This is a genomic window from Stenotrophomonas sp. ATCM1_4 (assembly GCF_004348115.1).
Classification (GTDB): domain Bacteria; phylum Pseudomonadota; class Gammaproteobacteria; order Xanthomonadales; family Xanthomonadaceae; genus Stenotrophomonas; species Stenotrophomonas capsici.
Window position 1 is genome coordinate 3,721,217 of sequence record NZ_QPFB01000001.1, and the last position, 393,987, is coordinate 4,115,203.

Consider the following 393,987-nt stretch of genomic DNA (forward strand, 5'->3'; position numbering starts at 1 on the left):
TGCTCTGCGGCCCGGCCCAGGCGGCCGAGGGCCCGGTCCTGGTGGTCGGCGCCGGCACCGGCCTGGGCGCGGCGCTGCGGGTTCCCTTCGGCGGCCGCTCCCTGGTGCTGGCCACCGAGGCCGGCCAGGCCGCCTTCGCCGCCACCACCGAGCTGGAGATCGCGGTGCTGCAGCAGCTGTTGCGCAGCCGTCCGCATGTCTCCGTCGAGCAGGCCCTGTCCGGCCCCGGCCTGCTCAACCTGTACGGCGCGCTGTGCGCCCTGCGCGGCCAGTCGCCCCGCCATGCCACCCCGGACGCGATCAGCCACGCCGCCTGCGAAGGCAGCGATCCGCTGGCCGTGCAGACGCTGGAACTGTTCTGCGGCCTGCTCGGCTCGGCCATCGGCGACATGGCGCTGGTGTACGGCCCGCACGGCGGCATCTACCTGGCCGGCGGCATCGCCCCGCGCATCGGCCACTTCCTTGCCAACAGCACCTTCGCCGATCGCTTCCTCAACAAGGGACCGATGCGCAAGGCGCTGGAACGCATTCCCGTGCGGCTGGTCGAGCACGGGCAACTGGGCGTCATCGGCGCCGCCAGTTGGTACCTGGAACGCAGGGAACTCGAGCCTTGCACTCCACCAAGCGCAGCAGTCCCCGTGCACGCGAACGCATCCCGCCCCTGCATCGGTCCACGTCAAGCCACTGCCGGCTGAGCCGCCGGAATCCATCAATGATGAGGAGAGACATCATGAGGTACCGCAAGTCCGTACTATCCGCCGCCATCGTCACCTGTCTGAGCTTCTCCGCGCACGCGCAGGAAGCGGACAAGAGCGCCACCGACCTTGACCGCGTCGTCGTCACCGGCATCCGCGCCAGCCTGCAGCAGTCGCTGGAAACCAAGCGCAACGCCGACGCCATCGTCGACGTCATCACCGCCGAGGACGTGGGCAAGTTCCCGGCCACCAACGTCGCCGAAGCGATGACCATCATCCCCGGCGTGACCATCGACCGCGCCTACGGCCAGGGCGAGAAGGTCAGCATCCTCGGCACCGACCCGGCGCTCAACCGCACCCTGCTCAACGGCCAGTCCATCGCCTCGGGCGACTGGAACATGTCCGACTTCCCGACCCGTACCTTCAACTACTCGCTGCTGGCGCCGGAACTGGTCGGCAAGGTGGAGGTGTTCAAGTCGCCGGAAGCACGCATCGACGAAGGCTCGATCGGCGGCACCGTGATCGTCTCCACCCGCAAGCCGCTGGACATGCCGGAAAAGGTCAGCATCTCCGGCCGCGTCAGCTACGGCCGCAACGACCGCGTCGAGAAGACCGATCCGAGCGCCTCGGCCGCCTTCGCATGGAAGAACGCCGCGGAGAACTTCGGCTTCATCGTGTCGGCGCAGGCCTCGAACGAGAGCATCCGTCGTGACGGCATCGAGTCCTACGGCACCGTGCGGGCCAAGGATTACATCGCCGGCGTGGGGGGTGCCAACGGCTCGATCACCAACCTGCCCACCGACTGGTCGGTGGCGCCGAACCCGGACGGCTCGCAGCCGACCTCGCCGGCCACCTGCGTCGGCGCCTGCGCCGACACCGTCTACGCCAACCCCGACGCGATCGGCCCGAACTCCACCAGCGCCCACTTCTTCGAGCAGGAGCGCAAGCGCAAGACCTACTCGGTGGCGCTGCAGTTCAAGCCGGTCGAGCAGATGAACATCGAATTCAACGCACTGAAGATCGATGCCAATTTCGACCACATGGCGCAGTCGATGTTCACCCACCAGGGCAACACCTGGAACAGCCTGAAGACCCTCAGCGGCCTCACCGTCAAGGACGGCCTGATCACCAGCGCCAGCCACAAGAACGGCCTGGTCGTGTTCGACATGCAGAACCGTCGCGCGCAGGTCGATTCGGAAACCTACGACATCAAGCTGGACTGGAACGACGAACGCTGGTTCGCCTCCACCCACATCGGCCGCACCAAGGCCGAGGGTGGCCCGAAGCAGGTGTTCGGCGAATTTCTGGCCCGCACCGACTACACCTGGTCCATCGCCGATGCACCAGGCAAGCCGGGCAGCGTGCACTTCACCGGCGCCAACCCGTTCCAGAACCCGGACCAGTTCCAGATGGACGGCGGTTGGGGCGCGGACCCGAACCAGCCGAGCTGGAACACCGGCTGGGGCGGCAACCTGGTGGAGAAGCCGACCACCGACAAGGAAACCTACGGCCAGGTCGACTTCGGCATCAAGCTCGATTCGCCGGTCTACCTGCTGCGCTTCGGCTACAAGCAGCGCAAGCATGAAACCACCCAGATCCAGCGCGGCATCGGCCTGGCCTCGGTGGCCGGCTACGGCGACGCCAAGGCTTCGGACTTCGACCCGCGCAAGCTGCCGGGCAACTACCTGAAGGGCTTCAGCGGTTACGGCGACCTGGGCAACCGCTTCACCATCGATGGCTGGAAGCTGGCCGACTACATCACCAGCGGTGATTGGCTGGCGCCCTGGCAGACGATGCCGGTGATGTCGCAGTTCAGCGCCGAGGAGTTCGCCCGCAACAACTGGTCGATCAACGAAGACATCGGCGCCGCCTACCTGCAGGCGGACTTCAGCTTCGACCGCCTGCGCGGCAACATCGGCGTGCGCTACGTGCGTACCGACCTGGAGTCGGGCAGCTTCGCGTGCAACACCGGCCTGGCCGGCTGCACCCAGGCTGGCTGGTCGGCCGAGAAGCTGGCCGCCTCGTACAGCCCGGTCGTGGTGAAGAACAAGTACAACAACGTGCTGCCCAACCTGAACCTGGCTTACGAGGCCACCGACAAGCTGGTGCTGCGTTTCTCCGCCGCCAAGACCATCGCCCGTCCGAACTACACCGACGTGTCCTCGTACCTGTGGCTGTCCGACACCGCGCTGACCGGCGGCGGCGGCAACCCGGCCCTGAAGCCGTACCAGTCCACCAACCTGGACTTCTCGGCCGAGTGGTACTTCTCCGACAACGCCATCCTGGCCGGTTCGATCTTCTACCGCGACGTGGCCGACTACATCCTCACCGAGTCGACCCCGGAAGTGCACTGGAACCAGAACCAGAACAAGGACGACACCTACATGGTGGACCGTCCGCGCAATGCCGGCGATGCGAAGATCAAGGGCTACTCGCTGGCATGGCAGCAGAACTTCGGCTACGGCTTCGGCGTGATCGCCAACTACACCTACTCCGATGGTGAAGCCACCGGCGATCGCCCGCTGCCGTTCAACTCCAAGAACCAGTTCAACATCAGCCCGTTCTTCGAGAACGACACCTGGAGCGCGCGCGTCACCTACGGCTGGCGTGACAAGTACTTCACCCAGGTCAGTGGCGGCCGCCAGCTGTGGACCATGGACTACGCCTCGCTGGATGCATCGGTGGCCTTCAAGATCACCGACAACCTGTCGGTCGGCCTGGATGCGATGAACCTGCTCGATGAGGAATACCACTCCTACTCCGGCGTGGAACAGCTCACCCGCGGTGCCTACCTGAGCGGCCGTCGCTACAACGCCTCGCTGCGTTTCAACTTCTAAGCATTTCTCCCTGGCAACATCGTTTTTCCGCTGTTTTTCTCCTCCAGCGGGCCTGGGTTTTCCAGGCCCGCTTTTTTTTGCGATAACGCTTGTCCACCTGGAGCTCCCATGACCCGACTGCATACGCGCGCACACGTCCGCAGCCTGCTGGCCACCGGCTTGCTGCTGGGCGCCGGCCTGACCGCCGCCCACGCCACCTCCGCACCGCCCTCGCTCGCCGTTCCCCTGATCCCGCTGCCGCAGCAGGTACAGCCCGGCGCCGCTCCCTATCGCGTGGATGCCACCACCACGGTGAGCGTGGACGGCGAAGGCGCACGCGCCGTCGCCGGACAGTTCATCGCCCTGCTGGGCAAGACCAGCGCGCTGCACCTGCAGCCGGCGCGCGTCGGCAAGCCGGTACGCGGCATCCGCTTCGAGCACGATGCGTCGCTGGCAGGCAACGTGGAGGGCAGCTATCGCCTGCAGGTTGGCGCCCAGGGCGTGCGCATCCGCGCCGCCACCGACGCGGGGTTGTTCAATGGCGCGATGACGCTGGTGCAGCTGCTCAGCGGCGGTGATGGCCAGGACGGCCAGGTCCCGGCCGTGGACATCACCGATGCCCCCCGCTTTGCCTGGCGTGGTTTCATGCTCGACTCGGCGCGCCACTTCCAGAGCATCGAGCAGATCAAGCAGTTGCTCGATGCCATGGCGCTGCACAAGCTCAACACCTTCCACTGGCACCTGACCGACGACCAGGGCTGGCGCATGGAGATCAAGCGCTACCCGAAGCTCACCGAAGTGGGCAGCTGCCGTGCGCCGGCCGGCCAGGCTGGGGTCGGGCCTGATGGCAAGCCACACCTGTACTGTGGCTACTACACGCAGGCGCAGATCCGCGACGTGGTCGCCTACGCCGCCGCGCGCCACATCACCGTGGTGCCCGAGATCGACGTGCCGGGCCACGCGCAGGCCGCCGTCGCCGCCTATCCCGAGCATGGCGTGGTCGATGGCCCGACCCAGCCGTCGGCCAACTGGGGCGTCAACCCCTACCTGTTCAACCCGCGCGAGGAAACCCTGCAGTTCCTGGAGAACATCCTGGCCGAAGTGCTGGAGATGTTCCCCGGCCAGTACATCCATATCGGTGGCGACGAAGCGGTCAAGTACCAGTGGCAGGCCTCGCCGGCGGTGCAGGCGCACCTGCGCGCACTGGGCCTGAAGGACGAGGAGGCCCTGCAGTCGCACATGCTCAAGCGGCTGGAAACCTTCCTGGAGGATCGCGACCGCAAGCTGATCGGCTGGGACGAGATCATCGAAGGCGGCCTGCCGCCGCAGGCCACGGTGATGTCCTGGCGCGGCATCGAGGGCGGCATCGAGGCCGCCACGCATGGCCACGACGTGGTGATGTCGCCGGGCAACACGCTGTACCTGGACTTCCTGCAGACCAACCTGCCCGACGAACCGCCGGGGCGCCCCAAGTTCACCTCGATGCAGCGCGTCTACGCCTTCGACCCGGTGCCGGCGCAGCTGACCGCCGAGCAGCGCAGGCACATCCTCGGCGTGCAGGCCAACATGTGGACCGAACACACCCGCACCTGGGAGCGCCTGCAGCACAACGTGTTCCCGCGCATGGCCGCGCTGTCGGAAATCGCCTGGACGGCGCCGGAGCGCAAGAGCTACGACGATTTCCTCGCCCGCCTGCCGGCGCAGCTGCAGCGCTACAAGGCGCTGGACATCGCCTATGCGCAGACGGCGCTGTCGGTGGCGATGAAGCGCCAGGACGACCGCGCCGGCAACAAGGTCACGGTCGAGCTGTCCAACCCGCTCAGCTACCGCGACATCCGCTACACCACCGATGGCAGCACGCCCACCGCGCAGTCAGCGGCCTATCCCGGCGCACTGACCCTGCCGGTGCCCACCGAGCTGAAGGCGCTGACGTTCTTCAACGGCAAGCCGGTGGCCGATGCACCCAGCCGCTGGAACCTGGATGCCGAATCGCTGCTGACCCGCACTGACAAGACCCTGGCGCAATGCCCGCAGGGCGGCCGCCTGCTGCTGCGGCTGGAAGACGACAACCCGCTGCAGGGCGCGCGGGACAACTTCGACGTCACCATCTTCAACCCGTGCTGGTTGTGGGAGGACGCGCAGTTGCAGGACATCCGCGCGTTCAAGGTGCGCGCCGGGCGCATCCCCTACAACTTCGGCCTGCTGCGCGAGGAAGAGGCCAAGCGCGGCTACCGCAAGCCGGTCGCCGCGCATGGCGAGTTCGAAGTCCGCGCCGGCTGCGAAGGCCGCGTGCTGGCTTCGGTGCCGCTGCCGCGCGAGGCCGGCGCCGATGGCTTCATCGAGCTGGAGGCACCCTTGCGCGCCGGGCCGGAACAGGTCACCGACCTGTGCATGACCTTCAGTGGCGACACCCGCCCGCAGATGTGGGTGCTCGACCAGGTTCGCCTGCAACCGGCGAAGTAGTGGCCGGGAAGGCGCGGTGCGGCCCGCATGGTCCTCTCCACCCTGCGGCCCGCACCGCGCCATCTTTGCAGCAGCGCCAACGGGGTCACGACAGGGCCCCGATGGCCTGGCGACGGTATCAGTCCCGGGCTCGCCGAAGTAAGTGCCAAAAGGCAGAAAGGCACTGTTTTGAAAGGAAATTTCGGTTGCAGCCGCAACTACGCGCGTGCGCTCAGGAGGCGCGGCGGGGCTGCAGCCGCAACAGCAGGTTCGCCAGCGGCGTCAGCGCGATGAGCATGCCCGCCACCACGCCACTGGTATTGGCCAGCGCATCGATCGGGTCGGCCATCCGGTTGTCGGTCAGCGCGCCCTGCGCCCATTCGATGCCCACGCCCATCAGCACCAGCCCCACGCCCGCCACCCACAAGGCGCGACGGGTGGCGAACACCTGCACCGCGCTGGCGGCCAACAGGAAATACGCCAGGAAGTGCTCGACCTTGTCGCTGTTCTGCGGCAGGTCCAGTGGCGGCGGCGGGATCAGGCACACCACGATCACCGCCAGCACCGCCGCCCCCCACAGCGACAGCCAGAACCGCGCATGCCGCAACGGCTTGATCGGGCTTACAGCCGCCACGTCAGGTCGCCCATCAGGAACGCGGCACTCATGTCCACGTCGCGGCTGAAGGCCATCACCTGGAAGCGCTCGCCCATCTCGGTCGGCAGGGTCAGCCGCTTGAGTTCCTCGCGCAGGCGCATGCGGCCCACGTCGTCGGTGCGCTCCTCCGCCGCTTCAAGCAGGCCGGTGATGCCGTTGCCGAGCAGGAAGCTGGCCTGGTTGCTGTAGCCGACCAGGTCGAAGCCGGCATGGGTGCCGGCCTCGGCCAACGCGGTGAAGTCCACCGAGGCGGTGATGTCCTGCAGGCCCGGCCACAGGAACACGTCGTTGTGCACGCGGTGGCGGTAGAAGGCGCGGATCGTGCCGTCGTCGCGGTCGTGCTGGTAGAACTCGCTGCGCGGGTAGCCGTAATCGACGAACAGCATCGCGCCGCGCTGCATGCCACCGGCCACCGCCTGGATCCAGTACGGCAGCTGCGGCAACACCTCCGAGCGGTAGCCGTGCGCGAACGGGCGCTCCAGGTAGTGCTCCAGGTGACGCACCGCCGCAGCGGTCAGCGCATCGGCCGGCTTGGCACCGCGCACGAAGCGGCCCTCGCCGTCCAGCTCCACGGTTTCCTCGTAGATCTCGCCATCGCTGGCAAGGAAGCGCGGGGTCGGCAACGCGTCGATCACCTCGTTGGCGAACAGCACGCCGTCCCAGTCGTCGTCGAACGGGCGGTCCAGCCATTCCACCAGGGCGAACACCGGCGGGATCAGCGCCTTCTCCAGGCGCTCGCGCTGGCGTTCGCGCAGGTCCGCGCTGGGTTCCAGGATGGCGTAGCGCTCCGGCAGCGCGTCCAGCTCCAGCAGGCGCTTGAGCAGGATCTCGGCGAACGCGCCGCTGCCGCCGCCCAACTCCAGCATCCGCGCCTGCGGCCCGAGCTGCTGCAGCACCGGGGCGATCACGTTGGCGGTGGTGGCAGCGAACAACGGCCCCATTTCCGGCGAGGTAACGAAGTCACCGGAGGCACCGAACTTGCTCGCACCGGCGCTGTAGTATCCCCAGCCCGGGGCATACAGGGCCAGCTCCATGAACCGCGAGAACGGCACCGCGCCACCCTGGGCGCAGATGTCCGCGCGCAGGTGCGCGGCCAACTGCTCGCTGTGTTCAAGCGCTTCGGGTTCGGGCGTGGGCAGGTCGGAATGCATGGTGCGGCCGTTTACAGGGACAATGCACAGGATAGCCGAGTGAGGAAAATGCAGATGACAGATTACCAACGGGTGGCCCTAGTCACCGGCAGCGCGCGCCGCATCGGCGCGGCCATCGCCCGCCACCTGCACGCCCACGGCTACCGCGTCGCCCTGCATGCGCATTCATCCACCGAAGAGATGCAGTCGCTGGCCTTCGACCTGGAAAGCGAACGACCCGGCAGCGTGCTGGCGGTGGAGGCCGACCTGCGTGACCCGGCCGCGCTGCCGGACATGCTCGAACAGGTGGTCAGCCATTTCGGCCAGCTCGATGCGCTGGTCAACAACGCCTCCAACTTCTTCCCCACCCCGTTCGGCCAGGTGCAGCCGTCGCAATGGGACGAGCTGCTGGCGGTCAACGCGCGCGCGCCGTTCTTCCTGGCCCAGGTGGCCGCCCCGCACCTGATCCGGCAGCGTGGCGCCATCGTCAACCTGACCGACCTGCATGCCACCCAGCCATTGCGCGACTACCCCGCCTACAGCATCGCCAAGGCGGCGCTGGAGATGGTCACCCGCTCGCTGGCGCTGGAACTGGCACCGCACGTACGGGTCAACGCCGTGGCCCCGGGTGCCATCCTGTGGCCGGAGGAAGGCAAGAGCGAGCTGGCCAAGCAGAAGCTGATGGAGCGCACGCCGCTGGGCCGCATCGGCACCCCGCACGAGATCGCCTCGGCGGTGCGCTGGCTGCTGGACGATGCCGGCTACATCACCGGCCAGACGTTGCGCCTGGATGGCGGGCGGACGTTGACGTAAGCCAGCGATCAAGGCCGCGGCAAACCCGCCGCCCTCCCTTGGCAACAGCCGGGGAGGTAGCGCAAAGCCGCACGGAAGCGTTTGCGCTTCCCCGTGGGACCTCACTCCCCTTCCAGCGCCACCACATCGAAATCCTGCCCGAACTGCGGATGCTCGGCCCACATCTGCGCCAAACTCAGCCCGCGCACCGGGTCGATGAATTCCGGCGCGATGTCGGCCAGCGGCTTGAGCACGAAGGCGTGCTTGAGCTCCGGGCGCGGGATGCGCAGGTGCTTGGGGCCCTCGACCACCAGGTCGCCGTAATACACCACGTCGATGTCCAGGGTACGGTCGCTGAAACGCGGGCCGGAACGGTCACGCCCGTGCGCGTCCTCCACCGCGTGCAGCCATTCGTCCAGGGCCAGCAGCGGCATGTCGGTTTCCAGCAGCACCGCGTTGTTGAGGAAGTCCGGGCCGTCGAAGCCCACCGCGGGGGTGCGGTAGGCCGGCGATACGCGCAGGGTGCCGAAACGTTCGCGCAGCACGTCCACGGCGGCCTTGAGGTAATGGCGTGGATTGAGGTTGCTGCCCAGGCTGAGGAGCACGGTGGTCATCGGTGGCTTTGCCTGCGGGCCTGCCCGCACCGGTCAGGGCGGACCACGGCCCTGCATCAGGAGTGGGGGCGACAATGATAAGGCCAGCAGACGTCGGCCAGATGCGCGCCGGAGTGCTTTCAGTCGCTGCCCAGCGCATCGGCCACGGCACGGAACACCCGCTGCATCTCCAGCGGCTTGGGCAGCACGTGCACGCTGATGCCCGACGGGGCCTGGCCGTCGGCAAATGCCGGGGCATTGGCGTCCTCCAGCACGATGGCCGGCCCGCGGTAGCCCATCGCCTGCATCTCGGCCAGCAGCTGCCCGGCCGACAGCAGCGGGATGCCGCTGTCGACCAGCACCACGTCGGGCAGGCCGGCTTCCTGCAGGTGCCGCATCGCGACCGCGCCATCGCTGGCCAGGCGCATGCGGTAGCCCTGGCTGGACAACGCATTGCCCAGCAGCGAGAGCCGGGTGGCCTCGTCATCGACCACCAGCAGGCGTTCGCCGCGGCCGGCGCGGATCGCCGGCACCTCGCCCTCGCCTTCGGCCAGCAGAGCATCGTGCATCGGCAGCAGCAGTTCGAACGAGGTCCCCTCGCCCTTGCAGCTGTGCACGCGGATATGCCCGCCAACGCTCTCGATGATGCGCCGGCATGACACCAGCCCCAGCCCGGTACCGTTGGCCTTGGTGGTGAAGAACGGGCTGAACAGACGCGCCTGGGTCGCCTCGTCCATGCCGATGCCTTCATCGCTGACGCGGATGCGCACGCACTCCTCCTGGCCCTGGCCACCGCGTTCGGCGACCAGGCTCAGGCGCCCGCCGTCGGGCATCGCCTGGATGGCGTTCAACGCCAGGTTGAGCAGCACCTGCTGCAGCTCGGTGTAATTGGCCTCGATGGCCATGCGGTCATCGGAGACCTCCAGGTGCAGGTCCACGTTGCGCGGCAGGCTGCTCTTGAGCAGCATGCCGACCGCCTGGAACAACCGCTGCAGCACGATGCGCTCGCTGGGCTGGCGCGAACCGCGCACGAAGGACAGCATCGACTCGACCATCTCGTGGCCACGCCGGCCGCACTCGGCGATCACGTCGGCCAGGCGCACGATCTTGGGATCGTCGCTGCGCTCGCGGATCAGGTCCGGCACGATCAGCAGCGGCTGCAGGATGTTGCGCAGGTCGTGGCTGAGACCGGCGGCCAGCAGCGCCAGGCTCTCCAGGCGCTGCGAACGCATCAGCTCGTCCTCCACCCGGGCGCGCTCGATCTCGCTGCGCGCCTCGCGGATGGCCCGCGCCACGGCCGGCGGCAGGCGTGCCGGCAGGTGCTTGATGATGTAGTCGTTGGCGCCCTTGCGCAGCGCCTCCACCGCGGTCTCCTCGCCCATGGTGCCGGAGACGAAGATGAAGGGAACCTTCGGGTGCAGCTCGCGCAGTATCTGCAGCGCCTGGTAGCCGGAGAATCCGGGCATGCTCAGGTCCGAGAGCACGATGTCGGGCATGTACTCGGTCAGGGCGCGGCGCAGCCCGACCTCGTTGTCGACCCGCTCGAATTCGGCCTGCAGGCCGGCGTCGAGCAACTGGTCACTGACCAGCTCGGCATCTTCGGGCGAATCCTCCACCAGCAGGATCCGCAACCGCCCCAGTGGTGCTCCCTTGTTAGGCATGCACGCTCACTCGCCTTCCGGTGCCTGGTTGATGACCGCCCAGAACGTGCCGATCGTCTTGACCGCGTTGAAGAACTGGTCAATGTCCACCGGCTTGACCACGTACGCATTCACGCCCAGGTCCCAGCTGCGTGCCAGGTCGCTTTCCTCGCGCGAGGAGGACAGGATCACCACCGGCAGGCGCTTGAGCTCCTCCTCGGCACGGATGCGCTGCAGGACCTCCAGCCCGTCCATGCGCGGCATCTTGATGTCCAGCAGCAGGACCGCCGGCAGCCCTTCCTCGCGGTCGGCGTAGGCCCCGCGGCGCAGCAGGAAGTCCAGCGCTTCCACGCCGTCCTCGCAGTGCACGATCGGGTTGGCCAGGCGCGCCTCGCGCAGGGCGTCGATCGCCATTTCGGCGTCAGCCGCGCTGTCTTCGGCGATCAGGATGGTGCGCAACGTGGTCATGCCGGGAGATCCTTGTGGTGTGCGTCGTTGAACGGGGGAATGATGAAGCTGAAGGTGGCCCCCTTGTCCACCTGTGCCTCGGCCCAGATGCGCCCGCCATGGCGGGTCAGCACCCGTCGCACGCTGGCCAGGCCGATGCCGGTGCCGGCGTACTCGGAGGCCTTGTGCAGGCGCTGGAACACCCCGAACAGCTTGGAGGCGTACTGCATGTCGAAACCGGCACCGTTGTCGGTGACGCTGAACTGCTGGCTGCCGTCGGGCAACTGCCGCGCCGACACCTCGATCACCGCCTTCTCGCGCCCGGCGCTGTACTTGATCGCGTTGCCCAGCAGGTTCAGCCACACCTGCCGCATCATGTTCTCGTCGGCCACCAGCACCGGCAGCGTGCCGATGTGCCACTCCACCTCGCGCGGCGTGCCGTCGGCACCGGCCTCAGCGCGCAGGTTGGAATCCAGCAGCGCGCGGGTGTCGGCCACCAGCGACTGCATGTCCACCGGCTGCAGGCGCATGGCGCCACGCCCCAGCCGCGAATAGACCAGCAGGTCGTCGATCAACGCCGCCATCCGCTGCGCCGAGCTGCCGATCACGTCCAGGTAATGCTGCGCCTTCTCATCGGCGCCCTCGCCCAGGTGCCGGCGCAGCTTGTCCGAGAACCCGGCCACGTGGCGCAGCGGCGCGCGCAGGTCGTGCGAGACCGAGTAGCTGAAGGCCTCCAGCTCGCGGTTGACGTCGGCCATCTGCTCGACCTTGCCTTCCAGCTGCCGGTTCAGCTCTTCCACCCGCACCTGCACCGCGCGCTGCAGGGTGATGTCGCTGATGGTCATCAGCACCACGTCGTCGTTGGCATCGGGCAGCGACATGCGCCGCGCATTGATCAGCATGGTGCGGGCCAGGCCGTCCACGCCCTGCTGCTGGTGCTCGTAGTCCCACAGCTCGCGCCCGCGCAGCAGCACGTCGGCCAGGCGCTGGCGCACGAGGGGATCCTCCCAGGCACCATCGCCGATCTCCTGCAGCGGACGCTGGTTCACGTCCTGGCCATCGACCCCGTACAACTCGGCGAAGGCGTTGTTGTGCAGCACGATGCGCAGCTTCTCGTCGAGCAGCACGATGGGCTCGCGCACGGTCTGCAGCACCGAGTTGGCGCGGGCGGTGGACTTGCTCAGGCGCAACTCGGCATCGGCACGGCTGCCGATCTGCCGGTTCAGCAGCCACAGCACCAGTGCCAGCAACAGCAACTGCACCACCAGCGCGCTCCAGCTCACCAGCGAGGACATCCGCTGCTGGCGCCGCGCCTGCAGGCCGCGCTCGGCCAGCAGCGCCTCTTCGTGCTGCTGCAGCTCGACCACCATGTCGCGGATCGGGTACTCGAAGGTCATCTGCTCGATCAGCTCGCGCTGGCGCGGCGAATCGGTGCTGACGGCGATCTCCTTGGCCAGCGCCATGCGCCGCTCCAGCATCGACTCCATCTTGCCGATGCGGACCAGTTGCTCGGGGCTGTCGCTGACCAGCCCGGCGAGCTCGCGCAGGTTGTCGGTCACCCGGTCGGCCTGGTCCATGCGCTGCTGCAGCGCCGGCGAGTCGATGCCCTTGGACAGCGTCAACGCCGCCGACTCGACGTCGCGGATGTCGGCCTGCAGGTTGTACAACCGCGCCCCCACCGCGTGGGTGTGCGCCACCCAGTTGGCCGACTCCACGCTCTGGGTGGACAGCCGCTGCAGGGTCAGCGCCGGGACGATGATGATCAACAGCGCAGCCAAGGCCAGCCCCATCAGGCGCCAGCGGCTCCACCCATCGTCGCTCAATCCCAGTGCCATCCCGTTTCCTTCGTCACGCGTGGACGCCCCCTGCGTCACACCAGCCGCCATCGACGGCAGTTTCCGTCAATCGGCAGAAACCGCGGCCGTATCCAGGCGTTTGCCTGACAGGCGCCAAGGATTGCATGAAACCTGCGGGGAGTGAACGCCTCGCGTCCTCCTCCCCGCCGTGCTCCGGTTCAGCCGTCGCTGCGCTTGATCGCGTGACCACCGAACTCGTTGCGCATGGCCGCCAGCATGCGGTCGGTGAACGAGTTGTCCTCGCGCGAACGCAGCCGTTCCAGCAGCGACAGGGTGATCACCGGTGCCGGCACGTCGAGGTCGATGGCCTCGCTGACCGTCCAGCGCCCTTCGCCGGAATCCTCCACGTAGGGCGCGATGCCATCCAGCGCCGGGTTCTGGCGCAGCGCATCGGCGCTGAGGTCCAGCAGCCAGGACCGCACCACGCTGCCATGCCGCCAGACCTCGGCGATCTGCGCCAGGTCCAGCGCGAACTCGGCCTTCTTCTCCAGCAGCGCGAAGCCTTCGGCGTAGGCCTGCATCATTCCGTACTCGATGCCGTTGTGGACCATCTTGCTGAAGTGGCCCGCCCCGACCGGCCCGACATGGGCCCAGCCACGGTCCGCGGCCGGCGCCAGCGCCTGGAACAGCGGCGACAACCCCGACACCACCGCCTGCTCGCCACCGATCATCAGGCAGTAGCCCTCCTGCAGCCCCCACACCCCGCCGCTGGTGCCGCAGTCGACGAAGTCCACCTGGTGCGCTGCGCAACGCCCGGCCCGCTGCTGCGATTCCCGGTACCAGGAGTTGCCGCCGTCGACCACCACGTCGCCCGGCGACAGCAACGGCAACAACGCCTCCAGCGTCGCGTCCACTACCTTGGACGGCACCATCAGCCACAGCACCCGCGGTGCCGGCAGGGCCTGCACCAGCGCCTGCAGCGAGGCGACCACCGCCACGCCCTTGGCGCCCACCTGCGCCCTGGCCTGCTCGCCCGGATCGAAGCCGGTGACGCGGATGCCGCCGCCCTGCAGTCGCTGCGCCATGTTGGCGCCCATCCGGCCCAGTCCGATCATGCCCAGTTCCATTTCTCACCTCGGGTTGTGTTGAAGGAAATTCCGTCCGCACACGCCCGCAGGCGCGCTTCGATCCAGCGCCGGTACAGGGTGGTGTGCAGGTTGTGCAGCGTCAGCTCGATGCTGAAGGGGGTGCGCGGGTTGCGGTCGAGCAGGCGGGCGATGTGGTAGCCCAGCGGGCGCACGCCCCTGGGATGCACGTACAGCATCAAGCCGCCATACACCGGGTCGCCCATCAGCGCGTCGATGCGCGCCAGCAGCACCTGCTGCTCCGCCGGCAGCGCGGCCCGCAGCGTCGCATCGCGCTCGTGCAGAAGGCGTTCGAAGCGGCGCCGGCCATGCCCCGGCATCTGCCGCGCCAGCTCCCATATCCGCGCGTTGAGCGCGTCGTAGTGCGCGAAGCCGCCATGCCGGGCCAACGCCTGGGCGGCGGCCTCGCTGACGTCGGTGATCACGAAGTTCTCGGCCTGGTTGTTGATGTCATCCAGGTAGCGCTTGTCGTAGACGTGGCTGATGTAGCCCGGCAGGCCCATGAACGCCTGCCGCCCCATCGCCGCGGTGCGGACCGCTTTGCCATCGGCGAAAAACTCGCCGGCGTTGCTGCCCAGCAGGATGCTCTGCGTATCGTGCAGGGTCAGGAAGGTGCCGATGGACAACTCCCCGGCACTGAACTCCGCATCGAACGCCGCATCGCCATACAGCTCGCGCTGGGCGGCGAGCTGGGCGACCTGCCGGCCCACCCCGCACTCGGAGCGCACCCGACCGCTGTAGAAGGCCTCCAGCGCCCGGCTGTTGCTGCCGCTCGGCGCATAGCCACGGCCAAAGCTGCGGAAGCGCTGCCAGCCCTGCGCACCCGCGCCGCGCGCGCCGAAGCCGATCCAGCCCAGCTGCAACGCCGAGAACCGGTAACCGGGGTTGTCCTGCAGGCGACGGGCCGCCGCGCGCGTGGCATCGCCCAGCCGGAACGCATAGGCGCACACGCTGGCCTGCTGTTGCAGCAGGGCTTCGGCCATCTGCTCGCGCTGCGTGGCATCGAAACCCTCGGGCACCTGCACGCGCAGATCACCCCTGGCCTGCGCCTGCTGCAGCGAGGCGCGCTGGCAGGGCTGCCCGGCATTGACCGTGACCCCCTGCTGCGCGCCCGATTCAATCTGCCACCCCAGCTCGCGCAGCAGCCGCATCGCGCAGCCGTCGGCGGCCTGCGCCGTGGATGCCAACACCCACATCAACGCAGCGCCGACGCGAACCATCGCGTGCCGGCGCCACGTCACCGGGCCGGCGCCCCGTCGGTCGGTGGCGGCACCAGCGCGGTGGCGAACTGCTGCACGCGCGCGAAGAAGTTCCGGTAGAACTGCGCATCCTGCACCGTGCTGCTGGCCACCCGCACCAGCGAGTCATCGTTGCTGCCGAACGGCAGCGACACCGACCCCAGCGCCCCCACGCCCACGCTGGCCGAGGTGGGCGACTTCTTCAGTGCATAGCGGTCCTGCACCGCGCTGGCGAACACCTGTGCATGGCCGTCGCCACGCGCCGCGCAGGACACCCGCAGCACCAGCTGCTCATGCACGTCCTCCTTGGGCTGGAAGTTCTTGTTGGCCTCCACGCTGCCGGCATCGGCACGGGTAATCGCATAGCCCTGCCCCAGCAGCGCGCGGCGCGCCGCCTCGCAGGCCTGCGCCGGCGATACCTCGAAGTCGCGCGAATAGGTGTCGCCGGAATCGAACGACTCGCGCAGCAGCGTGCTGTTGACGGCCTTGCCACCGCAGCCAGCCAGCGCCAGCAGCATCAGCCCGGCCAGCGCACGAAGCCCGTAGGTGCGCATGGACGCCTCCACCCATCATCGAATGGCCCACAGCATAACGCCGCCAACGTCCAGGGACGTTGACGGCGTTTTCAACACGCTGTTGCGTTGTTGCTCAGTCAGCCCAGCGGCCGGGACCGGTGGACTGCGGCAGCACCTGCGCCGAAAGCGGGCGGTCCTTTTCCAGCAGGTTGAGCGCATCGGCCAGGATCGAGGCCGACTCCTTCAACAGCGGGTCCGGACGCTTCTCGGCGGCCTTCTCGCGTGCGGCATCCTTGACGATGTCGCGCTCGTTGCCGGTCAGGCCGTCGTCGCTGCTGTCCTCGGCCAGCGGGTCCAGCGGCAGACCCAGCTCCCTGCGGGTGGCTTGGCGCTGCTTGCGCTGCGTTTCCTGGCGGTCACGCTCGGCGCGGCGGTCGGCCTCGTTGAGCGAGACGTACTTCTTGGCCGCCTCGGTGCGGAACTGGTTGACGTCCTCTTCCCACCACTGGAACTCGCGGTCGTTCTGGATGCGCTGGCCATGGCGGGTTTCCAGGCGCGGCAGGATCGGCGCGAAATTGCCGTACTGGGTGTGCGGCACCGCGGCGATGCGCGTCCACGGCAGCGCGTTGTCGTAGGTGCTCTCGCCGAACTCGCTGGCATCCACGCTGGCCGGGAAGGCCAGGTCCGGTACCACGCCCTTGTGCTGGGTGCTGGAGCCGCTGACGCGGAAGAACTGGGCGATGGTCAGCTTCACCTGGCCGAAGCGCTCCTTCTCGCTGGCCGGCCAGCGGTCCAGCGGCACCACGTTCTGCACGGTGCCCTTGCCGAAGGTGGTTTCACCGATGACCAGGCCACGGCCGTAGTCCTGGATGGCACCGGCGAAGATCTCCGATGCCGACGCCGAGCCACGGTTGATCAGCACCGCCAGCGGGCCGTCCCAGGCCACGGCCGGGTTGCGGTCGCTGTTGACGGTGACGCGGCCACCGGATTCGCGCACCTGCACCACCGGGCCCTGCTCGATGAACAGGCCGGTCAGTTCGATCGCCTCGTCCAGCGAGCCGCCGCCGTTGTTGCGCAGGTCCAGCACCACGCCGTCGACCTTGTCGGCCTTGAAGCCGGCCAGCAGCTTGGCCACGTCGCGGGTCGCGGAGGCATAGTCGGCCGCGTTGCGGCGACGGCCTTCGAAATCCTGGTAGAAGGTCGGCAGCTTGACGATGCCGATGCGGCGCTGCGCCTCGCCGGCCGCGCCGGGGATGGTCATGGTCTCGCCCTTGGCAGCCTGCTCGGACAGGCGGATCTTCTGCCGGGTGATGGTCACCATGCGGTGCTTGCCGTCCACGCCTTCGGCCGCCGGGATGTACTCCAGCCGCACCTGGGTGTCCTTGGCACCGCGGATCTTGGACACCACGTCATCGATGCGCCAGCCGATCACGTCCTCGATCGGGCCGGAACGGCCCTGGCCCACGCCGACGATGCGGTCACCGGCCTTGAGCGTGCCGTCCAGGTCCAGCGGACCACCGGGCACCACCTCGCGGATCACCACCACGTCGTCCTGGCGCTGCAGCTGGGCACCGATGCCCTCCAGCGACAGCGACATGGCCTGGTTGAAGTTCTCGGCCGTGCGCGGGGTGAAGTAGTCGGTGTGCGGGTCGACGGCGCTGGTATAGGCGTTCATGTAGAACGAGAACACGTCGTCGTTCTTGAGCTCGTTGATGCTCTTGCCCAGCGTCTCGTAGCGCTTGTCCAGCGTCTTGCGGATGTCGGCGGCCGACTTGCCGGCCAGCTTCAGCCGCAGCCAGTCGTTCTTGACCGACTTGCGCCACAGCTCGTCGAGCTCGGCGCTGGTCGCCCACGGCACGTCCTTGCGGTCGTAGTCGAAGCGTTCCTGGACGCTGAAGTCCGGCTCCTGGCGCAGCAGGCGGCGGGCATAGGCCACGCGCTCGGTGGCGCGCTGGCGGTACACGCTGAACACCTGGAACGCCGGGTCCAGCTCGCCGGAGCGGATCGCATCGCCGGTGCGCGCGGCCAACGGCGCGAAGCCGTCCACGTCGTCCTTGGTGAAGAACTGCTTGCCGCTGTCCAGCGACTCCAGGTAACGCTTGAACACGTCCTGCGAGGTGGCCGCGTCCAGCGCGCGCGGGCGGTAGGCGTAGCGGCTGTCCGACAGCAGCCCGTAGACCAGCTTGGAGGTGGTGGTCTGGTCGAGCGTCGGGGACGACGGCAGGGCCGGGGAATCGGCGCGCGCCAGCATCGCGGCGGGCGCGGTCAGCGCGAAGGCCAGCAGGAAGGCGGGAACTCGGTAAGTCATCAAAGTACTCGGGGCACCGGACGTTGGGGGGAGGTTGCGGACAGCTCGGACACTTCGACAGTGCCGAAAGTTTCGGCCGTTGTCACGCTGTCCACGGCCAGACTAGCCGCAGCCCCGTAGCAGAATGTGAATCGCCCGGACACGGGCTGGCGGCGACCGCCCTGCCCACGCCTGCGCTGCGGCAGGCGCGGGGTACTCAGGCCGCGCTCAGACGTGGACGCCGGCACCGGCCGCCTGCTGGTCGGCATGGTAGGACGAACGCACCATCGGGCCGGAGGCCACGTGGGTGAAGCCCAGCGCGTAGCCGTAGTCCTCGAACGCCTTGTATTCCTCCGGCGTCCAGTAACGCAGCACCGGGTGGTGGTGCGCGGTCGGCTGCAGGTACTGGCCGATGGTGACCATCTCCACGTCATGCGCGCGCAGGTCGCGCAGGGTGGCCTGCACCTGTTCGAAGGTCTCGCCCAGGCCGAGCATGATGCCGGACTTGGTCGGCACGTCCGGGTGCTGCGCCTTGAAGTTCTTCAGCAGGGTCAGCGACCACTGGTAGTCCGCGCCCGGGCGCACGTTGCGGTACAGGTCCGGCACGGTCTCGATGTTGTGGTTGAACACGTCCGGCGGGTTGGTCGCCAGGATCTCCAGCGCGCGCTCCATGCGGCCCTTGCCACGGAAGTCCGGGGTGAGCACCTCGATGCGGGTGCCCGGCGACTTGGCGCGGATGGCGGCGATGCAGTCGACGAAGTGCTGGGCACCGCCGTCGCGCAGGTCGTCGCGGTCGACGCTGGTCACCACCACGTACTTCAGGCCCATGTCGGCCACGGTCTGGCCGAGGCTGGCCGGTTCGTTGGCATCGGGCGGCTTGGGCCGGCCGTGGGCCACGTCGCAGAACGAGCAGCGGCGGGTGCAGACCTCGCCCAGGATCATGAAGGTGGCGGTGCCGTGGCCGAAGCATTCGTGGATGTTCGGGCAGCTGGCTTCCTCGCACACGGTGACCAGGCGGTTCTCGCGCAGTTTGGCCTTCAGGTTGGCCACCGCATTGCCCGAGGGGATGCGCACGCGGATCCACGACGGCTTGCGCAGCACCGGGGCGTCGGCGAACTGCACCGGCGAGCGACCGATCTTGTCACCGCCGATCTGCTTGACACCGGCCTGCAACGGCGCGGACGAGGTATCGGCCTGCACGACCTGCAGGGGAATGGAGCGCGTGGTGGATTCAGTCATGGCGTTACCGGCGGCGTCAGGGCCGCGTAGTCAGGTCGGGCAATTCGGGCGTCGGCTGCAGCGCCAGCCCGAACTGCTGGGCCAAATGGGACAGCAGCACCGACTTGACCGCCTCGATGCCCGAGGGACCGCCCAAGTCTAGCACCGAGGTCACCTGCATCCCGGCGTAACCGCAGGGGTTGATGCGGTGGAACGGTTCCAGGTCCAGCGAAACGTTGAAGGCCAGCCCGTGGAAGCTGCAGCCGCGCCGCACGCGGATGCCGAGCGCGGCGATCTTGGCCCCGCCGACGTAGACGCCCGGGGCGCCCTCCAGCCGCTCGGCGCCGATGTTCCACTCGTCCAGCGTGTCGATGATGGCCTGCTCGATGCGGCACACGTAGTCACGCACGCCGATGCCGAGCCGGCGCAGGTCCAGCAGCGGGTAGACCACGATCTGGCCGGGGCCGTGGTAGGTCACCTGGCCACCGCGGTCCACGTGCAGCACCGGGATGTCGCCCGGGGCGAGCACGTGCTCGTCCTTGCCGGCCTGCCCCAGGGTGAACACCGGGTCGTGCTCGACCACCCAGACCTCGTCGGTGGTGCCATCGTCGCGGCCGTCGGTGAACTGCTGCATCGCATGCCAGACCGGCGCGTAGCCCTGCCGGCCAAGGTCACGCAGGACGGCGGGCCGTTGGCGCGCGGGCGCCGCCGGTACCGCGCAGGCGGTCACAGCGTCCACTTCACTTCCGGATGGTCACGCAGCGCGGCATGCGCCGCGTCGTACTGCTCGCGGCTGTCGGCCCGGAAGGCGATGCGCACGGAGACGTACTTGCCGTTGGACGAATGCTTCCAGGCGATGCGCTCGTTGAGCACTTCCACCCCGGCGCTCTGCAGCAACCTGGGCAGTTCCTGCTCCAGCCCGATGTTGGCCGCGCCCATGGCGCTCAACTCGAAGGTACCGGGGAACTGGAAGCCGTGTTCAGGATTGTCGGACTTGATTTCCATGGCGGACATTATCGGGGCGTGGCGTCCCAAACCCAAGGCCATGGCCGGTTTACAGCCTTCCAAAACGGGAAGGGCCGCTTTCGCGGCCCTTCCGGCAGGCATCGGCAGCTTACCTGGACAGTTCCAGCAGGGTCGAGGAGACCCAGCCACGGTTGCCCAGTTCATCTTCCACTTCCCACATCACGCCTTCCTTGGTGCCGGTCGGGTACAGCATCATGCCCGGATCCAGGGTGCGCACCGGGGCACCGGTGCCGCGGGCGTTGGCCAGCAGGCGACCGGCACGGGTCACGGTCACGGCCTGCTGCGCGTTGGAAGCGGCGGCATTCTCCGGCAGGCCACCCAGCTGGGCGACGATGTCGGTGTAGGCCTGCAGGTAGGCCATGGTGATCACCTGGCCGATTTCGGTGTTGGCGTAACCGCCCACGCCCGCCGCGCCCAGGCCGCTGCCGCCGAACAGGCCGCCGCCGGCACCAAAGCCCATGTCGCTCTTGCGCGCGGAGCCTTCGGCCATGGCCACCTGCTCGGAGGAACGCACGTCGGTCACGGTCAGGACCACATCGGCGGTCTTGCTGGTGAAGTTCAGGCCACCGACGATCGCGCCGGCGCGGCCGCCGATCAGGCCGCCCAGCAGGCCGCCAATGGCATTGCCACCGGCGTTGCTGTTCTGCGAGATCAGGTCCGGGATCATCACGTAGTCGGCGGCCTTGATCTGGCCCTTGCCGACGTTGGAACGGCCACGCAGCTCGCCGCTGGCGGCCAGCTCACGCTCGAACTGGCCGGCGGCCATGCCGGCGCCACGGTCGACCAGGGTGAAGCAGCGCGAACGGTTGACGAACACCTTGATCAGGCGGCTCGGCGCCGGCAGCTGCTGGCCGGTCCACCAGTTGGTGGCATCTTCCGGCTCGATCACCGACATCGAACCGATCGGGCGCTGGCAGGTCGGAATCTGGGCGACCGCAGCCTTGCGCTGTTCCTGCGCCTGGGTGCCCCGGTTCTTGAATGATGCTTCGGCGGGCTGGCTGGTGACAGCCGCGGCAATACCTACGGTGAGCGCCGCTGCAACGAGCGGCGAAAAGACGTTACGCATATCAGTTACTTCCCCGTTACCTGCACCTATCGAGGTGCGTTCCTTTGGCGTTTGCGACCTAGCGGCAAAATCCTGTTCCACCCCACTTTCGGGCAGGCGAGCGCGGGCCGGTCGCGCCGATGCTACCGCACGAAGATCAAGGGATTCCATCAAAGCTTTGTGGGAAAACCCCGCGACTTGCGCCTCCCAGGGTGTGATCGTCCGCAAATTTCGATGGACGTCACGTTGCAAACCCCCATTCATCTTGTTGGAAACCACCGGCAATCCCTCCGCGTCCTCCACGGGCATGTCCGGCCATTCCCCCCTGCTCCCGAAACAATTCGTCCGTTCAGGGCCCGATGTTCAAACCGGCCCGCGCCGCTAAGCTGGTCCAATCTTACGAACGACATCATGGAGAACGCCGCATGAGGGACGGCAAGGGCTTTCCTCTCGCCGCGCTGCTGGCCGGCACCCTGCTCGCCAGCACCGCCCAGGCCGCTGAACAATGCGCGCAGAGCGCCTTGGCCGAGCACCCGCCGGCGATCAACTTCCGCGTCGACAACGACCTGTTCGGCGGCGCCCAGCAGGACCAGGGCTACACCAATGGCGCGATGTTCACCCTGGTCTCGCCGAACCTGAAGGACTACACCGACGACCCTTGCCTGCCGCGCCTGGCACGCTGGACCAACCGGCACCTGGAACGCCTGCATCCGGGCGGGTTCGAACAGCAGAACATGATCTTCAGCTTCGGCCAGGGCCTGTTCACGCCGACCGACAACACCCGCTCGGACCTGATCCGCGACGACCGTCCGTATGCCGCCGCGCTGCTGGTGAACTTCGGCTACAACGCGCGCAGCGGCGCGCACCTGCGCACCACCCAGCTGGCGGTCGGCATGGTCGGCCCGGCCGCCATGGGCAAGCAGGTGCAGCAGGCCGTGCACAGCGTGCTGGGCGACGAGAAGTTCAAGGGCTGGGACAACCAGCTGCACAACGAGCCGGTGTTCAAGCTGGTGCATGAGCGGATGCGCCGGTGGCCGGCCGAGCCCAGCACCGCTGGCTGGGGCTGGGACGCGATCAGCCATTGGGGCGGCGCGCTGGGCAACCTCGCCACCTACGCCAACGCCGGTGGCGAAGTCCGCTTCGGCTGGAAGCTGCCCGATGATTTCGGCAGCTCGCCGATGCGCCCGGCCGGCGAGAACACCGCGCCAACGCGCCATGGCCGCGCGACAGGCTGGTCGAGCCACCTGTTCCTCACCAGCGATGCCCGCTGGGTTGTGCGCGACATCACCCTGGACGGCAACACCTTCCGCACCAGCCACCGCGTGGACAAGCGCCCGTTCGTCGGCGACATCGGCTATGGCGTGGCGGTGATGCGCGGTCGCTGGAAGTTCGCGCTGGCCCGCTACCACCGCACCCGCGAGTTCGAAGGCCAGAAGGAAACCCCGGTGTTCGGCAGCTTCACGGTCAGCCGCACGCTCTGACCCGCCTGCGGCCTCGCTGCGCAGCCGCGCGCCAGGCAGGTGCGTGCAGCGAGGCACAAACAAAAGCGGCGCTGCCGCGTCCGACGAATCGTCGAGCGCGGCAGCGCCGCCTGGCCGTTCCGGCCGGTAGCCGCCCTTACTCGGACTTCCACCACATCATGAAGGCGTCCCACAGGCGCTTGAAGAAGCCACCCTCTTCCACCGCCTGCACCGCCACCAGCGGCGCCTCGGCAATCACCTTGCCATCCAGCGACACCTTGACGGTGCCGATCTGCTGGCCAGCGGTGATCGGGGCAACCAGCTGCTTGGGCACGTCCATGCTCGGCTTGAGGTCGTTGTAACGGCCGCGCGGCACGCTCACCAGCATCGGCTGGGCAACGCCCAGCTGCACCTCATCGGCCTTGCCCTTCCAGACGTGCTGGCTGGTCACGGCCTTGCCCGGCTCGTACAGGCGATGGGTTTCGAAGAAGCGGAAGCCCCAGTTCAGCAGTGCCAGACTGTCATCGGCACGCTGCTTCTCCGAGGCGCCGCCCATCAGCACCGCGATCAGGCGCTGGTCGCCGCGCTGGGCCGAGCTCATCAGGCAGTAGCCGGCCGCCGAGGTGTGGCCGGTCTTGATGCCGTCCACGCTCGCGTCACGCCACAACAGCAGGTTGCGGTTGGGCTGGGTGATGTTGCCGACGGTGAATTCCTTGATCTTGTTGTACGCGTAGGTCTCCGGGTAATCGCGCACGAAGGCGCGGCCCAACAGCGCCAGGTCGTAGGCGCTGGACTGGTGGCCTTCGGCGTTGAGGCCGTGCGCGTTGACGAAGTGCGAGTCCTTCATGCCGATCTTGGCGGCGTAGCTGTTCATCAGCGCGGCGAAGGCCTCCTGGCTGCCGGCGGCATGTTCGGCCAGGGCGATCGCGGCATCGTTGCCGGACTGGATCGCCATGCCCTTTTCCATGTCCTCCAGGCGCGCGGTCTGGTTGACCGGGAAACCGCTGTAGCTGCCGTCGGTGCCCGCGCCGCCTTCACGCCAGGCGCGCTCGCTCATCATCACTTGGTCGTCCGGCTTGATCTTGCCGTTCCTGGTCTCGGCGGCGAGCACGTAGGACGTCATCACCTTGGTGATGCTGGCCGGCGGCACCGGCATGTGGACGTTCTCGCCGGCCAGCACCTGGCCGGTGGCGTAATCCATCAACACCCAGGCGGTGGCGGTGGTCGGGACCGGTGCCGGCGGCGTCGCCACCTGGGCCGGAGCGGCCGCGGCAGCGGGGGCTGGGGTCGGCGTGGGGGTGGGCGTCTGGGCGGATGCCAGGCCAACGACGAGCGTCGTGGCCAGCGCGGCGGCGGCAAAACGGAATTTCATCGGAAATCGGTTCCTGCGGGACGAGGAAAAAAGAAACGGACGATCATTGTAGGACGGGCGCACCGCCATTGCGGTGCGACATCCGGCGTCAGTCGCGGACGATCTGCGGACTGCCAAAGCCCAGACCCGCAATGCGTCCGGCGAGTTCCGCCGCACTGCTCTGGTCGCTGGCCGGTACACGCAGGCGCCACAGGGTACGCCCGCCGCTGACGATATCGCTGAGCGAGGCGCCGACGATACCGGCGGCCGACAGCTGGCTCAGCGCCCGTGCAGCATTGTCGCGGCTGGAAAAGCTGGCCACCTGCAGCAGGATGGCGCCCAACGCACGCGTGGCCGGGTCGGCCGGGACCGCCGGCGTGGTGGCCGCGCGCACGGCCGGTGCGGGCGCCGTCGCCGGCAACGGTTGTACGGCCACCGGGGCAGGTTCGGTACCGGCAGCGCGCGTGGCAGCCGGGCGACCGGTGGCCACGCGCACACCGTTGTCCTTCATCCACGCGTCGAAATGATCGGCACTGGCGACCGCGGTGGTGGCCGCCGGCGGGGCCGCGGCAGGCGGGTTCGGCAGCTTTTCCACCAACTGGTCCATGCGGCTTGGTGCCACCGGTCGGGCCGGCGCGGCCGCGCGTTCGCCGCGGCCACGGCGGCTGCCGTTGCCGGCCAGCACGTTGTCGCTGCCCGGGGTCAGGCCACGCACCTCGACCCGGCCGGTGCCGCGCTGGGTGATGCCCAGGCGCACCGCGGCCGCGTAGCTCAGGTCGATCACGCGGCCGTCGTGGAAGGGCCCGCGGTCATTGACCCGCACCACCACCGACTCGCCGTTGTCCAGGTTGGTGACACGGGCGAAGCTGGGCAGCGGCAGGGTCTTGTGCGCGGCGGTGAAGGCGTACATGTCGTACACCTCGCGGTTGGAGGTCAGCCGGCCGTGGAACTTCTGGCCGTAATACGAGGCCGTGCCCTGCTCGACGTAGCGGCTGACGTCGTCCATCACCTGGTACTGCTTGCCCAGCACCACATAGGGCGAGCGGTTGCCCACCGCCGAACGCGGCTCGCTGGTCACCACCGGTTCGGGGATGCAGTCCACGTTGGGGACGTAGCTTGGCGTGCTGTCCCTGACGCCCGGCTTGTACAGGCCTCCGGCGGTGTAATTGCCGCGCGTGGAGAGGTCTTCCTGCGCCTTGGCGTACGGCGAGCCTTCCGGGCAACCGGCACGGGCGTCACCGCGGCCATGCACGACCGTGCCGGCATGCGCGCCGGCAGCGGCACTGCCGCCGCCGGCCTTCTTCGGGGCGCTGCTGCAGGCGGCCAGCCCGAGCACGATCAACGCAGGGACCAGCCACTTGATGTTCATGCCGGGGGGAGCTCCTTGCCGGCGATGGCCTGGGACAGCTGGAACACGGCCATCGCGTACATCTTGGAGATGTTGTATCGGGTGATCGCGTAGTAGTTCTGGAAGCCCAGCCAGTACTGCTTGCCGTTGCTGCCTTCCAGGGTCACCGGCGTGGCGGTGGCGTTGGCCGCGCGGATCGGCGTCACCGCGTGGTAGCCGCGCGCGGCCAGGTCATCGATGGTCCAGGTCGGGGTCCAGTCGGTCGGGTTGAACTCCTCGCGGCCGGCGTCGAGCGTGGCCGGCACCGCGACGGTGCCGCCGCGCACCCAACCGCCCTTCTTCACGAAGTAGTTGGCGATCGAGGAAAACACGTCGTCATAGCTGTTGAACAGGTCCCGGCGGCCGTCACCGTTGCCGTCCACGGCGAAGTCCAGGTAGCTGGACGGCATGAACTGGCCCATGCCCATCGCGCCGGCATAGCTGCCCTTGAGGGTGGTGATGTCCAGCTTCTCCATGCGCGCCAGTTCGAACAGCTTGGCCAGCTCGTCGCGGAAGAACAGCTCGCGGCGCACCTCTCGCTCGAGCTTGGCCGGGTCGCCGCTGCGCGGGTATTTGAAGGCCAGCGTGTACAGCGCATCGAGCACGCGGTGGTTGCCGGCGTTGCGGCCGTAGCTGGTCTCCACGCCGATGATCGCCACGATCACCTCGGCCGGCACGCCGGTGCGTTCCTGCACCCGCATCAGCTCGTCGCGGTGCTGGGCCAGGAAGGCACGGCCGCCGTCGATGCGGGCCTGGGTGATGAACATCGGCCGGTATTCGTTCCACGGCTTGACCCGCTCGGCCGGCCGCGACATCGCCGCGATGATCGGTTCGCGGATCTGCGCCTGCGCCAGCGTGGCTTCGATGTAGGCCGGATCGATGCGGTAACGCGCCGCGGTGTCACGGACGAAATTGGCGCGGGCGGTTTCGAAGGGCACCGGGGTCAGGTCGACCGGGGGCAAGTCCTGCTTGCTTTCCGGAGTCGCCTCGGCCGGGCCGGTGCCTGGCTTGGCCGGCGTGGCGGGTGCCTCGGCCGGAACCGGCGACGGCGTGGGAGCATGCGGCTGGGTCGCGCAGGCGACCAGACCGAACGTGAGACAGCAAATCAGAGCGCGTCGAATCATCGGCCGAGATTAGCAGGTCAAAGATGAATTTCCATCAATAAGACCATGAATCCCAACGAGATTGAAGGGGAAAATCCGTCGACGGATGGCACCCTGCGGCGCCCCTGCAAGATGAATGCGGCCACGCTTTGCCGGCCCTGCCCGTCCACCGGGCATAAAAATGGGCGTCGGCCATCCCCCCATCCCGCAGAGATGACCGACGCCCGGATTGGTGTGGGGGAACCGGGTCGTCATCTCCCCATGCCGACCCGCCAACAACCAACCGGTTGTCGCGGCGCGACAGCTGCCAGCGACGCTGACATTGTGAAGAACTCGTAAAGCCTTGTGTTTGATCTCGATCAAAAGCCGGGCAATCAACCCAACTCAGCCACCGTGGACCGGTCGGTGCGCACGCACCGCCATCACCAGGCCGAAGCCGGCCAGCAGCGAGACCGCCGAGGTGCCGCCATAGCTGATCAGCGGCATCGGCACGCCCACCACCGGCAGCAGGCCGGAGATCATGCCGCCGTTGACCAGGATGTACACGAAGAAGGCCAGGCCGGTGGCACCGGCCAGCAGCCGCGAGTAGGTATCGCGCGCCTCCACTGCGATCCACAGGCACCGACCGATCACGAACAGGTACAGGGCCAGCACCACCGCCACGCCGACCCAGCCGTATTCCTCGCTGAGCACGGAGAAGGCGAAATCGGTGGTCTGCTCGGGGATGAAGTTCAGGTGCGACTGCGAGCCCAACCCCCAGCCCTTGCCCGTCAGGCCACCGGAGCCGATCGCGATCTTGGACTGGATGATGTTCCAGCCGGCCCCGAGCGGGTCACTCTCCGGGTCGAGGAACATCATGATGCGGTCCTTCTGGTAGGGCCGCAGCAGCCACAGCCACGCCACCGGCGCGGCCGCGGCCACGCCGCCCACGCCGATGCCCACCCACCACCACGGCAGGCCGGCCAGCAGCAGCACGAACGCGCCGCTGGCGGCGATCAGCACGCCGGTGCCGAAGTCCGGCTGCAGCATCACCAGCCCGGTCGGCACGCCGATGATCACCGCCGCCACCAGCACCACCGGGATGCGCGGCGGCAGCGGCATGCGATTGAGGTACCAGGCCACCATCATCGGCAGGCTGACCTTGAGCAACTCGGCCGGCTGCAGGTAGAACAGCCCCAGGTTCAGCCACTGCCGGCCGTACTTGCCGGTGCCCAGCACGAACACCGCCAGCAGCGGCAGCATGGAGACGGCATAGATCAGCGGCGTCCAGGCGCGGATGCGCAGGATGGAAACCCGCGAGATGGCCCACATCGCCACCAGGCCCACCGCGAAGCGCACGCCCTGCGCCATCACCAGCCCGCCACCGCCGGCGCTGTCCAGCACCGACAGGCCGATGCCCATCAGCACGGCCAGCGCGATCAGCAGCGGCCAGTCCAGGCCGCGGGTCAGGCGCTGGCCCATCTCCAGTGCCCAGCGCAGGAAGTCCCTCATCGTTGTGCCTCCGGGCCGCGCACCTCGGGCCCGGCCGGACGCGATGGCGCCACGGCGGGGGATTCGGGAGAGGACGGTGCCTGTGGCGGTGGCGCGGGCGCGCCCACCATCACCGGCATGGCATCGAACAGCAGTGCCGCCTGTTCACCACGGGCGCGTGCGGTCGGGTCCTCGGTATCGAAGGTGGCGATGCCGACCGCGACGGTGCCGCGCTCGGCATCCAGCGGCTGCAGGCCCTCGGGCATCACGCCCAGCAGCCACGCATCGAACACCTTGCGCGCGATCGGCGCGGCCGCCGAACCACCGTAACCACCACCCTCCACGGCGATGGCGATGGCGATGACCGGGTCCTCGGCCGGCGCAAAGCCCACGAACAGCGCGCGGTGGCGCAGGTGCATCGGCAGGCTCTTGGGGTTCAGCGCGGCGGTGCCCTTGCGGCTGATCACCTGCGCGGTGCCGGTCTTGCCGGCCATCCGGTACTGGGCCCCGGCAGCGACACGCCAGCCGCTGCCACCGGGCTGCATGGTACCCATCATGCCTTCGCGCACGGCCTGCAGGTTGGACGGATTGGGGCTGATCGGCAGCGGTGCCGGCTGCGCCATCGCCATCCAGTCGTGGTCGAAACCGGCGCGTTGTTCGGTGACCAGGTGGGGGCGCCGCAGCTGTCCGGTGGCCAAGCCGCCCACGCCGCGCGCCAGCTGCAGCGGCGTCACTTTCCACAGGCCCTGGCCGATGCTGGCATTGACGGTATCGCCCGGGTACCAGCGCTCGCGGTTCGCCTTGGCCTTGGCCGCCGGCGAGGGCAGGATGCCGCCGATCTCGCCGAGCAGGTCGATGCCGGTGGGCTGGCCGAAGCCGTAGTGGCCGCCCATGTACTCGTCGTAGCGCTCGATGCCCATGTCGATGCCGAGCTGGTAGTAATAGGTGTTCACCGACTGCGAGATCGACTTGCGCAGGTCGGTCCAGCCATGGCCGCCACGGTTGGCATCACCCCAGCCACGGCTGACGCCGGGCAGGTAGAACATGCCGCGCGAGAGGATCTTGTCCTCCGGCCGGCGCAGCCCGCTGTCCAGCCCGGCCAGGCCGAGGAACGGCTTGACCGTCGAACCCGGCGCCACGCCGCCCAGCACCAGCCGGTTGAACTGCGGCCGCGACGGGTTCTCGTTGAGGCGCTTGAAGTCGGCGTGCGAGATGCCGTTCACGAACAGATTGGGGTCGTACGACGGCAGGCTGACCATGGCCAGGATCTCGCCGGTACGCGGGTCGATCGCCACCGCCGAGCCTTCCTGCTCGCCGAAGGCGGCCACCATCGCCCGCTGCAGGTCGGCATCGATGGACAGCCGCAGGTCGGTGCCCGACTGCGCCGGCACCCGGCCGACGGTGCGGATGGCGCGGCCCTGCACGTTGGTCTCGACCTGCTCGTAGCCGATCTTCCCGCGCAGCTGCTGCTCGTAGTAGCGCTCCAGGCCGGACTTGCCGATGTGGGTCAGCGCGGCATTGCCCTCGCCCAGCTCCTCCAGGTCCTTGTCGTCGACCCGGCCGACGTAGCCGATGATGTGCGCGAACAGGTCGCCGTAGGGGTAGCGCCGGGTCAGGTACGGCTCCAGCTCCACGCCCGGGTAGCGCCAGCGGTCCACCGCGAAGCGCGCCATCTCGTCGTCGCTGACGCGCAGCTTGAGCGTCACCGGCATGAAGCTGCGGCGCGCCTTGCGCGACTGCCGGAAGCGCTCGATGTCCTCATCGCCCAGCGAGAAGATCTGGCGCAGGCCGGCCAGGGTGGCCTCCATGTCCTGCACCTTGTCCGGGGTCACGTCCAGGCGGAAGGCCGGCACGTTCTCGGCCAGCAGCCGGCCGTTGCGGTCGTAGATCAGCCCGCGCCCCGGCACCACCGGACGCGCCTTGATGCGGTTGGCCTCCGAGCGCGTGGCGTAGATGTCGTGGTCCAGCACCTGCAGCTTGAAGTACCAGCCGCCCAGGAAGCCCAGCGCCAGCAGCACGCCGAGGAAGCCCAGTGCCGCGCGCCGCCGGAACTGTTCGGCCTCGGCGTGCGGGTTCTTGGTCTGGCGCCGGTTGTACATGCTCAGCGCCCGCGCTTGCCCAGCCGCACCGCATCCAGCAGCACATACAGCGGCAGCCACAGCGCCATGCCCAGCAGCGGCGCCCACCAGTAGCTCCAGGGCAGCAGCGGCGCATCACCGAGCAGGTGGATGGCCGCGTCGATGACGCGGTCGTTGAACAGCAGCCCGCCGATCGACAGTGCCTGCTGCGACAACGGGAAGAACCGGATCCGCGCGCGGAAACGCTGCAGGATGAAGGCCATCACCACCAGCCGCAGCGCCTGCTCGCCGAGGATGCCCCCGGTCAGCACATCGGCCAGCAGGCCGATGCAGAAGGCGAAGCCCAGCCCCGCGCGCTCGGGGGTCTCGATCACCCAGTACGCCAGCACCAGCGCCAGCCAGTACGGGCGCAGTGGCAGCAGCAGGTCGGGCAACGGCACCAGTGCCAGCAGGAACGCCAGCACGATGCTGACCGGCAGCACCCAGCCCTTGTTGCGTAGGCGGCTCATCGGCGCTGCTCCGGCGTGGCCTGCGGCGACGGCGCTTCGGCCGGAGCCGTGGACGCACCGGCGGCGCCTGCAGGAGTGGGCGGCGGGCCTGCCGGCGGTACGGCCGTGGCACCGGTCGGGGCCGCAGGGGCCGGCGGCGTGACGGTACCGGCCGCGTCGGCCGGGAGCTCCAGGCCCTGGGTCACCGGCAGGCGCGGGATGGCCGGCACCGAGCGCAGCAGCAGCACGTTGCGACCACGGTCCAGCTTGGCCGCCGGCTCCAGTTCACCGACCAGGAAGGCATGGGTATCGTCCGGGCGCAGCTTGAGGATCCTGCCCACCGGAAAGCCGGCGGGGAAACGCCCGCCCAGGCCCGAGGTCACGATCTCATCGCCCACCTCGACGCCCGCGCTGAGCGGGATGTCGCGCAGCTCCAGGCGGTCGCCGCGCCCGTAGGCGATCAGCCGCACCCCGTTGCGGGCCACGTTCACCGGCACCGCGTGGTCCGGGTCGGTCAGCAGCAGCACGGTCGAATGGCTGGCATTGACCGCGATCACCTGCCCCATCAGGCCGCCGGCATCGATCACCGCCTGGCCGACGTGCACGCCGTTGCGGCTGCCCGAATCCAGCACCACGCGCTGCTTCACCGGGTCCAGGTCGATGTCCAGGATCGGCGCCAGCTGCACGTCCAGGCCATTGCGCTCAGCTGCATTGAGCAGCTCGCGCAGCTGGGCGTTGTCCAGCGCGGCGGTCTGCAGGCGGGTCAGGCGGGCATTGGCCAGCAGCAGCTGGTTGCGCAGCTCGCGGTTCTCCTCGACCAGCTGGCCGTGGCTGGCGGCATGGTCCTTGACCGTGGCACCGACGCGGCCGGGCAGCCCGGCCAGTGCCCAGACCGGCTGCACCACCACGCTGGCCTGCGCACGCAGGCGCGACAGCCAGCCGCCCTGGATGTCGAGCACGATCAGGGTGATGGCCAACGCTAGGTAAGCCAGCAGTCGCAATGTGCTGCTGGCATCACCCTGTCGGGAGGCTACGGGAGGGCCGGCGTAAGGAGGCACGGATCAGGCGCTGGGAGCAGTGAAAGGGAAAAAGGGAATGGGGGCCGCAGGAGCCCCCGAACGTCAGCGCGCACACCGGATGTCATCTGCAGCGGGGGCAGGAACACGCGGACCGGGGCAGATCGCAGCAACCCACGCATCGTCATTCCCGGCTCCCCACCCCGATCCCGGCCTCACTCCGGCGCGAAGAACTCGTTGCCGTGCATGTCCACCAGCTCCAGCGCACGGCCGCCACCGCGGGCCACGCAGGTCAGCGGGTCATCGGCCACCTGTACGTGCAGGCCGGTCTCCTCGGAGATCAGGCGGTCCAGGTCGCGCAGCAGCGCGCCACCACCGGTCAGCACGATGCCGCGCTCGGCGACGTCGGCACACAGTTCCGGCGGGGTCTGTTCCAGGGCCAGCTTGACCGCCGAGACGATGCCCGACAGCGGTTCGTGCAGGGCCTCGAGCACCTCGTTGGAGCTGATCTTGATCATCTTCGGCACGCCCTCGGCGAGGTTGCGGCCGGAGATCTCCATCTCGATCACTTCCGCCTGCGGGTAGGCGCAGCCCAGCTCGACCTTGATGCGCTCGGCGGTGGCTTCACCGATCAGCATGCCGTGGTTGCGGCGCACGTAATTGGTGATGGACTCGTCGAAACGGTCGCCGCCGATGCGGACCGAGGCCGAATAGACGATGCCGTTCAGCGAGATGACCGCCACTTCGGTGGTGCCGCCGCCGATGTCGATGACCATCGAGCCACGCGCCTCGGTCACCGGCATGCCGGCGCCGATCGCCGCGGCCATCGGCTCCTCGATCAGGAACACGTCACGCGCGCCGGCCTCCTCGGCCGACTCCTTGATGGCGCGGCGCTCGACCTGGGTCGAGCCGGCCGGCACGCAGACCAGCACGCGCGGGCTCGGGCGCAGCACGCGCGACTTGTGCACCTTCTTGATGAAGTGCTTGAGCATCGCCTCGGTGTAGGTGAAGTCGGCGATGACGCCGTCCTTCATCGGGCGGATGGTGGTGATGTGGCCCGGGGTACGGCCGAGCATCTGCTTGGCCTCGGCGCCGACGGCGGCCACCGAGCGGGTGCCGCCGATGGCACGGTCCTGGCGCACGGCCACGACCGACGGCTCGTTCAGCACGATGCCCTGGCCGCGCACATAGATGAGGGTGTTGGCCGTGCCCAGGTCGATGGACAGGTCATTGGAGAACATGCCACGCAGCTTCTTGAACATCTGGGAAGTGATCCTGACGGGTGTCGTGCCCACGCCGGTTGGCGAAAAAATGGGCAGAAAATGAGGGCCGCTAGCCTATCAACCCACCATGGCCCGGGCAAGAAAAATCCTTGGAAAATCCGGGTTCCGGACCACATCAGGCAGACGCGGTACAGATTCGGTTGTGGCCGTCCGCCGCGGCACCCGGTAACCTTATGCGCTTTGGCGCGCTGCGCGCCGGCCCGCCTGCGGCCGCACGGCGGCGTTTTCCTTTTCCCGTATAGGCCTGTTCGCGATGTCCGCTTTGATCTGTGGTTCCCTTGCCTTCGACACCATCATGGTGTTCCCGGACCAGTTCAAGAACCACATCCTGCCGGACAAGGTGCACATCCTGAACGTGTCCTTCCTGGTCCCGCGCATGCGCCGCGAGCTGGGCGGCTGCGCCGGCAACATCGCCTACAACCTGAAGCTGCTCGGCGGCGACCCGATCCCGATGGGCACCGTGGGCCAGGACTTCGGCCCGTACCGTGAGCATTTCGAGCGGCTGGGCATCAACCTGAGCCAGGTGCGGGTGCTGGAGGAGATGTTCACCCCGCAGTGCTTCATCACCACCGACCACGACAACAACCAGATCACCGCCTTCCACCCGGGCGCGATGATGCGTTCGCACGAGAACCACGTGAAGGACGTGCCGGGCGTCACCTTCGGCATCGTCGCGCCGGACGGCCGCGAGGGCATGATCCAGAACGCGGCCGAGTTCCTGGAATGCGGCATCCCCTTCATCTTCGACCCGGGCCAGGCGCTGCCGCTGTTCAACGGGCCGGAGCTGCGCCAGTTCATCGAACAGGCCGACTACGTGGTGGTCAACGACTACGAGTCCAACCTGCTGCAGCAGCGCACCGGCTGGAGCGAGAAGGAAATCGTCGAGCGCACCCAGGCCTACATCACCACCCAGGGGCCGCGCGGGGCGATCATCCATACCCCGGAAAAGAGCTTCGACATCCCGCCGGCGCACGAGCGCCGCGTGGTCGACCCGACCGGCTGCGGCGACGCCTTCCGCGCCGGCCTGATCTACGGCATCGAGAAGGGCTACGACTGGCTCACCATCGGCCGCATGGGCAACCTGATGGGCGCGCTGAAGGTCGAGCACCCCGGCACCCAGAACCAGCGCTTCGACTTCGCCGAGTTCAACGACCAGTTCAAGCAGCAGTTCGGCTACGCGCTCTGAACCCGAAGCGCGGCGGCACCCGGGAAACGGCGCTTCGGCGCCGTTTTTCGTTGCCCCCGCCACCGCCCGGGCAGGCACCGGTTAGCCTTGTGGCCTGACCCGACCGCCACCGCCAATGTCCCTGGGCCTTTTCTGCGCGGTGCTGCTGGCCGCCCTGCTCCACGCCAGCTGGAACGCCATCGTCAAGCTCGGCGGCGACACGCTGCTGACCACCCTGCTGGTCACCGGCTGGGCGGCGGTGCTCGCGGCCCTGCTGCTGCCGTGGTTGCCCGCGCCCGCGGCGTGGAGCTGGCCCTGGCTGGCGGTATCGGCGGTCCTGCAGGCCGGCTACTACGTCCTGGTCGCGCGCGCCTACCGGGTGGCGGACATGAGCCTGTCCTACCCGCTGATGCGTGGCTGCGCACCGCTGCTGGTGGCCCTGGCCGGCAGCCTGGCCTTCGACGAGCACCTGCCCGCTGCCGGCTGGGCCGGCATCGCCCTGGTCTGCGGCGGCATCGTGCTGATGGCCGGCAGCGGCAACCGCCGCAACCTGCAGCTGCCCCTGTTCATCGCGGTGGTCATCGCCACCTACACCCTGGTCGACGCCCGCGGCGCACGCCTGTCCGGCAACGCGCTCAGCTACACGCTGTGGCTGTTCCTGCTGTCCGGGCTGCCATTGCCGCTGTGGGCACTGGCCCGGCGACGCGCCGAGCTGGGGGACTACCTGCGCCGGAACTGGGCACGCGGCCTGGTCGGCGGCATCGGTACCACCACGTCCTACGGCATCGCGCTGTGGGCGATGACGCTGGCGCCGGTGGCGATCATCGCCGCGCTGCGCGAAACCTCGATCCTGTTCGCGTTGGCGCTGTCGGCGCTGCTGCTGAAGGAGCGGATCAGCCGGCGGCGCCTGCTGGCCGCGGCGGTGATCCTGATCGGCGTGGCCTTGCTGCGGCTGGCCTGATGCCCCCGCCGCTCAGAGCGGCGGCATGCGGGCGATGTCCTCGTCCACCAGTTCCATCGCCATCACCAGCGCGTCCTCACGGCCATTGTCGGCGGGGTAGTAACGCGGTCGCCGGCCGATCTCGTTGAAGCCCTCGCTGTGGTACAGCGCGATGGCCGGGGCATTGGACGGACGCACCTCCAGAAACACCCGCACCGCGCCACGCTGGCGCGCCACCCGCACCAGCTCGCGCAGCAGCCGCCGGCCATGGCCGCGCGACTGCACCAGCGGGTCCACGCAGACATTGAGCACGTGCGCTTCGTCGGCGGCGAGGCTGAGCATGCCGTAGCCGACCAGGCCATCGTCCACCTCGAGGATCCGCCCGGGATAACCGGCGCGCAGGCAGTCCTGGAAGATGCCACGCGTCCACGGGAAGGGGTAAGCACGCAGCTCGACCTCCATCACCGCGTCCAGGTCGTCTTCCTGCATCGGCCGCAGTACCGGGCCGGCCGGTCGGGCCTGCGCGTTCATTGCCGCTGCTTCCGCCGCAGGCTGCGCAGTTGCGGCCACAGCGCGCGCTTGGCGGCCGGGTTGGCACGCAGCTCGTCCAGCGGCCAACTGTCCATCAATTCCCGCGTCTGCGGGTCATTCGGGTTGCAGCCGGACGCGCGCAGCAGGGCGATCTGCAGGCGGTCGGGCATGCGCAGGCCACCGCCGCGGCGGGGCAGGGTCGCCGCCGATGCCGGCGGGACGGGCCTGTCCGGCGTGGTCGCCGGGGCCTCTGGCGCACGGGCGGCCTGCTCACGGCGGGCGGGCGGGGCGGCCGGGCGCGGCGGCGTCGGGGTACGCGCCGGCGCGATCTCCAGGGCGACCGGCGGCGCGGCGGCCTCCATGGCAGGCGGTGCGTCCAGCGCACTGCCTTCCAGGTAGACCGTGTAGCCCATCGCCTGCAGCAGCGCCTGCTGCTGCGCGGACCACAACGGCGCGGGCGCGAGCCCGGTCATTCCACCTTGCCGGCCGGCGCGCGCCGGCGCAGCAGCAGCCACATCACCGGCCCGGAGATGGCATACAGGATGCCCACCACGAACAGGGTGCGCGGCAGGTCCACGACCATGATGGCGATGATGATCGGCACCAGCGCCAGCACCACGAACGGCACGCGCTCCGAGCGCGGCCCCTTCTCGTTGCCGCCCTTGAAGCTCCAGAAGCGGATCCGGCTGACCATCAGCAGGCCCGAGACGATCGTCACCGCCAGCGCCACGTAGCGCAGCTGCTCGCCGCTCCAGCCCAGGTTGCCGTCGGCAAAGGCCCAGACGAAGGACATCATCAGGCCCGCCGCGGCCGGGCTGGCCAGGCCGACGAACCAGCGCTTGTCGACCGTGCCGACCTGGGTGTTGAAGCGCGCCAGCCGCAGCGCGGCGCAGGCGGCGTACAGGAACGCGGCCGACCAACCGACGCGGCCGAGGATCTCGCCGTCGAACTTCAGCGAGGACAGCGCCCAGTGGTACATGACCAGCGCCGGCGCCATGCCGAAGCTGACCAGGTCGGCCAGCGAGTCGTACTGCACGCCGAACTCACTGCTGGTGCCGGTCAGGCGCGCCACGCGGCCGTCCAGGCCGTCCATGACCGCCGCCACGAACACGGCGATGCTGGCGTTGACGAAGTCCCCGTTGGCGGCGGCGATGATCGCGTAGAACCCGGCGAACAGGCCGGCGGTGGTGAACAGGTTCGGCAGCAGGTAGATGCTGCGCGAACGCGGTGGGGGTCTCAATTCGTCCATGCCGCCCAGTTTAATCGACTTGCCAGCCGCGTCACCGGGTGCTGCAATCGGCGCCTTGCCCGTCCGCCCTGCCCGGAGTCGCCATGCCCGTCCTGCCCCGCCTCTGCTGCCTGCTCCTGCTCGCCAGTTCCGCCGCCAGCGCCGGGCAGCTCTACAAGTGGAAGGACGCCAATGGCGTCACCCAGTATTCGGAGCGGCCGCCGGTCGGGCAGAAGTACGAGACCCGGCAGATCACCCAGAGCGGTGCGCCCAGCGTCCAGGCCGAACCTGCGGCGGCGGCTGCACCGGCGACGGTCGACAACCTGCAGTGCGCCTCGGCCCGCCACAACCTGGAGCTGCTGTCCAAGCCCAACCCGGTGATGCGCGATACCGACGGCGACGGCAAGCCCGACCAGACCCTGGACGACGGCCAGCGCCAGGCCCAGAAGCGCCTGGCCGAGTCGATGGTGGCCACCTACTGCAAGCCCGCCGCGAGCCCCTGAGCAGGCAGGTCGGGCACGGCCTGGCGGCGCAGCCGCCCCAGCGGGCCGCGAGGCTGGCAAAATAGGCGATTCCGCCGTTTTGCGAAGCCCCTCCCATGCGCCTTTCCCGCTTCCACCTGCACACCACCAAGGAAACTCCCGCCGACGCCGAGCTGGTCAGCCACAAACTGATGCTGCGCGCGGGCATGATCCGCAAGCTGGCCTCCGGCCTGTACACCTGGTCGCCGCTGGGCCTGCGCGTGCTGCGCAAGGTGGAAGCCATCGTCCGCGAGGAGATGAACCGCGCCGGGGCGGTGGAACTGCAGTTGCCGACCATCCAGCCGAAGGAGCTGTGGGAGGAGACCGGGCGCTGGCAGAAGTTCGGCGGCCAGTTGCTCAAGATCAAGGACCGCAAGGAGCAGGAGTACTGCTACAGCCCCACCGCCGAGGAAGCCATCACCGACTTCGCGCGCCAGGAGCTGTCCAGCTACAAGCAGCTGCCGGTCAACTTCTACCAGGTGCAGACCAAGTTCCGTGACGAGATCCGTCCCCGCTTCGGCGTGATGCGCGCGCGCGAGTTCCTGATGAAGGATGCCTATTCCTTCCATCTGGACGACGCCAGCCTGGTCGCCGAATACGAGAACATGAAGGCTGCCTACACCCGCATCTTCACCCGCCTGGGCCTGGAGTTCCGTTCGGTGCAGGCCGACTCCGGCGCGATCGGCGGTGATGCCTCGCAGGAATTCCACGTGATCGCCGATTCGGGCGAGGACGCGCTGGTGTTCTCCACCGGCTCGGATTACGCGGCCAACGTCGAGGCCGCCATCGCCGCCGACCCGGCCGCGCGTGCCGCCGCCGCCGAGGAACTGCGCAAGGTCGAAACCCCGACCCAGAAGACCTGCGAGGACGTCGCCGCGCTGATGGGCATCGCCCTGCTGCGCACGGTCAAGTCGGTGGCGGTGATGACCACCGAGGATGAATTCGTGCTGGCCCTGGTCCGCGGCGACCACGAGGTCAACGAGATCAAGCTGGCCAAGGTGACCGGCCTGCGCGATTACCGCATGGCCAGCGAAGCGGAGATTGCCGACCACCTGGGCAGCGAGCCGGGTTTCCTGGGCCCGCTGAATCCGCGCAAGGCCATCCGCGTGGTCGCCGACCGCGAGGTCGCGGCGATGGCGGATTTCGTCGTCGGTGCCAATGAAAAGGGATTCCATATTGCCGGCGTCAACTGGGGCCGCGACCTGGCCGAGCCGGAAGTGGCCGATATCCGCAACGTGAAGGCCGGCGACCGCGCCCGCGATGGCGGCGAACTGAAAATCGCGCGCGGCATCGAAGTGGGCCATGTCTTCCAGCTGGGCCGCCAGTATGCGCAGGCACTGAAGGCCACCGTGCTGGACGAGAACGGCAAGGCCGCGGTGATGTCGATGGGCTGTTATGGCATTGGCGTATCGCGCATCGTCGCCGCCGCCATCGAACAGAACCACGACGACGCCGGCATTATCTGGCCGGTGGCGATGGCACCGTGGCAGGCGGTGGTGTGCATGATCAACCCGAAGCAGGATGCCGCCATCACCGCGGCCGCCGAATCGCTGCTGGCCGAACTGCAGGCCGCCGGCGTTGACGCGGTGCTGGATGACCGCGGCCTGCGCCCGGGCGCGATGTTCGCCGACATGGAGCTGATCGGCGTCCCGCACCGCATCGTGGTTTCCGAGCGTGGCCTGGCCGCGGGCACCTTCGAGTATCGGGCCCGCACCGCCAGCGAGGCGGAGAATCTGGACAAGGCGGCGGTCCTGCAGAAAATCGCAGGCTGAGCAGAAAAAGGCCGGGATATATTCCCGGCCTTTTTCATTCCTGCATCACACAACGCACGTTATGTAGTTTGTCATCCGTACATATGGCCCGGTATGCTGTTTGCCGCTGCCACGGAGTGGCTGTCCCGAATCCATTTCCCTGGAGTAACCCATTAGATGAGTATTGATCTGTCCGGCCTGTCGGCCAAGGAACTTGCCACCCTGATCCGCGACGCGCAGAAGCGCAAGACCGTCGTGGCCAAGCGTCTGCCGATCACCAAGGTCCGTGCGCAGCTGACCGCTGCCGCCAAGAAGGCCGGTTACACCATCGAGGAACTGTTCGGCGGCGCCGCGCCGAAGGCCGGCCGTCCGGCCAAGGCCGCCAAGACCAGCGCCCCGAAGGCGGGCCGCAAGCTGGCCAAGGTTGCCCCGAAGTACCGCAATCCGGCCAATGCCGAGGAAACCTGGACCGGCCGTGGCAAGCAGCCGCGCTGGCTGGCCGAGCTGACCGGCAAGGGCCGCAAGGTCGAGGATTTCCTGATCCAGAAGTAATCGGATAATCGAAATCAAAAACGCCGGTGCAAGCCGGCGTTTTTATTTGGCCCCGTCCTGCCCGTGCATTACCGGATATACATGAATCTGAAATTACAGATTCTGGTTCTTGCGCGCCGGGATCAGCAGGTTGCCAAACAGCAGCCCGGCCACCAGCGCCATCACCACATTCACCACGGTCAGCAACGCGGATTCACCGGCATTTACATTCTGCTGCTGGATCAGGCTGAGCACCCCACGCAGGCTGATGCTGCCAGGCACCAGCATGATGATGCCGGGCAGGCGCACGATCGCGCCGGGGCGCTTGGCCAGCCGGCCAAACAGGTTGCCGGCGGCGGTCAGCAACATGGCCGCCAGGAAGATACCGGCCGGCCCGCCCCATAGCAGCCCGCCATAACGCGAGATCGCATAACCGGCCACCGAGGCGGCGATCACCCACGGATAATCGCGGACACTGGCGCGGAACAGCATGGCGAAGGCGAACGCCGCCACCAGCACCGAGCCCCACTCCACCCAGTTGGACTGCGGGCGCGAGGCCCGCACCACCGGCTCCAGCCCGATGTAATGAGCGATGGTGACCGCAATCATCGCGCCCACGGTGAGTTTCATGATGGTGGTCAGGGCACCGGCGAACCGCGCCGTGCCCGATACCCAGTGCTGGCTGGCCAGCTCGTTGACCGCGTTGGTCAATGCCATGCCGGGCAGCAGCACCACCAGCGAGGCGATGATGGTGGAGTTGAGGTTGAGCGGGCCGATGAAGCTGGCCACCAGGACCGCCACGAAGCCGGCCAGCAGCGCCGCCAAGGCTTCGCTGGCCTCGCGCGTGGCCACCCGCCGGTCGGTGTAGAACAGCAGCAGGCCGATCAGCAGGCCGGTCACGCCGGCGGTGGCGATATCCAGCCATGGCAGCCGCCACAGGCCCGCCACGCCGGCCGAGCCCAGGGTGAAGGAGGTCAGCATCGCGATCCGGTCGCTCAGGCCCGGGTCACTGTCCAGCTGGCGCAGCGCGGTATGGCCCTGGGCGATGCTCATGCGCCCCCCGGCCACCGCGTCGGCGATCTCGTCGGCGATGGCCAGCTTGTGCAGGTCGGTGCTGCCCGGCCCCATCCGGATCACGCGGGTGATGTCGCTGGAGCCGATCGCGCGGGTCGGGTCGCTGAAGCTCAGGATCAGGCCGGTCGGGTTCGACCACGGCTCGCAGTCCAGGTCCAGCTGCTGGGACAACGCGACCACCGAAGCCTCCAGCCGTTGCGCGGTGGTGCCGTAACTGTGCAGCCGCCCGGCCATCTCCGAGACGAAGGCCACGCGCTGTGCATAGGTGGCCCGAGGGGGCGCGGGAGCAAGGGTTTCGGCAGACATGGCCATTAGTATCGCCTGAAGCCGATGCAATACTCATCCGGGTTGTACGGACGTCGGGTTATCCTCGGCAGCGGATGCCACCAATGACAGACATTTCCCCACCCCAGTGCACGCAAGACCCTGATGCCGAAGGCCGGTTGCGGCTTTCCGGCAGCTGGACGCTGTCCACCGCGCTGCGCTCGATGGAGGCGCTCAAGGCCAGCCCGTCGCCGGTGACCACCATCGATGCGCGCGGCATCGACCAGCTGGATTCGGCCGGCGTACTGCTGTTGCTGCGCTTTGCCAGCAAGGCTGGCCTGCAGGAACATGCCCTGCAGTTCCGCGACGAGCATCAGGCACTGGTCTGCACCATCGACGAGGTCGCCGACGAGCGCCCCAAGCCACAGCGCGACTACGGCGTGGCGGCGGCACTGGAACGCCTGGGCCGCTCGGTCCACGCCATCGGCCGCAACATCGTGGTGCTGGTCAGCTTCCTGGGCGAGAACCTGTCCAAGCTGGCGCGCCTGGTGCGCCAGCCGCGCCGCTTCCGGATGACCGCCGCGGTCAACCAGATGGAAGAGGTCGGGTTGGACGCGGTACCGCTGGTGGCCCTGCTGTCCTACCTGGTCGGCGCGGTGATCGCTTTCCTCGGTTCGACCATCCTGCGCGACTTCGGCGCGGAGATCTTCGTGGTCGAACTGGTCAACATCGCCTTCCTGCGCGAGTTCGCGGTGCTGCTGACCGCCATCGTGCTGGCCGGCCGCACCGCCAGCGCCTTCACCGCGCAGATCGGGGCGATGAAGGCGCGCGAGGAGATCGATGCCATCCAGACCTTGGGCCTGGACCCGGTCGACCTGCTGGTGCTGCCACGCGTGGTCGCCCTGCTGCTGATGCTGCCGTTGCTGACCTTCATCGCGATGATCGCCGGCCTGGCCGGCGGCATCACCGTCGGCGCCTTCGACCTCGGCATCCCGCCGCAGATGTACCTGGCGCGCATGCACGAGACGATGGAACTGCGGCACTTCCTGGTCGGCATGTCCAAGGCCCCGGTGTTCGCGCTGATCATCGCGCTGATCGGCTGCCTGGAAGGGCTCAAGGTCGAAGGCACGGCACAATCGGTGGGCGAACGCACCACCTCCAGCGTGGTGCAGACCATCTCGCTGGTCATCATCCTCGACGCGCTGGCCGCGTTGTGGTTCATGCACATGGGCTGGTGACGATGGCCATCGCATCCAGGAACGACGAGCGCACTTCCGAACTGGCCATCCGCGTGCGCGGGCTGGTCAACCGCTTTGGCAGCCAGACCGTGCATGAGGGCCTGGACCTGGACGTGCGGCGTGGCGAGATCCTCGGCGTGGTCGGCGGCTCGGGCACCGGCAAGTCGGTGCTGATGCGCTCGATCCTGGGCCTGCGCAGGCCCGACGAAGGCCAGATCGAGGTCTTGGGCGTGGACGCACGTTCCGAGCATCCGGCCGACCGCCTGCAGATCGAACGCAACACCGGCGTGCTGTTCCAGGACGGCGCCCTGTTCTCCTCGCTGACCGTGGGCGAGAACGTGCAGGTGCCGCTGAAGGAACACCATCCCGAGCTGGACGAGCGCTGGCACTACGAGCTGGCGCTGCTGAAGGTGAAGCTGGCCGGCCTGCCGGCCGATGCCATCAACAAGCTGCCCTCGCAGCTGTCCGGCGGCATGCGCAAGCGTGCCGGCCTGGCACGCGCGCTGGCGCTGGACCCGCCGCTGCTGTTCCTGGACGAGCCCACCGCCGGGCTGGACCCGATCGGCGCGGCCGCCTTCGACCGCCTGATCAAGACCCTGCAGGAAGCGCTGGGCCTGACCGTGTTCCTGATCACCCACGACCTGGACACGCTCTACGCCATCTGCGACCGCGTCGCGGTGCTGGCCGACCGCAGGGTCGTGGCCAATGCGCCGCTGCCGGAAATCGAACAACTCGACCACCCGTGGATCCGCGAATACTTCCACGGCCCCCGCGCCCGCGCCGCGCGCGGCCTCCAGCCCGAGCACGTGTGACCATGGAAACCAAAGCCAATTACGTCCTGATCGGCGCCTTCACCCTCATCGTCGGGGTGGCCCTGCTGGCCTTCGGCCTGTGGGCGGCGAAGTACTCCTCCGACCGCACCTGGCAGGAGTACCGCGTGGTCTTCACCGAGGCGGTCACCGGCCTGTCGGTCGGCAGCCCGGTGCAGTACAACGGCATCGCGGTCGGTTCGATCACCGAGCTGACGCTGGCGCCGGACGACCCGCGCAAGGTCATCGCCAAGCTGCGCCTGAACTCGACCACGCCGGTCAAGACCGACACCACCGCCAAGCTGGCCATCACCAGCCTGACCGGCCCGTCGATCATCCAGCTCAGCGGCGGCAGCCCGCAGGCCACCGCCCTGGCCGTGGCCAGCAAGGAACCGATCCCGACCATCGCCACCGCGCCCTCGGCCCTGCAGAACATCACCGACGTGGCCAACCGCGTGGTCGAGCGCATGGACGAGCTGCTCAGCGACGAGAACGTCGGCAAGATCTCGGCCACGCTGAGCCACCTGGAAACCATCAGTGGCGGCCTGGCCGACCGCGACAAGGGCACGCAGGCCCTGCTGGTCGAGGCCCGCGACGCGGCCCGCAACCTCAACGCCACCTTGAACACCGCCAATGGCGCGATCGCCCACCTGGACCAGAACGTGCTGCGCCAGTTGCCGGCCACGCTGGACAAGCTCGACACCAGCCTGTCCAAGCTGGATTCGGCCGCCGGCAACGCCGATGCGATCCTTGGCGAGAACCGCGCCGCGATCAACAGCTTCGCCAATGACGGGCTGGCCCAGCTCGGCCCGACCCTGACCGAACTGCGCGGCCTGATCCGCGACCTGCGCCGGGTCAGCGACCGGCTGGAGAACAACCCTGCCCGCTACCTGCTCGGCCGCGACGCACCCAAGGAGTTTGAACCGAAATGACCGCCCTTCCCTCGATCAAGCGATTCGCTCCGCTGTGCCTGCTGGTGCTGGCCGGCTGTTCGGTGCTGGCCGGCGGCGACCGCCAGTCGGTCACCATCTACGCACCGCAGGTGCGCGTGCAGGCCGACCCTGCCTGGCCGCAGGTCGACTGGCAGCTGGTGCTCGCCAAGCCCAGCGCGGCGCGGCTGGTGGACAGCCCGCGCATCAACGTCCGCCCCAGCCCGGGCGAACTGGAGGTCTACCGGGGCGCGACCTGGTCGCAGCCGGCCACCGACATGCTCGAGGACACGCTGCTGCGCGGCTTCGAGGACTCCGGGCGGATCGCCGCGGTGGCACGCATCGCCACCGGCATCCGCTCGGACTACAAGCTGACCACCGACCTGCGCCGCTTCGAGGCCGACTACCGCGGCGGTGACACGCCCGCGGCCACCATCGAGCTCAATGCCAAGCTGATCCACAGCGTGGACCAGCGCGTGGTCGCCGCACGCACCTTCGTGGTCGCCGAACCGGCCGCGTCCGCCGACATCCCCACCGTCGCGCGCGCCTTCGAAACCGCGCTGGACAAGGTCTCCACCGACCTGATCGGCTGGACGCTGCTCAGCGGCCAGCACGATGCGACGCGGCAGCCGGCGCCGCGATCCAGCGGAAAGTAAGGTTGATCCGCTCGCCCATCGGGCGGGCGGTCTTCGGCAGGGCGTGCTGGTAGTGGCGCTGGGTATCGCCGGCCATCACCAGCAGGTCGCCGTGGCCCAGCATGAACTCGGTGACCTGCGCCCGGTCATCACGCCGCCGCAGCAGGAACCGCCTTGCCGCCCCCAGGCTTAACGAGGCGATCAGCGGCTGCGTGCCGAGTTCCGGCTCATCGTCGCTGTGCCAGCCCATGCTGTCGCGCCCGTCGCGGTAGCGATTGGCCAGCACGCTGTTGAAGCGCGCGGCGCAGCTGTCCTGCAGGCGTCCACGCACCGCCTGCAACACCGCCGGCCACGGATGCGGCACGAAGTCGGCGCCGGAATAGCGGTAGTGGGCCTGCGGATCACCGATCCAGCAGCTCAGGCGCGGCGAATCCACCCAACGGCCGAACATGCGGATGCGGTGCACCTCCCACGGCACGCCCTGCTGCAGGTCGTGCAGCAGGGCATCGGCGTCGGACTGCGGCAGCCAGGCCGGAAGATGGCTGACGTCTGCGCCGGGAAGGTCGGGGGGGAACAGCATCGCCAGACACTATCACGCGGTGCCAGCCTGCCATTTGCCCGCATCAGCGCGAACGCCGAAAATGCCGTACCGCCCGACCCACCCACCGGACACGACATGCCAGCAAGGCCACACCTCGCCGCATTCTGTACACATCTGGCGAACACGCGTGGCAAAGCGAGCAAAGGCAGAGCATGAATCGGTACCTACAGGCAGCGCAGCGTTCGATCCAGCAGCATGGTGGCGGCATCGGCGGGCTTCTCTCCGTTGTTCGCAGGGCGATGAAGATCACGGCAGCGATGGGAATCCGCGGCGTGCTTGATCGACTGCGATCGGCCAGCGCCTCGCGCACAGTGGTCGTCGACATGCTCGAAGAAGCCCCGCTGCCAGCACCGGTCCCGCAGGCCGCGCTCGACCTGAGGGTGGGTGTGATGGCGCATGTGTTCTATCCCGATCTCATCGATGAATTCGTGCAATCGTTGCGGTGCATCCCCGTCCCGTTCACTTTGCTGGTATCGGTCTCCGATGCCGCCGCCGTTGAACAAGTTCAGGCCCGGATGAAGCAGCTACCGAACGCACAGCGGCTGTCCGTCAAGGTCGTCGAGAACAGGGGCCGCGACATCGCGCCGCTGTTGGTGAACTTCCACGACGAGATCCTCGCGCTCGATGTGATCAGCCACATCCATACCAAGAAATCGTTGTACACCGGTGGTGAGCAGAACCGGTGGCGTCGCTACCTCCTGAACTCCCTGTTCGGCTCGTCCGAACGTGTGGCATGGATACTCGGAACGTTTCAGGCCAGTCCCGAGCTTGGACTTGTCTACCCGGAAAGCTACGAAGGAGTGCCGCTCTGGGGGCACACCGTCCTCAGCAACGGGGCCACCTGCGATAGGCTCGCCGCTCGTCTCGGGATCGCGCTGGAACATGGCCGCTACCTCGATTACCCCGCCGGCTCGATGTTCTGGGCGCGTGTGAACTCCATCCGTCCCTTGTTCGATCTGCATCTGCGGACGCATGATTTCCCTCCAGAGCAGGGGCAGGTAGATGGCACCCTGCAACATGCGATGGAACGGATGTTTGGTCAGGTTGTCCGCCATCGCGGGTACCGACTGGGCATCCTGCCTACCGACGGGGGTCTGGCGCTGGCATCGGAGGGGCTACGTAACATTGAGGATATGCTGTCCCTTGATATCGGCCAGCGCCTGCGGCTGGCGGCGCTGCAGGCCTCCACAGTCAGCGTGGATGTATTCGATACACTGGTGGTCCGTCCGTTCCTGTCCCCGGACGCCTCGCGCGCCCATCTGGCACAACGCATGCAGCGCGAACACGGCATCACCGAATTCATGCGGCTGCGTGGCGATGCCGAGACCTCCCAGCGCATTGCATTGCAACGCGATCCCACGCTGGCCGAGATCTACCGACAGCTGGCACGTCAGCTAGGCAAGCCTGCTGCGGAAGCGGAACGCCTGATGGCCACAGAGCTGGAGCATGAGCGCCAGCAACTACGTCCTCGCGTGGGCGTGGTGAATGCGTTGATGCAGGTGAATCCCACTCGGCGGTTTGCACTGTCGGACATGTACCTGGACAGCGCGCACCTGAAGCAGGTCCTGCCTGACAGCGTGGCCGCCGCACTTCCCGTCCTGCGTGTCTCCTGCGAAACCGGCCTGCGCAAGGACCGGCTGGACAGCTGGCAGGAGCTGGCGCACCGCGAAGACATCGATGTTGCCCGCTGGCTGCATGTCGGCGACAACGAGCATGCCGATGTACAACTGCCGCAGTTGGCCAAACTGCTCACTCCCGTGCATATCCTGCGGCCCTCCGCCCTGCTCGACGTCATCCCAGCACTGCGCCCGCTGCGTCATCACAGTGGCGTCCAAGCGCCCTGGCCAGAACAATTCTGGCGAGGACTGCTGGTCAACCGCTTCGCCTTTCTTCTCGACAGCCAGCCACAACGGCTACTCGGGCGCCTGCAGCTGGATGCCGAAGACCTTGGTTACGCGGTGCTTGGCCCCTTGCTGCTGGACTTCCTGTTGACGATGCTGCAAACCGCGATACGACAAGGCGTGGACAACGTACTCTTCCTCAGCCGTGAGGGTCACCTGCTTCACCAGGCCTTCGAACGATTGCAGCCCTTCCATCCCTCCGCCCGACAGCTGCGCGCTCATTACTTCCTCGCCTCACGCCGGGCCACGGCGTTGCCCGCCATGCACCAGACCGCGGACGTCAGCCTGATGCTGGAAGGCAACTTCAATGGCACACTGCGTCATCTGCTACAGGCACGCGCCGGTGATGCGGCCGTCGAAGCGGCCGGCAGCATCATCCCGGAACTGCTCGATCGCGACGTGTTCCTGCCCGAAATGGCGACCATCGTCGCCGGATGGCTGCAGCCCGCGCTACCTGCGGTACTTGCACGCGCAACACAGGCCCGTGCCAATTACATGACCTACTGGTCAACGCTTGCCGACACCGGCTCCTCCATGGTGGTCGACATTGGCTACGCCGGGACGATCCAGCGCAACCTCGCGCGCCTGCGCCAGCAGCCGCTTGGCGGCTACTATATGGCTCTTCGCGCCGACGCTGGTCAACTGCAGGACTGCAATTGGGCCCAGGCCCGCTACTTCGATGGTCGACAAGAGGATGATGCAGCCGCTTCACCGATACTGTCCCATGATCTGCTGCTGGAAGCCCTGCTTAGCGCCCCCTCCGGCCAATTCAACGGCTTTGAAGCTGGCGGAATGATGGCCCTCCGGCCGCTTTTTGGGCAGATTGAACTCGACGAACAGGGACTGCAGGCGCTACAACGCATCCATCAAGGCGCGCTCACGTTCATCGATGACGTTTGCGCGATGCTCGGCGAGGATATCGCCGACATCGAGCTGGACGCCGCTGGCGTCCTGATGCCGTTGCAATGCGTGGCCAGCGGCCGCTGGAACGCTGATGACACCTTGCGGCAACTGACAACGGATGACAGCTTCACCGGCCGCGGCAGGATCGCGGCGGCCGGCACTTCAAACACCTAGCGCCGGAACGGCACGCCGGTCTTTTCCTTCAGTTCGTCATCGCTGACGCCCGGCGCCGCCTCGACCAGCACCAACCCGTCGTCGGTGACGTCGAACACGGCCAGGTCGGTGATGATGCGATCAACCACGCCCACGCCGGTCAACGGCAGCGTGCACTCCGGCAGCACCTTGTGCTCGCCGTTCTTGGCGGTGTGCTCCATCAGCACCACCACGCGCTGCACGCCGGCCACCAGGTCCATCGCCCCGCCCATGCCCTTGACCATCTTACCGGGCACCATCCAGTTGGCCAGGTCGCCCTTGTCGGTGACCTGCATGGCACCGAGGATGGCCAGGTTGATGTGGCCGCCGCGAATCATCGCGAACGAATCATGGCTGCCGAAGTAGCTGGCACCGGCACGCGCGGTGACGGTCTGCTTGCCGGCGTTGATCAGGTCGGCGTCCACCTCGGCCTCGGTCGGGAACGGGCCAATGCCGAGCAGGCCGTTCTCCGACTGCAGCCACACGTCCACGCCTTCGGGGATGTGGTTGGCCACCAGCGTCGGCAGACCGATGCCCAGGTTCACGTACGCGCCGTCGGTCAGCTCACGGGCCGCGCGGGCGGCCATCTCATCACGGGTCCAGGCCATCTCAGTTCCCCTCCTGACGCACGGTGCGCTGTTCGATGCGCTTCTCCGGCGTTGCGTTCAAAACGATGCGGTCCACGTAGATGCCCGGCAGGTGCACCTGGTCCGGGTCGATGGCGCCCACCGGCACGATTTCCTCCACCTCGACCACGCAGACCTTGCCGGCCATCGCGCAGGCCGGGTTGAAGTTGCGGGCGGTCTTGCGGAACAGCAGGTTGCCGGCTTCATCGGCCTTCCACGCCTTGACCAGCGACACGTCCGCCTTCAACGCGGTCTCCAGCACGTAGTGCTTGCCGTCGAACTCGCGGGTTTCCTTGCCCTCGGCGACCACCGTGCCGTAGCCGGTGGCGGTGAAGAAGGCCGGGATGCCGGCACCACCGGCGCGCAGGCGCTCGGCCAGGGTGCCCTGCGGGTTGAACTCCAGCTCCAGCTCGCCGGACAGGAACTGCCGCTCGAATTCCTTGTTCTCGCCCACGTAGGACGAGATCATCTTCTTGATCTGGCGGGTCTCCAGCAGCTGGCCCAGGCCGAAGCCATCGACACCGGCGTTGTTGGAGATGGCCGTAAGACCCTTGACCCCGCTGTCACGCAGGGCGGCGATCAGCGCCTCGGGAATGCCGCACAGGCCGAAACCGCCCACGGCCAGGGTCTGCCCATCGGCCACGATGCCGGCCAGGGCCTCGGCGGCGCTGGCGAATACCTTGCCGCGCTTGCCGGTCGGGGTTGGGAGATCACTCATCGCTTCTTGCCCACAGTAACCAAGGATGAGCGCATTCTAGCGGCGTTGCGGTGACGGCTACCTTGGACCTTCGTCCAGCGCGCAGACAGCCAACGGCCCTGCAGCCGACTAAACTAGGCGGCATCTCTCCCTCGCAGGATGCAAGCATGCCCCTTCCCGCTTTCAAGGCCTATGACATCCGTGGCCGGGTTCCGGAAGAGCTCAACGAGGACCTGGCCCGCAAGATCGGCAAGGCCCTGTCTGCCCAGCTGGCACCGGGCACCGTGGTCCTGGGCCATGACGTCCGCCTGGCCAGCCCGGCCCTGCAGGATGCGCTGGCGGCAGGCCTGCGCGGCGAAGGCCGCGAGGTCATCGACATCGGCCTGTGCGGCACCGAGGAGGTCTACTTCCAGACCGGCCACCTGCAGGCAGCCGGCGGCGTGATGGTCACCGCCAGCCACAACCCGATGGATTACAACGGCATGAAGCTGGTGCGTGAACAGGCACGCCCGATCAGCTCGGACACCGGCCTGTTTGCCATTTCCGATGCGGTGGCCGCCGATGACAGCGCCCCGCAGCCGCCGCGCGCCGGCCAGCGCGCCGAGCATGACAAGAGCGCCTATATCCAGCACCTGCTCAGTTACGTGGACGTCTCCACGCTCAAGCCCCTGAAGCTGGTGGTCAACGCCGGCAACGGCGGCGCCGGTGCCATCGTCGACCTGCTCGCCCCGCACCTGCCGTTCGAGTTCGTGCGCATCTGCCATGAACCGGATGGCAACTTCCCCAACGGCATCCCCAACCCGCTGCTGCCGGAGAACCGCGCCGCCACCGCCAATGCGGTGCGCGAGCACGGCGCCGATTTCGGCATTGCCTGGGACGGTGACTTCGACCGCTGCTTCTTCTTTGACCACAGCGGCCGCTTCATCGAAGGCTATTACCTGGTCGGCCTGCTCGCCCAGGCCATCCTGTCGCGCAATCCGGGCGGCAAGATCGTGCATGACCCGCGCCTGACCTGGAACACCGTGGAGATGGTCGAGGCGGCCGGCGGCGTGCCGGTGCTATGCAAGAGCGGCCATGCGTTCATCAAGGAGAAGATGCGCGCCGAGAACGCCGTGTATGGCGGCGAGATGAGTGCGCATCATTACTTCCGCGAATTCGCCTATGCCGACTCGGGGATGATCCCCTGGCTGCTGATCGCCGCCCTGGTGTCCAGCAGCGGCCAGTCACTGGCCGAACTGGTGGAGGACCGCATGGCCCGTTTCCCGTGCAGCGGCGAGATCAACTTCAAGGTCAGCGATGCCAACGCCGCCGTGGCACGGGTGATGGCGCACTTCGCCAGCCAGTCGCCGGCGCTGGACCATACCGACGGCATCAGTGCCGATTTCGGTGCCTGGCGCTTCAACCTGCGCAGCTCCAACACCGAGCCGCTGCTGCGCCTGAACGTGGAAACCCGCGGTGACGCCGCGCTGCTGGCGCAGCGCACCCGCGAGATCTCCGAACTGCTCTCTGCCTGAGGACACCCATGAGTTCGATCCTGCCCGTCATCCTGTCCGGTGGTTCCGGCACGCGCCTGTGGCCGCTGTCGCGCGAGGCCTATCCCAAGCAGTTCCTGCCGCTGACCGGCGAGCGCACCATGCTGCAGGCCACCTGGCTGCGCGTGGCCGACGTCGCCGCGCATCCGCCGATCGTGGTGGCCAACGAATCGCACCGCTTCGTCGCCGCCGAACAGCTGCAGCAGGCCGGCACCGCGCCGTCGGCGATCCTGCTCGAGCCGATTGGCCGCAACACCGCACCGGCCATCGCCGCCGCCGCGCTGGAAGCCCGTCGCAACGGCGATGACCCGTTGCTGCTGGTGCTGCCGTCCGATCACCTGATCAACGACATCACCCGTTTCCATCAGGCCATCGCCCAGGCCGCGGCCATCGCCGAGCAGGGCAAGCTGGTCACCTTCGGCATCCAGCCAACCGCGCCGGAAACCGGCTATGGCTACATCAAGGCCGTGGCCGGTGATGGCCCGCGCGCGATCGAGCGTTTCGTCGAGAAGCCCGACCTGGCCACCGCCGAAACCTATGTCGCCTCCGGTGAGTACTACTGGAACAGCGGCATGTTCCTGTTCCGCGCCTCGCGGTACCTGGAGGAACTGGAACGCCTGCAGCCGCAGATCCTGGCCGCGTGCCGCACCGCATGGGAAAAGGCACGCCGCGATACCGACTTCATCCGCCTGGACGCCGACGCCTTCAAGGCCAGCCCGTCCGACTCCATCGACTACGCGGTCATGGAAAAGACCGGCGATGCCGCCGTGGTGCCGCTGGATGCCGGCTGGAGCGACGTTGGTTCGTGGACCGCGCTGCGTGATGTCTCCGAGCAGGACGCCGACGGCAATGCACACCGTGGCGACGTCATCGCCATCGACTGCCGCAACACCTTCGCCTATGGCGACCGGTTGATCGCGATGGTCGGGTTGGAGGATGTCATCGTGGTGGAGACCAATGACGCGGTTCTGGTCGGCAAATCCGACCGCATGCAGGAGGTCAAGGACGTGGTTGCCCAGCTCAAGGCCGATGGCCGCAGCGAGGCCACCTGGCACCGCAAGGTCTACCGCCCGTGGGGCGCCTACGACTCCATCGACCATGGCGAGCGTTTCCAGGTCAAGCGCATCACCGTCAAGCCCGGCGGCACGCTGAGCCTGCAGATGCACCACCACCGCGCCGAGCACTGGATCGTGGTCAGTGGCACCGCCGAGGTCACCCGTGGCGATGAGGTGCTGCTGCTCACCGAGAACCAGAGCACCTACATCCCGCTCGGCGTCACCCACCGCCTGCGCAACCCCGGCAAGCTGCCGCTGGAACTGATCGAAGTGCAGTCGGGCAGCTACCTCGGCGAGGACGACATCGTGCGCTTCGAGGACACCTACGGCCGCGCCTGACCACGGCGTGGCGATGGCATCAAAAAACCCCGGGATTCCCGGGGTTTTTCTTCTCACGTCATTGCTCGGAACGCAGCTCGGCGAGCACCTTCCGCAGGCCATCCTGCCAGGGCGGCAGCACGATATCGAAGTCGTGCTGCAGCTTGTCGTTGTCCAGCACCGACCACGACGGTCGCTTGGCCGGCGTCGGATACTCCGCGCTGGAAATCGCCTCGACCGCCGGCACCTTGGCCATCAGCCCGGCAGTCACCGCTTCGGCGAAGATCGCCTCGGCGAAACCGTGCCAACTGGTCTGCCCCGAAGCCGTCAGATGCCAGGTACCAGACAGTCCCCCCGGATGCTGCAGCGCCTTCACCGTAACCTCGGCGATCAAGGCCGCGCTGGTCGGCGTACCGATCTGGTCAGCCACCACGCGCAGCGCATCGCGTTCGGCGCCAACCCGCAGCATCGTGCGCAGGAAGTTGCCACCGTGCGAGGCGTACACCCACGCGGTACGGAAGATCAGGTGCCGGCCACCGGCCGCGCGCACCGCCGCTTCGCCATCGCGCTTGCTGGTGCCGTAGACACCCAGCGGCGCGGTCGGCTCGTCCTCACGGTACGGCGCCGTGCCCTGGCCATCGAACACATAGTCGGTGGAGTAATGCACCATCGGTACGCCGTGCGCTGCGCACCAACTGGCAATCACGCCCGGTGCCTGCGCGTTGGCGGCAAACGCAGCCTCCGGCTCCTGCTCGGCGCGGTCCACGGCGGTGTAGGCCGCCGCGTTGATCACCACGCCAGGACGAATGCGATCAAGCAAGGTCGTCAGGTGCTCCGGCTGGGTGAAGTCGGCCGTTTCGCAATCGCGTCCATCAGGCAACCGACCGCTGCGCGTGGTCGCCACGACCTCGTCCACGCCGTGCAACGCGCGCAGCAGCTCCTGGCCAACCTGGCCATTGCCCCCGAACACCAGCACGGTCATGCGACGTAAACCGGAAGACGGCCTTCAGGGATGTCCTTCAGCAACGGCGCGGCCTCGTCCTTGCCGGACAGGGTCGGGCCGCTGATCGGCCAATCCACGGCGATGTCGGCATCGTTCCAGCGCACGCCGGCGTCGAACTCCTTCAGGTACACCTCGGTGCACAGATAGCTGAACACCGCACGCTCGGACAACACGGCGAAGCCGTGTGCGAAACCTTCCGGGATCCAGAACTGGCGCTTGTTCTCCGCACTCAACACGACCGCTTCCCACTGACCAAAGGTGGGCGAACCACGGCGGATGTCCACCGCCACATCGTAGACCTCCCCTTCCAGCACGCTGACCAGCTTGCCCTGCGGGCGCGGCCACTGGTAATGCAGCCCACGCAGCACGCCCTTGCTCGAGGAGGAGACGTTGCTCTGCACGAACCGGTCCGGCAGGCCTGCGGCCTTGAAGCGCTCCGCATTCCAGGTCTCGAAGAAGAAGCCACGCTCGTCGCCAAACACTGCGGGCTCGATGACCACGCAGCCCGGCAACTTGGTTTCAATCACTTTCACGGAACAATTCCTCGTTCAACCAGCTTCTGCAGATACTGCCCATAACCGTTCTTTGCCAACGGCGCTGCCAGCGCCTCCAGCTGCTCACGGTTGATCCACCCCTGCCCGTAGGCGATCTCCTCCGGGCAACAGACCTGCAGCCCCTGCCGGGTCTGGATGGTCTCGATGAAATTCGATGCTTCCAGCAGGGATTGGTGTGTACCGGTATCCAGCCATGCGTAACCACGGCCCAGAGCTTCCAGGTGCAGATGCCCCTCTCGGAGATAGCGCTGGTTCAGATCGGTGATTTCCAGTTCGCCACGCGGCGAGGGCTTCAGTTCGGCCGCATAGTCACTCGCATTGCCATCGTAGAAATACAGACCCGTCACCGCATAGTTCGAGCGCGGCTTCTCCGGCTTCTCGACCAGATCGACCACCTTGCCGGACGCATCGAATTCGGCCACGCCATAACGCTCCGGATCATTGACCCAGTAGCCGAACACCGTTGCGCCTTCAGTGCGCTGATCAGCGTTGCGCAGCACATCGCGCAGACCATGTCCGTGGAAGATGTTATCGCCCAGCACCAGACAGCTTGGCTTGCCTCCCACGAAGTCACGACCGATAAGGTAAGCCTGTGCCAAGCCATCCGGACTGGGCTGCACGGCGTACTCTATGTTCATGCCCCACTGCGAACCATCCCCCAGCAACTGCTGGAACAAGGCCTGCTCGTGCGGCGTATTGATGATCAGCACCTCACGGATACCTGCCAACATCAACACGCTGAGCGGGTAATAGATCATTGGCTTGTCATACACCGGCAACAGCTGCTTGCTGACGCCCTTTGTGATGGGATACAGCCGCGTGCCAGAACCGCCGGCAAGAATGATGCCTTTGCGTTGCGTCATTTGAGATTCCCTTGTTTCAGTGCGCTGCGTCGTCAGACATCAACCCCTCTGCCCGACCCTCAAACAGCGGCGAAGAGTCAGGCGGAGGTACCAATGCGCTGCAGACGATAGCTACCGTCCAGCACACCCTGCACCCAAGGCTGGTTGTCCAGGTACCAATCCACGGTGTAGGCGATACCCTGTTCGAACGTGAACTTCGGCTCCCAACCCAGCTCATTCTTCAACTTGGACGCGTCGATCGCGTAACGACGGTCATGGCCAGGGCGGTCAGTCACATGGGTGATCTGGCTGGCGCGTGGCTTGCCGTCCTCGCGCGGACGGCGCTGATCCAGCAATGCGCAGATTGCCTGCACCACCTCGATGTTCTGTCGTTCGGAGTTACCACCCACATTGTAGGTTTCGCCAACGCGTCCCTCGGCCAATACGGTACGGATGGCTTCACAATGATCGGTCACGAACAGCCAATCCCGCACCTGTTTGCCATCGCCATAGACGGGCAGAGGTTCTCCCGCCAGTGCCTTGGCGATCACCAGCGGAATGAGCTTTTCCGGGAAGTGGTACGGACCATAGTTGTTGGAGCAGTTGGTGGTCAGTACCGGCAAGCCATAGGTGTGATGGAAAGCGCGCACCAAATGGTCAGAAGCTGCCTTGGAAGCGGAGTACGGGGAGTTGGGAGCATAAGGTGTGGTCTCGGTGAAGAGGCCGGTCTCCCCCAAGGTGCCGTAGACCTCGTCGGTGGAAACGTGCAGAAAACGGAAGCCTGCCCCCTTTCCAGCCGGCAGGGCCTTCCAATAGTCGCGCACGGCCTCCAGCAGCCCTAGCGTGCCCACCACATTGGTCTGGATGAATGCGCCAGGACCATCGATGGAGCGGTCCACATGGCTCTCAGCGGCGAAGTTCAACACCGCATCAGGCTGATGTTCGGCCAGCAGGCGAGAGACGAGCGCGCGATCACCGATATCGCCCTGCACGAACACATGGTTCGGATTCCCGTTCAAGCCTGCCAGCGTCTTCAGATTACCGGCGTAGGTCAGCGCATCCAGATTGATGACCCTGACACTCTTGCTCACCGCTTCCAGAACGAAGTTGCCGCCGATAAAGCCGGCACCGCCGGTCACAAGCCATGTGGTCACGCAGATACTCTCCTGATCTTCGGCTGCCTGATGCAGCCGTTGTGCGCTAAGGATATAACGAGGTGCATTTCACAGGCTGCACCATTGATGACGCGCGGAAACGAAGCCCGGAATGCGGCAGCGCAACATCTCCATACGCATTCGCATGGAAGTGACAAGCCGGCTAGAATCAGGGGTTGAAATCTCGACACCGGCACGGCCGGCCCCCTCAGCAACCGAAGGACTCCGCAGCACATGAAAATCCTCGTCGCGTACAAGCGCGTGGTGGACTACAACGTCCGCATTCAGGTCAAGCCGGACGGTTCCGGCGTGGTCACCGATGGCGTCAAGCTGTCGCCGAACCCGTTTGATGAAATCGCACTGGAAGAAGCCCTGCGCCTGCGCGACAAGGGGATCGCCACCGAGGTCGTGGTCGCTACCATCGCCCCGGCCGACGCCCAGGCGCACCTGCGCAATGGCTTGGCCATGGGCGCCAACCGCGCCATCCACGTGGTTACCGACCAGGCCATCCAGCCGCTGACCGCCGCCCGCACCCTGCTCAAGCTGGTGGAGAAGGAACAGCCGGACCTGGTCATCCTCGGCAAGCAGGCCATCGACGACGACGCCAACCAGACCGGCCAGATGCTGGCTACGCTGTGGGCGCGCCCGCAGGCCACCTTCGCCTCCAAGGTCGAGATCGCCGACGGCAAGGCCACGGTCACGCGTGAAGTCGACGCCGGCCTGGAGACGCTGGAAGTTGACCTGCCGGCGGTGATCACCACCGACCTGCGCCTGAACGAACCGCGCTTCATCAAGCTGCCGGACATCATGAAGGCCAAGGCCAAGCCGCTGGAAACCCTGCAGTTGGCCGACCTGGGCGTTGAAGCCGCCGATACGTTCAAGACCACCCACTACGCCGCGCCGGCAAAGCGCAGCAAGGGCGTGATGGTGAAGGACGCCGCCGAACTGGTGGCTGCACTCAAGCAGAAGGGGTTGCTGTAATGGCCAAGATTCTCGTTATCGCTGAGCACCTGGACGGCAAGCTCAACAGCGCCGTCGCCAAGACCGTTTCGGCCGCTGCCGCCGTCGGTGGCGACATCGATGTGCTGGTGCTGGCCGCCGACCCGGCCGGCATCGCCGCCGAAGCCGCGCAGATCGCCGGCGTCAGCAAGGTGCTCACCCTGGCCAACCCGGCCAACGCACATGCCCTGGCCCAGGTGCAGGCACCGCAGATCGCCAAGGCCGCCGCCGGCTACAGCCACGTGTTCGGCGCCTCGACCACCACCGGCAAGGACTTGGTCCCGGCCGTGGCCGCGCTGCTCGGCGTCAACCAGGTCTCCGACCTGATGAGCGTCGAAGGCCCGCACACCTTCAAGCGCCCGATCTACGCCGGCAACGCCATCATCACCGTGGAAGTGCCGGCCGACCAGGTGGTCGTGGCGACCGTTCGCGCCGCTTCCTGGCCGGAAGCAGCCAAGGGCAACAGTGCCCCGGTCGAGGCCATTAGCGTCGACGCCGCCCTGCCCTCGCACACCCGCTTCATCGGCCTGGCCGCCGGCAAGAGCGACCGCCCGGACCTGCAGAGCGCCAAGCGCGTGGTTTCCGGCGGCCGTGGCGTCGGTTCGGAGGAGAACTTCAAGGTGATCTACCAGCTGGCCGACAAACTCGGGGCTGGCGTCGGCGCCTCCCGTGCGGCGGTCGACGCCGGCTACGTGCCCAGCGACATGCAGGTCGGCCAGACCGGCAAGATCATCGCCCCGGAGCTGTACATCGCCGTGGGCATCTCCGGTGCCATCCAGCACCTGACCGGCATCAAGGACGCCGGCACCATCGTGGCCATCAACAAGGACGGCGATGCGCCGATCTTCGAAGTGGCCGATATCGGGCTGGTGGGGGACCTGTTCACGCTGCTGCCCGAACTCGAAGCCAGTCTATAAGCCGCACGTGGCACCGGTCGAACAACCCCATTGCGTGAAGCGCAGCTCCACCAAACGCCAGGTCATCCTGTACGCCGTCGTTGGCGGCGTACAGCTGAGCGTCGACTGGCTCACCTTTACCACACTGACTTCCCTGGGGATAAGTGTGGTGGTGGCGAATCCCTTCGCCAGGATAGTCGGCGCGGTATTGGGGTTCTGGCTCAACGGGAAGCTCACCTTTGCGGTATCCGAGCCATTGAAGGCCAGCCAGGCCGCCAAGTTTGCGGTGTCCTGGCTGGCGATGACGCTGTTGAGCACCGCTGCGATCTGGACTACAGAACAGCTCTGGGGATTGCAGTCCGCCCAACTTGCAAAGCCCGTTATTGATGTCGGCTTGGCAGCACTGGGCTTCCTGGCGTCCAAACTCTGGATATACCGCTGAATCAGTCGTGCGATACGCAGCTTGGTGACAGGCTGCGTGGAGCAACGACAACTGCCCGCACGTTCAGGAAGAAAGCCGTGCCGGCCAACCCGCCAGTCTCCGCTCAGCGGCGGTGATCTTCCCTCGCCTCAGGCTCCGCACTGCGGAACTCCCGTGTGGCCGCTGCAAAGTCATCCCAAGAAGGACCGCCGCGCCGTTCATAGAGAAGCGGCCCGGCATGCGGTCGTTCCGACGTCAATGCGTAGTCAATCGAGCGCCTCTTGAAGGCATTGGACCGCAGCAGCCTGAGGACGTAGAGCGGAAGCAGGCCCATGAAGCTCTTCCATTGGGATCGATACTGCAGGCAGAAACCGACGTAACGGATTCGTTCAAGCAACCCCGTATCGATTTCCTCAACGACTGCGTCACGCTTGATGAAAGCGAGCAGGTTGAACAAGGGCCCGATCAACCCGTGGCCGTGGTACAGGCAGTACTCCCACCCGCGCGCACCCGAGCGCTGCACCGCCAGACACCCCAGAAGATGGGCCGCGTCGTGGTCCTGATGCCCCCCCTCCCAGGCAGGAAGCATCACCTGCCCTGGCTGCAAGGTATCCACCAGCTGGAACAAGCCCCCGGCGACCGCGGCCATATGCAGGTGCAACCCACCATCCGGCGCATGCAGATCCGCGCCCAGAAAATGTACATGCCCATCAGCCACGCCAAGCCTTCGCAGAACACCAAGGCTTTCGCGCTGTCGCCGCTGGATACTTTGCCCTCCCCAGCCACCATCGGTCAGATACGCGAGATGAACGGGCCCGGCATCTCGTGCGTGGGACTGGATCCAGGGGAAAAGGCAGAACTCGTCATCCGGATGCGCCAGGACGACCAGCATCACAGGGCCTCGGTCAGAAAGCATCGAAGTCCAACTGCCCGAGTTCGACACCCTCTCTTTCGATCGCATGTGAGCCCTCGTTCAAACCCAGGAAAATAAGATTCAACGGGCTCGGCCGGAAGCGCTTTGGAATGTCGACCCACATCGATCCCGCTCGGGTACCCGCAGGCCGCAGGCCCAGGTGAAGGCGGAACAATGGAGCCCCTCCGCCGCTACCCTCCGCAAGCTTGCCCAAGCCATCTGCCGGAACCTCGGCCCAAGCGGACAGGAGCGGTTTTCCGGTCGGAGCCCACGCCCCCACAAGTGCGTTGCCGCAGGGAGCAATCTGGTAACGACGCACCGGATTCGCTATGCGCCAGGCCAGATTGTCATCATTCCAGATTCGCCTGAAAGAAAAGTCAGACGCCTGCCGATCACCATACTGGCTACTGATATTGCCTATGCCGATCTTCGCATCCAAGGGCGAAACCAGGGAGAACCCGAGCTTCCTCAGAAATCCCGGAGTCGAATTGTCGTTGGCCACGCCATAGACTGCATGGAACCCTTCGGCAGCGGCGCGCTCATAAGTCAGCGCGGCCAGCTTGGTGAAAAGCCCCTTCCCCTGGAATTTCGGATGCGTGGCGGTATTGAGAGACAAAAGGACGCGCCGCGCCACACCGTGAACAACCGCTTCCGCCGGAATGCAGACGTAATGAGCCGCCAGCTCATCCCCCTCCCATGCATCAAAACCAACGACATTACCGGCCGGATTATCCGCGTACAGCCACTTCAGATAGGTCGCGGTCAACCCCGACGCACCGGGAAAGCAGATACGGAACAGATTCGAATATGCAGCCAGCATACCCTCGGAGAATTGCGTTGCCCTGAATTCCAAGAAACACCTCGGATGAATCAAGAAAATTACTTGACCGGTGCCGCCAGCGATCGATGGATCGGCCTGCGCGGCACGCTCTGTATGTCATAACCAAGGAATGCCAAAAGGAACTGCAAGCCGCTCATTATCGCCAAAGCAGGCAAGACGACATTTCCAGTGGATGCCGGCACACCCGCACGAAAAGCGAGCCACCAGTGAATTCCGCCGTAAACAACACCACCAGTCAGCAACACAAGTGCGGCGACAAGCTCTAATGAAGCGATCGAAAGGTCCCGAAGATAATACCTGTACAGAACCCTTTTAATAAGATTACGCGAATGCTTCAAAGAGAACTCGCCAATGACCTTCGATATCTTCAGGTTACTCTCTTCATCCGCATACTTCGCATCCATCGGAACATCCACCACCACCGCACGCATGGTATTCAGTCGGAAAAGCATGTCGGTTTCAAAAAAATACCGTTTACTGATCGACTTGACCGGCAGCCGCTCGATTATCCTGGCGTGGATCGCAGTGTAGCCGTTCGTAGGATCGAACACATCCCAGTAACCGGTAGATGCCTTTGCCATGAATGACAGCCCGAGGTTACCGATCCTGCGAAGCAGCGGCATCTGCTTGATTTCACCAAGGTCCCAGAATCGGTTGCCCTTGCAGTAATCAGCCTCACCATTCTGAATAGGAAGGACGAAGCGATATAGCAGGGCTGGATCCATCTGCCCGTCGCCATCCAACTTCACTACCACGGTCGCGCCATCCGCTGCGGCGCGCTGATACCCGGTAAGCATCGCCCCCCCCACGCCTTGATTGGCTACATGACGCAGCACCTGAACCCGAGGATCCCTGCATTCCTGCTCAATGACATCACCACTCCTCTCCGGGCAAGCATCATCAACGCAATAAATCCTGCTTACCTCCGAACCTATCGCGTCAATCACCGCCAACACGTGCTTACGCACCCTGTAACAAGGGATAACAACGGCAATGATACTCTCCGGTGCATTCATTCTTTAGCCTCTGAACTCTTTGCAGAAAACAATCTAGCACCAAACGAATCCCCCGGGGCACCAGGATACAGCAACAAATACATTGCCACCAGCGTAGCTATCATTGCGACAGGAAACAAGTATCTAAAATCACAGGCAATAGTCGTCGGCAAAAATGACATTAAATACATCAAGCCACCAAACGCCGAAAGCCTCATCAACCAGATTTCACCCGTACCTTCGCGACGCGCCAGAAAGAAGAATGAAAAAAGAAGAATGCCCGCATACCACCAATTCCTAAACACACCGGTCGGGATTAACTTACCCACTGCCGCGCCAATCAGACGATCTCGAGAATCCATTTCCTCAGCAACGCCTATTGCTTGCAAGTGCTCAGGCAACGCCGAAACACCCCAATATGCTGGAACACACCCCACCATTGGACCAGCCCCCATCAGTGCACCGAACGCATTAAATCGGTGGGAAACGTAAGCTTGAGGATCATGCCTTATACCCTCCCCCCAGATACTCCAAGAGCGCTCAGTCGAAAGACTATTTATATAGCCGCGAACCGCTTCATTATGCCAAACCGAGTCAATACGTTCGGGGCTATAGCCCTTTCGCATCTCCGAAATAGCCTCGCTACTGGCGCCACTCCACGAGGAGCTGTCACCATCTCTAGCATAGGCAACCATTCCTATAATATCGTAGGCTCGGATAGTTAGAAAACCGACCGACACAGGAGCGCCGTTCGGGGAAGCAATCCGCACACTCGCTGCTGTCGACAAGCCCACGCTGCTCATAGCCACGACAATAAGAGTCGCCGTCCCGGCGAGCAGCATTCCACGCGTCGACCGAGCAAAGCGTCGACCGACGATCATGGCCAGAGCAAGCGCCAACGGAACCGCCAACAGGATTCCTTGTTGACGCAACAAGGGCAACGCTCCAACACAGCACGCTACGATCAGAAACAAAAATCCACTCAATCTAGCGGACCTGACCCGCGCCTGGAAAAGCATACCTGTAATCGCCACAGCAGCTGTCGTGGCGAGCATTACATCCTTCCATATAATGCCTACGTACAGCATGAACAGAGGATTCACCGCCAAGACTATGGCGAAAGCAATGCGCCACTTTGCAACACGTTCCAACGCCGCACCCGACGTGAGAAAATAGGCAAAAATTCCATATGTAGCGAGAGAATTAAGCGCGATGAAAATACTGGTGCCGACCAGCCCTCCCCCCAGCCAAGATAGAACAGCCGCAAAAAAGGTAGGCCCCCACCCAGCGGCCTTACCGATGATACCTTCATAGAGTGCGATACCACTATCAACCGAAATCTGACCTGGAGAGTGAAAAGCGGCCAAAACTGTCGCAATAAAAATAGCCGCAATAAAAACAGAATTCCGATAAGCCGCCATAACACTCCCCAGAAGACAATATAACTAACCACGCATAACCAGGCAAGAATCAGTCCGTACGCACCACTATCACTCAATCAAGAACGGAAATGGACTTGCCACTTTCGCAGAAGAACTTTCCGGATGCACGTTCCATAACGAAAACGACGTTGTAATCACCCACAGGAACGTCCTTCAACTGAGTGCTGAATTCAAATCCTGAGCTATTCAGCGACGGATTCTTGAAGAACTCCCCCACGTCCGGACGCTCAATTCCAGTAGCCACGCCCAATGCAAATGAATGAGCCTCACCCTTCAAAACAAAGAAAAAATCACCCGCCGGACCATTACTCTCATCCAGAACAAAACCTTCGAATGAGTGCATTACGCCCTTCTTAACCCCTCCCTCAGGCGCCCCTTTATCGATCATATCTAAACTACACGCGTGGCCAGTCCATGTCATACCCGTCAATTCACTGACATTCAGCGAAACGGAATTTACATCTCTCGTTTCTTCCACCTTGCCGCCACCATCCGAAGATGGCGCGGCATCATCTGGCGAAACGGCGGGTACATTTTCACGGTCCCGGCAGCCCGCCATCATCAATACACCACCAAGAAATGATACAGAAACGATTTTATGCAGCATCACATTAGCTCCAATTAAAATAAAACTATCGACCAATTCCAAACACGTCGACCACACCCTTCGCAAGCCGACGAATCACCGAATGCCTGGACAGGAATGCATCAAGCTTGCCGTAACGAGCCCGGTACCTAGCAAGCTCATCATATAAGCCGAAGCGATGCTCAAAAAGGAATTCCGCGTGTCTTGCGAAGAAATCAATATTGTCTCTAAATATTCTGGCATAAGTATCCACAACCACCGATCGATCTGCCGAAAAACTCGTCGTCCGTGATGACTCCTGGATGCGGTAATTGAAGAGGTACTCATCCAGCTGTACGACGTCCCGCCCCTTGCCGACAATCTTTACCCAGAACTCGTAATCCTCCACGCCCATTCGCAGGGATTCATTGAACCCCCCCACAGCAAGCCAATCCGATCGGCGGAACATGCTGGTGACAAATATGACGTTGTCAATGACAAGCTCGCGGAGATTATAGGGCGGCAGGCCCCACGGCCCCTGCTCGGCACCGAACCTCATGGCTTTGCAGTACACGATACCAACGTTGGGACTGGACTCCATAACCGCCAGCGCCTTCTCGACGTAGGTCGGCTCGATCGTGTCGTCAGCGTCCAGGGGAAGAATGTACTCACCACGGCTTTGACCGATGGCGATGTTGCGCGCGGAAGCAGGACCGGCGTTCTCCTTTCGGATAATTCTAGTACGTGGCCAAGTCGCAGCCTCCAGGATCTCCTGTGTCCGCGGGTCCGTGGATCCATCATCAACAATGATGATCTCGATGTCCGCATGGCTCTGAGCAAGCGCCGACTCGACCGCCTCGCACAGAAGATCCCCCGCGTTGAAGCAAGGAATAATGATTGAGACCCTTTTCATCCTGCGACTTCATCCATAAAGCATCCCCTGATCAACGCCATATGCTTACTTTCCAACCAGCACCTTCAGACTCTTGGCAACCGATGCGCCGAATCCGATATCCAGAATCGAACGGGCGAATCGATCAACAATCGTCGGCGGCGCACTCTTTGCACGGGGATAGCGCGCTTGCAGCGCGGCATCTTCTCCGACAACAACACCATCAGCCTTCGCTGAATCGGCTCCACCCGCAGCTTCGGAGATCTGCGCATCACTGGAATCGAATGGCGACGGAATGGAGCTCCACAGCGCGGGATCGCGGTACAGAACACGAACAGACTTCTTGATCGGCGCACCGCTGCCGTAAGCGTTATAGCTCCAAGGCAGTCGACCGTATTCTTTTTGCCCAAAACGATCAAGCGTGCTCTTGTATTCCTCAAAGAGCTTGCAGAACACACCCTTGTTCCCGTCCTCCAGCCACCAACCAATTGCCTTCTCGATGGTCCCCGAGTCCAAGCCCGAGAAATGAATGAATCGCAGCGGATCTCCGTTCACCACATAGGCACCATCTTGCTCGCGCAGGTCACTGCCCAGCAAGGACCAGGTCGCGAAATCATAGCCGTGGTGCTTGAGAATGTGCACGTCAAAGAAGCTGGGGGCCAGATCAATCCACTTCTGGTCAGTGAAAATACCCCTTACCTTGTCGTCATAGCAGAACAGGAACAACCGCTCCGCCCACCATCCAACGAATTTCTCTGAATTTGCACTACGACTAACGGCGAGAAAGCCGAGATTATAGCTCCCATGCGCAAGGGAGCTGATCTCCATATCAACGTTACCGGGTCGCAGGAGGTGCGGAGCAACCACGATCGAATGCTTGTCCAGCAATGCCTCAAGCTCGACGAACTCTCCATAAACCAACACATCCGGATCCAGGTACACAAATTTACCGGACTCTGTGAAGCGCTCCATCAAATACTGCATGAAGCGGGGCTTGACCGCCGTGGACGCTTCCACGATTGAGTGGCGGAACATGAACGAATCAAAATTCTCCCAGCCTGCGTCCTTGGCCAGTACAACATGATCAAAATGTTCGAAATCGCTCGCCAGCTTCGGAACTTCACGCTCGACCAGGCACAGAACAAAGATTGCCTTGGGATTGTGGCGCTTGAGCGAATCAGCCAGGGCCATTGCCTTTGGCAGATAATTTGCGCAAATCGAAGTGTAATATATCATCGCCTCTCACCATGCATATTTTAAGTAATCCAATCAGCGTCGGGTCGAAAAAACCCGCCGAAATGCTTCAATCAACGACCTCGCTGGCCGGGTCATTCGCCAGGAAAACGACTTCCTGATCGCACTATTTTCCAGGGACAAACTCTTGTTCTGGATGAGAAGCTCTTCGCTTCGATCATTCAAACCCTGAATCTCTTCGGCGAGCCGCTTGATGACATTGGTCATGTCAGCCTCACGAAACTCCAGGTCCGACATACGCTCCAGCGCGGAGCCCAATTCAACCCGGGCCTTGGCCAGATCGGACTCGACCAGAGAGTGGCTGGAGGAGAGCCGCCGATTCTGGATCAAAGTTTCCTCAGCACGCCTATGCTCGGCGTCGTATTCGAGGCGCAGAGTGAACTTCTCTGCGGTTAGTGCGGCGACCTCCTTAGCCAGACTACTGCACTCACTTTGCATCGCGACGGCGAGTTTTACACTCTCATCAATTGCGCTCTGCGCGCGCAGATGTTCAGCCGCCTTCTCCTGAGTCAGCTGACGACATTCCGCTTCGAGGTCATGGATTTTCTCCCTGAACCCTTCGAGGATTCCCGCATTCCGCTCGTCCCTGATGGCCTGAACAGCCCTCGCGACATCCGAAAATTGCGAACGCAGTTGCTCAAGATCCCGGACCATTCCCGACTGCGGTTGTGACAAACCATGCATGGCACGGCGAAGCTCATCCACCACATCCGGAAGACCCTTCAACTGATTGATGGCCTCGGAAACCCGTGGCTCGCTCAAGAACACATCCAACGCCGGCATCAGCGATTGAGGGGTTAACGGCCGGCCCTCCACCGGCACAGCAAGCATCTGCGTGCATTCAGACAACTGTTCGACCAGCCGTTGTTCTCTGACCACGGCCTCTTCCGACCACTTGATCTGGGCTATCAGCTGGCTGTTTTTTTCGATAGTCTCAATCTGCTGCAGGTTGTAACGAGTGCGCCAGCCCTGAGCGACGTCAGCCAGCCCCGTGATCTCAGGAAGGCGCTCCTGGATGAAGCTGGCGAGATGATCGGCAACGGCCCGGAACCCACTCCAGTGGCCACTACCGTCCTCGATGTCCTTCAAGGACGTATACAGCTCCCAGAGCAGGGTAGATAGCTCCCGCCCACCACATTCGGACTGCACATGGTGCCGATCAGCGGCATCAATGAATTCGGTCAGCACCCCAACGGATTCGGGAGTAGTACTGCTGGATTCCGTTGACACATCCAATTTCGCGAGCGCGCGCTCCAGCGACTCCTGAGGATTGTCCAGCAGTGAATCGTAGGTCAACACCGTGCGCTTGAGGTCGCGGCTTCCCGCCTCCGAATCAAGCACATACCTCATCCACAACAATTCACCGACCGAACGGCTCCAGCCGTTACGCTTGGAGAGGGACGCAGCGACCTCGCTCGGCGGCCTGGCAACGACAAGAACCACCACGCGGATTCCGCGCTCCTGCAATACCTTCTGCCACAGCGGCAGGAACCTGCATAGCCGGGGATCCTTTACCGCCCACAGCTCAGCGTCCCGGAATTCGGTCTCGATCAATTCATGAATCTCGGCCGCAGCCTGCTGTGCAGCCTGACCTTGGAGCCATCCCTCGGGAAGCTCTCTGACGTCATCCCAGGAACGATCCAACTGCTCGAACAACTTGTCGTGGATTTCCACGGCACGAGTACTCTCCCAGTAGCCTTTCGGGTTGTCCTCTCCCGGTCCCAGCAGATTGCTTCCCAGCGTCACTCCCAGCAGATTCAATGCCCCTGCGGTTGCAGATGTTCCGCTACGGTGCATTCCGGAAACGAGAATAGCAGTCGCCATCACGAAAACTCCGCCGGATTCTTGACTTCCAGACTGGGCGCGACGTGGAAATCCACGAAGCCTGTGGCCAACCGGCTGGAATCCGACTGCACCTTGAACATGAAGGCGTCAATCACTCGAGCCAGATAGCTCTCGCCATCCGCAGTGGCGCCCAGAACACCTGCATTCAGGAAATATGCCCCCGGGCCCAACAGGCAACGGAACTTGAACCCAACATCCAGAACGTCGGCGGAGCCCACAGTGGGCAGCGCATCCGCCTGGATGCTGGTGGCCGCGCCACCGATCTCCACGCCGGTAATAGACCTGATCATCATTCCGCATCGAACTCCCGCGCCAGGCCTGTCAAATGCAACCTGATATCTATAGATGTATTCATCACCAGCCACGAGCATGTTGACCCGGCGTCCGTCAGCAGTTTCTACCCGTGGATCGATAATCATCGCCCCCTGCCGCGCATACTCGACCACACTCTCGGACTCCAGGCCCGCCTGCCAGTAAGCCGTCAACTTCTGCCGCGCTGGTGAGGATGTCGCAGGTGCCCCGGCTTCGACCGGAAAATCACCCTCTTCCCGGATCGCCTGTCGCAATGCAATCGCATCCTCAGCGGAGGCATAAAGCAGCTTCTGATATTGGGTGATGACATGCTTTGGCGATCCAGTGATGAGCACGCACCCCCTATCCAGCAGGATGGCGCGATCACATAGCTCCAGGACCGTACTCGCAGAGTGCGATACGAAAAGAATAGTTGCGCCAGCATCGCGGATCTCCTGGATCCTAGCGAAACATTTGCGCTGAAAGGCTTCGTCACCCACAGACAGGGCTTCATCGACAATCAGAATGTCGGGCTCGACGTGAATGGCCACCGAGAACGCGAGACGCACGTACATTCCGCTTGAGTAGGTCTTTACGGGCTGATCAATGAAATCACCGATGTCCGCAAACCTGACGATTTCGTCAAACTTTGCGGCAACCGCCTCCCTGGTCAAACCCAGAACTGTTCCATTCAGGAAAACATTCTCCCTACCGGTGAACTCCGGATTAAAACCCGCACCAAGCTCCAACAATGCCGCCACCCGCCCGATGACATTCACGTCTCCGGAACTTGGCGAAAGCGTCCCGCATATTACTTGCAACAGCGTGGACTTGCCGGAGCCGTTACGCCCCACAATACCTACAGTCTCGCCACGTTTGATGGCAAGATTGATGTTCTTCAGCGCCTGAAATTCTTTACCCCAACCGCCTTCCTGTCGCGGGAACAACATCTGCAACAATCGATAGTGTGGCTTCGAATAGACAGGAAACGACTTGCACAAGCCTTCCACCCGGATTGCAAGATCAGAGGACATCGGCAAATCCCCTCCGGGTTGCAGAAAACACCCAATATCCCAAGCAGAATATGATCACGGACATCAGCGAGTACCAGCCCAAACCTACCCAGTCAGGATAGCCCCCCCATAGCAGGACCTTCCTGGCCTGATCGATTATGAAAGTCAGGGGATTCAATTCAAATACCCAGCGATACTTTTCTGGGACCGAATTGACCGGCATCATTGCCGAAGAGAGAAACAGCATTGCCATGGACAGGACACCCGTCACCTGCCATATGTCCCGAAAATAAACGCCGATGGCGGCCATGAACCAGGACATGCCCATGCAAAAAACCACCAAAGGCAACATTACAACGAAGAATAATGGCGTGGTCATCGAAAGCTGACCATCCATTATCAACCGCATCACCATGAACACCGCCAGATTCATGGCCGAGTGGAACAACGCAGACAACACCATTGGCCACGGCAGGATTTCCAAGGGAAAAATGACGCGCTTGACGAAATTTGGATTTGAAACAATGAGGGAAACCGATTTGTTCAAACACTCAGCAAAAAAGCCATGCACTATCAGTCCCGCAAACAAGATGATTGCAAACTTGGTGTGGCCCGCCTCGATCTCCGGCCAGCGTCCTTTCATAACGGTACCGAACGCGAACGTATACACCATCAGCATAAGGAATGGGCTGATGAGTGACCAAGCCAAGCCAAAGCTAGCTCCACGATAACGCCCAAGAATGTCGCGCTTGGCTAGCTCACGGATCAACGACCGGTTTTGCCAGAGCGCAATCCAAGGCCGGACTAGAATCGAATTCACGCTTTACCTCGCAACCGCATCAATGATCCAAAAGGGCATCGATCAGATCCCCACGCAAATCTCCCACATCCTCCACCCCCACGCTCAACCGCACCAGCGCATCGCTGATGCCGAGCTGCTCGCGACGAGCGACGGGGATGGACGCATGCGTCATCACCGCCGGGTGGTTGACCAGGCTTTCCACGCCGCCGAGCGATTCGGCCAAGGTGAACAGTTCGGTCCTCTCGCAGAAACGCTTGGCGGCTGCGAAGCCACCCTTGAGCACGATCGAGACGATGCCGCCGAAGCCGTTCATCTGGCTTGCCGCCAACGCGTGCTGCGGGTGCGAGGGCAGGCCCGGGTAGATCACCTTCTCGATGGCCGGATGGGTTTCCAGCCACTTGGCCAGTTCCAGCGCGTTGGCGCAATGCGCCTTCATGCGCAGCGGCAGGGTCTTCAGGCCGCGCAGCGCGAGGAAGCTGTCGAACGGGCCCTGCACGCCACCGACGGAGTTCTGCAGGAACGCCATCTGCTCGGCCAGCTCGGCGTTGTCGCCGACCACGACCATGCCACCGACCATGTCGGAGTGGCCATTGAGGTACTTGGTGGCCGAATGCAGCACCAGGTCTGCCCCAAGCTCCAGCGGACGCTGCAGCATCGGCGAGGCGAAGGTGTTGTCCACCACCACGACCAATCCATGGCGCTTGGCGATGGCGGCCACCGCGGCGATGTCCACGATCTTCAGCATCGGGTTGGTGGGCGTCTCGATCCACACCATCTTCGTCTTCGGCGTGATCGCCGCTTCGAAGGCAGACAGGTCGGTCAGGTCGACGAAGCTGAAGTCCAGCCCGGCGGTGCGGCGGCGCACCCGCTCGAACAGGCGGAAGCTGCCGCCGTAGATGTCATCCATCGCCACCACGTGACTGCCAGCGTCCAGCAGCTCGATGACAGTGGAACTGGCAGCCATGCCCGAAGCAAAGGCGAAGCCACGCGAACCACCCTCCAGCGACGCCACGCAGCGCTCGTAGGCGAAGCGGGTCGGATTATGGGTGCGCGAGTACTCGAAGCCCTGGTGTTCGCCCGGGCTGGACTGCGCGTAGGTCGAGGTCGCGTAGATCGGCGGCATGACGGCGCCGGTGCTGGGATCGGGCGATTGCCCGCCGTGAATGGCCAAGGTGGCAAGCGACAAGCTGCGCTCGCCCTCCTGGCTGCGTGAGTGCTGATCCGTCATAAGTACTTCCAGCGAAAGGGGCGGAATTCTATCAGTCTGGCCTGAACCTGCCGTGGTGCCCTCCCCCTGGTGGGCACCACGCCAGAATCACTGAACCCTGCGACGCAGGTAGTTCAGCAGGTCGATACGGGTAATCAGGCCCAGGAAGGCGTCACCATCGGTGACGATGGCCACCTGGCCACGGTCGAACACCGGCAGCAGCGCCTCGATCGGCGACTTGACGTCCAGCCGGTCCAGCTTGCTCACCATGGCCACCGACACCGGGTCGCGGAAGCGGGCTTCGTCACCGTACACGTGCAGCAGCACGTCGCTTTCGTCGATGATGCCGACCAGCTGGCTGCCCTCCATCACCGGCAGCTGCGACACGTCGTACAGCTTCATGCGCTGGTAGGCGGTGGTCAGCAGGTCGTTCGGGCCGACCACGACGGTGTCGCGCTGGCTGTAGGGGCGCAGGATCAGGTCACGCAGGTCGCCGTACTGCGGGCGCTCCAGGAAGCCGTTATCCAGCATCCAGTAGTCGTTGTACATCTTGGACAGGTACTTGTTGCCGGTGTCCGGCACCAGTACCAGCACCTTCTTCGGCGTGGTCTGCTCGCGGCAGTACTTCAGCGCGGCGGCCAGCAGGGTGCCGGTCGAGGAGCCACCCAGGATGCCTTCCTTGCCCAGCAGTTCACGCGCGGTATGGAAGCTCTCCGCATCGCTGATCGCATAGGCCTTCCTGACCCGGCTGAAGTCGGAGATGTCCGGCAGGAAGTCCTCGCCGATGCCTTCGACCAGCCAACTGCCGGACTTTTCGTTCAGGGTGCCGTCGTTGATGTACTCGGCCAGGATCGAACCGACCGGGTCGGCCAGCACTAGTTCGGTGTTCGGCGAAAGCTTGGCGAAGGCGCGCGAGAGGCCGGTCATGGTGCCGGAGCTGCCGCAACCGAACACGATCGCGTCCAGGTCACCGCCCATCTGTTCGATGATTTCCGGGCCGGTGCCGAACTCGTGGGCGGCCGGGTTGTCCGGATTGCCGAACTGGTTGATGAAATAGGCGCCCGGGGTCTGCTCGGCCACGGTCTTGGCCAGGTCCTGGTAGTACTCCGGGTGGCCCTTGGCGACGTCCGAACGGGTCAGCACCACTTCGGCACCCATCGCCTTGAGGTTGAAGATCTTCTCCCGGCTCATCTTGTCCGGGACCACCAGGATCAGCTTGTAGCCCTTCTGCTGAGCCACCAGTGCCAGGCCCAGGCCGGTGTTGCCGGCGGTGCCTTCCACCAGCGTCGCGCCGGGCTTGAGGTCGCCGCGCTTCTCGGCGGCCTCGATCATCGACAGGCCGATGCGGTCCTTGATCGATCCACCCGGGTTCGAACTCTCCAGCTTCAGGTACAGCTCGCACACGCCGGCATCCAGGCGCTGGGCCTTGATGATGGGCGTGTTGCCGATGAGTTCGAGGACGGAGGAGTGGATTGCCATGTGTCGGATTCGGATCACGCCGTCAAGCGGCTGGACCCTCGATTATCCGATGGATATGCCAGAAAGTCAGGCAAACCGTCCGAAATGCTGCAGGTACATGAATGCGCATGGACCGCTGGCGCGGACAATGACGGCCGACGAGGAGGCCGCCATCGCCCGCGACATGATGGTCAAACGCGGGGGAGCGTCAGTTGGGTCGGTTCTCGTACATCCTCAGGAGTCGCTGCTTTGCCAGCAGCTTCTCCCGCTTCATCTGCCCCAGTGTGCCATCGCTGATGGGGAGCACTCCCAGTTCCGCATCCATGCACTTCTTGTTCAGCTTCTTGTGCTGTTGGTAGAGCTGCTTGAACTCGGGGTTGGCCTTCATCAAGGCTTCGATTTCACTCTGCGGCTGCCCTTCAAACATGACTTACCTCCTCATGCAGAAACAAGAACGCCCCGGCCTTGACGGCACGGGGCGTTGCAGGATGGAGCGCCGGGCCCGCATGCGACGGAACCACCCGGGATCATCCGGTCGACCGACCGGAAGCCTTCGGAACCTGGTTCGCGCCTGGATTGCACCGGCTCGGCCCTCCGCTGTCCGGGTGGCGGAAGTACCACCCGGACAATTGACCCTACGCCTGCAAAAAGGTTCCGGCAAGGGCTCAATCCATGCAGTGGCTGAATCAGCGATTTGACGCACATTCAGCCGGAAGCAGGCAACAAAAACCTAACAATCTCAGCCAGTTAGGTTTATCAAGGCGCAACAATGACCTCGGCCGAGCGCGCCCGCGTGGAGGCGGCCTTCCTGCCGGTGACCTGGATGCGGTTGGCAGCCACGCCAGCGGCGACCAGGGCGTCCTTCAGCGCCTGCGCGCGGCGCTGCCCGACCCCGTTGGCGCTGTCGTAGGCCTCGATGGTCACCCGCCCCTTCTTGCCGATGTTCAGGTACTCGGCCAATGCCTTGGCCTGGTTGCCCGCGCCTGCCGACAGCGCGGCCTGGCCGGCGGCGAAAGCGTCGCCGGCGAAGGTGAACACCTCACCGCGGTTGTCGAACTTCGAGCCCGGCAGGCGCTGCCCGGACACCAGCTCGGCTTCCTCGCGGGCCAGCTTGGCCGCGTTCTGCTGGGCCGCGCTCAGGCGCTGCTGCTGGCGGCCGGCGACGCTGGTCAGCGCGGTTTCGGCGTCCTGGCGGGCCAGGGTCTCCGCTTCGGCCGCCTGGCGCAGGCGTTCGGCCTCCTCGGCCTGGATCTGGGTCTGCACGCGCAACCGCTCGGCCTCCTGCCGGGCACGCAGCGCATCGCGGCGGCTGGCCTCGATCAGCAGCTCGCTGCGGGTGCGTTCGAGCTCCTCGATCTCACGGCGGGCCAACGCGGTACGCGCGGCCGCCTCGGCGATCGCCACCCGGCGCTCGGCCAGGTAACGGGCGTTGTCCAGGTCCTTGCGCTTGGCCTTGGCCAGCGCGCCGATGGCCTGCTGGGCCTGCAGCTTCTCGTAGGCGGCGACCTCGGCGGTACGCATGTCCGCCTGCAACGCCACCAGCCGCTGGTTCAGCCCGGCCACGGCCGGATCCTCGGCGGCCACGGCCGCCATCGGCAGGGCCAGCAGCCCGACCACCACCAGATTCCTCAGTGCCATCACCGGCCCTCCCCCGTTGCCAGTTGCCGCTGCAGTTGCTCGACCTCGGCCTTGCGCTGGGCCAGCTGGGCCTGCGCGACCGATTCCTCGCTCTGCACCCGGGCCAGGTCGGCGTCGGCGGCGGCACGCTGGGCCAGCACCGGAGCCTGCTTGCGCTCGCGGCGATCCAGCGCGGCGCGCTGGGCCTGTTCCAGTTGCTGGCGGGCCATGGCCATGGTGTCGGGGGCGTACTGGTCGGCGTCGGCGCGGTCAGCGCGTTCCACCGCCTGCTGCGCGGCCATCAGGTCGGCCGAGGCCGGGTCCTGCGCCAACGCGGCACCGCAGAAAAGCGCGGTTGCGCAGGCCGTCACATACAGGATTCGTCTTAAGTGTGCGAAGCTAGCTTTCATTGGGGAGCCGTTGCCGGAGTGACTGAGCGCGGCCATTGTGGTCAAGCCTATGGCGTGCTTGCAACGGCACGCTGCCGTTTGTTGGGGAACTATTGCGCATGGATATCGGCTACTTCCTGAAGCTGATGACCGAAAAGAACGCTTCGGACATGTTTTTGACGACCGGGGCGCCGGTCTACATCAAGATCGAGGGCAAGCTGTATCCGCTGGGGAGCACCGGCCTGCCGCCCGGAATGGTCAAGAAGATCGCCTATTCGCTGATGGACGAGGGCCAGGTCCCCCAGTTCGAGCGCGACCTGGAGCTCAACATGGCCATCGCTCTGGCCGATGCCGGGCGTTTCCGCGTCAACGTGTTCAAGCAGCGCGGCGAGGTCGGCATGGTGATCCGCGCGATCAAGAGCCGCATCCCCAGCATCGAGGAGCTCAACCTGCCGCAGGTGCTCAAGGACGTGATCATGACCCCGCGCGGGCTGGTGCTGGTGGTCGGCTCGACCGGTTCGGGCAAGTCGACCTCGCTGGCCTCGATGATCGACCATCGCAACAGCACCTCCACCGGGCACATCCTCACCATCGAGGACCCGATCGAGTTCCTGCACAAGCACAAGCAGTCCATCGTCAACCAGCGTGAGGTGGGCCTGGATACCCATGCCTTCCACAACGCGCTGAAGAACGCGATGCGCGAGGCGCCGGACGTGATCCTGATCGGCGAGATCCTCGACGCCGAGACCATGGAGGCCGCCATCGCCTTCGCCGAGACCGGCCACCTGTGCCTGGCCACGCTGCACTCCAACAACGCCGACCAGACCATCGAGCGCATCCTCAACTTCTTCCCGGAAAGCGCGCACAAGAACGTGCTGATGAACCTGTCGCTGAACCTGCGCGCGGTGATCTCCCAGCGCCTGGTCAAGGGCAAGGATGGCCGTCGCCGGCCGGCCACCGAAGTGCTGATCAACACGCCGATGATCCGCGACCTGCTGCGGCGCGGCGAGGTGCACGCGATCAAGCAGGCCATGGAAGAGTCGCTGGAGGAAGGCATGCAGAGCTTCGACCAGTGCCTGTTCCGGATGGTCAAGGACGGCATCATCGAGCAGGAGGAAGCGCTGCGCGCGGCCGACTCGCGCGATGGCCTGGCCCTGAAGTTCCGCCTGTCCGAGGGCGCCAGCGGCGAGCACGACCCATACGCGGACTTCAACATGGGCGCGCCGGCGACGATCAGCCACGGCTTCTGAACGTTGGGATGGCTGCCTGGCAAAAGCCCCGCCAAAGCGGGGCTTTTGTTTTGCGGCAGCAACGAGCCTGCCCGCGGGGCCGGTGGCCCCCACTCCTGCACCTCGGGCGGTTCTGTGGCTTCGCGGCCGAGGCCACTCCTACCAGGCCGCCAGCCCTCAGATGGCGTCGGGCTGGTTTTCCGGGCGGGCGGCGTCGAAGGCCGGCAGCGCCAGGCAGGCTTCCTCGATGCGGCACAGGGTCGGGTACGGGGCCAGGTCCAGGTGGAAGCGGCGGGCGTTGTACAGCTGCGGGATCAGGCAGCAATCGGCCAGGCCCGGCTCGGCGCCATGGCAGAACCGGCCGGTGTCGAACGAACCCACCAGCATCGTCTCCAACGCCCCCAGGCCGGTACGCATCCAGTGCAACGTCCATTCGTCGCGCTCGGGTTGCGGCACGTTCCACTCGCGGTCGAAGAACTGCATCACCCGCAGGTTGTTGAGCGGATGGATGTCGCAGGCCACCTGCTGGGCAAGGGCACGCACGCGGGCGCGACCACCGGCATCGGCCGGCAACAGCGCCGGCTGCGGATGCACCTCGTCCAGGTACTCCAGGATGGCCATCGACTGGGTCAGCACGCGTTCGCCGTCACGCAGCGTCGGCACCAGTTCCTGCGGGTTGAGCGCGGCATAGTCCGGGGCATGCTGCTGCCCGCCGTCGCGCACCAGGTGCACGGGAATCAGCTCGTAGGCCAGCGCCTTGAGGTTCAGGCCGATGCGCACGCGATAGGCGGCGCTCGAGCGCCAGTAACTGTAGAGCTTCAGCCCCGCTTCCATGTCTGTTCCCCCTGTCGCTTGCACACAACATAACCGTTGCGGGTGAGGGACACCTTCACCCGCAATTCGATAGCGGCGGCGATGCCGCCGGATTCAGGGCAGCGGCGCGTGTTCGATGCGCTGTTCGATCGCACCGAAAATGCTGTTGCCGTCACGGTCCAGCATTTCAATGTGGACCACGTCACCAAAACTCATGAACGGCGTGGACGGCTTGCCGTCACGCAGTGCCTCGACGGTGCGCTGTTCGGCGAAGCAGGAGGCGCCCAGCGAGGTGTCCTCGTTGGCGATGGTGCCCGAGCCGACGATGGCACCGGCCGACAGCGGACGGGTCTTGGCGGCATGCGCCACCAGCTGGGCGAAGTTGAACTGCATGTCCACGCCGGCTTCCGGCGCACCGAACCACTTGCCGTTGATGTGGGTGACCAGCGGCAGGTGCACCTTGCTGTCCTGCCAGGCCGCGCCGAGCTCGTCCGGGGTCACGAACACCGGGCTCAGCGCCGAGCGCGGCTTGGACTGCAGGAAGCCGAAGCCCTTGGCCAGCTCGGCCGGGATCAGGTTGCGCAGGCTGACGTCGTTGACCAGGCCCAACAACTGGATGTGGCCGGCGGCCTGGGCCGGGGTCACCGCCATCGGCACGTCGTCGGTGATCACCACGATCTCGGCTTCCAGGTCGATGCCGTAGTCCTCGCTGACCACCTTGACCGCGTCGCGCGGGCCGTAGAAGCCGGCGCTGGTGGCCTGGTACATCAGCGGGTCGGTGTAGAACGACTCGGGCACCTCGGCGCCGCGCGCCTTGCGCACCCGCGCCACGTGCGGCAGGTAGGCACTGCCGTCGACGAACTCATAGGCGCGCGGCAGCGGCGCGGCCAGCGCCTGCATGTCCAGGTCGAACGCGCCATCCACGTCGCCGGCATTGAGCTGCTCGGACAGGGCGTTCAGGCGCGGGGCGAGGTTGGACCAGTCCTCCAGCGCCAGCTGCAGGGTGGCGGCAATGCCGGTGGCCCGCACGGCGCGGGTCAGGTCACGCGAAACCACGATCAGGGTGCCGTCGCGGCCGCCTTCCTTCAGGGAACCAAGCTTCATGGGAACGTCCAGTCTGCGGAGTAAACAAGTTTCAATTGTAATGAATATGCCAGCGGCGACCAGCGCCACGGGAATGCTGAACAGGCAATTTTGTGCCGCCGGCGACAATCCCCTAGACTATCGCGGTCTGCCAGCGGCCGTCCGTTTCCCTTGAGGGACCGCCGGCGGTGCAGGATTCCCGGCCCCGCCGGATCCGCCCGCCCGCCCCTACTCCGACGCCTTTCGTCACGCATTCCGGCCTGCGCACCGCGCTGGTCGCGCCAATTTTCTCGCAGCGCGGTTTACGGGAACGCTCCGAGTCAGCCGATCGAATCGATCGGCACCGCCATTCCATTCGGTCTGGCGCGATTTCCATCTGGAGTTCCCAATGTCGTTTGAAAACCTGGGCCTTGCGCCCTTCCTGCTGCGCGCGCTCGCCGAGCAGGGCTACGAAAACCCGACCCCGATCCAGGAGCAGGCGATCCCGCTGGCACTGGACGGGCATGACCTGCTGGCCGGCGCACAGACCGGTACCGGCAAGACCGCCGCGTTCGGCCTGCCGCTGCTGCAGCACCTGGGCACCGCGCCGCAGAGCGTGGGCAACGGCCCGCGCAAGCCGCGCGCACTGATCCTGGCGCCGACCCGCGAGCTGGCCACCCAGGTGCATGACAGCCTGCGTGGCTACAGCAAGTACCTGCGCATCCCCAGCGCCTGCATCTACGGCGGCGTCGGCATGGGCAACCAGCTGGACGTGCTGCGCCGTGGCGTGGACCTGCTGGTGGCCTGCCCGGGCCGCCTGATCGACCACCTGGAGCGTCGCAGCGTCGACCTGTCGGGCATCGAGATCCTGGTGCTGGACGAAGCCGACCGCATGCTCGACATGGGCTTCCTGCCCTCGATCAAGCGCATCCTGGCCAAGCTGCCGCGCCAGAACCGCCAGACCCTGCTGTTCTCGGCCACGTTCGAGGAGAGCATCAAGCAGCTGGCGCTGGAGTTCATGCACAACCCCAAGCAGATCCAGGTGACGCCGCAGAACACCGTGGCCGAGACCATCACCCACCGCGTGCACCCGGTCGACGGCGGCCGCAAGCGCGAGCTGCTGCTGCACCTGCTGGCGCAGGATTCGCGCGTGCAGACGCTGGTGTTCGGCCGTACCAAGCATGGCTGCGACAAGCTGGCCACGTTCCTGGAGAAGTCCGGCATCAAGACCGCCGCCATCCACGGCAACAAGAGCCAGGGCCAGCGCCTGCGTGCGCTGGGTGACTTCAAGGCCGGCCGCGTGACCGTGCTGGTGGCCACCGACATCGCCGCGCGCGGCATCGACATCAACGAGCTGCCCAAGGTCATCAACTACGACCTGCCGATGGTGCCGGAAGACTACGTGCACCGTATCGGCCGCACCGGCCGCAACGGTTCCACCGGCGAGGCGATCTCGCTGGTGGCGCAGGACGAGGCCAAGCTGCTGCGCCAGATCGTGCGCCTGCTCGACCGCGACATGGACATCCGCGACGTGCCCGGCTTCGAGCCGCAGACCCCGATCCGCTGGGGTATCAGTGCACCGGGCAAGGCCGAAGTGCCGGGCGGCCACAAGACCCCGCGCCGTGGCAACGGTGGCCATGGCCAGCGTCGCTCCAACGGCGACGCCCCGCGCGGCGGCCGTGGCGGCCAGGCCAAGCCGGGCGCCCCGCGCGCCGCGGGCAACGGCCAGCGCAATGGCGGCAACAGCCAGCAGCGCCGTGACGGCCACCCGGGTGGCGGCCAGCGTCGTGGCGGCGGTCGTGGCCAGGGCGGTGGGCAGAGCCGTACCAGCGCCTGATCTGCAGTAGCGGATCCGAGCTGAACAAAAAAGCCGGCGCATTGCGCCGGCTTTTTTGTTGGTTGGGTTTTGGGGTGATGAGGGCTGCTGGCTGCTGCCGACCATCCGCTATCTGCTGCCGGCCCTCTCCCCAACCCCTCTCCCGCTGGCGGGAGAGGGACTTTGGTTCTTCGCTAGTGCAGGCGGGAGAACGGCTTCAGGCCTTCTTCGTTACTCCCCGCGCTGGCGTGGCGGGGTCAACTGGTTGGACTGCAACAAGGCATTGAGCAGCAGGCGTTCGGTGCCATGCCAGTACTTGCGGTGCGCCGGGTCATCGGCGAACAGCACCACGTTGCCGCTGCCGGTCGGCACCACCTGCAGGTAGCTGGAGCCAGACGCGCGCGCGCGGTTGGCATCGGAGAGGTAGCCGTTCACCAGCGGCTCCGGATCGATGTTGACCACGTTGAGGAAAGCGTTCTTCACCGGCTCCAGCACCAGGCCACCTTCCTTGTTCACCCAGATCCTGCGCTGCTGCACGCCAAAGCCCAGCGGATGGGTCGGATCGATGTCGGCACTGAGGATGTTGCCACTGACCCGGCCCAGCGCGAACACGTCACGCACGGTGCCGAAATCCAGCCGTTCGCTGTCGTCCTTGCCGTCGCCGGCACGCAGCCTGGCTTCCACCAGCCCCTTGTCGATGGCCCAACGCGCGCCGCTGCCGTAGACCACCAGCGAGCCGCCCGCGCTGATCCAGCGCTTGAGCGCGGCGATGCCGGCCTCGCTGACCGTGGCATAGGTGCCGCCGGACAGCACGATGGAGGTGTAGCGCGACAGGTCCACGCTGGCCAGCTGTACGGGGTCCAGCTTGGAGGACGGCAGCCCCAGGGCCTGGTCCAGTGCGAACCAGGCCGAACCGATCTCGGTGGGCGACACGCCCTCGCCCATCACCAGCGCGATGCTCGGCGCACGCAACACACGCACGTTGTCGCTGCCCAGGTCGATGCCGCCGGCGCTGCGACCGCTGGCCAGGGCATGCACGGTGACACCGGCGTCCTGTGCGCGCGCCAGCACCCTGGCCCGCAGGGCATCGGCATCAAGCGTCTGACCGGCGACCGGGATCACCACCGCACCATGGCCGAAGGCCACCTCGCCCGATGCCGTGGCCGCGGTGAAGGGCTGGTGCGCGGTGCGCAACCGCACCCCGTCGCGCAGCAACCCACCGATCAGGCGATAGCTGCCGAAATCCCGTGCATCGGCAACGTAGGCAAAGCCGGCACGGCCGCCACTGATGCCACCCTGCGCCTGCGGAACGTCATCCACCACCGCACCGGCCGGCAAGGCACCGCGGCTGGCCGCGTAGCGCAGCCCATAGGCAGCGGCCACGGCGTAGGAGGTTCCGCTGTAGAACACGTCGCCCTTCACCGGCGGCGTGAACTCGAAGATCGCATGGGCCAGCCGGAACTGCGGTTGTAGCGCCGGTACCACGTAGGCCGAACCGGCCTGGAAACGCTTGCCATCGACCTCGACATCGCGGGCCAGCGCGTGCACCTGGATGCGATGCTGGAGCAGCACGGCCAGCAAGCGGTGGGTGAGCGTGGGGTCGGCGGCATCACCGAACACCCAGTCCCGCACCGGGTAGGCCGCCGCCTGCGTCAACGCGCTGCGGAAGAAGTCCTTCTGCAAGGCGAGCAGACGCACCCGGTCCTCGACCGCCCCGCGCACACTGGCCAACCCGGTCGCGACCTGGTTGCGGATGGTGAAGTTGAAATGCAGCGGGCCGTTGACCGACTCCTGCACCAAGCCGCGCGAGCTGGCCTGCTCCACGGTGACGCCGACGCCGCCGTGGAAGTCCGGATAGGTGGAGCCGTAGATCGGCGAGAAGTTGTCGAAGTTCTCGCCGGTGTAGTACAGCGAACCCAACGCATCGAGCGCCTGCGCATGGAAGCGCGCCAGCCAGTGGTTGGCCGCGTACGAGGACTTCGGCAGCAGTGGGCTTTCCATGCTCTTCGGCGAGGGCTCGAAGTAGTAGGTGCTGTCCTTGCCCATCTCGTGGAAGTCGATCTGGATGTTCGGGTACCAGCGATGGAACTGCGCGACCTTGGGCCAGCTGTCGGCCTGTGCCAGGGCCAGCCAGTCGCGGTTGAGGTCGGTGAAGTAGTGGTTGACGCGGCCACTGGGGAACGGCTCGACGTGCTCCTTGTCGGCCGGGTCGGCCGACGGCGGGCGCGACCCCCAGGCGTTGTGCCAGTTGGCGGCGCGGTCGCGCCCGTCGGGGTTCTGCGCCGGATCGATCACCACCACCGCCTCGTCCAGCCAGCGCGCGGTTTCCGCGTCCTGGTTGGCGGCCAGATAGTACGCCGTGAGCAGGGCCGCCTCGGCACTGGAGGTCTCGTTGCCATGCACGCTGTAGCCCAGCCAGACCACCGCTGGCGCGTCGGCGCCCGGGGCCGATTGCGCCGGGTCCACCTGCGCCTGTCGCTGCGCCAGGATCTGCGCGCGGCGCGCATGGTTGCGCGGCGAAGTGATGGTCACCAGCAACAGCGGGCGATGTTCGTAGCTCTGGCCGATGACCTCGACGGTGACCCGGTCCGAAACACGCGCCAGTTCGTTGAAGTACGCCACCAGCTGATCGTGGCGGGTGTACTGGCTGCCGATGTCGTAACCGAGGAACTGCTGCGGCGAGGGCACCTTCGCATCGAACTGCTGCGCGGCTGGAAAGTAGTAGCTGGATTGGGCGAAGGCCGGTGTTGCGCTGACAGCTGCCGCGAGCAACAGGACAAGGACAAGGCGAAATGACATGGGCGACGGATTCCCCGGTTGTTTGGCACGGATCGCGAACGGTGCCGGCTGTTCACTTCCCCCACGCGTGGAAGAAGGTGCCCCACAGGGGCGGATGAAGGCGCATCGGGCGTTGGATTGTGGCGCCCGGGGGTGGATCGAGCCGAGCCACTGCGGACACCCGTTCGGCCCTCACCCCCCCCCCCTCTCCCGCATGCGGGAGAGGGGCTTGAGTCAAAGGGCGGCGCACCCGCACGCGGGAGAGGGCTCACGGTCAGAAGCGGTAGTCGAAGCCCACCGTGTAGTAGCGGCCGCGCAGGTCGTACTGGCTGAAGTCGTACGGTGCGCGCACGCCCGGGAAGGTCGCGTCGTGGGGCGGCTGACGGTCACCGATGTTCTGCACCTTGGCGTAGACGGTGAGTTTGTCGATGCCGGTGTAGCCCAGGTACAGGTCGAACTGGCTGTAGCTGGCCACCTCCTTCTGCACCGCCTTGGCCGCGGCGCTGCCTTCCTGGTCGTAGCCGCTGGTGTAGTACCAGGTCAGCGCGGTGCGCCAGTCGCCCAGCGACCAGTCCAGCGTGGTGGTGGCCTTGGTGTCCGGCAGCGACGGGCCGAGGTTGGAGCCGGCGTAGTCCACCAGCGGACCGCCGGTGACCTGCGGGCGCTTGTAGTCGATGACATAGGTCAGCGCCGAGGACAGGCCGAACGCACCCAGGCGCGCGGTGGACCAGCCCTGGCGCAGTTCCACGTCGATGCCGGAGGTCTCCAGCTCGCTCAGGTTCTGGTAGCGGTTGTAGACGGCCAGCAGCTTGCCGCGCGCATCACGCAGCACGTTGGCCGGGTTGTTCTCGGCCACCAGCGTGGTGGTGTTGCCGCTGCCAATCAGGTTGTCCAGCTTGATGCGGTAGTAGTCCACGCTCAGGCTGGTGCGCTGCCACGGCGAGAGCACGATGCCGGCGTTGAAGCTGCGCGTGCGCTCCGGGTCCAGGTTGTTGTTGCCGACGGTGAAGAAGGTCGGGTTCTGCCGCGAACCGGCCACGTCCGGATCGTGCGGATCGACCACCGAGCCATAGGCGATGCTGGTGGAGGCCGAGTTCTCCGACAGCGACGGTGCGCGGAAACCGCGCGAGGCCGCGGCGCGGACCAGCAGCCAGTCCAGCGGCTGCCAGCGCAGCCCCAGCTTGGGCGAGAACGCATTGCCGAAGTCGCTGTAGTGGTCCGCGCGCGCGGCGGCCTGCAATTCCAGCGTACTGTGCAGCGGCACGTTCAGTTCGGCGTAGGCGGCGCTGACCTTGCGCTCGCCGTGCACCTCGGCAATGGCCGGACGCACCTGCAGGCCGGCATCGATCTGCCAGGGGTTGTCGGAGTCCAGCGTTTCCTGGCGCCATTCGGCGCCGGCGGCGAAGCCGATGGTGCCGGCCCAGGTCGAGCCCAGCGTGCCGGAGACCTTGGCATCCAGGCCCTTGAGCACCGAATCGGCCGGGCGCAGCGTGCTCAGGCCGATGGCCTTGAGCACGGCCGGGTCGGTCGCCGACGGGTTGAGCAGGTTGTAGCTGCCCGACGCGAGCGCGTCGTACAGCGCCCAGCGGTTGGCGAAGCCGCCGGAGACGGTTTCACGCTCCTTGCTCGCGGCCTGGAATGCTCCCACTTCCCAATCCCACTTCTCGCCGCTGCCACGCAGGCCAACCACCCCGCGGTACGCCTTGGAGCGGTTGGTCTTGATGGTGCCGCCGAGGTTGAAGAATGTGTATTCGATCGGCACGTCCACGCCGTACGGGTTGTACGGGTTGCCGGCGGGCAGGGTCGAACGCACCGGCTCGGCCAGCCCGGTGTCGGCGTTGAGCGCAAAGCGCCCGCTTTCCAGGGTGAAGAACGGGCTGGAGCCGAACCAGGACACGCCCTTGATGTCGCTGTAGATCACTTCGGCGAACGCATCGACCGAATCATTCAGGCGCAGCGTGCCGTTGACGTAGGCCTGCCAGCGCTTGGTCGACGGGATCAGCGTGGTGTATGGCGCCTGGTTGAACGCGCAGGTATCGCCGGCCAGGCCGTCGATCGGTGCGCTGGCGGTGAGCACCGTGCCTTCCGGGCAGTTGCCGCTGGCATCGAGCATCGGCACCGACTTGCCGTTGACCAGGAAGCGCGCGCCCTTGGCCGACCAGCCGTTCCAGCGGCCACCGGCCAGGTCGGTGTAGATGCCCGAGCGGGTCAGCGCACGCTGGTCCTGGTCCAGGCGGTCGCGGTTGTAGCCTTCCAGCGAGACCAGGATGTTGTAGCCATCCGTGTCCAGGTCACCGATGCCACCGATGAACTTGACGTTCTGCTGGTCCAGCCCGCCGGCGTCGGAGGTGCCGCCGCTGACGCCCAGCTCGGCGCCCTCGAAGCCCTGCCGGGTGATGATGTTGACCACGCCGGCCACCGCGTCGGAACCATACACGGCCGAGGCGCCGTCCTTGAGCACTTCGATGCGCTCCACCGCCACCAGCGGCAACGCGTTGAGGTTGACGAAGGTGTCGGACAGGCCACCGGACGGGAAGCCATAGTTGGCCAAGCGGCGGCCGTTGAGCAGCACCAGCGTGTTCTTCTGCGACAGGCCACGCAGGCCGATGCCGGCCGAGCCCGAGGCCCAGCCGCTGTTGCTGGTTTCGTTGGCGGCGTTGCCGGTGTTGGCGGAGATGGAGCGCAGCAGGTCGGCGACGGTGGCCTTGCCGGATTCCTCCAGCTGCTGGCGTTCGATCACCTGCACCGGGTTGGCGGTCTCGGTGTCGCTGCGCTTGATGTTGGAGCCGGTGACCCGCACCGCCTCCAGCGTCTTGCTGTCGTTGGCGGCCTCGGCGAAGGCGTGGGGGGAGAGCGCCGCGGCGGCAGCCGCGACGGCGATGGCAAGCAGGGAACGATTGGGCATGAGCTCGGGGGGGAGGAAGCGGAAATTGCCCGGCAAGTAGGGCATGCGCGGTAAATGTCCGGCCAATAACCTCCGCTCATCCACACATGACGAAAAGTTACATCTCTTCATCAAGATGGATGAATATATGAAAACCTGCGTCCGCGGCCCGCATCGGACCGGCCGGCACGTGGCCTGTCAGCGCCCTACAATTGCGCGCATGGATATTTTCAAGGTTTTCACCCTCGAAGCCGCACACCGGCTGCCCAACGTGCCGCCGGGCCACAAGTGCGCACGCCTGCACGGCCACTCGTTCCGCGTGGAACTGCGGGTCAGCGGCGAACCAGGCGCCGACACCGGCTGGATCATGGACTTCAGTGACCTGAAGGCCGCTTTCCAGCCGCTGTATGACCAGTTGGACCATCACTACCTCAACGACATCCCCGGCCTGGAGAACCCGACCAGCGAGCGCCTGGCCATGTGGATCTGGGAACGCTTGAAGCCTTCGCTGCCGCTGCTCAGTGAAGTGGTGGTGCATGAGACCTGCACCTCCGGCTGCAGCTATCGCGGCAGCTGAAGGGCGCCAGCCCTGCCGTAGGCGCGGCCTCGGCCGCGAAGCCAGTACAGGCACCGGCCCGCGCACTTGCATCGGCAGCGCATCACTGCCGACATCGCGCCAAGCGCTCCCCCTCCCCTCCGCCTTCGGCGAAAGGGAGGGGAAATGGCGCGCAAAACTGAATGGCTCAGAAAAATCCGTCCTGCGGTGTTGCACTGCGCAAAATCCGCGCTATGCTGCAACGCAACAAAGGCCCTCCGGAACGCCGTGATGTCCGCCCAGTTCAACGATTTCAGCAGCTACACCCAGCAGCTCGCCGCCGCGGCCAACCGCGCGAACCGGCTGACGCTGGAGAATGCCGAAAGCGTGTTCGGGGTGCAGCTGCGCACCCTGGAACGGAACACCAATGCCACCGCGGGCTTCTTCGGTGAGCTGGCCCAGGCCGGCGCCCAGGCCGACCTGCAGGCGTTGCTGCCCAAGGGCATGCAGTTGGCACGTGACAACTTCGAGCGTCTTGCCTCGGCCGGACAGGAAGTGATCGACCTGAACCTGAAGACCAGCGAGGCGCTGGGTGCACTGGCCAGCCAGCCGTTCACCGCCACGCCCAAGGCCAGCGGCAAGACGCGCTGAACCTGCAACCGAATTTGCGCGGTCCCCTCCCCCGCGCAATCCCAGACCCGTCAGCATCCCCTCCCGCTGACGGGTCTTTTTTTGCCCGTCCGTTGCCGCCACCGGCCTGCCTTGCAGGAGGCAGTGACGCGCGCGCGGCGCGGCAATGCGCCTGCGGTGGCAAAATCACCGGTCCCGTCGCGGTTAGACTCTCACGATGTTCAGCACCAATACGCTTACCGGCAGCAAGCCGGAACAGTACGCCCAGCTGCTGGCCCAGGCCCGCGCCCTGGTACACGGCGAAACCGACCGGATCGCCAACGCGGCCAACCTGTCGGCGCTGGTCTACCACGCACTGCCGCAGTTGAACTGGGTGGGTTTCTACTTCTACGACGGCACCGAACTGGTGGTCGGGCCATTCCAGGGCCTGCCGGCCTGCGTGCGCATCCCGCTGCACAAGGGCGTGTGCGGCGCGGCGGCCAGCACCCGCCAGACCCAGCGCATCGAGGACGTGGATGCGTTCCCGGGCCATATCGCCTGCGACTCGGCCTCGCGTTCGGAACTGGTCGTGCCGCTGGTACGCGATGGCGAACTGGTCGGCGTGTTCGACATCGACAGCCCGGTGCTGGCGCGCTTCGATGGTGATGACCAGCTCGGGCTGGAAGCCATCGCGCAGGTTTTCGTCGAGGCGCTGCGGTGAGCACCACCAAGCTGCGCAACATCGGCCCGAAGAGCGCGGCCTGGTTGCGCCAGGTCGGCCTGCGCACCGAACAGGACATCGCCGCGGTCGGTGCGGTGGGCGCCTTCATGAAGGTGCGCCGGGCCGGCTTCAAGCCCAGCCTCAACCTGCTGTATTCGCTGGAAGGCGCGCTGGTGGGTTGCCACTGGCAGGAGGTACCCGAGGCACGCCGGCAACAACTGGTCTGCGAGTACGAAGCGGTGGCCGGCGAGCTGACCACGCTGCGCGCCGCGCAGGTGGCCGGCCCCGTGCACGAGACGCGCATGCAGCCGGAGGACGAGCCCGAGGAAACCGGCGAGATCCGCTTCGGCGAGGAGTGAGCCACGCTTGTGTGCAGGAGCGGCCAAGGCCGCTCCCGCGACACCGTGTGTTGTCAGGACACGCCTGCCGCTACCACCAGCACCGCCAGCAGCATCGTTTCGGTGACCTCGACGCTGGCGCCCAGGCAATCGCCGGAAATGCCCCCCAGCCGGCGACGCCAGTACAGCGCCACCAGCGGCACCAGCAGCAGGGCGATCAGCAACGGCCAGGCGACGATCGCGGTGATCACCGCCAGCAGCACCGCCCACAGCCACATCGAACGCAGGCTCAGCTGCCATGAAAACCGCTCGGCCATGCCGGCGCCATGCAGCGAGGGCAACCGCCGGCTCCACCACAAGGTGCCCCAGCGGGCCCAGACCGGCACCAGCACGATGCCGTACCACAGCGGGCTGACCGCCAGCTCGGTCAGCAGCACGAACTTGAGCAGCAGCTGCATCACCAGCGTGACCACGCCGAACACGCCCATGTGCGGGTCCTTGAGGACCTCGAGGAAACGCTGCGGATCGCGATGCGATGCGCCGAAGGCGTCGGCCACGTCGCCCAACCCGTCCAGGTGCAGCGCGCCGGTCACCCACACCCAGACCAGCAGGGTCAGCACCCCGGCCAGCCACGGACGGTCGGCGAAGCCGTACAGCGGCAGCGCGAGCAGGACGCCGATGATCGCTCCCACCAACGGGTAGTACACCGCCGAACGGCTCAGGTCCTCCTGGCGGAAGTCCCGTACCTGCGGCGTCGGCAGCCGGGTCAGGAACTGGATGGCGAGGACCAGCCGGCGCATGCTCATGCCTGCCGCAACTCCAGCAGTTCGCCCCACAGGCGGCCATCGTCGCCGCGCTCCACGCGCAGGCGCACGCGGGTGCCATAGTCGATGCGCATCGCCCACAACACCGACAACGGCATGCCGCACACGCGCGATACCGCCAGCCGCAGCACGCCGGCATGGCTGACCACCAGCACCGGCTGGCCTTCACCGTCGTCCTCGTCCACCAGGCGATGCAGCTGCTCCTCCACGCGCGCCTGGAACTTCGGCCACGACTCGCCATTGGGCGGCACCGTGTCGTGCGGTTCCTCGTAGAACGCGGCCAGCTGCTCGGCGGGCAGTTGGTCGAAGTGCAGGCCGTCCCAGTCACCGAAATCCAGTTCGGCCCAGTCCGGGTGGATCTCGCAGAACTGGTTACTGCCGGCCACCAATGCATGCGCGGTGTCCAGCGCGCGTCGGCGCGGCGAGCTGATCACCCGGCTCCAGCCGATGCCGGCATGGCTGCGGTACAGCGCATCCATCGCGCCGTCGATCAGAGGCGGGTCGGTACGGCCGTCCAGGTGGCCGGAGCGGCCGGTGGAGGCATGTCGCATCAGGTCCAGGATCATGGCGTGCCCTCCCGATCGGCGACCGCCGCTTCGGCAAAGGTGGCCATGCCGTTGTGCAGCGCACACGCCATGCGCACCAGCGGCAACGCAAGCGCCGCACCGGAGCCCTCGCCCAGCCGCAGGTCCAGCGACAGCAGCGGCTGTGCCTGCAGCGCGTCCAGCAGGTGCAGATGGCCGCGCTCGGCCGACTGGTGCGAGAACAGCAGCCACGGGCGCACGCCCGGATTGATGCGTACCGCGGCCAACGCCGCCGCCGAAACGATGAAGCCATCCACCAATACCGGCACCCTGCGCTGCGCGGCGCGGATCATCGCCGCGCTGATCGCGGCGATCTCCAGCCCACCCACGCGCTGCAGGGCTTCCATCCCGGGCGATGCCGCGGCGTTGATCGCCTCGCCGTGCAGGGACAGCGCGCGGGCGATGATGTTCTTCTTCTGCACCATGCGCACCGCGTCCAAGCCGGTGCCGGCACCGACCAGGTCTTCCAGCGGCAGCGGCCCCAGCGCGGCGGCCAGCGCACTGGCGGCGGTGGTGTTGCCGATGCCCATCTCGCCGAACACCAGCAGGTCGGCACCGTCGGCACAGGCCGCATCCACCGCACGGCGGCCGGCGTCGAACACCGCGTGCAGATCCGCCGCGGACATCGCCGCCCCGACGCTGAAGTCGTCCGTGCCCGGCCGGGGCTTGTCGCTGACCACGCCGGCGATCGGCTGCGTGGCGCGGCTGCCCACGTCCCACACGTGCAACGGCAGGCCCAGCTCACGCGCGAGCACCGCGATGGCGGCACCGCCGGCGGCGAAGTTGTGCAGCATCTGCACGGTGACTTCGGCCGGATAGGCCGAGACGCCCTGCGCGGCCACGCCGTGGTCGCCGGCGAACACCAGCACCGGTACCCGCCGGGCCTGTGGCTGCGGCGTGCCCTGCAGCGCCGCCAGTTCGATGGCCAAGGCTTCCAGCCGGCCCAACGCGCCTTCCGGCTTGGTCAGCTGCCGCTGGCGGGCGATGGCCTGCTGCCGGTACTCCTGCGAAGGCAGCCCGCAGGCCTGCCCGAACCATGTTTCTGTCACGAGTGTTCCGATACTGCCAAGGCAATCGGGCATTTTAGCCGCCGCCACGGGATTGCGGACCGCCACGCCAGGGAACCCCGGGACACCGCGCATCAGGGCGTGATGTGCATTCACGGGCACCGTCAGGGCCAATGGCATAGAATGCGCGCACTTTCGGGTGACCCTCCGGCCATGCTGGCGGGTTGAAACGGGAAGCCGGTGCCGCGCACGGCTGGATCTCCAGCCTGTCGCCATTCCGGCGCTGCCCCCGCAACGGTAAGCAGGACAAGGCCAGGCAACACCGCCACTGTGCAAGGCACGGGAAGGCGCCTGACCGGAAGCAGCCATGCTGCTTCGCCTGCGAGTCCGGAGACCGGCCCGAAAGCCGACTGGTTGCGATGCGGAGGGCATGGCGGCGGCTGCGGCGCCGTGTGCGCGCCTGCTTCCGTCCCTTCCCTCTCCTGGCAGCCCCACCCGTTTGTCTGCGCGGGAGCGCGCAGGCCCAGGAGCAAGCATGAAACTGCATTACCACACCCTCTCCCTCGCCGTGCTGATGGCGCTGCCGGCCGTTGCCGCCGCACAGTCCAGGACCACCGACCTGGACGACGTCACCGTCACCGCCACCCGTACCCCGGTTGCCGTCGAGGCCAGCGTGGTCCCGGTGCAGCTGATCGACCGCGACCAGATCGACCGCAGCCAGGCCAACTCGGTGCTGGAGCTGCTGCGCGGCCGCGCCGGCCTGGACTTCGCCAACCAGGGCGGCACCGGCAAGATCACCTCGCTGTTCCTGCGTGGCACCAACTCCAACCAGGTGCTGGTGTTGGTGGATGGCGTGCGCGTGGGCTCGGCCACCAGCGGCATGGCCGCACTGCAGGACCTGCCGGTGGACCAGATCGAGCGCGTTGAAATCGTGCGCGGCCCGCGTTCGAGCCTGTACGGCTCCGAGGCCATCGGCGGCGTGATCCAGATCTTCACCCGCACCGCCGGCCAGGGCCTGCAGCAGAACCTGTCCATCACCGCCGGCAGCAACAACCTGCGCCAGGCCAGCGCCGGCTTCAGCAACCGTGGCGAGCGCGGCTGGATCTCGGCCCAGGGCGGCTACCAGAAGACCGATGGCATCAATGCCTGCCGCGGCACCGCCGCTGGCTGGGGCGCTGGCTGCTTCGCCGATGAACCGGACCGCGACGGCTACCGCAACACCTCCATCAACGTGCGCGGCGGCTATGCGCTGACCGACACGCTGAGCCTGGAAGGCCACGTGCTCAACGCCGACAGCTTCAACGAATACGACGGCAGCATCTTCGGCGGCAACGAGGCCGACAACCGCCAGCAGGTCTACGGCGGCAAGCTGGCATGGGCCGCGTCCGATGCGTTCCAGCTGACCGCACAGGTCGGCCGCAACCGCGACCAGGCCGACAACTACTTCGCCGCCAACGGCAGCCGCACCTTCGCCAGCAATTTCGACACCCGTCGCGACACCGCCAGCGTGCAGGGCGACTTCCAGTTCGCCGAAGGCCAGCAGCTGACCGCCGGTGCCGATTGGCAGAACGACAAGGTCACCAGCTCCACCGCCTACGACATCGGGGACCGCGACAACCTCGGCGTGTTCGTCGAGTACCAGGGCCAGTTCGGCGCGCACTCGCTGCAGGCCAGCGTGCGCAATGACGACAACGAGCAGTTCGGCAACCACACCACCGGCAGCTTGGGTTACGGCTTCGCCTTCGGCAACGGCTTGCGCCTGACCGCCAGCGCCGGCACCGGCTTCAAGGCACCGACCTTCAATGACCTGTACTACCCGGGCTTCAGCAACCCGGACCTGAAGCCGGAAGAGTCCAAGAGCCTGAACATCGGCATCGCGCAGTACGCCGACAACTGGAACTGGACCTTCAACGCGTACGAAACCCGCGTGGACCAGCTGATCGGCTACGACAGCAGCTTCAACATCGTCAACGTCGCCGAGGCCCGCATCCGCGGCGCCGAGCTGACCGGCTACCTGTCGCTGGCCGGTTTCGACATCAACGCCCAGGCCAGCTTCACCGACCCGCGCGACCACACCTCCGGCGCGGCCACCTACGACAACCTGCTGGCCCGTCGTGCGCGCACCAGCGGTCGCCTGGACGTGGACAAGAGCTTCGGCCCGGTGCGCCTGGGCGTGACCGCGGCCGGCAGCGGCCACCGCTTCGACAACGCGGCCAACACGGTGCGTCTGGCCGGTTATGGCACCGTGGATGTGCGCGCTGAGTACGCCATCAACGATGCATGGAGTGTCCAGGCCAAGGCCGCCAACGTGTTCGACCGCGCGTACGAAACCGTTGCCTGGTACAACCAGCCGGGCCGCGAGTACCAGCTGACGCTGCGTTACCGCTCCAAGTAATTACCAAGTAACGAGCAATGAAGAATGCCCCGGTTCGCCGGGGCATTTTTTTGGGTGTTATGGAGCAGGGCCGTGCTCTGCGGAGGCGTTACCGGCAAAGTCCCCGCCGATCATTCGTCGCAAGGCACCACCAGCGGTACGCCACGGGTGGGATGTTCGATCACGTGCACCGCCTGCCCGTACACCTGCCCGATGATGTCGCCGGTCAGCACCAGGCGTGGTGCGCCATCAGCAGCGATGCGGCCTTCGCACAGCATCACGATGCGGTCGGCATAGGCCGAGGCCAGATTGAGGTCATGCAGCACCACCACCACGCAGCGCCCCTGCCGGGCCAGTTCACGGGCACTGCGCAACGTGCGCTCCTGATGGCGCAGATCCAGCGCGGCGGTGGGCTCATCCAGCAACAGCACCGGCGTGCACTGCGCCAACGCGCGTGCCAGCGAGGTGCGCGCGGCCTCGCCACCGGACAACGTCTGCACGTCGCGGCCGGCCAAGGCACTCACCTCCACTTCGGCCATGGCCTGCGCGGTGATGCGTGCGTCCTGTTCGCGGTCAGGCGGATGCGGCAAGCGCCCCATCGCCACCACCTCCTGCACGCTGAAGGCGAATCGCACCGCGTGATCCTGCGCCATCACCGCACGCTGCAACGCCAGTTCGCGCACTGGCCAATCCGCCAGTGCACGCCCGGACAGCATCGCACTGCCCTGGTCTGGCACGGCATCACCGGCCAGCAACGCCAGCAAGGTTGATTTGCCTGCGCCATTGGGACCCACCAGCGCGGTAAGCGTGCCGGCTTCCAGGCGCAGGCTCACCCCGGACAGCACCCGGCGATTGCCCCGCATCACCCCGGCATTGCGCAGCTCCAGCAACGGTGTGCTCATGCCGCCCCCCGGCCACGCCTGTGCAGCACCAGCCACAGGAAGAACGGTGCACCCAGTGCCGCCGAGAACAGGCCCAGCGGGATTTCCGAAGGCGGATCGAGCGTGCGCGCGGCGGTATCGGCCACCACGATCAACAACGCGCCGGTCACGCCCGACAGCGGCAGCAACCAACGGTGTCCCGGGCCGGCGAGCATGCGCACCAGGTGCGGCACTATCAGGCCAACAAAGCCAATGCTGCCGGCGAATGCCACCGCCGCGCCCACCAGCAGCGCGCTGAACACCACCAGCAGCAGCCGCGTGCGTGGCACGTCCAGACCGATATGGCGCGCCTGGCGCTCGCCCAGGGCCAGCATGTCCAACGGCGTCGCCAGGCGCCACAGCGCCAGCAGGCCGACCAGGAACACCGGTGCCACCGCTGCCACGTCGTTCCAGCGCGCGTGCGCCAGCGAGCCCATCTGCCAGAACACCAGCGACTGCAGTTCGCTCTCGCTGGCGATGTAGGTCAGGAAGCCAACCGCCGCCGAGCAGGCCGCACCGATGGCGATGCCAACCAGCAGCAATGTGGCAGTGCCCTCACCGCGCCCGGGCCGCGCCAACAGGTAGATCAACGTGGTGGCACCAGCGCCACCGAGAAAGGCTGCGAGGGGAATGAGCCAGGCGCCCAGCGTTCCGGCTCCAAGCACGATGGCGGCCACCGCACCCAGCGATGCGCCCTGGCTGACGCCGACGATGCCCGGGTCGGCCAGCGGGTTGCCGAACAATCCCTGCAGGGCGACGCCGGCCATCGCCAGCGACGCACCCACCAGCGCTCCCAGCAGCGCACGCGGGATACGCAGCTGCCAGACCACGCCCATGTCGCGGGCACTGACCGTGTGCGGATCGGCCAGCCCGAACCGGGCGGCGATGGCCTGCAGGACGTCGGCAGGCGGCAGCTTCAGCGGGCCGACGGCGAAAGACAGCAGCACCGCGGCCAGCAGCACCGCCGCCAACACCACCAGCAACAGCGCACCGTTCGGTCGCCGCACCTGCCCGGCGATCATCCGCGCGCGAGTTCGGCCAGGGCCTGCGCCAGCGCCAGCGCGCCCGCGCCGGAACCCACGCTGGTGGCCTTCAGCGCGATGTCCGGCATCACCCAGACGCGGTTGGCGGCGCCGGCCGGCGTATGCCGCAGGGTCGGATACGCCTTCCACAACCCGGCTTCACCGCCGAACAGGCGCAGGTCGTTGTCGGTCACCAGGATCACCTCCGGTGCTGCCGCCACCACGCCCTCGTTGCTGAGCTGCGAGTAATTGGCCACCCCGGCCTCCTCGCCGATGTTGATGCCGCCGGCCAGCGTGATGAGCTGGTTGGCCGCGCTGTCGGCGCCGGCGACGGTCGGCAACCCTCCCGCACCGCTGGCCGACAGCGCGATCACGCGCGGACGCCGTGGGTTGTGCGCAGCCATGGCCGCGGCCTGGTCCATCTGCGCCTGCACCTGCGCGGCGAGTGCCTGCCCCTGCACGGGCAGCCCGACCGCCTCGGCCACCTTGCGCACCTTGTCCGGCGGCGGCTGCAGGTCATCGATCACCACCGCTGCATGCCCGGTGGCACGCAGGCGCTCGGCCAGCACGCCATGGCGGCGCAGGCTGTTGCCCAGGAACAGGCTGCCGTCCAGGCTGAGCACGCCTTCCACGCCGGTGGTGCGGTTGAACAGGAAATGCTTCTCGGCGGCCTTGCCTGCCGCGGTGGCCGAGCGCTCGGGCGCGGCGTAAAGATTGCCTGCCAGGCCCAGCGCTTCGAGCACGGCGATCACGTCATCACCGCCGGCCACGATGCGGCCGACGTCGCGAATCTCCACCTCGGCACCGTCGTCGGAACGTACCCGCGCCGGCAGTCGCGGCGTGGCCGCCGTGGCTTGCGGGACATCCTGGCCGGCCACGCGCTTCCAGCCCTGCGGCAGGCCAGCGGTATCGGCGCCGCCGCCAGCGGTTGCCGAGGGCTTGGGCGATGCCGGCGTAGGCGATGGGGCACGGTTGCAACCCACTGCCAGCACCGCCAGCAGCAGGCCCAATCCCGTTGGCAGGATGGTGGGGTTCTTCATCAGGGGTTCCTCGTTGGTGGCGCTTGCGCCCGCGGTCCGTGCCACGGCAAGCCCTTTCATGGCAGGGCGGGAGATGCCGTCGCCGGCACCTCCCGCATGCCCGCACGACGTCGCGTGCCGGCGTGGCGGTTACTCCCGGGTCGGGATGAAGCGGGTGATGCGATCACCCTTGGCATCGTCCTCGCCACGCGACTTGTTGATCGCGAACATCGCCGTGCCCGGGCCCTTGCTGACGTGGTTCGGGTAGGTGCCACCATCGAGGTTGGCGACGATGTTGCCGGCCTCGTCCACCACCGTCACCGTGCCGGCACCGCGGTTGCTGACATACGCCAGGCGCGTGGCCGGGCTGTAGGACACGTTCAACGCACCGGCACCGACGTAGACATCGTGCTCGACCTTGCCGCTTTCCGGATCGACCACCAGCAGGTTGTCGCTGCCCTGCGCGACCACCAGCAGACGCTTGGCCAGCGGGTTCCAGGCCACGCCGATCGCGCTGCGCGCGTTGCCCAGCGCGATCACCTTCTCCACCTTGCCCGCGGCTCCGTCGATGATCGCCGCCTCGGCCGAGCCGAGGCTGGCGGTGTACACCTTGCCGGTGGCCGGATCGATGTCCAGGCTGGTCGGGGTGAAGCTCTCGCCGCGCTTGCCCGAAGCCAGGGTGATGTTGTCCAGCTGCTGCAGCGTGCGCGTGTCGAACACGCTGATGAAATCCTCGCCGGTCGCCGAGACATAGGCACGATTGCGCTGCGGGTCGATGACCACGTCACGCGAATGCGACACCGCCCCCACCGGGAACTGCTTGACCAGCGCCAGGTCCGACTGGCGGTACACCGCGACCGTGTCCTGGCGGGTGTTGGTCACCCACACGTTGCCATGGGTGTCATCCACGCCAACGCCGTATACGGCGAACACTCCGCCTTCGCGCGCGGGTTGGCCCGGTTGCGCGGCCGGTGCCGGTGCCGCCTGCGGCGAGACGCGGGCCAGGACCTGCAGGGTTTCCGGGTCGACCTTGAGCAGTTCGGACTGCTTCACCGGTGGGCGGCCCACCGCGCTGGTCACGAACGCGGCCTTGCTCGCGGGGCTGTAGGCCACCTGGTACAGGCCCTGCACCAACCGGTTGCTGGCGGCCTGGATGCGCTCCTGGCCGGACAGTGGCACCTCCCGCGAAACCTTCAGCGCGAAGATCGACGCCGCGTCCGGGCTGCTGGCGCGCACCACGATGGGTTGCGCGCCGACGGCCGCATCGGCCGGGATGTGCAACGTTCCCCGGAACCGGCCTTCGCCATCGGCCACGTAGGGCTGCGCGTTGAGCACGCTGTCACCGCGTTGCAGGGTGACCTTCTGCCCCGGCGTGAAGCCGCTGCCCTCGATGCCGGTTTCACTGCCCGGCAGCACCACCGGCGCGGTCGCGCGGACGCTGCCCTTGAAGTCGACGTCGGGCTGGCCGAATACCTGTGCGCCGGCGGCGCCGGTCGCAAGCAGCAGGGCCAGGCCGAGCACGGCCGGGCGCGGGAAACGGGAAGGGATGACTGCCATGGCGCATTACCTCATCGATCGATGCACGCCCTTGGCGTGCGGGTGGGGTGATTGCCTGGGCCATGACGCGGCCTGGGTTGTCTGGCGGGCGGCGCATCGGCCGCCGTGTGCGAAGGTCGGCCGCGGTTGCGGCTCAGGGACGCGGCTCGCCGCTGCGGTCGCCGATGCCGGCCACCCTGTGCAGGGTGCGCATCAACGAGGCGCGGAACATCGGCCCGTGGCTGAGCCCGTCGAACTCGATGTACTCGGTGTCCAGTCCCGGCACCTGCTGCAGTCGCGCGCCCAGTGCGGTGGCGGCCCCGGAGGGCGCGCCGGAGATGCGCTTGAGGTGGGCCTGCACCCGCGGGTTGCCCATGTCGCGGTTGCTGAAGTCCGGCGTGCGCTCGCCGCCGCCAAGCATCAGCAGCACGCGTGCGTGATGGCCGGCATTGTTGGCGATGAACTGCCGTTCCGGTGCGCCGAGCATCGCGCCCTGCGTCCACCACAACGATGGACTGGCCGCGGCATAGGTCTGGAACGCCCCGGCGCGGCTGTACAGCGCGTGCAGCACGAACAGGCCACCGAGGGAATGCCCCCACAGCGTCTGCCGGCTGGCGTCCAGCGTGGCCCGGCGCGCCACTTCCGGCCGGACCTGGCGTTCCAGGACGTCCAGGAAGGCATTGGCGCCCCCGCCGGAGACGGTGCCATCCTCGCCTTCATCGGCGAACGGCGTGTAGTCACGGGTGCGTGCCGGCGAGTCGATGCGCAACGGGTTGTCGTAGCCGACGAACACCAGCAGGCTCGGCGTGGTCCGCGCCAGTTCTTCCAGCACGCTGTCATCGAACTCGATCAATGCCGCATTGCCGTCCAGCATCCAGATCGCCGGGAAACCCGCGGCCGGCGCCCTGCCGGTCGGGATCCCCAGGTTCACCCGCCAGCGACGACTGCCGTCGGCACTGCTCACCACGAACCGCTCGAAGCGGTAGTGCGCGGAGCTGCGGTCGGCCACCGTCTCGCCGATCACCTGTGCGGGATTGCGCTGCTGTGCCGCCAACGGCGGCGCTGCCAGCAGCGTCGTGGTTGCAATGATCGCCATGGCCATCACCGCCATGGCACGGCGCAGCGCGCCGTGCGTGCCCCTGTGCATCGCCACGGCCCTCAGAAGCCGACCGTCAGGTTGACCCAGTAGCTGCGGCCCGGCTCGTTGTAGGTGGCCGCGCCCGCACCGGTGGCGCTGGTGCTGGTGGTGCCTTCGCGGAACAGGCGCTTGTCGAACAGGTTGTTCACGCCGCCACCCACGCGCACCTTCGGGGTGATCCGGTACTGGCCACCCAGGCTCCACAGGTCATAGGCACCACGCGTGTCCGGCGGCAGCACCGCACCGGTGGTGCTGGACTGCGTGGCCGACTCCTGCTTGCCGTAGAAGGTGCCGGTCAGCATGAACGACAGCTGCGTGTTCACCTGCCAATCCAGGAAGGTGTTGACGGTGTACTCGGGGATGATCGACAGCGGCTGGTCGGTGGTCTTGTCGACGTTCTCGATCATCCAGGTAACGTTGGTGTTCCACGACAGCACGTCGCCGCCGCCGACCAGCGGCACCTTCAGGTTGCCTTCCACGCCGCGGATGATCGCCTCGGGCGCATTGGTCCACTGGAACACCTGGCCCTTGGTGTCGTTGGTGACGCCGATGCGGTCCTGGCCGGCGACGATCTTGTCCTTGTAGTCGTTGTGGAAATAGGTGACCGACGCGTGCCAGCCGTTGTCCGGCGCCCACTCGATGCCGATCTCCTTGTTGATGCTGGTTTCCGGGTCCAGGTCGGCGTTGCCCATCACGTAGCAGCCCGAACCCATGTTCGGGCTCAGCACCGGGCAACCGTTGCCACGCGTGTAGTACAGGTAGTCCGGGTTGGCCTGGTACAGGTTCGGTGCCTTGAACGCACGCGCGATGCCGCCCTTGATCGCCCAGTCCTGGGCCAGCTTGAACTGCACGTTGAGGCTGGGGCTGAGGTTGTTGCCGAACTGCGAGTGATGGTCGAAGCGCACGCCGGGGGTCACCGTCCAGCGGTCACCGACGTACAGGTTGTCCTCGATGAACACCGCGGCGAACTGCTGGTCGGTCTTGCCGGTGCGCGCGCCGCTGTATCCCGGGATGCCACCGCCGCTGCTGGAGCTCTGCGTCACCGAGTACGGGTCATCCAGCTTCAGGTCGCGGTATTCGAAGCCGACCGTCGCGACCTGGTCGATGCCACCCCAGCCCAGCGGCACGTTGATCTCGCCGTCCACCCGCGCGGAGGTCAGCTCGGAGGTGGAGAAGCTGGCGTTCTCGTTGATCGAGCCTTCCGGTCCGCCGGCCAGGCCTTCGTTGAGGCGGGTGTTGTCGGTGTCCTCGTAGGCGGCGGTGATGCGCGAGGTGCCCCAGTCGTAGCGACCGCGATGGGTCAGGCCGAACGAACGGCGCAGCATGATGTTGGTCTCCGCGCCGAACAGGTCGTTCAGGCGCTGGAAGCCGTCGCCGCTGACGCCGCGTTCACCGGAATAGATGTTGCCCTGGCGGCTGACGCTGGCATCCAGTTCGACCACGTGGTCGTCGTTGATGTCGTAGCGCAGCAGGCCGCTGATGTCGCGGTTGCGCACGCCCTCGCGGCCGGCCGGCGGGGTCACGCCGGTGGCGAAGTCCTGGTTGAGTTCCAGTGCATCCGGGTCGGTCTTGTTGATGTTGCCGAACAGCCGGAAGGACAGGCGCTCGCTGAGCGGGCCCGACAACTGGAAGCCAACGCGCTCGCTGTCCCCCTCGGCGCTGTGCTCGGCCTGGCTGCCGTACAGGGTGAGCGAACCGGTCAGGTCACCGGTCGGTTTCTTGGTGATGATGTTGACCACGCCACCGGAAGCGCCGGACCCATAGCGCGCGGCGGCGGGGCCACGCAGCACTTCGATGCGCTCCACCGCTTCGGCCGGCACCCAGTTGCTGTCGCCGCGGCTGTTGCGTTCGCCGCTGCGCCCCATGCGCACCGAATCACGCGAGCTCACCGGGCGGCCGTCGATCAGGATCAGCGTGTTCTCCGGGCCCATGCCGCGGATGTCGATCTGGCGGAAGTTGCCGTAGGCACCGGAAGCGGTATTGCCGGTGAGGTTGATGCCCGGCATGCGGCGGATCACTTCGGACAGGTCGTTGGCCGGCGGCAGGCGCTCCAGGTCCACCGAGGTGATCACCGAGGTGCCCAGCGCCTGGCGTGCGATCTGTTCGGCGGTGACATGCACGGTGTCGATGTCGGTCGCGGCGGCAACGCCCTCGGCGGCGGCCGGGCCGGCGACCAGGGCGGACAGGGCCAGCGCGACGGCCAGCGGGCGACGACGGGACAACAGGGCACGCGCGGACAACCGCGACGAGGAACGACGGGACATGGCAAAGCCTCTCGACAGTGGGGTTGCGAACCTCTGGCGACGGCTTGAGGAACGGTGGATCACGATGCAGCCACCGGGATCACACACCAGGCGCGCTGCTGAATGACGAGCAGTCTACACCAAATGATAATGATTATTACTAACTTCCGGATGCGACAAAGCGCCGCGCGCGGGGTGGAGCGCAGCCATTGGCGCCGGGCTGTACCGGGAAAGCGCCTGCCGAGCGTGGCCCGGCACTACCGGCCGGTCATGCGAGGTGGCCCAGCAACTCCGGCAGCGCATCGATCACCGCCACCGCATCGGTGGCATCCAGGTCCAGATCGCGCGGATAGCCGTAGCGCACCAGCACGATCGGCATGCCGGCGTTGTCGGCCGCGCCCAGGTCGGTGGCCGAATCGCCCACCATCAGGCAGGCCTGCACCGGCTGCCCGAGCAAAGTCGCGGTGTGCAGCAGGGGTTCGGCTGCGGGCTTGCGCTGCGGCAACGAGTCGCCCCCGATGATGTGCGCGAAGAAGCCGGCGATATCCAGATGCTCGAGCAACGGCGGCACCAGCGCGGCCGGCTTGTTGGTGCAGATGGCCATCGGCAGGCCACGCTGGCGCAGTGCCTGCAGCGTCTCGACCACGCCGTCGTACAACTGCGGGCTGCGCAGCAGGCAATCGCGGTAATGGCGCATGAAGGTCGGCATTACTTCATCCAGCGTCCGCTCGCTGCCAGCGTCATTGAGCGCAGTGGTGACCAACTTGCGCACGCCTTCGCCAATCCAGCTGCGCACCGTGGCCTCGCTCACACGTGGCAGCGAGAGATCTTCCAGCGTGCGGTTCACCGCTTCGGCGATATCGCTGGCACTGTCCACGAGCGTGCCATCCAGATCGAAAATCACTGCCGACGTTGCCAATGCATTACTCCGTTTGCGAAAGCAGAAGATTGTAGCGAAACGCCTGAAAACTCCCCCTTCTTCCGCACGCGGGAGAGGGGCTCGAAGCAAAGAATCTGAACACCCTTCCTTCTCCCGCAGGCGGGAGAAGCTGTGTCGCAGAGAGCGCCCAACGCTGCGGCATCAACCCGCCGCTCATTTCAATCTTCGCTCCCTACATTCCGAAACAGATCGCCCTGCACCACCACGTCCTCGCGGTCACGGAAGCCGGACAGGCCCACGCCCACCAATCGGTACAAGGTGTCCGCCGGCAGCTGCACGCGCTGGCACAACGCCAATGCGATGTCGCGCAGCTCCTCCACCGACGAGGGCGGCGCTTCCGGGGTGAAGCTGCGGGTGAGGATGCGGAACTGCGCGGTCTTGAGCTTGAGCACCACGGTGTGCCCCACCCGCTCGGTGCGCCCCGTCGCGCGCCAGGTCTTCTCGGCCAGTTGCGTGATCACCTCGTCGAACCGGCCCAGCGGCAGGTCCTCGCTGAAGGTGTCCTCCGAGGAGATCGACTGCACCGGCTGGTCCGGCTCCACCGGCCGCTCGTCGATGCCACGCGCGCGCCGGTACAGGCTGCCGCCGAACGTACCGAACAGGGCCTGCAGCTGCTCCAGCGGGATCGTGCGCAGGTCGCCGACGGTGGCGATGCCCAGCGCCGACAGCTTGCCTTCCATCACCTTGCCCACCCCGGGCACGCGGTTGACCGGCAGCGGCGTCAGGAACTGTTCCACCTTCGAGGGCGGCACCACGAACTGTCCATCCGGTTTGCGCCAGTCCGAGGCGATCTTGGCCAGGAACTTGTTCGGCGCGATGCCGGCCGAGGCGGTGAGCTGGGTGGCTTCGCGGATCTGCGCGCGGATGGTGCGGGCGATTTCGGTGGCGATGCCGTCGCAGGTCGGCGAGTCGGTCACGTCCAGGTAGGCCTCGTCCAGCGACAGCGGCTCCACCAACGGCGTGTGCTGCAGGAAGATCTCGCGGATCTGCCGGGACACCGCCTTGTAGCGGACGAAATCCGGCGGCACGAAGATCGCGTCCGGGCACAGCCGCTCGGCACGCAGCGCCGGCATCGCCGAGCGCACCCCGAAGGTGCGCGCCTCGTAGGACGCCGCGCAGACGACTGAACGGGCACCCCGCCAGGCCACCACCACCGGCTTCCCGCGCAAACCGGGGTCATCGCGCTGCTCCACGGACGCATAGAAGGCGTCCATGTCGACATGGATGATCTTGCGAAGCTGGGCCACGACAACAGTCCGAAACGGTCGCCAACATGATAGCTGTTGTCGCTAAATGCACACTTGTCCTCACAATTGTGCAATTCAAAACGTTCCGTAACAGCCTTCTAACGGCTGCTAACTGCGCCGAACATACGCAACCGTCCAGTTAAAACATTTGATTGAACGCAGGTGCTGACGCATGCTCGGCGCCTCGTTCCTGGCTTTGGACACCCCCCGGATGACCCGTCTGCACACGTTCTCCCGCGACCAGTTGCTGGCCAGCGCGCGCGGTGAACTCTTCGGCCCCAACAAGGGCCGCCTGCCCAACGACCCGATGCTGATGTTCGACCGCATCACCGACATCCGCGAGGACGGCGGCGCCTACGGCAAGGGGCTGATCCGGGCCGAGCTCGACATCAAACCGGACCTGTGGTTCTTCGGCTGCCACTTCATCGGCGACCCGGTGATGCCCGGCTGCCTGGGCCTGGATGCCATGTGGCAGCTGACCGGCTTCTTCCTCACCTGGCTGGGCGCCGAAGGCCGTGGCCGCGCCCTGGGCTGCGGCGAGGTCAAGTTCACCGGCCAGGTGCTGCCCAGCGCCAAGCTGGTGCAGTACGAAATCGATGTCGCGCGCGTGATCAACCGCAAGCTGGTGATGGCGCAGACCGATGCCCGCATGCTGGTCGATGGCCGTGAGATCTACTCCGCCAAGGACCTGCGCGTGGGCCTGTTCACTTCTACCGAGAGCTTCTGATGCGTCGCGTCGTCATTACCGGCATGGGCATCACGTCCTGCCTTGGCAACGATCTGGATACCGTTTCCAGCGCCCTGCGCGAAGGCCGTCCCGGCATCGTCGCCATGCCCGACCACGCCGAAGCCGGCCTGCGCAGCCAGGTGGCCGGCAAGGTCGAGCTGGACATCGAGGCGCAGGTGGACCGCAAGCTCAAGCGCTTCATGAGCGATGCGGCCGCCTACAGCTACATCGCCATGCGCGATGCCATCGCCGATGCCGGCCTGGACGAAAGCCAGGTCAGCAACGTGCGCACCGGCGTGATCGCCGGCTCCGGCGGCGGCTCCAGCGAATGGCAGGTGGAAGCGGCCGACCTGCTGCGCAACCGCGGCGTGCGCAAGGTGGGCCCGTACATGGTGCCGCGCACGATGTGCTCGACCGTGTCAGCCAACCTGGCCACCGCCTTCAGCATCAAGGGCCTGAGCTACTCGCTGTCGGCCGCCTGCGCCACCTCGGCGCACTGCATCGGCGCGGCGGCCGACCTCATCCGCCACGGCGCGCAGGACATCATGTTCGCCGGCGGCGGCGAGGACCTGCACTGGTCGATGAGCGTGATGTTCGACGCCATGGGCGCGCTGTCCACCAGCTTCAACGACACCCCGTCGGTGGCCTCGCGCCCGTATGACGCCAACCGCGATGGCTTCGTCATCGCCGGCGGCGGCGGCATGCTGGTGCTGGAGGACTACGACCACGCGGTCGCGCGCGGCGCGAAGATCTACGCCGAGCTCGTCGGTTACGGCGTGACTTCCGACGGCGCCGACATGGTCGCCCCGTCCGGCGAAGGCGCGGTGCGCTGCATGCAGATGGCCATGGCCACCGTGGATCGCCCGATCGACTACCTCAACACCCACGGCACCTCCACGCCGCTGGGCGATGTGACCGAGCTGGGCGCGGTTCGCGCGGTGTTCGGCGAGGCGGTGCCGCCGCTGTCCTCGACCAAGGCGCTGTCCGGCCACTCGCTGGGTGCGGCCAGCGTGCACGAGGCGATCTTCTGCCTGCTGATGATGCGCGACGGCTTCATGGCCGGCTCGGCCAACATCGAAACGCTGGACGAACGTGCCGAAGGCTTCCCGATCCTGCGCCAGACCCAGGACGCCCAGCTGGACACGGTGATGTCCAACAGCTTCGGCTTCGGCGGCACCAACGCCACGCTGATCTTCGGCCGGGTCTGATCCGTTCCGTTGTGGATGCACGAAAACAGCCGCGCAAGCGGCTGTTTTCGTAGGAGCGGCGTTGGCCGCGACGCTGGAAGACCACCACCGCGCGAAGAGCACCCCTCCCCAACCCTCCCCTTGGCTTCGCCAAAGGGAGGGGGCGGTGTCCTTCTCACTTAACCGCCCGGGCGCGCGGTCTCGATCACCACGCCCATCTGCTTGCCGGCCTCGGCCAGGCGCACGCGCTTGCCGTCGCTCCGGGCAACCAGGTAATCGGCGGCCACCCAGCCACTCTTGCCGGCGGCACGCACGTTGCACCATTGCAGGTCGTCCAGGCAGCGCTGCACTTCCACCTGCGTGCCCACCGGCAACACCGCCAGGCGCTCGGCGCGCTGGTCCGGTGCGCTGCGCAGGTTCAGGCCATTGCTGACCTCGGCCGCCGGTTCATTGATGCGCGGCTGGAACCACATCACCACACCGATGATCGCGGCCGAGGCCACGATGCGGAATACGGTACCGGGCTTGCCCCTGGAGGGGCCGAACCACCTTTTCATGGTGAATGTGAATTGGCGCGAATGTCGCCACAGTGTGCCACGCCCAATGTGGATGAAACCGAAACCCCGGCCAAGCCTCGCCGTAGCCCGCCCAAGGCAGGTGCTACGGCGTCACTGCCGCCGGGTGCCGGCTCAGGCGACCATGCCGCTGTGCCGCAGCAGCGCGTCGAGCTGTGGGTCACGGCCGCGGAACGCACGGAAGTTCTCCGCGGCGCTGCGGCTGCCGCCACGCGACAACACCTCGGCGCGGAAACGCGCGCCGGTCTCCTGCAGCTTGTCCGGTGCTTCCTCGAACGCGGCATACGCATCGGCGCTGAGCACCTCGGCCCACTTGTAGCTGTAATAGCCGGCCGCGTAACCGCCGGCAAAGATGTGGCTGAACTGGTTCGGGAAGCGGTTCCATGCCGGCGGGAAATTCACCGCCACTTCGCCGCGCACCCGCTCCAGCACCTGCAACACGCTGTCCTGCGCCGGCTGGTACTGGCTGTGCAGCAGCATGTCGAACAGGCCGAACTCCAACTGGCGCACGGTGAACATGCCGCTCTGGTAGTTCTTCGCGGCCAGCATGCGCTCGAACAGCGCGCGCGGCAGCGGTTGGCCGGTGCTGGCATGGGCGGTCATCGCCTCGACCTGCTCCCACTCCCAGCAGAAGTTCTCCATGAACTGGCTGGGCAGCTCCACCGCGTCCCACTCCACGCCGTTGATGCCCGCCACCGCCAACTCGCCGACGCCGGTGAGCAGCTGGTGCAGGCCATGCCCCATCTCGTGGAAGAGGGTGGTGACCTCGTTGTGGCTGAAGGTCGCCGGCGTGCCGTCGCTGCCGCGGCCGAAGTTGCACACCAGGTACACCAGCGGGGTCTGCACGCCACCGGCGGTGACGCGACGGTTGCGGCAGTCGTCCATCCACGCACCGCCACGCTTGCCCTCGCGGGCGTACAGGTCCATGTAGAACTGGCCGACCAGCGCGCCTTCAGCGTCCACCAGCCGGTAGAAGCGCACGTCCTCGTGCCAGACCGGCGCGGTGTCCGGCTGCACCGTCAGGCCATACAAGCGCTCGATCACGCCGAACAGGCCGGCCAGCACCTTGGGCTCGGTGAAGTACTGCTTCACCTCTTGCTCGGAATAGCTGTAACGCGCCTGCTTGAGCTTCTCGCCGGCATAGGCCAGGTCCCAGGCCTGCAGATCATCCAGGCCCAGTTCGTCGCGGGCGAAGGCTTCCAGTTCGGCCCGGTCGCGTTGTGCGTACGGCTTGGCGCGTGCCGCCAGGTCGCGCAGGAAACCCAGCACCTGCAGCGCGTCGTCGGCCATCTTGGTGGCGATGGAGTACTCGCCGTAGTTGGCAAAGCCCAGCAGCGCCGCCAGTTCGGCGCGGACGGCCAGGATGCGGTCGATGTTGCCGCCATTGTCCAAGGCCGCGTCGCCGAACTCCGAGGCGCGCACCGCATTGGCGTGGTACAGCCGCTCGCGCAGCGCGCGGTTGTCGGCATAGGTCTGCACCGGCAGGTAGCACGGCATCTGCAGGGTCAGCTTCCAGCCCTCGCGGCCGTCCTTCTGCGCCGCGGCGCGAGCGGCGGCGATGACATCGGCCGGCAGCCCGGACAATTCGTCCTCGTTGTCCACGTACAGCGCGAAGGCATCAGTGGCGTCGAGCACGTTCTGCGAGAACGTCGCCTGCAGGCCGGACAGCTCCTCCTGCAGCTGGGCGAAACGGGCCTTGTCGGCCTCGCCCAGCTCAGCACCGCCCAGGCGGAAATCACGCAGGGCGTTGGCCAGCACCTTGGCCCTGGCATCGTCGTAGGCGCCTGCTTCCGGGGCGGCGGCGAGTGCCTTGTATTGCGCGTACAACGCCGGGTTCTGCGCCACCGCGCTGCCGAAACGGCTGAGCTTCGGCAGGTTGGCGTTGTACACCTCGCGCAGCGCCGGCGTGTTGACCACCGATTGCAGATGCGACACCTGGCCCCAGGCGCGGTACAGCCGCTCGGTGGCGTCGTCCAGCGGCGTCACGAAGCTGTCCCAGCTGACCGGCGCCACCGTCTCGGCGGCCTTCACCGCCGCCTCGGCCTCGGCCAGCAGGGTGTCGATGGCCGCGGTGACGTGCTCCGGGCGGATCGCGTCAAAACGCGGCAGGCCGGAAAAATCGAGCAGGGGGTTGGTGTTCATGGTCATCCTGGGAAAACAGCGCCGGCCCGGCCGGCTTCACGCCTGATATGGCGACACTTCCAGCCAGGCACAAGGCAGCGCCAGCGCGCCCTGCCCGGCCACGGCGGCGGCGATGACCGCATCAGCAGCGGCGATGTCGATGCCCTGCTGCGCATACCAGGCCGGGTTGTAGTAGCTGTGCGCGTAGCGTTCGCCGGCGTCGCACAGGATGGTGACGATGGACCCGCTGCGGCCGGCGTCACGCATCTGCTGCGCGGCGTACAGCACGCCGATGAAGTTGGTGCCGGTGGAACCGCCGACCCGGCGCCCCAGCGTGGCGCTGACGTGGCGCATCGCCGCCAGGCTCAGCGCATCGGGCACCTTGACCATCGCGTCCACGCTGGTCGGGATGAAGCTGCGCTCCACCCGCGGGCGGCCGATGCCTTCCACGCGCGAGCCGCCCTCGCAGGTCAGCGTGCGCCAATCGTCGCCGGCCAATGCCGCGCAGTAGCCGTCGTAGAACACCGACACTTCCGGGTCCGCGCACAGGATCAGGGTGTCGTGGCGGCGGTAGCTGACATAGCGGCCGAGCGTGGCGGCGGTGCCGCCGGTGCCGGGGCTGCAGACGATCCACTCCGGCACCGGGTGCGGCTCCTCGGCCATCTGCTTGAAGATGGACTCGGCGATGTTGTTGTTGGCGCGCCAGTCGGTGGCGCGCTCGGCGTAGGTGAACTGGTCCATGAAGTGGCCACCGGTTTCACGCGCCAGGCGCTCCGATTCGCAGTTCAGGTCGCAGGCGCGCTGCACCAGGTGGCAGCGGCCACCGTGGAACTCGATGGCGGCGATCTTCTCCGGCGAGGTGCTGGCCGGGATCACCGCGATGAACGGCAGGCCAAGCAGGCGCGCGAAGTAGGCCTCGGACACCGCGGTGGAGCCGCTGGAGGCCTCGATCACCGGGCAGCCCTCGCGCAGCCAGCCGTTGGCCAGCGCGTACAGGAACAGCGAACGCGCCAGACGGTGCTTGAGGCTGCCGGTGGGGTGGCTGGACTCGTCCTTCAGGTACAGGTCGACGCCGGGGAAGCCCGGCAGGTCCATCGGGATCAGGTGGGTGTCGGCCGAACGGTTGAAATCGGCTTCGATCTTGCGGATGGCCGACGCCACCCATGCACGCTGGGACATGGAACGCCACTTCAGTGAAGAGTGCCGGGAATTCTACCGGCTGGGGGATGGTTCGACGCTGGGAAGCCCCCCCTCCCCAGCCCTCCCCGTGGCTGCGCCAAAGGGAGGGGGCAAAGCCATCGACCTGCGAGGTCGTCGCAATACCGCCTTTCCGCCGTCTCCCTTTGGCGCAGCCACGGGGAGGGCCGGGGAGGGGTATGCCCTTCGCACGCACCCGAAACCCGATAAACCATTCAGGCCTTTCTTCACACTGAAATGGTATGGTTCAGGCCTGTTCCCGGACCCCAGCCCGTGCCGCGCATCCTGCTGCCCCTGCTGCTGTGCCTTTCCCTGATCGCCGGTGCGGTCGGGTCGGTATGGTCTGCGACGGTGATGGCGATGCCGATGGACGACATGGCCATGACCATGGACGCCGGCCACGACTGCTGTCACGAGGAAGCCAGCCTGCAATGCGCCGACGACGGGAGCGACGCCACCGCCGCCTCCTGTGCCGACGGCAACCACTGCGACTGCAAGCAGCACTGCAACATGCTGCCGGCCACCGCCATGGCCCGCCTGGGCAATCCCCGCCACACGCTCGCGCCGGTGCCACCGGTGCCCTCGCGCTACGACGTGGCCCCCGGCCAGCTGAACCGGCCTCCCATCGCCTGATCTCCCGCTGGCGCCCCGCGCGCCGGTACGCAGATGCCTGCGCCACGGCCCTGCCGCGGTGCTTCCTTGATCTGTTCAGGACATGCCACGACGCATCGTGATGCGCGGGCATGGCCGGGAGTTCCACATGTCATCCGATTTCCTTTCCGATTCGCGCTCGGCGCTGTCGCGACGCCGCTTCGTGCAGGGCCTGGCCCTGGGCGGCGTTGTCGCCGGTGCCGGGCTGGGGCGCATCCCCGATGCCCTCGCCCGTACCCCTGCCGCCATGGCCACCGGCGCCACCGAACTGCGCGGCACCGACCTGCAGTTGGCCATCGGCCGCTCGGCGGTCAACTTCACCGGGCGCACCCGCGGTGCGATCACCGTCAACGGCTCGCTGCCGGCGCCGATCCTGCGCCTGCGCGAGGGCGATACCGTCAACCTGCGCGTGGCCAACACGCTCACCGATGAGATGACCTCGATCCATTGGCACGGCATCCTGCTGCCGGCCAACATGGACGGCGTGCCGGGCCTGAGCTTCAACGGCATCGCACCGGGCGAGGCTTACCAGTACCGCTTCCAGCTCAAGCAATCGGGCACCTACTGGTACCACAGCCACTCGCTGTTCCAGGAGCAGGCCGGCCTGTACGGCGCGTTGATCGTCGACCCGCTGGCACCACCGCCGTACCACTTCGACCGCGAGCACGTGGTCATGCTCTCGGACTGGACGGACATGGATCCCAATGCCCTGCACCGGCGCATGAAGAAGATGCCGATGCACGACAACACCTACCAGCGCACCGTCGGCGACTTCCTGCGCGATGCCCGCACCGATGGCCTGCGCGCCACCCTGGCCGATCGCGGCATGTGGGGCCGGATGCGGATGACGCCTTCGGACATCTCCGACATCAATGCCCACACCTACACGTACCTGATGAACGGCACCGCGCCGGCGGGCAACTGGACCGGGCTGTTCCGCAGCGGCGAGAAGGTGCTGCTGCGTTTCATCAACGGCGCCTCGATGACCTACTTCGACGTGCGCATCCCGGGCCTGAAGATGACCGTGGTCGCGGCCGACGGCCAGTACATCCATCCGGTCAGCATCGATGAGTTCCGCATCGCGCCGGCCGAGACCTTCGACGTGATCGTCGAGCCGACCGGGCAGGATGCGTTCACGCTGTTCGCCCAGGACATGGGCCGCACCGGCTACGCCTGCGGCACCCTGGCGGTACGCCACGGCCTGCAGGCGCCGATCCCGCAACTGGACCCGCGCCCGCTGCTGACCATGGGCGACATGGGCCATGACATGGGCGGCGGCGGCCATGCCGGCATGGAAGGCGGTTGCGGCGCCAACATGGGCAAGGGCATGGAAGGTGGCTGCGGCGCGGCCATGGGCCACGGCGGTGGTGACAAGGCGCCGAAGCACAAGCCGAGCGAGGCGGGCAACCCGCTGGTGGACATGCAGACCGCGGCCACCGAACCGAAGCTGGACGACCCGGGCATCGGCCTGCGCGACAACGGCCGCCAGGTGCTCACCTATGGCGCGATGCGCTCGTTGTTCGAGGACCCGGATGGCCGTGAGCCCGGCCGCGAGATCGAGCTGCACCTCACCGGCCACATGGAGAAGTTCGCCTGGAACTTCGACGGCATCCCGTTCGGCGGTGCCGAGCCGATCCGCCTGAACTACGGCGAGCGCATGCGCATCGTGCTGGTCAACGACACGATGATGCAGCACCCGATCCACCTGCACGGCGTGTGGAGCGACCTGGAGGATGCCGATGGCCAGTTCCAGCTGCGCAAGCACACCATCGACATGCCGCCGGGCACCCGCCGCACCTACCGCGTGCGTGCCGATGCACTGGGGCGCTGGGCCTTCCACTGCCACCTGCTGTACCACATGGAAGCGGGGATGATGCGCGAAGTGAGGATCCAGGCATGAAGACACTTTCCCACTCCCTGCTGTTCCTCGCGCTGGCCGCCAGCGGCCCGGCATTGGCCCAGGACCCGCACGCCGGACACGGCACGACGACGAGTCCGGCCGCAGATCCGCACGCCGGCCATGCACCACCGAAGGCAAACGCCGATGCGCATGCCGGACACGTGATGCCGGCGGCGCCGAAGGACGACCCGCACGCCGGGCACGTGATGCCGCAACCGCCGGCGCAGGACCCGCATGCCGGCCACGACATGTCGGCCATGGACCACGACGCGCATGCAGGGCACGCCATGCCGGCGAAGGCCGCCAGCGACACCCCCCGCGAGCCGATCCCGGTGCCGACGGCCGAGGATCACGCCGCGGCGTTCCCGGTGTTGAAGCCGCATGCGATGGAACATGCACCGGCGTTCAACAGCCTGGTGGTGTTCGACCACCTGGAGGGCTGGGACAACGACCAGGGCAGCGGCCAGTCGTGGGGCGTCAACGCCTGGTTCGGCAACGACATCGATCGCCTGTGGGTGCGTAGCGAAGGCAGCCGCAGCGACGGCAAACTCGGCGACTGGTCGGTGGATGCGCTGTACGGGCGTTCGATCTCACCGTGGTGGGACGCCGTGGCCGGTGTCCGCCACGACAACGGCCGCCAGATACCGGACCTGACCCGCGCGGCGATCGGTTTCCAGGGCATGTCGCCGTACAAGTTCGAAGTCTCGGCGATGGCCTACATCGGTGGCACCCGCAAGGCCGAGCTCGCCGTCGAAGCCGAGTACGACGTGCTGCTGACCAACCGCCTGATCCTGCAGCCGGTGATCGAAGCCAGCATCGCCGCCGATGACGATCCCCGCCGCGGCGTGGGCAGCGGGCTGGGCCATGTCGAGGCCGGCCTGCGCCTGCGCTACGAGATCACCCGTCGCTTCGCGCCCTACGTCGGCTTCGTGCATGAGCGCAAGTTCGGCCGCACCGCCGACATCCATCGCGATGCCGGCGAAGGTACCCGCGAATCACGCTGGGTGGCCGGTATCCGCTTCTGGTTCTGACCGCCATCGCTGGCGTGCGACGTGCGCGCCAGCACCTACCTCATCCAAGGAACATCCCATGAAGATCCTGCACACCCTGCTGCTCATCGCCGTCGCCACTGTCGCACCGGCTACCCTCGCCCAGGCCCAGCATGCGGGCCACGCCGCGCACGACCACAGCGCACACGCCGCCAAGCCGGCCACCAACGCGGCGGCAAGCGATGTCGAGGCGACCTTCAAGCGCCTGGACAGCAACAACGATGGCGCCCTCACCCGCCAGGAACTGCCGGCCAGGCATGCACTGCTGCCGCATTTCGACATGAGCGATGCCAACCGTGACGGAAAGCTCGACCTCAACGAGTTCAAGCGCGGCATGTCCATGCTGTAAGCCCTTGGCCGCGCCGGCACACCACCGGCGCGGCAGTCCCGACGGAGTTCAATGACATGAAACTGCTTTCAACAAGCGCCCTGCCCGCCCTCGCCCTGGCCGCCAGCACGCTGCTGGTCAGCGCCTGCAACGCGACACCGGCCGCGCCTGCCGCCAAGGCGGCCAACGCAACGGTCGACGCCGTACCCGCACGCGCCACCTTGCCGGTGGTGAAGGTGCACAAGGACCCCAACTGCGGCTGCTGTGGCGGCTGGGCCGAGCACATGCAGGCAGCCGGATTCCCGGTGGAAATCCATGACACCAGCGACATGGCCTCGGTGAAGCAACGCCTGGGCATTGGCGAGGGCATGATGTCGTGCCACACCTCGGAAATCGATGGCTACGTGGTGGAAGGCCATGTGCCTGTCTCCGCGATCCAGAAGCTGCTGGCCGAGCGACCGAAGGCCCGCGGGCTGGTGTTGCCAGGCATGCCGATCGGCTCGCCGGGCATGGAGTCGCCGGATGGCTATCGCCAGCCGTTCACCGTCGCGTTGCTGGCCGAGGACGGCAGCCTGAGTGAGTTCTCGCGACACGAGTGAGTTCGTGGCCGAATGAAAAAGCCCTTCTCCGCAATGGAGAAGGGAAATGGCAGAGACCGGCTGTTCGTGGCAGGAAGTGGCTGCATTCCTGCTGCTTAAGCCCCTCTCCCGCTTCGCGGGAGAGGGGCTGGGGTGAGGGCGCTGTTGAAGCACGCAGAAGCAAACGCTCCCCTCATCCGCCCCTGCGGGGCCCCTTCTCCCGCAGGCGGAAGAAGGGGGATCAATGTGCACCGCGAACTCGCCGCTCCCTGTCCCGCTAGCGGGACAGAAAAGCGCGCGCAAGCAACCACCAACCCTCAGATCTTGAAGTCGTCGTAGGCAATCCTCGACTCCTCGACCCCCAGCTTGCGCAGCAGCTGGCGCGTCGCCGACAGCATCGCCGGTGGGCCGCACAGGTAGAACTCGCAGCCCGACAGGTCCGGATGCTGGCGCAGCAGGTCCTCATGGATCGCATCGTGCACGCGTCGTGGCGCTCCGTTCGACGTATCCTCCGACCACACCGGGTGCCAACTGAAGTTCGGGTGCTGCGCGGCCAAGGCCTGCATCTGCTCGGCATACGGACAATCACGCCGATTGCGCGCGCCGTACCAGTAATGGATGCGTTCGCCGCCGCCCTCCTCCAGACGCTGCTGGATCATCGCGCGCAGCGGTGCCATGCCCGCTCCAGCCCCGATGAACACCTTCTCGCGCTCGACCCCGCTCAGGGCGAAATCACCGAACGGGCCGCTGTAACGCACCCGGTCCCCTTCGCGCAGCGTATACAGCCAGGTGGAACCCTTGCCGGGCGGATGACGCTTGTTCTCCTGCCATCCGGGGCTGAAGCGTGCCAGCAGCACCAACTCGCCTTCGGTCGCGGTCACCGGCATCGCCAGCGAATACGATCGACGCACCGATGCCTTGTTCTGCAGGGTGGCCGGCAATGGCAATGGCTTCCAGTCCTCGCGGTGTTCGTCCGGATGCCACAACGCGCTGCGAGGCAGTTCGTACTCGGGAACGTGCAGCTGCAGGTAGCAACCCGGCTGGAACTGGGCGTCGGCCGGGTTGTCCGGGCGCAGGTGGACCTCGCGCAGGAACGGCGTCACCGCGACCACCTTGACCACCGTGGCCCAATGCTCGGTCCACAGGCTGGCGCCACCGGCCACCTCGATCTCCAGGTCCTCGTCCACCGGCAGGTTGCAGGCCAGCCGGCAACCGACCTTCAACTTGGCCGCCGGCAGGTGCGACCGGTCCGATGCGGTGGCCTTGCCTGCGCCGCCGCGCACGCGGACTTCACACAGGCCGCAGCTCTGCCCGCCGCCACAGTTGGACGGCAGGTTCACGCCTTCGCGGGCCAGCGCCACGTACACGCTGTCGCCGTTGGCCGCGGTCACCGTGCGCAGGTGCGCGCCGCCCGGGGCGTACACCATCAACTGACGCCGCCGGCGCCAACGGCGCGGGATGAACTCGTGCAGGTGGAAGCTGGCCACCAGCAGCCAGAAGCCGGTCAACGCCAGCCACAGGCCGCCGATGCCCATGCCCACCACCAGCGGGTTGTTGAAGTTCACCCGCTCGCTGTAATCCATGATGTGCAACATCCAGAAGATGTCGAACAGGCGCCAGGTGGCGGTGCGGTGCTCCATCACCTGCCCGCTGTGCGCGGACACGTAGATCGTGGTGTCCTGCGCGTCGCTGAAGTCCACCCGCCAGACCGGGTCGGGGTTGGCCCGCGTTTCCAGGCTCTTTTCCAGGTACGTGGGTGCCGACGGCATGCCGTCACCGCGGTAGGCCGCCTGGGCCACGCGCAGTGCCAGCGTGTTGCTGATGTCGATGCGACGGCCATCGAGCGCATCGATCACCTCGGTGCCCTCCGGTGACTGCAGGCGGTAGACCGGCATGTCCAGCAACCAGCCACTGTCCAGCGTCGCCGCCGGATGCCGGGCCGCGCGCAGCGCCTCGGTCGGCGACACGGTGCCGGACGGCCAGGCCGGCATCTCGGCCTTGGGCGCACGCTGGGCGGTGCCTTCGATCCGATCAGGGTCGAGCAGGCCCATCATCAGGCCACTGCCCAGCCACACCACGAACTGCAGGCCGATCACCAGGCCCACCCACTTGTGCAGGGTCCGCATCCAGGGCGTCATGCCTGCCTCCGCTTGCCGAAGCTGTAGAACAGCAGCCAGATGCCACTGAGCGCGAAGCCCAGTCCGATCACCGCGGCCACCCGCAGCAGGGTGTTGTTGACGTCGGTGCGGTTCTCGTAATCCATGATGTGGAACATCCACAGGAAGTCAAACCAGCGCCACAGGCTGTGCCGGCGCGCCAGCAGTTCGCCGCTGTCCGGCGACAGGTACAGCGTGCTCTGGCCGCGGTCGGTGAAATGCACCGCCCACATCGGCACCGGCCGCGTCTTCACCTCCGACGGTGCCTGGGTGATCCATTCCACCCGCGCCACTTCGCCGTCGCCCTGGTAGAGCGAGCGGGCCAATGCGATCGCGCCGTCACGGTCCAGCGGTGGCAGGCGTTCACCGCTGCCGGCATCGACCAGGAACTTCGCGCCGCCCTGGCGCACTTCGTAGACCTCGCGGTCCAGCACATGCTTGAGCCGGAACGATTGCAGCTGCGGGTGGCGGGCCACCAGGGCATCGGCATCGATGCGCGCGGCCTGCGGCGGCAGCGGCTCGCCATGCGCGTGCGCCAGGTGGTCACCGTGGATCACGTCCAGCGGCACCACGGTCATGTAGACGCCGCTGAGCATCCACAGCAGCGCCTGCACGCCGATCACCAGGCCGATCCATTTGTGGGCGCGTCGCGCCCAGAATGCGGGTTTCATCAAGTCATCCTCACTCAGCATCGCGCCCCGCCGTCATCCGGCGGGGCGCCAGCGGTCACCAGCGGTAGCCGATGCGTGCGTACCAGCGGCGACCCAGCAGGTCGTAGGTCATGGTGTCGGTGTTGGCGTCGGTGTAGCTCTGGATGAAGGGCGGCCTCTTGTCGAAGACGTTGTCCAGGCCCAGCGAGACATCCAGCGCCTTGTTCACGGCGTACTTCAACTGGAGGTTGTGGTAGAACACCGACGGCGCATGGTCGCCGATGTCACCGCGCGTGGCATTGATGTCCTCGGCACGTCCGATGTACTGGGTGGACCAGGTACCCGACCACTGCGCGCGGCTGGCATTGAAGGCCACCAGGCCACGCCACTTGGCATAGCTGCCGCGGCCACCGGTGATCTTGCCGGCGTACTCGATGACATCGGCACCTTCATACGGCCGCACGTCATAGCGCTGCAGGTAGGACACGTCGGCACTGACGCTGGCATCGAAGCCGGCCACGTCGAACTCGTACAGCGCGCCCAGGTCGACGCCACTGACCCGCTCGTTGGCGGCATTCACCGGCTGCGAGGATAGGTAGTCCACCTCGCCGGTGCGCGGGTTGCGGGTGAAGTTGCTGGCATCGCAGAACGGGTGCGCCAGCCCCGGCGTGTTGTAGCAGATGGCCAGCTTGGTGGAACCGGCGATGCGCTGGATCGCGTTCTTGATGCGGATGTTGTAGTAGTCCAGCGTCAGCGTCAGGCCCGGGGCGAACGCAGGCGTCCACACCACGCCGGCGGTGAAGGAGGTGGCGTCCTCCGGCTTCAGGTCGGCGTTGCCACCGGACGTGGTGAGGATGGTGTTGCCCGGTTGCACGTAGCCGGCCGGCACGCCGTAGGCCTGGCAGTTGGCGCGCACCACCGAATCGGACGGCAGGCTGCTCCAGTTGCTGCACGGGTCGGTGGTGGTGAGGTTGCCTTCGGCGACGCCACCGAACAGCTCCGGGATGTTCGGGATGCGGAATGCGGTGGCGTAGGTGCTGCGCAGCTTCAGCGATGCGTTGACCTGCCAGTCCAGGCCGACCTTGTAGTTGTAGTCACGGCCGAACAGATCGTAGTCCGAGGCGCGCCCGGCCAGGTTGAGGTACAGCGAATCGGCGATGACGCTGTCCTGCAGCAGCGGGATGGCCAGCTCGGCGAACACTTCCTTGGCGGTGTACTCGCCATGGATCGGATCCTGCTGGTTGGTGTTGCCGATGCCGAGCACGGTCAGCGGGTCCGGATCACGCCAACCGCTTTCCTTGCGCACTTCCACGCCGGCGGCGAAGCCCACCCAGCCGGCCGGCAGCTCGAAGACCTGGCCGCTGAGGTTGGCGATGAAGCTCTTCTGCTCGTTGCCGCCGGTATCGCGCGAGCTGTACAGGATGTAGTCCAGCACCTCGCGGCTCAGGTCGCCGTAGCCCAGGTAGTCACCGCAGGGAATGGCCGCACCCGGCAGCGGGCTGCACAGCGCGCGGTCCAGGGTCTGCTCGACGCGGTCCAGGTTGGCCACGTTGTCCGAGCCGTCCACGCCGGTGTTGCGGCCCCAGTTGAAGGCCGCCGACCAGTCCCAGCTGGTGCCCAGTTGGCCCTTCAGCCCGGCCACGACGCGCCAGGTATCGGTTTCCTGGAAGAAGTGGCGCGGGCCCGCTTCCTCGAGGCGACGGCGCTGCAGCAACAGGTCCTGCCCTGTCGGGTTGGTCGGGTGATCGGCGGCGATGTTGATCGGCCGGTACACGCCCAGCGCGCCGGCCGTTGCCAGCTGCCTGGACTGGCGGTTGGTGTACATCAGCTCGACGAAGGCCTCGGTGGTGTCATTGAGCTTGCTGTCGCCGAACACGCTGAAGCTCAGGCGTTCGATCGGATTGACCGCATTGAGGGTGGGGTTGCCGTTGTAGTTGTGCTTGGCCGCCGAGTACGGCTCGTAGAAATCACCGTCGCCGCCGAGCACCTGGTTGAAGTTGACGCGGCTGCCATCGGCCAGCAGCGCACGACCGCCCACGGTGGTCGAGCTGCCCGAGCACACCAGCTTGCCATCGGATTCGATCAGGCCGCAGGGCGCGCGCGTGGCCATGTTCACCGAGCCGCCGTCGTAGTAGTTGATCGCCGCCATCAGCGAGCCACGCTCACCGGTGACGCCCCAGCTGAAGTCCACCGAGGTTTCCTCGCCGTCGCTCTTGCTGGTCTGGCCATAACGCACGGCCAGCTCGGCGCCGTCGAAGCCCTGTTTGGTGATGATGTTGACCACGCCGGCCACCGCGTCGGCGCCGTAGATGGCCGAGGCACCGTCCTTGAGTACTTCCACCCGCTCGATCAGCGATACCGGGATCACGTTCAGGTCGACCGAACTGTTGGCGCCGGTGCCGCCGTTGACGATGCGGCGGCCGTTGAGCAGCACCAGCGTGCGGTTGATGCCCAGGCCGCGCAGGTTGACCTGGGTGGTGCCGTAGCCGTTCTCGGCCCAATAGGCGTTGCTCTGGCTGCCGGCGAAGCCGGCCGAGGCCGGCAGGCGCTGCAGCAGCGTTTCCACCGAGGTGGCGCCGGAGCGCTCGATCGCCTCGGCATCCACCACGCTGACCGGGCCGACGCCGGACAACTGCGCGCGCTTGATGTGGCTGCCGGTAACCTGCACCGCATCGAGCGTGCGGGCGGCTTCGTTCTGGTTTTCCTGGGCCTGTGCGGCCTGGATGGCGGCCACACTCAACAAACTGCCAATGGCCACGGCCAAGGCGTTGGACTTCACGTACATGGTCTCTCTCCCGCTGGGGAACCTGTCTCTGGGCTGGGCGTGCGCAGATGCGCGCGCAAGGGCGTTGCAGCGTCGTCACGACGCGTAAAACACCGCTCAGGCGATGGGAGGTCGGAATACCCGGGAGAGTTTGCTGGCCGGCAACTGCAGTACCGGCAAGGGGACATCGAAGGTGACCGGCGGGTAACTGCCGGCGAACAACGCCACCGTCGTGGGTGGATACAGCGCCAGCACGCAGGCGCATTCACAGCCGGTGCTGTCACCGCAGGTGCAATCGGTGGCATCGGTGCCGCCGGGCTTGCCATGGCCGGCATGGGCCTTGGCCAGGACCGGCTTGGACGGCGCGCAGTCCGCCTGTGCCGCCACATCGCCGGCGGCGGCCACGCTGGCCGCCGTGTCCAGCGCCATGCGCGCGCCCACCCACGCCCCGAGCACGCCTTCGGCCGCGAGCACGCAGATCAGCAGCAGTGGCAGCCAGCAGCGGTACGGCATGGGGCCCGACGGTCCTCGTATATTTGTATATACATACAATCAATAGCGCGTCCGGAGAAAGCCTGTCAACTGCGCTGGCTTCCGGCGTGGGTCAGTCCGTGGGTGCGCCCCCTGCGCAATTGCCGGTACACCCCTTGTACCGGCGTCGTCTCCGCCCCATTCAAGTGCAATGCACGCGCACTTCAGCGGATCGCAGAGCGGCAACGACTATCCTGCGTCGCAGCATAGCCAGCGCATCTGCCAGCGCCAAGATGCGCGGGGCATGGCAATGACGATTTTTTCTGTCGATGCACCAAAGCGCTGGTTTTGGCTGGAAAACTGATTTCCGGTGCAACTTTTCCCGGCGTTGTTGATTACGGATGCAACATTCCCGATGCTGCCGCGACAACCCGTTTCCCCTCCCCATTCACTGCAACAGGATGTAATCGATGAGCGTTGAATCCCTCCGTCAGCAGCCCGGCGTGGCCGCGCAGGTTCCCGCCGAAACCCATGGCTTCGTGTTCAACCACACCATGTTGCGGGTCAAGGACATCACCCGCTCGCTGGACTTCTACACCCGCGTGCTCGGCTTCCAGCTGATCGACCAGCGCGACTTCCCCGAAGCGGCCTTCAGCCTGTACTTCCTGGCCTACGTACCGGCCGGCACCCCGGTCCCGGCCGACGACGCCGAACGCCGCCGCTGGATGGCCGGCACTCCCGGCGTGCTGGAACTCACCCACAACCACGGTACCGAGCACCAGGATGGCCCGGTCTACCATGACGGCAACAGTGACCCGCGTGGCTTCGGCCATATCTGCGTGTCGGTGCCGGACATCGAAACCGCCTGCGCGCGCTTCGAGGCGCTGGACGTGCCCTTCCAGAAGCGCCTGGCCGATGGCCGCATGAAGCACCTGGCCTTCATCAAGGACCCGGACGGTTACTGGGTGGAAATCATCTCCAACACCTGACGGCAGTGGGCAACGGAGGGATCACGGCATCCCGCGCATCATGGCGCCGGACCCCAGTGGTCCCCTCCGCCACCTTCATCCGAGGTCTGCATGGAAACCATGGAACTGCACCGTGGCCGCCTGATCGATCACCTGCAACTGGTGGTGCGCGACCTGGCCGCCAGCCGCCGCTTCTACCAGGCAGTGTTCGATGCGATCGGCATTCCCATCGCCGGCGAAGGCGATGACTATTTCTGGGCCGACGAGTTGTTCATTTCCACCGCCAGCAGTCAAGCCGCCGCCGGCCAGCTGACCGGGCGCCACCACCTGGCGTTCCAGGCGCGCGACAGCGCCACCGTCGATGCCTTCCACAAGGCCGCGCTGGCCGCCGGTGGCACCGACAACGGTGCCCCTGGCGAGCGCCCCTATCACCCGGGTTACTACGGCGCCTTCGTGCTCGACCCGGATGGCAACAACATCGAAGTGGTCTACCACGGCCCGGCGCGCTACAGCGCCGACTCGGTGAAGGTCACGTTCTGATCCATGCGCGGGCATGCGCCCGCACTGCGGCACCGGCGCGTGTCACCTGCACGGCCGCTGTCGCCGCGTTCCCTGCACTGTTGTGGTCCTGCCCCCCGGCTGGCGCGCCGGACCGGGTAACGCAAACGGCCAGGTGCGGATGCACCTGGCCGTGATTCACCACCTTCGGGGCCGGTGACCGCCTCAGTGCGCGGCCATGTAGATGTCCTGCAGCACGGCCTTCTCCAGCTCCAGCTCGCCGAGCAGGTTCTTGACGATGTCGCCCAGGCTGAGGATGCCAACCAGCCGCCCGCCCTCGGTGACCATCAGGTGGCGACGCCGCGAGTACGTCATCAACGACATCGCCTGCTTCAGGCTGGCTTCGGGCGCGATGCCTTCCAGTCCCATCGACGGCAGGCTCGAGATCACCCGGCGTCCCGCCTGCGGTCCATCGTCGGCCAGCGCGCGCACGATGTCCTTTTCGGAAATGATGCCCACTGGTGCGTCGTCATTGAGCACCACCAGTGCGGCAATCCGGTTCGCACTCATCTTGTGCGCGGCGGCACCGATCGTGTCGTGGGTGTCGATGGTGATGACAGTTTCTTTCTTCGATTGCAGAAGTTCTCGAACGTTCATTCTTGTTTCCTGTTGCAGGTCACTGAAGTCGAAACCGTGCTCTGCCGATACGCCCCTCCCGGGAACAGATCTTCCAGCGCACTTGTGGCGCACCTGCCTGCCGTTTGACACGTCGTCGGCAGGCAGGGCGCTGCATCGCGGACGGGGCCGGCAATTGCACGCCTCGTCCTGTGCCACTTCGATTCTACGGCTGCATCCCGGCGGCATATGTCGCCACGAATGGGATGGTTCGTCGTGGAACCGGATGACGATCCGGAGCATGGCACCGCGGGCGAAACCGCCACTGAATGTCCGCGAACACCGCCGCTTGACGTTCGCCGGTTGCCGACGCCGATCGGTTGCCCGGATCGATGCCCTGCACCGGCGGCCAGGCACTCCCCGCCACTGCCGCCCATGCCGCGAACAGGCAAAAGAAAAGCCCGGCGCATGGCCGGGCTTCATCACAGCGTCGGGGGAGAGAGAACCGGGCTGCTGGAGGTGATTATCCGCAGCCCCGGTTACGCTCACGTGACAGCCATCATTCCACTGTCACGCTCTTGGCCAGGTTGCGCGGCTTGTCCACGTCGGTGCCTCGGGCCAGCGCCGTGTGGTAGGCCAGCAGCTGCACCGGGATGGTATGCACCACCGGGCTCAGCACCCCGGCGTGGCGCGGGGTACGGATCACGTGCACGCCCTCGGAGGCATTGAAGTTGCTGTCCTGGTCGGTGAACACGAACAGCTCGCCGCCACGCGCACGCACCTCCTGCATGTTGGACTTCACTTTCTCCAGCAGGCTGTCGTTGGGCGCGATCACCACCACCGGCATCTCCGCGTCCACCAGCGCCAGCGGGCCGTGCTTGAGCTCGCCGGCCGGGTAGGCTTCGGCGTGGATGTAGGAGATCTCCTTGAGCTTGAGCGCGCCTTCCAGGGCAATCGGGTAATGCAGGCCGCGGCCCAGGAACAAGGCATTGGACTTGCCGGCGAAGCGCTCGGCCCAGGCGATGATCTGCGGCTCCAGGTTCAGCGCATGCTGCACGCTGCCCGGCAGGTGGCGCAGCTGCTCCAGGTAGTCCGCTTCCTGCGCGGCGTCGACCTTGCCATGCAGCTTGCCCAGCACCACGGTCAGCTGGAACAGCGCCGCCAGCTGGGTGGTGAAGGCCTTGGTCGAGGCCACGCCGATCTCGGCGCCGGCGCGGGTGTAGCAGACCAGCTCGCTGGCGCGCGGGATGGCGCTCTCGGGCACGTTGCAGATCGACAGCGTGTGCAGGTGGCCCAGCGACTTGGCGTACTTCAGCGCCTCCATCGTGTCCAGGGTTTCACCGGACTGGGAAATGGTGACCACCAGATGCCTGGGGTTGGCGTAAGCCGCGCGATAACGGTACTCGCTGGCAATCTCGACGCTGCACGGCAGGCCGGCGATGGCCTCGATCCAGTAACGCGCGGTCAGGCCGGCATAGTAGCTGGTGCCACAGGCCAGGATCTGCACGCCATCGATGTCCTTGAGCACCGCTTCGGCGTTGGCACCGAACAACGTGGCCGGGAAGCCACCGGCGTCGATCGCCGCTTCGGCGGTATCGGCCAGCGCACGCGGCTGCTCGTGGATTTCCTTCTGCATGAAGTGGCGGTACGGGCCCAGCTCCAGCGAGGCCAGCGACACGTCGGACAGGCGCTGCTCGCGCTGCGCGGGGGCATTGTCGGCATCGAACACGCGCACGCCCTGGCGGGTCAGCTCGGCGGTATCCCCCTCTTCCAGGAACATCACCCGGCGCGTGGCCTGGATGATGGCCGAGACGTCGGAGGCCACGAAGTTCTCGCCGTCGCCCAAGCCGACCAGCAGCGGGCAGCCCATGCGCGCCACCACCATGCGCTCGGGCTCCTTCTGGCTGATCACCGCCAGCGCGTAGGCGCCGGTCAGCTCCTTGACGGTGCGCTGCAACGCGCCGAGCAGGTCGTCGTGATCGGCCTTGAGGTGGTGGTGGATCAGGTGCGCGATGACCTCGGTATCGGTCTGCGACTCGAAGGCATAACCCAGCGCACGCAGCTTCTCGCGCTGCTCCTCGTGGTTCTCGATGATGCCGTTGTGCACCAGCGCCACGCCGTGGCTGATGTGCGGGTGGGCATTGGACTCGGTCACCCCGCCATGGGTCGCCCAACGGGTGTGGCCGATGCCCAGTTGCGCCTGGAAATGCTCGGCGGCGGCGGCGCTCTCCATTTCGGCCACCCGGCCGGTACGGCGCACGCGGCGGATGCCGTCCCCCTCGAACACCGCGATGCCCGACGAGTCGTAGCCGCGGTACTCCAAACGCTTGAGTCCTTCAATCAGTACCGGAACCACATCGCGATCCGCGATCGCACCCACAATCCCGCACATAGTTCGTCCATCTGGAATAACAGGCGGACATTCTAAGTCAGCCGGTTCGGACATCCAGCAGACATTGCCGGACAACCCGCGCGGACACTGTCCGCAGAAGTGTCCGCGGACACCCGGACACACCCGGACATCGAATTAAATTCAACAATTTCAATATGTTGAAGTTGGCACGCAGCGTGCTTAACCAATACCAACCTCTGCTGCGAAGCCCACGATGATCCGCGACACCTCCGCCCAGGACCGAGTCTCCACCCAGCCCCAGCAGCCCAAGTGGCGCCGCTGGCTGTGGCCCGCCGTGGCCACGGTCGCGGTGGTGGCCGGCATCGGCTTCATCGCCAACAAGTGGGCCGGCGCCAGCCGCTCCTTCGACAGCAGCCGCGTGCGCATCGCCGAAGTCGGCCGCGGCGACCTGGTCCGCGACATCGCCGCCGATGGCCGCGTGATCGCCGCCAACAGCCCGGTGCTGTACGCCATCTCCGCCGGTACCGTGACCCTGAAGGTGGTGGCCGGCGACGTGGTCAAGCAGGGCCAGGAGCTGGCGGTGATCGACAGCCCGGAACTGCGCAGCAAGCTGGCCCAGGAACAGGCCACCCTGGCCGGCCTGGAGGCCGAGGCCAGCCGCGCCGCCCTGGACGCCACCCTGGCCCGCGCCACCGGCGCCAAGATGTCCGACCAGGCCGGCCTGGTGCGCATCGCCGCCCAGCGCGACCTGGACCGCTACCAGCGCGGCTTCGACGGCGGCGCGGTACCGCAGGTGGACCTGGCCAAGGCCCAGGACGAACTGAAGAAGGCCCAGATCGAGCTGCAGCACGCCCAGCAGGACGCCACCCTGCAGAGCCGCGGCGCCGACCTGGACGCCCGCAACAAGCGCCTGCTGGCCGAGCGCCAGCTGGCCGTGGTCAACGAAGTGCAGCGCCAGGTCGATGCGCTGACCCTGCGCGCCCCGTTCGATGGCCAGGTCGGCCAGGTGCAGGCCACCCAGCACACCCAGGTCGCCGCCAACGCCCCGATCCTGAGCGTGGTCGACCTGTCCCGCTTCGAGGTCGAGATCAAGGTACCGGAGAGCTTCGCCCGCGAACTGGCCATCGGCATGCCCTCGCAGCTGACCAGCGGCAGCGGCCAGCCCTTCCCCGGCGAGATCTCGGCGGTGTCGCCGGAGGTGGTCAACGGCGAAGTCGTGGCCCGCATCCGCTTCTCCGACAAGCAGCCCGAAGGCCTGCGCCAGAGCCAGCGGATGAGCTCGCGCATCCTGCTCGACACCCGCCGCAACGTACTCAAGGTCGAGCGCGGCCCGTTCGTCGAACAATCCGGCGGCCGTTACGCCTACGTCGTCACCGGCAGCATCGCCACCCGCCGCCCCGTGCAGCTGGGCGTGAGCAGCCTGGGCGAGGTGGAAGTGGTGTCCGGCCTGCAGCCGGGCGAAAAGATCGTGGTCTCCGGCGCGGATCTGTTCGGCGACAACGAACGCGTCTCCATCAATTGATTGAACGCCGGGAGCGGGGCACGGCAAGTCATCCAACCGGCCCCGCGCGGCACCACCGCCCTGCTCCCCGCGCCTTGTTCCCCCCTGCCCCGCAACCTCGTCCCCAAAGGAAATAGACATGCTCCATATGCAATCGGTCTCCAAGGTCTTCCGCACCGAACAGGTTGAAACCCACGCGCTGCGCTCGCTGGACCTGCATGTGCGCGAAGGCGAGTTCGTCGCCGTCACCGGTCCGTCCGGCTCGGGCAAGACCACCTTCCTCAACATCGCCGGCCTGCTGGAAACCTTCACCAGCGGCCAGTACCTGCTCGATGGCCAGGACGTGAGCCACCTCGGCGACGACGCGCGCTCGCGCCTGCGCAACCAGAAGATCGGCTTCATCTTCCAGGGCTTCAACCTGATCCCCGACCTCAACCTGTTCGACAACGTCGACGTACCGCTGCGCTATCGCGGCATGGGCGCGGCCGAGCGCAAGCAGCGCATCGAGCAGGCACTGACCAGCGTCGGCCTGGGCTCGCGCATGAAGCATTACCCGGCCGAGCTGTCCGGCGGCCAGCAGCAGCGCGCCGCCATCGCCCGCGCCCTGGCCGGCAGCCCGCGCCTGCTGCTGGCCGACGAACCGACCGGCAACCTGGACACGCAGATGGCCCGCGGCGTGATGGAGCTGCTGGAGGAGATCAACTCCCAGGGCACCACCATCGTCATGGTGACGCACGACCCGGAGCTGGCCGCACGCGCCCAGCGCAACGTGCACATCGTCGACGGCCAGGCCACCGACCTGCTGCGTGAGCCGGTGCTGGCCCACGCCTCGCGCATCGCCGAAACCAACACGCAGGGCTGAGGACCGCGCATGTCCCTGTTCACGTACTACCTGCAACAAGGCGTGCGCAGCTTGCGCCGCACGCCGGTGCTCACCGGGCTGATGGTGCTGTCCATCGCCGTGGGCATCGGCGCGTCGATGACGACGCTGACGGTGATGCACCTGCTCTCGGGCGATCCCCTGCCCGGGCGCAGCCAGCACCTGTACTACCCGCAGGTGGATGCGTCCCCGCGCGGCGAGAAGTCGCGCGTCGATCCGCTGGACATGCTCGACTACACCTCGGCGGTCGATCTCTGGCGCGATGGCCCGGCCGAGCGCAAGGCACTGGTCGCCAACAGCCCGGCCAAGCTGTCCGCCCCCACCAGCAGCGCGCCGGCCAGCATCACCCCGATGCTGTCCACCACGGCCGACTTCTTCCCGATGTTCCAGGTACCGATGGCCTACGGCAGCGGCTGGTCGCGCGAGGACGACGAGCGCCGTGCGCGCGTGGCGGTGATCTCCTGGAACCTCAACCAGCGCCTGTTCGGCGGCAAGGACAGCGTCGGCCAGATGCTGCGCATCCGCGACAGCGAGGTCCGCATCGTCGGCGTGCTCAAGCCATGGCGCCCGGCACCGCTCTACTACGCCGTGGCCGGTGGCCGCTTCTCCCAGGGCGACACCGCCGATTTCTACCGCGCGCCGCAGGACGTGATGATGCCGTTGTTCAGCAGCCTGCAGGTCAATGCCGGCAACTTCCAGCAGTTCACCTGCTGGGGGCTGCCCGAGCAGCCCGGCCACCTGGAGAACAGCAACTGCGTGTGGTTGCAGCAATGGGTGCAGCTGGACACGCCGGCGCAGGTCAGCGCCTACGAGCGGTTCCTGCAGGGCTACGTGCAGCAGCAACAGCAGCTGGGCCGCATCAGCCAGCCGGAACTGGCGCGCCTTTCCAGCCTGATGCAGTGGCTGGACTTCAACGGCGTGGTGCCGCGTGACGTCCGCCTGCAGGCCTGGATGGCATTGGCCTTCCTCGGCATCTGCCTGTTCAACACGGTGGGCCTGCTGCTGGCCAAGTTCCTGCGCCGCACCAGCGAGATCGGCGTGCTGCGGGCGTTGGGCGCGACCCGCGCGATGGTCTTCCAGCAGTGCCTGATCGAAGCGGCGCTGATCGGCCTGGCCGGTGGCCTGGGCGGCTTGCTGTTGACCGCGTTCGGTCTGTGGAACATCCGCCAGCAGCCCTTGGCCTACGCGGACATGATGCAGCTGGACCTCACCATGCTCGGCTCGACTCTGGCCGCTGCCGTCGTCACCACCTTGTTGGCGGGACTGCTGCCGGCGCTGCGCGCCGCCCGCATCGACCCGGCCCTGCAGATCAAGGCACTGTAAGCATGGATATCAAACCCATCCTGGTCGCACTGTCGCGCCACCGCATCGCCGCCACCCTGATCACCCTGGAGATCGCGCTGGCCTGCGCGGTGCTGTGCAACGCGCTGTTCCTGGCGGTTTCGCGCATGGATCTGATCGGCATGAACAGCGGCGTGGACGAGAGCCGCGTCGCCGCCCTCAGCCTCGATGACTGCGACGGCTGCCAGCCGGCCGAACTCAACGGCCGCTGGCTGCAGCAGCTGCGCAGCCAGCCCGGCGTGCAGGCGGTGGGCGTGGTCAACGCCGTGCCGTTCGGCCAGCGTGCCGGCACCGCCGGCATCAGCCTGGACCCCGAAGGCAAGCACTTCGGCGGCGTGCCGCATTTCTACCTGCTCGATCCCGGCGCGATCGACGTGATGCAGCTCAAGCCGGTGCAGGGCCGCAGCTTCACCGATGGCGACTTCCAGCCGGTGGAGAACTACCTGCCGGAGAGCGCCCAGGTGTGGATCACCCGCGCCCTGGCCGCCCACCTGTGGCCGGGGGAATCGGCGCTCGGCAAGCAGTTCTGGATGTCCAGCAACCGCTTCACCGTGGCCGGCGTGCTGGAACACTTCGCCCGTCCCGACCCGGGCCGCAGCGAGAGCGGCGTGGCCAGCGCGCAATGGTCGGTGATCGTGCCGGTCCTCACCCACGCGCAGAGCGGCACCTACGTGCTGCGCGCCGATGCGGCGGACCTGCCGGCGATCATCCGCGACGCGATGGCCGCTGCCTCCAAGGTCACCCCCGAAGCCATCCTGTCCACCGACTACAGCGCCACGCTGGCCCAGCTGCGTGACGCCTACTTCCGCCAGGACCGGGCGATGACCCGCCTGCTGCTCGGCGTGTGCCTGGCGATGCTGCTGGTGACCGCGCTGGGCATCATCGGCCTGGCCAGCTTCTGGGTGCAGCAACGCACCAAGCAGATCGGCATCCGCCGTGCGCTGGGGGCCACCCGGCGCCAGATCATCGGCTACTTCCAGACCGAGAACCTGTTGCTGACCGGCTTCGGCATCGTACTGGGGATGCTGCTGGCCTTCGCCGGCAACCAGGTGCTGATGCACTACTTCGAGATTGACCGCCTGCCGCTGTACTACCTGCCCGTCGGCGCCGTACTGCTGTTGCTGCTCGGGCAGGTCGCCGTGATCGGCCCTGCCCTGCGCGCGGCTGCCATCCCACCCATCGTCGCCACCCGTAGCGTTTGACCTCGCCGAGGACTTCCCATGTTCAGCTACTACTTCAAACTCGCGATCCGCAGTTTCGGTCGCAACAAGATCCTCACCACGCTGATGGTGCTGGCGATCGCCCTGGGCATCGGCGCGGCGATGACGACGCTGACCGTGTTCAAGGTGCTCTCCGGCGACCCGATCCCGCAGAAGAGCGACCGGCTGTTCTACGTGCAGCTGGACCCCTACACGAAGGAGGGCTACCAGCCGGGCGAGGAGCCGGAGCGGCAGCTGACCCGCTTCGATGCCGAGGAACTGCTGCGGCAGAAGAAGGCGCCACGCCAGGCGATGATGACCGGCGGCGGCGGCATCCTCGATCCGCGCGTGGACGCGCTCAAGCCGTTCAGCGTCGAGATGCGCTACACCTCGGCCGACTTCTTCCCGATGTTCGAGACCCCCTTCCTGTATGGCAACGGCTGGAGCGCCGGGGAGGACGCCGGCCGCAGCCGCGTGGCGGTGCTCAGCAAGTCCCTCAACGAGAAGCTGTTCAAGGGTGAGAACAGCGTCGGCAAGGACGTGCTGATCGAAGGCCATGCGATGCGCGTGGTCGGCGTGCTGAACGACTGGAACCCGCGCCCGAAGTTCTACGACATCACCACCGGCCGCTTCGACCGCGAGGAAAGCGTGCTGCTGCCGTTCTCCACCTTCATCGACCTGAAGCTGGAGCGCAACGGCAACATGAACTGCTTCGGCCGCGAGATCGTCAACGACGCGCAGGCATTGAACGTGCCCTGCTCGTGGGTGCAGTACTGGGTGGAGCTTGATTCGCCCAGCGACGCCGGTGACTTCAAGGCCTACCTGGACAACTATTCCGAGCAGCAGCGTGCCTCCGGCCGCTTCGAGCGCCCGGCCAACACCCGCCTGCGCAACGTGATGGAGTGGATGGACTTCACCCAGGTCGTGCCGGGCGACGTGCGCCTGCAGATGTGGCTGGCCTTCGGCTTCCTGCTGGTGTGCCTGGTCAACACGGTGGGCCTGCTGCTGGCCAAGTTCCTGCGTCGCAGCGGCGAGATCGGCGTGCGTCGCGCACTGGGTGCCAGCCGCAGCGAGATCTTCAAGCAATGCCTGGTCGAGGCCGGCACCGTCGGCCTGGCCGGCGGCATGCTCGGCCTGGTGTTCGCGCTGCTCGGCCTGTGGGCGGTACGCCAGCGTCCCGCCGCGTACGCCTCGCTCGCCCACCTGGACGGCTCGATGCTGCTGGTCACCTTCGCGCTGGCCGTGTTGGCCAGCCTGCTGGCCGGCGTCCTGCCCGCCTGGCGGGCCATGCAGGTCACGCCCGCACTCCAGCTGAAGAGCCAATGAGGTACCGGTCCGGGGCGTGCGCGGCGGCAGGCCGCCACGCCACGACCTTCCGCGTAGTGCCGTCCCCAACGTCTGGCGGGGGGCGGGGTTGAAGAAGGGTTCGATCCACTCCCCTTTCATCCTCGCACCTCTTCACCTTACTCCTCGCTCCACCGGAGAACCCTCATGGAAATCCGCCCCATCCTCTCGACGCTGTCGCGGCACAAGACCGCCGCCGCCTTGATCGTGCTGGAGATCGCGCTGAGCTGCGCGATCATCTGCAACGCGCTGTTCATCGTCTCCCAGCGCATCGAAGTCATGGAACTCCCCAGCGGCATCGACGAAAGCCACCTGCTGGAGATCGGCCTGAGCGGCATCGGCGAGCAGGTCGATGCCGATGCGCGTACCGCCGAAGACATCGCCACGCTGCGCGCCATCCCCGGCGTGGAGAACGTCGCCATCACCAACCAGCTGCCGTTCCAGAGCGGCTCGTGGAATACCTCGCTGTCGGCCAGCCCCGAACCCGATGCGCAGTCGGTCAACGGCGCGCAGTACATGTTCGGCGAGAACATGGTGAAGACGCTGGGACTGGAGCTGCTCGCCGGCCGTGACTTCAATGCCGACGAATACAGGAGCAACGAAGAGCTGTCCAAGACCACCGCCACCGAACAGATGCCCTCCAGCGCCATCCTCACCGACGCGATGGCCCGGCAGTTCTTCCCCGATGGCAACGCCGTCGGCAAGACCGTCTACATGCTGGGCATCCCGATCACCGTGGTCGGCGTGGCCAAGACCCTGCTGCGCCCCAACATGCAGAACAACAACCGCACCTACGGGGTGATCTTCCCGATCCGCATGAGCTTCTCCGGCGGTGGCCGCTACATCATCCGCGTCGCCGACCCCGCGCGCCGCGACGAGGTGATGAAGCAGGCATTGGCGACCCTGGAGAAGAACGACCCGAACCGGCTGGTGTGGACCAACCTCACGCTCGAGGAGAAGCGCGCCAAGAACTTCGCCAACGACCGCGACATGATCGGCCTGCTGCTGATCGTCAGCGGCCTGCTGTTGCTGGTGACCGCGGTGGGCATCATCGGCCTGGCCAGCTTCTGGGTGCAGCAACGCACCAAGCAGATCGGCATCCGGCGCGCCCTGGGCGCCACCCGCGGGCAGATCCTGCGCTACTTCCAGACCGAGAACTTCCTGCTGGCCGGCATCGGCATCGTGCTGGGCATGCTGCTGGCCTACAGCCTGAACTACTGGCTGATGGGGCGCTACGAGCTGCCACGCCTGCCGTTGCTGTACCTGCCGGTCGGTGCGGTGTTGCTGTGGGTGATCGGGCAGATCGCGGTGTTCGGCCCGGCCCGTCGTGCCGCCTCGATCCCGCCGGCCGTGGCCACCCGCAGCGCCTGACCACGACAAAGGGATCCCATGTTCGGCTACTACCTGCAACTGGCCTTGCGCGGCTTCGGCCGCAACAAGGTGCTGACCACGCTCATGGTGCTGACCATCGCGGTCGGCATCGGTGCGACGATGACCACGCTGGGGCTGTACTTCGTGCTCTCCGGCGACCCCATCCCGCACAAGAGCGGCCAGCTGTACTACGCGCAGCTGGAACCCCGCACGCTGGGCAAGGACGCCACGCTGGACAAGGATCCACCGCGGCAGATGAGCCGCTATGACGCCGAGGAGCTGCTGCGGCAGAAACGCGCCGACCACCAGGCGGTGATGTCGGCCGGCGCGGTCACCGTGCAGCCGGCCGGCAGCGCGGCCCAGCCGTTCCGGGCGATGGCGCGCTACACCTCGGCCGACTTCTTCGCGATGTTCGACGTGCCGCTGCACAGCGGCAATGCCTGGAACGCAGCCGATGACGAGGCCCGCGCGCAGGTGGCGGTCATCGACCGCAAGCTGGCTGCCACCCTGTTCGGCGACGATGCCGCGGTGGGCCGGGAAATGCGGCTGCCGCAGGGCGTGTTCCGGGTGGTTGGCGTGATGGATGACTGGCGCCCGGCCCCGCGTTTCTACGACCTGAGCAGCCAGCGCTACGGTGGCGACGAGCAGGTGCTGCTGCCGTTCTCCACCTCGCGCGCACTGAAGCTGGACACGCAGGGCAACGTGCATTGCTGGGGCAACAGCAGCGGCGTGGACGGCGGCAACTATGGCCTCAACGCACCCTGCGCATGGCTGCAGTATTGGGTGGAGCTGGACTCGCCGCAGAAAGCGCGGGACTACCTCAAGTACCTGGCCGACTACTCCGACAGCCAACGCGCCAGTGGTCGCTTCGAACGCCCCACCAACGTGCGTCTGTACAGCGTGATGGACTGGCTGGACTTCAACCGCATCGTGCCCAACGACGTGCGCCTGCAGATGTGGCTGGCGTTCGGTTTCCTGCTGGTCTGCCTGCTCAACACGGTGAGCCTGCTGCTGGCCAAGTTCCTGCGCCGCAGCGGCGAGATCGGCATCCGCCGCTCGCTCGGCGCATCCCGCGCGGACATCTTCCGGCAATGCCTGACCGAAGCCGGCGTGATCGGCTTCGTCGGCGGCGCGCTGGGGTTGGGCTTCGCCGCCTTCGGCCTGTGGCTGATCCGCCAGCAGCCCGACGAGTACGCCAAGCTCGCCCACATGGACACCACCACGCTGTGGCTGACCTTCGCCCTGGCCGTCACCGTCAGCCTGCTTGCCGGCCTGTTGCCGGCCTGGCGCGCGATGAAGGTGCCGCCAGCCCTGCAGCTCAAGAGCCAGTAATGCGCTTCGGACTGAACCTGCTTGGGGAGGGACGCTCCGGCTCTCCCCTTGTTTCGGGGCCTCGTCCATCGTCCGACGCGCTCCCCGCACTCCCAGGCAGATGACCATGGAAATCCTCCCCATCCTCACCACGCTGTCGCGGCACAAGACCGCCGCCCTGCTGATCGTGCTGGAGATCGCGTTGAGCTGCGCCATCATCTGCAACGCGGGGTTCATCATCCGCAACCGCATCGCCGAGCTGCAGCTCAGCAGCGGCGTTGCCGATGACGAGCTGGTCTACCTGGCCACCAGCAGCCTGTTGCCGGACGTCAACATGGACGCACTGCGCAAGCAGGACCTCCAGGCGCTGGCCGCGATCCCCGGCGTGCAGGCGGTCAGCAGCGTCAACCAGATCCCCTATGGCGGCAACATCTGGTCCTCCGATGTGCGTCTGGAGGCAAGCCAGACCCGTCCCTCCGCGACCGCGGCCATCTACATGGACGATGGCCGCATGCAGCAGACCTTCGCGCTGCGGATCGCCCAGGGCCGCGGCTTCAACCCCGACGAATACATCGACAACAGCAGCTTCGATCCGAACCAGGTCGGCACCGGCATCCCCGCCGTCATCCTGGGCCGTTCGCTGGCGCAGACGCTGTTCCCGGGCCAGGACGCTGTTGGCAAGCAGCTGTACGTGTGGGGCGAGAAGCAGCCGCCGTCACCGGTGGTCGGCGTGATCGAGGACCTGCTCGCGCCGGGCGAGGCGGGTACCTTCGCCAACCGCTACCACTCCATGATGTTCCCGATCCGGGTCTCCAATGGTGCGTACGCGATCCGCACCACGCCGGACCAGCGCGAGGCGGTGCTGAAGGCCGCCATCGACGCGCTCCACGCCACCGACCCGAACCGCCTCATCGAACAGCAGGGCACGCTGGAACAGATGCGTGCCGACTTCCACCAGCGCGACCGCTCCGTGATCTGGCTGCTGCTGGCCGTCAGCGCCGCGCTGTTGGCGGTCACCGCGTTCGGCGTGCTCGGTCTGGCCAGCTTCTGGGTGCAGCAGCGCACCAAGCAGATCGGTATCCGGCGGGCGCTGGGGGCCACGCGCGGCAACATCCTGCGTTACTTCCAGGTGGAGAACTTCATGCTCAGCAGCGCCGGCATCGTGCTCGGCCTGCTGCTGGCCTATGGCCTGAACCTGCTGCTGATGCACTACTACGAGCTGCCGCGCCTGCCGCTAGCCTACCTGCCCGTCGCCGCGCTGCTGCTCTGGCTGCTTGGCCAGCTGGCGGTGCTCGGCCCGGCGCGCCGGGCGGCTTCCATCCCACCGGCCGTTGCCACGCGCAGCGCCTGAACCTGGCGAGGTATCGATGAAGACCCCCCTGCTCCCCCCCCTGCTCCCCCTGCTGCTCCCCCTGCTGCTCCCCCTGCTGCTCGCACTGGCCTGCTCGCCGGCGATGGCCGCCGGAGGAGACGACCTGGCCGCGACCATCACCGCGCTGGACCACGCTGTGTTCGACAGCTTCAACCACTGTTCGGACCCGGCGCAGCTGCGCCGCCACGCCAGCTACTTCGATGCGGCGGTGGAGTTCTACCACGACACCGGCGGCGTCACCTGGACGCGTGATGCCATGCTCGCCAACACCGCCAGGCATGCCTGCGGCCACTTCACCCGCGAACTGCTGCCGGGAACGCTGGAGGTCTTCCCGGTGAAGGACTTCGGCGCCATCGCGCGCGGCCAGCACCGCTTCTGCGACAGCGCCAGCGGCAAATGCGAAGGGCTGGCCGACTTCACCATCGTCTGGCGCCTGCGCGATGGGCAATGGCAGATCACGCGGGTGCTCAGCTATGGGCACCGCGCGATTGCCGCCGACAGCGCACGATGACGCCGCTCCGGCAGCGGGGCCGCCAGGCCTGCCGGCAACCGGCCCCGCTGCCAGCGCCACCGCTAGCGTGTAATGTGCTGGACCCGACGTCCTGTTGCCGCCTCCCTTCCGGTTTCCACGATTCCCATGCCGCAGATCCTGATCATCGACGACAACGCCGCCGTGGCCACCGCACTGGAGGTGCTGTTCTCCCTGCATGACATCGACACCCGCCACGCCAGCTCGCCCGAGCAGGGGCTGGCGATGCTGGCCGAGCAGGAGTTCGACCTGGTCCTGCAGGACATGAACTTCACCGCCGACACCACCTCCGGCGAGGAAGGCCAGGCGTTGTTCCGTGACATCCGCCAGGCCTATCCGGACCTGCCGGTGATCCTGCTCACCGCCTGGACCCACCTGGACAGCGCGGTGGAACTGGTCAAGGCCGGTGCCGCCGACTACCTGGCCAAGCCCTGGGACGATGGCCGCCTGCTGACCACGGTCAACAACCTGCTGGAGCTGGCCGAGACCCGCCGCGAGCTGGCTCGTCGCCGCCAGCGCGAGCTGGCCCAGCGCAAGAGCCTGAACGAGCGTTACGACCTGCGCGGCGTGGTGTTCGCCGACCCGGCCAGCGAGCGGGTGATCGCCCTGGCCTGCCAGGTCGCCCGCTCCGACCTGCCCGTGCTGATCACCGGCCCCAACGGCGCCGGCAAGGAGAAGATCGCCGAGATCATCCAGGCCAATTCGCCCAACCGCAAAGGCCCGTTCGTCGCCCTCAACTGCGGTGCCATCCCGGCCGAACTGATCGAGGCCGAACTGTTCGGCGCCGAGGCCGGTGCCTACACCGGCGCCAACAAGGCGCGCGAGGGCAAGTTCGAGGCCGCCGATGGCGGCACGCTGTTCCTGGACGAGATCGGCAACCTGTCGTTGACCGGGCAGATGAAGCTGCTGCGCGTGCTGGAAACCGGCCGCTTCGAGCGGCTGGGCTCCAACCGCGAGCGCCAGGTCAAGGTGCGCGTGGTCAGCGCCACCAATGCCGACCTGCCGGCGATGATCCGTGATGGCAGCTTCCGCGAAGACCTGTACTACCGGCTCAACACCGTCGAACTGGTGCTGCCGCCGCTGGGCGAACGCCGCGAGGACATCCTGCCGCTGGCGCGGTTCTTCCTCGGGCAGGACAACAAGCCGCTCTCGCCGCAGGCCGCGCAGGCGCTGCAGCGCCACACCTGGCCGGGCAACGTGCGCGAACTGCGCAACGTGATCCAGCGCGCCGCCCTGCTCGCGCAGGGGCCGCGCATCGAGGTGGCCGACCTCAACCTGCCGCGCGCACCCGCGCGCCCGACCGCCGCGCACGGCGCCGAGGAACCGGACCGCGAACGCATCATCGCCGCGCTGTCGCACGCCGGTGGCGTCATCGCCCAGGCCGCCGCCGAGCTGGGCATGAGCCGGCAGGCGCTGTACCGGCGCATGGACCGCCACGGCATCCCGCGCGAATGACACGGCCATGCTGAAGTCGCGCTCGTTCACCCTCACCCTGTTCCTGCGCCTGCTGCCGGTGCTGGCACTGGCCGCCGCGCTGCCGTGGCTGCTGGCCTACTGGATGGACCATGGCTGGTGGGTGGTGGCCACCTCCACGGTGATCCTGCTTTCCCTGATGTGGTGGGCGCTGCGCCGGGCCACCGCGCCGATCCGCTCGTTGCTGCGCGCCCTGTCCGGCACCACCAGCAGCTACCGCGACGGCGAGTACAACTTCGGCGTGCACTGGCGCGGCAAGGATGAGTTCGCCCAGCTGGTGCAGGCCCATGCCGAACTGGGCGAGGTACTGCGCGAACAGCGGCAATCGCTGGTGCAGCGCGAGCTGCTGCTGGACACCATGGTGCAGAACACGCCGGTGGCGATGCTGCTGTTGACCGACGGCGGCGACGGCATCCAGCGCGTGGCGTTCTCCAACATCGCCGCACGCAAACTGCTGCACGGTGGCTGGAAGCTGGAAGGCCAGCGCATGCCCGACCTGCTGGAGAACATGCCCACCGAGCTGCGCAACGCCATCTCGCGCGGCGGCGACAGCCTGTTCGCGGTCCGCGACCCGGAGGCCTTCGAGGGCGATGAGGACGACGAGCAGATCTACCACCTGTCGCGCCGCAACTTCCATCTCAATGGCCGCCCGCACGAACTGCTGCTGCTGCGCCTGCTCACCGCCGAACTGCGCCGCCAGGAAGTGCAGACCTGGAAGAAGGTGATCCGCGTCATCAGCCACGAGCTCAACAACTCGCTGGCACCCATCGCCTCGCTCGCCCATTCCGGCGCCGAACTGGTGCGACGCAACCGCACCGACCGGCTGGAGAACATCTTCGGCACCATCGAGGAACGCGCGCGCCACCTGGAGGGTTTCATCCGTGGCTACGCGCGTTTCGCCAAGCTGCCGCAACCGCAGTTGCAGACGGTCATCTGGGCCAACTTCCTGCACGGCCTGCAGCAGCAGATCCCGTTCCGCATGGACCCGGTGCCGGAGGACCTGAGCAGCCGCCTGGACCCGGCCCAGTTCGCCCAGGCGCTGCTGAACCTGCTCAAGAACGCGCACGAGGCCAGTGACGACAACGGCGCCGCCGGCGAGGGCGTGGAAGTGCGCCTGGCGCGCCTGCCACATTGGCTGCGCATCGAGATCCTGGACCGTGGCATCGGCATGAACGAAGCGGTGTTGCAGAACGCGCTGATGCCGTTCTACTCGACCAAGCGCAACGGCACCGGCCTGGGCCTGGCCCTGACCCGCGAGATCATCGAGGCCCACGCCGGCCGGATCTCGCTGCAGAACCGCACCGAGGGCGGCCTGTGCGTGACGGTGCTGCTGCCGCACGACTAGGCGACAGTCCCCTCGCTCACAGCGCCCGTTGCATCGCCACGCGCAACGCCATCGGGAAGCCCGCGGCGGCCTCCTCGGCCATCACCGCGTGCATCGCCGCGCTCCAGCTTTCGCGTGGCCACACGGCAAAGCCTTCGCTCGCATAGAAGCCGGCGTTCCACGGCACGTCACTCAGGGTGGTCAGCACCGCGCGCCGATGTCCGCGGCCGGCGCCCTGCGCCAGCGCATGCCGCAACAACGCCCGCCCGTGTCCCTGGCGGCCCTGCTGCGGCGACACATCCATCTGCAGCACGTGGAAATCCTCATCCAGCACGCCGGCCAACAGATAGCCGGCGATCCCGCCCTGCGTGCTTTCGGCAACCCACAACGAACGCGCGTGCAGGCCCTGGGCGAACGCCGCCACATCGGTCGGGCAGGCGGAAAACACCGCCCACGCCGGATGCCCGCGCAGGCGCTGCCCGGCCTGCTGCTCGATCAACGGCAGCAGCGCCAGCTCCTCCGGCCGCGCCAGGCGCGGCTCAGGACTTCTTGACGGGCCGTGTCCAGCCATCGATGGTCTGCTGCCGGGTGCGCGCCACGGTCAGCTTTCCTTCCGGCGCATCGCGGGTGATCACCGAGCCGGCACCGATGGTCGCGCCGTCGGCCAGGGTCACCGGCGCCACCAGCGAGCTGTTGGAGCCGACGAACACCTTGTCGCCGATGACGGTCTGGAACTTGTTCACGCCGTCGTAGTTGCAGGTGATGGTGCCGGCGCCGATGTTGGTGCCGCTGCCGATCACCGCATCGCCCAGGTAGGTCAGGTGGTTGGCCTTGCTGCCCTTGCCCAGCGTGGCCTTCTTGGTCTCCACGAAGTTGCCCACGTGCACGCCGTCGGCCAGCACCGTGCCCGGCCGCAGCCGCGCGAACGGGCCGATCTGCGCGGCGCCTTCGCTGACCACGCCTTCCAGGTCGCAGTGCGGGCGCACTTCGGTGCCGGCACCGAGCTTGACGTCCTTCAGCCGCACGAACGCGCCGATGCTCACCCCGTCACCCAGTTCAACCTCGCCTTCCAGCACCACGTTGGCATCGATCTGCACGTCGCGGCCGACCTTCACCGTGCCACGCTGGTCCAGGCGCGCCGGGTCGAGCAGGCGGGCACCCTGCTCGCACAATGCCCTGGCCGCGCGCAGCTGCCAGGCCCGCTCCAGCTGCGACAGCTGCCACGGATCATTCGCGCCCTCGGCCTCCTGCGCGTCGGCCACGTGCACCAGCCCGGCCGGCGTGTACTCCGACGCCGCCGAGGCGAACACGTCGGTCAGGTAGTACTCGCCCTGCGCGTTGGCGTTGGACAGCGCCGACAACCAGCGCCGCAGCGCGGTCGACTCGGCGGTGATGATGCCGGTGTTGATGGTGCGGATGCGCTTGTGCTCATCGTCGGCATCCTTCTGCTCGACGATCGCGGCCACCTTGCCCTCGGCATCGCGCACGATCCGCCCGTAGCCGGTCGGGTCATCCAGATCGGCGACCAGCACCGCCAGGCGCGGCGCATCGTCGATCAACGCCTGCAGGGTCTGCGCGCGGATCAGTGGCACGTCGCCATACAGCACCAGCACCTGCGCCATGTCCGGCACGTCGGGCATCGCCTGCTGGACCGCGTGGCCGGTGCCCAGCTGTTCCTTCTGCTCGGCCCAGACCAGGTCCGTCTGTCCGGCGAAGGCCGCGCGCACCGCTTCACCGCCATGGCCGTAGACCACGTGGATACCCGCCGGCTGCAGCTGCCGCGCCGCTTCGATCACATGCGCCAGCATCGGGCGCCCGGCGATGGGCTGCAGCACCTTGGGCAACACTGACTTCATGCGTTTGCCAGCGCCAGCGGCCAGGATGATCACATGTAGGGGATGACTCATCGGTTTTCCACCTGCCAATACAGGAATGCGTTCGTTGGCTGATAGCATAGGCGACCACCCCTATCTCCTGCAGAACCGAATGGAAGCGCCTCCTGCACGTCTGGCCCGGCCGCTTGTCTGGCTCGGACCGCTCGCCCTGCTCGTTGGCCTGGCAACACCGCAGTTATGGGCAACCCAACCCTTCGGCAGGGCCGGCGAATTGCTGGTGCTCGGCCTGCTGGTCACCGGCCTGTCTTGGCTTCCGGCCCGGCTGTGGCGTGGTGCGCAGGCAAGCTGGGCGCTGGCCCTGTGGAGCGTGCTGCTGTGCGTGCTCGCCGGCCCGCTGCCGGTGCTCGCCACCGCCTTGCTGGCCCTGGCTGCGATCGCCGCCGGCAGCCTGCTGCTCCCGCGTGGCCCGGTCGGCCTGCAGGCCGTGCTCGGCCTGCTGCTGATCGCAGGAACCCTCGGCTGGCTGCTCACGTTGCCCATTCACAACGGCTGGGGGTATCTGCTGGCCTGCGTGGCACTGCTGGCCATCCGCCGCACCCAGGTGACCGGCACGCTGCGTGAAGCAGCCAGCCACTGGCAATCGGCCGTTGCCGCGACGCCACGGCTGGCCACGTTCTGCGTGATCGTGATGGGCCTGGCTGCAGCCAGTTGCTGGCTGCCCACCCTGCAGTACGACGACCTGGCCTATCACCTGCGCCTGCCGTGGCAGCTGCAGCAACAGGGCTTCTATAGTCCGGCGCCCGAGCACCAGGTGTGGGCGTTCGCGCCCTGGGCCTCGGACGTGGTACAGGCCGTCACCCAACTGATCGCCCACCAGGAGGCGCGTGGGCCGGTCAACGCCCTGTGGCTGCTGTTGCTCGCCAGCGGGCTCTGGCAGCTGGCCGCGCGATTGGATGCACCCGTCGCCGGCCGCTGGCTGGCCGCGGCCGTGGCGCTGAGCCAGCCGCTGACCACGGCGCTGGCCGGTGGCATGCAGACCGAGTTGCCGATCGCCGCCGCGCTGGCTTGGCTGTTCGCGCTCGTCGCCGGCCCCCGTGACGGCAGTTTCCGCTTCTGGCTGGCACTGGCCGTGCTGTGCGGCGGCCTGGCGGCGATCAAGACCTCCGCCGCGGTGATGGCCGTGGTGCCGTTGCTCTGGGCCCTGATCCGCCATCCATGGCCATCGCTGCCACGCATCGGCGCGGTGTTCCTGCTGGGGCTGGCGGTCGCCGGTGCCAGCTACTTGCACGGCCAGGCCCTGGCCGGCAACCCGGTGCTGCCGCTGCTCAACGGCTGGTTCCAGTCGCCGTACTACGCGCCCACCAACTTCTTCGATGACCGCTGGCACAGCGGCTTCAGCCCGTCGCTGTTGTGGCAGATGAGCTTCCATACCGACCGTTTCCTCGAAGCGTCCGCCGGTGGCGGCAGCTTCGTGCTGGTCGCATTGCTCGGCCCCTGGCTGCTGACGCTGTTCAACCGCGGCACCCGTGCCGCCGCCATCGCCGCCACGCTGGTACTGCTGCTGCCGCTGCTGCCCCTGCAGTACATGCGCTATGCCTATCCCGGGTTGGCGGTGTTGGCCGCCGTGCTGGTCACCGCGATGTGCCGGGTGAACCTGCGCCATGCCACGTGGATCGCGATCGGGCTGTGCGTGCTGCAGTTGTGCTTCCAGGCAAATGCACATTGGACGCTGCGCTACGGCGCCATCAAGCAGACCCTCAAGGCCGCAGGGCGCGATGCGCCCTTGTTCGAACGCTTCGCCCCCGAGCGGAACCTTGCCCGGGCCATTCGCGATACCGGCGGTCCCCGCGGCAACGTGCTGGTGCTGGATCCCACCAAATCGTTCTTCGCCGAGTTCGGTACTCAAGGTCGCACCATCACTTGGTACTCCCTGCCCCTCTCGCAGGCTGCAGCTGCTGCCGCGCAGGATGACAGTGGCCAGGCCTGGCGTGCACTGATGCAGGATGAAGGCATCAGCGACGTGATCCTGCGTAGCGACACCGTCACACCCGCGCAGCGCGCTGCACTGCAACTGGCAGGCGCCACCCATCGCCGGACGGTGCGACAGGCCGAGTGGTGGTCGCTGCCGGCGAAAAACACGCCATGACCCTCGCCCGCCAAGGCTGGCTGTTCCTGCTGATGGGATTCCTGCAGTGGATCCTGGATTGGGCGGTCACCGTGGTCCTGAGCCACTTCGGGGTCCCCTTGGAGGTGGCCAACGTCTGCGGGCGCATCACCGGCGCCCTGCTCGGCTTCTGGTTGAACGGCACGATCACGTTCTCCACCAGCACGCCGCTGGGCCGCCGGCACCTGGTGCGCTTCATCATTGCCTGGATCGTGCTGACCATCATCAGCACCTGGGCCGTCGGCTTGGTCGGGCACAACGCCGGCCTGCAGTACGCATGGCTGGCCAAGCCGGTGGTCGAAGCGGTACTGGCCGTCGCCAGCTTCTTCATCTCCCGCTACTGGATCTACCGCTGACGCGCTGCGGCGGCTGATGGCACCGTCATTTCCCTGCCACCCTGCCGCACCGGTTCACGTCCACCACGGCACGGAGCCCTCACTCGCCGCTTATCCGCTCTTCGGGGGAGGTGGTGGTCGCTGCGTCAGAGGGGCTTTCCACGGAGCTGGCACGCTTCCTCCAGCCTTGCAGCCGCCCAAACAAAAACGCCGGCCCAGGGCCGGCGTTCTTGCATGCGCTGCGGGCAGCCTCAGTGCTTGAGGGTGCGACGCAGACGCTCCAGCGCCTGCAACTGCGCGGTGACTTCGGCCAGACGCTGCTGTGCTTCGGCCAGCTCCATGGCTTCGCCACGGTTGGCGAGCACGCGCTCGGCTTCTTCCTTGGCCTTGCGCACGGCAGCTTCGTCGATGTCGGTGGCGCGGATGGCGGTGTCGGCCAGCACGGTCACGACCTGCGGCTGGACTTCCAGGATCCCGCCGGAGATGGCGAAATCCAGGTGCTCGCCAGCTGCCGTGGTGACCACGACCTTGCCCGGCTTCAGGCGGGTGATCAGCGGTGCGTGCTTGGGCGCGATGCCCAGCTCGCCCAGCTCACCGGTGGCCACGACCAGGGTCGCTTCGCCACTGAAGATCTGCTGCTCGGCACTGACGATGTCGCAACGGATGGTGCTCATGGAAATCTCTTCGCCTGGTTGGGTGGGCCTGCGCCCACCGCAGGATGCCGCGAAGGCGGAGCGAACTCCGCCCTATGCGGGAATTAGGCCTTTTCAGCCATCTTCTTGGCCTTCTCGACCGCTTCGTCGATGCCGCCGACCATGTAGAACGCCTGCTCCGGCAGGTGGTCGTACTCACCGTCCACGATGGCCTTGAAGCCACGGATGGTGTCCTTCAGCGGCACGTACTTGCCCGGCGAGCCGGTGAACACTTCGGCCACGTGGAACGGCTGGCTGAAGAAGCGCTCGATCTTGCGGGCGCGGGTCACGGCCTGCTTGTCTTCCTCGGACAGTTCGTCCATGCCCAGGATGGCGATGATGTCCTTCAGTTCCTTGTACTTCTGCAGGGTCTGCTGGACGCGCTGGGCGGTTTCGTAGTGCTCGTTGCCGATGACCTGCGGGTCCATCTGGCGCGAGGTCGAGTCCAGCGGATCCACGGCCGGGTAGATACCCAGCGAGGCGATCGAACGCGACAGGGTCACCGTCGAATCCAAGTGGGCGAACGTAGTTGCCGGCGACGGGTCGGTCAAGTCATCGGCCGGCACGTAGACGGCCTGGATCGAGGTGATCGAGCCGGTCTTGGTCGAGGTGATGCGCTCCTGCAGGACGCCCATTTCCTCGGCCAGGGTCGGCTGGTAACCCACCGCCGACGGCATGCGGCCCAGCAGTGCCGACACTTCGGTACCGGCCAGCGTGTAGCGGTAGATGTTGTCGACGAACAGCAGCACGTCCTTGCCCTTGCCGTTGGCGTCCTTCTCGTCGCGGAAGTACTCGGCCATGGTCAGGCCGGTCAGGGCGACGCGCAGACGGTTGCCCGGCGGCTCGTTCATCTGGCCGTACACCATCGCGACCTTGTCCAGGACGTTGGAGTCCTTCATCTCGTGGTAGAAGTCGTTGCCCTCACGGGTACGCTCACCCACGCCGGCGAACACGGACAGGCCGCTGTGCGCCTTGGCGATGTTGTTGATCAGCTCCATCATGTTGACGGTCTTGCCGACGCCGGCGCCGCCGAACAGGCCAACCTTGCCGCCCTTGGCGAACGGGCACATCAGGTCGATCACCTTGATGCCGGTTTCCAGCAACTCGGTCGAGGAAGACTGGTCTTCGTACGACGGGGCGGCGCGGTGGATTTCCCAGTTGTCCGAAGCGGCAACCGGGCCGGCTTCGTCGATCGGGCGACCCAGCACGTCCATGATGCGGCCCAGGGTGCCGGCACCGACCGGCACCGAGATGGCGCGGTTGGTGTTGACGGTGACCAGGCCACGCTTCAGGCCATCGGTCGAACCGAGGGCGATGGTGCGGACGATGCCGTCACCCAGCTGCTGCTGGACTTCCAGCGTGATATCGGTGTTTTCCACCTTCAGCGCGTCGTACACCTTCGGTACGTCGCTGCGCGGGAATTCGACGTCGACGACCGCGCCGATGATCTGAACGATCTTGCCCTGACTCATTGCTGCATCCTCTAAATGTGTGCTTTGACTGTGCGCGTCAGACTGCTGCCGCGCCGCCGACGATTTCGGAGATTTCCTGGGTGATCGCTGCCTGGCGGGCCTTGTTGTAGACCAGCTGCAGGGTTCCGATCAGCTTGTTCGCGTTGTCGCTCGCCGCCTTCATCGCCACCATGCGTGCCGCATGCTCGGAAGCAACGTTCTCCAGCACGGCCTGGTACACCAGCGACTCGATGTAACGCGTGATCACGTGCTCGAGCACGGTCGCGGCATCGGGTTCGTACAGGTAGTCCCAGTCGTGCGAAGCCACCTGCGTTTCGCTGGCCGGCAACGGCAGCAGCTGGTCGAAGGAGGCCTTCTGCGTCATCGTGTTGATGAAACGGTTGTAGACCAGGTACACGCGGTCGACCTTGCCTTCGGTGAAGGCGTCGAGCATGACCTTGATCACGCCGATCAGCGTTTCCAGCTTCGGCTGGTCGCCGATGTGGGTGACGCTGCCGACCATGTTCACGTTGACGCGGCGGAAGAACACGCTGGCCTTCTGGCCGACGGTCACCATGTCGATCTCGGCGCCCTTTTCCTGCCAGCCGCGCATCTCGGCCACGGCCTTGCGGAACAGGTTGTTGTTCAGGCCGCCGGCCAGACCGCGATCGGAAGAGATCACGATGTAGCCCACGCGCTTGACGTTCTCGCGCTCAACCAGGAACGGGTGCTGGAAATCGGTGCTGGCCTGGGCCAGGTGGCCGATCACCTGCTTCATCGCCTGCGCGTACGGACGCGAGGTCTTCATCCGATCCTGCGCCTTGCGGATCTTGGAGGCCGAGACCATTTCGAGCGCGCGCGTCACCTTGCGGGTGTTCTGCACGCTCTTGATCTTGGTTTTGATTTCGCGTCCGCTTGCCATCTCTTATTCCCGTAGAGCGGGGCTGAGCCCCGCTTTATCAGTGTGAAGCGGAGCATGGCTCCGCTCTACATACGCAGTTACCAGGTGCCGGTGCTCTTGAAATCGGAGATGCCCTTCTTGAAGGCCGCCTCGATCTCATCGTTCCAGCCACCGGTGGCGTTGATCTTGGAGACCAGTTCGCCGGCGGTGTTGGCAAAGTGCGCGTGCAGGCCGGCTTCGAAGGCCAGCAGCTTGTTGACCGGCACGTCGTCGAGGTAACCCTCGTTGACGGCGTAGATCGACAGCGCCTGGTCGGCGATGGACATCGGCAGGTACTGCTTCTGCTTCATCAGCTCGGTGACGCGCTGGCCGCGCTCCAGCTGCTTGCGGGTCGTTTCGTCCAGGTCCGAGGCGAACTGCGCGAACGCCGCCAGCTCACGGTACTGGGCCAGCGAGATACGGATGCCGCCGGACAGCTTCTTGATGATCTTGGTCTGGGCCGAGCCACCCACGCGCGACACCGAGATACCGGCGTTGACGGCCGGACGGATACCGGCGTTGAACAGGTCGGTTTCCAGGAAGATCTGGCCGTCGGTGATCGAGATCACGTTGGTCGGAACGAAGGCGGACACGTCGCCGGCCTGGGTTTCGATGATCGGCAGCGCGGTCAGCGAACCGGTCTTGCCGGTGACCTTGCCTTCGGTGAACTTCTCCACGTACTCCTCCGACACGCGGGCTGCGCGCTCGAGCAGGCGGGAGTGCAGGTAGAACACGTCACCCGGGTAAGCTTCACGGCCCGGCGGGCGCTTGAGCAGCAGCGAGATCTGGCGGTAGGCAACGGCCTGCTTGGACAGGTCGTCGTACACGATCAGGGCGTCTTCGCCGCGGTCCATGAAGTACTCGCCCATGGTGCAGCCGGAGTAGGCGCTGATGTACTGCATCGCGGCCGATTCCGAAGCGGTGGCGGCCACGACCACGGTGTGGGCCAGCGCGCCGTTCTCTTCCAGCTTGCGCACGATGTTGGCCACGGTCGAGGCCTTCTGGCCGATCGCGACGTACACGCACTTGATGCCGGTGCCCTTCTGGTTGATCACCGCGTCGATGGCCATCGCGGTCTTGCCGGTCTGGCGGTCACCGATGATCAGCTCGCGCTGGCCACGGCCGATCGGGATCATCGAGTCGACCGACTTGTAGCCGGTCTGCACCGGCTGGTCGACCGACTTGCGCCAGATCACGCCGGGGGCAACACGCTCCACCGGGGCGGTCAGGTGGGTGCCCAGCGGGCCCTTGCCGTCGATCGGCTCGCCCAGCGCGTTGACCACACGGCCCAGCATTTCAGGACCCACCGGCACTTCCAGGATGCGACCGGTGGTCTTGGCCACGTCGCCTTCGCGCAGGTGCTCGTAGTCACCCAACACCACGGCGCCGACCGAGTCGCGCTCCAGGTTCAGCGCCAGTGCGTAGGTGTTGTTCGGCAGTTCGATCATTTCGCCCTGCATCACGTCAGCCAGGCCGTAGATGCGCACGATGCCGTCGGACACCGAGGTGACGGTGCCTTCGTTGCGCGATTCCGCGGACAGGGCGACCTTCTCGATGCGGTTCTTGATCAGTTCGCTGATTTCGGAGGGGTTGAGCGTGGTAGCCATCGTCAAGTCCTAGTGCCGGCAATCAAGCCGGACGTTAAATTGAATTCAGTGTGCGAGCGCGGTCTGCAGGCGGGACAGCTTGCCCTTGAGCGAACCATCGATGACCACATCGCCGGCATCGATCACGGCGCCGCCGATCAGCGAAGCGTCCACCGCGGTCGATACCTCGACGTCGCGGCCGAAGCGCCTGCGCAGCGCGGCCTTGATCTTTTCCAGCTCGTCAGCCGACAGCTCGGCCGCCGAGGTCACCGTGGCCTTGACCACGTTTTCGGCCTCGGCGCGCATCTGGTCGAACAGGCCGGCGATTTCCGGCAGCTGCTGCAGGCGGTGCGACTCGGCCAGCAGGTTCAGGAAGCGGCCGAAGGTTTCACCCGCCGCTTCCGGGGCCAGCAGGGCGACGGCGTCGCCGCGGCCCAGCTCCGGATTGGAGAGCAGGGCCGACACGCGCGGATCGGCGGCAACGCGGGCGGAGAACGCAAGCGCGTCCGACCACGGCGCGAACTTGCCTTCCTCGCGCGCAATCGCGAAAGCGGCGCGGGCGTACGGGCGGGCAAGCGTGAGGGCCTGGCTCATCTATCAGATCTCCGCGGCCAGCTCGTCGAGCAGCGCCTTGTGGGCGTTGGCATCGATTTCGCGCTTGAGCAGCTTTTCTGCGCCGGTCACGGCCAGGGCGGACACCTGCTTGCGCAGATCTTCGCGGGCACGGTTGGCGGCAGCGTCGATTTCGGCCTGGGCCAGTTCTTTCTGGCGGTTGGCTTCGGCGATGGCTTCGTTCTTGGCGGCTTCAACGATCTGGTTCGCCCGGGCGTGCGCCTGGTCGATGATCTCGTTGGCCTTGCCACGAGCTTCCTTCAGCGCCTCGTTGACCTTCACTTCGGCCTGGGCCAGGTCTTTCTGGCTGCGGTCGGCAGCAGCGAGGCCTTCAGCGATCTTCTGCTGGCGCTCTTCGATGGCCTTCAACAGCGGCGGCCAGATCTTGGTCGCGATGATCCAGATCAGCGCGGCAAAGGCCAGGGCCTGTGCAAAGAGGGTGAGATTGATATTCATGAATTAGCTCGATCGCTGGTGTCGGGGGTGGCTGCGCCGCCGTGGCGGCGCAACCGAACCTTCATCCGAAGCCCGGCGCCTTCAGCAGGCACCGGACTGTCTCACTGCAGCTGGATCAGCCTGCCAGCTTGGCGGCTTCGGCCAGCAGGGCAGCAGCCAGCGGGTTGGCGAAGGCCAGCAGCAGGCCAACGGCGACCGAGATGATGAATGCGGCGTCGATCAGGCCGGCGGTGATGAACATGCGGACCTGCAGGACCGGGATCAGTTCCGGCTGGCGAGCGGCCGACTCCAGGAACTTACCAGCCATGATGGCCAGACCCAGACCGGCGCCCAGCGCGGCCAGGCCGATCATGATGCCAACGGCAAGGGCGGTGGAGCTCTGAACTTGGGCGAGATTGGTCAGGACGGCGAAGTACATGGTTTTCTCCAGGAACTTAAGTAGCTAAGGGTGATGAAACGGATGAAGGTTGGAACTGGTTGAAGCTTGTAACTCAGTGGCTGTCTTCCGACAGGCTCAGGTACACGATCGACAGCATCATGAAGATGAAGGCCTGCAGCGGGATCACCAGCAGGTGGAACAGCATCCAGCCAAGGCCGAACACGCCACCGGCAACAGCACCGAACACACCGGCGCCGCCCAGCACCCAGATCAGCAGGAAGACGATTTCGCCGCCGAACATGTTGCCGAACAGTCGCATCGCCAGCGAAATCGGCTTGCTCAGCCACTCGACGATGTTGAGGATCAGGTTGAACGGCATCATCCACTTGCCGAACGGAGCGGTCAGGAACTCCTTGATGAAGCCGACCAGGCCCTTGGAGCTGAGCGAGAAGAAGACCATCAGGAAGAACACGCTGATCGACATGCCAAGGGTGGCATTGACGTCGGCGGTCGGGACCGGCTTCCACTCGGGAATGCCCATCCAATGCAGCGGCGTGGCGATGAAATCGGCCGGGATCATCTTGAGCAGGTTCATCAAGAGGATCCAGAAGAAGATGGTGATCGCGATCGGCGTCACCAGCTTGCTCTTGCCGTGGTAGGTGTCCTTGGCCTGGCGGTCAACGAACTCCAGGCAGATTTCAACAAAGGCCTGCCACTTGCCCGGCACGCCGGCCGTGGCCTTGCGGGTCGCCATCCAGAAGGCGAAGACCATCAGCAGGCCCATCAGCACCGCGGTGACGATCGTATCGACGTGGATGGTCCAGAACGCGCCGCCGTCCCCGACCTTGGCGGTCAGATTCTGCAGGTGATGCTGGATGTAGGTGGTAGGGGTAAGAGCCTCGCCCGCCATGAGTCCGGAACCTTTATAAATGGATCAACGCCTGGCCAGAGCCAGAACCTGGAACATCAGCGCCACTGGAATTGCGGCCAGCAGCGCCAAAGGAGGAAGCCGCCACCAGACAAACGCCAGCACCAGCACAACAACGATCAACACGATCTTCAGCGCGAACCCCAGGAACAGGCGGATCATTGCTGAACCGGCAGCCTGAACGCCGCCACCGAGCCCAACCCACGCCGCCAGAACGGTTCCCGCCACCACCGTCACGCCCGAGACGAGCGCGCCAAGTGCGTACTTCGGCCCCATGAACAGGAAGGCCAGAGCCAGGACCACCACTGCTGCCAGCGGATAGACCGCGGCGCGCAACATCAGTCGCCGACCCGCGTCAACGGAGTTCAGCACGTCAAAGTGTCCTGCACAGGTGAATAAAGGGAACCGAGCCGCGCGTGGGCGCCTCATCGAGCCGCGAAAGTATAACAGCGGGACATTTTGCGAGACAACCGCCATCAGCCTGCCCTTTTGACTATGCAAGTTGCCGCATTTGCTGGTTTTTTCCCCCGCCCACCGGGGCCGGGCGGGCGGGCGATATTGCGCTGCAGCAGTGGGAACTTCCTGTCAACCGGCCTGTCAGATTGTCCGTGTCCGTCGACATTACTCGTCGAATGCCCCGGCGGACCGGGTGAGGTGGTGCCGCCCGTCCCCTGCGGCACCACCTCACCGCACCTCTCGCCTGCTCCGTGATTTCCGCCCGCGCATGCACATCGCGTGCACGCTCCGGTCACGTCGATGGCACGTGCGATCACCGATAGTCCATTGCTTTCCCGCAACACGAGAAAGCACGCGATGCGCCAACTCAACCTCCTCCCCGTGATCGCCCCCTGCGCGCTGGCGCTGGGCCTGTTCCATGCATTGCCGGTGCACGCCGCCGAAGAGGACCCGCGCTTCACGCTGCGGCTGGGCGCGATGAACATCGACACCGACAACACCATCCGCGGCAGCACCGTGATCGGTGGCCAGCCGATCAACCTGTCCGAGGATTTCGGCATGGGCGGCAAGGAGTGGGAGCCGCGTGTGGATGGCCTGTTCCGCATCAGCGACCGCCAGCGCCTGATCTTCGACTACTTCAAGTACGACAAGGATCGCCGCCAGACGCTGGGCGAGACGGTGAGCTACGGCGACACCACGGTGCCGGCCGGCAGCTTCGTCAAGGGCGAGCTGAAGTACCAGGTGGCCACGCTGGTCTATGACTACTCGGTGGTGGACAGCGAGAAGTTCGACGTCGGCCTGCAGCTGGGCGCCGAGTACGCCAAGGTCAGCGCCGATGCCTATGCCGACCTGGGCGACCTCTACCAGGGCCGCTTCCTCAACGAGAAGACCGACGGCATCGCGCCGGTGGTCGGCGCGCGCCTGACGTTCACGCCCTCCGAGCACTGGCTGATCAACCTGCAGGGCCAGTACCTCAACACGCGCTGGGGCAACTTCGACGATTACAAGGGCGACCTCAGCCGCGCCAATGCCATCGTGCAGTACAACTTCAACCAGAACTTCGGCATCTTCGCCGGCTACGACTGGTTCAAGCTGGATGCCGACAAGCGCGGCAGCGACGGCGTGATCGGACTGAAGCAGGAGTTCAAGGGCCCGCTGGCAGGCGTGAGCCTGTCGTTCTGATCGACGGCGTACGTGCCAGGCGTTGCCTGGCACGTCACGCTGTGTGGTGGTGCCCAGCCCTGCCCGGCACGCGGCCTCGGCAGGAAAGCCCCTGCGGAGCTACCGGCCGCACTGTTTACAGCAGCTTGCCGTCCGCATCGGTGGCCGGTGCCGGGAACATCTCCACGGCGACGCAGAGGTAATCGGCCAGCGGCATCAGGCCCAGCGCGGCACGACGCGCATCAACCTGTTCGGGCGCCTCCATCGGCTTGGGTTGCCACCTGCTGCTGATCGCCGCCAGCTGGCTGCCATAGCGCTGCGGCTTGCCGGTGTTGACCAGCACGCGATCAACCAGCAACGCGTACTCACGCGCGGAGACTTCACCACTGTCCACCTTCGGCGCCAGGCCCTCCAGCACCTGCTGCTGGAAGGCCGCATCGGTGTCGGCATGCTGCACCAGCAACCATGCTGCGGCCATGCCATCGGCGCCCACTTCACGCACGCCCGGCAGGCCGTGATGGTCGGCGACGATCCGCTTGATCCTCGGCAGGTTGGCCGCGTCCACCGCCAGCATCTTCGTGATCATCTCCTGCGACCAGTCGCCGTCACGCGCATCCTGGTCGACGCGTGCCATTTCCAGCAGCTGCTCGCGCAGCTGTGGCGCACTGGGCGTGATGCCGGCCCATCGGCGCGCGTCCTCGGCCTTGCGTGCTTCCTCGGCCTTGGCGAAAACCGCCGCTCCGGGGCACTTCAGCAATGCCGCCGCCAGCTCCGGGTCTTCTTCCTCGGCGCAGGCGTTGCCTGCGCATGCCAATACCGCCATCACCGCGACCGCTCGCAACATTCCCATTCTCCCTGCGACATCCGGAAACAACGACGCCCCGGTGAAGGGGCGTCGTGACGATCACTTCGTATGCAGCTTACTTCTTCTTCGGGAGGTACAGGTCGGTGATGGTGCCGTCGTAGATCTCCGAGGCCATCGCCACCGACTCACTCAGGGTCGGGTGGGCGTGGATGGTGTGGCCGATGTCCTCGGCCTCGGCACCCATCTCGATGGCCAGACCGATCTCGGCCAGCAGCTCACCGGCGTGCACGCCGACGATGGCGCCACCGATGACGCGATGGGTTTCCTCATCGAAGATCAGCTTGGTGAAGCCTTCGGTACGCGCGATGCCGATGGCGCGACCGCTGGCCGCCCACGGGAACTTGGCCACGCCGACCTTCAGGCCCTTGGCCTTGGCCTCGGTCTCGGTGACACCCACCCACGCGATCTCCGGGTTGGTGTAGGCCACCGACGGGATCACCCGCGCCACCCACTCCTTCTTCTCGCCGAAGGCCACTTCGGCCGCCAGCTTGCCTTCGTGCGTGGCCTTGTGGGCCAGCATCGGGTTACCGACGATGTCGCCGATGGCGAAGATGTGCGGCACGTTGGTGCGCATCTGCCGATCGACCGGGATGAAGCCGCGGTCGGTGACTTCGACGCCCGCCTTGTCGGCATCGATCTTCCTGCCGTTGGCCGAGCGGCCGACGGCCACCAGCACGCGATCGAAGGTGCCGCTTTCCATCGCCGGCTTCTCGCCCTCGGTGGCGGCCTCGAAGGAAACGGTGATGCCCTTCTTGTCGGCGGTCACGCCCGAGGCCTTGGTCTTGAGGTGGACCTCGATGCCCTGCTTCTTCAGGCGGTCGGCCAGCGGCTTGACCAGGTCCTTGTCGGCGCCCGGCATCAGCTGGTCCATGAACTCGACCACGGTGACCTTGGCACCCAGCGCGCTGTACACGGTGGCCATTTCCAGGCCGATGATGCCGCCGCCCACGACCAGCAGCGAACCCGGCACTTCGGCCAGTTCCAGCGCGTCGGTGGAATCCATCACGCGCTTGTCGTCCCACGGGAAGTTCGGCAGCTTCACTGCCTGCGAACCGGCGGCGATGATGCACTGCTCGAACCGCAGCAGCTGGGTCTTGCCGTCGTCGGCGGTGATTTCCAGCTCGTTGGCCGAGACGAACCTGGCCACGCCCTGCACGGTACGAATCTTGCGCTGCTTGGCCATGCCGGCCAGGCCCTTGGTCAGCTGGCCGACCACCTTTTCCTTGTAGCTGCGCAGCTTGTCCAGGCTGATCTTCGGCGCGCCGTACGTGATGCCCAGTTCATCGGCATGCGCGGCATGGTCGATGATCTCGGCCGCATGCAGCAGGGCCTTGGACGGGATGCAGCCGACGTTGAGGCAGACACCACCGAGGCTGGCGTAGCGCTCGACCAGCACGGTGTCCATGCCTAGGTCGGCGGCGCGGAACGCGGCGGTATAGCCGCCCGGGCCGGCGCCCAGCACCACGATGCGGCACTCGATGTCGGCGGTGCGGCCGGTCGATGGCAGTGCCTTGGCGGCCACGGCCGGGTCCGGTGCGCGGTGCGACGGGGTCACCGGCGGCTTGCTGCCCGGGGCGGCCTTGGCCGCTGCGGGTGCGGCACCGGCAGCCTCCAGCACCACCACCACGTCACCCTGCGAGAGCTTGTCGTCGAGCTTGACCTTGATTTCCTTGACCACGCCGTCGGCAGTGGACGGCACTTCCAGCGTGGCCTTGTCCGATTCCAGCGTCACCAGGCCCTGGTCCTTCTTCACCGTGTCGCCCACGGCCACCAGGATCTCGATCACCGGCACATTGTCGTAATCACCGATGTCCGGAACCTTGACCTCGACCGGGCCGGTCGCGGCGGGGGCGCTGACGGCAGCCGGCGCGGCGGCGGCCGGCTGCGCTGCAGGCACCGGGGTTGCCGCCGGAACCGGAGCCGCGGCGGCCGGCGCCGGGGCGGCGCCTGCGCCTTCGGCTTCCAGCACCACCACCACGTCGCCCTGCGACAGCTTGTCGTCGAGCTTGACCTTGATCTCCTTGACCACGCCTGCGGCCGTGGACGGCACTTCCAGCGTGGCCTTGTCCGATTCCAGCGTCACCAGGCCCTGGTCCTTCTTCACCGTGTCGCCCACGGCCACCAGGATCTCGATCACCGGCACCTTGTCGTAATCACCGATGTCCGGAACCTTGATTTCAATCGTCGCCATTGTCTTCTCCTGTGGGCTCAGCCGGCGTCTTCGCCGTAGAACCGGTCATGCATCTTGTCGAGCGCGCGTTCGATGCCCTCGTAGCGCTTCTCGTATTTTTTGTCCTTGCTGTGCGCCAGCTCGACCAGCAGCGCAGCCTGCTCCAGCAGCTCCGCCAGTTGGCCGCAACCGGGCCGCAACCCGCTGTAACGCTCGCCGTTGATGGTGAAGGACACCACCTCGCCATCGGTCACCGGTGCACGCGCAGCCACTTCGGGCGTGGCCAGGGCACTGGCCCATGCCGCCACCAGGCGCTGGGCCAGTGCATCGGGCAGGGGCGCCTGGGCGAACTCCGGCGACTGGTCCAGGCGCAGGTTCACCCCGCCACGACTGGCGCCGCCGTCCCAGTTGTAGATGCGCTTGTCGGCCTGGCCGGCCAGCACCTGCCACTGGCTGCTGCCGGCGTCGCGCCGCAGCAGCACCTGGGTCTCCACGCCCCGCGCCGGCAACACCAGCAGCGACAGGCCATCTTCGGCCTGGCCACCCAGCAGCTGCGCGGCAGCCTGGCCGTAGTTGCCCACCGCCGGCGGCCAGCCTTCGCCGACCACCGCTTCGCACTGGCGAGCGGCCAGGGCCGGCGAGGATGCCAGCCCCAGCAACGCGATCAACAGCGCCCGCTTGAGCGCGGCCGATGTCACAGCAGCACGCGCCGCATGTCGGCCAGCACCTGCGACAGGTACGTGGTGAAGCGTGCGGCCAGCGCGCCGTCGATGACGCGGTGGTCGTAGCTCAGCGACAGCGGCAGCAGCAGCTTGGGGGCGAATTCCTTGCCGTTCCAGACCGGCTGGATCGAGGACTTGGACACGCCCAGGATGGCCACTTCCGGTGCATTGACGATCGGGGTGAAGGCGGTGCCGCCGATGCCGCCCAACGAGCTGATCGAGAAGCAGCCGCCGCTCATGTCGGCCGGGCCGAGCTTGCCGTCGCGCGCCTTCTTCGCCAGCTCACCGGTTTCCTGCGCGATCTGCACCACACCCTTCTTGTCCACGTCGCGGATCACCGGCACGACCAGCCCGTTCGGCGTGTCGGCGGCGAAGCCGATGTGGAAGTACTTCTTCAGGGTGAGGTTCTCGCCGCTGGCATCGAGCGAGGCGTTGAACTCGGGGAACTTCTTCAGCGCCGCGGCGCTGGCCTTGATCAGGAAGGCGAGCATGGTCAGCTTGATGCCGGCCTTCTCGTTTTCCTTGTTCAGCGCCACGCGCAGGGCTTCCAGCTCGGTGATGTCGGCCTGGTCGAACTGGGTGACGTGCGGGATCATCGCCCAGTTGCGGGCCAGGTTGGCGCCGGAGATCTTCTTGATGCGCGACAGCGGCTGCACCTCGGTCTCGCCGAACTTGCTGAAGTCCACCTTCGGCCACGGCAGCAGGTTCAGGCCACCGCCGGCGGGGGCCGGTGCGGCACCGGCCACGGCCACGCCACCGCTCAGGGCGCCCTTGACGAACTTCTGCACGTCGGCCTTGGTGATGCGGCCGCCCTTCTCGCTGCCCCCCACCTGGGCCAGGTCCACGCCCAGCTCACGGGCGAACACGCGCACCGCCGGGCTGGCATACGGCACCTTGGACGGCAACACGCCTTCGGCGTTGAACTGCACCGGCGGGGTCGCCGGGGTGCCGGCCGGCAGCGCGTCTTCCTGCTGGATCTCGCGCTGGGCCAGCTTGTCGGCCACCGGGGCAACAGCCACCGGCTCGACCTTGGCACCGGTCTCGGCGGTCGGCTCGACCTTGGCCGGCGCGGCCGGGGCAGCTGCGGCGGCCGGCTTGGCGGCGCTCTCCTCGGCCACTTCGATCACGGCCACGACCTTGCCCTCGGACAGGGTGTCACCCACCTTGACCTTGAGTTCCTTGACCACGCCGGCATAGGCGGACGGCACTTCCATCGTGGCCTTGTCCGATTCCAGCGTGACCAGGCCCTGGTCCTTCTTCACCGTGTCGCCGACGGCAACCAGGATCTCGATCACCGGAATGTCGCTGTAGTCACCGATATCGGGGACAAGTGCTTCCTTGATTTCGGCCATGAATAACTCCAGCAACAGTGAGGGAATCTCCTATTGTGGCGTCCCCGGGCCGCAGCGCCAACCGCCTCCACTGAATTCGCCTACGTATGTCCCTGGACAGCCACGCCCCAAGCCCGGCCGGGCGCGACGGTTGTCCCAGCCAGGCCATCAATACTGACCCGAACGGTTGTCCCTGATGTCCTGCCCGTCAACGGCCACGGGCCGTTGGGGCAGCTTGCGCGCCGGTTTCCAGCCACGGCTGAAGTGGCGCCCAGGCCGCGCGCAGGCGCGGCAATGTCCATGCCGCGTTGGCCGGACTGGTGGAAGGCAGCGCCAGCACCGGCAGCGCAGCCGCCAAAGGCGGCAAAGCCGGGGACACCCAGCGCCGGAACGCCGCGGCGGCGGCACCGCCATTGCAGGCGATGGCGCGCAGCCCGGGCAGGCCCTGGATCAGCGCCGGCAGCGCATTGGGCACTTCGCTGCCCCGCTCGATGGCCGCATCCAGGCTGCCACTGCGCCGGCACTGGCCGATCACGTCCCAGACACCGACCCCGGACTGCAACAGGCAATGCAGGCGCTGCGTGTACTCCTGCGCGGGATCGAATCCGCACAACGCGCCCATCAACGGCCAGAAGCGGTTGCGCGGATGCGCGTAGTAACGCGCCTGCTGCAGTGACACCGCGCCCGGCATCGAACCCAGCACCAGCACCCGGCAATCCGCATTCACCTGCGCAGGCAATCCCTGCAGTAGCTGTTCGTCCATCACGCGCGCCACAACATCGTGAACGGACTTTGGGTGGTTTGTCCCGATTTCATGGGGTTTCGTCCATTGCTTACTGAACGCATGCACAGAAAAAACCCCATGCGTACAGAGCGATTCATCTTCGCATCGCTAGGGTTTGCCACGCCCCGCAACGAGGGCCTCGAAAACAACAATGTCCCGATAGAGAGACGAGGAGTTTGTTATGCGTTCGATCAAGATTCTGAGCCTTGCCACCCTGGGCGCACTTGCGCTTTCTTCCACTGCGTTCGCGCAGGACGGCACGGCTGACACTGCATCGGGCAAGCATTTTGCCGTGGTTGGCGGCGTTGCGCTGCTGCAGCCCAAGAGCGATCCGGTGGACGGCATCGACAAGTTCGATGGCGGCCCGGCCCCGACGCTGAGCGCCAGCTACTACTTCAACGACAACATCGCCGTGGAACTGTGGGGTGCTGCCGACAAGTTCAACCACCGCGTGCGCACCGATGGCGGCGCCAAGGCCGGCTCGGTCGAGCAGCAGCCGATCGCGCTGAGCGCGCAGTACCACTTCGGCGCGGCTGACAACGTGTTCCGCCCGTTCGTGGGCGTGGGCTACTACGAGTCGAACTTCAGCAACGAGAAGATCGATGGCCTGTCCGGCACCGGCGACCACGTCGCCGTGGAAACCGCCAAGGGCGCCATCGGCACCGTCGGCGTGGACATGAACATCAACTCCACCTGGTTCGCCCGTGCCGATGCACGCTACATGCACGCCCGTCCGGAACTGCGCGTCGCTGGCGCCGGCACCGGCCAGGACCTGAAGCTGGACCCGTGGACCGTGGGCTTTGGTATCGGCGCCCGCTTCTGATTCATCCAGAACAAAGCAGCGGTTGATTCAACAGGCACGGACCGTTCGCGGTCCGTGCCTGTCTTCGTTCACGCAGCCGCAGGGCGGCTTCACGGGGTGCCGTCTTCGCTCCATTGCAGGGCCAGGTAGTCGAAGCCGGATTGCAGGCGTGGCTTGATCACGTCGAAGAACGGCGAGACGTCGAAGTCGCGCGGCGTGTACAGGCTGTAGTTGCGGATGTGCAGGATCTCCAGCCGCTGTTCGCGGCCACCGGCCTGCTCCAGCACCGTTTCGATCTCGGGCAGGATCGGGTAGCGGATCGACTCGAATGCCTGCGCCAGCAAGGTCGAGCAGATCGCCTTGGTCGGTTCGCCGCTGCCCAGCGCGATCAAGCGCCGGCGCATGTTGCCGGGCACGGGCGGCTGGCGGATCAGGTAACGGGCCAGGTCGAACACGTTCTTCAGGTCGTAGCTGTAGCCCAGCCGTGCACGCATGAATGCGACCAGCTGTTCCACCACCATCGGCGCCAGCCCCTGTGGACGGCAGATGCGCGTGTGCTGGTGGGCGAACTCGCTGAGCGGAATGCGCCGCACGCCCTGCTCCACGTCCACGTCGATCAGCATCGGCTGCGGCCGCCCGCCTTCGTGCAATGGCTCCTCGCCGATGTACAGCGCGGCGTGCGACCAGGTGGACTGGGTGAGGTACTTGATAGCCGTGGCGAAGCGGCTGTTGCCTTCCACCAGCAGCACGTCACCGCGTCGCAGCGTCCGCGCCAGCAACGCCGGGTCGCTGGTGGACGGCCGCATCTGGCGACGCCGTGGCTGGGCGAGGAAATGCGCCATCCGGCGTCCCAGCAGGTTCAACACGCCCATGGATACCCCCGGCAGGATCGTTGCACCAGCCTACCGGCAGCCCGGCGTGGCCGCCATGGATCAGCGCACGCTGCGGTCGTAGCGACGATAGCGCAGGTGATGCCGTACCCGTCGCCGCAGCAACAGTGCGTACATGCCGGCATAGCCCAGCAGCAGGGCCGCCATCGCCAGCAGGCCGGCATGGCTGAGCCAGCCGCTTTGCGGCCAGGCCACGCCGTTCACCGAGGCCTGCCATCCTTGCACCAGGCCTGCCACCAGGCGCACCACGATCATCAGGGTCAACAGCAGCACCAGCGCCGTGCTGGGCTTGTAGAACAGCACGTCCGGACCCGGGTCGAACTGCGTGAGCCGGTAGCCCAGCACGCCGACCAGCAGCCCCACCAGCCATCCCAGGGCGGCATAGGCCCAGGCGTTGGTCCACCAGAAGCCGGCGATGGCGGTGAACACCACGAACATCACGGTCGAGACCAGCGTGCCCCAGAAATTGAAGGTGATCAGCCAGGGCCGCGCCTGGCGTCGCGCGCCGCCGTTGCGCACGCGCTGCCACAGCGACAGCGGCAACAGCAGCAGCGCGATCGCAACGAAGACCAGCAGCCCCAGCGGCAGGGCGAACAGCATCGGCATGGTGTCAGGGTCCGTTCGTGATGCAGCGGGAACGGGGAGCATAGGCCGGCACGCGTGATGGCCGGTAGAGCGGAGCCACGCCCCGCCGGGGCTTCACCGGGCACGCCCCTGCCGCGCGTGGCCCGGCACGAGCGGTGCGTGGGTCAGAACGCCGGCAGTACCGCGCCCTTGTACTTCTGCTCGATGAAGGCCTTCACTTCCGGGCTGGTCAGGGCCTTGGCCAGCTTCTGCACGCGGGCGTCGTCCTTGTTGTCCGGGCGCGCGACCAGGAAGTTCACGTACGGCGAATCGCTGCTCTCGATGGCCAGCGCATCCTTGGTCGGGTTCAGGCCCGCGTCCAGCGCGTAATTGGTGTTGATCAGCGCCAGGTCGACCTGGTCGAGCACGCGCGGCAGCATCGCCGAGTCCAGCTCGCGGAACTTCAGGCCCTTGGCGTTCTCGACGATGTCACGCTGGGTGGACAGGGCGTTGGACGGGTCCTTGAGCTTGATGACGCCGGCCTTGTCCAGCAGGATCAGCGCGCGGCTGTTGTTGCTCGGATCGTTCGGGATCACCACGTCGGCGCCGTTGGGCAGTTCGGCCAACGACTTGAAGCGACGCGAATAGGCACCGAACGGCTCGATGTGCACGCCGGTGACGGTGACCAGGTCGGTCTTGCGGTCACGGTTGTAGGCCTGCAGGTAGGGCTCGGTCTGGAAGTAGTTCACGTCCACCTGCCTCTGCACCAACTGGTCGTTGGGCTGCACGTAGTCGTTGAACACGCGCACGTCGAGCGTGACGCCTTCCTTCTCCATCAGTGGCTTGACCACTTCCAGAATCTCGGCGTGCGGCACGGCGGTGGCGGCGACCACCAGCTTGGACGCATCGGCGGCCGGCTTGCCGCAGGCCGAAAGCGCCAGCGCGGCGGCGAACAGGGGGAAGGCGAGCAGCTTTTTCATAGGAATCAGGATCCCGTGGGGAAGGATGGTGGACGGCATACCGTAACAGGCCAGCCGCGCGCAGGGCGCACGGCCTGACCCGGTTTACTTGCGGCTGTAGTGTGCGACCAACCGGTCGCCAGCCATCTGCAGCAACTGGACCAGCACCAGCAGCAACACCACGGTGACCAGCGCCACGTCGGTGTGCGAACGCTGGTAGCCATCGCGGAAGGCCAGGTCGCCCAGGCCGCCGGAACCGATCGCCCCGCCCATCGCGGTGAAGCCGATCAAGGCGATGGTGGTGACCGTGGCACCGGCAATCAGACCCGGGCGCGCCTCCGGCAGCAGTACCTTGAACACCAGCTGGCGGGTGGTTGCGCCCATCGCCTGGCTGGCCTCGATCACGCCACGGTCCACTTCGCGCAAAGCGGTTTCGACCAGGCGCGCATAGAACGGCGCCGCGCCGACGACCAGCGGCAGGATCGCGCCACGCACGCCCAGCGAGGTGCCCATCAGGCCCAGCGTGACCGGGATCAGCACGATCATCAGGATGATGAAGGGCACCGAGCGCAGCAGGTTCACCAGCAGCGCCAGCACGCCGTAGACCACCGGCTTGCGGTGCAGCTGCGGCGAACCGGTCAGGAACAGCAGCACGCCCAGCGGCAGGCCGATGGCCATGGTCAGCGGCAGCGAGCCGGCCAGCATCAGCAGCGTGTCGACGGTGGCCTGGCCGATGTCGGCCCACTTGCCGGCATCGAGGTGGCGGAAGAAGCCGCCTGCGGTTGCGAACATCATTGGCGCAGCTCCTCCACGTGGACGCCGGCCGCAACGAAAACGGCCTGCGCGGCATTCTGGTCACCGCCGACCAGCGCGACGGTGAGCTGGCCATACGGCGTGTCCTTGATCCGGTCGATGCGGCCGGACAGAATGTTGTAGTCCACCCCGGTCTCGCGCGCGATGCGGCCCAGCAGCGGCTCGTAGGTGTCATTGCCGAGGAAGGTCAGGCGCACGATGCGACCGTTGACCGCGGCGTAGTCGCGCAGCTGCTCGCCTTCGTCCACGTGCTCGGACTCGGACACGAAGCGGCGGGTGGTGGGATGCTGCGGGTGCAGGAACACATCGGTCACCGGGCCCATCTCGACCAGGTGCCCGGCGTCGAGCACGGCCACGCGGTCGCAGACACGGCGGATCACGTCCATCTCGTGGGTGATCAGCACGATGGTCAGGCCCAGCTCGCGGTTGATCTTGCCCAGCAGCGACAGCACCGAGGCGGTGGTCTGCGGGTCCAGCGCGCTGGTGGCCTCGTCGCACAGCAGGATCTGCGGGCGCGTGGCCAGCGCACGGGCGATGCCCACGCGCTGCTTCTGGCCGCCGGACAGCTGCGCCGGGTACTTGCTGGCATGGGCTTCCAGGCCCACGGTGCGCAGCAGTTCGGCGACGCGCGCATCGATCTCGGCCTGCGCGGTGCCGGCCAGTTCCAGCGGGAAGGCGACGTTGGCCGCCACCGTGCGCGAGGACAGCAGGTTGAAGTGCTGGAAGATCATGCCGATACGGCGGCGCAGCGCACGCAGGCCGGCATCGTCCAGCGTGGTGGCGTCCTGCCCGTCGATGAGCACGCGGCCGCCACTGGGTTCTTCCAGGCGGTTGATCAGGCGGATCAGGGTGGACTTGCCGGCACCGGAATGGCCGATGATGCCGAATACCTCGCCGGCCTCGATCGTCAGATCAAGCGGATGCAGCGCGGTGATCGCGCGACCATCGACGACATAGGACTTCTGCAGGTTCTGGAACGCGATCACTGCCTGGGCAACCGGGGGGACAGAATGGGGGGGCGTGCAGCCTAGCAGCGCCGACCGCCCGGCGCGCGTGCTGATGGACGGAAGCTTATTCCTTTTGGTTCTAAGCTGGCATCTCCGGGGCTGCGGCTGGCCCACCGGGCCCCATCCCGACCCGAGCGCTGTCCTGCCCCTCCCCTGGACGCAGCCCAAGGGGACGACGGGGAAGATGCCTTCGGGTCCCGCCGGAAAGGCCCCCGGGATTCCCCCGCCTACGTGCCGCCGGCGCGGGCTCAGGGATGGTCGACCGGACCGGCCCGATGGGCCTGCTGGACCCGCTCGCGGTGCAACAGGTACAGGCCGCTGGCGACGATGATCGCCGCGCCGATCCAGGTCCAGCGATCGGGCAGCTTGTCCCACAGCATCAGGTCCCAGCCGATCACCCAGACCAGCCCGGTGTACTCCAGCGGCGCGATCAGCGAGGCCTGGCCGAGCTGGAACGCCTTGGTCAGCGCGATCTGGCCCAGCGCCCCGGCCAGGCCCATGCCGGCGATCAGGGCAGCGTGCTTCCACTGCAGCGGTTGCCACTGCGGCCAGGCCAGCAGGCCCGCACCCACCGCCATGATCAGCAGGAACCACACCACCATCGACTGCGGGGTATCGGTGCGGGTCAGCAGGCTGACCGTCACCGCGGCGATCGCGTAGGCCGTGGCCGCGATCAGCACCATCAGCCCGGGGAAGGAAATGAAACCATCCACGCCCGGGCGCAGCACCACCATCACGCCGAGCAGGCCGATGCCGATGGCCACCCAGCGGCGCGGCCCCACGTACTCACCCAGCAACGGCACCGACAGCGCAGCCACCAGCAGCGGGGCGACGAAGTAGATCGTGTAGGCGGTGGACAACGGCAGCGTGCGCAGCGCGTAGACGAAGCAACCGATCATCACCATGCCCAGCACGCCGCGCAGCAGGTGCAGGCCCCAGCGCACCGGGATGATCGAACGCGGGCCGGCGGTCATCAGCACCCACACCAGCACGAACGGCAACGAGGCCGCGCCACGCAGCGTGGTCACCTGCAGGGTGGGATAGCTTTCGGCCAGCATCTTCATGCCGGCATCCATCAGCGAAAAGAAGGCGACGGCGGCCAGCATCCAGATGATGGCGCGCGCGGGGGATTTGGTCACGGACATGGATCGATTATCCGCTGTCGCGCGCATTATCGGTAACCCCGGCCGGTGCGCTATGTTCAGCCCACATCGTGCCGGGAGATTCCCATGCAAGCGAAGTGTCCGCGGTTGCCCGTTCCCCTCCGCCCGTTGCTGGCCTGCCTGTTGGGCACGCTGCCCTGGCCGTCGCTGGCCGGCGAGGTTCCCGACCCGCTTGCGCTGGCCCAGCTGGACGGCTTCGCGCTGGGCGTGGAAGCGGCCGGCAAGTTCTCCGGCGTGGTGCTGGTGGCCAACGGCGACACGGTGCTGTTCGAGAAGGCCTACGGCCTGCGCGACGAGAACGGCGATGCGCCGCTGCAGGCCAGTGACCGCCTGAACTTCGCCTCGGCCGGCAAGATGTTCACCAGCGTGGCGGTGCTGCAGCAGGTGGCCGCGGGCAAGCTCGGCCTGGACTCGCCGGTCGGGCAGGTGCTCAAGGACTATCCGAACCGGGCATTCGCCGACGGGGTAACCGTCCGGCAACTGCTCACCCACAGCGCCGGCGCCGGTGACATCGAGGAGCTGTTCGGTGCCACGCATTCCGCAGAGCGCGCCCGGCTGCGGACGCTGGCCGACATGATCGCGCTGCACGGTGGCCGTGCCCCGGAGTTCACGCCCGGCACGCAGCAGAAGTACGGCAACTACGGCTACATCGTGCTCGGCAGGATGGTCGAGGTACTGTCCGGGCAGGACTTCGAAAGTTACATCCGGCAGCACGTCCTCGCACCGGCCGGCATGACCCGGACCGGCTTCGTGGACTGCAGCGACCCGGCCCCCGACCTGGCCGCGGGCTACGCGGAGGTCGACGGCAAGCGCGTGCGCAACTGCGCCACGCTGCCGGCGCGCGGTTTTGCCGCCGGCGGCGAGGTGGGTACCGCGCGCGACCTGCTGCGCTTCGTGCAGGCGTTGAACGCAGGCAAGCTGCTGCCTCCTGCCCTGCTGGCCGAGGCCACGCGCACCCAGCGCGAGTTCATGGGGCTGGGGTTCTTTGCCACCGGCTATGGCGAAGGCGTGCCGGAGCGCGATTTCCGCTGGGGCCACGGCGGCAGCGCCGACGGCATCTGCACCGACGTGCGCCACTACCCGCGCACCGGCGAGACGGTGGTGGTGTTGTCCAACAAGGACGCCCCGGCCTGCTATGCGGTGTCCAACCTGCTGCATGCGCAGTGGAAGGGGCCCTGAACGCCGGCGCATCATGGCGGTGCTCTACCGGGGTGCAAGGCATCGCCTAGAATGGCGGCGGTTTTCATTGAACGGAGTTACCCCCATGCCTTCCTTCGACGTCGTTTCCGAAGTTGACAAGCACGAGCTGACCAACGCCATCGACCAGGCCAACCGCGAGCTGTCCACCCGCTTCGATTTCAAGGGCGTGGACGCCAAGTTCGACCTGGAGGACGAGAAGCTGATCAAGCTCACCGCGCCCACCGACTTCCAGCTCAAGCAGATGGCCGACATCCTGCGCCTGCGCCTGTCGGCGCGGAACATCGACTTCCGCTGCATGGAGTTCGGCGACATCGAGACCAACCTGGGCGGCGCGCGCCAGCAGGTCACGGTCAAGCAGGGCATCGAGCAGAAGCTGGCCAAGCAGATCGCCGCCAGGATCAAGGAAGCCAAGATCAAGGTCGACACCCAGATCAACGGCGACAAGCTGCGCGTGAACGGCAAGAAGCGCGACGACCTGCAGGAAGTGATCGCACTGCTGAAGAAGGGCGAGTTCGAGCAGCCGCTGCAGTTCGACAACTTCCGCGATTGATCCAACGCTACGGCAGGGTCAGTCGCACTGCTGCAACTTGCGGTACAGCGTGGTGCGCGAGATGCCGAGCCGGCGCGCGGCCGCGCTGACATTGCCCTGGTGCAGTTGCATGGCTTCATGCACCGCACGCGTGCCCTGCGCACGCAGCGAGCCCTGCCCCGCCTGCCGCGCCGCCTCCGGGATGGCGATGCTGCCGCGCCGCGGCACCGGCGGGCGCAGGTACTGCACGTACACCGCCCGGTCCCCGCTGACCGGCACGCGTCGCGCCGCCCCGGCCTGCAGCAGGCGCCGCCGCTGGTGCACGTTGGCCGCAGCGAACAGGCCTTCCAGCATCAGCGCCGGCAAGGGGCCACGCCGTGGCAGGTCAAGCAGGCGCCGGGCGATGCGGTTGGCGGCACGGACGCGCCCGTTCTCCTCTACCGCCAGCAGCCCCTGGAACGGGGTGTGCAGCCAGCGTGGATCATGCTGCAGGGCCAGCAGGTGGCACGGGCGGCATTCGAGCATCAACCGGTTCTCCACCGACAAGGCCGCCTGGCGGAAGTAGTCCAGCAGCAGCGCGGCGTTGCGGTCGCCGTTGCCGGTGATGTCCAGCGCGCCCAGCACCTGGCCTTCCAACCCATGCAGCGGCACGCTCAGGCAGAAGGTGTGCGCGAAGTGGTCCAGGTAGTGTTCGTTGCCACGCACCAGCACCGGCAGGTCATCGGCCAGCGCGCAGCTGGGGGCAGTGGTGCCCAGGTGCGACTCGCGCAGCCGCCGGCCGAGCTGGATCGAGCGCAGCAGCGGCGAATCGGTCAGGCCGTGCTCGCGCTGGGCCACGATCCATCCCTGTGCATTCACGCAGAACAGGGTCCAGTGGCGGCCGCCGAACGCGGCCCACAGCCGGTCCAGTTCATACTGCACGCAGCGTGCCAGGCGCCGGTCGTCCGGGTGTTCCGGCAATGATGGACGGGCGATGCGCGGCTGCAGCAGCGGGGCCTCGCGCGGCGCGATGCAGGCCTGCCGCGAGCGTTGCCACGAGCGCAGCAGCGGGGGCGGCAGCAGGTGGACGGGTAGCGGTCCGCCTTCGGCGAACACGTGGCGCGCATGGGCCAGCTGTTGCTGGCGCTCCTGGATGATCCCGGTCATCACGGCGACTCCTGCGGCTGGGCACGGCGGCGGCCTGCCCGCGTTGTGTGCATTCCCGACACCTCGTCCCGCCTTCAGCCGCCGATACGCAGGATCGGCTTGAGCGTGATGCCACGGCGGCTGTCCTCGGCCGCCTGGTTGATCTGCGCCAGCGGGTAGAACGTCACCAGCCGGTCGAACGGAAAGCGCCCCTGCAGGTACAACTGCACCAGTTGCGGGATGAACACCTGCGGCACGCTGTCGCCTTCGACCACGCCACGGATGCTACGCCCGCCCATCAGCAGGTTGTTGACGTCGAAGCTGGCCTGGGTGCCCATCTTCGAAGCACCGACCACGCCGATCACGCCGAGCTTGGCCAAGGCGGTAACGCCCTGCTCCAGCACGTCGGCGCGGCCGGTGGATTCCAGCGCGTAGTCCACGCCACCAGGACTGATCTGCTGCACCGACGCGACGATGTCCTGCGTGCGGCTGTCGATGACATGGGTGGCGCCCAGTTCCCGCGCCAGCGCCAGCCGCGACGGCACCACGTCCACGGCGATGATGATGGCCGCACCCGCCACGCGCGCGGCCATCACCGCGCTCAGGCCGACCGCACCGGCCCCGTAGACGGCGAAACTGCTGCCGGGCGTGACCTTCATCGAGTTGATGACCGCCCCGGCTCCGGTCTGGATGCCACAGCCCAACGGCCCCAACAGTTCCAGCGGTGCGTCGTCGGGCACCTTCACCGCGTTGTTCTCGCGCGCCAGGGCATAGGTGGCGAAAGAGGACTGGGCGAAGAAGTGGTCGTGCAGCGGGGCGCCGTCGGCGTCCTCCAGCGCGTTGGAACCATCGGCCGCGGCGCCGCCGAAATTCTGCGCATAGAAGTCGACGCAGTACGCGCCGTGGCCGCTGCTGCACGGCTTGCAATGCCCGCAGGCACCGTAGGCCAGCACCACGTGGTCCCCCACCGCGAGCCCCTTCACTTCCGGGCCAATCGCTTCGATCACCCCCGCGCCTTCGTGGCCAAGCACGATCGGCAACGGCACCGGGTAGTACTGGTCGCGCACGATCAGGTCGGTGTGGCACAGGCCCGTCGCCACGATCCGTACCCGCACCTCGTCGCTGCGCGGGCCGCGGATGCGCGCCTGCTCGATACGGAAGGGTTGTTCCTTGCCGCGCACCACCGCCACGGTGATCTCGCGCGTTGCATCAATCGCATTCATGCCGGTCTCCTGGCTTACAGCGGGTAGGCAGGGGCATCGGCCTTGATCGTCAGCCACTGCCACTGGGTGAACTCGTCGAGGTTGGCCGGGCCACCAATGCTGGTGCCGTTGCCCGAGATGCCCACGCCACCGAACGGGTTGAGCACCTCGTCGTTCACGGTCTGGTCGTTGATGTGCAACAGGCCGGCATGCAGGCGCTCGCCGAGCTTCAAGGCACGCCCGACGTTGGCGGTGATCACGCCCATCGACAGGCCGTAGGGCGTGTCATTGGCCAGTTCGACCGCTTCATCGTCACTGTCGAAGGGCACCACCACTGCCACCGGGCCGAAGATCTCCTCGCCGAACGCGGGATTGTCACGGCCCACGTTGGCCAACACGGTCGGCGCGAAGAACAGGTCGCGGAACGTACCGCCGGCCGCCAGCGTGGCGCCGGCCGCGCGCGCGGCGTTGACGATGCCGATGGCGTGGTCGCGTTGCTGCGCATTGATCAGCGGCCCCAGTGCGACGTCCTCCTGCGCGGGGTCACCCACCTTCAGCTGCTTTGCCCTGGCCACCAGCTTTTCCACGAACGCCGCGTACAGGCCACGCTGCACCAGCACGCGCCCGGTCGCCATGCAGATCTGGCCCTGGTGCAGGTACGTACCCCAGGCGGTGTTGGCCACGGCCAAGTCGATGTCGGCGTCATCCAGGATGATCAGCGTGTTCTTCCCGCCCAGTTCCAGCGACACCTTCTTCAGGTGCTGGCCCGCGGTTTCGCCGACCTTGCGCCCGGCGGCGGTGGACCCGGTGAACTGGATCATCCGCACGTGCGGGTCGCGGCAGAGCGCCGCACCGGCGGCGCCGTCCCCGGGCAGGACATGCAGCACGCCTTCCGGCAGGCCGGCCAGTTCGAACAGGCGGGCGATCACCAGCCCACCGCACACGGCGGTGCGCGGGTCCGGCTTGAGCACCACCGCATTGCCCAGCGCCAAGGCCGGCGCGACCGCGCGCAGGGCCAGGTACAGCGGGAAGTTGAACGGCGAGATCACCCCGACCACGCCCAGCGGGCGCCGCCGCGCCAGGCTCAACCGCCCCGGCTGCGATGGCAGTACCTCGCCAACGGCACGGGAGGGCAATGCCGTCGCCTCGTGCAGCACGCGGACAACCACCTTCAGCTCGGAACCGGCCTTGAGCCGCGTCGACCCGCCCTCGCGCACCAGCCAGTCAACGATCTCGCCGGAATGGGTTTCGGCCAGCACGGCGGCACGACGCAGCACACGTGCGCGCACTTCGTGCCCGGCATTGGCCCATGCACGCTGCACGTGCACGGCCCGCGCCGCCGACGCGGCGATCTGCTCGGGCGAGGCCATCGCCACCTGGCCCAGGGCACGCCCGGTCGCCGGCTCGCGTACCTCGCGCAGGATGCGTCCGTCCTGCCACTGCCCGACGAACTGCTTGCCTGACCAGAGTGCGGCCGGCAGGAAGGTCTGTACGCTCATCACACACACTCCACGCATCGCTTGCGATGCATTGGATACCCCCACCCCGGCGTTGGCTATTAGCCGTGCCCGACAATCACGCAGACGCCCGCGCAGGCCGTCATTGCGGGACTTGCGGGTGTTTCATTACGGGACAGCCGGCGCTGTACCCGGTCTCATCAAGGGACAGCAGGCGTGTTGGAACCTCTACAATCGGCCCCCCAGCCAGCCCAAAGGGCCTGCCATGACCGACTTCGCCGACCACCTTGCCCCCGATCCCATCGCCGTTACCCGGAACTGGCTGGAGAAGGCGGTGATCGGCCTGAACCTGTGCCCGTTCGCCAAGGCGGTGTACGTCAAGCAGCAGGTGCGCTTCGTGCTCAGCGATGCGACCACGCCCGAGGCCCTGCTGGAAGAGCTCGCCGAGGAGCTGGTGCTGCTGCGCGACACCCCGGCCGAGCAGATCGACACGACGCTGATCATCCATCCGGACGTGCTGACCGATTTCCTGGAGTACAACGACTTCCTCGACAACACCGACGCGGTGCTGGAAGCGCTGGACCTGCCGGGCATCCTGCAGGTGGCCAGCTTCCATCCGCAGTACCAGTTCGAGGGCGTGGCCCCGGACGACGTGAGCAACTACACCAACCGCGCGCCCTACCCGATCCTGCACCTGCTGCGCGAAGACAGCGTGGAGCGCGCGGTGGCGGCCTTCCCCGACCCGGACGTGATCGTGGAACGCAACATCGCCACGCTGGACAAGCTGGGCGTGGACGGCTGGGAGCGGTTGTTGTCGGGCGAAAAGCCGCACTGAAACCCACGTGCGGCGCATGGCGCCGGGATTGCATCCCGGCCTGCGGGAGGGTCACCGGGCGAACCGCTTGCCCGCGCTGCCGTGAGGGAACCTGGCCGGGTTCAGCCCAGCCAGGGTTGCAGCATCTGGTGCACGTCGTGCAGCGAGCCGGTGATGCGGTGGCCCAGCGCGCGGACGTCGTCGTCCGGCTCGAGCAGGTCGGGAATCTGGATGGTGGTCATGCCCGCCGCCAGCGCCGCGCGCACGCCGGTCGGCGAATCTTCCAGCGCCAGGCAATGCTGCGGCGCCACGCCCAGCCGCGCCGCGGCGAGCAGGTAGATGTCCGGTGCCGGCTTGGAATGGGCCACTTCGGTGCTGGTGGCCACGGCCTGGAAATACGCCAACAGGCCAGCCGCTTCCAGTTTGCGCTGCGCCAACGGCGTGCGGGTGGCGGTGGCGACCGCGCGCGGCACCTGGTGCGCGTCCAGCAGCTCCAGCAGTTCGAGGATGCCCGGGCGCAACGGCACGCCGGCTTCGACGATGCCGTCGTAACGGGCATAGGAATCGGCCAGCAGCGCGTCGGTGCGCTCCACGCCCAGTGCATCGCCCAGCCTGCGGCGGGTAACCGCATCGGCCGAGCCCACCAGCGACAGCAGCAACGCGCGCGGCACCTCGTAGCCATGCGCGCGCGCAGTCTGTTCAAGGCAACCGAGCAGCGCGCGTTCGCTGTCCAGCATCAGCCCGTCCATGTCGAAGATCACCGCCTGCGGACGTGCCGGCAGCCCCGTCATCAGGTTCACTGGGCCGCTCCGAACAGCGTCTGAAGATCGGCGGCCTGCAGTTGCCGCCATTGCCCCGGCTGCAACTGGCCCAGGTCCAGGCCGCCAATGCGCACCCGCTGCAGCGCCTGCACGTGGTTGCCGACCGCGGCGAACATGCGCCGCACCTGGTGGTAGCGGCCTTCGTGCAGGGTCAGGCGCACCTGGCGCGGGCCCAGCACCTCCAGTTCGGCCGGCAGCAGCGGCTTGTCGTCCGATTCCAGCAGCAGCGTGCCGCTGGCGAACTGCGCCGCCTCGTCACCGCGCAGGTCCTGCGCCAGCTCGGCGACGTAGACCTTGTCCAGGCGTGCCTTGGGCGAAACGATGCGGTGCAGCAGCTGGCCGTCGTCGGTCATCAGCAGCAGGCCGGAGGTATCGCGGTCGAGGCGGCCGACGCTGGACAGCACCGGGTCGCGGTCGCGGAAACGCTCGGGCAGCAGGTCGTAGACCAACCGCCCCTGGTCCTTGGTCGAGCAGGTGTAGCCGGTCGGCTTGTACAGCATCAGCGCCAGCCCGGGCGGCGGGTCCAGCGGTTCGCCGTCGACGCGGATGGCGTCGTGCTCAACCTTGTCGTCGGCATACAGCACCTCGCCGTCGGCGTCGGTGATGCGGCCTTCGCGGAACATCCCCTGCACCTGCTTGCGGCTGCCGTAGCCGAGGTTGGCGATGTGCTTGACCAGCTTCATGCGCGGCCCCCGCGGGTGCCGACGATCACCTTGAAGCCGTCGCGCTCGGCCGCCACGCGCACCTGGCCGAAGCTCTCGTTGAGGATCTGCTCGTACGGCAGGTGGCGGTTGGCCACCATGAACAGCTGCCCGCCCGGGCGCAGTGCCTGCGCGGCCACGGCGATGAAGCGCTGGCCGATATCGGGGCGGTCTTCGCGCGCCGGGGTGTGGAATGGCGGGTTGGAAACGACGAAGTCATAGCGGCCGTCGATGCCGGCGGTGACGTCATGCCAGCGGAAGTCCAGCTTGGCGTTGCTGCCGGCCAGGTTGCGGCGGGCCAGCGCCAGCGCGCGTGATTCGGCTTCGTACAGGTCCAGCGCGGTGACCTTGGGGCAGCGTGCCAGCACTTCGGCCGACAGATACCCCCAGCCGGCGCCGAGGTCGGCGCCACGCCCGGCCAGGTCGGCCGGCAGCTGTTCAACCAGCAGCGCCGAGGCCGGGTCGATGCGGTCCCAGGCGAACACGCCGGGCCGGCTCTGGAAGCGCCCATCGACGATGCCGCGCGGCGCGTCCAGTGCCGCCCAGCGCTTGCGCAGGGCTTCGTCGTGACGGCCATCGGCCGGCGCGGTCCAGTAGGTGCGGCAGTGGTTCTTGGTCAACTTGCCGCCCAGCCCGGCCAGCTGCTGCAGGTCGCTCTCACCCGAGCGCGCGCCCTCGTTGTTGGACTGGCAGGCAACCACGATGCCGCCCGGCGCCAACGACGACAGCGCACGGGCGAACAGCGCGCGGGCCTCATCACGCTGGCGCGGCGGCAGCACCAGCACCAGCGCATAACGCGTGTCGTCGGCGTCCAGCGCGTCCTCGTCCACCACCTGCCAGCCACTGCGCCCCAGCGCGTCGGCGAACGGGCGGAAGCTCTGCGCGCAGACCAGTTGCCCCGGCGCGGCGTGCTCGCGCAGCGGCCAGCCATCGCGGGCGCGCAGGAACAACACCGGGCCGGCCGGCCAACGCAGGCCGGCATGGGAAAAGGGCAGGAACAGGGTTTGCAGCGGGGCGTCTTGCAGGGCGGGCATGCCGGTACTTCTTGGAACGGGCCGTCCATTCTACCGGGGCTTGGCCCCGGCCCACCGCAACGCTACAGGACCTCGCCCGGCCCCGGCTCGCCCAGCCGCAGCACCTGGCGGACGCTGTCCAGCCAGATCACGTGCTGCTGGGAGATCCGCGCCAGGTCGTCCAGGCGCACCATGGCGTTGACCCCGGCCTGCTCGGCCGGGTCGGAAAAGTGCTGCAGGCAAGGCCGCATCACCACCGTGCCGGCGACCCGGCTGCCGTCCTTGAGCACCAGCATCACCCGCGCCTGCCCCGGCAGTTCCCCCGCCAGGGTTTCAAGCGCGGCAATGGTCAGCGGGTCGGAATAGACGTGGGGCGCGTAGAGGGCCATGCGAGCGTCCAAGAGTGCTCGCCATCACATTAGCGGGGCGGCGCGTGAAACCGGCGCAAAGATTCAGCGCGGCAAGCGGGCATCGCGGATGGCGCCCACCAGCTGGGCCACGCTGTACGGCTTGGCGATATGGCCCTGGAAGCCGGCCGAGAACGCACGGCGCCGGTCGTCCTCGCGGGCCAGCGCGGTCACCGCCACCGCCGGCAGTTCGGCCCCGCCGATGCCCAGCGTCTCGCGCAGGGTGGTGACCAGCCCGTAGCCGTCCATGCCGGGCATGCCGATGTCGCTGATCAGCACATCGAAGGCCGCGTGGCCACCCATGCCCAGCAGTTCCAGCGCTTCGGCGGCGCTGCTGACGGCCACCACCGAAGCACCCTGCTCCTCCAGCAGGCGCTTGAGGTAGACCAGCATGTCCGGCTGGTCCTCGACCGCGAGCATGCGCAGCCCGGCCAGCGCGTGCGCGGCCACCACCTGTGCGCCGATCGGGCCACGCTGCACCTTGCGCCGCGGTCGCCCGTCCGCCTCGCGGGCGCGATGGACCGGCAGCCGCAGCCGGAAGGTGGCCCCCCGGCCCTCGCCGGCACTCTCGGCCGACACCGTGCCGCCATGCAGTTCGGTCAGCTGCTGGACGATGGCCAAGCCCAGCCCGAGCCCGCCATGGCGCCGGGTGGTGGTGCCATCGGCCTGGCTGAAGCGGCTGAACAGCTGCTGCAGGAACTCCGGCGCGATGCCGTCGCCGTCGTCGCTGACCCGTACTTCGTAATGCTCGCCGTCGCGCAGCACGCGGATGTGGATATGGCCTTCGACGGCGGTGAACTTGATCGCGTTGGAGAGCAGGTTGGAGAGGATCTGGCGGATGCGGGTGGCATCGCCCAGCACCTGGCAGGGGTGCTCGGGCAGCGACAGGGTCAGCTCCTGCGCCTTGCCTTCGGCCACCAGTTCCTGCGCGCGGACGGTGTCGCGCACCTGCTCGGCCAGGTCCAGCACCTCCACCTCCAGCTGCACCTTGCCCAGCAGCATGCTGCTCAGGTCGAGCATGTCCGACATCAGGTGCTTCTGCGTCATCGCGCTGCTGGCGATCACCTCCAGCCCCTTGCGCATCGGGTGGTCGGCGTCCATGCGCTGCAGCAGCAGCTCGCTCCAGCCCAGCACCGTGGTCAACGGCGTGCGCAGTTCATGCGACAGCGTGGCCAGGAATTCATCCTTCATCCGCGCGGTGCCTTCGGCGGCGTTGCGTGCGGCACGCTCGGCGGCGAGCAGTTCCTCGCGCGCCATGTCGATCTCGCGGCGCTCGGTGACGTCCGGGCTGTTGCCGGCCAGGCCGATGAAGCGGCCGTCCGGGGAGAATCGCGGCACGGCATTCATCTCCAGCCAGCGCCATTGCCCGTCGTGGCGGCGCACGCGCACGCTCATGTGCAGCTCGCGGCGCTCGGCCAGGGCCGCTTCGAGTTCGTACCCGAACGGCGCCAGGTCGTCGGGATGCAGCAGCTTCTGCCAATGCCCGGGGCCGATGTCCACGTCCGGGGCCAGGCCGAAGTAGGTGCCGAAGGCGGCGTTGACGAAACGTACCTGGCCCAGGTCATCCAGCACCCAGACCGGCATCGGCAGGCCGTCGGCCAGCGCGCTGAAGCGCGCCTCGCTTTCGGCAAGCTCGATTTCCACCCGCTTGGCCTCGGAGATGTCGAAGAACAGCATCGCCACCCGGCATTGCTCCGGCGCACCGACGCGCACGGCCTCCACCGAGTACCAGCGGCCGAGCTCGCGCACCTCGCGCTCGAACTGCACCATCCGCCCTTCACGCACCACGTGGCCGAACAACTGGAACCAGTACGGCTCCACCCCCGGCAGCACCTCACGCACGCGCCGGCCGGTCACCTCGGCCAGGCCGGTGATGCGCTCGAACGCGCGGTTGACCTTCAGGTAACGGAAATCGACGGCCTCCTCATTCTCGAACAGCAGCTCGATCACGCAGAAGCCGGTTCCCACCGCATCGAACACCTCCCGGTACAGGGAGGCATTCTCCAGGTCCAGGTCAGGCAGGTTGGGAAGCGGGCGGCGGATTTCGTGGTCGAAGGGGAGCATCGGCGGGGCGTTCGGGGGGCGTACTCGGGCTGGCGGCGGCGCTGCTGCAGTCTGCGCAGCGGGCGATCCACAGGACGTGATGATGAACCATCACGCAATCCGGGGCTGGCAGGTTGACAGCGTTCATTGCCGGCTCTCCCAACCCCGATCACACTTGGCCCATCCCAACCCACCGGAGTACGTGCCATGAGAACCCTGACCGTCACCGGACTTGGCCTGGCCTGCCTGCTGGCGGTTGCCGGTGCCCATGCCAAGCCGCGCAACGTGTCCGACCCGGAGGCCCCGCGTGCCCTGCCCACCGAAGGTACGGTGCAGGTGCAGTGGACCGACCCGGCCCAGTTCACCGAGCTGCGCACCAGCCGCAACCGCTGGGAGGCCCAGCGCGGTGACTGGGTGGTGACCCTGGCCGAACACCTGCGCAAGCAGGCCGACAAGCGCCTGCCCGAAGGACAGAAGCTGGACGTGACCATCACCGACATCAAGCGTGCCGGTGACTACGAGCCGTGGCATGGGCCGCAGATGGACGACGTGCGCTTCCTGCGTGACATCTACCCGCCACGCATCAACCTGCAGTTCACCCTGACCGATGCCAACGGCCAGGTGATCGACCAGGGCGAGCGTCGGCTGTCGGACACCGGCTACCTGTTCAACAGCAGCCTGCCCAGCAACACCGATCCGCTGCGTTACGAGAAGCGCCTGCTCGACGATTGGCTGCGCCGCGAGCTGCAACCGGAACGCAAGACCGCCGGGCTGTAATTCCACCCGAACGGGCATTACCAGGAAGGGCCGCGCATGCGGCCCTTCTGCATGGGTGGCCGGCGGCGCGGCTTACTCGCCCAGGTAGACGCGCGGGGTGCGCTTGAGGCTGCACGGCAAGCGATAGGCGCTGGTGTTGCAGCGCGGGGCCAGCTCGGAAATGGTCGGCGCATTGCCCCACAGCTGCACGATGCTGCCGTGGCCCGCCTGCGGGTGGTCGGTGAGGTCGATGGTGAGCATGTCCATCGACACGCGGCCGATCAGTTGACCGGGCACGCCATCGATCAACACCGGCGTGCCATTGGGCGCGAACTGCGGGTAGCCATCGGCATAGCCCATCGCCACCACGCCGACGCGGGTCGGGCGCTGGGCGATGAACCGCGCGCCATAGCCCAGCGGCTCACCGACACCCAGCTCGCGCACCGCGATGACCCGCGACTGCAACGTCATCACCGGGCGCAACTGCGCCGCGTGCGGGCTGGGCTGCGGGTACAGCGGATCGGCGCCGTACAGCATCAGGCCCGGGCGCACCCAGTCGCTGCGCACGTCCGGCCAGCCCAGCAGCGCCGGCGAATTGCACAGGCTGGTCTCGCCGGCCAGGCCGGCGATGGCGTGCTGGAACACGTCCAACTGCTCGCGGGTTCGGTTGCTGTCCAGTTCGTCGGCGCGCGCCAGGTGGCTCATCATCACCAGCGGTCCCACGGTGGGCAGCGCGCTCAGGCGCGCGTGCGCATCGCGGAACTGATCCGGCGACAACCCCAGCCGGTGCATGCCGCTGTCCAGCTTCAGCCAGATGCGCAGCGTGGCATCGGTGCGGAAGGCTTCCACCGCCTCCAGCTGCCACGACGAGGACACCACCGTCCACAGGTCATGCTCGACGATCAGCGGCAACTCGGCCGCATCGAAGAAGCCTTCCATCAGCAGGATCGGCCCGCGGATGCCGGCCTGGCGCAGCTCCAGCGCTTCCTCGATGCAGGCCACGCCGAAACCGTCGGCCTCGTCCTGCAGCGCGCGTGCGCAGGTCACCGCACCGTGGCCGTAGGCGTCGGCCTTGATGATCGCCAAGGCCTTGCCGCCCCCCAACTGGCGGGCCAGCCGGTAGTTATGGCGCAACGCCTCCAGGTCGATCAGTGCCTGTGCCGGGCGCATCAGTGCTGTCCCTTGCCGTAGCGGAAGATGTCCAGGCCTTCGCTGCTGATCTGCGGCGTCCTGCCGCTCATCAGGTCGGCCAGGTAACGGCCCGAGCCGGCGGCCATGGTCCAACCCAGCGTGCCGTGGCCGGTGTTGAGGAACAGGTTGCGGTACGGCGTGGCGCCGATCACCGGGGTGCCGTCCGGCGTGGCCGGGCGCAGGCCGGTCCAGAACGTGGCCTTGGACAGGTCGCCACCCTGCGGGTACAGGTCGTTGACCACCTTCTCCAGCGTGGCGCGGCGACGCGCCTCCAGCGACAGGTCGAAGCCGGCCACCTCGGCCATGCCGCCGACGCGGATGCGGTCCTCGAAGCGGGTGATGGCGATCTTGTAGCTCTCGTCCAGGATGGTCGAGTTCGGTGCCATCGCCGCATCGGTGATGGGCAGGGTCAGCGAATAACCCTTCAGCGGGTAGACCGGCAGGCGCATCCCCAGCGGCGCCAGCAGCTGCGGCGAGTAACTGCCCAGCGCCAGCACGTACTGGTCGGCGGTTTCCAGCGCGCCGTTGACGCGCACACCGGTGATGCGGTCGCCGTCGCCCTGGATCGCGCTGATGTCCTGGTCGAAGCGGAACTCCACGCCCGCATCGGCGGCCAGCGCCGCCAGCTTGCGGGTGAACAGCTGGCAGTCGCCGGTCTGGTCCTCGGGCAGCCGCAGCGCGCCGACCAGCAGGTCGGTCTTGCTGGCCAGCGCCGGTTCCACACGGGCGATGCCCTGGCGGTCCAGCACCTCGTACGGCACGCCGTACTGGCGCAGCACCTCGATGTCCTGGGCGGCGGCGTCGAGCTGCTGCTGGGTGCGGAACAGCTGGGTGGTGCCGAGCTGGCGGCCTTCATAGTCGATGCCAGTGGCCGCGCGCAGTTCGTTGATGCAGTCGCGGCTGTAGTCGGACACCCGCACCATGCGCGCCTTGTTCACCGCGTAACGGGCCGCGGTGCAGTTGCGCAGCATCTGCCACAGCCAGCGGTACTGGTTCAGGTCGGCGGTGGGGCGGATCGCCAGCGGCGCGTGTTCCTCGAACAGCCACTTGATGGCCTTGAACGGCACGCCCGGGGCAGCCCAGGGCGAGGTGTAGCCAAAGGACAGCTGACCGGCGTTGGCAAAGCTGGTTTCCAGCGCCGGGCCCGGCTGCCGGTCGACCACGGTGACGTCATAGCCGGCCTGCCGCAGATACCAGGCACTAGTCGTGCCGATCACACCGCTGCCAAGCACCAGAACTCGCATTGCCCTCTCCTGACCCGATCATTCCCTGCCCGGGAGTGGGCAGGCACTGGAAACGGCGCAGTATATTCAGGTCCTTCCAGAACTTTTCCCTGTATTGATTGGCAGATGCAGGGTAATTTCTTGTTTCGTTCATCAAAAGCAGAATCCCGATGGCCACCCGCAGCCGCGAACTGGACAAGATCGACCGCAGGATCCTGCGCATCCTGCAGCAGGAAGGCCGTATTTCCTTCACCGAACTGGGCGAACGGGTGGGGCTGTCGACCACGCCCTGCACCGACCGGGTGCGCCGCCTGGAACGCGAAGGGGTGATCACCGGGTACTACGCCCGGCTCGATCCACAGTTCGTGAAGGCCAGCCTGCTGGTGTTCGTGGAGATCAGCCTGGCCTACAAGTCCGGCGACATCTTCGAGGAGTTCCGCCGCGCCGCGCTCAAGCTGCCCAACGTGCTGGAGTGCCACCTGGTATCGGGCGACTTCGACTACCTGCTCAAGGCCCGCATCAACGAAATGGCCTCCTACCGCAAGCTGCTGGGCAGCACCCTGCTGACCATGCCGCACGTGCGCGAATCCAAGAGCTACATCGTGATGGAAGAGGTGAAGGAGACCTTGTCGCTGCCGATTGATGAGTGAGTGGCCGACGGCAGGAGTCCCCCTCGCCTACGCCTTCGTCGCAAGGGCGGCGCAGTCAGGCGCGCTGCAGGGAGCGGGAGCGCCGTGCGTCCGCCCGCTCCCTTTCGTGCAGCAAAGGGGAGGGCTGGGGAGAGGCCCATTCACGCATGGAAAACACACGTCACCTCTGCGGCTTGGCTCCGGCCGGCGGCGGCACGATGCGCTGGCCGACGCCGCTCGGCTCGGTGGTGTGGTATCGCCCCGTCCGCGGGTCGAAGACCCGGTTCGGCCCGGCCTGGCGCATGCCTTCGACCCGCTGGCCCTTGCTGTCGTAGATCGGGCGCATCGGCGGTGGCGGGGTCACCGGCTTGATCGGCGGCTTGGTCGGTCGTGGCGGCGGTGGCACCCGCGGTTGCGGGTCCTCGCGCTGCGCGTCGTCGCGGGTAGGCGGCGGCACGCTCGACGGGCGGGTGGCCGTCGGTGAGGTCGGCGGTGGCGAACCCGGAAGGCTCACCGGCCGCGTGGCGGTCGGCGAGGCCGGGGCCTGCAACTGGGCCAGCGCCGTCACCGGCAGGAGCAATGCGACAAGCAATACCGTGGTCGTGCGGAACATCACCCGTCCCTGTCTGTATCCGGCTCGAAGCATGCACCCATTCGACTTGCATGGCGATGAACCGGCCACCACCATGGTTCCCTGCCCCACGGATTCCTCGCCATGACCGCCTTCGACCTGACACCCCCCAGCACTGCACAACGTGATGCCCTCATCGCTGGCCTGAGCGAGGAGGAAAAGCGCGTACTGCTGCAGCACGGCACCGAGGCGCCGTTCTGCGGCGTGTTCCTGGACAACAAGCGCGAGGGCGTCTACTGCTGCCGGCTGTGCGCGCTGCCGTTGTTCCGCTCCAGCACCAAGTTCGACTCCGGCACCGGCTGGCCCAGCTTCTTCGCCCCGTTCGACCCGGCCCATGTCGGCGAGATCCGCGATACCAGCCACGGCATGGTGCGCACCGAGATCGTCTGCGCCCGCTGCGGCAGCCACCTGGGCCATGTGTTCCCGGACGGCCCGCCGCCGACCTTCGAGCGGCACTGCCTGAACTCGGTGTCGCTGGGCTTCGTCGACCAGGGCCAGCCCTACCCCGACCCGTTGCAGCGCGGCGGCGCCGAGGCCGAACCGGCGCGCTGAGCCATCGCGCCGAGCGATGCCGGGCATGGCGGCGCCTGGCCGCCTGCACGCACGCCCTGCGTCGCGGCCAAGGCCGCGCCTACAGAATCCGGCGAGCGTGCCGACAACGGGATATCCCCTTCCCCGTGCCCGCACCATGCTCATCCTCGTTGGCCTGCTCATCGTCATCATCAGCGTGCTCGGCGGCTACGTCGGCGCGCACGGCCGCCTGGGCGCGTTGTGGCAGCCTTACGAGCTGGTCATCATCGGCGGCGCAGCGCTGGGCGCGTTCCTGGTCGGCACGCCGGTCAAGACCGTCAAGCAGACGCTCAAGGCCGTGGTCGGCGTCTTCAAGGGGCCGCAGTACAAGCGCCAGGACTACCTGGACGTGCTCAGCCTGCTGTACGAACTGCTCAACAAGGCCCGCCGCGAAGGCTTCATGGCGCTGGAGGACCACGTCGAGCGACCGCAGGAAAGCCCGGTGTTCGCCAACTACCCCAAGGTGCTGGCCGACCACCACCTGATGGACTTCATCACCGACTGCCTGCGCCTGATGATCGGCTCCAACATCGAGCCGCACGAGCTCGAGCCACTGCTGGAACTGGAGCTGGAAAAACACCACCACGAGGCCATCGAGCCGGCGCACGTGCTCAACAAGGTGGCCGATGGCCTGCCCGGCTTCGGCATCGTCGCCGCGGTGCTGGGCATCGTGATCACCATGGGTTCGATCGGCGGTGACATCAAGGAAGTCGGCGCCCACGTGGCCGGCGCGCTGGTCGGCACCTTCCTCGGCATCCTGCTCGGCTACGGCTTCATCGGCCCGCTGGCGGCGGCGGTGGAAGCACGCGCCGAACAGGACGCGCGCATCTACGAGTCGGTCAAGACCGCATTGCTGGCCTGCCTGCGCGGCTACAACCCAAAGATCGCGCTGGAGTTCGCGCGCAAGACCGTGCCCTCGGCACTGCGCCCGGGCTTCAGCGAGTTCGAGCAGCACCTGAAGTCGGTCAAGTAAGGCAGCCACGATGAGCGATACCAAGCCCACGGTGATCGTGCGCCGGGTCAAGAAGGTCCAGGGCGGCGGCCATCACGGCGGCTCCTGGAAGGTGGCCTACGCCGACTTCGTCACCGCGATGATGGCCTTCTTCCTGGTGATGTGGCTGATGGGCAGCACCAGCAAGCCCGAGCGTGCGGCCATTTCCGAGTACTTCCGCAACCCCAGCCCGTTGAGCGGCACCAGCAGCACGCCGGCCCCGGGCATGGCCGGGCCGGGCGGTGCGAGCACGTCGATGATCAAGCTCGGCGGTGCCACCGACATCTCGCGCGGCAACAGCAACGACCCGTTCCAGAACAAGCAGGAAGCGGTGCCGACGCCGGTGGCTGAACGCGAGCGCGAACGCCAACGGCTGGAGGCGCTGAAGCAGGACCTGCAGGAAGCGATCAGCAAGAGCCAGGCGCTGGAACCGTTCAAGGACCAGTTGCTGCTGGACATCACCCCCGAGGGCCTGCGCATCCAGATCGTGGACCAGCAGAACCGGCCGATGTTCGACCTCGGCAGCGCGCGGCTGATGCCCTACACGCGGTCGATCCTGCTGGAGTTGTCGCACTTCATCAACCAGGTGCCCAACCGCATCAGCATCACCGGCCACACCGACACCACCGCGTATTCGACGCAGCTGGGTTATGGCAACTGGGAACTGAGCGCCGACCGTGCCAATGCCGCGCGCCGCATCCTGATCGAAGGCGGCATGGACGAGGCCAAGGTCGCCCGCGTGGTCGGCCTGTCCTCTTCGGTACTGTTCGACAAGGCCAACCCGCAGAACCCGATCAACCGTCGCATCAGCATCGTGGTGATGACCAAGGAAGCCGAGGCCGCCGCCCTGAACGAGACCGAGTCGCTGCCGGTGCCTGCGCCCGGTGCGGCGCCGGTGGCAGTGGTAACGCCGCCTGCGGTGGAGTAAGGAGGCCGGGGGCATCCCGGGCCTGCGGGAGGGCATTCCACGCGGTTCCGGCCGATCCCCGCGCACCCCATTTCTGCCCCCTTTTGCACAACGAAGGCGAGCACGAGGGAGGCCCAAAGGGCGCCCATCAAGGCAGGAACAGGCCCGGGCGCCTACAATGGCCGCTGTTTTCCTTCTCTACCGAGCCCATGTCCAAGCAGTCCAAAGCCAAGCGCGACAAGCGCAAGAAGCAGGCCCCACGCCGCCCGTTCGCCCGCCTGAACGCCCAGCAGCAGATCCAGAACCACGCCGTGCTGGTCAATGAAGAAGGCCAGGTCGTGGCGGCCATTGGCCTGCAGGGCAACGAATGGCTGCTGGCCATCGGCGGCCAGACCATGGGCAATGCCGATAACCCGGTGCCGATGCTGGCCATGCTCAAGCACCTGGCCAACGTGCAGGAGAAGGAAGGCCGCAAGGTCACGCTGGAATACTCCGCGCAGCTGCAGCAGATGATCGACGACCTGGCCGCCGACGAAGGCAAGACCGCCGACGACTACCTGGCCGGCCTGGTCGCCGAATTCGAAGGCGTCGAGGGCGAGGAAGCCACGGACGTGGCCGAAGCCAGCGAAGCGGCCGAACAGGCCGATGCACCGACGGCCGACGCCGACGAACAGCCCAAGGCCTGAGCCCCGGGCCGATCGTGACGGTCTATATCGACGATGCGGTACATCCCTGGCGTGGCGAACGCTGGGCGCATCTGATGGCCGACACCCTGCCCGAGCTGCATGCGCTGGCGCAGCAGCTCGGGATTCCCCGCCGCGCCTTCCAGAACCTGCCCAGCGGCGTGCACTACGACGTGCCCGCGCCGCTGCGCGAGCAGGCCATCGCCCTGGGCGCGCAGCCGATTTCCCGCCACACCGACCGCACCCTGATGCGCCAGGTGATCGCCAACGCCCGGGCGCTGTACCAGCCCTAGGCACGGCGAGTGCCGGAATCGGTCAGAACGGGTCGCTGCCCGGGCGTACTTCCACGCCCAGCAACGAACACAGCGCCATCATCGCCTCGTCGTCGCGGCTGAGCGCGATCCAGCCGGCATAGGCATCGCCACCGGTGTTCCAGTTCCAGACCGAATAGCCGTGCTCACGCAGGCGGTCGTAGGCAATGCTCATCAGCGCCGGGACATCCAGGTCCTCGGCGAAATCCTCGTCGTCCAGGTCGCCGCCCCAGTCGATGCCCAGGTTCCAGCGCGCGGCCAGCTCCTGCAGCGCCGCGACGAAGGAATCGGTGTCCTTCCAGTCCACGTAGAAGCCGGCGCGCCAGTCGATGGCGTCCTTCAGGTCCCACAGCCAGCTTTCATCGGACGGATCGTCCTCGGCGCCGGCACGGGCTTCGCGCCAGGCATCGAACTGCTGCAGCGCCGCGTCCTCGTCACCGGGGTTGATCAGCCACAGCAGGTTCCAGACCCGCGCCGGATGGTCATCCTCGTCGAAGGTGGGTTGCAGTTCGTCGGCGTCTTCGTAATCGGCGCTGTTGTCGGGCATTGCAGTCTTCCACGGCGTGTTTGCCGCGCATTCTGCCGCCACGCGCCCGGCGGCGGAAGCCGTCCGCGCGCCCAGCGGTTATCCTGTGGCACGGAAGATGGCCACGGTGGCCGTCAATGAATCAGTGCCATGAGCGATACCCCTCCCGATCACCTGGCGGTCAACCCGCAAAGCCCGTTCCATGATGCCGCCGCCCTCGAGCGCGGTGTCGGCGTCCGCTTCAACGGCATCGAGCGCGATGACGTGGAGGAGTATTCGGTCAGCGAAGGCTGGATCCGCGTGCAGGCCGGCAAGGCCCGCGACCGTCGCGGCAACCCGATGACGCTGAAGATCAAGGGCGCGGTGGAACCGTACTTCCTTGAACTGAAGAACGCCTGATACCGGGACCACCGGTTCGGCAGGACACGCAAGGGCCGCCCACGCGGCCCTTCTGCATTCCCCGGTAGGAGCGGCCTCGGCCGCGAAGCCGATGCCGTCTGCAATTGCAGGCCCTGCGTGCGCGCAACGATTCCCCAGCTTCGCGCCTGAAGGCGCTCCTGCCGGGTCATTCGCGTTGGCGGCTTTCCAGCAGGTCCAGGTTGCGGATCAGCTTGCGCGAGATCTCATCGGAGATCTGCCCGCGCCGGGTCAACCGGAACAATTCCTCGCGCTCGGCGTTGAGGCCGGCCGAGCGCAGGCTGCGATAGGCCTGCTCCATGCGCTTGATCTTGTCGGGGTCTTCATCCGGGCTGATGCCCTTGTCCAGGTTGCGCTGGTACAGCAGGCTGACCCGCGCCGCCGCGTCGTTGAGCAGCTGCACGTTGCCGGTGGGCTGGCCGTCGGCCAGTTCCTGGCGGGCCCGCTCCACCGCGACCAATGCGGCCTTGGACGAGGACTTGCGGGCCAGGTCCTCCTCGCGCCGCGAGGTATCGTCCTTGGGCAGCTCCAGCCCGCGCAGCAGGCGCGGCAACAGCAGGCTGGCGGCGATCAACGACACCAGGATCACCGCCGCGGCCAGGAAGATCACCAGGTCGCGGGCCGGGAAGGGCGCGCCGCTGGGGATCATCAATGGCAGCGTCAGCACGCCGGCCAGGGTGATCGCACCGCGCACGCCGGCCACCGACATCGCCAGCACCACGCGCAGCGGCGTGCTGGTGCCCTTCTCGCCGCGCATGCGCGCGCGCAGCAGGTTCCAGCGCAATGACAGCCACACGAAGGCCAGGCGCATCGCGATCAGGATGGCGTTGATCGCCAGCACGTAGACCAGCAGCCACCACGGGCTCTGGTGGCCGGTGACCGACATGGTCTCCACCGCGCGCTCGACGATGCCCGGCAACTGCTCGCCCAGCAGCACGAACATGATGCCGTTGAAGGTGAACTGCACCATGTTCCAGACCGCGCTGCGCTGCACGCGCATGCTGCCGCTGATGCGGCCGGTCAGCTCGACGTAGCTCATGGTGATGCCGGCCGCGACCGCAGCCAGGATGCCGGAGGCGCTGAGCTCTTCGGCCAGCAGGTAGGCGGCGAACGGGATCAGCAGGTTGACCAGCAGGGCGGCACCGGGCTCCTCGCCGAAACCGCGCCACAGCCAGCGCTGGAAGGTGGACACGCTCCAGGTCACCGCCACGCCGATGGCCAGGCCGGCGAAGGCCACCCACAGGAAGGTCAGCGAGGCCTGCGCCAGCGAGAAGGTACCGGTCATCACCGCCGCCACCGCGAAGCGGAAGCAGACCAGGCCCGAGGCATCGTTGAGCAGCGACTCGCCTTCCAGGATGTGCATCAGCCGCTTGGGGATGGGCACGCGCGAGGCAATCGCGCTGACCGCCACCGGATCGGTCGGGGAGATGATCGCCGCCAGCGCGAAGGCCACCGCCAACGGCATGGTCGGGATCATCCAGTGGATCAGCAGGCCGGCACCGACCACGGTGAACACCACCAGGCCGAAGGCCAGCTCCAGGATCGCGCCCTTGTCGCGGAACAGGCCCTGCTTGGGAATGCGCCAGCCATCGAGGAACAGCAGCGGCGGCAGGAACAACAGGAAGAACATCTCCGGGTCGAGCGCATGGCCACGCTTGAACACCCCGGCGATCAACGCCCCCAAGCCGATCTGCACCAACGGCAGCGGCAGGGAAAAGGGAAGGATTCTTACCAGATAGCCGCTGGCGACGACGGCCACCAGCATGGCCAGGACGACTTCGATCGTGTGCATGCCCGTTCCACGGATTCACCACCACGGCAGCATGCTGCCGGCGCTGGCAGCGACGGTTGATTAACCCTTGGAAAACTATCACAGCCATGTGCAATGCAGCATGGCGTCGACGACACTGCAACAGGAGCGGCCCTGGCCGCCAAGCCGGTGCGGCGTGCAATCGCCGATGCCCGCGCGGGTGCAGCGAGGGTGAGCCTCGCGCCCCAAGCCGCGCCTACGCGGCCGCGTCGACCCCGTCGAAACGGTAGATGTCCATCGCCAGGAAACCCTGGTCGATGCCGGCATCGATGCGCTGCGCGCCCAGTTGGTCACCGCCGGCGGCACCCATCGCGAAGTACAGCGGCAGCAGGTGCTCATCGGTCGGGTGGGCCTGTGCGGCGAACGGGGCCTGGCGGCGGTAATCGAACAGGGCCGGCAGGTCATCGGCCTCCAGCTTCTGCTCCACCCATCCAATGAACGGCCGCACGTACGGGGCCTCCTTGGCCTCGGAGTAGCTGTGCCAGTCATGCAGGTTGTGGGTGATGCTGCCCGAGCCGATCAGCAGCACGCCCTGCCCGCGCAGCGGTGCCAGCGCGCGACCCAGCGCGAACTGGTGCTGCGGGCCGAGCATCGGCTGGATCGAGACCTGCAGCACCGGGATGTCGGCCTGCGGGTACAGGTAGCGCAGCGGCACCCAGGCACCGTGGTCCAGGCCGCGCCGCGGGTCGATGCCCGGCTGCAGCCCGGCATCGGCCAGGCGCTGGGCCACCTCCTGCGCCAGCGCTGGTGCACCCGGGGCCGGGTACTGCAGCTGGTACAGCGGCTCGGGGAAGCCGCCGAAGTCATGGATGGTTTCCGGCTGCGGGGCCGCCGAGACCAGCGGCGCCCGGCCCAGCCAGTGCGCCGAGGCCATGACGATGGCGCGCGGTCGCTGCAGGCCCGCCGCCAGTTCGGCCAGGCGCGGTCCCACCTGCCCCGGCTGCAGTGCAGTCATCGGCGAACCGTGGGAGATGAACAACGAAGGCAGGCGATTCATGGCAGGCTCCCGGCGTGGGAAGAACAGAAGTTGGGACGCAGCTTATTGCGCGGCAAAGGGGCAACAAATAGCCTCGACATCAACGTTTTATTGCAGGGATGGAAATAATGGACACCATCGATGCCATGCGGGTCTTCGTCGCGGTCGTGGAGCGCAACGGCTTCAGTGCCGCTGCCGATGCCCTGAACCTGTCCACCGCGGCGGTGACCCGGCAGATCGCCGCGCTGGAGAAGCGCCTGTCCGCGCGCCTGCTCAACCGCACCACCCGGCGGGTCAGCCCGACCAGCACCGGGGCAACCTACTACCAGCGCTGTGTGCAGCTGCTCAACGAATTCGATGAGCTGGAAGCCTCGGTCGGCGCGCAGGCCCTGCAGCCGGCCGGGCGGCTGCGCATCAACGCGCCGGTCAGCTACGGCATCTCGCGCCTGGCGGCACTGCTGCCCGGTTACAGCGCGCGCTACCCGCAGGTAGAACTGGACCTGTCGCTGTCCGACCGCCTGGTGGACATGGTCGAGGAAGGCTTCGACCTGGCCATCCGCATCACCCGCCAGCCCTCACCCTCGCTGATCGCCCGGCGCCTGTCGCAGGCGCGGATCATCCTGTGCGCGGCGCCGTCCTACCTGGCCCGGCGCGGCGAGCCGGCCACGCCGCAGGCCCTGGCCGAGCACGACTGCCTGGCCTACAGCTATTCCGACACCGGGGACGCCTGGACGCTGCAGGGGCAGCACGGGGACGTCAGCATCCCGGTGGTGCCGCGCATGCGTGCCAACAACGGCGAGGTGCTGCGCGAGGCAGCCATCGCCGGCATGGGCATCATCGCCCAACCGGACTTCATCATCGACGTGGCGCTGGCCAGCGGCCAGCTGGTACCGATCCTGCGCGACTGGACCGTGCCGCCGATCGGCATCCATGCGGTCTACGCCAGCCGCAGCCACCTGGCACCGAAGGTGCGCAGCTTCATCGACTACCTGGTGGAGTGCCTGGGCCCGGCGTGACCCCGGCGCTCAGGCCGCGTCACCCGGCTCGCCGAGCGCGGCGAGCAATGCCTCCAGCGCCATCGGCCGGCCCAGCAGGTAGCCCTGCACCTGGTCACAACCATGCGCGGCCAACCAGCGGTACTGCCCTTCGGTCTCCACGCCCTCGGCGATCACCGACAGGCCCATGCTGTGGCCCAGCGACAGCAGCGCACGGCAGATGGCGGCATTGCGCGGGTTGGTCTCCACGTCGGAGACGAAACTGCGGTCGATCTTCAGCGCGTCCAGCGGCAGGTGCTGCAGGTAGGACATCGACGAGAAGCCGGTGCCGAAGTCGTCCAGCGAGATGTGGATGCCCTTCTCGTGCAGGCGCTGCATGGTCTGCAGCGCCTGGGTCGGGTTGCGCATCAGGCTGCTCTCGGTCAGTTCCAGCTGCAACGCGCCGCGGCGCAGGCCGTACTCCTCCACCGCGTGGGTGAACTCGCCGGCCAGGTCGGTATTGAAGAACTGCACCGCCGACACGTTGACCGCGACCGACAGCTCGCCCCAGCCGGCATCGGCCAGCTGCCGCTGCGCCCGCGCCGCGGCGCGGGTGACCCAGCGGCCGAGCGCGATGATCAGGCCAGTGTCCTCGCACAGCTGGATGAAGTCGCCGGGCGGGATGTAGCTGCCATCGGGCTGCGGCCAACGCAGCAGCGCCTCCAATGCCACCGGGCTGCCATCGGCGGCATGCCGGATTGGCTGGAAATGCAGCTCGAACTCGTCGCGGTCGATGGCCACGTGGATGCGCCCGGCCAACTGCAGGCGCTCGGTATAGCGGGTGGCCATGGCCTGGCTGAAGCGCGCCAGCGCCAACCCGCCTTCGCGAGCGGCATGGGCGGCCTGCGCCGCGCGGCCGATGACCTGCTCGGCCAGTTCGCCGTCGCGCGGGCAGCTGGCCACGCCGATGCGGGCCTCGAGCTGGTGGAAGGTGTCGCGGCCACGCACCGGTTCGGCCACCGCCGCCTGCAATACGTCCAGCGCCAGGGGCGCGGCCGCCGGGTCCAGGATGGCCAGGACGAAATCCTCGGCCGGCTGGTGCGCCAGCAGGCCATAGCGTGCGGCCAGCCCCCCCAGCCGCACCGACACCGCGCGCAGTGCGTCCTCGCCGGCTTCGCGGCCCAGCGTGTCGGTGATCATCTGCAGCCCGCGCAACTGCACGTGGGCGATGGTGTAGCCGCGCGCGCCGCCGTCCAGGCGCTCGCCCAGCGCGCGCACGGTCAACAGACCGGTACTGGAATGGTGGCTGGCCCGGTACGCCAGCTCGTTCTCGAAGCGCAGCCGCTGGCTGACGTCCTCGGCCAGCACCAGGCAGGCCTTGCGCCCGGCGAAGTCCAGCAGCGCACTGTGGGCGACCACCATGAAGCTGCTGCCGTCCTTGCGCAGATGGGCGCGCGCGATCAGCTGCTGCGGCGCACCACTGTTGATGCTGCGGATGGTCTGGCGCAGTTCGTCCCATTCCTCGGGCGGGCGGATGTCCAGGATCGACATCCCCAGGAACTCCTCGCGGCTGTAGCCGTACTGGTCGATCGCGGCCTGGTTCACCTCCAGGAAGCGCAGGTTGACCATGTCGAAGATCCAGAACGGCGCCGGGTTGCGGTCGAACACCAGCCGGAACTGCCGCTCGGCTTCCTGCGCGCGGGCTTCCACGTGCACCCGCTCGCTGATGTCCACCACCGCGCCGGCCAGGTGCGCGGCGCCGCCGTTCGGGCCACGGACCTGGTCGCCACGCGCCGACAGCCAGCGGAACGAGCCATCGGCCAACAGCAGCCGGAACGTGGCGTTGACCGCCCCCTGCCCTTCGCCGGCGGCATCGAGCACCTCGCGCAGCACCGCCACGTCCTCGCCATGCACGCGCGCGTACAGCGCCTGGAGGGTGGATGAACGTCCCTCCAGGCCCAGCATCTGCTGGGTCAGCGCCGACCAGTGCAGGGTCCGCCCGTCGCCACGGATCGACCAGGTGCCGACCTTGCCCACTTCATGCGCCAGCGCCAGTTCGGCGGCGCCGGCCTGCAGTTCCTCGTTCAACTGCTGCTCGTGCGAGGCGCTGCGGCGCAGGCGCCCCATCAGGAAGCCGAAGCTGATCAGGTAGACCAGGTACAGGCCAGTGGCCGCGTACAGAAACACATACCAGCGCGCCATCACCTCACGGTAGGACAGCGCGGTGTACAGGGTGAGCGGGTAGTCCAGCGGCACGCTCACCGCGGCGATGCGCTTCTGCCCGTCCGACGGGCTGTGGACCACCCCGCGCGGGACCACCGAGGCCGACTGCGGCAGGATGATCATCGGCGACGGCAGCGTCCGCCCCACCAGGCCGGGGTCACGGCTGTGCGCCAGCAGCTGGCCATAACGGTTGCCGATGGACGCCACGCCATCGCGGCCCAGGTCCAGGCCGCTGACCACCTGCTGGAAGGTGCCCAGGCGTACCCGCGCCAGCAGCCACTGGCCGTTCTGCATCGGCAGTGCCGTGCGCACCACCCAGTGCCCGCCCGGCAGTTCCTCCAGCGCGCCGATGTAGAGCTCGCCGCTGAGCAGCCGGTTCTGCGCGATCGTCCAGCTGTGCAGGGTGGGATCGCCCTGCCCCTGCGACAACGCCATGCCCTGGCCGTCCACCAGAGTGATCGAGGCCAGGTCGCGGTTGCGCGCCAGCACGCCCTGGATGTTGGCCTCCAGCAGCTGCACCGCCTTGTCCGGCACCTGCCGGTAGAACTCGCGGCCGTCGTTGGCGGTACCGCGCAGGGCGCGCTCCAGCGTGACCAGTTGTGCCCGCATCAGGCGCTCGCTGCCCGAGGCCAGTGCCATGCTCTGCCGCTGCGCGCCTTCGATGCGGGTGCTGCGGTCGTTCCACAGCATCATCACCAGCCCGACCGCCAGCAACACCGCCACCGCCGTGCCGGCGATGGCGATCACCCGCAACGGGTGCACGGCGCCCCGGCTCACGGAGACATCCAACGCAGCGGCAGTCGGCACACAGGTATCACGGGCATTCCAGGAAAGTTGGCGACGGGGGAGTCGGCAAGCGAACACCATTGACCGGTGGTCCCCTCGCAGCTGTTGTCTCCCCAGACACGGCATGCATCAAACGCACGACAGCATGCAGCACAACCACGGCGGCGTGAAGACGGGTTCACGATATTAAGCGGCACTTTGATACGGGTGGGTGATGCCAAGGGCCAGAATGGGCACTCCCGGTCACACTCCGCCCGCTCTAGACTTGGCGGTTTCACCGACACGGAATCTGCCATGGTCCTGCAACGTTCCCTCCTGATGCTTGCCATCGGCGCTGCGCTCACGCTCAGCGGCTGCAACAAGGATGCCCCCCAGCCCGCGGCCGATGGCCAGGCACCGGCCGCGGCGGATGCGACGGCGGCGGCCAAGCCGCAGCTGGGCAGCTTCGGTTTCGATGCCGCCGGCATGGACCGTGCTGTCGCCGCCGGCGACAACTTCTTCGACTTCGCCAACGGCGAATGGGTCAAGCGCACCGAGATCCCGGCCGACCGCTCCAACTACGGCAGCTTCAACGTGATCGCCGAAAAGACCCTGGCCGACACCCGCGCGATCATGGAGGAAGCCGGCAAGGCCAGCGACGGCGAAGCCCGCAAGATCGGCGACTACTACGCCGCCTACATGGACGAAGCCGGCATCGAGGCGCGCGGCGCCGCGCCGGTGCAGCCGCAGCTGCAGGCCATTGCCGGCATCGCCGACAAGCAGGCCCTGGCCAAGGCTCTGGGCGGCACCCTGCGCGCCGACGTGGACCTGCTCAACGCCACCAACTTCTATACGCCGCACCTGTTTGGCGTATGGGTTTCGGTGGACCTGATGCAGCCGGACCGCAACGCGCCGTACCTGGTGCAGGGTGGCCTGGGCATGCCCGACCGCGACTTCTACCTGCAGGACGGCCGCATGGCCGAGCTGCGCAAGGTCTATGAAGGCTACGTGGCCCAGTTGCTGACGCTGTCCGGCGACACCGATGCCGCCGCCAAGGCCGCGCGCATCGTCGCCCTGGAAACCCGGATCGCCCGCGCCCACGCCACCCAGGAGGAGACCAACGACGTGCAGAAGGGCGCCAACGCTTGGAAGCAGGCCGACCTGGCCGCCAAGGCACCGGGCATGGACTGGGCGGCGTTCCTCGACGCGGCCGGCCTGTCGGCGCAGCAGGACTTCATCGTGTGGCAGCCCAAGGCCGTGGCCGGGCTGTCCCGGCTGGTGGCCAGCGAGCCGCTGGACACCTGGAAGGACTACCTGGCCTTCCACGCGCTGGACGAAGCCGCACCGTACCTGCCCAAGGCCTTCGCCGACGCCCACTTCGCCTTCCACGGCACCGCCATGAGCGGCACGCCGCAGCAGAGCGAGCGCTGGAAGCGCGCCGTGGGCCAGACCAACGACGCCATCGGCGAAGCGGTCGGCAAGATCTACGTCCAGCGCCACTTCGACCCGGCCACCAAGGCCCGTGCCGACGAGATGGCCAGGAACATCATCGCCGCCTTCGCCAAGCGCATCGATGCGCTGGAATGGATGTCGCCGGAAACCAAGGCCCACGCCAAGGCCAAGGTCGCCGGGCTGAAGGTGGACATGGGCTACCCGAGCAAGTGGCGCGACTACAGCGCGCTGGAAGTCAAGCGTGACGACGCGCTGGGCAACGCGCAGCGCGCCTCGCTGTTCGAGTACCGGCGCAACCTCGCCAAGCTCGGCCAGCCGGTGGACCACAGCGAATGGGCGATGCTGCCGCAGACCATCAACGCGATGAACGTGCCGCTGGAAAACCGCCTGGTGTTCCCGGCAGCGATCCTGCAGGCGCCGTTCTTCGACGGTGCGGCCGATGACGCGATCAACTACGGCGCGATCGGCGCGGTGATCGGCCATGAGATCAGCCACGGCTTCGACAACGCCGGCGCCCTGTTCGACGAGACCGGCAAGCTGCACAACTGGTGGACGGCCGAGGATCTGAAGCAGTTCAACGCCGCCGGCGATGCGCTGGCCGCCCAGTTCAACAGCTACGAGCCGTTCCCCGGCGTGCACGTCAACGGCCGCCTGACCCTGGGCGAGAACATCGCCGACGTGGCCGGCCTGGCCACCGCCTACGACGCCTACCGGCTGTCGCTGCAGGGCAAGCAGGAACAGACGCTGGAAGGCTTCACCCCGGACCAGCGCTTCTTCCTGGGCTTTGCCCAGGCCTGGCGCAGCAAGGCCCGCGAGCAGGCACTGCGCAACTCGCTGCTGACCAACGTGCATGCGCCGGGCCAGTTCCGTGCGCTGACCGTGCGCAACCTGGATGCGTGGTACCCGGCGTTCGAGGTCAAGGACGACCAGAAGCTGTACCTGGCCCCGGAAAAGCGGGTCAAGGTCTGGTAACTGCCGGCTGGGTTTGAATGCGGTACGAAGCACGGGCGCCTGAGGCGCCCGTGCTTCGTTTACCCCTCCCCAGCCCTCCCCTTGGCTGCGCCAAAGGGAGGGGGCGGTTCCGCGTGGTCGGTCAGATCGCGGCGCACGCCGCCCTTGCCCCCTCCCTTTGGCGCAGCCAAGGGGAGGGTTGGGGAGGGGTCGCTTCTGCTTCTGCCCTAAGCCGGCCAGCGCATCAGGATCGCCGGGTCCTCCCCCACCCGCCGGCAGGCGCGCGTGGAGATGCCATCATCCAGGGCGATCCGGAACAGCGGCGCGACGCTGCGCAGCACGCGTGCGGCCACCACCGACTGCAGCTGCTGGCCGCGGCTGCGGCCCAGCAGGCGCGCCGCCCATTCCGGCAACAGCGCCGCGCCGGCGGCCAGGAACATGTCGCGTGACACCCCCGGCAGCGGCACCGGCAAGCGCACCGCACTGAGTACGTCCAGCACTTCGCGCGAGCGCTCGTCCATCCGCAGCTGCGGTTGCCGCGCGGCGAAGTACGCCTGCACCTGCGCCTCGCTGGCCGGCACATCACGTGCGCCCAGGGCCTCGGCCACGCGCCGGTATTCGTCGTAGTAGCGGTCGGCGATGGCCTGCGGTACGTCACGGCAGTAACGGCGGCAGCCTTCCAGAAAGCCATAGGCCTCGGTCACGTGCACCCAGGTCAGCAGCTCGGGATCCTCGGCGGTATACGCGCTGCCATCGGGCAACGTGCCGACCACCTGGGCGTGGATCTTCCGTACCCGCGCGATGAGCGCGTCCACCTCCGCCGCCGGCGCGTAACTGGTGCCGGCCACGAAACTGGTGGTGCGCCGCAACCGGCCGACCAGGTCCTGGCGGAAGTTGGAGTGGTCATAGACACCGGCCAGCGCACGCGGGTGCAGCAACTGCAGCATCAAGGCGCACAGCCCGCCGGCCAGCATGCCCGGGAACTCGGAATGAATACGCCAGGTGACGCTGCCCGGACCGAACCAGCCCGGGTCACCGGCTGGCACGTCGTAGTCCACGCCGTTCTGGTTGCGGGGGAAGGCATCAAGCACCCAGCGGCGGATCTGGGCGGTGGCAGCGGTGGAGACACGTCGGGACAAGGGCAGCATGGCCGCTATCGTAGCCGGGCAGCCGCGCAACTGGCGTGTCCGACGCCGGTGACAGCCGCGTGGCAAGGCCCCCTGCCCGCCCGCGGACATGCCATGTGCGGGCGCAGCACGCCGACCGGATTTCAACTTCCGGCTCCATTACTTGCATCGTGGTGCGCTGCAAAAATCCGCCCCGCAGGCGGATCACCGCCGGTGGCCGGACGCGGAATCTTCGCGTTTTCCCCATTGCCAAGCGTGGTGAAAGTGCTAGAACTGGCCGTGCCTCACCGTTCCACGCTGCATCCGTCGCTCGTTCCAGATAGTTACTGCAAGGAGCTCACCATGATCGCGTTGTTCAAAGGTTTGGGGTTGTTGCTGCAAGACAACGAGCTGTACAACAGCCCGTTCGAGAAACAGGTTGCACACTGGAAAGGGTTGAGCGACCAGCAGATCCGTGAGGAAGTGTCCTTGCTTGCCAAGGCCAAGTGCCAATGGCTGATGGCCTCGATCGTGATCTGGCAGGCGTCCTCGCTGCTGATCCTTGGGCTGATCACCAACTATCTGTGGCGTGACGATTTCCATATCACCTTCACCCGCATCGTGATCGTGCTGGGTTCGTGGGTGTCGATCCTGTTCGTGATCTGGTTCATGGCCAACATGTTCGACCACACCGCCGGCTTCGAGCGCTGGATGAAGGCCTTCAACAGCCGCGCCCGGATCAGCTCCGACGCCGACAGCGTCGACGACGTGGCCGAGGCACTGGACATGGCCAGGCATTATCCGGAGGTGCTGGATTACAAGCAGGCCGTCACCGCCAGCCGCGAACTGCGCCACGAGGACATCCGCATCATGCGCGAGCTGGGCCGCATGCGGCAGCACTCGCAACTGGTCGGCGAACTCAACCACATCGGCGACGACGGGCTGCGCCTGCAACCGGCGTTCTAGCCCGCCCATGCCCGCGTCCTCCCGCCGGGACGACGCAACCTGCACCCCCATCGCCGCGCCCGTCGCGGCGATGTCACTTGTGGATCGTCACCTGCTGCGCGAAGCCATCCGGCAGCCCGGTCATCTCGCGGGTGTAGCCCACCACCACGGCGAAATCCATCAACGCCTCGCGGTTGCACACCTGGGCGCGTTGCCCGTCGGCGCACTGTTCGCGGTAGAGCTGGTAGAAGCAGCGACCGCTTTCACTCTGCAGGCACTGGAAGCGGGCCACGTCCTGCCGCACCGTGGTGCGGCTGAGCAGGCTGTGCTCGCCGCTGATGCGGGTGACCGAGGTCTGCCCCGGCGGCTCGCTGAAACCCAGCATCGACAACAGGCTGCCCAACAGCATGGTCAGGTAATGCATGGCGATTCTCCTGGCAGCGGCGTTACATGCCGCGGAACAGACTCATGAAGGGTTGGCTGACCACCAGCGTCTCGCTGCGGTGCTTCAGGCGCAGCACGCCGCGGCCGGTATCCTCGCGGCTCACCGATGCCACCGCCTGCATGTTGACGATGGTGGAGCGATGCACCTGGCGGAAGCGGTTGGGGTCCAGCGCCTCGGCCAGCTCGCGCAGCGAACTGCGCAGCAGCAGTTCCTCATCGGCGGTCACCACCGAGGTGTACTTGCTGTCGGCGCGGAAATACAGCACGTCCTCCAGCATCACCAGGCGGGTCTCGCGGCCGTTGCTGGCGGTGATCCAGGCCAGCGGCGGCGCCGCCTGTGGCGTGCTCGGTTGCTGCGCCAGCTGCCTGAGCAGGCGTTCCAGCAGGGTGGGATCCGGCAGCCCGGCCTGGCGTCGCGCCAGCACGCGCTGGCGGGTGGCCAGCAGGCGCTCGTCGGTGACCGGCTTGAGCAGGTAGTCCACCGCGCCCTGCTCGAACGCGGCGATGGCGTACTGGTCGTAGGCGGTGACGAACACCACCTGGGTCTGCGGGCTCACTGTCTGCAACGCGCGGGCGACGTCGATGCCGGTGACGCCGGGCATGCGGATGTCCAGGAAGGCCAGATCCGGTTGCTGGCTCTCCAGCGCTTCCAGGGCAGCCGCGCCGTCCTCGCACTCGGCCACCAGGTTCAACTCCGGCCACAGCCGCTGCAGTTGCCCGACCAGCGCCTGGCGCAGCAGCGGCTCGTCCTCGGCGATCAGGGCATCAAGACGCATGTGGCACCTCCGGCAGCGGCGGCAGTACCGGTGCGCCGGCCGGCGATGCGACGCCGGGCACGATCGACAGGGTGGGCGGCGCCGGGGCTTTGCCCGTGTACGGCAGGCTGATGGTCGCGGCCACGCCGCTGGGGAAGTTGGACACCATCGCCAGCGCAGCCTGCTCGCCGCAGGTCAGGCGCAGCCGCTCACGCAGGTTCTTCAGCCCGATGCCGGTGCCGGCGGTGTGGGCGCTGATGCCCTGCCCGTCGTCGGCCACGGTGATGGTCAACTGGCCGTCGAGCGCACGCGCCAGGATCCAGACCGTGCCGCCGCCGGACTTGGGCTCCAAACCGTGCTTGATCGCGTTCTCGACCAGGGTCTGCAGCGACATCGACGGCAGGCTGACCTCGTGCAGCGCCTCGGGCACGTCGATCTGCAGGGCCAGCCGGGCGCCCATGCGGATGCGCAGGATCTCCAGGTAGGCCTGCACGCGTTCCAGCTCCTGGCCCAGCGTGGACACCGACTGGTCGATGCCCGGCAGCGAGCTGCGCAGGTACTGGATCAGGTGGCCGAGCATCTGCTCGGCACGCTCGGGATCGGCCCGGGTCAGCACCTGTGCGTTGGCCAGCGTGTTGTAGAGGAAGTGCGGCTCGACCTGGGCATGCAGCAGATTGAGGCGGGCGACGGTGAGCTCCTTCTCGGCCTCGGTGCGCGCGGCGTGCTCCCGCTCCTCGCGGCGCAGCTCGGCGACCTTGCCACTGAGCGCATGGGTCACGGCATCGGCGTTTTCGTAGTTGCTGCCTTCATCGAGCAGCAGCAGGTCCACCCAGGCCCCGGCATCGGGTTCGAACAGCAGGGTGACGCTGCTGGTGTCCGCGCCAGGGGTGACGCGGGCGGTGATCTGGTTGCGCTTGATCGCCAGCCGCGCCAGTGGGTTCCAGCGCGATGGCGGACGGTCGCCATAGGGGTCGGCGCGGCGCTGGGTGGCGCGCACCTGCAAGGTGCCGACCGAGCGTTCCATGTGCTCGATGCGCGGCATCTGGCCGATCACCTGCTCCAGCAGGGCGAAGGCGGTGGCCGCGTCCATCGGCAGTTCGACCTGGCGGCGGTGGCGGTTGGCCAGGGTCTGCGCGTCCAGGCGGTCGGCGACCAGCGCGACGCGCCGCACATGGCCGACGATCGAGGTCAGCGCGAACACCATCAGCGCCATCGCGGCCAGGCCGAAGATCCAGCCCGGCGCTTCGTCCATCCCGCTGAACAGCCCGCTCCACAGGAAGCCGGCGGCGATGAGCGTCAATGCCCATGCCAACAGGATGCGGAAACCCAGGAAGAGGCTGGCGAACATGGTCGGACCTGATGGCGGGGAACTGGCGTCGAGCATAAGTGCCGCCCGCGCCGGCACAAGGGCCGTGCGACGAAACCCCGGAATCGGCGCCTGAACCCGGCCGCCGGCGGAGCGACCCCGTTCAGGCCGCCGACCGGGCCTTCTCGTAGCGCAGGTCGCCGTCGTCCAGCGCGGCCACCACTTCCCAGCCATGGCGGCGGTAGAAGCCATTGGCACGCACGTCCTCGTGCCCGTCGGTGCCCAGCCAGATCCGCGCATGGCGCGCGAACAGCGCCTGTTCGGCCGGCCGCGGCACCGCCGTGCCCAGCCCCTGCCCCTCGAAGCCGGGCTTGACGAACACCGCGAACAGGCAGGCATCGTCCAGGTCGACCATCGAGAACGCCACCGGCTGGCCCTCCACCTCCGCCAGCCACGCGCAGGGCGCGGCCGCGAGCATTGCGGCAAGCACGTCGGCATCGATGCCCAACTGCGCCATCTGCTCGCGCGAGAGATGGTTCTGGGTGACGCTGGTGCGGATGTCGAACAGCGCCGGGACATCAGCAACGGCGGCCGGCCGCACGGTGAATGCCATCGGGTTGCCCTGCATGTGCGTTGCCTGCTTCACTCGCGCCGCGATTGCCAGTTGGCCGGCAGCTCCCATTGCACCAGCGCATTGACGCAACGCCCCCACAGCCGTTGGCCATCCGGGCTCCACTGCAACTGGTTCAGCTCATCGCAGTGGGCATCGTCCGCACGCAGGCTCAGCGAACGACCACTGTCCAGGTTCCACAGCACCGCGGCCACATCGCCCGCCGTCGTGCCCAGGGCCAGCAGGCGGCCGTCCGGCGAGCCGGCGGCAACCTTGAGCGAGTCCCGCCCCGGCAGGGTCAAGGAGTAGCGCACCTTGCCGCTGTCCACGTCGACCACATGCATGCCCGGGTTTCGGCGCTCGCCGTCCATCAACACGAAGCCAACCGCGACCCAGCGCCCCGTGACTGAGCCGAACGGCTCGGGCGTCCATTGCGCCATGCCGATGTCATCGAACGGGTCCGCCGAACCGAAGCGCCGTGGCAGTGGCAGCACGCGCAGCACGCGGCCGGTGCCGCCATCAAGCTCGGTGAGGCCAAATACATCCTCGACCCAGGGATTGGCCATCGGGCCATCCCATTGCACGGGCTTGGACTGCGCGTTGCCGGGGAAGTCGCCGCGCATCACGTGCTGGCGGGGCGCGGCGAACTGCTGCGCGTACTCCCAACGGGCACCGTCGGTGGTCGCGGCCTGCACCGGCGCCCACAGCTTGAACGTGTCGCGCTTGTCCACGTAGTCACGCAGGTACGCCAGCGGCACGCCGTTACCGTCGTGGAAGTAGCGCACGTAGCTGTCGCCGAGCACGCCCTTCTGGTCGAACGCCAGCGGATGCGTGCTCAGTGACCGGGCCACCGTGTCGTAGCGCATCACCTGCCCATCCACCAGCAGATGGGCCACCTGGCCGCGCGCGTCGGCGGCCAGCAGCCAACGGTTGGCGTGCGGTTGCGGTGACGTCCACAGCGTGCGCGGCGTGGCACCGTCGTCGGGCCGCCAATGCATCAGGGTGAACGGATATCGCTGGATCAACAGCACGCTGCCATCGGCCAGCACCTGCATGCCATCGGCATCATAGGTCTTGAGCGAGGCCACCCGCTCGATGCGCAGCACGGCCTTGGCATTGAGCGTTGCCGCATCGGCGTCAGGCAGCTTGCGCTGTGGCTCGGCGATCGTGACCTGCGGCTGCGCCGCCGCGATCCACTCCGAGGCACCGGTACCGATGCGCATGCGTGCCCCGGGCAGCGCGCTCAACGCCTCGTATATCGGGTTGAACGCCTGCTCCGGCACGCTGCTGCGCTGCAGCCGCGCCTGCGGCCCGGTACTGAAGATGTTGGCGTCAGCCAGCGCGCGCAGCTGCCCGACCACGCCACCGCCGGGATTGGGCCAGTCATCGCTGCGCCACACGGTCACCGCCGTGGCCGGTTGCCCCATCACCGCATCAAGCTGGGTCACGCGCACGTTGAGCGTGCTGGTGCTGCGCCCCATCGCCCCGTGCCGTTGGGTGATGCGGCCATCCCAGTAGCTGAAGGGCTGCTGCAGGTCCGGCATGCGTTCACCGTGTCCCTCGAAGCGGAACTGGCGCTCAAGCCGCGCCATGCGCCCGGGGATTTCCGATTCCAGCAGCGCACCGTCGCTGACGTACTGCTGCAGCTCGGGCAAGGCGTAGCGGCGCAGGTAGTCGCGCGTGAGTTCGGGCCGACGCGCCAGCAGGACATCGCCCCAGCCCTGGCCAATGCGTGCCACCAGGTTGTGGTTGTCTTCCCCGGCCACGGTTCCCAGCGGTTTGAGCGTGGCCTGCACCACCGGCAACACCTGCGCGTAGGGCAGGTCCACGACCATCTGCACCTGCGCCAGGCGCTTGCCTTCGCGGGCCAGCTGTGGGGAACGCAGCACGGAGGGAAGTCCGTTCTCGACGGCACCGGGGTCGGTGGGAACCACCTGCCAGTTCGGCGGCAAGGCCGCGGCGTTCGCCCATCCTGCGCTGCCCATGGCAAGCAGCCACAACGCGCGTTTCCATCTGCCAGCGTCCGCCATCCGTGTTCCCTTGTCGCGATAAGGCCTGACCTTAAGGGTTGGGGTGGTGACGGGGGAATCAATGGCCGTGATTGGGGTGCCCTTGGGTGCCCAAAGCCCAATCCCCCTCCCGTTTCCGGGAGAGGGGCTCAGGGCGTGCGTTACCTGCGCTCGGCCGCGCTGGCATCGCGCGTGGCGCGGAATGCCTCTTCCGGGCTCCAGTTCGGCCAGTCACGCGAATTGGCCAGCTTCTCGCCCAGGGTGTAGACCACTTCCAGGTCACGCACCGCGCCGGCGAAGGTCCAGTCGGCCTGCCATTCGTCGCCCTGCTGGTGGTAGCGCTTGGCGGTGTAGTCGTCGGAGGCCTTCTTGCCGGCTTCCACGCCACCATCGATCCAGTCCTGGCCGGCCGAATACGACAACGCCGGCACGCCACGCTTGGCGAACGGGAAGTGGTCGGAGCGGAAGAACAGGCCCGCCTCCGGCTTCGGGTCCGGCGTGTAGTGCAGGTCCCATCCCTTGGCCACGTCCTTGAGCTGGTCCAGCAGTTCCATCTTCGCCGAACCGTAGATGCCGAAGTCACGCGACGGGCTGTACGGCGCCATGCCGTCCATGTTGATCACCGCCACCGTCTTGGACAACGGGTACAGCGGGTTGCTGGCGTAGTACTCCGAGCCCAGCAGGCCCTTTTCCTCGGCCGTCACCGCCAGGAACACCACCGAGCGCTGCGGCTTGGGCTGCGTGGCGAAGCCGCGGGCCAGCTCGACCAGCGCGGCGGTGCCGCTGGCGTTGTCCATGGCACCGTTGAAGATGCGGTCACCGCGTGCATCCGGCTCGCCCACGCCGATGTGGTCCCAGTGCGCGCTGTAGATCACCGTCTCGTCCGGGTGCGTGCTGCCTTCCAGCCGCGCCACCACGTTGTGCGAGGTGATCACCTCGTTGTGGACCTGGTAGTTGGCCGAGAACGTCTCGCCCTTGATCTCCACCGGCTGGAAGTCGCGCGACTGCGCCTGCTTCTTCAGCGTTTCGAAATCCAGGCCGGCGCGCTTGAACATCGCCACCGCCAGGTCACGCTGGATCCAGCCTTCCAACGCCGGATGCGCCTCGGCGGGCTTGTCGCGCACCACGTCGAACATGGTGTTGGTGTTGGAACCGGCCACCGTCGCCCAGCCGTAGGACGCCGGTGCGGTTTCGTGGACGATCAGCACGCCGGCCGCGCCCTGGCGCGCGCCTTCCTCGTACTTGTAGGTCCAGCGGCCGTAGTAGGTCATGCCCTTGCCGTCGAAATCACCCACGCCGGTCTCGAAGTCCGGGTCGTTGATCAGCACCACGGCGATCTTGCCCTTCAGGTCCACGCCCTTGAAGTCGTCCCAGTTGCGTTCCGGCGCCTTGACGCCGTAGCCCAGGAACACCAGCGGCGCGTCGGTGATGGCCACCTGGCTGTCGCCATTCATCGCGGCGCGCACGGCGATCTCCTGGCCCTGGGTCAGCGCCTGCGGCGTGCCCTGGCCGGTCAGCGTGAGCTGCGGCTTGCCGACGATGTCGCCCTTGAGCAGGGGCACGGCCTGGGTCCACAGGCGCTTGCCGTCCTTCAGGTCGCCGCCCGGCTGCAGGCCCGCGTCGGCGAACTGCCGGCTCAGGTAGGCGATGGTCTTTTCCTCGCCCGCCGAGGCCGGCGAACGGCCTTCGTAGGCGTCGGAGGAAAGCTCCTTCACGTCGGCCGAAATGCGGGCGCCGTCGAACTTCGGCGGGGCGGCCATCAGGGCCGTGGATACCGACATCGCCAACAGGCTGATTACTACACGCTTCACGCTGCACCTCCAGTGGTCAGACAACCTGTGGAGTGTAGCCAGCGCCGGGCAGGCTGGGGCAGTGCCCTTTTACACGGCCGCCGCCCGGGACAGCAGGACCTCCCGTTCCCGCGCGTTGCCGCTCAATTCGGCGGCCAGTTCGAACGCGACACGCGCCTCCGCGGCGCGGCCCAGCTTGTCCAGCAGGTCCCCGCGCACGGCCGCCAACGGGGCATAGCCCTTCAGCCGGGCATCGCCGGACAGGGCTTCCACCAGCGGCCAGGCGGCCTCCGCTCCGCGAGCCTGTGCAATGGCGACGGCGCGGTTGAGTTCGATCACCGGCGATGGCGTCACCTGGCCAAGCCTCGTGTACAGCTCGGCAATGCGCTGCCAGTCGGTCTGTTCGGCGCGCCGCGCGCGGGCGTGGCAGGCGGCGATGCCAGCCTGCAGCACGTAGGCATCCTCGGCACCGCCGAGCGCCTCGGCCGCGTCCAGCGCCTGCAGGCCGCGCGCGATCTGCAGCCAATCCCAGCGGCTGCGGTCCTGCGCCGGCAACAGCACCGGTGCGCCGTCGGCGCCGGTGCGGGCACGCAGGCGCGAGGCCTGCAGCTCCATCAATGCGAGCAAGCCCAGCACCGCCACCGTGGATGGCAGCAGGCCGTTGAGTATGCGGACGAGCCGCAAGGCCTCCTCGCACAGCGCCGGGCGCATCCAGTCCTCGCCGCTGCTGGCGGCATAGCCCTCGTTGAAGACCAGGTAGACCACCTCCAGCACCGACTGCAGGCGGGGCTGCAGGTCCTGGCGACGCGGCACCTCGAACGGCACCTGGCGCTCGGCCAGCAGGCGCTTAGCACGCACGATGCGCTGGGCGATGGTGGCCTCCGGCTGCAGGTAGGCGCGCGCGATCTCGGCCGTGCTCAACCCGCACAGCAGGCGCAGGGTCAGCGCGACCCGGGCCTCGGCCGGCAGTACCGGGTGGCAGGCCACGAACACCAGCCGCAGCAGGTCGTCGCCGAAATCATCCAGGTACTCCCTCGCATCCGCCCCCATGGTCGGCTCCTGCAGCTCGTCCGTCAGTTCGGCCTGCACGTGCAGGCGCCGTTGTCGCAGGCGGTCGATGGCGCGGCGCTGGGCGGTGGTCATCAACCACGCGGCGGGATTGTCGGGCACGCCGTGCCGGGGCCAGTGCTCGAGCGCGGCCACCAGCGCGTCCTGGGCCAGCTCCTCGGCGCTGTCCAGGTCGCCCAGCATCCGGGCAAGGCGCGCGACCAGGCGTGGCGATTCCATCCGCCACACCGTGTCGAGCCTGCGCTGGAGTTCGGCATGTTCCATCAGGCCGCGATCAAAGCACCCGCCGCCGCGGCCGGCAAGCGCCGGGCCTCACACATTCACGAACGGCTTGAAGCCACCCCAGAACATGCGCTTGCCATCGAACGGCACGTTCTGCGCGTTCATGCCGGCCAGGCGCGGATCGGCCATGGCCTTGGCATTGACGCGGTCACGGTGCGCGCGCGAGCGGAACAGCACGTAGGCGAACACCACCACCTCGCCGGGCTTGAGCTTGACCGCCTGCGGGAACGAGGTGTGCTTGCCCGGCTTGACGTCATCGGCCACCGCTTCGAGGTAGCCCAGCGCGCCGTGCTCCTTCCATACCTTGGCCGCCTTGCGGGCGATGCGCTGGTACTGGCCCAGCTTGTCCTGCGGCACCGGCAGTACATAACCATCGACGTAACTCATCGCGATTCCTCCACTGGGCTCAGTTGGGTTCACCGTCCATGAAGGCGATCTCCCACAGGTGGCCGTCCAGGTCCTGGAAGCCACGCTGGTACATGAAGCCGTAGTCGCGCGCCGGCATCGGCTCGCCGGCGCCGGCCTTCAGCGCCTTGTCCACCAGCGCATCCACGGCCGGGCGGCTGTCCGCCGACAGGCAGGTGATCACCGTCGTCTGCGCACGTGCGTCACCGACCGGAAGTGGCGTGAACGTCTTGAAGAATGGCTCCACCAGCAGCATCACGAAGATGCTGTCGCTGACGATCATGCACGCGGCGTTCTCGTCGGTGAACTGCGGGTTGAAGTGGTAGCCCAGGGCACCGAAGAAGGCCTTGGAGGCCTCCAGGTCGCGCACCGGCAGGTTGACGAAGATCATCTGTGGCGTGGCCATGCTCACTGCCCCCCGTCCATCGGCTTCATGCAGTTGACCATCCACGGCTTGCCGTAGCGGTCGACCAGCATGCCCCAGCGGTGCGCCCAGAAGGTCTCGCCCAGCGGCATCTGCACCTGACCGCCATCGGCCAGTGCGGCGAACACGCGCTCGGCCTCTTCGATGCTGTCCACGTCGACGTTGATGGTGGTGGCGGCCTGCCCGTTTGCCGCGGGCCCATCGGCGGCCATCAGCACCGCGCCGCCGGCCTCGACCTGGCAGTGCGCCACCTGGTCGGCATCCGGGGTGAAGCCCCCGCAGCCCTCCATGTCCGAATCGGGGCCGGGTGGCATGTCGCCGTACTTCATCTCCGACACCACCTTGCCCCCGAGTGCCCTGGCATAGAACGCCATCGCTTCGTGGGTATTGCCGTTGAAACCGAGGAAGGGAATCAATCTCATGGTCGTGCTCCTGTCGTTGCGGGGTCAGTTGTGCTCGATGCGGTCACGCAGACGCTGCTCCTGCGCGCGCAATTCCGGGGTGAAGGCTTCGCCGAAATCCTCGGCCTCGAACAGCGGCCGGATCTCCACCTCCACCGCGCTGCCATCGGCGCTGCTGAACGGGGCACGCTTGAGCCATTCCACGGCTTCGTCCATCGAGCGCACCTGCCACAGCCAGAAGCCGGCGATCAGCTCGCGGGTCTCGGCGAACGGGCCATCGATGACGCTGCGGCGCGTGCCTTCGAAGCGCACCCGCGCGCCGCGCGCACTGGGGTGCAGGCCTTCGCCGGCCAGCATGATGCCGGCCTTGACCAGTTCCTCGTTGTAGGCGCCCATCGCCGTCAGCTCAGCCTCGGTGGGCATCACCCCGGCCTCGGTGTCGGCATTGGCCTTCACGATCACCATCACTTTCATCACCGTCTCCGTCGCCAGCCCCATGCCGGCTCACATCCACTACGACGAACCCGCGCGACAGGAATCGACATTGCGCGCATGGAAATTCCTGAACGTATTCATGCGGCACCGCAACAGCAGCGATGCGCGATGATGGGCGCTCCGGCCCCACCGTCCCCACCCGATGAAATACCTGCTGCTGATCTACATCGACCCCGATCTGGCCCAGGCGCTGCCGGCCGAGGAATACGACGCCTTGATGCGCGGTTGCCTGCGCCATGCCGACACCCTGCAGGCGCAGGGGACGCTGCTGATGTCCCAGCGCCTGCAACCGGTCGAACGGGCGCGCACGTTGCGCACGCGCGCCACGCAGGCGCGCGTGACCGATGGACCATTCGCCGAAACCCGCGAACTGCTGGCCGGCTTCAACCTGATCGAGGCCGTGGATGCCGAGGACGCCATGCGCATCGCCCGGCAATTCCCCTGGTCGGCCTACGGCAGCATCGAGGTACGGCCGGTGGATGACCTGGACGCCGAGCGGGTACGCCTCGGCGCCTGATCCCAGGCCTGGATGCGAACGCACGGACGACAACATGGATGTGCACGAAGGGCTCGACCGACGTCGGGCCCTTTCCTTTGTGCCCGCCTCCCCGCGGCGCCGTCTGCACGCACCCACGTCCAACTGTCCCCTTCAAACGCACGAACATCACGATTCCAGGCGTTTTCCTGAAAAACGCGGAGGTGCGGACAAACAACACCAACCACTTGTATTTCCTGGGATACGCACGCGCACCTTCCCCGCATTGATCCGAAGCGGTCCGTTGGGTGGCACGCCGCGCCTTGCCGCATTGCACTCTGCGAACCGCAATGTCACCGCCCCGCACGACAGGGCACCACGACAGAGCGCAACTTCTCGGGGATATACATGACGAGCTTCAAACACAACAACCACGCACTGAAGCGCACCACGTTGGCATTGGTACTGGGTACGAGCATCAGCGGCGCCTTCGCCCAGAGCACGACCGGCGCGCTGTTCGGACAGGCACCTGCGGCTGATGGAACAACCGTCACGGTCCAGAACGCTTCCGGCCTGCAGCGTACCGTCAGCGTGGACGCCAACGGCCGCTACAACCTCGGCACGCTGCCGGTGGGCAAGTACACGGTGAAGCTGGAGCGCAACGGCCGCGTGATCGAACAACGCCAGGATGTCCTGTTGCGGGTCGGCACCGGCACTGAAGTCTCTTTCCGCGACGACGGCGCCATCACGCTGGACGCGGTGAGGGTCACCGCCGCCAACGTGCCCAGGATTGACGTCTCCACCTCCGTGGCCAAGTCCGTCATTACTTCCGAGCAACTGGACGTGCTGCCACTTGGACGCACCGCCGAAGCCATCGCCCTGCTGGCGCCCGGCGTGATTGCCGGCAGCAGCGCCTTCGGCAACGGCTCGCGCTCGGTGCTGTCCTTCGGCGGCTCAAGCGTCAGCGAGAACGCGTACTACCTCAACGGCTTCAATGTCTCCAATCCGTACAACGCACTGGGCGGCGCCAGCCTGCCCTACGGCTCGATCGACCAGCAGGAAACCTACACCGGCGGTTACAGCTCGCGCTATGGCCGCTCCACCGGCGGTGTGCTCAACCAATTGGGCAAGCGCGGCACCAACGAATGGCACTTCGGCTTCCAGACCACCTGGTCGCCCAAGTCACTGGCGGCCTCGCCGCGCGATGTCTGGTATCCCAACGATACGCTGCCTCCCGGCTCCGAATACGTGGACCCGAGCCGCCCCGGCACGCTCTACCGATCACGCGATGACGACACCTCCAGCTCCACCACCTACAGCGGATACGTCAGCGGACCGTTGATCGAAGACCGCTTGTTCGTCCATCTGGCGGCCGAATCGAACAAGCGTGAAGGCGCAAGCACCAACAGCATTGCCTCGACCACCCAGGCGCGCAACAACTACACCATCAGCACACCCAAGTTCTACGGAAAGATCGACTGGAACATCACCGACAACCACACGCTGGAGTACACCCGGTTCCAGAACAATGACCGGAGCAGCGGCTACTACACCGCATTCGACTACGAAGGCCTGCAGGGCGGCGAGCGCACGGGAACGTACCCGGACATCACCAAGCTCGAAGACGAGTACGACATCTTCAAGTACACCGGCTACCTCACCGACGACCTGACCCTGAGCGCGGTTTGGGGCCGCAGTGAACAGAAGAACCTGCAGTACAACCCGCTTGAATCCGACGACCCCTACCTGAGCGGGGTAACCCTGCAGGATCCGGCGATCACCGGTGGAACACCGATCCGCAATGGCCAGGCGGCGCGCGATACCAAGGCGCGCGACGCCGGCAGCAAGACCCGTGGCCTGCGCGTGGACCTGGACTACCGCATCGGCGACCACCAGCTGACCGCCGGCATCGACAACATGTACTACAACGGCCACAACGAAGGCCAGACCATCACCGGCCCGGGCTACGCGTGGTACTACTCGCGCATCGCGCCAGGCCAGTCGCCCAGCCCGGGCTTCAACATCACCCCACCCGGAGGGGACGGCTACTACGTCTACAAGTACATCTTCTCCACGACCACCAGCATGGCGGTGGAGCAGAAGGCCTACTACCTGGAAGACCGTTGGCAGGTCACGCCACGCTGGCTGCTGACCCTGGGCATCCGCAACGACAAGTTCACCAACTTCAACAGCGCCGCCCAGCCCTACGTCGAAAGTGGTGACCAATGGGCACCACGGCTGGGCGCCAGCTGGGACGTGTTCGGGGATGCCTCGTTCAAGGTGTTCGCCAACCTCGGCCGCTACTACCTGGCCTTGCCGAACAGCGTCGCGGTCCGCGGCGCGTCGGCCTCGACCTTCACCCGCGAGTACTTCACGTACACCGGCATCGACGCCAACGGCAATCCGACCGGGCTGACCCCGCTCGGTCCCGGCCCGGTGTCGACCAACAATGAGTACGGACAGACGCCGGACCCGGCCAACGTCGCCCCCACCGACCTGAAGTCGCAGTACCAGGATGAATTGATCCTGGGCTTCGAGAAGACCATCGGCCAATCCTGGAACAGCGGCGCGAAGTTCACCTATCGCCGCCTGCAGGCGGCCATCGACGATGTCTGCGACCCCGACCGCATGCTGGCGAAACTGCAGTCGACTGGCGTGGACACCTCCGGGTTGGAGGTTCCCGGCTGCGTGATCTTCAACCCGGGCGAAACCAATACGTTCCTGGCCACCCACACCGACGGCACCGGCTATACGGCATTCCAGATGAGCGCCAGCGACTGGGGCTTCGGCAACAATCAGGCCAGGCGTGACTATATAGCGGTGGATCTGTTCATCGAGCACCCGCTGCACAACAAGTGGTACGGACGCCTGGACTACACCTGGTCACGCAGCTTCGGCAACACCGAAGGCCAGGTGAAATCCGATATCGGCCAGGACGATATCTCCAAGACCCAGGATTGGGACTCGGCGCTGCTGATGGAGTACTCCGGCGGCTACCTGGCCAATGATCGTCGCCACCAGCTCAAGGGCTATGGTGCCTATCAGTTCAACGACGAATGGACCGCATCGGCGACGCTGCGCGTCATGTCCGGCGCGCCAAAGAACTGCCTGGGCTATTACGGCGCCGATCATGATGACCCGATCGGCTACGGCTCGTCGTATCACTACTGCGACGGCGTTCCGTCCAAGCCGGGCGATGCCGGCCGCCAGCCTTGGACCAGGCAGATCGATCTGGGGGTGATCTACCGGCCTGCGTTCGCCGACCACAAGCTTGCCTTCGGCCTGGATGTGTTCAACGTGCTCAACGAGTTGAAGCCGATCCAATCCGACGCGGTCTACGAGTCCGATCCCTACACGATCTCCAACAGCTACGACATGGAGACCTACTTCACCACGCCACGCTCGGTTCGCCTGACCGCGTCCTACGACTTCTAGGCATCGGCATCGCGCGATCCCGCGCTTGCGACGCACCTGAGCCCCAGCCTCGCGCTGGGGCTTCTTCTTGTCTGGCTTCCACCATGGAGCGGCGGGGCGGGCTCACCCGGTTTGCCGTTGGTTTCGCTTCCGGCATGAAGCACACCGACATATGGCCTGGACGCTTCAACCACGCCCGGATCAACAGCTGGGGGACTGGCTGGAAAGCACCAACAGCCAGGATGACATCGCCCCTCGGCCTTCGATCTGGCCGGGATTCCACACCTGCAACGCAGGCGTGGATGGCATCCCAGCTCGGCGGCACCGGCCCTACCCGCGGGCGCTGGACTTCAGTGCCAGCACAGCCTCCCCATGGGGGTGCTCAAGGCGGTTCCGCGCAGCTGGGCGCGTGCAAATGCTCCCCCGTGCCAAAGGTCACGCCATGACCTGACCCACTTGACCATCAACATATTGATTTAAAAGGACATTATTTTTTTTGCCTAAAAAATATTCACGAAGTATTAATTTTGAGTCGATTCAGTTGTAACGTCTGTTCACCGGGTGTTTAGGTTCCCGACTTGGGGCCCGCATCAGGAACAAACACAACTTCTGGAGAGAGCAGATGGTCAAGCGCAAGACGATCCAACGCGCAGCCCTCAGTGCTGCGCTGAGCCTGTGCATCGCTGGCGGCGCATACGCGCAGAGCACTACCGGCAGTATCCAAGGCAGCATCCCCGTCGAGGCCGGAACGGCCACCACCGTCCATGTCGCCAACAACAGCGGCTTCAATCGAACCATCGCGGCGGACAACAACGGTCGTTACACCATCAATGCCCTGCCCGTCGGCGTCTATACCGTGACGGTCAAGCGCGGCGACCAGGTCATCGGCACCCGCCAGGTACAGGTCATCGTCGGTTCTTCGGTGGATGGCTCATTCGCTTCTGCCGGCGGCGCAACCACGCTGGAAGCCATCACGGTCACCGCCACCGCTCCGGCGGCAATCGACCTGACCACCACCGACACCCGCACCGTGATCACCACCGAGCAGCTTGCGCGCCTTCCGCTACAGCGCTCGGCGGAGGCACTGGCACTGCTCGCGCCAGGCGCGGTGGCAGGTGCCGCCGGTTATTCCGCGCTCGCCGGGCTGGTCTCCTTCGGCGGCGCAGGCGTATCGGAGAACGCCTACTACATCAACGGCTACTTCAGCGGCGAGCCGGTTTCGAATCTCGGCGGCTTCTCGCTGCCCTATGGCGCGATTTCGCAGCAGGAAACCTACACCGGCGGCTACAGCGCAAAGTACGGCCGTTCGGCCGGTGGCGTGATCAACCAGATCGGCAAGCGCGGCACCAACGCGTGGACGTTCGGTGGGCAGGTGACCTGGGATCCCAAGTCACTGCGTGAGGACTACCGCGACCTCTACCTGCCAGACCAGAACCTGCCGGCAGGCTACGACTATGAAGATCCGGATGCCGCAGGCACGCTGTACTCCCGCGGCAAGGGCGAGAAGACCGACGTCACCACCTACAGCGCCTATGTTGGCGGCCCGATCCTGCAGGATCGCCTGTTCTTCTTTGTCGCCGGTGAAGCGCAGAAGACCAAGCAGGACACCAACTCGTCTTCGCTGGGATCGGCCCGCCGTACCTATGCCGATACGGACAACCCCAAGATCTACGGCAAGATCGACTGGAACATCACCGACGACCACCTGCTTGAAGCAACGTGGATGAAGGAGAAGAAGGACTACAGCGGCTATTACCGTGAATATGACATCGAGACAGGTGCCATCGGTGATCGTCTGGCGGTGACGCCGACCGAGCAGGAGCGCGACAGCGACTATCGCATCTTCAAGTACACCGGCTATCTGACCGACACCCTGACCCTCAGCGCCACCTATGGCAAGAGCCGCTTCACTGCTCGCGACACCCCTTACCTGCTGCCGGGTGTACCGCACATCGCCAATCCGACATTGCAGAACCCCGCCCTCAACGGTAACTCGCCAATCCGTAGCCGGCTGGCAGGCTACCAGGGTCGCGATGGCGTGAATGATACCCACGGCCTGCGTGCCGACCTGGAATGGGTGGTCGGAGACCACACGCTGAGCCTGGGCATGGACAACATCAAGTTCGAGGCCGACAACGAAGGTACGTCGCAGGAATCGGACTACTGGCTCTACCAGCGTGCCTCCAACCCCGCGAGCAATATCAACGCGGCCCTGGGCGTGGGCGCCCCTGGTGGTGCCGGCTACTACGTCACCAAACGCGACTACTTCACCAACACCAGCATGTCGCTGGACCAGAAGGCCTGGTACCTGGAGGACCGCTGGCAGGTCACTGACAGCCTGCTGTTGACCCTTGGCCTGCGCAATGACGAGTTCACCAACAAGAACAACTCCGGCGCCACCTACATGTCCTCCAAGGACCAGTGGGCGCCGCGCCTGGGCTTCAGCTGGGACGTGATGGGCGATGCTTCCCTGAAGGTGTTCGGCAACGCCGGTCGCTACTACCTGGCCATGCCCAACAACGTGGCCATCCGTGGCGCCTCCGCCTCGACCTTCACCAGTGAATACTTCACTTACACCGGCATCGATGCAAACGGTGCTCCGACCGGTCTCACCCCAGTCGGGGGTGTCAACGGCGCACCGCCTCCGGGCGCGGTCTCTTCGAACGGCGAATACGGCACCGCGGTGGACGTTCTCTCCTTCGCGCCTTCCGATCTCAAGAACATGTACCAGGATGAGTTCATCCTTGGCTTTGACAAGCAGCTCAGCGAGAAGTGGGTGGTCGGAGCGAAGCTGACCTACCGTGACCTGAAGTCCTCGATCGATGACGTCTGCGATCCGTATACCTTCATGGAGGTGAACGGGCTGACCCAGGTCGGGACCAAGGAAGGCAAGTACATTGCTTCCACCGGCAACGGCCAGCACGTCGAGATTGCCTCCTGCTACATGTTCAATCCGGGCGGCACCAACACCTTCAGCCTGGCCAATGTCGACGCCGCCGGGAACCATGTCGGCGGCCGTACCGATTTCCGCATGTCCTCCAGCGACTGGGGCTTCAAGGATGGCTTGAAGCGCACCTACAAGGCCATCGACGTGTACGCCGAACACCCGTTCGATGGAACCTGGGAAGGCCGCGTCTCGTACACCTATTCCAAGAGTGAGGGCAACAACGAAGGCCAGGTGAAGTCGGAGTTCGGTCAGACCAACATCTCCAAGACGCAGGACTGGGATGCATGGCAGATGATGCAGTTCGCCAACGGCTATCTCGCCAATGACCGCCGCCACCAGCTGAAGCTGTATGGCAGCTACGCCATCACCCCGGAATGGTCGGTGGGCGGCAACATCCGCGTGCAATCGGGCACGCCGATCAGCTGCCTGGGCTACTACAACCCCGACGGCAGCATCGACGAAGGCTCCTCCGATGCCGACCCGATCGGCTACGACGCCGCGTACCACACCTGCTTTGGCTCCATCGCCAAGCCCGGTTCGCAGCGCACGCCGTGGACCCGCAGCATTGACCTGAGCGTCAGCTATCGACCGGCAGCGTTCCTCGATGGCAAGCTCGGCTTCAGCCTGCAGGTCTTCAACGTGCTCAACGAAGGCAGGCCGTTGCAGGTGGATGTGACCTCCGAGACCGGCCCGTACACGGTGTCCAACACCTACCTGCTCCCGCAGGCACGGCAGACACCTCGTTTCCTGCGCTTCGCGGCAACGTACGACTTCTGATCGCAGACACCGCGTAGCGATCAGATCCTCAGCGACAAGGACCCCGGCTTCGGCCGGGGTCTTTGCTTTTCGTAACCCGACGGCACTTGGGAACACCTTTACGCGCCCCTCATACACCCATTCAGCTGTCAGCAAACCTTAACTTTCCTTATAACTCAATAAGTTAAATTTAGTTTCAGCTGATATTGCAAAACTTGTCAAAAAGAAATTAAGATTTCGTTCAGTTGTCACGGTGGTTTCACCAGAAACAGCTAGCGAATGAAACAACTCTCCAATGCAAGGGATTCAAATGAGCAGTGCTAAGCAAGCAATCCGCCTGAAGCGCACCGCGCTCGCGGTGATTCTGACTTCGGTCATCGGTGCCGCTGCCGCCCAGAGCACCACGGGTTCGTTGTACGGCAACGCCCCGCAGGCCGCCGGTGCAACCATCACGGTGCAGAACGATTCCGGCCTGAAGCGCTCGGTGACGGTAGATGCCAATGGTCGCTACAACCTCGGCTCGCTGCCGGTGGGCAACTACTCGATCACCCTGCAGCGTGATGGCCAGGTGGTCGACAAGCGCGAGAACGTGCAGCTGCGCGTCGGCGCCGGCACCGAAGTGTCCTTCGGCGGTGGCGATGCCACCAACCTGGACGCCGTGACCGTCACCGCGGCCAACATGCCGAAGATCGACGTGAGCAACACCGTCTCCAAGTCGGTCATCACCTCCGAACAGCTGGACGTGCTGCCGCTGGGTCGCAGCGCCGAAGCCATCGCACTGCTGGCACCGGGTGTGGTCGCCGGTAGCGGCCAGTTCTCCAACGGTTCGCGCTCGGTGCTGTCGTTCGGTGGCTCCAGCGTCACCGAGAACGCCTACTACCTCAACGGCTTCAATGCCTCCAACCCGCTGAGCAACATGGGTGGCGTCAGCCTGCCCTATGGCGCAATCGACCAGCAGGAAACCTACACTGGTGGTTACAGCGCGCGCTATGGTCGTTCGACCGGCGGCGTAATCAACCAGCTCGGCAAGCGCGGCACCAACGAATGGCATTTCGGCGCGCAGGTGACCTGGGCTCCGGACAGCCTCGCCGCTTCGCCGCGTGACATCAATTTCCCGGACATCGATCTGCCGGACGGCTACAAGTACAGCAACGCAACCCGTCCTGGCACGATCTATCGCTCGCGTGATGGGGACACCGCCACCCGTACCACCTACAGCGGCTATGTCAGCGGCCCGTTGATCGAAGATCGCCTGTTCATCAACCTTGCTGCCGAGGCAGACAAGACCGAAGGCGTGTCCACCGCCAACCGTATTGCCTCCCAGGTGATTCGTAACCACTACAGCTACACGGCACCGAAGTTCTACGGCAAGATCGACTGGAACATCAACGACAACAACACGTTGGAGTACACCCGCGTCCAGAACACGGACCGTCAGTCGGGCTATTACAACAAGTTCGACTACGCCACCCTGAAGGAAGGCGGTCGTGCGGGCACCTACGCAGATACCGAGAAGCTGAAGAATGAGTTCGATATCTTCAAGTACACCGGCTATCTGACCGATGACCTGACCCTGAGCGCCGTGTGGGGCCGCAGCAAGGAAACCAACCTGCTGAGCAACCCGCTGGATTCCACCAATCCCTACCTCAGCGGCGTTGCCAACCAGAACACCGGCGTCACCGGTGGTCAGTTCATCCGCAACAATCAGGCTGGCCTGTACACCAAGGCCGACGATGCTGGCAGCAAGACCCGCGGCCTGCGCGTGGACCTGGAATACCGTCTCGGCGATCACGAGCTGACCGCCGGCATCGACAACATGTACTACAACGCACACAACGAAGGCCAGCACGTCACCGGCCCGGGCTATGCGTGGGTTTATGGCAAGTCCGCAGATCCGTCTTCACCGGTTGATCCGGAAGCAGGCGTCGGTGCACCGGGTGGTGACGGCTACTACGTTTCCAGGTACGTCTTCAGCACCACCACCAGCATGGCGGTCAAGCAGAAGGCCTACTACCTGGAAGACCGCTGGCAGGTCACCCCGAACTGGCTGCTGACGCTCGGCGTGCGCAACGACAAGTTCACCAACTACAACAGCGCCGCGGTTGCCTACGTGGAAAGCGGTGACCAGTGGGCCCCGCGTCTGGGCGCCACCTGGGACGTGTTCGGTGATTCGTCGCTGAAGGTGTTCGCCAACCTGGGCCGCTACTACCTGGCCCTGCCGAACAGCGTCGCCATCCGCGGTGCGTCGGCCTCGACCTTCACCTATGAGTACTTCAACTACACCGGTATCGATGCCAACGGCAATCCGACCGGCCTGACCGCACTCGGCCCGGGCCCGGTGTCCTCCAACGGCGAGTACGGCCAGACCCCGGATCCAGCATCCGTGGCTCCGACCGACCTGAAGTCGCAGTACCAGGACGAACTGATCCTGGGCTTCGAGAAGACCATCGGCCAGTCGTGGAACAGCGGCGCCAAGGTCACCTACCGTCGCCTGCAGTCGGCCATCGACGATATCTGCGATCCGGACCGCATGTTCGAGAAGCTGGAGTCGATGAACATCGACACCTCGAACCTGGACGTGCCGCACTGCACGATCTTCAACCCGGGCAAGACCAACACCTTCCTGGCCAAGCACCTGGACGGTTCGGGCTACACCTCGTTCCAGATGAGCGGCAGCGACTGGGGCTTCGGTGGCAACAAGGCCAAGCGTGACTACGTCGCCATCGACCTGTTCCTGGAGCACCCGCTGTCGAACAAGTGGTACGGTCGCGTGGATTACACCTGGTCGCGTAACTTCGGCAACACCGAAGGTCAGGTGAAGTCGGATATCGGCCAGGACGACGTCTCCAAGACGCAGGACTGGGACGGCTCGTACCTGATGGAGTACGCCGGTGGCTACCTGGCCAACGACCGTCGCCACCAGCTGAAGGGCTACGGTGCCTATCAGTTCAACGACGAGTGGACCGCTTCGGCAACCGTGCGCATCATGTCGGGCATGCCGAAGAGCTGCCTGGGCTACTACGGCGCCAATGAAGGCGACCCGATGAGCTACCGTACCGCGTATCACTACTGCGCCGGCGAGCCGTCGCGTCCGGGTGATGCGGGCCGTCAGCCGTGGACCAAGCGTGTGGATCTGGGCGTGATGTACCGTCCGGCTTTCGCCGACCACAAGCTGGCCTTCAGCCTGGACGTGTTCAACGTGTTCAACGAGCTGAAGGCGGTGCAGTCGGATTCGAAGTTCAATTCCGACGCTCGTTACACCGTGTCCAACACCTACGGAATCGGCACGTACTACACCGCGCCGCGTTCGGTCCGTCTGTCCGCTTCCTACGATTTCTGATCGAAGGAAGGCAACAGCAAGGCAATCGCCCGTCGATTGCAGGTGAACAAAAGCCCCGGCATCTGCCGGGGCTTTTTTGTTACCGCACGACACGATGTACCTGCCGGAGGATCGCCGTTACTGGACCCTTATCGGAAGCTCGGTTCCCGCCATCGCCGCGTTCCCGCTGTAATCCTTCGCAGTGATGCGGATCGTGTAGTTCCCCGGCAGCAGCTCCGCAGGTTGCAGCAGGCCGGTGGCCAACAGGCCGTCACGCACGGTGTTGGTCAGCACGTAGCGGAAACGCGTGCTGCTGCTGCCATGCACGGTGATGCCGCTGTCGGCTGCATAGGCCACCTTCACCGCCTCGCGTTGCGGCGGCATGCGGTTGAAGAGGATGTTCATCCGTGGCTGCTCATAGCCGGGCAATGCGCGACCGTTGCTGTCCAGGATCTGGTAACCAAGCGCGTACAGGCCAAGACGGCGGCGCGGCAGGTTGTCGTCGACCTGGTCCCACGCCTCCACCACCAGTTGCAGGCCGCTGTCATCACGGGGCACCTGCAGGCGGCCATCGACCTTCGTCACCAAGCGCTGGTCATTGGCATCGAGCAGCGCGATGTCGTCGATCTTCGGCGCGACGTGATCGGCGTAGTTGGCAAACCCCAGACGCACCGCGTTGCGCTCGTAGCCGGACGGTCCCACCGCCAGGTGCACGTGCGCCTGGTTGTTGATGCTCCCCAGGGCGTCACCCGGCTGGAAGCGGGTGCCGCGGCGCACGCGCACGCGATCAAGGCGGCCGCTCTCGTCATCGAGCAGCTGGAAACGCGCGGCGTCCAGCGGGCGGTTGCCGGCATCACGCCCCACCTTCATGTGGATGTAGTCCAGCTTGTCCAGCGAGAACCCTTCGGCCTGGCCGCCCAGTGACCAGGTCGACGCTGGACTGCTGACCTTCCCGGGCGCAATCGCCAGCACGGTCTGGCCGACATCGCCACGCACGTCGAAACCGCTGTGCAGGTGATGGCGGCTCTCGCCGCTGAAGTTGCCACGCACCTCGCCCAAGGTCCCGGTCACCTCATGCCAGCCGAGCTGCGGTGCCAGCGGCCACCGCCGCTGGTTGGCCGGCAACGGGTTGTCCGGCGAAGGCCCCAGCACGGGCGGCGACGCCTGCAGGCCGCCGGCTGCCGGTGCCAGGTGATGGACACGGTAGGCATCGGCATCGGCCATCAACAGGCTGCCGTCCGGGGCCAACGCCAGGCCGGCCGGTCGCGCGAAGCGCTGTGCGTCATTGCCCGCCACCGCCACGATGTGGCCGTGCGGCGAGACCTGCACCACCCGACCGCTCAACCGCTCGCTGACATAGACCACCCCGTCGTGCGTCACAGCCAGCGCCATTGGTCCCCACAACACACGCTCCCCATCGCGCATGCCCACGCGCGTGCTGACCGTGCCCTCGGGGCTGATCACGCGCAGCGCATTGTTCTGCAGGTCGGCGACCCACAGGTTGCCGTGCGCGTCGAGCTTCAGGTCGGTGGGCGTATCGAACCGCGCCACCGCACCGGCGCCGTCCTCCCACCCCGGGCGCTCGCCGCCGGCCAGGGTCGCAACCTGTCCACCGGGCGTGATCACGCGGATGCGGTCGTTCCAGGTATCGGCCACGTAGATGCGGTCATCCGGTCCCACGGTCACGCCCATCGGCCCGTTGAAGCGTGCCTGCGCGCCCGCCCCGTCAGCGAAGCCCGGCGTACCGTCGCCCGCCACGGTGCTCACCTGCCCCTGCGGGGTGATCCTGCGGATGGCATGGTTGCCGGTATCGGCCACGTAGAGGTTGCCGTGGCGGTCCAGCGCGATGCCGGAAGGCGTGTTGAACGCCGCCGCCGCACCCTGTCCGTCGGCAAAGCCTTCGCGGCCACCGGCCAACAGCGTGAAGGCCCCGCCCAGCAGGTCGCGGTAAAGAATCCGGTTGTTGTCGCCGGCATCGGCCACGAACAGCACCGTGCCACCGAGGGCCACGCCCCACGGGTCGCTGAAGCGCACCTGCGCGGCACTGCCTGCCGCATTGCCGGCAACGCCGTCACCGCCCAGCAGGTCGATGCGGGCCTGCCAGCCCAGCGGCGTGGGCGCCGGGCCCACCGGGCCTTTCGGCGTCGGTACCCACAGGAAACTCGCCGCCAGGGCAGCTCCGGTAACGACGACGACGGCCGTAATCCAATGCTTGCGATCCATGTACACCCAAATGATTGCCGAGCCGGCACGATAGACGCTGATCGACCGGGGCGGAACCTGCCATCGGTCCCGGACCCCGGAGCCCACCATGACCACTCGCCTGTACCTGCACGCCACGCCCATCACGCTGCAACCGGCGCATGGCGAGGCCATCGCTCTGGCGCTGTCGCTGGACCGCTTGCTGGCCGACGGGCTGGCGCGCTTTCCCCCGGGCGAGGCAGCGATCGAACGGGCCATCGCCACCACCGAGGACGCACTGATGCCACATGTCGCCGCACTGCGCGCGCACCCCGTGGAGGTCCTATGGGTGGCCGATGACGGCCTGGCTGCGTTGCCAACCCTACTTGGTGATGAAGCACGCACGCGTTGGCACATCGACGCGGTGGAACGCGCCTTCAACCTGCTGGCCGACGTGGCCGCTGGCTTGCCCGCACATCATGCCGGTTTGCCTGCGCAACCGCGCTTCATCGCCGCGCTGGTGGTGGTGCGTGAACTGATGCACCACGTGGGCTGGCAGCAGCTGCAGCTGCAGCTGCCACAACCCGATTGAGCCCATCACGTCCGGCCACTACTGCGCGGGACGCTCCGGGCCATTGCCCATCGCCTGCCGGTAGGCGCTGTACAGCGCCAGCACCTTGTCCACGTACTGTCGCGTTTCCGCGTACGGCGGCACGCCGCCATAACGCGTGACCACGCCGATGCCGGCGTTGTATGCCGCCGCCGCGAGGGTACGGTCACCGTTGTAGCGACGCAGCAACGACTGCATGTAGCGCGCGCCACCGTTGATGGACTGCGCCGGCGACAACGGATCGGTCACCCCGTACTCCGATGCGGTCTCCGGCATCAGCTGCATCACACCCTGCGCGCCCTTGGGCGAAATGGCCTTCTCGTCGAACGCACTCTCGGCGTGTGCCACCGCGCGCAGCCACGCATCATCCACGCCGGTGGCCTTGGCGGCGGCACGGAACTGCCGTGCATGCCGGTCCAGCTGCGGCGTGCCCACGCGTCCCAGGCCGGCGTGCGCCGGTTCGCCCGGCGGAGTGGCCACGGTGAAACGCAGGTAGGGCGTCGAACCGGGCAGGTTGCGGGTGGAGTACACCTTCCGGCCATCCTGCTCGCGCTCGTACAAGGTGCCACTGAACACCCCGAAGTTGCCCCACAGGTTCGGCGCCTGCACGGCGTTGTCGTCCACCGTCATCGCCGTGCAGCGCGATCCCGGTTCCGGCGCGGTGGCCAGGCTGACCGTGCCCTTCTGTACGCAGCGGTAGACGGTGCGCGCCTGCAACGGCGCACACAGCCCGCACAACAGCAACACCATCGCAACCGCAGCCGCGCGTGACATGCCGGAACCACATCATGGGAAGGGGCGATGATGCTGGGCCCGCGCGTTTGAACGGCAGGTGATGAAAAGTGCGGCAGAATGAATGGCCGCCTTCCGGCCTGCCACCATGCCCGACGCCGTCCCCCTGCTGGGCTTCGCCACCCCGCTGTTCCATACCGGTCGCAATACCAGCGTACGGCGTGGCCAGCGCTGGCATGGCGCGCCCCGGGCCTGCATCGAATATGCGCCGGGGCAGCTGTCCGCCCCGCTGGAACTGCGGACCGAACTGCGCCGCTTCGACACCCTGACCGCGGCCGACCTGGCCGATGAGCACGACCCGGCCTGCCGCACGCCCCCAGGGCTGCTGGCCGTGATGCAGCAGCTGTATCCCGGCTTCGAGCAGGACGAGACCGTCACCCTCGTGCACTTCCAGTGGCCCGCATCCGGGTAGGAACAGCCGCGACCGCAAAGCCAGCACACGCCGGGAACCCCCCCTCCCCCACCCCCCCCTTCGCTGCGCGAAAGGGACGGCGCAGTCCGCCACGACCCGCAGCAAGCCGTAGGCGCGGCCTCGGCCGCGAAGCCAGCGGCCCCCCGACCGCCTGCGCCGGCCGGGGTATCGGCCGGGGTATCGGCCGCGCCTACCGGGGATGTCAGCGCGTGCTGGCCGCGCGCAGGTGTGCGCCTACGGGTGCGGAGAACGCACGGTTGTCGGTGACGTCCCAGTTGATCGACCAGGTCATCACGCCACGGAACGTCGGATGCGGCTGCGCCGGGGTGACTTCATCGCAGTTGGATGCGGTGGTCAGGCAATCGAAGGCACGGTTGATATCGGCCGGCGTCGCGTAGCCATTGCCTGCCGCACGCAGCCCCGATGGCAACGCCAATGCCACCTGGTCCGCGCGCAGGCCTTCGAAGCGGCCCTTGCCGCCGGCCAGCGGGAAGCCCTCGATCAGCATCTTCGCCGAGCCCACCATCATGTCCACGCTGCCACCGGGGTACTTCTCGGCGCGATAGGGCGTGGGCAGGCCGCCGTTGTTGTAGAGCTGCACGTGCAGCAGGTCCAGCTCGGCGCGCAGGCCGTCGATCAAGGGCAGGTAGGCGCCCCAGATACCTTCCATCGAGACGAAGCCCCCCTGCACGTACGGGTGTTCCGGCGCCATCGACACGTACAGGTTGGGGTACATGCCGTGCAGGCGCTTCACCGCCGAGATCAGGTGCGGCACCACCGGCGCGTCATGCGTGACGCCAGCGATCTTCTCCAGGTCGATGTCGATGCCATCCAGCCCGAAGGTGTTGATGGCCTCGGCGGTGGTGCGCACGAAGTTGTCCTCATCGCGCTGCGTGTTCAAGGTCACCGTGCCCAGCTCCCCACCGAAGGACAGCACCACGATGCGTCCACGGGCGCGCTTGGCGGCGATGTCGGCGATGAGTTGCGCGCGGTCCAGCGCCGGGTCGGGGTTGAACGCCACCTTGCCTTCGCCCATGTCGTCGGCGAAGGCAAGCACGATCACGTCCCAGCTGTCATCGACCTGCGAGACCGGCAACACGCCCTGGCCGTTGTCGAAGTTGTGCAGGTAACCGACCAGCGCATGCCGTGGCAATGCATGGCTATGCCCGGGCGTGACGCCGACCTGCGTCGCCGCGGGCGATGGTTCCGTCTTTGCCTGACAGCCAAACGTGGAAGCCAGTGCCAATGCACAGGCGAGAACGGTGATCGACTTCATCGTGGTCCCTGGGTTGGAAGAACCCCGATTCTAGGCACACGATTGCCCTGAAAATCACGGAAAAACAATTGGTTATGAAACCTGTCCGATAATGGCGCCGGGTTGTCCTGGCGATGACCCGTGTACAGCGCAACAGGGACGGCGCGCGGCCGTGGACATGTGTTCGGCATGTCCGCGCCTTGCCCACCCTTGCCCTTCCGCAGCCGCTGCAGGCGACAGGGACGACTCAGCTGCAGGTCTTCATCCGCCGCTCGGCGTCCCAGAGCGCACGCCTTGCCATGTCATAGGCGCTGTCGGCGGCGCTCGGCAGGCTGTGTTCGGCCTCCACCGGATCGGCACCGTTGCTGAAGCGGTACTCCACCCGCTGCAGCGCATCCAGGTGCGCCAGCACCGGCGCCATCCAGCGCGTGCGCTGCTCTGCACTGCAGCGCGGGTAGCGCCGTTCCAGATCACCCACCGCGACGCGGATGCGACGACTCGCTTCGCCCTTCAGGTCGGGCGCCTTCTCGAACCGGATCGGCGCTGCCTTGTAGGCGTCGCCGGTGGCTTCGCTGCCCAGGTCGGCCTTCTGCTCATGCAGGTTGGGGTTGAAGGCCACCGGCGGCGGGCGACGGGCCTGCGCCGGCTGCACGTCGCGCCCATGCACCACGCGCGCGGCCATCGCATACGGGGACTCACCGGGCTTCTTGCTGTCCTCGAACATCTTCGCCACCGCCCCTTCCAGCGGCCGCTCGCCCACGCCGCTGGCCAGCGCGTCGCGGTGCTCGAACACCTGCTCGGTCGCACTCTTCTGCCGGGCCGTCGACGCCTCCGGCACGGCCAGCGTGCCGTCCTTTCCATACAGCCGCTGCGACCAGCTGGCGGCCGGGATGGCCGCGGTCGCGACGGGCGCAGGGGTGGGCGTAGCCGGCGCGGTCACCGCGACCGGCCGCTCGGCCGGCCCGGTGCGGGCAACCACGACCGGCGCGGCGCTCCGTGCAGGCACGGGGGCCACGATCAGCGGCGCGGGCAAGGTCCCTTCCGCGGCCAGCCAGCGCAGCTGAATCCGCGTCTCGCGCCGTACCGGCGTGGCTTCGGGCATCTGCAGCAACAGCCGCGCCAGCGTGGAGAGGAAAGCCAACGCAACCGCGACCGCCGCAACGCGGTTCCACAACGGCTCGGGCGAGGCCTGATAACGCATGCATCTCCATCAAGGGGGTGAATCCGCGGGACGAGGACCGGTCCGCCATCGCGGGGCCGTGGCAAGCACAGACCGGGCGTGGCACGGCGAGTTCCATGATTGTGCCGGGCGAATGTGTGAACCTATGGCAGTGGGCTGAGCGTTCATTCAGCCAGCCATCGTTCGTTGCCTGTCCTTCCAAGGAGTTGTTCCGTGACTACCGCAGCATCGCCGAACCTGGATGAAAGCATCGCCAAGCAGTTGTTCTTCGGCCATATCGCCGAAGATGCCCTGTTTCCCTATCCGCAGATCCGCGAGCGTGACCGCGAGATGCTCGGCGCGATGACCGATGCCATCGACCAGTTCCTCGGCGAAAAGACCGCCGAGCTGCGTCAGTACGACCGCGATGCCGAACAACCGCCAGCGTTCATCCAGGCCCTGCGCGACATGGGCCTGTTCGGGCTGATCATTCCCGAGGAATACGGCGGCATGGAGCTGTCCAATGGCGCCTATGCGCGCGTGCTGGGCCAGACCAGCAGCCATGACAGCTCGGTGTCGCTCACCGTCGGCGCACACAGCTCGATCGGCATGAAGGGCCTGCTGCTGTTCGGCAACGATGAACAGAAGCAGCGCTACCTGCCGAAGCTGGCCAGCGGCGAGATGATCGCCGCGTTCTGCCTGACCGAATCCGGCGCCGGCTCCGACGCGGCGGCCATCCGCACCAAGGCCACCCGCAACGACGACGGCACCTGGACGCTCAGCGGCGAGAAGATCTGGATCACCAACGGCGGCATCGCCGATTTCTACACGGTGTTCGCGCGTACCGACACGCCCGAAGGCAAGGTCACCGCGTTCATCGTCGAGGCCGGGTGGGACGGCGTCAGCCATGGCCCGCACGAGGACAAGATGGGCATCCGTGCCTCATCCACCACCACCGTCGCCTTCAACGAGGTGCGCGTACCGGCCGCCAACGTGCTGGGCCCGGTCGGCAAGGGCTTCAAGGTAGCGATGAACATCCTCAACAGCGGCCGCACCGGCCTGGGCGGTGGCGCGGTGGGCGGCATGCGGGCGCTGATCCGCATGGCCTGTGCGCAGGCCAGCGAACGCAGGCAGTTCGGCCAGCCCATCGCCGAGTTCGGGCTGGTGCGCGAGAAGATCGCGCAGATGACCGCCGACTGCTTCGCCGCCGAAAGCACGGTGTGGATGGTGGCGCACCTGATCGACAGCGGCCGCACCGACTATTCGGTGGAAGCGGCGATGAGCAAGGTATTCGCCAGCGAGGCCGTGCAGCGCTGCTGCTACGAGGCACTGCAGATCGCCGCCGGCAACGGCTTCATGCGCGAGCTGCCGTACGAACAGATGACCCGCGACACGCGCATCCTGTCCATCTTCGAAGGCACCAACGAGATCCTGCGCCTGTACGTGGCACTCAATGGCCTGAAGGGCGTGGGCGCGACGCTGGCCGAGCTGCAGAGCGCGGTGGGCGGCATCTTCAATGACCCGATCAAGGGCTTCGGCGTGCTCGGCGATTACGCCGGGCGACGCGTGCGCGAGGCCACCGGCTACGGCACCGGGCGCATCCGCGCACCGCTGGACGATGCGCTGCGCCCGTTGGCGCGCCTGTGCGAGAAGTACGCGGTGGAACTGTCCAAGGCCTCCGACCGCCTGCTGCGCAAGCACGGCAAGCAGATCGCCGACCAACAGCATGCGCAGAAGCGCGTGGCCGACGTCGCCATCGACCTGTTCGTCGGCCTGTGCGTGCTCTCGCGGGTGGAAAGCCTGATCCAGGCCAAGCACCCGGCGGCGGATGATGCGGTCCGGATCGCCCGCCTGTTCGCGCGCCAGGCGCGCCGTCGCATGGCCCGCAACATCCGTGGGCTGGAGCGCAACGAGGACGAGATCATCGAAACCCTGGCCGCCTCGGTACTGGAGCGCGGCGGCTATGCGTGGGACGTGATGTAAGCCCACGCCCGCAGGAGCGGCCTTGGCCGCTCCTGCGATGCTCGCCGGTCAGTGCCCTGCCGGTGCATCCTCCAGCGCCACTGCTCCTTCGCGCAGCACCCGCCGCAACAACATCCGTCCCTGGCGGTCCAGGCCGTGCACGCGTGGCTTCACGCCGTGGTGGCGATAGCGGCTCACCACTTTCTCCAGTGCCGCCACGGCGGTGATGTCCCACAGCTGCGCGCGCGACAGGTCGATCACCACCGTACGCCCCTGCGCGGCACGCGGGTCGAATGCATCGATGAACGCGTCGGCCGAGGCGAAGAACACCTGCCCGCTCACCGCGTAACGCAGGCTGCCATCGGCATCGTCCTGCCTGTCCACCCGCAGCAGGCGCGCCACCTTCAGCGCGAAGAACACGCCACTGAGCAGCACGCCCATGCCGACGCCAGCGGCCAGGTTTTGCGTGCCCAGCGTCACTGCCACGGTCGCCAGCATCACCACGCCGGACAGCCGCGGATGCCGCACCAGCGCGCCGAGGCTGCCCCAATCGAACGTCGACACGCTGACCATCACCATGATCGCCACCAGTGCGATCACCGGCACCTGCGCCACCCATGGCTTGAGCAGCACCATCAGCACCAGCAGGAACACGCCGGCAAACAGCGTGGACAGGCGGCCACGCCCGCCGTACTTCACGTTACCCACGGTCTGCCCGATCATGCCGCAGCCGGCGATGCCGCCGAACAGGCTGGTGGCAATGTTGGCGATACCCAGGCCAGTGCATTCGCGGTTCTTGGAACTGGGCGTGTCGGTCAGCTCATCGACCACACGCGCGGTCATCATTGATTCCAACAGTCCGACCATGGCGATCGCCAGCGCCGGCATGGCGATGATCCGCAGCGTCTGCAGGTCCAGCGGCAACTGCGGCAATCCCATCCAGTGCGGCAGCGATTCGGGCAACCGGCCAAGGTCCGCCACCGTCGGCAGGTCCAGCTTCAACCACGCCGACAGCCCACTGAGCACCACGATGCAGATCAGCGGCGAGGGAATCGCGCGCACACCGGGCAACGGCAGCCGCGGCAGCCCGTAGATCACCAGCAGGCCCAGCGCCAGCATCGCCCAGGTCGCGGTGGTGGCGCCCTGAAACTGCGGCAGCTGCGCGGAGAAGATCAGGATCGCCAGTGCATTGACGAAGCCGGTACGCACCGAGCTGCTGACAAAGCGCATCAGCACGCCCAGCCGTAACACCCCGAACAGCACCTGCATCACACCGGCCAGCAGGCCGGCGGCGAACAGGTAGGGCAGCCCATGCGCGCTCACCAGCGGCGCGGCCACCAGCGCCACCGAGCCGGCCGCGGCGGTGATCATCGCCGGCCGGCCGCCGAACACGGCGATCACGATGCTCAGCACGAACGAGGCGAACAGGCCCACCTGCGGGTCCACGCCGGCCACGAACGAGAAGGCGATGACCTCGGGGATCAGCGCGAAGGTGGCCACGGCACCGGCCAGCATTTCACGCAGGGGATGGGCGCGCCATTGCGCCAGTTCGGTAGACAGGAAGGACATGCGGGCAAGCCGCCCCTGCGCGGCAGGAGCAGGCGGAATCGGGGGATGGGCGCGAATTATGCCTGCTGCGATCCGGTCCGGTAGGCGGAACCCACCCCCTCCCTTTCGCGCAGCGAAGGGGAGGGCTGGGGAGGGGGGGTTCTGGAAGCCATTCATCCCACCCCAAGACCCCCTCAACCGCCCCTGCGGTAGCATTCCCTCCCCCGCACCACGCCGTCCCCGCATGCCCCACTACACCGGCCCCCTGCTCATCCGCCCCCTACTCGACCAACTGCAGGCCGCACTGAAGAAAGGGGCCGGCGAAACCACCGCGTCCCTCGACTTGGGCCGCAGCCAGGACCCGGTGGGCCTCGCTCCGGACGGCTGGCAATGGCGCGGCCAGGCCTTCCCCTGGCCGGCCAAGCTCAAGGACCGCACGCTCTACTACTGGGACGGCGAGGAATTCAGCGCGGCTTCGCGTTTCGGCAGCGGGCTGTACAAGCTGGTGCCCACCGACTGGGGCGTGCCCACCTTCGAGATCGACGGCATCAAGATGCTGGTCAGCGCCCAGCTCTCGCCGATGGACGATGCGCGCCGCAAGGTGGCGCTGGTCGAACCGCGCGGCAAGCGCGTGCTCGATACCTGTGGCGGCATGGGTTACTTCGCCGCCTGCTGCCTGGACGACGGCGTGGCCGCTATCCACTCGTTCGAGAAGAGCCCGGAAGTGCTGTGGCTGCGCACCCTGAACCCATGGTCGCCCGACCCGGACAGTCCTCTGGCCGGTGGGCGCCTGCAACTGGTGCACGGCGATGTCTCGCAGCAGATCGCCACGCTTGGCGACGCCTCGTTCGATGCCATCCTGCACAACCCGCCACGCTTCGGCATCGCCGGCGAGCTGTACTCGCAGGTGTTCTACGACCAGCTCGCGCGCGTGCTGCGCACCGGCGGGCGGCTGTTCCACTACACCGGCGCACCGAACAAGCTCACCAGCGGCCGTGACGTTCCGCGCGAAGTGGCCACGCGCCTGCAGAAAGCCGGCTTCAAGGCCGAACTGGCGCTGGACGGCGTGTTCGCGATCCGCCGCTGAGCCGCGGGAACAGCCCCGGCCGCGATGCCGGGCTGCCTGAATGCGCACATGCTGTGGCGCGCATCGTCGCGCATGCAAGCCGCGTCCGTTCCGCGAGCGGCGACGCGCCTACCCACGGGTGTTTCACATCCGGCGCGCGACACTGGGCGCTCCGAAGCGGAGGCAGCCCATGGCAACCGAAACCGTTCGCGGCACCACCGTCACCCTCCATTTCGACGGCAGCCGGTGCATCCACTCCCGCAACTGCGTGCTCAGCCACCCCGATGTCTTCGTGCCCAACGTGGCGGGGGAATGGATCCACCCCGACGCGGTCAGCGCCGAGGAAGTGGAACTGATCGCCCGCAACTGCCCTTCCGGTGCCATCCGCTACGAGTTCAATGACCGCAGCCATGCCGAACCGGCGCCCGTGGTCAACCTGGTGCACGTGCGCGAGAACGGCCCGCTGGCCTTCAATGCACCGCTGCGCATCGCCGGCCAGGATGAGGGCATGCGCGCCACGCTATGCCGCTGCGGCGCGTCGGAGAACAAGCCCTTCTGCGACCATCGCCACGTCGACTGCGGCTTCACCGCCACCGGCGAGCCGGCGGAACGGAAGTCCGAAGCCCTGGCCCAGCGCGACGGCCTGCTGCAGGTCACGCCAACCCGCGACGGTCCGCTGCATGTCGTCGGCAACCTGGAGGTGGTCAGCGGCACCGGACGCACCCTCGACCGCGTCACCGAAACCTGGCTGTGCCGCTGCGGCCATTCCGCCAACAAGCCGTTCTGCGATGGTTCGCATCGCAAGGTCGGCTTCACCGCGGACGGCGAATAGACGGGAGTTCCCGCATGCGTGCACTGCAGCTACGACTCACTGCCGATGAAGGCGTTGCCCAGGCCATGCTGGACATGCTCAAGGGCATGGACGACGTGGCGTGGGTCGAAGACGCCGCCGACCTGCTTCCCGACGTCACCGACCAGGACAGCAGCTCCGCCGGCCTGAGCGACAGCCAGGGCCCGGGCAATCACCTGATCCGGGTCGAGGTCGCCGATGACAGCGCCACCGAACGGGTCATCGATGCCCTCCAGGTGCTGGCCGAACGGCTCGGTGCGGTGCTGGAGATCGATCCGGACACGGCGGACTGACGTCCCGCCGTCACGCCGCACCGCACCGCGACGACGGCACCGACGCGTGCGGCATGCAGCGCGCACATAAGCCGCTTCATGCACCGCCCGGTCAGTCCATCCCGAAATCCCCGCCCACTCACCATTACTCACCGGGCAGGTGAAAGTACGTGCGTGCAAAGCGCAATTCCGATCAATAGATTTAGGCACCAGATCACAATCATCCTGCCTTGCGAGGCTTGCGCAACCACGCCGGTTGCCACCTCAGACATACGCATATGTTCGTATATTCCGTGAGATCCGAGGGAAGCTCGACCCATCCCGTGATGCACCTGACGGACTGGCCCGAGATCTGCTCGGCCAATGCGAGCCATCTGGAACGGAGCCTCGGCGTGGCGCTGAGGACGGAGATACGCAGGAAATTCCAGGCCGGCACTCCCGTCCCGTTGCCGCGGAGCAAGCCCAGCAATGGCGTCAACATCCATCTCTCGGCCAGCGAATCACTCAAGGTGCTGGTACACAACGAGCTGGTGAAGAACCGGATGAGCCACGAGGCGCTGGCCAGGTCGCTGCGCATGCCGGCGCCTTCCCTCACGCGCGCACTGGACCTGGAACAGCCGGTGGACGTGGACCTGCTCTCGAGCATGGTCGCGGCCGTGGGCAAGCGACTCATCGCCTACATTTCCTAGGCCGGCGGCCGCGTCAGCGCCCGCTTTCCGCTTCCGCCTCGGCCAGCTCCGCCAGCACGTCGGCGAAGCACAGGGAAATCGTCGTTCCCACACCCGCCTGGCTTTCCGCCTTCACGCTGCCCCCGGCCCGCTGGACCAGGTCGCGCACGACCGACAGCCCCAGCCCGCTTCCCTGCCCACGCGGCTTGGTGGTGAAGAACGGCTCGAAGGCGTGTGCCAGCACGTCGCCCGCCATGCCCGCCCCGGTGTCGGCAAGGTCCAGCACCAGCCGGTCGCCGTCCCGGCGCGCCCGCAGCGAGAAGCGACCGCCACCGGGCATGGCATGGTCCGCGTTCGCCGCCACGTTCAGCACCATCAGGTCGAACTGCATCCGGTCGAAGAACAGCGCCGGCAGGTCCGCGCCAAGGACGACATCAACCTTCACGTCCGGGCCCATCAACTGCCCGATCATCGGTACCAGCGCCTTCAACGCCTCGCCCGGGTCAAACCACTCCTCCACGCCGTCTTCGGCGCGGGCAAGCGACAGCAACCGCCGCGTGAGCAGGTTGGCCCGGTTCACCGCCGAATCAACGCCCACCAGTGATTCCCGCATGTGCGCCGCATCGCCGGCACGCAGCCCGCTGCGCACGTACCCGCCCGCCACCGCCAGGACGTTGCCGAAGTCATGCGCGACGCCGCTGGCGAGCCGGCCCACCGCTTCCATCTTCTGCGCCTGGACCAACTGCGCGAACGTGCGCTCACGCTCGGCCATTTCCTCGGTCAAGCGCCGGTTGGCCACGTCCAGCGCATCACCGCGTGCGCGTGCCTCGCGCAGGCTCTCGCGCAGCGCGACCGAGCTGCGGTCCAGCACCACGGCAATCATCAGGAAGATGGCGGTGCTGAAGGCGGCATCGCCGAGAAGCTCGACCGCCTGGCCCTGCTTGTCGATGTCCACGGCGATTCCCAGCCCGAAGGCCGCGGCGATGCAGAGGAACATCAACCACAACGCCATGCGCCCCACGGCCAGTGCCGCGATCGCCATCCAGATGGCCAGCACCGGCTGCTCGAACCGCTGCCCGCCGAAGCCGGCAACCAGGTAGGCGGGAATCACGGTCGCGGCGAACACCGCCAGCAACGCATGGGAGGCTGCCCTGAACTTCCCCTTGCGCACCAGCACCAGGCTCAGCGCGGAGATGGCGCTGACCGACAGGCCGAACACCATGCCGGTGACTTCGCCCGGCCGCCACGGGATATCCACCAGCAACGCCCGGTAGCACCAGGCGGCCGTCGGGAGCACCGCCAGCAGGAAGGAAACCAACTGGAGCATCGGCGCATTGCGCCGGTCCACCGGATCGGCGACCGGCACGTCCCGCACCCAATGCAGCATCGACCGCCACCGCTGCAGGCCCCGGGACAATACGCTCCCAGGCACCTCCACGATCTTGTCTTCCACCTGCCTGCTCTCCCCGGATACCGATCTGTCGGCTGCCCAAGCAGCCAGCCCCTGCTCCCCCGGGGCCATCATATCGGCTGCCCCGGGGTTACAGCAGCAGCAGGTAACCGATGCCGCGCACCGTGGTCAGCGGCAGCTCGCAGCCGGTGCCGGCGAGCACCTTGCGGCGCAGGCGATGGATCAGCATCTCGAGCCGGTGCAGGTCGAAATCGTCTTCATCCTGGCTCAGGTGCCCGATGACCGCTTCCCGCGACACCACCCTGCCCCCCGCCTCCGCCAGCAACGCCAGGAACAGCCGCTCGGCCCGGGACAGGGCCACATCGTCACCGGCGGGCGTGGCGATGCGCCAGCCCTGTGCGGTCAAGCGCCATCCCGCTGCATCCGGCGCCGGCATTGCCACGGTGGAGGCGCCGCGCCGCATGACGCTGCGTATCGTCGCGGCAAGCACATCCACGCCGACCGGCTTGGAAAGATAGGCGTCGGCACCCTGCTCCAACCCGTGGACGTGGTCATCGGCACCCCCTCGCCCGGTCAGCATGATGATGGCGGCATTGCCCAGCCTGCGCAGGTGCTGCACCACCGCGAAGCCACTCTCATCAGGAAGGCCGACATCCACGACGAACACATCGTAGGAGCGTAGGCTCAGTGCCCGGTATAAGGCCAGCGCACTGCCCACGCCCTCGACCTCGAACCCTTCCCGCTCCAGTCCTGGAAGGAGGATCTTCCCGCGCAGCTCCTCCTCATCCTCCAGCACCATCACCGACCAGCCGTTCGTTTCCCGCTGCATATCTTCCCTTTGCTGCAACCGTGCGAATGGCCGCGCCTGAACCGCAAGCATTCTTCTTCCAACAGCCCCGAACGAGGCAGTGCCTTCCCCCGCAGCAGCTTCGTTGCTCGTCGTGCCCATGATCAAGCTGGCTTCACTGGCTTGAGCTTCACACACCTGCCCGGAATCCAACGATCTGCGCCTGTGCGTCAGGCTTTCTCTCTCTGCGTTTCCCACCTCGGGGCCGACTGCCGGGAAAGAGCCTGAATGCGAAAGTCAGCGCACATCTGCAGTCAACTGCGCCCTTCACTCTAAATTTCCGGCCGACGATCAACGGAAATGATCGTATCCGGCGACGTGCCCGCGCCTCGCATAATTTCAAAAACTCTCTTCAATATTTCATTTTTTCCTATTCATATTTGTAGTTTATTTCATGCCGCATTTCGATGACCAAAACTGAATCTTCCATTACAGTCCGGTAGCTTCGTTCAACTTAGGTACATCTGTAACGATTCAGCCGTTTCTCGGGCATTTCCGGGCGAAGCGCATTCTTGAGTAGGAGAGAGAACCCTAATGAAGACAGTTAAAGTACTGACCCGTTCCGCTCTTGCCGTTGCCCTGATGGGCGCGGTGATGAGCTTCGGTGCAAACGCGCAGTCCACCTCCGGCGCCATCAGCGGTTCGGCGGATGCTGGAAGCACGATCGTTATCGAAAGCACAACGGGCCTCTCGCGCACCGTGGTGGTCGATGCCAACGGTCGCTACAACGTTGGCAGCCTGCCGGTGGGCAGCTACACCGTGAAACAGGTCAAGGACGGCGCAACCGTCGGCACCCGCAACATCACCGTTGCCGTGTCCTCCACCACGGACGCTTCGTTCGACGCCACGACGCTGGCCGCCATCGAAGTGGTGGGTTCGCGCATGCAGCCCATCGACGTGACCCAGGTCGACTCACGCATGGTCATCACTGCCGAGCAGTTGGCCAAGCTGCCCATCGCGCGCAGCGCCGACGCCATCGCGCAGTTGGCTCCGGGCGTCATCCAGGGTTCCAGCGACTTCGTGAACGCCTCGAACGGCCAGCGCCTGTCATCGTTCGGCGGTGCCTCCATCTCGGAGAACGCTTACTACATCAACGGCATGAACGTTACCGACCCGCTGAAGGGCTTCGGTGGCATCGAACTGCCCTACGGCTCGATCGAGCAGCAGGAAGTGCTGACCGGCGGCTACGGCGCTGCCTACGGCCGCACCACGGGCGGCGTGATCAGCCAGATCGGTAAGCGCGGTACGAATGAATGGAAATTCGGCGGCCAGCTGCAGTGGACCCCCGAATGGGGCAAGGGCGCGCCGCGCAACACGTACTACTCCGACGCACTTCCGGGCGACGTGGGCAGCAAGGACCTGTACCAGTACCGCGAGGACAACGTGGGCTGGTCGACGGTGCAGAGTGCCTATGTCGGTGGCCCGATCATCCAGGACAAACTGTATGTCTTCGCGTCGGTGGAAGGCGCCCGCTCCGAGGATTCGCTGGTAGGCACGAAGTCCTCGTCCTCCCAGATCTCCGAGCGCACGTTCAAGGACCCGAAGTGGTACGCCAAGGTCGACTGGAACATCACCAACGACCACGTGATGGAGCTCACCGCAGCGTCAACGGAGCACAAGTTCTCCGCCAACAACTACCAGTACGACTACGGCACCTTCCGCCGCGGTGACTACCTCGGCAAGGCGACTGCAACCGACACCAAGGCATTGATGTGGATCGGCAAGTACACCGGCTACCTGACTGACAACCTGACCGTCAGTGCCCAATATGGCGAGCAGACGACGGACCTGAAGTCCAATCCGGACAACAAGTACTCCAACCTGATCCCGGTCGGTGGCAGCGCGAACCAGAACCCGGCCTTGAACGGCGGCGTTCCGATCACCAATGCCAACAAGCTGGCGCAGCTCTCCGACCCCAAGCATCAGACCTTCGGCGCGAACTATCGCCTGGACGTCACCTACCATCTTGGCGATCACGCCATCACTGCCGGTATTGACAACCAGCGGACCGAAGACCGCAATGACAGCACCATCATGGCACCGGATGCCGGGTTCTATTGGCTGTACGGCCGCAAGGCCAATCCGATGACCGACATCAGCGAAGGTGAAGTCGACGCGCCCGGCAAGTATCCGGGCGGTGAAGGTGGCTACTTCGTTTCCAAGTACATCCAGGAAACCCTTGCCTCGGTCAAGGTCACGCAGCGTGCCCAGTACATCGAGGACAACTGGCAGGTCAACGACCGCTGGCTGGTGAAGCTGGGTCTGCGCAATGACCAATTCATCAACTACAACCCGGAAGGCCAGGCCTACATCAAGCAGACCAAGCCGCAGTGGGCGCCGCGACTGGGCTTCGCCTGGGACGTCAATGGCGATGGCACGTTCAAGGTGTACGGCAATGCTGGACGCTATTACCTCGCACTGCCGACCTCGCTGGCGGCACGTGGTGCTGCGGGCTCGATCTATACCAACGAGTACTACACCTACACGGGCATCGATGCGAACGGCAACCCGACCGGCCTGACCCCGATCAACACCATCAACGGCCCCGGCGTGCCCTACTCGGCCAACCGCGAGTACGGCCAATCCCCGGATCCGAAGACGGTCACCGCGAAGAACCTCAAGGCGCAGTCCCAGGATGAGTTCATCGTTGGCTTCGACAAGGTCTTCAACGAGAGCTGGAACTACGGTGCCAAGCTGACGTACCGCAAGCTGAACAACGCCATCGACGACACCTGCTACATCGAGAAGTTCGAGGAAGTGGCTGCTGCCCAAGGCATCGATACCACTGGCCTGCGCGGCTGCTACTTCTTCAACCCCGGCGATACCGCGGTGTTCAACCTGCCCGATGGCAAGGGCGGCTACAGCGAGCTGACCCTCACCAACGCAGACCTCGGCTATCCGGCCGTGAAGCGTACCTACATGGCGTTGGATGCCTACATCGAGCACCCGTTCGACGGCAAGCTGTGGGGGCGCGTGACCTACACCTTTGCCCACAGCCGCGGCAACACGGAAGGCCAGGTGAAGTCCGACATCGGCCAGGGCGACATCTCGGCCACGCAGGACTGGGATTACCCGTACCTGATGGAATACGGCAGTGGTCGCCTTCCGAACGATCGGACCCACCAGCTCAAGGCTATGGGCATGTGGCAGATCAACCCGGAATGGAGCGTCAGCAGCACGTTGCAGATCATGAGCGGCACGCCCAACTCCTGCCAGGGTGCCTATGGTCCGGATGAAACCTATCCGGCCTACGCGGGCAACTACTACCACTGGTGTGGTGGCAAGCCGGCCAAGATGGGCGACGCCGGTGAAACGCCCTGGATCAAGAACCTCAACCTCAATGCCGAGTACCGTCCCTCCTTCGCCGACGGCAAGCTGGCCTTCTCCGTCGACGTGCTGAACGTGTTCAACGAACAGAAGGCTACCCGCCTGGATCCGGACTATAGCCCGGGCACTTACCGCCAGGTTCTGTCGTGGCAGGCCCCGCGTAGTGTGCGCCTTGGCGTGACGTACGACTTCTGATCCACCGCTGCAAAAGGAAGGGGGCGCGCAAGCGCCCCCTTCTGCTTCTTCCCCGACATGAGTGTCTCTGTTGCACCACGCATGTACCCGCGCCGATGACATCCCCAGCGCAGCCTTCTCTCACGCTTGCTCGGGTGATGGCACAACACGACACCTGGTGATCGGATACGCATCCATCCCAGTCATGCCATGCAGGTCTTACAGATCGTGCAGGCCATCCCGGCATACGGTGTCAGGTGCAACGAACCAGTCAGAAAGACAACGCGTGTGCGAGTGCGTGCCTACCTTCCAGGCACCGAACCTCAGGCAATGATTCAAACCCCATGACGGCATCATCCTTTTGTACTTCCGGTGATGAAACAGGTCGTCGCAGTGCGCGTCGCGACAGAAATGCTGCATGAGCCTTCATCTCGTCGCCGTTCATGGGCAGTGCGTGGATTCCACGGCAGCCCGCAATCAAACGCTGACACTTAATGAGATATTGCGAAGAATTTCATGTTGTAAGCTCGAAAGGCGCCAAGACTTGCCTCCGTGCTCGCGGCCTCTGGTTCATTTCGCGCGAACCCACTGACTGAGTCGATCACATGTCCAACCGCACACAGGTCAAGGAAGTTCTGATCGTCGAAGACGACATTGCGTTCCGCGAAGAAGTCCTGGCTCCCCGCCTCAACGACGCTGGCTTCAAGGTCCTGCGCGCGACCAACATCCGCGAGATGTATCGCGAGTTGCTCGTGAACGAGCCTTCCCTGGTACTCATGGATGTCAGTCTCCCGGATGAAAGTGGCTTCAGTGCACTCAAGCACCTCAAGGGCGTGGCGAAGTACCCGATCATCATGATGGCCGATCACTACTCTCTGGATGAGCTGCTCCTGGGACTGGAGAATGGCGCCGATGCCTATCTACCCAAGAGCATCGATGCCACAAGCCTGATCGCGACGCTGCACAGCTCCATCATTCGACACGGCCGGCTCGACTCGCACATCAACGTTGCTGACGAAGAGCACGCCGGTGCTCGGAATCCGGAGATGGAGTGGCATCTGGACCACATTTCATGGCACATGCTTTCCCCCAAGGGGGTCAGGATCTGGCTCAACTCCGCCGAACGAATCATCGTCCGGCACCTCTGGTCATCGCAGGGGAAACCCGTGCGACGCGAAGTCCTGATCGAATCCCTCACTGCCGACATGAAGGGCTTTGATCCCCACCGCCTTGAAGTCGTCATGCACCGGCTGCGCAAGAAGGTGTTCGATCTGGCAGGTGAACACCTGCCTGTTAAAACACTGCGCAACGTCGGTTATGCGATGTCACAGCACGATTGACGTCGGCGAGCATCGCCCCGCACCCGGGTTTCCGTGGGACACCACTGACTCAAGCGGCCGGACGGATCGTGCCCTTCGACGCAGCTCCAATTTTCTTTTCCCGCGGCCAGCAAGACCTGTGCGTCGCATGAATGGCCGGAAACCGGAGCCCCAGGTCCGGGACTTCGATTCACGGCAATGTCGCCGCACTGCCAGCACCAGATGTGCCCCGGATCTCCTGGCAACGCAGCCGGCCCGAGGCGCAGGCTTGGATGCGCGACGAATGGAAGCCGGCGGTGTAGCCCTGCGAATGTAGGCACCAAGTAGGCACCAAACGAAAAGGCACCGCGATGCGGTGCCTTCTCTTCTTTATAACTGCTTGATTTGCTTGGTGGGCCCACCAGGATTCGAACCTGGAACCAAAGGATTATGAGTCCTCTGCTCTAACCGTTGAGCTATAGGCCCGTGGCAGGCATCACCCTGTCCCGCGATGACGGGAAGTATCGCCTTGCGCCGCTTCCCACGGCCGTTGCGCCGGGAAAGGAGCGCTGCGAGCGAGGCATTGCCTCGTGATGCATGGCTGCGCATTTTTGCATACTCGACTGACATACGCCTACGCGATAGGTGCGGCGATGTCCCGGTAGCTGCAGCGCGGTGGCATTCCCGCAGGATGCGGCCCTACATGCAGGTCCGGCATGCCTGCCAGCAAGCCACTCAGCCCTGTCCTTGCGCCAGCAGCCGTCGCTGCTGCAACGCCTTCTGCCAGCGCGCCAGCGTGATGCCCAGCAGCATGGCGGGCAGGAACAGCCGCAGTTCGGGATTGCCGAAGGCCAGCCCGACGATGGCCGGCCCCGGTCAGTAGCCGGCAATGCCCCAGCCGATGCCGAACAGCGCCGCGCCCAGTACCAACGGTGTGTCGATGGCACTGGCGGCCGGTAGATGAAAGCGGTCGGCCAGCAGCGGTGCCTTGTGGCACCTTGCCCAGCGATAGCCCGGGAGGATGACCAGACCCGCCGTGCCCAGCACCAGCAGCAGGCTGGGGTCACAGCCGCAGACCACGTCCAGGAAGGCCAGCACCTTGCGTGGATCGGTCATGCCCGCGATGGCCAGGCCCAGGCCAAAGAGCGTGCCCGACGCCAATGCGGATGCCCCGGCCCAGGATGTCCTGCTCATGCCGCCACTCCCACGCCGTGACGCAGCACCCAGGTACTGACGATGGCGAACCACAGGAAGGTCAGCGTCGCCACCAGCGAACGCGGCGACAGCCGTGCAAGGCCGCTCACGCCGTGGCCACTGGTGCAGCCATTGCCCAGCGCGGTGCCGTAGCCCATCGGCAGCCCGGCCAACAACAGCAACCGGCAGGCATGCCCTCGCGCGCCTGCGGCACGCTGCCCCAAGCAGCAGATTGACGCCACCACCAAGCACCAGACCCAGCAGGAACAGCAACCGCGCGCTACGCTCGGGGCCACTCAGGGCATGGCCGAGGATCCCGCTGACCCCCGCGATGCGGCCGTTCAGCCATAGCAGCAGCACTGCGGCGGTACCGATCAGGCTGCCTCCCACCACGGCCGATACCGGCGTGAACTGCACCATCGTCATTTCCTCCAGGCCCTCAGAACTTCCAGGCGTAGGCAACGCCCAGCAGGTTTTCGGCCAGCTTCAGGTCGGCTTCGCCGCCACCGAAGCTGGCCGGTATCGCGCCACGGCCGTGCACCTGCCGCGACAGCGCACGTGCAAGGTAGGCGCTGAACTCGTTGCCGTCGCGCGTGGTCCAGGTCGCCCCCAGCGTCACGTGGTTCTCGACCACCGCCGGCGCGAGGATGTTGAAGAAGGTCTGCGCCTCGGGCACCGGCTGCCCGGCATGGCTGAAGCCGCCACGCACGGTGAGCTGCGGGGTGAGCATGTACTGCACGCCCAGCTTGTAGACGGTGACGTCCTTCCAGCCGAATCCCGGCCCGTTCGGTGCACCCAACGGCTCGCCCTGCAACAGCGGTGCCAGCGGCTGCCCCACGGCGCGTACGTCGCTGTAGTTGATGCGCTGCACTTCGGCGGCGAGGGTGGCGCGGCCACTGGCGCGCACGGCAATGCCGATGCCGTAGTTCTCCGGGACGTCGAAGCTGCCCTGGTCGGCGAACAGGCCCTTGTAGCGGTCGAAGGCACTGGCGCTGATCTTCGAGGACCACGTCGCGCCCACGGTGATGCTGTCACCGAACTGTCCGTTCCACCCCACGCGCACGCCGGCACCGGTCGACGTGTCGGTACCGCGGTTGCTGACCTTGCCCGGTGTCTGCGAGAAGCCGTCGAAGAAGCCGATGCCCTTGGCCTCGAAGCGCTGGTACAGCAGGTTCACGCCGATGCCGATGGCGTGGTGCGGGTTGAGCTTCAACGCAAACGAGGGCGTCAGGAACAGCTGCTCCAGGTTCACACCGGCCCTGCCGGTACCGCCAAAGCGCGCATAGGGGTTCTGGCCGTAATCGGTGTTCATGCCGCCGTTGCCATACAGGGCGATGCCCCATGCAGAGCGCTCGCCCACTGCGTGCGTGTAGCCCACCTCGGGCAACACGAAATTCCTGCGCCCGTTTCCGTCGTAGTGCGCATCCGGCGCGATGGCATTGCCCACGATGTCCGCACTGCGCCGGGGCACGAACCAGGTCGCGCCCACATCCAGTCGGTTGCCTACCAACGCGGTGCCGGCGGGATTGGCAGCCGCCGCCAGGCCATCCTGCGGAAGGGCGATGCCGATACCGGCAATGCCGTTGGATTTGACGCTGTTGCCATGGGTGAAATAGCCATTGGTCGCCGACGCGAATGCCGGGGCAAGCAACGCCACGATGCCTGCGCTGAGACGAAGCGGAACGGTAGCATGGACGTTCATGAGGACCTCGGGGACAGGTGGCACGACGCCCGATGGCGTCGCTTGCCACCGACGCTAAACCCGCCGGCCCCGTGCCTCCCCCGCTGCCTGATTGTTTGAATATTCCAAGCACTCATGTGCCGGCTTCGACGGGAGGAGGCAGCACTGTGTGTTGCAACCACGGATGTTCCGGAACGGCGCGCAGCGCTGCGTCCCTACGCATTCCGCCCTGGTTTTTTCGGTGATTCAGGCGATTTCTCTCCGAATGCAACGAAGCCTGGAAGGCGCCTGCCACCTGCGCATTGCGGGCACACCGCGCATTCTCGATACGACGAAACGGTGCGTTGCCGCAGCAGGGGCTGGAATGTTGCCGGGCAACCTGTCCTTGCCTGGCGTGACACCCACAAAGGCGCATCATCGCTGGCGGATGCGGGTGTACATGGCGGATTTCCAGCGGGCATCGGGAGTGCCGGGGCGCTTACGTGTGCCCGTTGGTCATCGGGTACGGTGTGTGACCGCCGCGCGCTTCATGCGGCGCCTGCCGGAACTGGCCTCCCCGCCTGCGATTGCACTTCCCATGCCGGGCAGGCCTGGACGGCATCCCCACCGATGGCGGCTGTCGCGGGCAACAAAAAACCCCGCCTGGGCGGGGTTTTCCGTTGCTGCCGTCGCTATCGATCAATCGATATCGAGGAAGCTGCGCAGCTGCTCGGAGCGGCTCGGGTGACGCAGCTTGCGCAGCGCCTTGGCTTCGATCTGGCGGATGCGCTCGCGGGTGACGTCGAACTGCTTGCCCACTTCTTCCAGCGTGTGGTCGGTGTTCATGTCGATGCCGAACCGCATGCGCAGCACCTTGGCCTCCCTCGGGGTGAGGCCGGCCAGCACGTCACGCACGGTTTCGGACAGGTTGATGTTGGTGGTGTTCTCGATCGGGGACTCCACGTTGGTGTCCTCGATGAAGTCGCCCAGATGCGAATCCTCGTCGTCGCCGATCGGGGTTTCCATCGAGATCGGCTCCTTGGCGATCTTCATCACCTTGCGGATCTTGTCTTCCGGCATGTCCATTTCCTTGGCCAGCTCCTCCGGCGTGGCCTCGCGGCCGTACTGCTGGAGCATCTGGCGGGAAATGCGGTTGAGCTTGTTGATCGTCTCGATCATGTGCACCGGGATACGGATGGTGCGCGCCTGGTCGGCGATCGAGCGGGTGATCGCCTGGCGGATCCACCAGGTGGCGTAGGTCGAGAACTTGTAACCGCGGCGGTACTCGAACTTGTCCACGGCTTTCATCAGGCCGATGTTGCCTTCCTGGATCAGGTCCAGGAACTGCAGGCCACGGTTGGTGTACTTCTTGGCGATGGAGATCACCAGGCGCAGGTTGGCCTCGACCATCTCCTTCTTGGCCTTGCGCGCCTTGGCTTCGCCATAGGCCATCACGCGGCTGATTTCCTTGAGCTCGTCCAGCGACAGCTGGGCGCTCTTTTCCAGGTCGATGGTGGCCTGCTGCTCGGCCACGATCTGATCCTTGACGTCACGCAGCGCCGAAGACCACTTCTGCTTGCGCTTGATCGCGTCCTCGACCCATTCCAGGTTGGTCTGGTTGCCTTCCCAGGAACGGATGAAGTCCTTGCGCGGCATGCGCGCGGTGATCGTGGCCAGGTGCAGCACGCGGCGCTCCTGGGCCTTGACCTGGCCCATGGTGTCGCGCAGCAGTTTGGTCAGCACGTCGGTCAGCGGCAGCGGCAGCTTCAAGGTGATGAAGGTAGCGGCCAGCTCGTCGCGCAGCTTGGTCTGGGCCTTGGTATCGCCCTTGGCATGCGCCTTCTTGAACTTGGCCAGGTCCGCGGCCAGCAGGTCCATGCGACGGGCCACTTCGACCGGATCCGGACCGGTCGGGCCGGTATCCTCGTCGCTGCTGACGTCGTCATCGTCCTCGTCGGCTTCCGAATCGGCGTCGTCGCTGCTGTCGCCGTCGGCGGCGGCGGTCGGGGCCGGTTCTTCCTCGACCAGGTCGTTGAAGCCGACGATCACTTCGGCCAGGCGCTTCTTGCCTTCCTTGTGCGCTTCGTAGTCGGCCAGCACCGATTCCACGGCCAGCGGGAAGGTGCCCAGTGCAGCCTGCACCTGGCCCAGGCCTTCCTCGATGCGCTTGGCGATGGCGATTTCGCCTTCGCGGGTCAGCAGCTCGACCGTACCCATCTCGCGCATGTACATGCGCACCGGGTCGGTGGTGCGACCACCTTCGGTGTCCAGCGCGGTCAGCGCGGCCGCGGCTTCTTCGGCGGCGGTATCATCGACTTCGCGGTTGCCGGTGTTGCCATCGCTGAGCATCAGCGTGTCGGCATCGGGCGCAACCTCATGGACATCAATGCCCATGCCGGTGATCAGGCCGATGATGTCTTCAATCTGCTCCGGGTCGACCATGTCGTCGGGCAGGTGATCATTGACTTCGGCGTAGGTCAGGTAGCCCTGTTCCAGGCCCTTGCTGATCAGAAGCTTGATGTCGTTTTGCTGGGCAGGACGTTCGTTGGCCATGTAGTGCTCGCGCCACCGGCGGGTTGGAATATAGGGAACCTAGCATTATACCAGCGCAGCGTAACGCTTGCCGGCGGTGGTTCCGGGGCGTCAGGGTCTGAGCAGGAAGGTGACGGGACCGTCATTCACCAGGCTGACAACCATATGGGCACCGAAGCGCCCGGTTTCCACCCCTGCGGCGTGTTTTTCACGGCAGATCGCCACCAATCGATTGAAAAGCCGTTCAGCCTCGGCCGGCGGGGCTGCGCTGGTGAAGCTCGGGCGCATGCCTGAACGGGTGTCCGCGGCCAGGGTGAACTGGCTGACCAGCAACAAGCCACCGCCAATGTCCCGCAAGGAGCGGTTCATCTTGCCGGCATCGTCGGCGAACACCCGGTAACCGAGCAGGCGATCCGCCATCCGCGAGAGCGCCGCCTCGTCGTCCCCCGGCTCCACCCCCACCAGGGCCAGCAGACCGGGTCCGATCTGCCCCACCACGGCGTCATCGACGGTGACCGAGGCCTGAGTAACGCGCTGGATCAGGGAGAGCATGGTCGGTCCAATGGGGCAATTGCCCACCATAGCACCGGGCCTCAGCCGCTAGACTTGCACGGATGAAACCGCAAGCCACCGCCAAGCTCTACCACCGCCTCGCCACCGCCCTGACCCACCTGCCCTGGTCCTGGCAGCGGACGCTGGCTGACACCGTGGCCTGGCTGTGGGGCCGGATCGACGCCCGTGAAAGCCGGGTCACCCGTCGCAACCTGGAGCTGGCCTATCCCGAACTGGGGGCCGACCAGCGTCGCCGGCTGCACCGCCAGATCCTGCGCACCACCGCCCGCCAGGCGCTGGAAACGCTGTACCTGTGGACCCACGACCCGGCCGACAACCTGGCCCGGCACCTGAAGCAGCGCAACGGCCAGGCCCTGTACGACGCCGCGCTGGCCTCGGGCAAGGGCGTGATCGTGATCGCCCCGCACTACGGCAACTGGGAGCTGCTGAACCAGTGGCTGGCCGAACGTGGCCCGATCGCCATCGTCTACGCGCCGCCGGAAAACCCGGTCGGCGATGAGTTCCTGCAGCTGTGCCGCGGCGGTGACAACGTGCGCCAGGTGCGTGCCGAGGGGCCGGCGGTGCGGCAGCTGTTCAAGGTGCTCAAGGACGGCGGTGCCACCGGCATCCTGCCCGACCAGCAGCCCAAGAATGGCGATGGCGAGTTCGTGCCGTTCTTCGGCGTGCAGGCGCTGACCATGACCCTGGTCAACCGCCTGGCCGAGCGCACCGGCGCCACCCTGCTGTACGCCTGGTGCGAGCGCATCGGCCCGGACCTGGAGTTTGCCCTGCACGTGGAGCCGGCCGAGCCGGCCATCGCCGATGCGGACCTGCCCACCGCGGTGGCCACCCTGAGCGCCGGCATCGAGCGCATCGCCCGGCGCGATCCGTCGCAGTACCAGTGGACCTACAAGCGCTACACGCTGCGGCCACCGGGCAGCGGCGAAACTGACCCCTACGCCACCGCCAGGCACCCGCACTGACACCGGCCCTGCAACACTGCGTCACCTGTCCCGTCGATTGAATCAACGAGCGGCGGTCCCCATAAGGTCCCGATGAGCGTCCAGTCCCCCTCCCCCAGCGCCGGCCCGTTCGGCGAAACCGCCGCCATCCACTGCGAGCGCGCCGCCGCCGAGCTGCGTGCCGGCCGGCCGGTGGTGATCGTCGACGGGCAACGTCGGCTGGCCACCCTCGCCCTGGACAGCAGCTCCCCGCGCAGCCTGGCCGCCTTCGGCCAGGCCAGCGACCAGCAGCACTACCTGTTCCTGACCGCCCCGCGCGCGCAGACGCTGGGCATCACCGCCAGCGATGGCATCCGCCTGCCGCTGGCCGGCCGCGATTTCGCCGAGCTGCCGGCACTGGCCTACCTGCGCGATGCCCTCACGGCCGAAGGCGCGCAACCACTGGGCAATGACCTGGACGCGGCGGCGGTGGAAGTGGCCCGGCTCGGCCTGCTGCTGCCGGCCATGATCTCGGTGGAACTGGCGCCGGGGCCAAGCGCGTTCGACCCCTGCCTGCACCTGAGCGTGGAAGCCCTGCGTGACGGCGCCCGCCAGGCCGGCCAGGATTACGAACTGGTCACCCGCTCGCCGGTGCCGTTGCGCGACGTGGGCATGAGCGAGTTCGCGGTGTTCCGTGGCGGCGTGGCGCAGCGCGACCAGGTCGCGGTGATCGTCGGCACGCCGGACCTGCAGGGCGCGGTGCCGGTGCGCGTGCACTCCTCGTGCCTGACCGGCGACCTGTTCGGTTCGCTCAAATGCGACTGCGGCGACCAGCTGCGGCGCGGCCTGCGCACGCTCAAGGCGCTGGGCGGCGGCATCCTGCTGTACCTGGACCAGGAAGGCCGTGGCACCGGCATCGCCGCCAAGATGCGCGCCTATGGCTACCAGCACGAAGGGCTGGACACCATCGACGCCGACGCCCAGCTCGGCTTCGGTGCCGACGAGCGCCGCTATGGCAGCGCGGTGGCGATGCTGCGCGCATTGGGCGTGCAGCGCATCCAACTGCTGACCAACAACCCCACCAAGGTGCAGCACCTGCGCAACGCCGGCATCGAAGTCAGCGGTTGCGTGCCGGTGACCGGCGAGATCACCGCCGAGAACGAGCAGTACCTGCGCACCAAGGCCGCCCGTGCCGGCCACCACCTGGATGTCGATGCGCTGATCATGGCCGCGCAGTGATGCGCGACTGAGCGCGCGGAAAAGCAACCACAGCAAGCCCCCCTCCCCAGCCCTCCCCTGCGTCGCATAGGAGGGGGCAGCTCATGCAGGTGGCGTTGCGGTTGCCTCTTCTTCGATCCAACCCGCTAAAGTCAGCGCATGATGGAACCTCCCGCGCTCCCCGACGCTTCCCTCCCCCCCCTTGAAGCCAACACCGGCTGGCAGCCGTTGCCAAGGCGCGGCGCGCTGTTCGCCGCTGTCGGCAGCGCCATCGGCATGGCCATCCCACTGACGCTGGCCGCCGGCATCGTGCCGTTGGCCTTCCATTACGCGCACTGGCTGCTCGCCGGTTGCGCCGGCCTGCTGGTCGGGCTGGCGTGGGGCGCCTGGTTCGGCTGGCGGCGGCACCGGCTGACGTTCTGGCGGCTGGATGGACAGGCACTGGGCGTACGCCGCGGCCACCTGTGGCAGAGCGAAAGCCATGTGCCCATCTCGCGCGTGCAGCACCTGGACCTGGGCCGCGGCCCCCTGCAGCGCATGGCGGGGTTGGCGACGCTGACCGTGCACACCGCCGGCACGCGCATGAACACCGTCGCCATCGCCGGGCTCGCACTGGCCGATGCCGAACGCCTGCGTGACCGCCTGGCGCGCCAGCTCGACCACGACGACGCCCTGTGAACCTGCCTTCCGCCGACAACGCCGAACGCCGCCTGCACCCCTGGTCGTGGTTGTTCGTGCTGCTGCGCCAGATCCAGCAGATGCTGCTGCCGCTGGTCGCGGTACTGATCTTTGGTGGCCGGCGCGGCGATGAAGCGTGGTGGTTCCAGCTGATCCCGCTGGTGGTGATCGCCGCGCTGGTGGCCAGCTCGGTGCTGCAGTACCTGACCTACCGCTACCGCATCAGCGCCGACACGCTGGTCATCCGCAGCGGCGTGTTCGAACGCACCCGCCGCGAGATCCCGTTCGCCCGCATCCACAACGTCGCCGTACACCAGAACCTGCTGCACCGCCTGTTCGGCGTGGCCGAACTGCGGCTGGAATCGGCCGCCGGCGACAAGCCCGAAGCCGAGATGCGCGTGCTCAGGCTCGACCAGGCACTGGAACTGGAACGCCTGATCCGCCAGCGCGGCCACGCACCGGTCGCCACCGATGCGCCGGTGCCGGAAGCCGACCTGTTGCTGGCCCTGCCACCCATGGAACTGGTGCGGCTGGGGCTGGTGTCGAACAAGGCGCTGGTCGTGGTCGCCGCGGCGGTGGGCGCCCTGTACCAGATGTTCCCGCGCGAGATGGCGGCCGACTTCATCGAGCAGCAGGGGCGCCAGGCCCTGGGCTATGCCAGCCAGCTGCATTTCAGCAGCACCGCGATGGCGATCAGCGCCGTGGCCGGGCTGCTGACCCTGCTGCTGTTGATGTGGCTGCTGTCGATCGGCTTGGCCTTCATGCAGTACCACGGCTTCCGCCTGACCGAAGCCGACCGCCGCCTTACCGTCGAACGCGGCCTGCTCACCCGCGTGCGCAGCAGCGTGGCGCGCCGGCGCATCCAGGCCTGGACGCTGCGCGAAGGCGCGCTGCATCGCCTGTTCGGGCGCCGCCAGCTGCGCGTGGACATCGCCAGCGGTGGCGGCAACGAGGACAAGGACGGCCGCGCCCTGAAGGAACTGGCGCCGCTGGCCACGCCGGCCACCTGCGACGACCTGCTGCAGCACCTGCTCCCGCAGCTGCAATGGCCGCCGCTGCAATGGCAGGCCGTCTCCACCCGCGGCTGGTGGCGCCTGTGCCTGCCGGCGCTGCTGGCAAGCGGCGCGCTGGCCGCCGTGTTGACCCACGAAACCGGCCCGTGGGGATTGTTGCCGTTGCTGTGGCTGCCATGGTCGGCGTTCAAGGCCCGTCGTCAGGTCACGCGCATGGGCTACAGCATCGATGCCCAGCGCGTGACCGTGCGCGGCGGCTGGTGGAACCGCTGGTGGCGGGTGGCCGAGCTGGACAAGCTGCAGGCGCTGCGGCTGGATCGCTCGCCGCTGGACCGCCGTTTCGGCACCGCGACGCTGACCCTGGACACCGCCGGCGCGTTCGGCGCACCACCGCTGCAGCTGCGTTTCCTGGAGGAACAGCGCGCGCAGGAGCTGATGGCGCAGCTTGGCCAGGAGATGGCGCGGCGCCGGCTGCGCTGGTGAGAGTGAACGCCCCTCTCCCGGCCGGGAGAAGGGCATGGCGGGCCGTCAGGTCCGCGCCGGCCCCCAATAGCCAATACGCTTGCGCAGCTTGAACTTGCGCCACAGGTTCATCGGCTTGGGCTTGCGGTTGCGCGCGCCCTTGGCGACGAACGCATCGATCGCATCCAGGATGCGGTCACTGGACTTGCCATCCCGGTACGGGTGCAACTGGTCGGCGAAGTCGCGCACCGCGGCCATCAGCGCCGGCGGTCGCGACAGCGCGGTACGGATCGCCCCTTCGAACTGCGCCGGGTCGTCGATGTCGATCAGCTGCGGGCCTGGGCGGCGGTTCTTGAACGTGACCACCGGCTTGTAGGTCAGCAGGAACTCGTTGAGCGCCGAGGAGGTGTCAGAGCACATCATGTCCACCTGCGGGAACAGGTCCAGGATGTTGTCGTCGTCGGCGAAGCGCAGGTACGGGCCTTCCAGCGCGCGGTACTTGGCCACCACTTCCGGGTCCATCTTCGGGTGGAAGGTGACGATCCAGCGCCACTCACCGGTCTGCGAGAGACGCTTGATCTCATCGTGCAGGATGCCCGCCGCACTCCATGAGGGCGAGAACGTGGAGTGGTACAGGATCACCGGCGGCGCGCGCACCGGGTCGGGCTCGTCGCGCAGCTGGCTCATGAACGGGTCGATCTTCGGGAAGCCGGTCTCCACCACCGAGAAGTGCCCCTGCTCCTTGGCCAGCGCCGAGAACGCGGCGGTGTCGCGCGGTCCGGTGGTGCAGTACAGGTCGAAGAAGCCACGGATGTAGATGTGGCGCGGCTTGCCGGCGTCGAACCCGTGGAAGGTTTCGACCTTCACGCCGGGGAAGAAGTGCGGCACGGCATTGGACGAGGTGATCACCGCGTACGGGTTCCAGGCGCGTACCTGTGCCACGGTCAGCAGGGTTTCGTCCTCGGCCAGGTCCTCGGCCCCGGGACCATCGAAGAACCACGCCGCCTCATCCCCGCGTGCCCGGATCGCCGCCTGGACCGGCCGGAGGATGGCCAGCGCGTAGCGCTCCGAGCCGTACAGCAGATAGTGGCGTGGCACGTGGAAACTCCTGAATCTCCGGGATCTGGCGCGGATTATCGCATCGCCAGCCGGCAGCGTCGCTGCTAGGCTTTGGCCCCGGCTCCCACCGCGTACCCCTGCATGCCCCAGCCCTCGTCCAGCTCCCCGAGCAGCCGCCCCCGCGTATCGGCCTGCATCATCGCCTTCAACGAGGCGGACCGGATCGGCGATTGCCTGGCCTCGCTGGCGTTCTGCGACGAGATCGTGGTGGTGGATTCGTTCTCCACCGACGCCACCGTGGCGGTGGCCGAAGCGGCCGGTGTACGGGTGCTGCAGCGCGCCTTCGACGGCTTCCGCAGCCAGAAGGACTTCTGCGTCAACCAGGCCCGGCATGACTGGGTGCTGTGCCTGGATGCCGACGAACGCGTCGACCCGGCCCTGCGCGCGGCCATCGAGGCCGAACGCGATGCCGGGTTCCCGCGTGGCCCCGGTTACCGCTTCGCGCGCTGCTCGGAGTACTTCGGCCGTTTCCTGCGCCACGGCACCGCTTACCCGGACCGCGTGCTGCGCCTGTTCGACCGCCGCCACGGCGGCTGGCGCGGCGACCGCGAGATCCACGAGGCGGTCTCGGTCGACGGCCCCGTCGCCCTGCTCAAGGGCGACCTGCTGCACCACCCCTACCGCAGCTTCCTGCAGTTGCTGGACAAGAAGCAGAAATACGCGCGGATGATGGCCGAACACGAATTCAGCCGCGGCAAGCGTGCCAGCCTGGGCAAGCTGATCATCTCCCCCGCCTGGCGCTTCTTCCGCAGCTTCGTGTTCAAGCGGGGTTTCCTGGACGGCTGGCCGGGGCTGATCGAGGCCTTCGTCAGCGCCAACTACGTCCGCCAGAAGACCATCATGCTGTGGCTGCTGCAGAACGGCCAACCGGTGCAGACGCCCCCCGCCAGCCGTTGAACCGCTTCCGGTCACGCGCGCCGGAAACGTTTTCCAGGGATGAACGGCCGCGTTTCCTGCCGCGTACGGCGGCTCGGCCGGATGCAACCGTGACAAAATGATGGGCCGGCCCTGCTCCCGTGGCGGGGCCTGTCTTTTTCCTCTCTGGGATCGTTCCATGCAAAGAATTCTGGTCACCGGCGGCGCCGGCTTCCTGGGCTCGCACCTGTGCGACCGACTGATCCGGGACGGCCACGACGTCCTGTGCGTGGACAACTACTTCACCGGCAGCAAGCGCAACATCGCGCACCTGATCGGCCACCCGTCCTTCGAACTGATGCGCCATGACGTCACCTTCCCGCTGTACGTGGAGGTGGACCGCATCTTCAACCTGGCCTGCCCGGCCTCGCCGGTGCATTACCAGCACGACCCGGTGCAGACCACCAAGACCAGCGTGCACGGGGCGATCAACATGCTCGGCCTGGCCAAACGCGTGAACGCGCGCATCCTGCAGGCCTCCACCAGCGAGGTCTACGGCGACCCGGAAGTGCACCCGCAGCAGGAAGGCTACTGGGGCCGGGTCAACCCGATCGGCATCCGCAGCTGCTACGACGAGGGCAAGCGCTGCGCCGAGACGCTGTTCTTCGACTACCACCGCCAGCACGCGCTGGACATCAAGGTGGTGCGCATCTTCAACACCTACGGCCCGCGCATGCACCCCAATGACGGGCGCGTGGTCAGCAACTTCATCGTGCAGGCGCTGCGCGGCCAGGACATCACCATCTACGGCGATGGCCAGCAGACGCGCAGCTTCTGCTACGTCGATGACCTGCTCGAGGCCATGACCCGGATGATGGACACCGAGGCCGGCTTCACCGGCCCGATCAACATCGGCAACCCCGGCGAGTTCACCATGCTCGAACTGGCCGAGAAGGTGCTGCAGCTGGTCGGCGGCCGCTCGCAGCTGGTGTTCCAGCCGCTGCCTTCGGACGACCCGCGCCAGCGCCAGCCGGACATCACGCTGGCCCGCGAGAAGCTGGGCTGGGAGCCCAAGGTCGCGCTGGAAGACGGCCTGAAGGAAACCATCGCCTACTTCCGCACCCTGCTGGCCGAGGACCGGGCATGACCCGCTTGGCGGTCGTCATCACCAACTACAACTATGCGCGCTTCGTGGTCGAGGCCATCGAAGGCGTGCTCGCCCAGACCCGTCCGGCCGCACAGATCCTGGTCGTGGACGATGGTTCCAGCGATGGCTCGCAGGCGCTGCTGCAGGAGCGCTACGGCGCACATCCGGCGATCACCCTGCTGTTCGGCCAGAACGGTGGGCAGCTGGCGGCGTTCCAGCGCGGCGTGGCCGCCGCCGACGCGGACGTGATCTGCTTCCTTGACGCCGACGACCGCTGGGAGCCCACCTATCTGGAGCAGATCGGCGCGGTCTACGACCAGCGCAAGGACGTCGGCTTCGTGTTCTCCGACATCGCGCTGTTCGGCAACGAGAAAGGCCGCATCGGCTTCGCCGGGCGCGCGCTGGACCTGGGCTACACCGCGATCAGCACCTACGCGCTCACCTACTGGTACGGCGCGCCGACCTCGGCGTTGTCGCTGCGCACCCGCTATGCGCGGCAGTGCATGGACCTGCCGGCGCAGGCCAGTGCCAGCTGGCGCCTGTCGGCCGACAACTGCCTGGTGTTCGGCGCCAGCCTGTTCGGCGCCCGCAAGTACTTCCTGCCCACCGGGCAGGTCGGCTATCGCATCCATGGTGACAACGGCTGGTGGGCCAAGCAGGACCGCAACACCGTCTTCCACGGCCTGCTGCAGTCGCGCGGCCTGATCCACCACTACGCCCGCGCCGCCGGCCTGGACGACTCCTGCCTGGAGCTGGCCAAGCTGGAGTACCGCACCAAGCCAGACCCCGACTGGGCCGAGGCATGGCGCTACATCGACCTGTGCTGGCGGGCCCGGCTGCCCTGGTGGAAACGCCTGGAGCGGATCCTGAGCATCGTCCGCAGCCGCAAGCGCGGCAAGGGCTGAACCGGACTGCGGGAATGAGGCTGAACGCTCGTTCGGGGCGTTCATCAAAGACCCGCTTGGCTTCCCTTACCCTTTGCGTCCCCTCCGCCCGCCCCAGCGCCCCGAGGTGACGGCCCTGCGGCAGCGAATCCCTTGCGGACCGGGGATTACGGCGCACGCCCCGCCCACCACCGTTTGCACATGACGCCCGACCTGAAACCGCCACTCTCCACCGTCGACCTGTCCTTCCCCGGGGAGCCAACTGCACCGCGCTGGCGTAACCTGCTGTTCGTGGGGTTGCTGGTGGTGATCGCCGGCATGAGCTTCCTGCCGGCCGGGCCGTCGTTCAATCCGGGCAAGCCGTTCCAGTACCTGGCCGCCCTGACGCTGTACCTGCCGGCCTTGATCATCGCCATCGCCCGCCCGGGCCGCTTCCTGGATTTCGCGCGGCGCCCGTTGATGCCCGTGCTGCTGTTGCTGTTCGCCTGGGCCCTGCTGAGCCTGTCGTGGAGCAATGCGAAGCGTCCGCACGATGAGTTCCTGCGCCTGCTGACGGTGGGCCTGTTCCTGTTCGGCTGCACCCTGGCGGTCGGCCGCGACGTGGTGCGCCAGCGCGCCCTGCTGGCCTCCGGCGCCGGCATCCTGGCGGTGTCCGCGGTCGCGGCGATGGTGCACTTCGCGATCAGGCCCACGGTCGACAACCGCCTGGTCGGGTTCGGGGTGATGGCCAACGCCAACCTGTTCGGCGCCGCGATGGCCGCCGGCATCCTGTGGCTGTGGCCATGGCGCTGGGAGACGCGCAATCGCCGCCTGCTGAAATGGCTGGCCATGGGCGTCATGGCGACCGCGCTGATGCTCACCTTCTCGCGCAGCGCGATGCTCGCGCTGGCCTTCAGCCTGTTCGTGCTGCTGGTCGTCCGGCACCGGGACCGTGCGCTGCAGCGGCTGCTGCTGCTGATCGCCGTGGGGTTGGGCATCGCCATCCCGGCCTACCCGGAACTGGCCGAACGCGGCCTGTCACTGCGGCCACAGCTGTTCGCCCATGCCATGGAACTGTTCCAGCAGCATCCGTGGCTCGGCCTCGGCCTGGGCGCCGACTTCACGCTGCCGGTGATCGGTGGCAACGGGCAGTACCAGGTCCACACCCACAACCTGTTCACCCAGTTGGCCGTCGAACTGGGCATCCCCGGCGTGCTGCTGTGGTCGGCGGTCTGGCTGGGCCTGGGCTGGCGTGCCTGGCAACGGCGTGACATTGCCACCGGCCGGGTCGTGCTGGGCCTGTGGCTGTTCGCCACGGTCATGGTGCAATTCGACCTGCCCCACCTGATCGACAGCCCGCGACCCGGTTGGCTGATTCTCTGGCTACCCCTGGCACTGAGCCTGTCGTTACCATCTTCCGGGTCCAAACCGTCCGGGCCTGCATGAAAATCTCGCTGGTGATCCTCACCTACAACTGGCCCGCAGCGCTGGACCGCGTGCTGGAAAGCGTCGCCGGCCAGCGCCGGATGCCGGACGAGGTGCTCATCGCCGATGACGGTTCCGGCGCGGCCACGGCCGACGTCGTGCGGCGTTGGCAGGAACGGCTGCCGGTGCCACTGCGGCACATCTGGCAGCAGGACCAGGGCTTTCGTGCGGCACGCTGCCGCAACCTGGGCATCGCCGCCAGCCAGGGCGACTACGTGGTCCTGCTCGACGGCGACATGCTGCTGCACCGTGACTTCATCGCCGACCACGCGGCCTTCGCCGAGCCCGGCTTCTTCCTGCAGGGCGGGCGTCTGAAGGCCAGTGCTGCTGAAACCGAACGATTGCTGGCGGGGGGCCGGCCGACGTTCGCGCCGTGGATGGACGCCGACTTCCACGAGTTCGATGGCACCCGTCGCCTGTACGCCTTCCGCCAGCCGTTGCTGGCGCGCTGGAAAGCGCGTGCCCGCAACGGCGGCCGGGTCATGAGCTGCAACATGAGTTTCTGGCGCGCAGACCTGCTGCAGGTCAACGGTTTTGACGAACGCATGGAAGGCTATGGCGCCGAGGACCGCGAGCTGGCGGCCCGACTGGAGAACACCGGGCTGCGCCGACGTGGCCTGAAGTGGGCGGCGCTGGCCGTCCATTTGTGGCATAACTCACGGGCGCCCCCGGACGTGGATGACATGACGTTGCCGAACAACCGCCTGTTCCATGCCACGCGTACGCAGAAGCTCACCCGCTGCACGCAGGGCATCGACACCCACTCCGTTGCATCGCCGGACCCCCGGATCGGCTGACCGCCCTTCCACCCCCACCCCCATGAAATTGCTCTTCACCAACTTCCACAGCGGCAGCGGCGGTGGCCACACCACCTATACCCGCGAATTGGCCGGCGCGCTTGCCGCCCGGCACGAGGTGCATGTGGCCGCACCGGGCGGCAGCACGCTGTTGGCCCAGGCCAGTGCTCTGCCCGGCGTGCACGTGCTGGCGCAGCCGTTCCCCAATGGCCTGCGCCGCATCCGCCAGCGGCTGCACGCGGTGCGGCAGCTGCGTGGTTACCTGCGCCGGCACCGCTTCGACGTCGTCCACGTCAACGGCTCGGCCGACCACCGCATCACCCTGGCCGCCCTGCGCGGCATCAGCCCGCGCCCGCGCGTGGTGCTGACCAAGCACAACACCAAGCCCATGCGCGGACCCCAGCATGTCTGGCGCGCACGCTGGCATACCGACAAGGTCATCGCGGTATGCGAATACGTGCGCCGGCAGCTGGAATCCACGCCGTACCGCGTGTGCCATCCGCAGACCGTCTACAACGGCGTGGACACCGTCCACTTCCAGCCCTGGCCACAGGATGCAGCCGACGCGCAGCGACGCGCGCTGGGAATCGCCGACGATGCGCTGCTGGTCGGCAGCAACGCCGGCACCGCCGGCTACAAGGGCTGGACCGACCTGGTCGCCGCGCTGCAGTTGCTGTCGGCGGCAGAACGCGAACGCATCCATGTGGTCCTGGCCGGGCATCCCCCTTCCGCCGCCCAGCAGGCGGTCATCGACGCCGCCGGGCTGCAGGCGCAGTTCCATTTCCCCGGCCTGCTCGCCGACGTGCGGCCGGTGATCGCCACCTTCGATGCCGGCTTCGTGCTTTCCCACGACGTGGAAACCATCTCCTTCGCCTGCCGCGAGATGATGGCCATGGGCAAGCCGGTGATGGTCACCGACTATGCCGGCCTGGCGGAGAACATCCATCCCGGCGAAGACGGCTGGGTGGTCCCGGTCCATGGTCACGCGGCCATGGCCGCCATTCTGCGCACGATGCTGGAAGACCGTCCGCACCTGCTGCGCATGGGTGCCGCGGCACGGGCACATGCCGCCGCCGAGTTCGGGCTGGAACGCTTCGTCACTGCCACCGAAGCGATCTACCGGGAGCTGCTCTCGACCGGCTGAGGCGCCGCGCGCTCGGCCTCGCTCCGGCACGGCCCACGCACCGCCGTGGCCGGCACCAGCCACCACCCCCGGCCACTCAGGCTGCCAACGTGCTGGCTGCGGCCACGGTCGATGCAGGCCAGTACGGCCTCGTCCTGCACCAGCAACCAGCGGTGCGACGGCGCGGACTGCTGCCAGGCCACGCCGGCCCGCACCTGCTCCGGCCACGGCCGCAGGAAACCGAAGTTGGCCACCGGCCGGTCGGCCATCAGCAGGTTCTGTTCCTTCCAGGCAACCAGCCCCAGCTCGACATCGGGCCCGAGGCGCCGCCCGACCTCACGCATCAGCCCACGTCCGGAGCTGGAGTCGGTGATCAGCGGGTTGACCACCAATCCCTGCAGCACCCACACCAGCGCGAGCAGCGAAGCCAGCACCTGCGCCGGCCAGCGTCGGCCCCAGCGCCACAGTGCCGCGGCTCCCCAGAAGCCCATCACCAGCACCGCGATGCCGATCATCCGCGCCGCCGTCACCGACAACTCACGGCGCTCCAGCAAACCCTGCACGCGCTCGCTGCCCTCGCCCAGCAACACGCCGGCACCGGCCACCAGCAGCACCAGCGTCAACGTCGCGGTGAACAGCAGCACCAGCGCACGCACGCCGGCCTTGCGCAACAAGCCGGGCAACAGCGGCGCCAATGCCAGGCAGAACACCGGCAACGCCGGCAGGATGTAGACGTCACGCTTGCCGCTGGGAATGGAGAAGAACACCACCACCAGCAGCCACCAGCCCAGCAGCAACAGGTAACGCGGGTCATGTCGCCGCAGCCGGCGCCACCAGGCCGGCAGCGCCCAGGGCAAGGCCAGCATGGCCGGCATCCACAGCGTCAGCATCACCCCGAGGTGGTACCACGGTGGATTGTGGTGGTCCCAGGACGCGGTGTAGCGACCTGCGGTCTGGCGGAACAGGATTTCGTGCAGGTAGGCATGCCGCCCGGGGTCAGCACTGCCCATCACCGCGGCCAGCAGCGGCCCCAACCACAACGACAGGGCCAGGACGAAGGCCAGCGGCCCCAGCCAGAAGCGCGGGTTGGCCACATGCAGCATCGGCCGGCGCCAGCCCATCGCCACGCAGAGCACCGCCGGCACCAGCATCGCCAGCGCCAGCATGCCCACGCCCTTGGTGATCACGCCCAGTCCGGCGGCGAACCAGCCGATCGTCCACCACCGCCAGTCCGGCCCGCGCAGCAGGTGCCGCAGCAGGCCGTAGTTGGCCAGGGTGATGAACAACAGCAGCAGCGCATCGATCTGCGCCTTGCGTGCCTGGAAGGTGAACTGCAGCGTGAACAGCAGCAACCAGGCCGCATACAGGCCGACCCGCCGGGTCCACAGGCGCCGGCCCAGGTCATGGACGCAGGCCAGCGTGCCCAGCGCCGCCAGCAACGAAGGCAGCAGGAAGGCCACGCGCCAATCGCGCAGCAGCAGGTAGAAGCCGCCCTGCAACCACATCAGCATCGGCGGCTTGTCGCCATACAACTCGATGCCGCGATGGGGGAACAGCCATTGGCCGCTCTCCACCATCTGCCGGGCGACCAGCGCGAAACGCGGCTCATCCGAGGGCCACGGATCCCGCAGGCCGAGGCCGGCGGCGAGCACCAGCACGGCGGTGATCGCCAGCAACCAGAATTCCCTGCGCGCCAGATCGTCCCTCATGGCGGCGGATGATAGCCAGCCTAGATGACGGCCAGCTTCACGATCCGGGCCTGGAAGAAACCATCGCCCCCCTGCTCCCCCGGCAGGCGCTGGCGGCCACCGCCATCGTCATGGCCGAACGTGTCAGGCAGTGCTTCCAGGCGTGCATCCGGCGTGCGCGCCAGGAACGCAGCGACCTGCTGGCTGTTCTCGCGGCGCAGGATCGAACAGGTGGCGTACAGCAGCACGCCACCGGGGCGCAGCACCTTCCACAGCGCATCGAGCAGGCGTGCCTGCAACGCAACCAGCGCGGTGATGTCCTCGGCGCGACGATGCAGCAGCACGTCGGGTTGGCGACGGATGATGCCGGTGGCCGAGCACGGGGCATCCAGCAGCACCGCATCGAACGGCGTGCCATCCCACCAGGCCGGGACATCGGCCGCATCCACCGCCTGGACCTGTGCCGCCGCGCCCACGCCGGTGCGGTTGAAGGTCTCGCGGATGCGCTGCAGGCGCCGTGCATCCACGTCCAGCGCCAGTAGTTGCAGCGACGGATCGCGTTCGAGCAGGTGCGCCGACTTGCCGCCCGGTGCGGCGCAGGCATCGACCACGCGTGCCCCCACGGCGGGCGACAGGCCATCGGCCACCTGCTGCGCGGACAGGTCCTGCACCGACACCGCGCCCTGCGCGAAGCCCGGCAGGCTCGCCACCGGCACGGCCACCGGCAGACGGATCGCATCGGCGGCGGCCGGCTCGGCCAGTGCGTCGATGCCGGCGTCCTGCAGCACCGCCAGATAGGCATCGCGGCTGTGCTGCTGGCGGTTCACCCGCAGCCACAACGGTGCCGGCTGCAGGCTATGGGTGAGGATCTGCTCGACATGTGCCGGCCAATCCGCGCGGACCTGCTGCAACAACCATTGCGGCCACGCATCCTCGGCGCGCGCGGTGCCGAAGCCCTCGCGCTGCGCGCGGCGCAACACCGCGTTGACCAACCCGGCCTGGCGCTCGCGGCCCAGCGCGCGCGCGGCATCCACCGTCGCCGACAAGGCAGCGTGGGCGGGCAGCTGCAGCGCATCGAGCTGCGCGAAGCCGGCCATCAGCAACCCACGCAGGTCCGCTTCACGCGGGCCCAGCGGCTTCTGCAGCCATTGCCCGAGTGCACGCTCGTAAGCGAAACGGCGGCGCAATGCGGCAAAGCAGATCGCCTCCAGCAGGGCACGGTCGCGGCTGTCGTCCAGCTTCGGCAACGCCGTGGACAACTCGGCCTTGAGCGAACGGCCACGGACCAGCACCGCGGCCAACACCCTGGCCGCCTGCACGCGGGTCTGCACGCCGGGCTGGCGCGCGGCGCCCTTGCTGGCCGGCGCGGAAGACACAGCCGTCATCGCCTCACCCCTCGACCGGCAGGTCGCGGCGGGCGTTGAGGTAGTCGGCGGCGGTGATCGCCTTGCCGCCCTCACGCTGGACCACGCGCAGGCGCAATGCACCCTGGCCACAGGCGATGTCGATGCCTTCGCGGCTGGCCGCGATCACCGTGCCCGGGGCCTTGCCACGGTTGTCCTCGAGCGCCACCGCTCCATGGATGCGCACGCGCTCCCCGGCCAGGCTCGCCTCGGCGACCGGCCACGGATTGAACGCACGCACGCGCCGCGCCAGCGCAGCGGCGTCCTGGCTCCAGTCCAGCCGCGCCTGCGCCTTGTCCAGCTTGTGCGCGTAGGTGACGCCGGCGTCCGGCTGCGGGCGCGGGATCGGCTTGATGCCGGCGCGCAGCAGGCCCAGCCCATCGGACAGTACCTGCGCACCCAACTGCGCCAGGCGGTCATGCAACTGGCCGCCGGTATCGCTGTCGCTGATCGCGGTGGCCTGGTGCAGCAGCACCGGGCCGGTATCCAGGCCGGCCTCCATCTGCATCAGGCAGACCCCGGTTTCGGCATCCCCGGCCTCGATCGCACGCTGGATCGGCGCGGCACCGCGCCAGCGCGGCAGCAGTGAAGCGTGCACGTTCCAGCAGCCATGGGTCGGGATGGCCAGCACGGCCTTGGGCAGGATCAGCCCGTAGGCCACCACGATCATCAGGTCCGGCTGCAGCGCGCGCAGCTGCGCCTGGGCCTCGGGGGTCTTCAGCGTTTCCGGCTGGAACACCGGGATGCCGCGGGCAATGGCGTCGAGCTTGACCGGCGACGGCATCAACCCGCGGCCACGCCCGGCCGGGCGATCGGGCTGGGTGTAGACCGCGACCACTTCATGGTGGCGCGCGGCGGCCCCCAGCGAGGCGACGGCGAACTCCGGCGTACCGGCAAAAACGATTCTCATGGCGTGGCAACTCCCGGAAAGGACGACGGCGCCGAAGGGCGGCGCCGTGCGATGCGGGGGCCGGTCACGGCACCCGCTGGGGGCGACCCGGGCATGCCGGACCGCCGTTCAACTCAGGCAACGTGCTTGCGCTGCTTGGCCAGCTTCTTGCGCACCATCTCGCGCTTGAGCGGCGAGAGGTAGTCGATGAACAGCTTGCCGTCCAGGTGGTCCATCTCGTGCTGGATGCAGGTGGCCAGCAGGCCATCGGCGGCCAGCTCCTGCGGCTTGCCCTCGCGGTCGAGGAAGCGCACGACGATCTCGTCGGCGCGGGTCACGTCGGCATAGATGCCCGGCACCGACAGGCAGCCTTCCTGGTAGACCCGGCCACCGTCGCTGGCGCTGACGATCTGTGGGTTGATGAACACCATCGGCGCGTTCCGCTCCTCGCTCACGTCGATGACCATGAAGCGCTTGTGCACGTCCACCTGGCTGGCCGCCAGCCCGATGCCGGGGGCTTCGTACATGGTCTGGAACATGTCGTCGAGCAGCTGCTGGAAGACCGGCGTGGTCACCTCGGCGGCCTCGATCAGAGCCGCCTTGGTCCGCAGCCGCGGATCAGGAAATTCGAGAATGGGCAGGAGGGCCATTGGGGGGTCACCGAAAAAGGAATGCCGCGCAATCCGGCAAGATGTCCCAATTCTACCGCTTGCGCTTGCCCGCTGCTCCCGTTTCTGCAATATAGTGCGCCAACCTGTTGGGGAATCAGGCATCTCAATCATGCTGAAACACATCCGTACGGTCGCCGCCGTCGCGTTGCTGACCGTTACAACCTATGCCGTGGGCGTGGAACTGAATGGTTCCCATCCCGACACCTATGTGGTGAAGAAGGGCGACACGCTGTGGGACATCTCCGCGCGTTTCCTGAAGAAGCCGTGGCTTTGGCCGGAAATCTGGCAGGCCAATCCCCAGGTCAAGAATCCCCACCTGATCTACCCGGGCGACGTGTTGAGCCTGGCATACCTGGACCGTGTCACCGCACAGCCGGGGCCGCGCCAGGAAGCGCCGATCAACGCCGTGCCGCTGGCGGACGTGGAACCGTTCCTGAAGAACCTGAACGTCGTGGACAGCTTCAAGGAGCTGCCGTACGTGGTCGGCCTGGAAGACAGCCGCCTGCGCGCCACCACCGGCCAGCAGGCCTACGTGCTGGGCCTGCAGGGCGCCCAGTCCGGCCAGCGCTACATGGTGGTCCGCCCGACCGTGCAGTACGGGCAGCCCAAGCACAGCAGCGACCTCAACCTGCGGGGCGACACCACGGCCGGCATGGGCAACCTCTGGAAGGATTACGCCGCCACCAGTGACCGGGATGAATTCCTGGGCTATGAGCTGGCCAAGGTCAACGTAGGCACGTTGACCCAGGTCGGCGCCGATGCCACCCAGGCCTCGATCCTGCGCCTGGAAGACAGCGGTCGCGAAGTCCGCGCCGGTGACCGCCTGGTCCCGGTGCAGGCCAATCCGTACGACCTGCAGTTCATCCCGCACGCACCGGCCAGCACGCTGGCGCCCGGCCAACTGCGCGTGCTGGCCGTCACCGACACCTTCACCTCGGGCGGCCCGCGCGACGTCATCGCCATTTCCGGCGGCGCCCGTGACGGCATCGACAACGGCACCGTGTTCTCGATCTGGCGCAGTGGCAGGCATGTCAACGACCGCGTGACCGGCATGCCGACCTCGCGCAAGGATGACGCCTTCAACGCCGGTGGCAGCCGCGTGTCGCTGCCGGACGAGTACGCCGCCCACGCCATGGTGTTCCGCACCTTCGACAAGGTCAGCTACGCGCTGATCATGGAAGGCACCAAGCCGGCCCGCGTCGGTTACGAGCTCAAGCATCCGGACGCGCAGTAAGCGCTGCGCCCAATCCTGATGTGATGCAACGACGGCGCCCGAGGGCGCCGTCGCTGTTTTGGCGGCAGGCTGGGGAGATGACCTCTCCCCGTCCCGCGCCGGCCACGCCGGTCGACATCGATGCACTGCTCGCGCTGCTGCTGGCCGGCGGCCCGAGTGCCCCTTTGCGCACGCTGCTCGCCCGCTGCGGCGATGCCGCCGCGGTGTTGTCCGCCGATGCATCGACCTGGCGCGAGGCCGGCTGCACGCCCGAGCAATGCCATGCCCTCCGCCACCCCGATCCCGCCCGGCACGACCGCGCGCGGGCATGGCTGGCGTCCCCCGGCCACCACCTGATCGGCTGGACCTGTCCCGACTACCCGCCGCTGCTGCGTGACAGCCCCCATCCGCCGCTGGCGGTCTTCGTCGATGGCGACCCGAGCGTGCTCTGGCAACCGGCCATCGCCGTGGTCGGCAGCCGCATCCCCAGCGCTGGCGGCCGGGACAATGCCCGCGACTTCGCCACTGCCCTGCTCGGCCATGGCCTGACCATCGCCAGCGGGCTGGCCGCCGGCATCGATGCGGCCGCACACCGCGCCGCACTGGCCCTGCCGGGGCCAACCTATGCCGTGATCGGCACCGGCCCGGACCTGGCCTACCCGCGCCACCACCGGGAACTGCAGGCGCAGGTGGCCCGCCAGGGGGCCGTGCTCAGCGAGTACCCGCCCGGCACCGCCCCGCGCAGCGGCCAGTTCCCCGCCCGCAACCGGTTGCTGGCGGCCCTGGCCCTGGGCACGGTGGTGATCGAAGCGGCCGAGCGTTCCGGCGCGCTGATCACTGCCCGCCTGGCCGCCGAGGCCGGGCGCGAGATCTTCGCCGTGCCCGGCTCCATCCACAACCCGATGGCGCGCGGCTGCCACCGCCTGATCCGTGACGGTGCCACATTGGTGACACACGCCGACGACATTCTTGAAGGCGTGGCCAATATGGCCGGCGAACTGGCCCAAGCCTTGCAAAACCGGCTGTCGACCCCCACCTCAGCTGCGCCGGAAACGCCACGTCCGGCACCCGCCCTGCCGGATCCCGACTACCAGCACTTGTGGAACGCCCTGGGGTTCGACCCAACCGGTATGGATTTACTGATCGAACGCACTGGATTGACGGCCGCCAGCCTGTCCTCCATGCTGCTGGTCATGGAACTGGAAGGGAGAGTGTCGTCCGAACACGGTCGCTACACCCGCACCTGAGGGTTCCTTCACCTCCACAGCGCCGCCTGGCGCAGGCCGAGGGCAATGAAAGAGAGCATCCTGGACGTCCTGCTGTATCTGTTTGAACACTATTTCAGCGAGGATGCCGATCTCATCCGAGACCGCGATTCGCTGCAGAACGGCCTGATCCAGGCCGGTTTCAGCCCCACCGAGATCAACAAGGCCTTCGACTGGCTCGATGCCTTGGCAGAACAGCGCCCGGCCGTGGCCCAGGCCCGGGTGAAGGGGCCGGTGCGCGTTTTCCACGGCCCGGAACTGGACAAGCTGGACGTGGAAGGCCGCGGCTTCCTGCTGTTCCTCGAGCAGCACGGCATCCTGGACGCCGACCAGCGCGAGCTGGTGCTGGACCGCGCGATGGCGCTGGACCAGGACGAGCTGGACCTGGACGACCTCAAGTGGGTCGTGCTGATGGTGCTGTTCAACCAGCCGGGCGCCGAAGCGGCCTATGCCTGGATGGAAACCCAGATGTTCGTCGACGAACCCGAACCCCTGCACTGAGCCCCACGGCATGCAGGGACGCATGAGGAGACCCGCGTGAGCCAGTGGTTCTACGCCGAGGGCAACCGCGAACGGCGCGGACCACTGCCAGCGGAAAACATCGTCGAGCTGTTCCGCTCCGGGCGCATCGCCGCCGACACCCTGGTCTGGCGCGAAGGTGCCGAGCACTGGCAACCCCTGCAGGCATTCACCGCCGAACTGGGGCTGCCGGACGTGTCCGGACCGGCTGTGCCGGTACCGCCGGCCCTGCCTGACCTTCCCGCACCACCCCCACCGGCGGTACAGCACGTCCACGTCGCGGTACCCAACCCGCCGCCGGCCGCGGTCCGGCAGGGCCTGTCCGGCTGCGCCATCGTCGGCATCATCGTTGCCGTGGTCGGCGTGATCCTGCTGGCCGTCCTTGCCATCCTGGCCGCCATCGCCTATCCCCAGTACCGCGAGTACACCTTGCGCAGCAAGACCTCCATGGTGCAGGCGCAACTGGGCGCCCTGAAGGGGGAAGTGTCGGCCTTCGCCAGCGAGCACGAACGCTGCCCGGTCAACGGCGATGCCGGCTTTGGCAGCCCGGAAAGCTACGAGGACGGCACGATCGCCGAGGTCCGCATCGGCCGCTTCGACGGCGGCCATTGCGGGCTGGAAGCCCGCCTGCAGGCCCCCGGCACGCCGCAACTTGACAGCAAAGCGATCTGGCTCGACTACGATACGCAGACCGCCACCTGGAAATGTCGTTCGGACGTGGCGGACAACTACCTGCCGACCGATTGCCGCAGCTGAGCGGCGCGGCCTGAAACTTTGGGGAATGAGATGAGTGAGTGGTACTACGCTGATGCCCAGCGCGAGCGGCACGGGCCGATCGACGCCGATGTGATCCGCAGCAAGTTCAACCAGGGCGAGCTGAACCTTGAGACCCTGGCCTGGCGCGAGGGCATGGCGCAGTGGCAACCGCTGTCGGCCCTGGCCGACGAGCTGCAGCTGCTGGCCCAGGCCAGCCCCGGCATCGACCTGCGCGCTGACTACAGCGCCATCGAGAACGGCACCGCGCCGTTGCCCGCCGCCGCCACGGCCAGCACCGATGGCTACTCGCCCTATTCGGCGCCCAGCAGCACCGTCAGCGGCGGCACGGCACCGGTGCAGGGCGGCGAAGTGGTCTATGCCGGCTTCTGGAAGCGCGTGGCCGCGTACTGCATCGACAGCGTGATCGTGGGCATGGTCGGCGGCGTGATCGCGATGGTGATCGGCATGGTGCTGGGCATCGGCATGGCCGGCCTGGGCGACAGCAACGCCGCCGGCGTCGGCATGATCATGGTGCAGTTGCTGACCAACCTCATTTCGATGGCGATCTCGGCCGCCTACTACGCCGGCTTCCATGCCTCGGCCGGCATGGCCACGCTGGGCAAGATGGCGGTGGGCATCAAGGTGGTGCGCCTCAATGGCGACCGGATGACCCTGGCCCGCGCCATCGGCCGCTACTTCGCCACCATCCTCAGTGCCCTGACTCTGTGCATCGGCTACGTGATGGCCGCCTTCACCGAGCGCAAGCAGGGCCTGCATGACATGATCTGCGACACCCTGGTGGTCGACAAATGGGCCTTCACCGACCATCCGGAATGGCAGCAGCGCGGCCTGGGCACGGTGACCATCGTGATCCTGTCGATCTTCGGCCTGCTGTTGCTGGTGGGCGTGGTGGCGATCATCGCGGTGATCGGCATCGCCGCCTCCAACTTCAGCTGACCGACCCCGGGGCCGCTTGACAAGAGCGGCCCCGGCGTGATTCCACTATAAAGACAAAGCTGAACGCCCGGGCGCCAACCCGGGCGTCGATTTATGCAGATCGGCCACACCGGCTTCACTATCGTGCCGGTTTACGCCACCCTAGCGCCCCCAACCGGGGCGTTCTCCCCCCAAGAAAGTACTGACATGCCCAAGCACCTGCTCATCGTCGAATCGCCGGCCAAGGCCAAGACGATCAACAAATACCTCGGCAAGGACTTCACCGTCCTGGCCTCGTATGGGCATGTGCGTGACCTGGTCCCCAAGGAGGGCGCGGTCGACCCGGACAACGGGTTCGCCATGCGCTACGACCTGATCGAGAAGAACGAGAAGCACGTCGAGGCGATCGCCAAGGCCGCCAAGGGCGCCGACGACATCTTCCTGGCAACCGACCCGGACCGCGAAGGTGAGGCGATCAGCTGGCATATTGCCGAGATCCTCAAGGAACGCGGCCTGTCCGACGGCAAGCCGATGCAGCGCGTGGTGTTCACCGAGATCACCCCGCGCGCCATCAAGGAAGCCATGACCCAGCCGCGCGCCATCGCCGCGGACCTGGTCGATGCGCAGCAGGCACGCCGCGCGCTGGACTACCTGGTCGGCTTCAACCTGTCGCCGGTGCTGTGGCGCAAGGTGCAGCGCGGGCTGTCCGCCGGCCGCGTGCAGAGCCCGGCGCTGCGCATGATCGTCGAGCGCGAGGAGGAGATCGAAGCCTTCATCGCCCGCGAGTACTGGAGCATCGAGGCCGAGTGCGCGCATCCCTCGCAGCACTTCAACGCCCGCCTGATCAAGCTGGACGGGCAGAAGTTCGAGCAGTTCACCGTCACCGATGGCGACACCGCCGAAGCCGCGCGCCTGCGCATCCAGCAGGCCGCCCAGGGGGCGCTGCACGTCACCGACGTGGCCAGCAAGGAGCGCAAGCGCCGCCCGGCCGCGCCGTTCACCACCTCCACCCTGCAGCAGGAAGCCTCGCGCAAGCTCGGCTTCACCACCCGCAAGACCATGCAGGTGGCGCAGAAGCTGTACGAAGGCGTGGCCATCGGCGACGAAGGCACGGTCGGCCTGATCTCGTACATGCGTACCGACTCGGTGAACCTGTCACAGGACGCGCTGGCCGAGATCCGCGACGTGATCGCCCGCGACTACGGCACCAGTTCGCTGCCGGACAAGCCCAACGTCTACACCACCAAGAGCAAGAACGCCCAGGAAGCGCACGAAGCGGTGCGCCCGACCTCGGCGCTGCGCACCCCGGCGCAGGTCGGCAAGTACCTGACCGACGACGAACGCAAGCTCTACGAACTGATCTGGAAGCGCGCCGTCGCCTGCCAGATGATCCCGGCTACGCTCAACACCGTCAGCGTCGACCTGGCCTCCGGCAGCGAGCATGTGTTCCGCGCCAGTGGCACCACCGTGGTGGTGCCCGGCTTCCTGGCCGTGTACGAAGAAGGCAAGGACAGCAAGAACGCCGAGGACGAGGACGAAGGCCGCAAGCTGCCGGCGATGAAGCCCGGTGACCGCGTGCCGCTGGACCGCATCCTGGCCGAACAGCACTTCACCCAGCCGCCGCCGCGCTACACCGAAGCGGCGCTGGTCAAGGCGCTCGAGGAATACGGCATCGGCCGTCCGTCGACCTACGCTTCGATCATCCAGACCCTGCTGTTCCGCAAGTACACCGAGATGGAAGGCCGCAGCTTCAAGCCGACCGACGTCGGCCGCGCGGTCAGCAAGTTCCTGTCCAGCCACTTCACCCGCTACGTCGATTACGACTTCACCGCCAAGCTCGAGGACGAGCTGGATGCGGTGTCGCGTGGCGAGGAAGAGTGGGTGCCGTTGATGGAACGCTTCTGGGGCCCCTTCAAGGAGCTGGTCAGCGACAAGAGCGAGTCACTGGACCGCACCGACGCCGGCAGCGCCCGCGTGCTCGGCGTGGACCCGGTCAGCGGCAAGGATGTCAGCGCGCGTATCGGCCGCTTCGGCCCGATGGTGCAGATCGGCACCGTCGATGACGAGGAAAAGCCCAAGTTCGCCTCGCTGCAGCCGGGCCAGAGCATCTATTCGATCTCGCTGGAAGAGGCGTTGAAGCTGTTCGACATGCCGCGCAAGCTCGGCGCCGACGCCAACGGCGAGGAAGTGAGCGTGGGCATCGGCCGCTTCGGCCCGTTCGCCAAGCGCGGCAGCACCTATGCCTCGCTGAAGAAGGAAGACGACCCGTACAAGATCGACCTGGCCCGCGCGGTGTTCCTGATCGAGGAGAAGGAAGAGATCGCGCGCAACCGCATCATCAAGGAGTTCGAGGGCTCGGACATCCAGGTGCTGAACGGTCGCTTCGGCCCGTACATCAGCGACGGCAAGCTCAACGGCAAGATCCCGAAGGACCGCGAGCCGGCCTCGTTGACCCTGGCCGAAGTGCAGCAGCTGATGGCCGAGACCGGCAAGCCGGTGCGCAAGGGCTTTGGTGCCAAGAAGGCCGCCACCAAGAAGGCGGCGGCAAAGAAGACCACCGTCAAGAAAGAAGCCGCGCCGAAGAAGGCCGCTGCCGGCAAGGCGCCGGCAAAGAAGGCTGCGACCAAGAAGACGGCCACCAAGAAGGCGGTCAAGAAAGCCGTCGCCAAGAAGACCGTGAAGAAGGCTGCCGCCGACGACGCGCCGCCGTTCTGAGGGCGACTACCCCCTGCCGCGCCGGCAGGAGGATAATCGTCCGCTCCCGTGTCAGGCCGCCTTCGGGCGGCCTGCTGCATTTGAAGCCCACGCAACCCGCGCCGGGTTGGATGCCATCGCCATGATTGAACTTGATCTGCACAACGTCGTCCCGGTCCTGCAGGCCGGTGGCGTGATCACCTACCCGACCGAAGCGGTGTGGGGGCTGGGCTGCGACCCCGGCAACGCGCAGGCGGTGTTGAAGCTGCTGTCACTCAAGCAGCGTCCGGTCGAGAAGGGCATGATCCTGGTCGCCGCCGACCCGGCGCAGCTGGAAGGCTGGGTGCAGCTGGATGCCTTGGCCGCCGAACGCCGCCAGGCGGTACTGGACAGCTGGCCCGGTGCCAACACCTGGATCGTCCCGGCCGGCCCACGCGCGCCGCGCTGGATCACCGGTGCCCACACCGGCATCGCGGTGCGGGTCAGCGCCCACCCGCTGGTGCAGGCGCTGTGCACTGCCTGGGGCGGGCCGCTGGTATCGACCAGCGCCAACCTGGCCGGCGAACCGCCGGCACGCAGCCGCGAGCAGCTGGACCCGGCCCTGCTCCAGCACCTGGACGGCCTGCTCGACGGCGCCACCGGCGGCCTGGCCCAACCGACCCGCATCCGCGTGGCCGCCACCGGCGACGTCCTGCGCGATTGAGGCACCCAAGAGCGCCCTCGGGCGCGAAGCCGACAACGGCGACCTCCTTCTTCACGCATCACCGGGCGGTCGGCAATCCCGCGATGGACACGGCACCGGCTTCGCGCCCGAGGGCGCTCCTGCCGGGGGCATGTGCGTGGCACCATGTCGGCATGCGCGCCTGCCTGCTCCTGCTGGTTCCCCTGCTCCTGCTGCCCTCGCCGGCATGGGCGGTGGATCCGCCACCGAGCGATGGCGTGCGCATCTACCGCTGCGTGGGCGCCAATGGCGCGATCTCGCTGCAGGATGCACCGTGCACGCAGGCGCACCGGCAGCAGGTGCTGGACATGGTCCGGCCCAAGGATCCCCCACCACGCCCGGCCAGCCCGACTCCCCCACCCGCCCCGGTGGTCGAGCGCGAAGTGCGGGTGGTGACCGTGCAACCACCACAACCGATGTACGAATGCGTCACCGCCGAGGGCGAGCGCTATACCAGCGACAGCGCGGATGGAAACCCGCGCTGGGTGCCGACCTGGACCTACGGCTACCTGCCGCACGGGCACGGTCCGCGCCCGCCCGGTGGTCACCCGCATCCGGGAGGCATCCCGGCCCGCCCGGGCGTGATCATCCCCGGCGGCTCGGTGCTGGTGCGCGACAGCTGCCATGCACTGCCGCAACAGGAAGTCTGCGCACGCCTGCGTGACAGCCGCTGGGACCTGGTCCGCCGCTACAACAGCGCGCTGCAGAGCGAGCGCCAGCGGCTGGTGCGCGAGCAGCGCGGCATCGAGGCACGTCTCAACCAGGACTGCGGAGGCTGGTGATGCGCTGGGGCCTGGCCATGCTGCTGTGCCTGGCGCTGCCGGCCGCCGCCGGAGACGTGGTGTTCTACCGCTGCACCGATGCCAGCGGTGCACTCACGGTGCAGAACATGCCCTGTCCCAAGGGCACGCAGCAGAGCACGCGGGTGATGCAGGCGGTGGGCACGCCGCCACCGATGCCTGTGCCCGCCGCGGCACCAATGCCTGCGGCCTCCCAGGCCGTGCAGGCCGGCCCGGGCCCCGTCGAGCGCTTGTACGCCGCCCCCGAAGAGCCTGCCGCTCCAGCGCCGGCTCCGGTGCCGGCCGAGCCGTTGCCGCCGCTGTTTGAATGCAAGCCACGTGGCAGCGAGGCGTACCTGAGCGAAACGCCGGACCCCCCGGCGCGCTGCGTGGCGATGCAGGTCACCGGCCTGGACGGCAACCCGCGCACCGGCGCCGGTGAAGCCTGCGAAGTCCTGCGCGACAGTTGCACGCCGGTCGATCCCGCGCGGCATTGCGCGATGTGGCGCCAGCGTGTGCACGAGGCCAGGACCGCCTCGAACTTCACCGGCCTGGCGCAGGCCGAGGCACGCCGCCGCGAATACGAACGCCTGCAGGCGCGGTTCGATGCCAGCGATTGCGCCGCTCAGAACCCGTAACGCAGGAAGCCGCCATCCACGGCGATGCACTCGCCGGTGATGTAGCTCGAGGCCGGCAGGCACAGGAAGCCCACCGCCGCGGCAACTTCCTCCGGCTCACCGATGCGCCGCATCGGGGTGCGCGCGATCACCTCGTCGTAGTAGTCCGGGTCGGACAGCGGGCCGGAAGTACGGCGCGTGCGGATGTACCACGGCGCCACCGAGTTCACCCGGATGCCGTCCTCGGCCCACTCGCAGGCCAGGTTGCGGGTCATCTGCTGCATCGCCGCCTTGGTCATGCCGTAGACCACGCCACTGCGCACGTGGGTGATGCCCGACACGCTGCCGACGTTGACGATGGCCGAGGACGCATGCCGGGTCAGCAACGGGTAGGCAGTGCGCGAGAGCTCGAAGGCGGAGAACAGGTTGTTCTCGAAGATGCCGCGCCATTCGTCCTCGGTGTAGTCGTTGGCCGGCCGGGTGATGTTGCCGCCGGCGTTGTTGACCAGCAGGTTCAGGCCGTCGCAATGGTCTTCGACCCAGTCGAGGATGGCATGGCGGTCCTCGTCGTCGGACACGTCGGCCGACAACCCGTGGATCCCGCGTTCGGGGAAGGCATCGGCCAGTTCATCACGCGCGGTTTCCAGCGCATCGGCATCACGGCCGACAATCAGCACGTCGGCACCGAAACCCAGCAGCTCACGGGCGATCGCCAGGCCGATGCCGGCACTGGCACCGGTCACCAGTGCGGTCTGTCCATCCAGTCGCCAACGCTGCGGGTTCATTGCGCTTCCTCTTGCTTGCTTGCGGCGCCACGGAAGGACGCTGCGGGGGGATGCGGCTAGGATAGCGGCCACAGCCCCGCGGAGCATGCCGATGAAATGTCTTTCCTGCCTGATGCTGCTGTCCCTGCTGACGCTGGCCGGTTGCGGCAAGCCGCAGCCACCGGAGACCGAGCGCCGCCCGGATCCCCAGGCCACGGCAATGCGCGATGCCATGGCCAAGCCGCTGGAGGAGGCCAAGGCGGCGCAGGCCGCGACCGAGCAGGCGACAAAGGCGCAGGATGCGGCATTGGATGCCGCCACCGGGGATGCCTCGCCGCAGTAAGTCGTGCGGGGCGCGCAGTGAAGCGCCCTTCCCCTTCGCTGCGCGAAAGGACGGGGGCAACGCGGGGCCGCCCTGCAAGCCGCGGCAAACCCGATCCCTCAAACGAACAACGCCGCCCCTCGGGCGGCGTTGTTCGATCCATCGCGGCGCTGGGGCTTACAGGCCGCAGAAACAATAGGCCAGCGACTTCACCGGGGCACCGTTGCGATCCTTGACCGCGTCCTCGACGAAACGCAGCTGGGTGTCCAGTTCCGGCATCTGACGGGCCAGCATCATCCGCGCGATGCCGGAGTCGGCCAGCATCCAGGCACCGGCGCGGCTGCCGGCGAAACCGGTCATGAACTGCGCGAACGGCGTGGCGCCCTTCTCGATGTAACGCACGCGGTACGCATCGCCTTCACCGAGCTTGGCGCGGCTGGCGGCATCGGCGACGGCGGCCTTCAGGCCACCGAAGGCATCGACCAGGCCGCGCTCCTTGGCCTGCGCACCGCTCCACACGCGGCCGCGCGCCACTTCGTCCACGGCCTCGACCGGCTTGTTGCGCGCCTGGGCGACCTTGCCGGTGAAATCGGCGTAGCCCTTGTTGATCACCGACTGGATCACCTGCCCCACGGCCGGGTCCATCGGACGGGTCACGTCGAACGCACCGGCGAAACGGGTGGTGCCCACGCCGTCGGTGTGCACGCCGATCTTGTCCAGGCTGCGCGCGAAGTTGGGGATCATGCCGAAGATGCCGATCGAGCCGGTGATGGTCGATTCGTCGGCGTAGATGCGGTCGGCGTTCATGCTGATCCAGTAACCACCGGAGGCCGCCATGTCGCCCATGGACACCACCACCGGCTTGCCGGCGGCCTTGAGCGCTTCCACTTCGCGGCGGATCTGCTCGGAGGCGAACACCTCGCCACCCGGCGAATCCACGCGCAGCACCACCGCCTTCACGTCGTCGTCGTCGCGCGCCTCGCGCAGCAGCGCTGAGGTCGACACGCCGCCGATGCGGCCAGCCGGCAGGTCGCCGCCTGCGATCTCGCCCTCGGCCACCACCACCGCCACCTGCGGACGCGAATCCACCGGTGAACGACGGGCGTCGACCTGGGTCAGGTAGTCGCTCAGGCCGATCTGGCGGAAGCCACCTTCGGCATCGCTGTCGGCGGCACCACGCTCGGCCAGCAGCGCATCGACTTCCTCGCGCGTCTTCAGGCCATCGACCAGCTTCTGCTGCAGGGCGAAGCGGGCCAGGTCGCCTTCGACGGCGGCGATGCCTTCGGGCAGCGTGTCGATGCCGGCCGCCAGCTGCGCCGGGTCAAGCTTGCGCGCCTTGGCGATGTCGGCCAGGTAGCGCTGCCACACGTCGCTCATCCAGAACAGGTCCGCTTCCTTGGCCTGCGGCGAGGCCGCGTCCAGCACGTACGGCTCGGCGGCGGACTTGTACTCGCCCACCTTGAACAGGTGCACGTCCACGCCCAGCTTTTCCTGCAGGCCGGTGCGGAAGTACTGGCGGTAGCGGCCGAGGCCTTCCAGCAGCAGGCTGCCCATCGGGTCGAGGTAGACCTCGTCGGCCTGCGCGGCCAGCAGGTACTGCGACTGGCTCATGTTCTCGCTGAAGGCCACGACCTGCTTGTTGGCCGCGCGCAGGTCCTGCAGCGCGTGGGTGACCTCGCGCATGGAGGCGAAGCCGCTGGGCTGGAGCTTGTCCAGGTTCAGCACCACGCGCTCGATCTTCTTGTCGTCCCTGGCCGCTTCGATGGCGCGGATCAGGTCGCGCAGCTGCAGTTCCTCGGCGTTGCTTTCACCCAGCGCCTTGGCCAGCGCGCGGCTGACCGGGTCGGTGCTGTACTGCTCGACCAGCCGGCCTTCCGGCGCGATCACCAGCGTGGTGCGGTCCTGCAGCACCTTCGCCGAGGAGGCGCCCTTGCCCAGGATCACCATGAACATCATCAGCGCCAGGAACAGCAGGCCAAAGAACAGCAGGTTGAGGATCAACCGGCGGGTGAAATTCATTACATCCCACAGACCCACGAAGAAGCTGGCGATGGGATTGCGACGCGGCAGGGGGGGAGGGGAGGACATGGACGCTCCGGAAGGGGCTGGTTGCAAGGCAGGATAACCACTACCGGCAGGGCCGGCATGGCCTTTAAGTCAGGGTGAAGCCTGGAGAATCAAGCGTCGGCTGCTCACCCGCAGGCGCCAGCCGAGCAGTATCGCGGCCACCGTCAGGCCCATGATCAGGCCCACCCACATGCCCTGCGGTCCCCAGCCCAGGCCCAGGCCGAAGCCCGCGCCCAGCGGCATGCCGATGCCCCAGTAGGCCAGCATGGCGATGAACATCGGCACGCGGGTGTCCTTGAGCCCGCGCAGCGCGCCAGCCGAGAGCACCTGGATGCCGTCGGGGATCTGGAAGGTCGCCGCGTACAGCAGCAGCGTCGATGCCAGTGCCGCCACCGCCAGGTCGTCGGTGTACAGGCGCACCACCGCGTTGTGGCCGAGCAGCAACGCGGTGATGGAGACCAGCTGGGTCACCATCACGATCGCGTAGCCGGCCCAGGTGGCGCGGCGCACGCCCAGCGGGTCGTTGCTGCCGACCGCGTGGCCCACGCGCACGGTGGTGGCCTCGGCCACGCCCATCGGGATCATGAAGCACAGCTGGGCGACGTTGATCGCGATCTGGTGGGCACTGGCTTCCACCGCACCGATGCGGCCGATCAGCAGCGCGGTGATGATGAACAAGCCGCCTTCCATCAGCACGGTGATGCCGATCGGCAGGCCGGTGCGCAGCAGGTCCCAGATGGCGGCCAGGCGCGGCAGCTCGAAGTGCGTGAACAGGCCCAGGTGCGCAAACCGCCGGGTCACGGCCAGGTAGGTGGCAAAGGCCAGCGCCTGCACCCACATGGTCACCGACGAGGCGATACCCAGGCCGGCGGCGCCCATTTCCGGGAAGCCGAACCGGCCGTTGCACAGCGCATAACCCAGCGGCCCCAGCACCAGCAGGCCACCGAAGCCGATCAGCATGGTCGGCAAGGTCCAATGCATGCCCTCGCTGAGGTAGCGCATGCAGAAGTACAGGGTCAGCGCGGGGACGCCCCAACGGATGGCATGCAGGAAGTCGGTCGCCCCGGGCACGATTTCGGCCGCGATGCCGAACGCCGGCAGGAATGCCGGCACCACGCTCAGGAACAGGAACATCAGCGCGCTCAGGCCCACGCCCAGCCACAGCGCCTGGCGGAACAGCGGCCCGATCTCGCGCTCGCGGCCAGCGCCGTGCAGCTGCGAGACCGACGCGGTCAACGAGATCAGGGTGCCGATCGGCACCAGCATCGGCAGCCACAGCAACGCCGTGCCGATGCTGACCGCGGCGAACGTGTCGGTGCCGTGGTGGCCGGCGATGGTGTTGTCGACGAAGGAGATCAGACCGGTGGAAACGTGGCCAAGCACCAGCGGCAAGGCGAGCAGACCGGTCGTCCGCACTTCATGCGAGAAGCGCGGCGTAGCGGGAGAACTGGACATAAAGCAGGAGACGCGGACTGCGGCCGGCGCAGGGAGTGCGCGGATGCCGGGTCGCGGAGTGTGCGTATTCTAGCGTGGTGATGGCGTCATGACCCTGCCCGGGGCATGAATGCTCTGTCCCGCCGACTGCTCAATGGCCAACCTTCTCGCGCAACCACGCCGCGCGCTGGGCCGGCGCCACCGCCAGCAGCGCCTCGCGCAGCGCGGCCCGATCCTGCGGCGGGGTGCGCTGCGAGATCAGGCTCAGCTGCTCCAGGCTGTCGGCATCGAGCTGCTCCAGCAGGCTGAGCATCGGCTCGCGCTGCGCTGCCGGCAGGTAACCCAGCAGCGGCTGCAGGCGCGCATAGGCCGCGCCCAGGCGCGGGCCGAGCAGCCAGCCTTCGCGGTGCATCTGGTCCATGCCGGCAAAACGCGCCTGCAGTGCCTGCCGCTCCGCGGCCGGCATGGCCACCAAGGCAGTCCCGGCGCGGCGCACGCGCAGCTTCTCGGCGTCCGGCAAGGCCTGCCAGGCGGCGTAGCGGGCGCGCAGGTCGCGCTTCTGTTGGGGAGTCATCGACGCCCATGCCGGCTGCGCCGAGGGCGCGCTGGCCGGTGCCGGCTGTGGCACCCCGGGCAGGCCGTTGGGTGTCGTCGCGCTCGCGGCACCGGCCAGGGCCAGCAGCACGCCGCAGGCACGCAGGCGATCAGTTCTCCGCATCGACCGTCTCCAATGCCGCGCCGGCCGGCTCGGGCCGGCTCGGCTGCGGTTGAGATTCGTCCACCGGCAATGGCCCGCCGGCGGCGTACCAGGCCAGGAAATCGGCCTCGCTGGCCACCGCCAGGTCGGGATCGGCCAGCATCGCGGCGTCACCGGCGGCATGCGGGTCCTGGCCAGGACCGGCCGGGGTGCTGCTGTCAGGCAACGCTTCCACCTGCACCGGGTCCTCGCTGGCCAGCCCGGAGGGCGGGTCGACCGCACCGCCGAAATGGGAACGCCACCACCACAGCGCCACGGCGACCAGCAACAGCAGCGGCAGGCACAGCAGCAGCCAGGTCACCAGGCTCCACGGCGCGCGCGCGCGGCGACGCGGCGACGGACGGCGGTCTTCGGCCTTGGCCGGTGCGGCCTTGGCAACCGCCGGCCGGGCCGGCAGCACGCCGCTGATCACCGACTCGCGCAGTTGTTCCAGTTGGCGCACGCGCGGCTGCGACAGGTCGCGGATCTGTACCTGCACCTGTTCGGCCAGGGCGCGCCAGCCGGCTGCATCCGGGTTGCCGCCGGCGTCGAGCGGACAGGCCGCCGCCAGCGCCTGGCGATAGGCCGAAGCGTCCACGCCGAGCACGGCCGAGGCCATTTCCTCGTCCAGCCCGGCGCCGATCCGCAGCAGCAAGGCCAACCGTTCGGCCGGGGCCAGAGTCTGCAGGTGGCCCAGCGGGCCTTCCCAGTAACCACTGGCCGGCGGGTTGAGCAGCTGCGGGGTACTGCCCAGCAGGCCCCAGAAGCGGGCCGGCCATTCGGCCATCTGCAGTGCGGCGGCCGGGCCGACGAAGGCGCGCATGGCAACCGCCACCGCGCGTTCGGCCAGGCCGGAGTCACCGGTCTGCAGTTCGGAAACGACCAGCGCACGCCGCTCCACCCCCCGCAGGAACGCGGAAAGGGCATTGGCTGCGGCCGGGGAAAGAGGGGCTGGTGCAGCCATCACGTGAACTCCGTCATGCCCGGAATGATACCCAGAGCGCCCCGCACTGCCGATCCGCTGCACATACGCTTCACGGGCGTTGCGCATGGCCTGCCGCAACTTGTGCACAGCGTCAAGACGCGGTAACAGTCGCCGTGTCCAGCGCTCGCCGCGCTTGCATTTCGTTTTTGTTTCACGGCTAACCCATTGATTTTCATTGAATAAGCAATGTGGCGATTTTTTGTCCAAGTTGACCCTGAGGCTTGAACCATCGCCCAAAGCGCGTGGAGCACAACGCTCACCCACAGAGTTATCCACAGCAAATGTGGATAAGCCGAAATCCTCAATCGGGGCGAGCGTTTACATGCCATTTATGGATCCGCGCACAACAAACCGACGCAAGTGAACGGCCGCGGCGCGATGGCCTGCTGCGGCTACACTTCCCGCCATGCCTGCCTGCCCCACCCTGCGCATCGCCCTGCCGGTGCCGTTGCCGCATCTGTTCGACTACCTTCCGCCCGATGGCAGCCCTGCTCCCGTGGAGGGCGACATCGGCCGGCGGCTGCGCGTGCCGTTCGGGCCGCGCGAACTGGTGGGGGTGGTCGAGGGCATCGGCCAGGTGGACGACCCGGCACCGCTGCGGGCCGCACTGGAATGGCTCGACCCCACCCCGCTGCTGGGCGGCGAGCTGGCAGCCTCGCTGCTGTGGCTGGCCCGCTACACCCACGCACCACTGGGGGAAGTGATCGCCACCGCGCTGCCGGCGCCCCTGCGCCGCGGCGAACCGCTGCCCGATACCCATGGCTGGGCGTGGCAGCTGACCGAGGCCGGGCGTACCGGGCTGTCCCGCCTGCGCGCCGGCACCCGCCCGCAGCGCCTGGCCCAGGTGCTGCAGGACGGCGCGGTCAACGAGGACCGCCTGGACGACCTGCTTGAGGACTGGCGCAGCGCCGCCCGCGCGCTGGCCAAGCGTGACTTCGCCCATCGCATCGAGGTGCCGGCGCAGGTGCCGGTGCCGCACCTGCATCCCGGGCCGGTCCCGAACCCGCAGCAGCAACTGGCCATCGATGCCATCGCCGCGGCGCCCGGCTTCCAGCCATTCCTGCTCGACGGCGTCACTGGCAGCGGCAAGACCGAGGTCTACCTGCAGGCGATCAGCCGCTGCCTGGAACAGGGCCGGCAAGCGCTGGTGCTGGTGCCGGAAATCGGCCTGACCCCGCAGATGCTGGCGCGCTTCCGCAAGCGACTGGGCATCCCGGTGCATGCGCTGCATTCGGGCCTGAACGACAACGAGCGCGCCCGCGTCTGGGCCGCGGCCTCGCGCGGCGAGGCGCGGGTGATCGTCGGCACGCGCTCGGCGGTGTTCATCCCGTTGCCGCAGCCGGGCCTGATCGTCGTCGACGAAGAGCACGACGGCAGCTACAAGCAGCAGGACGGCATCCGCTACCACGCGCGTGACTTCGCGCTGGTGCGTGGCAAGGCATTGGACGTGCCGGTGGTGCTGGGCAGCGCCACGCCGTCGCTGGAATCGCTGCACAACGCGCGCAGCGGGCGCTACACGCACCTGCGCCTGAAACAGCGCGCCGGCGACGCCAAGCCACCGGGCGTGCGCATCTACGACGTGCGCAAGCGGCCACTGCAGGATGGCCTCTCGCCCGAAGTGCTGGCCGGCATCGGCCAGCACCTGCAGGCCGGCAACCAGGTGCTGGTGTTCAAGAACCGTCGCGGCTACGCACCGGTGCTGCTCTGCCATGACTGTGGCTGGACCGCGCCCTGCAAGCGCTGCAGCACGCCCCTGCACAGCACGCCGATGACCGTGCACGGCGCGGGCCGACGGCTGCAGTGCCACCACTGCGGCGCGCGCCAACCGGTGCCGCTGGCCTGCCCGGACTGCGGCAGCCTGGCCCTGCAGCCGCAGGGCATCGGCACCGAGCGGCTGGAAGAACGCCTGCTGCAGCTGTTCCCCGAGTACCCGGTGCTGCGCATCGACCGCGGTACCACCGCGCGACGCGACGCGCTGGAGCAGACCCTGGCCACGCTGGGCGAGCAGCCCGGCATCCTGGTCGGCACGCAGATCCTGGCCAAGGGCCACGACCTGCCCAAGCTGACCCTGGTGGTGGTGGTGGGCATCGATGAAGGCCTGTTCTCGGCCGACTTCCGCGCCAGCGAGAAGCTGGCCCAGCAGCTGATCCAGGTCGCCGGCCGCGCCGGCCGCGCCGACCGCCCCGGCGAGGTCTGGTTGCAGACCCACCACCCGGACAATGCGCTGCTGCACACGCTGGTCAACGGCGGCTACCACGCCTTCGCTGAAGCCGAGCTGGTGCAACGCGAGGCCGCGGGCTTTCCACCGTTCGCGCACCTGGCATTGCTGCGCGCCGAGGCCAAGCAGGTGGAACAGGCCAATGCCTTCCTGGCCGCGGTGAAGCAGTTGGTCCCCACCGAGAGCGTCGTCGAGTGTTATGGCCCGATGCCGGCACCAATGCCGCGGCGGGCGGGATTCCAGCGCACCCAGTTGCTGCTGTCAGCCACGCAGCGGCGGCCCCTGCATGGCCTGCTGGATGGGCTGATGCCACAGGTGTATGCGTTGCCGCAGGCGCGGCGCGTGCGCTGGTCGCTGGATGTCGACCCGATGGACCTGTACTGACGTGGCAGCGTTCAACCGCCAATGGTGGACGCCGCGGCGGCCTCCATGCGGGTGATCACCGAGGCGAACGCATGCTGCTGCGCGATCACCGTGCGCCAGGCATCCCGGTTCGCATCGCACTCGATGCAGCGCCGCAGGTCCGGGTCGTGGACCAGCCATGCACCTGCAACCGGCCCCGCGGCGGGCCAGCGGATCGGGCTGCACGCGCGCCACGCGTTGTTCTGCCGGCCCGGCACGCCCTCGGCACGACGTGCCTGGACCATGCACCTGAAAGTGTTCATGACGCCCCCGCATCGCTGGCGCGGATCGAACGACCTACAGATCCACGCCGAAGCCGATACCGCCTGATTTCTCGCTGCCACTGAATGCGCCACCCAGCGAGAACGAGCCGCGCGCGCCGAGCTTGCGGCCGTAGCCGATCGACAGGGCCTTCTCGCTGCCCTGGAAACCCGCGCCGACCGAAACGCGCCCGCCATTGCTCTGCGAACCCGCCGCATTCACCGCCATGTTGAGCATCGCGCTGCTCATCGCGCCCATCCGGTCGATGCGACGGTCCTGGCGGGTGAAGCGGTCATCCATCTCCCGCCGCAACCCGTCGAACTGCAGGTCCACGGCCTCGAAACGGCTGTCGGTATAACTGTTCGCGGCAGCGACGGCCTGGCTGGCGGTGCCATCGGCGTAGCTGCGGGCCGACTGCAGCGTGGTGGCATCACCGCTGTCGGCATGCGCCTTGGCCGAGGACAGCACGTTGGCGTCGGCCGTGGCCATGTCCGTGCGGATCGCAGCTTCGCGGTTGTCGGTATGACCGTTGGCCGCCGCCAGGGTGGCTGCATCACCGCTGTCGGCATGCGCCTTGGCCGAGGACAACACGGTGGCATCGGCCGTGGCCATGTCCGCACGGATTGCGCCTTCGCGGGTATCGGTGTAATTCCCGGCCGCACCGATGGCGGCCGCATCCCCCGCATCCATCTGCCCCTTGTTGACTGCATGGTCGGCGGCGGTGCCATCGGCCACGCCCGCCACCTGGGTCCCCCCCGATGTTCCCCCGGAACCCGAGCCGGCGCCGGCGCCGGCGCCGCCGCCAAGCGCCAGCGAGGCCTTGCTGGCGTCGTCGTAGTACACCGCCAGGTCCGCGCGGCCCTTGATCGCGGTGAGCTGGGTATCGATGGCCGACAGCGCGGCACCGACATTGCCGTAGCTGTTGCCCTGGACGGCGAAGGTCGGCGCGGTGAATACGCCGCCGCTGTAAGCGGCCCCACCGCCCAGCCAGGCCGCGACCCCACCCAGGTTCGCGTTCAACGACGTGCCCAGCGCGGTGAGCTGGCCCACGTTGGCGGCATCGGTGGCGGCCACGCCGGCGGCGACGTTGACGATGCGCCGTTGCTGGCTGGACGAGCCCACCGACACGACATTGGCCAGGCCGGCATCGGTGCTGCCAGCACCCAACACCACCGAACCGCCGCCTGATGCCTTGGCATTCCTGCCGATGGCCACGTTGTTATCCGTACCTGCGGTGCCGGACGTGCCCTTGTAGCCACAACAGCCTTCCTTGCCATCGGCGCCGTTGCCCGCCTCGCTGCCATCGCCCAGAGCGATGTTGTAGCTTCCGCCGGCACCGCCATCTCCGCCGGTGCCCCCGGCAACGCCGTCGCCGGCCTTACCGCCATTGCCGGCGCTGCTGCCGGCACCAAAGGCGAGGTTGTAGCCTCCACCGCTGCCACCCACCCCACCGCTCCCACCGGCCGTCCCGTTGGCACCCTGCCCGCCCATGCCGACCGAGCTGCCCTTGCCGATCGCTGTATTGCCCGTGGCATTTCCCAAGCCGCCGGCCGAACTGGAGTAACCGGGCTTGGATGGCCCAGACGCACCGTCACCGCCCACCCGACTGCCGTCCAGGCAGGCCAGGGCACCGGTACTTGCATCCTGAGTGCAGGGGGCCGTTGGCGTGGTTCCACCGACCACTTCGGCTGCATCCGCAGGCAGCGATGGGAACAAGATGAGCAGGCCGGCGACCGCCAGGGCCGCGGCTACTCGATCAGCCTTTGAAATGACACGGCCGCGCATGATGGTGTCCCCCGATTCAACTAGGGGCAAACCCTATCGCCATCGTTGCTGGATCAGCATCCACGAAATCAGGTACGCAGGTGTCCTCCGGACGCAGATCAACGGGCGAGGGCGAGCTCCAACTGCACACGGGTTCCGTTCCGGTCATCGGCCGGCCCCACCTGCAGGTCACCGCCCATGCGCCTGGCCCGCAGCTGCATGCTGGCCATGCCGGCGCCGCCCGTTGCACTGCCCTGCACGCTCGCCGGCAGGCCGATGCCGTCGTCGTCGATCTGCAGCTGCAGCCGGTCACCGTCCCGTCGCAGGGTGATGTCCACCCGTGTCGCACGGGCATGCTTGAACGCGTTGGTCAAGGCTTCCTGCATCAGCCGCAGCAGGTCCAGGCTGCGTGAGGCGCCCAGTTCCACCCCGTGCAGGTCCTGCAGGTGCCAGTAGGTATCGATGCCGCCGGCTTCCAACAGGGTGCTGGCGCGGTGCCGCAGGGGCACCAGCATCTCGGCCAGGTCGGCGTGCTCGCGTGCGGTGCTGTCGATCACCAGGCGCAGGTCATCGCGCATCTCGCGCAGCAGTTCGATCACCTTGGAACGCGGCATCTCCTGCGGGGCCTGCTCCAGCCGCGCGATCGCCCCGACCAGGGTGCCGCCGAAGCCATCGTGAAGGTCGCGCACCAGCTGCAGGCGCTCACCGGCGCGGCTATGCGCCAGCTCCAGCGCATGCTGCGCGTTCAGGGTTTCCGACAACTGGGACGTGGCCTGCTGCACTTCATGGCGCAGCTCGGCGTTGAACCCTTCCACGCGTTTCATCGTGTTGGCGAAACGGTAGGCCAGCACGAAGCCCATGCCCAGCAGCATCAACGGCGAGGTGAAGGACCCCAGGTAACTGACCCCGCCGTACCAGCCCATGTACACGCCCAGGTCGTGCAGCGACACCAGGATCGGCAGGACGATGCACAAGGCCAGCACCTGCGCGTCACGACGGCCACTGCGCAGCGCATAGCCCATGAAGGTGAACGACACCACGTACAGGAAGGCGATGAGTGGCACCAGGTAGAGGTTGCGATGCGGCCCCATCCACTGCGGCCACAGCAGCGCCGCCGCCATCGCCACCGCCGCCAGGCCCATCAGCACGCGCTCGAAGCGCGGCCAACGCCGCTCGCTGAAGCGCAGCAGGAACACGGTGTGTGCCGCCGCAGCCACCACGTAGCAGCCAGCGATGAAGGCCTGCCAGCCATCGGTGGTGGTAAACGGCCACGGGCTGGTGGCCACGAAATTGGTGTCGTACATGCGCCCGAACACCGCACTCAGCGCATACCAGCCGTACATCGCCTCCTTGCGCCGCAGCAGCCAGAACAGGCCGATCACGCCGGCCAGCACGAAGCCGATGGCGGTATCGAGCAGCTGCAGGTCATGCCGCACGCGGACTTCCTGCCGATAGCGTGCCTGCAGCACCGCGGCATCACCTACGTCGACCACGCCGAACGATGGCTGGTACGCCGCCAGCCCCGACACCCGCACCAGCAGTTCGTTCTCGCCCTGCCGCAGCAATGGCGACTGCAGCAGGTAGTAGCGCGGCACATGCCAGCTGCGCGACAACGGTTCGACCAGCGACGGATCACGGTCGATCAGGCTGCCGTTGAGGTAGACCGCCGCGGCCATGCAGGTGTAGTCCAGCAGCAGGCCGGTCGGTTCGCCGGCATCGCCCTGCTGCCAGCGCAGCCGGTACCAGACCACGCCGTCGTGGTCGGGCCAGCGCGTCTGCCATTGGTCGGCCAGGGTCACCGGCTCCCACCCCTGCAACGGTGGCGTCTGCGCCTCCCAGCCGCTGCGCACCGCTTCGGCCTGCACGATGCGGGCCACCGCCGGCGGAGCGGCCAGCACGCCCCCCATCACCAGCAGCAACAACAGGCCCAGCAGCCCGCGGATCATGGCAGCAGCCCGAGCACGCGCGCCTCGAACACCGCCGCGGTGCGCGAACCGACGGCCAGCTTGCGGTAGATGTTGCGGGTATGCGCCTCGATGGTCAGGCGCGACAGGCTGAGCAGCTCGGCGATCTCGCGGTTGCCGTAGCCCTGCGCGACCAGGCCGAGGATGCCCAGCTCGCGTTCGGACAGCGGCACGCTGGCCGCCGGAGCAGGTGCCGTGGGTGTCGCCGCGGGCACGAAGGCAAGGATGCGCCGGGCGATCATCGGGTCGATCGGTGCCCCGCCACGCTGCAGGCTGCGCAACGCCACGCGCAGCTCGATGTCATCCCGGTCCTTGAGCAGGTAGCCCACCGCACCGGCACGCAGCGCGGCGAAGATCGCCTCTTCCTCGGCGAACGCGGACACGATCACCGCCTGCGCCTGCGTGGCCTGCTGCTGCATCCACGCGATCAGATCGGTGCCGGTGCCGTCGGGCAGCTGCATGTCCACCAACGCCAGCGCGAAGGATTCGCGCTGTAGCAGGTCGCGGGCATCGGCAAGGTTGGCGGCGGTCCGGAGCCGCACCGGCTGCGGGTCCAGCAGTTCGGCCACGAGCCGTGCCAGCCGCGCCAGCGACGCCGCGTCATCATCGACAATCAGGATGGAAGACAACTCCATCAGCGCCCGCCTCGCTCCCCGTTGCGGTGGAGTTTAGCGCGCTCTTACGGCAAGTCTCGTGCCTGCCCGGATGAATGAGCGCGCCCTCCACCCCCTCCCCCGCAGGCGGGAGAGGGGCTTTGAGCAGAAAGCCGATGCAGATCTGAACCCCTCCCCCGCCTGCGGGAGCGGGGGTGGGGTGAGGGTCGCTTTCGCTTTACCAGGTCTTCCGCAGCGGGTGTGCTTCGGTGTTGAACACCACGCCGTCGAAGTCCAGGGTCTTGGCCGGCGCGAACAGCAGGTAGTAGTACTTGAAGGTCTCGGCGAACAGGAAGCTCTCCATCGAGTCGTCCTTCTCCTTGCTGCGCACATCCTTCAGCGCGGCAAAGCCGTGCTCGGTGCGGGTGTGCTTGACGAAGTCGTCGAAGAACTCCTTGCCCATGCCGCGGTAGCGGGTGTCACCGGTGTAGTGGTGCAGGTAGTAGGCCGACTCGACGATCTCCGGACGCAGCGCGTAGCCCGGAGAGCGTACTTCCATCGCCGCGTAGTCCAGCGACTCCGGCTCGATGCCGTGCAGGCGCCACATCTTCAGGTTGGACTCCTGCAGGCGCTTGGCGCGGTCCAGGTCGCCGCCCAGCGCGAGCAGGCCCGGCATGAACGCATCCAGCGCGCCGTAGGTGGTGGAGGTGCGCGCGCCGGTGTTCATGTCGGCGTGGCCGTACCACAGCTCGCCTTCACGCACCTCGTCGGCCAGGTACTGGTTCAGCGGGCCGATGCTCTCGTCCCACATGCGCTTGCAGTCCTCGTCGCCGAACAGCTTCCAGCACTTGAGCAGGTACTCGTAGTACGAGTCGATGCCGCCGGCGATGGAGGCATCGGTGTTGGTCCACTCGCCGGTCTCGACGTTGATGTTCAGGCCGACCAGGCCGATCTTGGAGCGGCGGTTGTGGGTTTCCACCAGCGCGCGCTTGGCCTTGTCGTAGTACGCCTGCTTGCCGGTGAGCTTGGCCAGGGTGCCGAACTCCAGCAGCAGCGTGCCGGTCTCGGCCGGGTTGCTGATGGTGCCGCTGGTCTTGCCGGTGCGCAGGTTGACGTGGGTGTACGGCAGGCCGGTGGGGCTGTCGAACACCGGCGACAGGCGCGTGCCCAGGTCATCGGCGAGCTTGAGCAGGCGCTCGTCGTTGGTCATCTGGTAGGCCGACAACAGGCCACCCAGCAGGCGGATGGTGACCTCGAAGTTCTGCACGTCGATGTCCTGGTCGAAGGACAGCTGGCTGACGATCAGCTCGCGCGCTTCGTTGGCTTCCTTGTCCATGCCCAGCAGCAGCAGGGTATCCAGGGCATCGACCGGCGACATCAACAGCGGCTGCGGGTACCAGTCGCGCGGCTTGGCGCTGAGCGGCTTCAGGTCATCGTGGCCCTTGGCGTACTGCATGTAACCCTGCCAGGCGTGGCGGGTGGCTTCGCGGACCTGTTCGGCCATGCGTGCCGCTTCGGCCTCGTCGACGGCCGGCACGGTGGCCAGGGTGGGCGTGGCAGCGGCGGCGGCCGGTGCGGCGGGCGTGCTGTCGCTCGGGGCGGGCGACGGGTTGCAGGCGCTCAGCGCCAGCATCAGGGCGGCGACCAGCGGGGCGGTGCGCAGGGCTCGGTTCATCATCGGGTCCTCGGAGTGGGAACGTCTTGCGGTGGTGCAAGGGTGGAGTGCAGCGTGTCGCCCAGCGTCTGCAGACGCAGCGCGGCACGCAGGGTCGACAGGTCGGCGCGGCTGCGCACGACCACGTCACGGGGGGAAGCAGGCAGCAGGTCGAAGGCGTTGTCCTCAACGCGCGCATCGACGTTGCCGAAATCAATCCACAGCGCACGCGCCAGTGAGGGGCTGCGCAGGCGCAGCAGGTAGTGGTCGCCCTGTGCCACCAGTTCGCTGCGGACCTGGCCGGCCGCCAGCGGTTGGTCCTTGGCGGCGGCGAAGTAGACGATGCGCTCGGCGATGACCGTATCGCCCTGCTGCAGTTCGAACACGGCCAGGCTGCGCCGCGGGTCGGCCCCCTGCAGCAGCGCGGCATCGCTCAGGCGCGCGACCTCGGTGGCCGCCTGCGCTGCCAGCGTCACCGCCTGTTGCTGCTGGTGGAGCTGCCTGCCGTCGATATCGAGTACGCGGATCCGTAGCTGTGCCTGCAGCGCGCTGCGGCCGTCATTGAGCAGGCTGACCCGGGTCACGCCCTCGTCACGCAGCGCCGCCACCGCGACATCGGCGAAGAAGCGCCGCGCATGGAAATGCAGCGCTTTCCAGTTGCCGTAGTAATCCACGCTCGACCACGACGCACCGGGCCAGACATCGTTGAGCTGCCAGTACAGCGATCCCATCGTGTACGGCCGCGAGGCGCGGTGGTGCAACGCCGCCAGCGCGATGCCCTCAGCCTGCATCACCTGGCTCAGGTAGACGAAGTCGGCGAACGAACGCGGCGTGCCGTACTCCATCTGGATGTAGTGCAGCAGCCGCTCGTTGCCCTTGCCGGCCATGAACTTCTGGTGCGCCTGGATCACCGGGCCGTCGATCTGCTGTTCCTGGCGCGTCGCGAAGGCATCGATGGTGGACTGCTGCGGCCAGGCCTGCAGCCCGTACTCGGACATGAAGCGCGGCGTCTCATGCAGATAGGCGGTCACCGGCAGCGCCGGGTTACCCCAGACTTGCCAGTAGTGCTTGTCGCCGCGCGTGGAATCATTGGCCTTGGCATCGAGGTCATTGCTCGGCGAGCTGGACCAGTACGGCACGCCCAGGCCTTCCTCGGCCACCACGGCGCGCAGGTCGGTGCCGAACAGGTCCACGTAGCCCTGCCAGACCTTGGCCGCGAACACCGGGTCGGCGGCACCCAGGTCCTTGCCGTGGCCCCAGTCCTTCCACGCGGTCTCTTCCTCGTTGTTGCCACACCACAGCACGATGCTGGGGTGGTGGCGCAGCCGGCGCACGTTGTCGCGCGCCTCGGCCACCACGCTGGCGCGGAACGCCGGATCGTAGCCGGGCTGCATGCCACCGCCGAACATGAAGTCCTGCCAGACCAGCAGGCCGAGCTCGTCGGCGATGTCGAAGAACGCATCATCCTCGTAGTAACCACCGCCCCAGTTGCGCAGCATGTTCATGTTGGCATCGCGCGCGGCCTGCAGGTCGCGGCGCAGGCGTTCGCGCGTGACCCGCGCCGGGAACGCCTCGAACGGGATCACGTTGGCGCCCTTGGCGAATACCGGCACACCGTTGATGACGAAGCTGAAGCCCTGCCCGCCCTGCGCATCGTTCTCACGGCGCAGCTCCACCGTGCGCAACCCGGTGCGCAGGCGCGCCTGTTGTTCATCGCTACGGCCACCATCGACACGCGCCTGCACCGTGTAGCGGTCCTGCGCGCCCTGCCCCACCGGCCACCAGCGACGCGGCTGCTCGATAGTGACGGGCAGCTGCAGGTCGTTGCTGCCGGGGCGCAGCATCAGCTGCCGCTCGATGCGCTGCACGCGCTTTCCGTCCGGGTCCAGCACGTCCACGGCCACGCTGGCGCTGCCGGCGGCGTCGCCTTGCTCGACCTGCAGCAGCACCGTCAGCGCGGCATGTGCCTCGTCCAGCGTGTCGGTGCGCACGGCCAGGTCGGTGATGCGGTTGTCGTCCCAGCTGGACAGCTGCACCGCGCGCCAGACACCGGCGGTGACATACCGCGGGCCCCAGTCCCAGCCGAAGTGGTAGGCCGGCTTGCGCGCGAAGTTGCCGACCATCGCGTCCTTCGGCTCGTCGCCGTAGGGCGAGGGATAATTGCCGGCAATCTTGTGCGGCATCGCCTGCACCTGCGGCAGCAACGTGCGGATCGGCGAGCGGAACACGATGCGCAGCTCGTTGCCGGTGGCCTTCAGCCGCCCATCGACGCGCGCGCGCCAGGTGCGGTGGGCATTGTCGGCGCGCAGCAGTGGCGCACCGTTGAGGCTGACCTCGGCAAACGTATCCAAGCCGTCGAAGCGCAGTTCGGCATGCCGGCGCTTGAGCGTGGTCGCGTCCACGTCGAAACGGGCGCGGTATTCCCAGTCGCCCAGGCCGATCCACTGCAGGCCGGCCTCGGCCGCGCCGACGTAGGGATCACCGATCACGCCGGCGGCCTGCAGGTCGGTATGCACGCTGCCCGGCACCTGTGCCGGCCGCCACGCATCCAGCCCCGGATGGACCTGCAACTGCGCATCGCCCGGCAGCAGCCGGAAGCTCCACTGCGCCTGCAGCGGTGCCGCCGACGCAACGCCCGCCACGGTGCACGACACCACCAGCAGGGCCAGCCAACCGAACCGGATGAAACGATTTTGTATCGATCCAAATTTCGTGCGCACGTACTGCATATGCGAGCTCCTTCGTGCTGCCGGTTACGGGAGGGCCACGCCTGCCGGCGTGTCGTTCATTGCGTCCACGGCGCCGGGGTGCCGCGGCGATTGCCGGTGATGCCCGGACGCCCGCAGTCACGCAGGCGTCCGCTGTTCAGTGCTGCTCAGTGCGCGCCACGCACCACGTTCAACACTTCGTGGCAGGCGCCCATGGTGTGGTAATCGGTCTTGCCGGCCGGGCTCTTCTCGTTGCTGTACTTGCGGTTGTCGGCGTCCAGGATCCGGAACCAGGCACCGTAGGTGTGGTCGACCATGTGTTCCCACGAATACGCCCACAGCCGCTCGTACCACTGCCAGTAGGCATCATCACCGGTGCGCTGGGCCAGCAACGCGGCCGCGGCCAGCGACTCGGCCTGCACCCAGAAGTACTTGTCGTCGTCGCAGACGAAGCTGTCGGTGCCGATCGGCGCACCGTGCATGTCCTGCTGGCGCCGGGCTTCCGGCGCGAAGCCGTAGTACAGGCCACCGCGTGCGGCGTCCCAGGAATTGGCGACCGCCACGTCGAACAGGTGGCGTGCGGTCGGCACCAGCCACTCGGCCTGCACGTGCCGGTCCAGGATCATCAGCAGCTTGGCCCACTCGGTCTGGTGGCCGGGCTGGAAGCCCCACGGACGGAACAGGTGCTTGGGATTGTCTAGGTTGTAATCCCAGTCGATGTTCCACGCGGTGTCGTAGTGCTCCCACACCAGGCCACCGGCCTTGGCCGCCTGGCGGCGGGTCATGTTGTCGGCCAGCTGCAGCGCACGGTCCAGGTAGCGCTGCTCGCCGCTGGCCTCGAACGCGGCCAGCATCGCCTCGCACATGTGCATGTTCGCGTTCTGGCCGCGGTAGCCGGTGAAGTTCCACTGCGCATCGGCCTCGTCGCGGTACAGGCCGTGCGGCGCTTCCCAGAAGTGCCGCTCCAGCAGCTGCCAGGTCTCGTCCATCCATTCCCGGCCCTGCGCGATGCCGGCTTTCAGCGCACAGCTGTAGGCCAGCAGCACGAAGGCCAGGCCGTAGCAGTGGTTCATGTCGTCCTCGACCTTGCCATCGCGCAGGGTCCAGGCGTAGCCGCCGGTGGCCGGGTTGCGGTGCACGTTGCGCAGGTAGTCCACGCCGTGCTTCACCGCGGCCAGGTATTCGGCGTTGCCGAACTCGCGGTAGGCCATCGCATAGTTGAAGACGAAGCGCGTGCTGCTGACCAGGTGGCGATGGCTGGCGTCATACACCGTGCCGTCGTCCAGGTAGTAGTGGAAGAAGCCGCCGTTCGGGTCGATGCAGTGCGGGTGGTAGAACGCCATCGTGCTGGCGATGTGGGCGCGCAGGAACTCCGGCGAGCGGAACGCGGGCGATGCGGTGGTCATGCGGTTTGCTCCTGTTGCTGCAGCAGGTGGTGCACTTCGGCACGGTCGGGCATCGCGGCGAACGCGCCCTTGCGGGTGACCGCCAGCGCGCCGACGGCGGCACCGAAGCGCAGGGTATCGGTGATGGCCTGCGGGTTGGCGCAGAACGCGGCAAAGCCCTGGCCGGACCCCTCGCGCTCGCTCATCGCCACCAGCACGCCGCCGACGAAGGCATCGCCGGCCGCAGTGGTATCCACGGTCGCCACCTTGAAGCTGGGCACCTGGCCATGGCCGTGCCGGGTATGCCATCGCAGCGGCGCGGCGCCGTCGGTGATGATCACCCAACCGGCACGCGCGGCCAGCAGGCGCGCGATCACCCGGGCTTCGCCGTCCTCGCCCAGCGGCGCGGCCAGGTAGTCCAGTTCCTCGCGCGAAAGCTTGACCAGGTCGGCACGCTCCAGCGCCTGCCACAGCCACGGCGTGGGATCGGCATCGGCCGGCCACAGCGCCGGGCGCAGGTTGAGGTCCAGGCTGACCATGGCACCGGCCGCGCGCGCGCGGTCCATGCCGGCGTAGGTGGCCGCGGCAATGGCCGGCTCGGTCAGGCTGTTGGAGCAGACGTGGAAGCAGGCCGTCCCGTCGAAGCAGGCCGGCACGAAGTGCTCGTCACGGAACAGCAGGTCCGCCGCCGGCGGGCGATAGAAGCTGAAGCTGCGCTCGCCCGCGGCATCCAGCGCCACGAACGCCAGCGCGGTCTTGGCCGCATCGGTACGCACCACGCAGTCGGTCGCCACGCCGGCCTGCGCCAGGCTCTCGGCGAGGAAGTCACCAAACATGTCGCGGCCCAGCATGCCGGCGAAATGGCTGCTGGCACCCAGCCGCGCGGCGGCCACCGCGACGTTGGCCGGCGCGCCACCGGCGTACTGCAGGAACGCGCGCGGGGTATCCGGCGTGGCCGGCGGCTGCGCGAGTAGATCGATCAAAATTTCGCCGAAACAAACAATCTTGCCCATCTGGCCTCAGTCTCCTTGGGCGATGACGGCGGCGGGCGACATGCCCGTCCTGCCATGGGATAGCGGATGGCCGCACTGCGGCACGGAACCTTCGTCACCGGACCACGCGCCGGCAACGGAGGTGTAGGGGAAACCTGGCCCTGCCCCGTCCTGCCGGGTGCCGGAGCGGTTGGCGCACGGGGGTGGCATGCGGGGAGTACTCATGGCTGGCTCATGCGGCCCCAGTGGCGGCCGCGCCGCGGCGGGCACCGAACAGGCCATAGAAGATGATGTAGCCGTAGCACAGCAGCGGCAGCACGAACGAATGGTGCAGACCGATGCGATCCGCCAGCTGGCCCTGCAGGTACGGCACGATCGCACCACCGACGATGGCCATGATCAGCAGGCTCGAACCCTTGCTGGTCAGCGGCCCCAGGCCCTCGATGCTGAGCGCGAAGATGGTCGGGAACATGATCGAGTTGAACAGGCCAATGCAGATCAGGCTGTACACGGCAGTCATGCCGGTGTTGCTCACGGTGGTCACCAGCAGCGCGATGTTCACCGCCGCGAACAATGCCAGCAGCTTGCGCGGTGACAGTTTCACCATCAGCGCCGCGCCGGTGAACCGGCCCACCATGGCAAGGAACCAGTATGCCGACAGATAGTTGGATGCCTGCGCCTCGGTGATGCCACCAATCTCAGGCAACGAGAAGTAGTTGACCATCAGGCTGCCGATCGCCACTTCCGCACCCACGTAGAAGAAGATGCCGAGCACGCCCAGCACCAGGTGGCGGTGCCGCAGAACGTCGCTCCACGAATGATGGCTTTCATCGGCCTTCTCGGTGGTCTCGGTGAGCCTGGGCAGGCGGAACAGGAACACGAACACCGCCAGCAGGAACAGGAAGATGCCCAAGCCCAGATAGGGCCCCTGCACCGCACTGGCCTCGTGGGCGAAGTACGCCGCGCGCTCGGCGTCCGGCAGCACCGCGATCTGGTCGGTGGTCTTGACCGTGTTGGACAGGATCAGCACGCCACCGAAGTACGGCGCCAGCGTGGTGCCCAGCGAGTTCATCGCCTGCGCCAACGTCAGCCGGCTGGAACTGGTGCGCTCCGGGCCCAGCAGCGCCACGTACGGGTTGGCCGCCACCTGCAGCACGGTAATGCCGGTGGCCAGCACGAACAGCGCGGTCAGGAACGCGCCATAGACACGCAATTCCGCCGCCGGCCAGAAACCGATGGCACCGATGCCGGCGATCACCAGCCCGATCACGATGCCCTGCTTGTAGCCCACGTGCGCCACCAGCCGACCGGCCGGCAAGGACATCAGGAAATACGCACCGAAGAAGGTGAACTGCACCAGCATCGCCTGCGCGAAGTTGAGCTGGAACACGCTCTTCAGGTGCGGGATCAGGATGTCATTGAGGCAGGTCAGGAAGCCCCACATGAAGAAGATCGTGGTGACCACCGCCAGCGCCACCTTGGTGTTGACCACCGGTGCTGCAGCTGTGGATCTCAGCGGGGATGGAGGAAGTGTCGGCATGGGAAGGCGCCTTGCGGTGGATGCGGTGGAAGGGGGCGGTCAGCGTGGCAACGCCGCGCTGCTCTCACGGACACGCAGCTGCACCGGCGCGACCACGCGCATCGGAGCCGCGTCAGGGTTGTCCAGGCGCTGCAGCAACAGCGACGCCGCCTGCCGGCCACGCTCGCGCGGGTCGGCGGTCAGCGTGGTCAGCGGCGGGACCGCCACCGATGCTTCGGAGATGTCGTCGAAACCGGTCACCGCGAAGTCGGCGCCGGGACGGATGCCACGCGAGGTCAGGCCCAGCATCAGGCCGAGGGCGACGGTGTCGTTGTAGCAGACCGCGGCGCTGGGACGCTGGCCACCCTCGAACAGCTCGCCGGTGCGTGCGGCGGCCTCCAGGCGGTTCGGTGCCGATTCGATCAGCCAGTCCTGGCGCAGATCCAGGCCTGCTTCGGACAGCGCGCGCTGGTAACCGATGCGGCGCTGGTGGCACGAGCTCGACGCGGCATGCCCGCCGAAGAAGGCGATGTCGCGATGGCCCTGCTCGATCAGGTGACGGGTGGCCAGGTAGGCACCGTTCTGGTTGTCCATGGTCAGGAAGTCCCAATCGGCGCCTTCCAGCTCGCGGTTGAACAGCAGCACGTTGGCGTTGACGCCGAGCACCTGGCGCAGCGCCTGGGTGTCGCTGCCTTCGGCCGGCGACAGGATGAAGCCGGTCGGGGTGTGTTCCATCAGCGTGGACAGCACCGCCTGCTGCCGGGCCGGCGACTCGGAGGTGCTGCCCAGCAGCGTGACATACCCCTTCTCGCCCAGGGCTTCGTCCACGCCGGAGGCGAATTCGGCGAAGAACGGGTTGGACAGGTCGTTGATCACCAGCGCGATCGAGGAGGAGGTGCGGCGACGCAGGTTGGCGGCGGTGCGGTTGTATACGTAGCGCTGGCGACGCAGCTCCGCCTCCACCTTGGCGCGCGTGTCCACGTTGACCAGCGGGCTGCCACGCAGCACCAGCGACACCGTCGCACGTGACACGCCCACCGCCTGGGCGATGTCGGTCACGGTCACCGCACGTTTTGCTTCCTTGCCGGCGCGCTGGCTGGCGGCGGGTTTCTTATCGTTCATGACTCAGGCTGACGGCTCGATTCGCGAGAATCCTAAAGGATCGGGGCAGCGCGTCGACGCGCCCTGCCCGGACCCACTGGCAACGGCGTCGCAGCAGCTCACTTCATTTCACTGCCCGGCGTGGCGCAATAGGACACCGGCAGATCCGCAATGGCCGTACCCCAGCCCTGCGTCGGAACGTCTTCGCCCAGCTGGAACTCCACCGTCCCACCCTTGCTCAGCCGCTCCCAGTCGAGCCACACCGTGTTGAGCGGCTTGCCCTCGAACTGGACGGCGTGAATGTACTGCAAGCGATTCGCATCGGCACGCTGTGCCCTCAGCTGCAGTCGCTTTCCGTTGCCGAGATTGATTTCAGCGCTGGAAAACCGCGGCGCATGCAGCAGGAACTGTCCCGTACCCGGCACCGCCGGATACAGCCCCAGGGCACTGAACAGATACCAGGCCGACATCGTGCCCAGGTCGTCGTTGCCGGTCACGCCGTTGGGCGCGTTGGTGAACAACTGCTGCGCGGCGCGCACCACGGTGGCCGTCTTCCACGGCTGGCCGATCAGCGTGTACATCCACGGTGCATGCAGGTCCGGTTCGTTGTTGGGGTTGTAGCGATACTGGTTGTAATAGCTGTACGGCCCGACCACCCATTCCTTGCGCGCGGCGGTCTGCGGCGACTTGAGCAGTTCGTCATAGGCGAAGAACGCATCCAGCCGGCGACCGGCCTCCTCGCGGCCATGCATCGCCGTCACCAGGCCCGGGATGTCCTGCTGCGCCAGCCACTGGTACTGCCAGGCGGTGCCTTCGTGGAAGCCATGCTGCGAGCGCGGGCTGTAATGGCCATCGGCCGGCGTGTACCACTGGCCGCCTTCGGCGCGCGGACGCGGGAAGCCACTGAAGCCGGCCTCGGCATCACGCACGTCGGCGTCCCACACCTTGTGCCAGTTGCCGCCACGGGCGCGCAGCACCTGCGCATCGTCGGCATGGCCCAGGCCATCGGCCATCTGTGCCAGCGCGCAATCGGCCAAGGCGTATTCCAGCGTGGCCGAGCCGCCGTGGTGCGGGTCCACGTCCATGCCCCTGGACGGGAATGCGCGGTCATAGGCGACATACCCGTCGGCAAGATAGGTGGCATTGCCCGAGCGGCCGGCATGGCGCGAGTTGATCGGCGGCATCGAGAACGCATTGCGACGCAGTGCAGTCCAGGCCTCGGCCTCGCGGCCGGTCAATGCACCGAAACGCCACAGGTCGACCAGGAACGGCGTCACCGGGTCACCGGTCATCACGTTGGTCTCGAAGTTGGCGTAGCCCCAGCGCGGCAGCCAACCACCCTGCGCATCGATGGCCAGCAAGCTGCGCGCGATGTCCCGTGCCACGTCCGGGCGGGTCAGCGCCAGCCACTGGTTCTGCGAGCGGTAGGTGTCCCACAGCGAGAAGTACTCGTAGTAGGTCCAGCCATCGGCACGGTGGATCGCATCGTCGTAGCCGCGATAGCGCCCATCGGCGTCACTGCCGGTCATCGGCTGCAACAGCGCGTGGTACAGCGCGGTGTACAGCACCACGCGGTCATCGGCACTGGCGCCCTGGACGCGCACGCTGTCCAACTGCTCACGCCAACTCTGCTGCGACAGCGCGCGCATGCGGTCAAAGCCGAGCAGGCGGTCGCCCTGCTTGCCGTCGGCGCGCAGGTTGTTGCGCGCGCCCTCGGCGTCCACGTGCGAGATCGCGCTGGTGGCGGTCACGCTGCGACCGTCGGCCAGGTCGAAGCTCAGCCAGGCGCCGTTGGGCTTGAGTTCGCCTTCCATGCTGTGTCGCGCATCGGGAAGGCCGCCGTTCTCGCCCCAGGTGCCATGCGCCTTGAACGGGCGGTCGAACTCGATGCGGAACCACGTCGTGTACTGGTGTCCGCCGCAAAAGCTCTTGGTCACCAGCTTGCCCTCCACCGCGCGGTCGCCGACCACGTCGACGACGCTGCCGATGACCGAATGGCGCTCGTTGGCCTGGCCGACGTTGACCAGCACATGGCCCAGCCCGCTGCCGGCGGTGAACGTATACCGCTCGGCCGCGGCACGGGTGCGCGCGGTGGTCTCCACGTCGATGCCGCCGTAGTCGGTCAGGCGCACCTTGTAGTAGCCGGCCTGGCCCACTTCGCCGTCGTGCGCATAGGCCGAGGCGTAGCTCTTGTGGTCGAAGCGCTTGGCATCGCGGGTGTCGAAGTCGCCGCCCGGACCGATGCTGCCGGTCACCGGCAGGACCGAGACCTGCCCGCCCTGTTCCCAGCAGCCGGCGCCGGAGATGAAGGAGTGGCCAAAGCCGCGGATCTTCTCGTCGTCGTAGCGCCAGCCCGAGTAGTGGCTGCCGATCGGGCTGACCTGGATCAGGCCGAACGGGGCCGACGCCCCCGGGAACGTATTGCCGTCGTCCTTGCTGCCGATGAAGGTGTTGACCTCGCGCTCCAGCGCCACCGGCGCGGCCTGCAGCAGCGGGACCACGGACAAGGCCAGCACGCAGGCCAGGCGCGCCAGCGGCCGTGGCCGGATCAGGCGGGAGGAAACAGACGGCAATCGGCTCATGCGATGGATCCTTTGGGTCGATGTCGGTACGGCGTCGTCAGGTTGGCCCGGCCGAAGCCGGGCCTGTGAGGCCGGCCCGTCCGTCGGCAGGACGGGGGAGAGAGTCGGCCTCAACAAGCGGGCAGGCGGCTGCCGAAGGACAAGGCCAGCGGCGGCGATCAGGTGGACAACGGCATCGATCAGCTGCCGATCAGCCCGCCAGGAAGGCAGGAAAACCAGCATTTCAATCGGTGCAGGTCCGCCCTCCTGCAAATTTAGATCGATTTAAGTAAAACACGAGATTTTCTGGACTTGCATTCTGCGGCGCACCATTGCGCCTGCGGATCGCCCCACGCCTCACCCGGTGCCCGCCCCCTCCCGGACCGGACGCCCCTGACCTGAGCCCCCTGCCGCGACATCGGCCCGGACGGCCGGGCCCGGCTCATATTGCGCAGCAGCATGCGTCGCACCCGGCTGCTGTGGTAAAAATTTGCCGCCAATCGTTTAGATCGATCCAAATGACTCGGTCGCGATTGCCTGATCGTGAAAGGCGCAAAGGACCGAGGCAACGCCACGGGCAACACCTGCAACGTCAAAAAGAAATCGGCTTCAAAAATTAGATCGATTCAAGTTTCCGTATCAGCTACCAGTTCAATCCAGGAGAGGGAGAGAGTGGAATGAAACAGATCACCCGCATGCAGGGCCGCGACACATTGTCCGCCGCCATTGCCGCTGCATTGTTCGCCATCGCGATCGCACCGGGCGCGGCGTTCGCACAACAGGCTGCCACGCAGCCCGACGCCACCACGCTGGACAGCGTGACCGTCACCGGTTACCGCTACGCCATCGAGAAGAGCCTGGAACAGAAGCGTGACGCCAACGCCGTGGTCGAGGTGATCACCGCCGAGGACGTGGGCAAGTTCCCCGACAAGAACGTCGCCGACGCGCTGCAGCGCGTGCCCGGCGTGATCATCACCCGCAGCGGCGGCGAAGGTAAGAACGTCAGCGTGCGCGGCCTGTCCTCGGAGCTGACACTTACCGAGTTGAACGGCAACTACGTGGCCACCGCCGAATCCAACGGCGACCCCACCCGTTCGTTCAATTACACGCTGCTGCCGTCGAACATGCTGGGCAGCGCCGAGCTGTTCAAGTCGCCGGAAGCCCGCATCGACGAAGGCGGCATCGGCGGCACGGTGATCCTGCACACGCGCCGCCCGCTGGACATGGAAGCCAACACCGGCTTCGTCTCGGTTGAAGGCACCTGGGCAGACACCACCGAGAAGGCCGACGGCCAGCTCTCCGCCTCCTACGCCTGGCATGACAAGGACGACCGCTTCGGCGTGTTCGTCGGTTATACCGACCAGAAGCGCACCACTCGCACCCTGGGCGCCAGCACCGAAGGCTGGTCCTGGTATGGCCGTGACGAAGGCGGCACTGCGGTTGACGTCAACGGCAACCCCTCCGACTTCAACTCCAACTGGTGGGGCGGCACTGGCTTCTACGACCAGAGCGGCAAGTACTACACCGGCTTCATGATGCCCACCTCGGTGAACCTCGACGTCAAGGACGAGAAGCGCGAGCGCAAGGGCGGCCAGATAACGCTCCAGTTCAAGCCGCTGGACAACCTCACCCTGACCGCGAACTACTTCCGCTTCGACCTGTCGCAGGACTCCCAGACCCACACCATCAAGGTGCCGGAATGGAACATCGCCCGCTACTGGGGCGACGGCAACTGGGCCGGCGGGCGCCTGCTCGATGGGCTGACCATGGACCCGAGCGGCACCATCGTCACCGGCGCCGACTACAGCCGGCACCCGGGCAAGACCTATTACTGCAGCGAGGACGAGGCCGCGGCCGGCGGCATGGCGCCTGGTGGCTGGGGTTCTGACGACTGCACCGTGCCGACCCCGCAGATCACCGGCAGCTACAACCTCGAAAAGGCACTGTCGCAGACCGCCGATTTCTCCGCCGAATGGCGCGGCGAGTCGGTCGACGTCGCCTTCAAGGGCGGGCGCACCTGGGCCAAGGGCGGCCCGTCGCTGCAGTTCTCGGTGCCACTCAAGCCGCGCAGCCAGAATGCGGACGGCAGCTGGAACCTGGGCAACCTGGCCAGCGCCTGGAGCCTGGCCGGCACGCCGTCGATGGCGTTCTCGCCGGAACTGATGCAGAACCTGAAGAACGGCATCCTGCAGGTTGACCTGGGCTCCACCGGCTCGTCGTGGACGCGCAACACCAACGAGCAGAAGTACGCCCAGATCGACACCACCTGGCACAACGACAGCGGCTTCCTGGAATCGCTGCAGTTCGGCGTCAAGTACCGTGACGGCGGCATCCACCGCAGCACCGGCAACAGCTACTGGGCCTGCCCCGGCACCGATGCCAGCGACTACGAGAACCGCTACTGGAACGGCGGCTGCAACGACCTCGCCCTGCAGTTCTCGCCCGACTTCATCTACGGCATGGGCAACCTGGCAGGCGGCATCAATGCAAGCGCGTTCCCGGCCATCAACTACCCCGCCTACATCTCGTACCTGAACAAGACCTACGGGGGGATGCAGACCCGCAACGAGGACAACTTCGTCTACAACGTGGACGAAAAAATCTACTCCACCTACCTGCAGGCCAACTTCCGCACCGAGCGCCTGCGCGGCAACGTCGGCGTGCGCGTGGTCAGCACCCGCCAGCATGCCGACTCCACCGACAAGGTCACCTCGTACAACGATTACTTCTACGACGATGCCAATGGCAACCCGCTGGCCTGCCAGGCCGGCGACACGGTGCCCGGCGCCGCACCCGCACGTACCTACTGCGGCACCGAGGGCTATTGGCGCCTCTCCGACAGCGAAGCGCGCGCCGAGTCGTTCGCGGTCAGCGGCCTGGACCGCAACTACACCGACGTGCTGCCCAGCTTCAACCTGGCTTATGACCTGACCGAGAACCTGTTGCTGCGTGCAGCAGCCTCCAAGGTGATCGCGCGCCCGAGCTACAGCAACATCGCCGCACCGGGCAGCCTGGAATACTTCAGCCCCGAATACGTCAACGACCGCCGCCTCACCGGTGGTGCCAGTGAGCAGGGCTGGTACGGTTCTGGCAGCAACAAGAATCTGGAAGCCTACAAGGCCACCCAGTACGACATCGGCGTGGAGTGGTACTTCCACCCCGGATCGGTGCTGGGCCTGGGCCTGTTCCGCAAGGACGTCAGCAACTTCTCGGTACCGGTGGTGCAGGACGTCACGCAGAACGTCGGCGGCCAGACCGTCGTCGTGCAGAACTACTCCACCACGGCCGGCGGTCGTGACGCGGTGTCGCAGGGTCTGGAGTTCTACGCCCAGCACACGCTGGATTTCGGCCTGGGCTTCCAGGCGAACTACACCTGGAACGACACCAACGAAGCGGCGATCACCCTGGAAGACGGCACCCAGATCGGCAAGTCGCCGCTGGTTGGCAGCGCCGAGAACCAGGCCAACTTCACCGTGTTCTATGAAGTGGAAAAACTGCTGCTGCGCGCCTCGTGGAACCGTCGCGGCGAAGTGGTGCAGGGCCTGGTCAGCGGCCTGAACCTCTACCAGGAGCCCTACCAGCAGATCGATCTGAACGCCGCGTACAACATCACCCCGGCGCTGAGCCTGAGTGCCTCGGTATTGAACCTGACCAAGGAAGAGACGCGCACCCACCTGGGCAACGACACCAAGGCCCGTTTCTACTCCAACGGTTACGCGGGCCGTGTCGTCTACTTCGGCGTGAACTGGAAGTTCTAAGCCTCACCCCTCCGCGCTGGGCGCGCGGGGCGCTCCTCCACGGCAGTCGCGCTGGTACCGGGCGGCTGCCGTTTCTTTTTCAGGAAGGGAAAGCACGAAGAGCAGCCAACGCCAGCAAACCGCTTTGGCTTTGGACTTGGCTTTGGCTTTGGACTTGGCTTTGGCTTTGGCTTTGGACCTGGCTTTGGCTTTGGACCTGGCTTTGGAATTTCCCTTCTCCCGCTGGCGGGGGAAGGTGCCCGGAGGGCGGATGGGGGCGCTGTTGCGGTTGCTCTTCAACCGAGGCCAACAGCAGCACCTCGTCCTCGCGGAAAGCAACACCGAAAGCTGGCCTCACCCCAGCCCCTCTCCCGCAAGAAACGGGAGAGGGGCCCCAGGAAAAGCCCAAGGCCGCGCGCTCAGGTCAACGCCGTCATCACCGCCGCCCGATACGCCGGGCGCGCCTTCAACCGCGCATACCACGCCTCCAGATGCGGTAGATCCGGCCGCTGGATGGGCATCTCGAACCATGCATAGGCAAACGCGCCCAGCGGGATGTCGCCCATCGCGAACTGCTCGCCGGACAGCCACGGCAGTCGTGCAAGCTCGGCGTCGGCCAGCTTCAACAGCTCGCCACAACGCTGCAACGCGGCCGCGATGCGTACTTCATCGCGATCGGCCGGCGCGGTCCGCACCACGCCCCAGAATAGGTCGCGGAACGCCACCGCGAAGCTGGAGATGGTCCAGTCCATCCACTTCTCGCTCTGCGCGCGCGCGGCGGCATCTTCCGGATACAACGTGCCCAGCGCGTAACGTGCGCTCAGGTAGCGCACGATGGCGTTGGACTCCCACACCGGCAGGCCGTTGTCCTCGATCACCGGTACCAGCCCGTTTGGGTTCATCGCCAGGTAGTCCGGCGACTGGGTGCCACCAAACGCGCCGCCGACCTCGATCGATTCGTACGGCAGGCCGATCTCCTCGGCACACCACAGCACCTTGCGCACATTGCTTGAATTGCGCCGACCCCAGATCTTCAACATCCGCTTGCTCCGTTGTATTCGCTTTGCATCATTGAACTGATTGTCACGGCTTCGCCTCGGCCCGCTTCGTACTTGCCTTGCTTACCTTGTTCGCCTTGCGCGGCGCTGCACGCACGGCCGACGACTTGCCGTCCTTCTTGACCTCGAATAACCCGGTCGCCTTCATCAGGTCGCTCAACTTGCGATAACCGTAGTTGCGCGAATCGAACGAAGCGCGGTTGGCAATCTGGTTGCCCACCGCGCTGAGCATCGCCCAGCCCTGTTCGTCGGCGGCAGCTTCCACCGCGCCGCGCAGCAGGTTGATCAGGCGCGTGTCACCGCGCAACTCGCCGCTGGAACGCGGCGTGATCGGGGCCGCTTCCGGGGGCGCTGCATTCGGCGCGCCCTCGCCGGCATTGGCCGCGGCCGGCACCGGCGCGGCCGCCACGGGCTCCGCGCTCGGCTCATGCGGCTCGGAGCGATCATTGCCCAGGGCTTCCAGGTAGATGAACTTGGAGCAGGCGTTGACGAAGGCCACCGGCGTTTTCTGCTCGCCGAAGCCGTACACCTTCACGCCGTCGGTCAGCAGCCGCATCACCAGCGGCGTGAAGTCCGCATCGCTGGACACGATCGCAAACCCGTCCAGGTTGCGTGCGTACAGCAGGTCCATCGCATCGACCACCATCGCCATGTCCGAGGCGTTCTTGCCCTTGGAATAGGCGAACTGCTGGATCGGCCGGATCGCGAACTCATGCAGCACGTGCTCCCAGCCCTTCAGGCGCGGGTTCTTCCAGTCGCCATAGGCACGGCGCACGTTGGCCACGCCAAAGGCCGCCACCTCGACCAGGATTTCATCGATCTTCGATGCAGGCGCGTTGTCGGCATCGATCAACAAGGCAATCCGCTTCTCCGGCTCGGACATGACACAGCTCCATGACGAAAGGCTGAGCCGCAGTATCGGCCATCTATGTTGTCCGCACATCACATGACATCATCGACAGCGCCCGTTGCCCCCACCAATGGCCGGCCCGATGCCGGTCTTTCTGGAGAACGTACATGCCACACGACCCAGTCCCCCACCTGGTCATCGTCGGCGGCGGCTTTGCCGGTCTCTGGGCCACCCGTGCCCTGGCCAAGGCCCGTCTGCGCATCACCCTGATCGACCGCCGCAACCATCACCTGTTCCAGCCACTGCTCTACCAGGTCGCCACCGCCGGGCTGTCCTCGCCGGATATCGCCGCACCACTGCGCCACATCCTGCGCCGGCAACGCAATGTCGACGTGCGCCTGGGCGAGGTCATCGCCATCGACAAGCAGCACCGCGAAGTCGTGCTGGGCGACGGCACCCGTGTCGGTTATGACCTGCTGATGGTCGCCAGCGGTGCCACCCACGCCTATTTCGGCCACGACGAGTGGGCCGGCGACGCGCCGGGCCTGAAGACGCTGGACGATGCCCTGCTGCTGCGGCGCAAGCTGCTGCTGGCCTTCGAGCGTGCCGAGGCCGAGAACGACCCGGAGAAGAAAGCCGCCTGGCTCAGCTTCGCGGTGGTCGGCGCTGGCCCCACGGGCGTGGAACTGGCCGGCACCCTGGCCGAGATCGCCCGGCACACCTTGCGCAACGAGTTCCGCCACATCGACCCCGCGTCGGCACGGGTGCGCCTGGTCGAGGCCGGGCCGCGGGTGCTGTCCAGTTTCCCGGAACGCCTGTCGCAGAAGGCGCGCGAGCAGTTGGAACGGCTCGGCGTGGAGGTGCTGACCGGCACCCCGGTCAATGACATCAACGCCTTCGGTTTCCAGCTCGGCGACGTGCACGTGCCCGCGCGCACCGTGGTGTGGGCCGCCGGCGTGGCCGCCTCGCCTCTGGCGCGCACGCTGGACGTGCCACTGGACCGCGCCGGCCGCGTGCAGGTACAGCCGGATCTGACCGTCCCCGGCCATCCGGAGATCTTCGTCGCCGGTGACCTGGCCGCGCTGCTGCAGGACAACGGCCGCCCGGTGCCCGGCGTGGCGCCGGCCGCCAAGCAGATGGGGGCCTACGTCGCCCAGGTGATCCGTGCACGCCTGGACGGTGCCTCGCCCCCTGCCCCGTTCCGCTACAACGACCAGGGCAACCTGGCCACGATCGGACGCATGGCCGCCATCGTGCACATGGGCAAGCTGCAGTTGTCCGGTGTGCTGGCGTGGTGGTTCTGGCTGGCCGCGCACGTGTTCTTCCTGATCGGCTTCCGCAACCGCCTGGTGGTGCTGCTCAACTGGGGCGTGGCGTACTGGAGCTACCAGCGCAGCGCGCGCATCATCCTGGGCAACCCCTACGACGACCGGAAGCCCGATCCCCGGTAGAGCGGAGCCGTGCCCCGCCGTGCATCATCGACAACCCCGTGCCGGGCATCGCCCGGCACGGCCCGGTTCATTGCCCGGCAGCGAACTGCTCGAACACCTGCTTGCCGGTCAGCGTCGGCGTGTCATTGGCCAATGCGTAGAACGGCGGCTTCTCGTCGATGAAGATCTGGCTGACCAGCTCCAGCGGTGCCTGCTGGAACAGCCCTGCCGACACGAAGTACTCCCCGTCAGGCACCAGCCGGTAGAACAGGTGGGTGCCGCAGTCGCCGCAGAAGCCGCGCTCGGCCCATTCCGAGGAACGGTAGCGCCGTGGTTCGGCGCCGTTGAACCGCACCTTGTCATCGCAATGCACCGCGAAGAACGGCCCGCCGGACCAGCGCCGGCACATGCTGCAATGACACAGGCCGATCTGCACGTGCGCGTCACCGGCAATCACTTCGATCGCGCCACACAGGCAAGTACCTTTCATCGTTCTCTCCCTCCAGGATGCAAGCGCGGAATCTACACCGTCGCGCCGGGCCACGCTCGGCCGGGAGCTTCACCGGAAGAGTCCGCCCGCACCAACGCCCACGAAAAAGCCCGGGTTTCCCCGGGCTTTTCGGTGCACCTCAACGCCTGATCAGGCGGCGAACAGTGCCTTCATCTTCTTCAACGCGTTCGCCTCGATCTGGCGGATGCGCTCGGCCGACACGCCGTACTCGTCGGCCAGCTCCTGCAGCGTCACCTTGCTGTCGGCATCCAGCCAGCGGCGGGCGATGATGTCACGCGAACGCTGGTCCAGCTTGGCCAGGCCTTCGCGCAGCAGGCTCAGCTGGTTGTCCTCGCTGTCCTCGCGCTCATAGGCCTGCGACGGGTCTTCATCGCGTGCGACCAGGTAGGCGGCCGGCGACGGCGGTGCATGGTCGTCGTCCTCGTCGGACGGCGCATCGAAACCGACGTCACGACCGGACAGGCGCGACTCCATCTCCCTCACTTCACGCTCGGAGACGTTCAGGTCCTTGGCGACGGCGCTGACTTCGGCAGCGTTCATCCAGCCCAGGCGGGTCTTGGACTTGCGCAGGTTGAAGAACAGCTTGCGCTGCGCCTTGGTCGTGGCGACCTTGACGATGCGCCAGTTCTTCAGGATGAACTCGTGCATCTCGGCACGGATCCAATGCACGGCGAAGGACACCAGGCGCACGCCCATTTCCGGGTCGAAGCGCTTGACCGCCTTCATCAGGCCGATGTTGCCTTCCTGGATCAGGTCGCCCAGCTGCAGGCCGTAGCCGTTGTAGCCACGGGCCACGTGCACGACGAAGCGCAGGTGCGAATGCACCAGCTCGCGCGCGGCATCCAGGTCCTGCTCGTCGCGGAAACGACGCGCCAGTTCCTGTTCCTCATCGACCGACAGCACCGGGATCTGGTGCACGGCACCGATGTAGGCATCCAGCGAGCCGAGCGCACTGGGAATCGGGAGATTGTTTGCCACAAGGGCAGTGGAGGTATGCAGGCTCATAGTGTCCCAATCTTAGCAGTCAGAACTATTGGACTGACCGGTACAGAAAAAGTTCCAGCATTCTGTTTTTGGCACGACACCCGGCCTTCAGCCTGAATAGGTGCCACAAACAGCTGCTTTCCCCATTCCCCACACCCTACCAGAGCAGGCATCTCAGTCAAATGACAGGGAGCACGCTGATTCAGCCGCCAGCGAGCGCGGCGTCGAGCACCGCCCGCGGTGGCAGGCCCCAGTCGATCGGGGCCTGCCCGCGGCGCTGCAGGTAGTCGTTGGCCTGGGAGAAATGGCGGCAGCCCAGGAAGCCGCGGTGGGCCGACAGCGGGGAGGGATGCGGGGCCTTGAGCACGCGGTGGCGGCGGGTATCGATCACCTTGCCCTTCTGCTGGGCGTAGCTGCCCCACAGCAGGAACACCAGGCCCTCGCGCTCGCGGTTGAGCACGTCCACCACATGATCGGTGAAGCCTTCCCAGCCGCGCCCCTGGTGGGCCCCGGCCTTGCCCTCCTCCACCGTCAGCACGGCGTTGAGCAGCAGCACGCCCTGCTTCGCCCACGGGACCAGGCAGCCGTGGTCCGGGCGCTGGATGCCCAGGTCGGCCTCGATCTCCTTGTAGATGTTCAGCAGTGACGGCGGCACCGGCACGCCCGGCGGCACCGAGAAGCTCAGCCCATGCGCCTGACCATGGCCGTGGTATGGGTCCTGGCCAAGGATGACCACCTTGGCCTGCTCGAACGGGGTGGCGTCGAAGGCGGCGAAGATCTGCGGGCCCGGCGGGAACACGTGCGCGCCGGCCGCCTTGCGCTGGCGCAGGAAGGCCGACAGTTCGCGCATCTCCGGACGCAGCAGCCAGTCGCCGATCTGTGCCTTCCAGCTCGGCTCGAGCTGGATCTGCGCCGCCTGCTCCGGGTTCACAGCGTCACCGCCGGCTGGGCCATGCGCGCCAGCCGGAGCTGGAACAGCACCTTGGTCACCAGCAGGCGTTCTTCGATGGGCTTCTGCACCAGGTCGTTGGCCCCGGACTGCAGCAGCGCCGACTGGTTGTGCGGGTTGCCGTCGCCGGTCATCACCAGCACCGGCAGGCGGCGCTTGCCGTAGCCGAAATCGATGCGGATCCGCTCGACCACGTCACGCCCGCTCAACTCGCCCTTCAGGGTCACGTCGGTCAGCACCAGGTCGATCTCGCGCTGGGTGCGGCCCAGCGATTCGGCGGTCAGCAGCGAGAACGCATCCTCGGCGGTGAGCACATGCACCACGTGCAGGTCGTGCCGCTCCAGCATGCGCTTGGTCGCCTCGGCCACCACGCGGCTGTCCTCCACGTACAGCACGGTCGCATCCGGCACCGGCTCGGGTTGCACGTAGCCACGGATGAAGGCCGCCAACGCCTCGTGGCCCAGCGACTTGTCGAAATAGTCGGTGACGTATTCGGTGAAACGGCGCTGCTCCAAGTGCTGCTGGGCGTCACCAGACACCACGATCACCGGCACGTAGGCCTGCCCGGCGGCGTCGCGCACGCTGCGCGCCAGGGTCAAGCCGTCGCCATCGGGCAGGGCCAGCGAGGTGGTGACCAGATGCACCGGGCCAGCCGCCAGCGCGGCGCGGGCCTCGGCGATGCTGGCGCACCCCACCACCTCCACGTCGGGCAGCTCGCGCGTGAGCACATCGCTGATCAGGCGCCGCACCAGTTTTGAGCCATCGACCACCATCACCCGGGGGGCGTCGCTGATCAGATGCTTGAGTTCGTGCTTCGCCATGCCTGCCTCAGGTTTCAGTCGGGCGAGTCTGCCTGAGGAAGTGGCCGGTCACCAGCCATGCCCCGAGCCAGCCCAGGATCGTGGTCGCCACCAGCACCATCAGCGAGTGGAACAGGTCCAGCCCGTGCAGCACGAAGGGACTGCCATAGCTCTGCGACAGCGTCGCCAGCGGCGGGCGCAGCGCCAGACCGCAGATGCCGATCAACCCCAGCGCCACCGCGCCGGCCCCCAGGCCATACCACGCCCCCAGGTAGACGAACGGACGGCGGATGAAGCCGTCACTGGCACCGAGCAGCTGCAGGACACCGATTTCCTCGCGCCGGGCCTGGATGTCGAGCCGGACGGTGTTGCCCACCACCAGCGCCGCGCCCACGCCCAACAGCACCGACAACACCTGCACCAGCCGTGCACCGAACGCCAGCCAGCCGTCCAGCCGTTGCCGCCACAGCGCATCGTGCTGGACCAGGTCGGTTTCCGGCAGGGCTTCCAGTGACTTGGCCAACGCGGCGTCATCGCCCGTGGCCGGGGTGACGATCAACAGCGTCGGCAGCGGGTTGTCGCCCAGCGCATCGATCGCCTCGCCCAGCCCGGCACTTTGCCGCAGCTCGGCTAGGCCTTCTTCCGGGGTGCGCACGGCCACCTCGGCCACGTCGGCACGGGCGCGCAGCGCGGCCACCACCGTCTGCGCGGCGGCCGCGTCCAGCTCGGGCTTCAGGAACAGGTTGATGTCACGCGACTGCTGCACGCTGCCGGCGAAATGCTTGAGGTTGTCCAGCGCGATGGACAGGCCCAGCGGCAATGCCAGCGCCAGCGCCATCACCGCCACGGTCAGGGCGGTGGCCCACGGCTTGCGCAGCGCGCGGCCAAGGCTGAACACCACGCTGTGCAGGTGGTGGCGGAACCAGGTGAGCACGCGCGACGGCGCGGCGGCTTCGGTATTTGCGGGTTTGCTCATCGTCTTGCGCTCACTCCGCCAGCTCGTGCGGCGAGATGTCATCGACCAGCTTGCCGTGGTCCAGGATCAGCACGCGCTTGCGCATCTGCTTGATCAGCGCTAGGTCGTGGCTGACCACCAGCACGCTGGTGCCCCGCCCGGGCAGCTCGGCGAACAGCGACATGATCTCCGCGGCCAGGGTCGGGTCGAGGTTGCCGGTGGGTTCATCGGCCACCAGCAGCCGCGGTTCACCGACGATGGCGCGGGCGATGCCCACGCGCTGCTGCTCGCCGGCCGACAGTTCGGTGGGCAGGGCCTTCTCGCGGTGCGCCAGGCCCATGCGTTCGAGCACCGAGCGCACCCGCTTGGCGGTATCGGCACGGCGGTCGCCGCGCAGGATCAGCGGCAGGGCGACGTTCTCGCCGATGCTGCGATCCACCAGCAGGCGGTGGTCCTGGTAGACCGCGCCCACCTCGCGCCGGTGCAGGGCGACCTTGCCGCCACGCACCTTCAGCAGGTTGCGCTCACCGAACAGCACCGCGCCGCGCGTGGGCCGTTCGCTCAGGTGGATCAGCTTGAGCAGGGTGCTCTTGCCGGCACCGGAGTGCCCGGTGACGAACAGCATCTCGCCGGCCGCCACCTCGAAGCTGACATCCGCCAGCGCCTGATGGCCACCGGCGTACTGTTTGCTGACATTGTCAAAACGCAGGACGCTCATCCGCCGATTATGCAGGAGCGCACCCGGTAGTGCCGAGCCATGCCCGGCACAGGATCCCCGCACGGCCCGGCGCCGAGCAGGGCTCGGCGTTCCCGGGCCGGGCCGATCAGCTGCCGGAAAGCATCCGGCGGATCTTGCGGCCCAGGCGGGTCAGGAACGAGTCGTTGTCACTGCCACCGCGCATCGACTTGGCCTGTACCTGCACCGGTGCATTGGCCACGGCCGGTGCGGCCACGCCCTCGGCACCTTCGACCGGACGGCCGTGGCGACGACGACGGCGCTTGCGCGGGGCGCGCTCGCCTTCCACCGCCGGGGTGCCCGACGCATTCGGTGCGCTGCTGGCGATGTCCGGGCGCGGCGGCTTCGGTGCGGCAGCCTGCTCGCCTTCCACGCGCGGCTTGCGCTCACGACGCGGACGGCCATCGGCACCACGCTCGCCACCGCCACGGCGCTCGCCGGGCTTGCCGCCCCGGCCACCACCACGACGGGCCTCGTCGGCGGCCTTCTGCTCGCGGGCTTCGCGGAAGATGGCCCCCACGCTTTCGTTCTCCTCACCCTCGGCGCCTTCCACCGGCGCGCGCTCCGGGCGCGGCAGGGGGGTCAGCAGCTCGCTGGTGACGGACTCGACCGGGATCTTCTGCTCGATGTAGGCCTCGATGTCCGGCAGGCTCATCGCATAGCGTTCGCAGGCGAAGCTGATCGCATCGCCTTCCTCGCCCAGGCGCGCGGTGCGGCCGATGCGGTGCACGTAGTCCTCTGCATCGAACGGCAGGTCGTAGTTGTAGACGTACTTGATGCCGTCGATGTGCAGGCCGCGGGCGGCCACGTCGGTGGCGACCAGGATTTCCAGCTGGCCCTTCTGGAAGCGGTTGAGCAGGCTCTCGCGCTTCTTCTGCGGCACGTCGCCGGACAGCACGCCGACGCGGTAGCCGGCCCGCTCCAACGCGCGCGCGACGCGCTCGACGAACACCTTGGTGTTGACGAACACCATGGTGCGGGCGCCTTCGCTGCGCGACAGCAGGCCCAGCAGCAGCGGCAGCTTCTCTTCGTCGGCCGGGAAGTAGATGCGCTGGCGCACGCGGTCGGCGGTGACGTTCTCGGTCTCCACCACCAGCTTCTGCGGCTCGTTCATGTGCTCGTAGGCCAGCTCCAGCACGCGGTGGCTGAGGGTGGCGCTGAACAGCAGGGTCTGGCGCGTGGTGCGCTCGGGCATGCGCCGCAACAGGAAGCGGATGTCCTTGATGAAGCCCAGGTCGAACATGCGGTCGGCTTCGTCCAGCACGCAGATCTCGCAGGCATGCAGCGACACCACCTTGTGCTGCTTGACGTAGTCGATCAGGCGGCCCGGGGTGGCGATGATCACGTCCACGCCCTGCTGCAGCAGCTCACGCTGCTTGTCGTAGTCCACGCCACCGTAGACCAGCGCGAAGCGCAGGCCAGTGTCGGCGGCGAACTTCATCGCGTCCTTGTGGATCTGGATGGCCAGCTCGCGGGTCGGCGCCAGGATCAACGCGCGCGGGTCTTCCGGCTTGCGGTCGGCCAGCGCCGGCCGGGTCAGCAGCCGGTTGACCACCGCCACCAGGAAGGCCAGCGTCTTGCCGGTGCCGGTCTGTGCCTGCCCTGCCACGTCGCCGCCTGGCAACGCGACCGGCAAGGTCAGCGCCTGGATCGGGGTACAGCGGGTGAACCCTGCTCCTTCAAGCCCTGCCAGCAATGCTGGCTGCAGTTCGAAGGAGGAAAACGTCACATCGGTCAGCGGTTTGTCGCTCATTATTCTGTCTTTGTAGTGCCAGGCGGCCAGTGTGGCCGGGCGGCTTGCATCAATACGGGCACCGTCGCACACTGCGGCCCCTGCGCCGGGTCGCGCGGCTTGGGCTGTACCCTTTTTGTCCGCGCAATAACCCAGTTTACCGCAATGCGACGGTTAACCCGGCATCGACAGTCGCATTGACCCAGGAGACTCACAAGTGAGCGATAAGGTTTTACACGTCGGCGACGCCGACTTCGACAGCGCCGTCCTGCAGTCCGGCGAACCGGTCCTGGTGGATTTCTGGGCGGAATGGTGTGGCCCGTGCAAGATGATCGCCCCGGTGCTGGACGAGCTGGCCGACGCCTATGACGGCAAGCTGAAGATCGTCAAGCTGAACGTGGACGACAACCGCGCCACCGCGGTGAAGTACCACGTGCGCTCGATCCCGATGCTGCTGCTGTTCAAGGATGGCCAGATCCAGGCCACCCAGATCGGCGCCGTCGGCAAGGGCCAGCTGAGCCAGATGATCGACAAGGCCCTGGCCTGATCGATCCACCCGGCCCGGTGGCGCTCCGCCGCCGGGCCATGCGGGCCTTGCCAATACGGCGGCCCAACAGGGTTTCCGGGCAACTTGCACCCCCGCGCGCGGCGGTGTTAGTGTCGTCCTATCCGGCAGCGTTCGCATGCCGCACCCTCCGGCCGGGTTCTCGACCGGATCACTCCCAACCAGTTCGCCGCCCCCAGGGCGCTCGCACGTCTTAGCGAGAGGAATCAAGCACTTGTCCGAGAACACTCCTTCCGAAACCGGGAGCCCCGATGCGCCCGTCGAGAAGCGCGTGCGCAAGCCGCGTGTTGCCAAGGCCACCGAGGGCAGCGATACCAGCGCCGCCCCCGCTCCGGCCCAGCCCGCACTGCCGCTGCCGCCCGCCGCACCGACGCCGGCTCCGGTTGCCCAGGAATCTTCCGCCCCGGCGCCCGCTGCCGGTGGCAACGACAGCCCGGCCACTTCCGGCAACGCCTCCGGCGGCCAGGAAGGCGGCGAGCCGCGCGGTGACGGCAACAACCCGCAGCGCCACAACAACCCGAACGGGCAGCAGGGTGGCCAGGGCCAGCAGCAGGGCCAGGGCAACCGCCGCGACCGTTTCCGCAACCGCCGCGACCGCGACCGCAACAACCGCTTCCGCGACGACAACGGCATGCCCAACGAGGGCGGCAACGAGAACTACGCGCCGCGCCCGATGCCGAGCGTGCCGGAAGGCTTCCCGGTCTACTCGCTGAGCGACCTGAAGCGGATGCCGGCGCAGAAGCTGCTGGAAATCGCCGAGCAGCTGCAGATCTCCGAAGGCGTGGCCCGTGCCCGCAAGCAGGACGTGATCTTCGCGCTGCTGAAGGTGCTGACCCGCCACGGCGACGGCGTCGCCGCCGACGGCGTGCTGGAAATCCTGCCGGACGGCTTCGGCTTCCTGCGCGCAGCCGAGGCCAGCTACCTGGCCGGCCCGGACGACACCTATATCTCGCCCAGCCAGATCCGCCGCTTCAACCTGCGCACCGGCGACCACCTGTCCGGCCGCATCCGCTTCCCGAAGGACGGCGAGCGCTACTTCGCGCTGTCGATCGTGGACACCATCAACGGTGAGCCGATCGAAGCATCGAAGAACAAGGTGCTGTTCGAGAACCTGACCCCGCTGTTCCCGCGCAAGCGCTTCACCCTGGAGCGCGGCAATGGCTCATCCGAAGACATCACCGGCCGCATCCTCGACCTGATGGCACCGCAGGGCAAGGGCCAGCGCGCCCTGATCGTTTCGCCGCCCAAGGCCGGCAAGACGATGATGATGCAGCAGATCGCCACGGCCATCACCACCAACCACCCGGAAGTGCACCTGATCGTGCTGCTGGTGGACGAGCGTCCGGAAGAAGTGACCGAAATGCAGCGCACCGTGCGCGGCGAAGTGGTCTCCTCGACCTTCGACGAGCCGGCCGCGCGCCACGTGCAGGTCGCCGAAATGGTGATCGAGCGCGCCAAGCGCCTGGTCGAGCACAAGAAGGACGTGGTGATCCTGCTCGACTCGATCACCCGCCTGGCCCGCGCCTACAACAACGTCGTACCGAGCTCCGGCAAGGTCCTGACCGGTGGTGTGGACGCCAACGCCCTGCACCGCCCGAAGCGCTTCTTCGGTGCTGCACGTAACGTTGAAGAAGGCGGCTCGCTGACCATCATCGCCACCGCGCTGGTTGAAACCGGCTCGAAGATGGACGAGGTGATCTACGAAGAATTCAAGGGCACCGGCAACAGCGAAGTGCACCTGAACCGTCGCATCACCGAGAAGCGCGTCTACCCGGCCATCGACATCAACCGTTCCGGCACCCGCCGTGAAGACCTGCTGATCGAGCCGGAGCTGCTGCAGAAGATCTGGATCCTGCGCAAGCTGCTGCACCCGATGGACGAAATCGCCGCGATGGAGTTCCTGCTGGACAAGATGAAGAACACCAAGTCCAACGACGAGTTCTTCGGTTCGATGAAGCGGTAATCCATCGGAAATCGCTTGAAAACAGGGCCTTCGGACAACCGGAGGCCCTGTTCGTATCGGGATAGTGAGGAACCGGGATTGGCGGTCTGACCACCGGGTTTGACCACCAACCTTGACCACCAGACAGCTCAAGAACCCCTTGACCGCGAGGACAGGGGATTGAGCAAGAGACATTACCTACAGCAACTAGGCCAGTCTTGGTACATCCGTATCAAGGTACCTGCCGCGCTACGTGGCAGAGTCGGGAACACACACATCCGACGCGCCCTGCATACCCGCGACCTTGACGAAGCGAACCGCCGGAAGTGGCCGGCCCTCGCCCAAGTCCGCGCCTATCTCGATTCGCTTGAGAGCGGGACACCCGCCTCTCTCTCCCTTCATATGCCGAGCGGGATTCGTGGAGTGCCCGCCCCAGTTCCACAGACGGCGGCACACTTCGACCTGAGGCCGACTACGGGCCTAGATGCCCTGTCCGAAGACTGGACCATGACCAGTCCCGTCAAGACCGTCCAGTTCCAGCGCAGGCAGACCTACAAGGAACTGCGCAGCTATCTTGGCGGAGACCTCGACCCAAACAGTGTCACAGCCGCTCTGGCGGCTGCCTACGTGGACGAGCGGCTACTCAAGTCCCCTGATAGCCCAAGTACCCGGAGACGGAAGCTGAGTGCTCTAGGCGCGTTCTGGGAGTGGATGGCTTTACGCTGTTACACGCCCAAGGGAATGAATCCTTGGAAGGGCTTTCGTCTAGGCAAGAACGAAAGTGAACGGACCAAGCCCAAGAAGCGCCCATACACCATGCCTGAACTGGTCGCTCTGTTTTCAGGCAACCCGACCTATCCGGCACTACGAGAGGTCATGGTACTCGGCCTCTACACGGGTGCCCGCATCGACGAAATCTGTTCGCTGGCCCAAGGCGACATCCGCTTTGAAGGCGGTATTGCATACATGCAAATCGTCAAGAGCAAGACGAATGCAGGCGCCCGTACCCTCGCTATAGCGCACCTTATCCCGCTTGCAGTCCTGAAGAAGCGACACAGAAGAAATGGCCCCGCCACTGCGCAGCTCTTCCACGAGCTGAAGGGCGGCGGCTACGACAAGAAGCTCTCATGGCATGTCGGACAAGCCTTCCGCTATCACCGGAATGGACGCGGCCTTACGGGAGCAACCGACTTCCACTCCCTACGCCGCACCCTCATCACCCGCCTTGAGAGCCTTGGCATTGACCAAGTTCACATTGCACGCTACGTCGGCCACTCGCTTCCGACTCTGGCGTTTCAGGTCTATAGCGGCGGAGCCACCGAGGCCACGCAGGCAGCGACTGGCCGCGCAATAGGCTATCCGCATGAAGTGGAGAAGGCGGTAGCTTCTTTCATAAAACAATAAGGTTGCCCGCCCTCAAACTTTTTGTTCTGTGACGTCAGTCACATGGATTTTGGATGCCACTAATTTCCCCGGTAATCCCCCCGCTTTTAGCGGCTGCCAAAAGTGGAGCTATGCGGCCATCGCCAAAAGGGTACGAGAAAATTCCACTTTTGGCGTCAGCTAATCTGCGGGGGGATTACCCCCCAGCACTAACTATTAGGCAGTCATAGAAAAACTGCTTGCTGCTGAGGCTAGTCCCGCAGATTGACCCCTCCTCCCAATAAAGGAGAGAAATATCCAAAACACGCTAATAATTTAGGAGAGGAACATGTACATTACTGAAAGGATTGCCAACTACTCGCGCTATCGTGGCGCCATCGAGGTCAAGCAGGACGCCTTGCCTCAACACCACACTGATGAATTATTCGATTGGAACACGAACGAGGCTCCAGCCGATAGCACCTCTAGTGTTCAGCTATATGGCGCTTGGAAGGAATTCTTGGGTTCTGCCTCCCCTTACGCCTATATGTGGACGCACTCATACATGCATCCATACAGCGATGCGAGAGCTATTGATGGCTTATGGGACTGCACAAAGCACATCAATCGTTCAATCTGGGGGCCTAGATGGAAGAAAAAAGGCGATGGAATTCACGCCACCATTGTCGCGGAACGACACAAACGGAGCCATGAGTTACGCGGCCGCCTTCACTTTCATGTTCTTGTGCAGAAGCCAAACCCCGACCTAGGTGACGAGCGGTTCACTGCCATAGTGAACGAAGCGGCACTATGGCTTCGTGATGACTTCAATAGGCCGATGTCTGGCCTAGACCGTATCGATGTGCGGAAAGTCTATGACGCCGACGGATTGGCGAAGTACCTTACGAAAGACCTGCAAACAACTCACTGGCCGAATGGGGACAACATCTTTTTCCTCCGGCCGAAGGGACCGGAAGGAGTCGTTTTCCATTTGAAGGGCAATATGGAGCTAGTTTCGTATCACTAGGTCCACCTTGCCAAAAAATTCATTCAAATTGACCTCACCAATCCATGTTTGCGTGGTCATCATTAATCCGAACTTGGCACTCAATGTATCTCTCCATTTCCTCGACCGAGGATATGGCGATTGAATATTCCCGTTTTCCGAACGGAAGGATAGAGGTTAGGTATGACTCAAGATGCATCCAATGAGGCTCCTTGAGTCTCCGAACATCCGTAATCCATCCCTCTATAACGCCAACTGCGTCCCTGTCAGAAATCGTTTTTCGCGGCAAGAATGTTGGCTGGCCTGTTTCGTCTTCGGCTAGTGACAAGGTCACTGCGCCCGCCTTCGAATGAAAGGAGAAGGCGCGCCCATCTTTACCGAAGGCTCCATGTGCGATGAAGTTTCGGTGCTCATTTCGTACTTGGAGTAGTTTGTCGTAATGCTCTTTCCAAAGAGGGTCGCTGATGTCAAGAGCGAGTTGGTATTTTTCCTTCCAGTCCCCCATAGTGACCTTAAGAAGCGCAGTACCGCTCTCAATACGACCACTCAGCACCGCGAGGTGAATCAATGCATGTTCGCTCCATGAGAAGAACGCTTCAATAGCGCCTTGAGCCAACCAAGCCACGCGATTAGATGCATCAGTCCAATGTCTCCAACTGCTGGACATTCCCCCATTAGGATAGTGCCTGACTACGGGAGGCCTCTTTTTGGCTCTTTCTTCTGCCTTTAAGGCTGCCCGATATCTTCCGAGCATATACTGAAGCCGCCCATACAAAGAAGCATGATTGTTATGGACATTAAGCTTGCCACCCTCAATTGCATTCTTTGCTAGTTGCTGGAAGTATGGTCGAGCCGCTTTGCACGCCTTCTCAATTTTGATGCGAATCTCATTAGCCCTCTCCTCGTTGGCGGCTGCGTCAACGCAGAAGATTCCTAATCCAAGCTTCCTGTGCTCAACTAAGAACACCTTTTCCTTGTACTCTATCGGAACCGACCAGGCCAGCTTTTCCCATCGGCCAAGGTTCTTGAACCCCAGAAGTTCAACTAGCAAGAAATAGACAACATAATATGGCGGCAATAGTCGACCCGCTTTAGTTCTCTCAGCCCTGAAGAGAATGTCAGGCTCTGCGGGACTTTCAGATTGTGCAGGTCTAATGGGGCCAAGCGCCCTTAGCGCCTTCGCTCTAATGTGTTTGATTTGTTCATCGCTTAGTCGCGAAGCTTCGGAATTCATAGGCAAAAACCTATTGCCGTGCGCAATGCGTGGAGGCTGACATCAGCACAACTTAGCTTGCTGCGCTATTGCCTTTGTGGCGCCGTTGACCGTTTCAACTGGCTGACCGAAGAGTGCGAAATCCTTGATGTTTGGTGGCGCAACATCATTAAGGCTATCAGAGTCTGCGTCATACTCTGCCCTCAACTCCATCAGTAAGCGCCCCAGAACATTCCGCCCCGTAAGTGTTCCCGGAGTCACTTCCAAGGCCCCCCAAAAATCATCCCGGCGCGACAGTTCCACAATCGGGCGACTGCCTGTCGATAACAATAGCTGCAAAAATGTATCTTTGTTCTGCAAAGCCTTGACTCTCAGGCACCAACGCATTGCAGTGACGCGTATCGCAAGCCAATCCGCTCTTGTCTTGCTCCGCCACTCACTACTAACGGCTTTTGCGTTCATGGGGCTAGATTGACGAATTATCTCCTCCTGCACGGCAGGCAGGTGCGTAAAGCGACAGGCTTGATACAACCCCTCAGAGGAGGGGACTTCAATGCCGTTGATGTTCAGGGGATAGCCGGAGGCCATGTTTGATAACCCGCCGAATGCTTCTTTTGTCCTAAAAAAGACAACCGATTCCGCTCTTGAGTAGGTCCTAATCTGACTGGCCTTCTCCCTGTTTTTCGCTGGCTTATCGAGTGAGGTCATCGAAGATATTTTCCAGAGAAGAGTTGGTTCTTCTTTTGAAGAGAGGGTACCAGTTTAATGCAGGCGTGCTCACACCGCCGTCTCCCCACCACAGCGCAAGAGGCGCGTTGTTCGGGCAATTCCTGTACGTGACCATCATCGTGCCGAACCCTGCACCAAAGGAGCCGAAGCCAAGGGGACGGAAGTAGCTTTTTTCCTCGACCATGTTGGCCTTTATCTTTGCCCCCGCAATTAGAAATTCCCCCTCTAGAATCTGACGCCCTTCCTCTGACACAAAAGGCCATCTGGGCGCGCCGGCTGCGCGCATCTCAAGCGGAAACCTAGTGCTGGCAATGGAATCGACGTAGGCTTGCGCTTCTTGGGAATTGGGCACTGTAGCCGGCCAAAGAACGTTGGATGAGTTCTTGTATGTCCGCCGATTCTCGATGTCGTACACTTTCCAGAACTTTATGATGATGTTCTTTCCGGACTCTCGTGCAACTCTCTGAAGATTGTCTTTAACCCAGTAAAATCCCCCTATATGGAGAGCTATGACAATGATTTGAAGATTCGCGTGAGCTGGCGCTTGCGTGCGTATCCACTCACCCAAGTCGGCAATGGCCCTCGACCCTGAAAAGATGCCGTCATCAAGGTAGATGAAGTCTCCGTCAGGATGCCCGCATCGCAAGACATCAAGCCCGTATCCATGCATCAGACTTTCGCCAAGAAGCCTCACCATTTCCTGTTGGCTTCGACCGACGCTCTGAATTTGCAGGATGTTCGCCGCGCCCCAGTACTGCGCCGGATTTGGTCCTGACAGCTCCTGATTGCCAATCAATCTTCTGAGAAATTCAATCGTCCATGCTCTGGTGACAAAAATATGCCCCATGACGCTGGAGAATTCTCTGAGAAACGGCAGTTGGTTCTCGGGCGTGAACTGTCGAAGCCAACGGTCCACATGCTGTGCGGTTGGGGCCTCAATCTCACCCTGTCTATACGTAGCAATAGTTGCCGCAACCCTGTGCAGCAAGTCTTCCATCTCGCTCACTTCCCCTCCAGTCCCTGTAGGTGCCTCGCCTATGCCTACGATTCTGTAGGCCTTCGTCCCACTTTGTATAGCCATCGGGACATCCGTTGCGATGTTTCAAAAGTCATTCCAAAATGATAGTATCTCAACCTCTTAGGGGTTTTGGGACGGAACGCAATGCAGGTTATCGGTTACGCCCGTGTGAGTTCGAGTGGGCAGGCGCTGGACATTCAGTTGGACAAGCTTGCCAAGGCGGGCTGCACCAAGGTCTTTAAGGAAAAGCGGTCCGGCCGTCAGGCTGAGAACCGCCCGGAGCTTCAGGCAGTCCTTGAGTACGTCCGAGAAGGGGATGTGCTGATAGTGAGCCGTCTCGACCGTATGGCAAGGAGTGTGCTGGACCTCGCCAAGATTGCTGACCTGCTCAAGCGGAAAGGCGTCAGCTTGCGGGTGCTTGACCAAGGGTTGGACACCTCCACCTCGGAAGGAAAGTTGATGTTCAATCTGCTTGGCGCGTTTGCTGAGTTCGAGGCTGATATCCGTAGAGACCGCGTGGCGGACGGTATCGCGCAAGCCAAGCGAAAGGGCATCAAGTTCGGCCGCAAGAAGGCGTTGACCGAGGCCCAAGAAGAGTGCATCCGCAAGATGCGGGCAGAAGAGGGTTTCAGCATCGAGCAGTTGGCCGAGAGATTTGGGATTGGTCGCAGCAGCGTGTACCGGGCATTGCAGTCCGGCCATACAGACTAAGCGTTAGGCGTCACCTCTCGTGCCGAAGCCTTTGGCCGGTCTCGGGCACAACCTGACTCGGTACAAGTCGTGCGCCTCATGGAAAGGGGGCGGAGACCAGTCCCAAGCCATGAGACGAGCAAAGTGCATATCGTGCTGCCACGGGCCGGATGGCATAGCATGCGCACAGAACTTACGCTTAACCGCCCCCAAGCCACATATCCGAAGCCCAAACGAATGAGCAACGTACATATCAAACGCGTTGTAGAGAACATTAGAAGTGGGACGACGATTTACACGCCTGTCATCGAGCTAGTTGTCAATGCGATACAGGCAATTGAGGCGGCGAATCGTCAGGCGGACGGACTTGTCAGTGTCACCGTCGTTCGGTCGCCTCAGTTAGAGATGGACAGCGGCGACGGACCCATCCCTCCCGTTGAGTCCTTCGTCGTGGAAGACAACGGGGTTGGCTTCGACACATTGAACCGTGACGCCTTCGATACGCTCTATACCGACAACAAGGTTTCTTTGGGAGGGAAAGGCTTCGGTCGCTTCACGTGCCTGAAGTACTTCGAGAACGTCACTGTCGACAGCATCTTCTTTGAAGGCGACTCCTTCAAAAGAAGAGAGTTTTCAATGGGTAAGGGAACAGAAATCATTGTCGATGAGGAAGTGAAATCCACTGCTCGCACGTCGACGGGAACAATCATTCGGCTGGAGTCTGCCAAGAAGGCAGGTCTAGATAAGAAGCTATCCACCATCGCTCGCGCCTTAGTTGAAAAGCTACTCCCCTACTTCATTGCCGAAGACTACGTCTGTCCACGCATCCTGCTGAAAGAAGCCGATGGTGCAGAAGAATTTATCCTTAATGACTACGTAAATAAGCAGTCTTCCGTCATCAACGAGGTGGGCCTGAGCGAGCGAGATTTCTCACTTGAGGCGAACGGACGGGTCCATCACTTTCGCGTTCGAATCTTCAAGTTCTTCTCTCCTCGGAACGCCAAGAGCAAAATAAGCTTAGTCGCTCACAATCGTGAGGTGACTGAGACACCAACTCAGGCTTACATCCCTGAATTCTCGGAGGACTTCTACGAAGCAAGAGAGGATGCTCCTGAGTCCGGCAGAAACTACGTAATTAAGACCTACGTTTTCGGCGATTACCTTAATGACAACGTGTCTCTGGAGCGTGGTGGATTCGAGTTCCAGAAGGAAATCGACGCGCTTCTTGGGATATCGCAGTCTCAGATTGAAGCGAAAGGGGCAGAGCTGACGAAGGCTGCAATCTTTACCGAGGTCCAGTCGAGACAGGAAAGGAAGGTCGCGCAAATCGAAGCGTACGTTGAGCGAGAAGCTCCATGGCACAAGGCCATCCTGACTCGTGTAGATTTCAATCGATTTCCTTACAACCCTTCTAGTGAGCAGATTGAGTCAGTTCTGCAAGAGGAGAAGTTCAAGGACGAATCCGAAATACGCCGCGACGTAAGTAGGATACTTCAGGGCACCAGCGTCGATAGCTTTGGGCCTGACGTATCAGAGATTGTGGAGAGGATTTCAGAGACGAGCAGGAACGACCTTGTCCACTATGTCGCACTACGAAAGAACGTGCTAGCTCTCTTCGAGAAAAGCCTTGAGCTGAACGCGAAAGGCAAGTACGAAAGGGAGGACTTCGTCCATGACATCATATTTCCGCGCAAGAAGGACAGTGAAGTGGTTTCGTACGATGAGCACAATCTTTGGCTCATCGACGAACGCCTTACGTTCACGCGTTATTTGGCATCAGATTTGCCGCTCGATGGCGGTCTGACAGAGCGGCCGGATATCATCTCTTTCGACCATCCGTTCGCCTATCGTGGCGACAACGAACCTAGCAATCCGGTCACAATTTTTGAGTTCAAGAGGCCTCAGCGAGATGATTTTGCAAATCCATCGTCCAAGGAGGACCCGGTTGACCAGATTATCCGCTACGTGAATAGTATCGCGGATGGGAAATTCACCACGCCTCAGGGGCGCAATATCCTGATTGGCGATAACACCCCGTTCTATGGATACGTGGTCTGTGATTTGAATGAGAAGGTCAAGAAATGGTTGAAGCGCGAGAAGAATTTTAAGGTTATGCCAGATGGGCTTGGGTGGTTCAATTGGTATGACCAGATTAATCTTTACATCGAAGTGCTCAGCTGGGATAAGGTGCTGAGAGACGCGGGCATGCGGAACAGGATGTTCTTCCACAAGTTGGGGCTGTAGCTGCAAACACAAAGTCAGCCTCGGCCATAAGCGCTATGGCTTAGGCGCGCCCTTCTTTTTGGCCTTCAGTTCGGCAGCCAGCTTCCGTTGTTCGGCAGGGGTCATACTCGCTGCCGCAAAAATGATGTCTGCAAGCACATCATTGTCGGCTAGCAGATAGGCCAATGGAACGCCAAGCTCCTTCGCGAGCTTGCTTGCTGTTGCGAAGTCGGGTTCCGAAGTCCCCAACTCGTATCGTGTAATCCTGCTGGACACGACTTCCTCCGAGAGGCCAATTCGCCTACCAAGCTCACGCTGGGAGATGCCCAAAGCCAAACGCGCCTCCTTCAGGCGCTTGGCGAACATGCTGCGGAGATTGGGAGACAACATAGGCCGTGGAAGAGTAGTCCTGTAGCACCCTACAGGATGGCTTCCTTGGCTTATCTTGTATGCTACAGTAAATGTAGCAAATGGGGCGCAATGGACTTAGTTGCTCCTGCGTGAGCGGGTAGCGCCACTTCGCCGGAAAGCCTTGTACGGCAAGGCTTGCGAGGGGAGTTGCCGTCTTTAAGGTGCAAGTGAGTTAGTCGGTGGCGCCTATGGCGTGTTGTACGAAATTGCCAACCACAGGGGGGATAGATGAGTCAGCACATGGAGCCTAGCGGAACTTCCGCTCAGCCCGGAGTTCTGCCCGAGCACATCCGGCAGAACTTGAAGAAGTACCGCCAGCATGCCGAGCGCATCACTTGCCTCGAATGCGGCTACGTAGGTCCGATGGGTATCAAGGCACGCATCAAACCTTGGTATGCCACTTGGTGGGGAAGCATCCTGCTGGCCGCGATTGCGGCAAGCATTGCCTCTGTCCTGTTTGGCGGTATTGGGATGATGGCCGCTGTCATCGTGGGCGGTTTGGTAAGCGCTCTGGCGCTCTCGGGCAGCCGAGACATCCATTCCTGCCCCAATTGCGAAGCCGACCTGCAACGGCGCTGAGTGGCGCTGGCGACTGGCATTTCCCTTACCAACATCCAATGAGGAGCCTCATGCGCGCCTTCCGCTCGCTTTGCATTGCCATCGTTCTGTTCTCGCTAGCCGGTTGCGACCAGCTCGCCTCTATGGTCGGTCCCAGCGAACTGGTGTCATTCGGCTACGTTCGGCCTGTTTCATGCGAGCGGCGAGGCCCCATCAGCTACAACTGCGTGATGAGGAACTACCTCAATGAGCTGCGTGAAGCGAACATGGAGTGTGCTGGCTTCGATGCGCAGGGGCGCATGGTGGGAACTTCAAAGCGTGTGCATGCGCTGTGGGGTACCACGATGCAGCCAAGCGAAGAGCGAATCGCGACCGTCTTCTATGAGGAGGGGGCTGCAACGCTGGTCTGTGTTGACGTGAGGGACAGTATCCCGCCCTACAAGCGAATGCGCGAACTTATCTCCGACTCAAAGGCGAAGGACATCACTTCCGTTCTGTCCCTCTAACCAATCCAGTAAGAATGAAGGCGAATCGCAATGGCAACGTATGAAGTGAAGATGGGCCGTCCCGGTGGCGGCAGCGGCACGTTCGTGGTGACGGTCAACGCCAGCACCCCGGACCAAGCCCGACGTACCGCCGAAGCCCAGAACCCCGGTTACAAGGCGCAGTCCGTCTATCGCCTGCCGTACTCGAATTGACCTGACACAAGGACGAAAAATGTTGAATCGAATTGTATTGGTAACGGCTTTGGCGCTGTGTCCGCTGGCATCGCAGGCTCAAGTCGCCCCGCTGGTGGTCAGTGGGCAATGGGAGTATCGCGACGCGTCGCAGAAGGAGACGGATGAAGGGGTGAACCTTTGCTTCCGGCTGGACACTGCATCGACGGCACGGAGTCCCCAGCTACGCCAGTTCGGCGGTGCCCTGTGCGTGTCCAATCCCGCTGAGGGTGCAAAGCTGCTTGGCATTGTCCAAGGGCCGCATCGGGTCGGATGCGGTTACAGCGCCAAGGGCGAGGCTGCCGTGGTCCTGTCGGGCTTGCGAGTGCTGCCCGAAGACGAAATGTACGATGAGCGGCTGGAAGCCCGTCTGGCGGACGTGAAAGCCAAGCGAACTACGTCTCCGCTAGTTTCCGATTGCGGCAACAAGGAACCAGTGGTCTCTGCGGGCTTCAAAAGCATCTACGACGCTATCGCGGCGCTGAAGGCGCATCCAAACTATGCCAGTCTGTCGATGTCGGATTTTGCGCGCATAGACGCCGTCAGCGGCCTTGCCGAGTTGGATGCCAGCACGCAGATGTTCTTGCCGCCCGGTTCGTCCGATACGCTGGTCATGTACACCGAGAACAATGTAGGCACACCATTCCTGACCGTAGAGCGCTTCGACGGTCGGCAATGGCGGGATGTCAGCGCCACAACTCTGCCCGGATACGTCAACAGGAATGGCAGCAACTACTACCTCGATGTGAGTGGCGGCGCTGGCAAGGTTCGAAATCTTCCGGCGAGGAAGGCTTGGCGCTATAGCGGGGGGCGATTTGTTGCAGAGAACTGAGCGCGTAGAGTTCCTCCCCCCGTGGGGCCTACCTCAGACTCTGCACTCCGACATTGACCCCCAAGCCTATGTTTCCAGCGCGCCACCAAGCGCTCCGACGGTAGGCCATGAACACCTACGACTAATCGTATAACACTGTAAAAACAGGGTTTTTGACTGTCTTGGAAGATACAAATCCTCGAAGAAGCTCGCCCGCACCCGATGGTGGAAATCGTCGCAATATGGTTCCTGCTGGACAAGATGAAGAACACCAAGTCCAACGACGAGTTCTTCGGTTCGATGAAGCGCTGATCCGATCACCGGATGCGTTGCAGCAGAAAGCCCCGCGCAAGCGGGGCTTTCTGTTCTCCCGGCAGGAAATCAGCCGCCCTGCAGCGGGGTCAGCAGGCGCGGGCCGGTGTTGCGGTCGGCCATGTAGACGCCGCCTTCGGCCAGGCTGTCGGGTGAGGTCTCCACGTTGCGGTCTTCCGTGCGCCAGGGCGCACGCTCACGCGGGCCGGCCACATAGCTGACCCAGCGACCATAGGTTTCGGCCCCCTTGTCCCGGCCGCGGTCCATCGCGTAATTGATCGGCACGCGCACGTTCCAATAGGGCCGCGAGGCGACGTCACCTTCGGTGGGGACCCGGAACGTCCAGCCCTTCGCCGCCGCTATCGCATTGCGGGCCAGCACCTCGCGGAAACGCCGCTGGTCGGATTCACGGCTGAGGAAGGTCAGGTTCACCTGCTCGGCGAAGGCATCCTCGACCTTTCCGTCGCGGCCAACCTTCACCAGCAAGTAGACGCTGCCGGTTGCGCCTGCGCGGAAGGCCAACTCGGGATACCGCGGCGGATCCATCTGGATGCTTGCGACGTTCTGCGGATCGGTGGAGTCGTACTTCTGGAAGCTCACCCCACGCAGGCTGACCTCGTAGCTGCCGCCCTCCAGCTTGCGCGCGACCACCCGCAGGCTCATCGGTGCCACCGCGCGGACCAGCTTCCCGTCCACGACGATGGGTTCAAAACGCCACTGCAGCGCACTGTCGCGCACCAGCTTGACCACGCCCTCGGGCAAAGTCTCCTCCTGGCGGAGCACCAACCTGGACACCGATCCATCGGTCTCGATATGCACATCGCCACTGACCAGCATGCTGCTTTCCACCTGCTGGCGGACCTGAGCCACGCTGCCCGGCGACGGCTCGGCAACCACCAGCGCGGGAAGGCCCAGCAACAACACCCCGGCCAGGCCCAACGCGCCGATTCGAACGTTCATGCTCACATCCTTGAGATTGAAGTGCCCCGATTACAACGCAAACCCGATGACCGCATCAATCACGCCACGCCGGGATACCTGTCGGTTGCTCAACCGCCTTGCAACGGGGTCAGCAGGCGCGGGCCGCTGTTGCCGTCGGCCATGTAGACACCACCGTCCTCCAGGGCATCCAGCGAGAACCAGGTCTGCGCGGCCGATTCCGCCCATGGCGCACGCTGAATGGGCCCGGCCACGTAGATCTGCCAATGGCCGTACTCCCTTACCGCCGGCTGTGCTCTATCGGTGAAGGAGTAGTCCGCCGGCACCCAGACATCCCAATATGGGCGACCCGCAAGGTCTCCTTCCGTAGGTGTGCGATAGCTCCACTTCAACGCCTGCTCGATCGCACTCTCGGAGAACAACTGGCGGAACTTCAGCTGATCCCGTTCGCGGCTGACGAACTTCAGGTTGACCTGCTCGGCGGATGCCTGCATCACCTTGCCATCCCTGCCAATCCGCAAACGCAGGTAAACGGTGCCGCCAACACCAAGGTCAATGGCTTCACGCGGATAACGCGGCGGCGTCGTGCTGATACATGAAAGACCGCGCGGATCATCCTTGCCACCGCCGATGAAGTTCACTCCGCGCAGTGCTACCTCGAAGTTGCCGTCGTCCCGTTGCTTGGCCACTACCCGCAGACTGACGGGCACCTTCGCGCGCACGGGCTGACCCTGTTCGCGGACCGGCTCGAACCGCCATGGCAGCACCGTGGCGCGTACGTAGCCGGCAATGGCCGTCGGCAGCATCTCTTCCCTGTCCAGTTGCAACGAGGCGACCGTGCCCTCCTCGCTGAGCAGCAGCTCCCCCTTGACGAGCATGCTGCGCTCGATGCGCCCGCGCACCTCCGTGATGCTGCTGCCTCCCGCTGCCATACCGGCGCCGGACATGCCCAGCAACAGCCCGGCCACCATCACCCACGCACTGAACCTGCCACGCATAGCCCACCCCGTTGGATCCCCTTGGTCGGCGGATTACAGCGCAGGCATCGCCCGGCCGCAATGCCCCCTCAGGCCACGCGCAGCGCGCGCGGATACGGCGGTGTGTCCGGGAACTCACCCCTGCCGAAGCCCTGCTGCAGCCCCTGCCACCACGATGGCTCGAACAGCTCGCCGTAGCGCTCCTGCACCACGTCCAGCAATGCGCGGGGCAGGCCCATGAACAATGCGAAACGTTCCGGGAACACGTCGTTGGGCGCGACGTGGAACCACGGCTCGCCGGCCATGGCCTCCTCCTCGCTGCGCGGTGTTGGCCAGGCCCGGAAGTTGCAGTCGGTGACCAGGCACAACTCGTCGTAGTCGTAGAACACCGCACGGCCGTGCCGGGAGACACCGAAGTTCTTCAGCAACATGTCGCCGGGAAAGATGTTGTTGCAGGCCATGTCACGGATGGCCTGCGCGTAGTCCAACGCCGCGGCGCGGGCGGCTTCACTGCCCTGCTCGCGCAGGTAGAGGTTGAGGGGCCGGAAACGGCGCTGCACGTAGCACAGCGTGATTACCACGTCCCCGCCTTCGACCTGCACGCTGTGGCTGCATTGGTTGACCAGCTCATCGAGCAGTTCCGGCGCGAAGCGGCTGACCGGGAAGCGCAGGTGGCGATAGGGCTGGGCGTCAAGCAGGCGGCCGATGCGGTCCAGATTGAAGACCAGCGCGTACTTCTCCTCCACGTCCTGGCGGCTCATGGTCTTGGGCCAGGCGAAGCGGTCGCGGATCAGCTTGAACACCAGCGGATAGCTCGGCAACGTGAACACCGCCATCACCATGCCGGGGGTGCCTTCGGCATGTACCAGCCGCTCGTTGGCATGCTGCTGGAAATGGCTGAAGAAGGTGCGATAGCGCTCGGTCTTGCCCTGCTTGGCGCGGCCCAGCACGGTGTAGATCTCATCGACCGGCTTACCCGGCAGGATGCTGCGCAGGAACACCACCGCGTCGGCGACGGTGGGCAGGTCGGCCTGGAAATAGCTGCGCGAGACACCGAACAGATGTGCCACGTCGCGGCGTCGGCTCAGCACCGCTTCCACGCGGACGCCTTCCTCCCCGTTGACCAGCGCGATCACGCAGGGCGAGAAGCGGTGCTCACCGAACACGCGTCCAACCAGATATGCACGGCGCTCGCGGTAGAACACGGTCTCCAGCAGTTCGATGGCACGCACCGGGTACGTGCCCCAATGGGCGAGGTCGTCTTGCAGGCGCACCGCGATGGCCGCGGCGCAGCGCAGGCGATGCTGGTAAGGCACGTCGAAGGCATAGTCGGCGAGCAGGCGCGAGAACGCATCGGCCGGACGCGCTTCGGAAACGGCGTAGACGTGACGCGCAACCGGGTGGGTGATGGCATCGGACGGCTCGATGTCCAGCGCCATGAACTCGATGTCGTCATCCACGCCATGGGTACCGAACAGGCGCCGGGTCAGGGTGTTGTAGAACGTCTTGTAAAGCTCGCCATCGATGCGCGATGAAACCCGTGCGTCGAAGCACTGCTTCACTTCCCGCCACAGCGCCTGCGTGGGCCGGATGTCGGCCAGCAACGCCTGCAGTTGCGCCCGGCAGCGTGCCACGCACGCGTCGTACAGCTCGATGCGTTCCACCGCATCCGTCCTGGCAGCGTTCCAGTCGCGTGTCTGGAAGCGCGTGCGCGCCCGACGGGTAATGTCGGCGAAGCCCTGGTGGTAGTCCTCGAACCCCGCAGCGATGCCTTGGGCAAGCTTGTCCGCCAGGGCGGCATCGATGACCGTTGCATTCATCACGGCCGCACCGGCAATGCGCGGACTGCAGGGAGAAGATGGGATCGCATGGCTGTCGCCGGAGGGGGGATGGACATGACCATACGACACCGCACGCCTCCCGCGACAGGGCGCCCGCCCGGCGGGAGCGTCCTTGGGCGCGAAGCCTGGAAGTCCACATCGCGCGAAAGGCCCCCCTTCCCCCCCTCCCCTTGCCTGCGGCAAAGGGAGGGGGCGGTCCGTGCGTCGTCAGGCGTACCGGCTCGCCACGACCGCGGGCTCCAGCGCTCAGCCGCTGGACAACTCCGCCTGGATCTTGCGACCGCACTCGCGGGCGCTCCACAGCACGTGGCCGATCACGCTGCGTTGGCCGCAGGCGGCCATCAGCAACAGCGAACCACGCGCCAGCGGGATCGACTGCATCAGCACCTTGCCTTCGCTGGCTTCCAGCATCAGCACTTCCATCGTTCCCAGCGACAGCTCGCGACCCACCGCGCTGGCCAGCGCCAGCATCGCGCTGGTCATCGCCGCCAACCGCTCGCCACTGGACTGCTGCGTGGCCGATTGGGCCAGGGCGAAACCGTCCACGCTGGCCACCACCGCCGCACGCACGCCATCCACCGATTCGGTGAACTCCCTGAGCCGGGCATCCACCGCCGTGACTTCCCAGTCCTCCAGCACCGCTACCCCCCTTGGTTCACCCATGTGCTTCGACCAGTGCCGCCGCTTCCACCTCGCCCATCAACACGTCCATCAACATCATCACTTCGTCTTCCGAACGCGCATCGAACGGCACCAGGGGCAGCGGGCGCCCCGCCACCTCCTGCACGCGCAGCTGGCACGCATCCAGGTCCACGTCGGGTACCAGGTCGAACTTGGACACGCCCACCACCGCCGGAACCCGGTCGGCATGGGTGCGCAGCGTGCGCAGGTAGGTATCCAGTTCGGTCGCCACCTCCGGGCTGGAGGCATCGGCGAGGATCACCACGCCGCGCGCGCCCTGCAGCAACACCGGCCAGATGAAGGAGAAACGCTCCTGCCCCGGCGTACCGTACAGGCGCAGGCGGTCGCCGTTGGGCAGGCTCACGTCGGCATAGTCCATGGCCACGGTGGTGGCCAGCTTGGACGAACTGACGTCGGTGTTGAGCACGTCGGTATCGATCACGGTGCCACCGGCCACCGCACGCACCAGGGTGGACTTGCCGGCGCCCATGGCCCCGAGGACAACGATCTTGTGCTCGATCATGCATGCATTCCCGTGCGGCCGCGGACGCTGCGCCACATCCTGGCCAGCAAGGCACTGGCACCGTGCTTCTGCGCCACCGGCACCGGTGGCGGCGCATCGACCGGCACCTTCACCTCGGCGTAGCCACACAGGTAGGCCGAGCGCATGAACGCCCGCGTGGCATTGATGTCCAGATCCAGCAGCTGGGTGCACTCGGTCAGGCTGCACGGCTTCTTCAACAGCAACGAGCACAGCCGGAACCCATCGTGCTGGTGGGCCAGGACACGGAAATCCGGCCAGCGCAGCAGGTGCATCTGCGCGTTCTGCTGGAGGCGACGTTCGAAATCGCTCCAGTAGTCGCCGTGCTGCGCCATCTGCCACAGCAACGGCCGCAGCGGCTGCCGCGACAGGTTTTCGGCCAATGCCTCGTAGCGCGCCGGCGAGAGCTCCTGCAAGGCGAGCAGTTCAAGCAGTTCGCCCAGTTGCTGGGCCAGCGTCGGTCCCGCGCCGGGGTGCAGGTAGAGCGGGACGGCCTGGTCATGCTCGAAATCGATCAGCAGTTGCGGCTGGCCCTGCAGCGTCAGCAGCGCGCGGCCTTTGCGCTCCTGCAGGCGCTGCCGCAACAGGCGGGTGACCTGCTTGGCGCCGCTGGCCAGGTACAGGCCATCGGTGGTGACATCGACCCGGGGGGCAAGCGCGGACTGGATCTGCTGGTCGTCCAGGAACACCGGCGTGGCCGCGCGTCCATCGTGTACGGCACCGTCGTCGTCGTGCATCCACAGCCGCATCGATGGCCGCTTGCTGGCCATGTGCAGCGCCGCGCTGCGCAGTGCCGGCGTGTCGCGCACCAGCAGCAGGTCGCATTGATCCAGGTCCACGCAGCGTTGCAACGCCTCCGGCGGCAACCCCGCAGCCTTGCGCAACCGGCCGAGCAATACCTGCTCTTCACGGTTGTCAGAGCCCACCACCAGCACTCTGGTCATGCCTGTCCCCTTTCGACGCCGTGCGTCATGCATTTCCATGGCAGTCCAATGAGGCTATGCCAGATGCCGGCTGTGAAAGGGTGACTGCTCCCACAGTTCGATTTGTCAGGAAGTCTTTCACGCCTATACGTTCGTCGTAGGCATGCGTAGGCGGTAACCAAAATGAAAGAAGCCTGCATCCGACAACGGTTGCAGGCTTCTCTTACGTGCTGGCGCCCGCAGCGGCTTGTGTAACGGCCGCTACTGAAAGGCGCCGTAGCGCTTCACATCACTCAACCCTTCAGCTTGGCCAGCGCCGCATTGAAGGTGGCGCTCGGGCGCATCGCCGGGCCGGCCTTGGCCAGGTCCGGGCGGTAGTAGCCGCCGATGTCCACGGCCTTGCCCTGCACCGCGACCAGTTCGTCGACGATGGTCTGCTCGTTGCCGGCCAGCGCCTCGGCCAGCGGTGCGAACCTGGCCTTCAGCGCGGCATCATCGTTCTGCTCGGCCAGGGCCTGCGCCCAGTACATGGCCAGGTAGAAGTGGCTGCCGCGGTTGTCGATGGTGCCGAGCTTGCGGCCCGGCGAGCGGTCGTTGTCCAGGAACGTGCCGTTGGCCTCGTCCAGCGCCTTGGCCAGCACGGCGGCGGCCTTGTTGTCGTAGCGCTGGGCCAGGTGCTCCAGCGACGCGGCCAGGGCCAGGAACTCGCCCAGCGAATCCCAGCGCAGGTAGTCCTCTTCGACGAACTGCTGCACGTGCTTCGGGGCCGAACCACCGGCGCCGGTCTCGAACAGGCCACCGCCGGCCATCAGCGGCACGATCGACAGCATCTTGGCGCTGGTGCCCAGCTCCAGGATCGGGAACAGGTCGGTGAGGTAGTCGCGCAGCACGTTGCCGGTCACCGAGATGGTGTCCTGGCCCTTCCGGATGCGCTCCAGCGAGAACGCGGTGGCTTCCACCGGCGACAGGATGCGGATGTCCAGGCCGTTGGTGTCATGGTCCTTGAGGTAGCGCTCGACCTTGGCGATCACCTGCGCGTCGTGGGCGCGGGCAGCATCCAGCCAGAACACCGCCGGGGTGCTGCTCAGGCGGGCGCGGGACACGGCCAGCTTCACCCAGTCCTGGATCGGCGCGTCCTTGGTCTGGCACATGCGCCAGATGTCACCGGCTTCCACGGTGTGCTCGAACACCACGTTGCCGGCGTCGTCGGTGACGGTGACCACGCCATCGGCCGGGATCTGGAAGGTCTTGTCGTGCGAGCCGTATTCCTCGGCCTTCTGTGCCATCAGGCCGACGTTCGGCACCGAGCCCATCGTGGCCGGGTCGAACGCACCGTGTGCCTTGCAGTCTTCAATCACCGCCTGGTACACGCCGGCGTAGCAGCGGTCCGGGATGACGGCCTTGGTGTCCTGCAGCTTGCCTTCGGCGTTCCACATCTTGCCCGAGTCACGGATCATCGCCGGCATCGAGGCGTCGACGATCACGTCCGACGGCACGTGCAGGTTGGTGACGCCCTTGTCGGAGTTGACCATGGCCACGGCCGGGCGCTTGGCGTACTCGGCGGCGATGTCGGCCTTGATCGCTTCCTGGGTGGCTTCGGGCAGCTGCGGCAGGCGCGCGTACAGGTCGCCGATGCCGTTGTTGGCGTCGAAACCGACTTCCTTCAGGGCGGCGGCGTGCTTGGCCAGCACGTCCTTGTAGAACTCCTCCACCACCACGCCGAACATGATCGGGTCGGAGACCTTCATCATCGTCGCCTTCAGGTGCAGCGAGAACAGCACGCCCTGGGCCTTGGCATCGGCCACCTGGGCGTCGATGAAGCTGGCCAGTGCTTTGCGGCTCATCACCGAGGCGTCGACGATCTCGCCGGCCTTGACCGCGGTCTTTTCCTTCAGCACGACAGTCTTGCCATCGTTCTGGACCAGCGCGATCTTCAGGCTGCCGGCATTGGCCAGCGTGGCCGACTTCTCGCTGCCGTAGAAATCACCGCCCTCCATGTGAGCGACGTGCGACCTGGAATCGCTGCTCCACGCGCCCATGCGGTGCGGGTGCTTGCGGGCGTAGTTCTTGACCGACAGCGGCGCACGGCGGTCGGAGTTGCCTTCGCGCAGCACCGGGTTCACCGCGCTGCCCTTGACCTTGTCATAGCGCGCCTTGATGTCGCGCGAGACGTCGTCGGTGGGTACATCCGGGTAGTTCGGCAGCACGTAGCCCTGGTCCTGCAGCTCCTTGATGGCGGCCTTGAGCTGCGGCACCGAGGCGGAGATGTTGGGCAGCTTGATGATGTTGGCGTCCGGCTGGGTCGCCAGCTCGCCCAGCTCGGCCAGGTCGTCGCTGATCTGCTGGCCGTCCTTCAGGTAGTCCGGGAACTGCGACAGGATGCGGCCGGACAGGGAGATGTCACGGGTCTCGACCGAGATACCGGCGGTGGCGGTATAGGCATCGACGATCGGCAGCAGCGACTGGGTCGCCAGGAACGGAGCTTCGTCGGTGAGCGTGTAGATGATCTTCGGCGTATTCGACATGGGGGCAGGAACTCTCTTGCTGACGGATGCGTTGCGTGGTGAACGGGGGTGGCCGGTGCAGCGGGCGCGTGCAATGCCCGGCCCCGGGCCGGGCCGCCGTGGGGAAACCTTTGCATTGTCGCGTTTTCACCCGGGTCCGGCAAAAGCGCGCCATACGCAAACGTAGGGATGATCGCGGCGTTTCCAATGCAACAGTGCGCAGGCCTTGGCGTGCCTTGCATCACGGCCCGGTGCATGCTGCTGGTCTCAGCTGCAACCGATGCGGCTGTCCCGGGACAGGCCCGGCGGACGCGCGGGCGCGGTGGCATGCGACCGGATGCGGCGCATAAAAAAGGCGCAGCCAATCGGCTGCGCCCATGCGTACCACCGGCGGGAGAGAGTGCGCCGGTGGACGCCCTACCTCACTTCACTTCGAACTGCTGCGAGCCCGCCGACTTGCCATCGACGGTCACGTCGGCGGTGTACTTGCCTGCCGGCCAGCCGCTGGGCTTGGTGAACTCGACATTGGTGGTGCCGGTGTCGGTGGCATTGAGCGTCGCGCTCTGCTCGCCGGCCACCTGGCCGTCCTGGTAGGTCAGCTTGGCGCCGACGGTGACATTGTTGGCGGTGCCACTGGTCTTCACCGAGACCACGATCTTGTCCTTGGTGCCGAGCATGGCCACCGGCGCCACGGACTGGTCGGCGGCAACGGTGTTGCCCACCGTCACCGAGGTGACGGACAACGCCGGCGCAGCCGGTTCAGCCATCGGAGCCGGGGCCGGAGCCGGGGTGCTGGCGGCCGGCGGCGGCGGTGCGGCTTCCTCTTCCTTCTTCTTGCAACCGACCAGCGCGACGGCGCCGATCACAGCGATCATCAGGGCACTGCTGAGCGAAGTCTTCTTCATGGATTGCTCCGGTATGTGTTTGGTTTTGGACAGCGGAAACGGGGCTGCATCAGGCCTGGCGCGGCGGAATCCTGAGGACCTGGCCGGGGAAGATCTTGTCCGGGTCGTCCAGCGCATCCCGGTTGGCCTCGAAGATCTGCTTCCACGCGTTGGCGTCGCCGAGCAGGTGTTTGGCGATCTTGGAAAGGTTGTCACCCTTCTGCACCGTGTACTGCTGCTCGCTCACGATCTGCTCGGTGCTGGTCACCGATGCGGTCACATCTGAAAAGTCCGCTTTCTGCACGATCTGCTCCGTACTGGTGACGGAGGCAGAAACGTCAGAGAAATCCGCCTTCTTGTCGGTACCCATCCAAGCCACTCCGCTTCTTGACTGGCGACCACGATTACACGCCGCCTGTTAAGGTTTTATCTCGGCCGTGTAAAAACCAGCGTACGGGGCTGAATGTTCATTGACGCAGGTCGCGGATCGGCGCGGTGGCGGCGGTCCGGTCCGGGCTGGCCCGGCGCGGATTGATGTCCAGGCCGCCACGGCGGGTGTAGCGGGCCTCCACCTCCAGCGAGGCTGGGCCGCAGCGGCGCTGCAGGTCCAGGAAGATGCGCTCCACGCACTGCTCGTGGAACTCGGCATGGTCGCGGTAGCTGACCAGGTAGCGCAGCAGGCCTTTGCGGTCGATGCGCGGCCCGCGGTAACGAATGCTGACGCTGGCCCAGTCCGGCTGGCCGGTGACCGGGCAGTTGGACTTGAGCAGGGCCGAGGTCAGGGTCTCCTCGACCACCGAGCCGGCGTCGGCCAGCAGGAAGCCGGCGTCCGGCGGCCCGTAGCAGTCGATGTCCACGTCGACGTGGTCCACCGACTCACCGTCCGCCCCGGCGAAGGCCGGCAGGCCGAACTCGACCCGCACGTCGGCGCCGGCGCAGGCCGACAGATCGGTGGCGATGCGCTCGCGCACCGCCTCGGGCCGGTTGAAGCGCGCGTTGTTGAGCGAGTTCAGGTACAGCTTGAGCGACTTGGACTCGATCAGGTTCGGCGAGGTCGCCGGCACCCACAGGGTCAACGTCTCCACGCACGGCTTGCCGCGGGCGTCCAGCCAGCCCAGTTCATAGGCATGCCAGCGGTCTTCGCCGTGGAAAGGCAGGTCGCCGCCGCCCAGGCCGATTTCCGAGCGCGCCCCGGCACGGGGGATCGGGAACAGCAGGCTGGCGTCGTACTGGCGGGGGTAGCCGACCTCGCGGCCGAGGCTGGAATCTTGGGGGGTATTCATCGGCGCCATTGTAGGGGCAGCAGTTTGAGCGGCGGATTTACCGACACCCGCTTTCACTGCACACCCCACCCCAGGCGCAGGTTCAGTTCAGCAGCCGCTTCCACCACGACGTGCCCGGCTTGGCCTGCGGCACTTCCTCGCTCTGCAGGCGCATCACCTGCCGCTCCGGGTCCAGCGCCGAGGGGCCGTAGACGACGCGGATGCGTTCCTCGGCACTGGCCCCCAGGGTGTCCCCATCGCTGATGACCATGCCGTTCTCGACCAGGTAATCGACGATGCCGGTGAGCCGGCCGAATACCTCCTCGGCACTGTCCTGGGTCTCGGGAATCTCGATGTCCATCAGCCCCAGCATGTCCATGCCGCGGGTGTGACCGGTCATCACCCCGTCCGGGCGGGCGCCGACGTTGATCGCCACCCAGGCGATCGGCATCGGCGCAGGCAGGGTGGCCTGGGTCAGTTCACGGAACAGGCCCGGCAGCACCACGTGGTTGGCACTGCCGAAATACACCGCCTGGATGCTGTCGGACAGGGCGATGGCCGAGGCCAGCACGCGGCTGAGCAGCGCGGCCTGGGCGACCAGGTTGGTGTCCTGGCCGTCCTGGCCGAACGCCATCACGGTGACGATGGTGTGCGCGGCGTAATCCACCGGCGCCGGCGTGGCGTCGGGCCACAGCCGGCTGTGCGCGCAGATCTGGTCGATGTCGTCGCCGATCTGCACCGGGATCGGCATCAGCGCGATCAGCGCATCGCCGTACTCCAGGCATTGCATCGGCGACTCGTCGCCGCCGTCCGCCTTGCCCTGGCCGTCCTCGGCGGGCATCTCGCCCAGCCGCAGCAGCGACGGGTCCAGGTCGGGCCAATCGCTGCGCATCTGCGCCAGCAGAGCGTGCGCGGTGAGCGTGGGATCAAGCTGCGATTGCAGCAGCATGGCCAGGCTGGCGCTCATGGGAGTGTCCTTCTTCCGTGTCGAGGGGGGCACGACACTACCGGGAGTCAGCCAGCCTTGCCACCGTGCAGGTAGTCCAGCGACACCTGAAGCAGCGCGCGCAGGCCGACGTCCAGCGCCTTTTCATCGAGCAGGAACTTCGGCGAATGGTTGCTGGGCGCGGTCGCCGGGTCGATGCCCGGGGACGTCGAGCCGACGAAGAAGAACATCGCCGGGACCTGCTGGGCATACAGCGAGAAGTCCTCCGAGCCCATCTGCAGCGGCGGCTCGTAGACGTTGTCCGTGCCCACCACGGCCTGCAGGCTGGGCAGCATGCGCGCGGTCAGGGCCGGGTCGTTGACCGTGGCCGGGTTGCCGTCGTTCTCGTAGATGTCGGTCACCGCGGTGGCGCCGTGCGCGGCGGCGGTGTGCTCGGCGACGTTGCGCAGGTCGGCGAAGATCTGCCGGCGCATGTCCGCATCGAAGGTGCGGATGGTGCCGACCATCTCCACCGAGTCGGGGATGATGTTGTAGCGGATGCCGCCCTTGATCGCGCCGACGGTCAGCACCGCCGGCTGCCTGGACAGGTTGGCGCGGCGGCTGACGATGGTCTGCGCGGTACCGATCAGGTCGGAGGCGGCGACGATCGGGTCGATCCCGTTCCACGGCGCCGAGCCGTGGGTCTGGCGGCCGTTGACGGTGATCGAGAAGCGGTCCGAGGCCGCCATCAGCGGGCCGCCGCGCACCGCGATCTGCCCGGCCTGGACGCTGGAGAACACGTGCAGCCCGAACACGGCCTCGGGCTTGAAGTCCTTGAACAGGCCCTGCTTGAGCATCAGGTCGGCGCCGCCCTGCTCCGGCGGCGGCGCGCCTTCCTCGGCCGGCTGGAAGATCAGCATCACTTCACCCGGCAAGCGGTCGCGCATGGCCACCAGCGCATCGGCCACGCCCAGCAGGGTGGCGGTATGGGCATCGTGGCCGCAGGCGTGCATCACCCCGACCTGCTCGCCGCGGTACTCGGCCTTGGCCCTGGAAGCGAACGGCAAGCCGGTCTGCTCGGTGACCGGCAGCGCGTCCATATCGGCACGCAGGGCGATCTTCGGGCCCGGCAGGCCACCCTTGATGATCGCCACCACGCCGTGCACGGCAACACCGGTCTTCGGCTGCAGGCCCATCGCACGCAGGCGCTCGGCGACCTTGGCGGCGGTGCGCTCCTCGCGGTTGGAGAGCTCGGGGTGTTCGTGGAAATCGCGACGCCAGTCCACCACCTGCTGCTGCAGCCGCCTGGCCGCCTCCGCCACTTCCGGGCGTTGTGCCTGCTGGGCCTGCGCCAGCGGGGAGAGGGCGCACAGCAGCGCGGTCAGCAACACGGTCGTGCGGGCCATCGGCAATTCCTTGGAAAGGGAGCGTTGGGGGACTGTAAGCCAGAACCGGGGCCGTGCGCCGCCGGGGCGTGACCGGAAGGCTTCGGCCGAGCGTGGCTCGGCACTGCCGGGACAATGACGGCCGGCGTGGCACTACGGCGGTCAACCGGGGGCGCTCTGGAACGTTCACACCCTGTCGCGGTCTGAGCGCGTAGGCCATCGGTCATGAAACAGACCGACACGGGCCAGCGCTATCCTTGGCAGCTTGATCGTTTCTTCCCCTTATCGGTTTCTCAGGAGTTTTCGCATGTCGCGTTTCTGGAAGATTGTGCTGCTGGTCATCGCAGTGCTGCTCGTGGCCGGGATCGGCTACCGGGTGATGGGGGGCGGCAAGCAGAAGGCGGGCGCGCCGGCGGCAGATGCCATGCGCGGGGGCCAGGGCGGGGGCAATGACGCCCCGGTGCCGGTCACCGTGGTCGCCGCCGAGCGCCGGAACGTGCCGGTGTACGTGACCGCCCAGGGCACGGTGACCGCCTACAACACCGTCACCGTCAGCCCGCAGGTGGGCGGTGAGCTGCTGAGCGTGAACTTCCGCGAAGGCCAGGCCGTGAAGAAGGGTGAGCTGCTGGCGCAGATCGACCCGCGCACCTTCCAGGCCCAGTACGACCAGGCCGCGGCCAGCAAGCGCCAGAACCAGGCCCTGCTGGCCACCGCGCAGTCCAACTTCGAGCGCTCCAACTCACCGGAATACCGCCAGTTCGTCGCGCAGACCGACCTGACCACGCTGCGCAACCAGGTGGCCCAGTACCAGGCCGCGGTCGCCGCCTCGCAGGCGTCGATGGACCAGGCCAAGGTGCAGCTGGACTACACCCGCATCACCTCGCCGATCAACGGCGTTGCCGGCATCCGCGCGGTGGACCCGGGCAACGTGGTCAGCGCCGGCACCCAGATCGTCACCGTGACCCAGCTGCAGCCGATCTACGTGCTGTTCAACCTGCCCGAGCAGCAGCTCGACGCGGTGCGCAGCGCCCAGCAGTCCGGCCCACTGCAGACTGCCACGCTCGACCGCGAGGGCGGCAGCGTGGTCAACGCCGACGGCAAGCTGCAGGTGGTGGACAACCAGATCAGCAGCACCAGCGGCACCTTCCGCCTGCGCGCCGAGTTCGGCAACGCCGAGGGCGCGTTGTGGCCGGGCCAGTTCGTCAACGTGCGCATGCAGCTCAACGAGCTGCCCGATGCGGTGGTGGTGCCGGCCGAAGCCGTGCAGCGCAGCAGCAACAGCGACTTCGTCTACCTGATCAAGGCCGATGGCACGGTGACGCTGCGCGACGTGGTCCAGGGCGGCCAGGTCGATGACAGCCACGTGGTGATCAGCAAGGGCCTGCAAGGCGGCGACAAGGTGGTCACCGAAGGCCAGTTCCGCCTGAAGGAAGGCAGCAAGGTGACCCAGCTGGCGCCGGGCCAGGCACCGCCGGAACCGACCGAGGACCAGCTCAAGGCGGCCAGCCAGAAGGGCCGTGGCGGCAGGGGTGGCCCGCCGCGCTGACGCGCCGCGCGCCCTCCGTCCCTCCCCCTTCGCACCAGGAATCGCCCGTGGGCTTCTCGACTATCTTCATCCGCCGACCGATCGCCACTTCACTGCTGATGATCGGCCTGATGCTGCTGGGCATCCTCGGCTACCAGCGCCTGCCGGTGGCCGCGTTGCCCGAGATCGAGGCGCCCAGCCTGGTGGTGACCACGCAGTACCCCGGTGCCAGCGCGCAGACCATGGCCTCGCTGGTGACCACGCCGCTGGAGCGGCAGCTGGGCCAGATCTCCGGCCTGGACATGATGACTTCCGACTCCTCGGCCGGGCTGTCCAGCATCGTGCTGCAGTTCTCGATGGAGCGCGACATCAACACCGCCGCGCAGGACGTGCAGGCCGCGATCCGCCAGGCCACCCTGCCCAGCTCGCTGCCCTACCAGCCGGTCTACAACCGGGTGAACCCGGCCGATGCGCCGATCCTGACCCTCAAGCTGGCCTCGGACACGCGCCCGCTGCGCGAGGTCAACGACCTGGCCGACTCGGTGCTGGCCCAGCGCCTGTCGCAGACCGACGGCGTGGGCCTGGTCTCCATCGCCGGCAACGTGCGCCCGGCCGTGCGCATCCAGGCCAACCCGGCGCAGTTGTCGAACATGGGCATGACCCTGGAGGACCTGCGCAGCGCGCTGACCCAGGCCAACGTCAACGCGCCCAAGGGCTCGCTCAACGGCAAAACGCAGAGCTACACGCTGTCCACCAACGACCAGCTGGCCGACGCGGCGGCGTACAACGACATCATCATCCGCTACCAGAACGGTGCGCCGGTGCGCCTGCGCGACGTGGCCAAGGTGGTCGACGGCGTGGAGAACGACCAGATCGCCGCCTGGGCCGACGGCAAGCCGGCGGTGCTGCTGGAAGTGCGCCGGCAGCCCGGCGCCAACATCGTCAAGACGGTGGAGAGCATCCGCCAGATCCTGCCCAGCCTGCAGGCGATGCTGCCGGCCGACGTGACGCTGGACGTGTTCTCCGACCGCACCGTGACCATCCGCGCCTCGGTGCACGACGTGCAGTTCACGCTCATCCTCACCATCTGCCTGGTGGTGGCGGTGATCTTCGTGTTCCTGCGCCGCCTGTGGGCCACGGTGATCCCGTCGGTGGCGGTGCCGTTGTCGCTGCTGGGCACCTTCGGGGTGATGGCCTTCGCCGGCATGTCGCTGGACAACCTGTCGCTGATGGCGCTGACCGTGGCCACCGGCTTCGTGGTCGACGATGCGATCGTGATGATCGAGAACATCGTGCGCTACATCGAGCAGGGCAAGGACGGCCAGGAAGCGGCCGAGGTGGGTTCGAAGGAGATCGGCTTCACCGTGCTGTCGCTGACGGTGTCGCTGATCGCGGTGTTCCTGCCGCTGATCCTGATGCCCGGCGTCACCGGGCGCCTGTTCCACGAGTTCGCGTGGGTGCTGTCGATCGCGGTGGCGATCTCGATGCTGATCTCGCTCACGCTCACGCCGATGATGTGCGCCTACCTGCTCAAGCCCGACGCCCTGCCCGAGGGTGACGACGCCCACGAGCGCGCGGCCGCCGCAGGCAAGGTCACCGCCTGGTCGCGGCTGGTGCACGCCTACGAGCGCAGCCTGGACTGGGTGCTGCGCCACCAGCGCCTGACCCTGGGCATCGCACTGGCCTCGGTGGCGCTGACCGTGCTGCTGTACATGGCCATCCCCAAGGGCCTGCTGCCCGACCAGGACACCGGCATGGTCACCGGCGTGGTGCTGGCCGACCAGAACGTGGCCTTCGACCAGATGCAGCAGCGCACCCAGGCCGTGGCCGAGGCGCTGCGCCACGACGAGGCGGTCACCGGCGTGGCCGCCTACATCGGCGCCGGCACCATGAACCCCACGCTCAACCAGGGCCAGCTGAGCATCGTGCTCAAGGACCGTGGCGAGCGTGACGGGTTGGACGTGATCCTGCCGCGCCTGCAGGCCGCCGCCGCGCATATCCCCGGCGTCGCGCTGTACCTCAAGCCGGTGCAGGACGTGACCCTGGACACGCGCGTGGCCGCCACCGCCTACCAGTTCTCGCTCTCGGACATGGACAGCACCGAGCTGGCCGCCCAGACCGAGCGCGTCACCGATGCGCTGCGGCGCCTGCCCGAGCTGGCCGACGTGGACAACAACCTGGCCAACCATGGCCGGGCGCTGCACGTGCAGGTGGACCGCGACAAGGCCAGCCGCTACGGCGTGCCGATGCAGACCATCGACGACACCCTGTACGACGCCTACGGCCAGCGCCAGATCTCCACCATCTTCACCCAGCTCAACCAGTACCGCGTGGTGCTGGAAGTCGCGCCGGAGTTCCGCAACAGCGACGCGCTGATGAACCAGCTGGCGATCGGCAGCAACGGCAGCGGCACGCTGACCGGCAGCAACGCCACCACGCTGGGCCAGGTGAGCTCGAGCAACTCCTCCACCGCCACCGGCATCGGCAACAGCAACACCGGCATCGCGCTGGGGGGTGGCGGCAGCATCCCGCTGTCGGCCATCGCCACCGCGGTGCCCGGCACCGCGCCGCTGATCGTCAGCCACCAGCAGCAGCTGCCGTCGGCGACCATCTCCTTCAACCTGGCCCCGGGCTACTCGCTGTCCGAAGGCGTGGACGCCATCAACAAGGCGGTGGCCGAACTGCAGCTGCCCCAGCAGATGCAGGCCCAGTTCATCGGCACCGCCGCCGAGTTCTCCAGCAGCCAGACCGACGTGGTGCTGTTGCTGCTGGCCGCCATCGCGGTGATCTACATCGTGCTGGGCGTGCTGTACGAGAGCTACATCCACCCGCTGACCATCATCTCCACGCTGCCGCCGGCCGGCGTCGGCGCGTTGCTGGCGCTGTACCTGTGCGGGATGAGCCTGTCGGTGGATGGCATCGTCGGCATCGTGCTGCTGATCGGCATCGTTAAGAAGAACGCGATCATGATGATCGACTTCGCGCTGGACGCGCAGCGGGCCGGCGCCAACGCGTACGACGCGATCCGCCGTGCCTGTCTGCTGCGCTTCCGCCCGATCATGATGACCACCGCGGCGGCGATGCTGGGCGCGTTGCCGCTGGCGCTGGGCACCGGCATCGGCTCGGAGCTGCGCCGCCCGCTGGGCGTGGCCATCGTCGGCGGCCTGCTGCTCTCGCAGCTGGTCACGCTGTACACCACGCCGGTGATCTACCTGTACTTCGAGCGCCTGTCCGAATGGGCGGCCAGGCGCCGCGAGCAGCGTGCCGCCGCGCGCCTGCACGCCGCCCGCTGAGGCGCACGGATGAACATCTCCGCGCCCTTCATCAAGCGCCCGATCGGCATCGGCCTGCTCGCCATCGGCCTGTTCTTCGCCGGCCTGGTCTGCTACCTGCGGCTGGGCGTGGCGGCCCTGCCGAACCTGGCGATCCCGGTGATCTTCGTGCAGGCCTCCAACACCGGTGCCGACGCCAACACCATGGCCGCCACGGTGACCGCGCCGCTGGAGCGCCACCTCGGCCAGGTACCGGGCATCGACACCATGCGCTCGAGCAGCAGCGACGGGCGCAGCATGGTGTTCCTGATGTTCAACACCAGCCGCGACATCGACGCCGCCGCGCAGGACGTGCAGGCCGCGATCAACGCGGCGATGGCCGACCTGCCGGCCGGCATCAACACGCCCACCTACCAGAAGGCCAACCCCAACGATGACCCGGTGATCGCGCTGGCGCTGACCTCGGAAACACAATCGGTCGCCGAGCTGTACAACCTGGCCGACTCGCTGCTGGCGCAGCGGCTGCGCCAGTTGCCGGGCGTGTCGCAGGTGGACATCGCCGGTGCCTCGACGCCGGCGGTGCGCATCGACCTCAACCTGCGTGCGATGACCGCGCTGGGACTGAGCCCGGACGACCTGCGCAATGCCATGCGCGCGGCCAACGTGGCCTCGCCGTTGGGCTTCCTCAGCGACGGCAGCAGCCAGACCGCGATCGTGCTCAACGACCAGGTGCGCAAGGCCTCGGACTTCGCCAACGTCGCCATCTCCACGCATGACGGCGCGGTGGTGCGGCTGAAGGACATTGCCACCGTCTACGACGGCCAGCAGGACGCCTACCAAGCCGCCTGGTTCAACGGCAAGCGCGGCGTGCTGATGTATGTGTACCTGCGCAGCGGCGACAACCTGGTCGCCACCGTGGACCGGGTCAAGGCCGCGGTGCCGATGCTGACCGGCTACCTCGACGCCGGCACCACGCTGACCCCGTACTTCGACCGTACCCCGACCATCCGCGCCTCGCTGACCGAGGTGCAGATCACCTTGATGATCAGCCTGGCGATGGTGATCCTGACCATGGCGCTGTTCCTGCGCCGGCTGGCACCGACGTTGATCGCGGCGGTGACCGTGCCGTTGTCGTTGGCCGGCGCCGCGCTGGTGATGAGCACGCTGGGCTTCACCCTCAACAACCTGACCCTGCTGGCGCTGGTGATCGCCATCGGCTTCGTGGTCGATGATGCGATCGTGGTGATCGAGAACATCATGCGCCACCTTGATGAGGGCATGCCGCGCAGGCAGGCCGCGCTGGCCGGTGCCCGCGAGATCGGCTTCACCATCGTCTCGATCACCGCATCGCTGGTGGCGGTGTTCCTGCCGATCATCTTCGCCCAGGGCATGCTCGGTGCGTTCTTCCGCGAGTTCACGCTGACCCTGGTGGCGGCGATCGTCGTTTCGGCGATCGTCTCGCTGACCCTGACCCCGGCACTGTGCGCACGCTTCCTGCAGCCGCATGAGGCCCACGTGCGCGAGTCGCGTACCCATCGCATGCTCGACCGCATGCACGAAGGGATGTTGCGCCTGTACACCGTGGCGCTGGACTTCTCGCTGCGCCACTGCCTGCTGCTGGCGCTGACCCCGCTGCTGCTGATCGTGGCGATGGTGATGCTGGCCGGCGCGGTCAGCAAGGGCTCCTTCCCCGAGCAGGACACCGGGCTGATCTGGGGCCGGGCCAGCTCCAGCGCCACCGTGTCCTTCCAGGAAATGAGCACGCGCCAGCGCCGCCTCAGCGACATGTTCCTGGCCGACCCGGCGGTGAAGATGGTCGGCTCACGGCTGGGCTCCAGCCGCCAGGGCAGCAGCGCGCAGTTCAACATCGAGCTGAAGACCCGCCAGGACGGCCGCCGCGAGCCGACCAAGGACGTGGTCGCCCGCCTCAGCGCCAAGGCCGCGCAGTTCCCCGACCTGGACGTACGCCTGCGTGCGATCCAGGACCTGCCCTCCGACGGCGGTGGCGGTGGCCAGGGCGCGCAGAACCGCGTGACCCTGCAGGGCAACGACGCCGACCAGCTCGCCGAGTGGCTGCCCAGGCTGGTGGAAGTGCTCAAGCAGAACCCCAAGCTGCGCGACGTGGGTTCGGACGTGGACAAGGGCGGGCTGATGCAGAAGATCGTCATCGACCGCGAGAAGGCCTCGCGGCTGGGCGTGAGCATCGGTGCCATCGACGGTGCGCTGTATGGCGCGTTCGGCCAGCGCCAGATCTCCACCATCTACGCCGACCTCAACCAGTACGGCGTGGTGGTCAACGCGCTGCCCAGCCAGACCGCCAGCCCCTCGGCGATCGAGGACCTGTACGTGGCCTCCAGGAGCGGCCAGATGATCCCGCTGACTGCGCTGGCCCACCAGGAAGCCGGCCTGGCGCCGTCGCAGGTGACCCACCAGAACCAGTACACGGTGATGGACCTGAGCTACAACCTGGCCCCGGGCGTGAGCAGTGGCGAGGGCGATGCCATCGTCAAGGCCGCCATCGATGGCCTGCGCATGCCGGGGGACATCCGCCAGACCGAACGGGGCGGCTTCGGCCAGGCCACCGATCCATCGGCGATGCTGATGCTGATCATCGCCGCGATCGCCACGGTCTACATCGTGCTGGGCATGCTGTACGAGAACCTGGTGCACCCGGTGACGATCCTGTCGACCCTGCCCGCGGCGGGCATGGGCGCGCTGCTGGCGCTGTGGGTGACCAACACCGACCTGTCGGTGATCTCGATGATCGCGCTGGTACTGCTGATCGGCATCGTCAAGAAGAACGCGATCATGATGATCGACTTCGCGCTGGTGGCCGAGCGCGAGCACGGCAAGTCGCCGGCCGAGGCAGTGCGCGAGGCGAGCATCGTGCGGTTCCGCCCGATCATGATGACCACGATGGTGGCCATCCTGGCCGCGCTGCCACTGGCCATCGGCATCGGCGAGGGTTCGGAACTGCGCCGCCCGCTGGGTATCGCGATGATCGGCGGCCTGCTGATCTCGCAGAGCCTGACCCTGCTGAGCACGCCGGCGCTGTACGTGATCTTCTCGTGCCTGCAGAAGCATTGGCGCAACTGGCGTGCGCGTGCGAAGGAGCGCAAGCGCCTGCGCAGACTGGCCCGTGCGTGAGTGACCGACGGGCCGGGAGTGCATTCCGGCCTGTGTGACGCGACGGGCTTGCAGGCGACACGCTCTGCCCTTCCCTTTGCAGGACGCGCTCTGCCCCCTCCCTTTGCCGCAGGCAAGGGGAGGGCTGGGGAGGGGTGCCGTTGGTCTGGCTGTTCCGTTGCAGTGGTTGCCATGTATGCCGCGGAAAGCGCAGGACCATCAGGCGCCCAAGCGCAAAGCCAAAGCAACCCCGACTCTCCCCTGCGCTGCGCGCAAGGGAGGGGGAAGATCAACCGCAACAGCACTGGCGGTGGCAGCTGCACCGCTGGCACGGCTCCGCCGCGTCAATCCGCCTTCTGCGCGGGGCGTGCAGGCGTTTCCACCAGCCCCTGCCCCGCCTTGACCAGCTGGATGAACTGCGCGCGCTCGCCTTCCGGGTCATCACCGCGCGCGTCCCGCGCCGTTGCGATGATCTGCTCCCAGCTCCAGCCCGGCATGCGCTCGCCACCGCGCAGTGCATCGGCAAAGCCCGCCACCGCCGAGGCGAACCGCAGCGACTCGCTCGGCGTCGCGCGCAACGTGCTGGCCAGCACCGGCTGGCGGATCAGTTCACTGCTGTCGCTGCCCGGCAGCTTGTAGCGCAGGCGTACATCGGCCACCTCGTCCCCGTGGGCAGTGCCGGCCGGTGCCTTGTCTGCGTACCGCAACGCCGGCAACTGCTCGGCTCCACTGCCCACCGGCACGATCTCGTACAACGCGGTCACTTCATGGCCGGGGCCGATGTCACCGGCATCCACCTTGTCGTTGGCGAAGTCCTCGTTGTTCAGCACGCGGTTCTCGTAGCCGATCAACCGGTACTCCGACACCCGCGCCGGATTGAACTCGACCTGGATCTTCACGTCACGGGCGATGGTGAACAGCGTGCTGCCCATCTCGCGCACCAGCACCCGCCGTGCTTCGGACAGGCTGTCGATGTAGGCATGGTTGCCGTCGCCGACATCGGCCAGGCGCTCGGCCATCGCATCGTTGTAATTGCCGGTGCCGAAGCCCAGCGTGGTCAGCGCGATGCCGCTCTTGCGACGGTCACCGACCAGCGTCTCCAGCGCCTGGCGGTTGGCCACGCCCACGTTGAAATCACCGTCGGTGGCCAGGATCACGCGGTTGGCGCCACCTTCGACATAGGACTGGCGCGCCATCGCATAGGCCAGTTCGATGCCGGCACCGCCGTTGGTGCTGCCGCCGGCCTGCAGGCGTTCGAGCGCGGCGATGATCTTCCCATGCTGGTCGCCCGGGGTCGGCTCCAGTACCAGGCCCGCCGAACCGGCGTAAGCGACGATGGCCACCCGGTCCTGGCTGCGCAGCTGCGGCACCAGTTGCGCGAAGGCGCGCTTGAGCAGCGGCAGCTTGTCCTGCGAATACATCGAGCCGGAGGTGTCGACCAGGAACACCAGGTTCATCGGCGGCAGCGCGGCCCGGGACTGTTCGTAGCCCTTGATGCCGATCATCAGCACCTGCCTGCGCGCGTCCCAGGGCGCGCGCGCCAGCTCGGTATGCACGCGGAACGGCACCGCCTTGTCGGCCGGCACCGCGTAGCCGTAGTTGAAGTAGTTGATGAACTCCTCGGCACGCACCGCATCGGCCGGTGGCCGCACGCCATCATCGAGCATGCGCCGTACGTTGCTGTAGCTGCCGGTGTCCACGTCCACCGAGAAGGTCGAGACGGGTTGCTCGGTGGTGCGCTTGACCGGGTTGTCGTCCGGCCGCTCGTAGACCTCGGTGTTGGCCGCAGGCACAACCTGCGAGCCGGTCATGACGATGGTGTTGAGGGTCGGGGCGCCCGCCATCCTTGCCATCGGCGCCGGTGGCGCGGGCAGCGGTGAAGGCATGGGTCCAACGTGCCTCACCTTCTGCGAGCAGCCCGCCACGACCACGGCGGCCACCAGCACCATCACGCAACTGCGTACTTTCATCGGCCAACTCCTTGCCTGGGGTTGGGCGGAGCATAGCGCCCCGCCCGCCATCGGCAAGCATCGGCCGTCGGTCAGGCGCGCAGGCTGGCCAGCGATGCGTCCTGGAGCTGCTGGTAGATGCCGAACTCGTCGCTGACCTTGGCCCCCAAGGCCTGCTCGAAGGCATCGCGGTTGGCGCGGGCGGCGTAGGCACGCTGCTCATCACCGCCCAGGTTGGACTGGAAGATGCCCGCGGCACTCACCGGCAGGAAGTCCTCGTAGATGATCGGATCGGCACTGGCCAGGCCGCGTGCGATCAGCACCTCGGCCGGCAGGTCGCGCTCGGCCACCGGCAACGCACGGCCCGCCTCGGTCAGCGCGTAGCGGTAGTAGCCCAGCCCTTCGCGGCGCAGCACGTCGTGGTCGTCCGGGAAGCCGGCGAAGGCGGCCTGCAGGCGCTGCATGTAGTCGCCGCCGGTGCTTCCGGCACCGCCGCTCTCGCGCGCCTGTGCCAGCAGGGTGTCATACAGCGCACGCCCCTTCGGGGTCAGCGCCAGGCCACGCTGCTCGATCTCGCCGAAGCGCGCGGTGTGGGTACCGGCCTCGTTGTCGGCACCGGACGGGAAATGCACCATCTCCTCCAGCGCCTTGAAGCTGGTCTGGCGCAGCAGGATCGGGCACTCCCGGCGCGGCGGGCCTTCGATCACCGCCTTGGCGGCCAGGCCACGTTCGTGCATCGCTGCCTGCGCAGCATCGATGTCCAGCGTGCGCGGGGTGAGATGGTTGATGTGCGGGCCGCGGAAGCTGACCACGTCGGCCATCAGGCGATGCGCGCCATGCAGCGCGTGGTAGGTCTGCAGCGAGACGGTGGCTTCGTTGTGCCAGCGGAAGGTCTCCAGCGCCTCGACCACGAAGCGCCAGGCGTCGTCTTCGACCAGGCCACCGTCGCGCTCGCACTGCTCGATCAACTGCAGCACGCCCGGGGTGAAGATGTTGCGGCGGGACAGGATCTGCGCGGCCTGCGTGCGCAGCGCTTCATCGTCGATCAGCTCCAGCCGCAGCAGCGAGGTGAACACGCGGAACGGGTTGCGGTTGAGCGACTCGCCGTCCACCGGGCGGAACGCGGTGGAATGCACCGGCACGCCGGCCACTGACAGGTCGTAGTAGCCCACCGGCTGCATGCCCATCACCGCGAACAAACGACGCAGCGTCGCCAGTTCCTGCGCGGTACCGACGCGGATCGCGCCATGGCGCTCCACGTCCAGCCGCTCGCGCTCGCCGCTGCGCTGCATCTGCTCGGCCATTGCCGGCTGCGCCGCCAGCACCTCGGCGTTGATCTCGCCCACCAGTTCCACCAGGGTGCCGTACAACGGCACTTCGGTGCGGTACATGTGCGACATGGCCTGCGAGAACAGGCTGCGGATGTGGTCGGAGGAAACGAAACGGTCGGCGGTCATGACTGGGCGCGCTGGCGCGAAATCGAAGGAACCGCCATTTTCGCCCGGAATGCGGTGCCGCGCCTATCCGCCCGGCAACAAAAGCCCCCGTGCCAGCGGTGTCAACGACGCCCGCCCGGCGCGATGCCCCGCCCCGCCGCCATCAGGCTCGCAGGGGGTTCCGCTCGCTCACTGCGCCTTGCGCGCGGCCGCATCCCGCTTCGCGCGATCGCCCAACTGGCGCTGCAGCAGCGGATCCAGGCGGATCGGCCGGTCCCAGTGGTCGTAGCTGGCCACGATGGCATGGCGCAGGGCCCGCCATTGCAGGTTGTCCACCGCCCGGCCATCGCGCTCGAGCACGGCCTTCCAGTCCGCGTCCGGCTGGGCGGTGCGGGCACGCACCCACTCCCGGCAGCCGGTCGCGCTGGCCTGGCCCCAGAAGCAGGCCAGGTAGACATCGGCCGGTGCCCAGCCATGCGCCTGCATCAGTGCCTGGACATACCCCGGGCGTGCCCCGGCATAGCGCACCAGTTCATCCAGGAAGGCATCCGGATAGCGCGCCGCATAGGCATTGATGTCGGCCAGCTGCCGGTCCACCCAGGCATCGCCGGTGGCCGCCGCGTACGCAGGTGCGGGGGCCGTGGCCGGTGCCGCGGCGGGCTGCTGCGCGCCCGCCACGGGGGCTCCCGTGAGCAGGCCCAGCACCAGCAACGTCAGCACGGGCCGGCGCTGCCGATGGCGGACGCTGCCCATGCTCAGCCAGCCTGCGCCGCGATGGCGCGTACCGCCTGGACCCACTGGTGCGCGGTATCGGCCTGGTGCAGGCGCGGCGCATCGTCGGATACACCGTGCTCGGCCTCGTGTGCCCAGGTGACCGCATACGGCGTGTACACGCCCCAGCCGCCGAGCTCCAGCACCGGCTCGATGTCCGACCGCAGCGAGTTGCCCACCATCACGAAGCGCTCGGCCGGCAGGTTGAACTCGGCCAGCACGCGCGCGTAGGTGGACTGGTCCTTCTCCGAGACGATCTCGATGCGCGGGAACAGGTCGCGCAGGCCCGAACGCTTGATCTTCTGCTCCTGGTGAAACAGGTCACCCTTGGTGATCAGCACCACCGGGTATTCGGCGGCGATGGCGGCAACGGCGTCGCGCACGCCGTCGATCACGTCCACCGGGTGCTGCAGGGTGCGGCGGCCGATCTCGATCACCTGGCGCAGGTGGTGGGCGGAGATCTTCTCGTCGGTGAGCTCGATCGCCGCTTCCAGCATCGACAGGGTCATGCCCTTGGCGCCATAGCCGAAGATGGCCAGGTTGCGCCGCTCCACGGCCAGCAGGTGGCGGGCGGTATCGGCATCGTGCAGGTCGATGTAATGGCCGAGGATGGATTCGAACTCCTGCTCGGCCAGGCGGTAGTAGTCCTCGCTCTTCCAGAGCGTGTCATCGCCATCGAAGCCGACCAGGCCGATGGCGGAGGGGGAAGTGGTCTGGTTCATGCGCGACAGGATACCGCGTTACCCCGTACCGCCATGCCGCGCACCACCCCGGAAACAGGAGCGCCCCTCTCCCCAGCCGGGAAAGGGGCGCTCCACCTGTGGGCTTACTTCTGCTGCTTGGCCGCGTAGGCGCGGTACTCGTCCGGGGTCAGCTTGCCGTCCTTGTCGGCGTCGGCGTCATCGAACACCTGCGACAGGCCGGCGTTGGCCTGCGCCTCGGTCTTGCTGATGCTGCCGTCACCGTCGGTATCGACGCTGCCCCAGGTCTGGCCGCCATTGGCGGCGGCCGACGCCTGTGCGGCGTTGGCCGATGCATCGGCCGCGGCATCCTGCGCCTGCTGCGCCGCAGCTTGGGCGGCGGCGGCCTGGTCCTGTGCATCCTGGGCCATGGCCGGCATCGCCAGAGCGGAGCCCATCAGTGCGGCCAGGGCGAACAGCGGGGCGCGATTACGAATGGTCATCAGGTTTTCCTCGTCGTTGTTGGGAAAGCGCGGCAGGTTCCGCACGGCCCCAACCCTGACGGCCTCCAGCTGAATCGTCCTTGCCCCGGAAATCCACTGCAGACGTGGCCTTAACCACTCCCCTGCCCACTGCGGTTACCGCCGCGGTTAGCCGCTCGTGAAGTGGATGTAAGCCACCGATTCAACTGTTCCAGCAAAGGCACCTATCGGCCTGGAAACGGCGCTCAGGGTGCATCGGTGGCGTCCTGCGCCAGGTGCCGGGAACTGAATGCCCACCAACCCAGGCCCACGCCGATCAATGCACCGATCACTTCCAGCACCACGCGCGTCCCCAACTGGTCCGGATCGTGGATCGCCGCCAGCGCCAGGCGGGCATACAACGGTGACTCCAGCCGCACCATGCCCAGGTAGAACAGGTTCCAGCCATCCACGCCGCTGGAGATGGCCACCGCGGCAAGGCTGGACCAGCCCACCGCATGCCCATGCGACAGGCCATGCCGCCGGCACACCTGCCACCACAGCGCGTAGACCACGAAGCCGACGGCCAGCGCGATCAATGCCGCTTCGAAGGAGCCGAGCAGGCCGTAGTGCAGGACCAGGTTCATGGGGCAACGGGGAGATGACAGGGACAGGCAGTCTACCTGCCATGCCCCGGCTCAACGCACCGGGAAGTCGTACGCCGTGTCCGGGGTGGGCTCCGGCTTGAAGGTGAAATGCCACCATTCCATCGGGTAGTTGGCAAAGCCCTCGGCCTGCATCGCGTCGAGCAGCAACCGACGGTTGTGCGCCTGCGCCGCGCTGATGTCCGGGCTGGCGGTATGCGCCAGCGGATCGAAGCGATCGAAGCCGGTGCCCATGTCCAGCGCCGTGCAGTCGTCGCCACGGCAATCCAGCAGGCCCAGATCGACGGTGGCGCCGCGGCTGTGGCCGGAGGTCTCGGCGATGTAGCCATCGAGCAGGGTGCGTTTGTCGAGGTTGGGGTAATAGCGCGGCTTGGCGATCTGGTCGGCCGGGTCATGCACCCAGGCCACGAAGGCCTTCACCGAGCGTACCGGCCGATAACAGTCGTACAACTGCAGCGCCATGCCCTGCGCCTGCAGGCTGCGCTGTACCCGCGCCAGCGCCGCGGCCACCGGTTGCAGCAGATAGCAGCGCGGCGCCTCGTAGCCGGGCACGACGCGGCCGGTGAAGTTGTCCTGGCCGGCGTAGCGCATGTCCAGCACGAAACCCGGTGCCAGGGTGGCGACATCGACCATGTCCGCCTGCTGCGGCGTGGTGGCGGGCGAGACATCGACCGCCGTCGCGGCGCCGGCGGCGCTGCCCAGCAGCACCATCAGCACCGTGTTACGGACACGCGCCGACACGGTGGAATTCCAAGTCCTGGTAGTCATAGCTGAAGTCGATCTCCGGGTCGATGGCGCGCATGCGCATGACAGGGTGCGCCGCATCACCGGAGAATTCCAGCCACGCATCGGCGTCCTCGCCCAGGTCCTGGAACGCGACGAACCACTGCGTGCCGCTGCGCATCACCGGGCCTTGCAGCGTCGGTGACTTGACCGAAGCGAACGCGACACCGCCACCCGTGGCACACAGCCGCACCTCGCCGAACCACGGATCGCGCCAGACACCCAGCGCATCCGCCACTTCGGCCGGCTGCGCGGCCTTGCGATCGGCCAGTGCCGGACGCACGTGGCCGGCGGCCTGCCGCTGCCGCGCGGCCTGCTCCATCTGCCCGGCGTAATACAGCACGTCCGGCGCGTTGGACGGCGCCGTGTACTGCTTGAGCAGGGCCTGGGTCAGGGCGGTGCGCGCGTCCTCCGCCTCGCCGTTGATCAGCATCACCACGCCGGTCCTGCGATCCGGCAGCAGCGCCAGCGACGAATACATGCCCGACAGCGTGCCGGTATGCGCGACCTTCCATTGCCCATCCATGTCGGACAGGCGCCAGCCATAGCCATAGGCGGAGAAATGGCTGTTGTCCCACTCGCGCTGGCGCTGGCTGATCGGCATCGGCATGTGCGCCGTCCACAACGCGCGGCGCTGGGTCTCGTCCAGCCACCCCGGCGCCTGCGCCGGATCCAGCAGCACCTGCATCCAGCGCAGCATGTCATCCAGGCTGCAGCGGATGCCACCAGCGGCCATCGACGGGAAATCCTCCACGCGTGCCGGGTCGGCCGCGGCGGCGATGTCGTGCCCGTCGTTGCGGTAGTGCGGGCGCGCGATGTTGTCCACCGTGGCCGGCGACCATTCGCCCACCTGGCAGCGCCGCATGCCCAAGGGTTCGAAGATCTCCTGCCGCACCAGCTGCGCGTAGGGTTTGCCGCCCGCCACCGCGGCCACCTCACCGGCGACCACGTACAGCAGGTTGTCGTAGGCGTAGTCGGCGCGGAAGCTGCCGGTCGGCTTGAGATGCGCCAGCCCGGCGATGATGTCGGCACGCCCGAAGTGGTTCGGCTCCGGCCACAGCATCAGGTCGCCGGCCCCCAGCCCGAGCCCGCTGTTGTGGATCAGCAGGTCGCGTACCTGCAGGTTGCGCGTCACCCACGGGTCATGCATGCGGAACTGCGGCAGGTACCGCGTGACCGGGTCATCCCAGCGCAGCTTGCCGGCCTGCACCAGCCGCGCCAGCACCGCGGCGGTCATCGCCTTGGTGTTGGAGGCGATCTTGAACAGCGTCTCCGGATCGACCGCACGGCCCTCGCCTACGGCCAGTTCACCGCGGCTGATGCGCTGGACGACCTTGCCGTCCTCGATCACGCCCACGGCGATGCCCGGCAGGCGGTAGTGCTGCACGGCCTGGTCGACCAGCACTTCGCTGCGCGACGGACCGGCGGCCTGCGCCACGCCGGTGACGGCCAGCGCGCAGAGCCATGCAAGTTGCTTGATGCCCATCACTGCCTCCCCAAAAGCGAACGGCCCGCCGAGGCGGGCCGTCCGTTCAACGCACCATCAGAAGTTCCAGGTCACGACCAGGTTGGTGTAACGCGGTGCCTGCCAGACGGTGCCTTCGCCGAAGTAGGCCATCTTCGAGCCGGGCGCACTCTCATACCGCGAGTGGACGTTGACCGTGGTCTGCCGGTTGAGCAGGTTGTACACCGACAGGCGAGCCTTCAGGTCGATGCCTTCCACCGGCAGCGTCCACATCACGCTGGCGCCCAGGTCCACGACCCACGGCATGCGGCCGAAGGCACCGCGCTCGGAGTACGTCAGCTGGCGGGTCTTCCAGTCGCTGCAGTTGTTGGTCGGCGACGACTCACACAGCCAACCCGAACCACCACCACTGAACTCACCCGGACCACCGGCATTGCGGCTGTCATCCGGCCAGACCACACCGAACGCGGTGATCGGGCCGCCCGAACGGGCCGACAGGGTGCTGCCGAAGGACCACTGCTCGTTGAGCTTGTAGGTGCCGCGCAGCTTGAACTGGTGGCGGAAGTCATTGAACAGCACGCCATAGCGTTCATTGACGGCCGGATGGTCGTAGTACTGCACCAAATTGGTGTCGGCATAGCCGGTATCCGAGTTCACCGGGCCTTCGATGTTGCCCTCGCTCTTGGACCAGATGTAGCTGGCATTGAACGACCACTTGTCGTTCCACGCGCGGTCCAGCTGGAACTCCACCGCCTTGTAGGTGCGCTTGGGCTTCTTGTACCCCATGACCAGGCCGCTGCCACCGGCCTTGTAGCCGTCCTTCGACGAATCGAAGGTGACCCAGCTGTTGGTGTCCGGGCACCACAGCGTGTTCTTCTCGCCGGGGTTGATGATCGGCCAGTCACCGGAGTACCAGTCGCAGCCTTCGACATGGTTGATGCGTGCGTCTTCCACCGCGCGGGTCATCTTGCGGTAGGTGGCGTTCACGCCATACGACCATTCCTGGTTGATCGCCTGCTGGAAGCCGAGAATGAACTCGTCCTGGTAGACCTGCTTCAGGTCCTTCGCCACCGCGGTGCGGACGTCGCTCGGCGCCGGTGCGTTGCCGTCGGTGTTGACCGGGCCGATCTGCTGGCCGAGCTTGGGCACCAGGTACGGCTTGCCGGTGAGCGGATGGGTCATCTCGGTCCAGCCGTCGAGCGCATAGTAGGTGTGCTCGTCGATCGTGCCACCGCCAAAGTAGTCGGCGATCTTGTTGGTCAGCGGCGTGTAGTAGCGACCCGCGTTGCCGAACACCTTGGTGGTGCCATCGCCCTTCACGTCCCAGCTGAAGCCCAGCCGCGGCGAGATCATGTCGTTGAACTTGGTTTTGGCGAACGTCGCGCCCGAGGCCAACTTGTTGTGGAACTGGTCGAAGCGTACGCCCAGGTTCAACAGCAGGTTCGGCGTGACGTTCCAGTTGTCCTCCACGTAGAACGCCTGCGCCTTGGTCGTCACCGGCGAACCGGTGACATAGCGCCGCGCGTCGACGATGTCGGTGACGCCTGCCGGCAACACGGTGCCGTTGACCGAATCGCCCGGCTTGAGCACCAGCGCCTGGTAGCTCCTGCCATCGCCCGGGTAGACGACCGAGCTGTCCGAATCCATGTCCTCCTGGTCCACGCCGAAGCGCAGCAGGTGGTCACCCAGGGTCCACTCGAAGTCCAGGCGTGCCGCCTCGCGCTTGTCCTCGCGGCTGCTGATGCTGCTGTTGGTCGGATGGCAGCCCTGGTTGGACTTCGGGCCATACTTGGTGGTGTAGCTGGCGGCGAGCGTGATGATGCTGCAGTCGCCGTCCAGCGGGCTGTCCGCCACCGAACTGCGCTTGTTTACGCCATACATGGCCTTGGCGACGAAGTTGTCGGTGAGGTGGCCGGTATAGGTGAGCGACCAGTTGTCGCCGCCCGAGCTGCCGCTGCTGACACCCGTGGTTTCACCGAACTGGTTGGTGTCCCATACGTAGTCTTCGTAGCTGTTGGTGACGAAGTCCGACTTGTCGGAGAACGCCAGCAGCTCCAGCATGTGGTTGTCGGTGATGCGCCAATCGAGCTTGCCGCCCCAGAAATCGTTGTTGCTCTTGGTCTTCCAGGCCTCGCTCTCGTCGACGTCCTTGGAGTCGCTGTCGCGGTTTTCGTACATCGCGAAGAAGAACAGCTTGTCCTTCACCAGCGGGCCGGACGCCCACACATTGGTCTTCGTCAGCGGGCTGGTATCACGACTGGTGCGATCACGCTCGTCGATGGTGCCGTCGCGGTGGAAGTGATCCTTCTTGGACGAAGCCCACGCCGACGGCTCCATCGTGACCTCGACGCCGCCCTTGAACTCGTTGCCGCCGGACCGGGTGATGGCATTGATGACGCCGCCGGTGCTGCGCCCGAACTCGGCCGAGTAGCCGCCGGTCTTGACCTGGAACTCCTCGTAGAAGTTGAACGGAACGGTCGAGAAGCCCTGGCGACGGTACGGGTCGGTCACGTTCAGGCCGTTGATGTAGGCCACGTTCTCGGCCACCGACGAACCCCCGAAGGTCAGGCCGCCGAAGGTCGCGCCCGATGCCACCACGCCCGGCGCCAGTAGCGCGACGGCTGCCACGCTCTGGTCCACCGGCATGCGCGAGAGTTCTTCGCGCTTGATGTTGAAGGAGGACTCGGTGGAGTACACGTCCACGCGGTTGACGATCTTCGAACCGGTGACCTGCACCGAGTCCAGGGTCACCGCGCCACCGTCACCGCCCCCCAGGTTGACCGCGGTGGTGCCACCCAGCGACACGCTGACGGCCAGCGGCTCCTTGTCGGTCTCACCGTCACGCTTGACCTGCAGGCTGTAATCGCCCACCGGCAGCTGGCTCAGTCGATAGGAACCATCGGCACCGACGGTGACGGTGCGGGTCAGGCCGGTGGCCTTGTTGACGATGGTGATCTGGTCACCGCTGCTCGCGCGGCCTGCGATCGCGCCGGTGGCGCTCTGCGCCATGACGCTCGGCGCCAGTGCCCCCAGACAGGCGCCCAATGCGACGGTCAGCGCCGCCCGCTTCAACATTTTGCTGTTCATCCCCTGCTCTCTCCTGCAGATAGTGAAGTAACGACTCGAACTGCTGTCTATTGCCCTTCCAGCGGCAGCACCTGCGTCTGGAAGTCGTATTGCCACTGGTTGAAATAGAGGTTCCCGCCCTTCCACTCCACTTCACCACGTTGCAGGTCCACGGTCTCCGAACGGAAGTGCTGCTTGGCCGGCACCAGCGCCCGTGAGTAGTCGTCGTTGAAGGCGATGCGGTAGGCATCGATGCCGCCGAAATAGAAGTCGCGCTCGGCCGGCACGCTGCTGTCCAGCGCGCCGGTGGTCACGTCCATCGGCACCCAGCCGTACGGGGCCAGGTACACCGCGCCCCAGTCGTGCAGGTTGTTGTAGCCCACCGCGTCATCGGAATAGACCATGCCCGATTGCCAGCGCGCCGGGATGCCGTTCAGGCGCAGCAGCGCCACCAGCAACAGCGTCTGCTGGCCGCAGTCGGCATGGCCGGCGTGCAGCGCGTAGTCGGAGATGTTGCTGATGGTGGAGTATTCGCGTGCGCCACCCCACGGGATCTGGTCCACCGCGTCGAACAGCTTCCGGGCGACGCGGTAGGGGTTGGTCTCGTTGCCCACCACCTTGCGCGAGAACGCACGCAGCGCCGGGGTGAACACCACGTGCGGCGCGCGCTGCGCCAGGAAGGGCGCCAGCGCCGGGTCGGACGGCGTCGGCAGCACCTTGTCCGGGTCGATCACGAAGCGACGCGCGGAGATGGTGACTTCGTAGTTGACCGAAAACTCGGTCGGCGTGCCCGCCACCGCGGTGCGCTCCAGGTAGGCGGTGCGTTGCAGGGTGTCTTCGGGCGCGACCTGCGCACCGTCCGGCACGCTGCCCAGCCAGCGGATGTTTTCCTGCTGGCCCGGGATCGCGCGCGGGTACGGGATCCAGGCACGCACGGTCTCGCCAGCGGGCACGGCATCGGCCTTGACCGTGATCGACTGGGTCACGCGGATGCGGCGCGGACTGACACTGTTGCGGCCGCTGCGGTCGGAGGCGGCGATGACTTCGGCGTGGTGCGGCCCCAGCCGCTCGTACGGCCCCGGTCGCGAGATGCGCTTGTCCGCCGGGCGACGCTGCGAGGCTTCCTCGCTCAGCAGGAACAGGTTGTTCGGGGCACGGTTGAACCAGCGGCGCTGGCCGTCGATGTCCAGGTGCTCGATCAGGCCGGCATCGTCCCAGGCCTTGAACTCGGCCTCGCGCAGGTCGGGGATGGAGCGGCGCACCGCGGCCTTGGCCTGCGCTTCGTCCAGGCTGAAATCCAGCCGCATCCGGCGCATGCGCTCCTGCTGGAAGGCATAGGCCTGGCGCGCCTGCGCATCGGTCCCCGGCGCGGCCAGGGCAGCATCGATCTCGGCCTGCGCACCGGCGAAGTCACCGCGGTCGATCCGTGCTTCCAACGCCGGCAAGGACACCGTCGGTGCCTCGCCGGCCTGCGCCGTGCAGGCGATGCCCAGCCCCAGCAGGGAGACGGCTACCTTGCGGGCGAGAGCGACACGGACAAAGCAGGCAGAATCGACAGTTGAAGCCACGGCAACACATCCAGAGGTGCAGGGTGGTAACGGCTGTTTAACACGCACCCGATAGCCGGTCAATAATTTATTCTTGCTTTCATGGATGAAAGGAATAAATATTCCGAAGCATCTCCAAGGGGAGTTCCAATGAACGTGATCCCGGCACACCTTCCGCGCCGACGCCTCGCCCCGCTGTCGCGGGCCCTGCTCCTCGCTGCGGCGCTCTGCGCCGGCCCGGCGTGGGCACTGTCGCCGCCGCAGGCGCCTGCCCCAGCCTACGCGGGCATCCTTGGCCTGGAGGAGAGCTTCCTCGCACCGCAGCATTGGATCGCGCAGTTGCCCGATCCCGACGCGGTGATCCTGGACCGCGCCGGGATCGACGCGCAGAACGCGCGCATGCGCCAGCAGGACAGTTCCATCCACGACCTGCGTGCGTTGCCGGCCAACCTGCCGCGCGCCCTGGTGCTGGAGCAGATCAACGGCATTTCCCGCGCCCCCACCCGCCCCCTGTACGACGTGCAGGGCAAGCCGGTGGGCGCGGCCCAACTCAAGGCCATCACCGACAACCTCGCGCTGGAGCGCGTGCCGGCCAGCCGCCCGATCCAGTACGGCCTGGTCGTCCACCGCGCCGCGTTGCGGGCCTTCCCCACCGAACTGCGCGTGTTCAGCAGCCAAGGCGACACCGACATCGATCGCTTCCAGGAGTCGGCACTGTTCCCCGGCGACGCCGTGGCGGTGCTGCACGAGAGCGCCGATGGCAAGTGGGTGTTCGTCAGCAGCGAGCGCTACGCCGCCTGGATGGAGAAGCGCTTCGTCGGCATCGGCGACGCCGCGCAGGTGTTCGGCTACGGCAGCACCGGCCCGTACCGGGTCATCACCGGGGCCACCGCACGCACCGTGCACACGCCGGAGGAGCCGCGCGTGTCCGACCTGCAGCTGGAAATGGGCGTGCGCGTGCCGGTGCTGTCCGACTGGCCGGCGATGACCCCGGTCAACGGCCAGCAGGGCCATGGCAGCCATGTCATCCAGCTGCCGGTCCGCAACGCCGACGGCAGCCTGGCCCTGGTGCCGGCCCTGTTGCCGCGCTCGCAGGACACCGCCGCGGACTACCTGCCACTGACCCCGCGCAACCTCATCACCCAGGCCTTCAAGTTCCTCGGCGAACGCTATGGCTGGGGCCATTCCTACGATACCCGCGACTGCAGCGGCTTCGTCTCGGAGATCTACCGCAGCTTCGGTGTGCTGTTGCCGCGCAACACCAGCGCCCAGGCGATCAGCCCGGCGCTGGACCGCACCGCCTTCAGCGATGCCGACGGCAAGGCCCGGCGTGACGCCGCCGTCGCCAACCTGCAGGTCGGCGACCTGGTCTACATCCCGGGCCACGTGATGATGGCCATCGGCCAGTCCAACGGCATGACTTGGGTGATCCACGACACCTCCGGCGGCAGCTGGTTCGACGCCAGCGGCAAGCGCGTGCACGCCAGCCTCAACGGCGTGTCGGTGACGCCCCTGGACCCGATGATGGCCAGCGACACCGCCCGCTACATCGACCGCATGACCAACATCCAGCGCATCGGCCCGCACACCACCAAATGAAGATCACCGACATCGAACTGGGCATGCTGCGCGTGCCCCTGAAGACCCCGTTCAAGACCGCGCTGCGCACGGTGGAAACCATGGAGGACGTGGTGGTGCTGGTCCGCACCGACAGCGGCCACACCGGCTATGGCGAGGCCCCGCCCACGGCGGTGATCACCGGTGACACGCACGGCTCGATCATCGAGGCCATCAACACCTTCATCAAGCCGCGCCTGCTCGGCGAGGACATCAGCAACCTCAATCGCATCTGCGGCCTCATCCAGTCCTCGCTGGAGCGCAACACCAGCGCCAAGGCGGCGGTGGAAATCGCCGTGTACGACCTGTGGGCGCAGCTGCACGGCGCCCCGCTGTACCAGATGCTGGGTGGCGGCGACCCGGTGATCACCACCGACATCACCATCAGCGTGGACTACATCGACAAGATGGTGGCCGACTCGCTGTCGGCGGTCGAGCGCGGCTTCGAGTCGCTGAAGATCAAGGTGGGCAAGGACATCGGCCTGGACATCGAGCGGGTCAAGGCGATCCACGCCGCGGTCGAGGGCCGCGCCCTGCTGCGCCTGGACGCCAACCAGGGCTGGACCGCCAAGCAGGCGGTCTACGCGATGAGCGCGCTGGAGAACGCCGGCGTGGTGCTGGAACTGCTGGAGCAGCCGGTCAAGGCCGCCGACATCGCCGGCATGAAGTACGTGACCGAGCGGGTGAACACCCCGGTGATGGCCGACGAAAGCGTGTTCAGCCCGCACCAGGTGTTCGACCTGATCCAGCAGGGCGCGGCGGACATCATCAACATCAAGCTGATGAAGACCGGCGGCATCTCCAACGCGATCAAGATCGCCGACATCGCCTCGCTGTACGGCGTGCCGTGCATGATCGGCTGCATGCTGGAGTCGAGCATCAGCGTGGCCGCCGCGGTGCACCTGGCGGTGGCCAAGTCCGGCGCGATCACCAAGGTCGACCTCGACGGCCCCTCGCTGAGCCAGTTCAATCCGGTCGAAGGCGGGGTGATCTTCAACGAGTCGGAGATCACCATCACCGACGCCCCCGGCCTGGGCATCCTCCAGGTGCGCGGCCTGGAGATGATCAAGCCGTGATGCACGCGGCGACGGCAACCGCTGCTGCAGCCGTTGCCGCCGACGCACGAATTGCTGTTGCTGTTGCTTCTGCCCCCTCCCTTGCGCAGCGCGCAGGGGAGGGCTGGGGAGGGGTAGCTCCGGCTCTGCTCCTGCTCTGCCATATAGCGGGCCCAACACCGCAGCCCATCGAGGGAACAAGGCACGGGGGTTGGAGCGCAGCGCCTCCCGGCGATGCTTTCTTCTGTAGCCCCCTCCCCCCCCCTCCCCCGCACTGCGTGCGAGGGAGGGGGCGCACCCCAAAGCAACCACCACACTGCGTGCGAACGAGGGAGCCCCGGTACGTACCCGACCCTCTCCAAAGCGGCCGTCCATCCCGTAAAGTCACCCACGAACTCCCGGCACACCGCCCATGGCCCCACTGCTGAAAATCCGCGCCGAACGCGAACAGATGTCGGCCATTGAACGTCGCATCGCCGACTTCATCCTCGACAACGCCCACCTGCTGCGCGACTACTCCTCCCAGCAGCTGGCCAATGCCCTGGGCATCAGCCAATCCAGCGTCGTCAAGTTCAGCCAGAAGCTGGGCTTCAAGGGCTATCCCGACCTGAAGTACTCGGTCGGCTCGGCCGTCGCGCTGGCCGGCAACGGCGACACCACCGACTGGCCTCCGGAAGAACAGCCCGGCGGCTACCTGCTGGCCGCCGACACGCTGCGCCGCGCCAAGTCCGCCGCCGAGGAGGAAACCATGGCGGCCAACCCGCAGGCCGACGTCGAGGCCGTCATCGCGCTGGTCGACAACGCGCCCAAGGTCTTCATCTACGGCCTAGGCGACGACGGCCTGTACGCCCGCGAATTCGCCATGCGGCTGTCGCTGCTGGGCATCCTCACCGTCCAGCACGCCGACCCCATCCTGATGACCGCCAACCTCTCCGCCGCGCGCCCCGGCGACGTGCTGCTGGTGTTCTCCGAGTTCGGCAAGCTGCCGCAGCTGTGGCAGCTCTCGCGCCAGTTCCAGGAGGTCGGCGGCAAGGTCGTGTCGATCACCCGCCACACCGCCAATCCGCTGCGCGCACACGCCGATGCCGCGCTCGCCATCTGCGCGCATGACCGGCAACCGCAGATCGCGCAACTGCTGTACCGTTGCTCGCTGCAGTACCTGCTGGACTTCGTGTTCGTGCTGTTGTGCCAGTCCAATCCGGACCGGCAACGACAACTGGCATTGAACCAGGAACGCATCCAGCACCTGATCGACAACTGACAGCCGGAGCCGCCGCCATGCCATCCCTGTTTCCCTCCCTCGCCCGGCAGGTGCTGTCACCGCTGTTGTGCCTGTTCGCACTGGCGGCCCCGCTCGCCTCGGCCCATTCGTTGCCTGCGCCGGTGCACGCCGCGCGCCAGTTGATCGTGGTCACCACGCCCAGCTGGGACACCCCGTCGGGCCACCTGCAGGCTTTCGAGCGCACCGGACACGGTTGGCAGGCACATGCCGGCGGTTTCGACGTGGCCCTGGGCCGCAGCGGCAGCGCCTGGGGCATCGGCCTGCATCCGCCCCAGTCCGATGGCCCGCACAAGCGCGAGGGCGACGGCCGCAGCCCGGCCGGCATCTTCGCCATTGGCCCGGCCTTCGGCTATGCCGAACACATCCACAGCGCCCTGCCCTACCTGCCGATGCAGGCCAGCAGCTACTGCATGGATGTACCGGCCTCGCCGCTGTACAACCGCATCGTCGATGCCGCCCAGGTCGGTGCCGACGCGGTCAAGGGCTCGACCGAGGCCATGCGCCTGGACCTGCACAACGACGGCGACCGCCGTTACCGCGAAGGCTTCGTCATCGAACACAACCCCGGCAACGTGCCGGGCCAGGGCAGCTGCATCTTCGCCCACCTGTGGCGTGCCCCCGGCGAAGCCACCGCCGGCTGCACCGCGATGGAGCCGCAGCAGATGAGTGACCTGCTGGCCTGGCTCAACCCCGCCGCCCAGCCCGTGTTCGTGCTGCTGCCCCAGGCCGAGTACGAACGCCTGCGCCGTGACTGGGGACTGCCCTCCCTGGCGGAGGCCGCGCCTTGAGCACGCCTGCACGCCGCTTCACCGTCTCCGCGCCGGTCAAGGTGCTGATCGCGCTGGCCATCGCCGCCATCGTCGGCCTGTCGCTGGCCCGGTACGATCCGGCACTGGCGCTGAAGGTGGCCGATGTCGCCCGCCCGATCGGCCGGCTGTGGCTCAACGCGCTGCAGATGACCGTGGTGCCGCTGGTCACCGCGCTGGTCATCGTCGGCGTCAACACCGCCAGCAATGCCGCCGCCTCGGGCCGTACCGCGCGCAACGCGATCATCGTGTTCCTGGTCCTGCTGGTCGGCTCGGCCGCGTTCTCGGCCCTGGTCACCCCCGCCCTGCTCGACCTGGTGCCGCGTGATGCCGACACCATCCGGACCTTCCGCGAGGCGCTGCGCTCGCCGGCCACCGCCGCCACGCCGCCATCGGCGGCGCAGTGGATCAGCGGGCTGATCCCGAACAACGCGCTGGCCGCGGCCGCATCGGCCTCGATGCTGCCGCTGGTGGTGTTCGCCATGTTCTTCGGCTTCGCCCTGAGCCGGCAGGAAGCCGGGCGCCGCGAGCGGCTGCTCGACCTCATCCGCACCGTCTCCGACACCATGATCAGCATCGTGCGCTGGGTGCTGTGGGCCGCGCCGGTGGGCGTGTTCGCGCTGGTGCTGGTGGTCTGCGCCGAGGTCGGCATGAGCGTGCTGGGCGTGATCGGCTACTACATCGTGCTGATGTGCGTGATCTACATCCTGATCACCCTGCTGCTGTACGTGGTCGCACGCTTCGCCGCCGGCGAACCGCTGCGCCGCTTCGCCGCCGCGCTGCTGCCGGTGCAGGTGATCGCCGGCAGCACGCAGTCCTCGCTGGCCTCGTTGCCGGCGATGATCGACAGCGCGCGCAACCGGCTGGGCTACCCGCCGGCGCTGACCGCGCTGGTACTGCCGATGGCGGTGTCGCTGTTCCGCATCACCAGCCCGGCGCAGTACATCGCCGTGGCCAGTTTCATTGCCTGGCTGTATGGCTTCGAGATCCACGCCTCGCAGTACGCGGTGGCGGTGCTGCTGGCGGCCGTCATCAGCATGGGCTCGACCGGCCTGCCCGGCCAGGCCAACTTCATGACCAACAACCTGCCGATCACCCAGAGCATGGGGCTGCCGGTGGAACCGCTGGGCGTGCTGCTGGCGGTGGACACCATCCCCGACGTGTTCTGCACCATCGGCAATGCCACCGGCGGGGTCACCGCCACCGGCATCGTGGCCCGCCATACCGCGCCCCACCCGGAACCGGGACCGGAACCCACCGAGCCGGGCTGAGCCTGGCCGGAGGGGATGAAATGACGAAGGGCGGGTGCATGGCACCCGCCCTTCGTCGTTGCGCTGTACCGCGCGGGCTCAGTCCTGCGGCGGCAGCGGCGGTGCGCCGTACAGCGCGTCGGCCGCCATCGTGTCGCGGGTGTTCTTCTGCACGGCCACCGCGCCAAACAGCGACAGCGCATAGGACATGCCGTAGAACCCCTTCTCGCTCAGCAACAGGGTCGCGTTCCACAGCCCGACCACCAGCAGCAGCAAGGCCGACAACAGGGCGAACCAGCACAGGCTGTAGTACAGCGCACTCACCGGGATCCCCTCCACGCGGTCGCGCACGCTCTTCTGCAGGGACACCGCGGCGAACAGGCCGAACAGCAGCAACGACAGGTAGTAGCCCTTCTCGTTGAGCATCATCTCCGCGTTGAACAAGCCCACCAGATAAGCGACCGCGCCGAGCATCAACGCCGTCCACGATGCGGCGATGAAGGCTGCCGAGGGTCGTTGCACCTGAGGTTTCATCAGCCAAACTCCTTGTAGGGACACCCCGCCCGGTCTTGGGCGTGAGCCGCTACGTTATGCGATCCATCGCCACCTTCCCAGAGGCCCGGGCCCGGAAGACCCCGACGGGCATGGTGTAATGGCGCCGTTGGACAGACGTTTCCCCTCATTGGAGAACCCCATGCCCCGTCCCCTCCTGCTCAGCCTCGCACTGGCGATCACCCCGGCGCTGTTCAGCACCGCCTGCGCCGCCGACCCCGCCGATCCTGCCGCCGAAGCGGCCATCAAGCCCGCGCAATGGCCCTTCGCCGCCACCGAGGTCGCCCGCTTCAACGAGCCGTGGGCGATGACCTTCCTGCCCGATGGCAGCCTGCTGGTCACCGAAAAGGCCGGCAAGCTGCTGCACGTCGACCCGGCCAGCGGCAAGCGGAGCGAGATCAGCGGCGTACCGACCGTGGCCTATGGCGGCCAGGGCGGCTTCGGTGACGTGCTGGCCCATCCGCAGTTCACCAGCAATGGCTGGGTCTACTACAGCTATGCCGAGGACGGCCAGGACGACACCCGGGGTGCCGCGGTGGCGCGCGCCCGGCTGGTGCTGGCCGCCGACGGCAGCGGACAGCTCAGCGACGCCCAGGTGATCTGGCGGCAGACCCCCAAGGTCAGCGGCCGCGGCCATTACGGCCACCGCCTGGCCTTCGGCCCGGACGGCAAGCTGTGGATCAGCTCCAGCGAGCGGCAGAAGTTCGATCCCGCCCAGGACATGAAGACCAACCTGGGCAAGATCATCCGCCTCAACGACGATGGCAGCGTTCCGGCCGACAACCCGTTCGTGGCGCAGGGTGCGCCGGCCGACCAGGTGTGGTCGCTGGGCCATCGCAGCGTGCTGGGCATCGCCTTCGACGGCAACGGCAAGCTGTGGGAGCACGAGATGGGCCCCAAGGGCGGCGACGAGCTGAACCTGATCCAGCGCGGCGGCAACTACGGCTACCCCATCGTCTCCAACGGCGACCACTACGACGGCCGGCCGATCCCCGACCACGACACCCGCCCGGACTTCATCGCCCCGGTGGTGACCTGGCGCCAGGTGATCTCGCCCGCCGGCTTCGTCATCTACAACGGCGCGCTGTTCCCGCAGTGGAAGGGCAGCGGCTTCATCGGCGGGCTGTCCTCGCAGTCACTGGTGCGCGTGGCCTTCGACGGCGACACGGCCCGCGAAGCGGAACGCTTCGACATGGGCAAGCGCATCCGCGAAGTGGAGCAGGGCCCGGACGGTGCACTGTGGTTGCTGGAAGACGGCAACAACGCCCGCCTGCTCAAGCTGACCCCGAAGGCCGGCTGATCGCGGCCGTTGCATCCGGCGACAAGGACCTGTTGCGATGTTGCTGCGTTACCTGCCCGCCATCGTGATCGGCGCAGTGGTGGCGGTCCTCACCGCCACCGCCTCGGTGCTGATCCTGCTCGATCACCCCGCCGCGCTGCTGGTCGTCCTCTATGCGCCGCTGCTCGGCGTCGTGTTGTTGCCGACGCTGCTGCTGGCATGGCTCTACGCGCTGGTCCGCGACCGCGGCGGGACACCCCGGGTGGCGCATCTGGCGATGCTGGGCCCGGCCGTGCTGGCGGCGCTGATCGTGCCCGCGGGGCAGAGCCTGCGCAGGCAACATGACAGCCTGTTCGGAGCCCCTCCGGTTTCCGAAGTCCACGTGAACCTGACCGGCCAGACGCTGTGGCTGGACGACAGTGTCAGCACCGGCTTCACCAGCACGCCCGGCTTCGGTCATGTCATGCCGGTCCCGGCCCTGCCGGTCGGGCAGACCACGCAGATCACCCGCTGGCCGCCGGCGCGGCGCGCCGACGGCCGTGCGTTCCCCTATGCCGGGCACGCGCTGAAGCCAAGCCGCCTGCAGATCGGCCGGGCCCTGGGCGATGGGCGGCCCTCGCCCGATGTCGTGCCGCTGCGCCGGCCATCGGCCGCCTTGCCACACGACCTGCCGGCGGGTGACCTCCGCCACGTCTACTACCACTACCCCGACCATGTGGACGTGGTCCTCACGCCGATGCGGTCACCGCGACTGGTACGCACCCCCGCCCGCCGTGCGCCTGCGGGTTTGACCCTGGTTTCGGTGGCCGATTCCAGCGCGGTGCCGATCGTTCGGCTGGAGCTCAACGGGCAGAACGTCGACCTGCTCCACGCGGATCTCGCGCAGGCCACCTGCCCCAACCGGCGCGAACCGCAGGCGCCGGTCATGCTCGGCACCGACACCCCGCTCACGGTCCGCTGGCAGCGCGCCGACGCCCCGCAGCATTGGCACGAAGCACAGCTGGCCTACCCCGCGTTGCCACTGCCCAGCGGCCTGGCGAAGCAGGCCTATACCGCGCAGCTGATGCTGTATTTCAGCGACACCCTGCCACCGGCCGTGCAACGCTTCCAGGAAGTGCCCACCGGCGACGTCCGGCTGAGCCTGGCCACCAGCCCCGCACCGGCGGCATATGCAGCGGTCTCGGCCTGCGCGGACGTGGCCAGCGGCTACGACCTGCAGGTGGTGAAACCACTGTGACCCGCGCTCAGCGCAGGCGCAGGCGCAGCCCGATTGCCTGCACCAGCCCATAGCAGAGCAGCGCGGCGACCAGGCTCATCGTCAGCGGGCTGGCATTGCTGCCGCCCTGCATCGCGCCGGCGCTGAACGCGCCGCTGTACCAGCGCCACGCCAACCGCCCGACCAGCACCAGCGACAGCACGCCACCGATCCACGGATTGGGGATGTACCCGGCATGGCCGTCGCGTGCGCTGAACCGGGTGTGCTTCAGCGCGAACAGCCCCAGCGCCACGCCGGCCACCGCCCCGCCGAGCATTCCCCAGGCCACGTGCGGCAGGAACAGCGCCGCCCAGCCGAGCAGCAGCACCAGCACCGACAGCAGCACGATGCGCGCGACGTTGCGGTGCGGACGCCACGGCTGCCAACCGAAGTGCCGGCGGATGCGCCGGTAGTACAACAGGCCGAAACCGGCGGTCATCAACCAGGGCATGTAGACGGGCAGCGCGGCCATTTGTGTCTCTCCGGGGAATGGCGCGAGCATCGCATGCCGGCCCACCGCCGGCAGGTGTCATCTGTCACTCCACGTCGCAGGAGCGCCCTTGGGCGCTCCTATCGGACGGTCACGGCGCCAGCAGCTCGAAGCTGGCCGCCTCGCCGCTGGCCGACGACGCACACACCCACACATCGAACAGGCCCGGCTCGGCACTGAATTCGCCGTCCACGCCGGTGAAGGCCAACTGCTCGCGGACCAGGCGGAACGTCACCTGCTGCGACTGTCCCGGTGCCAACGCGACCTTGCGGAAGTCCTTCAACTCACGCACCGGCCGCACCCGGCTGGCGACGCGGTCATGCACGTACAACTGCACCACTTCCTCGCCGGCAACCTCGCCGGTGTTGGTCACCGTCGCGCTGACCTCCAGCGTGCCGTCCCAATCCATCTGCGCGGTGCTCAGCCGCACCGCGTCGTAAGCGAACGTGGTGTAGCCGATGCCATGACCGAACGCGTACAGCGGCGCATTCGGAATCTCGCGCCAGCGGGCCTTGAACTCGGACATCGTCGGCAGCTCCGGGCGCCCGGTGCGCGGGTGGTTGTAGAAGTACGGCTGCTGCCCGGAAGCGAGCGGAAAGCTCACCGGCAACCGCGCCGACGGGTTGTAGTCGCCGAACAACACGTCGGCCACCGCATGGCCGGTCTGCGTGCCAAGGAACCAGGTCACCGCGATGGCCTGCGCATCACGCACCGCACCGTGCAGCGCCAGCGCGCGCCCGTTGCGCAACAGCACCACCAACGGCGTGCCGGTGGCGGCGACCGCGTCGGCCAGCGCCTGCTGCGCGGGCGGCAAGGTGATCTCCACGCGCGACTGCGCCTCGCCGGTGTAACGCTGCGGCTCGCCCAGCGCCAGCACCACCACATCGGCGCGCCGTGCAGCCGCCACCGCCGCGGCGATGCCGCCGTCCAGCGGCGCCTCCAACGCACAACCGGGCACGATCTCCACGCTTGCCGCGTCTCCCAGCGCCGCACGCACGCCGTCCTCCAGCGTCACGTAGCGCGACTTGTCGCCGAACAACGTCCAGCAACCTTCGATGTTGTCGCGGTCCTGCACGAACGGGCCGATCAGCGCGATCTTCTGCCCCTGCTTCTTCAGCGGCAGCACCGCGTTCTCGTTCTTCAGCAGCACGATCGAGCGGCGCGCGGCATCGCGCGACAGCGCATCGTGCGCAGCGATATGCGATTGATCGGCCTCGCGCGCGGCATCCAGCGAACGGTACGGGTCATCGAACAGGCCTATGGCGTCCTTCAACCGCAGGATGCGGCGCACCGATTCATCCAGCACCGACATCGGCACCTCGCCCGCCTCGACCAGCCCGGCCAGGTGGCGATCGTAGAAGCCGCTCTGCATGCTCAGGTCCAACCCGGCCAGGAAGGCCTTGCGGGTGGCGTCCACCTCGTCGGCGGCGTAACCGTGCGCGATCAATTCCATGTCGGCGGTGTAGTCCGACACCACCACGCCATCGAACTTCCATTCGTGGCGCAGCAACTCGGTCAGCAGCGCACGGTTGGCGCTGGCCGGCACGCCGTTGATGTCGTTGAAGGCGCTCATCAGCGACAACGCGCCGGCTTCCAGCGCGGCCTTGAACGGCGGCAGATGGATGTCGCGCAGGCTCTGCGGCGAGATGTCCACCTGGGCGTATTCCATGCCCGCGGCGACCGCACCGTAGGCCGCGAAATGCTTGGGCGTGGCCAGCAAGGCATCGGCAGCGGTCAGGTCCTGGCCCTGGAAGCCACGCACGCGGGCGGCGGCGAACGCACAACCCAGCACCACGTCCTCGCCTGCGCCCTCGGCACCGCGGCCCCAGCGCTGGTCCCGGGCGATGTCCACCGCCGGCGCGTAGGTCCAATGGATGCCGGCCGCGGTGGCCTCCACCGCGGTGGCGCGGGCGGTGCGCTGGGCCAGGTCCGGCTCGAAGCTGGCGGCTTCGCCCAACGGGATCGGGAACACCGTGCGCATGCCATGGATCACGTCGGCGGCCAGGATCACCGGAATGCCGAGCCGGCTCTCCTCCACCGCCACCTTCTGGATCTGGCGGCCCTGTTCGGCGCCGACGCCGTTGAACAGCGACCCCACCCGTCCCGCACGGACCTGCTCCAGCACCTGCTCGGCATTGCGGACATTGGCCTCGGGATTGATGTCCGGGACGAAGGGCCGGACCATGTCGGCGAATACGCTCAACTGGCCGACCTTCTCTTCCAGGGTCATGCGGGCGATCAGGGACTCGATGCGGTCGTGGGCCACCGGCAATCCTTCTTCATGTAAACGTTTGCAGTGTGCGGATTCTAGCGCCACCGCCGTGAATCACAGCGCGCGCGATCACAGCCCCGCACGGCGGTGGTACCCAGCGCGGCACGGCCCCGCCCGACCGGCGTCCCGTCCCAATGGGAGCGCGGGGCCACGCGCCTTCCCGGCAATCCCCGCCGGCGTCCTACACGCCTTCGTCCTGGCGCTCGCGCACCGCCATCAGCATCGCGTCGCTGGACTCCTGGAACACCCGCAGCCCGAACTCCGGCAGGATCGCCAGCAGGTGGTCGAACACGTCGGACTGAGTGCGCTCGTACTGCGCCCACGCCGTCGGCGCGAAGCAGTAGATCTCCAGCGGCAGGCCCTGCGGGGTGGGCGCCATCTGCCGCACCAGCAGGGTCATGTTCTGCTTGATGTCCGGATGGCTGCGCAGGTAACGCTCCACGTAGACGCGGAAGGTTCCCAGGTTGGTCATGCGGCGCGCGTTGACCGGCTCGGGGTGGGCCTGCGCCACCTGCGCGTTCCACTGGCCCAGCTCTTCCTGCTTGGCCGCGAAGTAGTCGTCCAGCAGGCCGAACTGGCCCAGCCGCTCCAGCGCGGTGGCATCGAGGAAGCGCACGCTGTGCTGGTCCAGGTAGATCGAGCGCTTGATCCGCCGCCCGCCCGACTCCTGCATGCCACGCCAGTTGCGGAACGATTCGGTCACCAGCTTCTTGGTCGGGATGGTGGTGATGGTGTTGTCGAAGTTGCGCACCGTCACCGTGTGCAGGGCGATGTCGGTGACGTCGCCATCGGCGTTCTGGCTGGGCATCTCGATCCAGTCGCCGATGCGCACGCGGCCATCGCCGCTGATCTGCACGCTGGCCACCAGCGACAGGATGGTGTCCTGGAAGATCAGCATCAGCACCGCGGTCGCCGCGCCCAGGCCGGTGACCACGTGCAGCAGCTTGACCCCGGCCAGGGTCGCCACGATCGACAGGCCGGCGAGCACGAACACCACGATCTTGGCCACCTGCAGGTAGCCCTTGATCGGCTTGTTGCGCGCGTCCGGGCGACGCTCGTAGAAATCATTGAACACGTCCAGCGCATGCGCCACGGCCAGGGCGATGGTCAGCACGGTCCAGGCATGGCACAGCGCCTTCAGCCCGGCCACCAGCTCCGGCGGCAGTTCCGGCACGATCGACAGGCCGGCGGCGATCACCACCGACGGCACGATGTTGGCCAGCCGTGCGATCACGCGCAGCGGCTGCTTGGCGTTCTTCTCCGGGCCGGAGAAACGCTCGATCGCCTTGCGCAGGCCGCTGAGCAGGATGCGCTTGGTGACGAAGTTGGCCAGCCAGGCCACCAGCAGCAGCGCCACCAGCACCACCGCCGGGTACGCCAGCGGATAAGGCGCCAGCGTGCTTTCCAGTTGGTCCAGCCAACGGATTCCCATTACCGCCATCGGTTCTTGCTCCTCTTCGTTGCAGGGTCCTGGCCACGACGGCGCGCGCGCGCCCGATGGGCGGCCCGGGCAGGCCGTCCGGCAGCTTCAGGACAGGGGGTTACCCGGCAGCGCGCGAGCGCTCGATGATCACGCCCACCGCGCGCGCACCGCGCACCGCGCCGGGCTTGCTCAGCTTCAGGCGCAGCCATTGCACGTCGAACTCGTCCAGCACGATCTGCGCGCAGCGCTCGGCCAGCGTCTCCACCAGGCCGAAGTCCGAGCCACGCACGAATTCCATCAAGCGCTTGCTCACCGCCTTGTAGTTCAGCGTGTCGACGATGTCGTCGCTCGCCGCGGGCTTGCGGTTGTCAAAGCCCATTTCCAGGTCGAACACCAACGTCTGGCGGATGCGCCGCTCCCAGTCGTAGATGCCGATCAGGGCGTCGATCTCGAGCCCTTCGATGAATACTTTGTCCATTGAACACAGGGAACAGGGATTGGGGAACGCGCAATGGTACGTGCCGGGGCGTTAAGCAGGGGCGTTTGGCTGAACGGCGCCCGCGGCGATCCCGCGTGCAATCGCGCGGAGTGGTGCCCCCGCAACCGCGATCAATCCGGCGATGCAGCCGCGACCCCGCGCGCCGTTCCTGCCCTATTCGTCCACCAGCGGCGGCAGCGTTGCCATGTCCCAACGCGGGGTGACCTTCACTTCCGGCGGGCTGTGCTGGCCGGCCTTCAGGCGCAGCGCGCCGGCGAAGGCGATCATCGCGCCGTTGTCGGTACACAGCGCCGGGCGCGGGAAACACACCCGGCCACCGCGCCGCTGCGCGGCCTCATGCAGCTTGGCGCGCAGGCGCTTGTTGGCGCCCACGCCGCCGGCCACCACCAGTACTTCGCAACCGGCCGCATCAAGCGCGCGCTCGCACTTGATGGCCAGCGTGTCGACCACCGCGTCCTCGAAACCGCGCGCGATGTCGGCGCGGGTCTGCTCGCTCTGGTCGCTGTCGCGCCACGCCAGCAGCACCTGGGTCTTCAGGCCGGAGAAACTGAAGTCCAACCCCGGCCGGTCGGTCATCGGGCGGGCGAACCTGCAGCGTCCCGGCGTGCCGATCTCGGCCAGCCTGGCCAGTTGCGGGCCACCCGGATACGGCAGCCCCATCAACTTGGCGGTCTTGTCGAAGGCCTCGCCGGCGGCGTCGTCCAGGGTCTCGCCCAGCAGCCGGTACTTGCCGATGGCATCGACCGCGATCAGCTGGGTGTGGCCGCCGGACACCAACAGCGCCACGAACGGCGGCTCCGGCGGGTCGTCCTCCATCAGCGGCGCCAGCAGGTGGCCTTCCATGTGATGCACGGCAATGGCCGGTACATCCAGGCCCCAGGCCAGCGACCGTGCCACCCCGGCGCCGACCAGCAATGCCCCGACCAGACCCGGGCCGGCGGTATAGGCCACCCCGTCGATATCGGAGATGGCGATGCCGGCCTCGTCCAGCGTCTGCCGGATCAACGGCAGGGTCTTGCGCACGTGGTCGCGGCTGGCCAGCTCCGGCACCACACCACCATATTCGGCGTGCAGCGCGATCTGGCTGTAGACCGCGTGGGCGCGCAGCGCGGCGGCGCCGGACAGGTCGGTGTCGTAGACGGCAACGCCCGTCTCATCGCAGGATGATTCAATGCCGAGGACTTTCATGGGCGTATTGTGAACCTCCCCAGCCTCGGGGCAAACCCCGGGGGACTTGCGCACCCGCTCAAAGCGACTATAATGCGCGGCTCACCGGGCGTGACCCGGTTTCATTGTGTCCCGGAGATTCCATGCCCAGCGTCAAAGTCCGCGAGAACGAGCCCTTCGAGTTTGCTCTTCGCCGCTTCAAGCGCACTTGCGAAAAGGCCGGCGTGCTGGCCGAGACCCGCAAGCGCGAGTTCTACGAAAAGCCGACCCAGGAACGCAAGCGCAAGGCCGCTGCTGCCGTCAAGCGCCAGCTGCGTCGTTCCTCGCGTGACGTGACCAAGCGTCAGCGCCTGTACTGATCGGACGCGACTCCTGAACGGGGGGCTTCGGCCTTCTGTACTGGGGTAAGAGCCGGCACGCGCAAGCGTAGCCGGCTTTTTGCGTTCCCGGTCCCCGTGTTTCCAAACCGTATTCCGATCCCGAAAGAGGTGATCCATGAGCCTGAAGCAACAGCTGACCGATGACATGAAGGCCGCCATGAAGGGCGGCGACAAGCACTCGCTGGGCGTGATCCGCCTGATCAACGCGGCCATCAAGCAGCGTGAAGTGGACGAGCGCATCGAACTGGACGATACCGCCGTGATCGCCGTGCTGGACAAGATGGTCAAGCAGCGCAAGGACTCGGTGACCCAGTACGAAGCGGCCAACCGTGAAGACCTGGCCTCGATCGAACGCGAGGAGATCGTGGTGATCGAGCGCTACCTCCCGGCCAAGATGGACGAAGCCGCCATCAGTGCCGCCATCGCGGCGGCCATCGCCGAAACCGGCGCGGCCAGCGCCGCCGACATGGGCAAGCTGATGGGCGTGCTCAAGCCCAAGCTGGCCGGACAGGCCGACATGGGCCTGGTGTCCAAGCTGGTCAAGCAGGCCCTGGCCGGCTGATCGCCCAAGGCCCGCGGCAACGCGGGCCTTGTCCATCCGAGCGGCCTCGGCCGCGAAGCCGACCGACCGCGTGCATCCCGCACCCCACGCACCACCGGCTTCGCGCCGGAAGGTGCTCCCGCGGCCACTTGGTGCTTCACCCTCTTTTTTCATCACATCGCTTAACGTGCATGGCCTGCCGTGCCGTGCGACCGCAATGCCCTACCTGTCCCCCGACAAGCTGAAGCAGCGCCTGGATCAGTTGCAGCAGAGCCTGCCCGGCGCCTTGGTACGCCGCTTCGCCGAAGCCGACGTGATGACCCAGGCCGCGTCACTGGCCTTCTATACCCTGCTCTCGCTGGCACCGCTGCTGGTGCTGCTGCTGTGGCTGACCGCTTCGTTGTACCCGCCCGCACAGCAGGCGCTGGTCGACCAGATCGCCTCCCTCGCCGGCCGCAGCGTGGCCGAGGTCGCGCAGACGGTGATCAACAACGCCACCTCGCGCCCCGACCTGGGCTCGCTGGCCGGGCTGTGGAGCGTGGCCCTGCTGTTCATCGGCGCGACCGTGGTGTTCGCCCAGCTGCAGGGGGCGCTGAACCTGATCTTCCGCACCGACATCCGCCGCTTCGAGGGCGTGCTGGGCTGGCTGAAGAAGCGCGTGTTCTCGGCCGGCGTGGTGCTGGCGCTGGGCTTCCTGCTGATCGTCTCGATGGTGGCCACCACCGCGTTGCAGGTGGTGTTCTCGCACCTGCCCTCGGCCCTGCCCGCCGTGGGCTACATCACCACGCTGGTGATGTATGCGCTGGGCTTTGCCTTCCTCTACCACTACCTGCCCGACCGGCCGGTGGAATGGCGCCAGGCCTTCATCGGCGGCGCCATCACCGCCATTCTTTTCACCCTGGGCCGCTACGGCATCGGCCTGTACATCGCCAATGCCGCCCCGGGCAGTGCCTATGGCTCGATGGGGACGCTGGTGATCATGCTGGTGTGGATCTACTACGCCAGCGTGGTGTTCTTCGGCGGTGCACTGATCACCGCGGTGATCGATGAGCGGGCACGGGCACGGCGCGCGCTGCCAGATACGCCTGCAGAGACGGACTGAAGCAGCGGCCGTTGCTCTGTCCTTCGGCCTCACCAACGGTAACAGCTGAAGTCCGCGCCCCATCCGCTTGCCCGCCACCAGAGCACCCCCTCCCCAACCCTCCCCTGCGCCTTTGGCGCAAGGGAGGGGGCGGCTCACAGTGATCCGTCGGTACGCCATGTACGCCCCCCCCCTTCCTTTGGCAACGCCAAGGGAAGCACTGGGCAGGGGCACGCTCCCGACGCAGACGAGTACACTTCTCCTCCATCCCTGTTGTGTGCCCCGCCCTCCGGCGGCGCTGTTCATTGCCGCATGGCCCGACTTCCCGACGCGTTCATCGACGACCTGCTTGCCCGCACCGACATCGTCGAGGTGATCAACACGCGCGTCCCGCTCAAGCGCAAGGGCAAGGAATACGAAGCGCGCTGCCCGTTCCACGACGAGCGCTCGCCCAGCTTCTACGTCTCGCCGACCAAGCAGTTCTACCACTGCTTCGGCTGCGGCGCGCACGGCACCGCGATCAGCTTCCTGATGAACTACGACCGCCTCGAGTTCCTCGACGCGGTCGACGAGCTGGCCAAGCGCGTCGGCATGGAAGTGCCGCGCGAGAACAACCCGCGCAGCCAGCAGCAACAGGACGACAGCCGCGACCAGTACTCCGCGCTGGATGCGGCCAGCCGCTTCTTCCAGAAGCAGCTGGAAGGCAACGACAAGGCGCGTGCCTACCTGGACAGCCGTGGCGTCGATGCCGACACCCGCGCGCGCTTTTCCATCGGCTATGCGCCGGACGGCTACAGCGCGTTGAAGGATGCACTGGGCAGGGACGAGCGGCGCATGAAGCTGCTCGACCGCGTGGGCCTGTTCTCCAAGAACGACCGCGGCCACGTCTACGACAAGTTCCGCGACCGGGTGATGTTCCCGATCTTCGACCGCCGCGGCCGGGTGATCGCCTTCGGCGGCCGCGTCATGCAGAAGGACGACGGCCCCAAGTACCTCAACTCGCCGGAAACCGCGCTGTTCCACAAGGGCCGCGAACTGTACGGGCTGTGGCAGGTGCGCCAGGCCAACCAGAAGATCGAGCGCCTGATCGTGGTCGAGGGCTACATGGACGTGGTCAGCCTGTTCCAGTTCGGCGTCACCCAGGCGGTGGCGACGCTGGGCACGGCGACCACGCCGGACCACGCCGAGCTGCTGTTCCGCAATGCGCCGGACGTGTACTTCTGCTTCGACGGCGACAACGCCGGCCGCAAGGCCGGCTGGAAGGCGCTGGAATCGGTGCTGCCGCGCATGAAGGACGGCCGCCAGGCGTTCTTCCTGTTCCTGCCCGATGGCGAGGACCCGGACACCATCGTGCGCAAGGAAGGCGCCGAAGCCTTCGACGCACGCCTGAAGCAGGGCACGCCGCTGTCGCAGTTCTTCTTCGACGAGCTCAGCCGCGAGATCAACCTCGGCACGCTGGACGGCAAGGCCCGCCTGGCCGAACGCGCGCGGCCGATGCTGGCGCAGATCCCCGACGGTGCCTTCGGCGACCTGATGAAGCAGGAGCTGGCGCGCCTGACCGGCATCGGCGCCAACAACTCCGTGCCCGCCAGCGCCGCAGCGCGGCCGGCCGCACGCGGCAACGTGATGCCGGTGCAGAAGCGCAGCCTGGTACGCGCGGCCATCGCCATCCTGCTGCAGCAGCCATCACTGGCCATGAACCTGCATGGCCACCACGCCATCGGCGGCCTGCGCCTGCCCGGCATCGAGCTGCTGCTGGAACTGCTGCAGCTGGTCGAGCAACGCCCGGACATCAGCACCGGCGCGCTGCTGGAGCATTTCAACGAGCGCGAGGAACAGGCCGCGCTGCACAAGCTCGCCGCCATCGCCCTGCCCGGTGATGAGGCCAGCTGGGGCCAGGAACTGCAGGACGCCATCAACCAGCTCGAAAAACAGCTGCTGCAGCAACGCCTGGACGAACTGCAGGCCAAGCAGCGCCAGCAGGGCCTGGATGAAGCCGACAAGTACGAGCTGCGCGAGTTGCTCAAGACCCGGGCCACGCTGCGCTGACCCATCCACCGGAGGTTGTTCGATGACTGGTTTCCGTTCGCTCCTGCTGCTGGCCGTGCTTGCATCGGCCAATGCGATGGCCACCGACGCTCCGCTGCGCCAGCCCCGCCCGCAGTTGCTCACCGCCGGCCAACCCAGCGCGCAACAGCTGCGCGATGCCGCCCGCTCCGGCGTCACCACCGTCATCGACCTGCGTCGGCCCGAGGAAGACCGCGGCTACGACGAAGGCGCGCAGGCCGAGCAGCTCGGCCTGCGTTATGTCCGCCTGCCCATTGCCGGCACCGCCGACCTCACCACGGCCAACGCGCGCACCCTGCAGCGCCTGCTCGCACAAGACGACGGCACCACCCTGCTGCACTGCGCGTCGGGCAACCGTGCCGGCGCACTGCTGGCCCTGCTCAATGCCCGGCTCGAAGGTGCCTCCACCGACGACGCATTGCAGCTCGGCCGCGCGGCCGGCATGACCTCGCTGGAGGCCAGCGCGCGCGACGCCATCGAGGCTCCTGTCCCCTGAGCATGCCTTCACCCGCACCTGATCGAGGAACCCCTGCCTGATGAAACGCTGGTGGTCGCGCCTGCGGCCTGACAACTTCACCCTCGCGCTGCTCGCCACCATCGCGCTGGCCACCGTGTTGCCGATGAGCGGCGCGTTGGCCCGTGGCTTCGACCACTTCACCGACATCGCCATCGCCGCGCTGTTCTTCCTGCACGGCGCGCGGCTGTCGCGCGAGTCGATCATCGCCGGCATGCTCCACTGGCGCCTGCACCTGGTGATCCTGGCCTGCACGTTCGTGCTGTTCCCGCTGCTGGGGCTGGCCTTCAAGCCGCTGTCCGGCGCGCTGCTGACACCGGAGCTGTACCTGGGCGTGCTGTTCCTGTGCACCCTGCCCTCCACCGTGCAATCGTCGATCGCCTTCACCTCGATGGCCGGTGGCAACGTGCCGGCCGCGGTCTGCGCCGCGTCGCTGTCGAGCATCCTCGGGGTGTTCCTGACCCCATTGCTGATGACCCTGCTGGCCGGCACGCAGGGCGGCATGGCCAATCCGCTGCATGCGGTCGGCGCGATCATGCTGCAACTGCTGGTGCCCTTCGTCGCCGGCCACCTGCTGCGCCCGGTGATCGGCGGCTGGGTGGAACGACAGCGCCCACTGCTGCGCTACACCGACCAGGGCACGGTGCTGCTGGTGGTGTATGCCGCCTTCGGTGAGTCGGTCAACGAAGGCCTGTGGACCAAGACGCCGCTGGTCTCGCTGCTGACCACCGCGGTGATCGCGGTGGTGTTGCTGGCCATCGCCATGCCCGGCATCACCTGGCTCGCGCGCAGGCTGGGCTTCAGCCGCGAGGACGAGATCCCCATCGTGTTCTGCGGCTCCAAGAAGAGCCTGGCCACCGGCGTACCGATCGCCAAGGTGCTGTTCGCCGGCGGCAGCCTCGGTGCGATCGTGTTGCCGATCATGATCTACCACCAGATCCAGCTGATCGTCTGCTCGATGGTCGCCCAACGCTACGCCGCGAAGAACAGGAAGCTCTAGCAGCGGCCTCGGCCGCGAAGCAGTGGAACCCGCGGCTCAACGCAACGCAGGCCATCACGCAGTGCCGGGCAGACGGCTACCGCATGCGGCGACGCATCGCGAGTTTCGCGGCCAAGGCCGCTCCTGCCGTCCTCGTTTGCGCCCCGCCCGGCGTTACAGCCAGGGCAGCAACCAGTGGTCCACCAGCAGGAAGGCGAACAGCGCCATCAGGTACACGATGGAATACCAGAACGTCTTCATGTTGAACATTTCGTCCGGCGGGTCCTGCATCTTCCATGCGTACCACAGGAACACGATGTTCAACACGCTGGCACCGCCCAGGTAGAACATCCCGCTCATGCCGATCGCCACCGGCAGCAGCGTCACCACCACCAGCACCACGGTGTAGATCAGGATCTGCCGGCGCGTATGCGGCACGCCGTGGGTCACCGGCAGCATCGGCACGTCGGCCTTGGCGTAGTCGGCGCGGCGGAAGATCGCCAGCGCCCAGAAGTGCGGTGGCGTCCACACGAAGATGATCAGCACCAGCAGCGAGGCATAGGCCCAATCGGAGCTGCCCTGCATGCCGGTCACCGCCGCCCAGCCCAGCAGCGGCGGAGTCGCGCCGGCCAGGCCGCCGATGACGATGTTCTGCGACGTCGCCCGCTTCAGGTACACGGTGTAGATCACCGCATAGCCGATCAGCGAGGCAAACGTGAGCACCGCGGTGATCACGTTCACCCACAGCACCAGCAGGGTCATCGACAGCGCCGTCAGCGCGCCGGCGAACACCAGCACCTGGCGCGGCGTGACCTTGCCCACCACCAGTGGCCGCCACGAGGTGCGTGCCATCTGCGCGTCGATGCGCGCGTCCAGCAGCTGGTTGATCGCCGCCGCGGCGGCGGCCGACAACCAGATGCCGATGAAACCCACCGCACCGGACACCACCTGCGCGGTGGTCGGCAGGGTCGGGATGGCCAGGCACATGCCCACCAGGGCGGTGAACACGATCAGTGCCACCACCTTGGGCTTGGTCAGGTCCCAATAGTCTTGCCAGGTCGCGCTCATGCCATCACTCCGGGGCACGCAGGCGTGCGAGCAACGACACCAGCACGAACAACAGCGCCACTGCCCCGCCGCTGTGCATCACCGCCACCGCCAGCGGCAGAGCCAGCTTGACGTTGAGCACGCCCAGGCTGATCTGCAGCAGCACCAGCAGGCCCAACGCGGTCGACCAGCCGCGCATGCCGGGCAGGCGGAACATGCGGACCGACAGCACCAGCAGGTACAGCGACACCACAATGGCCATCATCCGGTGCGCCATCTGGATCGCGATGCGCGAGGCGCCGTCGAGCACGCCACCTTCGTAATCCACGCCGATGCCGCGCCACAGGGTGAAGCCTTCGCCGTAGTTCTGCTGCGGCCACCACTGGCTGACGCAGCGCGGGAAGTTGTCCAGCGACACGCTGCCGCCACCGCAGGCCAGCGCCGCGTAGTTGGCGCTGACCCAGCCACCGAGCGCGATCTGCAGCACCAGCAGGGCCAGGCCGGCACGCAGCCACCAGCGCAGGCGCGGCGCCTCGGCCAAGGTGATCGGCAGGTGCGTGGCCCGCCAGGCCATCCACACCAGCAGGCCGAACATGGCCATGCCACCGAGCAGATGGCCCATCACCACGATCGGCTTGAGCAGCCAGGTCACCGTCCACATGCCCAGCAGGGCCTGGAACACCACCACCGCCAGGGTCAGCACCGCCGCCCGTGCCAGGTCGAGGTTGGACCAGCGCAGCGCCGCCAGCAGCAGGATCGCCTCGCCGCCGATGGCCAGCACGCTCGAAGCCACGTGCTCGCCGCGCATGTACAGGGGAATGGCCAGCGCCACCAGCACCGAGGCGGTGACGATCTGGGCGATGCCATGCCGGCGCCGGCGTGCCGCCAGCAGCGCCAGGGTCAGCACCTCGACGCCGAGCAGGCCGGCCAGGAAGCGATGCACCTGCTCGCGCCAGGCCTTGTGGCTCTCCAGCGGGCGGATCTCGCTGGCCACGTGCTGGGCGGCTTCCATCTGGGTCTGCGGCCAGGTCACGCGGCCGTAGCAGGTCGGCCAGTCCGGGCAGCTCAGCCCGGCATCGGACAGCCGCACGAACGAACCGAACATGATCGTGCTGGCGGTCATGATCAGTGCGAACCACGCCAGGCGGTGGAAATTGCGGTACAGCGCCGGACGCGCGTGGGCATTCATCGAACGGGACTCACTTCAGTTTCAACAGCCTGGAAAGGTCGGCCCGCAATCCACCGGGTTCGAAGCCGGGCGCATAGCGCAACACCACAAAGCCATTGGGATCAATCACATACACCGGGGTTCCAGCCGGGTCATCGACACCCGGCAGCTTCGCCCGGAACGCGGGCTGGGCCTGCAGAACCTTCAGTGCCGGCGTGACCGCCACCGCTGCCGGCGGCGAGCCCAGCCACAATATCTCGACATTATCCGCGTTATGCCCGAACAGCTGCCAGACCTTGTCCAATTGCTGCGACAAAGTGACGCAGGCCGGTGCGCAATCGGCCGGCGGCGCCAGCACGATGCGCCAGGTGCGTTCGGCCGGATTCCAGGCATAGGGCTGGCCGTCGGCCAGCCGCAGCGGTTCCTGGCGCAGATCGATCGGCGGCTCGTACAGCTGCCCATGGTTGCGGTTGATCTGCGGGGTCCAGCCGGAGAAACGCAGGATGCCGGCCAGCGCCATCGAACCGAAGAACATCGCGAAGATCAGCAGCAGCACGCGGCGGCCCTTGTTGCGGACGGCAAGCTGTTCGGGCGTGAGGGCATTCATGCGTGGCAGTTTCCCATGTGGACCAGTGAACTCGAACGTCTGTCGGTGGGCAACCGGGGCCATTCCCCGCCCGGCACCAACGCCGGGAAGAAAGGAATGACAAGCAACGCCCTGCACGCCATCGGCAGACGGGCCGATGAACGCCCGTGGCGCTGCCGGAGAATCGAACGGACCCGGGAGAAACGGCTCCTGCCCGCGCCGCGGCATCGCCCCGTCACCGCCTGGCCCGCCCGCGCCGCCATTGCAGCACCACGGCGATCACCAGCACCGCCAAGGCCATCGCGAACCATTGCACCGCGTAGCCGAGGTGGCGTGACGGCGGCAGCGTGTTGGGCAGCAACTCCAGGTCGCGCTCGTATCCCAGCGGCAACGCAGGATCCAACCGCAGCACCTGCGGGGCCATGGGCGCATCCGCCACTCCCAGCGCGCGGGAAATGGCCGGCAATTCGATGCGCGTGGCCAGCCAGGTCCGCGGCTGATCGGCCGCTGCCAGTGCCGGGCCCAGCGCGAGCCCGGCCGAAGGGGGGGGCGCCCACAGGCCTTCCAGCGTCTGTACGCCCGGCTGCGGCGTGATCACCGGCATCCGCCTGTCCGCCGGCAACGGCAGCCAGCCCAGGTCCACCAGCACCACCTGCCCGCCGTCGGCACGCGCCGGCTGGTAGACCTTCACCCCGGCCCGGCCGTGGCGCAGCTGGTTGTCCAGCAGGATGCTGCCGGGCAGGAACTGCAGCCGGTCGCGCACCCAGTGCAGCTCCCGCGGCGCCTGCATGGCCTGCTGCACGGCCATCGCCTTCTCGCGCCCGGGCGGCACCTGGTCCAGCAGGGCCTGCTTCTCGTGCATGCGCTGCAGCTGCCAGACGCCCAGGCCGCAGAACACCGTCGCCACCAACAGCGCCAACGACCAGCCGAACGCGCTTGTGTGCTGTCGCGTCATGACAAGCGGCCCCGGAGCGGGTGATATAGCGTTGCCAATTCACCCATCGGGCCGCGCATGAACGATTCGTTGAAGACCTTGCTGGTAATCGCGTTTCTGATCGTCATCGTCTGGAATCTGGGAGCCGGCCTCTACTACCTGATGATCGATCGTGGCCAGACCAAACGCACGGTCAACGCGCTCACGCGGCGCATCGTCCTGTCGGTGGTGCTGATCCTGCTGGTCGGGCTGGGCATCTACACCGGCTGGATCAAGCCGCACGGCGTCGGCGGCTAAGTCGCAGCAGAACGGGAGTGAAGCCCATCAGCGCTTCACCTCCCTGCGTGCCATGCGTCCGCGTCGATCAGAGCACGTAGACGAACAGGAACAGCATCAGCCACACCACGTCGACGAAGTGCCAGTACCACGCCGCCGCTTCGAAGCCGAAATGGTTGTCGCGGGTGAAATGCCCCTTGGCCGCGCGCAACCACATCACGATCAACATGATCGTGCCCAGCGCCACGTGGGCACCGTGGAAGCCGGTCAGCATGAAGAACGTGGAGCCGTAGATGCCCGAACCCAGCGTCAGGTTCAGCTCCTTGTAGGCATGGATGTATTCCTCGGCCTGCAACGTCAGGAACACGCAGCCGAGCACGATGGTCAGGCCCAGCCAGGTCAGCAGCTGCTTGCGGTTGCCTGCCTTGAGCGCATGGTGGGCGATGGTCAGGGTCACGCCGGAGGTCAACAGGATCAATGTGTTGATCAGCGGCAGGCCCCACGCCGGGATGGTCTGGAACGCACCGCCGATATCGGCCGGGCCGTTGGTCGGCCAGGCCGCCGAGTAGCCGCTCCACAGCAGGTCGTTGGTCGCCACGCCATGGCCTTCGCCACCGAGCCACGGCAGGCCCATGTTGCGCGTGTAGAACAATGCGCCGAAGAACGCGCCGAAGAACATCACCTCGGAGAAGATGAACCAGATCATCCCCATCCGGAACGAGCCGTCGACCTGCCGGTTGTAGTTGCCGGCCACCGATTCGCGGATGACGTCGCCGAACCAGAGGAACAGGGTGAACACCAGCATCGCCAGCCCGACGAAGAAGGTCCAGCGCCCCCAGCTGGCGTCGTTGAGCCAGCTGGCCACCCCCACCATCAGCACCAGCATGGCGATCGAGCCGACGAAGGGCCATTTGCTCTGGCTCGGCACGAAGTAGACGTTGGCATCAGGCGTGTTGTGGGCCATGGCGTTGCTTCCGGGTCCGTGATCAGGGAGCTGCATGGGCGGCGGCCGCGGTCGAAGCCGGGGCCAGCTGCTCGGTCAGCGCATCATTCTTGTAGAACGTGTACGACAGGGTGATGGTGCTCACGTCATCCGGCAGGTCCGGGTCGACGATGAAGCGCACCGGCATCTCGCGCTGCTCCCCGGCCTGCAGGGTCTGCGCGGTGAAGCAGAAGCATTCGGTCTTGTTGAAGAAGCCGGAGGCACGCGCCGGCGCCACCGACGGCACCGCGCTGCCCACCAGCGGCCGTTCGCTTTCGTTGCGGGCGTAGTACAGCGCCTCGTTCAACTCACCCGGCACCACGTCCATCGTCAGCTTTTCCGGATGGAACGCCCACGGCAGCTTGGAGTTCACGCCACCATCGAACTCCACCCGCACCGTGCGCCGGGCCTTGCCGGCACCGTCATGCGTGGCCGCCGCCTGGCTGGCGCCGCGTTCCAGCCGCACGCCGAACACTTTCTCGCAGGCGATGCGGTACAGCGGCACCAGCGAGAAGGTCAGCACGAACACGCCCAGCGCAACGCCGATCAGCCGGACCATGCCGGCATTGCGGGCGGGCTTGGGCGCAGGCGTGGTCACTGCGCCAGCACCCCGGACAGGATGAAGCCGACGTACACCGCCACCGCGATCACGCCCACCACCAGCGCGGTGCGGCGTGCACGCCGACGGCGCTGGGCCAGTTCATCAGGTTGCCACTGGCTGTTCATGCCCTGCTCCTCAATGCGTCACGTCGTCGTGGGCCAGGTCGCCCGGCTTGATCACCGGCGGGACGGTGAAGGTGTGCGCCGGTGCCGGCGACGGCACGGTCCATTCCAGGCCCCTGGCGCTTTCCCAGGCACGCGCTTCGGCACGCTTGCCGCTGCGCAGCGAGGACAACAGGATGCCGGCCATCAGGAACGGGGTGACGAACATGCCGAACGCACCGATCGAGCTGACCAGGTTCCAGTCGGCGAACACCGGGTTGTAGTCGGGGATGCGGCGCGGCATGCCGGCCAGGCCCAGGAAGTGCTGCGGGAAGAACAGCAGGTTGACGAACACCATCGTCCACCAGAAATGGAACTTGCCCCAGAACTCGTTGTACATGCGACCGGTCCACTTCGGCCACCAGTAGTACACCGCCGCGATCAGCGCCAGCACCGCACCGGTGACCAGCACGTAATGGAAGTGCGCCACCACGAAGTAGGTGTCGTGGTACTGGAAGTCGGCCGGCACGATGGCCAGCATCAGGCCGGAGAAGCCACCGATGGTGAACAGGATGACGAAGGCGATGGAGAACAGCATCGGCGTCTCGAACGTCAGCGAGCCCTCCCACATCGTGCTGACCCAGTTGAACACCTTCACGCCGGTCGGGATCGAGATCAGCATCGTGGCGAACATGAAGTAGATCTCGCCGCCCAACGGCATGCCCACAGTGAACATGTGGTGCGCCCACACGATGAACGACAGGAAGGCGATGGCGGCAGTTGCGTACACCATCGCCTGGTAACCGAACAGCGGCTTGCGGCTGAAGGTGGGGAGGATCTCGCTGACCACGCCGAACGCCGGCAGGATCATGATGTAGACCTCCGGGTGACCGAAGAACCAGAAGATGTGCTGGTACATCACCGGGTCACCGCCACCGGCGGCATTGAAGAAGCTGGTACCGAAGAACTTGTCGGTCAGCAGCATGGTCACCGCACCGGCCAGCACCGGCATCACCGCGATCAGCAGGAACGCGGTGATCAGCCAGGTCCAGCAGAAGATCGGCATCTTCAGCAGGTCGATGCCCGGCGCGCGCATGTTCAACACGGTGGCGATGATGTTGATCGCGCCCATGATCGAACTGATGCCGGCCACATGGATGGCGAACACGCTGAAGGCCACGTTGTAGCCGCCCTGCAGCGACAGCGGCGGGTACAGCGTCCAGCCACCAGCAGGGGCGCCACCGGGCAGGAACAGCGTCATCAGCAGCAGGGTGAAGGCCACCGGCAGCAGCCAGAACGACCAGTTGTTCATGCGCGGCAGCGCCATGTCCGGCGCGCCGATCTGCAGCGGGATCATCCAATTGGCCAGGCCGACGAAGGCCGGCATCACGCCACCGAAGATCATCACCAGCGCATGCACGGTGGTCATCTGGTTGAAGAATTCCGGCTTGACGTACTGCAGGCCGGGTTGCGCCAGCTCCAGCCGGATCACCACGCTCATCGCCGCACCGATGATGAACATCGTGAAGCTGAAGAGCAGGTACAGCGTGCCGATGTCCTTGTGGTTGGTGGAGAAGAACCAGCGTTCGAAGAAGCTTTGGTGGTGACCGTGGTGCTCGGAGTGATCCACTGCGGAGTTCGCCATTGCAACTACACCTCGTTAATCCAGTTTCCAGGCATCGCGCCGGCCTGCCGGCCGGCACGCAGTGGGATCAGGCGCCGGTCGCGGCCGGCGTCGCCGGCGCGGCTTCCGGTTGCGGTGCTTGCTCGGAGGCCGGCGCCGCGGGTGCAGCGGCCGGTGCCGCCTCCGCCGCGGGTGCGGGTTTGCGCGAGGCCAGCCAGGTCTTGAAGTCTTCCTTGGACACGGCCTTGACCACGATCGGCATGAAGCCATGGTCCTTGCCGCACAGCTCTGCGCACTGGCCGCGGTAGACGCCGACTTCCTCGATGTTGGTCCAGCGCTCGTTGATGAAGCCCGGCACCGCGTCCTGCTTCCAGCCCAGCGCCGGCACCCACCAGGCGTGGATCACGTCATCGGAGGTGATGACGAAGCGGACCTTGGTATCGACCGGCAGCACCAGCGCGTTGTCCACGTCCAGCAGGTAATGCGGATCGGTGGCCAGGGTCGGCACCGCCCCGCTCTGCCGCAGCGCGTCGGACTTGCGGTCCAGGCGGCTGGTGAAGGCGACATCCTCGCCCAGGTATTCGTACTTCCACATCCATTGATAGCCGGTGATCTTCACCGTCATCTCCGAATCGCGGGTGTCGTACATGGCGATCAGCTTTGCCGTGGCCGGCCAGGCCATCACCACCAGGATCACGATGGGAATGACGGTCCAGATGATCTCGGCCTTGGTGTTGTGGCTGAACTGCGCGGCCACCGCTCCCTTGGACTTGCGGAACTTGAACACCGCGTAGAACAGCGCGCCGAACACCAGCACGCCGATCACCACGCACACCCACAGCGCCACCATGTGCGCTTCCCACGCCATGCGCGCGGTATGGGTCACGCCCTTGCCCATGTTGAGCTGCCACTCCTTGGGGTCGGCGGACTGCGCCCACGCCACAGGTGCCGACAGCGCCATGGCTGCCAGCATGCATCCGTACTTCAACTTCCCGCCCCACCCGCTGCTTTGCTTCATGCCTAGACCCTTGACGTCGTCGGTTTGCAGCCATTGCTGGCTGCGAGCAAGCCTTCAAGTGCCGCCGCAAGTTCCTGGCGTTCGGCAGGTGCGAGGAAACTCCCCACTTCCACCCGCTTTCCACTGGAAACCAGCAGGACCCGTCCCTCTCCGGTGACCAGCCGCACCCAATACGGGTGTGCCCGGAACACCGGTGAACTCCCGGCCGCGGGGATCACCTCCACGCAGTCCGGTCCTACCCGGATCTCTTCCCGGCGGTCGCCGCTGCGCCAAGCCGCACGCAACGCCCAACCCACCAGCAAGCAATGCACCAACGCGAAGACCGGAGCGAAGACGTTCCCGGACAGCCAACCCAGGCCTGCGGTGAACACCATCAGTCCAGCCAACGCGGCGAACAACAGGACGAACTGCCGGGCCGTGAGCGCCCGTGGGGGATGCAGCACCAGCTGCGCATGTGAGCCATCGGAAACCGACCGAAGCATCTGGATCATGTCGCAACCGCGTCCGTACCGCGGAAAACGACCCGATGGTAGCCCTGCAAATTCACACCGGCAAGCTTCCATTCATCGATGTCGGATTGTTGCAGCGCACACTCGAATCGCCGCCAGCCCGCCAAACATCGGCGGATAATTTGACGGTTTCGGCACAAACTGGAAATGCACCTCTCGCTTTACCGAAACGCCTGCCACACAAGGCTTTCGGCCGGGTGAAAGGACGCCAGGGGGGACTGGGAAAACCGCCGGCAAGGATTAAAATGGCCGAATCCGACAACCCTGGTCCCAGGCATGAACGCAACACCTTCCACTGCTGTCGCTCCCTCCGCGGAAGCCCTGCTTTCGCCCGAGCTGCCACCGGTACCTGCCGCACTGCGACAGGCCATCACCGATGGTTGGCTGAAGGACGAAACCACCCACGTCCGTGAACTGCTGGCGCAGGCGCGCCTGCCCGCCGCCGAGCAGGCACAGGTACAGGCCACCGCCGCCGACCTGGTGCGCCGCGTGCGCGCGCGCGCCAAGAACCAGGGTGCGATCGAGGCCTTCATGCGCCAGTACGACCTCGGCAGCGAGGAAGGCGTGCTGCTGATGTGCGTGGCCGAAGCGCTGCTGCGCATCCCCGACCAGGAAACCGCCGACAAGCTGATCCGCGACAAGCTCGGCGAAGCGGACTGGAAGAAGCACATGGGCCAGTCCGACTCGGTGCTGGTCAATGCCTCCACCTGGGGCCTGATGCTGACCGGCCATCTGGTCGACCTGGCCGATGCCACCAAGCGCGACGTGCATGGTGCGTTCAAAAGGTTGATCGGCCGGGTCGGCGAGCCGGTGATCCGCCTGGCCGTGCGCCAGGCCATGAAGATCATGGGCCACCAGTTCGTCATGGGCCGCACCATCGACGAAGCGCTGTCGCGCTCGCACAAGGGCGACAACAGCAACTACCGCTACTCCTTCGACATGCTCGGCGAAGGCGCGCTGACCATGAAGGACGCGCTGCGCTACCTGGAGGACTACCGCCGCGCCATCCACGCCATCGGTGGCGACAACATCGCCCGCGGCGGCAAAGCCGACGGCGACGTCACCGCCTCGCACGGCATCTCGATCAAGCTTTCGGCGCTGTACCCGCGCTACGAGCATGCCAAGCGCGAGCGCGTGCTCAAGGACCTGGTCCCCGGCGTGCTGGAGCTGGCCCAGCTGGCCAAGTCCTACGGCATCGGCTGCACCGTCGACGCCGAGGAAACCGACCGCCTGGAACTGTCGCTGGACATCATCGAGCGCGTGGTCAGCGATCCCTCGCTCAAGGGCTGGGAAGGCTTCGGCATCGTCGTGCAGGCCTACCAGAAGCGCACCCCGTACACGATCGACTACCTGGCCGACCTGGCCCGTCGCATCGGCCACAAGCTGCAGGTGCGGCTGGTCAAGGGCGCCTACTGGGACGCGGAGATCAAGCGCGCCCAGATCGAAGGCCTGGCCGGCTACCCGGTGTTCACCCGCAAGCAGAACACCGACGTGTCCTACATCGCCTGCGCCAAGCGCCTGTTCGGCCACAGCGACACGCTGTACCCGATGTTCGCCACGCACAACGCGGCCACCATCGCCGCGGTCAAGCAGATCGCGCAGGGCCGCACCTACGAGCACCAGAAGCTGCACGGCATGGGCGATGACCTGTATGCCGAGGTGATCCCGGCCGACCGCCTCAACGTGCCCTGCCGCGTCTACGCGCCGGTCGGCTCGCACGAAGACCTGCTGCCGTACCTGGTGCGCCGCCTGCTCGAGAACGGCGCCAACTCCAGTTTCGTCAACCGCATCACCGACGAGGACGTGTCCATCGACGACCTGATCCGCGATCCGGTCGAGGCGGTGTCCTCGTTCGCGTCCATCCCGCATCCCAAGATCCCGCTGCCCATCGACCTGCTGCGCAGCCAGAACCACGACAGGAACAATTCCATGGGCATCAACCTCGCCAACGACAACGACCTGCGTGCCCTCGCCCAGCAGCTGCACGCCGCCATCAAGCCGTGGCAGGCAGCACCGCTGGTGCCGGGCGCCACCAGCACCGGCGCCACGCTGCCGGTGACCAACCCGGCCGACAGTCGCGAAGTGGTCGGCCAGTGGCAGGCCGCCGACAGCGCCACCGTGCAGCAGGCACTGGCCAACGCGGTGGCCGCGCAACCGGCCTGGAACCGCACCCCGGCCGCCAGCCGCGCCGCCATCCTCGAACACGCCGCCGACCAGCTGGAAGCCCGCATCGCCGAGTTCATGGCGCTGTGCGTGAAGGAAGCCGGCAAGAGCCTGCCCGACAGCGTCGCCGAAGTGCGCGAGGCGGTGGACTTCCTGCGCTACTACGCCAAGCAGGCACGCGAGCAGTTCGGCAGCGCCGAGAAGCTGCCCAGCCCGACCGGTGAATCCAACGAACTGCAGCTGCATGGCCGCGGCGTGTTCGTCTGCATCAGCCCGTGGAACTTCCCGCTGGCGATCTTCCTGGGCCAGGTCAGCGCCGCACTGGCCGCCGGCAACAGTGTCATCGCCAAGCCGGCCGAGCAGACCAACCTGGTCGGCTACTACGCGGTGAAGCTGCTGCTCGACGCCGGCGTGCCGGAAGGCGTGCTGCAGTTCCTGCCGGGCGACGGCGCCACCGTCGGTGCCGCGCTCACCGCCGACCCGCGCGTGGCCGGCGTGGCCTTCACCGGCTCCACCGAGACCGCCCGCGCCATCAACCGCGCGATGGCCGCACGCGATGCCGCCATCGGCGTGCTGATCGCCGAGACCGGCGGCCAGAACGCCTTCATCGCCGACTCCTCGGCGCTGCCGGAACAGCTGGTCAAGGACGCGATCGCCTCGGCCTTCACCTCGGCCGGCCAGCGTTGCTCGGCCGCACGCGTGCTGTTCGTGCAGGACGACATCGCCGACAAGGTGATGGGCATGCTGGCCGGCGCGATGGCCGAACTGAAGATCGGCAACCCGGGCGAGCTGTCCACCGACGTCGGCCCGGTCATCGACGCCGACGCACTGCAGATCCTCACCGACCATGCCGCACGCATGGACGCCGAAGCCCGCCTGATCGCCACCGCACCGCTGTCCGGCGAAGCCGCCAACGGCACCTTCTTCGCCCCGCGCGCCTACGAGCTGAAGGACCTGGGCCAGCTGCACAAGGAAATCTTCGGGCCGGTGCTGCACGTGATCCGCTGGAAGGCCGATCAGCTGGACGCGGTGATCGACCAGATCAACGCCACCGGCTACGGCCTGACCCTGGGCGTGCATTCGCGCATCGATGAAACCGTCGACCGCATCGCCGCGCGCGTCAACGTCGGCAACGTGTACGTCAACCGCAACCAGATCGGCGCGGTGGTCGGCGTGCAGCCGTTCGGCGGCCAGGGCCTGTCCGGCACCGGCCCCAAGGCCGGCGGCCCGCACTACCTGCTGCGCTTCGCCACCGAGAAGACGGTGACGGTGAACACCACCGCCGCCGGCGGCAACGCCTCGCTGCTGACCCTGGGCGACTGATCGCACTGCCGCAGGAACAAACAAGAACCCCGCGAAAGCGGGGTTCTTGTTTGGCCACACCCACATGAAACGACGGTGGCCGGACCACCGCTGTTGCGGTTGCGGTTGCTCTTTCCCCTCCCTTTCGCGAAGCGAAGGGAGGGCCAGGGAGGGGTGCCTTTGCCTCTCCCAAACAAAAAGCCCCGCTTGCGCGGGGCCTTCTGCTGCATCACTGCGGGGCTCGATCAGAACTTGTAGTTGATCGAAGCGGCGAGCACGTCGCCACCCACATCGTACTTGCCCTTCAGCGTGCTGCCGGTGGCCGAGACCAGGTTGATCGACGGCTCGTCGGTGAACAGGTGGGTGTAACCGAAGTTGAACTCGGTACGCTCGGACGGGGTCCAGCCCAGGCCGACCGACAGCCACTTGCGGGTCACGTCCGGCACGCGCACGTCACGGTGCTCGTTGCTGGTCGGGCTCTGGTCGTAGGCAACGCCGCCACGCAGGGTGAGGGTGTCGGACAGCTTGTACTCGGTACCGATCGAGGTGAAGGTCGTGTCGTTGTACTTGAACGGCAGCGCCTGGTCCGGCTGGTTCGAGGCGAAGTCGATGGTCACGGTGTCGAACGACGGCGACCAGGCGGTGCGGGTCACGTCGCCCATCACGGTCCAGCGGTCATTGATGCGGTGGGTCACGCTCAGGGTTGCCGACGCCGGCAGCTCCAGGGTGGCCTTGCCCGAGGTGTTCACGTACTGGCCCGGACGTGCCTGCGCCAGCACGGCAGCGGCGGTCGGCGGCACGTTGAAGGTGGCCTTGCCGCCGGTGATCTTGTGCTCGACCTTGGAGCGGTAGCTCAGCGCGATGTTGGTGTCTTCGGTCGGGCTGAAGGTGCCGCCGATGGTCCAGCCGAAGGCATTGTTGTCGCCTTCCACCTTGTAGGAACCGTCGGCATTACCCGGACGGAAGCCCAGCTGCGCGCCACCCGGGCTGGCATACAGCGCGGTACCGAAGTCGATCGCGCTGGTCAGCTCGATGGTCAGGTGCTCGACGAACACACCGGCGCCGAAGGACACGTACGGGTTCACGTCGTAGGAGAACGCAGCGCCCAGGTCGATGGCCTTCAGGTCGGTCTTGACACCGTGGTAACGGCCCACCCAATCCTTGTCGTATTCGGTGGTGAAGCCGAACGGCACGGTCAGCGACACACCGAAGTGCATGTTGTCGTTCTCGCCGAACGGGATGTGCAGGTAAGCGGCCGGAACCGGCGCGATCATGCCGGCATCGCCGCCATTGCCGCCGCCGATCGGGGTGCCGGTGCCCGGGCCGGTCGGGCCGACGTAACGGCCGCCTTCGCTCTTGAAGTCAGCCGAGAAGCTGATGGCGCTCACGTCGGCCTGGAACTGGCGGCCGTCCAGCAGACGCATCGAGGCCGGGTTGGTCGCCACGACGGAGGCATCGCCCCAGGCGCTGGTCGAACCTGCGAAAGCGCGGCCCAGGCCCTTGGCGCTGTTTTCCTTCAGCTGGAAGGCGGCAGCATGGGCGTGGCCGAAAGCCAGGGCGCCGGCGATGCCGACAGCCAGTGCGGTGACGCGGGCAAACGTGGAAGCGGTCATGTTCGAATGTCTCTCCGTAAACGGTGGTGGTCGTTTTTGCGCCTGCACTTCCAGTCCGCCAGGACGGCCTGGGAGTGCGCCGGAGTCCCCTCCCGACATACGACGCCGTATGCAGTATCACTCAGGGGCATTAACTAAACAATAACGTCGGCCGGAAAAATTATGCCTCCCCCGGATGACGGTGCCGGGTTAGGCTTGCAGCCCGATGTTCGTCTCGATCCCCTCCCGCAAGAAGCCGGGCCTCCGCTGGGCCGTGCCGTTGCTGTTCACGGTCATCTGGCTGGCCTTCCTGTGGTCGATCTCACGGCCGGATGAGGCTCGCCGCTCGCTCTGGATGGACTGGGGCGCCTTGTCCACCGGCCTGGGCAACCCGCAGGACTGGTGGGCGGCGCTGAGCGACGGCAGCGTCCTGCGGCTGTTCACCGCGCTGTTCCTGCACGCCGACTGGCTGCACCTGCTCGGCAACCTGGTGTTCCTGCTGATCTTCGGGCTGCCGGCCGAGCGTGTGCTCGGTCCTTGGCGCCTGCTGCTGTTGTTCCTGGCCGGCGGTGCGGTGGCCAACCTGGCGGCCCTGTATGCGATGGGTACACCGGACCGCATCATCATCGGGGCCAGCGGTGCGGTGTCGGCGTTGATGGGGGCCTACCTGACCCTGTTCCCCGGTGCCCGGCTGGGCGTGGTGCTGCCCCTGGGCCTGTTCCTGGAGTTCGTCCGTGCCCCCGCCTTCCTGTTGATCGGGGTCTGGGCAGCACTGCAGGTGGTGTTTGCCTACATCGGCCCCAGCTTCGGCATGGTGGCTTGGTCGGCACATGCGGCCGGCTTCCTGTTCGGGATCGTCTACGGCCTGTACATCCGTGCCGCCATTGCCCGCAAGCTGCGCAAGAACCACGGCTTCTGAGCCGGCTTCTATAATCACGCGATGAGCAGCAAACCCCTGTACAAGGTCACCTTCCTCAACCACGGCAAGGTCTACGAGCTGTATGCACGGCGCGTCGGCGGCAGCCACCTGTGGGGCTTCAACGAGATCGCCGAGCTGGTGTTCGACATCCACGACGGGCTGGTGGTCGACCCCACCGAAGAGCGCCTGCGCGAGGAGTTCGGCAACACCCGGGTGCTGCACCTGCCGATGCAGAGCATCGTGCGCATCGAGGAAGTGGAGAAGAAGGGCCAGTCCTCCATCCGCGACGCAGCCACCGGCGAGAAGGTAGTCACGCCCTTCCCGCTGCCCGGCAAGCCACGCTGAATCACCTGGAAAAAGGCCCCGCGATGCGGGGCCTTGTCTGCATCACTTGTCGCCGTCCACCGGCTCGGGCGTGTCAGCCGGCTCCATGGGCGTGGCCGGTGCTGCCTTCGCCGGCGCTTGGACAGCCTCCGGCTTGGCCGGCGCCGAGGGCGTTGCCGGTGCTGGCGCCGGTGTGGCGGCGGGCTTTGCCTTTGCCGCGGCTGCCGCAGCGGCCTGCGCGGCGACCACCGAGCCGGGCTGCTTGAGTTCCTGCAACGCCTGCTGGATCGGCGCATCACCCGGCAACACCACGCCGGCCTTGCCACCGTCGGCCTCATCGTCACCGTGCAGGTGGCCGGGCAGGCTGGCTTCGCTGTAGTCGACCAGGCTGGGCGGCAGGTCCTTGGTGGCCTCGTCCGCTTCGGCGGTCAGCTCCACCTCCGGCACGATGCCGGTGGCCTGGATCGACCGCCCGCTGGGCGTGTAGTAGCGCGCGGTGGTCAGCTTCACCGAGTCGCCGTTGTCCAGCGGCAACACGGTCTGCACCGAGCCCTTGCCGAAGGTACGGCTGCCGACGATGCGGGCGCGCTGGTTGTCGCGCAGCGCACCGGCCAGCACTTCCGAAGCACTGGCCGAACCGGCATCCACCAGCACCACCACCGGCGCACCCTTGAGCAGGTCGCCCGGGGTGGCATCGAACCTGGCGTCGCTGATCGAGATGCGGCCACGCGTGCTGACGATGCCGCCCTTGTCGAGCAGGTCGTCGGCCACCTGCACCGCGGCGGTCAGCAGGCCGCCAGGGTTGCTGCGCAGGTCCAGCACCAGCCCCTTCAGCTTGCCACCGGCCTGCGCCTGCAGCTGCGCCAGGTTCTTCTGGAAGTCGGCACCGGTATCGGCCTGGAAGGTACTGATGCGCACATAGCCATAACCCGGCTCCAGCATCCTGCTGCGCACGCTGGTAACGCGGATGGTCTCGCGCACCACGGTCACGTCGAACGGCTTCTGCTGGCCGCGCTCGATGGTCAGCACCACCTTGCTGCCGGCTTCACCGCGCAGCGGTTCCATCGCCTCGATCGCGCTGATCGGCTTGCCGTCGATCGCCACGATCAGGTCACCGGCGCGCAGGCCGGCGCGCGCGGCCGGGGTATCGTCGATCGGCGACACCACCTTGAGCGTGTTGTCGTCCTGCTGCAGCAGCTCCACGCCGATGCCTTCGTAGGCACCATTGGTCTGCTCGTCGAATGCCTCGGCGTCGGCCTTGTCGAAGTAGGTGCTGTGCGGATCCAGTTCCAGCAGCAGGCCACGCACGGCCGACTGCATCAGCTTCTTGTCATCGACCGGATCGACATACGCCGCACGCACCGCGTTGTAGACAGCGACGAAACGGCGGATCTCATCCAGCGGTACGCGCGAGGTCACCGATTCCTTGGCGTCGGGATCGTCGGCCCGGGACGCCTTGTCCGGGGCGCTCTGCGCCAGCGATAGCGCGGGGGACAGGGCCAACAGCAGGGCAGCTGCAAGACGGGCTACACGCATGAACCACTCCATGAGAAAACGGATGCGTGCCAAGGCACGCCGGGTCCGATTATGCGCGAAGCCCGGCTAAATTCCCGTTGAACCCGGCCATGCCCGCCGCCCCAGCCGACATGTGCGGTTTAGCTGCACGCCTGGCCCGTCAACGCCGCGTGTACTACTGGCGTTGCAGCCAGGTCGAGGGATCCACCGGCTGGCCGTTGCGGCGCAGCTCGAAGTACAGCGCGGTCACGCCCTGCCCGCCCGAGTTGCCGACCTTGGCCACGGCCTCGCCGCGGCGCACCCGCGCCCCGGCATCACGCAGCAAGGCATCGTTGTGGGCATACAGGCTCATGTAGCCGTTGCCATGGTCGACGATCAGGATCATGCCGTAGCCGGTCATCCAGTCGGAGAACACCACCGTGCCGTCGGCCACCGCGTTGACCGTGCTGCCGGCCGGCGCACCGATCAGCACGCCGCTGCTGTTGCGGCCATCGGGGAGACGGCCGCCATAACGAGCCAGCAGGTTGCCCGACAGCGGCCAGCCCAGCCCGCCCACCCGGAGGGCTGGCGCATTGGCCACCACCCGCGGCGGCGTCTTGCCCGGCGCGGGGCGCGGCGCATCCCGCGGTGCCGTTGCACCGTTCGCGGCCTGCCGGGATTGCGCGGCGGCGGCACGGCGGGCCGCGGCGCGGCGTTCGGCCTCGGCACGGGCAGCGGCGGCACGCAGGTTGGCCAGCAAGCGTTCCAGCGATTGCGCGTCCTTGCCCAGGGCCTTCTCGCGGTCGCTGCGGTCTTGGTAGCGCTGGTCCAGCTCGGCCACCACCGTGGCACGCTGGCGGCGGTCCTGGGCCAGCGTGGCGGCATCGCGGCGCTGCTGCTCGCGCGCTTGCTCCAGCTCGCGGCTGCGTGCGGTGATCTGCTGCTCGGTACTCTCCAACGCCGTCAGGTCGGCCGTCAGCGCGGTGATGGCGGCGGCACGCTCGCGTTGCAGGTAACGGTGATAGGCCAGCTGCCGGTTGCCATCGGCCACCGTGTCCTGTGACAACAGCAGCTTCAGTGGCGCGTGGTTGCCCAACTGGTAGGCGCCGCGGAGCAAGGCCGCCAGTTGCCGGCGTTGCTGGGCAAGGCCACCCTGCAGGGTGGCCTTGCGCTGCTGCAGCTCCGCCAGGGCCTGCTGCTCGCGGCGCACCGCGGCATCGGCCTCGGCCACCGCGCGGCCACTGCGCGCCACCTTCTGGTCGGCGGCGCGCAGCTGCTGCTGGGCCTGGTCACGCTGGCCCTCCAACTGGCGGCGTTCCTGAGACACATTGCGCAGTTCACCGCGCAACTGCTGCAGCTTCTTCTCCGCATCACGGGACGTGTTCTGCGCCAGCAGCGGCCCGGCCAGCAACGCCAGCACCAGCAACCCGGAGGCCCGCAGACGCGACGGGGCAGGCAGCCGGTGCAGGACGGGACGATGGCGGGTCTGGCGCAAGGGCGTTCCAGTGACTTCAGGCAGATGCGGATTGTAACCAAGCATGGTGCGATCATCCCCTGTCCCCTGAACGCCCCGGCGGAGACCTTCCATGAAACGTTTGCTGCTCACCCTGGCCCTGGCCTCCCTCGCCCCGTTGGCCATGGCCGACGACGACATCAGCAAGGTCAACGGCGCCATCAGCACCAATGCCGGCACCACCTACCGCGACCTGGACACGGTGAACGGCAGCATCCACCTGGCCAGCGGCGTCAGCGCCCGCGGCGTGGAAACGGTCAACGGCAGCGTCCACATCGAGGACAACGTCAGCGCCCGCAGCGTCGAGACGGTCAACGGCGCCATCCGCAGCGGCCGCCAGCTGGTGTTGAGCGGCGGGCTGGAAACCGTCAACGGCAGCATCTTCGTCGACCGTGGCAGCCGCATCGGCGGCGACGTGGAAACCGTCAATGGAGGCATCGGACTGGTCGGCACGCAGGTGCAGGGCAACATCGAGACGGTCAACGGCGACATCACCGTCGGCGTCGATTCGGTGATCAAGGGCGGCATCAAGGTGACCCGTCCCTCGTTCAGCATTTCGCTGACGCCGCCGCGCAAGCCGCGCATCATCATCGGCCCCAACGCCGTGGTCGAAGGCAACCTGGTGTTCGAGCGTGAAGTCACGCTGTACGTGCATGACAGTGCCCGCATCGGCCCGGTCAGCGGCGCCACGGTACAGCGGTTCTCCAGCGAGCGCGCACCGGCTGACTGAGCACCGTGGGCGCATCGCGCCTAGAATCGGGGTTCGATCGGAAACCGGAGTTCCCATGCCCCGCAAACTGTTGTTGTGTCTTGCCGCCAGTGCGGCGCTGGTCGCCTGCAAGGGCGAACAGGCCGCACCCGTCACCGCCGCGCCACCGGCACCCGCGCCCACCCAGGCGCCGACGCATGCCTTCGATGCGCAGATCAACGCCGGCGACTTCGGCGAACTGGTGAAGCAACTGGCCTCCGATGCGTTCGAGGGTCGGGCGCCGGGCACGCAGGGCGAGGAACTGACGGTCAACTACATCCGTGACCAGATGCAGCGCATCGGCCTGCAACCGGGCAACGGCGACAGCTGGTTCCAGGACGTCCCGATGACCGAGACCACGGCCGATCCCGGCACCGTGCTGAAGATCCAGCAGGGCGCGGCCAGCCGTGACCTGGCGTTCGGCACCGACATGGTGATCGGCACGCGCACCGGGCAGCCCGAGATCAGGATCGACAACAGCGAGCTGGTGTTCGTCGGCTACGGTGTCGACGCCCCCGAACAGAACTGGAACGACTATGCCGGCCAGGACTGGAAGGGCAAGACCGTGGTCATGTTCGTCAATGATCCCGGCTTCCACAGCAACGATGCCAAGCTGTTCGACGGCAAGCGCATGACCTATTACGGGCGCTGGACGTACAAGTTCGAGGAAGCCGCGCGCAAGGGCGCCGCCGCCGCGCTGATCGTCCATGACACCGCCGGCGCTTCGTACGGGTGGGACGTGGTGAAAAACTCCTGGGGTGGCGCGCAGTACGACCTGCCGGCGGCCGAGGACAAGGAACCGCGCCTGCAGGCCCAGGGCTGGCTCAGCGCCGAGGCGGCGCGCACGCTGTTCACCCAGGCCGGACTCGACCTGGACAAGGCCTACCGCGATGCCAACAAGCGTGGCTTCAAGCCGGTACCGTTGCAGGCCAGCCTTTCGCTCGACCTGAAGAGCACCATCGCGCAGAAGAAGTCGCGCAATGTGGTCGGCGTCCTGCCGGGCAGCAAGCGTGCCGACGAAGCAGTGCTCTACATGGCGCACTGGGACCACCTCGGCAAGCACGAGGGCGAGGAAGGCGACAACATCTACAACGGTGCGGTCGACAATGCCACCGGCGTGGCCGGCATCCTCGAGATCGCCGACGCGATGGCCCACCAGGCCCTGCCGCCGGAGCGCTCGGTGGTGTTCCTGGCGGTCACCCTGGAGGAATCAGGCCTGCTTGGCTCGCAGTACTACGTCAACCACCCGACCTTCCCGCTGGACAAGATCGCCGGTGTCATCAACATCGACGCCATGTCGGTCAACGGCCGCGCCCGCGACATGACCGTCACCGGCTTTGGCAGCTCGGAGCTGGAGGACATCCTCAAGCCGCTGGCTACCGCGCAGAACCGTACCCTGCATGCCGAATCCTCGGTGCAGAGCGGTTTCTACTTCCGTTCGGACCATTTCAACTTCGCCAAGGCCGGCGTCCCGGCGCTGTATGCCGACGGCGGGGAAGACCTGGTCGACGGTGGCATCGAAGCCGGCAAACGTGCCACCGAGGCCTACGGCAAGGATCGCTATCACAGCCCGAAGGACGAGTACGACCCCGCCACCTGGAAGCTCGACGGTACCGTCGAAGACCTGCAGTTGCTGTATGGCGTCGGCAACCAACTGGCCGGCGGCGACGCTTGGCCCAACTGGTACGAAGGCAACCCGTTCAAGGCCAATCGCGACGCGATGATGAAGAGCAAGGCCAGCAACGCCGAAGCGAAGTAAGCCAATCGCAGAACCGGAAACGGCGCCGCAAGGCGCCGTTTTTTTGCCCAGGCCGCGGGCAACACCGCGGCCCCGTAGACGTCCCTTCGGTAGAAGCGCCCTTGGGCGCGAAGCCCGCACCCGAACTAGACCCCGGCGCCTTCGCACCCACGCCTATCACCTGCTCCAGCCATTCTCGTAGCGAAGCACATTCCGGCCTCGCGCCTGAAGGCGCTCCTACGTCAACGGTGGAGCAACGAAGATCCCCGCGCAGTCCATCGCCTTTGGGTAGGAGCGCCCTCGGGCGCGAAGCCGGCGCCCGAGCCGCACTCCGCACCAATCGTACCCACGGTAATCCCCCCGCTTTTAGCGGCTGCCAAAAGTGGAGCTATGCGGCCATCGCCAGTTTCATTGCTGGCGTGATGCCGCCGAGCGCCATGTTGGGGCGCTCGTGGTTGTACGTCCATAGCCAGCGCGTGGCCTTGTCCTGCACCTGCTCGATGGTGTCGAACAAGGTCGTGGCCAGCCAGGCATAGCGGACGGTGCGGTTGTAGCGTTCGACGTAAGCATTCTGCTGTGGCTTACCTGGCTGGATGTACTCGATCCGGATGCCTTCGCGTTCGGCCCAGGTCAGTAGCGCGCCACTGAGGTATTCGGGGCCGTTGTCGCAGCGAATGACCCTTGGCTTGCCGCGCCATTGGATGATCTGCTCCAGCGATCGTATGACTCGGCCCGATGGCAGCGACAGATCGACCTCAATCCCGAGTCCCTCGCGGTTGAAGTCATCGAGCACGTTGAATAACCGGAAGCTGCGGCCATCAGCCAGCTGATCGTGCATGAAGTCCATCGACCAGACCTGGTTGATCGTCTCCGGCACCTCCAAAGGCTCCGGCCGCTCGCGCACCAACCGCTTCTTCGGCTTGATCCGTAGGTTCAACTCCAGCTCCCGATAGATGCGATACACCCGCTTGTGGTTCCAGCCAAAGCCCTTCACGTTGCGCAGGTGCAGGAAGCACAGGCCAAATCCCCAATCGCGATAGGCCGTGGTCAGCCGGACAAGCCAATCAGCTATCCGCGCGTTTTCTTCGTTCGCTTTGGCTTGATAGCGGTAGCAGGTCTGGCTGACTTCGAACGCCTGGCAGGCGTGCCGGATGCTCAGCGCCCTGTTCGCCACTGCCCACTTGGCCATCTCCCGGCGTTGAGATGGCCTCACCATTTTTTTGCCATCGCCTCGCGGAGTACTTCGGCAGTCATCTGCGATTCGGCATACATCTTCTTCAGGCGCCGATTCTCCTCCTGCAGCTCTTTGAGCTGGGACATCAGCGATGCGTCCATGCCGCCAAACTTGCTGCGCCACTTGTAAAAAGTCGCCGAACTGATTCCGTGCTCGCGACACAGTTCCGGCACGGGCGTGCCGGTCTCGGCCTGCTTGAGTACCGCGATGATCTGGCTATCGGTGAAACGAGATGTCTTCATGGAACCTCCTCGGAAAAGGGTACGAGAAAATTCCACTTTTGGCGTCAGCTAATCTGCGGGGGGATTACC

At 66.8% G+C, this 393,987-nt stretch carries 339 protein-coding genes, 1 tRNA gene, 3 pseudogenes and 1 riboswitch (1 of these 344 running past the window's edge); of the genes and pseudogenes, 133 read left to right on the plus strand and 210 right to left on the minus strand.

Annotated features, from left to right (window positions below; translation table 11 throughout):
- The 3 genes from ATCM_RS16975 to ATCM_RS16985 form a co-directional block, all read left to right on the plus strand.
- A protein-coding gene (locus ATCM_RS16975) for a glucokinase (RefSeq protein WP_132865652.1) crosses the window boundary here: on the plus strand, positions 1 to 695 show its 3' portion. The gene continues 406 nt to the left of window position 1, outside the view; 695 of the gene's 1,101 nt are visible here — the last part of the coding sequence; the start codon falls outside the window, past its left edge; it ends in the stop codon at positions 693 to 695.
- Positions 696 to 730: 35 nt separating this feature from the next.
- A complete protein-coding gene (locus ATCM_RS16980; RefSeq protein ID WP_132865653.1) occupies positions 731 to 3,532 on the plus strand; it encodes a TonB-dependent receptor in 2,802 nt (933 codons plus the stop codon).
- Between the two features lie 108 nt (positions 3,533 to 3,640).
- The gene (locus tag ATCM_RS16985; RefSeq protein ID WP_132865654.1) at positions 3,641 to 5,974 is read left to right on the plus strand and encodes a family 20 glycosylhydrolase; all 2,334 of its coding nucleotides are present in this window, start codon (positions 3,641 to 3,643) and stop codon (positions 5,972 to 5,974) included.
- A 211-nt stretch (positions 5,975 to 6,185) separates the two neighbouring features.
- Here ATCM_RS16985 and ATCM_RS16990 read toward each other — a convergent pair whose 3' ends face one another.
- Together ATCM_RS16990 and ATCM_RS16995 are read right to left on the minus strand one after the other, a co-directional pair.
- Positions 6,186 to 6,587: a VanZ family protein gene (locus tag ATCM_RS16990; RefSeq protein ID WP_132865655.1), complete on the minus strand. Its 402-nt coding sequence runs from the start codon at positions 6,585 to 6,587 to the stop codon at positions 6,186 to 6,188.
- A complete protein-coding gene (locus ATCM_RS16995; protein ID WP_132865656.1) occupies positions 6,575 to 7,759 on the minus strand; it encodes a class I SAM-dependent methyltransferase in 1,185 nt (394 codons plus the stop codon). Before ATCM_RS16995 ends, ATCM_RS16990 begins: the two co-directional genes overlap by 13 nt.
- A gap of 54 nt (positions 7,760 to 7,813) precedes the next feature.
- On the opposite strand from ATCM_RS16995, the gene ATCM_RS17000 reads away from it, so the two are divergent.
- Complete coding sequence (locus tag ATCM_RS17000) at positions 7,814 to 8,551, plus strand: pteridine reductase (protein ID WP_132865657.1); 738 nt, start codon at positions 7,814 to 7,816, stop codon at positions 8,549 to 8,551.
- 101 nt (positions 8,552 to 8,652) lie between these two features.
- Here ATCM_RS17000 and folK read toward each other — a convergent pair whose 3' ends face one another.
- From folK to ATCM_RS17060, 12 genes are all read right to left on the minus strand, one after another.
- Positions 8,653 to 9,144: a 2-amino-4-hydroxy-6-hydroxymethyldihydropteridine diphosphokinase gene (gene folK / locus ATCM_RS17005; RefSeq protein ID WP_132865658.1), complete on the minus strand. Its 492-nt coding sequence runs from the start codon at positions 9,142 to 9,144 to the stop codon at positions 8,653 to 8,655.
- Positions 9,145 to 9,263: 119 nt separating this feature from the next.
- Entirely contained in the window at positions 9,264 to 10,784 is a 1,521-nt protein-coding gene (locus ATCM_RS17010; RefSeq protein WP_132865659.1) for a hybrid sensor histidine kinase/response regulator, read from the minus strand.
- A gap of 6 nt (positions 10,785 to 10,790) precedes the next feature.
- Positions 10,791 to 11,231: a response regulator gene (locus ATCM_RS17015; RefSeq protein WP_132865660.1), complete on the minus strand. Its 441-nt coding sequence runs from the start codon at positions 11,229 to 11,231 to the stop codon at positions 10,791 to 10,793.
- The gene (locus ATCM_RS17020; protein WP_132865661.1) at positions 11,228 to 13,045 is read right to left on the minus strand and encodes an ATP-binding protein; all 1,818 of its coding nucleotides are present in this window, start codon (positions 13,043 to 13,045) and stop codon (positions 11,228 to 11,230) included. Before ATCM_RS17020 ends, ATCM_RS17015 begins: the two co-directional genes overlap by 4 nt.
- A 179-nt stretch (positions 13,046 to 13,224) precedes the next feature.
- Positions 13,225 to 14,133, minus strand: a complete 909-nt coding sequence (gene gnd, locus ATCM_RS17025; protein ID WP_132865662.1) for a phosphogluconate dehydrogenase (NAD(+)-dependent, decarboxylating) — start codon at positions 14,131 to 14,133, stop codon at positions 13,225 to 13,227.
- On the minus strand, positions 14,118 to 15,347 hold the full coding sequence (locus ATCM_RS17030; RefSeq protein WP_132865663.1) for a hypothetical protein: 1,230 nt from the start codon (positions 15,345 to 15,347) through the stop codon (positions 14,118 to 14,120). Before ATCM_RS17030 ends, gnd begins: the two co-directional genes overlap by 16 nt.
- 41 nt (positions 15,348 to 15,388) lie before the next feature.
- Positions 15,389 to 15,943, minus strand: a complete 555-nt coding sequence (locus tag ATCM_RS17035) for a DUF2242 domain-containing protein (protein ID WP_132865664.1) — start codon at positions 15,941 to 15,943, stop codon at positions 15,389 to 15,391.
- A 94-nt stretch (positions 15,944 to 16,037) separates the two neighbouring features.
- Positions 16,038 to 18,212 (minus strand): carboxy terminal-processing peptidase, encoded by a 2,175-nt coding sequence (locus ATCM_RS17040; RefSeq protein ID WP_132865665.1) that lies wholly within the window; start codon positions 18,210 to 18,212, stop codon positions 16,038 to 16,040.
- Positions 18,213 to 18,419: 207 nt separating this feature from the next.
- Entirely contained in the window at positions 18,420 to 19,430 is a 1,011-nt protein-coding gene (lipA, locus tag ATCM_RS17045; protein WP_132865666.1) for a lipoyl synthase, read from the minus strand.
- Positions 19,431 to 19,446: 16 nt separating this feature from the next.
- Positions 19,447 to 20,148 (minus strand): lipoyl(octanoyl) transferase LipB, encoded by a 702-nt coding sequence (gene lipB, locus ATCM_RS17050; RefSeq protein ID WP_132865667.1) that lies wholly within the window; start codon positions 20,146 to 20,148, stop codon positions 19,447 to 19,449.
- Entirely contained in the window at positions 20,136 to 20,414 is a 279-nt protein-coding gene (locus ATCM_RS17055) for a DUF493 family protein (protein ID WP_132865668.1), read from the minus strand. The genes lipB and ATCM_RS17055 overlap by 13 nt, the downstream gene beginning before the upstream one ends.
- A 109-nt stretch (positions 20,415 to 20,523) precedes the next feature.
- Positions 20,524 to 21,501, minus strand: coding sequence for a CsgG/HfaB family protein (locus tag ATCM_RS17060; RefSeq protein WP_132865669.1), 978 nt, complete (start codon positions 21,499 to 21,501; stop codon positions 20,524 to 20,526).
- A gap of 404 nt (positions 21,502 to 21,905) precedes the next feature.
- Between ATCM_RS17060 and ATCM_RS17065 the strand changes: the two genes are divergently transcribed.
- Positions 21,906 to 22,961: a lipid A deacylase LpxR family protein gene (locus tag ATCM_RS17065; RefSeq protein WP_132865670.1), complete on the plus strand. Its 1,056-nt coding sequence runs from the start codon at positions 21,906 to 21,908 to the stop codon at positions 22,959 to 22,961.
- 136 nt (positions 22,962 to 23,097) lie between these two features.
- Here the strand turns inward: ATCM_RS17065 and ATCM_RS17070 are convergent, their stop codons facing one another.
- The 8 genes from ATCM_RS17070 to ATCM_RS17105 form a co-directional block, all read right to left on the minus strand.
- Complete coding sequence (locus ATCM_RS17070) at positions 23,098 to 24,312, minus strand: D-alanyl-D-alanine carboxypeptidase family protein (protein WP_132865671.1); 1,215 nt, start codon at positions 24,310 to 24,312, stop codon at positions 23,098 to 23,100.
- Positions 24,313 to 24,400: 88 nt separating this feature from the next.
- Positions 24,401 to 25,660, minus strand: a complete 1,260-nt coding sequence (locus tag ATCM_RS17075; RefSeq protein ID WP_132865672.1) for a septal ring lytic transglycosylase RlpA family protein — start codon at positions 25,658 to 25,660, stop codon at positions 24,401 to 24,403.
- The gene (gene mltB, locus ATCM_RS17080) at positions 25,657 to 26,802 is read right to left on the minus strand and encodes a lytic murein transglycosylase B (protein WP_132865673.1); all 1,146 of its coding nucleotides are present in this window, start codon (positions 26,800 to 26,802) and stop codon (positions 25,657 to 25,659) included. Before mltB ends, ATCM_RS17075 begins: the two co-directional genes overlap by 4 nt.
- Before the next feature lie 363 nt (positions 26,803 to 27,165).
- Positions 27,166 to 28,272 (minus strand): rod shape-determining protein RodA, encoded by a 1,107-nt coding sequence (gene rodA, locus ATCM_RS17085; protein WP_132865674.1) that lies wholly within the window; start codon positions 28,270 to 28,272, stop codon positions 27,166 to 27,168.
- Positions 28,269 to 30,350 (minus strand): penicillin-binding protein 2, encoded by a 2,082-nt coding sequence (mrdA, locus tag ATCM_RS17090; protein ID WP_132865675.1) that lies wholly within the window; start codon positions 30,348 to 30,350, stop codon positions 28,269 to 28,271. The genes rodA and mrdA overlap by 4 nt, the downstream gene beginning before the upstream one ends.
- Before the next feature lie 2 nt (positions 30,351 to 30,352).
- Positions 30,353 to 30,838, minus strand: a complete 486-nt coding sequence (mreD, locus tag ATCM_RS17095; protein WP_132865676.1) for a rod shape-determining protein MreD — start codon at positions 30,836 to 30,838, stop codon at positions 30,353 to 30,355.
- Complete coding sequence (mreC, locus tag ATCM_RS17100) at positions 30,835 to 31,875, minus strand: rod shape-determining protein MreC (RefSeq protein WP_132865677.1); 1,041 nt, start codon at positions 31,873 to 31,875, stop codon at positions 30,835 to 30,837. The genes mreD and mreC overlap by 4 nt, the downstream gene beginning before the upstream one ends.
- 173 nt (positions 31,876 to 32,048) lie before the next feature.
- Complete coding sequence (locus tag ATCM_RS17105; RefSeq protein WP_005419402.1) at positions 32,049 to 33,095, minus strand: rod shape-determining protein; 1,047 nt, start codon at positions 33,093 to 33,095, stop codon at positions 32,049 to 32,051.
- 274 nt (positions 33,096 to 33,369) lie between these two features.
- Here ATCM_RS17105 and ATCM_RS17110 point away from each other — a divergent pair, with 274 nt between their 5' ends.
- Positions 33,370 to 34,302: a carbohydrate kinase family protein gene (locus ATCM_RS17110; protein ID WP_132865678.1), complete on the plus strand. Its 933-nt coding sequence runs from the start codon at positions 33,370 to 33,372 to the stop codon at positions 34,300 to 34,302.
- A 115-nt stretch (positions 34,303 to 34,417) separates the two neighbouring features.
- Positions 34,418 to 35,242 carry a DMT family transporter gene (locus tag ATCM_RS17115; protein WP_132865679.1) on the plus strand — a complete coding sequence of 275 codons (825 nt, stop codon included), beginning with the start codon at positions 34,418 to 34,420 and terminating at the stop codon, positions 35,240 to 35,242.
- 12 nt (positions 35,243 to 35,254) lie between these two features.
- On the opposite strand, the gene rimI is transcribed toward ATCM_RS17115, so the two are convergent.
- The 3 genes from rimI to pssA are packed head-to-tail and all read right to left on the minus strand — an operon-like array spanning position 35,255 to position 37,001.
- Entirely contained in the window at positions 35,255 to 35,752 is a 498-nt protein-coding gene (gene rimI, locus ATCM_RS17120) for a ribosomal protein S18-alanine N-acetyltransferase (protein ID WP_132865680.1), read from the minus strand.
- A complete protein-coding gene (locus tag ATCM_RS17125; RefSeq protein ID WP_132865681.1) occupies positions 35,749 to 36,225 on the minus strand; it encodes an alanine acetyltransferase in 477 nt (158 codons plus the stop codon). Before ATCM_RS17125 ends, rimI begins: the two co-directional genes overlap by 4 nt.
- Positions 36,222 to 37,001, minus strand: coding sequence for a CDP-diacylglycerol--serine O-phosphatidyltransferase (pssA, locus tag ATCM_RS17130; RefSeq protein WP_132865682.1), 780 nt, complete (start codon positions 36,999 to 37,001; stop codon positions 36,222 to 36,224). The genes ATCM_RS17125 and pssA overlap by 4 nt, the downstream gene beginning before the upstream one ends.
- Before the next feature lie 83 nt (positions 37,002 to 37,084).
- Here pssA and ATCM_RS17135 point away from each other — a divergent pair, with 83 nt between their 5' ends.
- From ATCM_RS17135 to ATCM_RS17145, 3 genes and pseudogenes are all read left to right on the plus strand, one after another.
- A complete protein-coding gene (locus ATCM_RS17135; protein ID WP_132865683.1) occupies positions 37,085 to 37,483 on the plus strand; it encodes a DUF4124 domain-containing protein in 399 nt (132 codons plus the stop codon).
- A gap of 95 nt (positions 37,484 to 37,578) precedes the next feature.
- Positions 37,579 to 39,273, plus strand: coding sequence for a proline--tRNA ligase (locus tag ATCM_RS17140; RefSeq protein ID WP_132865684.1), 1,695 nt, complete (start codon positions 37,579 to 37,581; stop codon positions 39,271 to 39,273).
- A 156-nt stretch (positions 39,274 to 39,429) separates the two neighbouring features.
- Positions 39,430 to 39,795, plus strand: a pseudogene (locus tag ATCM_RS17145) (H-NS histone family protein); the annotation flags it as partial.
- A gap of 102 nt (positions 39,796 to 39,897) precedes the next feature.
- Here the strand turns inward: ATCM_RS17145 and ATCM_RS17150 are convergent.
- Positions 39,898 to 41,163 carry a threonine/serine exporter family protein gene (locus tag ATCM_RS17150; RefSeq protein ID WP_132866223.1) on the minus strand — a complete coding sequence of 422 codons (1,266 nt, stop codon included), beginning with the start codon at positions 41,161 to 41,163 and terminating at the stop codon, positions 39,898 to 39,900.
- Between the two features lie 83 nt (positions 41,164 to 41,246).
- On the opposite strand from ATCM_RS17150, the gene ATCM_RS17155 reads away from it, so the two are divergent.
- From ATCM_RS17155 to ATCM_RS17170, 4 genes are read left to right on the plus strand one after another with little or no spacing between them, the layout of a single operon-like run.
- Positions 41,247 to 42,359 (plus strand): MlaE family lipid ABC transporter permease subunit, encoded by a 1,113-nt coding sequence (locus ATCM_RS17155; protein WP_132865686.1) that lies wholly within the window; start codon positions 41,247 to 41,249, stop codon positions 42,357 to 42,359.
- Positions 42,360 to 42,361: 2 nt separating this feature from the next.
- A complete protein-coding gene (locus ATCM_RS17160) occupies positions 42,362 to 43,171 on the plus strand; it encodes an ABC transporter ATP-binding protein (protein ID WP_132865687.1) in 810 nt (269 codons plus the stop codon).
- A gap of 2 nt (positions 43,172 to 43,173) precedes the next feature.
- A complete protein-coding gene (locus ATCM_RS17165; RefSeq protein ID WP_132865688.1) occupies positions 43,174 to 44,100 on the plus strand; it encodes an MlaD family protein in 927 nt (308 codons plus the stop codon).
- A complete protein-coding gene (locus ATCM_RS17170) occupies positions 44,097 to 44,753 on the plus strand; it encodes an ABC-type transport auxiliary lipoprotein family protein (protein ID WP_132865689.1) in 657 nt (218 codons plus the stop codon). The genes ATCM_RS17165 and ATCM_RS17170 overlap by 4 nt, the downstream gene beginning before the upstream one ends.
- Here ATCM_RS17170 and ATCM_RS17175 read toward each other — a convergent pair.
- Positions 44,698 to 45,312 carry an alpha-ketoglutarate-dependent dioxygenase AlkB gene (locus ATCM_RS17175; protein ID WP_132865690.1) on the minus strand — a complete coding sequence of 205 codons (615 nt, stop codon included), beginning with the start codon at positions 45,310 to 45,312 and terminating at the stop codon, positions 44,698 to 44,700. The two genes, ATCM_RS17170 and ATCM_RS17175, sit on opposite strands and share 56 nt — an antisense overlap.
- Before the next feature lie 173 nt (positions 45,313 to 45,485).
- On the opposite strand from ATCM_RS17175, the gene ATCM_RS17180 reads away from it, so the two are divergent.
- The gene (locus tag ATCM_RS17180; RefSeq protein WP_132865691.1) at positions 45,486 to 48,311 is read left to right on the plus strand and encodes a rhamnan synthesis F family protein; all 2,826 of its coding nucleotides are present in this window, start codon (positions 45,486 to 45,488) and stop codon (positions 48,309 to 48,311) included.
- Here the strand turns inward: ATCM_RS17180 and ATCM_RS17185 are convergent.
- On the minus strand, positions 48,308 to 48,937 hold the full coding sequence (locus tag ATCM_RS17185; RefSeq protein WP_132865692.1) for a CoA transferase subunit B: 630 nt from the start codon (positions 48,935 to 48,937) through the stop codon (positions 48,308 to 48,310). The two genes, ATCM_RS17180 and ATCM_RS17185, sit on opposite strands and share 4 nt — an antisense overlap.
- A 1-nt stretch (position 48,938) precedes the next feature.
- Positions 48,939 to 49,673 carry a CoA transferase subunit A gene (locus ATCM_RS17190; RefSeq protein ID WP_132865693.1) on the minus strand — a complete coding sequence of 245 codons (735 nt, stop codon included), beginning with the start codon at positions 49,671 to 49,673 and terminating at the stop codon, positions 48,939 to 48,941.
- Positions 49,674 to 49,819: 146 nt separating this feature from the next.
- On the opposite strand from ATCM_RS17190, the gene ATCM_RS17195 reads away from it, so the two are divergent.
- The gene (locus tag ATCM_RS17195) at positions 49,820 to 51,166 is read left to right on the plus strand and encodes a phosphomannomutase (RefSeq protein WP_132865694.1); all 1,347 of its coding nucleotides are present in this window, start codon (positions 49,820 to 49,822) and stop codon (positions 51,164 to 51,166) included.
- An 8-nt stretch (positions 51,167 to 51,174) separates the two neighbouring features.
- The gene (locus ATCM_RS17200) at positions 51,175 to 52,578 is read left to right on the plus strand and encodes a mannose-1-phosphate guanylyltransferase/mannose-6-phosphate isomerase (protein WP_132865695.1); all 1,404 of its coding nucleotides are present in this window, start codon (positions 51,175 to 51,177) and stop codon (positions 52,576 to 52,578) included.
- Between the two features lie 58 nt (positions 52,579 to 52,636).
- On the opposite strand, the gene rfbD is transcribed toward ATCM_RS17200, so the two are convergent.
- From rfbD to rfbB, 4 genes are all read right to left on the minus strand, one after another.
- Entirely contained in the window at positions 52,637 to 53,539 is a 903-nt protein-coding gene (rfbD, locus tag ATCM_RS17205) for a dTDP-4-dehydrorhamnose reductase (protein WP_132865696.1), read from the minus strand.
- The gene (gene rfbC / locus ATCM_RS17210) at positions 53,536 to 54,093 is read right to left on the minus strand and encodes a dTDP-4-dehydrorhamnose 3,5-epimerase (RefSeq protein WP_132865697.1); all 558 of its coding nucleotides are present in this window, start codon (positions 54,091 to 54,093) and stop codon (positions 53,536 to 53,538) included. The genes rfbD and rfbC overlap by 4 nt, the downstream gene beginning before the upstream one ends.
- On the minus strand, positions 54,090 to 54,977 hold the full coding sequence (gene rfbA, locus ATCM_RS17215) for a glucose-1-phosphate thymidylyltransferase RfbA (RefSeq protein WP_132865698.1): 888 nt from the start codon (positions 54,975 to 54,977) through the stop codon (positions 54,090 to 54,092). The genes rfbC and rfbA overlap by 4 nt, the downstream gene beginning before the upstream one ends.
- Before the next feature lie 77 nt (positions 54,978 to 55,054).
- Complete coding sequence (rfbB, locus tag ATCM_RS17220) at positions 55,055 to 56,110, minus strand: dTDP-glucose 4,6-dehydratase (protein WP_132865699.1); 1,056 nt, start codon at positions 56,108 to 56,110, stop codon at positions 55,055 to 55,057.
- Positions 56,111 to 56,344: 234 nt separating this feature from the next.
- Between rfbB and ATCM_RS17225 the strand changes: the two genes are divergently transcribed.
- Genes ATCM_RS17225 through ATCM_RS17235 form a run of 3 tightly spaced genes read left to right on the plus strand, consistent with a single transcriptional unit; the run spans position 56,345 to position 58,447 of the window.
- Positions 56,345 to 57,091, plus strand: a complete 747-nt coding sequence (locus ATCM_RS17225; RefSeq protein WP_057627298.1) for an electron transfer flavoprotein subunit beta/FixA family protein — start codon at positions 56,345 to 56,347, stop codon at positions 57,089 to 57,091.
- Complete coding sequence (locus ATCM_RS17230) at positions 57,091 to 58,026, plus strand: electron transfer flavoprotein subunit alpha/FixB family protein (RefSeq protein ID WP_132865700.1); 936 nt, start codon at positions 57,091 to 57,093, stop codon at positions 58,024 to 58,026. Before ATCM_RS17225 ends, ATCM_RS17230 begins: the two co-directional genes overlap by 1 nt.
- 7 nt (positions 58,027 to 58,033) lie before the next feature.
- A complete protein-coding gene (locus ATCM_RS17235; protein ID WP_165931212.1) occupies positions 58,034 to 58,447 on the plus strand; it encodes a GtrA family protein in 414 nt (137 codons plus the stop codon).
- A 103-nt stretch (positions 58,448 to 58,550) separates the two neighbouring features.
- Here ATCM_RS17235 and ATCM_RS17240 read toward each other — a convergent pair whose 3' ends face one another.
- The 15 genes from ATCM_RS17240 to ATCM_RS17310 all read right to left on the minus strand — a co-directional run bounded on the left by ATCM_RS17240 (position 58,551) and on the right by ATCM_RS17310 (position 73,971).
- Positions 58,551 to 59,318: a PIG-L family deacetylase gene (locus ATCM_RS17240; protein WP_165931213.1), complete on the minus strand. Its 768-nt coding sequence runs from the start codon at positions 59,316 to 59,318 to the stop codon at positions 58,551 to 58,553.
- A gap of 13 nt (positions 59,319 to 59,331) precedes the next feature.
- Positions 59,332 to 60,159, minus strand: a complete 828-nt coding sequence (locus ATCM_RS17245; RefSeq protein ID WP_279432521.1) for a GNAT family N-acetyltransferase — start codon at positions 60,157 to 60,159, stop codon at positions 59,332 to 59,334.
- Positions 60,160 to 60,218: 59 nt separating this feature from the next.
- Positions 60,219 to 61,196: a glycosyltransferase family 2 protein gene (locus tag ATCM_RS17250; protein WP_132865704.1), complete on the minus strand. Its 978-nt coding sequence runs from the start codon at positions 61,194 to 61,196 to the stop codon at positions 60,219 to 60,221.
- Positions 61,193 to 62,596, minus strand: coding sequence for a hypothetical protein (locus ATCM_RS17255; protein WP_132865705.1), 1,404 nt, complete (start codon positions 62,594 to 62,596; stop codon positions 61,193 to 61,195). Before ATCM_RS17255 ends, ATCM_RS17250 begins: the two co-directional genes overlap by 4 nt.
- A gap of 73 nt (positions 62,597 to 62,669) precedes the next feature.
- A complete protein-coding gene (locus ATCM_RS17260) occupies positions 62,670 to 63,266 on the minus strand; it encodes a hypothetical protein (protein ID WP_132865706.1) in 597 nt (198 codons plus the stop codon).
- Entirely contained in the window at positions 63,250 to 64,095 is an 846-nt protein-coding gene (locus ATCM_RS17265; RefSeq protein WP_132865707.1) for a glycosyltransferase family A protein, read from the minus strand. The genes ATCM_RS17260 and ATCM_RS17265 overlap by 17 nt, the downstream gene beginning before the upstream one ends.
- Positions 64,096 to 64,140: 45 nt before the next feature.
- A complete protein-coding gene (locus tag ATCM_RS17270; RefSeq protein ID WP_132865708.1) occupies positions 64,141 to 65,265 on the minus strand; it encodes a hypothetical protein in 1,125 nt (374 codons plus the stop codon).
- A 78-nt stretch (positions 65,266 to 65,343) separates the two neighbouring features.
- The gene (locus ATCM_RS17275; protein WP_132865709.1) at positions 65,344 to 67,152 is read right to left on the minus strand and encodes a hypothetical protein; all 1,809 of its coding nucleotides are present in this window, start codon (positions 67,150 to 67,152) and stop codon (positions 65,344 to 65,346) included.
- Entirely contained in the window at positions 67,152 to 68,498 is a 1,347-nt protein-coding gene (locus ATCM_RS17280) for an ABC transporter ATP-binding protein (protein ID WP_132865710.1), read from the minus strand. Before ATCM_RS17280 ends, ATCM_RS17275 begins: the two co-directional genes overlap by 1 nt.
- On the minus strand, positions 68,488 to 69,297 hold the full coding sequence (locus ATCM_RS17285; protein WP_243694045.1) for an ABC transporter permease: 810 nt from the start codon (positions 69,295 to 69,297) through the stop codon (positions 68,488 to 68,490). Before ATCM_RS17285 ends, ATCM_RS17280 begins: the two co-directional genes overlap by 11 nt.
- Before the next feature lie 19 nt (positions 69,298 to 69,316).
- A complete protein-coding gene (locus tag ATCM_RS17290; protein ID WP_132865711.1) occupies positions 69,317 to 70,507 on the minus strand; it encodes a cystathionine gamma-synthase in 1,191 nt (396 codons plus the stop codon).
- Positions 70,508 to 70,594: 87 nt separating this feature from the next.
- Positions 70,595 to 71,965: a pyridoxal-phosphate dependent enzyme gene (locus tag ATCM_RS17295; protein ID WP_132865712.1), complete on the minus strand. Its 1,371-nt coding sequence runs from the start codon at positions 71,963 to 71,965 to the stop codon at positions 70,595 to 70,597.
- 187 nt (positions 71,966 to 72,152) lie between these two features.
- Positions 72,153 to 72,371: a YdcH family protein gene (locus ATCM_RS17300; protein WP_132865713.1), complete on the minus strand. Its 219-nt coding sequence runs from the start codon at positions 72,369 to 72,371 to the stop codon at positions 72,153 to 72,155.
- Between the two features lie 329 nt (positions 72,372 to 72,700).
- Entirely contained in the window at positions 72,701 to 73,582 is an 882-nt protein-coding gene (locus tag ATCM_RS17305; protein WP_132865714.1) for an OmpA family protein, read from the minus strand.
- Positions 73,582 to 73,971, minus strand: coding sequence for a DUF4398 domain-containing protein (locus ATCM_RS17310; RefSeq protein WP_132865715.1), 390 nt, complete (start codon positions 73,969 to 73,971; stop codon positions 73,582 to 73,584). Before ATCM_RS17310 ends, ATCM_RS17305 begins: the two co-directional genes overlap by 1 nt.
- 98 nt (positions 73,972 to 74,069) lie before the next feature.
- Here ATCM_RS17310 and ATCM_RS17315 point away from each other — a divergent pair, with 98 nt between their 5' ends.
- Positions 74,070 to 75,200, plus strand: a complete 1,131-nt coding sequence (locus ATCM_RS17315; RefSeq protein WP_132865716.1) for a PilT/PilU family type 4a pilus ATPase — start codon at positions 74,070 to 74,072, stop codon at positions 75,198 to 75,200.
- Between the two features lie 156 nt (positions 75,201 to 75,356).
- Here the strand turns inward: ATCM_RS17315 and maiA are convergent, their stop codons facing one another.
- Both maiA and ATCM_RS17325 read right to left on the minus strand, forming a co-directional pair.
- Positions 75,357 to 76,013 (minus strand): maleylacetoacetate isomerase, encoded by a 657-nt coding sequence (maiA, locus tag ATCM_RS17320; RefSeq protein ID WP_132865717.1) that lies wholly within the window; start codon positions 76,011 to 76,013, stop codon positions 75,357 to 75,359.
- A 93-nt stretch (positions 76,014 to 76,106) separates the two neighbouring features.
- Positions 76,107 to 77,096 carry a fumarylacetoacetate hydrolase family protein gene (locus tag ATCM_RS17325; protein WP_132865718.1) on the minus strand — a complete coding sequence of 330 codons (990 nt, stop codon included), beginning with the start codon at positions 77,094 to 77,096 and terminating at the stop codon, positions 76,107 to 76,109.
- A 367-nt stretch (positions 77,097 to 77,463) separates the two neighbouring features.
- On the opposite strand from ATCM_RS17325, the gene ATCM_RS17330 reads away from it, so the two are divergent.
- Entirely contained in the window at positions 77,464 to 78,891 is a 1,428-nt protein-coding gene (locus tag ATCM_RS17330; protein ID WP_132865719.1) for a DEAD/DEAH box helicase, read from the plus strand.
- 210 nt (positions 78,892 to 79,101) lie between these two features.
- Here ATCM_RS17330 and ATCM_RS17335 read toward each other — a convergent pair whose 3' ends face one another.
- Both ATCM_RS17335 and ATCM_RS17340 read right to left on the minus strand, forming a co-directional pair.
- Positions 79,102 to 81,669 (minus strand): M14 family zinc carboxypeptidase, encoded by a 2,568-nt coding sequence (locus tag ATCM_RS17335; RefSeq protein ID WP_132865720.1) that lies wholly within the window; start codon positions 81,667 to 81,669, stop codon positions 79,102 to 79,104.
- 253 nt (positions 81,670 to 81,922) lie between these two features.
- Positions 81,923 to 84,553 carry a TonB-dependent receptor gene (locus tag ATCM_RS17340; RefSeq protein ID WP_132865721.1) on the minus strand — a complete coding sequence of 877 codons (2,631 nt, stop codon included), beginning with the start codon at positions 84,551 to 84,553 and terminating at the stop codon, positions 81,923 to 81,925.
- 199 nt (positions 84,554 to 84,752) lie between these two features.
- On the opposite strand from ATCM_RS17340, the gene queD reads away from it, so the two are divergent.
- The 4 genes from queD to ATCM_RS17360 all read left to right on the plus strand — a co-directional run bounded on the left by queD (position 84,753) and on the right by ATCM_RS17360 (position 86,756).
- Complete coding sequence (queD, locus tag ATCM_RS17345) at positions 84,753 to 85,109, plus strand: 6-carboxytetrahydropterin synthase QueD (protein WP_132865722.1); 357 nt, start codon at positions 84,753 to 84,755, stop codon at positions 85,107 to 85,109.
- 249 nt (positions 85,110 to 85,358) lie between these two features.
- Positions 85,359 to 85,718: a phasin family protein gene (locus ATCM_RS17350; RefSeq protein ID WP_132865723.1), complete on the plus strand. Its 360-nt coding sequence runs from the start codon at positions 85,359 to 85,361 to the stop codon at positions 85,716 to 85,718.
- 196 nt (positions 85,719 to 85,914) lie between these two features.
- Positions 85,915 to 86,397, plus strand: coding sequence for a GAF domain-containing protein (locus ATCM_RS17355; RefSeq protein ID WP_132865724.1), 483 nt, complete (start codon positions 85,915 to 85,917; stop codon positions 86,395 to 86,397).
- Positions 86,394 to 86,756: a TfoX/Sxy family protein gene (locus ATCM_RS17360; RefSeq protein ID WP_132865725.1), complete on the plus strand. Its 363-nt coding sequence runs from the start codon at positions 86,394 to 86,396 to the stop codon at positions 86,754 to 86,756. Before ATCM_RS17355 ends, ATCM_RS17360 begins: the two co-directional genes overlap by 4 nt.
- Before the next feature lie 53 nt (positions 86,757 to 86,809).
- On the opposite strand, the gene cobS is transcribed toward ATCM_RS17360, so the two are convergent.
- Genes cobS through cobT form a run of 3 tightly spaced genes read right to left on the minus strand, consistent with a single transcriptional unit; the run spans position 86,810 to position 89,192 of the window.
- Positions 86,810 to 87,541, minus strand: coding sequence for an adenosylcobinamide-GDP ribazoletransferase (gene cobS, locus ATCM_RS17365; RefSeq protein ID WP_132865726.1), 732 nt, complete (start codon positions 87,539 to 87,541; stop codon positions 86,810 to 86,812).
- Positions 87,538 to 88,125, minus strand: coding sequence for a histidine phosphatase family protein (locus tag ATCM_RS17370; protein WP_132865727.1), 588 nt, complete (start codon positions 88,123 to 88,125; stop codon positions 87,538 to 87,540). The genes cobS and ATCM_RS17370 overlap by 4 nt, the downstream gene beginning before the upstream one ends.
- Entirely contained in the window at positions 88,122 to 89,192 is a 1,071-nt protein-coding gene (cobT, locus tag ATCM_RS17375; protein WP_243694046.1) for a nicotinate-nucleotide--dimethylbenzimidazole phosphoribosyltransferase, read from the minus strand. Before cobT ends, ATCM_RS17370 begins: the two co-directional genes overlap by 4 nt.
- Before the next feature lie 138 nt (positions 89,193 to 89,330).
- Positions 89,331 to 89,568: riboswitch (cobalamin riboswitch) on the plus strand.
- Between the two features lie 117 nt (positions 89,569 to 89,685).
- On the opposite strand from cobT, the gene btuB reads away from it, so the two are divergent.
- Positions 89,686 to 91,545 carry a TonB-dependent vitamin B12 receptor gene (btuB, locus tag ATCM_RS17380; RefSeq protein ID WP_132865729.1) on the plus strand — a complete coding sequence of 620 codons (1,860 nt, stop codon included), beginning with the start codon at positions 89,686 to 89,688 and terminating at the stop codon, positions 91,543 to 91,545.
- Positions 91,546 to 91,655: 110 nt separating this feature from the next.
- Here btuB and ATCM_RS17385 read toward each other — a convergent pair whose 3' ends face one another.
- The 8 genes from ATCM_RS17385 to dinB all read right to left on the minus strand — a co-directional run bounded on the left by ATCM_RS17385 (position 91,656) and on the right by dinB (position 101,589).
- A complete protein-coding gene (locus ATCM_RS17385; RefSeq protein ID WP_132865730.1) occupies positions 91,656 to 92,426 on the minus strand; it encodes a heme ABC transporter ATP-binding protein in 771 nt (256 codons plus the stop codon).
- Positions 92,423 to 93,466 carry an iron ABC transporter permease gene (locus ATCM_RS17390; RefSeq protein ID WP_132865731.1) on the minus strand — a complete coding sequence of 348 codons (1,044 nt, stop codon included), beginning with the start codon at positions 93,464 to 93,466 and terminating at the stop codon, positions 92,423 to 92,425. The genes ATCM_RS17385 and ATCM_RS17390 overlap by 4 nt, the downstream gene beginning before the upstream one ends.
- A complete protein-coding gene (locus tag ATCM_RS17395; protein WP_132865732.1) occupies positions 93,463 to 94,506 on the minus strand; it encodes an ABC transporter substrate-binding protein in 1,044 nt (347 codons plus the stop codon). The genes ATCM_RS17390 and ATCM_RS17395 overlap by 4 nt, the downstream gene beginning before the upstream one ends.
- Positions 94,507 to 94,635: 129 nt before the next feature.
- The gene (locus ATCM_RS17400) at positions 94,636 to 96,042 is read right to left on the minus strand and encodes a DUF4394 domain-containing protein (protein ID WP_132865733.1); all 1,407 of its coding nucleotides are present in this window, start codon (positions 96,040 to 96,042) and stop codon (positions 94,636 to 94,638) included.
- Between the two features lie 133 nt (positions 96,043 to 96,175).
- Positions 96,176 to 97,117: an alpha/beta hydrolase-fold protein gene (locus ATCM_RS17405; RefSeq protein ID WP_243694047.1), complete on the minus strand. Its 942-nt coding sequence runs from the start codon at positions 97,115 to 97,117 to the stop codon at positions 96,176 to 96,178.
- Between the two features lie 62 nt (positions 97,118 to 97,179).
- Positions 97,180 to 99,423, minus strand: coding sequence for a TonB-dependent siderophore receptor (locus ATCM_RS17410; RefSeq protein ID WP_132865734.1), 2,244 nt, complete (start codon positions 99,421 to 99,423; stop codon positions 97,180 to 97,182).
- 247 nt (positions 99,424 to 99,670) lie between these two features.
- The gene (gene gph / locus ATCM_RS17415) at positions 99,671 to 100,321 is read right to left on the minus strand and encodes a phosphoglycolate phosphatase (RefSeq protein ID WP_132865735.1); all 651 of its coding nucleotides are present in this window, start codon (positions 100,319 to 100,321) and stop codon (positions 99,671 to 99,673) included.
- Between the two features lie 179 nt (positions 100,322 to 100,500).
- Positions 100,501 to 101,589, minus strand: coding sequence for a DNA polymerase IV (dinB, locus tag ATCM_RS17420; RefSeq protein ID WP_132865736.1), 1,089 nt, complete (start codon positions 101,587 to 101,589; stop codon positions 100,501 to 100,503).
- 211 nt (positions 101,590 to 101,800) lie between these two features.
- Between dinB and fabA the strand changes: the two genes are divergently transcribed.
- Both fabA and fabB read left to right on the plus strand, forming a co-directional pair.
- Positions 101,801 to 102,316, plus strand: coding sequence for a 3-hydroxyacyl-[acyl-carrier-protein] dehydratase FabA (gene fabA, locus ATCM_RS17425; RefSeq protein ID WP_132865737.1), 516 nt, complete (start codon positions 101,801 to 101,803; stop codon positions 102,314 to 102,316).
- The gene (gene fabB / locus ATCM_RS17430) at positions 102,316 to 103,524 is read left to right on the plus strand and encodes a beta-ketoacyl-ACP synthase I (RefSeq protein ID WP_132865738.1); all 1,209 of its coding nucleotides are present in this window, start codon (positions 102,316 to 102,318) and stop codon (positions 103,522 to 103,524) included. The genes fabA and fabB overlap by 1 nt, the downstream gene beginning before the upstream one ends.
- A gap of 158 nt (positions 103,525 to 103,682) precedes the next feature.
- Here fabB and ATCM_RS17435 read toward each other — a convergent pair whose 3' ends face one another.
- The 3 genes from ATCM_RS17435 to ATCM_RS17445 all read right to left on the minus strand — a co-directional run bounded on the left by ATCM_RS17435 (position 103,683) and on the right by ATCM_RS17445 (position 107,378).
- Complete coding sequence (locus ATCM_RS17435; protein WP_132865739.1) at positions 103,683 to 104,060, minus strand: SH3 domain-containing protein; 378 nt, start codon at positions 104,058 to 104,060, stop codon at positions 103,683 to 103,685.
- Positions 104,061 to 104,192: 132 nt separating this feature from the next.
- On the minus strand, positions 104,193 to 106,226 hold the full coding sequence (locus tag ATCM_RS17440) for a M3 family metallopeptidase (protein ID WP_132865740.1): 2,034 nt from the start codon (positions 106,224 to 106,226) through the stop codon (positions 104,193 to 104,195).
- Between the two features lie 30 nt (positions 106,227 to 106,256).
- The gene (locus tag ATCM_RS17445) at positions 106,257 to 107,378 is read right to left on the minus strand and encodes a PLP-dependent cysteine synthase family protein (protein ID WP_132865741.1); all 1,122 of its coding nucleotides are present in this window, start codon (positions 107,376 to 107,378) and stop codon (positions 106,257 to 106,259) included.
- A gap of 291 nt (positions 107,379 to 107,669) precedes the next feature.
- Between ATCM_RS17445 and ATCM_RS17450 the strand changes: the two genes are divergently transcribed.
- From ATCM_RS17450 to ATCM_RS17470, 5 genes are all read left to right on the plus strand, one after another.
- Positions 107,670 to 108,029, plus strand: a complete 360-nt coding sequence (locus ATCM_RS17450) for a CopL family metal-binding regulatory protein (RefSeq protein ID WP_165931214.1) — start codon at positions 107,670 to 107,672, stop codon at positions 108,027 to 108,029.
- A gap of 127 nt (positions 108,030 to 108,156) precedes the next feature.
- On the plus strand, positions 108,157 to 109,947 hold the full coding sequence (locus ATCM_RS17455; protein ID WP_132865743.1) for a copper resistance system multicopper oxidase: 1,791 nt from the start codon (positions 108,157 to 108,159) through the stop codon (positions 109,945 to 109,947).
- Positions 109,944 to 110,978 carry a copper resistance protein B gene (locus ATCM_RS17460; protein WP_132865744.1) on the plus strand — a complete coding sequence of 345 codons (1,035 nt, stop codon included), beginning with the start codon at positions 109,944 to 109,946 and terminating at the stop codon, positions 110,976 to 110,978. Before ATCM_RS17455 ends, ATCM_RS17460 begins: the two co-directional genes overlap by 4 nt.
- A 58-nt stretch (positions 110,979 to 111,036) precedes the next feature.
- Positions 111,037 to 111,345: an EF-hand domain-containing protein gene (locus tag ATCM_RS17465; protein WP_165931215.1), complete on the plus strand. Its 309-nt coding sequence runs from the start codon at positions 111,037 to 111,039 to the stop codon at positions 111,343 to 111,345.
- Positions 111,346 to 111,401: 56 nt separating this feature from the next.
- Positions 111,402 to 111,923: a DUF411 domain-containing protein gene (locus tag ATCM_RS17470; protein WP_192287736.1), complete on the plus strand. Its 522-nt coding sequence runs from the start codon at positions 111,402 to 111,404 to the stop codon at positions 111,921 to 111,923.
- Positions 111,924 to 112,219: 296 nt separating this feature from the next.
- Here the strand turns inward: ATCM_RS17470 and ATCM_RS17475 are convergent, their stop codons facing one another.
- From ATCM_RS17475 to ATCM_RS17490, 4 genes are all read right to left on the minus strand, one after another.
- Positions 112,220 to 114,040 (minus strand): 2Fe-2S iron-sulfur cluster-binding protein, encoded by a 1,821-nt coding sequence (locus ATCM_RS17475; RefSeq protein WP_132865746.1) that lies wholly within the window; start codon positions 114,038 to 114,040, stop codon positions 112,220 to 112,222.
- The gene (locus ATCM_RS17480; protein ID WP_132865747.1) at positions 114,037 to 114,729 is read right to left on the minus strand and encodes a PepSY domain-containing protein; all 693 of its coding nucleotides are present in this window, start codon (positions 114,727 to 114,729) and stop codon (positions 114,037 to 114,039) included. The genes ATCM_RS17475 and ATCM_RS17480 overlap by 4 nt, the downstream gene beginning before the upstream one ends.
- Positions 114,730 to 114,784: 55 nt before the next feature.
- On the minus strand, positions 114,785 to 117,493 hold the full coding sequence (locus ATCM_RS17485; RefSeq protein WP_132865748.1) for a TonB-dependent receptor: 2,709 nt from the start codon (positions 117,491 to 117,493) through the stop codon (positions 114,785 to 114,787).
- 96 nt (positions 117,494 to 117,589) lie between these two features.
- Positions 117,590 to 117,985 (minus strand): CopL family metal-binding regulatory protein, encoded by a 396-nt coding sequence (locus tag ATCM_RS17490; protein WP_132865749.1) that lies wholly within the window; start codon positions 117,983 to 117,985, stop codon positions 117,590 to 117,592.
- A 428-nt stretch (positions 117,986 to 118,413) separates the two neighbouring features.
- On the opposite strand from ATCM_RS17490, the gene gloA reads away from it, so the two are divergent.
- Positions 118,414 to 118,932 carry a lactoylglutathione lyase gene (gloA, locus tag ATCM_RS17495; RefSeq protein ID WP_132865750.1) on the plus strand — a complete coding sequence of 173 codons (519 nt, stop codon included), beginning with the start codon at positions 118,414 to 118,416 and terminating at the stop codon, positions 118,930 to 118,932.
- Positions 118,933 to 119,022: 90 nt separating this feature from the next.
- On the plus strand, positions 119,023 to 119,451 hold the full coding sequence (locus tag ATCM_RS17500) for a VOC family protein (RefSeq protein WP_132865751.1): 429 nt from the start codon (positions 119,023 to 119,025) through the stop codon (positions 119,449 to 119,451).
- A gap of 183 nt (positions 119,452 to 119,634) precedes the next feature.
- Here ATCM_RS17500 and ATCM_RS17505 read toward each other — a convergent pair whose 3' ends face one another.
- Positions 119,635 to 120,066 carry a CBS domain-containing protein gene (locus ATCM_RS17505; protein ID WP_132865752.1) on the minus strand — a complete coding sequence of 144 codons (432 nt, stop codon included), beginning with the start codon at positions 120,064 to 120,066 and terminating at the stop codon, positions 119,635 to 119,637.
- Positions 120,067 to 120,583: 517 nt separating this feature from the next.
- Positions 120,584 to 122,416, minus strand: coding sequence for a glutamine--fructose-6-phosphate transaminase (isomerizing) (gene glmS / locus ATCM_RS17510; protein ID WP_132865753.1), 1,833 nt, complete (start codon positions 122,414 to 122,416; stop codon positions 120,584 to 120,586).
- A gap of 214 nt (positions 122,417 to 122,630) precedes the next feature.
- Between glmS and ATCM_RS17515 the strand changes: the two genes are divergently transcribed.
- The 11 genes from ATCM_RS17515 to ATCM_RS17565 all read left to right on the plus strand — a co-directional run bounded on the left by ATCM_RS17515 (position 122,631) and on the right by ATCM_RS17565 (position 136,043).
- The gene (locus ATCM_RS17515) at positions 122,631 to 123,899 is read left to right on the plus strand and encodes an efflux RND transporter periplasmic adaptor subunit (protein ID WP_132865754.1); all 1,269 of its coding nucleotides are present in this window, start codon (positions 122,631 to 122,633) and stop codon (positions 123,897 to 123,899) included.
- Positions 123,900 to 124,017: 118 nt separating this feature from the next.
- Complete coding sequence (locus tag ATCM_RS17520) at positions 124,018 to 124,740, plus strand: ABC transporter ATP-binding protein (RefSeq protein ID WP_132865755.1); 723 nt, start codon at positions 124,018 to 124,020, stop codon at positions 124,738 to 124,740.
- Between the two features lie 15 nt (positions 124,741 to 124,755).
- Positions 124,756 to 126,081: an ABC transporter permease gene (locus tag ATCM_RS17525; protein WP_132866227.1), complete on the plus strand. Its 1,326-nt coding sequence runs from the start codon at positions 124,756 to 124,758 to the stop codon at positions 126,079 to 126,081.
- 2 nt (positions 126,082 to 126,083) lie between these two features.
- On the plus strand, positions 126,084 to 127,301 hold the full coding sequence (locus ATCM_RS17530; RefSeq protein ID WP_132865756.1) for an FtsX-like permease family protein: 1,218 nt from the start codon (positions 126,084 to 126,086) through the stop codon (positions 127,299 to 127,301).
- A gap of 18 nt (positions 127,302 to 127,319) precedes the next feature.
- Positions 127,320 to 128,624 (plus strand): ABC transporter permease, encoded by a 1,305-nt coding sequence (locus ATCM_RS17535; protein WP_132865757.1) that lies wholly within the window; start codon positions 127,320 to 127,322, stop codon positions 128,622 to 128,624.
- 165 nt (positions 128,625 to 128,789) lie between these two features.
- Positions 128,790 to 130,013: an FtsX-like permease family protein gene (locus ATCM_RS17540; protein ID WP_132865758.1), complete on the plus strand. Its 1,224-nt coding sequence runs from the start codon at positions 128,790 to 128,792 to the stop codon at positions 130,011 to 130,013.
- An 18-nt stretch (positions 130,014 to 130,031) separates the two neighbouring features.
- Positions 130,032 to 131,345 carry an ABC transporter permease gene (locus ATCM_RS17545; RefSeq protein WP_132865759.1) on the plus strand — a complete coding sequence of 438 codons (1,314 nt, stop codon included), beginning with the start codon at positions 130,032 to 130,034 and terminating at the stop codon, positions 131,343 to 131,345.
- Between the two features lie 106 nt (positions 131,346 to 131,451).
- Positions 131,452 to 132,675: an FtsX-like permease family protein gene (locus tag ATCM_RS17550; protein WP_132865760.1), complete on the plus strand. Its 1,224-nt coding sequence runs from the start codon at positions 131,452 to 131,454 to the stop codon at positions 132,673 to 132,675.
- A 16-nt stretch (positions 132,676 to 132,691) separates the two neighbouring features.
- Entirely contained in the window at positions 132,692 to 133,207 is a 516-nt protein-coding gene (locus tag ATCM_RS17555; protein ID WP_132865761.1) for a nuclear transport factor 2 family protein, read from the plus strand.
- Positions 133,208 to 133,333: 126 nt separating this feature from the next.
- Positions 133,334 to 134,680, plus strand: coding sequence for a sigma-54 dependent transcriptional regulator (locus ATCM_RS17560; protein WP_132865762.1), 1,347 nt, complete (start codon positions 133,334 to 133,336; stop codon positions 134,678 to 134,680).
- A 10-nt stretch (positions 134,681 to 134,690) separates the two neighbouring features.
- Positions 134,691 to 136,043, plus strand: a complete 1,353-nt coding sequence (locus tag ATCM_RS17565) for an ATP-binding protein (protein ID WP_207911862.1) — start codon at positions 134,691 to 134,693, stop codon at positions 136,041 to 136,043.
- Positions 136,044 to 136,059: 16 nt separating this feature from the next.
- On the opposite strand, the gene ATCM_RS17570 is transcribed toward ATCM_RS17565, so the two are convergent.
- Positions 136,060 to 136,593, minus strand: a complete 534-nt coding sequence (locus tag ATCM_RS17570; RefSeq protein ID WP_132865764.1) for a GNAT family N-acetyltransferase — start codon at positions 136,591 to 136,593, stop codon at positions 136,060 to 136,062.
- Positions 136,562 to 137,929, minus strand: a complete 1,368-nt coding sequence (gene glmU, locus ATCM_RS17575; protein ID WP_132865765.1) for a bifunctional UDP-N-acetylglucosamine diphosphorylase/glucosamine-1-phosphate N-acetyltransferase GlmU — start codon at positions 137,927 to 137,929, stop codon at positions 136,562 to 136,564. Before glmU ends, ATCM_RS17570 begins: the two co-directional genes overlap by 32 nt.
- A 205-nt stretch (positions 137,930 to 138,134) precedes the next feature.
- On the opposite strand from glmU, the gene ATCM_RS17580 reads away from it, so the two are divergent.
- Complete coding sequence (locus ATCM_RS17580; RefSeq protein WP_132865766.1) at positions 138,135 to 140,003, plus strand: hypothetical protein; 1,869 nt, start codon at positions 138,135 to 138,137, stop codon at positions 140,001 to 140,003.
- Positions 140,000 to 140,377 (plus strand): GtrA family protein, encoded by a 378-nt coding sequence (locus ATCM_RS17585; protein WP_132865767.1) that lies wholly within the window; start codon positions 140,000 to 140,002, stop codon positions 140,375 to 140,377. The genes ATCM_RS17580 and ATCM_RS17585 overlap by 4 nt, the downstream gene beginning before the upstream one ends.
- A 230-nt stretch (positions 140,378 to 140,607) precedes the next feature.
- On the opposite strand, the gene ATCM_RS17590 is transcribed toward ATCM_RS17585, so the two are convergent.
- The 9 genes from ATCM_RS17590 to ATCM_RS17630 all read right to left on the minus strand — a co-directional run bounded on the left by ATCM_RS17590 (position 140,608) and on the right by ATCM_RS17630 (position 147,772).
- Complete coding sequence (locus ATCM_RS17590) at positions 140,608 to 141,030, minus strand: F0F1 ATP synthase subunit epsilon (protein ID WP_132865768.1); 423 nt, start codon at positions 141,028 to 141,030, stop codon at positions 140,608 to 140,610.
- 83 nt (positions 141,031 to 141,113) lie between these two features.
- On the minus strand, positions 141,114 to 142,520 hold the full coding sequence (gene atpD / locus ATCM_RS17595) for a F0F1 ATP synthase subunit beta (RefSeq protein WP_132865769.1): 1,407 nt from the start codon (positions 142,518 to 142,520) through the stop codon (positions 141,114 to 141,116).
- A 37-nt stretch (positions 142,521 to 142,557) separates the two neighbouring features.
- Positions 142,558 to 143,421 (minus strand): F0F1 ATP synthase subunit gamma, encoded by an 864-nt coding sequence (gene atpG, locus ATCM_RS17600; RefSeq protein ID WP_132865770.1) that lies wholly within the window; start codon positions 143,419 to 143,421, stop codon positions 142,558 to 142,560.
- A gap of 77 nt (positions 143,422 to 143,498) precedes the next feature.
- Positions 143,499 to 145,046 carry a F0F1 ATP synthase subunit alpha gene (gene atpA / locus ATCM_RS17605; RefSeq protein ID WP_132865771.1) on the minus strand — a complete coding sequence of 516 codons (1,548 nt, stop codon included), beginning with the start codon at positions 145,044 to 145,046 and terminating at the stop codon, positions 143,499 to 143,501.
- 45 nt (positions 145,047 to 145,091) lie between these two features.
- Positions 145,092 to 145,619, minus strand: coding sequence for a F0F1 ATP synthase subunit delta (locus ATCM_RS17610; RefSeq protein ID WP_132865772.1), 528 nt, complete (start codon positions 145,617 to 145,619; stop codon positions 145,092 to 145,094).
- Between the two features lie 3 nt (positions 145,620 to 145,622).
- The gene (locus ATCM_RS17615) at positions 145,623 to 146,093 is read right to left on the minus strand and encodes a F0F1 ATP synthase subunit B (protein WP_132865773.1); all 471 of its coding nucleotides are present in this window, start codon (positions 146,091 to 146,093) and stop codon (positions 145,623 to 145,625) included.
- 115 nt (positions 146,094 to 146,208) lie between these two features.
- Positions 146,209 to 146,511: a F0F1 ATP synthase subunit C gene (atpE, locus tag ATCM_RS17620; protein ID WP_054661978.1), complete on the minus strand. Its 303-nt coding sequence runs from the start codon at positions 146,509 to 146,511 to the stop codon at positions 146,209 to 146,211.
- 73 nt (positions 146,512 to 146,584) lie between these two features.
- On the minus strand, positions 146,585 to 147,382 hold the full coding sequence (atpB, locus tag ATCM_RS17625; RefSeq protein ID WP_132865774.1) for a F0F1 ATP synthase subunit A: 798 nt from the start codon (positions 147,380 to 147,382) through the stop codon (positions 146,585 to 146,587).
- A gap of 24 nt (positions 147,383 to 147,406) precedes the next feature.
- A complete protein-coding gene (locus ATCM_RS17630) occupies positions 147,407 to 147,772 on the minus strand; it encodes an ATP synthase subunit I (RefSeq protein ID WP_192287756.1) in 366 nt (121 codons plus the stop codon).
- Positions 147,773 to 148,213: 441 nt separating this feature from the next.
- Here ATCM_RS17630 and ATCM_RS17635 point away from each other — a divergent pair, with 441 nt between their 5' ends.
- A complete protein-coding gene (locus tag ATCM_RS17635) occupies positions 148,214 to 149,038 on the plus strand; it encodes a hypothetical protein (protein ID WP_132865775.1) in 825 nt (274 codons plus the stop codon).
- Positions 149,039 to 149,153: 115 nt separating this feature from the next.
- On the opposite strand, the gene ATCM_RS17640 is transcribed toward ATCM_RS17635, so the two are convergent.
- The 5 genes from ATCM_RS17640 to ATCM_RS17660 form a co-directional block, all read right to left on the minus strand.
- On the minus strand, positions 149,154 to 149,861 hold the full coding sequence (locus tag ATCM_RS17640; RefSeq protein ID WP_132865776.1) for a DUF6624 domain-containing protein: 708 nt from the start codon (positions 149,859 to 149,861) through the stop codon (positions 149,154 to 149,156).
- 76 nt (positions 149,862 to 149,937) lie between these two features.
- Positions 149,938 to 152,073 (minus strand): dihydrolipoyl dehydrogenase, encoded by a 2,136-nt coding sequence (lpdA, locus tag ATCM_RS17645; protein ID WP_132865777.1) that lies wholly within the window; start codon positions 152,071 to 152,073, stop codon positions 149,938 to 149,940.
- Positions 152,074 to 152,090: 17 nt separating this feature from the next.
- Positions 152,091 to 152,750, minus strand: coding sequence for a hypothetical protein (locus ATCM_RS17650; RefSeq protein WP_132865778.1), 660 nt, complete (start codon positions 152,748 to 152,750; stop codon positions 152,091 to 152,093).
- Positions 152,747 to 154,126 carry a dihydrolipoyllysine-residue acetyltransferase gene (gene aceF, locus ATCM_RS17655; protein ID WP_132865779.1) on the minus strand — a complete coding sequence of 460 codons (1,380 nt, stop codon included), beginning with the start codon at positions 154,124 to 154,126 and terminating at the stop codon, positions 152,747 to 152,749. The genes ATCM_RS17650 and aceF overlap by 4 nt, the downstream gene beginning before the upstream one ends.
- Positions 154,127 to 154,313: 187 nt before the next feature.
- A complete protein-coding gene (locus tag ATCM_RS17660; protein WP_132865780.1) occupies positions 154,314 to 154,868 on the minus strand; it encodes a DNA-deoxyinosine glycosylase in 555 nt (184 codons plus the stop codon).
- Positions 154,869 to 155,070: 202 nt separating this feature from the next.
- Between ATCM_RS17660 and ATCM_RS17665 the strand changes: the two genes are divergently transcribed.
- A complete protein-coding gene (locus ATCM_RS17665; protein WP_132865781.1) occupies positions 155,071 to 155,712 on the plus strand; it encodes an OmpW family outer membrane protein in 642 nt (213 codons plus the stop codon).
- Positions 155,713 to 155,801: 89 nt separating this feature from the next.
- Here the strand turns inward: ATCM_RS17665 and ATCM_RS17670 are convergent, their stop codons facing one another.
- From ATCM_RS17670 to ATCM_RS17695, 6 genes are all read right to left on the minus strand, one after another.
- Entirely contained in the window at positions 155,802 to 156,563 is a 762-nt protein-coding gene (locus tag ATCM_RS17670; protein WP_132865782.1) for a YiiX/YebB-like N1pC/P60 family cysteine hydrolase, read from the minus strand.
- 60 nt (positions 156,564 to 156,623) lie between these two features.
- Positions 156,624 to 157,187, minus strand: a complete 564-nt coding sequence (locus ATCM_RS17675; protein WP_132865783.1) for a CcdC protein domain-containing protein — start codon at positions 157,185 to 157,187, stop codon at positions 156,624 to 156,626.
- Positions 157,188 to 157,330: 143 nt separating this feature from the next.
- Positions 157,331 to 158,125, minus strand: coding sequence for a MetQ/NlpA family ABC transporter substrate-binding protein (locus ATCM_RS17680; protein ID WP_132865784.1), 795 nt, complete (start codon positions 158,123 to 158,125; stop codon positions 157,331 to 157,333).
- A gap of 84 nt (positions 158,126 to 158,209) precedes the next feature.
- Positions 158,210 to 158,899 (minus strand): methionine ABC transporter permease, encoded by a 690-nt coding sequence (locus tag ATCM_RS17685; RefSeq protein ID WP_132865785.1) that lies wholly within the window; start codon positions 158,897 to 158,899, stop codon positions 158,210 to 158,212.
- Positions 158,896 to 159,903: a methionine ABC transporter ATP-binding protein gene (locus ATCM_RS17690; protein WP_132865786.1), complete on the minus strand. Its 1,008-nt coding sequence runs from the start codon at positions 159,901 to 159,903 to the stop codon at positions 158,896 to 158,898. The genes ATCM_RS17685 and ATCM_RS17690 overlap by 4 nt, the downstream gene beginning before the upstream one ends.
- A 269-nt stretch (positions 159,904 to 160,172) precedes the next feature.
- Entirely contained in the window at positions 160,173 to 161,069 is an 897-nt protein-coding gene (locus ATCM_RS17695) for a DMT family transporter (RefSeq protein ID WP_132865787.1), read from the minus strand.
- Positions 161,070 to 161,174: 105 nt separating this feature from the next.
- On the opposite strand from ATCM_RS17695, the gene ATCM_RS17700 reads away from it, so the two are divergent.
- Positions 161,175 to 162,266, plus strand: coding sequence for a serine hydrolase domain-containing protein (locus ATCM_RS17700; RefSeq protein WP_165931216.1), 1,092 nt, complete (start codon positions 161,175 to 161,177; stop codon positions 162,264 to 162,266).
- 85 nt (positions 162,267 to 162,351) lie between these two features.
- Entirely contained in the window at positions 162,352 to 162,837 is a 486-nt protein-coding gene (locus tag ATCM_RS17705; protein ID WP_132865789.1) for a YajQ family cyclic di-GMP-binding protein, read from the plus strand.
- 18 nt (positions 162,838 to 162,855) lie between these two features.
- On the opposite strand, the gene ATCM_RS17710 is transcribed toward ATCM_RS17705, so the two are convergent.
- The 3 genes from ATCM_RS17710 to ATCM_RS17720 form a co-directional block, all read right to left on the minus strand.
- On the minus strand, positions 162,856 to 163,962 hold the full coding sequence (locus ATCM_RS17710; RefSeq protein WP_132865790.1) for a helix-turn-helix domain-containing protein: 1,107 nt from the start codon (positions 163,960 to 163,962) through the stop codon (positions 162,856 to 162,858).
- Positions 163,963 to 164,036: 74 nt separating this feature from the next.
- Positions 164,037 to 165,164, minus strand: coding sequence for an NAD(P)-dependent alcohol dehydrogenase (locus ATCM_RS17715; RefSeq protein WP_132865791.1), 1,128 nt, complete (start codon positions 165,162 to 165,164; stop codon positions 164,037 to 164,039).
- A gap of 14 nt (positions 165,165 to 165,178) precedes the next feature.
- Positions 165,179 to 166,642, minus strand: coding sequence for a benzaldehyde dehydrogenase (locus tag ATCM_RS17720; RefSeq protein ID WP_132865792.1), 1,464 nt, complete (start codon positions 166,640 to 166,642; stop codon positions 165,179 to 165,181).
- Positions 166,643 to 166,865: 223 nt separating this feature from the next.
- Between ATCM_RS17720 and ATCM_RS17725 the strand changes: the two genes are divergently transcribed.
- Positions 166,866 to 167,435 carry a DUF1415 domain-containing protein gene (locus ATCM_RS17725; protein ID WP_132865793.1) on the plus strand — a complete coding sequence of 190 codons (570 nt, stop codon included), beginning with the start codon at positions 166,866 to 166,868 and terminating at the stop codon, positions 167,433 to 167,435.
- 101 nt (positions 167,436 to 167,536) lie between these two features.
- Here the strand turns inward: ATCM_RS17725 and ATCM_RS17730 are convergent, their stop codons facing one another.
- From ATCM_RS17730 to ATCM_RS17750, 5 genes are all read right to left on the minus strand, one after another.
- A complete protein-coding gene (locus ATCM_RS17730) occupies positions 167,537 to 168,205 on the minus strand; it encodes an HAD family phosphatase (RefSeq protein WP_132866229.1) in 669 nt (222 codons plus the stop codon).
- 5 nt (positions 168,206 to 168,210) lie between these two features.
- Positions 168,211 to 168,918, minus strand: a complete 708-nt coding sequence (locus tag ATCM_RS17735; protein WP_132865794.1) for a pseudouridine synthase — start codon at positions 168,916 to 168,918, stop codon at positions 168,211 to 168,213.
- On the minus strand, positions 168,915 to 169,970 hold the full coding sequence (locus ATCM_RS17740) for a class I SAM-dependent methyltransferase (protein ID WP_132865795.1): 1,056 nt from the start codon (positions 169,968 to 169,970) through the stop codon (positions 168,915 to 168,917). The genes ATCM_RS17735 and ATCM_RS17740 overlap by 4 nt, the downstream gene beginning before the upstream one ends.
- Before the next feature lie 62 nt (positions 169,971 to 170,032).
- On the minus strand, positions 170,033 to 170,338 hold the full coding sequence (locus ATCM_RS17745) for a DUF3247 family protein (RefSeq protein WP_132865796.1): 306 nt from the start codon (positions 170,336 to 170,338) through the stop codon (positions 170,033 to 170,035).
- A gap of 63 nt (positions 170,339 to 170,401) precedes the next feature.
- On the minus strand, positions 170,402 to 172,348 hold the full coding sequence (locus ATCM_RS17750) for a PAS domain-containing hybrid sensor histidine kinase/response regulator (RefSeq protein WP_243694110.1): 1,947 nt from the start codon (positions 172,346 to 172,348) through the stop codon (positions 170,402 to 170,404).
- Between the two features lie 258 nt (positions 172,349 to 172,606).
- On the opposite strand from ATCM_RS17750, the gene ATCM_RS17755 reads away from it, so the two are divergent.
- Entirely contained in the window at positions 172,607 to 173,176 is a 570-nt protein-coding gene (locus ATCM_RS17755; protein WP_132865798.1) for a DUF3016 domain-containing protein, read from the plus strand.
- Positions 173,177 to 173,248: 72 nt separating this feature from the next.
- Here the strand turns inward: ATCM_RS17755 and alr are convergent, their stop codons facing one another.
- A complete protein-coding gene (gene alr / locus ATCM_RS17760) occupies positions 173,249 to 174,325 on the minus strand; it encodes an alanine racemase (RefSeq protein ID WP_132865799.1) in 1,077 nt (358 codons plus the stop codon).
- A complete protein-coding gene (locus ATCM_RS17765) occupies positions 174,325 to 175,590 on the minus strand; it encodes a D-amino acid dehydrogenase (RefSeq protein WP_132865800.1) in 1,266 nt (421 codons plus the stop codon). Before ATCM_RS17765 ends, alr begins: the two co-directional genes overlap by 1 nt.
- 149 nt (positions 175,591 to 175,739) lie before the next feature.
- Here ATCM_RS17765 and ATCM_RS17770 point away from each other — a divergent pair, with 149 nt between their 5' ends.
- Complete coding sequence (locus ATCM_RS17770; protein WP_132865801.1) at positions 175,740 to 176,219, plus strand: winged helix-turn-helix transcriptional regulator; 480 nt, start codon at positions 175,740 to 175,742, stop codon at positions 176,217 to 176,219.
- A gap of 160 nt (positions 176,220 to 176,379) precedes the next feature.
- On the opposite strand, the gene ATCM_RS17775 is transcribed toward ATCM_RS17770, so the two are convergent.
- Positions 176,380 to 176,811 carry a classical arabinogalactan protein 4 gene (locus ATCM_RS17775; RefSeq protein ID WP_132865802.1) on the minus strand — a complete coding sequence of 144 codons (432 nt, stop codon included), beginning with the start codon at positions 176,809 to 176,811 and terminating at the stop codon, positions 176,380 to 176,382.
- A 102-nt stretch (positions 176,812 to 176,913) separates the two neighbouring features.
- Here ATCM_RS17775 and msrB point away from each other — a divergent pair, with 102 nt between their 5' ends.
- The 5 genes from msrB to ATCM_RS17800 all read left to right on the plus strand — a co-directional run bounded on the left by msrB (position 176,914) and on the right by ATCM_RS17800 (position 180,273).
- Positions 176,914 to 177,381: a peptide-methionine (R)-S-oxide reductase MsrB gene (gene msrB / locus ATCM_RS17780; protein WP_132865803.1), complete on the plus strand. Its 468-nt coding sequence runs from the start codon at positions 176,914 to 176,916 to the stop codon at positions 177,379 to 177,381.
- A gap of 136 nt (positions 177,382 to 177,517) precedes the next feature.
- Complete coding sequence (gene motA, locus ATCM_RS17785; protein WP_132865804.1) at positions 177,518 to 178,372, plus strand: flagellar motor stator protein MotA; 855 nt, start codon at positions 177,518 to 177,520, stop codon at positions 178,370 to 178,372.
- A 10-nt stretch (positions 178,373 to 178,382) separates the two neighbouring features.
- Positions 178,383 to 179,318 (plus strand): flagellar motor protein MotB, encoded by a 936-nt coding sequence (gene motB, locus ATCM_RS17790; RefSeq protein WP_132865805.1) that lies wholly within the window; start codon positions 178,383 to 178,385, stop codon positions 179,316 to 179,318.
- Positions 179,319 to 179,506: 188 nt separating this feature from the next.
- A complete protein-coding gene (locus ATCM_RS17795; RefSeq protein ID WP_132865806.1) occupies positions 179,507 to 179,983 on the plus strand; it encodes a hypothetical protein in 477 nt (158 codons plus the stop codon).
- 14 nt (positions 179,984 to 179,997) lie between these two features.
- Positions 179,998 to 180,273, plus strand: a complete 276-nt coding sequence (locus tag ATCM_RS17800; RefSeq protein ID WP_132865807.1) for a DUF4031 domain-containing protein — start codon at positions 179,998 to 180,000, stop codon at positions 180,271 to 180,273.
- 22 nt (positions 180,274 to 180,295) lie between these two features.
- On the opposite strand, the gene ATCM_RS17805 is transcribed toward ATCM_RS17800, so the two are convergent.
- On the minus strand, positions 180,296 to 180,838 hold the full coding sequence (locus tag ATCM_RS17805; RefSeq protein WP_132865808.1) for a hypothetical protein: 543 nt from the start codon (positions 180,836 to 180,838) through the stop codon (positions 180,296 to 180,298).
- Between the two features lie 129 nt (positions 180,839 to 180,967).
- On the opposite strand from ATCM_RS17805, the gene ATCM_RS17810 reads away from it, so the two are divergent.
- Positions 180,968 to 181,216: a DUF3297 family protein gene (locus ATCM_RS17810; protein WP_132865809.1), complete on the plus strand. Its 249-nt coding sequence runs from the start codon at positions 180,968 to 180,970 to the stop codon at positions 181,214 to 181,216.
- Between the two features lie 166 nt (positions 181,217 to 181,382).
- On the opposite strand, the gene ATCM_RS17815 is transcribed toward ATCM_RS17810, so the two are convergent.
- The gene (locus tag ATCM_RS17815; RefSeq protein ID WP_132865810.1) at positions 181,383 to 183,026 is read right to left on the minus strand and encodes a Na+/H+ antiporter; all 1,644 of its coding nucleotides are present in this window, start codon (positions 183,024 to 183,026) and stop codon (positions 181,383 to 181,385) included.
- Between the two features lie 214 nt (positions 183,027 to 183,240).
- Positions 183,241 to 184,041 carry a class III extradiol ring-cleavage dioxygenase gene (locus tag ATCM_RS17820; protein WP_132865811.1) on the minus strand — a complete coding sequence of 267 codons (801 nt, stop codon included), beginning with the start codon at positions 184,039 to 184,041 and terminating at the stop codon, positions 183,241 to 183,243.
- Between the two features lie 107 nt (positions 184,042 to 184,148).
- Between ATCM_RS17820 and ATCM_RS17825 the strand changes: the two genes are divergently transcribed.
- Positions 184,149 to 185,036 (plus strand): LysR family transcriptional regulator, encoded by an 888-nt coding sequence (locus ATCM_RS17825; protein WP_132865812.1) that lies wholly within the window; start codon positions 184,149 to 184,151, stop codon positions 185,034 to 185,036.
- 9 nt (positions 185,037 to 185,045) lie between these two features.
- Here ATCM_RS17825 and ATCM_RS17830 read toward each other — a convergent pair whose 3' ends face one another.
- Positions 185,046 to 187,994 carry an EAL domain-containing protein gene (locus tag ATCM_RS17830; RefSeq protein ID WP_243694048.1) on the minus strand — a complete coding sequence of 983 codons (2,949 nt, stop codon included), beginning with the start codon at positions 187,992 to 187,994 and terminating at the stop codon, positions 185,046 to 185,048.
- Between the two features lie 303 nt (positions 187,995 to 188,297).
- Between ATCM_RS17830 and ATCM_RS17835 the strand changes: the two genes are divergently transcribed.
- Positions 188,298 to 190,406 (plus strand): M13 family metallopeptidase, encoded by a 2,109-nt coding sequence (locus ATCM_RS17835; RefSeq protein WP_132865814.1) that lies wholly within the window; start codon positions 188,298 to 188,300, stop codon positions 190,404 to 190,406.
- 206 nt (positions 190,407 to 190,612) lie between these two features.
- Here the strand turns inward: ATCM_RS17835 and ATCM_RS17840 are convergent, their stop codons facing one another.
- Positions 190,613 to 191,533: an oxygenase MpaB family protein gene (locus ATCM_RS17840; protein ID WP_132865815.1), complete on the minus strand. Its 921-nt coding sequence runs from the start codon at positions 191,531 to 191,533 to the stop codon at positions 190,613 to 190,615.
- Positions 191,534 to 191,854: 321 nt separating this feature from the next.
- Between ATCM_RS17840 and ATCM_RS17845 the strand changes: the two genes are divergently transcribed.
- On the plus strand, positions 191,855 to 192,457 hold the full coding sequence (locus tag ATCM_RS17845; RefSeq protein WP_132865816.1) for a hypothetical protein: 603 nt from the start codon (positions 191,855 to 191,857) through the stop codon (positions 192,455 to 192,457).
- 73 nt (positions 192,458 to 192,530) lie between these two features.
- On the opposite strand, the gene ATCM_RS17850 is transcribed toward ATCM_RS17845, so the two are convergent.
- The 11 genes from ATCM_RS17850 to ATCM_RS17900 all read right to left on the minus strand — a co-directional run bounded on the left by ATCM_RS17850 (position 192,531) and on the right by ATCM_RS17900 (position 202,404).
- Complete coding sequence (locus tag ATCM_RS17850) at positions 192,531 to 192,860, minus strand: hypothetical protein (RefSeq protein ID WP_225591819.1); 330 nt, start codon at positions 192,858 to 192,860, stop codon at positions 192,531 to 192,533.
- Positions 192,861 to 192,882: 22 nt separating this feature from the next.
- Positions 192,883 to 193,656: a LytTR family DNA-binding domain-containing protein gene (locus ATCM_RS17855; RefSeq protein ID WP_132865817.1), complete on the minus strand. Its 774-nt coding sequence runs from the start codon at positions 193,654 to 193,656 to the stop codon at positions 192,883 to 192,885.
- On the minus strand, positions 193,646 to 194,983 hold the full coding sequence (locus ATCM_RS17860; protein WP_132865818.1) for a histidine kinase: 1,338 nt from the start codon (positions 194,981 to 194,983) through the stop codon (positions 193,646 to 193,648). The genes ATCM_RS17855 and ATCM_RS17860 overlap by 11 nt, the downstream gene beginning before the upstream one ends.
- A gap of 121 nt (positions 194,984 to 195,104) precedes the next feature.
- Complete coding sequence (locus ATCM_RS17865; protein WP_207911831.1) at positions 195,105 to 195,569, minus strand: GNAT family N-acetyltransferase; 465 nt, start codon at positions 195,567 to 195,569, stop codon at positions 195,105 to 195,107.
- 14 nt (positions 195,570 to 195,583) lie between these two features.
- Positions 195,584 to 197,551 carry a WD40 repeat domain-containing protein gene (locus tag ATCM_RS17870; RefSeq protein WP_132865819.1) on the minus strand — a complete coding sequence of 656 codons (1,968 nt, stop codon included), beginning with the start codon at positions 197,549 to 197,551 and terminating at the stop codon, positions 195,584 to 195,586.
- Between the two features lie 170 nt (positions 197,552 to 197,721).
- On the minus strand, positions 197,722 to 199,371 hold the full coding sequence (locus tag ATCM_RS17875; RefSeq protein WP_132865820.1) for a M28 family metallopeptidase: 1,650 nt from the start codon (positions 199,369 to 199,371) through the stop codon (positions 197,722 to 197,724).
- A 69-nt stretch (positions 199,372 to 199,440) separates the two neighbouring features.
- Positions 199,441 to 200,682, minus strand: a complete 1,242-nt coding sequence (locus ATCM_RS17880) for a sigma-70 family RNA polymerase sigma factor (protein WP_132865821.1) — start codon at positions 200,680 to 200,682, stop codon at positions 199,441 to 199,443.
- 48 nt (positions 200,683 to 200,730) lie between these two features.
- Complete coding sequence (locus ATCM_RS17885; RefSeq protein WP_132865822.1) at positions 200,731 to 201,087, minus strand: DUF1428 domain-containing protein; 357 nt, start codon at positions 201,085 to 201,087, stop codon at positions 200,731 to 200,733.
- A 19-nt stretch (positions 201,088 to 201,106) separates the two neighbouring features.
- Positions 201,107 to 201,517, minus strand: a complete 411-nt coding sequence (locus tag ATCM_RS17890) for a VOC family protein (protein ID WP_132865823.1) — start codon at positions 201,515 to 201,517, stop codon at positions 201,107 to 201,109.
- Complete coding sequence (locus ATCM_RS17895) at positions 201,514 to 201,951, minus strand: VOC family protein (RefSeq protein WP_132865824.1); 438 nt, start codon at positions 201,949 to 201,951, stop codon at positions 201,514 to 201,516. The genes ATCM_RS17890 and ATCM_RS17895 overlap by 4 nt, the downstream gene beginning before the upstream one ends.
- Before the next feature lie 24 nt (positions 201,952 to 201,975).
- Positions 201,976 to 202,404: a YciI family protein gene (locus tag ATCM_RS17900; protein WP_132865825.1), complete on the minus strand. Its 429-nt coding sequence runs from the start codon at positions 202,402 to 202,404 to the stop codon at positions 201,976 to 201,978.
- Positions 202,405 to 202,567: 163 nt separating this feature from the next.
- Between ATCM_RS17900 and ATCM_RS17905 the strand changes: the two genes are divergently transcribed.
- The 4 genes from ATCM_RS17905 (at position 202,568) to ATCM_RS17920 (ending at position 213,357) form a co-directional block, all read left to right on the plus strand.
- Complete coding sequence (locus tag ATCM_RS17905) at positions 202,568 to 202,942, plus strand: YciI family protein (RefSeq protein WP_132865826.1); 375 nt, start codon at positions 202,568 to 202,570, stop codon at positions 202,940 to 202,942.
- A gap of 366 nt (positions 202,943 to 203,308) precedes the next feature.
- A complete protein-coding gene (locus ATCM_RS17910) occupies positions 203,309 to 206,335 on the plus strand; it encodes a TonB-dependent receptor (RefSeq protein ID WP_132865827.1) in 3,027 nt (1,008 codons plus the stop codon).
- Positions 206,336 to 206,936: 601 nt separating this feature from the next.
- Positions 206,937 to 210,038, plus strand: coding sequence for a TonB-dependent receptor (locus ATCM_RS17915; protein ID WP_132865828.1), 3,102 nt, complete (start codon positions 206,937 to 206,939; stop codon positions 210,036 to 210,038).
- A gap of 289 nt (positions 210,039 to 210,327) precedes the next feature.
- The gene (locus ATCM_RS17920) at positions 210,328 to 213,357 is read left to right on the plus strand and encodes a TonB-dependent receptor (protein ID WP_132865829.1); all 3,030 of its coding nucleotides are present in this window, start codon (positions 210,328 to 210,330) and stop codon (positions 213,355 to 213,357) included.
- Positions 213,358 to 213,474: 117 nt separating this feature from the next.
- Here the strand turns inward: ATCM_RS17920 and ATCM_RS17925 are convergent, their stop codons facing one another.
- Positions 213,475 to 215,559 carry an NHL repeat-containing protein gene (locus ATCM_RS17925; protein ID WP_132865830.1) on the minus strand — a complete coding sequence of 695 codons (2,085 nt, stop codon included), beginning with the start codon at positions 215,557 to 215,559 and terminating at the stop codon, positions 213,475 to 213,477.
- Between the two features lie 88 nt (positions 215,560 to 215,647).
- Here ATCM_RS17925 and ATCM_RS17930 point away from each other — a divergent pair, with 88 nt between their 5' ends.
- Positions 215,648 to 216,109: a hypothetical protein gene (locus tag ATCM_RS17930; protein WP_132865831.1), complete on the plus strand. Its 462-nt coding sequence runs from the start codon at positions 215,648 to 215,650 to the stop codon at positions 216,107 to 216,109.
- 18 nt (positions 216,110 to 216,127) lie between these two features.
- Here ATCM_RS17930 and ATCM_RS17935 read toward each other — a convergent pair whose 3' ends face one another.
- Positions 216,128 to 216,901, minus strand: a complete 774-nt coding sequence (locus ATCM_RS17935) for a lytic transglycosylase domain-containing protein (protein ID WP_132865832.1) — start codon at positions 216,899 to 216,901, stop codon at positions 216,128 to 216,130.
- Positions 216,902 to 217,007: 106 nt separating this feature from the next.
- On the opposite strand from ATCM_RS17935, the gene ATCM_RS17940 reads away from it, so the two are divergent.
- Complete coding sequence (locus tag ATCM_RS17940) at positions 217,008 to 217,331, plus strand: hypothetical protein (protein ID WP_132865833.1); 324 nt, start codon at positions 217,008 to 217,010, stop codon at positions 217,329 to 217,331.
- 202 nt (positions 217,332 to 217,533) lie between these two features.
- Here the strand turns inward: ATCM_RS17940 and ATCM_RS17945 are convergent, their stop codons facing one another.
- Together ATCM_RS17945 and ATCM_RS17950 are read right to left on the minus strand one after the other, a co-directional pair.
- Positions 217,534 to 218,607 (minus strand): chitinase, encoded by a 1,074-nt coding sequence (locus ATCM_RS17945; protein WP_132865834.1) that lies wholly within the window; start codon positions 218,605 to 218,607, stop codon positions 217,534 to 217,536.
- A 226-nt stretch (positions 218,608 to 218,833) separates the two neighbouring features.
- Positions 218,834 to 219,787: a hypothetical protein gene (locus tag ATCM_RS17950; RefSeq protein ID WP_132865835.1), complete on the minus strand. Its 954-nt coding sequence runs from the start codon at positions 219,785 to 219,787 to the stop codon at positions 218,834 to 218,836.
- A gap of 192 nt (positions 219,788 to 219,979) precedes the next feature.
- Here ATCM_RS17950 and ATCM_RS17955 point away from each other — a divergent pair, with 192 nt between their 5' ends.
- Positions 219,980 to 221,728: an acyl-CoA dehydrogenase family protein gene (locus ATCM_RS17955; RefSeq protein WP_132865836.1), complete on the plus strand. Its 1,749-nt coding sequence runs from the start codon at positions 219,980 to 219,982 to the stop codon at positions 221,726 to 221,728.
- A 48-nt stretch (positions 221,729 to 221,776) separates the two neighbouring features.
- Here the strand turns inward: ATCM_RS17955 and ATCM_RS17960 are convergent, their stop codons facing one another.
- Positions 221,777 to 223,276 carry a SulP family inorganic anion transporter gene (locus ATCM_RS17960; RefSeq protein ID WP_132865837.1) on the minus strand — a complete coding sequence of 500 codons (1,500 nt, stop codon included), beginning with the start codon at positions 223,274 to 223,276 and terminating at the stop codon, positions 221,777 to 221,779.
- Between the two features lie 223 nt (positions 223,277 to 223,499).
- Here ATCM_RS17960 and ATCM_RS17965 point away from each other — a divergent pair, with 223 nt between their 5' ends.
- The 4 genes from ATCM_RS17965 to ATCM_RS17980 all read left to right on the plus strand — a co-directional run bounded on the left by ATCM_RS17965 (position 223,500) and on the right by ATCM_RS17980 (position 226,132).
- A complete protein-coding gene (locus tag ATCM_RS17965) occupies positions 223,500 to 224,342 on the plus strand; it encodes a methyltransferase (RefSeq protein WP_132865838.1) in 843 nt (280 codons plus the stop codon).
- Positions 224,343 to 224,511: 169 nt separating this feature from the next.
- A complete protein-coding gene (locus ATCM_RS17970) occupies positions 224,512 to 225,153 on the plus strand; it encodes a CDGSH iron-sulfur domain-containing protein (protein ID WP_132865839.1) in 642 nt (213 codons plus the stop codon).
- A gap of 14 nt (positions 225,154 to 225,167) precedes the next feature.
- Positions 225,168 to 225,464, plus strand: coding sequence for a hypothetical protein (locus ATCM_RS17975; protein WP_132865840.1), 297 nt, complete (start codon positions 225,168 to 225,170; stop codon positions 225,462 to 225,464).
- Positions 225,465 to 225,835: 371 nt separating this feature from the next.
- Positions 225,836 to 226,132, plus strand: coding sequence for a hypothetical protein (locus ATCM_RS17980; protein WP_165931217.1), 297 nt, complete (start codon positions 225,836 to 225,838; stop codon positions 226,130 to 226,132).
- Between the two features lie 13 nt (positions 226,133 to 226,145).
- Here ATCM_RS17980 and ATCM_RS17985 read toward each other — a convergent pair whose 3' ends face one another.
- Together ATCM_RS17985 and ATCM_RS17990 are read right to left on the minus strand one after the other, a co-directional pair.
- Positions 226,146 to 227,564: an ATP-binding protein gene (locus ATCM_RS17985; RefSeq protein WP_132865842.1), complete on the minus strand. Its 1,419-nt coding sequence runs from the start codon at positions 227,562 to 227,564 to the stop codon at positions 226,146 to 226,148.
- Positions 227,565 to 227,652: 88 nt separating this feature from the next.
- A complete protein-coding gene (locus tag ATCM_RS17990) occupies positions 227,653 to 228,402 on the minus strand; it encodes a response regulator transcription factor (protein WP_243694049.1) in 750 nt (249 codons plus the stop codon).
- A 501-nt stretch (positions 228,403 to 228,903) separates the two neighbouring features.
- Between ATCM_RS17990 and ATCM_RS17995 the strand changes: the two genes are divergently transcribed.
- Together ATCM_RS17995 and ATCM_RS18000 are read left to right on the plus strand one after the other, a co-directional pair.
- Positions 228,904 to 231,891, plus strand: coding sequence for a TonB-dependent receptor (locus tag ATCM_RS17995; RefSeq protein ID WP_132865843.1), 2,988 nt, complete (start codon positions 228,904 to 228,906; stop codon positions 231,889 to 231,891).
- A 584-nt stretch (positions 231,892 to 232,475) separates the two neighbouring features.
- A complete protein-coding gene (locus ATCM_RS18000) occupies positions 232,476 to 233,210 on the plus strand; it encodes a response regulator transcription factor (protein WP_132865844.1) in 735 nt (244 codons plus the stop codon).
- 368 nt (positions 233,211 to 233,578) lie between these two features.
- Here ATCM_RS18000 and ATCM_RS18005 read toward each other — a convergent pair.
- The 6 genes and pseudogenes from ATCM_RS18005 to dtd all read right to left on the minus strand — a co-directional run bounded on the left by ATCM_RS18005 (position 233,579) and on the right by dtd (position 239,106).
- Positions 233,579 to 233,654 (minus strand) — tRNA-Ile (locus ATCM_RS18005).
- Between the two features lie 390 nt (positions 233,655 to 234,044).
- Complete coding sequence (locus ATCM_RS18010; protein WP_343145375.1) at positions 234,045 to 234,362, minus strand: DUF6691 family protein; 318 nt, start codon at positions 234,360 to 234,362, stop codon at positions 234,045 to 234,047.
- Positions 234,359 to 234,782: pseudogene (locus tag ATCM_RS18015) on the minus strand (YeeE/YedE thiosulfate transporter family protein). The gene ATCM_RS18010 and the pseudogene ATCM_RS18015 overlap by 4 nt, the downstream one beginning before the upstream one ends.
- Positions 234,783 to 234,801: 19 nt before the next feature.
- Positions 234,802 to 236,064 (minus strand): outer membrane protein transport protein, encoded by a 1,263-nt coding sequence (locus ATCM_RS18020; protein ID WP_132865845.1) that lies wholly within the window; start codon positions 236,062 to 236,064, stop codon positions 234,802 to 234,804.
- Positions 236,065 to 236,721: 657 nt separating this feature from the next.
- The gene (gene rpoD / locus ATCM_RS18025) at positions 236,722 to 238,575 is read right to left on the minus strand and encodes an RNA polymerase sigma factor RpoD (protein WP_132865846.1); all 1,854 of its coding nucleotides are present in this window, start codon (positions 238,573 to 238,575) and stop codon (positions 236,722 to 236,724) included.
- Between the two features lie 90 nt (positions 238,576 to 238,665).
- Positions 238,666 to 239,106 (minus strand): D-aminoacyl-tRNA deacylase, encoded by a 441-nt coding sequence (gene dtd, locus ATCM_RS18030; protein WP_132865847.1) that lies wholly within the window; start codon positions 239,104 to 239,106, stop codon positions 238,666 to 238,668.
- A gap of 62 nt (positions 239,107 to 239,168) precedes the next feature.
- Between dtd and ATCM_RS18035 the strand changes: the two genes are divergently transcribed.
- From ATCM_RS18035 to ATCM_RS18050, 4 genes are all read left to right on the plus strand, one after another.
- Positions 239,169 to 240,089, plus strand: coding sequence for a lauroyl acyltransferase (locus ATCM_RS18035; RefSeq protein ID WP_132865848.1), 921 nt, complete (start codon positions 239,169 to 239,171; stop codon positions 240,087 to 240,089).
- A gap of 72 nt (positions 240,090 to 240,161) precedes the next feature.
- The gene (ribA, locus tag ATCM_RS18040; RefSeq protein ID WP_132865849.1) at positions 240,162 to 241,286 is read left to right on the plus strand and encodes a GTP cyclohydrolase II RibA; all 1,125 of its coding nucleotides are present in this window, start codon (positions 240,162 to 240,164) and stop codon (positions 241,284 to 241,286) included.
- Positions 241,287 to 241,424: 138 nt separating this feature from the next.
- Entirely contained in the window at positions 241,425 to 241,943 is a 519-nt protein-coding gene (locus ATCM_RS18045; protein ID WP_132865850.1) for a PH domain-containing protein, read from the plus strand.
- Positions 241,940 to 243,439, plus strand: coding sequence for a PH domain-containing protein (locus tag ATCM_RS18050; RefSeq protein WP_243694050.1), 1,500 nt, complete (start codon positions 241,940 to 241,942; stop codon positions 243,437 to 243,439). Before ATCM_RS18045 ends, ATCM_RS18050 begins: the two co-directional genes overlap by 4 nt.
- Before the next feature lie 45 nt (positions 243,440 to 243,484).
- On the opposite strand, the gene ATCM_RS18055 is transcribed toward ATCM_RS18050, so the two are convergent.
- Positions 243,485 to 244,516, minus strand: a complete 1,032-nt coding sequence (locus ATCM_RS18055) for a CDP-glycerol glycerophosphotransferase family protein (RefSeq protein WP_132865851.1) — start codon at positions 244,514 to 244,516, stop codon at positions 243,485 to 243,487.
- 102 nt (positions 244,517 to 244,618) lie between these two features.
- Here ATCM_RS18055 and ATCM_RS18060 point away from each other — a divergent pair, with 102 nt between their 5' ends.
- From ATCM_RS18060 to ATCM_RS18085, 6 genes are all read left to right on the plus strand, one after another.
- A complete protein-coding gene (locus ATCM_RS18060; RefSeq protein ID WP_132865852.1) occupies positions 244,619 to 245,434 on the plus strand; it encodes a glycosyltransferase family 2 protein in 816 nt (271 codons plus the stop codon).
- 157 nt (positions 245,435 to 245,591) lie between these two features.
- Complete coding sequence (locus ATCM_RS18065) at positions 245,592 to 246,539, plus strand: UDP-glucuronic acid decarboxylase family protein (protein WP_132865853.1); 948 nt, start codon at positions 245,592 to 245,594, stop codon at positions 246,537 to 246,539.
- Positions 246,536 to 247,444 carry a glycosyltransferase family A protein gene (locus tag ATCM_RS18070; protein ID WP_132865854.1) on the plus strand — a complete coding sequence of 303 codons (909 nt, stop codon included), beginning with the start codon at positions 246,536 to 246,538 and terminating at the stop codon, positions 247,442 to 247,444. Before ATCM_RS18065 ends, ATCM_RS18070 begins: the two co-directional genes overlap by 4 nt.
- Positions 247,445 to 247,624: 180 nt before the next feature.
- The gene (locus ATCM_RS18075; protein WP_132865855.1) at positions 247,625 to 248,848 is read left to right on the plus strand and encodes an O-antigen ligase family protein; all 1,224 of its coding nucleotides are present in this window, start codon (positions 247,625 to 247,627) and stop codon (positions 248,846 to 248,848) included.
- Positions 248,845 to 249,684: a glycosyltransferase family 2 protein gene (locus ATCM_RS18080; protein ID WP_132865856.1), complete on the plus strand. Its 840-nt coding sequence runs from the start codon at positions 248,845 to 248,847 to the stop codon at positions 249,682 to 249,684. Before ATCM_RS18075 ends, ATCM_RS18080 begins: the two co-directional genes overlap by 4 nt.
- Positions 249,685 to 249,706: 22 nt before the next feature.
- Positions 249,707 to 250,828 (plus strand): glycosyltransferase family 4 protein, encoded by a 1,122-nt coding sequence (locus ATCM_RS18085; protein WP_132865857.1) that lies wholly within the window; start codon positions 249,707 to 249,709, stop codon positions 250,826 to 250,828.
- Here ATCM_RS18085 and ATCM_RS18090 read toward each other — a convergent pair.
- The 4 genes from ATCM_RS18090 to def all read right to left on the minus strand — a co-directional run bounded on the left by ATCM_RS18090 (position 250,801) and on the right by def (position 255,437).
- A complete protein-coding gene (locus ATCM_RS18090) occupies positions 250,801 to 252,516 on the minus strand; it encodes a glycosyltransferase family 39 protein (protein WP_132865858.1) in 1,716 nt (571 codons plus the stop codon). The two genes, ATCM_RS18085 and ATCM_RS18090, sit on opposite strands and share 28 nt — an antisense overlap.
- A gap of 20 nt (positions 252,517 to 252,536) precedes the next feature.
- A complete protein-coding gene (gene rsmB, locus ATCM_RS18095; protein ID WP_132865859.1) occupies positions 252,537 to 253,880 on the minus strand; it encodes a 16S rRNA (cytosine(967)-C(5))-methyltransferase RsmB in 1,344 nt (447 codons plus the stop codon).
- A 4-nt stretch (positions 253,881 to 253,884) separates the two neighbouring features.
- Positions 253,885 to 254,808 carry a methionyl-tRNA formyltransferase gene (gene fmt, locus ATCM_RS18100; protein WP_132865860.1) on the minus strand — a complete coding sequence of 308 codons (924 nt, stop codon included), beginning with the start codon at positions 254,806 to 254,808 and terminating at the stop codon, positions 253,885 to 253,887.
- A 113-nt stretch (positions 254,809 to 254,921) separates the two neighbouring features.
- Positions 254,922 to 255,437 carry a peptide deformylase gene (gene def, locus ATCM_RS18105; RefSeq protein WP_132865861.1) on the minus strand — a complete coding sequence of 172 codons (516 nt, stop codon included), beginning with the start codon at positions 255,435 to 255,437 and terminating at the stop codon, positions 254,922 to 254,924.
- A 130-nt stretch (positions 255,438 to 255,567) separates the two neighbouring features.
- Between def and ATCM_RS18110 the strand changes: the two genes are divergently transcribed.
- The 9 genes from ATCM_RS18110 (at position 255,568) to ATCM_RS18150 (ending at position 264,979) form a co-directional block, all read left to right on the plus strand.
- The gene (locus ATCM_RS18110; protein WP_132865862.1) at positions 255,568 to 256,692 is read left to right on the plus strand and encodes a LysM peptidoglycan-binding domain-containing protein; all 1,125 of its coding nucleotides are present in this window, start codon (positions 255,568 to 255,570) and stop codon (positions 256,690 to 256,692) included.
- A 77-nt stretch (positions 256,693 to 256,769) separates the two neighbouring features.
- Positions 256,770 to 257,918, plus strand: coding sequence for a DNA-processing protein DprA (dprA, locus tag ATCM_RS18115; RefSeq protein ID WP_132865863.1), 1,149 nt, complete (start codon positions 256,770 to 256,772; stop codon positions 257,916 to 257,918).
- Positions 257,919 to 257,963: 45 nt separating this feature from the next.
- A complete protein-coding gene (locus ATCM_RS18120; RefSeq protein ID WP_132865864.1) occupies positions 257,964 to 258,437 on the plus strand; it encodes a DUF494 family protein in 474 nt (157 codons plus the stop codon).
- 36 nt (positions 258,438 to 258,473) lie between these two features.
- Positions 258,474 to 259,211, plus strand: a complete 738-nt coding sequence (locus tag ATCM_RS18125) for a pilin (protein ID WP_132865865.1) — start codon at positions 258,474 to 258,476, stop codon at positions 259,209 to 259,211.
- 30 nt (positions 259,212 to 259,241) lie between these two features.
- A complete protein-coding gene (locus ATCM_RS18130; protein WP_132865866.1) occupies positions 259,242 to 260,168 on the plus strand; it encodes an RDD family protein in 927 nt (308 codons plus the stop codon).
- Between the two features lie 186 nt (positions 260,169 to 260,354).
- Positions 260,355 to 262,862, plus strand: coding sequence for a DNA topoisomerase I (locus ATCM_RS18135; RefSeq protein WP_132865867.1), 2,508 nt, complete (start codon positions 260,355 to 260,357; stop codon positions 262,860 to 262,862).
- Between the two features lie 121 nt (positions 262,863 to 262,983).
- Complete coding sequence (locus tag ATCM_RS18140; RefSeq protein WP_132865868.1) at positions 262,984 to 263,544, plus strand: Sua5/YciO/YrdC/YwlC family protein; 561 nt, start codon at positions 262,984 to 262,986, stop codon at positions 263,542 to 263,544.
- A gap of 152 nt (positions 263,545 to 263,696) precedes the next feature.
- Positions 263,697 to 264,344 carry a DUF4124 domain-containing protein gene (locus ATCM_RS18145; RefSeq protein WP_132865869.1) on the plus strand — a complete coding sequence of 216 codons (648 nt, stop codon included), beginning with the start codon at positions 263,697 to 263,699 and terminating at the stop codon, positions 264,342 to 264,344.
- On the plus strand, positions 264,344 to 264,979 hold the full coding sequence (locus ATCM_RS18150) for a DUF4124 domain-containing protein (RefSeq protein ID WP_243694051.1): 636 nt from the start codon (positions 264,344 to 264,346) through the stop codon (positions 264,977 to 264,979). The genes ATCM_RS18145 and ATCM_RS18150 overlap by 1 nt, the downstream gene beginning before the upstream one ends.
- Here the strand turns inward: ATCM_RS18150 and ATCM_RS18155 are convergent.
- On the minus strand, positions 264,967 to 265,743 hold the full coding sequence (locus ATCM_RS18155) for an SDR family oxidoreductase (protein ID WP_132865871.1): 777 nt from the start codon (positions 265,741 to 265,743) through the stop codon (positions 264,967 to 264,969). The two genes, ATCM_RS18150 and ATCM_RS18155, sit on opposite strands and share 13 nt — an antisense overlap.
- 91 nt (positions 265,744 to 265,834) lie before the next feature.
- On the opposite strand from ATCM_RS18155, the gene ATCM_RS18160 reads away from it, so the two are divergent.
- Entirely contained in the window at positions 265,835 to 266,065 is a 231-nt protein-coding gene (locus tag ATCM_RS18160; protein ID WP_243694052.1) for a hypothetical protein, read from the plus strand.
- Between the two features lie 156 nt (positions 266,066 to 266,221).
- Here ATCM_RS18160 and sppA read toward each other — a convergent pair whose 3' ends face one another.
- From sppA to ATCM_RS18180, 4 genes are all read right to left on the minus strand, one after another.
- Positions 266,222 to 268,132 (minus strand): signal peptide peptidase SppA, encoded by a 1,911-nt coding sequence (sppA, locus tag ATCM_RS18165; protein WP_132865872.1) that lies wholly within the window; start codon positions 268,130 to 268,132, stop codon positions 266,222 to 266,224.
- Between the two features lie 69 nt (positions 268,133 to 268,201).
- Positions 268,202 to 269,566, minus strand: a complete 1,365-nt coding sequence (locus tag ATCM_RS18170; protein WP_132865873.1) for an MATE family efflux transporter — start codon at positions 269,564 to 269,566, stop codon at positions 268,202 to 268,204.
- Between the two features lie 130 nt (positions 269,567 to 269,696).
- Complete coding sequence (locus ATCM_RS18175; protein WP_132865874.1) at positions 269,697 to 270,263, minus strand: DUF3106 domain-containing protein; 567 nt, start codon at positions 270,261 to 270,263, stop codon at positions 269,697 to 269,699.
- Complete coding sequence (locus ATCM_RS18180) at positions 270,250 to 271,245, minus strand: hypothetical protein (protein ID WP_243694053.1); 996 nt, start codon at positions 271,243 to 271,245, stop codon at positions 270,250 to 270,252. Before ATCM_RS18180 ends, ATCM_RS18175 begins: the two co-directional genes overlap by 14 nt.
- Positions 271,246 to 271,672: 427 nt before the next feature.
- Here ATCM_RS18180 and ATCM_RS18185 point away from each other — a divergent pair, with 427 nt between their 5' ends.
- Complete coding sequence (locus tag ATCM_RS18185; protein ID WP_132865876.1) at positions 271,673 to 273,868, plus strand: primosomal protein N'; 2,196 nt, start codon at positions 271,673 to 271,675, stop codon at positions 273,866 to 273,868.
- 11 nt (positions 273,869 to 273,879) lie between these two features.
- On the opposite strand, the gene ATCM_RS18190 is transcribed toward ATCM_RS18185, so the two are convergent.
- From ATCM_RS18190 to ATCM_RS18240, 11 genes are all read right to left on the minus strand, one after another.
- On the minus strand, positions 273,880 to 274,149 hold the full coding sequence (locus ATCM_RS18190) for a hypothetical protein (RefSeq protein WP_132865877.1): 270 nt from the start codon (positions 274,147 to 274,149) through the stop codon (positions 273,880 to 273,882).
- Between the two features lie 34 nt (positions 274,150 to 274,183).
- Entirely contained in the window at positions 274,184 to 275,689 is a 1,506-nt protein-coding gene (locus ATCM_RS19460) for a hypothetical protein (RefSeq protein WP_132865878.1), read from the minus strand.
- Positions 275,690 to 276,030: 341 nt separating this feature from the next.
- The gene (locus ATCM_RS18200; protein ID WP_132865879.1) at positions 276,031 to 277,857 is read right to left on the minus strand and encodes an ATP-binding protein; all 1,827 of its coding nucleotides are present in this window, start codon (positions 277,855 to 277,857) and stop codon (positions 276,031 to 276,033) included.
- Positions 277,854 to 278,510 carry a response regulator transcription factor gene (locus tag ATCM_RS18205; RefSeq protein ID WP_132865880.1) on the minus strand — a complete coding sequence of 219 codons (657 nt, stop codon included), beginning with the start codon at positions 278,508 to 278,510 and terminating at the stop codon, positions 277,854 to 277,856. The genes ATCM_RS18200 and ATCM_RS18205 overlap by 4 nt, the downstream gene beginning before the upstream one ends.
- Positions 278,511 to 278,706: 196 nt before the next feature.
- The gene (locus ATCM_RS18210; protein ID WP_243694054.1) at positions 278,707 to 280,143 is read right to left on the minus strand and encodes a glycoside hydrolase family 47 protein; all 1,437 of its coding nucleotides are present in this window, start codon (positions 280,141 to 280,143) and stop codon (positions 278,707 to 278,709) included.
- Complete coding sequence (locus ATCM_RS18215; protein WP_243694055.1) at positions 280,143 to 282,842, minus strand: glycoside hydrolase family 2 protein; 2,700 nt, start codon at positions 282,840 to 282,842, stop codon at positions 280,143 to 280,145. The genes ATCM_RS18210 and ATCM_RS18215 overlap by 1 nt, the downstream gene beginning before the upstream one ends.
- Positions 282,843 to 282,997: 155 nt before the next feature.
- On the minus strand, positions 282,998 to 284,236 hold the full coding sequence (locus tag ATCM_RS18220; RefSeq protein ID WP_132865882.1) for an AGE family epimerase/isomerase: 1,239 nt from the start codon (positions 284,234 to 284,236) through the stop codon (positions 282,998 to 283,000).
- A complete protein-coding gene (locus tag ATCM_RS18225) occupies positions 284,233 to 285,228 on the minus strand; it encodes a carbohydrate kinase (RefSeq protein WP_132865883.1) in 996 nt (331 codons plus the stop codon). The genes ATCM_RS18220 and ATCM_RS18225 overlap by 4 nt, the downstream gene beginning before the upstream one ends.
- 211 nt (positions 285,229 to 285,439) lie before the next feature.
- Positions 285,440 to 286,699: an L-fucose:H+ symporter permease gene (fucP, locus tag ATCM_RS18230; protein WP_243694056.1), complete on the minus strand. Its 1,260-nt coding sequence runs from the start codon at positions 286,697 to 286,699 to the stop codon at positions 285,440 to 285,442.
- An 87-nt stretch (positions 286,700 to 286,786) separates the two neighbouring features.
- The gene (locus ATCM_RS18235; protein WP_132865885.1) at positions 286,787 to 287,848 is read right to left on the minus strand and encodes a LacI family DNA-binding transcriptional regulator; all 1,062 of its coding nucleotides are present in this window, start codon (positions 287,846 to 287,848) and stop codon (positions 286,787 to 286,789) included.
- A gap of 98 nt (positions 287,849 to 287,946) precedes the next feature.
- Complete coding sequence (locus ATCM_RS18240) at positions 287,947 to 290,409, minus strand: GH92 family glycosyl hydrolase (protein ID WP_132865886.1); 2,463 nt, start codon at positions 290,407 to 290,409, stop codon at positions 287,947 to 287,949.
- A gap of 656 nt (positions 290,410 to 291,065) precedes the next feature.
- On the opposite strand from ATCM_RS18240, the gene ATCM_RS18245 reads away from it, so the two are divergent.
- Positions 291,066 to 294,146 carry a TonB-dependent receptor gene (locus tag ATCM_RS18245; RefSeq protein WP_165931218.1) on the plus strand — a complete coding sequence of 1,027 codons (3,081 nt, stop codon included), beginning with the start codon at positions 291,066 to 291,068 and terminating at the stop codon, positions 294,144 to 294,146.
- Between the two features lie 398 nt (positions 294,147 to 294,544).
- Here ATCM_RS18245 and ATCM_RS18250 read toward each other — a convergent pair whose 3' ends face one another.
- Positions 294,545 to 295,165, minus strand: coding sequence for a glutathione S-transferase (locus tag ATCM_RS18250; protein ID WP_132865887.1), 621 nt, complete (start codon positions 295,163 to 295,165; stop codon positions 294,545 to 294,547).
- Between the two features lie 43 nt (positions 295,166 to 295,208).
- On the minus strand, positions 295,209 to 296,066 hold the full coding sequence (locus ATCM_RS18255; protein WP_132865888.1) for an NYN domain-containing protein: 858 nt from the start codon (positions 296,064 to 296,066) through the stop codon (positions 295,209 to 295,211).
- 134 nt (positions 296,067 to 296,200) lie between these two features.
- Here ATCM_RS18255 and ATCM_RS18260 point away from each other — a divergent pair, with 134 nt between their 5' ends.
- The gene (locus tag ATCM_RS18260; protein WP_132865889.1) at positions 296,201 to 297,484 is read left to right on the plus strand and encodes an NAD(P)/FAD-dependent oxidoreductase; all 1,284 of its coding nucleotides are present in this window, start codon (positions 296,201 to 296,203) and stop codon (positions 297,482 to 297,484) included.
- A 67-nt stretch (positions 297,485 to 297,551) separates the two neighbouring features.
- Here the strand turns inward: ATCM_RS18260 and ATCM_RS18265 are convergent, their stop codons facing one another.
- The 7 genes from ATCM_RS18265 to rhlB all read right to left on the minus strand — a co-directional run bounded on the left by ATCM_RS18265 (position 297,552) and on the right by rhlB (position 304,151).
- Positions 297,552 to 297,953: a GFA family protein gene (locus tag ATCM_RS18265; RefSeq protein WP_132865890.1), complete on the minus strand. Its 402-nt coding sequence runs from the start codon at positions 297,951 to 297,953 to the stop codon at positions 297,552 to 297,554.
- 150 nt (positions 297,954 to 298,103) lie between these two features.
- Positions 298,104 to 298,979 carry an RNA polymerase sigma factor RpoH gene (rpoH, locus tag ATCM_RS18270; RefSeq protein WP_132865891.1) on the minus strand — a complete coding sequence of 292 codons (876 nt, stop codon included), beginning with the start codon at positions 298,977 to 298,979 and terminating at the stop codon, positions 298,104 to 298,106.
- 181 nt (positions 298,980 to 299,160) lie between these two features.
- Positions 299,161 to 299,889: a uracil-DNA glycosylase gene (gene ung, locus ATCM_RS18275; protein ID WP_132865892.1), complete on the minus strand. Its 729-nt coding sequence runs from the start codon at positions 299,887 to 299,889 to the stop codon at positions 299,161 to 299,163.
- Positions 299,886 to 300,728: a response regulator gene (locus tag ATCM_RS18280; protein ID WP_165931219.1), complete on the minus strand. Its 843-nt coding sequence runs from the start codon at positions 300,726 to 300,728 to the stop codon at positions 299,886 to 299,888. Before ATCM_RS18280 ends, ung begins: the two co-directional genes overlap by 4 nt.
- Before the next feature lie 7 nt (positions 300,729 to 300,735).
- Complete coding sequence (ftsX, locus tag ATCM_RS18285) at positions 300,736 to 301,683, minus strand: permease-like cell division protein FtsX (protein ID WP_132865893.1); 948 nt, start codon at positions 301,681 to 301,683, stop codon at positions 300,736 to 300,738.
- 10 nt (positions 301,684 to 301,693) lie between these two features.
- Complete coding sequence (gene ftsE / locus ATCM_RS18290; protein WP_132865894.1) at positions 301,694 to 302,380, minus strand: cell division ATP-binding protein FtsE; 687 nt, start codon at positions 302,378 to 302,380, stop codon at positions 301,694 to 301,696.
- A 106-nt stretch (positions 302,381 to 302,486) separates the two neighbouring features.
- A complete protein-coding gene (gene rhlB / locus ATCM_RS18295; protein ID WP_132865895.1) occupies positions 302,487 to 304,151 on the minus strand; it encodes an ATP-dependent RNA helicase RhlB in 1,665 nt (554 codons plus the stop codon).
- Positions 304,152 to 304,347: 196 nt separating this feature from the next.
- Here rhlB and trxA point away from each other — a divergent pair, with 196 nt between their 5' ends.
- The 4 genes from trxA (at position 304,348) to ATCM_RS18315 (ending at position 309,026) form a co-directional block, all read left to right on the plus strand.
- The gene (gene trxA, locus ATCM_RS18300) at positions 304,348 to 304,677 is read left to right on the plus strand and encodes a thioredoxin TrxA (RefSeq protein WP_132865896.1); all 330 of its coding nucleotides are present in this window, start codon (positions 304,348 to 304,350) and stop codon (positions 304,675 to 304,677) included.
- A 232-nt stretch (positions 304,678 to 304,909) separates the two neighbouring features.
- The gene (gene rho / locus ATCM_RS18305; RefSeq protein WP_132865897.1) at positions 304,910 to 306,658 is read left to right on the plus strand and encodes a transcription termination factor Rho; all 1,749 of its coding nucleotides are present in this window, start codon (positions 304,910 to 304,912) and stop codon (positions 306,656 to 306,658) included.
- 486 nt (positions 306,659 to 307,144) lie between these two features.
- Positions 307,145 to 308,041 (plus strand): tyrosine-type recombinase/integrase, encoded by an 897-nt coding sequence (locus ATCM_RS18310; RefSeq protein WP_165931220.1) that lies wholly within the window; start codon positions 307,145 to 307,147, stop codon positions 308,039 to 308,041.
- 307 nt (positions 308,042 to 308,348) lie between these two features.
- On the plus strand, positions 308,349 to 309,026 hold the full coding sequence (locus ATCM_RS18315; RefSeq protein ID WP_132865899.1) for a hypothetical protein: 678 nt from the start codon (positions 308,349 to 308,351) through the stop codon (positions 309,024 to 309,026).
- 34 nt (positions 309,027 to 309,060) lie between these two features.
- Here ATCM_RS18315 and ATCM_RS18320 read toward each other — a convergent pair whose 3' ends face one another.
- Genes ATCM_RS18320 through ATCM_RS18330 form a run of 3 tightly spaced genes read right to left on the minus strand, consistent with a single transcriptional unit; the run spans position 309,061 to position 311,944 of the window.
- Positions 309,061 to 310,239 carry a hypothetical protein gene (locus ATCM_RS18320; RefSeq protein ID WP_132865900.1) on the minus strand — a complete coding sequence of 393 codons (1,179 nt, stop codon included), beginning with the start codon at positions 310,237 to 310,239 and terminating at the stop codon, positions 309,061 to 309,063.
- A gap of 42 nt (positions 310,240 to 310,281) precedes the next feature.
- On the minus strand, positions 310,282 to 310,926 hold the full coding sequence (locus tag ATCM_RS18325; RefSeq protein WP_243694057.1) for an NADAR family protein: 645 nt from the start codon (positions 310,924 to 310,926) through the stop codon (positions 310,282 to 310,284).
- Positions 310,910 to 311,944, minus strand: a complete 1,035-nt coding sequence (locus ATCM_RS18330) for a hypothetical protein (RefSeq protein ID WP_243694058.1) — start codon at positions 311,942 to 311,944, stop codon at positions 310,910 to 310,912. The genes ATCM_RS18325 and ATCM_RS18330 overlap by 17 nt, the downstream gene beginning before the upstream one ends.
- A 165-nt stretch (positions 311,945 to 312,109) precedes the next feature.
- On the opposite strand from ATCM_RS18330, the gene ATCM_RS18335 reads away from it, so the two are divergent.
- Both ATCM_RS18335 and ATCM_RS18340 read left to right on the plus strand, forming a co-directional pair.
- Positions 312,110 to 312,676, plus strand: coding sequence for a recombinase family protein (locus ATCM_RS18335; protein WP_132865903.1), 567 nt, complete (start codon positions 312,110 to 312,112; stop codon positions 312,674 to 312,676).
- Positions 312,677 to 312,892: 216 nt separating this feature from the next.
- Complete coding sequence (locus tag ATCM_RS18340) at positions 312,893 to 314,899, plus strand: ATP-binding protein (protein WP_132865904.1); 2,007 nt, start codon at positions 312,893 to 312,895, stop codon at positions 314,897 to 314,899.
- A 33-nt stretch (positions 314,900 to 314,932) separates the two neighbouring features.
- Here the strand turns inward: ATCM_RS18340 and ATCM_RS18345 are convergent, their stop codons facing one another.
- A complete protein-coding gene (locus ATCM_RS18345; protein ID WP_132865905.1) occupies positions 314,933 to 315,244 on the minus strand; it encodes a helix-turn-helix transcriptional regulator in 312 nt (103 codons plus the stop codon).
- Between the two features lie 345 nt (positions 315,245 to 315,589).
- On the opposite strand from ATCM_RS18345, the gene ATCM_RS18350 reads away from it, so the two are divergent.
- From ATCM_RS18350 to ATCM_RS18360, 4 genes are read left to right on the plus strand one after another with little or no spacing between them, the layout of a single operon-like run.
- Positions 315,590 to 315,868 (plus strand): hypothetical protein, encoded by a 279-nt coding sequence (locus ATCM_RS18350; protein WP_132865906.1) that lies wholly within the window; start codon positions 315,590 to 315,592, stop codon positions 315,866 to 315,868.
- 50 nt (positions 315,869 to 315,918) lie between these two features.
- Positions 315,919 to 316,353 carry a hypothetical protein gene (locus tag ATCM_RS18355; RefSeq protein WP_132865907.1) on the plus strand — a complete coding sequence of 145 codons (435 nt, stop codon included), beginning with the start codon at positions 315,919 to 315,921 and terminating at the stop codon, positions 316,351 to 316,353.
- Positions 316,354 to 316,383: 30 nt separating this feature from the next.
- Entirely contained in the window at positions 316,384 to 316,545 is a 162-nt protein-coding gene (locus ATCM_RS19185) for a hypothetical protein (RefSeq protein ID WP_165931221.1), read from the plus strand.
- A gap of 19 nt (positions 316,546 to 316,564) precedes the next feature.
- Positions 316,565 to 317,395 carry a hypothetical protein gene (locus ATCM_RS18360; protein WP_132865908.1) on the plus strand — a complete coding sequence of 277 codons (831 nt, stop codon included), beginning with the start codon at positions 316,565 to 316,567 and terminating at the stop codon, positions 317,393 to 317,395.
- A gap of 360 nt (positions 317,396 to 317,755) precedes the next feature.
- Here ATCM_RS18360 and ATCM_RS18365 read toward each other — a convergent pair whose 3' ends face one another.
- The 12 genes from ATCM_RS18365 to ATCM_RS18420 all read right to left on the minus strand — a co-directional run bounded on the left by ATCM_RS18365 (position 317,756) and on the right by ATCM_RS18420 (position 330,569).
- Positions 317,756 to 318,646, minus strand: a complete 891-nt coding sequence (locus ATCM_RS18365; RefSeq protein WP_132865909.1) for a protein tonB — start codon at positions 318,644 to 318,646, stop codon at positions 317,756 to 317,758.
- A gap of 89 nt (positions 318,647 to 318,735) precedes the next feature.
- Positions 318,736 to 319,623, minus strand: coding sequence for a protein tonB (locus ATCM_RS18370; RefSeq protein ID WP_132865910.1), 888 nt, complete (start codon positions 319,621 to 319,623; stop codon positions 318,736 to 318,738).
- Between the two features lie 68 nt (positions 319,624 to 319,691).
- Positions 319,692 to 321,422: a bifunctional isocitrate dehydrogenase kinase/phosphatase gene (gene aceK / locus ATCM_RS18375; protein WP_132865911.1), complete on the minus strand. Its 1,731-nt coding sequence runs from the start codon at positions 321,420 to 321,422 to the stop codon at positions 319,692 to 319,694.
- Between the two features lie 267 nt (positions 321,423 to 321,689).
- Complete coding sequence (locus ATCM_RS18380) at positions 321,690 to 322,106, minus strand: roadblock/LC7 domain-containing protein (protein ID WP_132865912.1); 417 nt, start codon at positions 322,104 to 322,106, stop codon at positions 321,690 to 321,692.
- Entirely contained in the window at positions 322,099 to 322,647 is a 549-nt protein-coding gene (locus ATCM_RS18385) for an ATP/GTP-binding protein (protein WP_132865913.1), read from the minus strand. Before ATCM_RS18385 ends, ATCM_RS18380 begins: the two co-directional genes overlap by 8 nt.
- Positions 322,644 to 323,609, minus strand: coding sequence for a hypothetical protein (locus ATCM_RS18390; protein WP_132865914.1), 966 nt, complete (start codon positions 323,607 to 323,609; stop codon positions 322,644 to 322,646). The genes ATCM_RS18385 and ATCM_RS18390 overlap by 4 nt, the downstream gene beginning before the upstream one ends.
- Before the next feature lie 272 nt (positions 323,610 to 323,881).
- Positions 323,882 to 326,113, minus strand: coding sequence for an NADP-dependent isocitrate dehydrogenase (locus ATCM_RS18395; protein WP_132865915.1), 2,232 nt, complete (start codon positions 326,111 to 326,113; stop codon positions 323,882 to 323,884).
- 401 nt (positions 326,114 to 326,514) lie between these two features.
- Positions 326,515 to 326,997: a hypothetical protein gene (locus tag ATCM_RS18400; RefSeq protein WP_132865916.1), complete on the minus strand. Its 483-nt coding sequence runs from the start codon at positions 326,995 to 326,997 to the stop codon at positions 326,515 to 326,517.
- A gap of 49 nt (positions 326,998 to 327,046) precedes the next feature.
- Complete coding sequence (locus ATCM_RS18405) at positions 327,047 to 327,346, minus strand: LysM peptidoglycan-binding domain-containing protein (protein ID WP_132865917.1); 300 nt, start codon at positions 327,344 to 327,346, stop codon at positions 327,047 to 327,049.
- Between the two features lie 97 nt (positions 327,347 to 327,443).
- Complete coding sequence (queF, locus tag ATCM_RS18410) at positions 327,444 to 328,259, minus strand: NADPH-dependent 7-cyano-7-deazaguanine reductase QueF (protein ID WP_132865918.1); 816 nt, start codon at positions 328,257 to 328,259, stop codon at positions 327,444 to 327,446.
- Between the two features lie 82 nt (positions 328,260 to 328,341).
- Positions 328,342 to 329,205: a DUF4261 domain-containing protein gene (locus tag ATCM_RS18415; RefSeq protein WP_132865919.1), complete on the minus strand. Its 864-nt coding sequence runs from the start codon at positions 329,203 to 329,205 to the stop codon at positions 328,342 to 328,344.
- A 47-nt stretch (positions 329,206 to 329,252) separates the two neighbouring features.
- Positions 329,253 to 330,569, minus strand: coding sequence for an amidohydrolase (locus ATCM_RS18420; protein ID WP_132865920.1), 1,317 nt, complete (start codon positions 330,567 to 330,569; stop codon positions 329,253 to 329,255).
- Between the two features lie 286 nt (positions 330,570 to 330,855).
- Here ATCM_RS18420 and ATCM_RS18425 point away from each other — a divergent pair, with 286 nt between their 5' ends.
- The 3 genes from ATCM_RS18425 to ATCM_RS18435 are packed head-to-tail and all read left to right on the plus strand — an operon-like array spanning position 330,856 to position 338,492.
- On the plus strand, positions 330,856 to 332,094 hold the full coding sequence (locus tag ATCM_RS18425) for an efflux RND transporter periplasmic adaptor subunit (protein WP_132865921.1): 1,239 nt from the start codon (positions 330,856 to 330,858) through the stop codon (positions 332,092 to 332,094).
- Between the two features lie 47 nt (positions 332,095 to 332,141).
- Positions 332,142 to 335,366 (plus strand): efflux RND transporter permease subunit, encoded by a 3,225-nt coding sequence (locus ATCM_RS18430; protein WP_132865922.1) that lies wholly within the window; start codon positions 332,142 to 332,144, stop codon positions 335,364 to 335,366.
- Positions 335,367 to 335,375: 9 nt separating this feature from the next.
- Positions 335,376 to 338,492: an efflux RND transporter permease subunit gene (locus ATCM_RS18435; protein ID WP_132865923.1), complete on the plus strand. Its 3,117-nt coding sequence runs from the start codon at positions 335,376 to 335,378 to the stop codon at positions 338,490 to 338,492.
- Between the two features lie 323 nt (positions 338,493 to 338,815).
- Here the strand turns inward: ATCM_RS18435 and ATCM_RS18440 are convergent, their stop codons facing one another.
- The 10 genes from ATCM_RS18440 to ATCM_RS18485 all read right to left on the minus strand — a co-directional run bounded on the left by ATCM_RS18440 (position 338,816) and on the right by ATCM_RS18485 (position 351,135).
- Complete coding sequence (locus ATCM_RS18440; protein ID WP_132865924.1) at positions 338,816 to 340,441, minus strand: VWA domain-containing protein; 1,626 nt, start codon at positions 340,439 to 340,441, stop codon at positions 338,816 to 338,818.
- Between the two features lie 71 nt (positions 340,442 to 340,512).
- Positions 340,513 to 341,877, minus strand: a complete 1,365-nt coding sequence (locus ATCM_RS18445) for a VOC family protein (protein WP_132865925.1) — start codon at positions 341,875 to 341,877, stop codon at positions 340,513 to 340,515.
- A gap of 168 nt (positions 341,878 to 342,045) precedes the next feature.
- On the minus strand, positions 342,046 to 342,609 hold the full coding sequence (locus ATCM_RS18450; RefSeq protein ID WP_243694059.1) for a hypothetical protein: 564 nt from the start codon (positions 342,607 to 342,609) through the stop codon (positions 342,046 to 342,048).
- 2 nt (positions 342,610 to 342,611) lie between these two features.
- Positions 342,612 to 343,349, minus strand: a complete 738-nt coding sequence (locus tag ATCM_RS18455; RefSeq protein WP_132865926.1) for an HAD family hydrolase — start codon at positions 343,347 to 343,349, stop codon at positions 342,612 to 342,614.
- Positions 343,350 to 343,453: 104 nt separating this feature from the next.
- Complete coding sequence (locus tag ATCM_RS18460; RefSeq protein WP_132865927.1) at positions 343,454 to 343,810, minus strand: EF-hand domain-containing protein; 357 nt, start codon at positions 343,808 to 343,810, stop codon at positions 343,454 to 343,456.
- Between the two features lie 224 nt (positions 343,811 to 344,034).
- Positions 344,035 to 344,415, minus strand: a complete 381-nt coding sequence (locus ATCM_RS18465) for a hypothetical protein (protein WP_132865928.1) — start codon at positions 344,413 to 344,415, stop codon at positions 344,035 to 344,037.
- A 51-nt stretch (positions 344,416 to 344,466) separates the two neighbouring features.
- Positions 344,467 to 345,144: a M15 family metallopeptidase gene (locus ATCM_RS18470; RefSeq protein ID WP_132866238.1), complete on the minus strand. Its 678-nt coding sequence runs from the start codon at positions 345,142 to 345,144 to the stop codon at positions 344,467 to 344,469.
- Positions 345,145 to 345,154: 10 nt separating this feature from the next.
- Complete coding sequence (locus ATCM_RS18475; RefSeq protein WP_132865929.1) at positions 345,155 to 346,702, minus strand: serine hydrolase domain-containing protein; 1,548 nt, start codon at positions 346,700 to 346,702, stop codon at positions 345,155 to 345,157.
- 57 nt (positions 346,703 to 346,759) lie between these two features.
- Positions 346,760 to 349,768 (minus strand): TonB-dependent receptor, encoded by a 3,009-nt coding sequence (locus tag ATCM_RS18480; protein WP_132865930.1) that lies wholly within the window; start codon positions 349,766 to 349,768, stop codon positions 346,760 to 346,762.
- 47 nt (positions 349,769 to 349,815) lie between these two features.
- The gene (locus ATCM_RS18485; RefSeq protein WP_243694111.1) at positions 349,816 to 351,135 is read right to left on the minus strand and encodes a transglutaminase domain-containing protein; all 1,320 of its coding nucleotides are present in this window, start codon (positions 351,133 to 351,135) and stop codon (positions 349,816 to 349,818) included.
- Positions 351,136 to 351,444: 309 nt separating this feature from the next.
- On the opposite strand from ATCM_RS18485, the gene ATCM_RS18490 reads away from it, so the two are divergent.
- The 5 genes from ATCM_RS18490 (at position 351,445) to ATCM_RS18510 (ending at position 357,325) form a co-directional block, all read left to right on the plus strand.
- On the plus strand, positions 351,445 to 352,893 hold the full coding sequence (locus ATCM_RS18490; RefSeq protein ID WP_132865931.1) for an SH3 domain-containing protein: 1,449 nt from the start codon (positions 351,445 to 351,447) through the stop codon (positions 352,891 to 352,893).
- Entirely contained in the window at positions 352,890 to 353,987 is a 1,098-nt protein-coding gene (locus tag ATCM_RS18495) for a dipeptide epimerase (RefSeq protein WP_132865932.1), read from the plus strand. The genes ATCM_RS18490 and ATCM_RS18495 overlap by 4 nt, the downstream gene beginning before the upstream one ends.
- Positions 353,988 to 354,378: 391 nt before the next feature.
- Entirely contained in the window at positions 354,379 to 355,227 is an 849-nt protein-coding gene (locus tag ATCM_RS18500) for a MurR/RpiR family transcriptional regulator (protein WP_132865933.1), read from the plus strand.
- Between the two features lie 17 nt (positions 355,228 to 355,244).
- Positions 355,245 to 356,036, plus strand: coding sequence for a hypothetical protein (locus ATCM_RS18505; RefSeq protein ID WP_243694060.1), 792 nt, complete (start codon positions 355,245 to 355,247; stop codon positions 356,034 to 356,036).
- Positions 356,033 to 357,325, plus strand: coding sequence for a cation:dicarboxylase symporter family transporter (locus ATCM_RS18510; protein ID WP_132865934.1), 1,293 nt, complete (start codon positions 356,033 to 356,035; stop codon positions 357,323 to 357,325). Before ATCM_RS18505 ends, ATCM_RS18510 begins: the two co-directional genes overlap by 4 nt.
- Positions 357,326 to 357,403: 78 nt before the next feature.
- Here the strand turns inward: ATCM_RS18510 and yiaA are convergent, their stop codons facing one another.
- On the minus strand, positions 357,404 to 357,838 hold the full coding sequence (gene yiaA, locus ATCM_RS18515) for an inner membrane protein YiaA (protein WP_132865935.1): 435 nt from the start codon (positions 357,836 to 357,838) through the stop codon (positions 357,404 to 357,406).
- A gap of 160 nt (positions 357,839 to 357,998) precedes the next feature.
- Here yiaA and ATCM_RS18520 point away from each other — a divergent pair, with 160 nt between their 5' ends.
- Together ATCM_RS18520 and ATCM_RS18525 are read left to right on the plus strand one after the other, a co-directional pair.
- Positions 357,999 to 359,156 carry a PQQ-dependent sugar dehydrogenase gene (locus ATCM_RS18520; RefSeq protein WP_132865936.1) on the plus strand — a complete coding sequence of 386 codons (1,158 nt, stop codon included), beginning with the start codon at positions 357,999 to 358,001 and terminating at the stop codon, positions 359,154 to 359,156.
- A gap of 37 nt (positions 359,157 to 359,193) precedes the next feature.
- Positions 359,194 to 360,372: a hypothetical protein gene (locus ATCM_RS18525; protein ID WP_132865937.1), complete on the plus strand. Its 1,179-nt coding sequence runs from the start codon at positions 359,194 to 359,196 to the stop codon at positions 360,370 to 360,372.
- Positions 360,373 to 360,379: 7 nt separating this feature from the next.
- On the opposite strand, the gene ATCM_RS18530 is transcribed toward ATCM_RS18525, so the two are convergent.
- From ATCM_RS18530 to tsaD, 5 genes are all read right to left on the minus strand, one after another.
- Positions 360,380 to 360,862, minus strand: a complete 483-nt coding sequence (locus ATCM_RS18530) for a hypothetical protein (RefSeq protein ID WP_132865938.1) — start codon at positions 360,860 to 360,862, stop codon at positions 360,380 to 360,382.
- Between the two features lie 109 nt (positions 360,863 to 360,971).
- On the minus strand, positions 360,972 to 363,146 hold the full coding sequence (locus tag ATCM_RS18535; RefSeq protein ID WP_132865939.1) for a glycoside hydrolase family 3 N-terminal domain-containing protein: 2,175 nt from the start codon (positions 363,144 to 363,146) through the stop codon (positions 360,972 to 360,974).
- Between the two features lie 187 nt (positions 363,147 to 363,333).
- Complete coding sequence (locus ATCM_RS18540; RefSeq protein ID WP_132865940.1) at positions 363,334 to 364,593, minus strand: mechanosensitive ion channel family protein; 1,260 nt, start codon at positions 364,591 to 364,593, stop codon at positions 363,334 to 363,336.
- A gap of 100 nt (positions 364,594 to 364,693) precedes the next feature.
- Positions 364,694 to 365,053 carry a dihydroneopterin aldolase gene (gene folB / locus ATCM_RS18545; protein ID WP_132865941.1) on the minus strand — a complete coding sequence of 120 codons (360 nt, stop codon included), beginning with the start codon at positions 365,051 to 365,053 and terminating at the stop codon, positions 364,694 to 364,696.
- A gap of 174 nt (positions 365,054 to 365,227) precedes the next feature.
- Positions 365,228 to 366,262, minus strand: a complete 1,035-nt coding sequence (gene tsaD, locus ATCM_RS18550; protein ID WP_132865942.1) for a tRNA (adenosine(37)-N6)-threonylcarbamoyltransferase complex transferase subunit TsaD — start codon at positions 366,260 to 366,262, stop codon at positions 365,228 to 365,230.
- 122 nt (positions 366,263 to 366,384) lie between these two features.
- On the opposite strand from tsaD, the gene rpsU reads away from it, so the two are divergent.
- The 6 genes and pseudogenes from rpsU (at position 366,385) to ATCM_RS18580 (ending at position 371,824) form a co-directional block, all read left to right on the plus strand.
- Complete coding sequence (rpsU, locus tag ATCM_RS18555; protein ID WP_002808376.1) at positions 366,385 to 366,600, plus strand: 30S ribosomal protein S21; 216 nt, start codon at positions 366,385 to 366,387, stop codon at positions 366,598 to 366,600.
- A gap of 136 nt (positions 366,601 to 366,736) precedes the next feature.
- Complete coding sequence (locus ATCM_RS18560; protein WP_132865943.1) at positions 366,737 to 367,183, plus strand: GatB/YqeY domain-containing protein; 447 nt, start codon at positions 366,737 to 366,739, stop codon at positions 367,181 to 367,183.
- 196 nt (positions 367,184 to 367,379) lie between these two features.
- Positions 367,380 to 368,225, plus strand: a pseudogene (locus tag ATCM_RS18565) (YihY/virulence factor BrkB family protein); the annotation flags it as partial.
- A gap of 330 nt (positions 368,226 to 368,555) precedes the next feature.
- The gene (gene dnaG, locus ATCM_RS18570) at positions 368,556 to 370,292 is read left to right on the plus strand and encodes a DNA primase (RefSeq protein WP_132865945.1); all 1,737 of its coding nucleotides are present in this window, start codon (positions 368,556 to 368,558) and stop codon (positions 370,290 to 370,292) included.
- 22 nt (positions 370,293 to 370,314) lie between these two features.
- Positions 370,315 to 370,806, plus strand: coding sequence for a sulfur transferase domain-containing protein (locus ATCM_RS18575; protein ID WP_132865946.1), 492 nt, complete (start codon positions 370,315 to 370,317; stop codon positions 370,804 to 370,806).
- Between the two features lie 40 nt (positions 370,807 to 370,846).
- Positions 370,847 to 371,824 (plus strand): bile acid:sodium symporter family protein, encoded by a 978-nt coding sequence (locus ATCM_RS18580; RefSeq protein ID WP_132865947.1) that lies wholly within the window; start codon positions 370,847 to 370,849, stop codon positions 371,822 to 371,824.
- 153 nt (positions 371,825 to 371,977) lie between these two features.
- Here the strand turns inward: ATCM_RS18580 and cyoE are convergent, their stop codons facing one another.
- The 4 genes from cyoE to ATCM_RS18600 form a co-directional block, all read right to left on the minus strand.
- The gene (gene cyoE, locus ATCM_RS18585) at positions 371,978 to 372,871 is read right to left on the minus strand and encodes a heme o synthase (RefSeq protein ID WP_132865948.1); all 894 of its coding nucleotides are present in this window, start codon (positions 372,869 to 372,871) and stop codon (positions 371,978 to 371,980) included.
- Between the two features lie 4 nt (positions 372,872 to 372,875).
- Positions 372,876 to 374,039 (minus strand): COX15/CtaA family protein, encoded by a 1,164-nt coding sequence (locus tag ATCM_RS18590; protein ID WP_132865949.1) that lies wholly within the window; start codon positions 374,037 to 374,039, stop codon positions 372,876 to 372,878.
- A gap of 10 nt (positions 374,040 to 374,049) precedes the next feature.
- Positions 374,050 to 374,625: a hypothetical protein gene (locus ATCM_RS18595; protein ID WP_132866241.1), complete on the minus strand. Its 576-nt coding sequence runs from the start codon at positions 374,623 to 374,625 to the stop codon at positions 374,050 to 374,052.
- A gap of 214 nt (positions 374,626 to 374,839) precedes the next feature.
- The gene (locus tag ATCM_RS18600) at positions 374,840 to 375,559 is read right to left on the minus strand and encodes an SURF1 family protein (protein WP_132865950.1); all 720 of its coding nucleotides are present in this window, start codon (positions 375,557 to 375,559) and stop codon (positions 374,840 to 374,842) included.
- Positions 375,560 to 375,616: 57 nt separating this feature from the next.
- On the opposite strand from ATCM_RS18600, the gene ATCM_RS18605 reads away from it, so the two are divergent.
- Positions 375,617 to 375,835 (plus strand): twin transmembrane helix small protein, encoded by a 219-nt coding sequence (locus tag ATCM_RS18605; protein ID WP_132865951.1) that lies wholly within the window; start codon positions 375,617 to 375,619, stop codon positions 375,833 to 375,835.
- Between the two features lie 67 nt (positions 375,836 to 375,902).
- On the opposite strand, the gene ATCM_RS18610 is transcribed toward ATCM_RS18605, so the two are convergent.
- The 6 genes from ATCM_RS18610 to ATCM_RS18630 all read right to left on the minus strand — a co-directional run bounded on the left by ATCM_RS18610 (position 375,903) and on the right by ATCM_RS18630 (position 380,631).
- Entirely contained in the window at positions 375,903 to 376,778 is an 876-nt protein-coding gene (locus tag ATCM_RS18610; protein ID WP_132865952.1) for a cytochrome c oxidase subunit 3, read from the minus strand.
- Between the two features lie 22 nt (positions 376,779 to 376,800).
- A complete protein-coding gene (locus tag ATCM_RS18615) occupies positions 376,801 to 377,355 on the minus strand; it encodes a cytochrome c oxidase assembly protein (protein ID WP_192287952.1) in 555 nt (184 codons plus the stop codon).
- Between the two features lie 35 nt (positions 377,356 to 377,390).
- Positions 377,391 to 377,522 (minus strand): hypothetical protein, encoded by a 132-nt coding sequence (locus tag ATCM_RS19465; RefSeq protein ID WP_263863716.1) that lies wholly within the window; start codon positions 377,520 to 377,522, stop codon positions 377,391 to 377,393.
- A gap of 10 nt (positions 377,523 to 377,532) precedes the next feature.
- The gene (gene ctaD / locus ATCM_RS18620) at positions 377,533 to 379,143 is read right to left on the minus strand and encodes a cytochrome c oxidase subunit I (protein WP_132865954.1); all 1,611 of its coding nucleotides are present in this window, start codon (positions 379,141 to 379,143) and stop codon (positions 377,533 to 377,535) included.
- 67 nt (positions 379,144 to 379,210) lie between these two features.
- Positions 379,211 to 380,095 carry a cytochrome c oxidase subunit II gene (gene coxB, locus ATCM_RS18625; protein WP_243694061.1) on the minus strand — a complete coding sequence of 295 codons (885 nt, stop codon included), beginning with the start codon at positions 380,093 to 380,095 and terminating at the stop codon, positions 379,211 to 379,213.
- Between the two features lie 47 nt (positions 380,096 to 380,142).
- Complete coding sequence (locus tag ATCM_RS18630) at positions 380,143 to 380,631, minus strand: DUF2244 domain-containing protein (protein ID WP_132865956.1); 489 nt, start codon at positions 380,629 to 380,631, stop codon at positions 380,143 to 380,145.
- Positions 380,632 to 380,925: 294 nt separating this feature from the next.
- On the opposite strand from ATCM_RS18630, the gene putA reads away from it, so the two are divergent.
- Positions 380,926 to 384,135 (plus strand): bifunctional proline dehydrogenase/L-glutamate gamma-semialdehyde dehydrogenase PutA, encoded by a 3,210-nt coding sequence (gene putA / locus ATCM_RS18635; RefSeq protein WP_132865957.1) that lies wholly within the window; start codon positions 380,926 to 380,928, stop codon positions 384,133 to 384,135.
- A 224-nt stretch (positions 384,136 to 384,359) separates the two neighbouring features.
- Here putA and ATCM_RS18640 read toward each other — a convergent pair whose 3' ends face one another.
- A complete protein-coding gene (locus ATCM_RS18640) occupies positions 384,360 to 385,727 on the minus strand; it encodes an outer membrane protein transport protein (protein ID WP_132865958.1) in 1,368 nt (455 codons plus the stop codon).
- A gap of 205 nt (positions 385,728 to 385,932) precedes the next feature.
- Between ATCM_RS18640 and ATCM_RS18645 the strand changes: the two genes are divergently transcribed.
- Both ATCM_RS18645 and ATCM_RS18650 read left to right on the plus strand, forming a co-directional pair.
- The gene (locus ATCM_RS18645) at positions 385,933 to 386,625 is read left to right on the plus strand and encodes a rhomboid family intramembrane serine protease (RefSeq protein WP_132865959.1); all 693 of its coding nucleotides are present in this window, start codon (positions 385,933 to 385,935) and stop codon (positions 386,623 to 386,625) included.
- 21 nt (positions 386,626 to 386,646) lie between these two features.
- The gene (locus ATCM_RS18650; RefSeq protein WP_132865960.1) at positions 386,647 to 386,970 is read left to right on the plus strand and encodes a DUF1820 family protein; all 324 of its coding nucleotides are present in this window, start codon (positions 386,647 to 386,649) and stop codon (positions 386,968 to 386,970) included.
- 42 nt (positions 386,971 to 387,012) lie between these two features.
- On the opposite strand, the gene ATCM_RS18655 is transcribed toward ATCM_RS18650, so the two are convergent.
- Positions 387,013 to 388,485: a S41 family peptidase gene (locus ATCM_RS18655; RefSeq protein WP_132865961.1), complete on the minus strand. Its 1,473-nt coding sequence runs from the start codon at positions 388,483 to 388,485 to the stop codon at positions 387,013 to 387,015.
- Between the two features lie 154 nt (positions 388,486 to 388,639).
- Positions 388,640 to 389,983: a peptidoglycan DD-metalloendopeptidase family protein gene (locus ATCM_RS18660; RefSeq protein ID WP_132865962.1), complete on the minus strand. Its 1,344-nt coding sequence runs from the start codon at positions 389,981 to 389,983 to the stop codon at positions 388,640 to 388,642.
- 46 nt (positions 389,984 to 390,029) lie between these two features.
- On the opposite strand from ATCM_RS18660, the gene ATCM_RS18665 reads away from it, so the two are divergent.
- Together ATCM_RS18665 and ATCM_RS18670 are read left to right on the plus strand one after the other, a co-directional pair.
- Positions 390,030 to 390,686 carry a hypothetical protein gene (locus ATCM_RS18665; protein ID WP_132865963.1) on the plus strand — a complete coding sequence of 219 codons (657 nt, stop codon included), beginning with the start codon at positions 390,030 to 390,032 and terminating at the stop codon, positions 390,684 to 390,686.
- Between the two features lie 55 nt (positions 390,687 to 390,741).
- Positions 390,742 to 392,463, plus strand: coding sequence for a M28 family metallopeptidase (locus ATCM_RS18670; protein ID WP_132865964.1), 1,722 nt, complete (start codon positions 390,742 to 390,744; stop codon positions 392,461 to 392,463).
- 367 nt (positions 392,464 to 392,830) lie between these two features.
- On the opposite strand, the gene ATCM_RS18675 is transcribed toward ATCM_RS18670, so the two are convergent.
- Positions 392,831 to 393,918, minus strand: a protein-coding gene (locus tag ATCM_RS18675; RefSeq protein WP_243694062.1) for an IS3 family transposase whose coding sequence is annotated in 2 segments (ribosomal slippage) — positions 392,831 to 393,666 and positions 393,666 to 393,918 — 1,089 coding nt in all. Because the reading frame shifts where the segments join, the coding sequence is not laid out codon by codon here.
- Between the last annotated feature and the right edge of the window lie 69 nt (positions 393,919 to 393,987).

Bases quoted from the DNA above. Each gene is read 5' to 3' on its own strand.
- ATCM_RS17445 (WP_132865741.1), bottom strand. From the start codon at position 107,378: ATGTCCCAGCGTGCATGGGTGGCGTCGGCCATCCGCAAGATCGAAGCC.
- ATCM_RS17265 (WP_132865707.1), bottom strand. From the start codon at position 64,095: ATGAAAAGGGTCTCAATCATTATTCCTTGCTTCAACGCGGGGGATCTT.
- ATCM_RS18140 (WP_132865868.1), top strand. From the start codon at position 262,984: ATGATTGAACTTGATCTGCACAACGTCGTCCCGGTCCTGCAGGCCGGT.
- ATCM_RS18320 (WP_132865900.1), bottom strand. From the start codon at position 310,239: ATGAATTCCGAAGCTTCGCGACTAAGCGATGAACAAATCAAACACATT.
- ATCM_RS17065 (WP_132865670.1), top strand. From the start codon at position 21,906: ATGAGGGACGGCAAGGGCTTTCCTCTCGCCGCGCTGCTGGCCGGCACC.
- ATCM_RS17355 (WP_132865724.1), top strand. From the start codon at position 85,915: ATGTTCAGCACCAATACGCTTACCGGCAGCAAGCCGGAACAGTACGCC.
- ATCM_RS17340 (WP_132865721.1), bottom strand. From the start codon at position 84,553: ATGCCCAATCGTTCCCTGCTTGCCATCGCCGTCGCGGCTGCCGCCGCG.
- rpoD (WP_132865846.1), bottom strand. From the start codon at position 238,575: ATGGCCAACGAACGTCCTGCCCAGCAAAACGACATCAAGCTTCTGATC.
- ATCM_RS17865 (WP_207911831.1), bottom strand. From the start codon at position 195,569: ATGCAGGGCAACCCGATGGCATTCACCGTGCGGCCGGCCGCCGTTGCT.
- ATCM_RS18395 (WP_132865915.1), bottom strand. From the start codon at position 326,113: ATGTCGAATACGCCGAAGATCATCTACACGCTCACCGACGAAGCTCCG.
- ATCM_RS17230 (WP_132865700.1), top strand. From the start codon at position 57,091: ATGGCCAAGATTCTCGTTATCGCTGAGCACCTGGACGGCAAGCTCAAC.
- aceK (WP_132865911.1), bottom strand. From the start codon at position 321,422: ATGAATGCAACGGTCATCGATGCCGCCCTGGCGGACAAGCTTGCCCAA.
- ATCM_RS17125 (WP_132865681.1), bottom strand. From the start codon at position 36,225: ATGACCGGGCTCGCGCCCGCGCCGTTGTGGTCCGCGCAGCAGCAGGCG.
- ATCM_RS17770 (WP_132865801.1), top strand. From the start codon at position 175,740: ATGGCCACCCGCAGCCGCGAACTGGACAAGATCGACCGCAGGATCCTG.
- ATCM_RS17685 (WP_132865785.1), bottom strand. From the start codon at position 158,899: ATGATGTTCGCAACCGCAGGCGGCTTCTTCCGCCACCTCGATGCCGGC.
- ATCM_RS17500 (WP_132865751.1), top strand. From the start codon at position 119,023: ATGGAAACCATGGAACTGCACCGTGGCCGCCTGATCGATCACCTGCAA.
- ATCM_RS18085 (WP_132865857.1), top strand. From the start codon at position 249,707: ATGAAATTGCTCTTCACCAACTTCCACAGCGGCAGCGGCGGTGGCCAC.
- ATCM_RS18615 (WP_192287952.1), bottom strand. From the start codon at position 377,355: ATGGTCCGGCTGATCGGCGTTGCGCTGGGCGTGTTCGTGCTGACCTTC.
- rfbA (WP_132865698.1), bottom strand. From the start codon at position 54,977: ATGACGCAACGCAAAGGCATCATTCTTGCCGGCGGTTCTGGCACGCGG.
- mreD (WP_132865676.1), bottom strand. From the start codon at position 30,838: ATGAGCCGCCTACGCAACAAGGGCTGGGTGCTGCCGGTCAGCATCGTG.
- ATCM_RS17835 (WP_132865814.1), top strand. From the start codon at position 188,298: ATGGTCCTGCAACGTTCCCTCCTGATGCTTGCCATCGGCGCTGCGCTC.
- lpdA (WP_132865777.1), bottom strand. From the start codon at position 152,073: ATGGCGACGATTGAAATCAAGGTTCCGGACATCGGTGATTACGACAAG.
- ATCM_RS17915 (WP_132865828.1), top strand. From the start codon at position 206,937: ATGGTCAAGCGCAAGACGATCCAACGCGCAGCCCTCAGTGCTGCGCTG.
- atpB (WP_132865774.1), bottom strand. From the start codon at position 147,382: ATGGCGGGCGAGGCTCTTACCCCTACCACCTACATCCAGCATCACCTG.
- ATCM_RS18385 (WP_132865913.1), bottom strand. From the start codon at position 322,647: ATGATCGAGCACAAGATCGTTGTCCTCGGGGCCATGGGCGCCGGCAAG.
- ATCM_RS18060 (WP_132865852.1), top strand. From the start codon at position 244,619: ATGCCCCAGCCCTCGTCCAGCTCCCCGAGCAGCCGCCCCCGCGTATCG.
- ATCM_RS18600 (WP_132865950.1), bottom strand. From the start codon at position 375,559: ATGACGCGACAGCACACAAGCGCGTTCGGCTGGTCGTTGGCGCTGTTG.
- ribA (WP_132865849.1), top strand. From the start codon at position 240,162: ATGAGCGTCCAGTCCCCCTCCCCCAGCGCCGGCCCGTTCGGCGAAACC.
- atpA (WP_132865771.1), bottom strand. From the start codon at position 145,046: ATGGCTACCACGCTCAACCCCTCCGAAATCAGCGAACTGATCAAGAAC.
- ATCM_RS17850 (WP_225591819.1), bottom strand. From the start codon at position 192,860: ATGCATTACCTGACCATGCTGTTGGGCAGCCTGTTGTCGATGCTGGGT.
- ATCM_RS18380 (WP_132865912.1), bottom strand. From the start codon at position 322,106: ATGGGTGAACCAAGGGGGGTAGCGGTGCTGGAGGACTGGGAAGTCACG.
- ATCM_RS18590 (WP_132865949.1), bottom strand. From the start codon at position 374,039: ATGAATGCCCACGCGCGTCCGGCGCTGTACCGCAATTTCCACCGCCTG.
- ATCM_RS18525 (WP_132865937.1), top strand. From the start codon at position 359,194: ATGTTGCTGCGTTACCTGCCCGCCATCGTGATCGGCGCAGTGGTGGCG.
- ATCM_RS18670 (WP_132865964.1), top strand. From the start codon at position 390,742: ATGCCCCGCAAACTGTTGTTGTGTCTTGCCGCCAGTGCGGCGCTGGTC.
- atpG (WP_132865770.1), bottom strand. From the start codon at position 143,421: ATGGCAAGCGGACGCGAAATCAAAACCAAGATCAAGAGCGTGCAGAAC.
- ATCM_RS17990 (WP_243694049.1), bottom strand. From the start codon at position 228,402: ATGCTTGCGGTTCAGGCGCGGCCATTCGCACGGTTGCAGCAAAGGGAA.
- ATCM_RS18255 (WP_132865888.1), bottom strand. From the start codon at position 296,066: ATGTCCGAGCCGGAGAAGCGGATTGCCTTGTTGATCGATGCCGACAAC.
- ATCM_RS17310 (WP_132865715.1), bottom strand. From the start codon at position 73,971: ATGAAAGCTAGCTTCGCACACTTAAGACGAATCCTGTATGTGACGGCC.
- ATCM_RS17735 (WP_132865794.1), bottom strand. From the start codon at position 168,918: ATGAAGCTGGTCAAGCACATCGCCAACCTCGGCTACGGCAGCCGCAAG.
- cobS (WP_132865726.1), bottom strand. From the start codon at position 87,541: ATGAGCATGCGCCGGCTGGTCCTCGCCATCCAGTTCCTGACCCGGCTG.
- ATCM_RS17825 (WP_132865812.1), top strand. From the start codon at position 184,149: ATGGACACCATCGATGCCATGCGGGTCTTCGTCGCGGTCGTGGAGCGC.
- rpoH (WP_132865891.1), bottom strand. From the start codon at position 298,979: ATGAGCCTGCATACCTCCACTGCCCTTGTGGCAAACAATCTCCCGATT.
- ATCM_RS17035 (WP_132865664.1), bottom strand. From the start codon at position 15,943: ATGCGCACCTACGGGCTTCGTGCGCTGGCCGGGCTGATGCTGCTGGCG.
- ATCM_RS18110 (WP_132865862.1), top strand. From the start codon at position 255,568: ATGCTGAAACACATCCGTACGGTCGCCGCCGTCGCGTTGCTGACCGTT.
- ATCM_RS18530 (WP_132865938.1), bottom strand. From the start codon at position 360,862: ATGGCCGCGCTGCCCGTCTACATGCCCTGGTTGATGACCGCCGGTTTC.
- ATCM_RS18190 (WP_132865877.1), bottom strand. From the start codon at position 274,149: ATGAACACTTTCAGGTGCATGGTCCAGGCACGTCGTGCCGAGGGCGTG.
- ATCM_RS17740 (WP_132865795.1), bottom strand. From the start codon at position 169,970: ATGCCCGCCCTGCAAGACGCCCCGCTGCAAACCCTGTTCCTGCCCTTT.
- ATCM_RS17015 (WP_132865660.1), bottom strand. From the start codon at position 11,231: ATGACCACGTTGCGCACCATCCTGATCGCCGAAGACAGCGCGGCTGAC.
- ATCM_RS18200 (WP_132865879.1), bottom strand. From the start codon at position 277,857: ATGATCCGCGGGCTGCTGGGCCTGTTGTTGCTGCTGGTGATGGGGGGC.
- ATCM_RS17280 (WP_132865710.1), bottom strand. From the start codon at position 68,498: ATGTCCTCTGATCTTGCAATCCGGGTGGAAGGCTTGTGCAAGTCGTTT.
- ATCM_RS18260 (WP_132865889.1), top strand. From the start codon at position 296,201: ATGCCACACGACCCAGTCCCCCACCTGGTCATCGTCGGCGGCGGCTTT.
- ATCM_RS18325 (WP_243694057.1), bottom strand. From the start codon at position 310,926: ATGACCTCACTCGATAAGCCAGCGAAAAACAGGGAGAAGGCCAGTCAG.
- ATCM_RS17880 (WP_132865821.1), bottom strand. From the start codon at position 200,682: ATGGAACATGCCGAACTCCAGCGCAGGCTCGACACGGTGTGGCGGATG.
- ATCM_RS17150 (WP_132866223.1), bottom strand. From the start codon at position 41,163: ATGTCTGCCGAAACCCTTGCTCCCGCGCCCCCTCGGGCCACCTATGCA.
- queD (WP_132865722.1), top strand. From the start codon at position 84,753: ATGGATATTTTCAAGGTTTTCACCCTCGAAGCCGCACACCGGCTGCCC.
- ATCM_RS17330 (WP_132865719.1), top strand. From the start codon at position 77,464: ATGTCGTTTGAAAACCTGGGCCTTGCGCCCTTCCTGCTGCGCGCGCTC.
- ATCM_RS18280 (WP_165931219.1), bottom strand. From the start codon at position 300,728: ATGGCGAAGCACGAACTCAAGCATCTGATCAGCGACGCCCCCCGGGTG.
- ATCM_RS17885 (WP_132865822.1), bottom strand. From the start codon at position 201,087: ATGAGTTACGTCGATGGTTATGTACTGCCGGTGCCGCAGGACAAGCTG.
- ATCM_RS17255 (WP_132865705.1), bottom strand. From the start codon at position 62,596: ATGGCGGCTTATCGGAATTCTGTTTTTATTGCGGCTATTTTTATTGCG.
- ATCM_RS18315 (WP_132865899.1), top strand. From the start codon at position 308,349: ATGTACATTACTGAAAGGATTGCCAACTACTCGCGCTATCGTGGCGCC.
- ATCM_RS17570 (WP_132865764.1), bottom strand. From the start codon at position 136,593: ATGGCTGGACACGGCCCGTCAAGAAGTCCTGAGCCGCGCCTGGCGCGG.
- ATCM_RS17245 (WP_279432521.1), bottom strand. From the start codon at position 60,159: ATGCTGGCTGCATATTCGAATCTGTTCCGTATCTGCTTTCCCGGTGCG.
- ATCM_RS18330 (WP_243694058.1), bottom strand. From the start codon at position 311,944: ATGGAAGACTTGCTGCACAGGGTTGCGGCAACTATTGCTACGTATAGA.
- ATCM_RS17530 (WP_132865756.1), top strand. From the start codon at position 126,084: ATGGATATCAAACCCATCCTGGTCGCACTGTCGCGCCACCGCATCGCC.
- ATCM_RS17465 (WP_165931215.1), top strand. From the start codon at position 111,037: ATGAAGATCCTGCACACCCTGCTGCTCATCGCCGTCGCCACTGTCGCA.
- ATCM_RS18505 (WP_243694060.1), top strand. From the start codon at position 355,245: ATGCCATCCCTGTTTCCCTCCCTCGCCCGGCAGGTGCTGTCACCGCTG.
- ATCM_RS17665 (WP_132865781.1), top strand. From the start codon at position 155,071: ATGCGTTCGATCAAGATTCTGAGCCTTGCCACCCTGGGCGCACTTGCG.
- ATCM_RS17440 (WP_132865740.1), bottom strand. From the start codon at position 106,226: ATGACCATGAACACCAACCCCCTGCTCGATTTTTCCGGCCTGCCGCGT.
- ATCM_RS18265 (WP_132865890.1), bottom strand. From the start codon at position 297,953: ATGAAAGGTACTTGCCTGTGTGGCGCGATCGAAGTGATTGCCGGTGAC.
- ATCM_RS18480 (WP_132865930.1), bottom strand. From the start codon at position 349,768: ATGAACAGCAAAATGTTGAAGCGGGCGGCGCTGACCGTCGCATTGGGC.
- ATCM_RS18240 (WP_132865886.1), bottom strand. From the start codon at position 290,409: ATGAGCCGATTGCCGTCTGTTTCCTCCCGCCTGATCCGGCCACGGCCG.
- ATCM_RS17460 (WP_132865744.1), top strand. From the start codon at position 109,944: ATGAAGACACTTTCCCACTCCCTGCTGTTCCTCGCGCTGGCCGCCAGC.
- ATCM_RS18000 (WP_132865844.1), top strand. From the start codon at position 232,476: ATGTCCAACCGCACACAGGTCAAGGAAGTTCTGATCGTCGAAGACGAC.
- ATCM_RS19185 (WP_165931221.1), top strand. From the start codon at position 316,384: ATGGCAACGTATGAAGTGAAGATGGGCCGTCCCGGTGGCGGCAGCGGC.
- ATCM_RS17305 (WP_132865714.1), bottom strand. From the start codon at position 73,582: ATGGCACTGAGGAATCTGGTGGTGGTCGGGCTGCTGGCCCTGCCGATG.
- ATCM_RS17410 (WP_132865734.1), bottom strand. From the start codon at position 99,423: ATGTCCCGTCGTTCCTCGTCGCGGTTGTCCGCGCGTGCCCTGTTGTCC.
- ATCM_RS17745 (WP_132865796.1), bottom strand. From the start codon at position 170,338: ATGGCCCTCTACGCGCCCCACGTCTATTCCGACCCGCTGACCATTGCC.
- ATCM_RS17480 (WP_132865747.1), bottom strand. From the start codon at position 114,729: ATGAAACCCGCATTCTGGGCGCGACGCGCCCACAAATGGATCGGCCTG.
- ATCM_RS17815 (WP_132865810.1), bottom strand. From the start codon at position 183,026: ATGCACACGATCGAAGTCGTCCTGGCCATGCTGGTGGCCGTCGTCGCC.
- dnaG (WP_132865945.1), top strand. From the start codon at position 368,556: ATGGCCCGACTTCCCGACGCGTTCATCGACGACCTGCTTGCCCGCACC.
- ATCM_RS18420 (WP_132865920.1), bottom strand. From the start codon at position 330,569: ATGGCCCGCACGACCGTGTTGCTGACCGCGCTGCTGTGCGCCCTCTCC.
- ATCM_RS17400 (WP_132865733.1), bottom strand. From the start codon at position 96,042: ATGGCAGTCATCCCTTCCCGTTTCCCGCGCCCGGCCGTGCTCGGCCTG.
- ATCM_RS17250 (WP_132865704.1), bottom strand. From the start codon at position 61,196: ATGAATGCACCGGAGAGTATCATTGCCGTTGTTATCCCTTGTTACAGG.
- ATCM_RS17720 (WP_132865792.1), bottom strand. From the start codon at position 166,642: ATGAGCGTACAGACCTTCCTGCCGGCCGCACTCTGGTCAGGCAAGCAG.
- rsmB (WP_132865859.1), bottom strand. From the start codon at position 253,880: ATGACGGCTGTGTCTTCCGCGCCGGCCAGCAAGGGCGCCGCGCGCCAG.
- ATCM_RS18415 (WP_132865919.1), bottom strand. From the start codon at position 329,205: ATGAGCGCCAGCCTGGCCATGCTGCTGCAATCGCAGCTTGATCCCACG.
- motA (WP_132865804.1), top strand. From the start codon at position 177,518: ATGCTCATCCTCGTTGGCCTGCTCATCGTCATCATCAGCGTGCTCGGC.
- ATCM_RS17680 (WP_132865784.1), bottom strand. From the start codon at position 158,125: ATGAAAAAGCTGCTCGCCTTCCCCCTGTTCGCCGCCGCGCTGGCGCTT.
- ATCM_RS18365 (WP_132865909.1), bottom strand. From the start codon at position 318,646: ATGAACGTTCGAATCGGCGCGTTGGGCCTGGCCGGGGTGTTGTTGCTG.
- ATCM_RS18400 (WP_132865916.1), bottom strand. From the start codon at position 326,997: ATGAAGAAGACTTCGCTCAGCAGTGCCCTGATGATCGCTGTGATCGGC.
- lipA (WP_132865666.1), bottom strand. From the start codon at position 19,430: ATGACTGAATCCACCACGCGCTCCATTCCCCTGCAGGTCGTGCAGGCC.
- ATCM_RS18090 (WP_132865858.1), bottom strand. From the start codon at position 252,516: ATGAGGGACGATCTGGCGCGCAGGGAATTCTGGTTGCTGGCGATCACC.
- ATCM_RS17910 (WP_132865827.1), top strand. From the start codon at position 203,309: ATGACGAGCTTCAAACACAACAACCACGCACTGAAGCGCACCACGTTG.
- ATCM_RS18475 (WP_132865929.1), bottom strand. From the start codon at position 346,702: ATGGGCATCAAGCAACTTGCATGGCTCTGCGCGCTGGCCGTCACCGGC.
- ATCM_RS18500 (WP_132865933.1), top strand. From the start codon at position 354,379: ATGGCCCCACTGCTGAAAATCCGCGCCGAACGCGAACAGATGTCGGCC.
- ATCM_RS17585 (WP_132865767.1), top strand. From the start codon at position 140,000: ATGACCCTCGCCCGCCAAGGCTGGCTGTTCCTGCTGATGGGATTCCTG.
- pssA (WP_132865682.1), bottom strand. From the start codon at position 37,001: ATGGACGAATTGAGACCCCCACCGCGTTCGCGCAGCATCTACCTGCTG.
- ATCM_RS17755 (WP_132865798.1), top strand. From the start codon at position 172,607: ATGAGAACCCTGACCGTCACCGGACTTGGCCTGGCCTGCCTGCTGGCG.
- ATCM_RS17290 (WP_132865711.1), bottom strand. From the start codon at position 70,507: ATGACGGATCAGCACTCACGCAGCCAGGAGGGCGAGCGCAGCTTGTCG.
- ATCM_RS18225 (WP_132865883.1), bottom strand. From the start codon at position 285,228: ATGGGCAAGATTGTTTGTTTCGGCGAAATTTTGATCGATCTACTCGCG.
- ATCM_RS18540 (WP_132865940.1), bottom strand. From the start codon at position 364,593: ATGGCGGTAATGGGAATCCGTTGGCTGGACCAACTGGAAAGCACGCTG.
- fabB (WP_132865738.1), top strand. From the start codon at position 102,316: ATGCGTCGCGTCGTCATTACCGGCATGGGCATCACGTCCTGCCTTGGC.
- ATCM_RS17395 (WP_132865732.1), bottom strand. From the start codon at position 94,506: ATGAAGAACCCCACCATCCTGCCAACGGGATTGGGCCTGCTGCTGGCG.
- rodA (WP_132865674.1), bottom strand. From the start codon at position 28,272: ATGAGGGACTTCCTGCGCTGGGCACTGGAGATGGGCCAGCGCCTGACC.
- ATCM_RS17710 (WP_132865790.1), bottom strand. From the start codon at position 163,962: ATGACCGGGATCATCCAGGAGCGCCAGCAACAGCTGGCCCATGCGCGC.
- ATCM_RS17975 (WP_132865840.1), top strand. From the start codon at position 225,168: ATGCGTGCACTGCAGCTACGACTCACTGCCGATGAAGGCGTTGCCCAG.
- ATCM_RS18065 (WP_132865853.1), top strand. From the start codon at position 245,592: ATGCAAAGAATTCTGGTCACCGGCGGCGCCGGCTTCCTGGGCTCGCAC.
- ATCM_RS17455 (WP_132865743.1), top strand. From the start codon at position 108,157: ATGTCATCCGATTTCCTTTCCGATTCGCGCTCGGCGCTGTCGCGACGC.
- ATCM_RS17705 (WP_132865789.1), top strand. From the start codon at position 162,352: ATGCCTTCCTTCGACGTCGTTTCCGAAGTTGACAAGCACGAGCTGACC.
- gnd (WP_132865662.1), bottom strand. From the start codon at position 14,133: ATGGAACTGGGCATGATCGGACTGGGCCGGATGGGCGCCAACATGGCG.
- ATCM_RS17940 (WP_132865833.1), top strand. From the start codon at position 217,008: ATGCCCGACGCCGTCCCCCTGCTGGGCTTCGCCACCCCGCTGTTCCAT.
- ATCM_RS18070 (WP_132865854.1), top strand. From the start codon at position 246,536: ATGACCCGCTTGGCGGTCGTCATCACCAACTACAACTATGCGCGCTTC.
- ATCM_RS17140 (WP_132865684.1), top strand. From the start codon at position 37,579: ATGCGCCTTTCCCGCTTCCACCTGCACACCACCAAGGAAACTCCCGCC.
- ATCM_RS18080 (WP_132865856.1), top strand. From the start codon at position 248,845: ATGAAAATCTCGCTGGTGATCCTCACCTACAACTGGCCCGCAGCGCTG.
- ATCM_RS17300 (WP_132865713.1), bottom strand. From the start codon at position 72,371: ATGTTTGAAGGGCAGCCGCAGAGTGAAATCGAAGCCTTGATGAAGGCC.
- ATCM_RS18130 (WP_132865866.1), top strand. From the start codon at position 259,242: ATGAGTGAGTGGTACTACGCTGATGCCCAGCGCGAGCGGCACGGGCCG.
- ATCM_RS17775 (WP_132865802.1), bottom strand. From the start codon at position 176,811: ATGTTCCGCACGACCACGGTATTGCTTGTCGCATTGCTCCTGCCGGTG.
- ftsE (WP_132865894.1), bottom strand. From the start codon at position 302,380: ATGAGCGTCCTGCGTTTTGACAATGTCAGCAAACAGTACGCCGGTGGC.
- ATCM_RS17470 (WP_192287736.1), top strand. From the start codon at position 111,402: ATGAAACTGCTTTCAACAAGCGCCCTGCCCGCCCTCGCCCTGGCCGCC.
- ATCM_RS17180 (WP_132865691.1), top strand. From the start codon at position 45,486: ATGAATCGGTACCTACAGGCAGCGCAGCGTTCGATCCAGCAGCATGGT.
- ATCM_RS17075 (WP_132865672.1), bottom strand. From the start codon at position 25,660: ATGAACATCAAGTGGCTGGTCCCTGCGTTGATCGTGCTCGGGCTGGCC.
- ATCM_RS17845 (WP_132865816.1), top strand. From the start codon at position 191,855: ATGATCGCGTTGTTCAAAGGTTTGGGGTTGTTGCTGCAAGACAACGAG.
- ATCM_RS17895 (WP_132865824.1), bottom strand. From the start codon at position 201,951: ATGAGATTGATTCCCTTCCTCGGTTTCAACGGCAATACCCACGAAGCG.
- ATCM_RS18340 (WP_132865904.1), top strand. From the start codon at position 312,893: ATGAGCAACGTACATATCAAACGCGTTGTAGAGAACATTAGAAGTGGG.
- dprA (WP_132865863.1), top strand. From the start codon at position 256,770: ATGACCTCTCCCCGTCCCGCGCCGGCCACGCCGGTCGACATCGATGCA.
- ATCM_RS17315 (WP_132865716.1), top strand. From the start codon at position 74,070: ATGGATATCGGCTACTTCCTGAAGCTGATGACCGAAAAGAACGCTTCG.
- ATCM_RS18650 (WP_132865960.1), top strand. From the start codon at position 386,647: ATGAGCAGCAAACCCCTGTACAAGGTCACCTTCCTCAACCACGGCAAG.
- ATCM_RS17905 (WP_132865826.1), top strand. From the start codon at position 202,568: ATGAAATACCTGCTGCTGATCTACATCGACCCCGATCTGGCCCAGGCG.
- ATCM_RS17295 (WP_132865712.1), bottom strand. From the start codon at position 71,965: ATGGCAATCCACTCCTCCGTCCTCGAACTCATCGGCAACACGCCCATC.
- ATCM_RS17945 (WP_132865834.1), bottom strand. From the start codon at position 218,607: ATGAAGTCGATCACCGTTCTCGCCTGTGCATTGGCACTGGCTTCCACG.
- mrdA (WP_132865675.1), bottom strand. From the start codon at position 30,350: ATGTACAACCGGCGCCAGACCAAGAACCCGCACGCCGAGGCCGAACAG.
- ATCM_RS17545 (WP_132865759.1), top strand. From the start codon at position 130,032: ATGTTCGGCTACTACCTGCAACTGGCCTTGCGCGGCTTCGGCCGCAAC.
- ATCM_RS18020 (WP_132865845.1), bottom strand. From the start codon at position 236,064: ATGAACGTCCATGCTACCGTTCCGCTTCGTCTCAGCGCAGGCATCGTG.
- maiA (WP_132865717.1), bottom strand. From the start codon at position 76,013: ATGGAAGCGGGGCTGAAGCTCTACAGTTACTGGCGCTCGAGCGCCGCC.
- folK (WP_132865658.1), bottom strand. From the start codon at position 9,144: ATGACCACCGTGCTCCTCAGCCTGGGCAGCAACCTCAATCCACGCCAT.
- fabA (WP_132865737.1), top strand. From the start codon at position 101,801: ATGACCCGTCTGCACACGTTCTCCCGCGACCAGTTGCTGGCCAGCGCG.
- ATCM_RS18575 (WP_132865946.1), top strand. From the start codon at position 370,315: ATGACTGGTTTCCGTTCGCTCCTGCTGCTGGCCGTGCTTGCATCGGCC.
- ATCM_RS18205 (WP_132865880.1), bottom strand. From the start codon at position 278,510: ATGGAGTTGTCTTCCATCCTGATTGTCGATGATGACGCGGCGTCGCTG.
- tsaD (WP_132865942.1), bottom strand. From the start codon at position 366,262: ATGAAAGTCCTCGGCATTGAATCATCCTGCGATGAGACGGGCGTTGCC.
- ATCM_RS17550 (WP_132865760.1), top strand. From the start codon at position 131,452: ATGGAAATCCTCCCCATCCTCACCACGCTGTCGCGGCACAAGACCGCC.
- ATCM_RS17555 (WP_132865761.1), top strand. From the start codon at position 132,692: ATGAAGACCCCCCTGCTCCCCCCCCTGCTCCCCCTGCTGCTCCCCCTG.
- glmU (WP_132865765.1), bottom strand. From the start codon at position 137,929: ATGAGTCATCCCCTACATGTGATCATCCTGGCCGCTGGCGCTGGCAAA.
- ATCM_RS17390 (WP_132865731.1), bottom strand. From the start codon at position 93,466: ATGATCGCCGGGCAGGTGCGGCGACCGAACGGTGCGCTGTTGCTGGTG.
- ATCM_RS18490 (WP_132865931.1), top strand. From the start codon at position 351,445: ATGAACGTGATCCCGGCACACCTTCCGCGCCGACGCCTCGCCCCGCTG.
- gloA (WP_132865750.1), top strand. From the start codon at position 118,414: ATGAGCGTTGAATCCCTCCGTCAGCAGCCCGGCGTGGCCGCGCAGGTT.
- ATCM_RS17170 (WP_132865689.1), top strand. From the start codon at position 44,097: ATGACCGCCCTTCCCTCGATCAAGCGATTCGCTCCGCTGTGCCTGCTG.
- ATCM_RS18450 (WP_243694059.1), bottom strand. From the start codon at position 342,609: ATGGGCAGCGTCCGCCATCGGCAGCGCCGGCCCGTGCTGACGTTGCTG.
- ftsX (WP_132865893.1), bottom strand. From the start codon at position 301,683: ATGAGCAAACCCGCAAATACCGAAGCCGCCGCGCCGTCGCGCGTGCTC.
- ATCM_RS17325 (WP_132865718.1), bottom strand. From the start codon at position 77,096: ATGAAGCTTGGTTCCCTGAAGGAAGGCGGCCGCGACGGCACCCTGATC.
- putA (WP_132865957.1), top strand. From the start codon at position 380,926: ATGAACGCAACACCTTCCACTGCTGTCGCTCCCTCCGCGGAAGCCCTG.
- ATCM_RS18435 (WP_132865923.1), top strand. From the start codon at position 335,376: ATGAACATCTCCGCGCCCTTCATCAAGCGCCCGATCGGCATCGGCCTG.
- coxB (WP_243694061.1), bottom strand. From the start codon at position 380,095: ATGCTGGCAGCCATGGCGCTGTCGGCACCTGTGGCGTGGGCGCAGTCC.
- ATCM_RS17730 (WP_132866229.1), bottom strand. From the start codon at position 168,205: ATGACGGGGCTGCCGGCACGTCCGCAGGCGGTGATCTTCGACATGGAC.
- ATCM_RS17335 (WP_132865720.1), bottom strand. From the start codon at position 81,669: ATGTCATTTCGCCTTGTCCTTGTCCTGTTGCTCGCGGCAGCTGTCAGC.
- ATCM_RS17660 (WP_132865780.1), bottom strand. From the start codon at position 154,868: ATGGACGAACAGCTACTGCAGGGATTGCCTGCGCAGGTGAATGCGGAT.
- ATCM_RS17275 (WP_132865709.1), bottom strand. From the start codon at position 67,152: ATGGCGACTGCTATTCTCGTTTCCGGAATGCACCGTAGCGGAACATCT.
- ATCM_RS17900 (WP_132865825.1), bottom strand. From the start codon at position 202,404: ATGAAAGTGATGGTGATCGTGAAGGCCAATGCCGACACCGAGGCCGGG.
- ATCM_RS16995 (WP_132865656.1), bottom strand. From the start codon at position 7,759: ATGCATTCCGACCTGCCCACGCCCGAACCCGAAGCGCTTGAACACAGC.
- ATCM_RS18640 (WP_132865958.1), bottom strand. From the start codon at position 385,727: ATGACCGCTTCCACGTTTGCCCGCGTCACCGCACTGGCTGTCGGCATC.
- ATCM_RS18610 (WP_132865952.1), bottom strand. From the start codon at position 376,778: ATGGCCCACAACACGCCTGATGCCAACGTCTACTTCGTGCCGAGCCAG.
- aceF (WP_132865779.1), bottom strand. From the start codon at position 154,126: ATGGCCGAAATCAAGGAAGCACTTGTCCCCGATATCGGTGACTACAGC.
- ATCM_RS17935 (WP_132865832.1), bottom strand. From the start codon at position 216,901: ATGTCACGCGCGGCTGCGGTTGCGATGGTGTTGCTGTTGTGCGGGCTG.
- ATCM_RS17175 (WP_132865690.1), bottom strand. From the start codon at position 45,312: ATGCTGTTCCCCCCCGACCTTCCCGGCGCAGACGTCAGCCATCTTCCG.
- ATCM_RS17490 (WP_132865749.1), bottom strand. From the start codon at position 117,985: ATGCCGTACCGCTGCTGGCTGCCACTGCTGCTGATCTGCGTGCTCGCG.
- ATCM_RS18360 (WP_132865908.1), top strand. From the start codon at position 316,565: ATGTTGAATCGAATTGTATTGGTAACGGCTTTGGCGCTGTGTCCGCTG.
- ATCM_RS17995 (WP_132865843.1), top strand. From the start codon at position 228,904: ATGAAGACAGTTAAAGTACTGACCCGTTCCGCTCTTGCCGTTGCCCTG.
- ATCM_RS17695 (WP_132865787.1), bottom strand. From the start codon at position 161,069: ATGTCCGTGACCAAATCCCCCGCGCGCGCCATCATCTGGATGCTGGCC.
- msrB (WP_132865803.1), top strand. From the start codon at position 176,914: ATGACCGCCTTCGACCTGACACCCCCCAGCACTGCACAACGTGATGCC.
- yiaA (WP_132865935.1), bottom strand. From the start codon at position 357,838: ATGAAACCTCAGGTGCAACGACCCTCGGCAGCCTTCATCGCCGCATCG.
- ATCM_RS17185 (WP_132865692.1), bottom strand. From the start codon at position 48,937: ATGGCCTGGACCCGTGATGAGATGGCCGCCCGCGCGGCCCGTGAGCTG.
- atpE (WP_054661978.1), bottom strand. From the start codon at position 146,511: ATGTACTTCGCCGTCCTGACCAATCTCGCCCAAGTTCAGAGCTCCACC.
- ATCM_RS17000 (WP_132865657.1), top strand. From the start codon at position 7,814: ATGACAGATTACCAACGGGTGGCCCTAGTCACCGGCAGCGCGCGCCGC.
- ATCM_RS18185 (WP_132865876.1), top strand. From the start codon at position 271,673: ATGCCTGCCTGCCCCACCCTGCGCATCGCCCTGCCGGTGCCGTTGCCG.
- ATCM_RS17190 (WP_132865693.1), bottom strand. From the start codon at position 49,673: ATGAGTGATCTCCCAACCCCGACCGGCAAGCGCGGCAAGGTATTCGCC.
- ATCM_RS18345 (WP_132865905.1), bottom strand. From the start codon at position 315,244: ATGTTCGCCAAGCGCCTGAAGGAGGCGCGTTTGGCTTTGGGCATCTCC.
- motB (WP_132865805.1), top strand. From the start codon at position 178,383: ATGAGCGATACCAAGCCCACGGTGATCGTGCGCCGGGTCAAGAAGGTC.
- ATCM_RS17030 (WP_132865663.1), bottom strand. From the start codon at position 15,347: ATGTGGGTGTTGGCATCCACGGCGCAGGCCGCCGACGGCTGCGCGATG.
- ATCM_RS18630 (WP_132865956.1), bottom strand. From the start codon at position 380,631: ATGATCCAGATGCTTCGGTCGGTTTCCGATGGCTCACATGCGCAGCTG.
- ATCM_RS18155 (WP_132865871.1), bottom strand. From the start codon at position 265,743: ATGAACCCGCAGCGTTGGCGACTGGATGGACAGACCGCACTGGTGACC.
- ATCM_RS18465 (WP_132865928.1), bottom strand. From the start codon at position 344,415: ATGAACCTGGTCCTGCACTACGGCCTGCTCGGCTCCTTCGAAGCGGCA.
- ATCM_RS17725 (WP_132865793.1), top strand. From the start codon at position 166,866: ATGACCGACTTCGCCGACCACCTTGCCCCCGATCCCATCGCCGTTACC.
- ATCM_RS18245 (WP_165931218.1), top strand. From the start codon at position 291,066: ATGAAACAGATCACCCGCATGCAGGGCCGCGACACATTGTCCGCCGCC.
- ATCM_RS18390 (WP_132865914.1), bottom strand. From the start codon at position 323,609: ATGACCAGAGTGCTGGTGGTGGGCTCTGACAACCGTGAAGAGCAGGTA.
- ATCM_RS18580 (WP_132865947.1), top strand. From the start codon at position 370,847: ATGAAACGCTGGTGGTCGCGCCTGCGGCCTGACAACTTCACCCTCGCG.
- ATCM_RS18335 (WP_132865903.1), top strand. From the start codon at position 312,110: ATGCAGGTTATCGGTTACGCCCGTGTGAGTTCGAGTGGGCAGGCGCTG.
- ATCM_RS17635 (WP_132865775.1), top strand. From the start codon at position 148,214: ATGCGCCAACTCAACCTCCTCCCCGTGATCGCCCCCTGCGCGCTGGCG.
- rfbD (WP_132865696.1), bottom strand. From the start codon at position 53,539: ATGACCGTGCTGGTGTTCGGGGGCAATGGCCAGGTTGGCCAGGAGCTG.
- ATCM_RS18120 (WP_132865864.1), top strand. From the start codon at position 257,964: ATGAAAGAGAGCATCCTGGACGTCCTGCTGTATCTGTTTGAACACTAT.
- ATCM_RS17370 (WP_132865727.1), bottom strand. From the start codon at position 88,125: ATGATCCTGGACCTGATGCGACATGCCTCCACCGGCCGCTCCGGCCAC.
- rpsU (WP_002808376.1), top strand. From the start codon at position 366,385: ATGCCCAGCGTCAAAGTCCGCGAGAACGAGCCCTTCGAGTTTGCTCTT.
- ATCM_RS17505 (WP_132865752.1), bottom strand. From the start codon at position 120,066: ATGAACGTTCGAGAACTTCTGCAATCGAAGAAAGAAACTGTCATCACC.
- ATCM_RS16980 (WP_132865653.1), top strand. From the start codon at position 731: ATGAGGTACCGCAAGTCCGTACTATCCGCCGCCATCGTCACCTGTCTG.
- ATCM_RS17405 (WP_243694047.1), bottom strand. From the start codon at position 97,117: ATGGCGATCATTGCAACCACGACGCTGCTGGCAGCGCCGCCGTTGGCG.
- ATCM_RS17385 (WP_132865730.1), bottom strand. From the start codon at position 92,426: ATGAGCACACCGTTGCTGGAGCTGCGCAATGCCGGGGTGATGCGGGGC.
- ATCM_RS17970 (WP_132865839.1), top strand. From the start codon at position 224,512: ATGGCAACCGAAACCGTTCGCGGCACCACCGTCACCCTCCATTTCGAC.
- cyoE (WP_132865948.1), bottom strand. From the start codon at position 372,871: ATGAGCGCGACCTGGCAAGACTATTGGGACCTGACCAAGCCCAAGGTG.
- ATCM_RS17240 (WP_165931213.1), bottom strand. From the start codon at position 59,318: ATGCTGGTCGTCCTGGCGCATCCGGATGACGAGTTCTGCCTTTTCCCC.
- ATCM_RS18655 (WP_132865961.1), bottom strand. From the start codon at position 388,485: ATGCGTGTAGCCCGTCTTGCAGCTGCCCTGCTGTTGGCCCTGTCCCCC.
- ATCM_RS17920 (WP_132865829.1), top strand. From the start codon at position 210,328: ATGAGCAGTGCTAAGCAAGCAATCCGCCTGAAGCGCACCGCGCTCGCG.
- ATCM_RS18440 (WP_132865924.1), bottom strand. From the start codon at position 340,441: ATGAAAGTACGCAGTTGCGTGATGGTGCTGGTGGCCGCCGTGGTCGTG.
- ATCM_RS17535 (WP_132865757.1), top strand. From the start codon at position 127,320: ATGTTCAGCTACTACTTCAAACTCGCGATCCGCAGTTTCGGTCGCAAC.
- sppA (WP_132865872.1), bottom strand. From the start codon at position 268,132: ATGTCCTCCCCTCCCCCCCTGCCGCGTCGCAATCCCATCGCCAGCTTC.
- ATCM_RS17590 (WP_132865768.1), bottom strand. From the start codon at position 141,030: ATGAGCACCATCCGTTGCGACATCGTCAGTGCCGAGCAGCAGATCTTC.
- ATCM_RS18160 (WP_243694052.1), top strand. From the start codon at position 265,835: ATGAAATGTCTTTCCTGCCTGATGCTGCTGTCCCTGCTGACGCTGGCC.
- ATCM_RS17810 (WP_132865809.1), top strand. From the start codon at position 180,968: ATGAGCGATACCCCTCCCGATCACCTGGCGGTCAACCCGCAAAGCCCG.
- ATCM_RS18010 (WP_343145375.1), bottom strand. From the start codon at position 234,362: ATGAGCAGGACATCCTGGGCCGGGGCATCCGCATTGGCGTCGGGCACG.
- ATCM_RS18310 (WP_165931220.1), top strand. From the start codon at position 307,145: ATGACCAGTCCCGTCAAGACCGTCCAGTTCCAGCGCAGGCAGACCTAC.
- ATCM_RS17135 (WP_132865683.1), top strand. From the start codon at position 37,085: ATGCCCGTCCTGCCCCGCCTCTGCTGCCTGCTCCTGCTCGCCAGTTCC.
- ATCM_RS17925 (WP_132865830.1), bottom strand. From the start codon at position 215,559: ATGGATCGCAAGCATTGGATTACGGCCGTCGTCGTCGTTACCGGAGCT.
- ATCM_RS18560 (WP_132865943.1), top strand. From the start codon at position 366,737: ATGAGCCTGAAGCAACAGCTGACCGATGACATGAAGGCCGCCATGAAG.
- ATCM_RS17715 (WP_132865791.1), bottom strand. From the start codon at position 165,164: ATGAATGCGATTGATGCAACGCGCGAGATCACCGTGGCGGTGGTGCGC.
- ATCM_RS18235 (WP_132865885.1), bottom strand. From the start codon at position 287,848: ATGAACGATAAGAAACCCGCCGCCAGCCAGCGCGCCGGCAAGGAAGCA.
- ATCM_RS17855 (WP_132865817.1), bottom strand. From the start codon at position 193,656: ATGCGTCTTGATGCCCTGATCGCCGAGGACGAGCCGCTGCTGCGCCAG.
- ATCM_RS17020 (WP_132865661.1), bottom strand. From the start codon at position 13,045: ATGGCACTGGGATTGAGCGACGATGGGTGGAGCCGCTGGCGCCTGATG.
- ATCM_RS18645 (WP_132865959.1), top strand. From the start codon at position 385,933: ATGTTCGTCTCGATCCCCTCCCGCAAGAAGCCGGGCCTCCGCTGGGCC.
- ctaD (WP_132865954.1), bottom strand. From the start codon at position 379,143: ATGGCGAACTCCGCAGTGGATCACTCCGAGCACCACGGTCACCACCAA.
- ATCM_RS17520 (WP_132865755.1), top strand. From the start codon at position 124,018: ATGCTCCATATGCAATCGGTCTCCAAGGTCTTCCGCACCGAACAGGTT.
- ATCM_RS18425 (WP_132865921.1), top strand. From the start codon at position 330,856: ATGTCGCGTTTCTGGAAGATTGTGCTGCTGGTCATCGCAGTGCTGCTC.
- alr (WP_132865799.1), bottom strand. From the start codon at position 174,325: ATGCGCCCGGCACAGGCACTGATCGACCTGGAGGCGTTGCGCCATAAC.
- ATCM_RS17960 (WP_132865837.1), bottom strand. From the start codon at position 223,276: ATGTCCTTCCTGTCTACCGAACTGGCGCAATGGCGCGCCCATCCCCTG.
- ATCM_RS18210 (WP_243694054.1), bottom strand. From the start codon at position 280,143: ATGAACCGAGCCCTGCGCACCGCCCCGCTGGTCGCCGCCCTGATGCTG.
- ATCM_RS18075 (WP_132865855.1), top strand. From the start codon at position 247,625: ATGACGCCCGACCTGAAACCGCCACTCTCCACCGTCGACCTGTCCTTC.
- ATCM_RS17200 (WP_132865695.1), top strand. From the start codon at position 51,175: ATGAGTTCGATCCTGCCCGTCATCCTGTCCGGTGGTTCCGGCACGCGC.
- ATCM_RS17765 (WP_132865800.1), bottom strand. From the start codon at position 175,590: ATGCGAGTTCTGGTGCTTGGCAGCGGTGTGATCGGCACGACTAGTGCC.
- ATCM_RS17055 (WP_132865668.1), bottom strand. From the start codon at position 20,414: ATGGAAATCAAGTCCGACAATCCTGAACACGGCTTCCAGTTCCCCGGT.
- ATCM_RS17670 (WP_132865782.1), bottom strand. From the start codon at position 156,563: ATGGGCGTGTTGAACCTGCTGGGACGCCGGATGGCGCATTTCCTCGCC.
- ATCM_RS17350 (WP_132865723.1), top strand. From the start codon at position 85,359: ATGTCCGCCCAGTTCAACGATTTCAGCAGCTACACCCAGCAGCTCGCC.
- fmt (WP_132865860.1), bottom strand. From the start codon at position 254,808: ATGAGAATCGTTTTTGCCGGTACGCCGGAGTTCGCCGTCGCCTCGCTG.
- ATCM_RS17805 (WP_132865808.1), bottom strand. From the start codon at position 180,838: ATGCCCGACAACAGCGCCGATTACGAAGACGCCGACGAACTGCAACCC.
- rhlB (WP_132865895.1), bottom strand. From the start codon at position 304,151: ATGAGCGACAAACCGCTGACCGATGTGACGTTTTCCTCCTTCGAACTG.
- dtd (WP_132865847.1), bottom strand. From the start codon at position 239,106: ATGCTCTCCCTGATCCAGCGCGTTACTCAGGCCTCGGTCACCGTCGAT.
- ATCM_RS17795 (WP_132865806.1), top strand. From the start codon at position 179,507: ATGTCCAAGCAGTCCAAAGCCAAGCGCGACAAGCGCAAGAAGCAGGCC.
- ATCM_RS18445 (WP_132865925.1), bottom strand. From the start codon at position 341,877: ATGACCGCCGACCGTTTCGTTTCCTCCGACCACATCCGCAGCCTGTTC.
- def (WP_132865861.1), bottom strand. From the start codon at position 255,437: ATGGCCCTCCTGCCCATTCTCGAATTTCCTGATCCGCGGCTGCGGACC.
- ATCM_RS17115 (WP_132865679.1), top strand. From the start codon at position 34,418: ATGTCCCTGGGCCTTTTCTGCGCGGTGCTGCTGGCCGCCCTGCTCCAC.
- ATCM_RS18495 (WP_132865932.1), top strand. From the start codon at position 352,890: ATGAAGATCACCGACATCGAACTGGGCATGCTGCGCGTGCCCCTGAAG.
- ATCM_RS17110 (WP_132865678.1), top strand. From the start codon at position 33,370: ATGTCCGCTTTGATCTGTGGTTCCCTTGCCTTCGACACCATCATGGTG.
- ATCM_RS17195 (WP_132865694.1), top strand. From the start codon at position 49,820: ATGCCCCTTCCCGCTTTCAAGGCCTATGACATCCGTGGCCGGGTTCCG.
- ATCM_RS17160 (WP_132865687.1), top strand. From the start codon at position 42,362: ATGGCCATCGCATCCAGGAACGACGAGCGCACTTCCGAACTGGCCATC.
- ATCM_RS18595 (WP_132866241.1), bottom strand. From the start codon at position 374,625: ATGAATGCCCTCACGCCCGAACAGCTTGCCGTCCGCAACAAGGGCCGC.
- ATCM_RS18405 (WP_132865917.1), bottom strand. From the start codon at position 327,346: ATGGGTACCGACAAGAAGGCGGATTTCTCTGACGTTTCTGCCTCCGTC.
- ATCM_RS17060 (WP_132865669.1), bottom strand. From the start codon at position 21,501: ATGCGTAACGTCTTTTCGCCGCTCGTTGCAGCGGCGCTCACCGTAGGT.
- ATCM_RS18220 (WP_132865882.1), bottom strand. From the start codon at position 284,236: ATGACCACCGCATCGCCCGCGTTCCGCTCGCCGGAGTTCCTGCGCGCC.
- ATCM_RS18665 (WP_132865963.1), top strand. From the start codon at position 390,030: ATGAAACGTTTGCTGCTCACCCTGGCCCTGGCCTCCCTCGCCCCGTTG.
- ATCM_RS18470 (WP_132866238.1), bottom strand. From the start codon at position 345,144: ATGGTGCTGCTGGGCAGCGCCGCCGGCGCCGCGACGGCGGTCGATGTC.
- ATCM_RS18170 (WP_132865873.1), bottom strand. From the start codon at position 269,566: ATGTCCAGTTCTCCCGCTACGCCGCGCTTCTCGCATGAAGTGCGGACG.
- ATCM_RS18520 (WP_132865936.1), top strand. From the start codon at position 357,999: ATGCCCCGTCCCCTCCTGCTCAGCCTCGCACTGGCGATCACCCCGGCG.
- ATCM_RS18175 (WP_132865874.1), bottom strand. From the start codon at position 270,263: ATGCGGAGAACTGATCGCCTGCGTGCCTGCGGCGTGCTGCTGGCCCTG.
- ATCM_RS17155 (WP_132865686.1), top strand. From the start codon at position 41,247: ATGACAGACATTTCCCCACCCCAGTGCACGCAAGACCCTGATGCCGAA.
- ATCM_RS18135 (WP_132865867.1), top strand. From the start codon at position 260,355: ATGCCCAAGCACCTGCTCATCGTCGAATCGCCGGCCAAGGCCAAGACG.
- ATCM_RS17860 (WP_132865818.1), bottom strand. From the start codon at position 194,983: ATGTTCGCCAGCCTCTTCCTGGGTTTCCGCATCCTGTTGGCATGGGCA.
- ATCM_RS17930 (WP_132865831.1), top strand. From the start codon at position 215,648: ATGACCACTCGCCTGTACCTGCACGCCACGCCCATCACGCTGCAACCG.
- ATCM_RS17485 (WP_132865748.1), bottom strand. From the start codon at position 117,493: ATGTACGTGAAGTCCAACGCCTTGGCCGTGGCCATTGGCAGTTTGTTG.
- ATCM_RS19465 (WP_263863716.1), bottom strand. From the start codon at position 377,522: ATGAACAGCCAGTGGCAACCTGATGAACTGGCCCAGCGCCGTCGGCGT.
- ATCM_RS17560 (WP_132865762.1), top strand. From the start codon at position 133,334: ATGCCGCAGATCCTGATCATCGACGACAACGCCGCCGTGGCCACCGCA.
- ATCM_RS17615 (WP_132865773.1), bottom strand. From the start codon at position 146,093: ATGAATATCAATCTCACCCTCTTTGCACAGGCCCTGGCCTTTGCCGCG.
- ATCM_RS18035 (WP_132865848.1), top strand. From the start codon at position 239,169: ATGAAACCGCAAGCCACCGCCAAGCTCTACCACCGCCTCGCCACCGCC.
- ATCM_RS17675 (WP_132865783.1), bottom strand. From the start codon at position 157,187: ATGCCGATGCTGTTCGCCCTGCCGCTGGGGCTGCTGGTCTTCGTTGCG.
- atpD (WP_132865769.1), bottom strand. From the start codon at position 142,520: ATGAGTCAGGGCAAGATCGTTCAGATCATCGGCGCGGTCGTCGACGTC.
- glmS (WP_132865753.1), bottom strand. From the start codon at position 122,416: ATGTGCGGGATTGTGGGTGCGATCGCGGATCGCGATGTGGTTCCGGTA.
- ATCM_RS17820 (WP_132865811.1), bottom strand. From the start codon at position 184,041: ATGAATCGCCTGCCTTCGTTGTTCATCTCCCACGGTTCGCCGATGACT.
- mltB (WP_132865673.1), bottom strand. From the start codon at position 26,802: ATGATTCGACGCGCTCTGATTTGCTGTCTCACGTTCGGTCTGGTCGCC.
- ATCM_RS18180 (WP_243694053.1), bottom strand. From the start codon at position 271,245: ATGGCTGCACCAGCCCCTCTTTCCCCGGCCGCAGCCAATGCCCTTTCC.
- ATCM_RS18250 (WP_132865887.1), bottom strand. From the start codon at position 295,165: ATGTTGAAGATCTGGGGTCGGCGCAATTCAAGCAATGTGCGCAAGGTG.
- ATCM_RS17010 (WP_132865659.1), bottom strand. From the start codon at position 10,784: ATGCCTAACAAGGGAGCACCACTGGGGCGGTTGCGGATCCTGCTGGTG.
- ATCM_RS17840 (WP_132865815.1), bottom strand. From the start codon at position 191,533: ATGCTGCCCTTGTCCCGACGTGTCTCCACCGCTGCCACCGCCCAGATC.
- ATCM_RS17225 (WP_057627298.1), top strand. From the start codon at position 56,345: ATGAAAATCCTCGTCGCGTACAAGCGCGTGGTGGACTACAACGTCCGC.
- ATCM_RS18460 (WP_132865927.1), bottom strand. From the start codon at position 343,810: ATGACCATTCGTAATCGCGCCCCGCTGTTCGCCCTGGCCGCACTGATG.
- ATCM_RS17515 (WP_132865754.1), top strand. From the start codon at position 122,631: ATGATCCGCGACACCTCCGCCCAGGACCGAGTCTCCACCCAGCCCCAG.
- ATCM_RS17540 (WP_132865758.1), top strand. From the start codon at position 128,790: ATGGAAATCCGCCCCATCCTCTCGACGCTGTCGCGGCACAAGACCGCC.
- ATCM_RS17475 (WP_132865746.1), bottom strand. From the start codon at position 114,040: ATGACGCCCTGGATGCGGACCCTGCACAAGTGGGTGGGCCTGGTGATC.
- ATCM_RS18455 (WP_132865926.1), bottom strand. From the start codon at position 343,349: ATGAACCAGACCACTTCCCCCTCCGCCATCGGCCTGGTCGGCTTCGAT.
- ATCM_RS18355 (WP_132865907.1), top strand. From the start codon at position 315,919: ATGCGCGCCTTCCGCTCGCTTTGCATTGCCATCGTTCTGTTCTCGCTA.
- ATCM_RS18370 (WP_132865910.1), bottom strand. From the start codon at position 319,623: ATGCGTGGCAGGTTCAGTGCGTGGGTGATGGTGGCCGGGCTGTTGCTG.
- ATCM_RS17070 (WP_132865671.1), bottom strand. From the start codon at position 24,312: ATGAAATTCCGTTTTGCCGCCGCCGCGCTGGCCACGACGCTCGTCGTT.
- ATCM_RS18150 (WP_243694051.1), top strand. From the start codon at position 264,344: ATGCGCTGGGGCCTGGCCATGCTGCTGTGCCTGGCGCTGCCGGCCGCC.
- ATCM_RS17105 (WP_005419402.1), bottom strand. From the start codon at position 33,095: ATGTTCAAGAAGCTGCGTGGCATGTTCTCCAATGACCTGTCCATCGAC.
- ATCM_RS16985 (WP_132865654.1), top strand. From the start codon at position 3,641: ATGACCCGACTGCATACGCGCGCACACGTCCGCAGCCTGCTGGCCACC.
- ATCM_RS17610 (WP_132865772.1), bottom strand. From the start codon at position 145,619: ATGAGCCAGGCCCTCACGCTTGCCCGCCCGTACGCCCGCGCCGCTTTC.
- folB (WP_132865941.1), bottom strand. From the start codon at position 365,053: ATGGACAAAGTATTCATCGAAGGGCTCGAGATCGACGCCCTGATCGGC.
- ATCM_RS18660 (WP_132865962.1), bottom strand. From the start codon at position 389,983: ATGCTTGGTTACAATCCGCATCTGCCTGAAGTCACTGGAACGCCCTTG.
- ATCM_RS18045 (WP_132865850.1), top strand. From the start codon at position 241,425: ATGATGGAACCTCCCGCGCTCCCCGACGCTTCCCTCCCCCCCCTTGAA.
- btuB (WP_132865729.1), top strand. From the start codon at position 89,686: ATGAAACTGCATTACCACACCCTCTCCCTCGCCGTGCTGATGGCGCTG.
- ATCM_RS17165 (WP_132865688.1), top strand. From the start codon at position 43,174: ATGGAAACCAAAGCCAATTACGTCCTGATCGGCGCCTTCACCCTCATC.
- ATCM_RS18605 (WP_132865951.1), top strand. From the start codon at position 375,617: ATGAACGATTCGTTGAAGACCTTGCTGGTAATCGCGTTTCTGATCGTC.
- ATCM_RS17040 (WP_132865665.1), bottom strand. From the start codon at position 18,212: ATGACTTACCGAGTTCCCGCCTTCCTGCTGGCCTTCGCGCTGACCGCG.
- rimI (WP_132865680.1), bottom strand. From the start codon at position 35,752: ATGAACGCGCAGGCCCGACCGGCCGGCCCGGTACTGCGGCCGATGCAG.
- ATCM_RS17270 (WP_132865708.1), bottom strand. From the start codon at position 65,265: ATGGCCCTGGCTGATTCGCTCAAGCGCCACAATCCCAAGGCAATCTTT.
- ATCM_RS17435 (WP_132865739.1), bottom strand. From the start codon at position 104,060: ATGAAAAGGTGGTTCGGCCCCTCCAGGGGCAAGCCCGGTACCGTATTC.
- ATCM_RS17640 (WP_132865776.1), bottom strand. From the start codon at position 149,861: ATGTTGCGAGCGGTCGCGGTGATGGCGGTATTGGCATGCGCAGGCAAC.
- ATCM_RS17965 (WP_132865838.1), top strand. From the start codon at position 223,500: ATGCCCCACTACACCGGCCCCCTGCTCATCCGCCCCCTACTCGACCAA.
- queF (WP_132865918.1), bottom strand. From the start codon at position 328,259: ATGAATACCCCCCAAGATTCCAGCCTCGGCCGCGAGGTCGGCTACCCC.
- ATCM_RS18145 (WP_132865869.1), top strand. From the start codon at position 263,697: ATGCGCGCCTGCCTGCTCCTGCTGGTTCCCCTGCTCCTGCTGCCCTCG.
- ATCM_RS17950 (WP_132865835.1), bottom strand. From the start codon at position 219,787: ATGCGTTATCAGGCCTCGCCCGAGCCGTTGTGGAACCGCGTTGCGGCG.